Raw genomic sequence first — 461373 nt, 5'->3', positions numbered from 1 at the left:
TGGCGATCTGGGCCAACGCGGTCATCTCGTCCAGCGGGTTCGAGACCACGATGACCACGGCGTTCGGGGCGTACTTGGCGACGTTCTCGGAGACCTGGCGAACGATCTTGGCGTTGACGCCGAGCAGGTCCATCCGGCTCATCCCCGGCTTGCGGGGCAGCCCGGCGGTGATGATGACGACGTCCGAGCCCTCGATGGCCTCGTAGCCCTCACCGTTCGGGCCGGTGGTGGCGCCGACGACCTTGGTCTCGAAGCCCTCGACCGGCCGCGACTGGTTCAGGTCCAGCGCGAGACCCTCCGGCTTGCCCTCCACGATGTCGGTGAGCACCACGGTGTCGAAGATGTCGTACTCGGCCAGACGCTGCGCGGTCGTGGATCCGTAGAAGCCGGCGCCGACGACAGTGACCTTCTTGCCCATGCCTCTCCCTCCCGGAAAGCAGCCCTCCCGGAACGTGGGTGGACTTTTCCGGACCGTATCAGCCGGTTAACGATCCCTTACCTGGCAGGGGGAGTCAGCGGGAGGTGTGCCACTCGGCGCGCTCCACCACGTTGGTGAGCAGCATCGCCCGGGTCATCGGGCCGATCCCGCCGGGCATCGGCACCACCGCCCCGGCCACCTCACGGACCCCGGGCGCCACGTCGCCGGTGTACCGGCCCTTGCCGTCCTCCCCGACGACCCGGGTGAGCCCGACATCGACGACCGTGGCACCGGGCTTGACCATGTCGGCGGTGATCAACCCGGGCACGCCGACCGCGGCGATCACGATGTCCGCGGCCCGGGTGTGGGCGGCGAGGTCGACCGTGCCGGTGTGACACAGGGTCACGGTGGCGTTCTCGCTCTTGCGGGTCAGCAGCAGCCCCAGCGGGCGGCCGACCGTCGTGCCGCGCCCCACCACGGTCACCTCGGCGCCCTTCAGCGCGATGTCGTAGCGGCGCAGCAGGTGCACGATGCCGCGTGGGGTGCACGGCAGCGGACCGTCGTAGCCGAGGACCAGGCGACCCAGGTTCACCGGGTGCAGGCCGTCGGCGTCCTTGTCGGGGTCGATCCGCTCCAGGACGCGCTGGGTGTCCAGGTGCTTGGGCAGCGGCAACTGCACGATGTAGCCGTGGCAGTCCGGGTTCGCGTTCAGCTCCGCGACGACCGCCTCGACCTGCTCCTGGGTGGCGTCGGCGGGCAGGTCGCGCCGGATCGAGGCGATGCCGACCTCGGCGCAGTCGCGGTGCTTGCCGGTCACGTACGCGTGTGAGCCCGGGTCGTCACCGACCAGCACCGTGCCGAGCCCCGGGACGACGCCGCGCTCCCCGAGAGCCTTGACCCGCTGGAGCAGGTCTTCCTTGATCGCCGCCGCGGCGGCCTTGCCGTCCAGAATCGTCGCCGTCACGCGTCGATCCTGCCAGAACGCGCTCAGTCGCCGACCACCGCACCGTACGCGGTCGCGAACAGCGCCGCCTGCGCCAGATCGATCTTCGCGCCGGTTACGTCCACCCCGCGCAGCGCCACCCCGCCCAGGTCCGCCCCGCGCAGGTCCGCGCCCTTGAGCACGACGTCCTTGAGCTGCGCGCCGGACAGGTCGGCGCCGCGCAGATCGACCCGGGTCAGGTCGGCGCCGGTCAGGTCCGCCTCGCGCAGGCGCAGCGCGCCCAGCTTCGCCGCGGTCAGGTTCTGGCCGCGCAGGGACACGAACGAGAAGTCGCCGCCCTCGACCGTCAGCGGCCGCAGTCCGCAGTCGACGAACTGGCTGCCGGTGAGCTTGCACTCGGTCAGCCGGGCGTCGAAGAACGAGCACCGCTGGAACTGCGACTGCACGATCGCGCACGTCATCAGCTCCGCCGCGTTGAAGCGGACGTTGCCGAAGTGGCAGTGCGCGAACGTGCAGCCGGTGAGCCGCGCCTCGGAGAAGTCCACGTCGTGGAACGCGCAGTCCTCGTAGTGCGCGCGGTCCCACTCGACCAGGGCCCAGTCCTTGGCGGAGAAGCGCTCGTTGCGGACGACCTCCATGTCGGTCAGTGGAAGAAGTGCCGGGTGCCGGTGAGGTAGACGGTCAGTCCCGCCTTCTGCGCCGCCTCGATGACCAGGTTGTCCCGGACCGAGCCGCCCGGCTGCACCACCGCCGAGATCCCCGCGGCGATCAGCACCTCCAGGCCGTCCGGGAACGGGAAGAACGCGTCCGACGCGGCCACGCTGCCCCGGGCCCGTTCGGCGCCCGCCCGCGACACCGCGAGGTGCGCGGCGTCCACCCGGTTGACCTGGCCCATGCCCACGCCGACCGTGGCGCCGTCGTGTGCCAGCAGGATCGCGTTGCTCTTCACCGACCGGATCGCCCGCCACGCGAACGCCAGATCCCGCAGCACCTCGGGGGAGGCCGGCGCCCCGGTGGCCAGGGTCCACCCGGCCGGGTCGTCGCCGGGCGCGTCGATCCGGTCCGCGGTCTGCACGAGGATCCCGCCACCGACCTGGCGGATCTCCGCGGGCGCGGGCGACCACGGCGGCGCGACCAGCACCCGCAGGTTCTTCTTCTCGCGCAGCACCTCGACCGCCTCCGGGGCGAACGACGGCGCGACGATCACCTCGGTGAAGATCTCCGCGACCTGCTGCGCGAGCTCCACCGTGACCTCACGGTTGACCGCGATGACCCCGCCGAACGCGGACGTCGGGTCGCAGGCGTGGGCCTTGCGGTGCGCCTCGGCGACGTCCACGCCCACCGCGATGCCGCACGGGTTCGCATGCTTGATGATCGACACACACGGCTCGGCGAAGTCGTTGGCCGAGCGCCACGCGGCGTCGGCGTCCACGTAGTTGTTGTACGACATCTCCTTGCCGTGCAACTGCTCCGCCTGGGCCAGGCCCGCCGGGGCGGCCGGGTCCACGTACAGGGCGGCCTGCTGGTGCGGGTTCTCGCCGTAGCGCAGGGCGGTGTCACGGCGCAGCGCCAGGCCCGCGAACTCGGGCCACTCCGCCGGGGAGAGAGTGGTGGCGCACCAGTTCGCGACGGCCACGTCGTACTCGGCGATGTCCGCGAACGCGCGGGACGCCAGCAGCTTGCGCTGGGCGAGGGTGAAGCCGCCATCGGCGAGGGCCGCCAGGATCAGCGGGTACGCCGCCACCGAGGTCACCACCGCCACGGAGGCGTGGTTCTTGGCGGCCGCGCGCACCATGGCGGGCCCGCCGATGTCGATCTGCTCGACGCACTCGTCCTCGGAGGCGCCCGACGCCACGGTAGCGGTGAACGGGTACAGGTTCGACACCAGCAGGTCGAACGGCTCCACCCCCAGGTCGGCGAGTTGCTCGGCGTGCGCGGGCAGCCGCAGGTCGGCCAGCAGACCGGCGTGCACCCGCGGGTGCAGCGTCTTGACCCGGCCGTCCAGGCACTCCGGGAAGCCGGTGAGGTCCTCCACCCGGGTCACCGGAACCCCCGCGTCCGCCACGGTGGCGGCGGTGCTGCCGGTGGAGACGATCTGCACCCCGGCGGCGTGCAGGGCCTGCGCGAGCTCGACCAGGCCGGTCTTGTCGTACACGCTCAGCAGTGCCCGCCGCAGCGGACGGCGACCCTCGTCGGTCATGGGATGGTGACCTTTCTTCCCGTGATGGTCCAGCCCTCGCGGACCAGCCGGCCGACCTGCTCGACGAGCTGGCGGCGCTCCGCTTCCTTGATCCGCTCGGTCAGCGTCTCCTCCGTGTCGTCGTCGAGCACGGGCACGCTGACCTGGGCGATGATGGGTCCGGTGTCGACACCGGAGTCGACGAAGAACAGGGTCGCCCCCGCGATCTTCACCCCGTACGCGAGGGCGTCGCGCGGGCCGTGGATGCCCGGGAAGCCGGGCAGCAGCGCGTTGTGGGTGTTGATGTACCGGTCGCCGAAGGCAGCCAGGAACTCCGGGCCGACGAGTTTGAGGAAGCCGGCCGAGATGACCAGATCAGGCTTATGCTCGGCAACATGCGCGGTCAGCGCCGCGTCCCAGTCCTCGCGCGACGGGTAGGCCTTGACCGCGTCGACGAACGTGGGCACGCCGGCCGCCGCGGCACGGTCGAGCCCGGCGATGCCGTCGCGGTCGGCGCCGACCGCGACGACGCGGGCCCCGTACGCGGGGTCGGTGGCCGCGTCGAGCAGGGCCTGCAAGTTGCTGCCGGAGCCGGAGACGAGGACGACCAGGCGGGCGGGCGCGGGGTCTCTCACCCGAGCACCCTATCGCCGCCGCCGGAAACGCTCGCCCACGGGTCGGCATAGGGACAGCATGAGCGCCGATGATCGGCTAGGCTGCCGATCCGCTGATCGATGCGAAAACCGTCACGGATACCGTACGGAACAATTCCTGGAGGATCTGAATCGTGACCACGCCGCCGCCTTACTACGGTCCGCCGGCCCAGCCGGCCAACGACAAGACGACCCTCTGGGGTGTCCTCGGCATCGTCTTCGCCTTCTGCTGCTCGCCGCTGGGCATCGTGTTCGGCATCCTCAGCCTGATGGAGGCCAAGAAGGTGGGTAAGGAGCCCACCCTCGGCTACATCGCGATCGGGCTCTCCGCTCTACTCTTTGTCGTCGGCATCGTCCTGAACGTCACCGGTGTGCTTGGCGGCCTGACGGGCGGCAAGTCCTAAGCAGCTCCCGCACAGGGCGTCCCGGGTCTGCCGGGGCGCCCTGTGTCGTCGGTGCGCCACCCCGACGCCCGTCAGGCTCCGACCACGCCATCTGCCCGGCACGCTGCGGGCGGCGCCCGTTCCACCTCGGAAGGCAGACATGCAGCCAGGCCAGGACCCGTACCAGCAGGACCCGTACCACCAGCAGCCGCCGCCCCCGCCGGGGTCGTACCCGCCCCCACCGGACCAGGGCTGGTACCCGCCGCAGTACTACGCTCCGGCGGCGCCGCAGAACACCCAGGGCCTCGTCGGCATGATCCTCGGCATCGTGGCGCTCGTCTTGCTGCCGTGCTGCTCCTTCCTGGGGCTGCCGTTCGCGATCGCGGCCGTCGTTCTGGGCTACCTCGGCCTGAACAGGGTCACAACGGGCCGGGCCACCAACCGCGGTCAGGCGTGGGCCGCCCTCATCTGCGGTGGCGCCGCCCTCGCGCTCAGCCTGCTCTTGGTGATCTACGCGCTGGTCGCGGGCGTGTGGGACTTCACCACGTACCAGAACTTCTGATCCGTAGGCATCAATGGCGGTCGGCCGACTGCCGCCACGCGCGGGCGGCCGCCGCGCCGAGCAGGGCGGAGACCGCGACCACCCCGGCCGCGACGAGTCCGACCTGCCACGACACCGGGCCGATCTGCGCCAGCCGTCCGTCGCCCAGCGAACCACCGGACAGGCGGCTGAGGACACCCAGCAGCAGGCCCGCGACCGGCCCCGCGACCAGCGCCGATCCGATCACCAGGGGCCAGCCCGGCGCCGTGGGCGGGGGCAGTTCGCCCCGCCCGGGCGCGGCCGTCCGGCCACGCGCCAGGCGCCGGGTCAACAGCGCGCCCGCGACCATGCCCGCCAACACGGGTACGGCCAGCAGCGCCGCGCCGCCCGCCCCCATCGGACCGTCCGGCAGCCCGGCCAGCAGCGGCAGCGTGGGCAGCGGCCCGACGGTCACCTCGGTCAGCCGGATCGCGGAGTCCGCGCCCAGCGAGAAACCCGGCCCCAGCAGATAGGCGGCCGCCCACACGGCGGCGTTCACCCCGTACGCGAGGCTGACCAGGGTGATCCCGGCCTGCCCCACCACCCCGGTCCGGTACGCCGCGATGGTGTCCGCCGCCTGCCCGCCGCCGACCGCGACGGACAGCCCCGCGAATCCCGCGCCCGCGGCCAGCACCAGCAGCGCGGCCACCACCCCGGTGCGCGACCCGTGCCGCAGCACCGCCGGGACGCGCCTGGCCAGCGGGACCACCGCGTCCGTGCCGTGCAGCGCCCCGAACAGCGCGCCGACCGTGCCGATCAGCAGGAACGTGAGGGCTGCCCGGCCCACCGACACCGCCGTGCCCCGGCCGTCGACAACGGCCGCGGCCGCCGCACCCAGCAGGGCGTACGCCGCGCCGACCGCGCCCGCGACCAGCAGGGCGGCCCGGGTGGAGCCGGTGCGCCGGACCCCGACGGCCCGGGTGACGTGCAGGCCGGCGCGGCTCAACCGCCAGATCACGAGCGCCGTGAGCAGCAGCGGGGTGAGGGCGAGCGGACCGATCGAGGTGCCCAGCGGCACGCCGTGGCCCAGCAGCCACCCGGCGAGGCCGGCGTGGGCGGCCCCGGCCAGCCCCCCGGCCCCCTCGAACGTGCGGGCCAGCCCGATGACCGCGGTGACCGGCAGGTAGGTCAGCAGCGCCGCCCAGAGCGTCGCGAACCCGGCCGCTACCGGCAGCGGCGCCCGGGGCCGCCGTGGCGGCACGGGCAGCCGTACGGTGTCGCGCCGGGCCAGCATGGCGGCGTCGACCCGGACGGTGTCGCGGCGCGCCGGATCGTCCCCCTCGGAGTCGTCGTCGGAGCGTGCGCGGCCCGAACGTTCGGCGGTGTCGCCGCGCGGGCCGAGGGGCACGGTGTCGCGGGTCGCCGGGTCCAGGCGCACGGTGTCCCGGGTCGCGGCGGCGCTGACGTCGACCAGCAGGTCGAACTCGACACCCGCCGAGTTGTCGCGGCGCGGCGCGGGCGTACGGGTGTCGAGGGGCACGGTGTCGCGGGCGGCCAGGTGGGCCGCCTCGGCGGCCGCCAACCGGTCCTCCGAGCCGGCACGTCGACCGTCGGGAGGATCGGGTGTGGTCGGCATCGTCGCCTACTTTTCCACGCGGAATGGCGTGCGGCGATGGTTTTCCCGCCCCGAACGACCACGGCGAGGGTTTTCCATGTACGAACGCCCGAAACGCGGCGCGCCGCCGCTCGGATGTGGGGCATCCGGGCGGCGGCGCGCCGTGACGGTGACCGGGATCAGCTCATGACCTCGCGCATCAGGCGCGCGGTCTCGCTGGGGGTCTTGCCGACCTTGACACCGGCGGCCTCCAGGGCCTCCTTCTTGGCGTCGGCGGTACCGGCGGAGCCGGAGATGATCGCGCCCGCGTGGCCCATGGTCTTGCCGGGCGGCGCGGTGAAGCCCGCGATGTAGCCGACGACCGGCTTGGTGACGTGCGCCTTGATGAAGTCGGCGGCCCGCTCCTCGGCGTCGCCGCCGATCTCACCGATCATGACGATCGCGTCGGTGTCGGGGTCGTCCTGGAACGCCTTGAGGGCGTCGATGTGGGTGGTGCCGATGATCGGGTCACCGCCGATACCCACGCAGGTCGAGAAGCCGATGTCGCGCAGCTCGTACATGAGCTGGTAGGTCAGGGTGCCGCTCTTGCTGACCAGGCCGATGCGCCCGGCGGGCGTGATGTCCGCGGGGATGATGCCCGCGTTGGACGCGCCCGGCGAGGCGATGCCGGGGCAGTTCGGGCCGATGATGCGGGTCTTCTGCCCCTGCGCCACGTTGTGCGCCCAGAACGCGGCCGAGTCCTGCACCGGCACGCCCTCGGTGATCACCACGGCCAGCGGGATCTCGGCGTCGATGGCCTCGACGACCGCGGCCTTGGTGAACTGCGGCGGCACGAAGATGACCGTGACGTCGGCGCCGGTCTCCTTCATGGCCTCGGCCACGTTCGCGAAGACGGGCAGGCTGGTGCCGTCGAAGTCGACCGTGGTGCCGGCCTTGCGGGGGTTCACGCCGCCGACCACGTTGGTGCCCGCGGCCAGCATCCGGCGGGTGTGCTTGGAACCCTCCGAGCCGGTCATGCCCTGGACGATGACCTTGGAGTCCTTGGTGAGCCAGATAGCCATGTCGTCATACCCCCGCAGCCGCGAGCTCAGCGGCGCGCTCGGCCGCACCGTCCATCGTGTCCACCCGCTGGACCAGCGGGTTGTTCGCGCCGTCGAGGATCGCCCGGCCGGCCTCGGCGTTGTTGCCGTCGAGGCGGACGACCAGCGGCTTGGTGACCCTCTCGCCGCGCTGCTCCAGCAGGGCCAGGGCCTGCACGATGCCGTTGGCGACCTCGTCGCAGGCGGTGATGCCGCCGAAGACGTTGACGAAGACCGACTTCACCGACGGGTCGGACAGCACGATCTCCAGGCCGTTGGCCATGACCGCGGCGCTGGCGCCGCCGCCGATGTCGAGGAAGTTGGCCGGCTTGACCCCGCCGTGCCGCTCCCCCGCGTACGCGACCACGTCGAGCGTCGACATGACCAGGCCCGCGCCGTTGCCGATGATGCCGACCTCGCCGTCGAGCTTGACGTAGTTGAGGTCCTTGGCCTTGGCGGCCTGCTCCAGCGGGTCGACCGCGGACTGGTCCACGAGGGCCTCGTGGTCCGGGTGCCGGAACGACGCGTTCTCGTCCAGGGTGATCTTCGCGTCCAGGCAGAGGACCTTGCCGTTGCCGGTCTTGGCCAGCGGGTTGACCTCCACCAGGGTGGCGTCCTCGGCGACGAAGGTCTGCCAGAGCTTCACCGCGATGTCGGCGACCTGGTCGGCGACCTCGGCGGGGAACTGCGCGGCGGCGACGATCTCGCGGGCCTTGGCCGCGTCCACGCCCTTGTTGGCGTCGATCGCGATCTTCGCGACCTTGTCCGGCTGCTCCTCGGCGACCTGCTCGATCTCCATGCCGCCGGCCACGCTGGCGATGCACAGGAAGGTGCGGTTCGCGCGGTCCAGCAGGTACGAGAAGTAGTACTCGTCCGCGATGTCCGCGGTCTCGGCCAGCATCACCTTGTGCACGGTGTGGCCCTTGATGTCCATGCCGAGGATGTCGCTGGCGCGGGCCTGCGCCTCATCCGCGTCGGCCGCGAGCTTGACGCCGCCGGCCTTGCCGCGGCCGCCCACCTTCACCTGCGCCTTGACGACGACCCGGCCGAGGCGCTCCGCGATGGCGCGGGCCTCCTGCGGGGTCTCGGCGACGCCGCCGCCCAGCACGGGCAGCCCGTGCCGTTCGAACAGGTCGCGCCCCTGATACTCGAACAGGTCCACGTGTCCCCTTTCGCTCGCGACGCGTTGCTGACGGCAAGCCGCACCTTTGCGTCCCGACCTGTGTCCGCGGCGCGCCGATGCGGCGCCGCAAGCGTGAGAGAGTCTCGGCTCCTGCGCTGCAGGGAGGCCTCACCCGCAGACTAGCGACCGGCCCGGCGCCCCTGCCTGGGCGGGGGTTCGGTGTGCCGGACCGCACAGGCCCGGCGCCCGCGCGGCGACACTGCGAAAAAGTGGTAACAGCGCGCGTAACCCTGCGAGAAAGGCGTCGTTGAGTGTGTTGTCGGAGCGCTGACAACGCACCGGCGAGCAGGCGGCCGATGCCCTGTCGGTCGAGGGGTGGCGGCGGGGCGTCGTGCATGGAGGGGCCGGACGTGTGAGGGGTGCGTCCGGCCCTTCCCCTTCGCTCGTACACGGGCGATTTGGCCGCTTGGTGGTGGGGTCAGCTCACCCGACCGGGGTTGCGACATTGGCGCGTACCCATTCGATGATGGACGCGGTGGTCGCACCGGGGGTGAATATCTTCGCCACCCCGAGTTCTTCCAATTCGACGATGTCGTCGGCCGGAATGATGCCGCCGCCGAATACCACGATGTCGCTGGCGTCGCGCTCCGTGAGCAGTTCCAATACGCGGCGGAACAATGTCATGTGGGCGCCGGAGAGCACGGAGAGCCCGATCGCGTCGGCGTCCTCCTGGACGGCGGTCTCGACGATCTGCTCGGGCGTCTGATGCAGCCCGGTGTAGACGACCTCCATGCCGGCGTCGCGCAGCGCGCGGGCGACCACCTTGGCCCCGCGGTCGTGCCCGTCCAGGCCCGGCTTCGCGACGACGACCCTGATCCGTTCTTGCATTGCGACCCCTTCGTCGACCAGCTTCCTGAACGAACGGTAACCCCCCACCGTTGAACCCGGGAAGCGATCGCTCCGTACTACCGGTCGGCGTGCGGTGCACTCTTCCGCGCGGAGCAAGCACCCGAAAGCGTATTCCGGATCACATGACTATCTGCTCGGGAGGCAGTTACACAGCGCTAGCAACGAGGTCGATCAGAAAAGGTCACGAAGTCGGACATTAGCAGTCGAATACGTCCCGGAAAGTGTCAGGGAATTGGCGCTGCGACTTGTGACGCGCGTTGCGTTTCGTTACCGTGGCCCACGGCTGTCAACCGGTTAACCCCGAACCGACGGCTCGGCCAGCCACCGTTCACCTGGTGTTACTCGCCTGATGGCGGCCGCCTTGTTGTCAACGACGGAGGGTCTGATTCGTGCGCCAGCGCTTGTCGTCTGAGCCCGATCGCTACCGCGGCCGACGCCGCGTTCCCACCCCTCCGCGCAGCCGTTACGCCTACGTCGCCGCCTCCGCCTTCGTTGGAGCCGGTGTCGTCGCCATGGGCGCCGGTAACTTCCCGGACGCCAAGGCGGTCAGCCCGACCGTCCTGCACAACCTCGAGAACGCCTCCGCCGCCTCCAGCCAGATCGCCGACCGCGCCGCCGACCCCGGCCGCGCCTCCCGGAGCCAGCAGCGCGGCACCGACAAGGCGGCCAAGGCCAGCGAGGTGAAGGCCGAGGACGTCTGGCTGCTGCCCCTCGACGAGTACACCTTCACCTCGCCGTACGGGGTCCGCTTCGGCAAGCTGCACGCCGGCATCGACCTGGCCGCCCCCGAGGGGGTGCCGTACAAGGCGGTGCACGGGGGCACGGTGACCGCCGCCGGCTACAACGGCGCCTACGGCTACTCGATCACGATCCAGAGCCCGGACGGCACCGAGACGATCTACGGGCACTCCCGCCGGGTGCTGGTCAAGACCGGTGACGTCGTCAAGGCCGGTCAGGTCATCGGTGAGGTCGGCAACACCGGCTATTCGTACGGCACCCACCTGCACCTCGAGATCCACGTGCACGGCAACCCGACCGACCCGATCACCTTCCTGCGGGACCGGGGCGTCGACATCAAGCTCCAGGTCGAGTCGATCTACGCCGGGCTGGCCTCCGAAGCCTCCTGAGCCACCGCTCATCTGCGTCGCATCTCGGGTGCAACCCGGGAGGTAAGCGACGTCACATTTGCCCTCTCCTCATGGTCCGCCGGGCGTCGCCGACAGGAAATTGTCGGACAAGGAACCGGATCCAGGGAGGGCTTCGCACCGTGCAGCATCGAGCGAAGCACCAGGCGGGTGGCCGGCACCGCCGTACCGATGCGCTGCACAGCCATCGCGCTCCCCGTACCCCGCTGGTGCCGCTGGTCGTCGGCGAGCGCAACCGGTACGTGGTGACCGCCGCCGCGCTCGTCGCCGGAGTCGGCGTCGCGGGTGTTTCCGCCGCCGCCGCGAGTTCGTACGGGGCCGCGACTGCCGCCGCCAAGGCGAATCTGCATCCCGCCGCCCGGACCCAGGTCAGCCCCGCCCCGACCCCCGTCAGCCCGACCACCCCGGCCGGGGGCGTGCCCGCCGGGGCTGCCACCGGAATGCCCACCCCGGGGCAGGCCGGCGTCGCGGGACTGCCCGGCGCCCCGATCACGGTGCTGCCCGGCACCACGCCGCAGCCCGCCGCCTCCGGAGGCCAGTCCGGCAACGGCGGCCTGTCGTGGCAGGCGCCGCGCCGCAAGGCCAAGCCGGTGCCCGTGGTCGCCTGGGTCAACCCCATGCCCGGGGCCACCACCACGTCCTGCTTCGGCGAGCGCTGGGGCCGCATGCACGAGGGCGTCGACCTGGCCGCGCCGGACGGCACCCCGATCCGGGCCGCCGGTGCGGGCCTGGTCGTGACCGCCGGGCCCGCCGAGGGGTACGGCAACGCCGTGCTCATCGACCACGGCAACGGCTACCTCACCCACTACGGGCACATGTCCAAGATCACGGTGAAAGCGGGCCAGCGGGTCAAGGCCGGTGACCAGATCGGCAACGAGGGCTCCACCGGCCACTCCACGGGGCCGCACCTGCACTTCGAGGTGCACGAGGGGCGCTACAAGAACCCCGTCGAGCCCACCGCGTGGATGCGCCAGCGCGGCGTCGACATCGGCGGCTGCGGGGAGCCCGCCGGTCCGCCGAAGGACTGACCGGCTCGGGCCCCTCGGCTAGAGCTTCTCCAGTGGCGCGTGCCGCAGCACCAGCCACATCACCTGGTCGCCGAAGTCGATCTGGGCCCGGGCGCCCGGGCCGTGCCCCTCGACCGTGACCACCCGGCCCAGGCCGTACCGCTGGTGGTTGACCCGGTCGCCCGCCGCCACCTTGGGGGGCTGCTTCAGGTCGCTGGCCGTGGCCAGGCGGCTGGCGTCGATGCCGAGGCGGCCCGCCAACTCCCGCGCCTTCGGGGTGCCCCCGGCGAAGCCGCCACCCCGGGCCCGGTCACCGCCGCCGCGCCCGCCGACCCCGCCGCCGGTACCGGACCAGGACGTGTACGACCCGCCGGTGCGCTCCCAGCGGACCAGCTCGGTCGGCAGCTCGTCGGTGAACCGCGACGGCGGGTTGTACTGCGGCTGGCCCCAGGCCGAGCGGGTCACCGCCCGGGACAGGTAGAGGCGCTGCCGGGCGCGGGTGATCCCCACGTACGCCAGCCGCCGTTCCTCCTCCAGCTCGGTGTTGTCGCCCAGCGCCCGCATGTGCGGGAAGACCCCGTCCTCCAACCCGGTCAGGAACACCACCGGGAACTCCAGGCCCTTGGCCGTGTGCAGCGTCATCAGGGTGACGACGCCCTGATGCTCCGGGTCGTCCGTGGGCACCTGATCGGCGTCGGCGACCAGGGCCACCTGCTCCAGGAAGCCCTCCAGGGTGGCGCCGGGCGCATCCGGGTCGGTGGCCTGCGCCTCCACCCGCTCGGTGTACTCCCGGGCCACGCTGACCAGTTCCTGCAGGTTCTCCACCCGGCCCGCGTCCTGCGGGTCCAGGCTCTCCTCCAGCTCGGACAGCAGGCCGGAGCGCTGCAGCACCGCTTCGAGCACCTCCTCGGGCGGGGCCGTGCGGGACAGCTCGCGCACCTCGTCGAGCAGTGCCACGAACTCCGCGATGGAGTTCGCCGCGCGGGTGGAGATGCCCGGCGCCTCCTTGGCCTTGCGCAGGCTCTGGCCGAACGAGATCCGGTCGCGGGTGGACAGTGCCTCCACGCACGCCTCGGCCCGGTCGCCGATGCCGCGGCGCGGGGTGTTCAGGACCCGCCGGATGCTCACGGTGTCGTCGTCGTTGACCACGGCCCGCAGGTACGCCAGCGCGTCACGGACCTCCTTGCGCTCGTAGAAGCGCACCCCGCCGACCACCTTGTACGGCAGCCCGACCCGGATGAACACCTCCTCGAACACCCGGGACTGGGCGTTGGTGCGGTAGAACACCGCCACGTCGCCGGGGCGCACCCGATCGTGGTCGCAGAGCCGGTCGATCTCCCGGGCCACCCAGTCGGCCTCGGCGTGCTCGGTGTCGGCCACGTACCCGACGATCTGCTCGCCCGCGCCCTGGTCGCTCCAGAGCCGCTTGGGCTTGCGGGAGGTGTTGCGGTCGATCACCGCGTTCGCGGCGGACAGGACGGTCTGGGTGGAGCGGTAGTTCTGCTCCAGCAGGATGGTGCGGGCGTTCGGGTAGTCGCGCTCGAACTCCAGGATGTTGCGGATGGTGGCGCCGCGGAACGCGTAGATCGACTGGTCCGCGTCGCCGACCACGCACAGCTCCCCCGGCGGCAGCTCTCCCTCGGCCGGGCCGACCAGCTCCTTGACCAGCATGTACTGCGCGTGGTTGGTGTCCTGGTACTCGTCCACCAGCACGTGCCGGAACCGCCGCCGGTAGGCCTCCGCGACGTGCGGGTGCGACTGCAGCAGGTGCACGGTGGTCATGATGATGTCGTCGAAGTCCAGCGCGTGCGCCTCCTTCAGGCGGCGCTGATACAGCGTGTACGCCTCGGCGAGTGCCCGTTCGACCGGGCCCTTGGCGCGGGCCGCGAAGTCGTCCGGCTCGACCAGCTCGTTCTTCAGGTTCGACACCTGGGCGGCCAGGCCGCGGGCCGGGTAGCGCTTCGGGTCGAGGTCGAGCTCGCGGGTCACCAGCTGCATGAGGCGCCGGGAGTCGTCCGCGTCGTAGATGGAGAAGGTGCTCTTGAGCCCGGCGTGCTCGTGCTCGGCGCGCAGAATGCGCACGCAGGCGGAGTGGAACGTCGACACCCACATGAGCCGGGCGCGCGGGCCGACCAGGGCGGCCACCCGCTCCTTCATCTCACCGGCGGCCTTGTTGGTGAAGGTGATCGCGATGATCTGGCCCGGGTGCACGTCCCGCTCGGCCAGCAGGTAGGCGATCCGGTGGGTGAGCACGCGGGTCTTGCCGGACCCGGCGCCCGCCACGATCAGCAGCGGCGACCCGGCGTGGGTCACGGCGTCGCGCTGCGGGCCGTTCAGGCCGGTCAGCAGCGCTTCGGGGGAGGTCCGTGGCGCGGGCGAGCGCGGCGCGGGTGACCCCTGCGCGGCGGGCGCGGCGAACAAGGGCGGTGTGTTCTCAGGAAGGGCTAGCATCGCGGGAGCAAGTCTATGTCGCGGCACCGACAGGTTCGCCGCCGCGCGGGCCCCCCGCCGCCCGGGCCAGACGCTCGCAATCGAGTTGTCACCCGGCAGAGGTAGCGGTGACCAGCATCGATGCACGAGGCTGTGGACGATCAACTGGACCGCACCCCCTACCGGGAGACCGATAACATGAACCACCCTCGCCTTCGCGGCAGGGCTGCGCTTCGCCACCTCGCGGCGTCCGCCCTCGCTCTGGCAGTCGCGGCCACCCTGCCCCTGACCCAGAGCAGCGCCGCCGCCGCGGCCCCGAACCCGCGCCCTGACGTACTGGCCGCGCCGCTGCCCGGGCTCGCCCCCGCCGGCGTCTCGGCCGGGCTGCCCCTGGGCGCCACCGTCAAGGGCCAGTTCCTCAGCTACAACGACTTCCACGGCGCCATCGACCCGCCCGGCGGCAGCGGCGCGGCCGTCAACGGCGTCCCCGCCGGCGGCGTCGAGTACCTCGCCACCTGGCTGAAGAAGCTGCGCGCCGAGGCCGCCGACGAGGGTCGCAAGACCATGACGGTCGGCGCCGGTGACCTGGTCGGCGGCACCCCGCTGGTCAGCGCCGCGTTCCACGACGAGCCGACGATCGAGCTGATGAACGAGATCGGGCTGCAGATCAGCTCGGTCGGCAACCACGAGTTCGACGAGGGCGTCGCCGAGCTGCTGCGGTTGCAGCGCGGCGGGTGCCACCCGGTCGACGGTTGCCAGGACGGCGACGGCTTCGGCGGTGCGGACTTCACGTACCTGGCCGCCAACACGATCAACAAGAAGACCGGCCTGCCGATCCTGCCGCCGATCGACATCCGGTTCGTCGGCGGCGTGCCGGTCGGCTTCGTCGGCCTGACCCTGGAGGGCACGGCCGGCATCGTCAACCCGGCCGGCATCAAGAACGTACGCTTCGCCGACGAGGTCGAGACCGCCAACAAGTGGGGCAGCCTGCTGAAGCTGTTCGGCGTCAAGGCGCAGGTGCTGCTCGTGCACGAGGGCGGCCAGCAGAACCCGCCCACCGGCGCCACCCCCGGGGTGTCGGACTGCGCCAACTTCTCCGGGCCGCTCCTGCCGATCGTGGCCGGGCTCAACCCCGAGTTCAGCCTGGTCGTCTCCGGCCACACCCACCGGTTCTACTCGTGCACGCTGCCGAACCGCGCCGGGACCTCCGTGGTCACCAGCGCCGGCAGCAACGGCCAGCTGATCACGGACATCGACTACACCCTGGACCGGCGCACCGGCCGGTTCGCCGAGGTCAGCGCCCACAACGTCGTCGTCGAGAACGGCGTGCCCGACGGCAACGGCGGCTGGCTCAAGGACGCCAAGGGCGTCTTCCTGAAGAACCCCGACACGGTGGACCCGGCGGCGAAGAAGGTCGCGGACAAGTACCGGACGGCGGTGGCCCCGATCGCCAACCGCGTCGTCGGCGCGATCACCGCCGACATCGTCCGCACCCCCACCCCGGCCGGGGAGAGCCCGCTCGGCGACGTCATCGCGGACGGCCAGCTCGCGTACACCCGCAGCCAGGGTGCACAACTCGCGCTGATGAACCCGGGTGGCATCCGCGCCGACTTCGACGCCGAGGCCAGCTCGGGCGGCGAGCCGAACGGCCAGGTCACGTACGGCGAGGCGTTCACGGTGCAGCCGTTCAACAACCTGGTCGTCACCCAGACGCTGACCGGCGCGCAGCTCAAGAACGTGCTGGAACAGCAGTTCGTCGGCTTCGGCGGGCAGACCACCCAGAAGATCCTCCAGGTGTCCAAGGGGTTCACGTACACGTGGAGCGCCTCGGCGGCGCCGGGCAGCAAGGTCCGGGACCTCAAGCTCGACGGCGTGGCGATCGACCCGGCGGCCACCTACCGGGTCACGTCCAACGACTTCCTGGCCAACGGCGGTGACGGGTTCACCAACCTCACGGCGGGCACGGACCGCGCCACCGCCCCCGGCTTCGACGTCGACGCGCTGATCGCGTACCTCGGTGCCGGCGCGCCGGTCGCACCCGGCCCGGTCGACCGGATCACGACCACGCCCTGATTCCCACCCTCCGGGCCGTTTCCTTGCGGAGCGGCCCGGAGCCAGGGCATACTCGGCTGCGTGACCCAGCAGGCGCGATTTTTCTTCTATGGCACCGGAAGTCCGGCCGCCGTAGGACGCGTCTGAACGACAGACCTACATCGAGCCCCGGGCTTCCCAGCCCGGGGCTTGATGCTGCCCGGGCCAGGCAGACCGGGTCGCACGCACCCGAGGAGCACGACATGACCGCCGACACGCTGGACACAACGACCGGCGCCGCCGCGTCCGAGGCCGCGACCGAGATCCGTACGATCCGCGAGCGCATCGACGAGATCGACCAGGCCCTGATCGACCTGTGGCTGGAGCGGGCCCGGCTGTCCCAGGAGGTCGGCCGCACCCGGATGGCCTCCGGCGGCACCCGGCTGGTGCTCTCCCGCGAGCGGGAGATCGTCGAACGCTTCCGCGAGGCCCTCGGCGCGGACGGCACCCAGGTCGCCCTGCTGCTGCTGCGCGCCGGCCGCGGCCCGCTCTGACCGCGCCGCCGCCCGCAGGCGGCGCGGGGTCAGCGGGGCAGCAGCGGGCGCGGGTCGGCGAAGTGGCAGGCGCTCGGATGCGCCGAGCGCTCCCGGATCTGCAGCAGCGGCTCGTGCTCGGCGCACCCCGGCTGCGCCTTCCAGCAGCGGGTGCGGAACCGGCACCCCGACGGCGGGTTCGCCGGCGACGGCACGTCGCCCTCCAGCACGATGTGCGCGCGGCGGCCGCGCAGCCTCGGGTCCGGCACGGGCACGGCCGACAGCAGAGCCTGCGTGTACGGGTGGGTCGCCCGCTCGTAGATCTCCGCGTCCCGGCCCTCCTCCACGATCTTGCCCAGGTACATGACCGCGACCCGGTCGCTGATGTGCCGCACCACGGACAGGTCGTGCGCGATGAAGATGTACGAGAGCCCGAACTCGTTCTGCAGGCCCTCCAGCAGGTTGATGACCTGGGCCTGGATCGACACGTCCAGCGCCGACACCGGCTCGTCGCAGACGATGATCTCCGGCCGCAGGGCCAGCGCCCGGGCGATGCCGATGCGCTGGCGCTGGCCGCCGGAGAACTGGTGCGGGTAACGGTTCACGTGGTCCGGGTTCAGCCCGACCGTGTCGAGCAGCTCCTGCACCCGGCGGGTACGGCTGCCCTTCGGCGCCACGTCGGGGTGGATCTCGAACGGCTCCCCCACGATGTCGCCGACGGTCATCCGCGGGTTCAGCGAGGTGTACGGGTCCTGCATCACCATCTGGATGTTGCGCCGGGCCCGCCGCAGCGCGGCCCCGGAGAGCCGCACCATGTCCTGCCCGCGCACCATCACCGAACCGGCGGTCGGCTTCTCCAGCCCGACGAGCAGCTTGGCGAGGGTGGACTTGCCGCAGCCGGACTCGCCGACCACCCCGAGGGTCTCGCCCCGGTGCAGCCGCAGGTCGACCCCGTCGACCGCGCGGACCGCGCCGATCGCGGAGCGGAACACGATGCCCCGGGTGATCGGGAAGTGCTTCACCAGGCCGCGGGTCTCCAGCACGACATCGCTCATCGAGCCACGACCTCTCCCCAGAAGTGGCACCGGACGTGGCGCCGCGGTGCGATCGTGTGCGCGGGCGGCGCCTCGTAGCGGCAGATGTCGCGGGCGTACCCGCAGCGCGGATTGAACGCGCAGCCGGGCGGGATGTCGGTCAGCGTCGGCGGCAGCCCCTGGATGACGTTGAGCTGGCGCCCCTTCATGTCCAGGCGCGGGATCGATTCGAGCAGGGCCTTCGTGTACGGGTGCCCCGGCCGGTCGTAGATGTCGAAGACGGGCGCCTCCTCGACGACCTTCCCCGCGTACATGACCGAGATCCGATCCGCGACGTCCGCGACCACGCCCATGTCGTGGGTGATGAGCAGCAGCCCCATGTTGCGTTCGCGCTGCAGCTCGGCCAGCAGGCCCATGATCTGCGCCTGCACGGTGACGTCGAGGGCGGTGGTGGGCTCGTCCGCGATGAGCACGTCCGGGTCCAGGGCCAGCGCCATCGCGATCATGACGCGTTGCCGCATACCGCCGGAGAACTGGTGCGGGTAGTCGTTGATCCGGGTGGCGGCGGCCGGGATGCGGACCCGGTCCAGCAGCTCGACCGCGCGTCGCTTGGCGTCGGCGCGGGACATGCCCCGGTGCACCCGGAACAGCTCGGCCAGCTGGAACCCGACCGAGTACACCGGGTTCAGCGCGGACAGCGCGTCCTGGAAGATCATCGCGATCCGGTTGGCGCGTACGGTGCCGCGCTGGATCTCCGGCAGGCGCAGCAGGTCGACGCCGCGGTAGCGGATCTCGCCGCGGGTGATGAACCCGGGCGGGGTGTCCAGGATCCCCATGATCGCCTGGGCGGTCACGGACTTGCCGCAGCCCGACTCGCCGAGCAGCGCCAGGGTCTCGCCCGGGGCCAGCCGCAGCCCGGCGCCGTTCACGGCGCGGGCCACGCCGTCGCGGGTGCGGAACTCCACGTGCAGGTCGTTGACCTCCAGCAGCGGGGCACGCGGGTCGGTACCGGGGAGGGCGTCGAGGTCCGCCATGATGTCCGTCATTTCACCGCAGCTTCGGGTCGAAGGCGTCGCGGATGGCGTCGCCCAGCATGATGAAGGCCAGTACGGTCAGGGCCAGGAACAGCGACGGCCAGATCAGCGGCCCGGCCGCGGTGCGCACGTTCGGACCGGCTTCGTTGATCGCGATGCCCCAGCTGATCGCGTCGCCCTTGAGGCCGATGCCGAGGTACGACAGCGTGGCCTCGCTGGCGATGTTGACGCCCAGCAGGATCGTCAGCACGACGATGAACGGCGCGATCGAGTTCGGCAGGATGTGGCGCAGCATCAGCCGGGCGGGGCCCGCGCCGAGCATCCGGGCGGCGGCGACGTAGTCCTGGTTTCGGGCCGAGATCACCGAGGAGCGCATGATCCGGGCGGCCGTCGTCCAGCCCAGGATGCCCAGGGTCAGCGTGACGGCGAGGATGCCGGTGCTGTGCGTACCGGAGGACAGCCGCTTGGCCAGCACGATCGCGGCCAGCAGGAACGGGATGCCGAGCACGATGTCGATGAACCGGGACAGCACCGCGTCGACCCAGCGGCCGAAATAGCCCGCGCTGAGCCCGAAGATCAGCGCGATCAGGCCCGCGATGAGGGTGGCCAGTACGCCGATCATGATCGAGGTGCGGGCGCCGTAGACCGTGCGGGCGTACACGTTGCAGCCCTGGAAGTCGTAGCCGAACGGGGCTCCGGCGCTGGCACCCTGGTACTGCTGGCTGAGGGTGCACGCGCGCGGGTCCGCCGAGGTGAACAGCGACGGGAACGCCGCCATGATCAGGACGAGGACGACGAGCACCGCGGCGACCCAGAAGATCTTGTTGCGGCGCAGATCGTGCCAGGCGTCCGCGGCCAGGCTGCGGGAGCGGTCCGCCGCATGGCGGCGGACGCCCGTGGCGGGCGCCTCGGTGGTGGTGACTGCTTCGAGATCACTCATACCGGATCCTCGGGTCCAGGGCCGCGTACAGCAGGTCGACGATCAGGTTCACGACCAGGAAGACGATCACCAGAACGCTGACGAAGCCGACCACCAGCGGGCCGTCCTCCGTACGGATGCCACGCAGCAGGTTGAAACCGACGCCGGGGATGTTGAACACGCCCTCGGTGACGATGGCGCCCGACATCAGCGCGCCGATGTCCACCCCGATCAGGGTGATCACCGGGATGAGCGAGTTGCGCAGCACGTGCACGCCGATGACCCGCCGCCGCGCCAGGCCCTTGGCCCGTGCGGTACGCACGTAGTCGGCGCGCAGGTTCTCCGCCACCGAGGCCCGGGTCACCCGCAACTGGGTGGCCACCACGAGGCTGCCCAGCACGAACGCGGGCAGCAGCAGTGCATAGACGCTGGGGTTGCGCCCGGCCGTGGGCGGGAACCAGCCGAGCTGGATGCCGAAGACCAACTGGGCGAGCGGGGCCAGCACGACGATCGGCAGGGCCAGCACGATCAGCGTGAGCACCAGCGTGACGTTGTCGAAGATGCTGCCGCGCCGGATGCCGGAGACCACGCCCGCGATGAGTGCGACGGTCGCCGAGATGACGATCGCGATCAGCGCCAGCTTGATCGTCACCGGCCACGCCTGGGCCATCATCTCGCTGATCTTGCGGCCGGTGAGCGAGCGTCCGAGGTCGCCGGTGAGCAACCCCTTGACGTAGTACCAGTACTGCACCAGGAACGGGTCGTCGAGGTGATAGCGCTCGGTCAGGGCGCGCCGGACGTTCTCCGAGACGGGCCGTTCCCCGACCAGCGCCTGGATCGGGTCGTCCGCGTTGGCGAACGTCAGCGCGTACACGATGAACGTGGCGCCGAAGAACGTGAGCACCATCTGCAGCAGGCGCCGCACGAGGTAGCGGAACATGTCGGTTTCAGCCTCTTTTGGCGGGCAGGAGGCCCGCCGCGCCTCGTGAGCGCGGCGAACCTACGGGTGGAGCAAGTCGGCGGCGGCCCCGGGTGACACGGCCCGGGGCGCCACCAGCGGCGTCAGAAGGTCGCCACCTCGATCTTGTAGATGTCGACCCGCTGGAACAGGTCCACGGTCACGTTGTCGACCTTCTCGGAGAAGCCGAACACGTTCTGCCCGAACCGCAGCGGGAGAACCGGCATGTCCTGGACCAGGATGTCCTCGGCCTGCTGCCACTTCTTGATCGCCTCGGCGTTCGTCTTGGCCGCCGAACCCTCCGCGACGAGACTGTCGAACGCCGGGTTGCTGTAGCCGTAGTAGTTCGACGAGCCGTTCGTGCTGTACAGCGGGCCCAGGTAGTTCTCCATCAGCGGGTAGTCCATGATCCAGCCGAGCCGGATCAGGCCCACGGGCTGCTTCTTCTCCACCTTGGTGAGCATGTCCGCGAACTTCGGCTCGGCGCTGCCGGTGCAGTTCACCCCGAGCGAGGACTTGATCTGGTTGCACATCGCGTCGACCCACGCCTTGTGCCCGCCGTCGGCGTTGTACGTGATCTCGATCGACGACGGGCCACCGGCCGCGACGTACTGCTGCTTGGCCTTGACCGGGTTGTACTCGCAGTTCGCACCGCAGGAGTCCGGCCGGAAGCCGGCGACCACGGGCGACACGAACGAGGTGGCCGGGCTCTGCGAACCCTGGAAGATCTGGTCCGTCATCTCCTGGCGGTTGATCGCCATCGACAGCGCACGCCGCACCTCGGGCTTGGCGAACTCCTTCTGGAAGGTCGGGAAGCCCACGAACGCGAACGCCGAGTTCGGGCTCTTCTGGAAGCGGTCACCGAGGTCGCTGGAGGCCTTGCCCAGGCTCTCGATCGGGATCTGGGTCTGCACATCGAGGTTGCCGGTCACCAGGTCCGCGTACTCGGCCTGGGTGTCCTGGTAGATCTTCCAGGTGATCGCGTCGACCTTCGGCACCGCGCCCTTGAAGTCCGCGACCTTCTCGACCTGGATCTGCGAGTCGTGCTCCCACTTGCCCTTGAGCTTGAACGGGCCGTTGCCGATGATCGCTTCCTCGAAGCCTTCCTTGATCACGCCCGGCGCGGAGAACGCGGCCTTGGGCAGCGGGTAGAAGGCGGTGTAGCCGATGACGGACTTCCAGCCCGCGAACGGCGCCGACAGCGTGATGGTGAAGGTGCGGGCGTCGACCTTCTTCAGCCCGCGCAGGGTCTTGGACTTGGGCGCGGGGGCCTTCTCCGGGCCGTCGCCGTCCGGGTCCTTCGACTGCAGGTCGGCGTACCCGTCGATGCGCTCGAAGAAGTACGAGGCGCCCTGGCCGTTCGGGCCGTATGCACCGTAATTCCACGCGTCGATGTAGTTGTCCGCGATGACCGGTTCGCCGTTGCTGAAGGTGAAGCCGTCCTTGAGCTTGACGGTCCAGACCTTGTTGTCCGGGGAGGTGATGCTGTCGGCCGCGACCTCCACCGGCTCGTTCTTCGCGTCGAACTTCACCAGCGGATAGAACAGCGAGGTCAGGACCTGCGAGCCGTTCGTCTCGGTGGTGTTCGAGGGGATCAGGTGCTGTGGCTCCGCGATGCCGATGACGACGCTGTTGGGCAACGTCTCGGTGTCCTCTGTCCCGTCACTGCTGCAGCCGGCGGCCACCAGGACGACGGCGGCGCCACTGGCCGCCATCTTCCACAGGCTTCTAGCAGGCATGGGCGGTGCCTCCTTCTCCGAAAACGCGCGCGTGGGGGCTGAATCAGCAGGTGAGTGTGGCACAGGCCGCCGTCACCAGCGCAGACCGTTACCAAGCCGATACTGCGGTGGCAGGAGACATTACCGACTTTCGGTCGGCAGCGGCAGGGTCAGATCTTCGCCCCGGTACGGCAGCTCAGACGAGCCGCCGGTCGGCCGCCCAGCGCGACAGCTCGTAGCGGTTCGACATCTGCAGCTTGCGCAGCACGTTCGAGACGTGGGTCTCCACCGTCTTGATGGAGATGTACAGCTCCTTGGCGATCTCCTTGTACGCGTACCCCCGGGCCAGCAGGCGCAGCACCTCGCGCTCCCGGTTGGTGAGCTGATCCAGCTCCGGGTCCGCGATCGGGACGTCCGGCCGCGACGCGAACGCGTCCAGCACGAAACCGGCCAGCCGGGGGCTGAACACCGCGTCCCCGTCGGCCACCCGGCGGATCGCCGCGGCCAGCTCGTCCGGCGAGATCGTCTTCGTGACGTACCCGCGAGCACCGGCCCGGATCAGGCCGATCACGTCCTCGGCCGCGTCCGAGACGCTCAGCGCCAGGAAACGCACCTGCGGATGGGACTTGCGCATCGCGTCCAGCACCGCCCGCCCACCGCCCTCGGGCATGTGCACGTCCAGCAGCACCACGTCCGGCAGGGTCGCCGCGATCCGCGACACCGCCTCGCCGACCGTGCTGGCCTCGCCGACCACGTCGACGTGCGCGCCCAGCTCCGCGCGCACCCCGGCGCGGAACATCGCGTGGTCGTCCACCAGGAACACCGTCAGCCGCCGCGGTAGGGCCTCGTGCGCCGATTCCGTCATTTCGCTGCCTCCTTCGACACGGTCACGCCCTCCTTGGCGGGCAGAGTGAGGCGGACCTCCGTACCGTCTCCCGGGGCGCTGCGGATCTCCGCGCGCCCGCCGTGCCGTTTCATCCGCCCGATGATCGAACCGCGTACCCCGTGCCGGCTCTCCTCGACCCCGTCCAGGTCGAAACCCGCACCGCGGTCGCGCACGAACACGCTCAGCTCGTCCGCCTCGACCTCGGCGTACAGCGACACGGTCTGCACCCCCGCGTGGCGGGCCGCGTTGACCATCGCCTCTCGGGACGCGGCCACGAGCGCGGCGACTCGCTCGTCGCAATCCGTGTCGCCCACCACGACCGTCTCGACGGTGATCGCGTACGTGTCCTCCACCTCGGCGGCGGCCTGCTCCAGCGCCGCACCGAACTTCTCCGTCGGCGACGCGGTGGGCTTGTACAGCCAGCTGCGCAGGCTGCGCTCCTGCCCCCGGGCCAGCCGCTGGACCTCCTTGATGTCCGTGGAGTTGCGCTGGATCAGGGCCAGGGTGTGCAACACCTGGTCGTGGATCATCGCGGCCAGTTCGGCGCGCTCCTGCTCGCGGATCCGGCCCTCGCGCTCCGAGCGCAGCTGCCCGAACGTACGCCACACCAGCGGCGCCACCACCACACCCACCCCGACCAGGCCGACCAGGGCGAACAGCACGCCGTTGATGACCGAGCTGAAGGTGCTGCCGGTCGGCGCGTACACGGCGACGACGCCGATGATGCCGACCGCGACGAGCACGCCGCCGCCGATGAAGCGGAACAGGAAGGAACGCCGCTCGCTCTCGGCCACCACCGCGGACATCCACGGCAGGCGGGCGGCGTTGTCCGCCCAGTGCCCGCGCCGGGCCGGATCCGACTGGTGCCAGATCACCCCGGCGCCCACCGCGATCACCGCGACCAGCCAGCCCGCCGTCCCGTCAACGCGGTCCTTGAAGACGAGGCTCTCCAGCAGCACCACCCCGGCCCCGATGGCGGCGAAGGGCAGCAGCGCCGCCCAGTCCCGGCGGGCGCGCGGCTCACCGGTGGGGTGTTCCAGCGGCAGCACCGCCCAGAACGCGGCGTACAGCATCAGGCCCAGGCCGTTGAAGCCGAGCAGGACCACGAAGCCGACGCGCACCGCGAGCACGGGCAGGCCGAGGTGGCGCGCCAGCCCGGACGCGACCCCCGACACGATGCGGTGGTCGCGCGGCCGGTACAGGCGGCGCGGCGGCGGGTGCGGAGCGGCGGTGATCGGGTCCTCCCTCGGTTCGACTCCGATCGTCACACGTACGGAGCGCCCACGGCCACGGGGTACACCCCCACCTCTGCGGCCGTCGTATCTCAGGGTGGCCTCAGGGTTGGCTCCGGAGGCGCCTGGGGCCGGGCCACAATCAGTATCGAGCTATGACCGACGAAGCTGCCGGATCCCGACCGGCCCCGACCGGAACCGGTCCGTCGCAGGACGCACCGGCACCTTCCGCCGCGCCCAGCGCGCCGCCACCGGCCGATCCGTTCTCCCCGCCACCGGCAGACCCACCACCGGCAGACCCGCCCCCCGCAGACCCGCCACCGGCGGGTTCGCCGCCGCCGGCCGCGCCGCCACCATGGTTCGGCGCCGCCGACGGCCCCACGTTCTCCCGCGAGCGGCTGGTCCGGCCGCCCACCGGCCGGTACATCGCCGGAGTCTGCGCCGCCATCGGCCGGGCCACCAACACCGACCCGGTGCTGTGGCGGGTGCTGCTGGTCGTGCTGGGCTTCTTCGGCGGCGTCGGCGTACTGCTGTACCTCATCGGCTGGCTCGTCATCCCGGCCGAGGGCGACACCGGCTCGCCGATCGAGTCGCTGCTGGGGCGCGGACGGTCCCGGATGGCACCGCTGACCGTCGTGCTGCTCGGCGCGGCCACGGCGGTGACCTTCGCGTTCATCGTCCAGGACGGCTTCCGGGCCACCCTGCTCGGCGCCGCCGTGCTGCTCGGTGCGGCCCTGCTGATCAGGCGCAACTCGGGCGGCTCCACGCCCACGGCGGCCGGGGCCGACCCGGGCGCGGCGTTCGCCTCGGCCACCGCACCCGGCACCCCGGCCGCCCCCATGGCCAGCCCGCCCGGCAGCGACGCGCCGCCCACCTCCCCCGGCCACCAGGTCTCCGCCGCCGCGCCAATGCCGCCGCACGCGGGCGGGCCGGTGCCGCCGCATGCCGCCGGGCCAGTGCCGCCTCAGTCGGCCGGGCCGGTGCCGCCGCACGCGGCCGCGACGCTGCCCGATCCGCCCGGCTACCTGCCGCCCACCCGGCCCGCGCCGATGCCGCCCACCCCGCCGGGTTACCTGCCCCCGCTCAACCCGCCGGGCGGCTACCGCGAGCCGCTGGCGCCGCCGCCGGGTGGATACCGGCCGCCGTTCGCGCCGCACGGCCCCTGGGCGGGTGGCGCGGGCCAGCCACCGTACGAGGCGGCGCCGCAGCCCAGGCCGGCGAAGCCGCCCAAGCCACCGCGCGAGCGTTCCAAGCTCGGCCGGATCACCTTCTTCGCGGTGGTCATGGTGATGGGGGTGCTGGCCCTCGCCGACCTCTCCGGCGCGAGCGTGCCCGTACCGGGCTACTTCGCGGCGGCGCTGGCCACGATCGGGCTGGGTCTGCTCATCGGTACGTGGTTCGGCCGCGCCCGCGGCCTGATCGCGCTGGCCCTGATCACCACGGTCGGCCTGCTGATCTCCTCCGGCGCGCAGCAGGTGGGCGGCCACATCGGCAGCACCGTGTACCGCCCGGCCAACCTGGCCGCGCTGGCGGACCGGTACGACTTCACGGTCGGCGACGCCACCCTGGACCTGCGCGGGGTCGACTTCGCGGGCCAGACCCAGGAGACGACCGTCGAGATGAAGCTCGGCCAACTGCGGGTGCTGCTGCCCGAGAAGGTCGACACCACCGCGTCCGTGCACCTCGACACCGGCCGGGCGCTCGTGTTCGGCCGCGAATGGGACGGCGACAACCTCCCCGAGCAGCAGGTCGTCGACCTGGGCAAGGACGGCGCCGGCGGCGGCACGCTCAAGCTGAACATCAGGATGAACGCGGGCAACGTGGAGGTCACCCGATGAGGCCGCATCGCATGGACGGTGTCTCGCTGAGCTTCGGCCTGATCTTCGTCGGGATCGCCGCCTGGTGGGCGGTCTCGCAGGTCGTCACGGTACGGCTGCCGGGGCTGGGCTGGATGGCCGCGATGGTGCTGATCGCCTTCGGGGTGTTCGGGCTGCTGGGCGCTATCCGGTCGGGCCGGCGCACCGACGAGGTGGCGGCGCCCGTGGCCGCCGAGGCCGCGGTGGAGACGCCGGGTGACCTGCCGCCGCAGATGCACGCCGACATCGTCCGGGAACTGCTCGACAACCCGGCGGGCCGGATCGACCTCGAACCCGGGGCGAGCCCGGCGGACCGGATGCAGTCGGGCACGGCCCCGGCGGACCGGATGCAGTCCGGCACGACCCCGGGGGAACCGCCCCGGCGCGACGAGGGGTGACACGCGCCGCTCGCCGCCGCACCCGGGGGTGCGGTCGGCGGGCGGCGCAATATGCTCGTCGGAGTCCGCCTACCTCGCGCGAGGAGCTCGCCCACCATGACACCGTTTCCCGCCGTCGCCACGGCGCCCGTGGCCGGTGTCGGCCCCCGCGCCGCCCGCGCCCTCACCGCCGAGTTCGCCCGGCGCAGCACCGCCAGCTCGGCGCTCGTGCTCGGCGCGGACCACGCCGGTGACGTGGTCGCCGCCGCACTGGAGGCGCTGCTGCCCGGCGACACCCTGACCCTGGTCCCCAGCGACCGGACCACCCCGAGCCTGCTGCGCGACCACATCACCGGGCTCGGCAGCTGGATCGCCGACCGGGTGCGGATCGTCGACGCGCTGCCCGAGGCGGACCCGGCCGACGTGGTGATCGTCGCCGAGCCGCTCACCGGCACCGCCGAGGACGTACGCGGGCTGCTCGACGGGTTGGGCAAGTACCTCACGAACGGGGCCGTGGTCACCGTGGCGACCCCGGCCGTGCCCGGCCGTACCGCGGGCGCCGCCGCCGAGCTGTTCCGGCAGAGCGCGCTGTTCGGCGTCGGGTCGGACCTGGTGCTGCGCAACCAGCCGCCGATCCGGGTGCACCGGCTGCGCTTCACCCCGGCGGAGACCTCGGTGGCCGCGACGCTGGCGCCCGCGTACCGGCCGTCGAGCGTGCCGGTGACCCGGACGATGCACATCGACTCGAACGGCGTCGCCGCCGCGGGGATCGCCCTGGGCCTGGCGGCGCTGGCCCGCTCGGCGCGCCCGAAGTCGAAGCTGTGGCTGCTCCCGGCGCTGGCAGCGGCCCCGATCGCGGCGTTCTTCCGGGACCCGGAACGGGACGTGCCCGGCGACGCCGACGCGGTGGTGGCGGCCAGCGACGGGCGGGTGCTGTCGGTCGAGCGGCTCCGCGACGAGCGGTTCGGCGACGGCGAGTTCCTGCGCGTGGCGGTCTTCCTGTCCGTGCTCGACGTGCACGTCAACCGGGTGCCGGTGGCCGGTCGCGTCACGGACTACTTCGTCGAGGAAGGCGGGTACGCCAACGCGATGACCGCGGCGGCCGAGCACAACGTGGCGGCGTACACGGTCCTGGACACCGACCACGGCACGGTGGTGGTGGCGCAGCGTACTGGCCTGATCGCCCGTCGGATCGTGCAGCGCACGCCGGTCGGCGCGCTGGTCGCCCGCGGTGAGCGTCTCGGTCTGATCCGGTTCGGCTCCCGCACGGACGTCTACCTGCCCGCGGACCGCGCGGAGGCGAAGGTCGCGGCGGGTGACAAGGTGATCGGCGCCAGCTCGGTCATCGCCCGCTGGATCTGACCCGGCGCCGCCCCTCCGGCTAGACCCGCACGCTTACTGGCACGCGCTCGAGGCGGCGCAAGGCGACCAACGCGTCCACTGCGGTCTGCTGGTCACTGATCAGCGGCGTCACCGCCACGGCAACTCCCCGATGATCGGAACGACTGGGCTGTCGCGGACCTGGGTCAGAAAGCCGGTGTGGTGTGCCAGCTCGTCGCGGGTCATGATCGTCGGGTTGACCTCACGGCCCACCTGGTCACCGACCCTTCGGCAGGCGTCGTACACCGCGGCCGGGTTCGCCGGGTCGCCCACGACCAACACGTCGATGTCGTTGGGCGGCGGACCCGGCTCCCCGCGCATTCGCGCCGCGAAGGATCCGAACAGAAACGCCGCCTGCACACCGGTGATCGCGCCGAGCTCGACCGCCAGCAGCGGAACCGGACCAGCGGAGACGAGCAGCAGATCACGGACCGGCTGGGTCAGCGGCGAATCCGGGTTTGGCCGCACGTAGCGGGCCTGGCCTATGCGGCGCTCCCAAAGCAGTCCGACATCCAGGAGCCGGCGCACCTCGCGATGCACCGTGCCGTACGCGAGGTCGGTCCGCCGCGCGAGTTCGTGCAGGTTGAGCTCGTCAGCACCGGATAGGAACAGCTCGGCCAGCAGGCGTGCCTGGCCGTCCGACCGGAACAGGGGCGCCAGCAACGGCGGCGCGGTTCTCACAATAATGGATAGTAGTATCCATTATTGGAAAAGCAAAGGCCGCCCACGCAGGGGGCGGCCTTTGCTGTCGGACTTGTCAGGCGGCGGCGCGGCGGGTGCGCAGCCACAGCACCGGGCCGCTGAGCAGGTACGCCGTGACCAGGAAGACGAAGGTCAGCCGGGCGTCGACCAGCGCGCCGACGATCGGCAGCAGCCACAGCCACGGCGGCAGCTTCACGATCCGGGCCAGCTTCGCGTACGGGAAGCTGGAGACCATCGCGAACGCCAGCAGCGCGACCCCGGCCAGCAGCGCGATGCCGGGGATCGGCAGCCCGATGAGCACCGTCAGCGCCAGCACGGCGGCGGCCATCGTGGTGGGCACGCCGCAGAAGAACTTGCCGTCCTTGGGCGAGACGTTGAAGCGGGCCAGCCGGATCGCGGCGCAGCCGGCGACCAGCATGCAGGCCACGGCGGCGGCCGCGGTGGGCACGGTGTGCGCCAGCGACGCGTACACCACGACCGGGGCGGCCAGGCCGAACGAGCACATGTCGGCCAGTGAGTCCATCTGCGCGCCGAACGGGCTGGACACGCCCAGCTTGCGGGCGAGCGCGCCGTCGAGACCGTCGAAGGCCACGCAGGCGACCAGGCAGGCCGCCGCGAACCGGGCCTCGCCGTGCATGGCCAGGAAGATCGCCAGCAGGCCGAGGCTCAGGCTGGCCAGCGTGCACGAGTTCACCAGCGCGAAGCGGGCACGACGGGCGAAAGTGTGCTCGCCGGGCAGCAGCGACGTGCTCGGCTCCTCGGCGACCGGCGCCTGCACCGGCAGGTGCGCGGCCGGGCCGGGCACTCCGCGCCCCCCGTACGGGTAGGTGACGGTGTCGATGCCGGTGTAGAGCACCTCGGCGCGGGTGGCCGTGGCCGCCCGCCGGGTGTCGCCGGAGCGGCGCCCGACCCTGACCAGCAGGGCCTGCCGGGCGATCGTTCCGCCGTGGCGCAGCCGGCCTGCCCAACGGCGCCCGGCGGGACGGGGACTATCCGTCGTGCGACGCCGGCGCCAAGGGGTTCTCGGCACGTGCTCCTCCATCGTGGGATCGGTCTACCCGCCTGCTCAGCAGCGGCGAGTGGGGCCTGGTCCGTCTCTTCGGCTCGTTGGCGGGTTACACCATTGCACAGCCACCCGGTCTTGGCGAGAGACCGATCGACCGGTTGTGTACAACGGCGTCCGCCACCTGTTTTCCTCGCTCGGCGGACGGGCAGGCCCGGTTTCACCCTGTCCCTGGGCTTGAGTCTATCGGACCGGTTCAGCCCGTGACCTGTCGTACCGCCGACCGTGCGACCTCGGTGAGCGGGAGGTTCCGCGCCTCGGCCGGGCTGAACCACCCGGCCTCGGCGGTGGAGCCACCCGCCGCCTCTGTCACTACGGGTACTGTCGGCACATCGATCAAAACTCTGAACAGGACCCTGATGACGTGCCAGTCGACCGGCACCCCTTCGGGGCCCAGAGCGGCTGGATCGTACTTGTGGGAGATCGACAGCAGGCCGGTGATCCGGCCGCGCTGTGAGGTCTCCTCGACCAGTTCCCGGGCGAGCGCCTGCTCGGGCGTCTCCCCGTGGTCCGTGCCTCCGCCGGGCAGGTGCCAGCGGTCCGCACCGGGGTATCCGGGCGCGATCCGGGTCAGCAGGATGCGCCCGGCCGGGTCGGTCGCGACCGCGTACGCACCGAAGCGCTGCACCCGGGCGGGTGTGGCGAGCGGCCCGTCCGCGGCGACGAGAGGCGCCCCGTCCGCGGGCACCGGCAGGCCGAGCAGCCGCGCGGTCCACGGCTGCAGCGCCAGCCCGGCGAGGTCCGAGCCGGTGACCCAGGCCACCGCGTCGGTCGTCCCGTCGATCTCGTCGCGCAGCGCCCCCGCGTACGGCTCGACGTCGTAGATCACCCGGTCGGTGTGCTCGTACGCCCCGGAGCTGGGCAGCCGGACCACGTCCGCGGTGACCTCGCGCACGCGCAGCACCCGGACCGCGAGGCCGGTTTCCTCGGCGAACTCCCGGACGACCGCGTCGTCGGGGTGCTCGCCCTGATCCACGCCGCCGCCGGGCAGGGACCACAGGCCGGGGAACTCGCTGGCGTCGGAACCGCGGGCCAGCAGCACCCGGCCGTTGCCGTCGCGCACCAGCCCGTACGCCCCCACCCGCCTGATCCGCACGCCCCTACGTTAGCCGCGCGGCCTTCAGGGCCTCCGCCGTGACTTCCGTGAGCTGGTTCACGGGCAGCTCGGTGACCTGGGCCAGCGGCATCCAGCACGCCTCGGAGGTGGAGCCGCCCACGTCGCGCACGATCACCTCGGTGGGTGCCTCGACCACGACCCGGTAGAACGCCCGGACGCCGTGCCAGTCGATCGGGTACCCCTCGGGGCCCAGCGAGGCGGCGTCGCGGTGGCTGGCGACGCCGAGCAGCTCGACGAGGCGCCCGACCTGGCCGGTCTCCTCGGCCAGCTCCCGGATGAGGGCGGGGCCGGGCTGCTCGCCGTAGTCGGTGCCGCCGCCGGGCAGGTGCCAGCAGCCGGCGCCGGGGTAGCCGGGGGCGATGCGGGTCAGCAGGAGCCGGTCGTCCGGGTCGGTGGCGATCGCGTACGCCGCGAAGCGCTGCGCGCGGTGCAGCCCGTCCGGGCCGGGGTAGGCGTAGAAGGACGGGAAGTCCGGGACCTCCTCCGGGCGCAGGTCGGCGGAGGCGGCGGAGAGTCCGAGGGCGGCGGCGGTGAACGGGCGCAGCTTGAGCCGTTCGGCCTCGGCGGGGGTGTGCCAGCGGGCCAGGTCGGTGGAGCGCCCGGCCCGGTCGCAGAGGGTGCCGCCGCGGACGGACACCTCGTACACGAGGCGGTCGGTGTGGATCGTGACGCCGCGGTGCGGCAGCGAGCGCATGTCCGCGAGGACGTCGCGCAGGCCGGTGACCGCGACGGACAGGCCGGTCTCGGCCGCCGTCTCACGGACGACGGTGTGGTTCGGGTCTTCGCCGTGGTCGACGGCGCCACCGGGGAGAGACCAGACCCCGGGGGTGCCGGAGCGCGAGGAGGCCCGGACCAGAAGGACCTTGCCTTCCGGGTCGGTCGCGACGGCGTAGGCCGCGATCCTGCGGAGTGGTTCGAGCGCGGGAGTCACGGCGGGATTCTCCCCGGGTTATGTCACCTGGAATGAAGGTCTGTCGGATTCCTGACAGGGCGATAGCGCTGCGTAGCCGCAGATCAGGGCTGCTTCGCCCACAATCGGCGATCACCAGGTAACGTTCTGCAACCTCATTATGACACCGCTCCGGGGTCTTACAGCAACGCCGCCGCGCGCCGATTCGCACGACCCGGAGACGGAAGTCAGGGCCCGGATCGGGGCGGTCACCGAGGCGCGCGGGGCACCCCGGCGGCCACGCTGGATGGCATGACTGAACCGACTGTCGCCCCGTACAAGCAGCTGCGCCGACCGACCGACGACCGCGTCCTGGCGGGTGTCTGCGGTGGCCTCGGACGATACTTCGGCGTCGACCCCGTGGCGGTCCGCGTCGGCTTCGCCGTGCTGGCCATCGTGACCGGGGGCGCGGCGCTACTGGCCTACCCGGTCATGTGGCTGGTCATGCCCGAAGAGGCGCGACCCGCCGCCCCGGTCTGGCCCAACCCGGCCGACCCCGCCTGGGGTCAGCCGCCCAGCACGCCGGTGGCGTGACGGGTCACTCCCACTCGATCGTGCCCGGCGGCTTGCTGGTCACGTCCAGCACCACCCGGTTGACCTCGGGCACCTCGTTCGTGATGCGGGTCGAGATCCGGGCGATGACGTCGTACGGCAGCCGCGACCAGTCCGCGGTCATGGCGTCCTCGCTGGAGACCGGCCGCAGCACGACGGGGTGCCCGTAGGTCCGGCCGTCGCCCTGCACGCCGACGCTGCGCACGTCCGCCAGCAGCACGACCGGGAACTGCCAGACGTCGCGGTCCAGGCCGGATGCGGTCAGCTCCTCGCGGGCGATCAGGTCGGCGGCGCGTAGCACGTCGAGGCGCTCGCGGTCCACCGCGCCGATGATCCGGATGGCCAGGCCCGGTCCGGGGAACGGGTGCCGCTGCACGATCTCCTCGGGCAGGCCCAGCTCCGCGCCGAGCGCCCGCACCTCGTCCTTGAACAGCGTGCGCAGCGGCTCGACCAGCGCGAACTTCAGGTCCTCCGGGAGACCGCCCACGTTGTGGTGACTCTTGATGTTGGCCGTGCCGGTGCCGCCACCCGACTCCACCACGTCGGGGTAGAGGGTGCCCTGCACCAGGTACTCCACGTGGCGCTCGGCGTCGACCTCGCGGGCCGCCTGCTCGAAGACGCGGATGAACTCCCGGCCGATGATCTTGCGCTTCTGCTCGGGGTCCGTGACCCCGGCCAGGTGGCCCAGGAACCGGTCCGCCGCGTCGACCACCTTGAGCCGGATGCCGGTGGCGGCCACGTAGTCCTTCTCCACCTGCTCGGCCTCGCCGGCCCGCAGCAGGCCGTGGTCGACGAAGACGCAGGTGAGCTGGTCGCCGACCGCCTTGTGCACCAGCGCCGCGGCGACCGCCGAGTCGACCCCGCCGGACAGCCCGCAGATCACCTGCTTGTCGCCCACCTGGGCGCGGATCGCGGCGACCTGCTCCTCGATGATGTTCGTCGGCGTCCAGGTCGGTTCGATGCCCGCGATGTCGTACAGGAAGCGGCGCAGCACCTCCTGGCCCTGCTCCGTGTGCGCCACCTCGGGGTGGAACTGCACCCCGGCCCGGCGCGCGGCCAGATCCTCGAACGCGGCCACGGGGGCGCCCGACGACGCCGCGGTCACCGCGAAACCGGCGGGGGCGACCGTGACGCTGTCGCCGTGGCTCATCCACACCGGCAGACCCGCGGGCAGCTCACGCAGCAGGGTCCCACCCTGGGCGGCCAGCACCGTACGGCCGTACTCGCGGGCTCCGGTCTGGGCCACCGTGCCGCCGAGGGCCTGGGCCATCGCCTGGAAGCCGTAGCAGATGCCGAAGACCGGCACGTCGTTGTCGAACAGCGCCGGGTCCAGCACCGGGGCGCCCGGCTCGTACACGCTGGAGGGCCCGCCCGACAGGATGATCGCGGCCGGGTTCTTGGCCAGCATGTCGGCGACCGGCATCGAGTGCGGCACGATCTCCGAATACACCCGCGCCTCCCGGACCCGGCGGGCGATCAGCTGGGCGTACTGGGCACCGAAGTCGACGACGAGAACCGGGCGGGGTGTGCTCATGACGGCCGAGTTTACCGGCGTCAGCGGTACCACTTCCGGGCCGGGGCGGAGCGCAGGTTGCCCAGCGAGTCGTAGGCGCGGACCCGTACCGTCATGGACCTGCCGTGCTTCCAGGTCTTGACCTTGAACCTGTGCCGGGCGACGGAGCCGGGCGCCGGGGTGGGCACCGCGTACCGCTGGGTGACCTTGCCGTCGACCACCAGTTCCAGGCGCGCGACGCCGTGCGCGTCGCTCGCCTGCGCGGTGACGTACTTCGTGCCGCGGATGTGGCGGGTGCGGTTCGCCGGGGCCTTCGTCACGGTCACCGCCGGGCCGCTGCTGTCGACCAGCACCGTACGGCGCGCCGTCGCGGCGTTGCCCGCCCGGTCGTACACCCGCAGCACCAGGGTGGTCTTGCCGTTGCGGGGGGCCGACTTCCAGCGCAACACGTACGGGGCGGTGACGTCCGAGGCCACCACGGTGTCGTTGAGCAGCAGCTGGACCCGGCTGACGGCGGCGCTGTCGGTGGCCGTGGCGCCGACGCTGACGGTGCCGCCGACCAGGGCGGAGGCCGCCGGCGTGCGGAACGACACCTGCGGCGCCGTGCGGTCCGGCAGGGCGGCCAGCGCGGTCGCCGCGTCGACGCGGCCCCACGTCAGCCAGGTCGTGGTGAGCTGCCGGGCCGACGCGCTCAGCACGGAACGGATCTTGACGGGGGTCGCGGGGGTGCCGCTGCCCGCCAGCAACGCCGCGATACCCGCGACCATCGGGGAGCTCGAGGAGGTGCCGCAGAACACGACGATCGAACCGTCCTTCGCCTGCGCCGGGTTGCAGCCGGGCGCGGCGACGTCCACCCAGCCGCCGTAGTTCGACCATGAGTAGCGGGTGTCCGCCGACGTCGAGGCGCCCACCGACAGCACCGCCGAGATCGCCGCCGGGAAGTGCCGGGACTTCTCGCCGTCGTTGCCCGCCGCCGCCACCACGAGAGCACCCTTGCCCATCGCGTACGTGACCGCGTCGCGCAGCAGCTGGCTGTCGGCCGTGCCGCTGAGCGACAGGTTGATCACGTCGGCGCCGTGGTCGGCGGCCCACCGGATGCCCTTGGCGATGTCGCTGTAGTCACCGGTGCCGTTGCGGTCCAGCACCTTGACCGGCAGGACCTTGCAGGTCCAGCAGACGCCCGCGATGCCCTCGGCGTCGTTGCCGGCCGCGGCGGCCACGCCCGCCACGAGCGTGCCGTGCCCGTTGTCGTCGGCGGCGTTGCTGTCGTTGTTGACGAAGTCGTAGCCGGCCAGCACGCGCCCGGTCAGATCGGGGGTCCGGCTCACCCCGGTGTCGACCACGGCGATCACCACGCTGCTGGAACCGTGGGTGGTCGACCAGGCGGTGCTGACGCGGGTCTTGCGCACCCCCCACTGGTACGAGTACCCGGGATCGTTCGGGACCGCCGCCGCGTGCGCGACGTGGTCCGGCTCGACGTAGCGGACCGCCGGGTCACCGCGCAGCGCGGCGGTGGCCGCGGCGGCCTGGTCGGCGGGGACCTCCACGGTGACCGCGTCGGCCAGCGGTGCGGCGTCGACGACGTCGACCCGCTCGTCGAGCCTGCCCACCACGTCCGCCTGGGTGCTCGCGATCGCCGCGGCGCCCGCGGCCGTCGCCCCCGCGTCCGGGGTACGCAGACCGACGATCAGAGAGACCGCCGGGACCCCCACGTCGGCGCGCGCCGGGGCGCCCGTCACGATCAGACCACCGGCCGCCAGGCCCAACGCCAACGTCGCAACGCCAGCCCGCATTCCACGTACCTCCACGCGAAACGCCGGCCAAGTGACCGGCATCCCCACCGTCGGCGGAGATTCCAGTAGCCGAGGAGCGGATCGGTGGCGTTTGAGTTGCGAGCTATCTTCGCGCTGTGCGTAAACAGCAGATGATCTGGACGGCGGCCGTGGTGGCGTTCCTGGTGCTGGCCGGTGGGGGTGTCGCGTACGCGCTGCACACCCGCACGGCGGGCAGCGGTGCGGCCGCCGCCCCGGCGTCCGCGCCCCCCTCCGCCCCCGCGACCGCCGCCCCCTCAGCCTCGGCACCGGAGCCCGGTGCCGGGATCACCGGACCCCTCGACCTGCTGCTGCTCGGGGTCGACACCCGGGTCAGCGTCAAGGACTGGCAGCCGCACTCCGACACGATCATGCTGCTGCACCTCGAACGTGGCCTCGACCACGGCTACCTGTACTCGCTCCCCCGCGACCTGCGGGTCGACATCCCGGCGTTCCCGAAGTCCGGCTTCAAGGGCGGCCGCTACAAGATCACCGAGGCGATGAGCCGGGGCGCGCGGGTACCCGGCAGCGACAAGGCCAACGTCCAGCAGGGGTACGAGCTACTGGCCAAGACGATCTCCGCGTACACCGGGATCAAGACCTTCCACGCCGGGGCGGTCCTCACCTTCGGCGGGCTGGAGAAGCTCACCGACGCGCTCGGCGGGGTCACCCTGACGATCGACCAGAAGGTCGTCTCGATCCACCGCCGCCCGGACGGCGGCCTGCGTACCCTGCAGCGCGGTGGCGGCGGGTACGTCGGCCCGCAGGCCGTGTACAAGCCCGGCACGCAGAACCTGGTCGGCTGGCAGGCGATCGACTACGCCCGCCAGCGGTACGGCCTCAAGGGCGGCGACTACGACCGGGGGCGCCACCAGCGGCAGCTCGTCCGGGCCCTGCTCACCAAGGCGCTGGACACCGGCGTCGGAACCGACCCCGCCAAGCTGCAGGCGCTGCTCACCGCGCTCGGGGACAGCCTGGTCTACGTGGGCGGCAAGACCCCGCTGGAGTACGCGAGCGCGCTGAGCAACCTCAAGCCGGACCAGCTGACCCTGGTCGGGCTGCCCGGCGACTCGGTCGGCAGCGGCGGCCGCTACCTCGGCGAACAGCTGCTTCCGGAGGGCCGGGGCTTCCTCAAGGCGGTCACCGCCGACCAGGTCGGCCCGTACCTCACCAAGCACCCGGACCTGATCCACCGCTAGGGACGCGGCGGCTTGGTGGTGCCGAACAGCCACGCCTGGAACACCGGATCCAGGTCGGTGCCACCAGCCGCCTGTTGCGCGGCCGCGATGAACTCGGTCGTGGTGACGTTGCCGTCGCGCTGCTGCGCCGCCCACGTCTTGAGCAGCCCGGCGAACGCGGTGTCGCCCATCGCGCGGCGCAGCGCGTACAGGGTCATGGCCCCACGCTCGTAGACCGCGGCGTCGAAGATCCCGTCCGGGCCCGGCTTGCCGGTGGGCTGGGACCAGTCCTTGAACTTTGTGTACGTGCGGTCGAAGCTCTCCGCCACGGTGGCCTGGCCCTCGTGCTCGCGCCACAGCCACTCCGCGTACGTGGCGAACCCCTCGTTGAGCCAGATGTCCTGCCAGCGTTCCAGGGCGAGGCTGTTGCCGTACCACTGGTGGCCCAGCTCGTGCGCGACCACGCTGGTGTTTTCGCCGTCGTCGAACCAGGTGTCGCCGTAGACCGGGCGGGTCTGGGTCTCCAGCGCGAAGTCGAGCCGGTCGTCGGCGACCACCACCCCGCCGTTCGCGTCGAACGGGTACGGCCCGAACTGGGTCGCGAGGAAGTCCGTCACCTCACCGGTGCGGGCCAGCGACTTCGCCGCGGGGTCGCCGGCGGGCATCGAAGCGGGCACCGCCACGATCATCGGCTTCCCGTCGTGGGTGCCGGTGGTGATCCGGTACTGCCCGATCGCCACCGTGGCGAGGTAGCTGGCCATCGGCGCGCCCTCCGACCAGGTCCAGGTCGTCCACCCGGCCGCGTTGGTGCGCCGCCCCGGCACCCCGTTGCTGAGCACCTCCAGCCCGTCCGGCACGGTCATGGCCAGCTTGAACGTCGCCTTGTCCGACGGATGGTCGTTGACCGGGAACCAGGTGCTGGCCGACTCGGGCTGGCCCACCGCGAACGCGCCGTCGGCGGTGCGGAACCAGCCGCCCTCGCCGAGCGCCTCGTTGGCCAGCGGCTGCGGCACCCCGGCGTAGCGCACCACCACGGTGAACGGGCGGTCCTTGAGCAGCCCGACGGCCGGGGTGACGACGAGTTCGTTGCCCTCGGCCTGGCTGGTGGCCCCGCGCCCGTCCACGGTCACCTCGGAGGCGGTGAGGTGGGCCAGGTCGAGGTTGAAGCGGGACAGGTCCTGGGTGGCCGTGGCGGTGATCGTGGCGGTGCCGCTCAACCGGCCGGTGCCGGGGTCGAAGCGCAGCGCGAGGTCGTACCCGCCGACGTCGTACCCGCCGTTTCCGTACGTCGGGAAGTACGGGTCACCGGCGCCGGGGGCGCCCGGACTGAAGCTCGGCGCCCGGCTCGACGCTTGGGCCGATGGGCGATCGGCGCTGGAGTTCCGCCCGCTGGTGCAGCCACCGGCCGCGATGACGATCGCGATACCGGCCGCAAGTCCCCGTTTCATGAGCACAAATCTACTGATCCGGCGCAACCCAGGCATAACGGCTGCGTATCCGCATGCTGGGTATCCGTTCAGGATCGCCCGGCCGCACCGGCCGCGGGTGTCAGCGGTCGAGGACCAGCGCGACCTTCTGGAACTCCTTGAGGTCACGGTAGCCGCACTTGGCCATGGCCCGCCGCAGCCCGCCGAAGAGGTTGAGCTGCCCGTCCGGGCGGTCGGCGGGGCCGTAGAGAATCTCCTCCAGGGTGCCGTCCGGCTCGCCCGCGATGCAGAAGCCGCCCCGGGGCAGGCTGGGGTGACTGGCCGCCGAGTGCCACCACGCCCCGCCCGCCGGGGCGCCCTCGGCCAGCGACAACGGCTCGCCCAGCATGACCGCGTCCGCCCCGCAGCCGATGGCCTTGGCGATGTCGCCCGAGGTGGAGATGCCGCCGTCCGCGATGAGGTGCACGTACCGGCCGCCGGTCTCGTCCAGGTAGTCGCGGCGGGCCGCCGCCGCGTCCGCGATCGCCGTGGCCATCGGCACCCGGATGCCGAGCACGGTGTCCGTGGTCGACCACTCGTCCGCGCCAATGCCCACGATGACCCCGGCCGCGCCGGTGCGCATCAGGTGCAGCGCGGTCTTGTAGTCCGTGCAGCCGCCGACGATCACCGGCAGGTCGAGGTCGGCGATGAACTCCTTGAGGTTGAGCGGCTCGTCCGTGGTCGACACGTGCTCGGCCGACACCAGGGTGCCCTGGATGACCAGCAGGTCGACACCGGCGTCGAGGACCACCGGGGCCAGCGCCAGGGTGTGCTGCGGCGAGACCCGCACGGCGACGGTCACCCCGCCGTCGCGCATGGCGCGGACCCGCTCGGCGAGCAGCTCCGGGCGGATCGGCTCCGCGTACACCTCCTGGAGCCGCTTGGTGGCGTCGGCGTCGGCGTCCAGCGAGGCCAGCTCCTCGAGGATCTTGGTGGGATCCTCGTACCGGGTCCACAGGCCCTCGGCGTTGAGCACGCCCAGGCCGCCGAGGCGGCCCAGGGCGATCGCCGCGTCCGGGCTCATGGTCGCGTCCGACGGGTGCGCGACACAGGGGATCTTGAACGGGTACGCGTCGACCCGCCACTCGGTGGACACGTCGTCGACGTCGCGGGTGCGCCGGCTGGGCACGATCGCGATGTCGTCGAGGTGGTAGCCGCGCTGGGCGGTCTTCCCGAGACCGATCTCCACGACGTCACGCATGTCTGTTCCTCTATTTAACGCGAGTGGTAGTTGGGGGCTTCGACGGTCATCTGGATGTCGTGCGGGTGGCTCTCCTTGAGCCCGGCCGCCGTGATCCGGATGAGCTGCCCACGCTGCTGCAGGTCGGGAATGGTCTCGGCACCGACGTAGCCCATGGACGCGCGCAGGCCACCGATGAGCTGGTGCGCCACCCGCGACAGCGGCCCACGGTACGGAACCTGGCCCTCGACGCCCTCGGGGACCAACTTGTCCTCGTTGACGTCCTGCTGGAAGTAGCGGTCCTTGGAATACGACTTGGCCTGTCCGCGCGACTGCATCGCGCCGAGCGAGCCCATGCCCCGGTACTGCTTGAACTGCTTGCCGTTGATGAAGATCAGATCGCCGGGGCTCTCCTCGCACCCGGCCAGCAGGCTGCCGAGCATGACCGTCTCGGCACCCGCGACGATCGCCTTGGCGATGTCGCCGGAGTACTGCACGCCGCCGTCGGCGATCACCGGCACCCCGGCCGGGGCGCAGGCCCGGGCGGCCTCCATGATCGCGGTGATCTGGGGGACGCCGACCCCTGCGACCACCCTGGTGGTGCAGATCGCGCCGGGGCCCACCCCGACCTTGACCGCGTCGGCACCGGCGTCGACCAGCGCCTTGGCCCCCGCGTACGTGGCGATGTTGCCGCCGACCACATCGACCGTGGTGTCCTTCTTGACCCGGGCGACCATCTCCAGCACCGCCCGCTGGTGACCGTGCGCGGTATCCACGATCACGACGTCGACACCCGCGTCCACCAGCGCCCGGGCCCGCTTGTACGCGTCCTCGCCCACGCCGACGGCCGCGGCCACGCGCAGCCGACCCTGCGGGTCCTTGGCGGCGTTCGGGTACTGCTCGCTCTTGGTGAAGTCCTTGACCGTGATCAGGCCGCGCAGGCGGCCGACGCCGTCGACCAGCGGCAGCTTCTCGACCTTGTGCTGTTGCAGCAGGGACAGCGCCTCGTCCTTGCTGACCCCCACCGGGGCGGTGACCAGCGGCATCTTCGTCATGACGTCGCGGACCTTGACCGAGTGGTCGGTGACGAAGCGCATGTCGCGGTTGGTGACGATGCCGACCAGCGTCCCGTCGCCGTCGACCACGGGCGCCCCGGAGATGCGGTACTTGCCGCAGAGCGCGTCCACCTCGCGCAGCGTGTCCTCGGGGCTGCAGGTGATCGGGTTGGTGATCATGCCGGACTCGGACCGCTTCACCAGGTCGACCTGCGTCGCCTGGTCCTCCAGCGAGAGATTGCGGTGCAGCACGCCGATACCGCCCTGGCGGGCCATGGCGATCGCCATCCGCGCCTCGGTGACGGTGTCCATCGCGCTGGACAGCAGCGGGATGGAGAGCTCGACGTTGCGGGTCAGGCGGGTGATCGTGTTGACCCGGCTCGGCACGACGTCGGACTCGCCTGGTTGCAACAGAACATCGTCGAAGGTGAGACCCAGAGGTACGGTGCGGGCGGAGTCTGTGTCCACGAATCATCCCCGGTGGTGCTCGACGCTGGTGGAAGGTTCCATCCTACCCATGGCCCGGGCCCGTCCATCTCGCCGGACAGCCCGTGCGGCCCACCACACAGCGCCCCGGACTAGGTACGGTGAACACGTGCAGGAAGAACCGATCGACCCGTTCAACGGCGACCCCGCCGACCCGGCGGCGGGCCTCGACGACGTCACCGACGAGGCCGAGAACGACCCGCTGACCGAGTCTGAACGCCAGGACGTGCTCGAGGACCTCTCTGACCTGGAGATCTACCAGGCGCTACTGAGTCCGACGGGCATCCGCGGGCTGGTCATCGAGTGCGAGGACTGCCACGAGCCGCACTACTTCGACTGGGATCTGCTCCGCGGCAACCTGCGCCACCTGCTCAGCAGCGGCCGCCCCCGGGTACACGAGCCGGCCTACGACCCGGATCCCGATCACTACGTCACCTGGGAGTACGCCCGCGGCTACGCCGACGGGGTACACGACACCCTCGCCGAAGGTACGGACGACGACTGAGCTGGCTGGCTCCGCTTCGCTCCGCGGCGATCGCCTTGTGCACCGCTGAGTTGTGGGTGGAAAGGGTGACTGCACACACCGCAGCCACCCTTTCCACCCACAACTCACCGGCGGCGATCGCGGGGGGAGGGGTGGTATCCGTGGCCCTGCCCCGCGATGCCGGTCCGGTGGTGCCTTTGCGGGGTTAGGCGACCAGTCCCGCGCGGAAGCCGGCGGCGACGGCGTGGGCCCGGTCCCGCGCGCCCAGCTTGCGGAACAGGCGGCGGGCGTGGGTCTTGACCGTGTCCTCCGAGACGAACAGCTCGCGGCCGATCTCCGCGTTGCTCTTGCCGTCGGCCATGCCGCGCAGCACCTGCAGCTCACGCTCGGTGAGGGTGAGGCGCCGGCCCGCCGGTGCGGCCTCGGCGACCCCGACCGGCGAACCCTCGTTGGCGGGCCAGCCGGCGGGCCGCCCGGTCGCCGGGTCCAGCGGTCCGTCGCCGCGCTGCACGGGCACCATCGGCGAGTTGGGCAGCATCGCGGGGATGGGCCCGCCGTTGCCCGCGCCCATGCCCATGCCGTCGCGGTGCATGCCACGGGAGGCGGGCGAGTTGTTGTTCCGGGCGGCGCCCGCGACTCCTGCCGGCTGGGCGTTCGCGCTGTTGATCGGCATGCCGCCCTGCGGGCGTACCGGTAGCAGCAGGAGCAGCAGGGCCTTGGCGACCACGCTGACCAGGTCGTGTTCGACGCCGCGGATGACGCCGCGGGCGCCCGCGGCGACGGCCGCCGCGGCGACCCGTGGGTCTTCGGCTCCGAACAGTACGACCTGCGCCTGCGGGGCGCGGGCGAGGACGCGGCGGGTGAACCCGACGCTGTCCGGCCGGGTCACGGCGGTATCGGCCAGGACGATCTCTGCGGGCCGCTCGGCCAGTCGGATCATGGCCTCGGTCTCGCTGACGGCGGTCCGGACGACCCCGGTCATGCCGAGCCGGGCCGCGGTGGACGCGACGGTCTGGGCCGCCAGCGGGGTTCGGACGCACACGAGGACGGTACGCACAGTGATCCTCCTTCTCTCTCAGAGGAGATCACGCAACGGCCGCAGCATTACGCGCTTTAGATGGAAAAAACGGGAAAGATCCCCATGGCTTGCGGCAGCGATGGGATACGGCTGGGGAAGACATCGACACGACGGGTGTGAGGTGGGTACCCCCGGGGTACACCGGCCGTAGGCCAGTGACCGGCCCGGAACGAACCACACTCCGCGGTGCCGCGCGGGAGGAGGGTGTTGATGTCGAACCTTCGCAGGCTGCCCGGTGCCATCGCCGATTTGTGGGACTGGCAGCGACTCGGCCGATGCCGCGGGCGTGACAGCGCCCAGTTCTTCCACCCGGACGGCGAACGCGGATCGTCGCGCAACCGCCGGGAGGCCAACGCCAAGGCCATGTGCCGGGCCTGCCCGGTACGCGCCGAGTGCGCGGCCCATGCCCTCGCGGTCCGGGAACCGTACGGAGTCTGGGGAGGTTTCAGCGAGACCGAACGGCTGCGGCTGCTGGCGGTCGGCTGGGACGACCTGGCCGACCGGCGTCACGGACGGGTGGACCTTGCTCGGCTCGAGGCACGCCTCGGCGGGCCCCACAAGACGGCCGTACCGACGCAACGGCGGGCGCCCGCGGCCTGACGCCGCGCGACGATGCGCGGCATTTCGGCACAGTTCCCGGCGAGGCTCCCGGACGGGGGCCACGCCGATGTGTTGAGCGGCTCTTCAACCGCACCGGTGGACATGCAAGCCACCGTACGAGCGAATTCGGGGCCCAAGTCGGACGCAAAGTGCGGCTTTCGGGTTACTGGACGGTGACGGCCACGTGTGCCATCCGGCCCCGGACTACTCGACGGTGAACGTCACGCTGTGCCAGCCGGTGGCGCCGTCGGGCTCCGGCGGGGCGGGAGTGCTCGGCTGCGTGCCGCCGGTGGTGTCGGTCGCCCGTACCCGCAGGGTGTGCCGGCCCGGGGTGACCGTCCACGGCAGGAACCACTGCCGCCAGGTGTCCGCCGAGACCGTGTCGGCCAACGTGGCGACCTGCCACGCTCCCCCGTCGAGCTGCACCTCGACCTTCGCGATGCCGCGGTGCTGCGCCCACGCGACGCCGGCCACCACCAGCGGCCCGGCCGGGCGCTTCGCCCCGTCCCGCGGAGTGTCGATGCGCGACTGGGTCTTGATCGGCGCCTGCTGCGCCCACCCGCGCGGCACCCAGTACGCGTCGAAGTCCGCGAACCGGGTCAGCTCCAGCTCCACCACCCATTTGCAGGCGGAGACGTAGCCGTACAGGCCCGGGACCACCAGGCGCACCGGGAAGCCGTGCTCGACGGGCAGCGGGCGGCCGTTCATGCCGATCGCCAGCAGGGCGTCGCGCCCGTCGCGCAGCACCGCCGTGGGGCTGCCGCAGGTCCACCCGTCCACGGAACGCTGCACCACCTGGTCGGCGCCCGGCAGCGGGTCGGCCTCGTCGAGCAGGGCCTTGACCGGGGTGCCCAGCCAGCGGGCGTTGCCGATCAGGTCGCCACCCACCTCGTTGGAGACACAGGCCAGCGTCACGTACCGCTCGATCATCGGGCGGCGCAGCAGGTCCGCCCAGGTCAGCGTGATCGGGTTGCGCACCATCCCGTGTACCCGCAGTTGCCACGCCGCCGGGTCCACCTGCGGCGGATACAGCGCGGTGTCGATCCGGTAGAAGTCCTCATTCGTCGAGACGTACGGCGTGACACCGCGGACCTGGGCGGCGGCGGGAACCGGGCGGGCCGGTGACACCGGGGTGGGCAGCACCACGGCGTTTCGCGCAGCGGTCACCGCGCGGCGGCCGGTCAGCAGTCGGCCGGCGACGCCGGTGACCGCGGCCAACGCGGCCGCTATCCCCAGCCCCCGCAGGAACCGCCGCCGCCCCGCCCACGGCTGCGGCTCATCGGTCACGTCCTCATCGCCCGGGCCATGCCCCCCAGGGCCGTCCGCTGAGACGGCACCAGCCACGCCCGCCGTGGCCGAACCCGGCTCGACCGCCTGGGCGAGCAGCAGGCGGAGCACCAACGCCGCCACCGCCGCGCCGATCAGTGCGGGCAGCGCCGCGCCGGGGCCAGCGTCGTGTCGGGTCACCGCTGCGGCCACGCCGATCGCGCCGAACAAAGCTATGCCGGCGAGCGCCCAGCGCCACGATCGCAGCGCCAGCACACCCACCCCGTAGGCGTAGGCGGCGAGCAGCAGCGCGGTACCGGTGATCAGGGCGGTCTTGTCGTGGACGCCGAAGACCGCGACGGCGGCGTTCTTGACCGGGCCCGGCACGGTGTCGACGACGACTCCACCGACAGCCAGCAGCGGCGCGGACAGCGGACCGGTCGCCACCGCAACGACCTCGGCGGCACCGAGGGCGACCGCGGCCGCCGCGACACCGGCCAGCCCGGCCCGGACGGAGAGCTTCACTCCCCTATCCTGCCCCCGTCACGGCCCACCCCCGGCACAGCCGGCCGGCCGCAGATCTTGAGGAGTTCGGGTGCGGCGCTAACCAGAACTCATCGAGGTCCGGCAGCGGACGGAACGAGCCAAGGCGGCACAAAACGGCATCGCGCAACAAGCCGAGGCCGCGCAATGGGGCGGGTGGGTATGGAAAAGGCGCGCCGGGTGCCGGCGCGCCTCTCCGTGGAACTGAATCCGGGTCAGAAGCCCGGGCCGTGCTGGTGGCCGTGGCCGTGGCCATGGCCGCCCGCCGCGGCGGGCTCCGGGTCCTTCGGCTTCTCCACCACGAGGCTCTCCGTGGTGAGCAGCAGCCCGGCGATCGAGACGGCGTTGGAGACCGCGTTGCGGGTCACCTTCACCGGGTCGATGATGCCGGTCGCGGCCAGGTCCACGTACGTGTCGGCGGCCGCGTCGAGGCCGTGACCCCAGTCGAGGTCGCTGACCTTGCCGACCACCACGTAGCCGTCGTGGCCCGCGTTCTGCGCGATCCAGCGCAGCGGCTCGACGAGCGCCTTGCGGACGATCGCCACACCGCTGGCCTCCTCGCCGGACAGGCCGAGGCTGCCGTCGAGCACCGAGGTGATCTGGGCGAGCGAAGCGCCGCCACCGGGGACGGTGCCCTCCTCGACCGCCGCCTTGGTCGCCGCGATGGCGTCCTCGATGCGGTGCTTGCGCTCCTTCATCTCGACCTCGGTCGCGGCGCCGACCTTGATGACCGCCACGCCGCCGGAGAGCTTGGCCAGCCGCTCGGACAGCTTCTCCTTGTCCCAGTCGGAGTCCGACGCCTCGATCTCCTTGCGGATCTGCGCGACGCGGTCCTCCACCTCGGACTTCTGGCCGCCGCCGTCGACGATCGTGGTGTTCTCCTTGTCGACCACGACGCGCCGGGCGGTGCCCAGCATCTCCAGCGTGACCTGGTCCAGCTTGTAGCCCAGCTCGGGGGCGACGAGCTCGCCACCGGTCGCGATCGCCAGGTCCTGCAGCATCGCCTTGCGCCGGTCGCCGAAGCCGGGAGCCTTGACGGCCACGACCTTGACGGTCTTGCGCAGCGCGTTGACGACCAGGGTGGACAGTGCCTGTCCCTCGACGTCCTCGGCGATGATGAGCAGCGGCTTGCCGGACTGGACGACCTTCTCCAGCAGCGGCAGCAGCTCCTCGATGCTGGCGATCTTCTGCGTGCTGATGAGGAGGTACGCGTCCTCCAGCACGGCTTCCTGCGACTCGGGGTCGGTCACGAAGTTCGGCGAGATGAAGCCCTTGTCGAACTGCAGGCCCTCGGTGACCTCCAGCTCGGTGCTCAGCGCCGAGCCTTCCTCGACCGTGATGACGCCGTCGCGGCCGACGCGGTCCATCGCCTGGGCGATGAGCTCGCCGATCGTGGCGTCCTGTGCCGAGATGGTGGCCACGTTCGCGATCGCCTTGTGGTCGGCGACCGCCACGGCCTTGTCGAGCAGGGCCTTGGAGACCGCCTCGGCGGCCGCGTCCATGCCCCGCTTGAGCGCGATCGGGTTGGCGCCCGCGGTCACGTTGCGCAGACCCTCGCGGACGAGTGCCTGAGCGAGCACGGTGGCCGTGGTGGTCCCGTCGCCGGCGACGTCGTTGGTCTTGGTCGCCACCTCCTTGACCAGCTGGGCCCCGAGGTTCTGGTACGGGTCGCTGAGCTCGATCTCCTTGGCGATGGTGACGCCGTCGTTGGTGATCGTGGGCGCGCCGAACTTCTTGTCGAGGACGACGTTGCGGCCCCGCGGGCCCAGGGTGACCTTGACCGTGTCGGCGAGCGTGTTGACGCCGTGCTCCAGCAGGTGCCGGGCGTCGTCAGAGAAACTGAGGATCTTCGCCATGTATAGGTCCCTTCACGCACCACCGCCCCGGTCCGGTACACCGGACCGAGGCGGTCAGCACTGTCAGTAGGTCACTTCTCGATGACCGCGAGGACGTCGCGGGCGGAGAGCACCAGGTACTCCTCGCCGGCGTACTTGACCTCGGTGCCGCCGTACTTCGAGTACAGGACCGTCTCGCCGACCTTGACGTCAACCGGGATCCGGTTGCCCTTGTCGTCGATGCGGCCGGGGCCGACAGCGAGGACGGTGCCCTCCTGCGGCTTCTCCTTGGCGGTGTCGGGGATCACGATGCCCGACGCCGTGGTCGTCTCAGCCTCGTTCGCCTGGACCACGATGCGGTCCTCGAGCGGCTTGATCGCAACCTTCGTCGCGGTAGTCACGGGCATACCCTCCTGGGGTACTTGGTGTCGTCGCCGACCAACTGGCCGGCCGGATGCCTCATGCCACCGGGCGGGGCCGTCGTCGCGGGTGCCGGTCCGCCTGGCGCTAGTCGCGCGGCCCCGGCGGGTCCGCGCGGCTGGCACCCTCGTGGTGAGAGTGCTAATCGGAGATTATGCCGGTACTGGCACTCCGTCAAGGAGAGTGCCAACACGCCCCACCCGCGAGAATGACTCCCGTGGACCTGGAACTGCTGGCAGCACTGCGTACCCCCGAGGGGGCGGCCGCCCTGGCGGCCGCCGCCGAGGTGTCCGGCGCCGACCCCCTCGCCGCCGCCGCGCGGCTGCGCGCCCGCGGGGTGCCCCCGCCGCTGGCCGCCGCCGCGCTCACCCAGGCGGAGCTGCGGCGCCGCGCCGCCGCCAAGTTCGGCGCGGCAGCCGCCACGATGTTCTTCACCCGGGCCGGCCTGGAGCAGGCCACCCGCGCGGTGGTCGCCGACCGGCGGGCGGCCCGGCTGCGCGCCGCCGGGGTCACCACCCTGACCGATCTGGGCTGCGGGCTGGGCGCGGACACGCTGGCCGCGGCCCGTGCGGGCATCCACGTGTACGCGGTCGACGCCGACCCGCTGACCGCCGCGCTCGCCGCGGCCAACGCGGCCGCCGCCGGGCTGGACGGGCTGGTCACGGTCGCCTGCGCTTCCGCGACGACCGTGGACCTCGCGGGCGCGGACGCGGTCTTCGCCGATCCCGCGCGGCGCACCGGCCGTGGCCGGGCCATGAACCCCGACTCGTGGTCGCCCCCGTGGGACTTCGTCGCCGGCCTGCCCGCCCGGGTGCCGCGTACCGTCCTGAAGCTGGCGCCGGGCATCGACCACGCCCTGCTGCCGCCGGGGGCCGAGGGCGAGTGGGTCAGCGTCGACGGCGACCTGGTCGAGGCCGCGTTCTGGTGCGGGCCGCTGGCGGCGGTGCCGCGCCGGGCCACCGTGCTGCGGGGCGCGGAGCCGGTCACGCTGACCGGCTCCGGGAGCGCGGCCGCCGCGGTGGGCCCGGTCGGTCCGTACCTGTACGACCCGGACCCGGCGGTGGTCCGCGCCCACCTGGTCGCGGAGTTCGCGGCCGGGATCGGCGGGCGCCTCGCCGACCCCCGGATCGCGTACATCTACACCGACGACCCGGTCGACACGCCGCTCGGGCGGCGGCTGGCGGTGACCGACGTGCTGCCGTTCTCGTTGAAGCGGCTGCGGACGCTGCTGCGGGAGCGGGGCGTCGGGCGGCTGGAGATCCGCAAGCGCGGCTCGGCGCTTGAACCGGAACGGCTGCGCCAGGACCTGCGACTGTCCGGCCCGAACGCGGCGTCGCTGGTGCTGACCCGGATCGCCGACGCGCCCACGGCCCTGCTGTGCGCGGCCCGGTGATCCCGCGCCGCACCGCCGAGCCACCGCGCCGCACTGAGGACCAGCCAGCCCTGGCAACACGCCGCACTGAGGACCCAAGAGGCCCCGATCGGCGCGCTGCACTGCGGATCGGCGAGGCCTGATCAGCGCGCACTGAGGACAGTCGACGTCGGCTCACTGAGGACGGCGGACATCGGCTCACTGAGGACGGCGGACATCGCCCCAGCACTGAGGGCAGCGGAGGAGACACCGTGGCGCGCCGTCGCCCGGGCGCCCCGGGACGCTAGCCTTCGCGCGTGGCCAAGAAGAGCGCGGGCACCCCGGCGACGGCGCTGCTGAGCGCCGAGCGCGTGGCGTACGAGTTGCACCCGTACGAGGTCTCGCCGGATGCGCCGGACTACGGCGCCCTGGTGGCGCAGGCCCTCGGTGTCGACCCGCATCGGCTGTTCAAGACGCTGATCGCCGAGGTCGACGGGGCGCTGACCGTCGCGGTGGTACCGGTGACCGGCGACCTGGACCTCAAGGCTCTGGCCGCGGCGGTCGGCGGCAAGCGCGCCACGCTCGCGGACCGCGCGGTAGCCGAGCGCAGCACCGGATACGTACGGGGCGGGATCAGCCCGCTCGGGCAGCGGCGGAGGCTCCCCACGGTGGTCGACGACTCTGCGCTGGACCTTGATCAGATGGTTATCTCCGCCGGCCGCCGGGGACTTCAGGTTTCGGTCAAGCCCGCCGATCTGGTCCGGCTGACCGCCGCGACAGTCGCGGCAATACGGACCTGATCTGGACATACCCACCCAGCAAAAGCTTCCGTTACGACACCGTTACCCCACGAGCCCGATCTTTTACCCGAGATCGGGCAAGTTGGGACCCGCGAGTGACCTAGCGTCGCTTTGTGGGGCAACTCAAGCGATCGGCAATCTCCGGTAGCGAATCGCCAGACATGCCGCAGGGCTCGTGGATCAAACACACGTGTGTCACAGGCGCGTTGCCGGATTGTTATCGCGGACAACAAAATCGAGCCGCGCCACATCTTGTGCCATGCGGCACAGCGGGAATACGTTGCCCGACACAACAAACCGGCTCCTGATCCACGGCGTCTGGGGAGCGACACTCCCGGGCAGCGCACACCCACAGAGTCCGAGAAGCCTCGGATCACCCCGAAAGGAACACAGGAATGCGTAAGGGACTGTTCGCCCTCGCCGCCGTCGGCCTGCTGGCCACCGGCAGCATGGCCGCCTGCGGTAACGACGACAAGGACTCCGGCACCGGCAGCAACGGCGGCACCTCGTCGGTCGGCAAGGTCGGCGTCATCCTGCCCGACACCGCGAGCTCGCAGCGGTGGGGCACCGACGACCCCAAGTACCTCAAGGCGGCGTTCGACGCGGCCGGCGTACAGGCCGACATCCAGAACGCCCAGGGCGACAAGGCCGCCTTCCAGACGATCGCGGACGGCATGATCTCCAGCGGCGTCAAGGTTCTGATGATCGTCAACCTGGACTCCGGTACCGGTAAGGCCGTGCTCGACAAGGCCAAGGCCGCGGGTATCGCGACGATCGACTACGACCGTCTGACCCTCAACGGCGGCGCCGACTACTACGTCAGCTTCGACAACGTGAAGGTCGGCGAGCTGCAGGGCAAGGGCCTGATCGACTGCCTGACCGCCAAGAAGTACACCAAGCCGGTGGTCGCCGAGCTGAACGGCTCCCCGACGGACAACAACGCCACGCTGTTCAAGCAGGGCTACGACTCGCAGCTCAAGCCCAAGTACGACTCGGGCGAGTACGTCAAGGGCCCGGACCAGTCCGTTCCGGACTGGGACAACGCGCAGGCCGGCACGATCTTCGAGCAGATGCTCACCCAGAACAAGAACATCAAGGGTGTGCTCGCCGCCAACGACGGCCTCGGTAACGCGGCCATCCAGGTGCTGAAGAAGAACAAGCTGAACGGCCAGGTCCCGGTCACCGGCCAGGACGCCACCGTCCAGGGTCTGCAGAACATCCTCGTCGGCGACCAGTGCATGACGGTCTACAAGGCGATCAAGCAGGAGGCCGACGCGGCCGCCGCGCTCGCCATCTCGCTGGCCAAGGGCGAGGCGCCGACCACCGCCACCGGCTCGGTCACCGACCCGGAGTCGAAGAAGGAGGTCAAGTCCGTGCTGCTGACCCCGAAGTCCATCACCAAGGAGAACGTCAAGGACGTTGTCGCGGACGGCTTCGTGACCAAGGAGCAGCTCTGCACCGGTGAGTACGCCAAGCTGTGCACCGAGGCCGGCATCAGCTGACCTGAACCGCAACGGCTGACGACGGCGCCGCCCACGCCCACCAGCGTGGGCGGCGCCGGGCGTCGCTCCCACCCCCCTGGAGCGCACCGCCAGGCGCACCGCCCCGCACCCGGTCACCCAGCGAAGGAGAACCACCCGTGGCCGCGACACCTCTTCTGGAGCTGCGCGGAGTCGACAAGAGTTTCGGCCCCGTACAGGTCCTGCACGACGTCGCCTTGAACGTCTATCCCGGCGAGGTCACCGCACTCGTCGGCGACAACGGCGCCGGCAAGTCGACGATGGTCAAATGCATCAGCGGCATCTACTCGATCGATGCGGGATCGGTCATCTTCGACGGCAAGGAAGTAGCGATCCACAGCCCCCGCGACGCCTCGGCGCTGGGTATCGAGGTCGTGTACCAGGACCTCGCGCTCTGCGACAATCTGGACATCGTGCAGAACATGTTCCTCGGCCGCGAGAAGAAGCGGGGCGTCGTCCTGGACGAGCCCACGATGGAGCAGATGGCCGGCGAGACGCTCAAGAGCCTCTCCGTCCGTACGGTGAAGTCCCTGCGCCAGCACGTCTCCAGCCTCTCCGGTGGCCAGCGGCAGACCGTGGCCATCGCCAAGGCCGTGCTGTGGAACAGCCGGGTCGTCATCCTGGACGAGCCGACCGCCGCCCTCGGTGTCGCGCAGACCGCTCAGGTGCTGGAGCTGGTCCGCCGGCTCGCCGACAACGGCCTCGGCGTCGTGCTCATCTCGCACAACATGAACGACGTCTTCGCGGTCGCCGACCGGATCGCCGCGCTGTACCTCGGCCGGATGGCGGCCCAGGTCAAGACCACCGACGTGACCCACTCCCAGGTCGTCGAACTGATCACCGCCGGGCGTAGCGGCAACATCGGCCTGCCGCCCGAGAAGCCCTCCGACTTCGTCGACATCACGCCGGGAGACGACCGATGAGCACTACCACCACAACCACCGCCGGTGGCATCCAGGTCGTCCAGCCCACCGTCGGCAGCCATCTGACGGGCTACTGGCAGCGGGTCCGCGGCGGCGACATCGGCAGCCTCGCCGCCATCCTCGGCCTGGTCGTGCTGTTCCTGATCTTCGGCTTCGCCCGGCCCGAGACGTTCCTCAGCGCGCTGAACTTCTCGAACCTCTTCTCGCAGGGCGCCTCGGTCATCTTCATCGCGATGGGCCTGGTCTTCGTCCTGCTGCTCGGCGAGATCGACCTGTCCGCGGGCTACACCAGCGGTGTGTGTGGCGCGGTGATGGCCGTGCTGCTCTCCAACCACGGCTGGAGCTGGTACACCGCGATCCCGGTCGCGCTCGTCGCCGGCCTGGTCATCGGGTTCATGATCGGCTTCCTGGTGTCGAAGGTCGGCATCCCGTCGTTCGTCGTCACGCTGGCCGCCTTCCTGGCCTTCCAGGGTGTGCTGCTGGTGCTGCTCGGTGGCGGCACGAACATCTCGATCCGTGACCCGTTCGTCCTGGCACTGGCCAACAAGAACATGTCGGTCGCGATGAGCTGGATCCTGGCCGTCGTCGCCGTGGCCGGCTACGCCGCCACCCAGCTGATCAAGGTGCGCGGTCGCGTCTCCCGCGGGCTGGTCCACGACCCGATGGGCATCGTGCTCCTGCGTGTCGTCGGCGTCGCCATCCTGGTGTTCGCGGGAGTCGCCATCCTCACCCAGGAACGGGCCATCAACCCGGCGATCAACTCCCTCAAGGGTGTGCCGATCGTGGTGCCGCTCATCGCGGTCGCGGCGATCATCTGGACCTTCGTGCTGAGCCGCACCACCTACGGCCGGCACGTGTACGCGGTCGGCGGCAACACCGAGGCGGCGCGCCGCGCCGGTATCCCGACCGACCGGATCCGGATCTCGGTGTTCGTCATCTGCTCGTTCATGGCCGCGATCGGCGGCATCATCGCCGCCAGCCGGGCCAGCTCGGTCGACCCGCGCTCCGGCGGCAGCAACGTGCTGCTGTACGCGGTCGCGGCCGCCGTCATCGGTGGCACCAGCCTCTTCGGCGGCAAGGGCCGGGTCATCGACGCCGTGCTCGGTGGCGCGGTCATCGCCGTCATCGACAACGGCATGGGCCTGATGAACTTCACCTCCGGCACCAAGTTCATCTTCACCGGCCTGGTGCTGCTGGCCGCGGCCAGCGTCGATGCGCTGTCCCGGCGCAGAGCGGCCGCCACCGGCAACCGATGAACACGATCCTGGGGACGGGGGCGGCGCGCTGATGCGAGCCGGCCCCAGCCAGGAGGAGGTCCGCCGGCACAACCTCGGGACCCTGCTCCGGTACGTACACGTGCACGGAGCCACGTCCCGAGCGGAACTGACCAGCCGGCTGGGTCTCAACCGCAGCACCATCGGCGCCCTCACGGCGGAGCTGGCCACGGCCGGCCTGATCAGTGAGGAAGCCCCGCGCGAAACCGGCCGGGCCGGACGACCCTCGCTTGTCGTCCGGCCCGAGTCGGCGCGGGTCTACGCGTACGCGATCAGCATCGAGGTGGACCGCATCCGCGCGGCCCGCGTCGGGCTCGGCGGCCACATCCTGGACCGCCGCGAGGCCGAACGGCCGCGCGGCATGCAGGTGATCGACGCGGTGCAGCCGCTGGCCGGATTCATCCGCGACATGCACCGCGGCGTCGGCGACGACGCCCGCTGCGTCGGTGGCGGGATGGCGATCGCCGGGATGGTGCGCCGCGCCGACGGCGTGGTCCGCCTCGCTCCGACGATCGGCTGGGTCGACGAGAACGTCTCCGGCGCGCTCAGCACGGAGCTGGGCGGCGAGCTGAGCAGTGAGCTCGGCAGCGGGCTCGGCGACGGCGATCCGGGCGACGCGGGCCACTTCCTGGTCGGCAACGCGGCGGACGTGTCCGCGCTGGTGGAACACAGCCGCGGCGCCGCCGTCGGCTGCGACAACGTCATTTATCTGTACGGCGACGTGGGCGTCGGCGGCGGCATCATCGCGGGCGGCCGGCGGGTCTCCGGGCACGGCGGCTACGGCGGCGAGGTCGGCCACATGGTCGTCAACCCGCAGGGCCACCCGTGCAGCTGCGGGTCACGCGGCTGCTGGGAGACGGAGATCGGCGAGTACGCCCTGCTGCGGCTGGCCCACCGGGAGGACCAGTCGGGCAGTGAGGCCGTACTGGAGGTCGTCGACGCGGCCCGGCGCGGCGACCGGATCGCGCGCCAGGCGGTCCGCCAGGTCGGCGACTGGCTCGGCTTCGGCGTGGGCAACCTGGTGAACATCTTCAATCCCGAGGCGGTCATCTTCGGCGGCACGCTGCGCGACGTGTACCTGGTCGCGGCCGCCCAGATCCGCAGCCGGTTGAACGCCGTCGCGCTGCCCGCCTGCCGGGAGCACCTGCGGCTGCGCACGCCCGAGCTCGGCGAGGACGCCGCCCTGATCGGCGGGGCCGAACTGGCCTTCGAGCGTCTCCTGGAAGACCCCCTCATCTAGCCATCCCCGAGATCGCGGAAGGCGGCTACAGTGCCGGTCGTGGAGATGCGGGCGTCCGACGAGGATCGGCAGCGGATCGTCGCCGCGCTGGAGCGGCACACCGGAGCGGGACGGCTCACCCTGGACGAGTTCGCGCAGCGGGTCGACGTGGTGACGCAGGCGCGTACCCTCGCCGACCTGGACGCGGTCGTCCGTGACCTGCCCGCCGAGCCGGTGGCCGACGGGCCTCAGCGCCCGGAACTGTTGTGGGTGTTCGCCGTCGCGATCCTGACCCTGGTGATGCTGGGCGTCTTCGTCGCCCTGCGGTAGGCCGCGCGACTCAGCGGTCGACCGGGGTGAAGTCCCAGACGTGGGGGGCGCGGGCCACCAGGCGCTCGGGCGGGGCGGGCAGCGGGACCGGGTCGTGCCGCCAGGTGGAGATGACGACGATGCGGTGATCCGTGGACGAGTAGACCTTGCTGGACACGTGCGCCGGCAACACCTCGATCGTGGGCAGCGCCTCGTCGCAGACCCAGCTCAGCAGCTCGTCGAAGCCGCTGCCCAGGGCCCGTACCTCCCACATCCGCGCGATCATGAACAGAGCATAATCACCCGGAGACCGTGACGGTGGTCAATGGCATGGCCGAGTCCGCGGGCAGGTCCAGGCCGCTGGGCGCGACGCCGGCGGCGACCAGGTGCGAACCGAGCGCGGCCACCATGGCGCCGTTGTCCGTACACAGCTGGGGCCGGGGCACCCGGACCTCGATGCCCAGCTTCGCCGCGCGTTCCTCGGCGAGCACGCGCAGGCGGGAGTTGGCCGCCACGCCACCTCCAATGACCAGGGTCCGCACCCCGTGCGTACGGCACGCGTCGAGCGCCTTGGCGGTGAGCACGTCGCACACCGCGTGCTGGAAGCTCGCGGCCACATCCGCCACCGGTACGGGCTCCCCGGCCCGCTCGCGCGCCTCCACCCAGCGCGCCACGGCCGTCTTGAGTCCCGAGAACGAGAAGTCGAAGCGGTGCTCGGCCAGATCCTTCGGCGCGGTCAGGCCGCGCGGGAACGGGATCGCCGCCGGGTCACCGTCGCGGGCCGTACGGTCGATCACCGGACCGCCGGGGAAGCCCATCCCCAGCAGCCGCGCCACCTTGTCGAAGGCCTCCCCCGCCGCGTCGTCGATCGTGGCGCCCAGCGGGGTGACCCCGGCGGTGATGTCGTCGACCAGCAGCAGCGACGAGTGCCCGCCGGAGACGAGCAGACCCACGGCGGGTTCGGGCAGCGGGCCGTGCTCGAGGGTGTCCACGGCGACGTGGGCGGCGAGGTGGTTGACGCCGTACACCGGCTTGTCGGCGGCCAGCGCGTACCCCTTGGCGGCGGCGACACCGACGAGGAGCGCGCCCGCCAGGCCCGGCCCGGCCGTCACCGCGATCGCGTCGATGTCGGCCAGGGTGACCCCCGCGTCGTCGAGCGCGCGCCGCATCGTCGGCACGATCGCCTCGAGGTGGGCGCGGCTGGCCACCTCCGGGACCACCCCGCCGAAGCGGGCGTGCTCGTCCACGCTCGACGCGAGGGCGTCGGCCAGCAGGGTGTGCCCGCGCACGATGCCGACACCGGTCTCGTCGCAGGAGGTCTCGATCCCGAGGACCAAGGGTTCGTCAGGCATCGCGCATCATCACCAGGGCATCGGTGTTGCTGGGTTGGTAGTAGCCGCGGCGGACGCCGACCGGCTCGAAGTCGTAGCCGGCGTACAGCCGCTGGGCGGGGGCGTTGTCCACGGCGACCTCCAGCAGCACCTTGTGGACGCCGCGCCGGCCCGCCTCGGCCAGCAGCGCCTCCAGCAGTGCGCGGCCGATCCCGCGGCGTTGCGCGTCGCGGCGGACCGCGATGTTCTGCACCCAGGACTCGTCGGGGCCGACGACGGCCAGTCCCGCGTACCCGAGCACCGTCTCGTCCTCCGTCGCGACCAGGTAGTAGTGGCGCTGGGCCAGCTCGTTCCAGAACATGGCGGCGGACCACTTCTCCGCGCCGAACAGGTCTGTCTCGATCGGCAGCACCTGCTCGACGTGCCACCAGCGGAAGCGTTCGAGCTGGATCACCGCAGCACGGGTTTGCGCGCCGAGGACGCGACCGCGTCGGGGCGGCGCAGGTACAGCGGGGTCAGCGGTTCCTGCGGCGCACGGGCGCGGACCCGGTCGGCGGCGAGGGCGATCAGCGCCTCGCCGGGCGGGTACAGCAGGCGGTCGTCGATCGGCAGGCCGAACACCTCGCTGTACTGCAAGGCGCCCTCGCCGACCGCGCGGTCGGCGTCCACGACGACGTCGGCCGGGCGGGACACGTCCGGCCCGCGGGTGCGCACACCATCGGTGTACGTGGCGGTGTACACCTCACGGCGCCGCGCGTCCGTGGCGACCAGCACCCGACCCGGCCCGGCGGCGCGGCCGAGCGCGTCCAGCGAGCACACCCCGTACGCCGGGATGGCCAGAGCCTGCGCCATGCCCGCCGCCGTGACGAGGCCGACCCGCAGCCCGGTGAACGGGCCCGGCCCCAACCCGGCGACGATCGCCCCCAGTTGGCGCGGGGTCGCGCCGGCGTCGGCCAGCAGCGTCGCGATCTGCGGGGCCAGCAGTTCGCCGTGTGCCCGCGGATCGACGGTACGGCGCTCCGCCACGCCCCGCATCCCGTCGTCGGTCACCTCCGCCAGGGCGGCGATCACCGCGGGGGTGGAGGTGTCCAAGGCGAGAACCAGCACGTCAACACCCTAACCGGCTGGTTCCGGGGCAATGACGCGCGGATCCCAGTCGACGACCGGACGGCCCGCCTCGGCCAGTGCCTGGTTGGCCGCGCTGAACGGCCGCGCGCCCCGGAAGCCCCGCGGGTTGAGCGGGCTGGGGTGACCGGCCTCCAGCACGACGTGCGCCGGGTTCGTGACCAGTGCGGCCTTCTTGCGGGCGTACCCACCCCAGAGCAGGAAGACCACCCGCTCGGGGCGGGCGTTCAGGGCGCGGATGGTCGCGTCCGTGAACGCCTCCCAGCCCTTGCCCGCGTGCGAGGCCGCCGCGCCGCCCCGGACGGTCAGCACCGCGTTGAGCAGCAGCACTCCCTGGCTCGCCCACCCGGTCAGGTCACCGGTGGTGGCCGGCGCGATGCCCAGATCGTCGGCCAGTTCGGCGAAGACGTTGCGCAGCGAGGGCGGGATGCGGACCCCGGCGCGGACGCTGAAGCTGAGCCCGTGCGCCTGCCCCGGCCCGTGGTACGGGTCCTGGCCGAGGATGAGCACCCGGGTCTGCTCGGGCGGGCACAGCCGGTACGCCGCGAACAGGTCCTCGATCGGCGGGTAGACGGTGTGGTCGCGGTACTGCTCGGCGACGAACGCCCCCAGGGCCGCCGTGGCGTCGGCGTCGAGCAGCGGCTCGAGTTCCGCGCGCCAGCCATCGGGCAGCATCCCGGTGAGATTCACGAATCCAGCCTTTCCGTCGCGGCCGCCCGGTCGGCGACCGCCGGCTCTCCTGTGGTGGCGGCCCGATCCCCGGCCGCCGATTCTTCTCCTGCCGCCGCCGAGGCGGCCGTTTCTTCTCTTGCCGCCGCCGAGGCGGCCGTCGGGTCTGCGACGGCCAGCCTTTGCGCCCATGCGGCGCCATGGGCGACGAGGTCCAGGACCCGGGTGTCGTCGTCCAGGCGGGCGATCCGGACCTGGAGATACTCGTCGTTGAGCTGCTCGGCCAGGCCCTCACCCCACTCGACCACCGTGACCGAGTCCCCGGCCGACGCGTCCAGGTCGAGGTCGTCGATCTCGCCCCGAGGATCGGCGGCGTCCCCCAGCCGGTACGCGTCGGCGTGCACCAGCGCGACCCGGCCACCGCGCGCCGGGTCCGGCCGGTGCACCCGGGCGATGACGAAGGTCGGTGAGGTGATGTCGCCGCGGACCCCCAGGCCGGCGCCGATGCCCTGGGTGAGTGCCGTCTTGCCGGCGCCGAGCGGCCCGGTGAGCAGCACGAGATCGCCGCGGCGCAGCAGGGTGGCCAGCCACCGGCCGAACTGCCGGGTGTCGTCCACGGTGGCTAGCCGGATCCCCGTGGTGATCACGGGATCTCCGCCAGGAACGCGTCCAGGGCCGCGTTGACCTCGTCGGAGCGCTCCAGCATGACGACGTGCCCGCTGTTGTCGATCTTGACGAGCTTGGCCTCTGGCAGGTACTTGAGGATCTCCTCCGAATGAGCCACGGGGGTGAGATAGTCCTTCGTGCCCACGATCACCAGCACCGGCACCCCGCGCAGCGGCGTCAGCGCGGGGAAACGGTTGTGCGTGTAGAGGGTGCGCAGGTATTTGGTCAGTGTCTCGATCGAGGTCTTGGAGTTCATCTCCTCCACGAACGTAACCAGCGACGCGCTCGGGCGCGGATCACCGAAGCCGTACCGGCGGGTCAGCAGCCAGGCGAGATCCGAGGCGGCGAGCCGGGCGCGGTCGATCGCGCCGCCGCCGATCCGGGCGGCGCCACCCCACACGGGGAAGAACGGGGCGCTGGCGCGGGCCAGCAACGTCGGCAGGCCGATCTTCGTCTTGTCGATCAGGCTGGCGGAGGTGGAGATCAGCGCCACGCCCGTGACCCGGTCGCCGAACCACTGTGGATAGTGTTCGGCGAACGCCATGATCGTCATGCCGCCCATGGAGTGCCCGACCAGGACGATCGGCCCCTCCGGCACCGCCGCGTCCAAGACCGCGGCCAGCGAGCGGCCCAGCGCGGCGATGTCGTAGTCCCCCGAGTCGAGCAGGCCGGAGCGGCCATGGCCGGGCTGGTCGTAGAAGACCATCCGGTGGTCACCCTGCTCGGCGATCGCCTTGCGCTGGAAGTAGAACGTGCCCATGTCCAGCGCGTACCCGTGCACGAAGACGATCGTCGGCCGATCGCCCGGCGCGCGCGGCTCGACGATCTCCACGTGCAGCTCGGCGCCGTCTGCGGCGGTCACGGTCAGCTCCGCGTCGAACGGCTGGTCGCCGAACGGCTCGTTCGCGTACGGGTCGCCGGGCGCGGTGACCGACCTGCGGACGATCGCCCGTTCGGTGGCGACCGCGGCGGCCAACCCGGCGGCGGCCACACCGATGACGGCACCGACGATGCCGACCTTCTTCGCCCGGCTCCGCGACGTGGTGGATCGGCGGGGTTGTGCGTTGCTCACTGGGCCTCCCCGTCACCGGGCGCCGGCGTCACGTCCGCCGCCGGGACCCCGGCGCTGCCGTCGTACACCCGGGGCACCCGGGAGCTGCCGAACCGGGTCACGATCTCGTAGTTGATCGTGCCGACGGCGGCCGCCCAGTCGTCGGCGGTCGGCGCGCCGTCGTCACCCGGCCCGAACAACGTGGCGACATCCCCCGGTGCGACCGGGTCGTCGCCGCAGTCGACCACGATCTGATCCATGCTCACCCGGCCGGCAACGGTCCGGTTGCGGCCACCGAGCCGGACCGGGCCCACATTCGAGGCGTGCCGGGGCACCCCGTCGCCGTAGCCGAGCGGCACCAGCGCCAGCGTGGACTCGCGCGGCGTCATGTAGGTCAGCCCATACCCGACACCCTGCCCGGCCGGGACCCGTTTGGTGAGCGAGACGCGGGCCCGGGCGCTCATCGCGGGACGCAGCCGGGAGGCGTGCTCGGTGGCCAGCGGGGACAGCCCGTAGATCGTGATACCGGCCCGGACCAGGTCGTAGTGGGTGTCGGGGCGGGTCAGCAGCGCGGCCGAGTTGGCGATGTGTCGGTAGCGCGGCGTGATGGCGTACCGCTCGGCCAGCGCCAGGCCCTCCGCGAACGAGGCGAGCTGCCGGTCGATGGACTCATGGCCGGGCACGTCGGCGCACGCGAAATGGCTCCACACGCCGACGACCTCCACCTCCCCGTCGGCCTGCGCCTTGCCCGCCGCCTCCAGCAGGTGCGGCCACTCGGCCAGCGGCGCGCCGCCCCGGGACAGGCCGGTGTCCAGCTTGAGATGCACCCGGGCGCTACGCCCGGCGCGGCGCGCGGCCGCGACCACCTCCGCCAGCTGTTCGGTGCCGGCCGCGTTGAGGTCGACGTCGGCGGCGACGCCCCGCTCCAGCGGCAGCCCGGGGGCCACCAGCCAGGCCAGGACCGGCACCCGGATCCCGCCCCGGCGCAGCTCCAGCGCCTCGTCGAGGGTGCACACCCCGAGCCAGGTCGCGCCGCCCGCCACCGCCGCGCGGGCCGCCGGCAGCATGCCGTGCCCGTACCCGTCGGCCTTGACGACGGCCATGACCTCGGCGGGAGTCAGGGCGCGCAGCGTCGCCACGTTGTCCCGGATGGCGTCCAGATCGATCCGGACCTCGGCCTGCCACATGGGCACCAGCGTACTGAGGGGTCTGGTGGACATCAGGCCAGCAGGTCGGCCAGCACGGGCCGCAGCGCGGCCGCGACGTCGGGTGCGGTGACGGGGCCGTCCAGCGCGGCCCGCCGCCCGGCCAGCCCGTGCACGTACGCCGCGGCGACCGCCGCGCGTTCGGGTGCCAGCCCCGCGGCCAGCAGGGAACCCAGCAGGCCCGCCAGCACGTCGCCGCTGCCGGCGGTGGCCAGCGCCGGGCTGCCGGTCGGGTTGACCCATACCTCGCCGGCCGGGGTGGCGACGATGGTGCGGTCACCCTTGAGCAGCACCACCCCGTTGATCCAGGCGGCGAGCTTGCAGGCGGCGCCGATCCGGTCCGCCCCGGGCGCTTCCCCCGCCAGCCGGGCGAACTCGCCGTCGTGCGGGGTGATCACCAGGGGGGCGTCCCGGCGCAGGTCGGTGGCGTGCTGGCCGTCCACCAGCAGGGTCAGCGCGTCCGCGTCCAGCAGCACGGGCACCGCCGAGGCCAGGACGCTGCGCAGTTCGGTGCGCGCGTCGTCGCCCGTGCCCAGCCCGGAGCCGCAGGCCCACGCCTGTACGCGACCGGCGTCAGCCACCCGGGGCACCGCGATCACGGACGGGTGTGCGCGGACGACCTCGGCGTGGGCGCTGCCCGCGAATCGGATCAGGCCGGTCGGTCCCGCCAGCGCACCGGCCACGGACAGGACTGCGGCGCCCGGATACCGCCCGGAGCCGGTGGCGACCCCGACGACCCCGCGCGAATACTTGTCGGAGGTCGGGCCGGGCTGGGGCCACCACGCCGCGATGTCCGCGGCGTCCGGGACGCGGATCGCCGGATCACCCCGCAGCACCGGACCAAGTCCGATATCGACCAGCTCGACGTGGCCCGCGCGGGCGGCGGCCGGGCCGACCAGGTGCGCGGGCTTGAGGCAGCCGAACGTGACCGTGACGTCCGCGGTGACCGCGACTCCCGGCACGTCGCCGGTGTCCACCGCGACCCCGCTGGGCACGTCGACCGCGACCACGGGCGGGCGGGCGCCGTCGCGGGCACGCAGGGCGCCGAGCCGGGCGACGTGCTCGGTGGCGGGCGCCCGGAGCCCGCCGCTGCCGCCGATACCGACGATGCCGTCCAGCACGAGGTCGGCAAACTCGGGCAGCTCCCGTACGGTGCGGCCACCGGCGTCGCGCAGCGCCGCGAGACCCGCGAGATGCACCCGGTCCGGCCGCAGCAGCAGCGCCCGCACGGCCGCGCCCCGGGCGGCCAGCGCCGCACCCGCATACAGCGTGTCGCCGCCGTTGTCGCCGCTGCCGACCAGTAGTAGCACCCGGGCGCCGCGGACCCCACCGCGCTCCTTGAGCAGCAGAGCGCACCGGCGGGCCAGCCCCGCCGCGGCCCGCTGCATGAGGGTGCCTTCCGGCAGCGTCGCCATCAGCGCCCGCTCGGCCGCCCGCACCTCCGCCACCCGCCACGCCTGCCGCATCGCGCTCCTCGCCCTCGGCGTCGCCGGCGTCCCCGGCGTCGCGCCAGTTGTATGCCCGGGGTCCGACATTTTCCGGCCGCCACCCCGCTGAGCTGGTCAGGCCTCCGCGACGACCATCGCCGAGGCGATACCGCCGTCGTGCGACAACGACAGGTGCCAGCGGTTCACGCCGCGCTCCGCGGCGACCGCGGCGACCGTACCGGAAACCGTCAACCACGGCCGCCCGTCCGGGTCCGAGACGATCTCGCAGTCGTGCCAGCGCAGACCGGTCGGGGCACCGAGCGCCTTGGCGACGGCCTCCTTGGCCGCGAACCGCGCGGCCAGCGACTCCGGCGAGCGCGGATTGCCCGACGGCGTCAGCCGCTCGGAATCGGTGAACAGCCGGTCCGCCAGCAACGGCGTGCGCTCCAGGGCCCGGGCGAAACGGTCCACCAGGACGACGTCGATGCCGACAGACACGATCACAGAGCCAACCCTAGTGGGCGCGGGCGGCCCGTTCAGAGGGTCACCGCCCGTCGTGGCAAGGCCTGTGGACAGCCATCGGTACGGCCGGAGCCGGCCGTCCACAGGCCCGCCATTCCGTCCCACCCGACCCCTACGGTCGTACCGTCCCGTCTCCCCACCCGGAGGTTGCCGATGACGGCCGACCTGGAAGTCGATACTCACGAGGTGCGCCACGCCGCGCGCGAGCTGAGCGCCACCGGCGCCCGCGTCGCCGCCGGGGCGCAGCCACCACCCACCGTGATGGTGCCCCGTTGGGAGACCTCCAGCGCCGCCGCCACCCTGGCCGAGGACGCCCGCCGGATCGCCTCGACGCTCGCCACCGGCCTCGAGGCGACCGGACACGACCTGCTCATCACCGCCGACGGATACGACGGCGCGGATGCCCTGGCCGCGGCCCGGCTAAGCCGCGCGACCGCGAGGGGCCGATGAGTTCCTCGGCCTTCGCCAGGTTGCGGGCGACCGACCCGGCCCGCTGGGTGGACGCTTCCCACGGGTGGCGGTCCCGGGCGGGCGCCGCTGGACTCTGGTCGGCCGAGCTGCAGCAGCACGGGGCCCGGCTGGCGTCCCGCTGGACCGGCGCCGCCGCCCTCGCCGCACTGGCGCGGCTGACCCGGCTGAGGCGCGGCCTGGAGGTGTTCCGCCTTGCCTGTTACCGGGCCGATCAGGCGCTGAGCGAGTTCGCCGGTGCGCTGACTCGGGCCCGGGCGTTGCTGGCCACGGCGTTGGCCGCGGCCCGGCGCGCGGGGACGAGCTTCGACGACGAGGGCAATCTCCGGGACGGTCCCACCGCGCAGGCGGCCGCCACCGAGGCGGCCACCGCGCTCGCCGCCGCGTTGTCCCTCGCCACGACGGCGGACGGCGTGGCCGCGCGCCGGCTGGCGGAGCTGAGTGCGGCGATCGGACCACTCATCGACGCCCGTTCCGGAAGGACCGGCGAAGGGTGGCTCGCGGCCCCGCCGCCGTCGGCGGGCGCCTCCCCACCCTCGTGCACCGCCTCCCCGGCCGAGGTTCGCGCCTGGTGGGAAGCCCTGACACCGGCCCAGCGGCTGTGGTCAGCGGCCACGGAGCCGTCCGCCATCGCCACCTTGGACGGCCTGCCTGCCGCCGATCGGGATCTGGCCAACCGGCTGTTGCTGGAACAGCAACGCGCCGAACTGGACCGGGCCCTCGCGAAGGCGCACGGTGGTGAACGCAAGCGGCTACACGAGCTCCGGGACGGCCTCGCCACGCTGACCGACCGGCTCGCGGACGACGCGGGGCCGCGGGCGTACCTGCTGCGGCTGGATCTCGCGGGCGAGGGCCGGGTGGTGGTGGCGCTCGGCGACCCGGACCGGGCCGACCACGTCCTCACCCACGTGCCCGGCATGACCGCGGGCCTCGCCTCGTACGACGGGGAGCTGCGGCACGCGGAACGCGTCGCGGCCCAGGCGGGGCGGGTGGCACCGGCGGCCGCGACGAGCGCGGTGCTGTGGCTGGACTACGACGCGCCGGACTTCGTGGACGAGGCCGCGGGCACGGGCCGGGCGGAGGCGGGCGCGGCGCGGCTACGCCGGTTCCAGGATGGACTGGACGCCGCCCACGAGGGTGGCCGGGCGCACCGGACCGTTCTCGGGCACAGCTACGGCTCGCTGGTCGTGGGGCGGGCGGCGGTCGCGCCGGAACTCGCCGCCGACGACGTGATCTTCGTGGGCTCCCCGGGGGTCGGCGTGAATTCCGCCGGAGCGCTGAGCGTGCCCACGGGGCACGTGTGGTCGTCGACCTCCCGGTCGGACATCATCCAGTACGCCGCCCTCGCGCCACGCGGCCTGGCCGCCGATCTCGCCGTCACGGCGACCGTGCCCGGCCTCGGTGCCGTGCTGGCGTTCGGCCGTCCCGAGGACGATCTGTGGTTCGGCCGCAATCCGAGCGACCCGGCGTTCGGGGCCCGGGTCTTCGCCAGCCAGCCCGACGCCGGGCACCTCGGCTACTGGGACCGAGGCCGCCCGGCGCTGGACGCGATCACGAACATCACGGTGGGACGCGATGTCACTCCACGGTGACGGACTTGGCCAGGTTGCGCGGCTGGTCGACGTCGTGGCCACGGGCGGCGGCGATCTCGCAGGCGAGGATCTGCAGCGGCACGGTGGTCATCAGCGGCGCCAGCAGGGTGGGGGTACGCGGCACCTCGATGAGGTGGTCGGCGAACGGGCGTACCGCCTCATCGCCCTCCTCCGCGATGACGATCGTGCGGGCGCCCCGGGCACGGACCTCCTGGATGTTGGAGACGACCTTGTCCCGCAGCACCCCGCGACCGGCGGGCGAGGGCACCACGCACACCACCGGGGTGCCCTCGTCGATCAGCGCGATCGGGCCGTGCTTGAGCTCACCGGCCGCGAAACCCTCCGCGTGCATGTACGCCAGCTCCTTGAGCTTGAGCGCGCCCTCCAGGGCCACCGGGTAGCCGACGTGCCGCCCGATGAACAGCACCGTGGACGCCGTCTTGAGGTCGCGGGCCAGCTGCCGGACGTCCTCCATGGTGTCGAGCAGCTGCCGCAGGTGGTCGGGGGTCTCCATGAGCCGGGAGACGACCGCGGCCACCTCGTCGGCGTACATGACGCCGCGGACCTGGGCGAGGTGCAGGCCGATCAGGTAGCACGCGACCAGCTGGGTGAGGAACGCCTTGGTAGAGGCGACCGCGATCTCCGGGCCGCCGTGGGTGTAGAGCACGGCGTCGGACTCGCGGGGGATGGTCGAGCCGTTGGTGTTGCAGATGGCCAGCACGCGGGCCTTCTGCTCCTTGGCGTGCCGCAGCGCCATCAGGGTGTCCATGGTCTCGCCGGACTGGCTGATCGCGACCACCAGGGTGGACCGGTCGAGCACCGGGTCGCGGTAGCGGAACTCGCTGGCCAGCTCCACCTCGCACGGGATCCGGGTCCAGTGCTCGATGGCGTACTTGGCGACCAGCCCGGAGTGGTACGCGGTGCCGCACGCGACGATGAACACCTTGTCGACATCGCGCAGATCCTGGTCGGTGAGGCGCACCTCATCGAGGATGATCTCGCCGCGCTCGGAGAGCCGCCCGAGCAGGGTGTCGTGGATCGCCTGGGGCTGCTCGGCGATCTCCTTGAGCATGAAGTACTCGTAGCCGCCCTTCTCGGCGGCCGAGGCGTCCCAGTCGATGTGGAAGTCCTTGCCGGCGGACGGCTGCCCGGCGAAGTCGGTGATCTCGATGCCCGCCGGGGTGATCAGGACCACCTGGTCCTGGCCCAGTTCCACCGCCTCGCGGGTGTGCTCGATGAACGCCGACACGTCGCTGGCGAGGTAGTTCTCGCCCTCGCCCCGGCCCACCACCAGCGGGGAGTTGCGCCGGGCGCCGACCACCGCGTCCGGCACCGCCACGTCGACCGCCAGCAGGGTGAACGCGCCCTCGAGGCGGCGGCAGACCCGCCGCATGCCCTCGGCCAGCGCCTGCGGCCCCTCGGCACCGGCCGCCCGCAGCTCACGCATCTCGGCCGCCAGCAGGTGCGCGGCGCACTCGGTGTCCGTGTCGCTGGCGAACTCGACGCCGGTCGCCTGCAGTTCGGCGCGCAGCCGGGTGAAGTTCTCGATGATGCCGTTGTGGATCACCGCGACGCGGCCGTCGGCGGACAGGTGGGGGTGGGCGTTGCGGTCGGTCGGCCCGCCGTGCGTCGCCCAGCGGGTGTGCCCGATGCCGGTGGACCCGGCCGCGATGCCGTCGGGGCCCCGATCGGCCAGCGCCTTCTCCAGGTTGGCGAGCTTGCCCGCGCGCTTCTCCATGCGCACAGACCCATTGCTGATGACGGCGACACCCGCCGAGTCGTATCCCCGGTACTCCAGCCGCCGCAGCCCTTCGAGGACGATGCCGAGCGCCGGGCGGCTACCTACGTATCCCACGATCCCACACATGTGGGGCAGCGTAGCGGACGATCGCTCACGCGTCTTGCGCGAAGTAGCCACTTTCACGCATCGACCCTGAGCGAAATGGCCGTTCGGCCAGCCCGGAACCCTACCGGGGCCTACCCCGCATACGGCCGTATCGGCCACGTCGCCTGCGGGCCGGTGGCACGGCAGGCGTACCGTCGGCTACCGCCACGACGTGCGCGCACCGGGAGAGAACCTTGAGCGACAATCAACCCGCAGAGCCCCAGCAGCCGTCGAACTCCCCTGGCTCCGACGACCCGACGGCCCCCGCGCCGGTCTCCGGCGACCCGTGGTCGGCGCCCTCGGGCGACGCGCTCGCGCCGTACCCCGCAGGGGGCGACCCGCTCTCGTCCCGGCCGGACCAGCCACCGCAGCCGCCGACGTTCCAGCCCGGGTTCGCGTCACTGCCGCAGGCGCGCCCGGACCAGTACCCCCCGACGTCCAAGTTCCCCACCGTGGCCGGCACCCCCGGCGCCGGCTACGAGCCCCCGCCCGGACAGACCCCACCCGGCTACGGCCCCCCGGACTACGACCCTCAGGGCTCCGGCCAGCCCGGCTACCCACCGCCCGGCTACGACCCCCAGGGCCCCGAGCAGCCCGGCTACCCACCACCGGCCTACGGCCAGCCCGGCTACGGCCAGGCTGGACCCGGCCAGCCCGGCTACGGCCAGCCCAGCTATGCGCAGCCCGGCTACCCACAGCCCGGGTACGCGCAGCCCGGCTACGGTCCGCCGCCGCCCGCGCCCCGACGGAGCAACGCCCCGATCATCGCGGTCATCCTGGCGGTCACCCTGCTGCTTTGCGGCGGTGCCGTGACGGCCAGCGTGCTCGCGGTCAACCGGGTCGCCGACAAGGCCAAGGACGCGGTTTCCAACCTCCCGACGGACGTCCCGGACGTCCCGGACCTCCCGAACGTGCCCACGGACCTCCCGACCGACCTGCCGACCCTGCCCACCGACCTACCGACCGATCTGCCCAACCTGCCGGGCGGCAACGGCAAGGAGATCACGGTCGAGTACGAGGTCACCGGCGACGGCCGCGCGGACATCCTCTACACCAAGAAGCTCGGCGAGACCCCCGAGCGGGAAAGCAACGTCAAGCTGCCCTGGCGCAAGAAGGTCACGATGAAGGGCGCCGCGCTGGTGTCGGTCACCGCCATCCGCGGCAGCACGGACTCGGGCACCATCAGCTGCCGCGCCACCGTCGACGGCGAGCAGGTCGCCCAGCGCACCCGCGAGGGCGCGTTCGCGACCGCGTCCTGCACCAAGGTGATCCTGTAGCACCTACGCCGCCCCCGCCTCGACCGGAGCGGTCAGCGAGAGCCGCCCCCGCCTCGACCGGAGCGGTCGGCGAGAAACCCGGCGGCGGTTCGCGGGAAACGACTGGGGCGGTTCGCGGGAGGCCGGGGCGGTTCGCGGGAACGACCGGGGCGCAAACCCGCGTCGCGCCCGTAGGCTGGCGCCGTGACGACGTCGATCCCGGCCGACCCGCTCGTCGGCCGCATGCGCCCGTTCGGCACCACCATCTTCACCGAGATGTCCGCATTAGCCGTACGCACCGGCGCGGTCAACCTGGGGCAGGGCTTCCCGGACACGGACGGCCCGCCGGAGATGCTCGCGGCGGCACACCAGGCGCTGCGGTCGGGCGCGAACCAGTACCCGCCGCTGCCCGGCATCCCGGCGTTGCGGGCCGCCATCGCGGCCCATGAGCAGCGCTTCTGGGAGCTGACCCGCGACCCGGACACCGAGGTGGCGGTCACTGCGGGGGCCACCGAGGCGATCGCGGCCAGCATCCTCGCCCTGTGCGAGGCGGGCGACGAGGTGGTGTGCTTCGAGCCGTACTACGACTCGTACGCGGCCTCGATCACCCTGGCGGGGGCCGTCCGCCGGCCGGTGACGCTGCGCCCCGGCGCGGACGGCCGGTACCGCTTCGACGAAGGTGAGCTGCGCGCCGCCTTCGGGCCACGGACCCGGCTCGTCCTGCTCAACTCGCCGCACAACCCCACCGGCAAGGTGTTCACCGCGGCCGAACTCACCCTCATCGCGAGCCTGTGCCGCGAGCACGACGTGTACGCGGTGACCGACGAGGTGTACGAGCATCTGGTGTTCACGGACGCCACCGCACCTCATATCCCGCTGGCCACCCTGCCGGGCATGCGGGAGCGCACCATCCGGATCTCGTCGGCGGGCAAGACCTTCTCCTGCACGGGCTGGAAGGTCGGCTGGGCCACCGGACCGGCTCCGCTGGTGTCCGCGCTGCTGCGGGTCAAGCAGTTCCTGACGTTCGTCAACGCGGGCCCGCTGCAGCCGGCCGTGGCGGTGGCGCTGGCCCTGCCGGACTCCTACTTCGCGCAGTTCCGGGACGGGCTGCAACGCCGGCGGGACCGGCTGGTCGCCGGGCTCGCCGACGCCGGGTTCGCGGTGCTGCCCGCCGAGGGAACCTACTTCGTCACCACCGACATCACCGGACTCGGCGGCAGCGACGGGGTGGAGTTCTGCCGGTCCCTGCCGGAGCGGTGCGGGGTGGTCGCGGTACCGACCCAGGTGTTCTACGACCACCAGGAGGAGGGTCGGCGGCTGGTCCGGTTCGCGTTCTGCAAACGCGAGGAGGTCATCGACGAGGCCGCCCGCCGCCTACGCACCCTGGCCTGACCCGCCCCACCCTGGCCTGACCCGCCCCACCCTGGCCTGACCGGCGCTCGCCCCGGCCGCCACCGATCGCGGCGAAAGCGGGGCAGGCGACGGCACAGCGCGAACGGCGGGCAGGCGACGGCACAGCGCCAACGCGGGGCCCGGGACGGCACAGCGCCATCGTGGGGCCCGGGACGGCACAACACAGGCACGGGCCCGGAGGGGCTTGCCAGCGGACGCGGGTTTGCCGCGTCAGGCCGGGCTGGCCGTCCGTACCTCGTCGGCGATGCGCTCCGCGACCGCCCGGGCCTGCTCCTGGGTGGCCGCCTCCACCATCACCCGCACCAGCTGCTCGGTCCCGGAGGGGCGCAGCAGCACCCGGCCGGTCTCGCCCAGTTCCCGCTCGGCCTGCGCCACGGCGGTCTGCACCGCCGGTGCCGCCGCGCCCGCCTGCCGGTCGGCCACCCGTACGTTGATCAGCTCCTGCGGCAGCTTGTGCACGACGGCGGCGAGGTCTGCCAGGCTCTGGCCGGTCTCGGCCATCCGCGCCATGAGGTGCAGGCCGGTAAGCACGCCGTCGCCGGTCGTCGCGTACGCGGGCATGACGATGTGGCCGCTCTGCTCGCCGCCGAGGGCCAGCTTGCCGTTCTGCAGCTCCTCCAGCACGTACCGGTCGCCGACCTTGGTTTCGAGCAGCCGGATGCCGGCCTGCTTCATGGCCAGCCGCAGCCCCAGGTTGCTCATGACCGTGGCGACCAGGGTGTCGCCGGTCAGCGTCCCGGCGTCGCGCATGGCCAGCGCGAGGATCGCCATGATCTGGTCGCCGTCGACGACCTCGCCGGACGCGGTGACCGCGAGGCAGCGGTCGGCGTCGCCGTCGTGGGCGAGGCCGAGGGCGGCCCCTTCGGCGAGGACGGCCGCCCGGACCGCCTCAAGGTGCGTGGAGCCGCAGTTGTCGTTGATGTTCAGCCCGTCCGGCTGGGCGTGGATCGCGATGACCTCCGCCCCCGCCTCCTGGTACGCGACGGGGCCGACCTCGCTGGCCGCACCGTTCGCGCAGTCGACGACGACCTTGATCCCCGCCAGGCTGTGCGGAACCGAGGCGACGAGGTGCTTGACGTAGTGCTCACCGCCGTCCAGCAGGTCGTGCACCCGGCCGATCCCGGCGCCGGTGGGGCGCCCGATCAGGCCGTGCCCGTCCGCGATGGCCGCCTCGATGCGCTGCTCCAGCTCGTCGGGGAGCTTGTGGCCGCCCGCGGCGAACAGCTTGATGCCGTTGTCCGGCATCGGGTTGTGCGAGGCCGACAGCATCACCCCCAGGTCGGCGTTGGCCTGCCCGACCAGGTACGCGACCGCCGGGGTGGGCAGCACTCCGACCCGGACGACGTTGGCGCCCGCGCTGGTCAGGCCCGCCACGACCGCGGCCTCCAGCATCTCGCCGCTGGCCCGCGGGTCGCGTCCGACGATCGCGAGCGGCTGGTGGCTGCGGTCGCTCTCGATGAGCACCCGGGCGGCCGCGACCGCGACCGAGACAGCGAGTTCCGGGGTGAGATCGCCGTTCGCGAGTCCGCGTACGCCGTCGGTGCCGAAGAGACGCGCCATTGCGGCTTCCTTTCGCCGGTGCCGTGACCCGTCCGAGAGCATGTCCTGGATCGGTCGGCCCGAGGTGCTAGTTGGGGAATATCGCGGACTGGACCCGGTGAGCTGAGGGGGATCGCGGGTCCGGAACGCTGTTGGACGACGGCCGTCGACGAGGCGGCCTGGACGATGTGCGGTCGACGAACGCACCGCCGCGCGGGCGTGGGGCCGACGGGCACGGCTGGCGGAGAACACGAACGGCCGGGTGCAAACCTCCACGCGGGAGGGCACCCGGCCGTTCGTCAGAAGCGGCGCAAAATCAGCGCTTCGAGTACTGCGGAGCCTTACGGGCCTTCTTGAGGCCGTACTTCTTGCTTTCCTTGACCCGCGCGTCGCGGGTGAGGAAACCGGCCTTCTTCAGGGCCGGACGGTCGTCGGGTTCGTTCGTGATGAGCGCGCGGGCGATGCCGAGGCGCAGGGCGCCGGCCTGGCCGGTGATGCCGCCGCCGCGCAGGTTCGCGATCACGTCGAAGGCCTCTGCCTTCTCGGCGGTGATCAGCGGCTCACGGATGAGCTGCTGGTGCACCTTGCTCGGGAAGTAGTTCTCCAACTCGCGGCCGTTGCAGACGATCTTGCCGGTGCCGGGCACGAGGCGCACCCGGACGATGGCCTCCTTGCGGCGGCCGACGGTCTGGATCGGACGGTCACCGGGACGCGGGGCGCGGACCGGGGCCGGCGCGGGCGTCTCGACCACGACGACCGTCTCAGCGGGCGTCTCGACGACGACGGCCGTCTCAGCGGGCTCCTCGACGGTCTCGACGACCTCGGGCTCGATGATGTCGGGCATGCTGCTGCCTTCTCCCGCGCTCACTGCGCGATCTGGGTGATTTCGAACGGCTTCGGCTGCTGCGCGGCGTGCGGGTGCTCGGCACCCGGGTAGACCTTCAGCTTCTTGATGATCTGCCGCGCCAGCTTGTTGTGCGGGAGCATGCCCTTGACGGCGAGCTCGATGGCCTTCTCGGGGCGCTTGGTCAGCAGCTCCTCGTAGCCGATCTGCTTCAGACCACCCGGGTAGCCGGAGTGCCGGTACGCGACCTTGGTCTGCCGCTTGTTGCCGGTCAGCGCGACCTTGCCCGCGTTGATGATCACCACGAAGTCGCCGGTGTCGACGTGCGGGGCGAACGTCGGCTTGTGCTTACCGCGCAGCAGGGTCGCGGCGTGGGTGGCAAGGCGGCCCAGAACGACGTCAGAAGCGTCGATGACGTGCCACTGCCGCTCGATCTCACCCGGCTTCGGGCTGTACGTACGCACAGAATTACCTTGTCTCGTCGTCGGTCTGGGGGCGCGCGCTGGCTCGTAGCGGGCACGAACGTCAAGCCTACCCGCCGGGTACGCTCGTCAGCTGTCGCACAACAGCAGGCAACGTTACCCGCCTGCGCAGTGTGCGGTCAAAACGGCCGACAGTTACCGGTTCTCACGGGTCACTGTTTGCCGCGCGGACCCTGCCCGTCACGGGTGGGTGTCTCGCCGGACGACGGGACCCCCTAACGTACCGCCGGTCATCATAACCCGCGCCCCCGCCGCGCCGGGCCGCGGGGCACCGGCCCGGCGACACGCGGCGCGCGAACCCGTGATCGATGCCTCTTAGCAGGCTCGAAACAAACGGGACTTGAGGCCGAAATCACCCACCGGCACGCTTCCGTCATGGCACGTGGTGCGGGCACCTCGACGACGCGGACCGGACTCCCGGCCCGTGTTGTCGAAGAACGCGACAAAAGCGACCGCACCCCCCATAAGCCGCCGTCAGGGTTGAGGACGGACCTGGCGGCGTACCCCGAGCCGGTGCACCGGCTCGGCGACAGGCCGCGGCGTGCGCCGGTCGGAGGCACGGCGGAGAACGCGGGCGTGACATGGGAGCGGGTCGACGCTGAGGACGGCGGGTTCCGGCCGTGCCCTTCGGTGGACCGGCCGGACACGCCGCGGCTTGTCATCCCCCTACCGGCCCGGACCGAACCGGCCCCGGCATGACGGACCGCACCGGAGCGCGGAAACGGCCAGGAGGGCATGCGAGGGGAAGCGCCGCATGACGCAACGGACGGGGGGATCGCGCCGGTCGGCACTCACCGAGGCCGCGCTGTCGCAGCCGACGGCGGCGCTGTCGGGCTACACGGTCGGCGTGACAGCGGACCGTCGCCGAGACGAACTGGCCGAGCAGCTGGGCCAGCGGGGCGCCCGGATCGTGCTGGCCCCAGCGCTGCGCATCATCCCCATCGCCGACGACGCGGAACTGCGCGCCGCCACCCGCGCCTGCCTCGCCGATCCCCCCGATGTCGTACTGGTCAGCACCGGGATCGGGCTGCGCGGCTGGCTGGAGGCCGCCGAGGGCTGGGGTCTCGCCGATCCGCTGCGCGCCGCGCTGGCGGGCGCATACCTGGTGGCGAGGGGTCCGAAGGCCCGCGCCGCGGTGCGCACCGCCGGGTTGCGCGATCACTGGGCGACGGAGGCGGACAGCTACGAGGAGGTGGTCGACCACCTCACCGCGCGCGGCGTCGCCGGGCTGACCGTCGCGATGCAACTGCACGGCGACAGCCAGCCCGAGTACACGGCGGCGCTGGAAGCCGCCGGCGCCACGGTGATCGAGGTGCCGGTCTACCGCTGGGCGCCACCGGTCGACCCGGCTCCCCTGCACCGGCTCATCGACCTGATCGCCGCCCGGCTGGTGGACGCCGTGACCTTCACCTCGGCCCCCGCCGTGGCCGCGCTGCTGCGCGCCGCCGGGACGGGCGCCGACGTGGTCCTCGACGCCCTGCGCACCGACGTCATGGCGGCCTGCGTCGGTCCGGTCACGGCCGCGCCTCTGCATCGGTACGACGTCCCGGTGGTCACGCCCGCCCGGGCGCGGCTCGGCGCGCTGGTCCGCACCATCGTCGACGAACTGCCCAAGCGGGCGGTCCAGTTGCAGGCGGGCGGGCATTCGCTGACCCTGCGCGGGCATGCCGCGATCGTCGACGGCAAACTGCGCCTGCTGGCCCCCGCCCCGATGGCGGTGCTGCGGGCGCTGGCCACCACGCCCGGGCGGGTGCGCTCCCGGGCGTCGCTGCTGCATGCCCTGCCGCGCGGGGCCGACGAGCACGCCGTGGAGATGGCCGTGGCCCGGCTGCGCGCCGGGCTGGGCGCGCCCGGGGTGGTGCAGACCGTGGTCAAGCGGGGCTACCGCCTGTCCGCCTGACCACGGCTTCAGCCTGGGTCACCCCACCGGCGCGGGGTGGCCCCGCCCATGCTCGGCGACCAGGGTCGCCATCGCATGTTCGACCACCCCGACCAGGACCTGCTTCACCGAGTCGCGGTGCCGGGCGTCACACATGATCAACGGTACGTGCGCCGCGATCGCCAGGGCCTCGCGTATCTCGTCCGGCTCGTACCGGGGGGCGCCGTCGAAACAGTTCAGCGCCACCAGGTACGGCAGGTGCCGGTTCTCGAAGTAGTCCAGCGGTGCGAAGGCGTCGGAGATCCGTCGGGTGTCCACGAGCACGGCGGCGCCCACGGCGCCCCGGATCAGCTCGTCCCACATGAACCAGAAACGGGTCTGCCCAGGGGTGCCGAACAGGTACAGGATCAGATCGTCGGCCATGGTGATCCGGCCGAAGTCCATCGCGACCGTGGTGGTCTCCTTGCCCGGCACCTTGGTCGCGTCGTCGATGCCCTGACCCGCCGAGGTCATCACGGCCTCGGTGGTCAGCGGCTCGATCTCGGACACCGCGCCGACGAGCGTCGTCTTGCCGACGCCGAACCCGCCGGCGACGACGATCTTCGCGGAGGTGATCTCCTTGGGTTGCGCCCCCGCCCGCTCAGAGCTTGCGAAGTCCACTCAACACCCTTTCCAGCAGGTCCATCCGCTCCGTGAACCCTTCCTTGGGAGCGGCACTGTGCAGCGACAGCAGCCCGTCGGTCACCATGTCGGCCACCAGGACCCGGGCGACCCCCAGGGGGAGCCTCCGGTACGCCGCGATTTCGGCCAGCGACAGCGCCCGCGGTTCGCACATCAGCGCGATGCGGTACTTGTCGTGCCCGGCGAACCGGGCCTCCTGAACGGCGCTCTGGCTGGCGACCAGGACCGCTTCGATGGGAATCTCGCGGCGCGGCTCCGTCCGGCCACGGGTGACCGCGTACGGGCGGACCAGCGCCCCCCGCGGATCCTGCGGCGGCTGTTCCATCTGCGGTCACCTCCCTCCCGGTTCGCGCGCGACGACCCGGATCAGATCTGGTGTCCGACGACTTCACGGGGCGCGGGGACCAGTGCCGCGCCGACCCGTTCGACCAGCAGCGCCATCTCGTACCCGACCTGGCCGACGTCGCAGCTGCGGGCGGCCAGCACGGCCATCGAGGAGCCGTCGCTGATCGACATGAGGAACAGGTAGCCGCTGTCCATCTCGATGATCGTCTGCTGCACCTGGCCGGCGTTGAACATCCGGGACGCGCCGTCGGTCAGGCTGACCACCCCGGAGGTGATCGCGGCGAGCTGGTCGGCCCGGTCCCCCGGCAGGTCCCGCGAGGAGGCCAGCAGCAGGCCGTCGGCGGAGACCGCGACGACGTGGGCGATCCCCGCGACACTGTCCGCGAAGTTGGTCAACAGCCAGCCCATGTCCTGCATGGTGGGGAGCCTGGTCACAGTTGCTTCTCCTTCGGGGCGGGGGCGGCGGCGGCAGTCTCGGCACTGCCGGCCGTACGCCCGCGTTGCACACCACGGTGGTACGCGGACAGCAGCCCGCGTACCTCGTCGGGGCTGCGGCGTTGCTGGTTGCGGGGGTTGCTCTGCACGCCGCCGGGCACGAGCTGCGCCTGCGGTACGCGCTTGGGCAGTCCGGAGCGGGTGGTCCCGTTGTCGGGCGGCGCGGTCGCGGCCAGGGCCCGCTGCCAGCCGTCGTCGGCCACGGTGCGCCAGGCGTCCTCGCCCGACGGACGGGACCGGTCCTCGCCCGACGGACGGGACCGTGACCCGTCGGAAGGCTCGCCCTGCTCCGTGGCGGGCCGGTCGCGGGCGGGCCGGCCGTCGTACCCGTCACGGTCGTCGTCGCGCCGGTCGCGGGCGGAGTCGGGGTCCGGCCGGGTGATGTCCGGCCGGACCCCGACGTCCGCGGCGGCCCGCTCGAACCGCCCCCGGGCGCTCTCCCCGGAACCAGGCGCCGCGGACGGGGAACCGGCGGCGGCCCGGCTGGAGACCGCGGAACCCGGACCAGTCGCCCCGGCGGCCGGGCTGGCAAAGGCGGCACCTGACCCGGCCTCCCCGGCAGCCGAACCGGTCACGGCAGAAGCCGCACCCGTCGCGGCTGAGAATGGACCAGTCGGGGGCGAAGGCGGGGCGAAGCCGGCGGCGGTTGACGCCGCCGACCGGGCGGCACCGGATTCCTCCGGTTTCGGCGCCGCCGGGCTCGGGGGTGGCGCGTACCCGGCGGTCGGCATGCCCCACTCCTCCGGCGAGGTGCCGTCGTGGGTCCGGAACCAACTCGCCTGCATCTGCAGGAAGATCGGCGCTTCGGCGCGCTCCGGCGCGGGCGTGGGCGCCGGAGGTGGCGGCGACGGCGGCATCGCGGCCAGTGCGGCGCCCCACCCGTTCGGGTGGGGGCTCACCGGCCGCTGGGGCGGCGCCACCCGGTGGCCGTCCGGGTGGAGGAAGCCGACCGCCAGCGGCGGCTCGGGCGGCGGCAGCGTCGGCAACGCCGCGGTGGGCGAGCCGATCGCGGCGTACGCGTCGGTCACCGCGTTCGTCCCGGAGGACGCCTCGATCTGTTGCGGCACCCGGGTCGGCAACGGCGGCCGGGCCGGCTGCTCGCCGGTCTGCCACTGATCCCCGGCGCGCCGGGGCTGCGGCGGCAGGACGGGGTGCTCACCGGTCGGCGGCAGGTCCATCTCGCGCCGGGGCAGCGGCGGCCGCTGGGCCGGCACGAACGGCTGCGGCCCGGGCAGGGCGGCCGGGGGCGGCAGGGTGGGCAACCCCCCGGTGCCGGCGCGCAGCGGTTCCCCGGCGGTGTCGTACGGCTGCCACGGCTCGCGCGCGATGGCCGGCAGGATCGCCGTGGCCGCGCCCGTCCGCCCGGGGGAGATCGCGTCCGGCCACTCCGCGGAGCCCCCGTCGAGCTGGTACGGGTGATTGCGGACGGGCTGGTCGATCGACCGGTGCGGCAGCACGACGATGCCGCTGGGCAAAGTCACCTGGGCTACCGTGCCGCCCTCCAGGTTGGCGCGCAGCTCGACCTTGATGCCGTACCGGGCGGCGAGGCGGCCGACCACCGCGAGTCCCATGAGCCGGAACGCGGCCACGTCCACCGTGGGCGGCTCGGCGAGGCGGCGGTTGAGCAGGTCCATCTGCTCCTCGCTCATGCCGAGCCCCCGGTCCTCCACCTGGACCACCACGTAGTCGCGGATGCGCCGGGCGTCGGCGACCACGATGGTGTTGGGCGGCGAGAAGCGGGTCGCGTTGTCGAGCAGCTCGGCGACGAGGCGTACGACGTCGTTGACCGCCAGCGCGGTCACCGCGATGTCCGTGTCGACCGTGCCGAACTCGATGCGGTTGTACAGCTCCACCTCGGACTGCGCGGCCCGCAGGGCGTCCACGAGCAGCGCGTCCTCGCGGCGCGGGGGGCTGGAGTCGGCGCCCGCGAGGACCAGCAGGTTCTCGTCGTTGCGGCGCATCCGGGTGGCCAGGTGGTCGAGCTCGAACAGCTGGGCGAGGCGCTTCGGGTCCTCCTCGCCGCGCTCGATCTGGTCCAGTTCGCCGATCATCCGGTCGACCAGGGCCTGACTGCGCCGGGCCAGGTTGAGGAACATCGCGGAGACGCTGGTCCGCAGTGCGGCCTGCTCGGCGGCGATGCGTACGGCCTCGCGGTGCACGACGTTGAACGCCTGGGCCACCTGGCCGACCTCGTCGCGGTTCGCGAGCTGGATCGGGTCGCGGACCTGGCGGACGACCTCCTCGACGCCGCCCTCGCTGAGGTTGCGCTCGTCGCGCAGCCGGGCCACCGCGTCGGGCAGGTCCCGGTTGGCCACGGCGAGGGCACCCTCGCGCAACCGGCGCAGCGACAGGTTCAGCGAACGGGCCAGGACGACCGCCAGCGCGATCGCGACGCCGAGGATGAGCAGGACGAGGCCGATCTCGACGGCCGTCTGCCGGGTCACGGAGGCGCTGGCGTCGTGGGCCTGCGCGACGATCTCCGCCTCGAGCCGCTGCTCGGCCCAGCGCATGAGGTCGACGACCGCGCCGAACGCCTGGGTGATGTCGGTCGGCGGCACCGCGTCGGAACGGGCCAGCCGGGTGGAGATCTGGTCGGCGAGGTTGACCGCGTCGCCGGTGACCGTGCTGTTCACCAGGGCGCGCTGGGCGGGCGAGGCGACCAGGGAGAAGGCCAGCAGCGCCTCCTGCTGGCTGGTCTGCGTGGCGATGAACGACGACAGCTGTTCGGCGCTGACGTCACCGGAGACGCGCGACGCGTACGCCACGGCCTCCTGCTCGGCGGTGCCGGCCTTGGCGCGGCTGAACGCGGACAGCGCGCGCAGGCTGTCCGCCACCGCGCCGTCCCCGGCGAACTGGCTGAGCGCCTCGCCGTAGCCGACCAGGTCGGTGATCACCACCCCGTACCGGAGCACCGCCTCGGAGACCGCGATCTCGTCCCGGTCGCTGACCTTCTTGCGGGTGGCGTCCATGGTCCGCAGGTGGTCGTCGATCCGGTGGAGCCGGTCGGAGACCGCGGCCGGAAGCTCACCGAGCGCCAGCCTGTTTGCGCGGTACCGGTCGATCCGGTTGTCGCTGCGGGACACCGCGGCGTTGTACGCGCCCGGCTTGGCCTCCGGATCCGCCAGGTACTCGGCGGCGGTCATCCGTTCGGCGTGCAGGGCCTGGGTCAGCTCCGACACGTCCGTCGCGAGCCGGGTCAGGTCCTCGACCTGGTTCGCGTCGTACGCGCGCCCGCCGACGTCGACGAGGCGGACCGTGGCCAGGCCGAGGACGGCCAGCAGCGGCACGAAGAGGATGAGGGCCAGTTTGGACCGGATGCGGACGTCCCGGAGCCGGAGAAAGCCCCCGTCGCGGCGGGACCCGCGGGCGCCCGGGCCGGCACCGGGGCCGCTGCGCGTCGCAGGCTGGAGCGAAGAACCGGTGCTCACGACATCTCCTCGGTGGTCGTCGTCCCCGCATCTGCGCGCCGGCCGGATGCTTGCGCCGCGAACCCGTCCGCTACTCGCGGCAAGGGCGGTGTCACACGCGGCACGGCCGCGATTTCATCAGAACCCGAGCGTGTTTGGGAAGCCTGTGACAATCCGGAAACAGGCCTGATTGTCACTCTGAAGTTGACCGCTCGGATCGACAATGGACACTCCATCGGCTTTGACGTGCGCGAATATTCGGGCCGCCGGGGAAAAGGGCCCCGCCGATGCCGCTCGCACATCATGATTCCAACCACTATGTGAGAAGTCCGTCTCGCGTGGACCCCGAAGTACGGCTTGACCTGCAACCTTCACGTTGGCAAGGTTTGGCGCGCCTGGACGGACAGCGTGTCCGTGATCGCACACGCCACGGCGGACACCGTTGGCCCGTTCCCCCGCGCCCGCCCTCGAGGAGGCATCCAGTGAGGCTCCCCCGCCGCGTGACGGCGCCCCTGCTCGCATCGACGCTGCTCGCTGCCGCCGTGACCGGCTGCGATTCCACCGGCGATGCGGGCGATGCCACCGACGTCGTGATCGGCGCCGACCTGGCGACCGGTTCGGCCATCGACTCGGCGTACGCCCGGGCCCTGCAGCTCAAGATCGAACAGGTGAACGCCTCCGGCCAGCTCGGCGACCACCGGCTCGTGCTGCGCGTGCAGGACAACCGATCGGACTCGACGTCGTCGCTGCGCAACATCAGCCTGTTCGCGGACGACGCCCGGGTGGCCGCGATCGTGACCGGCTCGTGCGGCGAATGCGTGGTGGACGCCGCCAAGACGATCAATGACAAGCGGGTACCGACGATCGCGCTGGCGGCCGCGGCCGAGGTGAGCGCCCCGGTCACCGAGCGGCGGTACGTCTTCAAGCTCGGCCCCAACCCCGTCGACAGCGCGGCGGCCCTGGTGACGGAGCTCCAGCGCACCCGCACGAAGAGCGTCGCGCTGCTCTACGCCGACGACCTGTACGGCCGGGGCGGCCACCAGGTGATGACGTCGGCGCTGGACAAGGCGGGCATCACGATCGCGGGGTCCCGTACGGTCAAGCCCGCCGCCACCGACGTCAGCCAGGCGGTCGGCATGCTCGCCGAGGCCAAGCCGGACGCCCTGGTCGTGTGGACCGCGCCCGACCAGGCCGCACTCGCGGCGACCAGCGCGAAGGCCGCCAAGTTCGGCGGCCGGCTCTACTTCGACGCCGCCGCCGCGGGCGACCTGTTCATCCCGAGCGAGGCCGCCCGGGCCACCAACAACGCCACGATGGTCTTCCCCCAGATCCTGGCGATCGACGACGTCATCGCGACCACCCCGGCGAAGGCGGCCCGCAAGCAGTGGTTCCGCGACTACACCTCGCGGTACGGCAGCTACTCCGGCGCCGCGGCGTTCGCGGCCGACGCGGTGGACCTCGTCGCGGACGCGGTCGGCCGGGCCGGCGGCAATCGCGAACGCATCCGCGACATCCTGGAGACCTCGCAGATGGACGGCCTGTCCGGACCCATCCGAATCACCCCGGACAACCACTCCGGACTGATGCCCCAGGCGCTCACCCTGCTGGTCGCCCGCAGCGGCCGCTGGCGCCTGCTCGGCTGACGTCGCCCGCCGGGCCACTGGCGGCGGCCCCGCTGACGTCGCTCGCCGGGCCACCCCGGCGGCGACCCCGCTGACGTCGCTCGCCAGGCCGCCCGGCGCGCGCCCTCGCTGGCGCCGTCGGCCCGGCGCGGTGGCTGGTGATGTCAGTGAGCAGGTCAGCGCGCCGAGGTGGTGGCGCGGACCCAGGGGAGAAGCAGCCGCTCCACCAGAACCAGCGAGTAATACAGCACGATGCTCACCACGGCCAGCAGCACGATCGCGGCGAACGCGGTCGCGGTGTCACCCTGGCCGCTGGTCTGCACGATGATCGTGCCGAGGCCGGACTCGCCGTACTGCATCTCGCCCACCACCACGCCGATCAGCGCGAGCGGCATCGCCACCTTGAGCCCGACGAAGATATGCGGCAGGGCGGCGGGCAGGCGCACCGTACGGAACGTCTGCAGCCGCGAGGCGTCCATCGCCCGGACCAGCTCGGCCAGGTCGGCCGGGGTGGTGGTCAGGCCGGTGGCGGTGGACAGCACGATCGGGAAGAAGCACACCATGAACGCCATGGCCAGCACCGGGGTGCGGCCGTAGCCGAACCAGATCAGCATCAGCGGCGCGAGCGCCACCTTCGGCACCGCGTTGAACGCGACCAGCAGCGGCTGGAACATCCGCTCGAACGGCCGCCAGGCGGCGATCGCGGCTCCGATCACCACCCCGACCAGCACGGACAGGCCGAACCCGAGCAGCGTCGCGACGGCGGTGTGCCCGGTCTGCGCCAGCAACTCCCCGCGCAGCGCGCGGAAGGCCGACACCACGTCGGGCGGCGCGGGCAGGATGATCGTCTGCACCGCGAACAGCGCGGTGGCCAACCACCACCCGCCGATCGCCAGGCCGAGGCCCAGCAGCGGCCAGGCGATCGCGGAGACGGTCCGCCACCGCCGTACGGGCTGATCGGGGGTCACCGCCGGGTGCGGCGCGGCCGTGGCCAACTCGGTCATGTCGTCCTCCCAGCCCGGCCGTGGGCGCGCCGGAAGTGCCTCCGGCGCGCCCACGGTGCGCATCGATCAGGCCGTCGGCACCAGACTGAAGTCGATGACCTGCTCGGGGGTCAGCCCCGGCTTGATCTGGCCCGAGCCCTGCAGGATCGCGATGCTGCGGGCCACCCGCTGGCTGTCCAGCGCGCCGACCGGGACCCCGGAGGCCTCCGACTTCACGAACGGGCCCATCAGGGTCAGTTCCGCGGCGGCGGCCTGCGGGTTCGTCGTGGGTACGTACTTCTTGAGGACCTGCGCCGCCTCGTCCGGGTTGGCGATGGCGTCGCCCAGCCCCTTGAGCAGCGCCCCGGTGAACGCCTTCACCCGGTCGGGGTGCGCCTTGGCGTACGCCTGCGAGGTGAGCAGCACGTTGCCGTACAGGTCCTGGAGGTAGTCGCTGTAGGGCAGCACGATCGCCGGCTTCTTGGCGATGGCCTCCACCGTGGGCTTGCCGACGACGAACTGCCCGATGCCGGCCGCCTTGCCCGCGGCCAGCGTGCCCATCAGCGTCTGCGGCGTGCCGTTCTGCCAGGTCACCTTGGACGCGTCGATGTTGGCCAGCTTCGCGTACGTCGGGAAGAGGTTGCGCACCACCGAGGCCGGGGAGTCGGACAGGGTCTTGCCCTCGAGGTCCTTCGGCGAGGTGATGCCGTTGCCCTCGAGGGTGATGATGGCCGCCATGGTGCGCTGCTGGATGCCGGACACCGCGACGTAGTTGCTGGCCTGGCCCGACCCGGCGGCCAGCAGCAGGCCGGTCAGGTCGATCGGCGCGAACTGCGCCTGGCCCGCCGTGACGATCTTGAGATTCTCCCCCGTGCCGCCGCCGGGCTTGATGTCCACATCGAACCCGGCGTCGGCGAAGTAGCCCTTCTCCTTGGCCACGTAGGCGTAGGCGTCCCGGCCGAAGGTGCCGAACGACGTCAGGTAGGTCACCTTTTCGAGTGACTGGCCGCTGGCCTTGGCGGTGTCGTCGGAGTCGTCGCAGCCGGCGGCAGCGACCAGTGTCGCGGCGAGCGCGGCCGCAGCGAGCGTACGGGTGAAGGCTCTTCTGTGCACCGTGTTCCTTCCCAACCGAGGGGCCAACCGAGGGGTTGTTCGAGGGGGACGGCACCAGATGGGGGCTGGCGCCGCGTGATGTCGTGAGTGAAACTCGCGGGGCAAGCGTAGGGGAAATCACACGGCACTTCGATGACGGTTTTGTCTCAGTGATCTCTGTGGACAGTGCTGTCACGGTCGCGCAACATCATCGGGTTACAGTTCCCACGCATTGACCGGAAGCAATCTGGGGCGGGCGCAGATGATCAGTTTCTCCGGGGTATCGCGCTCGTTCACGAGTCGTTCCGGCACCGTGGAAGCGCTCCGCGAGATCTACCTCGAGGTGGGCGACGGCGAAGTCGTCGCCGTCGTCGGCCGCTCGGGCTGCGGCAAGTCGACCCTGCTGCGCCTCGTCGCGGGCCTGCTTCCGGCGAGCGCGGGCGAAATCCGGGTGTCAGGCGAACGGGTGACCAAGCCGCGGCGCGACATCGCCATGATGTTCCAGCGCCCCGCCCTGCTGCCCTGGCGGTCGGTGGTGGACAACGTCCTGCTGCCGGTGCAGATCTTCGGCTGGCGGCGCGCGGACTACCGGGCCCGCGCCGCGGAGCTGCTGGCACTCACCGGCCTGACGGAGTTCGCGAAGCGGTCGCCACACGAGCTGTCCGGGGGGATGCAGCAGCGGGTCGCGCTGTGCCGCGCGCTGATCGCCGACCCCCGGGTGCTGCTCATGGACGAGCCGTTCTCCGCGCTGGACGCGCTCACCCGCGAGGAGCTCTCCGGCGAGCTGCAGCGGCTGCACATGGAGCTGGGCGCGACGATCGTCCTGGTCACCCATTCGATCGACGAGGCCGTCCTGCTGGCCGACCGGGTGGTGGTGCTCACCCCGCGCCCCGGCCGCATCCGCGAGGTGCTGGACATCAAGATCCCCCGGCCGCGCACGCTCGGCCGCACCGCGCACACCGACGAGGTGGCCCGGTGCAGCGCCGAGCTGCACGAACTGCTGATGGCCTGACGAGAGGCCGACGAGGAGAACGATGCGCGTCTGCCTGTTCACCGAACCGCACCGCGGCGCCACCTACGACGACCAGCTCCGCTTCGTACGGCATGCCGAGCAGGCCGGTTTCGAGGGTTTCCTGCGCGCCGACCACTACCAGTCGATGGGCGCCGACGTCGGCCTGCCGGGCCCCACGGACGCGTGGATCACCCTGGCCGGGCTGGCCCGCGAGACGAGCAGCATCCGGCTCGGCACGCTGGTGAACTCGGCGACGTTCCGCCTGCCCGGCCCGCTGGCCATCATGGTCGCCCAGGTGGACGCCATGAGCGGCGGCCGGGTCGAGCTCGGCATGGGCGCGGGCTGGCTGGAGCGCGAGCACACCTCGTACGGGATCCCGTTTCCGCCGCTCGGGGAGCGCTTCGACCGGCTGGCCGAGCAGCTCGCGGTGATCACCGGCCTGTGGTCCACCCCGGACGGGGCCCGGTTCGGCTTCGACGGCAAGCACTACCAGCTGCTCGACGCCCCCGCGCTGCCCAAGCCGGTGCAGCGGCCCGGGCCACCGATCATCGTGGGCGGCCGGGGCCCCCGGCGCACCCCGGAACTGGCCGCCCGCTACGCGGACGAGTTCAACATGCCGTTCAAGACGGTCGCCGAGACCGCGACGGCCTTCGACCGGGTCCGGCAGGCCTGCCAGACGTACGGGCGTCCCGCGGACCGGCCGCTGACCCTGTCGGCGGGGGTCGTGGTCGCCCTGGGCCGCACCGACGCCGAGGCGCGGCACCGCGCGGCGCCGCTGCACGTCCCGAGCGCGCTGCCGCCCGAGGACCCGGTCGTGGGGCCGCCCGAGGCACTCGTGCAACGCATCGGCGAGCTGGCCGAGGTCGGGGCGAGCCGGGTCCACCTGCGGATCATCGACATGTCCGATCTGGCCCACGTGGATCTGATCGCCGAACGGGTACTACCTCTGCTCGGGTGACGCTGGGTGACCGATTCGATGCCGGTCGAAAGCCCGGCGCCGGCCGGAGCGGCATCGGAGGTTTGGCCTACCTTAAGAACCCGCCGTGAGGGTGGCGACGGCCATCGACCATTCCGTAACGTGCCTGGCATGGCATTTCGGACCTGGGCCCGGCTGCTGCCGGTCACCCTCGGCATGGCGGCGCTGGCGGCCGCCGGCCAACTCGGGCTGGCGTACGGCCTCGGCATCGTTCAGCTCGCCCAGGTGCTGGACGTCACCGCCCGTGATCAGTGGACCGCGCAACTCGCCTGGGTGGCCTGGTTCGCCATGAACGCCGCGGTGGCCGGGGCGATCGCGGGTACGCGCTGGCTCGCCCGTGCCCGCCCGGCCGCCTGGCAGGCGCTGGTCCCGCCCGCGGCCTCCGGGCGGGCCCCGGACGCCCCACCGGAATCCGGCAACCGGGCAGACGTTCCCCGTGCGGGTGAGCCGCCCGCCCCCGGACCCGGCGCCGTCATCGCCCTCGCACTGGTCGCGGGCCTCGGCGCCGCCGTCGTGGTCGCCCTGACCATGCAACCCGCGCGGGCGGCGCGAGTCACCGGGGTCGATCCGGACGTCGTGATCGGCATCTGTGCCGGGCTCGGCGCCGTCGTCGGCGTCCTCGCCGCCTGCGCGGCGCTGGCCCGCGTCGTCGCCCGGTGGAGCTTCGCGGCCGCCGGTGCCGTCGTGTGGCTGGTCGCGCTGGTCTCGGTCGCGCCGTCGCTGGCGCCCGGCAGGCCGCTGTCCACGGTCCGGCTGGGGGTGTTCGAGCCGAGTTGGCTCCCCGAGCGGATGGTGCCGCACACCGCGCTGGTGACCATGCCAGTGCTGGCGCTGCTGGTCGGCCTCGGTGTCGGCTGGGCGGCCCGCCGTACCGGCCGGCCCACCCTCGCCATCGCGCTGGCCGGGTTGCCCGGCGCCGCCCTGCTCACGGTCGCGTACCTGATCGCCGGGCCGGGGACGACCAGCGAGCAGACGGCGCCCTACTGGGCGGCCATGACCGCGGCGGGCGCGGGGGTGCTCGGCTCCGTACTGGCGGCCGTGCTGCGCCGTGGCCCGCTGACGGAGTCCGACGATCCCGACGCCGACCGTCCCGGGCGTTCCGCCGACGCGGACACAGCGCCGCCGGACGCCGGACGCGTGGCATCCCCGGACGCCGGACGCGCGGCATCCCCAGACGCCGGACGCGCGGCATCCCCAGACGCCGGACGCGCGGCGCCGCCGGACGCCGGACGCGCGGCGCCGCCGACTGCGGCGCCGCCGACTTCCTCGGACGCCGGCGCCCCCGTCGAGGCGCCGACCGGCCAGGCGACCGGGAGGAAACGTACGCGGCGGCCGGCGGACCCGGGACCGGCCGCTCCGGCCACCCCCGGACAACGAGCCAACTTCGCGGACGCGTTCCGCCCCCGCCCCCGGCAACCCGAACCCCCGTCCGCCCGGACGGACGCCGATCCGGAGCCCACGCCCTTCAACGGCTTCGCGGCCAGCGCTGCCGGGAGCACCACCGGCGGCGGGGGCGCACCCCGCCATCGACTGCCAGAACCCGCCCAGGACGAGGAACGCGAGCCCCGCCCGGACCGCCGCCAGCGACGCTTCGGCAGGTCAAAGGCCAAGGACACCACCCCACCGCGAGCGCAGGACACGATCCCCGCACAGGCCAAGGGTGGCTCCGGTTCCCGCGCCAAGGACAGCAACGACTACGTGGACTGGGTCAGCGGCCTGAGCACGGACTGAGTCCCACGCCCCAGCCCTGCCCCGCACCGCCCCACCCACACGGCTGCCCCGCCCCGGGACCGCGTCACCACACGGCTACCCCCTGCCCGACCCGCACCGCCCCTCCCGGCAAGCCGTGTGGCCCACCGCGATCTTGGTCAGGTGGCGCCCCTATGGGGGCGGAATCGGACCAAGATCGCGGGCATCGGATCGAGATCGCGCGGCGCCCGCGGGGCACCGGCGGGCCGCCGGTGCCCCGCCGGTGTCAGGCCAGCGGCAGGTAGACCCGGCTACCGGAGGCGACGAACTCGTCGCTCTTGTCCTGCATGCCCTTGGCGGCGTACTCCTTCAGCTCCTGGGTGATCTTCATGGAGCAGAACTTCGGCCCGCACATCGAGCAGAAGTGCGCCGTCTTGGCGGGCTCGGCCGGCAGCGTCTCGTCGTGGTACGCCCGCGCGGTCTCCGGGTCGAGCGCCAGGTTGAACTGGTCCTCCCAGCGGAACTCGAACCGCGCCTTGGACAGCGCGTCGTCCCACTCCTGGGCTCCCGCATGCCCCTTGGCGAGGTCGGCGGCGTGCGCCGCGATCTTGTACGCGATCACCCCCGCCTTGACGTCGTCACGGTTCGGCAGCCCGAGGTGCTCCTTCGGCGTGACGTAGCAGAGCATCGCGGTGCCGAACATGCCGATCATCGCCGCCCCGATGGCCGAGGTGATGTGGTCGTACGCGGGCGCGATGTCGGTGGTCAGCGGCCCGAGCGTGTAGAACGGGGCCCCGTCGCACAGCTCCTGCTGGAGGTCCACGTTCTCCTTGATCTTGTGCATGGGCACGTGGCCCGGCCCTTCGATCATCACCTGCACGTCGTGTGCCCACGCGATCTTGGTGAGCTCCCCGAGCGTACGCAGTTCCGCGAACTGGGCCTCGTCGTTGGCGTCCGCGATCGACCCGGGGCGCAGCCCGTCGCCCAGCGAGAACGTGACGTCGTAGCGGGCCAGGATCTCGCACAGCTCGGCGAAGTTCTCGTACAGGAAGTTCTCCCTGTGGTGCGCGAGGCACCACGCGGCCATGATGGACCCGCCGCGCGACACGATGCCGGTGACCCGGTTGACCGCCAGCGGCACGTACGGCAGCAGCACCCCGGCGTGCACGGTCATGTAGTCGACGCCCTGCTCGGCCTGCTCGATCACGGTCTCCCGGAAGATCTCCCAGCTCAGCTGGACCGGGTCGCCGTCGACCTTCTCCAGGGCCTGGTAGATCGGCACGGTGCCGATCGGTACGGCCGAGTTGCGCACGATCGCCTCGCGGGTCTCGTGGATGCGCTTGCCGGTGGACAGGTCCATGACGGTGTCCGCGCCCCACTTGGTGGCCCAGGTCAGCTTCTCCACCTCCTCGGCGATCGAGGAGCTGACGGCCGACGTGCCGATGTTCGCGTTCACCTTCACGAGGAAGCGCCCGCCGATGATCATCGGCTCGGTCTCGGGGTGGTTGACGTTGGCGGGCAACACGGCCCGTCCCGCCGCGATCTCCTCGCGCACCACCTCGGCGTCGACCCCCTCGCGGATCGCCACGAACTCCATCTCCGGGGTCACGATCCCGGCGCGGGCGTACGCCAGCTGGGTCGGCCGCCGTCCCGCGAGGGGGCTGCCGCCGCCCGCCACGGGCGCCACGTCGCCGCGCTCGGCGATCCACGGCCCGCGCAGCGGCGGCAGCCCGGCCTCGGGGTCGCTGCCTGGCCCGGACGTGTCGTACAGCCGGACGGGCGGGTTGTCGCCGGTCAGTGGCACCTCGGCGAACGGCACCCGCAGGTCCGGGCGGGAGCCTTCGACGTACACCTTGCGCCTCATTCTTTTTCCTCCCCAATCGGTATGAACTGGGCGGGGTACGGGCGCACGGAACCGCCCGGCCACCGCCTGTCTCGTCAGGCGAACCAGCCGAAATGATCGAGCGGGCCGGCACCCTCGCCGACCGTCCAGTCCCGGCCGCCCGCCAGCGCCCGGGTCACGTACCCCTTGGCGAAGCCCACGGCCTCGCCCACCTCGTCGCCCAGCGCGAGCCGGGCCGCGACCGCGGCCGAGAAGGTGCAGCCCGTCCCGTGCTGATTCGTGGTCTCGACGCGCGGCCCGGCAAACGTCCGCGCGCCCCCGTTCGTCCACAACAGATCAGCGACCTCCCCTCCCTCCGCGTCGCCGCCGGTCACCACGACCGCGCCCGGACCGGCGGCCGCCAGCTGCGCGGCCGCGCCCGCCACCTCGTCCGGCCCGAGCGCCGCCCGGCCGAGCAGCGCGGCGGCCTCGGCGCGGTTGGGTGTCAGCACATTCACGTACGGAAGCAGCCGATCGACCGCCGCGACCAGCCCGAGCCGCCGCCCCGTGCTGGCGGTCAGCACCGGATCCAGCACGAGATTGGGCAGCCGCCCGGCCCGGGCCCGCCGCGCCACGGCCTCGGCGGCCTCCTCGGTGCCGAGCATGCCCACCTTCGTCGCCGCCACCTCGAAGTCGTCCAGCACCGCGTCGAGCTGCCCGTCGACCATCGCGGCGGGCACGGCATGCACGTCGAGCACCGCCCGGGTGTTCTGCGCCGTGACCGCTGTGACCACCGACGTCCCGTACGTCCCGAGCGCCGCGAAGGTCTTGAGGTCCGCCTGGATCCCGGCGCCCGCCCCCGAGTCGGACCCCGCGATCGTGAGCACGACCACCGGGGTCACGACGCGGCCATCGCCGCGGCACGCATCCGCGCCACCGTGGCGGCCGGGTCGGCGGACCGCATCACCGCGCCCATCACGGCCACACCCATGGCCCCCGCGGTCAGGCACGCCGCCACCCGCTCCGGGGAGTCGATCCCACCCAACGCCAGCCACGGCACCCCGCCGACGGCACCACGATCCGGCCCGGCACTACGGGTTGGCCCGGCACTACGGGCCGCATCGGCACTACCGGCCGCATCGGCACTACCGGCCGCATCGGCACTACGGGCCGGATCGGCACGAGAGGCCCGCTCGGGGGCGGCTCGGGTCCAGTGGCCGCGACGGGCCAGTTCGGCGGCGTAGTCCGGACCGAGCGGCGGGCCGTACCCTGGCTTCGACGCGGTCGGGAAGATCGGCGACAGGGTCACGTAGTCCTCCGTGGACAATCGCGGCACCGCGTGGCAGGACCTCCCCACCAGCCCCAGCCGGGCCACCGGGTCACCCTCCGCGAGATGCACCGCGTCCCCGCCGAGCGGATCCGGCCCCGCCACGATCAGCCGCCCTGGCGGCAACAACGCGCGCAGCCGATCCGCCAACTCCCGCCGCTCGACCCCGGGCAGGTCACGTTCCCGCAGCACCACCCAGTCCGGCGCGGCGGCCGCGACCAGCTCAACGAGCGGCATCCGGGCCGCCCGGCGGTCGGTGAGCAACACGATCCCGGACGGGACGCGCCGACCCGGCGCCGCAGCCCGCCCGCCCCCGACCCGGCCCCCGGACCGTCCAAGGCCTTGGCCGGCGCGGAGCGCACCGGCAACGCCGGCGCCCGGCCTCACCACTGGGGCAACCCGTCGTCCGATGTGGAGGCCAGCGCGTGGAACCGGCGCGGAATCCGGCCCGCTCCCGCCGCCAGCCGGCCCGCCTCGACCGCGTGCCGCATCGCGGCCGCCATCCGCGCCGGATCCTCCGCCCGGGTCACCGCGCTGGCGACCAGCACCGCGTCGCAGCCCAGCTCCATCGCCAGCGTCGCGTCGGACGCCGTGCCGATGCCCGCGTCGAGGATCACCGGAACGTCCACGGAATCCCGGATGAGCCGGATGTGGTGCGGGTTGGTCACCCCGAGCCCCGAGCCGATCGGCGCGCCCGCCGGCATCACCGCCGCGCAGCCGGCATCGGCGAGACGGCGCGCCAGAATCGGGTCGTCACTGGTGTACGGCAGCACCGTGAACCCGTCGGCCACCAGCGTCTCCGCCGCCCGCAGCAGCTCCACCGCGTCCGGCAGCAGGGTGCGCTCGTCGCCGATGACCTCCAGCTTCACCCAGTCCGTCTCGAACGCCTCGCGCGCCAGGTGGGCGGCCTTCACCGCGTCCCCGGCCGTGTAGCAGCCCGCCGTGTTTGGCAGCACCCGCACGCCGAGCCGGTCGAGCATGGGCAGCAGGCCCGGCCCGGCCGCATCGACCCGGCGCAGCGCCACCGTGACGATCTCCGTACCGGAGGCGACGATCGCCGACTCCAGCGCGGCGAGGCTGCTGGCCCCGCCCGTACCCAGGATCAGCCGTGAATCTCCCAGCAACATGGTCAGCCTCCCTGCGCCGCGGTCAGCACCTCGACCCGGTCGCCGTCCCGCAGCACCGCCGCCGACCAGCCCGAGCGCGGCACCACCTCACCGTTCACGGCGACCGCGACGCCGCGACGCGCCTCGGTGAGGGTGGACACCAGGCCCGCGACCGTGACGGCGTCGTCGACGGCGTGCGGGGATCCGTTGACGGTCAGGCGCATGCGAACCTCCCGGGGTGGAACTCGGCCAGCATCGGATCGGCCGTACCGGCGGTCACCAGGTCGGCGATCAGGTCGGCGGTGACGGGGGCCAGCAGCACCCCGTTGCGGTGGTGCCCGGCCGCGACGACCGTACGGTCGTCGAGCGCGCCGAGCAGCGGCGCGTTGTCCGGGGTGGCGGGACGGAAACCCACCATGGTCTCGGTCAGCGCGAACTCGCGCAGCGTGGGCACCAGGTCCAGCGCCGCCCGCAGCAGGTCGTGCACGCCGCCGGCGGTGACCGTCCGATCCGTACGCTCCTCCTGGGTCGCGCCGACCACCACCTCGCCGTCGGCGCGCGGCACCAGGTAGACGTGCCGCCCGTCGGCGTAGCCGCTGACCACGTGCCGGAACGTGTCCGGCTCCCCGCGCAGCCGCAGCAGCTGCCCCTTCACGGGCCGCACCGGCAGCCCGGTGAGCGCGGCCGTACCGCACCCGGCCGCCACCACGACCCGCCCGGCCCGCACCTCGTCGAGGCGGGACACCGCCGTGGGCACCACGGCCGCGCCGAGCGCCCCCCGCAGCGCGCCGACCACCCGGCGCGGGTCGACCTGGCGGTCGTCGGGGACATGGGCACCGGCACGCACCCGGGGTGACAGCGCGGGCTCGCGGTCCCGCAACGAGCTCGGCCCCAGCCGGGTCAGTCCGAGATGGCGCCACACGCGGCTCGCCTCGGCCACGTCGTCCACGGTCAGGGCGACACCCAGCGTGCCGGTCTCGTCGTACCCCAGGTCCTGCCCGGTCTGGGCGCCCAGCTCCGCCGCGAAGCCGGGCCAGCGGCGCGCCGACTCGGCCATCAGCCGCCCCAGCGCCGGACGCTCGAACGGCGATTCGCCGCCAGGCGCCAGCATCCCGGCCGCCACGTGCCAGGCACCCGGCGGACCCGGGTCGTGCACGACGACCCGCGCACCGCGCTGGGTCAGCCGCCAGGCGATGGCCAGCCCCACGATCCCGCCACCGACGACCGCGACATCCGGTGTGCCACTCACAACGCACCCGCCCGTCGCCCGGCGGTGCTCCCCGCCAGCCGACCAGCCGCGCGGCTCATGCGAGCGCCTTGAGCAGCGCGGACGTGGCGGCCTGCGGGTTCGCGCTGTGGGCCAGCGCACCGACCACCGCGACGCCGTACGCACCCGCCGCGCGCAACTCGCCGACCGCGTCGACGTCGACTCCGCCGATCGCGATGACCGGAGTGGACTCGACGGCCCCGGCCACCGCCCCGATGCCGGGCGCGCCGAGCGGCGCCGGCAACCCGGCCTTCGTGCTGGTCTGAAACGCCGGTCCCACCCCGAGGTACGTGGCGCCCGCCGCGACCGCCGCGCGGGCCGACACCGGCTCGCGGCAGGTGGCGCCGAGGACCGCCGCAGGCCCGAGCACCCCGCGCGCGGCCGCGACCGGCAGGTCGTCCGCGCCCACGTGCGCACCGTCCGCGTCGACCGCGACCGCGACATCCAGCCGATCGTTGACCAGGACCATCACCCCGGCGGGACGGCAGATCCGGGCGACGGCCAGCCCGAACTCGTACGCCGCCCGGTCGGTGACGTCGTCCTCGACGCGTACCTGGACGGCCAGGGTGTCCGGGGTCCCGGTGGCGGCGGCGACGGCGGCCGCGACCACGCCCAGGGCGTCACGGCCGGGCCGCGCGTCCGTGATGACGTGCAGGCGGGGAAACGCAGAGCCCACAACTCACTCCTCCCTGCGCCGGCATGATCCGGATCAGGTTCGACGGTCGGGGGCTGCAGCCCCCCTCTCAGCCCGGTACACCGGACTCCCGTGAGGTTGTTCTGCCTGGACGATAGCCGCGCTCCCCGTCCCCCGTAAAGCCGCGTTGTCCGTTTGGCACACTGCGGGCACGCCTGCGCGCACTACTGAGGCGGGTCCTACCAGGGAAGATGCGTTTCGATCCGCTACGGCGCGGAGCGGGCGAAAGGATCGGCGGAGGTCACCGCTCGTGGCCGAGGGTCGGGTGGGCGGGGCCGCCCAGCCGGGTCGAGATCCGGTCGAGCAGCGCCCAGAACGCCGCACCGTCCGGAACCTCCTCGTCCTCGTCCGCCATCTCGTCCTGGATGCCCGCCCAGTTGGCCAGCTCCCATGCGAGCGAGGCCCACTGACCACCGTCCAGCGTGACGGAGACAGGTCGGCTCGCGGGGGCCGTCGCGCCGACGGCCCGGATCCGTCCCCGGATCGCCGTCCCAATATTTCCCGCCGGGTTCGTCGCGACTTCCTCGGACCCGTTGTCCGCGTCAATGACGCTCCCGACGTCGAACTCGAGGGGTTCGAGGACGGTCCGCCATTCCCGGACGGTCAAGGTGACCGCGTAGCGCCGGTCGGGCCGCAGCCCGAGTTCCCGCACGTTGTCGAGGTCGATGTTCGGGTCGAGGGAGCGCAGGTCGGGCGCGTCGGCGGACACGGTGAACTCGCACCAGTCCGACCAGCCCGGCAGGCTGCTGTGATACCTGGTCTCGTCGATGTCACCGTCACCGGCCGCCACGGCTGCCTGCTGCCAGGCCGCATCCTCAACGGCCTGGTCCCCACGCGCCCGCACCCGCCACTGGTACGACTCTCCGGGCCCGAACTGATCCCGCTCGATGTCCACGGTCGCGGGCTGGCCGGGATCCTGTCCGCTGGTCGTGACCGCGAAGATGTCCTGCGTGCCACCGAGGCGCCGCAGCTCGAACGTGGTCTCCTGGACGTTCTGCATCGCGGCGAACGTCGCCGACAACGTCGGTATCGTCGTGGCGAGCACCGGCCGGCCCGGTCCGCGGACGCAGCCCGGAGCGGCACCGCTCGCCATGGCCACGGGCCGTGGCGCGCCTGCCGATACCAGTCCGGCGAGCAGGGACCGCGCCGCCATGAGCTGCCCACCGGCGGACTTGTCGCGCACCACCACCGTGCAGTCGGCGACGGCGCTCTCGAACAAGGACCGGCCCTCGGCGGACGACCTCATCTCCTCAAGCACCTGCCGGCACAGCGTCTCCGGGTCGACGCCCGGTTGGCCGAACGCGTGCGGCAGCCCCGGCCACACCACGGCAGCGGTCACCGGCAGGACCAGCGCCGCCGCGACGAACCGCAGGCGCGGGCGCTTGCGCGACCACCGTGCGAGAACCGTGGTCACTCTCCCGGGCATCCGTTCCTCCTGGCCTGCGACCCGGCATCGTCGGCCCGGGGACAAGGCCGGAGCGACAGGGTGCGCAGCGGACTATCGGCAGCGGGCCCGCGCGGTTGAGGACAATCAGCGTACGTCCCACACGGGCTCCGGGGTCTCCACCACCTCGCCATCCGCCTGAAACAGGACGTACCGGTCGAAGCCCCGCGTGAACCACCGGTCATGCGTCACCGCGATCACCGTCCCCTCGTACGCCAGCAGCCCCTCCTCCAGCGCCTCCGCCGACGCCAGGTCGAGGTTGTCGGTCGGCTCGTCGAGCAGCAGCATCGTCGCGCCGGACAGCTCCAACAGCAGCACCAGGAAGCGCGCCTGCTGCCCCCCGGACAGCGTCCCGAACAGCTGATCGCCCTGGCCGGCCAGCTCGTACCGGTTGAGCGCCTTCATGGCCCCGGCCCGGTCCACACCGGACCGGTGATCGTCGCCCCGCCACAAGATCTCCACGAGGGTACGGTCGAGCAGCTCCGGCCGGTCGTGCGTCTGGGAGAAGTGCCCCGGCCGCACCCGCGCCCCGAGCCGCGCGACGCCGTCGTGCGCCACGTGCGCCAGCGGCGCGCCGTCGACGGGCTTGTGTTCCGCGTCCGGGTCGCTGCCGCCGGCCGCCAGCAGCCGCAGGAAGTGCGACTTGCCGGTGCCGTTCGCGCCGAGCACCGCCACCCGGTCGCCGTACCAGACCTCCAGGTCGAACGGGAACGTCAGGTTCTCCAGCTCCAACTGCTCGCAGACCACCGCCCGTTTGCCGGTACGCCCGCCGCGCAGGTTCATCCGCACCGACTGTTCCTTCGGCGGCAGCGGCGGCGGCCCCGCCTCCTCGAACTTGCGCAGCCGGGTCTGCGCGGCCTGGTACCGCGACGCCATCCCGTCGTTGTACGTGGCCTTCTGCTTCAACGTCAGCACCAGCTCGCGCAGCTTCTGGTGCTCCTCGTCCCAGCGCCGCCGCGACTCCAGCAGCCGGTCGTGCCGGTCGGCCCGCGCCTCGTGCCACGACGCGAACCCGCCCGGGTGGACCCACGCGCTGCCGCCCTCGACGGCCACGACCCGCCCGGCGGTCTGGTTCAGCAGTTCCCGGTCGTGCGAGACGTACAGCACGGACTTGGCCGACTCGCGCAGCCGCGCCTCCAGCCACCGCTTGCCCGGCACGTCGAGGAAGTTGTCCGGCTCGTCGAGCAGCAGCACCTCGTCCGTGCCGCGCAGCAGCAGATCCAGCGCGAAGCGCTTCTGCTGCCCGCCGGAGAGCGTACGCACCGGCCGGTGCCGCACGCCCTCCCACGGCTTGTCCAGGATGGCGACGGCCACGGTGTCGAACAGCACCTCGGCGTCGTACCCGCCGGCCTCACCCCAGTGCGCCAGCGCATTCGCGTACGCCAGCTGCGACTTCTCCGTGTCCGACAGCGCGGCCGCGGCCGCCGCGAGCCGCTCCCCCGCCGCCCGCAGCGGCGGTGCGACCAGCGACAGGGCCAGATCTTCGAGCGTACGGTCGTCGCCGATCATCCCGATGAACTGCCGCATGACGCCCAGCCCGCCGGAGCGGGCGATCGTGCCCGTCTGGACCGGCAGGTCCCCGGCGACCATGCGCAGCAGTGTCGTCTTGCCCGCGCCGTTCGGCCCGACCAGGGCGACCTTGGCGCCCTCACCGACCCGGAACGACACATCGGCGAACAGCTCCCGGCCGTCCGGGAGCACGAACCCCGCACCGGCGACATCGACGTAGCCCACGAGCGCATCCTGCCCGCTGCGGGGCGCGACGTCAGGCGGTTTTCCGGGCCACCCGCAGCACCCGGAAGCCGCGCTGGCTGGCGATCCGGGCGACCTCCCAGCCGAGCCCGACCAGCCACGCGTGCAACGAGTCCCCGCCGAGGTTCTTGTTGATCACCAGCCAGGCCACACCGTCCGGCGTGAGGCGGGGCAGCCAGCGCTCCAGCATCGCGTGCAACTCCGCCTTGCCGACGTGGGTGGGCGGATTGCTCCAGATCTCGTCGAACGTCACCGCCGCGGGGACGCCGTCGGGCGCGGCCACCCGCAGGCGGTCCGCCAGGCCGAGGGTGTCCGCGTTGGCCGCCGCCAGTTCGCGGGCGCGGGCGTTGACGTCGACGGCGTAGACCGTCGCGGCCGGGGCCTCGCTGGCCAGCACGCAGGCGATCGGTCCGTAACCGCAGCCGAGGTCGAGCAGGGTGCCCGAGGTCGCGGCCGTGGGCAGCACACCCTTGCGCAACAGTACGGCGGTGCCCGGGTCGAGCCGCCCCGCGGAGAACACACCCGACGCCACGGCGAGCGCGTAGTCGCGCCCCCCGACGCTGAACTCCACCGTCCCGTGCCGCGCCGGCGCCGCCGGGTCGGCACTGAAGTAATGGTCGGCACTCACGCGGCACCAGCCAGCATGCCCTCGCGGCCCTCGCTGCGCTCGGTGCACTCGTTCATGCTGAGCAGACCGGGCATGCCCTCGCGGCCCTCGCTGCGCTCGGTGCACTCGTTCATGCCGCCAGTGTGCCGGTTGGGGGTCACCCGGGCCCGAGTCGGGGGTGGGTTGGCGCACAGCATGTGCGCTTATCGATGACCATGCCCTCCTAGCGTGGCCGCCATGTCACGCAATGCCAAGCCAAACTGGTCATGCCCTCGCTTCGCTCGGTGCACTCGGTCATGACGGCGCTGCACGCCGCGCACCGCACATCCGCCCCGGCCGGGCAGCACCGGCGAGTGGCGGCGCAGCCGCCCACCTGGACCCGCCCCACCGGCGCCGAGCACGGCTACCGCGCGCGGCCACATCCGGTCCGGCGGGGGCCCCGGCTGGTGCTCGGCGGGCTGGGGGCACTCGTGCTGGCCGGGGTCTGCGGGCTCAGCGCCTTCCTCATCGCCGCGGATGTCCGGCGCGGCCACGGCGCCCCGGCGGCAGCGCGGCAGCAGGTTCCGGTGCGGGACCTCGGCTCGCGCCGGGTCGACGCCGCCCCCTTGAGCCTGGACGAGGTGTTCCCGGCGCCGGAGGCCCGGGCGGGCGCGGTCGCGTACCGCGTCGGGATGACGCACATCGACACGGACTGCGGGATCGCCGCGGTCGGGCTCGTCGGCGACCTGCTGGACCGGTACGGCTGCACCCAGGTGGTCCGGGCCGCGCTGACCGCACCGTACGGCGACTATCAGGTCACCGCCGGGATCTTCAACCTGCCCGACGAGCCGAGTGCCCGGTGGATCGCCGACCGGGCCCGGCAGTTCGTCGCGGCGGGCCAGGGCACCTTCGGGGCGATGGCCGGCGGCCTGCCCGGGACCGATCCGCGGGTGCAGCCGCCGGCACTGGCGGGCTGGGACACCCGAGGGCACTTCCTGCTGTACTGCGTGATCGTGCGCCCGGACGGCCAGCCGCTACGCGACGACGACCCGTTCGCCCGCCGCATCACCACCGACCTGCTGCGCTCCTATCTGGGCGACACGGTGCTGGGCCGGCGCGCGTCACTCCCGTAGCGACCGGCGGCGGTCAGGCTCGCAGCCGGCGGGTGGCCTCGGCGCGGCGGGCGTACTCGGCCGGGTCGTCGGGGTAGCCGACCGCGACCAGCGTGAGCCCGTGTGCCGGGGCCACCGTGACCGAGCTGGAGCGTTCGCGCAGGGTGAGCAGGGTGGCCGGCCATTGCGGATCGCGCCGGCCGTCGCCCACCGTCAGCAAAGCGCCGATCAGGCTGCGCACCATCGCCTGGCAGAACGCGTCGGCCTGCACGGTGGCGACCGCGACCCCGTCCGGCTCGCGACGCCAGTCCAGGGCGGTGATGGCCCGCACGGTGGTGCCGTGCTCCTTGCGCTTGCAGTACGCCGCGTAGTCGTGCTCGCCGATCAGCCCGGCCGCGGCCTGCCGCAACAGGTCCAGGTCGAGCGGGCGCACCCAGCCGAGGGTGTCGCGGCGCCGCAGCGGCTCGGGCCCCCACGGGGTGTCGGCCACCCGGTACTCGTACCGGCGGAAGGTGGCCGAGAAGCGGGCGTCGAAGGTGTCCGGCACGGGCACCGCCGCCAGGACCCGGGCGTCGGGCGGCATCAGCGCGGCGAGGCGCCGCACCAGCGTCCCGTCGAGCGCCTCCCACGCGGCGACGGGCAGGTCGATGTGGCAGACCTGCCCGGTGGCGTGCACCCCCGCGTCGGTACGCCCGGCGACGGTCAGGCCGAGGACGGTGTCGGCGCCGACGAGACGCCCGAGGGCCTCGGTGAGCACCCCGGCGACGGTGCGCCGTTGCGGCTGGGCGGCCCAGCCGGAGAAGTCCGTACCGTCGTAGGTGACGTCCAGTCGGACGCGGATCAGTTCGTTCATGCCGCCATTCCGGCTCGCGACGGGGCACGGCACCCGTACCCGGGAACGGAACGGCCCGGCGCCCCCGCGAGGGCGCCGGGCCGGTCGGACCGTGCGTGACCGATCAGGCCGTGGTGTCTTCGCCCTCGGCCTTGGCGCCCGGGCCCTCGGCACCCTTGTCACCGGAGGCGTTCACCGGCGGCTCGGAGTCCTGGTCGGCGGCGGCCGAGGTGGGAACCTCGTCCTCGCGGGCCAGGGCCTCGACCTTGTCCTGCTGCGCGGTGGCCTTGCGGGCCGCCTTGCGCGGGGCGGTGGTGGCCGCGACCTGCAGCTCCTCGACCAGCTCGATGACCGCCATCGGAGCGGCGTCGCCCTTGCGCGGACCGGTCTTGGTGATCCGGGTGTAGCCACCCGGCCGGTTGCCGTAGCGCGGGGCGATCTGCTCGAACAGGGCGTACACGACGTCCTTGTCCTTGACGACCGTGAGCACCCGGCGACGAGCGTGCAGGTCACCGCGCTTGGCCTTGGTGATCAGGTGCTCGGCCAGCGGGCGCAGGCGCCGGGCCTTGGTCTCGGTGGTCTTGATCTTCCCGTGCCGGAAGAGCTCCGTGGCCAGGTTGGCCAGCAGCAGCTTCTCGTGCGCCGGGCTGCCGCCGAGGCGGGGACCCTTGGTGGGCGTGGGCATTCGATGCTCCTCGTCAGTTTCCTTGCAGTGCGGCGGCGAAGCCGCCGGCACGGCGGCAGCCGAGATTAGAGCTGCTCGGTCTCGCGGTAGTCGTCGGTGTCGTAGTCCACGTCGCCGAACGAGTCCACGACGTGCGCCGGGTCGAACGACGGCGCGCTGTCCTTGAGGCCCAGGCCCATGCCCGCGAGCTTCATCTTGACCTCGTCGATCGACTTCTGACCGAAATTCCTTATATCCAGAAGGTCGGCCTCCGTACGCCCTATCAACTCGCCGACCGTGTTGATGCCCTCGCGCTTGAGGCAGTTGTACGACCGGACCGTCAGGTCCAGCTCCTCGATCGGCAGGGCGAGATCGGCGGCGAGCTGGGCGTCCTGCGGGGACGGCCCGATGTCGATGCCCTCGGCGGTCTCGTCCAGCTCCCGGCACAGGCCGAACAGCTCGACCAGGGTCGAGCCGGCCGAGGCCAGCGCGGTACGCGGCGAGATCGACGCCTTCGACTCGACGTCGATGATCAGGCGGTCGAAGTCGGTGCGCTGCTCGACACGGGTGGCCTCGACGCGGTAGGTCACCTTCATCACCGGCGAGTAGATCGAGTCGACCGGGATCCGGCCGATCTCGGCACCCGCGTTCTTGTTCTGGGCGGCGGTGACGTAGCCACGGCCACGCTCGACCGTCAGCTCCATGTCGAGGCGGCCCTTGCTGTTCAGCGTGGCCAGCTTCAGGTCGGGGTTGTGCACCGAGACGCCGGCCGGCGGCTGGATGTCGCCCGCGGTGACGTCGCCGGGGCCCTGCTTGCGCAGGTACATGCTGACCGGCTCGTCGTGCTCGGAGCTGACGGTGAGCTCCTTGACGTTCATGACGAGCTCGACCACGTCCTCCTTGACCCCGGGGATCGTGGTGAACTCGTGCAGCACGCCGTCGATCTTGATGCTGGTGACCGCCGCGCCCGGGATGGACGACAGTAGCGTACGGCGCAGCGAGTTGCCCAGGGTGTACCCGAAGCCGGGCTCCAGGGGCTCGATGGTGAATCGGGAGCGGGTCTCGCTGAGCGACTCTTCCGAGAGGCTCGGCCGCTGGCTGATGAGCACGGTGTTCTTCTTTCTGTCGGGGCACCCGCTATTTGATGCCCGTCCGGTGGTGGTACGGGGATGCCGGCCGTGCGACCGGCATCCCCTGAGCCGCTACTTGGAGTAGAGCTCGACGATCAACTGCTCCTGGACCTGGGTGTCGATGACCTGGCGGGCCGGAAGCGAGTGGATCAGGATCTTCATCTGGCTGGGGATCGGCTCCAGCCACGCCGGCACCGGGCGGGAACCCGCCTGGGCCTGCGCCACGACGAACGGCGTCAGCTCACGGGACTTCTCCCGCGTCTGCACGATGTCGTGCTCCTTCACCCGGTACGACGGGATGTCGACCTTCACGCCGTTGACGGTGAAGTGGCCGTGCTTGACCAGCTGACGGGCCATGTCCCGGGACGCGGCGTAGCCGGCCCGGTAGACCACGTTGTCGAGCCGCGACTCGAGGATCTGCAGCAGCACCTCACCGGTCTTGCCCGGCTTGGCGACAGCCTCCTCGTAGTACCCGCGGAACTGCTTCTCGAGAATGCCGTAGATACGGCGGGCCTTCTGCTTCTCGCGGAGCTGGAGCAGGTACTCCGTCTCCTTGGTGCGACCCCGGCCGTGCTGCCCGGGCGGGAACGGCCGGGACTCGAACGGGCACTTCGGGCCATCGCACTTGCTGCCCTTGAGGAACAGCTTCATCTTCTCCCGACGGCAACGGCGGCAGTCGGCACCTGCATAGCGAGCCATTTGTCCTCTACCTCTCAGACCCGACGACGCTTCGGCGGGCGGCATCCGTTATGCGGCTGGGGCGTGACGTCGGAGATCTGGCCGACCTCGAGGCCCGCGGCCTGCAGCGAACGGATGGCGGTCTCCCGGCCGGAGCCGGGGCCCTTGACGAACACGTCGACCTTGCGCATGCCGTGCTCCATGGCCCGGCGCGCGGCGGCCTCGGCGGCCAGCTGCGCGGCGAACGGAGTCGACTTGCGGGAGCCCTTGAAGCCCACCTGGCCCGAGGAGGCCCAGGAGATGACAGCACCGGTCGGGTCGGTGATCGACACGATGGTGTTGTTGAAGGTGCTCTTGATGTGCGCCTGCCCGTGGGCGACGTTCTTGCGTTCCTTGCGCCGGACCTTCTTGACGGCGGCCCCAGCGCGTGCCTTCGGTGGCATGAGTCAGTGCGCTCCTATTACTTCCGACCGGGCTTCTTCTTACCGGCGACCGTGCGCTTCGGACCCTTGCGGGTACGAGCGTTGGTACGGGTCCGCTGGCCCCGGACGGGGAGACCCCGGCGGTGCCGGATGCCGGCGTAGCAGCCGATCTCGACCTTGCGGCGGATGTCCGCGGCGACCTCGCGGCGCAGGTCGCCCTCAACCTTGAAATTGGCCTCGATGTAGTCGCGGAGCTGGACCAGCTCCTCTTCCGTGAGGTCCTTGGCGCGCTTGTTCAGATCGATGGCGGTCGCGGTGAGCGCTTCGACTGCGCGCGTGCGACCGATACCGAAGATGTAGGTGAGCGCGATCTCCATCCGCTTCTCGCGGGGAAGATCGACGCCGACGAGACGTGCCATGTGCGGGCGTACTCCTCAGCTATCTCACGGAGGTCTGTGCCCCTTCCACCCCGCCTGCCCGGGCGGGCCCCGGCCTCCGACCGGGGGTGAGTCCGCGGGTCATCGACGTGGTGACGCGCGGCTGGAACGAGCTTGTTCTTTGGTACGGACCTGGCAGTGCCGGGACTCTCAGCCCTGGCGCTGCTTGTGGCGCGGGTCGTCGCAGATGACCATGACCCGGCCGTGCCGGCGGATAACCCGGCACTTGTTGCAGATCCGCTTGACGCTCGGCTTGACCTTCACGGTTTGGCCTTAACTCTCAGTCAGACGGGTAAGGAACCCCCGCTACCCCATTACTTGTACCGGTAGACAATGCGCCCACGGGTCAGGTCGTATGGAGAAAGCTCCACGACGACCCTGTCCTCGGGCAGGATGCGGATGTAGTGCTGCCGCATCTTGCCGCTGATGTGAGCCAGCACCTTGTGACCATTGGCCAGCTCGACGCGGAACATCGCGTTCGGCAGGGGCTCGATCACTCGGCCTTCAATCTCGATGGCTCCGTCTTTCTTGGGCATGTCCTCCGCTACCTGACATTGGGGTCTGGGGCAAGCTCGCAACGCCTTACCCGAACCCGCGAGGGGCCCGGTCCAGCCGCGGCTCCGGCTCCACCAGAAGCGCTTGGTGGACATGCCGGAGTGGACGCTGCGCGCCAGCTAGCCAGTGTACGCGTGCCCAACCATCGACACCAAACCGAGGTCACCGTAACCCGGGGTCGGGTGTGTCGAGCACTCCTAAACCGGACGAAACGCCCCTGACGCCGATGCTCCGGGGCGTCCAGTGGCCCGGGTCATCCCGGCCGGCCGGGGGTTCCCGGCGCCTCGTCCGTACCCAGCGCGCGGCGCTCCCGCTTCAGCTGCCGGGCGTGCTCCTTGGCCTGCGCCTTGGCCCGCTCCTCGGCCTGCTGCTCCGCGTGCCGGCGCGGTTCCCCACTGGCCAGTCCAGCCACCGTCTGCCACAGCAGCACCGCACCCCACGGCGCCGCCACCCACACCGGCCAGTAGTACACCGCGTACCCCTCGGCGAGGCTGGTCGCGCCCCACACCGCGGTGGTGACGGCCACGGCCGGGACCCAACCGCTCCACAACCCCAGCAGCCAGCGCCGGGTCTCGTGCCCCTGGGCGGGGACCACCGCCGCGCCGGCCTGTGCGGGGACGTCTGGCAGGTCGGTGAGCAGCAGGTCCAGCTCGCCGTAGGTCTTGGCGGCGTACGCCTGCTGCAGGCGCTCGTCGTACTCGCCGAGATCGAGGCGGCCCTCGTCCAGTGCCGCCCGCAGCCGGGCCGCGACCTGCTGCCGGTCGGCGTCGGCGGCCCGCATCTCGTCACGCCTCATGCCGTCCAGCATGCCAGCCGTCATCGATGGGCGCGAACCCCGCCGTGCCGGTGGCTCCGTGCTCAGTTGATCGAGTCAGGTTGCGGCTGGCGGGCGGTCACCAGGTCGCCGAGGCGGGCCAGGCCGCCGTCCGGGGCGGTGGTCACCCAGACGCCGTCGTCCAGCAGCGCCATGGTGTGCTCGACGTGCGCGGCCATGGACCCGTCGCGGGTGACCACGGTCCAGCCGTCGGACAGCTCCAGGGTGCGCGGCGAGCCCATGGTGATCATCGGTTCGATGGCCAGGCACAGCCCGGGGACCAGGCGCGGGCCCTTGCCGGGCTTGCCGTGGTTCAGCACGTGCGGGTCCTGGTGCATCTCCGTGCCGATGCCGTGCCCGCCGTAGCCCTCCACGATCCCGTACCGGCCGGCGGCACGGGTCGCCTTCTCGACGTTGAAGGAGATGTCCGTCAGGCGCCCACGGCCGTTGGCGCAGCCACGCGCTGCGGCGGCGATGCCCGCCCACATGGCGTCCTCCGCCACCTGCGCCATCTTCAGCAGGGCGGGGTCGGTCTCGCCCACCCCGACCGTGATGGCCGAGTCGCCGTGCCAGCCGTTCAGCACCGCGCCGCAGTCCAGGGAGATCAGGTCGCCCTCCTTGAGCACCTGGTCGGCGCTGGGGATGCCGTGTACGACCTGCTCGTTGACCGAGGCGCAGATGGAGGCCGGGAAGCCGTGGTAGCCCTTGAAGGACGGGATCGCCCCGGCGTCGCGGATCACCTGCTCGGCGATGGCGTCCAGGTCGGCGGTGGAGACCCCGGGGGCGACGGCCTCGCGCATGGCCTGCAGGGCGGCGGCGACCACCAGCCCGGCGGCGCGCATCAGCTCGATCTGCTCCTGGGTCTTCAGCTGGATGTCCAGCTGGGCACGACGCATGATCAGCTCCCGTACGACCGCAGCGCCTCGATGGCGCGGTCGGTGACGTCCTCGACCGGGCCCGTGGCGTCGATGCCGACCAGCTTGCCCTGCGCGCCGTAGAAGTCGACCAGGGGGGCGGTCTTCTCGGTGTACTCGACGAGGCGGTTCGCGATCGTCTCGGCCTTGTCGTCGTCGCGCTGGAACAGCTCGGAGCCGCACCGGTCGCAGACGTCGTCCTTGGTGGTGGGATCGAACTCGATGTGCCAGATCTTGCCGCAGCCCCGGCAGGTGCGCCGCCCGGACAGCCGCCGGATGACCTCGTCGTCGTCGACCACGAGCTCCATCACCAGGTCGAGCGCCGTGCCGAGGTCGGCCAGCAGCTTGTCCAGCGCCGACGCCTGCGGCACCGTACGGGGAAAGCCGTCGAGCAGAAACCCGTCCGCCGCGTCGGGCTCGGCCAGCCGGTCACGGACCATGTTGATGGTCACCTCGTCCGGTACGAGGTGACCCGCGTCCATGTAGCGCTTTGCCTCGATGCCCAGCGGCGTTCCCTGCGACACATTGGCCCGGAAGATGTCCCCCGTCGAGATCTTCGGTACGGCGAGGTGGGCGGCGATGTACTCTGCCTGTGTCCCCTTGCCGGCCCCCGGAGGGCCTACCAGCACCAGCCGCACCTACATCGCCTCGCTTCGGTGAGAACGAGCAATCGCCGACGCGCAAGCCCCCCGGCTCCGCGTCCCCACTACCGCAGGAACCCTTCGTAGTTGCGCTGCATCAGCTGGCTCTCGATCTGCTTCACCGTCTCCAGGCCCACACCAACCATGATCAGCACCGCCGTACCACCGAACGGGAAGTTCTGGTACTGCTGCGCATTGAGCCAGATGAAGAAGAAGTTCGGCAGCACCGAGATCAGGCCGAGGTACAGCGCACCCGGCAGGGTGATCCGGCTGAGGATGAAGTCGAGGTAGTCGGCGGTCGGCTTGCCGGGCCGGATGCCCGGGACGAACCCACCATACTTCTTCATGTTGTCTGCGACCTCGGTCGGGTTGAACGTGATCGAGACGTAGAAGTACGTGAAGAAGATGATCATCAAGAAGTACGTGGCGATGTAGACCCAGCTCGTCGGGTCGGCCAGGTTGTTCTGGATCCAGATCTGGTAGCCCTTGAGGGCGTTCTGGTCGAAGAACTGCAGGTACAGCTGCGGCAGGTAGAGCAGCGACGAGGCGAAGATGACCGGGACGACACCCGCCTGGTTGACCTTCAGCGGGATGTAGGTCGAGGTGCCGCCGTACATGCGGCGCCCGATCATGCGCTTGGCGTACTGCACCGGGATGCGCCGTTGCGCCTGCTCGATGAAGACGACAGCGCAAATGATGAGCAGGACGAGCACGATCACCAGGGCGAACTTGTTCCAGCCGCTCTGCTCCTTGATCGTCCAGCCCTCGCCGGGGAGGCGGGCCGCGATCGAGGTGAAGATCAGCACGGACATGCCGTTGCCGACACCGCGGTCGGTGATCAGTTCGCCGAGCCACATGACCACACCGGTACCGGCGGTCATCGTGATGACCAGCATGGTCAGCGTCAGCCAGTCCGGGATCCCGGTGTCCTTCGGGATGATCGCGAACTGGGGGTTGTCCTGCGGGCAGTTCCCGGCGAAGAGCTGGCCGGAGCGGGCCAGCGCCACGAACGCCGCGGACTGCAGGATCGCCAGGCCCAGCGTCAGGTACCGGGTGTACTGAGTGATCTTCGCCTGGCCGGACTGGCCCTCCTTGCGCAACTGCTCCAGGCGCGGAATCACCACGGTGAGCAGCTGCAGGATGATCGACGCCGTGATGTACGGCATGATCCCCAGCGCGAAGACCGACAGCGACAGCAGTGCGCCGCCGGAGAACAGGTTCAGGAGGTTCAGGATGCCCGTGCCCTCCTGGTTCTCGTTCACCGCGCGCAGACAGTTCTGCACGTTGGTGTACGAGACACCCGGGCTGGGCATGGTCGCGCCGAGCCGGTACACCGCGATGATCGCCACTGTGAACAGCAGCTTCTTGCGCAGGTCAGGCGTCCGGAACGCACTGGTAAAGGCGGAGAGCAACTTCTTCCTCCTGCGCAGGGTGGCCGCCGGACCGGCGGATCGACGATAGGGATCGGCCCGGACGACCGATTTTCCTAGCTGGGAACGGACTCTAACAGTCTGGTGCGGTTGAGGTCAGGCACGGTGGCCGCATGCGCCTCACGGGGCGTCCACGCCGCCACGGCGACCCCTGCGACAGCGGCGCCGGCTCCGGTGGAACACCGGGCCGACGCCACAACGGGGATGCCGGCCCGAGCACCTCTCAGCGCCCCGGGCGGGCACCCCCGCAAGCCGTCACAGCTCGGTGGTGGAACCACCTGCGGCCGCGATCTTCTCCTTGGCGGACTCGCTGAACGCGTGCGCCGAGATCTGCAGCGCCACGCTACCCAGCTCGCCCGAGCCCAGGACCTTGACCGGCTGTCCCCGGCGGACGGCGCCCGCGTCGGCCAGCTCCAGCGGGCCGACCTGGCCGCCGTTCGGGAACAGCTCGGCCAGCCGGTCCAGGTTCACGACCTGGAACACGACCTTGTTCTTGTTCTTGAAGCCCTTCATCTTCGGCAGGCGCATGTGGATGGGCATCTGACCACCCTCGAACGCCGCCGAGATGTTCTTGCGGGCCTTGGAACCCTTGGTGCCCCGACCGGCCGTCTTGCCCTTGGAGCCCTCACCGCGACCCACCCGGGTCTTCGCGGTCTTGGCGCCGGGCGCCGGGCGGAGGTGGTGGACCTTGATCGCCATTACTCGACCTCCTCAACGTTCACGAGGTGGCGCACGGCGAAGATCATGCCCCGGATCTCGGGGCGGTCCTCCTTGACGACCACATCGTTGATCCGCTTCAGGCCGAGCGACCGCAGGGAGTCCCGCTGGTTCTGCTTACGGCCGATGTCGGACCGGACCTGGGTGACCTTCAGGCGTGCCATCAGTGCACCGCCGCTTCCGCACGCGCCGCCAGCATGGCCGCCGGCGCCACGTCCTCGACCGGCAGGCCACGGCGGGCCGCGACCTTCTCCGGCGACTCGAGGCCCTTCAGCGCGGCCACCGTCGCGTGCACGATGTTGATCGGGTTCGACGAGCCGAGGCTCTTGGAGAGCACGTCGTGGATACCGGCGCACTCCAGGACCGCGCGAACCGGGCCACCGGCGATGACACCGGTACCGGCGGACGCGGGCTTGAGCAGCACGACACCCGCGGCGGCCTCGCCGGTGATCGGGTGCGGGATCGTCGCACCGATCCGCGGCACCTTGAAGAAGTGCTTCTTGGCCTCCTCGACACCCTTGGCGATCGCCGCGGGCACCTCCTTGGCCTTGCCGTATCCGATACCGACGGTGCCGTCGCCGTCGCCGACGATCACCAGAGCGGTGAAGCTGAAGCGACGACCACCCTTGACGACCTTGGCGACGCGGTTGATCGCGACGACCCGCTCGAGATGGGGAGTCTTCTCGACGGGCGCGTTGCCGCGCCCGCCCTCGCGACGGTTGTCCCGGCGGCCGCCACCTTCGGTGTTACCGCCGGACCCGCCGCCACGGCGCTGCTGACCAGGCATTGGTCTTCCTTCCTAGAACTCGAGTCCGGCTTCGCGGGCGGCGTCGGCCAACGCGGCAAGCCGCCCGCCGTACTGGTTGCCACCGCGGTCGAAGACGACCTTGGACACGCCCGCGGCCTTGGCCCGCTCGGCGATGAGGGCGCCGACCTTGCCGGCCAGGGCGCTCTTGTCGCCCTCGGCACCGCGCAGCGAGGCGTCCAGCGTGGAGGCCGAGGCGAGCGTGTGCCCCTTGAGGTCGTCGATGACCTGCGCGGTGATGTGCCGCAGAGACCGGGTGACGACGAGGCGCGGACGCTCGGCCGAGCCGCGCAGGTTCTTGCGGACCCGGAAGTGCCGACGCGCCCGGCCCACGGAGCGCTTGGCGGCGACACCGCCGCCATTGCGGCGCTTGAGCAGCGTGGCGGTCACTTCTTACCTGCCTTTCCAGCCTTGCGGCGGATGACCTCGCCCTGGTACTTGACGCCCTTGCCCTTGTACGGCTCCGGCGGGCGGATCTTCCGGATGTTCGCGGCGACCTCGCCGACGAGCTGCTTGTCGATGCCGGCCACCGTGAACTGGGTGGGCCGCTCCACCGAGAAGGTGATGCCCTCCGGGGGCGTCACATTCACCGGGTGCGAGAAGCCGAGGGCGAACTCGAGGTCCTTGCCCTTGGCGGTCACCCGGTAACCGGTGCCGTTGATCTCCAGCGTCTTCTTGTAGCCCTCGGTGACGCCGACGATCATGTTGGCCACCAGCGTGCGCGACAGGCCGTGCAGCTCCTTGGCGCGGCGCTCGTCATTGGGGCGGTTGACGTGCAGCTCGCCACCCTCCTGCGCGACCGTGATCGGCTCGGAGACGACGTGCGACAGCTCGCCCTTGGGGCCCTTGACCTTGACGGTCTGGCCCGTGATGGTGACGTCGACGCCGGCCGGGACCGGGATCGACTTACGTCCGATTCGCGACATGTCAGAGTCTCCGTTACCAGACGAAGGCGAGGACTTCCCCGCCAACGCTCCGCTTGCGGGCCTGCCGGTCGGTCAGCAGTCCCTGGGACGTCGAAATGATCGCGACGCCCAGGCCGCCGAGCACGCGCGGGAGCTCGTCGGACTTGGCGTACACCCGCAGACCGGGCTTGGACACGCGCTTGATGCCGGCAAGGCTGCGCTCGCGGTTCTGGCCGTACTTGAGCTCAACCACCAGCCGCCTGCCGACGGCGCCCTCCGCGGGCTCCTCGGCCGACCAGGAGGCGATGTATCCCTCTGCCTTGAGGACCTCGGCGATGTTCGCCTTGATCTTCGAGAAGGGCATCTCCACCTTGTCGTGGTACGCCTGGTTGGCGTTGCGCAGACGCGTGAGCATGTCTGCGATCGGGTCAGTCATCGTCATGGGTGTTCGTCAACCTTTCTCGCCGGGGTTCCCGGTAGCGGGCCTACGGCGAAGCGGTGTTGCCAAAAACTCGCCTCTGGTCCGCCTTCGGGCGGAGGGTGGGCGGTTGGACGGGGTTACCAGGAAGCCTTCGACACGCCCGGAAGCTCACCGCGGTGGGCCATCTCCCGGATGCACACCCGGCAGAGGCCGAACTTGCGGTAGACCGAATGCGGGCGCCCGCAACGCTGGCAACGGGTGTACGCGCGCACAGCGAACTTCGGCTTCGCGGCAGCCTTGAGGATCAGCGCCTTCTTCGCCATGCTCAGTTCTCCTTGAACGGGAAGCCCAGGAGCTTGAGCAGCGCCCGGCCCTCGTCGTCGGTCGTGGCGGTCGTGACGATCGTGATGTCCATGCCACGGGTCCGGTCGATCTTGTCCTGGTCGATCTCGTGGAACACCGACTGCTCGGTCAGACCGAAGGTGTAGTTTCCGTGCCCGTCGAGCTTGCGCCCGTCCAGGCCGCGGAAGTCACGGATACGGGGCAGCGCGATCGATAGCAGCCGGTCGAGGAACTCCCACATCCGGTCCCCGCGCAGCGTGACCTTCGCGCCGATCGGCATGCCCTCGCGGAGCTTGAACTGCGCGATCGACTTGGTGGCCCGGCGCACCAGCGGCTTCTGGCCGGTGATGGTGGTCAGGTCACGCACGGCGCCGTCGATCAGCTTGGCGTCGCGGGCGGCCTCACCCACACCCATGTTCACGACGACCTTCACCAGGCCGGGAACCTGCATCGGGTTGCCGTACTTGTACTGCTCCTTGAGCCCCGCGACGACCTCTTCGCGGTACTTCACCTTGAGCCGGGGCAGGGTCTTGGCTTCAGTTGCGGCAGTCATCACAGGTCCTTACCGGTGCTACGCGCGATACGGATCTTCTGCCCGTTCTCGTCGAACCGGTAGCCGACACGGGTCGGCTTGCCCTGGTCGTCCACGATCTGCACGTTGGAGATGTGGATCGGGGCCTCCTGGGTGACGATGCCACCGGTCTTGGAGCCGCGCTGAGTGGTGCGGATGCGTTCGTGCTTCTTCATGCGGTTGACGCCCTCGACGAGGACCTTGTCCTGCCGCGGGTAGGCCGCGATGACCTTGCCCTTGGCACCCTTGTCCTTGCCGGCGATGACGACGACCGTGTCGCCCTTCTTGATCTTCACGGTCAGAGCACCTCCGGCGCCAGGCTGATGATCTTCATGAACCGCTTGTCGCGCAGCTCGCGCCCGACCGGGCCGAAGATGCGGGTACCGCGGGGGTCGCCACCGTCCTTGATGATCACGGCGGCGTTCTCGTCGAACCGGATGTACGAGCCGTCGGGGCGACGCTTCTCCTTGGCGGTGCGGACGATGACCGCCTTGACGACGTCACCCTTCTTCACACCGGCGCCGGGGATGGCGTCCTTGACCGTGGCCACGATGACGTCGCCGATGCTCGCGTAGCGACGACCGGAGCCACCGAGCACGCGGATGCACAGAATCTCCCGGGCACCCGTGTTGTCGGCGACGCGCAGTCGCGACTCCTGCTGGATCACGTCTGTCTCCTATGTCTGCCAGTTCTCCGGCGACGTACCGAAGCTTGGCGGAACGATGGGCGGCCGGGCCGGACGAAGCCGGCCCGGCGCACTCACTTGGCCTTTTCGAGGATCTCCACGACCCGCCACCGCTTGGTGGCGGACAGCGGACGGGTCTCCATCAGCAGCACCCGGTCGCCGATTCCGCACGAGTTCTGCTCGTCGTGCGCCTTCAGCTTGCTGGTGCGGCGGAGAACCTTGCCGTAGAGGGCGTGCTTGACGCGGTCCTCGACCTCGACGACGACCGTCTTGTCCATCTTGTCGCTGACCACGAGGCCCTCGCGCACCTTGCGCTGGGACCGCGCCTCGGCGGTGCTGTTCTCACTCACGCTGTTGTCACCTCATCCGGCGCGACCGAGAGACCCAGCTCGCGCTCACGCATGATCGTGTAGATCCGTGCGATGTCCCGACGGACGACCTGCAGCCGACGGTGGTTGTCGAGCTGGCCCGTGGCGCCCTGCACGCGGAGGTTGAACAGCTCCGCCTTGGCCTCCCGCAGCCGAGCGACCAGCTCCTCCTCGGAGAGTTCGCGCAGCTCGCCGGCCTTAACGCCCGCTGCCATCAGCTTTCACCCACTTCGCGTGTCACGATGCGGCACTTCATCGGGAGCTTGTGGATCGCGCGGCGCATCGCCTCGCGCGCGATCGTCTCGTTCGGGAAGGACATCTCGAAGAGGATCCGTCCCGGCTTGACGTTCGCCACCCACCACTCGGGCGAACCCTTACCGGAACCCATCCGGGTCTCGGCGGGCTTCTTGGTCAGGGCCTGGTCCGGGAAGATCGAGATCCAGACCTTGCCGCCACGCTTGATGTGACGGGTCATCGCGATACGCGCCGACTCGATCTGTCGGTTGGTCACGTACGCCGGCTCCAGTGCCTGGATTCCGAACTCGCCGAAGACCACCCGGTTGCCGCCCTTGGACGCGCCGGAGCGGTCCGGGTGGTGCGGCTTGCGGAAGCCCTTCGGGGGCTTACGCGGCATCAGCATGTGTCAGCCCTCCTGCTGCGTCTCGGCCGGAGCCGCGGCGGCCGCGGCGGTGTCGGTCGACTCGGTGGCGGCGGCCTGAGCGGCACGCCCGGCCTCGGTGCCACCGGCGGTCGTGCCGGACGAGCCGGAACGGCCGCGGCGCGGGCGGTCGGGACGGTCGCCACGCTCACGGCGCGGACGCGCGGGCGCCTCGGCCGGCGCCTCACGGCCCGGCACGGCGTCGCCCTTGTAGATCCACACCTTCACGCCGATGCGGCCGAACGTGGTACGGGCCTCGAAGAAGCCGTACTCGATGTTGGCGCGCAGGGTGTGCAGCGGGACGCGACCCTCGCGGTAGAACTCCGTACGGCTCATCTCCGCGCCGCCGAGACGGCCGGAGACCTGCACCCGGATGCCCTTGCAGATCGGGTTCTTCATCGCCGACTGCATGGCCTTGCGCATCGCCCGGCGGAAGCTGACCCGGCTGGACAGCTGCTCGGCGACGCCCTGCGCCACGAGCTGCGCATCCGACTCGGGGCTCTTCACCTCGAGGATGTTGAGCTGCACCTGCTTGCCGGTGAGCTTCTCGAGCTCGCCACGGATCCGGTCGGCCTCCGCGCCCTTACGGCCGATGACGATGCCCGGCCGGGCGGTGTGGATGTCGACGCGGACCCGGTCGCGGGTCCGCTCGATGTCCACCTTGGAGATGCCGGCGCGCTCCAGGCCCTTGGACATCATCCGGCGAATCTTGACGTCCTCGCCGATGTAGTCCTTGTAGAGCTTGTCCGCGAACCAGCGGGACTTCCAGTCTGTGGAAATGCCGAGGCGGAACCCGGTGGGGTGAACCTTCTGACCCATTACTCGGCACCCTCCGTGCTCTGGGACTCGGCGGCCTGCGGCTCAGCGGCCTTGGCGGCCTTCTTCGCCGGGGCCTTCTTCGCCGGGCGGGTCACCTGGACCGCCTCGACCGCCACGGTGATGTGGCAGGTGCGCTTGCGGATCCGGTACGCCCGGCCCTGCGCGCGCGGCCGGAACCGCTTCAACGTCGGACCCTCGTCGACGAACGCCTCGCTGACGAGGAGCGCGTCGGGGTCGAGCCGCTCGTTGTTCTCCGCGTTCGCGATCGCGCTGGCGAGCACCTTGTAAACCTGCTCGCTGGCGGCCTGCGGCGCGAACTGCAGCACCGTGAGCGCCTCCTTCGCGGGCAGACCGCGGACGAGGTTGATCACCCGGCGCGCCTTGTTCGGCGAGATGCGCACGTGACGCGCAACCGCCCGCGCGCCCGGAAGCGCCGGTGCGTCGCCCTTAACTGGCATCGCTGTAGCTCCTTGATCCTCTAATCCGTGGGTCTGCTCAGCGCCGACGGCTCTTGCGGTCGTCCTTCTCGTGACCCTTGAACGTACGGGTCAACGCGAACTCGCCGAGCTTGTGGCCGACCATGGCCTCGGTGATGAACACCGGGACGTGCTTGCGCCCGTCGTGCACGGCGATCGTGTGCCCGAGCATGTCGGGGATGATCGTCGAGCGCCGCGACCAGGTCTTGATGACGTTCTTCGAGTTCTTCTCGTTCTGGACTTCCACCTTCTTGAGCAGGTGGTCGTCGATGAACGGGCCCTTCTTCAGGCTGCGAGGCATCTTCTTCTACTCCCGTTACCCGCGCTTGCGGGTGGCGTAGCGGCGGCGAACGATCATGCGGTCGCTCTCCTGGCCCTTGCGGCGGGTACGGCCCTCCGGCTTACCAGCCGGGTTGACCGGGTGGCGACCACCGGAGGTCTTGCCCTCACCACCACCGTGCGGGTGGTCGATCGGGTTCATGGCGACACCACGGACGGTCGGGCGCTTGCCCTTCCAGCGCATCCGGCCGGCCTTACCCCAGTTGATGTTCGACTGGTCGGCGTTGCCGATCTCGCCGACGGTGGCGCGGCAGCGCACGTCGACGCGACGGATCTCACCGGAGGGCATACGCAGCGTGGCGTACGCGCCCTCACGGCCGAGCAGCTGGATGCCGCAACCGGCCGAGCGGGCCAGCTTGGCGCCACCGCCGGGACGAAGCTCCACGCCGTGGACCGTCGTACCGACCGGGATGTTGCGCAGGGGCAGGTTGTTGCCCGGCTTGATGTCCGCGCCCGGCCCCGACTCGACCCGGTCACCCTGCTTCAGGTCCTTCGGCGCGACGATGTAGCGCTTCTCGCCGTCGGCGTAGTGCAGCAGCGCGATGCGGGCCGTGCGGTTCGGGTCGTACTCGATGTGCGCGACCTTGGCCGGCACGCCGTCCTTGTCGTTGCGCTTGAAGTCGATCAGCCGGTACTGCCGCTTGTGGCCGCCGCCCTGGTGCCGGGTGGTGATCCGGCCGTGGACGTTGCGCCCGCCCTTCTTGGGCAGCGGAACCAGCAGGGACTTCTCCGGCGTCGACCGGGTGATCTCGGCGAAGTCGGCGACGCTCGAGCCGCGGCGGCCCGGCGTGGTCGGCTTGTACTTACGAATAGGCATGAGTCAAACCCCTTAGCTGACCGGGCCGCCGAAGGCCTCGATACGGTCACCGTCAGCCAGCTTGACCATCGCGCGCTTGGTCGCCTTGCGCTGACCGAAGCCGGTCTTGGTGCGCTTGCGCTTGCCCTCGCGGTTGATGGTGTTCACCGTCAGGACGCGGACACCGAAGATCTGCTGGATCGCGATCTTGATCTGGGTCTTGTTCGCGTCCGGGTGGACGAGGAACGTGTACCAGTTCTGGTCGAGAACGCTGTAGCTCTTCTCGGAGACCACGGGCGCGAAGATGACGTCGCGCGGGTCGGCGATCGTGCTCACTTGTTCCCCTCCTCGGCCGGCACGCCCAGGAACTCGTCCAGCGCGTCCTTGGTGAAGACGACGTCGTCGGCGACCAGCACGTCGTACGTGTTCAGCTGGCCTGCCTCGATCAGGTGGACGGACGCCTCGTTGCGCAGCGACAGCCAGTTCAGCTCGTCGTGAGCGCTCAGCACGACCAGAACCTTGCGGGCCTCGGTGGCCTTGCGCAGCGTGGCGATCGCGGCCTTGGTCGACGGCTTCTCACCGGTGACGAACGCCTCGACCACGTGCACGCGGCCCTCGCGGGCCCGGTCGGAGAGGGCACCCCGCAGCGCGGCGGCCTTCATCTTCTTCGGGGTCCGCTGGCTGTAGTCGCGCGGCACGGGACCGTGCACGACGCCACCGCCGGCGAACTGCGGCGCGCGGATCGAGCCTTGGCGGGCCCGGCCGGTGCCCTTCTGCTTGTACGGCTTCTTGCCGCCACCGGCGACCTCGCCGCGGGTCTTCGCCTTGTGCGTGCCCTGCCGGGCCGCGGCGAGCTGGGCCACGACGACCTGGTGCATCAGCGGGATGTTCGCCTGCACGTCGAAGATGTCGTCGGGCAGCTCGACGGAGCCGGACTTGGCACCCTCGGCGTTCAGCACGTCGACGGAACTCACTGGGCACCACCCTTCTTCGCCGCGGTGCGGACCAGGATCAGCGCGCCCTTGGGACCGGGCACGGCGCCCTTGACCAGGATCAGGTTGTTCTCGGTGTCGACCGCCTGCACGGTCAGGTTCTGCACCGTGAAGCGCTTGGAGCCCATGCGGCCGGCCATCCGGGTGCCCTTGAAGACCCGGGCCGGGGTGGCACACGCGCCGATCGAGCCGGGTGAGCGGTGCTTGCGCTCGACACCGTGGCTGCCCTTGAGGCCGTGGAAGCCGTGCCGCTTCATGACACCGGCGTAGCCCTTGCCCTTGGTCTTGCCCGTGACGTCGATCGGGGTCCCGGGCGAGAACGCCTCGACGGTGACCTCCTGACCGAGCTCGTACGCGGTCGCGTCCGTGGTGCGCAGCTCGACGAGGTGGCGCCGCGGCGACACACCGGCCTTCGCGTAGTGGCCGCCCTCGGGCTTGTTGACCTTGCGCGGGTCGATGGCGCCGAACGCCAGCTGGACGGCCGAGTAACCGTCCGTCTCGGGGGTGCGGACCTGGGTCACGACGCACGGGCCGGCCTGCACCACGGTGACCGGGACGACCTTGCCGTTGTCCCACACCTGAGTCATGCCGAGCTTGGCGCCCAGGATGCCCTTCACTTGCCTGTCCATTGTCCGGATCCCTACAGCTTGATCTCGATGTCGACGCCAGCCGGAAGGTCGAGGCGCATGAGCGAGTCGACCGTCTTCGGAGTCGGGTCGATGATGTCGATCAGACGCTTGTGCGTGCGCATCTCGAAGTGCTCGCGCGAGTCCTTGTACTTGTGCGGCGAACGGATCACGCAGAAACGGTTGATCTCCGTGGGCAGCGGCACCGGGCCTGCAACCTGCGCCCCGGTACGCGTCACCGTCTCGACGATCTTTCGCGCCGAGGAGTCGACGACCTCGTGGTCATAGGCCTTGAGCCGGATGCGGATCTTCTGTCCCGCCATGGTGGCTTCTGTTTCCTTCTCTCGATGCCGCTACGTGCGAAAGCGGGTGGCCCTCGCATGCCCGCAGGACCGTCGATCCTGCGATGTCCGACCCCCGCGGTCGGGCGTGTCGCGCGCCGAAACCGAGCTCCGCCCCAGCACGCTGGAGCGATCGGTGTGATCGCGGGGATCAGGGTGCCGGCGGCCGAAGCACGCGCCGGACACCGGGCGAGGGCGGTTGGCAGCCGAACCCCTCTCGGAGACTTGGCCCCTATCGGAGTTTCGAACTGCCAACCACCCTGCGCGGACGCAACCTGACTAGTATGCCGTATTCACTGCGGCAACGCTAATCGGGGTCACCGTACTCACTTGTTGATCTTCGTGACCGTTCCGGCGCCGACGGTGCGGCCACCCTCGCGGATCGCGAACTTCAGGCCCTGCTCCATGGCGATCGGCTGGATCAGCTTGACGCTCATGGTGGTGGAGTCGCCCGGCATGACCATCTCGGTGCCCTCGGGCAGCGTGACGACGCCGGTGACGTCCGTGGTACGGAAGTAGAACTGCGGACGGTAGTTCTGGAAGAACGGGGTGTGCCGGCCGCCCTCCTCCTTCGAGAGGATGTAGACCTGGCCCTCGAACTCCGTGTGCGGGGTCGTGGTGCCCGGCTTGACGACCACCATGCCGCGCTCGACGTCCTCACGCTTGATACCGCGCAGGAGCAGACCGACGTTCTCACCCGCGCGGGCCTCGTCGAGCAGCTTGCGGAACATCTCGATGCCGGTGCAGACGGTCTTCGTCGACTTCTCGCGGATGCCGACGATCTCGACCTCCTCGTTCGGCTTGAGGATGCCGCGCTCGGCCCGGCCGGTGACGACCGTACCGCGACCGGTGATCGTGAAGACGTCCTCGATCGGCATGAGGAACGGCTTCTCGGTCTCCCGCTCGGGCTGCGGAATCGCGGTGTCGACCGCGTTCATCAGCTCCATGAGCTTCTCCGACCAGGTCGGGTCGCCCTCGAGCGCCTTGAGCGCCGAGACGCGCACGACCGGCACGTCGTCGCCCGGGAACTCGTACGTGCTGAGCAGCTCGCGAACCTCGAGCTCGACGAGCTCCAGGAGCTCCTCGTCCTCGACCATGTCGCTCTTGTTCAGCGCCACGACGATGTACGGAACGCCGACCTGGCGGGCCAGGAGCACGTGCTCCTTGGTCTGCGGCATCGGGCCGTCGGTCGCCGCGACCACCAGGATCGCGCCGTCCATCTGCGCGGCACCGGTGATCATGTTCTTGATGTAGTCGGCGTGGCCGGGGCAGTCCACGTGCGCGTAGTGCCGCGCCGCGGTCTGGTACTCGACGTGCGCGATCGAGATCGTGATACCACGGGCCTTCTCTTCAGGCGCCTTGTCGATCTCGTCGAACGGGGTGTACGGGTTCAGGTCCGGGTACTGGTCGTGCAGGACCTTCGTGATGGCCGCAGTCAGCGTCGTCTTACCGTGGTCGATGTGACCAATGGTGCCGATGTTGACGTGCGGCTTAGTCCGCTCGAACTTCGCCTTCGCCACTGGTGTCCTCCTGTGGACTGGGTTTTCTTCTCGCCCGGCGCGCCGAGATGGCGCTTAGGACTCTGTCGACTGCTCGTGCGCGTGCGGTCCGCGACGGACCGCACGCGCCTCACCGATCAGGCGCCGGTGGCCTTCGCGATGATCTCCTTCGCCACGTTGGCCGGGACCTCGGCGTAGGAGTCGAACTGCATGCTGTAGCTCGCCCGGCCCTGGGTCTTCGACCGGAGGTCGCCGACGTAGCCGAACATTTCCGAGAGCGGCACCAGAGCCTTGACGAGGCGGGCGCCGGAGCGCTCCTCCATCGACTGGATGATCCCGCGACGGGAGTTGAGGTCGCCGATCACGTCGCCCATGTTGTCCTCGGGCGTAGTGACCTCGACGGACATCATCGGCTCGAGCAGCGCGGGGTCGGCCTTGCGGGCCGCCTCCTTCATCACCATCGAGCCGGCGATCTTGAACGCCATCTCGGACGAGTCGACCTCGTGGTACTGGCCGTCCAGCAGGGTCAGCTTGACGCCGACCAGCGGGAAGCCGGCGAGCACGCCGTACTGCATGGCGTCCTGGGCGCCCGCGTCCACCGAGGGGATGAACTCCTTGGGGATGCGACCACCGGAGACCGCGTTGACGAACTCGTACGTCGGGCCGTCCGCCGACATCGGCAGCGGCTCCAGCTTGACGATGACCTTCGCGTACTGACCCGAGCCACCGGTCTGCTTCTTGTGGACGTAGTCGAGCTTCTCCACGGTGCCGCGGATCGTCTCGCGGTACGCCACCTGCGGCTTGCCGATGTTCGCCTCGACGTTGAACTCGCGCCGCATGCGGTCGACGAGGATGTCGAGGTGCAGCTCGCCCATGCCGGCGATGACCGTCTGCCCGGTCTCCTCGTCGTTCCAGACGCGGAAGGTCGGGTCCTCCTCGGCCAGGCGCTGGATCGCGGTGCCCAGCTTCTCCTGGTCCGACTTGGTCTTCGGCTCGATCGCGACCTGGATGACCGGCTCCGGGAAGGTCATCGACTCGAGGATGACCGGGTTCGCCGGGTCGCTGAGGGTGTCACCGGTGGTGGTCTGCTTCAGACCCTGGACGGCGATGATGTCGCCGGCCTGCGCCGTGGGACGCTCCTCACGCTTGTTCGCGTGCATCTGGTAGATCTTGCCGATCCGCTCCTTGCGGTCCTTGGTGGAGTTGACCACCTGGGATCCGGATTCGAGCGTGCCGGAGTAGACCCGGACGTACGTCAGCTTGCCGAGGTGCTTGTCGGTCTGGATCTTGAACGCCAGCGCCGAGAACGGCTCCTCGTTGGACGGCTTGCGCAGCAGCGGCGTCTCGCCGTCCGTCGCGGTGCCCTCGATGGCCGGGACGTCCAGCGGCGACGGCAGGTAGGCGACCACGGCGTCGAGCATGGGCTGCACGCCCTTGTTCTTGAACGCCGAGCCACACAGCACCGGGTTCGCCTTGCTGGCGATCGTGGCACGCCGGATCGCCGCGACGATCTCGTCCTGGGAGACCTCTTCGCCCTCGAGGTACTTCTCCATGACGGCGTCGTCCACGTCGGCGAGCGTCTCGATCAGCTTCTCGCGCCACTCGTTCGCGGAGTCGACCAGGTCGGCCGGGATCTCCTCGACCGCGTAGTCTTCGCCCTTCTGGGTCTCACCGCGCCAGGTGAGGGCGCGCATGCCGACCAGGTCCACGACGCCGATGTGGTCGCCCTCGAGGCCGATCGGGATCTGCAGGACGAGCGGGGTGGCGTTCAGCCGGTCGATCATCATCTGGACGCAGCGGAAGAAGTCCGCGCCGGTCCGGTCGAGCTTGTTGACGAAGCACATGCGCGGGACGTGGTACTTGTCCGCCTGCCGCCACACGTTCTCGGTCTGCGGCTCCACGCCGGCCACACCGTCGTACACCGCCACCGCACCGTCCAGGACACGCAGCGACCGCTCGACCTCGACCGTGAAGTCGACGTGGCCGGGCGTGTCGATGATCTGGATCGTGTGTCCCTTCCACTCGCACTTCGTGGCGGCGGAGGTGATGGTGATGCCGCGTTCCTGTTCCTGCTCCATCCAGTCCATGACGGCCGCGCCCTCGTGGACTTCACCGATCTTGTACGTGATACCGGTGTAGAACAGGATCCGCTCGGTCGTCGTGGTCTTACCAGCGTCGATGTGCGCCATGATGCCGATGTTGCGTACCTTGGCGAGCGCGTCTGCGGCGGCCACTTCAATCCCTACTTTTCTACGTCGTCGTCTCGTGGACCGGTACGACTGCTGCGCCGGCCCGGCGGGAACCGGGCCGGCAACGCTTCGTTACCAGCGGTAGTGCGCGAAGGCCTTGTTGGACTCCGCCATCTTGTGCGTGTCCTCGCGCCGCTTCACGGCGGCACCGAGCCCGTTGCTGGCGTCGAGCAGCTCGTTCTGGAGGCGCTCGATCATGGTCTTCTCGCGGCGGGCCTTGGAGTACTGGACCAGCCAGCGCAGACCCAGGGTCGTCTGCCGGGGGACGCGAACCTCGACCGGGACCTGGTAGGTCGCGCCACCGACGCGGCGGCTGCGGACCTCGAGGGTCGGCTTCACGTTGTCCATCGCGCGCTTGAGGGTAACCACCGGGTCGGTGCCGGTCTTCTCCCGGCAGCCCTCCAGGGCCCCGTACACGATGCGCTCGGCCAGCTGGCGCTTGCCGCCGATGAGGATCTTGTTGACGAGCTGCGTTACCAGCGGCGAGTTGTACACCGGGTCCGGAACGACCGGGTGGCGCGGCGCGGGGCCTTTACGCGGCATGTCAGCTCTTCTCCTTCTTCGCGCCGTAGCGGCTGCGAGCCTGCTTGCGGTTGCGGACACCCTGGGTGTCCAGCGAACCGCGGACGATCTTGTAGCGGACGCCGGGCAGGTCCTTCACACGGCCGCCGCGCACGAGCACGATCGAGTGCTCCTGCAGGTTGTGGCCGACACCCGGGATGTACGCCGTGACCTCGATCTGGCTGCTGAGCTTCACACGAGCAACCTTGCGCAGCGCAGAGTTGGGCTTCTTGGGGGTGGTGGTGTACACGCGCGTGCACACGCCGCGCCGCTGAGGGCTTCCCTTCAGCGCCGGCGTCTTGGTCTTACTCGTCTTCGCCTGGCGGCCCTTGCGGACCAGCTGCTGGATCGTGGGCACCGGGTTTCTCCGCTCCCTTCGGCCGCGTTGTTGCGGCCGCACCGTCTTCTCGTAGTGCCTTGTGTGCACCGGGCGGGGGGTCCCGTCCGGCACCCGCGGTCGGGCGTGTCGTCCGGCTCACGGTCCCGCCGCGCGTTGCACAGCGGGTCTTGTCTGTGTCAGGGCTCGACGCCCATCGTGCTGCTGCCCCGTCGCACTAACCGACTCGGGCGCACGCACGAGTTGCCCGGGCAAGCCCAGGCACGAGGGGAAAGAGTACCCATCGCAGGCACGCAGGTCAAAACGAGGCGGCTCGAGGGCCTGGCTTCACGCCGCTCTCAGCATGAAACTCGGTCCCCATCAAGACCTGCTCCCACGATGGACATCTCCGCGCACCAAGTGTACCGGGTGCCCCGACACCACATGGCCGCAGTGCCCGATCCAGGACGACGGGGGTCAGGAGAACTGCAACAGGAGCGTCAACACCAGCGCCAGCAGCGCCAGGCCGGCCCCCACGCCGCCGCACGAGATGCCCGCGATGGCGCGGCCCCGGCCGGTGAAGCGGACCCGGCCGGACTCGCCGGAGCGGCGGATCTGCCGCATACCCACCAGCCCCACCGCGATGGCACCGCCGCCCGCCAGCACGGCCAGCAGGGCGAACGCGCCACCCACCCAGCCGCCCCAGCCCTCCGAGGCGCCGGAGAGCCCGAAGCAGAACACCAGTGTCGACACCAGGATCGAGGCGATGCCTGCGATCAGCGCGCCGGTCGCGAGGCCGGAGGCGATCGGCGGCACCGAGTACTGCACCAGCCCGAATTCCGTACCCGCCACCGGATCGACCCGCGCCGGGCGCCAGCGTTCCGCCGGTGCGGGCGGCGGCGGGACCGCCGTCAGGGCCGGGTACGGGCCACCGGCGGGCACCGGCGTACCCGGCGCCTGTGGTTGCCCCGACGTGGCGGACGGGAAGGGGACGGTGGAAGTCGGCGGCGGCGCGTCGAACGGCCCGCCCGACCACGAACCCGGTGGCTGCGTCACCCCCCGAGCATGTCACCCGTCCGTGCCGCGCCGCAGCCCGGCCACCGCGCGCGGAATCAGTCCGTGCGGGAGTCCCAGTCCGTGCGGGAGTCCCAGTCCGTGCGGAAGTCTCAGTCCGTGCGGAAGTCTCAGTCCGTGCGGAAGTCTCAGTCCGTGCGGGAGTCGAAGTCCGGCCCCGGCGGTCCCGCGAGATGCAACAGCCCGGCGATGGCCGCCACCACCAGCGTTCCCGCGGCCAGCACGATCCCGGTCCAGGCGAGCACCCGGCCCCGGCGCACCCACCGGCCCCCGGTCAGGTAGCCGCCGGCCGCGTACGCCTGACGCTCGGCCTGCCGGGCCAGCAGCAACGCGATCGTGGCCGGAATCACGCCACCGACGAACGCTCCGGTCAGCAGCGCCGCCAACCCGAGCACGAACACCGCCTTGGCCTTCGTGGACGGCACGGGCTCCGGATCCATCGGGTGGCGGGTCGGGACGCCGGCGGGAAGGGTCACCAGGCCATCTTAGGAACGCCGAGGGGGCGGCCGCGCGATGCGCGGCCGCCCCCGGCGTCCAACCGGAAACTCTTAGCGGTACGACCCGAAGTCGAAGTCGTCCAGCGGCACGGCCTGCCCGCTGGCCGGCCCGAACCCGTAGTCGGTCTCCGGGTACCCGGTCATCGAGTACACCTTGGCCTTGGCCTCCTCGGTGGGCTCGACCCGGATGTTGCGGTACTTGCTGATGCCCGTACCGGCCGGGATGAGCTTGCCGATGATGACGTTCTCCTTGAGGCCGACGAGCGAGTCGCTGCGCGAGTTGATCGCCGCGTCGGTCAGCACCCGGGTGGTCTCCTGGAAGGAGGCCGCCGAGAGCCAGGAGTCGGTGGCCAGCGAGGCCTTGGTGATACCCATCAGTACGGGACGACCGGCGGCGGGCTCGCCGCCCTCGCCGACGAGCCGGCGGTTCTCCGACTCGAACAGCGCCCGGTCGACCAGCACGCCCGGCAGGAACTCGGTCGCGCCGGAGTCGATGACCGTCACCCGCTTGAGCATCTGGCGGATGATGATCTCGATGTGCTTGTCGTGGATGAGCACACCCTGCGAGCGGTAGACCTCCTGGACCTCCTGGGTCAGGTGGACCTGGACCGCCCGCGGACCCATGATCCGCAGCAGCTCGTGCGGGTCGATGGTGCCCTCGGTGAGCTTCTCGCCGACCTCGACGTGGTCGCCGTCGTGCGCCCGCAGCTTCACGCGCTTCGAGATCTTGTCGTACACGATCTCGTCGCTGCCGTCGTCCGGGATCACGACGATCTTCCGCGAGCGCTCGCCGTCCTCGATGCGGATGCGGCCCGGGGTGTCGGCGATGGGCGCCTTGCCCTTGGGCACGCGGGCCTCGAAGATCTCCTGCACACGCGGCAGACCCTGGGTGATGTCCTCACCCGCGACACCACCGGTGTGGAAGGTACGCATCGTCAGCTGCGTACCCGGCTCACCGATGGACTGGGCCGCGATGATGCCGACCGCCTCGCCGATGTCGACCGACTTGCCGGTCGGCAGCGAGCGGCCGTAGCAGGCCGCGCAGACGCCCAGCTTCGACTCACAGGTCAGCACGCTGCGCACCCGGACGTTCTCGACGCCCGCGGCGACCAGCTTGTCGACCAGAATCGAGTTGAGGTCCGCACCCCGCTCGACCACGACGTTGCCGCTGGCGTCCGTCATGGTGTCGGCCAGCGTCCGGGCGTGCACGCCGGTCTCGGCATGCACGTGCACGACGAGCCCGCCGTCCACCCTGTCCGCCACCTGCATCGGGATCGCGCGGTCGGTGCCGCAGTCCTCCTCGCGGATGATGACGTCCTGGGAGACGTCCACCAGACGCCGGGTCAGGTAACCCGAGTCGGCGGTCCGCAGCGCGGTGTCGGCCAGACCCTTACGGGCACCGTGCGTGGAGATGAAGTACTCCAGCACGGTCAGACCCTCGCGGTACGACGAGGTGATCGGCCGCGGGATGATCTCGCCCTTGGGGTTGGCCACCAGACCACGGATCGCGGCGATCTGCCGGAGCTGGAGCAGGTTACCGCGGGCACCGGAGTTGATCATCACCCAGAGCGGGTTCTCCTGCGGCAGCGCGGTCTCCATCTCCTTGGAGATCTCGTTGGTCGCCTTGGTCCAGATCTCGATCAGCTCGCCGCGACGCTCCTCGGCGGTCATCAGACCACGCTGGTACTGCTTGTCGATCCGGTCCGCCTCGACCTGGTAGCGGCTCAGGATCTCCGGCTTGCGCGGCGGGCCGATGACGTCGCCCATGCCGATCGTCACACCGGACCAGGTGGCCCAGTGGAAGCCGGCCTCCTTGAGCGCGTCCAGCGTGGCCGCCAGGGCGACCTTCGGGAAGCGCTCGGCGAGGTCGTTGACGATCGCCGACAGCTGACCCTTGCGGATCTCGTAGTTGACGTACCGGTAGCCCGGCGGCAGCGTCTCGTTGAAGATCACCCGGCCGAGGGTGGTCTCCACGAGCACCGGCTCGCCCGGCGTCCAGCCCTCCGGCTGCACCCACGGCTCGCCCTTGGCGCCGTTGTCCACCTCGACGACCTCGCGGAGCCGGATCTTCACCGGCGCCTGCAGGTGCAGCTCGCCGTTGTCGAACGCCATCCGCGCCTCGGCGTCGGACGAGAACACGCGGCCCTCGCCCTTCTGCCCCGGCGTGAGGTGGGTCAGGTGGTACAGGCCGATGACCATGTCCTGGGTGGGCATGGTGACCGGCTTGCCGTCGGCCGGCTTGAGGATGTTGTTGGACGACAGCATGAGGATCCGGGCCTCGGCCTGCGCCTCGGCCGACAGCGGCACGTGCACCGCCATCTGGTCACCGTCGAAGTCCGCGTTGAACGCGGTGCAGACGAGCGGGTGGATCTGGATCGCCTTGCCCTCGACCAGCTGCGGCTCGAACGCCTGGATGCCGAGGCGGTGCAGGGTCGGCGCGCGGTTCAGCAGCACGGGGTGCTCGCTGATGACCTCTTCCAGGACGTCCCACACGACCGGGCGCTGCCGCTCGACCATGCGCTTGGCCGACTTGATGTTCTGCGCGTGGTTGAGGTCCACCAGGCGCTTCATCACGAACGGCTTGAACAGCTCCAGCGCCATCTGCTTCGGCAGGCCGCACTGGTGCAGCTTGAGCCGGGGGCCGACGACGATGACGGAACGGCCGGAGTAGTCGACGCGCTTGCCCAGCAGGTTCTGCCGGAAGCGGCCCTGCTTGCCCTTGAGCATGTCGGACAGCGACTTCAGCGGGCGGTTGCCCGGGCCGGTGACCGGCCGGCCGCGGCGGCCGTTGTCGAACAGCGCGTCGACGGCCTCCTGCAGCATCCGCTTCTCGTTGTTGACGATGATCTCGGGCGCGCCCAGGTCGATCAGGCGCTTGAGCCGGTTGTTGCGGTTGATCACCCGGCGGTACAGGTCGTTCAGGTCGCTGGTGGCGAAGCGGCCACCGTCGAGCTGCACCATCGGGCGCAGGTCCGGCGGGATGACCGGGACGCAGTCCAGCACCATGCCCAGCGGCGAGTTGCGGGTGTTCAGGAACGCCGCGACCACCTTCAGCCGCTTGAGCGCCCGGATCTTCCGCTGCCCCTTGCCGGTACGGATGATCTCGCGGAGGTTCTCCGCCTCGGCGTCGAGGTCCATGGCCTCCAGCAGCGCCTTGATCGCCTCGGCACCCATGCCGCCGGTGAAGTACTCACCGAAACGGTCGCGCAGCTCGCGGTAGAGCAGCTCGTCGGTGACCAGCTGCTTCGAGTCGAGCTTGCGGAAGGTGTCGAGCACCTCGTCGAGGCGGTCGATCTCGCGCTGCGCCTTGTCGCGGATCTGGCGCATCTCGCGCTCGCCAGCCTCCTTGACCTTGCGGCGCACGTCCGCCTTGGCGCCCTCGGCCTCCAGCTCGGCGAGGTCCTGCTCCAGCTTGGCGGCGCGCTTCTCGATCTCCGAGTCGCGGCCGTTCTCCGCCTGGCGCTTCTCGGCGAAGATCTCGTTCTCGATCGTGGACATGTCGCGGTGACGCGCTTCGGCGTCCACGCTCGTGATCACGTACGAGGCGAAGTAGATGATCTTCTCGAGATCCTTGGGAGCCAGGTCGAGCAGGTAGCCCAGCCGGCTCGGCACACCCTTGAAGTACCAGATGTGCGTGACCGACGCGGCCAGCTCGATGTGCCCCATGCGCTCACGGCGCACCTTGGAGCGGGTCACCTCGACGCCGCAGCGCTCACAGATGATGCCCTTGAACCGGACCCGCTTGTACTTGCCGCAGTAGCACTCCCAGTCCCGCTGCGGACCGAAGATCTTCTCGCAGAAGAGTCCGTCCTTCTCGGGCTTGAGCGTGCGGTAGTTGATCGTCTCGGGCTTCTTGACCTCGCCGTGCGACCACTGCCGGATGTCGTCGGCGGTGGCCAGGCCGATGCGCAACTCGTCGAAGAAGTTGACGTCGAGCACTTGGTCTATCCCTCGTGTTTCCTTGCTCGGATGGGTTTCCAGGCCGGCGGGGGCGTCCCCGGTCAGTTACTCACCGGGGACGCTCTCCGTCAGATCTCTTCGACGCTGCTGACGCCCTCGTTCGGGCGACGGGACAGGTCGATGCCGAGTTCTTCCGCGGCCCGGAAGACCTCGTCGTCGGTCTCGCGCATCTCCAGAGCCACGCCGTCGCTGGAGAGCACCTCAACATTCAGGCACAGCGACTGCAGCTCCTTGAGCAGCACCTTGAACGACTCGGGGATTCCCGGCTCCGGGATGTTCTCGCCCTTGACGATGGCCTCGTACACCTTCACGCGGCCGAGCACGTCGTCGGACTTGATGGTCAGCAGTTCCTGCAGGGCGTACGCCGCCCCGTAGGCCTGCATCGCCCAGCACTCCATCTCACCGAACCGCTGGCCACCGAACTGGGCCTTACCGCCCAGCGGCTGCTGCGTGATCATGGAGTACGGACCGGTCGACCGTGCGTGGATCTTGTCGTCGACCAGGTGGTTCAGCTTCAGGATGTAGACGTACCCGACCGAGATCGGGTCCGGCAGCGGCTCGCCGGAGCGGCCGTCGAACAGCTGCGCCTTGCCGTCACCGTTGACCAGCCGCTGACCATCGCGGTTGACCAGGGTGGACTCGAGCAGGCCCTTGATCTCCTCCTCGCGGGCACCGTCGAAGACCGGGGTCGCCACGTTCGAGTCGGCGGGCGACTCGTGGGCGTCGATCGCCCGCAGCTGGCGCTTCCAGTCCTCGTTCTCGCCGTCAACCGACCAGCCGGTCTTGGCGATCCACCCGAGGTGGGTCTCCAGGACCTGGCCGATGTTCATCCGGCTCGGCACACCGAGCGGGTTGAGCACGATGTCGACCGGGGTGCCGTCCTCCAGGAACGGCATGTCCTCGACCGGCAGGATCTTCGAGATGACGCCCTTGTTGCCGTGGCGGCCGGCGAGCTTGTCACCGTCCTGGATCTTGCGCTTCTGGGCCACGTACACCCGGACCAGCTCGTTGACGCCCGGCGGCAGCTCGTCGCCGTCCTCGCGGGAGAACGTCCGGACGCCGATCACCGTGCCGGTCTCGCCGTGCGGCACCTTCAGCGAGGTGTCCCGGACCTCCCGGGCCTTCTCACCGAAGATCGCGCGCAGCAGCCGCTCCTCGGGGGTCAGCTCGGTCTCGCCCTTGGGCGTGACCTTGCCGACCAGGATGTCACCGGGCACGACCTCGGCACCGATCCGGATGATGCCGCGCTCGTCCAGGTCAGCGAGCATCTCCTCGCTGACGTTGGGGATGTCGCGGGTGATCTCCTCCGGACCCAACTTGGTGTCGCGGGCGTCGACCTCGTGCTCCTCGATGTGGATCGAGGTGAGCACGTCCTGCTGCACGAGGCGCTGCGACAGGATGATCGCGTCCTCGTAGTTGTGGCCCTCCCAGCACATGAACGCGACGAGCAGGTTGCGGCCCAGGGCCATCTCGCCGTCGTCGGTGCACGGGCCGTCCGCGATGACCTGGCCGGCCTCGACCCGGTCGCCCTCGAACACCACCGGCTTCTGGTTGACGCAGGAGCCGGCGTTGCTGCGGCGGAACTTGTGCAGCAGGTACGTACGCCGGTGGCCGTCGTCCTGGTGCACCGTCACGTAGTCGGCGCACAGGTCCTCGACCACGCCACCGACCTCGGCGACGACCACGTCACCGGCGTCGACCGCGGCGCGGTACTCCATGCCGGTGCCGACCAGCGGCGCCTCGGCCTTGACCAGCGGTACGGCCTGACGCTGCATGTTCGCGCCCATGAGGGCACGGTTGGCGTCGTCGTGCTCGAGGAACGGGATCATCGCGGTCGCGACCGAGGTCATCTGCCGCGGCGAGACGTCCATGTAGTCGACCTGCGTGCCGGGCACGTAGTCGACCTCACCGCCCTTCCGGCGGACCAGGACGCGGTCCTCGGCGAAGGTGCCGTCGCTGGAGAGCGTGGCGTTGGCCTGCGCCTTGATGAACCGGTCTTCCTCGTCGGCGGTCAGGTAGTCGACCTCGTCGGTGACCCGGCCGTTGTCGACCCGCCGGTACGGCGTCTCGATGAAGCCGAACGGGTTGACCCGGGCGAAGGTCGACAGCGCGCCGATCAGACCGATGTTCGGCCCCTCGGGCGTCTCGATCGGGCACATCCGGCCGTAGTGCGACGGGTGCACGTCACGGACCTCGAAGCCGGCCCGCTCCCGGGACAGACCACCCGGGCCGAGCGCGCTCAGCCGGCGCCGGTGGGTCAGGCCCGCCAGCGGGTTGGTCTGGTCCATGAACTGGGACAGCTGCGACGTACCGAAGAACTCCTTGATCGCCGCCACCACCGGGCGGATGTTGATCAGGGTCTGCGGGGTGATCGCCTCGACGTCCTGGGTCGTCATGCGCTCGCGCACGACGCGCTCCATCCGGGACAGGCCCACGCGGACCTGGTTCTGGATGAGCTCGCCCACCGTACGCAGGCGCCGGTTGCCGAAGTGGTCGATGTCGTCGGCCTCGTAACCCTCCTCGCCCGCGTGCAGGCGGCAGAGGTACTCGACGGTCCGGACGACGTCTTCCTCGGTCAGCGTGCCCCGGACGATCGGGACGTCGATCTCGAGCTTCTTGTTGAACTTGTACCGGCCCACCTTGGCGACGTCATACCGCTTCGGGTTGAAGAAGAGGTTGTCGAGCAGGGTCTGGGCGTTCTCCCGCGTCGGGGGCTCGCCAGGACGCAGCTTGCGGTAGATGTCCAGCAGGGCCTCGTCCTGCCCCGCGATGTGGTCCTTCTCCAGCGTGGTCATGAGCAGCTCGGACCACCCGAAGCGCTCGCGGATCTGGTCGGCCGACCAGCCGATCGCCTTGAGCAGGACGGTGACGGCCTGACGGCGCTTGCGGTCGATCCGGACACCGACGGTGTCGCGCTTGTCGATGTCGAACTCCAGCCAGGCACCCCGGCTCGGGATGACCTTGACGCTGGTCAGGTCGCGGTCGGAGGTCTTGTCCGGCTCCTTGGTGAAGTACACGCCCGGCGAGCGGACGAGCTGACTCACCACGACGCGCTCCGTGCCGTTGATGACGAACGTCCCCTTGGGGGTCATCATCGGGAAGTCACCCATGAACACGGTCTGGCTCTTGATCTCGCCAGTGGTGTTGTTGGTGAATTCGGCGGTCACGAACAGCGGGGCGCAGTAGGTCAGGTCCTTCTCCTTGCACTCCTCGATCGAGGCCTTGACCTCGTCAAATCGTGGAGACGAGAAGGACAGCGACATTGTGCCGGAGAAGTCCTCAATGGGACTGATCTCTTCGAGGATCTCTGCGAGGCCCGAGTGGGCGTGCGGGTCGTCCGCCGAGCGAGCCTGCCAAGCCTCGTTCCCGACCAGCCAGTCGAAGGACTCGGTCTGGATGGCGAGGAGGTTGGGAACCTCAAGTTGCTCGGTGATCCTGCCGAACGAGATGCGGCGGGGAGCGTATGCGCTCGACGTACGACTGGTCTTCGCAGGGCGGGAAGCTGCCAAGATGCGTCCTTCCGAGGACCGGTGCTGCTGATGCGGCTGAGCTGCGGTATGCAACTGTCTGCGTGCACTTTCTGGCTGCGTGCACTCCAATGGACCCCCCAGGAAGTTATCCGGATGGATATCCTGGCAGGGCGCAAGACAGAAGGCAGCGCAAACTAGCAGTGTAGCCGCTCGGCTAACCGCTGTCCAGCCCTCGCCGAGGGGCGCTGCGGAGCGCGTCCCCGCGGCCTCCTACCGGCGCCTCTCGGGGCCGGTGCCGCAAGCGGGGCCGCTCTGGAACGCGGCGTCTCTCCCTCGTGCCGTCCGCGGGTCCCGTTCGTCTCGGTGTACCCACAGGCGGGCTGTCGCAAGCGCGGAAACTTGCTGATGTCAGCGTGCCTGCCAGCGGACACACAGTCAAGGGTCTCGGCGCCGTGCCGTCGCCCAACGGACGCGGCATAGCGACCATAACGCACGCCCGGTACGGGTTGGCGACATTTGTCAGTCGGCAACCTGACCGCCCCGGAAAGGCGACCTGACCTGCGAAAGCACAGAAATGACAAAAGGTGGAGGCCCTAATGGACCCCCACCCTTTGCCGTTACGCAGCGTCAGCTCACTTGAGCGTAACCTTGGCGCCTTCGCCCTCGAGCTTGGCCTTGGCAGCCTCGGCCTTCTCCTTGTTGACACCCTCCAGGATCGCCTTGGGGGCACCCTCGACGGCGTCCTTGGCCTCCTTGAGGCCCAGGCCGGTCAGCTCACGCACGACCTTGATGACCTGGATCTTCTTGCCGCCGTCGCTCTCCAGAACGACGTCGAAGGAGTCCTTCTCGGCCTCGGCCGCGCCACCGTCGCCGCCACCCGGGGCCGCGGCGGCCGCAACGGCAACCGGGGCGGCCGCGGTGACCTCGAAGGTCTCCTCGAACTGCTTCACGAACTCCGAGAGCTCGATCAGCGTCATCTCCTTGAACGCGTCGAGCAGCTCCGCAGTGCTGAGCTTCGCCATGTCTGGCGTCCTTTCCTTGTTTCTGAAAATGAAAAGTCAACTCCGCGCGGGGCTTCAGCCCTCTGCGGAACCCTCTGCGCTCTTCTTGTCCTGCAGTGCCGCCGCCAGGCGGGCAGTCTTGGACAGCGGCGCCTGGAACAGGCCCGCCGCCTTCGTCAAGTTGCCCTTCATGGCGCCGGCCAGCTTGGCCAGCAGCACCTCGCGGGACTCGAGGTCAGCGATCTTGTTGACCTCGGCGGCCGTGATGGCCTTGCCCTCGAAGACGCCGCCCTTGATGACCATGACCGGGTGGGCCTTGGCGAAGGCCCGCAGACCCTTGGCCGCCTCGACCGGGTCACCGCTGACGAAGGCGAGCGCGGTAGGACCGGTGAACAGCGCGTCGAGACCCTCGATGCCCGCCTCGGTCGCCGCCCGCTTCGCGAGCGTGTTCTTCGACACGGAGTACGTAGTCTCCTTGCCGAGCGCCCGCCGCAGCTCGGTGAGCTGGGCAACCGTGAGACCGCGGTACTCGGTCAACACAGCGGCCTTCGAGTTCCGGAACTGGTCCGTCAGTTCGGCAACGGCAGTGGCCTTGTCGGCCCGGACCGGCTTGTCCGCCATGTCCCTCCTCTCTCCTTGCTCGAGCCGCCGGAAGATCCAGGCCCGAACACGAGAAACGCCCCGGCGCAGGTGAGCGCACGGGGCGGACATTGACGGCCAGACGCGGTCGGCTAGGACCGCGGCTCGCAGACGATGGTCGCGAACCGTTCTCCCCTGCGCGGGCCGCCCGCGGGTTGCGGGGCCTTCGGCTGCGGCCTCCGTCGGAGAACGAAACTGTCCGACGACGGGTGCCACGGCGACCGGCGGTCTGTGGGTGGAACTTCGAAACGAAGAGTACGCGGCCCCGCCCGCGAAACCAAATCCGCCCATCTCGTGCCTCGCGGGTCGTCCCCGCCACGCGGCTTGTTCCCGATCGCCGACGGCATCACGGTCGGAGCGGCCGTCGACTCCGACCGGGGATCTGGGACATGCGAGAGCCCCCCGGAATGGTCCGGGGGGCTCTCGACGCGATGCGGCGTGACGTCAGACGTCGGCGCTCTCGCGCAGGTTCTTCACCACGTTCGGGTCGATCTGGATGCCCGGGCCCATGGTGGTGGTGACGGTGACCTTCTTGAGGTACTTGCCCTTGGCCGCGGACGGCTTCGCGCGCAGGACCTCGTCGAGGACCGCGGCGTAGTTGTCGACCAGCTGGTCGGCCGAGAACGACGCCTTACCGATGATCAGGTGCAGGTTCGAGTGCTTGTCCACCCGGAAGGTGATCTTGCCGCCCTTGATGTCCGAGACCGCCTTGGCGACGTCCATGGTCACCGTGCCGGTCTTCGGGTTCGGCATCAGGCCACGGGGGCCGAGGATACGGGCAATCCGGCCGATCTTGGCCATCTGGTCCGGGGTGGCGATCGCGGCGTCGAAGTCCAGCCAGCCGCCCTGGATCCGGGCGACCAGTTCGTCCGTGCCGACCTCGTCCGCACCGGCGGCCACGGCCTCCTCGGCCTTCGGGCCCTGGGCGAAGACGATCACGCGCGCGGTCTTGCCCGTGCCGTGCGGCAGGTTGACCGTGCCACGGACCATCTGGTCCGCCTTGCGGGGGTCCACGCCGAGCCGCATCGCGACCTCGACCGTGGCGTCGAACTTCGTCGGGCTCGTGTCCTTCGCCAGCTTGATGGCGTCGGCGGGCTCGTAGAGCTTGGCGGCGTCGATCTGCTCGGCCGCCTTGCGGTAGCCCTTGCTGCGCTGCATTTTCTCTTTACTCCTGTGGTAGATGGCGGAGCGCGCGGATCGCGCCCCTCCCACGGCTTGCGTGTTGCTAGATCTTGGTGACCTGGTTGAAGTTGAGCTCGACCGGGGTCTCCCGGCCGAAGATCGACACCAGGACCTTCAGCTTCTGCTGGTCCGCGTTGATCTCACTGATCGAGGCCGGCAGCGACGCGAACGCACCGTCGGTCACGGTGACCGAGTCGCCCACCTCGAAGTCCAGCACCCGGACCTCCGGCTTGGCCTTCTTCTCCTCGGCCTCGACGGCCGGGGCCAGCCACTTCAGCACCTCGTCGAGCGACAGCGGTGCCGGCCGGTCGACGCGGTCCGTCGAGCCCACGAAGCCGGTCACCCCGGGCGTGTTGCGCACGCACGAGTACGACTCCGGGGTCAGGTCCATGCGGACCAGGATGTAGCCCGGGAAGACCTTGTTCTGGACCTGGAGGCGCTTGCCGTTCTTGACCTCGACCTCTTCGCGGGTCGGCACCTCGACCTGGAAGATGAAGTCCTCCATGTCGAGGCTGGTGATCCGGGTCTCGAGGTTGGTCTTCACCTTGTTCTCGTAGCCGGCGTACGAATGCACCACGTACCAGTCACCGGGCGCGTAACGCAGCTTCTGCCGCAGCTCGGCCACAGGGTCGTAGTCGTCGTCCGCCTCCGGGGCGGCAGTCTCCACGGTGCCGGCGGCCTCGACCGACTCGTCGGTGGCCGCCGTGGCCACCGAGGACTGCTCGTCGGCGGTCTCGTCGTACTCAGGCACGCTCGCTCACTTCCGTAATGTCAGCTGCTCTTGCCGCCGAAGGCGAACAGGACCGCCTTGGCGAACCCGTAGTCCAGCACAGCCACGATCGCCGTCACGACCGTGACGAACACGATCACGACGCCGGTGTAGGTCAGCAGTTCCTTACGCGTCGGCCAGATGACCTTACGTAGTTCGCTGACGACCTCGCGGAAGAACCCACCGATCCGGCCGAAGATGCCGACCCGGCCTTCCTTCTTCGCCCTGGGGCTGTCGGCGCTCGCCTTGCGCTCGCGAACGGCAGTGCCGCCGCGGCCTACCGGCTCGTCGTCCGCGACGTCCTCGACCTCGAACGTCGCGTCATCGGGCACCTCGTTGTCGGGGCGGCCGCCCGCGGCGTCGTCACCGGGTTGCTTCCTCTCGGCCACTTCGCCCTCTTCCCGTCGTCGGTGGATGTCGCGTCAGCGCCAGGTGTGCGCTGGGCTCGTGCCGGCCGCCCGCGCCGGGCGGACCGCCGCCGGCGGTCCGGCGCGAGGCGCCGGAAGCCACGCCGATCGGTTGCGCAGGGGTGACAGGACTTGAACCTGCAGCCTGCGGTTTTGGAGACCGCTGCTCTGCCAATTGAGCTACACCCCTGTGCGGGTCCTACCAATTCGCCCACGAGAGATGCCGCACACGAAAGGCAGGGTTCAGTACCCCACGGCGCACCAGTGTACGGGTACGCCGCTCGGAATCCCAACTCGCCCTCCCCGGCCCGGGGCGGGCGAACCGGGTCACCGCTTACGGATCGTGGCCCTGGCCAGGGACAGGACTTTCTCCCCCTGACAGGTGGCGGTCAGGTCGAGCCGGGTCAGCCCGTCGTCGGTGACCTCCTTGACCACGGCCGAGACCTCCACCTCCGTACCCTCGTCCGTGTCGGGAACGGGCACAGGGCGGGCGAACCGGACACTGAACTCGACCACGGCGTCGGGCGCGCCGGCCCACGCGGTCACGGCCCGGCCGGTCAGCGCCATGGTGAACATGCCGTGCGCGATCACCCCGGGCAGGCCGACGCCGGTAGCCACCCGGTCGCTCCAGTGGATCGGGTTGAAGTCGCCCGAGGCGCCCGCGTACCGCACCAGGTCGGCACGGGTGACCCGGAACCGCTGCACCGGCAGCACGTCGCCGCTCATGCGTGATCCTCCCCGCGCTGGACGAGCTTCGACCAGGCCGTGACGACCGGCTCGCCGGCCTCGGTGGTGACGTCGGTGCGGGTGGTGAGGAAGTCGTGCCCGCCCCGGGTGGTGATCTCCTCGATCGTGTTGACGCAGACCAGCGCGTCCCCGGCGACCACCGGACGGGTGTAGGCGAACCGCTGGTCGCCGTGCACCACCCGGCTGTAGTCCAGGTTGAGTTCGGGGTCGGTGACGATCTGCTGGCTCGCCGCCATGGTCACCACCACCGGGAAGGTGGGCGGCGCCAGCACGTCCGGGTAGCCGAGCGCTCGGGCCGCCTCGGGGTCGTGATATTCCGGCTCGGTCGCGCCGATCGCGGTCGCGAACTCACGGATCTTTTCGCGGCCCACCAGGTAGGGCGGGGTCGGCGGGAAGCTCCGGCCGACGAAGGACTGATCCAGGGGCATGGGCCGAACCTACCCTCCACCGGAACAGAAAGCAGGCGTGGCGGCGACCGTCACGGTCGCCGCCACGCCGAAAGAATTCAGGTACGAGAGATCAGCGCGTCTCGCGGTGCAGGGTGTGCTTGCCGTCCCGGGGGCAGAACTTCTTCATCTCGATGCGGTCCGGGTCGTTGCGCCGGTTCTTGCGAGTGATGTAGTTCCGCTCCTTGCACTCCGTACACGCCAGGGTGATCTTCGGGCGGACGTCGGTCGCCTTGGCCATGGCGGGGTGCCTTCCTGCTCACAGGGGTGCTAACGGCATGCCAGCGTAGACGGTGCCTAGCCGGACATGCAAAACGGACGCCGTTGAGCGCCCTTTACTTGCGCGGCATCCGGGACGAATCCCGGATGAGTAGCGGTGGCCGGACTTGAACCGGCGACACAGCGATTATGAGCCGCTTGCTCTGCCAACTGAGCTACACCGCCGAGCCGAGCCGAGTCCAGCTCTGTGGCGGAAACGAACCCGGTTGGAGCCCCCTTACGGAATCGAACCGTAGACCTTCTCCTTACCATGGAGACGCTCTGCCGACTGAGCTAAGGGGGCGCGCGATCTCTCGCGTGATGCGCAGGGGTAAGAGTACACGGCCGCTCAGCGGAGGTGAAATCGGATCCCCCGCCCGCCTGGGAGATCCGTGTCCGGAAGCCCTCGAACGCCGGACGGCACCCGGTCAGATCACCGCGCGCAGGCGTCTGACCTCGCCCGTCGGGGTGGACTCGGGCTCGGTCTGGGCACTGAACCAGGCCTCCAGACGCTCGTACGGCAGGGGACGGCTGAACAGATAGCCCTGACCGATCTCGCAGCCCATCTCCTCCAGCAGCTCCAGGGTCAGCTCGCTCTCCACCCCCTCGGCCACCACGGTGAGCCCGAACTCCCGGGACAGGCTGATCACCGCGCGCACGATCGCGAGGTCACCGGTGTCGGTCGCCATGCCCTGCACGAAGCTGTCGTCGATCTTCACCTCCTGCACCGGCAGCTGGCGCAGGTACGACAGCGATGAGGCGCCCGTACCGAAGTCGTCGACGGACAGGCGCACCCCGAGGTCGCGCAACCGGTACAGGGTGGGCAGGGCCCGCTCGATCTCGCCCAGCATGCCGGGCTCGGAGATCTCGAAGGTGATCTGCGCCGGCGGGACCCCGGACTCCTTGATCAGCCGGTGCACCAGCTCGGGGAACCGGCTGTCGAGCAGGGTGCGCGCGGACAGGTTGACCGCGATGGACAGGGGACGGTCGGCGTCCGCCCAGGCCCGGCACCGGCGCAGGCCCATCGTGAGCACCACCTCGGTGAGCCGGTGCAACTGGCCGGTGTGCTCGGCGACCGCGATGAAGTCCTCCGGTGCCACCTCGCCGTGCGCCGGATGCTGCCAGCGGGCGAGGCACTCCACCCCGACCAGGTGCCGGTCGGACAGCCTGACCTTGGGCTGGAAGTAGACGTCCAGTTCGCCGTTGTCCAGCGCGCGCCGCAGATCGGCGGCCAGCCCGAGGCGGCGCACCGCCCGGGACTCCAGCGCGGGATGGAACAGCTGCACCCCGTACGGAAGCATCTTGGCCGCGTTGGCGGCCAGCTCGGCGCGGCGCAGCAGGGCCTCCGGGTCGTCGCCGTGGTCGGGTTGGACCGCGACGCCCGCGGCCGTGTCCACGTCGAGGGTCAGCGAGCCGACCACCATCGGGCCGCGCAGCTGCTCGCGCATCTCCGTGGCCAGCCGCACGGTCGCCTCGGTGCTCTCGGCGCGCAGCGTGACCACGAACTCGTCGCCGCCGATCCGGCCGACCAGCGAACCGGGGCCGGCGATGTTGCGCAGCCGCTCCGCGACCTCGGCCAGCAGTTTGTCGCCCGCCGAGTGGCCCATGGACTCGTTGACCTCGCGCAGTCCGTCCACGTCGAAGAGCAGCACGGCCACGACCTCGCCGGGCGCGCGGACCTTGACCGACTCCGCCAGGGCGTCCGTCATGCGCCGCCGGTTGGGCAGCGAGGTGAGCCGGTCGTGGTACGCGTCGTAGCGCAGCCGGTCGACCAGGCGCGAATTCTCCACCGCGACCGCGGCGTGCGCGGCGATCGTCTCCAGCACCTGCACGTCGGCCTGCCGGAACGTCTGCGTCTCGCCGAGCCGGTTGACGACCTCGAGGGAGCCGACCGTGGTCTGGCCCGAGCGCAGCGGGATGGCGATGACGTCCTTGACGCCCGCGTCGCGCAGGGTGTTCCGGAGATCCGCGGTGTCGTCGAAGGCCGTGCCCACCGCGATGGCGTGCTGGCCGGCGAGCGCGCGCTCGCGTACGGCGGTCGGGGTGGGCGAGATGTCGAGCAGTCCCGCGTCGTCGACGCGCGCCGTGAGCAGCACCTCCGGGTGCCGGCCCTGGGCGGGCAACCAGAGGGTCGCGCACTCGGCGCGCATGAGCCGACGCACCCGCCCGAGCAGCACGTCGGGCAGGCCGCCGTCGTTGCTGTGCTCGCGGACGGCCAGGGTCAGCTCGTAGACATCCGCGAGCGTGCGGTGCTGGCGGAAGAAGCCCGCGAACGAGCGGAACAGCAACACCACGGCGGCGACCAGGACGCCCAGCAGGATGCCCGCCCACGGCGTCGCGTCCAGGGCGACGAGGAAGACCAGGCCGACGGCGATGTTGATGGAGGCCGTACCGATCGCGGCGGGTGCGGACCGCAACGCCTCCTGGCCGGCCCGCGGACCCTGCAGCAGCATGATGACGCTGCCCACCGCGACGTGCGACACGATGGCGCTGGTGATGCAGGCGGCGAAGAGGATGCCCCAGGTCCCGGGAGCCGCTCCGCGCAGGTCCGGCAGGGCCGCGGCCACGAGCAGCGCCGCCGACGTCGCGGCGCCGGACTTGGCGACGTTGAACCACAGCTTGGTTGGTTCCACCCGGGCCCGCAGCTGGGCGATCACGGCACCGATCGTGACGACGGTGAGCACCATCATCGGGGGCAGGAAGTAGATAGCCAGCACGAGCGGGATCTCGGTCAGCACGACCGAGGTGTTCTGCCGGCGGATGAGGACGTTGAGAACGGCGACGGCGGCCAGGATGACGCCCGCGAGCGCAACCAGGCCGCCGAGCCAAGCGCGGTACCAGGTGGGGTCGGAGACCCAGAAGATCAGAGCGCAGATGAACGCGAACGCGGCGAGGGGTGTCGTGATCAACCACGCGTACTCCGGCGAACGCCGCGGCGACGGCCGACGCCCGGTCATGGCGCTCCTCGATCAATCGATCCGGTGCGGCCGCACCCAGGGGGCGCGACTGGTATCAGGACCAGACGGTGTCGCCCGCCAGCTGCTGGGTGGCCGCGGTGGCCGATCCCCCGGTCCCGTGCTCTGCGGCCAGGGTCGCGGCGCCAGCGCCGCCGAGCAGGGCGGCGAGCACGAAAACCAAGCCGGCGAAGCGGCTCAGCTTCCTTGCAGACATGTTGTGCTCCTATTGGTAAATCTCGCATCCGGTGGGGGGTTCCATGATGGTGCCACACCCCTTGTCCGTCGGGCAGTGTCCACAGGCCCCACGAAGCCGCACATCCCTAAATCCTGGCTGAACGGCTGAGTTACTTGCGCAATCGCGCCCCGCAAAATTGGCAGCTTTAGGTCTGATTTAGCGGGAGAAGTGAGACCTTTCTGGCCACCGTCGTCAAGGTGGCTTGACGTCAGGACCGCTTGACGAAAGACTGCGGTATGGCCTCACCCGACGAACTGGAGCGTCAACACACTCTCGTCACCGCCACAGCCCGATACGACGAGTTGCGCATGCGGGACGCGCTCGCCGCCATGGCCACCGATGACGAAACGCCGCATCTCACCCGCGAGGAGTCGCTCGAGCTTCTCGCGCTCAGCGAGGTGGTCATCCGCAAGGCCGGTTACGGCCGCCAGCCGATGATCCGCTCAGCGCGCGCGGCCGGAGCCTCCTGGACCCAGATCGGGGCCGCCCTCGGCAGCAGCAAACAGGCCGCCTGGGAAGGGCACAACCGCTGGATCGAGGAACAGGCACGCCAGCATGAGGACACCGGATACCAGGGCCTCGACCCGGCCGAGGTGGACACCGCGCGCGGCCTCGCCGGACGGCGCCCCGACTGACTAGTCGCCGGTCGCCACCGGACGGCGCGGGTCGCTGCTGTACTGCGACCACGAGCCCGGATACAGCCGCCCCGGACCGAGACCGGCGTACTCAAGGGCCAGCAGGTTGTGGCAGGCCGTCACACCGGATCCGCAGTACGAGATCGTGTCGGCTCCCGCACCCACCGCCGCGAACCGCTCCCGCAGCTCCACCACCGGCCGGAACCGGCCGTCCGCGGCCAGGTTGTCGCGGCAGGGCAGGTTTCGCGCACCAGGAATGTGCCCCGGTCGCGGATCCACCGGCTCGACCTCGCCCCGGAACCGCGCCGGATCCCGGGCGTCCAGCACCACCACGGAAGAATCGGTCGCCGCGTCGATGTCCGCCAGCCGCCCCGCGGGCCAGGGACGCGCCGTGAACATGGCCCGTGGCCGGCGCGGCTCGTCGCTGGTCAGCTCACCGCCGTACACGGAAAGCCCGCCGTCGAGCAGCGCCGCGTCGTGGCCGGTCGCCCGCAGCATCCACACCAGCCGGGCCGCGACCACCCCGCCCGCGTCGTCGTACCCGATCACCATGTCGTCGTCGCCGATGCCGAGCGCGGCCATGCCCTCGGCGAACACCGCCGGATCCGGCAGCGGATGCCGGCCCTCGGCCGGCGACGCCGGCCCGGCCAGCCACCGGTCCAGATCGACGAAGACCGCACCCGGCAGATGCCCGGCCTCGTACGCGGCGCGGCCCGAACGGCCGTCGAGATACCAGCGGACATCGGCCAGGACGGCCCGCGCCCCGGCCGCGTGCACCCAGGCCAGGTCGACAACCGGCTCGATCAACGCCCCTCCCCGTCCTCGTCGTCCGGCGACGACCGCCGCCCGCGCGGGCGAAAGCGCACCACGGCCACCGCGACCAACGCCACCGCCAGCCCAGCGCTGATCGCGGACGCGGCGGAGCCCGGCAGGTACAGCCCCAGCACGAGGATGAGCAGCGCTAGGCCGAAAAGCAGATGGTAGAGCCCGGCCGCGCGCGCGTCACGGAAGGTGCGGGCCGTGGCGGCGGGCATGCGACGGGTCGCCAGGATCGTCACGCCCATGGCCGTGAGGCCCACCCCGACCGCCAGGCCGATGCCGACCGTCCATCCGCTGACACTCATGACGTCAGTCTGCGGGCGGGACGAGCGGCGTACGGGCGGATCAGCCGTTCCGGTCGGCCGGGTAGGCAGCGCCGTACTTGATGGCGACCCGGCGGTCCGGGCCTGGCCGCGAAAACCGGCAGGACCAGGACCCCGACGAACGGGACGACGCGGCGGCCGACCGTACCGAAGTCGATCGACCACCGCAAAGGCCGAAGTCGGGGAAGGGGCCGGCCCCGTGACGGACCGGCCCGGCCGGCTAGCGGTAGTTGGTGAACTGGAGGGCGACGCCGAAATCCTCCTGCTTGAGCAGAGCGATCACGGCCTGCAGGTCGTCACGCTTCTTGCCCGTCACGCGGAGCTGGTCGCCCTGGATCTGGGCCTGCACGCCCTTGGGGCCCTCGTCACGGATCTTCTTGCTGATCGCCTTGGCCTTGTCGGTGTCGATTCCCTCGACAACCTTGCAATCGATCTTGTACGTCTTGCCGGACTGGCGTGGCTCCCCCGCGTCCAGCGACTTCAGCGAGATGTTGCGCTTGACCAACTTCTCTTTGAAGACGTCGAGCGCTGCCGCGGCCCGCTCCTCCGTCTCCGAGGTGATCGAAACCCCGGACTCCCCCGAACGGGTGATCGTGGTGCCGGTGCCCCGGAAGTCGAACCGGGTGCCGAGCTCCTTCTCCGCTTGGTGGAAGGCGTTGTCGACCTCCTGCCGGTCGACCTTGCTGACGATGTCGAACGACGGATTGGCTGCCATGGTCAAACTCCCGGCGGTGGGATGTGTCGATGTGGGTACGGGAGGCGCGACGGCCCTCCGACATGCCGACCGTACCCGGTTGCAGATCCGTCCACGGGTCCGGCTATCCTGTTGTCCGCTGCCCCGGGAGACCGTGGTGGCGTGCCCAGGCGGGTTGCCCGAGCGGCCAATGGGAGCGGACTGTAAATCCGTCGCGAAAGCTACAGAGGTTCGAATCCTCTACCCGCCACCACAAGCTCGAAGAGGCCCCTCACCTGCTAAAACAGCAGAGAGGGGCCTTCCTCGTTGGTCCCACTAGGTCCCACTCAGGACCGCTTGATCTCACTCGTCACGGCAAATGCGCGGCAAAGTTTGCGGTCAAGATTCACTCGGGATGGTGATCGTCGGCTCGGCGTTCAGCGCTGCCTCGATCCGCCTCTTGGCCGCCTCCTGCTCACCGTCGACGCACTTGGCGTAGACCTTCATCAGGACGTGGACGCTGTGCCCGGCCCACTCGGCGACCTGGGGCGCATGGACCCCTGCGTTGAGCCACAGCGACACCGCCGCGTGCCGCAGGTCGTATGGCCGTCGGGCGAGTGGCGAGCGCTGCTGTGCGGGGGTCAGGGCCTTCTCACGGGCCTTACGCCAGGCGGTGCCGTAGGCGTTGTTCGTGAGCGGCTGCCCCGCCGTCGGCCGGTATGCGCCCCAAGGCCCCCGCCGGGTGACGAACAGGCGTCCGTTCGCCCCGGCCGGATAGGCGGCAATGTGGCGGTCCAGCAGGTCGCAGAGCGCGGGGGTGGCTGGCACGTCGCGGGTCGCGTTGCGTCCTCGGTGCTTGAGCGCCCGATGCTCGATCGTGCCCTCGACGTCGCCCCACCCGTTGCCCACTGCCACCGTCGCCCCGGTGAGGTGAAGCCATCCCCACCCGCCCTCGCGCTTCGGCCGCTCGTACTCGTCCTCCCGAAGGTGCAGCGCTTCCTCCGGCCGCAGCGCGGCGTAGTACATGCACCCGAAGAACGCCGTCATCTCTGGCATCGCAGAGTCCACGGCCGCGAGTAGCGCTCGCGCCTGGGTCGGGTTGGCAACAACCTGACGGTCCACCTCGTCGGTGTTCTTCGGCGCGGTCCAGCTCACCCGCTCCATGGGGTGCGAATCAAGGTGGCCCAGCTCGACCGCGTACCGGAGCGCCCCGCTGAACACCGCTCGCTTTCGGGCTACGGTGCTCGCGGCAGCAGCCTTGCCGTCGAGCAGCACGGCCAGGCTGTCAAGCGCCTTGCGAACCAACGCCGCGTCCGCGAGAGCAGACAACCCGACCGTATTGCTTGCCGCCCACGCCACCGCCGCTGCCAGATCCGGCGGCGGCTCACTGTGGTCACGGCGCGCTTTGTTGAATACGTAGGTGCCGAGCGCTCGCCGAAGAACCGCGTCCGGCGGCGCCCCACGGTCAGTAGCGAAGAGGGCCATCGTCGCCTGAGCCAGGCTCTCGGCAATGCCCTTCCGGTGCTTCGCTGAGGCGCGGGGCCACTTCATGTCCACGTAGGCCACGGCGTGCTCGAACCATGACCGGCTGTTCAGCTCGCGGGCCATCGGCTCGGGCAGGCCGCTCACCACGTCGAATGTGACACCCTCCCGCTGCGCTGTGATCAGCTTGGAACGGAAGCTCTCGGCGAGCGCCCTCGTCTGGTAGCTCTTGCCGTGGTCCACCCCCGCGACCAGCCAACGCACCCGGTACGTACTGCGCGGCTTGCCGGTCTTCCGGTCCTTGCCCTTGTGCTCTCGGATCTTCCACACGCGCACGTCATAACTGGTGTTCATGCTGCTTGCGGCTCCTCACGCGCGGCCATCCAGGCATCGAAGTCGGTACGGCGGATTCGGAGCTGCCCGTTGGGCAGCTTGTAGGTACGGGGCGCCTCGCCGATGGCCTTCCAGCGGAAGAAGGTCGACTTCGGCACGTCCAGCTCGGCGAGGAACTCGGCGAGCGTCAGAAAGTTGCGGTTTTGCATGAGTGCCGTACCTCCTTCGATGGCGTTGACTGCGCTACAACCTGCGGTGATGGCGTTTCTGACAGAAGTGGTCGTCTGTGGAGGGTCAGGGAGTCGTACCAGCAGAGGCCGCGAGAACGGCCCGCTGAGAGCGCCGCTGAGCCAAGATCCGGGCCGTACTGGTGTGTGTTCGTATGGGTGTGTGCTGAAACAGGGAGATGCGTCTGTGTTTCAGCCGGTCCTCGGCGGTCACGGCCATAGCCCTTCTTGCCCCTGGATGTCCCCGTCGTTTTCGCAGGTCACGGCGGGTTCGGGGACAGCGGGGACAACGGGGACACCGGGGACGCGGTACCGGCCTCCGGTGTCGGCGGCGACCTGCCCGGCGTCGAGCATCCGTTGGCAGGTCTTCTTGATCAGGCCGTAGTCGAGCTGCGTCCCGTCGGCGATCGCCTTCGGCGTAGAACCTGGCGCGGTTCGCAACCAGCGCAGGATCGCGGCGCGGGTCTCGCCGATCTGATGGTCCTCGGCGGGGCCGTCGAGCATCCGCCACGCACCCTTACCGGGATCGAAGGCGAGCGGGTATTCCGACTCGTCCACGTCGCGGCCGGTCACGTGCAGCACCCCGTCGCCTTGGTTGCGTGCCCGCTTGAGCACGAGCGTGGCGTCGGCGGCCCCGGCGAGTCCGTTGGTGCCGGACACCTCGGACAGGAAGTCGTCGGATCCGGCCTTGCGGACGTGGTGCACGAGGATGACCGCGACGCTGTACTGATCGGCGACCTTCTTCGCCCGGCCGACGGCGGCGTAGTCGGCGTCGTACGCGGACATGCCCGGCGCGGACGCTCCCCGGAGCTTGGCGAACACGTCGATGATGACCATCCGCGCGTCGCGGTTGCGGTCCAGCCACGCCGCGATCGCCTCATCCCCACCCTGCGGAAGCGGCGGGCAAGCCGTGGCGAGAGTGAGCCCGGCCGGGGCCTTGCGCTCACCCAGGACCTTGCCCAGTCGCGATTGCAGCCGCCGGGCGGTGTCCTCCAGAGCGAGGTACAGCACCGGCCCGGCCTGGACGTCGATGGCGCCGAACGCCTTGCCGCCCAACGCGATGTCGATGCCGAGGGCCAGCGACATCCACGACTTCCCGACCTTCGGCGGCCCGCACAGCAGGTTGACGCCTTCACAGACGATCCCGGGGACAGCCCACTTGGGCTCGGGGAAGTCCATGGCCATGATGTCGGCGGCGGTCCACGAGACGCGGATCCGCGCACGCTCCCGCCGGACCGGGGACAGCACCTCGGCGGCGTCGTCCGGGCCGACCACGTGCAGCTCGGGCCGCTCGCCCCGGCCGGGTGCGGCGCTCATGCCGCCACCGTCCGGGGACGACGGGCGCCATAGGCGAGGCCGGAGCGGATCGTGCGGCCGATCTCGCGCGGTTCCAGACCGATCCGGGTGGCCGCGTCGGTGAGCACGCTGGTCACGGCATCCTCGGCGAGGGCGCCTCCGGCGACGAGCTGGCCGAGGGTTTGCGCGGCCATGAATAGGGTGTGGTTCCGCTCCCCGTGCGGGGCGCCGGTGAGCGTGGTGAGGGTGCGGTCGATCGCAGCGCGCAGGTACGCGCCGCGCCGGTCGGCGGGCAGCTCGACCACGACCGGCGTCCCGGCCGGGCGCAACGGCTGCGGTCGCAGCGCGGCGGCCAGCCACCCCGGCAGCGGCCGGGGCCGCGCGTCGTGCAGCAGCCGGTACGGGCGCCCGGCGGCGGTGGACCCGGCGGCGACGACGTAACCGCCGTGGGCGCGGGTGTCGATCAGCCACCCCAACGTGCCGGCGGTGTTCCGCAGGTCCGGGCCGTCGGCCGGGTGGGTGAAGTAGAGGTGCGTACCGCCCCGCCCGGTGGTCACGGTGTAGGTGTCGCCGGGAAACGGCTGATCAGCACGTTCGCACAGCAGTGCGAACACGTCCGCGCCGCCACAGACGCCCGGGGTGCTCCACTCCGACGGCGGCTCCTGGTCGGGCTTAGCGGTGTCCAGGTCGATCACGACCAGGTCGGACGGGCCGCAGGCGATCCCGACCCCGTAAGGCCCGGCCGTCCAGCAGCGGCGGATCCGGTCCGGGTCGCAGGTAGCGCGGGCTTCCCAGTCACGGACGGCCGGGCGCTTGTCGTCCGGGCGCAGCGGGAACACCCGCCATCCCCGGTCGGCGCATCCCAGCGCCCGGGTGAGCAGTTCGGCGGCGGTAGGCATGGCGGTGGCCTCTCGGGTGTGCGGTGTGGACAGCGCGGGGCGGCCCGGCGCGGCGGGTGGGGTGTCGTGGCAGGTTTGGCAGCAGCCGAGCGAGCGGCGGATGTAGTACGGCCGCACCTCGCCGCACGCGGGACAGGTCCGGCGGGCGCGCAGGGCCTTGCCGAGGGCGGCGAGTTGGGCGGGGGTGGCGGTGCGCTTCGGTCGGGCGAGGTCGGTGCGGTACAGGTAGGCGGTGCGGGTGCCGCCGACCCCGGACCACAGGATCTGCGCGGCGACCGGCTGGCCACCCGGCCGCAGCCCCTGGTTACGGAGTTGGCGGCGGGTGGCGTATCCGGTCGGAGCGCCCTGCCACCAGTAGGTCGGCAGACCACCGTGGCGGGTGCCTTCCGGGTCGTTGAACGCGGCCTTGATTCGGGACATCAGGCGGCCCTCCTGGTCAGTTCGGCGGCCCGGGAGAGCAGGGCGCGCAGGTCGGTCAGGGCGGTGCGGAGTTGGACGCGGGCGGTGTACTCGTCCGGGTCGAGGGCGATGCGGGCGCGGATCTCGCCGTACTCGCGGCCGTGGCCGTCGCGGACGCGGGTGAGGATGGCCCGCCCGTGGCCGGGGATGGTGACCAGCAGGTCGTCGGAGCGGTGTTCGGTGAGGTTGCAGCGGTGATCGGCGGCGCACCATCCGGTGTGCGCGGCCCGGTTGCGGCGGTTCACTTGCTGCCGCCTTTGTCGTGGAGTTCGCGCAGGGTGTTGAGGATGTGGCGTCCGATGCGGAGGGTGCGGCCGGTGCCGTCGCAGCGGTGGCAGAGCCGGAACGCGCGGCCGAACGGGCTGCGGCGTTTGCCGGTGCCCCGGCAGCGACGGCAGGCCCCGAAGGGCCAGAGCCAACACCCGAGCAGGTAACAGCCGGTGACGGCCAGGATGACCAGGAGGAGGGCGGCGTAGACGCGGGTGTCGTCGGTGCCGGTGGGGGTAGCGGTAGCGGCGTGCGGAACCATCAGAAGCCTTCCTGGGGCGGTTTTCGGGCGCACGGGACCACTGGCTGCTACCGCTACCTCGGTGGGTAGGGGCTGGCCAGGGCGGTAGCGGGGTGGGGTAGCGGCGGCGCTACCGGTAGCGGCGCCGCCGCTACCTGTCAGGCGGTCTTGCGGCCCTTCATCGCGGTGTCGATGTCGGCCAGGCGGCAGCCGCGGTTGACGGTGCCGCGCACCTTGACGCTCACGCTCGGTACATGCTCACGGAGCAGGGCCGAGGCGGCGTCGGCCGTGATGTCGGCGTAGTGCTCGGGCAGGTTCGCGGCGAGCCGGTCGGCGACGGTCGACCACCACAGCCCTGGTTCCCCGGCCACGAACACGGCGCGGACGTCGGCGAGGGTGTCGCGGACCTCGCGGGCGACCTTCTCCCCGGCCGCCTCGCCGGTGAGCAGCCCGAGTCGTTCCCGATGCTGGCGTGCCGCTTGCAGGATCTTCTCGGCGTCCCCGGCGTCGGCCAGGTATGACCGCACGATCGGGGTGTCATCGGAGGCGCCATACAGGATGCCCACGCCCCGGTACTGCGGGCCGGAGGGCAGCGACGACGCGTCGAAACCCTCCGAGTAGGCGTCGGAGCCGAGCACGGCCATGGACACGTCGCGGTTGCCGCACTTGAGGCCGAACCGCACGGTGTGGTTGTCGCGGAACCGGTTGAACAGCCGGGACACGTCCCCGGCGCCGATGCCGGACGGCTTCTGCGTGCAGGAGATCAGGATGACCCCGGCCGAGGGGCCGACGGCCATGATGAACGCCAGCAGGGACGCGATCTCCTTGTTGACGGCCTGGTCGTCGGTCTCGAAATAGGTCTGGAACTCCTCCATCACCAGGACCCACACCCGGAGCTGCTTGTACTTGCGCGACAGCTCGCGGGTGAGTTTGCCGTCCGGGCACTCGCTGGTGGGCAGGGTGGACAGGAACTCGTTCGCGTCCTCGATGTGCTTCTTGATCTCCCGCAACGCGTCCAGCAGGTGCGTGATCGGGTCGCGGTCGCGGTGGTTCGGCACGGTGCCGAAGATGATGCGGTGCGCAACCAGGCGGAACTTGTCCCAGTCCGGGGACAGCTTCCCGTCCACCACCGTCAGCCGCACGTACGGGTCGAGGGCGGCGTACAGGGCGACCATGCGGGCGAAGTAGGTCTTGCCCTTGCGGGGCTGCGCCCCGATCAGGATCGAGATCCACAGCATCAGCAGCCCGACCTTGCGGCCGCGTTCGTCCAGGCCGAGGGGTACGTCGGTCCAGATGTCGCGGGGCTTGCCATCCAGCAGCGGGGTGCGTCCGGCCGGGACGGCGAGGGGGTCGCGGTCGGCGACGAACAGCAGATGGCGGCGGTGGGAGGTGGGGTCGCGGGTGAGGAATACCTGGTTGACCGACACGTCCAGGCCGGAGGCGATGGCGCCTTTGGCGTTGAGGACCTGTTCCCAGGTCTTGCCGTATGGGAGGTCGATGATGACCTGGGAGCCGGTGTCGGAACGGTCGCGGGCCATCGTGCCGCCGAAGCTGACCTGTTGGCCGGGCTTGTCGGGGTGGGCGAGTCCGGCGGCGTAGTAGGCGCGGAGCACGATGTCGGGGTTGATCCTGCGGAACCGGCCGGTCACCACGGCCGGGGACACGATCGGCCGATCGGCGGGACGGCCGAGATGCGCCAGCCCCGCCATGGCGAAGACGGCGGCGAGGGCGATGCCCCACCACGGGGTCATGGCGTAGGCGACCGGCCCGCCGAGGCCCACCGCCAGGAGCTCGCCGATGAGGACGGTGCCGCGCCAGGCGCGGGTGTGCTTCACCTCGCGGTGCAGCTTGTGCCACATCGCCGGGTCGTTGTCGTCGGCGGCCTTCTGCCGCAGCCCGGTCTGTTCGGCGACCCACCACCACGAGATCTGCCGGCCGATCAGCTTGACCGCCCCGACCGTGCCCCAGAACGCGGCCTGCAGGGCGTACCAAGGAGCGCGGAGGCCGTGGAACCCGGCGTGGTAGGCGGCGACACCGACGCCGTACTTGATGGTGGACTTGATCGCGCCGAGGGTGGACAAGCCGAGCGGCACGATCGGCTGACGGCCCTGGTCGTCGGCCTCGGGCGGGTCGACGGGCATCCCGCCCGGCGACGGCTCCTCATCGAGCGTCGCGTCAAAATGCGTGCCACTGTCCGCCCCATCGTCGGGGCGGGTGCGGCGGGTCCGGGCGGCGGCCAAATCGACCACATCCGCCGGGGCGTCCGGGTCGGCTTGCGCCGCGCGCCAGTCGACGTCATCAGGGTCAGGGTTAGGGTTTTGCGGGACCATCAGGTTCTCTCCTGCAAGGCTCGTAAGGGGCTTGTGGGTGGGACCGGCGGCACAGCGGTTGCTGGCAGGCAGAGGGCTGTGCCGCCGGGCGGTGTCAACGGAGGGTGGGGGGCTGCTTCGGGCGGGTCGCCAGCACGGCGACGCCGAACGCGATCGCGGCGATGCCGTGCAGCCACTTGCTTGCGGTGGTGTCGGCGGTGAACCAGAGGACGACGTTGAGCAGCATGGCGGCGTTGAACAGGTGCCAGACGTGACGCATGGCGGGGGTCCTTTCAGGCAGCGGTGAGGGTGGGCGTTTCCGCAGGCCCCGGGGCAATTGCTGACGCCACGGCGACCGGCGGGACGGGCATGTGACGGCGGGCGGTCGACTCCGACACACCTGCCTTCGCAGCGATCGCCGCGAGCGACGCGCCGGGCAGCTTGGCGGCAGCCTTGGCGACCTTCTCGGCCGACGCGGGCTTGCGGGTGACCCGTTTCGCCGGGGCGGCCTTGACGACCTTTGTGGCGTCAGCGGCCGCGTCGGGCGTCGGCTCGGATGCCGTCACGGTGACGGCGGCCGGGACGGTCACGGGCACCGGTTCGGCGGCGGTGACGCGGCGGGCGGTGGCGAGCAGCGCCCCGGTCGCCATCACCATCAGCCCATCCACGGCGAGGGGGCCGAGGATGGCAGTCAGCCCGTCCTCGCCGTAGAAGGCGAGCAGGCCGGACAGGTGCTTGTAGGACACGAACGCGGCGACCCCGGCGACCGGGACCAGCCCGCCGAAGCGCAGTAGCGTCCAGCGGCGGCCGTTTGGCCATGGGGTGCGGGCGAGGATTTCCACGGCGACGAACAGGGCGACCGGCCAGAAGATCGCGCCGACCACCGCGCCGCCCTGCGGCGACCAGTCGGGCGGGGCGTCGGGTGGGGGGACGTAGGAGTGGGCGACGTTCGCGGCGATCGAGACGATGCCGCCGAGCAGGGCGCCGATGTAGGCCCAGACCCGGCCGGACACAGCGGGCATGCGCATCAGTGACCTCCACTGGCCAGAGCGGACGCGAACGCGCCGATGCCCGACGCGATCTCCCGGATGAGGTCGGCGGCGTCGCCGGGGTTGGTGATGGCGAAGAACAGGCCGAACGCGACCAGGGCGCCGCCGAGAAGCTTGCGGGCGTTCATCACGCCACCGCCCGGCGAGGAGCGGGACGGACGTCCAGCTCAGCGGCGATCAACGGCCACTCAGCCTGGATGGCTGCCAACTCGGCGGGGGACGGAGCTGCGTCGACACGCGGAACCTGCTTGGCTCGCGTCTTGCGCCGGACCACGGGACGGGCGGCCAGCTCGGCGGCGACGCGGGTTACGCGGGCCTCGGCGCGGCGCAGGCGACGCCAGTCCAGTTCGGTCGGGCCGCCACGGTCGGCGGCGTAGATGTGGGCGATCTCGGCGTTTACCAGGTCAAGTTCTGCCTCGATCAGCGGCCACTCGTCCTCGATCGCGGCCAGGTCGGCGCGGGTGGGTTCATCGGTGATGCGGCGGTGCTTCCTCACGGGATTGCCTCCACGGTGGGAGGTCGGCGCGGCAACAGCCTGATGCGGCTACAGCCGCGCCGACCAGCAGAAACAGGGACATATGCACGGACCTGAGCCGTGCGCGGCGACCTTTTCGGCGGTTGCTACGGGGAGGCGCGACCCACTGAATTCAGTTCTCAAGGTGCAGCCGGATTCAGGGGTGTCGTGGCGCGCGGCAACATGTGCCGCCGTACCCGTCTTCCTGGCCGGTTGCCGTTCCTGGCTAGCCAGGTTCGACACGACCGACGCTAAGCCAGCATGGCTAGTCAGGTCAATCCCTGAGTCGGAACTTTCCCAACTTGGCTAGTCAGAGCTAGGGTGTGGGCATGGCCGCGAACTTGGACTACCTCGCTGACCTCGACCCGGACGACCCTCGACAGGCGTCACAGCAGATCGCCAACGTGCTGCGCGCCGCGATCCTCACCCGCAAACTCGCCCCAGGCGACAAGCTGCCGTCGCAGCCAGAACTCGCCAGCCGGTACGGCGTCGCGCGGGAAACCGTCAAGCGTGCCTTGGAGACCCTTCGCAGCGAGCGCCTGATCGTGAGCAGGCAGGGAAGCGGCGCTTTCGTACGGGCGCAGACCCAACGCCCGGTTGAACTGCGTCCCGTAATCCAGGCGGCGTTTGAGGAAGCACATGTGGTGGTCGACTTCGCTGGCTTCTCCGGTGAGACGCTGCGCGACGCCCTGGCCGAGACGCTTGATCTCGTGCGGGCTGGGCGCACTGCCCCGGAGACGATTTCGGTTCGCCTGCTGCTGTCGGACATGACCTCGCCGATGGCGCTGCCCGCGCTCGCCGCAACGGGCCAGGACGATCCGGCCGTCCGTAAGCGGGCCGACCGGATCACCCGGCGAGCCGCCGACGGCATCATCGACCAGGTGCATGAACTCGCCGACCTCGGGTTGGTGAAGTCTGCCCAGGTTGACGTGCGGGTGCACAGCATCGCGCCGACGTTCAAGCTCTACCTACTCAACAACCGAGAGGCGTTCTTCGGCTTCTACCCGGTTGTCGAGCGCGAGGTGACCATCGGGGGCAAGCCGGTCGGGATCTTCGACCTGATGGGCCGCGACGCGACCCTGTTCCACTACAACGTGGACGAGGACGAGGCGTCCCACGGTACTCAGTTCGTGGAGTCCTCACGGCAGTGGTTTGACTCGGTGTGGAACAGCGTCGCGCGGGAGTACCACCCGTGAGCGCAGACCGGCTTGCCAGCGTGGTCGGGGCCGGGCCATTACTGCTCGACTTCGATGGACCGGTTTGCGGCATCTTCGCGGGTCTACCAGCGCCCCATGTGGCAGCCAAGCTAATCGAGCTGTTGCGCGCTGAACGTGTCGCCCTACCGGACGACGTCGCCACCGACGTGGACCCGCTGGCCGTGATTAGGTGGACGGGCTACCACTGCAGTCGTGAGTTGACGGCTGCTGTCGAGGACGCGTTGTCCGCCCTGGAAATGCAGGCAGTCGAGTCGGCGATACCAACGCCCTATGGTCACGACGTGATCCGTTCAAGTAAGAGTGCGGGCCTGCCGGTCGCGATCGTCAGTAACAACTCGGGCCGAGCGGTTTCGGCGTACCTTGCGGCACACGAGCTGGCCGATCACGTCGTACGGGTCATCGGCCGGCCCTATGCCCGGCCGGAATTGATGAAGCCCGCGCCGGGGATGGTCCTCGACGCCGTTCGGGCGGTTGATAGCGAACCATCGGCGTGCGTGCTGGTTGGGGACTCAATGAGCGACATCATCGCGGCGCGGGCGGCCAGGGTCCGTGTCATCGGCTACGCGAACCGGCCGAGCAAGGTGACGCCATTTGCTGTCGCCGACGCCGTGATCACAACGATGGCGGATCTGGTGGAAGCGCTGTCTGCTGTGCGTCCTCAATGAGAACTACTTGGGCATCTCAACCATGTATCGCTTACCCATGTCAGTCTTTAGCTGATCTGCAAGCTTAGCCATTACGGCGTTACGGCGCGCATCATCCATTTCTTCGGCCTCCGCGACCTCTTTCATGATCTGGTGAAAGGCCCCAGCGTCCATCCGACGCGACAAGTTGATGCCCAGCAGACTGGGGAAGACGTTACCGAACGTATTCCGCGCCGCTGCCACACTCGGAGCAAAGCTTAGGAAGTTCAAGAGGAAATCCGGCCTCATCATGTACCTTACATTGTTGTTTTCACGTTCCAGCTCCTTGGTGTGACGAAGGATCCGAGTTTCCTGCGTCAACCACCAGGTGTTGTATCCGAATTCGCTAACGTGGGCAACTTCCCCTTGCTTCTTTCGCTCGCCATAGACTGCACAGGCCAAGAGCGCATCATTCCGCGCCAACCGCGGATCGGATTTCGTCGACGACGTAAGGAGCAACTCCGCGATATGCTCAACCGTTCCGCTATCAGTTAGCTTCTGAAGGTCCTCTTTACTCTGGTATTGCATGCTGAAGTCATACTGTAGGTAGTGTCTAAACTGTTCTTCCGCTCCGACGCTGTGCAGCTCACGATAGTCACAGAAGCTCTCAATATATTTGGCCCAGCTCGCTGGCTTTGCAAGTTCCTCACGAGGGTCTAGGCGGGCGTAAAGATACGCTCGAATAAGGATCTTAGGAACATTTGCCGCAATAAGCGGAGTAACTCGATGCTCTATGCGTTGAATGTGGTTCTTGAATTCGAGGTCGCTGGCCCGAATGTGGCTTACCACTTCTTCCAACACCGGTTGAGTGAGGATCAGTCGTGTCCCTGCCTTGGCGGCAAAGATCAGCACGTTCTTGGTTAGCTGATCCTTTTCAGGAAGGAATCGCTCGCTCAGAGCTCTAACGAGTAGATCGCTCCCCACGTAGAGTTTGAAACCAGCCGCCATGTCCTGGAAATACTGAACCAGGCGCGGGTCTGTATTTAGGACGAAAAGCAAGGCGTACGTGCGCGCGAGCTTCGATAGATAGGTTCGCTCCTCCTGCGTAGAATCATAGAAGCAACCGCGTACCGTCGTTAGGCAAGCAGCTCCCATTTCAGCCGCGCGCTTTCCTGTCACGCCTCCCTCGGCAAGGGCTTCCCGTACGGCATCTGCCATTGTCGGATACTCGGTGGCTCTTTCCTTCGTGATGAAATGCGAAAACTCCAGACCTTCACGCTCAAATGCCAGTTGAAACGCTCTCAAGGTGAGTTCGGCAAGTTTGCGTAAGTCCCGCTCGCCGAGTTCGGCGAAATTCTTCGAGGCGCGATTGTACAGACCGTCAAGAACTTCGAGTCTCAACGCCTCATCCTGGGTATTCTCGTCCGTAATAGCTTCCCGGGTCTCGAACGGTAAGCAGAACTTCTTTTCGCTGCGGTACCAATTGACTTTCCTTCCGTCGGGACGCGATTTGCTCGAAAGCGACTCCAATCGGCCCTGAACGTGTCCTTTAACCAACGACGCAGCCGCAGGAAGCTCGCCCAGTATCTTTTGCTCCACCTCCTCGACTGTCATGAATTTTCCAAGATCCGGATCTGTGCCCTCCAGCGCCCAAAGCGCGAGACTATCGAGGACGGAATTCACGAGAGATTGATTACCAGCCCTCCGATCAAGCTCTTGCCGAAGGAATACATAGACGGCCGGAGACCTTACATGCACGCTTGGAGCGACAACCTGACTTGCACCCACGCTTTTTAGAAAATCCGTTAGGTGACGGAGGTGCTGATCGAAAGCTGACCTGGTCCGAACATCCGCGTTAATCTGACTGGCAATATATGCCCCATCTCTGATGCGAATAGAAACCTCCAATTCCTCCTCTAGGTCACTCTCCACTGTATCGATGTGGCGAATCACTCGCGACGTTAAATACACAAGCGATCGTGGTTTTCGGCCAAATTCCTTAAGGCGAGCTACTGTATGCCTTATCTTTGCCCGGAAGTCCTCCTGGACACTTGCTTGATAGAAGACACTGGCGGATCCACCCCTTTCGTAAACCCGGTCGCCGCCAAATGCATCCGCGCCCCCATCCTTCACGCCACCCAGCGGAAAGAACTCTGCACCAGCAAGACTCGGGTAGAAGTCATTTACGAACCGCTCAAAGGTGGATCCATCAACCCTAGCAAGGGCAATCCCGACTAGCTCCGTGTTGATTGCCATCGCGGGCCTCCTAAGTGGATAAGGGGATTCGATTATCGCAGATAGTGGCGAAGAAAAGAGGAACTCCGCAAGCCCAGTTTCAGTATTCAGCCATTTGAGGGGTTCAAGTACTAATTGGCTCCACTAGCTGGTTGGCCCGCTGCCGCACAGAACGCACGACGGGCGAACGTCGGATCTCGATCATCGGGAAGACCGGTTGGATGCCCTGCAGGCACAGACTGCGTGCTGTTGTGTCCCCGGTGTCCCCGGTGTCCCCGGTGCCACGGTGAGCTGGGAACAGGCAGGGGTCACCCCAGGGACAGCCGCCCCGGCCAGCTCGGCGCAGAGACGATCTTCCGTGTGCGCTTCAACGGGTTCGACGGCAAATGTGCGGCAACGGTCGGCAGAGGTTCGGCGTTTGCACAGCTCAACGCGGATGCGCCCGGCGCTCTGTAAATCCGTCGCGAAAGCTACAGAGGTTCGAATCCTCTACCCGCCACCACCAGACAGATCGGCCCCTGACCAGCGGAAACGTCGGTTAGGGGCTTTCTTCATCTGCGAGTGTCATTGACCGCCGTTAGCCTTGGTAGACCGGCCCATCGGGCACGTAGCGGGCACGGCGCGGCACCCAGCCGCATGGGCCCTGCCCGGGAAAACTAAGTGCACAGCCCCCTCGCCGGTCCTATGGTCCCGCTGTGGGACAGCGACATGACCGGCTGCGTCGGGAAATTGGCCAGTTCATGAGGGAGTATGGCCGTCAGTCACGGAAGCGCAATGGGATGGATCCCAACGATCGCCACTACAGCGTGGAGCTGGAGTCGCAGATCAAGCGCATGAGCCCGGAGGATCTAGACCGATTGCTCCGCGATGTTGACGACGACGAAGAGTAGGCGCCACACTGCCGCCATCCCCCGACCGGTGCCAGGACTGCGGCGTCCCGCCCGGGGCCAAGGCTGGCCGCAGGCCATCGCGTCAGCGACGCGGCAGCGGCCTTGACGCCGGGTGGGTGGCGTAGAGGATCAGGCACCGGGGGATGGCCACGCCCTGGTCCTCACGCTCGACCGAAGCGCAGAGCGACCCATCGGCATCCGAGGGCAAGCCAGCTTGCTATCGCGGCAGCCGATCGCCCCGACCTCGACGGCGCTCGGCTATCCAGGCGATCGTCACGGCTCCGCTCCCCAACAGGCCACCGCCAAGTGAGGCAAGCACGAATGACGGGGCCCGCAAGCGCGGACCCCGTCTCAAGCTAGTGCGGGCGCAAGTGACGGAAACTCCCGGTGTCCGACACCCGATCGCCCGTCTGTGCAGCACCGGGATTGCAGCCGCAAGCAAGGATGCGTCGCCTGGTGCGGCGCGCCGCGGCGCGCGATGCCGGCCGGAGGCCGCCAGCAGCGGGCCGCGAGCGCGCGCGGTGCGCCGCGCTTGCGCGGCGCCTTGATCCTGAAAAGGCTAAATCGGCAGAACCTCGGTGTGCTACGTGTCCTCGGTCCGGTCTCATGACCTGGGCGACAGATTGGTGTCAGGACCTGAGCGACACCACGGCTGCATGGTGCATCACGGTCTGTGATGTGCCAGCGCCGGACGAGGACCGATCAGCGGCCAGATTTGTGCGGCTGGAACTGGCTGAGCCCGACGACGGATGCGTCCGGGGCGTCCCTTTGAGCTCCCGCCATGCTGACGGTTGTTCCGCGACGACCAGGACGAAGTCGGCCGCGTGAGTCAACGGTCAGCGGGTACTACCAACTGCGTCCGCGAAGCCACCCCCGGTCTGACGGATGGAGCCCGTCTTGGTAGAGCTCGGCTACTCACTCTCCTGCGAGGAGCACGGGGCGTCGGATCTGGTTCGGTTCGCCGCGCGTGCGGAGCAGGCGGGCTTCGGCTACGCCTCCATCTCTGACCACTTCCATCCCTGGATCGGCGTTCAAGGGCAGAGCCCGTTCGTCTGGAGCGTGCTCGGTGGGATTGCGTGCGCGACCAGCACGCTGCGGGTCGGCACCGGGGTCACCTGCCCGACCCGCCGGTATCACCCTGCGATCGTGGCGCAGGCGGCCGCGACAGTGGCCACGATGATGCCCGGGCGCTTCTATCTCGGCGTCGGCACCGGTGAGGCCCTGAACGAGCACGTGGTCGACCCGGCCTGGCCGGCCCACCCCCGACGGGCGGAGATGCTCGAGGAGGCGGTCGAGGTCATCCGGCGGCTGTGGTCCGGGGAGGTGGTGACGCACTACGGCGCGCACTACGTAGTCGACTCCGCGCGGCTGTACACGCTGCCCGCGCAGCCGCCACCGCTCGTCGTCGCGGCTGGCGGGCCTCGTGCGGCGGAGCTGGCTGGGCGGGTCGGGGACGGTCTGATCAACTTCACGCCGGACCCCGACGTGGCGGCCCGGTTCCGGGACGCCGGCGGCGGCGACAAGCCCCGCTACGTGCAGTACAACGTCTGCTGGGCCCAGGACGAGGCGGAGGCCCGGCGCACGGCCCACCGGGTTGTACCGATCGTGGCCCTCCCCGGTGAGCTGAATCAGCAACTGCCGAGGCCGTTCGACTTCGAGCAGGCGTCCACCGTCGTCACGGAGGACGCGATCGCGGAGGTGGTGGTCTGCGGCCCGGACCCCCAGAAGCACATCGAGGGCATCCAGAGCTGCGTCGACAACGGCTACGACCATGTACACGTTTACCAGGTCGGCCAGGACCAAGAGGGCTTCTTCCGGTTCTACCAGAAGGAGATCCTGCCGCACTTCCGGTGACGGATGGTGAGGGATCGGCGGATGGAGCAGTGCGCGGGCGCCCTGCGCGAGTACCGGCTGCAGGGCGCGACCCTGATGGCCGAATACGGCGGACCGGTGCTCGCCGTGACCGTCGTCCAGGAGGGCGTCGTCCGGATCCGGTTGGCGCCACAGGGCTCGTTCGCCCTCCGCCGCTCGTGGTCGCCCCTCCCGCCGGACGACGCCGTCCCGCCACCGGCTGTGCAAGTGACGGAGCGCGGGAACGCGGTGGAGCTGCGCTCCGACATGCTCGCCGTTCGGCTGGAGCCGAACGGCTGCCGGGTGAGCGTCCGCGACCCGCGGACCGGTCAGGTCCTGCTGGACGACGGCCCGGACGGCGGCCCTCGCTGGACGGATCCGCCGGGCCCGTCCCGTTGGCAGCACCGGATGCCGGCGGGGGAGCACCACTTCGGCTTCGGCGAGCGCACCGGTCCGCTGGACAAGCGGGGGCGACGGTATTCCTTCTGGTGCACCGACCGGTTCGAGGAACAGGGGCCGGGCACCGACGAGCTGTACAAGGCGATCCCGTTCTCCCTGGTGATGGACGCCGCCGGGCGGTCCCATGGCCGACTACTGACCGTCGACCCGGGGGTCAAGCACGATCCGGAGGGCGGGTACCCCGTCTACACCCAGGGCGTCGAGGTCGGATGCTTCCTGCGCGACGGCGGTGGCGAGGATGCCGGCCTGCTGCTGCGCTACGTGTGGCCCGGCCTGTGCGCCTTCCCCGACTTCTCGCGGGCCGAGATACGGGACTGGTGGGCCGGCTGGCACTCGGTCGCGACGGACGCCGGCGTCCGGTGCGTGGTCGACGACATGAATGAGCCGTCCATGCGGGACCGTCCGATCGAGGACCCGGTCGCCCGGCGGGTCGAACCACCACTGGACACCCCGCACGGAATGGACGCGGAGCGCACCACCCACGCCGAGGTACACAACGTCTACGGGATGCTGCAGGCCACCGCCAGCGCCCACGCGCTCGCGAGGGCCTTCCCGGACGAGCGGACCCTGGTGCTGACCCGGGCCGGCTTCACCGGGGTGCAGCGGCTCGCCGCGGTGTGGACCGGCGACAACGCCAGCTACTGGGAGCACCTGGCGATGTCCCTGCCGCAGCTGCTGAACCTCGGACTGTCCGGGGTGTCGTTCGCCGGCGCGGACATCGGCGGCTTCTTCGCCGACTGCGGCCCGGAACTGCTCGCTCGCTGGTACCAGCTGGGCGCCTTCTACCCGCTGGCCCGCAGCAACGGGTCGAAGGAGTGCGCCGAACAGGAGCCGTGGACGTGGGGTCCCAACATCGAGGCGGTCTGCCGGCGCGCGATGGCGCTGCGGTACCGGCTGCTGCCCTACCTCTACACGGTCTTCGAGGAATCGGCCCGCACCGGGGCGCCGGTGCTGCGGCCGCTGCTCTACCACCACGGCGCCGACCGGCAGGCCCGGCTCTGCGACGACCAGGCGATGCTGGGGGAGGACCTGCTCGTCGCGCCGGTGCTGCGTCCGGGCCGTGAGGGGCGCAGCGTCTACCTGCCCGCCGGGCTGTGGTACCCGCTGGCCGGCGGGGCCGCTCGTCGCGGACCGGGTCGGGTGCCGGCCGCCGCGCCACTGGACGGCGACCCGCCGGTGTACGTGCGCGGCGGTGCGGTGCTGCCGACCGGCCCGGAGCTGCTGTGGACCGGCCAGCGCCCGCTCGACCCGCTGACAGTCTCGGTCCACCCGGACGAGCACGGCCGTGCCGGAGGCCGCCTCTACGAGGACGACGGGCACACCACCGCACACCGCTCCGGGGCGAGCGCGACCACCGTGTTCGCCTACCGCGACGGCGTGCTGCGCGCCGACCGCGACGGCGAGCACACGCCCCCGCCTCGCGCCGTCCGGGTGCTCGTGCACGGCCCGGACGGCGCGGTCGGGGAGCACCGGAGACACCGCGACGATCCCCACTGGCGCCTGGGAGGCACGAAATGAGCGAACCGATCAACCCCGACCCGGTGCGCGAATGGCGCTTCGACCACGTGCCGGTCTACGTGTCCAACGGGCTGATCGGGCTGCGGTTCGAGGCGGCACCGCTGCGCGGCGTGGCCACGGTCAACGGCTTCGTCGGCCCGGACCCCCGTGAGGAGGTGGAGTCGATGCTGCCCGTCCCTTACCCGCTGGCCGGCGACGTGGTGGTCGACGGGACCCCGATCTCGTCGGCCCCGGCGGGGGCGCTCCTGCGCGAGCAGCGGTACGACTTCACCCGCGGCGAGGTGCGCACCGCGCTGACCTTCGCCACGGGGGGCGTGCGCGCCAACGTCGACATCCTCACGGTCTGCAACAAGGTGTTCCCGACGATCGCCATGCAGGAGGTGACCGTCCGGGTCGACGCCGGTTGCGAGCTCGAGCTGACCGCCGGCGTGGACGCCAGCGGGCCGCTGGGCATCCCGTTCCTGGCCGAGCTGGGCTCGGGCGGCCGGTACGGCTCCGCGGACGGCGTGCTGGGCTGGCGCGGGCCGGGCGAGATGTCCTCCTGCGCCATCGCCTGGGCGACCGAGCTCGCCGGCGCCGAGGGCTGCACCCCGGAGTTCCGGCACACCGTCACGGGCAACACGGCGACCGCCTACCGGGTCACCGCGCAGCCCGGGCGGGCGTACCGGCTGCGCCAGCTCTCCAGCGTGGTGACCGACGCCTTCCACTGGGAGCCGCACCTGCACGCCGTCCGGATGCTCGACGACGCGCGGCAGCGCGGCTTCGACGCGCTGCTCGCCGAGCACTCCGAGAGATGGGCGCAGCTGTGGCGCGGCCGCATCGAGCTGACCGGCGCGCCGAGCCGGTGGCAGGCGCTGACCGACGCAGCGTTCTTCTACCTGCACACCTCCGTGCACCGCGCCTCGCCGAGCCACACCTCACCGTTCGGCATGGCCTACTGGCCGGACTACCACTACTACCGCGGCCACGTGATGTGGGACATCGAGACCTTCGCGGTGCCGGCCTTGCTGCTCAGCCAACCGGACGCGGCGCGGGGGCTGCTGGGCTACCGCCGTTCCCGCCTGGGTGGCGCGCGTTCCAACGCCGAGGCGCAGGGATACGCCGGGGCGCAGTTCCCGTGGGAGAGCGGCCCCCGCACCGGCCAGGAGGCCACCCCGATGGGCGGGGAGGCCCCGGGCACGGAGCACCACGTCAGCGCGGACGTGGCGTTGGCCTTTGCCCAGTACGTGCACGCCACCGGGGACGACGAGTTCGCTCGCGGGGCGGCCTGGCCGGTGCTGGCCGAGGTCGCCCGGTGGGTGGCCAGCCGCGTGCGGCGCACCGGGCGGGGCTACGAGATCCAGCGGGTGCAGGGGGTCGCCGAGACCGGGGCGCCGGTGGACAACAACGCCTTCGTCAACATGTCGGCGGCGATGGCGCTGCGCGAGGCGGCAGCTCTCGCCGCTGCGCTCGGCTTCCGTGCGAACGACGTGTGGACCCGCATCGCCGACGGCCTCGTGCTGCCCCGGAACTCCGACGGCGCGATCGTCAACCACGACGACTACCGGCCGGACGAGCGGATGGGCGACACCCCGGAGGCCGCCGCCGGGCTCTTCCCCGCCGGCTATCCGGTCGACCCGGAGACGGAACGGCGCACCTTGTCCGCGGCCGTCGGCAACGTCGACGGATATCTGGGCTCACCCATGCTCTCGGCCCTGGCCGGTGTGTATGCGGCGCGACTCGGGGAGCGGGACCGGGCGCTCGAGCTGTACGAGCGCGGCTTCGCCGAGTTCGTGCAGCAGCCGCACTCCGTCGTCACCGAGTACAGCCCCTCGGTCTACCCGGACAAGCCACGCGCCGGGCCGTTCATCGCCAACATCGGCGGCTTTCTGACCGGTTGCCTGTACGGGCTCACCGGGATGACCCTGCGCGAGGGGGATCCCGCCGGCTGGTGCGGCCGACCGGTGACGATGCCCCAGGGCTGGGACGGCGTGCACGTCAAGCGGCTGTGGGTCCGCGGACGGCCGGCGACGCTGACGGCTGTCCACGGTGAGGACCGCGCGCGGCTGGATCTCGCGTGACCGAGGACTCCGCGGCGCCATCGACGACAGCAGGTGGTTGGTTCGCCCCCGCGACCGTGCCCGACTGCGACCTGCTGATCCGGCCAACGACCGGATCACTCTCGACTTCGGCGTGAAGGAAACCGCACGGCTCATCTCGGCCTCGGTCGACGCGCGGCGCCTTTGCTATTGTGCGGGGCCGCAAATAGGCGCGGGTGTGCCGGAGAAGGACGGGACCGTGAAACACCAAGGCAAGGTTGCCACGCCAAGGGTCAGCGCGGCGGCGTGGACGGAGCTGACCGGGTACCGCGCCGAGTATCTCAGCCGCGGCACCGTTCTGCGCTGTCCGGCCGATTACCCGTACGAGTCCGTCGTGGACTTCCTGCTGATCGAGGATCTCGAGTCGCCGAGCGGCTTCTCGTTGCTCGTGGCGACTGGGTACAAGGCCGGGATCACACTCGTGCGACTGCCGGCAGAGGCCCTGCTACTCCGCGATGGGATACGGGCCGTTGACCGCGCATGGCTGGTGGCGAACTGGAACGCCTGGATCTACGAGCGCGGGCCGGAGGGCGTTCTCGTGGCCGAGAACTATCTGGCCATTGACGACCCCGGGGACCGCGACCACGGGTAGCGTGACAGTCGCTCACCGGCGAGGACGCCGTAAGGCAGAGGACACCAGTCCCCCAAGACCCAATGAGCAGGGAAACCAGGGGACATCCTCTGTTTCAGCCGATCCGTCCTGTGCGCCGGCGTCAGGTGCTGATGCCCACCCGGGCCCAGGCGTCGTGAATCCGCTGGCGCCCGCCGGAGCCGAACAGGGCCTCCGCCTTCTGGACGGTCAGCCGGGCGAAATCCAGAAAACCGGCGTTGCTGGACAACGACCGGTCGGTGAGCGCGCTATACCAGACCCGGCCGGCCTTCTCCCAGGCGTACCCGCCGAAGTTCAGCGCCGCCAGGTAGAACGCATGGTTGGGGATTCCGGAATTGATGTGGACGCCGCCGTTGTCCTGTCGCGTGGTCACATAGCCGTCCATCGTCGCCGGTTGCGGATCCTTGCCCACCAGCGGGTCCTCGTACGCCGTTCCCGGTGCCTTCATCGAGCGCAGTGCCGCCCCCCGGATGCGCGGCGCCCACAGTCCGGCCCCGATCAGCCAGTCGGCCTGCTCGGCGGTCTGCCGGGGGAACGCGTGATACTGCTTGACCAGCGAGCCGAACACATCCGACATGGACTCGTTGAGGGCACCCGACTGATTCCGGTACGCGAGCGCGGCCGTGTACTGCGTGACGCCGTGGGTCAACTCATGACCGATGACGTCGACGGCGATGGTGAACCGGTTGAATATGTCGCCGTCGCCGTCGCCGAAAATCGCCTGCCCGCCGTCCCACATCGCGTTGTTGAAGTCGGTCGAGTAATGGACGGTGCCGATCAGGTCGAGGCCGGCATCGTCGATGGAGTTGCGCGAGTACACCTGGTTGTAGAGGTCGAGCGTCGTGCTGAAACCGTCGTACACCTCGTTCACGCTGACGTCCGCGCTGGCGGGATCGCCCTCGCCGCGGACCAGCGTGCCGGGCAGCGAGGTGGTGTTCCCGGCGTCGTAGACCCGGCGATGCGCGGTGAGGTCCGCCGCCGGGTGCGGGGGTGCGGTGGGGGCCTCCGCCCGGTCGGCCCGGACCGTCGCGTCGACGCTCAACGTGGCGGCCGCCCAGGCCCGCTGTTCCGGGGTTCCGTTGGCCTCGATGGCCTCCAGAACGTGCGGGGGAACGATGCATTGAACGCGGTTTCGCATCATGGTGACTCCTGGCGGGGATGGGGATCGGGTTACCGTCCTCGGGCAATCGCCTCCAGCCGTTTGACGAGAGCGTCGAGGGCCGGGTCGAGAGTCAGATCGGTGAACGCCAGGACATCGGTCCCGCGCCGGCCGCCGATAATGAGGCGATACGTTCGCCCGTCGGCGGCGCCGGCAGCGGGGGGCGTTTGGGGGACCCGGCGCGCGCGGCGGACGGTGTCCACCAACCGCTCCAGTTCCGATGCCATTTCCCGGGACAGTTCGTCGGTCTCCACCACCACGTCGCCGGACAACGCCGGAACGGCCGCGAATCCACCCGAGCGTTCGAGGACGATCTTCATGGGATCACCACCTCGCACCTCAAGCACAATCCGCCCAGGCTGCGCCGTCAAGACCAATCGCGAAATTATCCGCCAGAAGCGTCACCGAATCGCCAATCTTGACGAATCGGCGCTCGGCGCCGCACCATTTGCCGATATCGAAGGGAGTCGACAGAACGGTCCGGAAACGGTCTGGGCTGGATGAGAAACGGCTCAGAGCCGTAGCCGTTTACGTATGTCCGCCCGCAGACCGTCGCCGATTCCCTCCGTCTCCAGCAGGCGCGGCAGTTCCCCCGGATCGTGCATCCAGATGCGGAACGCGTCGGCGATGCTGACCCCGTTGGCGGGACGGTCCACGACCTCCACCCGGTCGCCGGCCCGGACGTCGCCGGGGTGCACCACGCTGAGGTAGGCGCCGGGCCGGTTCTCCGCGGCGAACCGCTTCACCCAGTGCGGCTCGCTCATCTTGGCCTGGAACGTCATGCAGGGGATCCGGCCGAACGTGGTGCGCAGCAGCAACTGCTCTCCGATCCGCCAGGTCTCGCCGACCAGCGCGCCGTTGACGTCCACCCCGGCCGTGGTCAGGTTCTCGCCGAAGAGCCCGCCGGGCAGGCTGCGGCCCAGCTCCCGCTCCCACCAGTCGTAGTCCTCGCGGGCGTACGCGTACACGGCCTGGTCGTCGCCGCCGTGGTGTTTGATGTCGAAGATCTGGTCGCCGACCAGGCCGCTGTGCAGGCCGGTCGTCTTGGGGCCGGGCGCGCGCACGGCGACGGGGTGCTCGACCGGCACCTTGTTGATGCCGGTGGTTCCGGCGCCCTTCGGGCCCGGCTCGGGCACCGCCAGATTGACCGAGATGACTCTGCCGACGCTCATGCCGCGAATTCCATCACGACGCGATCCTCCACCGGCCGGTAGCCCAGCCGCTGGTACAGGGCGTTGCTCGTGGGGTTGGCCAGATCGGTGAAGAGCACCACGTCCGTCGCGCCGGCGTCGGCCGCCGCGCGGCTCACCACGGAGACCACCGCACCGGCGTAGCCGCGGCCGCGCCGCTCGCGCGGGGTGTACACCGCCAGCACCCGCACCATGCCGGCCTCCGGGCGGGTCGTGCCCGCCATGGACACCGGCTCGCCGTCGATCTCCCACAGGGTCAGGCCACCGTACGCGAGCTTGTCGTCGACGACGGAGCCGCTGTCGCGGACGGACTCGCCCACCTCGTCGTGGAAGGCCTCGATCCAGCGCACCAGCAGGTCGCGGTCGCCCGGGCCGGCCACCCGGGCCCGTCCGGGCGGGTGCGGGTCCGGCGGGGTCAGCGTGCCGAGCCGGAACAGTCTGGTCCGTACCCGCGGCGTGCCCGTGGCTCCGGTGCGGCGCTGCCATTCCCCCACGAAGACCTCCGCGTCGGCCGCGCGGGCGTTCACGCCGGAGAGCGCACGCCCGGCGAGCATCTCGGCCAGGGCGGGGACGGCCGGCGCGGGCATCGCGGTCAACAGCAGCGGGTACGGCGGGGTCTGCAGATAGGCCCCGGACACCGCGCCGTCGGTGCCCCGCCACCAGCCGAAGATCGGGTCGTCGGGCCCGTACGTATGCGGGCCGTTGAGCTCCAGCGAGCGCACCAGGGTGAGGGGGACGCTGTGCTCGACCGGCCGGGACCGCAGGTAGTCGCCCGCCGCCGCCGCGAACTCCGCCACGCTGTCGGTGTTGTGCCACGTCATGCGCCCATCCTGGTCGGCGGGCGCCAGCGGGCGCACGCCATTTCCCGCACCGGACGCAGGGGCGGCTCAGTCCTGGCGGCGCCGGATCACCTGCACCCCGACGGTGACGGCGGCCAGTGCGGCACCGGGCACGAGCAGCCAGACCGGCCACACGTAGACGCCGGAACCGACCGTCACGGCGACGATCAGCCACACCGCCACGTTCACGGCGGCCAGTGCACCCCACACCGTCCACAGCACCATCAGCGCGGTCGGCATCTGCCGGGCCGCGCGGCGGGCCTCGGCGGCGCGGCGGGCGCTCACCTCCGTGGCGCTCAGCCCGGGCTGCGGCAGGTCGGCGGTCAGCTCCAGCAGATCCGCGTACGTGCGGGCCGCGTACGCGTCGCGGACCCGGTCGTCGTACTCGGCCAGGCTGAGCCGCCCCTCGTCCAGCGCCGCCTTCAGCCGGTCGGCGATCTGCTGCCGGTCGGCGTCCGACGCCCGCATGGTGTCGACGCGCTGTTCCGGTCGACGCGCGACTTCCTTGGCCATCCAACGCTCCTTCACAAGCCCCGCAGTTCGCGCCAGGCTATCCAAGAGGGCTCTGTTGACAACAGGAGACACCGATGAGGCTGCGAGACGGTGACCCGACCGGGTACGACGAGGTGACCGCCCGCCTGCGCTCGTCGTACGACGCGGGGGCGGAATTGCGGGACGGCATGGACAAGCAGTACTGGAAGCTGGCGGAGCGCGAGGCGTTCCTCGACCGGCTGCGGGCGATCGGGGCACGGACGCTGCTGGAGATCGGCGCGGGCACGGGCGAGGACGGACTCTTCTTCCGCGACGAGGGGGGCCTGCGGGTGGTCGTGGTGGACCTCGCGCCCGCCATGGTGGAACGCTGCCGGGCCAAGGGGCTGGAGGCGTACGTCCGGGACTTCCTGAACCTGGGATTCCCGGCGTCCGCGTTCGACGCCGTGTATGCGATGAACTCGCTGCTGCACGTACCCAATGCGGATCTTGGCGCCGCGTTGCGCGCCGTCCGCGACGTGCTCGAGCCGGGCGGCCTGGGCTACCTCGGAATGTACGGCGGGCAGGCCGCGCAGGGTGTCGCCGAGGACGACGTCCAGGAGCCCACGCGGTTCTTCGCGTTCCGCACCGACGAGCAGATTCTGCGGGCCGCCGCGGCGGCGTTCGAGATCGTCGACTTCCACACCGTGACCGACGGCGAGATCCGCTTCCAGGCGCTCACGGTGGCCCGGGCGGCCGAGACGGCCTGACCTCAGGCGGTCTCGGCGGCCAGGGCGTGCCGGATCCGGTCGGCCGCGTGCCGGTCGGCCCGTGCCATCGAACCGGCGGGCAGCGCCGCCACCAGCGCGGACACCGCGAGCACCCCGGCCGCGAAGACGAACGCCCACGGCAGGCCGCCGGGCTGGTCCACGATCGCGCCGGAGACCGCGCCACCGGCCGCGCTGCCCGCGACCGAGACGGTGACCACCCAGGTGTACGCCTCGTTCATCATCGACGGCGGGGCGAGCCGCCCGACCAGGTTGGTCTCCACGGTCAGCGCGGGGGCGATGGTCGCTCCGCCGATCACCAGGGCCACGCCGAGCGCCATCGGGTTCGGCATCACCGCCAGCGCGACGAAGCTCGCCGACACGGCGGCCAGCAGCCAGGCCAGCTGGCGGGGCAGCGCCATCGCGGGCTTGCGGGTGCCGAACGCGAGCCCGCCGATCGCCGAGCCGATGCCCCAGACGCCCAGCAGCACGCCGCCCAGGGCATCACCGCCGCCGTGCTGACCGGCGTACGCGGGAACGATCACCCCGGCCGCGCCGAACGCGGTGCCGAGCGCGCCGACGCAGACCAGCAGCGCGGGGAAACCGGGCATGCGCAGCGGGCCGAGGCCGCGGGCGGCGTCGTCCTCGGCGTGCCGCCGGGCCTGCCGCATGATCGGCAGCCGGGCCATCCACAGCGTGCCCACGAACGTGGTCACGGCGGAGGCGACCAGCGCCGCCGACGGCTCGTGGGTGGCCACCACGAACCCGGCGACCAGCATCGGGCCCACGACGAACACCAGCTCGAACAGCGACGTCTCGGCGGCCATCGCGGCGCCGCGCAGGTGGTGCCGCCCGCTGGCGACGTCGGTCGCGTCGGTCCAGGCCCGGCGGACCGCGGCGGTCAGCGGCGGGTACGTCGCCCCGGCCGCGGCCGCCGCCACGATGATCAGGGGCAGCGCGGACTCACCGCCCCGGCTCACGATCAGCAGGGCGGCCAGCGCGAGCGGGTGCAGCACGGCCGTGACCAGCAGCACCGGGGCCGGGCCGATGCGGTCCGCGAGGCGACCGGCGACGGGGCTGAGCGCGGCGCCCGCGAGCGCGTACATGCCGCCCGCCAGGCCTGCGGCCGCGTAGCGGCCGGTGGTCTGCTGGACGAGCAGGAGCAGCGCCAGCGGGGTCATGCCGATGCCGAGGCGGGCGAGGATGCCGATCACCAGCAGAGCCCGTCCGCCTGGCAGTTGCCACACGCCAAGGTACTGACGCAACGCGGTCACGGGGTCCACCTCCGGAGATCGGTAACGAGCGAACGAGCTTTCGACGCTAACCGTCGGCGGGGTGGGACCGCCTCTGAATTCGAGGGGCTGTCACGGACGTCACCCCGCCGCCCGGGCTGGGCGACGGGGTGAGGTGGAGCCGGTTGTCAGCGCACGTACTGGACGGGGCCGGTGGAGCTGGCCGCCAGCTCGTGCAGGCGGCGGACGCGCTCCTCCATCGGCGGGTGCGTCGAGAACAGCGACGCCAGGCCGCCCGCGCGCAGCGGGTTGGCGATCATCAGGTGGGCCGAGGTGGCCAGCTGGCCGTCGGCGGGCAGCGGCAGGCGCTGGGCGCCGTACTGGATCTTCTGCAGGGCGCTGGCCAGGGCGAGCGGGTCACGGGTCAGCGCCGCGCCCGACGCGTCCGCCTGGAACTCCCGGTTCCGGCTGATCGCCAGCTGGATGATCGAGGCGGCCAGCGGGCCGAGGATCAGCATGAGCAGCAGCACGGCCGGGTTCGGGGCGTCGTCGTCGTCCGAGCCGCCGAGCGGCAGGAAGAACGCCAGCTGCGCGACCATCGTGACGATGCCCGCCAGCGCCGCCGCGACGCTGGAGATGAGGATGTCCCGGTTGTAGACGTGCGACAACTCGTGGCCGATCACGCCGCGCAGCTCCCGGCGGTCCAGCAGCTGCGTGATGCCCACGGTGACCGCGACCGCCGCGTGGCGCGGGTTGCGCCCGGTCGCGAACGCGTTGGGCTGCATGGCCGGGCTCACGTACAGGCGGGGCATCGGCTGGCGTGCCTCGGTCGCCAGCTCGCGGACGATCTCGTACAGGGCGGGGAACTCGGCCTCGGTGACCGGCCGGGCCCGCATCGAGCGCAGGGCGATCTTGTCGGAGAAGAAGTAGGTGCCGGCGTTCATCGCCAGCGACACGACGACCGCGAGGACCAGCCCGGCGCTGCCGCCGAGCCAGTAGCCGACGGCGAGAATCATGGCGGTGAGCAGACCCAGCAGAGCGGCCGTCTTGAGACCGTTGTGGTGGCTGTGCACGATCACTCCTTCAGCACGCGAGCCGGGTTTGGCCCGCATCCCAGGCAACATGACGCCGCCGGGAATTCATCCGTAAGTGACTGTGAGTTCGCTGTACGCGACGCTTGGGCGTGGCGCACGCCACGTCACGGGCTCAGCGCGTTGAAGATCAACTGAGGGGCCAGGCCCACGAGTACGGCCACCGCCGCACCCAGGGCCACCGCCGCCGCGACCGACGGGGCCACCCGGGAACGCACACCGGCCGGGGACTCGGGGGCGTACAGGACGGCGGCGGCGCGCACGTAGTACGCCAGCGCGATCACCGCGTTGAGGGCCACCACCCCGGCCAGCCACGCCCAGCCGGTGTCGATCAGTACGTCCACGATGGTCACCTTGGCGAACAGGCCCGCCAGCCCGGGCGGCAGACCCGCCAGCCCGGCGAACGCCAGCACCAGCGCGGCGCCCCGCCACGGCGCCCGGCGACCGGCGCCCCGGTAGTCGGCGATCTCCCCGCCGTCCGCGGCCGGACGCCGCAACGCGACCAGCGCCCCGAACGCGACGAACTCCAGCACCACGAAGAAGACCGCGTACGCGAGGGCGGCCTGCACCCCCGCACCGCCCGCCGCCAGCGGGGCCAGGATGTAGCCCGCCTGCGCGATCGACGACCACGCCAGCAGCCGCACCATCCGGGTCTGCCGCAACGCGACCAGGTTGCCCACCGTCATGGTCAGCACCGCCAGCACCGCCACCAGCCAGCCGGTGTCCAGCTGCGGCACGACCGCGGCCAGCGCGACCACACCGCCCAGCTTGGAGGCGGTCGACAGGTACGCGGCAACGGGCACGGGCGCACCGTCGTACGTGGCGGGCGCCCAGGCGTGCAGCGGCACCGCGGCGACCTTGAAGCCGAAGCCCACCACCAGCAGCGCGGCACCGACCGTCGCCAGGGTGGCCGGCGCGCCGACGCCCTGCCCACCCAGGTCCTGCACGCTCAGGCCCAGCTCGGCGAGGGCCCGCGCCGCCGCGTCGCCGCCCAGGCTGGACAGGTGCAGGGCACCCGTGGCGGCGTACAGCAGGGCGGCGCCGAGCAGGGCGAGCGCCGTCGAGACGACGCTGATCAGGAAGAACGTGACCGCCGCGGAGGCGCCCGCGGTGGTGACCCGCTCGCGCGGGGCGAAGCGGCGCAGGCCGACCAGCACGTACAGCGGGAGGGTGAGGGTTTCCAGCCCGACGATCAGGGTGATCAGGTCGCCCGCGTACGCGACCGTCACCCCGCCGGTCATCGAGCAGGCCAGCAGGAAGCAGAACTCGCCCGCGGGCGCGGCACCCAGCCGCAGCGTGGGAACGGACAACGCGAGCACCCCGGCGGTCAGCCCTGCGAACACCACCGCGGCGAGCCCCGCCAGCGGGGTGGCCACCCAGGAACAGTCCGGGCCGAGGCAGAACGTCGACCGCTCGCCCTGGCCGGCGACCACACCGGCGCAAACCGCGGTGGCCGCGGCGCCGAGCAACGCGGCACCCAGGACGACGGCCCGGCGACCGGCGGTCACCTCGGCCAGCAGGATCAGCAGGGCGGTACCGGCCGCGGCGTACAGCGGCAGCAAGGCGAAGTGGTCGACGGACTGGGTCACCACGCCCCTCCCGTCAGGATCTCCACCGGGGCGCCGGTACCCGCCAGCACCAGCGCGGGCATCAGGCCGACCAACAGCGCCAGCAGCACCAGCGGCGCCCACGCCGCCCACTCGTACCCGGCCGGGACCGGCCGTGGCAGTTCCGCGACCAGCGGCGTGGCCGGTCCGTGGGTGACCCGGCGCAACAGCCTCAGGAAGTACGCGGCGGTCAGCGCGCCACCGATCGCGGCGACCACGGCCAGGGTGACCCACAGCGGCCCGCCGCGCTGCACCGCGGCGACGACCGCGAACGCCTCCCCCCAGAACCCCGCCAGCCCGGGCAGGCCGAGCGACGCGATCGCCGCGAAGCCGAGCAACCCGGCCAGGCGCGGCGCGGTTTCCCGCAACCCGCCCAACTCGGCCAGGTCGCCGGTGTGCGCCCGGTCCTTGATCGCCCCGGCGAGGAAGAACAGCAGGCCGGTGATGATGCCGTGCGCCACGTTGCCGATCAGGGCCGCCTGCACCCCGGTGATCGTCACGGTGGCGATGCCCAGCAGCACGAAACCCATGTGCCCGACGCTGGAGTAGGCGATGAGCCGCTTGAGCTCCGTCTGCCGCAGACAGACCAGCGAACCCACCACGATCGCGGCGACCGCCAGGATCCCCAGGACTCCGCTGGCCCACACCGCACCCAGCGGCGTCACCCCCAGCCCGATGCGGATCAGGCCGTACGTGCCCATCTTCAGCAGCACACCGGCGAGGACCACGCTGCCGACCGTGGGCGCCTCGGTGTGCGCGTCCGGCAGCCAGGTGTGCAGCGGCCACAGCGGGGCCTTCACCGCGAACGCCACCGCGAACAGCGTGAACGCGACGTACTGCGTGGTGCGGGACAGGCCCGCGCCGCCCGCCAGCACGGTCAGGTCGCCGGTACCGGCCGCGGTGACGACGGTGAAGACGCCGAGCAGCAACAGCACCGAGCCGAACAGCGTGTACAGCACGAACTTGCGGGCCGCCGCGCGCCGCCCCGGGCCGCCCCAGCCCGCGATCACCGCGTACATCGGCAGCAGGACGACCTCGAAGAAGACGAAGAACAGCACCACGTTCAGGGCGAGGAAGGTGCCGACGATGCCGACCTCGAGGACCAGCAGCAGCGCGACGAGGGTACGGCCCGAGCCGCCGTCCGGCGCCCACCACACCGTGTACGCGCAGCACAACAACGTCAGCAGCGTGGTGAGCAGCACCAGCGGGTAGGAGACGCCGTCCAGTCCCAGGTGCAGGTCGAGGTGCAAGGCGGGCACCCAGGAGGTGTGCACCTCGACCGCGGGCAGGAACAGCAACCGGCCGTCCGCTGTGGTCTCCAGCCGACCACCGCCGTACACCGACGGCCGGGCCAGCAGCAGCGCCACCACGAACGTCAGCGCGGCGAACCCGGTCGCGACGAGGCGCCCCGCCCGGTCGCGACCGGCGGGCAGCAGCGCGACGACGACCGCGCCCAGCGCCGGGACGATGACCAGGGCGAGCAGCAGCGCCTGAATGACGGGCGACACCTCGGGCGGGATCACGACGCGGCTCCGTAGATCGCGGCGGCCACCCCGAGCAGCAGCGCGCCGGTGAGCACCGCCACCGCGGCGCGGGGCAGGGCGGCCCGGTGCACGGCGGCCAGCGCCGCACCGAGCCGGGTCGCGGCGGTCCCGGTGCCCTCGACGGCCCCGTCGACTACCCGTTCGTCGAAGCGGCGCAGGCCCCCGGCGACCGCCCGGACGGGACGGGCCACCAGGCGGTCCTGGACCGAGTCGAGGAAGAAGCCGTTCGCGAACAGCGGGCGCACCCGGCCCAGCGCGTCGGCCGGGTCGGCGCCCGGTACGGCCCGCCAGCGCCACCAGGCGGCGCCCGCACCGAGGACCAGCAGCGCCAGCGGCAGGGCGACGGTCGCGCCGAAGTGGGGCCGGTCGAGCCCCAGAGCGGCGCGGAACCCGGGCAGGTAGACGGCGAGACCCAGCAGCGCCGCGGGCACGGCCAGCAGCAGGACCGGCCAGCGCATCAGGGCGGGCGGGTCGTGCGGCGCGGCGAAGTCGCGGTCGTAGCGGGCGTCGTCGAAGCCGACCTGCCAGTCGTCGTCGCGGGCCCGGGCGGCGCCGAAGAACGTGCGCAGCAGCAGGCGGGTGGCGTACCAGGCGGTGACGGCGACCCCGGTCAGCGCCGCCAGCCACACCGTCCAGCCGACCCAGGCGGGTGCGGGGCCGCCACCGTCGGCGGCGTGCTCCGCGGCGGTCAGGACGGTCTCCTTGGACCAGAAGCCGGACAGCGGCGGCAGCCCCGCCAGCGCGCCCAGCCCGATCGCCATGGACCAGAAGGTGGCGGGCATCCGGGTGCGCAGCCCGCCCATACGGGACAACGCGTTCGTGCCGACCGCGTGGATGACCGCGCCCGCGCCGAGGAACAGCAGCGCCTTGAACGCGGCGTGGGTGAGCAGGTGGAACAGCGCCGCCGGTGGCGAGCCGACCGCCAGCGCCCCGGTCATGTACCCGATCTGCGACACCGTCGACCAGGCCAGCACCCGCTTGATGTCCTCCTGCGCGGTGGCGCACAACGCGCCCAGCAGCAGCGTGACCGCGGCCATCACCCCGAGCACGGCCAGCGCCGCCGGGGAAGCCTCGAACAGCGGGAACAGCCGGACCACGACGTACACCCCGGCGGCGACCATGGTGGCGGCGTGGATGAGGGCGGAGATCGGGGTCGGGCCGGCCATCGCGTCCGGCAGCCAGGTGTGCAGCGGGAACTGGGCGCTCTTGCCCGCGACCCCGGCCAGGATCAGCAGCAGCGCGGCCGTCAGCGTCCCCGGCGGATAGTCGTGGGCCAGCACGTCCGCGATCCGGAAGGTGCCCGCGCCGACCCCCAGGACCGCGACGCCCAGCAGGAAGCCGACATCGCCGACCCGGGTCACCAGGAACGCCTTCACCGCCGCGCCCGGCGCCTCGGGCAGCCGCCGGTCGTGGCCGATCAGCAGGTACGAGCAGGCGCCCATCACCTCCCAGCCGACGAGCAGCGGGATCAGGTCGCCGGCGACCACCACCAGCAGCATCGCGCCCGTGAACAGGCTGACCTGGGCGGCGTAGGGCGCATAGCGGGGGTCGTCGTGCAGGTAGGAGACCGAGTACACCTGGACGGCGAGCGCCACGACGGCGACCGCCAGCGCGACGTACAGCGCGGCGGGGCTGACCGCGAACGTCAGGGTGACCGGCAGGTCGCCCAGTTCGATCCAGCGCACCCCGGACTCGACCGGGCCGTCGATGCGGGCCAGCAACAGCACGGTGACCGCCAGCGCGGCCGCGGCCCCCAGCACGCCGAGGGTGGCGGACAGCCGGCGGCGGGTGCGGCCGCCGTCGCCGGGCGGCAGGACGAGGCCCACGAGGCCGAGCAGCAGGGGTACGCCGGGCAGCGCCGGCACGAGGGCGTCGATGTTCACCCGGACACGTTCTCCGTCCCCGCCGCCGCGTCCGGCCCGGCGTCAGCCGCCGTCGTCCCGGAAGCCGTCGCCGTTGTCGCGGTAGCCGTCGTTCCGGCGGCCACTCCGGCTGGTGTCTCCTCCCCGGCGGTCGTCTCCGCAGCGGTCGGGTCAGCGGCCGGGTCCAGCTCGACCGCGTCGACGGCGACGCTCGCCCGAAGCCGGTAGAACTGCAACACGATGGCGAGGCCCACGCCGATCTCCGCCGCCGCCAGCACGATCACGAACAGGGTGAACACCGCGCCGGCGTGCTGCGCGCCGGTGTCGAGCGTGGAGCGGATCGTGGCGTCGGCGGTCACGAAGACCAGGTTGACCGCGTTCAGCATGAGCTCGACGGCCATGAGGACGAGGATCGCGTTGCGGCGCCGCAGCACGCCGTAGACGCCGAGCCCGAACAGCAGGCCCGCCGTGACCATCGGGATGACCGCGTGCATCAGTGCGTCTCCGCCGGGTCGTCGTGCCGGGCGCCGAGATCCGGCCGGGACAGCACGATCGCGCCGACCAGCGCGGCCAGCAGCAGGATCGACAGCACCTCGAACGGCAGCACCCAGCCACCGAAGATCTGCTCCCCCATCCGGGCCGCGGTACCCGTCTCGGGCATCGGGAAGTGGATCCACCGGTACGCGTCCGCGAACAGGGCGGCCAGTCCCAGCCCGACACCGCCGCCGACCAGCGCGGCCGCCCAGGCTGGACGGTCGAGATCCGGCGACGGGCCGATCGGGGCGCGGGTCAGCATCACCGCGAACAGCAGCAGGACCACCACGGCGCCCACATAGATCAGCACCTGCACCCAGGCGATCAGCTCGGCGCCGAGCACCAGGTACAGCCCGGCGAGTGCACCCAGGCTGACGACCAGGTGGAGACCGGAGCGGACCAGGTGGTCGCTGGTCACGACGAGGGCGCCCGAGCCGACCGCGATGATTCCGAGCGCGAGCAGAAGCACGTCGGCGACCGTCACGTCCCGGGCTCCTGACTCGAGCCCGGCTCCGGACCCGGGCCGGGGGTGGGCCGTACCGTTGCCGGTCTGGCGGTCTTGGCCGGTGTGGCCGCGCCCGGGCCCGCGGCCTTGCGCGCCGCGGTGGCCTCCTCCTTCGACGGCTCGCCGAGCGGGTCGTGCGCGGGCGGCGGCGGCACGGTCTGCATCCAGTCGCCGAGGCGTTCCTTGTCGTGCAGCAGGTCGCGCAGCTCGAACTCGGAGTACTCGAACTCGGGGGTCCAGTACAGCGCGTCGAACGGGCACGCCTCGATGCAGATCCCGCAGTACATGCAGAGGGAGAAGTCGATGTCGAATCGGTCGAGCACGTTGCGCTGCCGGGGGCGGGCCGCGCCGGGGACGACGACCTCCTCCTTGTGCGAGTCGATGTAGATGCACCAGTCCGGGCACTCGCGGGCGCACAGCATGCAGACCGTGCAGTTCTCCTCGAGCAGGGCGATCACGCCGCGGGAGCGGGGCGGCAGGTCTGGCTCGACGTCGGGGTACTGCTGCGTCGTGCTACGCCGCGTCATCGTCTTGAGGGTGACGGCGAGCCCGTTGAGCAGGCCCTTGCCCGGCGTGCCCCGGTCGGAGTCGTCAGTCACAAACGCATATCCTGCCCGGTCGCTGGGCGCGACGCGAGCACACCCCCACCGCGATCTTCCGATACGGTGAGCCGCAGGCGCGTGACCCCCTCCATGGAGGCCCCATGACTGGTGCACTGGGCAGCCGTCCGCCAGCCGGGGGCTGGACCACCGATCACCTCGAAGCCATGCCCGAAGACGGCCGGCGCCGCGAGTTGCTCGATGGAGTGCTTCTCGTGTCCCCCTCCCCCACGGACGTGCACCAGATCATTGCCATGCGACTCGGCGTTGCACTGGAACAGACCTGCCCGCCTGACCTGCAGGTGACCCAGGGCGTCGAGGTGCGGATCAGCAACCGCCGGTCCTTCATTCCGGACGTGCTTGTGGCGACTGACGAGGCCGCCCGGCGTCGGGCCGGGCACTACGCGCCGCACGAGGTCGTGCTGGCGGTCGAGATCGTGTCGCCGACCTCGCAGAGCATGGACCGGATCACGAAACCGGCCCTGTACGCCGCCGCCGGAATCCCCTTCTTCTGGCGGATAGAGACGGCTGGCGGCATCACGGTGCACGCATCCAAGATCGACCCGGAGCACGAGGTGTACCAGCCGTTCGGCACGTTCAGCGACGTCATCGATGTGCCCGAGCCCTGGGCGGTCAAGATTCCGGTCAACACCCTCACTCCACGCCATCTCTGACCAGCTAGACCGCCGACGTTGCTGAGTTCGGGTTAGCTTCGCGCCTGAAGGCTTCAAGATCTGGCGTGCCGGACTTCCTGCCCAACGCGCTGCGCGAGACCGGCGAGCCGGTGCCTACGTCAGCACCTTGACGGCCGCGGTGAGCACGAGCTGGGCCAGGGCGACCGGCACCAGGACCAGCCAGCACAGCCGCTGCAACTGGTCCTCGCGCAGCCGCGGGTAGGTCACCCGCAGCCAGATGATGACGAACGACACCGCGAACACCTTGACCAGCGTCCACAGCCAGCCGAGCTGCTCGGCCCACGGGCCGTGCCAGCCGCCGAGGAACAGCACCGTGGTCAGGGCCGCGATGACGACGATGCCGACGTACTCGGCCAGCAGGAAGAACGCGAACCGCAGGCCGGTGTACTCGGTCAGGTAACCGAAGACCAGCTCCGAGTCGGCGATCGGCATATCGAAGGGAGGCCGCCGGATCTCGGCCAGGCCCGCGACGAAGAACACCGCCGCGGCCGGGAACTGCCACACCAGCCACCACGGCTGCCACGCCGCGACGATCCCGGGCAGGCTCAGGGTGCCCGCGGCCATCGCGACGCTGGCCGCGGCCAGCACCAGCGGCAGCTCGTAGCCGAGCAGCTGGGCGGCACCGCGCAGGCCGCCGAGCAGGCTGTACTTGTTCGCCGACGCCCACGCCGACATCAGCACGGCCACCACGCCGACGCCGAGCACGGCCAAAACGAAGAACAGGCCGATGTCCATGGCCTGGGCGACCAGGCCGCCGGGCCCGAGCGGGATCGCCAGCAGGACCAACAGGTACGGGAAGAGCGCGACGATCGGCGCCAGCTGGAACACCCGCCGGTCGGCGGCGCGCGGCGCGATGTCCTCCTTCTGCACGAACTTCACGCCGTCGGCGATGAGCTGCGCCCAGCCGTGGAAGGCGCCCGCGTACATCGGGCCGAGGCGGCCCTGCATGTGCGCCATGACCTTGTGCTCGGCCTGGCCCACGACCAGCGGGAGGGTGAGGAAGCCGCCGACCACCGCGACGACGCGGACGGTCAGGTCGAGCCAGAGCGGCATCAGTCGGTCCCCTCGGTCGGCGGCTCTTCCGCCTTTGTCGGTGCCTCCGGCTCGGGCGACGCCTCGGCGGCGGCCGGACGGGCCGGGCGCTCGCCGGCCGCAGGACGGGCCGGGCGCTCGCCAGCCGCAGGACGGGCCGGGCGCTCGCCGGCCGCAGGACGGGCCGGGCGGTCACCGGCGGCGCGTCGCGGCGGGGCTTCCGGTGGCGGCACCTTGCCCTTGAGTGGCCCCCACTCGTTCGGGTCGGGGACGCCGGGCGGGCGCATCGGGGCGCGCTTGGCCGAGCCGGACTCCGACTCCCCGGGCTCCTTGGCGCCCGGCCAGGCCTTCGCCACCCGGGACGCCAGCACGAACTCCTTGCGCAGCGGATGCCCCTCGAAGCCGGGCGGCAGCAGCAGCGGCCGCAGATCCGGATGACGGGCGAACGTGATGCCGAACATCTCGTACGTCTCCCGCTCGTGCCACGTGGCGCCGGGGAACAGGTCCACCACCGACTCGATCACCGGCTCGTCGCGCGGCACCAGCGTACGCAGCAGCAGCCCGTGCCGGCGCTTGCTGGACCACAGGTGGGCCACCACCCGGAAGCCGTCGGCCAGCTCGTCGACCGCCGACAGCCAGTCGAAGAAGTCGCAGCCCAGCGCGGCCGGGTCCCGGGCGATGGAGACCGCGGCCCACCACCGGGCCACGGGTACGTCCACCACGGCCCGCTCGTGCCGGGGCCCGCCGCCGGAGACGCTGGCGATGACCGGACCGGCCACGGCGTGCTGCTCGTCCGTCAGCAGCGCGACCAGGCGCTCGCCGACCTCCTCGGGCGTCATGGCCTTGATCCTATGGCCAGCCGCCCGCCGGATCGCTACCGCAGGCCCGGCAGCCGCCCGTTGCGGAACAGGTCCACGAAGTCCTGGTGGTCCTCGCGGGCCTGGTCGCCGTACTTGTGGGCGAAGTCGACCAGGTGCCGGATGAAGCCGACCTCGTCCTTGTCGACCGCCGCGACGATCGACTCCTCGGTGGAGAAGTCGACCAGGTCGTGGCTGGACTCGTCGTCGGCGACCGAGTGCATGCGGGCGACCGCGCGGCCCAGGTCGGCGATGACGCCGGTCAGCTCCTCGGGCTCGTTGACGTCGGACCAGTCCAGGTCGGCCGCGTACGGGGAGACCTCGGCGACGAGCTGGCCGACCCCGTTCAGCTCGGTGAAGCCCAGCCACGGGTCGGCGTGCGCCTGCAGCGCGCGCTGCGACTCGGCGGTGCGGTGGCCCTGGTGCTTGAAGTAGCCGCGGACCCGCTCGTCGTCGATCCACCGGGCGACCGCGGGCACCTGGGCCTGCTTCATGTAGATGACGACGTCGTTCTCCAGCGCCTGCGTGTGCCCCTCCAGCAGCAGGTTGTACGACGGCAGCCCGGCCGACCCGATGCCCACGCCCTTGCGCAGCACCACGTCCTTGATGTTGGTGGCCACGGACCGGTGCTCCGGCAGCGTGGTCAGGTACGCGTCGAACGCGGCGACCACCGTGGCCCGGGTGGCGTCGTCGATCTCGTACACGCCGTCGCCGAGGGAGAAGCGGCGCTCGTAGTCGTCAATCGTGGTCTGCCCGGCCAGCAGGTCGACCCGCGTGTTGAGGCGGGCCTGCTGCAGCACCCGGCGCAGCACGCCGGTGGCGTTCTCCAGGGTGATCGAGCCGATCGCGTCGTCGCCGCCCGCCGCGATGGCCCGCAGCTCGACCAGGTACGCCCGCGCGAACGTGGTGACCAGCTCGCTGATCACCTCGTCGGAGAGGGCCTTGGAGTACCCGATGAGGGCCACGCTGGCGCTGAACCGCTTGAGGTCCCAGCTGAACGGCCCGACGTACGCCTCGTCGAAGTCGTTGACGTTGAAGACCAGCTGGCCGGACGAGTTCATGTACGTGCCGAAGTTCTCGGCGTGCAGGTCGCCGTGGATCCACACCCGGCTGGTGCGCTCGTCGAGGAAGCTGTCGTCGGCGTACCCGCCGGTCTGGTCGGCGTAGAACAGCGACGCGCTGCCCCGGTAGAACGCGAACGGCGAGGCCGCCATCTTCCGGAACTTGCGCCGGAACGCGGCCGGATCCAGCGCCATCAGCTCGCCGAACTCACGGGTCAGCACGTCGATGATGAAGTCGGCTCGCGACTGCGTGGTCATGAATCGCAGGCTAACCGCCCGGAGCCACCGGCGGGGCGACGATCGGCGCAGTCAGCGAGGCGGCGTCGCGGCGCAGCGGGTCCGGCCGGGGCACCCCGCCCGGCCCGGACTGCTCGGCGGCGATCTTCTCCTGCAGGCGCAGGATGCCGTGCAGCAGCGCCTCGGGGCGCGGCGGGCAGCCGGGCACGTACACGTCGACCGGGATGAGCTGGTCGACGCCCTTGGTCACCGAGTACGAGTCCCAGTACGGGCCGCCGCAGTTGGAGCAGGAGCCGAACGAGATGACGTACTTCGGCTCGGGCATCTGGTCGTACAGTCGCTTGATCGCCGGGGCCATCTTGTCGGTGACCGTGCCGGAGACGACCATCAGGTCGGCCTGGCGGGGGCCGTGCGCGAACGGGATCACGCCGAGCCGGATGAAGTCGTGGCGGCCCATGCTGGTCGCGATGAACTCGATCGCGCAGCAGGCGAGCCCGAAGTTGAAGACCCAGAGCGAGTAGCGGCGCCCCCAGTTCAGGACGAACCTGATGGGCTCACCGAGGACTCCTGGCAGACCGGCCACGCCGCCAACCTACCCCGGCGCCCCGGGCCCGGCGCAGCAAGGCCCGGCGAGGACGCGGAAGCCACATCGTCCGGAGGTATGGGGGTGTATCGGCCGTACGTCGGAAGTGGGACCGTGCCGAGTGTCACGCCGAATGCTGTCCCCCGCCGAATCGGCGGGCCTACGCTTCGGCAAATGAAGGCTCCCATCGCCGCCGGCGTCGCCGCGGCGCATCCGGCGACCGCGGAGGCCGGCCTGCAGATTCTGCGGGCCGGCGGGACCGCGGCCGACGCCGCGGTCGCCGCGGTGCTGGCGACCTGCGTCGCCGAGACCATCTACACCGGACTGGGCGGCGGCGGCTTCGCCACCTACTACGACGCTTCCACCGGTACGGCGACCTGCCTCGACTTCTTCGTCGCCGTGCCCGGCACGGACGGCGACATCGAGCCGGACTCGATGGTGGCCGTCGACGTGTTCTTCGGCGGCGTACCCCAGGTGTACGCGATCGGCGGGGCGAGCGTGGCCGTGCCGGGGGTACCCGCCGGCTGCGGCGAGCTGCACCGCCGCTGGGGCCGGCTGCCCTGGCCCGAGCTGGTGGCGCCCGCGATCGACCTGGCCCGTACCGGGGTGATCCTGCCCGCGGCGCAGGCCCGCACGCTGGCGTCGTGCGCGCCCGCCCTGGCCTACGGCGAGGGCGGCGCGGTGTACGCCCCGAACGGCCAGCTCATGCAGGGCGGCGAGCTGCTGTTCCACCCCGGCCTGACGACCGCCCTGGAGGGCCTGGCCGCCGAGGGCCCGGCGGTGTTCTACACCGGGGCGTTCTCGAAGATCCTGGTGGACGCGGTCCGCGCCGACGGCGGCAACCTCGGCCCCGTCGACCTGGCCACCTACCAGGTGTACGAGACGCCGGTGGATCACGCGCGCCTGGCCGGGCACCGGGTGCACGCCCGGCACGATCTCAACCGTACGGTCGACACCATCGCCGCCCTGCCGCCGGACGTCGCGCGGCTGCCCCGGCCGGAACGGGCCGTCGCGGTGGCGACCGCCCTGCGCGACCGGGGGCGCCAGCGGGTCGGCGACACCACGAACGTGGCCGTGGTCGACGCCGCGGGCAACGCCTGCGTGGTCACCACGACGCTCGGGCTGGGCGCGGCGGTGTGGCTGCCCGGCCTCGGCGTCAACATGAACTCGATGCTCGGCGAGGGCGAGCTGCTCACCCCCGACCTGGCCCCCGGCCTGCGGATGTCGTCGAACCTGTGCCCGATGGTGGTCACCGACGCCGAGGACCTGCTGACGGTCGCGGTGGGTTCGGCGGGCGCCTCCCGGATCCGTACGGCGCTGGTCGACACCCTGCTCGGGGTGCTTGTCGACGGGCTGGACCTGCAGCAGGCGGTCGCCCGGCCCCGGTTCCACGTGGTCGGCGACACGGTGCACGCGGAGGCCGGGTACCCGGAGGCGGAGCTGGCCGCGCTGGCCGACGCGGGGTGGACGATCAACCGGTGGCCGGACATCGACCACTACTTCGGCGGCGTGACCGGGGTGGGGCCGGGTGGCGCGGCGGGCGACCCGCGGCGCGGCGGCGCGGGCCTGCACCTCTAGCCGGGCATCTCCGGGTGCCAGGCGGCGCGGGCCATGTCGACGCGCTCACCCCGCAGCGGCACCCCGTCGGCCAGGAGCAGCTGGCGGGCCTCCTGCTCGTGCCCGGGTGGCAGCCGCCCGCCGCCGGTGACCACGCGGTGCCACGGGACCGCGCCGCCGTACCGGGCCATGATCGAGCCGACCTGGCGGGCGGAGTTGCGGCCGGAGCGTTCCGCCAGCGCGTCGGCGACCGCCCCGTACGACATGACCCGGCCCTCGGGGATGCGCTCGACCAGCGCCAGCACCTCTTCGACGTACTCCTGCGGTGTCACCGGCGCCACGATATGGGATCCGGGACCGGCGCGGTACGTCACTCCGCGCAGAATGGTCGGGTGCGGGAAGTGGTGACCGGTGCGCGCCGGATCGTGGTGAAGGTGGGCTCGTCCTCGCTGACCACGGCGGCGGGCGGGATCGACCAGCAGCGCGTCGACGCCCTGGTCGACGTGCTGGGCAAGCTGGCCACGGACGGCCGGGAGGTGGTGCTGGTGTCCAGCGGCGCCATCGCCGCCGGGCTGGCCCCGCTCAACCTGCCGAAGCGCCCGCGTGACCTGGCCACCCAGCAGGCCGCCGCGAGCGTCGGGCAGGGCCTGCTGATCGGGCGGTACGCGGCCGGTTTCGCCCGGCACGGCCGTACGGTCGGGCAGGTGCTGCTGACGGTCGACGACGTGACCCGGCGGGCGCACTACCGCAACGCGTACCGGACGCTGCGCAAGCTGCTCGACCTCGGGGCCCTGCCGATCGTCAACGAGAACGACACGGTCGCCACCGAGGAGATCCGCTTCGGTGACAACGACCGGCTGGCCGCCCTGGTGGCCGCGCTCGTGCACGCCGACCTGCTGGTGCTGCTCTCCGACGTGGACGCGCTGTACACCGGCGACCCGGCCGACCCCGCGTCGCGGCGGCTCGAGGTCGTCCGCGACGAGTCGGACCTGGAGGCGGTGGCGATCGGCAAGGCCGGGCGCGCCGGGGTGGGCACGGGCGGCATGGTCACCAAGGTCGAGGCGGCCCGCATCGCGACCGGGTTCGGCATTCCGGTGGTGCTCACCGCCGCCCCGCTGGCCGGGCCCGCGCTGGAGGGCGCGGAGATCGGCACGCTGTTCGAGGCGGCCGCCCGGCGCCCCACGGCCCGGCTGTTCTGGCTGGCCCACGCCACCGCCCCGCGCGGGCGGCTGCACCTCGACCCCGGTGCGGTGGCCGCGGTCGTGGTCCGGCGCAAGTCGCTGCTGCCCGCCGGGATCACCTCGGTGGACGGCTCGTTCGCCGCCGGTGACCCGGTGGATCTGGTCGCCGCGGACTCCGGCGTGCCGATCGCCCGGGGCCTGGTCAACTACGACGCCGTCGAGCTGCCCGCGCTGCTCGGCCGCACCACCGCAGACCTGGCGGCCGCCCTCGGCCCCGAGTACGAACGAGAGGTCGTCCACCGCGACGACCTCGTCCTTCTCTAGGAGTGACGATGAGTGTCCTGCAGCAGGCGGCCGACGCGCGCGCCGCCTCGTTCGACCTGGCCGCCGCCACCCGCGCCGAGAAGGACGCGGCGCTGCTGCTGATGGCGGAACGGCTGGTGCAGCGCGCGGACGACATCGTCGCGGCGAACGCGGTGGACGTCGACAAGGCCCGTACGGGCGGGTCCACCGACGCCATGATCGACCGGCTGACCCTGACCCCGCAGCGGGTGGCCGCGATGGCCGACGGGCTGCGCCAGCTGGCCGCCCTGCCCGACCCGGTCGGTGACGTGGTGCGCGGTTCCACCCTCGCGAACGGGCTGGAGTTGCGCCAGGTGCGGGTGCCGTTCGGGGTGGTCGGCATCATCTACGAGGGGCGGCCCAACGTCACCGCGGACGCGGCGGGGATCTGCCTCAAGTCGGGCAACGCGGCGCTGCTGCGCGGCTCGTCGTCGGCGTACTCATCGAATGCGGCCATCGTGGCGGTGCTGCGCAAGGCCGTCGCGGACGCGGGCCTGCCCGCGGACACGGTCCAGTTGCTCGACGCCACCTCGCGCGACTCGGTCAAGGAGTTGATGCGCGCCCGCGGCCTGGTGGACGTGCTGATCCCGCGCGGCGGGGCCGCGCTGATCAAGACGGTGGTCGAGGAGTCGACCGTGCCGGTGATCGAGACCGGGGTGGGCAACTGCCACGTGTACGTGGACTCCGACGCCGACCTGGAGAAGGCCCTCGCCGTGGTGGTCAACTCCAAGACGCAGCGGCTGTCCACCTGCAACACCGCCGAGTCGCTGCTGGTGCACGCGGAGATCGCGGACTCGTTCCTGCCGCTGGTGCTGGAGGAGCTGATGGCCGCCGGGGTGACGGTGCACGGCGATCCCCGCGTGGCCGCCTACAGCGACGACGTGGTGCCCGCGACCGCCGAGGACTGGGGCGCGGAGTACCTGTCCGCGGACATCGCCGCGGCCGTGGTCGACTCGCTGGACGACGCCCTGGATCACATCCGCCGCTACGGCACCGGTCACACCGAGGCCATCGTCAGCGAGTCCGTGACCGCGACGCAGCGGTTCGCGGCGCGGGTGGACGCGGCCGCGGTGATGGTCAACGCGTCCACCCGCTTCACCGACGGCGGCGAGTTCGGCTTCGGCGCCGAGATCGGCATCAGTACGCAGAAACTGCACGCCCGTGGCCCGATGGGCCTGCCCGAGCTGACCAGCACCAAGTACGTCGTCACCGGCAACGGCCACACCCGCCCCTGAGCGTCAGTGCTCCGTCGCCGGGAATCCGGCGGTGAGCGAGCCGGCGGTCGGCACCCGGGCCGCCGAGGGCGCGTCGACGGCCCCGCGCAGGCTGCGGCCGGTGACCGCCGCCACGAGCCGCCGGGGCAGTAGGCGGCTCACCAGCGGGACCCAGGCGTTCTCGGGGCCGGGCGTGACGACGGGACGGTTGCGCTCGACCGCGCGCAAGGCGCGTTCCACCACGTACCCGACCTGGCGGGGGCGCCCGACCCGGACCTCGGACGTGCCGACCACACCGAGGAACCCGGTGTCGACCGGCCCGGGACAGACCGCGGTGACTCGCACGCCGGCGCGCCGGTTCTCCGCCCAGAGCGCCTGACTGAACGAGAGCACGAAGGCCTTCGCGGCGCCGTAGACCGCCATGTACGGCGTGGGCTGGAAGGCCGCGATCGAGGCAATGTTGACGATCGCCCCGCGGCCCCGCTCGACCATGCCCGGCAGGTACGCCGTGGTCAGGTCCACCAGCGCGGCGACGTCGAGGGCCACTTCGGTGTTCACCCGGTCGGCGGGCACCTCGTGGAACCTTCCCGCGCTGGCGAAACCAGCGTTGTTGATCAGTGCGTCCACCGTCAGTCCACGCTGCTCGGTCGCGGACCGCACGGCGGCGACGGCCCCCGGCGCGGTCAGGTCCTGAACGACCACGTCGATCCGTACGCCATGGGCCGCCCGCAGCCGCCGCGCCGTGTGCTGCAGCACGTCGGCGCTGCGGGCAACCAGCACCAGATCCGCACCCCGGGCGGCGAGCGCCTCGGCGAATCCCGCCCCGATGCCGGACGACGCACCCGTGATCATGACCGTCTGGCCCTGCCAGTTCATCAGTCCTCCAAATTGTCAGCGTTACTGACGATCAGTGTTGCAGACTGGTGCCGGAACTGACAAGCCGTCCCGTACAGTCGGCGCATGACCAGCCCCGCCGACCAGCTCGCATCCCGCACCGGGTACGTGCTGATCAAGCTCGGCGAGGAGGCGCTCGCGGCGGCCGAGCGAGCGCTGGCGCCCCTGGGGCTGCGCGCCAAGCACGTGAACGTCCTGACGCTGATCGAGGCGCACCGGCTCTCCCAGCAGCAACTGAGCACCGGCACCGGGCTGGACCGCACGACGATGGTCGGCCTGGTCGACGACCTGGAGGCGGGCGGATACGCCACCCGCGAACGCGACCCCAACGACCGGCGCCGCTACGTCGTCAGCCCGACCACGGCCGGGATAGCCGCGCTCCGGGCGGCCGAGAAGGTGCTCGACGAGGTCGAGGCGTCGGTGTTCGCCGGCCTGAGCACGACGGAACGCCGTACCCTGCACCAGCTCGCGGTACGCGCCCTGGCAGCGACCCGACACCCCCACTGACCAGCCGCCGGGTGGCCTCACAGCCGCCCCAGCCCGGCCGGCTCCTCAACGCCGCGTCCCCCGAAGTCGATGACTTCAGGCCAGCCCCCAACCCTAAGTCCCCAAGATCTCAACTTCCTGACGCCGCCCCACGGAGGGTGGTCGGCAAGACACGGGCGGCAGGCCGTAGTCGACCCGCCGCACAGCGAGCGCGCGCCAACATGAGGACTTCGGGTCAGCACCGAACCCGAAGGCTTCAAGATCTGGATCCGCTGACGCCGCCGTGCGGAGGGTGGTTGGCTGGGGGCGTCCAGGGTGGAGAGCCGGGGTGGCGCGGATCAGAGAGCGGCCGCGCCGACCCGGGGCAGCACGGCGCGCAGGGCCGTGAGAGTCGTGTTGACGTCGAAGATCGGGCCCTCGGCGCTGTCCCAGCCGCCGTCCGTGCGCTGCGTCTCCCCGAGCCGCTTGTACGCCGCCCGCAGCAGCCAGTCGTCGCCGAGGTTCACCCGGCGCACCGCGGCGGCCATCGACGCGAGATCGGCCGGTGCCATGCCGTCCAGCCGCTCGGCCAGCACCAGCTGCATCCGGGCCGACTCGTAGAAGTGCTGCTGCTCGTGCAGCAGCACCGCACCGTGCCAGCCCGCCGCCAGGAACGACGGCCACGTCCCGTCCGGACGCACGTGCGCGACCACGTACGCGGCGGCGGCCCGCAGGGCGGACGCGTATCGCGCGGGCCACTGGTCGCGCGGATACGCCTCCACGGCGGCGACGGTCAGCCAGAATCCCGCCACCGAGGTCTGATACAGGGTGGCTTCGGGGTCGCCCGGCGCGGCCCAGGCCGGGGCCTCCGCGGCCAGCGCCTCGTCCTCCTGCCAGGTGCCGTCGGGGTGCTGCACCCCGACCAGCCACGCCAGCGCACGCTCCGCCGCCGGGGTCCGCAGCCCGCCGAGGTCGTCCAGCTCGCCGAGCCGGAAGCACGTGGCGTCCACCGACGGCAGTGGACCGTCGCCGGTGGCGGGCCAGCCACCCTCCGGCGTCTGCCCCGCGGTGATCCGCTCGACCACTTCCTCCCCGGGCACGGCGCCGGTGCGCAGGAAGGAGAGTCGCGCGCGTTCCACGGGGTCACCGTGCGCGACGACGTAACCGATGGCGGCATCGATGTCGACCACGACCGTGACGCTACCGGGCGCCGCGCGCCGCCGCTGCCCCGCATCGGCCACTGTCGCGGCCCGATCGGACACCCGGCCTCGGGTGTCCGATCAGGATGGCTGGATCAGTACGACGGGAGCGACGGGTCGACCGTGTTGATCCAGGAGACGATGCCGCCCTGGACGTGGACCGCGTCGCCGAAGCCGGCCGCCTTCAGCGCGGCCAGCGCCTCGGCCGAGCGCACCCCGGACTTGCAGTGCAGCACGATCTGCCGGTCCTGCGGGAACTTCGACAGCGCCTCACCGGAGAGGATGTCGCCCTTCGGGATCAGCGTCGCGCCCTTGATGTTGACGATCTCGTACTCCGCGGGCTCACGGACGTCGACCAGGAAGATGTCCTTGCCGGAGTCCTGCCACTCCTTGAGCTCGCGGGCCGTGATGGTCGCGTTCTCGGTGGCCGCCGCCGCCTCGTCGGAGACCGCGCCGCAGAAGTCCTCGTAGTCCTCCAGCAGGTCGGTCACGGTCGGGTTCTCCCCGCAGAGGACGCAGCTCGGGTCCTTCCGGACCTTGATCTTGCGATACTCCATCTCCAGGGCGTCGTACACCATCAGGCGCCCGACCAGCGGCTCGCCGATGCCGGTGAGCAGCTTGATCGCCTCGTTGACCTGGATCGAGCCGATCGACGCGCAGAGCACCCCGAGCACCCCGCCCTCGGCGCAGCTCGGCACCATGCCGGGCGGCGGCGGCTCCGGGTAGAGGCAGCGGTAGCACGGGCCGTGCTCGGCCCAGAAGACCGAGGCCTGGCCGTCGAAGCGGTAGATCGACCCCCACACGTACGGCTTGCCGAGCAGCACCGCCGCGTCGTTGACCATGTACCGGGTGGCGAAGTTGTCCGTACCGTCGACGATCAGGTCGTACTGGCTGAAGATGTCGCGCACGTTGTCGCGGTCCAGCGCCGTGTTGTGGATAACCACGTTGATCAGCGGGTTGATCTCGCGGATGCTGGCCGCCGCGGACTCGGCCTTGGGCCGGCCCACGTCCGAGACGCCGTGGATGATCTGGCGCTGCAGGTTCGACTCGTCGACGGTGTCGAAGTCGATGATGCCCAGCGTGCCGACGCCCGCCGCGGCCAGGTACAGCAGCGCGGGCGAGCCGAGGCCACCGGCGCCCACGCAGAGCACCTTGGCGTTCTTGAGCCGCTTCTGCCCGTCCATCCCGACGTCGGGGATGATCAGGTGGCGCGAGTAACGGCGGATCTCGTCGACGGTCAGCTCGGCGGCGGGCTCGACGAGCGGGGGCAGCGACACGGTTTACTCCCCGGGTTCGGCGGTAAGGTGCGGCCCCCATTGTTGCGCGCCCGGCCGCCGACCGGGCATGACCAGGAACACCCGGTCCGACATGCGGGACGGGGAATATCAGACGGCGGGTGGCCCGGCGTACCGTTTGCCGTTGCGATAGGGCCACCCGTAGGCGGTGCAGCCGTCCAGGCTGTAGGTCTGCCGCAGCATGACCGGCGCGGGTTTGCCCTTGCCGGGGCACTTCTCGTGGCCGTGGCCGAGCTGGTGTCCCACCTCGTGGTTGATCACGTACGCCCGGTACACGTCCAGCGGCGCGTCGTAGTGCGGCACCGCCTTGCGCCACCGCTCGGAGTTGATGACCACCTGGCCCGGCAGCCGGCACGAACTGAAGCCCTTGGTGTCCAGCCCGCCCCGCGCGCACATCTCCTCCGAGGTGTCCGGCGACGCCAGGTAGACCGTGAACTCCGCGGGCTGCCCGTGCGGCGCCCGCTGGAACCGGACCTTCCCGCCGGCCACCCAGCTGCGCGGGTCGCCCAGGATGTCGTCCACGTCGGCCGCGAACGCGCTCGCGTCCGGCCCGGTGTCGACCAGCGCCCCGTCGCCCTGGCCCAGGTACTTCTCCACCGCCACGTGGAAGGTCCGCATCGTGCCCTTCGTGCCGAGCACCGGGCCGTACCCGGTGGCGTACTTGAAGGTGCCCGCGGGGCCGGAACCGCTCGGCGCCTGCTGGGCCTCGTCCGGCGGCGGGGCCGCGCCCGCGCCGCTGGTCGGCGTCGGCGCCGCGGTCGTCGGCACCGCCGTGGTCGGCGCCGCGGTTGTCGGCGCTGCCGTGGTCGGCACTGGCGCGGGGGCGGCTCCGGCCGTGGGCCCGGTTCCCTGCGGCTGCTCCTGCGGTGTGATCGGCGCCGCGGACGGAGTGTGTCCGACCGTGCGGCGCGCGGCCATCGGGTCGCGCCGGACGAGCCAGATGATTCCGGCGATCAGCACCGCGACCGTGAGCAGCGCCAGCAGCGCGGCCCGGAGCCGCCGTCGGTCCCCACCGGGGCCTTCGGCCGGTGCCGCGCCCTCGTCGGGCGGGGCGCCTGCCACCCCGGGCAACAGGATCGGTCCCTCGTCGGGTGCGGCATGCGGCGCGGTGGCCAGGCCCACGGCGCCCGCCGACCGGCCCCCGGGTGCTGTGGACAGGTCTCCGGGGTGTACCGCCTCGACCGGGCCGGGTGGGAGCGGTTCAGAATCGGGCGGAGACGTGGTGGTCCCAGCCGTGGCGGCGGCACCCGCCGCGGCGACGTGCCCGGCTGTCGCGGCCTCCCGCTGGCTGCGAGTCACCTCGACCGTGTCCGCATCGGCCGGAGCCGGTTCCTGCGCTGCGGCCGCGTCCGCCCTCGCCGCGCCGACCGCCGATTCGGCCGCGATGCTCGCGTCGGTGTCCAGTGTCTCCGCCTCAGCCGTCGCGGCATCCGGCGTCCGCGCCTCGGCCGCCGCGCTCGTCCCGGCGGCCAGCGGCTCCGCCTCAGCCGTCGCGGTGTCGGGCGTCAGCGCCTCGGCCGTCTCAGCGTCCGGCGTCAGCGCCTCGGCCGCCGCGCCTGTTTCCGCCTCCGCTTCCGCCTCAGCCGTCGCGGCGTCCGGGGTCAGCGGCTCGGCCGCGATGCTCGCGTCGGCGTCCGGTGTCAGCGGCTCGGCCGCGATGCTCGCGTCGGCGTCCGGTGTCAGCGGCTCGGCCCTCATGGCCGTGTCGGTGTCCCGCGCGTCGGCCCCGGTCGCGCCGGTGACGCCGGGGACTACACGTGCCTGCGCCTCGGCGGCAGGCGGCTCGGCGACGTCGCGTGCCCCCGTCTCGGCGGCCGTCGGCTCGGCGACCATCGGCTCGGCGGGCGCCGGTCCCACCACGATCGGCGGCCAGAAGTGTTCCCGGGCGTCGGCCAGACCGACGATGTCGGGCAGATCCCAGCCGGTCTCGCCCACGACGGTGTCACCGCGCACCGTGTCGTCGTCGGCCTCCGGGCCGTCCGGCCAGAGGCTCGCGGGCTGGGACTCCTCGGTCCGGTTCACCGTACCGATGAGCATGTCCACCCAGGCCGCCACGTCGTTCTCGGCGGCTGTCTGGGCCTCACGTACGTCGTGGACCTCAGGTGCCGGGGGTACCTCGTGGACCTCCGCCGGGTGCGGACGGTGGGCGGTGGTCCGGTCCGTCATCGCGGCCCGGTTCACGGCCTCCTGCGTCCGGTGCAGGACGGCCGCCAGTTCCGGGGTCAGCGGGCCCGTGCCGGGGCGCTGGCTCACCGCCCCGGGGGCGGTGGCGCGGGCCGCCGCGGCAGCCGTCGGGCGGCGCCGGGCGGCGGCGCGGGCCGCGATCGCGCTCCGTTGAGCGTCGAGGTCGTCGACCGTGCTCCGGCGCCGCGCTCCCGTGGGGGCCGGGGTGCTTTCCGGCGCCCCGGCGGCGCTGCCTCGCCGGGGCCGCCCGCGCCCCTTGCGGGCCTCGCCCGGCCCCTCGCCGGACAGGCCGCCCCAGGCCGCTCCCCCGCCCTCGTCGGTCTGCATGCGGCGTCGGCGCGACCGGGATGAGACCGGCCTGCCCGCCTCGCCGGATTCGGCCTCCTGCGGTTCGCCGGACCGGCCGGGTGCCGTCGCACCCCACCCGCCGTCGGCGGACTCCGCCGGATCCGTGGCACCACGCCGTTGTTCGGCGGCGGCGACGTCGGACGGGAATCCGGCCCCCGATCTACGCCGGCGTGGCCGTGCCGCCTCCTGGGCGTACGGGCTCGCCGCGCTCGGCCCGGGCGGGCCGCCCGAAGTGGGTGGCGCGTCGTCTCCGCTCGGCAGGGCAGTGCCGCTGCGGCGGCGCCGACCGGACTCGCCCTCGCCGAGACGGCGACGCCGGGGCCGGGGTTCGGTCACCCAGGCCAGAGCGTCCTCGATGGGGTTCTCGACGCGTCTGTGGGGGGCCGAAGCGTCGGCGGATGCGGCGTCCGCCGCGCCGCGTCGCCGCCGTGGCCGCCGTTCCGGTGCCTCGTCGGGCACCTCGGCGGTCACCGAGGCGCGCGGGCTTGGCCGGTTGGCGGCGATCGCGCGCGCCGAGTGCTCCAAGACGGCCCGCTCAGGCGCGCCGTCCTCATCCGCCCGCAACGCGGCCGGCGGGTCGGCCGCGGGATTCACGGAACCTTTTGTCGCCTTTGCCATAGCAAGTGCCAGAGTGCCATGCAAGCACCCCGGGTCACCGGCATTTCGCGAGGAAGCCTCGGATCTTCGGACCCGCCCAGCGCGACCGGACCCGCCTCCGGTGTGGATTAACCGACCGGCAGGCGGGTGTCGGCGAGCATTCCGACGATGCCGCGGGCCACCAGCCGGGGCACCTCCATCTGCGCCACATGCCCGACGCCGGGCAGCATGAGCAGCCGCCCGTCCGGGATCATCCGCGCGACCTGGGCGGGCACCCTCGGATCGACCAGCCGGTCGTCGAGCCCGCCGATCACCAGGGTCGGCGCGGCGATCCGCGCGGCCAGCCGCCACAGCGAGTTGTCACCCGGCAGGTACGCCCGCACGAAGCTGGACACCAGACCCCGCAGAGCACCCAGGTACGCCTTGGGATAGTGCGCGACCGTGTACCGCAGCCGGATCTCCTCGATGGCCTCGGCCCGGCGCTGCGGGCTCACCCGGGTCGTGTCACCGAAGCAGGCCGCGAGGACCTGCTCGGCCATCTCGTCGACCGTCATCCGCGCCATGCCCCAGGCGAACAGCCGTTCGGCGCGGGGCAGCGCCAGCAGCGGCAGCACCGGCCCCTGCGCGGTACGCCGCGGGTCCAGGAACGGCATGGCCGGGGAGATCAGCGTGAGGGTCCGGATCAGGTCGGGCCGCAGCGCCGCCACGACCACGGAGATGGCCCCGCCGAGGGAGTTGCCGACCAGGTGCACCGGGCCGCGCCCGGCGTACTCCAGGTATCCGATCAGCCGGTCGGCGAAGGCGGGCAGCGAGTACCGGCGGCTCGGGTCGCTGTAACCGAAGCCCGGCAGGTCCACCGCCTGCCCCGCGAGGTGGCCGGACAGCAGCCCCGCGACGTCGGTGAAGTTCTGCGAGGATCCGCCGAGTCCGTGCACGTACACGGCGGGCTCGGCGTCCGGGCCGGTGGCCGGGGTGTCGCGGACGTGCAGCATCGCGCCGTCGATGGTGACCCGGCGGGCGGGCCAGGGCGGCGGCACACCGTCGTCGGGCAGCGCGGCGTCAGGGGCGAGAACGGCGCCCTTCATCAGGAGAGCAGGGCTTCGAGGCGACGGTTGACCGCCGCCAGCGTGGCGCGAACCATGGCGTGCCGGTCGTCGCCCGTGACCACAGCGGATCCGGCGATCTGTTCCACCCAGCCACCGTAGGACAGCAGGAGCACGACGACCGCCACCTGCATCGGCCCGAACGGTACGGTCGCCGCGTGCTCGACGAAGCACCGGGCGGGCCCGTCGGCGTGCTCGGACGCCGACAGCAACTCGTCGACCGCCCGCGCGGTGGCCATCGCGCACAGACGCAGCAGGTACCCGTCGACGGCGGGCCCGGTGGCCTCCCCGGCCGCGATCCGGCTGCCCACGGCCAGCCGCACCTCGACGGTGGCCTCCATCCCGAACGTGCTGACCTGCACGTTCTCGATGACGACACGCGGGCCGGGGCGGTCGCCGACGTCGAGGGGACGCGCCGTCACGCCGTTCACGCCGGTGACGACGGCCTCCACCGCGCCGCCCGGCCCCGAGGCGAACGCCGTGCGTTCCAGCGCCCGCGTGGCTCCCGCCGCGGGCCCGACCTGCGTTGCCGCACGCGGCGGGGCCGCCGAGAACGGCGCAGCCGGGGACGCCGAGGCCGGCCCCGTTGGGGTCGCCGGGTACTCGGTAGCCGGGGGCGCGGACAGCGGCGTGGTGAGTCCGGGCGGAGCCCCCGCGATCGGGCTGTCGGCCGGGCGGGCGGGCTGCGGCAGCCTCCGCCGCGGCTCACCCAGGCCCGTGGACGCCGCCGGGACGCCCAGCGGATCCATCCCACCGGAAGCCGCCGGGCCACCCAGCGGGTCCATCCCGCCGCCGAGCGACGGGCCGCCCAGCGGATCCGCACCGGCGGGCACCGACGCGGGGCCGCCGGCAGCGCGCGCCCCGGCAGGCGCCGCCGGGTCGCCCAGGCTGTCGCGCCCGGCCGGCGTCGGCTGGTTGGGAACGAACGGTACGGCCGGGGGCGCGGAAGCGGACGCGTTCGGCGGCGCCGCCTCGCCGCCCTGCATGGCCGCGTCCAGGCCCATCCGGTCCTGCAGCAGCCGGGCGACCTGGCGGCTCACCTCGGCGGGGTCGGCACCGTCGGCCAGGTCGAGGCGCAGACTGTGCGCGCCCGCGGGCGTGGTGCGCAGGGAGGCGTCGCGGACCCCGGCCACCTCCCGTACGGCGGCGAGGATGGCCTGGACGTCGAAGCCCTCCTGGCGGTCCTGCGCGGACAGCACGTCACCGCGGCGCAGGTGCGTCGCGATGCGGGCCAGCGCGGGCGTCTCGGCCGATGGCTCCACGGACGGCGGCTCCGGAACGGTGGGCACGTCCGGCTCGGCCGGTACGCGCTGGGGCAGCGGCTCATCCGGGCCCGCGCCGAGTGCACCGCCGGACCGGCTGGCGTAGCCCGGGTACGCCGACGCGGCGGCGTAGCCAACGGAGTTGTCGGGGGACGGGGCGGCTCCGGACGGTGTGCCCGGCTCGTAGGGCGCCGGGAATCCGCCCGGGTCGTACGGCGGCCGGGTCGCGCCGGGATCCTCGGTGGGCTGGGCCTGCCCGGCGGGGTGGCCCGGTTCCCGCGCGTGCCGGGCCGACTCGGCGGTGCTCCAGTCGACGCGGCGCCCGCCGGGGGTGGCCGGGCGCACCGCGGGGAGGATCGCCCGGGTGGGGCTTTCGGCCGCGCGCTGGGCGAACAGGTCCGCATACCGTGACCGGCCTTCGGACCAGGTCGGCACGCTCGCCTCCGGGCCGTGACCGTTGCTCTCCGGAGCCCGATCCTCGGCGCCACCCGGGTCACCGAGCGGCGGGATCCCCCCGGCGTCGCGGTACCCGGCGATCTCCCCGGAACCACCCTGGTCACCGAACGGTCCGGAGCCGTTGACGCCGTACGGCTGGGGCGCGCTGGACCCGTTGGCGTACGGCCGGATCTCGCCCGAGCCGCCGGCGTCGCCGAACGGATGAATCTCCCCGGATCCGGCGTACGGCGTGGGGGCGACGTCGGGGAACGGGTAATCCCCGGACGAGTGACCCGGCGGCAGCGGCGCCCGGCTGGCCGGGACCGCCCGCTGGCCGAACGGCCGGGTGAACGGGCGCCGCCAGGCGGGTACGTCGTCCTCGGCCTCTCGGGCGGCCGTGCCGCCCGACCAGCCACCGTCGGAGGTCGCCCAGCCGTTCAGCAGGGTACGGTCGCGCGCCTCGGCGCCGGGGCCGCCCGCCACGGCTCCGGTGTCACCGGATTGTCCTGTCTCGTCCACCGCGCGCTCCTCGCTCGCCCCGCCTGAGGCTACCGTGTGGTGGCATTGGCGATAAGTTGCAGCGTCGCGACAATTGCCCTTCCGGCCGCGCCACACGCCAGGCCGGGCGATCCGCGCCGAACCGCGGGGGACCCACACCTCGGAGGTTGGAGAATCATGACCGCTGCGTCCGGCGGAGCACAGACGGCGGGGCGTCCCGCGCGCCTGCCGCGCTCCGCGCGCCGTAAGCAACTGCTGGCCGCCGCGCAGCAGATTTTCGTCGCGCACGGTTACCACGCCGCGGCGATGGACGACATCGCCGAGCGGGCCGGCGTCTCCAAGCCGGTGCTGTACCAGCACTTTCCCGGCAAACTGGAGCTGTACCTGGCGCTGCTGGACGTGCACTGCGACGCGATAATCGCCAAGGTGCGCGGCGCGATGCTGGCCACTCCGGACAACAAGGAGCGGGTCCGGGGCGCGGTCCGGGCGTACTTCGACTTCATGGACCACGAGAGTGAGGCGTTCCGGCTGGTCTTCGAGTCGGATCTGCGCAACGACCCGCAGGTCCGGGAGCGGGTGGAGCGGGTCGAGCAGGGCTGCATCGCCGCGGTGACCGACACCATCATCTCGGACACGGGTCTGAGTACGGACGAGGCCGAGCTGCTGGCCTCGGGTCTGGTCGGCGCGGCGGGCCAGTCGGCGCAGTTCTGGCTGGCCAACGGCCGGCGTACGGGTAAGGAGCGGGCGGAGGCACTGGTCGCGGCGCTCATCTGGCGCGGTATTGCCAGCTTCCCGTTGCAGGGTGAGCCAACGGGAGGAATGCCGCGCGAAATCGGCTAGCCTTCAGACCGGTAGACATCGGCAGGCCGGTGGATTTTATGCGAGGGAGGACCCCGTGGAGGTCAAGATCGGCGTCCAGTACGCCGCGCGCGAGCTGGTGCTGGAGAGCGCGCAGACGCCGGCCGAGGTCGAGCAGGCGGTGACCGAGGCGATGTCGAAGGACAGCGTGCTGACCCTGACCGACGAGAAGGGTCGCCGGGTGATCGTGCCGGTGGGCAAGCTGGCCTACGTCGAGATCGCCGAGACGTCCAACCGGCCGTTCGGCTTCACCACCCGCTGACCCACGACCGACGGCAGGAGATCCGCGGATTTCCTGCCGTCGCGCTGTTGGGCCCCGCGAACCCATGCTCTGAGGTGCGCTTTCACTCGGTCAGGTAGACTTGGCCGGTCGCCGTCGGCATCGATTAGTTCCAGCCGACTGTTGAACCAGGCCCACTGGCTGATCCCGGCCATCGAGCGGTACAGGCAACGTGGTCAATTTGGGCCATGTGGCTGATAAGGGCCATATGGTCGATCCAGGTGATTGGTCGGTCCAGTCGATTGGCGACCCGGGCGTGCGCCGTACCCATTCGGTTCGGCGCAGCGCCCCCGCCGTGCGCGTGCGGCCCGCGAACGACTTCGCGTGTGGCCCGCGCACCACCCATACCGCGCCCTGGACTTCGACGGGCGCACCACGAGAGGCACCCGCAGAACTCCATGACCGAAATCGAAGACACCGAAAGCATCGAACAGGAACCCGCGCTCGTACCGGTCTTGAACCGAGCCCCCGTCCGCCCCGACAGCCCCACCTTCGCCGAACTCGGCGTCCGCACGGAAACGGTCGAGGCTCTGGCCGCGGCCGGTATCACCCGGGCCTTCGCGATCCAGGAGTACGCCCTGCCGATCGCCCTGCGCGGCACCGACCTGATCGGCCAGGCCCCCACGGGCACCGGCAAGACCCTCGGCTTCGGCCTGCCCCTGCTGGAACGCGTCAGCGCCCCCTCCGAGGGCGCCGACGGGCGGCCGCAGGCCCTGATCGTCGTCCCCACCCGGGAGCTGGGCCTGCAGGTGGCCCGCGACCTCGCCGCCGCCGGCAAGACCCGCGGCGTGCGGGTGCTGCCGATCTACGGCGGGGTCGCGTACGAGCCGCAGGTCGAGCAGCTGAAGAAGGGCGTCGAGATCCTCGTCGGCACCCCTGGCCGGCTGCTGGACCTGGCCAAGCAGAAGCAGCTCAAGCTCGACGGCATCCGCGGCCTGGTCCTCGACGAGGCCGACCGTATGCTCGACCTGGGCTTCCTGGAGGACGTCGAGAAGATCCTCGCCATGCTGCCGGACCAGCGTCAGACGATGCTGTTCTCGGCCACCATGCCGGACCCGATCGTCGCGCTGGCCCGCCGCTTCCTGCACCACCCCGTCACCATTCACGCCGGGCACACCCAGGACAGTGGGCCGTCGCCGCTGACCAAGCAGGTCGTCTACCGCACCCACCCGCTGAACAAGCTGGAGATGGTGGCGCGCATCCTGCAGGCCAAGGAACGTGGCCTCACGATGATCTTCACCCGAACCAAGCGGGCCGCCGACCGGGTCTCCGAGGACCTGGACTTCCGTGGCTTCGCGGTCGCGGCCGTCCACGGTGACCTCGGCCAGGGCGCCCGGGAGCGGGCGTTGCGCGCGTTCCGTACGGGGAAGATCGACGTCCTGGTGGCCACGGACGTCGCCGCGCGCGGCCTGGACGTCTCCGGGGTCACCCACGTCATCAACTACGACTGTCCCGAGGACCCGGACACGTACACCCACCGCATCGGCCGCACCGGCCGGGCGGGCGCCACCGGCGTGGCGGTGACGTTCGTGGACTGGGAGGACATGCCGCGTTGGGTGCTCATCGACAAGTCGATGGGGCTCAACATGCCGGAGCCGCCGGAGACGTACCACACCAGCCCGGCACTCTACGCCGACCTGGACATCCCGACCGACGTCACGGGCACCCTGCCCACCGCGCAGCGCAGCCGCGCGGGCCTGTCCGCCGAGGTCGAAGAGGACCTCAGCGGCGGCCGCCGGCGCGGTCGCGAGGGCGGGCGCGGGCCGGGCCGGGGCCGCGGCGGGCGTTCCCGTGGCGGCCGCGACGAGGCCCCTGCCGCGACCGAGGAGACCGGAGAGCGGCCGCAGCGCCAGCGCCGCCGGCGCCGCGTCGACTCCGACACCGGTACGGAGCCGGGCGCGGCCGAGGCGGCCCCCGCGGGCGAGACGGGCGACGAGCAGGGCGGCCGGCGGCGGCGCGGCGGGAACCGGGCGACGACCGTACCCGAATTCTCCGAGGGCGCCGGCGAAGCCGGTGCGGTGCCCGACGGCGACGCGGCCGACGGCGAGTCCGCGGGCCGGCCACGGCGGCGCCGCCGCCGGGGCGGGCGCGGAAGCGGCGGCGCGAGCACCGGGGCGGCCGAATCGGGCGGCTCGGAGGACTGACCTACCGGCCGGGCCGTCGCAGAGACGGCCCGGCCGCTCAGTCGCGTCGGTAGAGGTCGTCGATCCCGACCAGGACGACGCTGTGGTCGCGCTCCGCCATCTGGATGAGCTCGTCGCTGAACCCCGCCGCTGAGTAGCAGGCGAGTCTGGCCTGCTCGGCGCCGAGCCGGCCCTGAGCGGTGAGCAGGCCACGAATACGGCGGAGCCGTTCGAGATGGCTCACGCCCATGGCGTCACCCCATTTGACCTCACCGATGGCGAGTAGCGGCCTGCGGTTGTCGCCGTCGAGCCCGAAGACGACCACGTCGACCTCGTGCGAGGTCCTGTGTCCCGGGTCGCTGACGGTGCCGCTGGCGACCCGGTTGGGGTGGTCGCCGAAGAGATCGGCCGGCGCGAGATGCCGCGTCCAGTGCCGGCAGATCCGCTCGAAGTGGGGCCCGAGGACGTTGCTGACGAAGCGCTTGCGGCTGCGTTGCCAGAGGCGACCGGCGTCGCGCGTGTGTTCCAGGTCGGACCAGATGGGTCGCATGATGGCGTGGTAGAAGGCGACCAACGGCTCGGCGATCCGGAAGCTCGTGCGGTTGTCCTTGAAGGCGTCCGGCTCGCGGGTGACCAGTCCACAGTCCTCCAGCACGGTGAGCGGGTGCGCGAGGTCGCCGGATCTGCGCCCCAGATACGAGGCGATGCCACCGCGGTGGGCGTTCCCGGCGGCGATGGCCGCGAGGACCGAGTGGTAGAGGCCGATGTCGTGCAGGTCGGGCTCGTCCGCCAGCAGGTATCGCGCCTCGCGGAACAGCGGGCTCGCCGGGGAGAGCACGGTACGCAGCACCCACGGATCGAAGTCGTCGGCATCGGCGGGGGTGTCGTCCCTGGCGAACTCGCGACGATACGCCGGGGTGCCGCCCACGATCGCGTTGACCTTGAGCGCCGTCACGGGGTCGTCGACCCCCCAGAACTCCGCGGCCAGCTGATGATCGAGGGTCGGTACGACGAGTTCGAGGCCGGCCCGTCCGCGCAGCGGCGCGTTGCCGCTGAGCAGGCGACCCATGAAGGACATGGCCGAGCCGCAGAGCAGCAGGCTCGTACGGCTGTCGTCGCGCTCCGCCCGCAACGGCGCGAGAGCGTTCTGGATGACCGACGGCAGTTGCGGGTTCGCCCGGGCCAGGTACGGGAACTCGTCGATGACCACCGGCAGGCGCCGCTCCCGCCCGAGGCGCAGGAGCGCGTCGATCGCCGGGTGCCAGCTGTCGAAGGCGAAGGGTGCGGGCGCGCTCAGGTGCTCGGCGAGCACGGCGCCGAGCCGGTTCAGTGACTCGCGGTCGGTCGCCTCGTCGGCGGCGAAATAGAATCCACCGGTCGCCCGGCACAGCGCCCGCAGCAGGAACGTCTTGCCCTGGCGGCGGCGGCCGGACACCACCCCGAGGGTCGCACCGGGGGACGGGTCGGTGACGAAGGCGCCAAGGTCGCGCCATTCGCGTTCCCGGTCGAACATCTCCGGCGGCCTGGCCAGCTCACCCATCGGACCTCCGTGGCATAACTCGGCCTATCATAACTGAAGTTATGCAGCCTGCACCGGGCAGAATGGGGTCATGCCGCAACCCCTGGACGCCGTACTCGCCGAGCTGCGCGAGCTGCTGCTGGATCCGGCGCTGACCCGGGCGGTGGCCGCCGGGCGTCGGCGCGGACAGACCCCGTCGGTGACCCGCGCCGAGCTGCGACCCGTCGCCCTGAAGGCGGGCACCCGGCTGCAGATCGTGACCGACGACGGCGCCCGCCCGTACACGAGGAACGTGGCGCCGGGTAGCGCCGAGGCGGCGGCGGCCGTCGACGCGCTGCTGGCCGAGCCGTTCGGGAACTGGCACATCGAGACGGACCGCACCACCGTGCAGGTCCGGGTCACCAAGAAGGGCGACGCCCAGGTGCACCGGGCCGCCTCCGCGGCGGCGCCGGTCGCGCAGGGTCACGACCGGGCGAAGCAGTGGCTGCTCGACCCGGGGGACCCGCTGTTCGCGGTGGTGGGTGGGACGGCGGCCAAGCGCCGCCAGGTGGACGCCTTCCTGCGCGCGCTGGCCGCGACCCTGCCGGACGATCCGGCGGCCCTGCCCTCCCCGCTGCGGGTCGCGGATCTGGGCTGCGGCAACGCCTACCTGACCTTCGCGGCGTACCGGTATCTGCTGGATCGGGGCGTGAAGGTCCAGGTCGTGGGCGTGGACGTGCGCGAGGACCAGCGGGTACGCAACACCGCGGTCGCGGCTGAGCTCGGCTGTGGCGACGACGTGACGTTCGTGGCGGGCACCATCGCGGGTGCCGAGGTGGCCCCCGTGCCGGACCTGGTGCTGGCCCTGCACGCCTGCGACACCGCCACGGACGAGGCGCTGGCCCGCGCGGTCGGCTGGCAGGCCCGCTGGGTGCTGGCCGCCCCGTGCTGCCACCACGACATCGCGGCGCAGCTCAAGTCCGCCCCGGCGCCCGCGCCGTACGGGGAGCTGACCCGCCACGCGATCCTGCGGGAACGGTACGCGGACGTGCTCACCGACGCGCTGCGGGCGGCCCAGTTGCGGCTGCGCGGCTACCGGGTCGACGTGGTCGAGTTCGTCGACTCGGCGCACACCCCCCGCAATGTGCTGCTGCGGGCCCGGCACACCGGCGCCGAGCCGACCGGGGCACAGCGCGCCGAGTACGCGGCGCTGACCGGCCAGTGGGGCGTGACGCCCGCCCTGCAGCGGCTGCTCGGCTCAGCCTGAGCCGCCCGGCCCCCGTTCAGCCGACGGTCACGCTCCACGCGGCGGTGTGCACGCGGCCGGCGACCTGGAAGTCGAAGAACATCCGGTACCGGCCGGGGCCTGGCGCGGCCAGCCAGAGCTTCACCTTGCCGTCGACCAGCCTCGGCTCCGGGTGGACGTGCACGTACCCGACGTCGCCCTCGCGGACCACGACCAGGTGGCCGTACGCGCCGAGGTAGGGCTCCAGCGCGGCCGGGCCGCCCTCGAACGTGGTCACGGAGACGAGCAGGGGCTCGGCAACTCCGGGCTGCGGGGTCCCCTCGTACGAGACGGTGAAGCGGTCCGTGGTCGCCGTCTGGGCGGGCGGGGGCAGCGCGGCCGGGCGGTAGTTCCCGGGGACCGTGACGTCCACGCCGAGCGTGGCGGGCACCTGGCTGCCGCCGACGATGGCGGTGAAGTCGGCGATGGCCCGGTAACTGCCGGGCTCGGCCAGGTCGAGGTCCACCGTCCAGGTGCCGTCCGGCGCCATGGTGGGGTGCAGGTGCTGGTAGACGGCGAGGTCGCGGCGCACGACCACGAGGTGCAGCGGCTTGTCGTGCACCACGGCGTAGGTGGTGACCGGCGCGCCGCCGGACGCGGTGATCCGGAAGCGGAACGGCTTGGATCGGCCCGCCGGGAACGTGGTCAGGTCCGGCGTAAGAGTGAGCCCGGACGCGGTGATCGCGAGCCCGCCGACCGCCTCGCCCGGATTGGCGTTCGGGGCGGCGGCGGTGTGGGTGTGCGGGGCGTTTTCGGTGCCGGGCATGCCCGCCGGGTGCTGGGCGGCCGGGGCGGACGTGGCGGGGCCGTTCGCCGTGCCGGAGCCGCTGCCCGACGGTCCGGCCAGGCGGCCGATGCCGTACCCGGCGAACAGGACCACCACGAGCAGCGCCCCGAACGCGGCCAGCCGGAAGTTGTCCCGGTCGCGTGGGGTCTCGGCCTGGGTGGCGGGCGGCGGCGCTTCGGCCAGCACGTCAGGCATCGGCGAGCTCGTACCCGGCCTCGTCCACGGCCGCGCGCACCGTGTCCGGCGTGAGCGGCTGGGCGCTGGTCACCGTGACGTTGCCGGTGCCGAGGTCGACCTGGACGTCCTCGACACCCGGCAGCGAGCGCAGCTCCCCGGTCACGGCCTGGACGCAGTGGCCGCAGGTCATTCCGGTCACGGTGTAGGTGGTGGTGACGGACATGGCGATTCCTTTCACGTAGTGCCGCGCCGGGGCACCATCTGAATCTTCGGTCGCGGCCCGGCAGACCTTCGGTCCGCGGCGGGCCGACCGCGCTGCCGGGTCAGGAGCGGACGAGACGGGCGATGGCCGCGGAGGCCTCCTTGACCTTGGCGCCGGGGTCCCCCGCCCGGGCCGCGTCGACGACGCAGTGGGCCAGGTGGTCCTCCAGCAGGCCCACCGCGACCGCCTGCAGGGCGCGGGTGGCGGCCGAGATCTGGGTGAGCACATCGATGCAGTACGTGTCCTCGTCGACCATCCGTTGCAGGCCGCGAACCTGCCCCTCGATGCGGCGCAGCCGGCCGAGCAGGGCCGCCTTGTCGCCGGAATACCCGTGCGGGCCGGGGTGGGCAGGCTCCTCGGCGGGCGCGATGTCGTCGGACATGCCCGCCAGCATACCCCCTACCCGTATGAGCCGGCCGCTGGACCGGTGACCAACGGCGGGCTGCCCCGTTATCCCGGTGTGCCCAACCCCCCGATCATCCGCGTGGGCCTCGCCGTGCTCGCCGCCGTCCTCGCCGTCACCAGCGCCGCTCCCACCCGCGCCGCCGCCGCCGACCGGCCGAGCCGGGCCGACCTGGACCGCCGCATCGCGGTCGCCGCCCAGCGACTGGAGCTGGTCGTGGAGCAGTACAACGACTCGCGGGAGGCCCTCGCCGACACCAGGACCCGCTCGCGCGCGCTGGCCCTGCGGCTGACCCCGCTGCAGCGCGACCTGCGGCTGCGGCAGCGGCTGATCGGCGGGATGGCGGCACAGACGTACCAGCAGACCCGCAGCGGGCCGACGCTGGCGCTGCTGACCTCGGGCACCCCGCACCAGTTCGTGGACCGGCTGCTCGTCCTGGAGTTGCTGGCCGACCAGCAGCAGCGGGCGCTCGCCGACCTGCGGGCGGCCCGGGCACGGATGTCGGACGCGCGCCGCACCCTGGCCCTGCTGGCCGACCGGCAGCGGCAGGAACAGATCCGGCTGGCCGCCCGGCGGGCCACCATCGAGGGCGAGATCGCCACGCTGCAAAAGCTGCGGCAGGTCGCGTACAACGGCGGCTCCCGGTACGCCGAGACGGAGCGGCCGCCCGCGCCGCCGTACGTGGCGGGGCCCGCCGGGCGGGTGGTGGCGTTCGCGTACGCGCAGCTCGGCAAGCCGTACCGGTGGGGTAGTTCGGGCCCGAACGGGTACGACTGCTCCGGGCTCACCTCGGCGGCGTGGCGCACCGCGGGCGTGCACCTGCCACACAACTCCGGCCGCCAGTACGGCGTGGTCGCCTCGCTGCGGCGAGACCAGCTGCACCCCGGCGACCTGGTGTTCTTCTACGGCCGGATCAGCCACGTCGGCATCTACATCGGCGGCGGCCGGATGATCCACGCGCCGGAGTACGGCGAGCACGTGCGCGTTTCGTCGATCGACTCGATGCCGATCCACGGCTACGGCCGACCACGCTGAGCCCCTGCCACGCGGTCAGCCCGCCACCGCGAGCGCCAGCGGCAGGACACCGGCCGCACCGGCACGGCGCAGCGCCCGGCCCGCCAGCACCATCGTCCAGCCGGAGTCGACGAGGTCGTCGGCCAGCAGCACGGGACCGTCCAGACCGGACAGCGCCACTGCAACCTCGTCCGGCACGGTGAACGCGTCGTGCAGCGCGCGGACCCGCTGGGCGCTGTTGCCGCGCGGCCCCGGCGGACCGGGATGGGTGCGGGTCAGCGTGCCGAGCAGCGGGAGACGGCCGACCGTGGCGACGTGCGCCGCGAGGCTGTGCACGAGCTGCGGGTGCCGCGCCGAACCCACGGCCACCACGGCGGCGGGCCGCCGCTGCCACCGGTCGTCGCCGTGCGCCCAGCTCTTGAGCACCTCGATCACGGCGGCGGCGACCTCGTCGGGCACCGGCCCGTCCGCCGCGTCGGGGCCGAGCAGGGTGCGCAGGCGGTCGCCCCAGCCGAGGTCGGAGAGGCGGCCGACGGCCCGGCCGGGAGCCAACTGCTCGCCGGGGGCGATGCGGCCCTTGAGCGGCACCCCGACCGCCTCGAGACCGGTGGGCCACAGCTTCTTCGGCGCGATCTCGACGCCGGGACGCCCCAGGAAGGTGTGTGCGGCGGCCAGGGACTGCTCGGACACCTGAGCGTCGAACTCCGGACCGGCGCAGTTGTCGCACCGCCCGCACGGCACGGCCTCGGGATCGTCGAGGCAGCGGCGGAGGAACTCCATGCGGCAGGCGGACGTGTCCGCGTACTCGATCATGGTTTGCTGTTCGGCGGTGCGCGCCTGCGCGACCCGCCGCAGCCGCTCGGTGTCGTAGGTCCAGGGCTCGCCGGTGGCGAGCCAGCCACCTCGGGTACGGCGCACCGCACCGTCCACGTCGAGCACCTTGAGCATGAGTTCGAGCCGGGCCCGGCGCAGGTCCACGATGGGCTCCAGCGCGGGCGTGGACAGCGGCCGGTCCGGTGACAGCGCCGACAGGACGGCCCGCACCTGCTGCTCCGGCGGGAAGGCGAGGGACGCGAAGTACCGCCAGATCGCCGCGTCCTCGGGCCCGGGCAGCAGCACCACCTCGGCGTGCGTGACCGCGCGGCCCGCCCGCCCGACCTGCTGGTAGTACGCGATCGGCGAGGGCGGCGCGCCCAGGTGCACGACGAACCCGAGATCCGGCTTGTCGAAACCCATGCCGAGCGCCGACGTGGCCACCAGCGCCTTGATCTTGTTGTCCAGCAGGTCCTGCTCGGCGGCGCGGCGCTCGGCGTCCTCGACCTGCCCGGTGTACGACGCCACCGCGAAGCCCCGCGTACGCAGGAACTCCGCCGTCTCCGTCGCGGCCGCCACCGTCAGGGTGTAGACGATGCCGGAGCCGGGCAGCCGGTCGAGGTGGTCCGCCAGCCAGGCCAGCCGGTGCGCCGGGTCACCCAGGCGCAGCACCGCCAGGCGCAGCGAGTCGCGCTCCAGCGGCCCGCGCAGCACCAGGGCGTCGCCGAGCTGGTCGGCCACGTCCGCGGCGACCCGGGCGTTCGCGGTGGCCGTGGTGGCCAGCACCGGCGTACGCGGCGGCAGGCCCGCCAGGAACGTCCGCAGCCGCCGGTAGTCGGGGCGGAAGTCGTGGCCCCAGTCGGAGACGCAGTGCGCCTCGTCCACCACCAGCAGGCCGGTGGTGGCCGCCAGGCCGGGCAGCACGGTGTCGCGGAAGTCCGGATTGTTGAGCCGCTCCGGGCTGATCAGCAGCACGTCGACCGCACCGGCCCGGATCTCCGCGGTGATCTCGCCCCACTCGTCGAGGTTCGCCGAGTTGATCGTGCGGGCGCGGATGCCGGCCCGGGCCGCCGCCTCCACCTGGTTGCGCATGAGGGCCAGCAGCGGCGACACGATGACGGTCGGGCCGGCGGCCGGCTCACCCGCCTCCGCGGCGACGCCGTCACGGAGCAGTGCCGTCGCGACGAAGTAGACCGCCGACTTGCCCCAGCCCGTCCGCTGCACGCACAGCACCCGGCGCCGGTCGACGACCAGCGCCTCGATCGCGCGCCACTGGTCCTCGCGCAGCACCGCCCGCTCGCCCGCGAGGCGGCGCAGCACCTCCTCGGCGCACTCGCGCACGGCCGTACGCTCAGCGGTGCTCACCGGTGTCAACTCAGCCACCCGGCATGTCTACCAGCCCGGGCCGACATCCCGGCGGCTCAGCGGCCCAGGACGGAACCGCCGTTGACGTTGATGATCTGCCCGGTGACGTACCCGCCGCCGGGACCGGCCAGCCAGCGCACCGCCTCGGCGATGTCGCCCGACTCGCCCGGATGCTTGACCAGCGTCGCCGCGACCCGGCTGGCATGGCCCTCCGCGGTCATCCGGTCGGCGAAGAACTCGGTGTCCGCCACGTAGCCGGGGGCGATCACGTTGGCCGTGACACCGTCCGGGCCGAGCTGGGTGGCCAGCTCGAACATCCAGCCGTGCAGGGCGGCCTTCGCGGCGGCGTACGGTCCCGCGCCGCCGCGCTGCGCGGCCTGGGAGCTGATCAGCACGACCCGCCCGCCGGGGCGGCGAATCCGGGGCAGCAGCGCCTCGGTCAGCAGCACCGCGCTGATGACGTTGGCGTCAAACGCGGCCCGCCACTGCGCCGCCACCCCGGGCAGGGTGGTGTCGTCCGACGGCGTGAACCCGCCCGCGTTGTTGACCAGCACGTCCACCGCACGATCCCCGACCGCCGCGCTGACCGCGCCGAGCTGCGCGGGATCGGTCAGGTCGGCGGTGACCGCACTCGCCTGGGGCCCGATCCACGTCACCGCCTCCGCCAGCACCTCGGGCCGGCGGCCGACGATGATCACGTCGTACCCTTCTCCCGCCAGCATCCCCGCCGTCGCCCGGCCGATGCCCGTGCCGCCCCCGCTGACCACCGCAAGCCTCGTCATGCCCTGACTCTAGATCGCGGCGTCCGCCCGGCAGGGGTCAGCTCGCCCCGCTGAGCAGCCCGGCGCGGGCCGCCACCGCGGCGTCCGGATGGTCGGCGAACACGCCGTCCACGCCCAGCCGCAGGAACAGGTCGCACTCGGCGGCGAGGTCGCCGTGGCCGTCGGGGTCGGTGCCCGCGCGGAAGTCCAGCGGCAGGAAGCGGTTCTCGGCGCGGAACGTCCACGCGTGCACGGCGAGTCCGGCCTCGTGGGCGTCGCGCACCACCACGCTGGCGGCCAGCAGCCGGCCGGTGCCGTCGCGCGGCACGAGCAGGTTCTTGGCGGGGCCGATGCCGTGCGCGTACTCCGCGATTCCCGCGAGCCCGGCGGGGGTGGCCAGGTCGCGGTAGGCGCGGGCGTCACCGGCCTCGGTGTGGTCCCACGGGCGGCCCCGGGAGTCGAGCAGCTGGATCAGGCGTACGTCGGTCATCCGGGCCAGCCGGCGCAGGTTGGCGGTCTCGAACGACTGGATGAACACCGGCGCGTCCGGGCCGTCGAGGCCGTGGCGGCGCAGCGCGGTGACCAGCGGTTCCTCCAGCGACAGGCCGATCGCGGCGAAGTAGCTGGGATGCTTGGTCTCGGGATAGACGCCGATCGGCCGGCCCAGCCGCCGGCCTTCGGCCAGCGCCAGGCCGACGACCTCGTCGAAGGTGGGTATCTCCAGGCTTCCGTCGAAGGAGGCGTTCCGCGGACGTACGGTGGGCAGCCGCTCCACCGCCCGCAGCGTGCGCAGCTCGGCCAGCGTGAAGTCCTCGGTGAACCACCCGGTCACCGCGACGCCGTCGATCGCCTTCGTGGTGTGCCGTTCGGCGAACTCCGGGCGCCGCGCCACGTCGGTGGTGCCGGAGATCTCGTTCTCGTGCCGGGCCACGAGCACGCCGTCGCGGGTGGCGACCAGGTCCGGCTCGATGTAGTCGGCGCCCATCCGGATCGCCAGCCGGTACGCCTCGAGGGTGTGTTCGGGCCGGTATCCGGAGGCGCCGCGGTGGGCGATGACCAGCGGGTGCGGCGACAGGTGGGTCACGTCAGGAGTCAACCGGTCGCGGGCGACGGCGCAGCGGGTACCACGTGACCATCACGTGAATGCCACTCCCAGGGGGTACCTCCGCCGCCGTGGCGTGGCGATGGACTCCCACGTTCGCGGCCAGCAGCCACGCGAGAACTCAGGTTGATATTGATCGGCTACAACGCGCCGACCATTGTCAGCAGGCCAGTATCCGACATTGCATTGACATACATGGATGGTTACTCTCTAGAGTGATTGACGAAATCGGCCGCCATCGAAATCCGACAAGGGATATCTATTGCCGCCAAGCACCGCACACCCTTGCCAGTCTCAGCATCGCGCGGATCCGTATGCCAGAGGATTTCCACACCACCAAGGGGGATAACACATACCATGCGAAAAACAGTATTGATCACCTTTACGATGGGGCTTGCCATCGCCCTGTCGTGGACCTCTCCAGCATCAGCTGCCGACACCGCTCCGCAGGTCAAGCGCCATGCAATCACATCAAAGCTGACCGAAAGTTCGCTTAAGACATTCGGAATGTTGCAGTTGAGAAACCTAAAAACAAGTCAGCACGTCACGCCGTTTGCAGCACCGCCTGGCGGCGGTTGCCGCTATCCGGTCAGCTTCAATGGCTTTGCCCAGTACACAAATGGCACGCTGAGCGCAGTCAACCTTGACTATCAGGCGCAGGTTGTGTGTACGGCCACGGGGCCTAATCAGAGCATGGGCGCGATCGTAGACACGGCACAACTCTGGAAGAATACGACCATGCTCGGCGAGGCCCCGACCGTAAACTGCGTCGATTGCCTTGTTTCTCCGGTGTCAATGGACTTCTACGCTTGCGGCGGCGTTACTTGTGCCGGCAATTACTGGGCGAGCAATCTCTATGGCCTAAAGGCTCCTTCGGGATACGCTTGGCCTACCCCGCCGGCCGGCTGCATCGGACAAGGACAACAGCCCCCGTACGAGTGGATACTGTGCACGGTGGTCACAGACACGGTGACCGTGCCGCCAACGGCGTGATCGGCGAAGGGGTCGCTTAGGGGCTCTCGAGTGGCCCTCTATAACTCGCCAGACCTCCAGCGCGTGGAGCGCCACCATCCGCGGGAGTGACCGGCCGAACCGGAGGCGCTGTCATGGAACATTCATCCGTTGCCGATCTTGTGTGCGCGGCGTTGCGCACGGCCGCCTCGGAGACCGCTCGGCGGCAGCCCCGGGTGTTAGGCGCCGTTCGTGCCTTGCGGGAGACGTTGGCGCGCAGCCTTGCCGGTGATGCGGGCGCTGGCATCGCAGTGGATCAGTTGTCTGCATTGGACACCGACCCAGCCACCGTCCGGACGTGCCGGGACCGGCTGCATGCCGCTCTCCGTCAATTGGCCCCGAGCGACCTTCAGGATCTCGCAGCCCGCGCCCATTCCGTGCTGATGCTGACCGATCCAGACAGTACGCAACACGACCGGCTCCCTACGGGCAGCCGAGACCAGTCACACCGCGCCGAGACAAGACGGGTCGCGGTGGGCGCCAGTCGTGCGGGATCTTCCACCGCCGATCCGGTGCGGTTCCTGGCGCCGGTGAGCGCCGCCGAGCGTGAGGCGGCACCTAAGGCCCTTCCGACCGACGTCCTGCGCGCGAAGGCTGAGGCACTCGCCGTCGCCGAGCAAACGCTGGGTAGCACCCACCGCGATACCCTCGCCGCGCGGATCGAGCTCGCCCTCGCGTACGCCGCGGAGGGACTTGCCGACCAGGCCGCGGTCCTGCTACGCCGGGTCCTCGCGGATCGCGAGCAACTGCTGGGCGTCGACCACCCCGACACTGCGCTCGCGCGGTCATATCTGGCCGTGGCGCACCGTTCGGCCGGCAACGCCGGCGCCCGCATCGACCTGCTCAAGCGCAGCCTCGCCGACGCCGAGTCGGAGCTGGGCGAGGATCACCCCGACACTCGCAATGCACGAGTCGATCTCGCCTACACCTTCCGAGCCGCCGGAGAGAACCAAGCGGCGATCGACCTGATGGCACGGGTTCTCGCCGACGCCGAGCGATTGTTGGGGCCTGACCATCGCGACACCCGTACCGCCGCCGCGGCCCTGCGGTGGTGGCGGGATGGTGACGCGGGCTGAGCACCACCCGCGGTGAACGTCATACGGAGATCCACGGGCCTCGCCCGGCTGGGGGCCCGGCCGGTCCGGTGTGCGGGTGCCGGTGGGCCGGGGCCGGGGCCGGGCGGCGCTTGACCTTCTCGACCGAGCCTCGATCGGCCGCTGCGCCCGTCCCCGAGTCCGGCACCAGCACACCGAGGCGCGGGCTCGATGCGAACCCCGCCGCCGGACCGGCCCGTCCACCGACGCCGGGCAGCGGTCCCCCGCCGACCGGGCCGGGGCTGGGCGCACCGGCAGCCGGAACACTCGGTGTCTCCTCCGTCCCGATCATCGAGGTACGCCCACCGGTGCGCCCGGATCCCGCGCCGCCGTCCGAACGCGTCGCCGGTGCGGTGGCGGCACCCGAGCCGGCGCCCGCGCCGCTGCCGGTGCTGCCGCGGTCCGCGCCGCGCCCCGCCGTCCGGCCCTTGCCCGCCGCCTCGGTGACCGGGCTGTCCTCGGTGTTCACCGCGACGGTCGCCACCCCGAGCACCTCGGCCCGGCACGGACTGCTGTCGACGGTGAAGGCCAACGGCAACGGGTTGGTCTCCCGGTACGCGCCGTGCAGGATCACGGACACCCCCCGGCGCGGCGCCAGCGTCGTGCCACCGGCCGCGCGCAGGACGACTTTCCGGCCATGCTGGGTGACCGTGGACGGGGCCTCGACGATCCGCTGGCTACCCGGGTAGAGGAAGGACATCCGCCAGCGGCGCAGCACGCGGTCGCTCGTGTTGAACACGGTCACGAGCGCCTCGAAGCCGGTGCCGGTGTCCTGCCGTACCTGGTAGCGCACCTTGCAGTCCGGGCGGCGCTGGGTCAGCGCGGGGGTACCGGTACCGGCGGCGGCCGCCTGGTTGTCGTCCACGTCGGTGGGTTCCCGCGCCGCCGACCAGGCCACGCCGACCGCCACCAGCAGGGTCAGCGTGAGCGCCACGGCCTGCAGGCCGTGCCGGGCCGCGAACGCCGCCCAGTGTCCCGTGCCCCTGCCGCCCCGGCCGTCGGCGGCCAGCCCGAGGCCGGTGCCGAAGGCGCGGCGGCGGAGCCGGCCACCGGCGAACAGGCCGCCGCCGAGCGGTCGCGCGACGCCCAGCCGCAGGGCGGCGCCGATCCGCAGCCCGGCGCGGAGCCGGAGAACCCGGAGCGCGGCCCGGACCGGACGCCCGCCCCGGGCGGGCGGCCCGCTCGGCTCCGCCGGGCTCGACGACTTGGCCCGGCGCGCGCCGGGCCGGGCCGGGGACCGGGACGGCATGCGCCGCCAGGTGATCGCGGGCCCGCCGGTGCGTGCGGGTACCCGCGCAGCGGTCCGGGCGCGCCGGTCCTGGGGTCCGTGACCGTTGCCGGTGACCCGGCGGGCGGGCCCGCCGGGCGCCGGAACGTGAACGGCCGACGGCACGGCGGCGGGGCGCGCGTCCGGCACGGTCGCGTCGACGTCCACCGATACGGCCGGCCGCTCCGCGCCGCCGATCGGCGGGATGATCGGCTGCACCCCGATGATCTCGGCGAGGGTGTGCGCCACCTCCCCCGCCCCGGGCCGGTCCTCCGGGTCCTTGGCCAGGCAGCGCAGGCACACCAGCGCCACCTCCACCGGCATCCCGGGCAGTTCCGGCACCGGTTCGGGGTCGGCGTACAGGTGGGCGCGCAGCGCCTCGGTGGTGGTTTCGGCGGGCCAGGGCAGGCGGGCGGTGAGCGCCCGGTACAGCAGCAGGCCGAGGGCGTACACGTCGGTGGCGGGTGAGACCTGGCCGCCGGCGAGGCGCTCCGGCGCCAGGTACGCGGGGGTGCCGAGCAGGCTGCCGTCGGGGGCCGAGTCGCGCTGGCCCACCAGCGCCGAGATGCCGAAGTCGACGACCTTGGCGCCCGATCCGGTGAGCATGACGTTGGCGGGGGTGACGTCGCGGTGCACGACGCCCCGGGCGTGTGCGGTGGCCAGCGCCGACGCCACGTCGACCGCGACGGAGACCGCGTCGCGCCACGGCAGGGGGCCGTCCCGGCGCAGCCGGGCCCCGACGGACTCGCCGTCATTCAGCTCCATCACCACGTACGGGACGGTGAGCCGCTCGGACAGCGGGGACTCACCGAAGTCGAAGATCCCGGTGATGTGCGGGTGACACAGCCGGGCGGCGGCCAGCGCCTCCTGGCGCAGCCGGTCGCGGAACGCGGCGTCGCGGGCGAGTTGGGGGGACAGCACCTTGACCGCGACCTCGCGGCCGAGGATCTCGTCGAAGCCCCGCCAGACAACGGACATCCCGCCGGTGCCGAGCCGCTCCACGAGGCGGTATCGGCCACCGATGTGGCCGGTGTCCTGTCTGCCGCCCCGCGCCACCCACCCCATGAGCCGATTGTTGCCCGGTCGGCGACCCCCGGACGGGCCGTCCGGGAAAACGGTGCGAACTCGGCCGCGTGGTTCGAACAAGCGGCTGAAACTCAGCCCGCCAGCAGTTGATCCACTGGCGCGTAGTCGTCGGTGAGCACCCGCGCGTCGCCGACGAACGCGGCCAGCTCCCGCCCCTCCAGCACGGTGACCGCCTCGCCGACCTCGGCCAGCCGGTCCCGCAGCACGGACAGCGGCAGCGGCCGCGCGGCCGCGAGGATGACGAAGTTCGACCCGGCGGGCCCGGTGAGCGCGGCCGGGGGCGCGACCAGCGCGACGTACGGGAAGGCCGCCGCGACCGTGGCCAGCTCGGCACGCAGGAACCGGCGCGGCGGGTAGTCGATGACGTTCTGGGCGTACCAGCCGCCGGGGCGCAGCACCCGGGCGATGTCGGCGGCCATCTCCCGGGTGGCGAGGTGCCACGGGACGACGAGGTGGCTGAACGCGTCGCCGATCACCAGGTCGTACCGGGCGGCGGGCTGGGCGGCCACCCCCACCCGCGCGTCGCCGACCCGGACGCGCAGGTCGGGGCCGGTACGCAGGCCCAGCTCGCGGCGGTCCAGGTCGACCAGGGCGCCGTCGAGTTCGAGGACGAGCTGATCGCTGCCCGGCCGGCTGGCGCGCACGTACGCGGGCAGGGTGAACCCGCCGCCCCCCACGTGCAGGGCGGCGACGGGAACGCCGCGCGGGGCCTGCACGTCGGCGATGGCGCCGAGCCACCGCACGTACGCGAACCCCAGGCGGGTCGGGTCGGCCAGGTCGACGTACGAGTGCGCCGCCGAGTTGAGCACCAGGGTCCGCCCGCCCGGCACGGCCGGGTCCCGCTCGACGCGGGCACAGTGGTACGCGGTCTCCACGTCACACGGGGTCGGCGCGCTCGCCCCCAGGCCCGCTACCAGCAGCCCGACCGTGGTCACCACCGCGCGGGCTCGCGGCCGCCCGGTCTCGTGGCGGCGCAGGTAGGCGCCCAGCGCGAGCCCGCCGACTCCGAGCAGCCCGGCCAGGCCCAGCACGATCCAGCTGCTGGGCAGCGCGGCGACCAGCACGAACCCGGTGCCGAGGGTGGCGGTGATCGCCCCGAGCGTGCCGATGCTGGACAGCCGTCCCACCACGTGCCCGGTCCGGTGCAGGTCGCGCAGTTGCAGCTTGACCACGAGTGGGGTGATGCCGGAAAGCAGGAAGGCGGGCGGGAAGACCGCCAGCGCGGCCAGTAGCAGCACGGCGGAGGCCGCGCCGCCGCGCAGGATCTCCCCGCCGAAGCGGACCAGCGGCAGGGTGAGCGCGGTGCCGATGGCGGCGAGGATCAGCGCCGGGGCCAGCAGGGTGCGCGGGTCGTACCGGTCGGCCAGCCGCCCGCCCAGCCAGGTGCCGTACGCGATGGCACCCAGCGCGATGCCGATGACCGAGCTGCTCACCTGCAGCGTGATCCCGACGTACGGGCCGACCAGCCGCAGCGCGACGATCTCCAGCACGAGCACGGCCCCGCTGGCGGCGAAGACCAGGGCGGTGGCCAGTCCCGAGGGCAGCGCGCGCGGTGGTGCGTCCATCGCGCGGATGTTACCGGCCGAAACCAGTCACAGGACGGACAAGTGGACGTGGTTGGTGTGCGCGGCGGACGCACTGCCCGAGCCGCTGTACGACCGCCAGCCGGTGTTGGGCAGCCAGATCTGCCGGAACCAGATGACGTACATGACGCCGAGGCGGGAGGCGTTCTTGACGAAGTAAGCGGCGAGCCGGTCCCCGTACGTTTTGTCGCTTCCCGTGGCGGCGGAGGTGCGGAACGTGGACTTGTTGGAGGAGAAGTCGCAGGCCCGGCCCCTGGGGTGCTCCCCGGAGGAGCGTTCGCTGAAGCAGGACGTGAAGTGCGTGAACCCCACCGACCGCGCCTGCCGGTAGGAGTTGAGCAGCCGAGGGGTGATGCAGCCGCCGGTGGTGGGGTCGTCGACCGTGCAGGACTCCTTCGGCCACGACCCGTCCGAGTTGCGCGGTGCGGGCTTGGCCAGCGGGGAGTTGACGTCGATGAACCCGCCCGCCACCCGGCCGCCGCCGACGCTGGCCAGCGCCAGCTCGGCCTCCTTCTTCTTGCGGGCCAGGATCTCGACCTGCTTCTCCTGCTCGGCGATCTCGCGGGTGATCGCCTGCTGGGCCGCCTTCGTGGTGTTCACGGCCCGGCGGTAGTCGGCCAGCGCCCGGCCGTCCAGCTGGGCCATCGCGTCGAGCCGGGCCATCCGGTCCAGGAACGCGTCCGGGGAGCTGCTGTTAAGCAGCAGGGTCATCGTGGTGACCCGCCCGTACCGGTAGGCCCGCCCCGCGGTGACCTGGACCTGGCCCTGCATCCGGGCGGCGTCGGCCTGCGCCTGCTTGAGGGTGTCCCGTAGCTGGACCTGGCGCTTCTTGGAGGCGTTGAGCTTCGCGGTGGCTTCCAGGTGACCCTTGGCGGCCGACTCCAGGGCGTCGCGCAGGGTCTTCGTGCCGCCCTCCGGGTCGGCGTGCGCCGGCGTCGGCGCGACCATCAGTAACGCGGCGAGGGCGGCCAGCAGCACGACGGGCACGGACCAGCACCGCCGAAGGAGAGTCGCCGCCACGGTCTACCTCCACCAATCATGAGCGCCGGTGACTCTACCCCGCCGGAGGCCCTGGTGGCAGACCGCTTACGTGGCCGAATACCCACCATCGACGAAGAGTGTCTGGCCGGTTACCGCGGCGCCCGCGTCGCCGGCCAGGAACAGCACGCAGCCCGCGAAGTCGGTGGGCACCCCGTTGCGGCCGATCATGGCGCGGGCGGCGTGCCCGGCGGCCCGCGCCGGGTCGGCGAAGAGTTCCCCGGTCAACGGGGTCTCCACCACGCCCGGCGCGATCGCGTTGCAGCACACGCCGTACCGCGACCACGCCTCGGCCTGCGACCTGGTCAACGCGACGAGCCCGGCCTTGGACACGCCGTAGGCGCCGCTGTTGCCGTACGCCCGGAATGCCTGCTGGGACGCCACATTGATGATCCGGCCCCAGCCGCGCGCCGCCATCGCCGGGGCGAACCGCTGTCCGAGCAGGAACGGCGCGGTGAGGTTCGCGGCCAGCGTCTGGTCCCAGTCGGCGTCGGTGAGCTGGGGCAGCGGCGGGCGGTGGTTGACGGCCGCGGCGTTGACGAGCACGTCCGGCTCCCCGTACCGATCGACGATCTCGTCGGCGGCGGCCGTGACCGCCGCCCGGTCGGCGAGGTCCGCGCTGATCGCGGCCGCGGAAGCGCCCACGGCCGCGAGGTCCGCGACCGCGTCGCCCAGCGGGCCGGAGCGGCGCGCGAGCAGCACGACGCGGGCGCCGGCCGCGCCGAGCGCGACCGCCATCGCCCGGCCGATGCCCGAGCTGCCACCGGTCACGACCGCGGTGCGGCCGCGCAGACCGAACAGCGATTCCAGGTACGCCGACATCAGCGCCCCGCCGGCAGCAGCGTGTCGTGCACCTGGTCCCAGATGCCGGGGTTGGCGGCCACGATCAGGCCGGGCCCGGTGGAGCCCGGCCGGTACTCGGCACCGTCGAAGTGCCGGACGGCGCCGCCCGCCTCGCGCACGATCAGCGCGCCCGGCAGGTGGTCCCACGGCATGACCTTCCAGAACAGGGCGAACTGCTGCGCGTCCGTGGCGACCGCCGGGTACTCGTAACCGGCGCAGTGCTTGCCCGAGGTGACCGTGCCCAGCTGCGGGCCGTGCGCGTCCACCCGGCGCCGCAGGTCCTCCGGGAAGTAGCGGGACGGCACGGAGCCGGTGAGGGTGCCCGCGGGCGGAACGTCGGTCCGCGCGGTGATCCGCACCCCGTCGCGGAAGGCGCCCGCGCCGCGCTCGGCCACCACCATCGAGTCGCCGGGCACATCGAGGATCCACCCGGCGGCCGTCTCGCCGCCGCGCAGCAGCGCCACCATCACCGCGAACGGGGTCCGCCCGGACGCGAAGTTGGCCGTTCCGTCGACCGGGTCGACCACCCACACCGCGCCGTCGTCGCCGAGCCGGTCCAGCACGCCGGGATCGGCGGCCACCGCCTCCTCCCCCACCACGACCGAGCCGGGCAGCAGCCCGGTCAGCCCGGCGGTGAGCGCCCGTTCGGCCTCCGCGTCGGCCACGGTCACCACGTCGCCGGGTGCCTTCTCCCGGACGTCGGCGGCCGCCAGCCGCCGGAAGCGCGGCAGCACGACGGTACGGGCGACCTCCCGGACAAGCGCAGCGACCTCCTCAACCACGAGGCGGCAACCTGACCACGCTGACGAAGAACTCGTCGATCTGCCGAATCACCGAGATGAACCGGTCGAAGTCGACCGGCTTGGTGACGTACGCGTTGGCGTGCAACTCGTAGCTGCGCAGGATGTCCTCGTCCGCCGCCGACGTGGTGAGCACCACCACGGGGATCCGGCCCAGGTCCGGATCCTTCTTGATCTCGGCGAGGACCTCGCGACCGTCCCGCTTGGGCAGATTCAGGTCGAGCAGGATCAGGTCGGGCCGGATCGAGTCCGCGTACGCGCCCTCGCGACGCAGGTAGGCCAACGCCTCGGCCCCGTCGGGGACGACCGTGAGCCGGTTGCGGACCTTGTGTTCCTGGAACGCCTCCTGCGTCATCAACACGTCGCCCGGGTCGTCCTCTACGAGCAGCACCTCGATCGGCGTGCCGTCCAGCCGCGTCGCGCCGGTCATGCGGTGGCCTCCTTGTCGGGTTCAACGGGTACCCCGGCCAGCAGCGGCAGGGTGAACCAGATCGAGGTGCCCTCGTCCACATCGAGGTCCAGCCAGATCCGGCCGCCATGGTATTCGACGATCTTCTTGACGATCGCCAGCCCGATCCCGGTGCCCTCGTAGGCGTCCCTGGGATGCAGCCGTTGGAAGATCACGAAGACCTTGTCGGCGAACTCGGCCTCGATGCCGATGCCGTTGTCGCGGACGTTGATCCGCCACTCCCGCTCGTCCTGTTCCGCACTGACCCGCACCACCGGGGGGACGCCGGGGCGGTGGAACTTCAGCGCGTTGCCGACCAGGTTGACGAAGAGCGTCGTCAGCAGCGCCTCCTCCCCCTCGACCGTGGGCAGGGCGGACCACTCGATGCGGCCGTCGGTGCCGGTCCGCGACTCCAGCTCGGACGACACCCGGGTCAGCACCTGATCCAGGTCGACGTCGGTGAAGCCGGAGGTCAGCCGCCCGATCCGGGAGAAGGCCAGCAGGTCGTTGATGAGCTGCTGCATGCGCTGCGCGCCGTCCACCGCGAACGCGATGTACTGGTCGGCGCGCTCGTCGAGCTGGCCCGCGTACCGGCGTTGCAGCAGCTGGCAGAAGCTGGCCACCTTGCGCAGCGGCTCCTGCAGGTCGTGCGAGGCGACGTACGCGAACTGCTCCAGGTCGCGATTGGACCGGGTCAGCTCGTCGGCCTGCTGTTTGAGCTGGTCGTTGACCCACTCGACCTGGCCGCGCGCCTCGCGTACCTCGGCGAGCTCCGAGGCGATCTGGCGGCGCATCGCGTCCACGTCCGCGGCGAGCGCGACCAGCTCGGGCGAGCCTCGGCTGGTGATCTGCCGGTCGTAGTTGCCCGCGGCCACCTCCCGTACCTGGGCGGCGAGGCCGAGGATCGGGCGGGTGACCATGCGGTCCAGCAGGAACAGCAGCAGCGCGCCCGCGACCAGGACGATCCCGGCCGCGGCTATCTCCAGGACGAGCAGCGTGCCGGAGGTCTGCCGCACGTTGTCCACGGACTGCTCGCGCATCACGAGGACGCGCATCTGCAGCTCCGCGACCGCCGTGCGCACCGGGTCGAAGGAGGTCGTGTCGGCGGCGAGCCGCACTGCCTGCTGGGCGTCCGGCCCGCCCCGCCGTTTCCCCGCGATGATCGGCTCGGCGACGGCGACGCGCCAGGCGTCCGCGCGGCGCCGCACCTCCTGGAGCGCGTCGCGGATCTCGGGATCGGCGTGCTGGTCGAGGGCCTTGTCGATCCTCTCCTCGCTCTGCTGCTCGGCGATGCGCCCCGCCAGGTAAGGCTGGAGGCTCTCCTCCTTGCCGCTGATCGCGAACCCGCGCACCGCGGTCTCCTGGTCGACCAGTGACGTCGACAGGGTCTCACCGGCTATCCGCATCGGGCCGGTGCGATTGATCAGGGTGTCGATGTGTTCGTTGCTGCGCGCCGCGATGACCGCCGCGCCGATGCCGAGCCCGGCCAGCACCACACCGGCCGCGAAGCACAGCGCCATCACCCGGCGCCGCATCGTCCACGCGCGCACGGCGAACAGCCTCATCGGCCGCCGCCCCGGGAAAGCAGCAGCATCGCCACGTCGTCGGCCAGCGGCCCGCCGTTGGCCCGTTCGGCCCGGCCGACCAGCCACGCCGGCAGGGCGGGCAGGGGCACCTGCCGGGCGTCCGGTTCGTCCAGCAGCGCGCACAGGCCGGGCACCTCGAGGCGGTCGTCGCCGGGGCCGGTACGCCCGTCAATGAGCCCGTCGGTGTACATCAGCAGGGACCAGTCGTCGCCGGAGAGATCCAGCTCGGTCGCGGGGGTCGGGGTGGGTAACACCCCCAGCACGATGCCACGACTCGCCGCGACCGGCTGGGCCCGGCCCCCGCGCAGCAGGATGGGCGCCGGGTGTCCGGCCAGCCGGACCGTGGCCCGGTTGCGGGGCAGGTCGAGCACGACGGAGGCGACCGTGGCGAAGATCTCCCGGGCCCGCCGTTCCGACATGAGTACCTGTTCCAGCGCGCCGAGGATCTCCCCGTCGGGCACCCCGGCCAGCACCAGCGCCCGCCACGCGACGCGCAGTTCCACGCCGAGCGCGGCCTCGTCCACGCTGTGCCCGCACACGTCGCCGACGATGACGTGCAGCCGGTCCTCGCCCACCTGGACGACGTCGAAGAAGTCGCCGCCGAGCAGGCCCAGCGCCCGCCCGGAGCGGTAGAACGTGTGCACCGCGACCTCGGTGGTGTCCATCAGCGGCTGCGGCAGCAGACCCCGTTCCAGCCGGGCCGACTCGGCCTGGCGCAGTTCCGCCTCGCGCAACCGCCGGGTGTTCTCGTCGGCGCGCTTGCGCTCGACCGCGTACCGCAGCGCCCGGCTCAGCAGGACGCCGTCCACCTGGCCCTTCACCAGGTAGTCCTGGGCGCCTTCGGCGACCGCGGCGACCCCCAGGTGCTCGTCGCTGCGACCGGTCAGGACGCAGACGGCCGCGTGGCCCGCGACCGCCAGCAGCTTGCGCAGCCCGTCGATGCCCTCGGCGTCCGGCAGCCCGAGGTCCAGCAGCACGCAGTGGATACCCGCCATCAGATCCCGCGCCTGGCCCAGGGTGGTCGCCACCTGCAGGTCGAACGCGGAGTCGGCCTCGCTGAGCAGCTCACGCACCAGGTACGCGTCGCCTTCGTCGTCCTCGACGAGCAGGACGCGCAGCCGCTCCGGGGAACGAGCGGCCGCACCAGCGGGCACAGGGCGGGCGGCCGTCACGGTCTCGGTTCGCCCACGGTGCTGGCGTCCACGGTGCTGGCGTCCACGGTCTGGGCGTCCATGGCCGCGGCTTTCCCGGGGTCCGTGGCCGTGGGGTCGGCGACGGTGGCTTCCTGGGCGACCCGGAGCGCGTGCCGGGCGATCACCTCGCCCAGAATTCCGTGCAGTTGTCCACATTCACGGCAGTGCAAATTCTCGTCGAGGCGGCGGCTGCCGCACTGGCTGCAGGTGCCGTGGTCGGCGGGGTCCCGGTACGAGGCCAGCGCCCGGCACATCGCCCGCACCACATGATCACCCACGGCGAAGGTGCCCTCACCCAGCGCGGTACGCACGCCCAGCACGGCGACCGGTGCGGCGTCCGGAGCGGGGTCGAAGTGGGCCACCCGGTCGATGAAATCCGCGAGCACGGCGGTGGGGTCGAGTGGCTCGGTCACGCGTCCACGCTATGTCACGCGCCCGGGAGATCCATCGGGTACCCGTCGCCACTCATGTTCGATTAGATGGTTGTCATGCGACTGCCTCCCGAACGCTCGCTGGTACACCCAGGTCACCGGGTACTGGCCGGGTTCGCGGCGGCGGCCGCGCTGGTCGCGGTCGGCGCGGCCGTGGTCCTGGGGCTGCGCCCGCCCGGCCCACGCCCGGCGGACGCCGACCCCGGGGCGTTCAGCGCGGGGCGCGCGTCCGGCCTCGTCCGGGCGATCGCGGTCGAGCCGCACGTGGCCGGCAGCGCCGCGAACGACCGCGTCCTTACCCGATTGGTGGACACGCTGCGCGGGCTCGGCCTCGCCCCGCAGGTGCAGGACGCGGTGAGCGTGCAGGGTGGTGAGCCGGAGGCCGACGCGGGCGGCGTGGGGGTGGCCCGGGTCCGCAACGTGGTGACGCTGCTGCCCGGCACCGCGCCGACCGGCCGGATCTACCTGGTCGCGCACTACGACTCCATCCAGACCGGGCCGGGCGGCAACGACGACGCCGCCGGGGTGGCCACCGTGCTGGAGACCGCCCGGGCGCTGCTCGCGGGTCCCCGCCCGCGCAACGACGTGGTGCTGGTACTGACGGACGCCGAGGAGGCGTGCCTGTGCGGCGCGCGGGCGTTCGTCGACCAGCATCCGCTGGCCCGTGGCGGCGGAGTGGCGCTGAACCTGGAGGCGCGGGGCAGCACCGGTCCGGTGATCATGTTCGAGACCTCGGCGGACAACGCCCGCCTGGTCGCCGCGTACGCGCGGGCCCCGCACCCGGTCGGTACGTCGTTCGCGGTGGAGATCTACCGGCTGCTGCCCAACGACACCGACTTCACGGCATTCCGGGAGGCGGGCTTCGCCGGGCTGAACAGCGCGTACATCGACGGTGCGGCGGTCTATCACGCGCCGACGGACGTCCCGGCGACGGTGGACACCGCGAGCCTGCAACAGCACGGCGACAACGCGCTCGCCCTGGCCCGCGACCTGGGTGACCGGGACCTCGGCGGGCTGCGCGCGGGCGGGGACGCCACGTACTTTCCCGCGTTCGGCGCCCTGGTCACCTATCCCGGCTGGCTGACCAGGCCGCTGGCGGTGCTGGCTGCGCTGGCCCCCGGGGCCCTCGGGTGGCTGGTCGGCCGTCGCGGCCTCGCCTCGGGCCGCGCCCTGGCGGCCGGTGCCGCCCTCGCGCCGCTGCCGCTGCTGCTCGCCCCGGTGCTGGCCCAGCTGTTCTGGTCGGCCCTGACCCTGATCCGCCCCGGGTACGCCGCGCTGCCCATCGACCCGTACCGGCCACTGTGGTTTCGCCTGGCGGTGCTCGCGCTGACCGCCACCGTCACCCTCGCCTGGTACGCGTCCCTGCGCCGCCGGGTCGGCCCGGCCGCCCTGGCCGTGGGCGGTTTCGGCTGGCTGGCGGCGCTGGGACTGGTGCTGGCCGCGGTGGCGCCGGGCGGGGCGTACCTGACCGCGCTGCCCGCCCTGGCCGGTGCCGTCGCCGGGCTCGCCGCGATCCTGCTGCGGCCCGCCTGGGCCGCGGTGGCGGCGCTGGTCGCGGGTGCCGCCGTCGCCGTGGTGGTGCTGCTGCCGGCGGTGATATTGCTGTTCCCCGCGCTGGGCCTGGTCACCTCGGGGGTGGCGGCGTTCATGGCGGCACTGCTCGGCCTCGCCCTCCTGCCCATCCTCGACCTGCTGCACCCACCCGTCCCGCCCCCGGCCGAGGCGACCCCACGCGGCACAGCCCGGGAGCGGGTCGCCGGTATCTTCCGGCGCCGTGCCGCGCTGCCCGCGCTGGTGGCGGCCGTCGCCACCCTGGCGTGTGCGGCGGCCGGGCTGGCGGTCGACCGGTTCGACGCCGCGCACCCGGCACCGACCCACCTCATGTACGCGCTGGACGCCGACACCGGCCAGGCCCGCTGGCTCAGCCGAGAGTCCGCCCCGCGCGGCTGGACGGGGCGGCACGTCTCCGGTGACCCGGCGACCGTGGCCGACAACCTGCCCGGCCTCGGCTCGGTGCGGCTGCTCAGCGGCCCCGCGCCCGCCGCGGACCTGCCCGCCCCCCGGCTGACCGTGATGTCCGACACCCGGGCGGGTGACACCCGTACCTTGCGGGTGCGTCTCGTGCCGCAGCGCCCGGTCCGGCTGGTCACCCTGCACGTGGGCTCCGCGACGGAGGTCACCGCCGCCACCATCGCCGGCCGGGCCCTGCCGGTGGATCATCCCGCCGAGGGCCGGTGGGGATTCGGGCTGGTCTTCCATGCGCCCCCGCGCACGGGCATCGAGGCCACCCTGACCGTACGGGCGACCGGCCCGGTGACGCTGCGGGTGATGGACGGCTCGGACGGGCTGACCGGCCTGCCGGGGTTCCACCCCCGCCCCGGCGACGTGGGTGTCGTCGGCTCACACACCTCGGAGCTGGTGGCGGTGGCCCGTACGGTGACGGTGTGACGGGTCAGCGGCCGCGGCGGCCGCGCCCGCCCGGGGAGTCGAAGCGGAAGTGCACGAACAGGCGGCCCCAGTTGTCGCCGTCCTTCTCGACCCGGTGGTAGAGCTGCTTGATCTCCTTCTGGTCGAGGAACCGCAGCACCTTCTTCTTCAGCTGGCCGGACCCCTTACCGGGGATGATCTCGACCAGCGTCGCCTTCTTCTGGATGGCCTCGTCGATGATGCCGCGCAGGGCGCGGTCGATCTCGGTCCCCTTGTTGAAGATGTCGTGCAGGTCCAGCTTCAGCTTCACGTTCCGATCCTATGCGCACGTGCCTGCGTTGCCCGGCGGCCTACGCGGCACCAGCGGCGCGGCCGCCGTGCTTGCCCACCCACATCTGCACCCGGCGCAGCGCCTCGGCGTAGTCGTCGTGCTGCTTCATCGCGGCAGCCAGCCGCAGGTGCGGCAGCGCCTCGGAGAACCGGCCCGCCCGTTCCAGGGTGCGGCCGAGCACGTGGTGCGCGTAATGGTCGGACGGATCACGCTCGATCAGGACCCGTAACTGCGCCTCCGCCCCGGCCAGCTGCGCCGAGTTGAAGTACGCGCGGGCCAGCAGCTGGCGTACGGCCGCGTTGTGCGGCTCCGCCGCCAGGATCGGTTCGAGCAGGCGGGCGGCCCCGGCCGGGTCGCCGGACTCGAAGGCGAAGGTCGCTCTGCGGTACTCGTCGAGAAGGTCCACGCCGATGCTCCCCACGTTCGCGTCGCCGAAGTTTCAACGCTGGCACAACATCGGGCGTACGGCGAGTGTTCCGGCCCGTGCGGCGCCCGGGACCGGCAACCCACAGGTGCTACACAGGGACCCGAAAGACCGCGCACAGCGGCGCCGCCGACAGTGGGGGCATGACGATGGCGAACGCCGGAACCGAGCTGCGCCGCGCCGACGGTGGCCCGGTCCGGGTCATGGTGGTCGACGACGAGCCCACGCTGGCCGAGTTGCTCTCGATGGCCCTGCGCTATGAGGGCTGGGAGGTGCGCAGCGCGGGGGACGGCACGACCGCGGTGCGCACCGCGCGCGACTTCCGCCCGGATGCCGTCGTCCTGGACATCATGCTCCCCGACATCGACGGCCTGGAGGTGCTGCGCCGGCTGCGCGGGGAGTCCCCCGACGTGCCGGTGCTGTTCCTGACCGCCAAGGACGCCGTCGAGGACCGGATCACCGGGCTCACCGCGGGCGGCGACGACTACGTCACCAAGCCGTTCAGCCTGGAGGAGGTCGTGGCGCGGCTGCGCGCGCTGATGCGGCGCAGCGGCCGCGCCGCACTGCGCGCCGACTCGCAGCTGGTCGTCGGCGACCTCACCCTGGACGAGGACAGCCACGAGGTACGCCGCGGCGGCGACCTGGTCAACCTCACGGCCACGGAGTTCGAGCTGCTCCGCTACCTGATGCGCAACCCGCGCCGGGTGCTCAGCAAGAGCCAGATCCTGGACCGGGTCTGGAACTACGACTTCGGGGGCCAGGCCAACGTCGTCGAGCTGTACATCTCCTACCTGCGCAAGAAGATCGACGCGGGCCGCGACCCGATGATCCACACCATGCGTGGAGCGGGCTATGTCCTCAAGCCCGCCGCCTGAGGTGACGGCGGCGCGCTGGCGCTACCCGCCCGGCTGGTCCCTGCGGGCCCGGCTGGTCGCCGTCATGATCGGCCTGCTGACGGTGCTCGGCCTCGTGGTCGGCGCCACCGCGCAGGTCTTCCTGCACAAGATCCTGTACGACCAGGTCGACGCCCAGCTCCACGAGGCGGCGCAACGCGCGCTCGGCGGGCCGCCCGTCCGCGACGGCGCCGTGGACCCCGTCGAGCGCTGGTCCACTCTGCCGCCTCCGGGCGCGCCACCCGGCTCGATCGTCCTCGTGCTCGCCGCCCCCGCCCCGGGCCCCACGCCCGGGTCCGGCGGCTACACGGTCGCCGGGGGCGGCCGCGTGGAGTACCCGCCGTTCAGCACCGGCGTCAGCGGGTCCCCGCTGTTCGGCGAGTACGCGCCACTGCCGTCGCCGGCGCAGGCCGCCCTCGCCCAGGTCCCCGCGGACGCGACCCCGACCTCGGTCCACCTGGACGGCCTCGGCGCGTACCGGGTCGTGTCCGTGCCGACCCCGGGCGGGGCGATCGTCACCGGGCTGCCCCTGGCCGACACCCAGGAGACGCTGCTCACGGTCGCCGCCGTCACGGCCGTGGCGGTGCTCGCGGCGCTGCTGGCCGCCGGGTGGGCCGGCGCCATCATCGTGCGGCGCAACCTGCGCCCGCTGGAGCGGATGGCGGCCACCGCCACCCGGGTCTCCGAGCAGCGGCTGGACCGGGGCGAGGTGGAACTGGCCCAGCGCGTTCCCGAGGGCGACACCGACCCGCGTACCGAGGTGGGCCGGGTCGGCGCCGCACTGAACCGGATGCTGGATCACGTCGGCAACGCCCTGGCGGCCCGGCACGCCAGCGAGATGCAGGTACGCCAGTTCGTCGCGGACGCCAGCCACGAGCTGCGCACCCCCCTGGCCGCGATCCGGGGGTACGCGGAGCTGAGCCGCCGCAGCGGGGAACCCGTACCGGAGGAGGTGGGTCACGTCCTGCGCCGGGTCGAATCCGAGGCGCAGCGGATGACCACGCTGGTCGAGGATCTGCTGCTGCTGGCCCGCCTCGACGCGGGCCGTCCCCTGGCCCACGACCCGGTGGACGTCACCGCCCTGGTGGTGGACGCGGTCAGCGACGCCCACGCCGCCGGGCCCCGCCACGACTGGCGGCTGGAGGTGCCCGACGAACCGGTCACGGTGCTCGGCGACTCCGCCCGGCTACACCAGGTGCTGGCCAATCTGCTGGCCAACGCCCGTACGCACACCCCCGAGGGCACCACCGTGACCGTCGCGGTGAGCGCGACCCCCGACGCGGCCGTGCTGCGGGTGACCGACAGCGGCCCGGGCATCCCGGCCGAGCTGCAGCCGCACATCTTCGAGCGCTTCGCCCGGGGGGACAGCTCCCGTTCGCGGGCGGCGGGCAGCACCGGCCTGGGCCTGTCGATCGTGTACGCGGTGGTGACCGCGCACGGCGGCACGGTGTCGGTGCGCAGCGAGCCCGGCCGCACCGAGTTCACGGTCCGGCTGCCCACCACCGGCGCGGCGGACTGCCCGGACCCCACGTGACCGGCCACACCCCCCGGTGACGGCGGGCAGCGGCTATGCTGTGCGACGTGTCGCGTTGGTATTCGTGGTTTACGAGGCCGGCTCCCGCCGGTGCCTCGGCCATGACCCCATGACCTGAGACACCCGCCAGAGCCGGCCGAGGCAGCGACCACGTCGCTGCCTTTTCGTTTGTGACGAGCATGCCGGCTCGCGCTCGGGGCGCCGGCCCCACGAGCGCCCGGCGGAAGGAAGACTGTCGTGACCATCCCCGAGGTGCAGCGGGTCCGGGACCAGCGCATCGAGAAGGTCGTGCCGCTGATGAGCCCGGCGCTGCTGCACCACGAGCTGCCGTTGGTCGCCGAGCTGCACGACACCGTGCTGGACAGCCGCCGCCAGGTCGAGGCGATCGTCGAGGGCCGGGACCAGCGCCTGCTGGTCGTGGTCGGCCCCTGCTCGGTGCACGACCCGAACGCCGCCCGCGAGTACGCGGACCGCCTGCGCGAGCAGGCCACCCGCCTCGCCGACGACCTGCTGATCGTCATGCGGGTGTACTTCGAGAAGCCCCGCTCCACGGTCGGCTGGAAGGGCCTGATCAACGACCCGGCGCTGGACGGCACCGGCGACGTCGGCACCGGCCTGCGGGTCGCCCGGTCACTGCTGCTGGAGGTGGTCCGGCACGGGCTGCCCGTGGCGGTGGAGTTCCTCGACCCGATCACCCCGCAGTACATCGCGGACACGGTGGCCTGGGGCGCGATCGGCGCCCGTACGGTGGAGTCGCAGGTGCACCGGCAGCTCGCCTCGGGCCTGTCCATGCCGATCGGCATGAAGAACCGCCCCGACGGCAGCATCTCCACCGCCATCGACGCGATCAACGCGGCGGCCGTGTCGCACGTCTTCCCCGGCATCGACTACTCGGGCACCCCGGCGATCCTGCACACCCGGGGCAACCCGGACTGCCACCTGGTGTTGCGCGGTGGCGGCGGCAAGCCCAACTACGGCGCCGCCGACGTGGCCGCCGCGTTGAAGTTGCTGGCCAAGGCCGGGCTGCCGGAGCGGCTGGTCATCGACTGCTCGCACGGCAACAGCAGCAAGGACCACCTGCGCCAGCCACTGGTCGCCGACGACGTGGCCGCCCAGATGGAGGCGGGGCAGCACGGCATCGCCGGGGTGATGCTGGAGAGCTTCCTCGTCCCCGGCCGTCAGGACCTGGGCGGCGACCTGACGTACGGCCAATCGGTCACGGACGCCTGCATGGGCTGGGACCCCACCGTCGCCGTCCTGGAGCGCCTCGCCCAGGCCGCCGCCAAGCGCCGCACGGTCTGACCTGCCTCCCCCGCCACGGTGATCATGGGTCGCTGCCGCAGCCACCGGCGCGGAACGGCACCCCATGATCGCCACGGCGGGCGGCTCCTGATCAGCCGGGCGTCGATGCCGACTGCTCGATCCGTTCGAAGATGTCGGCGTCGGTCTCCTGCTGCCACGGAGGCAGCTCGCTCCAGTCCGCCACGTAAGCCGGCTTGGGGTCAGGGAAGTGCTTGTATATCTGCGCGATCCAACAAATGGCCACGAAACGGCCTCGCTGTTCCCTGCTCAGTCTGCGGGTGTTCCCGGCACTGGCCAGCGCTTGCAGCCGCCGTCCAACGACGCCCGATCCGGTCCGTCGGGCGATCTCGAGCGCCTCCTACGCGAATCCAACAGCATCGAGGAGTATGGCGGCCGAGGACGCTCCGGGAGGGACTCACGGTGTGAGCCTCACAGATCTTGAGGAGTTCGGGTCAGGTGCTGACCCGAACTCTTCAACATCCGATGATGACCTCGGCCGGCTGGCCGAGCTGGGGCTCCTGCACGCACAGGGTGAGACCCGGGGCCGGTACTACACGGCCGGGGAGCCGCTGCGTGACCTGCGCGCGGAGTGCCGCCGGCGGCGGCGGCCCGTCACCGATCCCTACCCGTGGATGCGGTCGCGGCTCGCCGAGGCCCGGGGGCCGCGCCCGACAAGCGGGCCGGCAGGACTCACAGCGGGCGCATAGAGAGGCCACAAGGGCGGGACAGGGCACGGCCCGAGAGTCATCGGGTACGCATCCGACACCGTCCCGAAGGATTCCCGATGACCTCGACGTTGCCCGTACCGCCGATGGCGGCGCCGGTGGAGTCCGCGCCGCCGCCCCCGACGGACCGTCACCGCTCCCGGTGGTCGGCGTTCCTGCGCGGCCCCGCCACCGACCCGGCCTGGGCCCGGCCCGCCCTGCTCGCCCTGCTCGCCGTCACCGCGGTGCTCTACCTGTGGGGACTTGGCGCGTCGGGCTGGGCGAACGCGTTCTACTCCGCCGCCGTCCAGGCGGGCTCGGTCAGCTGGAAGGCGTTCTTCTACGGCTCGTCCGACGCGGCGAACTCGATCACGGTCGACAAGACGCCCGCGTCGCTCTGGGTGATGGCGCTGTCGGTGCGCCTGTTCGGCCTGAACGCGTGGAGCCTGCTCGTCCCGCAGGCGCTGATGGGTGTCGCCACGGTGGGCCTGCTGTTCGCCACCGTGCGGCGCTGGTTCGGCGCGGCGGCGGGCCTGATCGCCGGGGCGGTGGCCGCGCTGACACCGGTGGCCGTGCTGATGTTCCGGTTCAACAATCCCGACGCGCTGCTCGTGCTGCTGATGGTGGCCGGGGCGTACGCGACCGTGCGGGCGATCGAGCGGGGCGCGACCCGGTGGCTGGTGCTGGCGGGCGTCCTGGTCGGCTTCGGCTTCCTCACCAAGATGCTGCAGGCCCTGCTGGTGGTTCCCGCGTACGCGCTGGCGTATCTGATCGCCGGGCCGCCGAAGCTGGGCAAGCGGATCTGGCAGCTGCTGCTGGCCGGGCTCGCCGTGGTCGTGTCGGCGGGCTGGTACATCGCCATCGTGGAGCTGGTGCCCGCCTCGATGCGTCCCTACATCGGCGGGTCGCAGAACAACAGCCTGCTCGAACTGACCCTGGGCTACAACGGGTTGGGCCGGTTGAGCGGCAACGAGACCGGCAGTGTCGGCGGTGGCGGCCGGCCGGGCGGCGGTGGCTGGGGGCAGACCGGGCTGCTGCGCATGTTCGACGCCGAGCAGGGCGGGCAGATCTCCTGGCTGCTGCCGGCGGCGCTGATCGTGCTCGTCGCCGGGCTGGTGCTGACGGCCCGCGCGGGCCGTACGGACCGGCGCCGCGCCGGGCTGATCCTGTGGGGTGGCTGGCTGCTCGGCACGGGCCTGGTTTTCAGCCTCATGCAGGGCATCTTCCACGCGTACTACACGGTCGCGCTGGCTCCGGCCGTCGGTGCGGTCGTGGGCATGGGTTCGGTGCTGCTGTGGCGGGTCCGGCGGCACTGGCTGGCCGCGTTGACACTGTCGGCGGCGATCGCGGTGACCACCTGGTGGTCGTACGTGCTGCTGGGTCGCAGCGCGGACTTCCTGCCCTGGTTGCGTCCCGTGGTGCTGGTCGGCGGCCTGGCGGCGGCGGTCCTGGTCCTTGGCGCTTCGCTGCGCCTGGGTCCGCGGGCGGCGGCACTCAGCGCGGGATTGGCGCTGGCCGCGGTCCTGGCCGGGCCCGCTGCGTACGCAGTGCAGACCGCCGGGCAGGCGCACACCGGGTCGATCCCGTCGGCCGGACCGGCGGTAGCCGGTGGCGGCTTCGGTGGACCGGGGGGCGACGGGCGCCGGGCTGGCCGGACCTTCCCCGGCGGCACCGCACCAGGCGGCACCGCACCCGGCGGCACCGCACCCGGCAGCACCGCACCCGGCAGCACCGCACCCGGCAGCACCGCACCCGGCAGCACCGCACCAGGTGGGAACGCTTCCGGCGCGACCGGTGGGTTCCCGGGCTTCCCCGGTGGGCCGGGTGGATTCCCCGGTGGGCCGGGTGGGTTCCCGGGCGGAATGCCCAACGGAACAGGGTCCACGCCTGGCGCGACGGGCCAGCAGGGCGGAAACACCGGCGGGTTCCCCGGTGGCGGGATGCGCGGTGGCGGCCTCCTCGACGCGGCGACCGTCAGTGCCGAGATGAAGGCGCTACTGGAAGCCGACGCGGACTCCTACACCTGGGTGGCCGCGGCCGTCGGCTCGCAGAGCGCCTCGGGCTACCAGCTCGCGACCGGAAAGCCGGTCATGCCGGTCGGCGGCTTCAACGGCAGCGACCCCTCACCCACCCTGGCCCAGTTCCAGCAGTACGTCCGCGAGGGAAAGATCCACTACTTCATCGGTGGCGGCGGCTTCGGCGGCCTCGGCTTCGCCGCACCCCCCGGCACCGCACCCCCCGGCACCACAACCGGCGGCACCACGACCGGCAGCACCACGACCGGCAGCCAGGGTGGCGCCCCGGCCGGGATGCCGGGCGCTGGGCCCGGCGGCGGGCAGAACGGCGGCAGCCGCGCAAGCTTCCAGATCGCCGAGTGGGTGGCCGCCAACTTCACCGCCCGAACCGTGGGCAACACCACCGTGTACGACCTCACCGCGCCCACCACGACGCGGTGACCGAACACCACACCCGCCCGCAGGCGGCTCCCCTCGCCGGGAGCCGCCTGCGCGGCGTGTCCACGACCGATGTGGACGGTGCGCAGGCGGTAACCGACCAGCACAACCAAAACACCGACCGGCGGGTGCGAGGCACTCACAGGGCGGGCACAGCATCGGCACACTCGGGGCAAAGCACCGGGGTCGACCGTTCAGGCATGAGCCTTTCGACGCTTCCCTCCGCCGCGGCCACCTCCACGCCGCTGACCACACCCGTACTCGACGTGGTCGTCCCCGTCTACAACGAGGAGATCGACCTGGAGCCGTGCGTACGCCGCCTGCACGCGCACCTCGCCGACCAGTTCCCGTACCGGTTCCGGATCACGATCGCGGACAACGCCAGCACCGACACCACCGCGGAGGTGGCCGCCCGCCTGGCCGCCGAGTTGCCGGACATCGTCGCCGTACGGCTGGCCGAGAAGGGCCGCGGGCGGGCGTTGAAGCACGTGTGGACCCGGTCGGACGCCGCGGTGCTGGCGTACATGGACGTGGACCTGTCCACCGACCTGGCCGCGCTGCTGCCGCTGGTCGCGCCGCTGATCTCGGGCCACTCGGACCTGGCCATCGGCTCCCGGCTGTCCCGGGGTTCCCGCGTGGTGCGCGGCGCCAAGCGCGAGTTCATCTCCCGCGGCTACAACCTGTTGCTGCGCGGCACCCTGGCGGCCCGGTTCTCCGACGCCCAGTGCGGTTTCAAGGCTATCCGCGCGGACGTCGCCGAGCGGCTGCTGCCGCTGGTCGAGGACACCGGCTGGTTCTTCGACACGGAGATGCTGGTGCTGGCCGAGCGTTCGGGGCTGCGCATCCATGAGGTGCCGGTGGACTGGGTGGACGATCCGGACAGCCGGGTGGACATCGTGGCCACCGCGATCGCCGACCTCACGGGCATCGTCCGGCTGGGTCGCGGGCTGGCGTCGGGGCGGCTGCCGGTGGCCACACTGCGCGAACAGCTGGGCCGCAATCCGCTGCCGGTCGCGGGTGTCCCGGCGGGACTGGCGGGCCAACTGCTGCGCTTCGCCGCGGTCGGCGTCGCCAGTACGTGCGCGTACCTGGTGCTGTACGCGCTGCTGCGGGTGGGGGTCGGGCCGCAGGCCGCGAACCTCGTCGCGCTGCTGGTGACGGCGGTGGCCAACACGGCGGCGAACCGGCGGCTGACGTTCGGGGTGCGCGGCACCCGGCGGGCGTGGCGGCACCAGGCGCAGGGGCTGCTGGTCTTCGCGGTTGGGCTGGGGCTGACCAGCGGCGCCCTGGCGGTGCTGGACTCGGTGACCGGCGGGGCGTCGCGGGCGGTCGAGGTGGCCGTCCTCGTGGTGGCCAACCTGGTGGCCACGGCCGTGCGGTTCCTACTGATGCGCAGCTGGGTCTTCCGTGCGCGCGGCTAGCGCTGGGCGGGTGGTTCAGCGGGGCGCGTGGTTCAGCGGGGCGCGTGGTTCAGCGGGGCCGGCGGTTCACGTGTACCGCACGCTCGCGTCTGGCACGCCGCGCGCCCGGGCCACGGCGGCCGCCTCGCCCTCGACCTGCTTGCGCGCCGCCGCGCTGAGCCCACCGAACGGGGTGACCGTCAGCTCCACCCGCTTGGCTCCCAGCTTGGCCCGCCACACCCCGGCGATCTCCCCGTCCAGCAGCAGGGCACCCGGGTTGCCGAGCACCCGCCACACCTCCCGCTGCTGCTTGCGGTCGGGCACGAGCACGTCGCGGTCGCGCGCCTGCAGCAGGGCGTCCATCGGGGGCAGCAGCCGCACCCCGGGCACGGGGGCGGCCTTGCGCAGGGCGGCCACCCGATCCTCCGGCAACCACACGGTACGGCCGTCCACCCGGACCTGGGCCAGCCCGTCGGGCCACACCGTACGGATCTCGGTGGTGGCACTGCCCAGGTATTTCGCCACCGCGGCGGGCGCGGCCGGCCCGAGCATCCGCAGGTACGTGGTGATGAGCTCGCCGATGCCCTGGTTCTGCTCGGGGCGCCCGGGCCAGTCCGCGATCGGCCCGAGCATGGCGTCGCGCCCCCGGGATTCGACCCGCACCCCGCCCGCGAGCCCGGCGTGCTGGAAGACCGTCCCGGCGATGTGCCGGGCGCCGCAGCCCCGGCAGTCGTAGGTGAGCGAGCGCGGCACCCGCGCGCTGACCTGGGTGCTCACCTCGCCACGCGGCATCGTCGCGGTGACCACCTCGCGGAACGCGTCGGCGGTGGCGACGAACGCGGCCAGGCCCAGTTTCATGCCGTCGGGGATCTGGCCGCTGGTGATCCGGGCGGTGGCGTCCGCGTCGCTGACCGGCCACAGCTGGGCGGCGAGGGTACGCAGGTCGGCGCGCCGGTGCAGGTGCGGAGCGCCGCGCGCGGCCCACACCATGAACAGCCGGTCGTCGTCCAGGGCGGCGGTGGTGCGGGCGGCCAGCGCCACCCGCGCGGAGTCCGGCGTGTACTCCTGCACCCCGAGGTCGAGCACGGGCAGGTCGGCGGGGCGCTTGCGGCCCCGCGTGGCCAGCCCGAGGGCGGCGACCCGGTACGCCATCGCCTGACCGCGGTCGACGTCGAGCATGGCGGCCTCCAGCGCTGGTGCCGGTCGCGCCGGGCCCACGGCGGGCGACGGTCGCGGAGGGTCAGGTGCGCCGACCGTAGCGCCGGGCGGCGACGTTGCGCAGCCGTTCCAGCCGACCGGGGCCGCGCGCCACGACAAGTTCCCAGGTGTCGAGGCTGCTCGGACCGTACGGGCCCTCCTGCAGGATCGGGGCCTCGCCGGTGAGCTGGTACCCGCACCGGCGGGCCACGGCGGTGCTGGCGGTGTTGCCGGGGTCGATGCGCAGCAGCAGGCGTCGCAGGTGCAGCGTGTCGTGCGCGTACCCGGACAGCAGTGACAGTGCCCGCGACGCAAGCCCGTGCCCGCGGTGCTCGGCACCCACGAGGTAGCCGAGTTCAGCCTCGCGCAGCCCGGCGTCCACGCCGAAGAGCAGCACCTCGCCCAGCGGGCGGCCACCGTCCACGGTGATCGCCAGCTGGATCCGCTGGCCGTTGATCCGGCCCTGGTGGGCCCGCTTGAGGTAGGCCACGCCCGCCTCGATGTCGAACGGCGACGGCATCGGCGTCCACCGGGCGACGTCCGCCTCGTCGAGCATCGTGACCAGTTCGTCCAGGTCCTCGTTCCGCCACTCGCGCAGTGTGACCCCGTCACCGGTCAGGGCGATCGGATAGGGCAGGCGGCCGAGCGTGGTCATGGCCCGATCCTGCCCGTAAAGAGCCGGTTCCGGCCAGTAGCGACGGCCAGGATCAGCATGAATGAGCGCTCACGTTCATCACCTGACCGGGGTGATCCACCCGGCCGGGGTCAAGGGGTGGGTGTGTCGAACCCGGAGCGGGTCATCCGGCCCCAGCTCGCCTCCTTGCCGCGCCACGCCTGCCAGGCGCCGCGGATCTGGAAGAAGGCCATGGCCTGGCGGTACCCCAGGCTCTCCAGGAACGCGGCGGCCAGGCCGCGGGTGATGTCCGCCCAGCGGGGGTACCGGTGGAACGACACCTCCTCCAGCAGCAGCGCCGCCATGCTGACCAGGATGCCGTAGCCGTACGCGGCCAGCGCGAAGCGCCACGCGAAGTCGAGGTCCACCGCGCCCAGCAGCAGGCCGAGCGGCACCAGCACCAGGGCCAGCGCCTCGACGAACGGGGCGAGCAGCTCGAAGAACACGTAGTACGGCAGGGCGACGAGACCGACCCGCCCGTACCGGGGGTTGCCGATCATGGCGCGGTGGTCCCGGAGGACCTCGGCGAGGCCGCGATGCCAGCGGCGCCGTTGCCGCCCGAGGACACGCAACGTGGAGGGTGCCTCGCTCCAGCAGACCGGTTCGGGCACGAACACCAGCCGGTAGTCCGCCCCGGCGGTGCGCTGCATCCGGTGCATCCGCACCACCACCTCGGCGTCCTCACCGACCGTGTCCAGCGACATCCCGCCTGCCCGGACCACCAGGTCGCGCCGGAACACGCCGAACGCACCGGAGATCACCACCAGGCCGCCGATGCGGGACCAGCCGGTCCGGCCGGTCAGGAACGCGCGCAGGTACTCGACGACCTGGATGCGGACCAGCCAGCGGCGCGGCATCCGTACCTCGACGACGCGGCCGCCGACCACCTTGCAGTCGTTGGCGATGCGTACGACGCCGCCGGCGCCCGCGACCCGCAGCGGGTCGTCGGCGAACGGCTTGACCGCCGCGAGCAACGCGTCGTGGTCGAGCACCGAGTCAGCGTCGACCATGCACACGAGGTCGTTGCGGGCGAGATTGATGCCGACGTTGAGGGAGTCGGCCTTGCCGCCGTTGTCCTTGCGCGCCACCACGAGGGTGTCCGGTTCGGTGCGGGAGACGTACACGGAACGCACGGCGCCCCGGTGCGGCACGTCCCCGGCCACCACGTACGGCAGTTCGACGAGGTCGAACTGTTCCCGCAGCCGTTCGAAGGTGTCGTCGGTCGACCCGTCGTCGATGACGACCACCTCGAACCTCGGGTAGCGCAGCGCCAGCAGGGCCTGGATCGCGGGGACGATCACCGGGCCCTCGTTGTGCGCGGGCACGAGCAGCGACACCGAGGGCGACAGCGGGTTGCGGAACAGGTCGTCCGTGCCGGCGACGGGGGCCCGGCGCAGTGACTTCCCGAAGTCCAGCGCGGCGAGCGCGATCAGGGCCAGGTAACTGCTGTTGATCAGGACGAAGTAGGTGAAGATCAGATGGTCGAAGACGGCGACGACGGACCGCAGCCACTCGCTGTCCACACCGGCCCACACGCGAGTCCGCCGTTCACCGGCGGGTGGTGCCGGTCCGGGCCGGCCCGGTGGGTGGCGCGGGCGCCGACCGGCCGGCCGGGGCGGTCAGCGCGGCCAGCGCCAGCGCCTGGCGGGCGTGCGCGACGGGCACCGGGGGCGGCGCGTCCCCGAGCCCGACGATGGATTCGGCCGTGCGCCCGGCGGCGCCTACCTCCCGCCCGGTCGCGGCGGCGCGGACGTCGTGCCCGGTCGCGTCGGCGGCGGCGGCCCGTTCGGTCGGGAAGACGTCGGCGACTCGTTCGGTCGGGGAGACGTCGGCGTCCCGCTCGGCCGGGGAGGCGTCGGCGATCGCCGTGAGATGGGCGAGGCCGGCGGGGCCGATCCGGCGCAGCGCCTGCGCGGCCTCGTGGGCGACCGGGTACGCCGGGTCCGCCATGAGCCGCGCCAGGTCTTTCCCGGCGGAGGCGGCGCCGATGTCGCCGAGCGCCCGGGCGGCCGCGGCGCGCAGGGTGTCGGAGTTTCCGGGTTCGGTGGCGGCCAGCAGCGGCGCCACCGCGGACCGGCCGCCCAACCGGCCGAGCGCGCGGACCGCGGCCAGCCGCACGTCCTCGTCCGCCTCGCCGTGCAGGAGGTCGTTGATCACCGGGACGGAGCCGGTGGCCCCGATCAGGCCCAGCGCGTCCAGCGCGGTCGCGCGGACCAGCGGCTCCGGCTGGCTCAGCGCGGCCTCCAGCGCGGGCACCGCGCCCGCGCCGATCCGGGCGAGCGCGTGCGCGACGAGGTGGGCGGGTACCGGCCGGGTGAGGGCGGCCAGCAACGGTACGGCCGCCGCGGGTTCGCCGATGGTGCCGAGCGCGCGGGCGGCCACGACCCGTACGTCGGGTTGCCGGTCGTCGAGCAGCGCGCAGATCTGCGGTACGGCGTGCAGGCGGCGCAGGTGGCCCAGGGTTTCGGCGGCGCGGGCGCGGCGTACCGGGTCCGCGCTCGTGAGCTGCGCCAGCGCGCGGTCGCCGACGCCGCGTCGTTGGAAGACCTCGGTGAGGGCCAGGTGCGCGTCGCCGCGTACCTTGCCGAGCAGTTCCACGGCGACCGGTTCGACGGCCTGCCAGGCGCGCGGCGGGATCGCCAGCAGCTCGTCGGCACCGCTCTCCCCGCTGTCGGCGACGAACGCGAGCAGGGCCCTGCGCGGGCCCGCGGCCAGTCGGTCCTGGCGGCGTTGCCGCACCGTACGGATGACCCGGATCAACGCGGCGGCTCCACCGAGAATGACGATGGCACCGGCCAGCACGATGATGGCGACGGTCACGACGGTCTGCATTATCGGCGATGATATCCAGCTTTAGCGTTATTCATCCGACGTTTGGGATTCCTCCGGCTCAGCCGTCTCGCGGGGCAGCCGTACGGTGATCGTGGTTCCCTCCCCCTCCTGGGTGGCCACCGTGATCGTGCCGCCGTGCCGGTCGACGATGGCGGCGACGATCGGGAGCCCGAGGCCGGTTCCGGCGATCTCGCGCCGGGTGGCGTTGCTGGCCCGAAAGAAGCGGGTGAACAGGTGGGGCACCTCCTCGGCGGGGATGCCGATGCCGGTGTCGCGCACGGTGATCAGGATGTCGTCGCCCTCGGCGCGGGCGGCGACCGTGACCGTGCCACCGTCGGGGCTGAACTTCACCGCGTTGGACAGCAGGTTCATCAGGACCCGGTCCAACTGCTCCGGGTCGCCGCGCACCGGCAGCGGACCCTCGGCCACGCACACCAGGGTCACGCCCGCCTTCACGGCCGCCGGTTCAAACGCCAGGCAGGCGGTGGCCACCAGGGCGCTGGAGTCGACGGACACGGTGTGCAGTGCGAAGGAACCCGATTCGATCCGGGACACGATGAGCAGGTCCTCGATCAGCGACCGGAGCCGCTCGGCGTTGCGCTCGATCACCCGCAGCATCCGCTCCTGTCCCGAGGTGAGCGGACCGGCGTCCTGGTCGAGCAGCACCTCCAGGTAGCCGGTGACGCTGGTCAGTGGGGTGCGCAGCTCATGCGAGACAGTGGACAGGAACTCCGTCTTCGCGGCGTCCACCTCCTGCAGCCGGTCGACCAGGCGATGTTCGCGTTCGAACAGTCGCGCCTGGGTCAGTGCCCGGGACAGCGCACCCGCCACCATCGTCACGAACTGCACATCGAACGGCGTGAACGCGGGGCCGCCCGCCCGCCGCACCACCGTCACATGCCCCGCGGAGTCGCCCTCCCCGAACGCGATGGTGATCACCGGTCCGGCACCGGCGGCGCGCAGCGCGGCCCGCTCCGCCTCCGGCGGCGTCTCACCGCCGTCCGGAACGGCGGCCGCGACGAACACGCCCGCGTCCGGCAGCGTCCAGTTCACCGGCGTACGGGCGAGGGTCGTCGGGTCCCCCACGGCGTCCGGCGCGCTCCAGACCTCGGCGACGGCGTCCTCCTCGCCACCGGGCGCCCCCATGATCACCACGTGGTCGGCGCCCAGCAGCTCGCCCATCCCTCGGGCGGCGGTGCTCAGCGCCCCCGCCCGGGACATGTGCCGGCGGATCGCCACCGCCAGCCGCTGGGACTCCGCCAACATCCGGCGTTCCTCGAACTCCTGGCCCGCCGCCTTGTTGACCGCCGCCGCGACGGCCATGATCTCCACCGGTGCGCCCGTGATGGTGACCCGCGCATCGCCGTGCCCGCGGCTCAGTTCCTCCACAGCCGCCGCGACGTGCCTGAGCGGGCTGGTGATCCGGCGGGTCACCAGGGACCCGACCAGGGCGACCACCGCCATGCCCAGCAGCGTCAGGCCGGTCAGCCCGACCAGCCCGATCGCGTTGAGCCGGTGAATCGTCTTGAACGCCCGCGCATTCCTGGCCGACAGGCGACGGTCGATCTCCTGGCTGGCCGCCACCGTCCGCGCGTACCGGACCTGGGTCGCGGCGACCGCACCGCCCGTCGGGCGCGCGCCGGACGGCGCGGCGACCTGGGGGTCCGCGAGGTCCCACCAGTTCTGACCGTTCTGGCGCAGATCTTCGACGTACGCCGCGTCCTCCGGGCTGGCGACCTGGCCCAGCCGCTCCAGCGCACCGTCGTACGCGCTCCGCGCGCTCTGGTACTCGAACCGGTACGGCACCTCGCCGGTGAGCTGGTACCCGTAGAGGGCCAGCGCGGCCCGCGCGAGCGCCGCGCGCACGTCCTGGTTGGCCGTACGTGTCCGCGCTGTCTCCGCGAGCTCTCGGTTCGCCGAGCGGTACGCCGGCCCGGCCGCGATCACTCCGACCGTCCCGCCGATCACGATCACCACGACCAGGGCGGCGAAAGCCCTCTTCAGCAGGCCGGCCACCGTGACCGGACGCCGCTGGCGCCGGCGCAGCGCCGGCACCCTCACGTCTGTGCCCTGCTCAACATCGTCTGGACGCGGGACACCAGCTCGCGGGGGCTGAACGGTTTCGTGACATAGTCGTCGGCGCCGGCCGCGAAGCCGTGCTCGACGTCCTGCTCCTGCGCCCGCGCGGTGAGCATCAGCACCATCGTGTCGGCGATCTCCGGATCGGCCCGGATCATGCGGCACACGTCGATGCCCGACAGCCCCGGCATGGAGATGTCGAGGATCGCCAGCGTGGGATGTCGCTCGCGGACCGCCGCCAGGGCCTGCGAACCGTCCTCGGCGGTGATCGCCTCCACGCCGAGCTGCTCCAGCTTGAAGATGACGAGATCGCGAATGTCAGCGTCGTCGTCGGCTACCAGCACCAGAGTCATCGCACTCACCGAACCTCGTCGCCTCGATGGACCCGGGGAGGGTCATGACCGTGGAGGTCGCAGGTCGGGCCACCCCGTGCACCCGGCCGTCCGAGGTTGGTCCGTATGGAGGTCGGGCCGGCGAGGCGGCGCCTTCGTCAGAATAAGGGCGGCATCACCAGGTTGCGGCGCTTTCGCCATGAGCGTGCCCGTATTGGGGAAAGCATCTTGGCCGGGCGTTCGAGCCGCCCGATGGCACTCTCTAGTCGAATCGCTCCGCGTGGATCCACCCGAGGATCCGGGAGTACAGATCCGGCACCGGGCCGGGCCTGCCGACAAAATCGTCGATCGCCTCCACCAGGACCGATCCGAGGTGGATTGCCAAGCTCAGCTTCGCCTGGGCGTACTGATCGATCAACTCGGCCCTGGCCGGGGCGCAGGGCCACGGCTCACCGCATGCCGCGCAATCCCAACTCGGCCGCGTGTAGCGGTGCGAACTACGAGCGGAGATGCTCGCCTCTGTCCTCGTCCTCACGGTCATGAGTCGAGGCTCAGCCCGGGCGAGTGACAGAGGTACGACGCATTGCGGACGCAGGGACAGTCTGGTGACGTTTGGCGATACCGTTGACGCCTGTTGAGACCCGGAGGATCAGCGCGATGGCCTCAAATGATCGACTCCGCTCGGCGTTACCGAGAGCAAAGAAGACAGTCCCTGACGTAGCACGGGCGGCCGGTGTCGACGAGAAGACGGTCTACCGCTGGCTGGCCAATGCCAACCGGGTCCCGCATCCCCGCACCCGGTACGTCGTGGCCAAGCTACTCGGTGAGGATGAGGAGTGGCTGTGGCCGTTCCGTTCGCAGGCCGGGCAGGAGGAAGCGGGCCACGTTGGGGAGGTGGTCGGCGCCTACGCCACTCGCTCAGATGTGCCCACAGCACTGTGGCGGGAACTGATAGGCCGCGCCGCCACACAGATCGATCTTCTCGGCTATACGCTGTATTTTCTCGCGCTGCAACACACGGACCTGATTCGCCTGCTCACGACGAAGTGCTCGGAGGGCTGCCGGGTCAGGGCGGTAGTCGGACACCCGGAATCACCGCACGTCGCTTATCGCGACCAGGAGGAAGCGACACCCCTCACGCTTCCGATCCGCATCACGACCACCTTGACGACCTGGGCCGAGATGTTTGCCTGCCAGAGCTTTGAACTCCGCTTTCAGGACGTCCCCCTCTATAATTCGATCTTCCGATTCGATGATTCGATGTTCGTGACGCCGCACCTCTACGCCACCGCCGGAAGCCAGGCCCCGCTGCTTCACCTGCGCCGCGGAACGACGGCCGGCCTGTTCGATCGGTTCGCATCACACTTCGAAGCCGTCTGGGCCGCGAGCATCGCCTCCCCGGACGGAACGGTCCCGGACCTCAACGGCAAGGACACCGGATGAGCCGCATCGACTACTACGACGACCCGGCGGCGCCAACGGCGAACTCACTCGTGCCGGCCGTTTCCGCAGTCGTGCGGGACGAACGTGGTCGCGTTCTTCTTCAGCGCCGCCGGGACAACGATCTTTGGGCGCTGCCCGGTGGCGCGATGGAGATCGGGGAGTCGGTTGGCCAGGCTGTCGCCAGAGAGGTCGAGGAAGAAGCCGGATATCTGGTCGAGCCGGTCTACGTGATCGGCGTCTACTCGGATCCCAGGCACGTGTTCGCCTACGACGACGGCGAGGTTCGGCAGGAGTTCAGCGTCTGCGTGGCCGCCGAGGTTCGGAGCGGACGGCTACGGGTCTCCGACGAATCGACCGAGGTCGGGTGGTTCACGCCGGACGAGGCAGCGGACCTTGAAATGCATCCGCGCATCCGGGTTCGCCTGACAGACGGACTCGCTGGCGTCAGGGCTGCCGTGGCGTGATCACCTCATGCCGAGGTCGGATCCCACATTCGAGGCCCTCGCACCGGTTGCCGCGATGGCCCGTCGAATGTCGGCACTCGCCGCCGAAATGGCCCTCGCCACCGAATGGTCCCGGCCATACCGGTTCTCGATCTCCGCCAGACGCGCACCGAACGTGACGGGTTGACCGGTGGGGCTCGTCGTCATGTCGCAGGCCCAGAGCGCATCGCGAACAGGACTCTGTTCATCGCGGAACTCGGCCATGTCGTCGCCCAGTCCACGAAGCCGCGCCTCAAGCCCGGCCCCGGAGTGATGAGCGACCAGTGCTGCGATCCGTCGCTGCCCGGCCCGGGCGATCAGTCGCGCGCCGTCGAGCGGATGGAAACCGGTCCGTGCCAGCTCCGGCGAGTATCCGATGTCATGCAGCCAGGCGGCAGCCACCAGGATGTCACCGTCAATCCCGAACGCCGGTGCGAGGGCTGCGGCCTTCGCGCCCACCGCCTGCACGTGGCGCCAGCGCGCATCCCGAAACTGCGGGACATCGAGGTAGCCGCGAGCGAGGTCGCGCGCCCACGCCACCAGATCCTCGGAAGGCGCGCCCATGAACCAGTACGTTACTGGGGCGCGCACGCAGGTGCCCGCCACACGGAGGCTAGACGTGATCGACTGTCAGTTCGCTCAGGCTGTGACGACCATCGACTCCCGGGCGGCGGCCGAGTCCCTGGCCCGCAGCGCAGTGGATGCCCGGCTGGCCGCTTGCGCGCAGGTTTCCGGGCCCATCTACAGCACGTACTGGTGGGAGGGCGCTGTGGAGAACGCCGAGGAATGGCGCGTGGACTTCAAGACCACGGCGGAGCGCTACCCGGCGCTGGAGCGGGACATTCGTGAGCACCACAGCTACGACGTGCCCGAGGTGGTGCTGCTTCCGATCCTCGCCGGGAACCCCGGCTACCTGTCCTGGATCAGCGAGGAGACCGTCCGCAAGGACTCCGCGACATAGGGGTCACGCGAGGGCGGCTTCCCATAGCGGCGGTGTGAGGTGGGAACCGCGGAACGCATTGCCGCTTCCCGGGATTGGTGGCCCAGGCGCGATTCGAACGCGCGACACCCGCTTTAGGAGAGCGGTGCTCTATCCCCTGAGCTACTGGGCCCTCGGGTGAGGGTACCAGCACACGATCGGGCGCCCGGCCGAGCACAGCCGCCGCCAACGCGAGCGGGATTCGTCCATTCACCCCATGGAGATCATCCGTTCGGCCCTCGACATCACGGTGATCTCTTGCTTGGCTCGGGGGTCCTGTCCGGCTCGAGAAGGGCTCACATGCGCATCCTGGCGCCGACTCGTCGCAAGCTGCTGGTCCGCGCGGTGTTCGGGGTGGCGGTGGTGCTGCTGTCGACCTTCCTCGTACGGGCCGACGCCGCGACCACGACGACGAGCTGGAGCACCGTTCAGCCGGGCACCTTCGCGGGGGAAGCCTTCGACGCGTGCACCGCGCCGTCGACCGCGGCGATGGCGAAGTGGCGGTCGGCGTCGCCGTACCGGGCGGTGGGGATCTACATCGGCGGGGTCAACCGGGGTTGCACCCAGGCGAATCTGACCGCCGGCTGGGTCAAGACCCAGGTCACGGCCGGGTGGCATCTGCTTCCGCTGTACGTCGGCCCGCAGGCGTCGTGCACCAAGGTGACGAGCAAGCGGAACCTGATCGACAACACGAAGGCCGCGGCGCAGGGCGCGGCGGCCGCGCGGGACGCCGTCGGGCAGGCCAGGGCGCTGGGCCTGGCGCCGCAGAGCGTGGTGATCTACGACATGGAGGCGTACGCGACCAACGACGCCGACTGCCGCCGCGGGGTCCTCGCGTTCATGAGTGCCTGGACCGCCACGCTGCACGACCTCGGCTACCTGTCCGGCTTCTACAGCAGCATGGGCTCGGGTGGCGCGGACCAGGTGGCCAACTACGCCGCCCCCGGCTACGTCCGCCCGGACTACCTCGACTTCGCCCGCTGGGACCAGATCTCGACGACCGACGACCCGGCGATCCCGGCGACGTACTGGGCCCCGCACCGGCGGATGAAGCAGTACCGCGGCGGGCACAAGGAGACCTGGGGCGGGGTCACGATCAACATCGACAACAACCTCGTCGACTTCGCGCCGCTGCCGTCCGCCAAGTTCGCGGACTTCAACCGCAACGGCTGGTCGGACGTGCTGGCGCGGACCACCAGCTCGGGCAACCTCTTCGCCTACCCCGGCAACGGCACGTACGTCGACGTCAACGCCCGCCGCAAGGTCAGCGGCGGGTGGGCGAAGTTCAACGCGATCGTGCGGGTCGGCGACCTCAACCGCGACGGTACCGAGGACCTGGTGGCCCGCAAGAGCTCCAACGGCTACCTGTACTTCTTCCCCATCACCAAGGCCGGCCGGCTGGGCAAGGCGAAGCTGCTCTCGAAGAGCTTCGCGAAGATGCGCGAGATCACCGCGATCGGTGACCTGAACCGGGACGGCTACCCCGACCTGGTCGCCGCGCAGACCAGCAACCACAAGCTGTACCTGTACCCCGGCAAGAAGGGCACGAAGTTCGGCACCCGCAAGGTCATCGGCGCGGGTGGCTGGCACACCATGTCGGAGTTGGCCGGGGTCGGCGACTTCAACCGGGACGGCTACCCCGACATGGTCACCAGGGTCATCTCGACCGGCGAGCTGTTCCTGTACCGGGGTGTCAAGGGTGGCGGGCTCGCCCGGCAGGCCAGTCTGGGCAAGGGTGTCCGGGCCTACCGGGACCTGGTCGGCGTGGGTGACTTCGACCGCGACGGGTTCACCGACCTGGCCGCGGTGCAGAAGTCCAACGGTGCCCTCGTCCTGTTCCGGGGCACCGGCAAGGGGCTGCGCCCGGCGATCCGCCTGGCGGGCGGCTTCCGGCACCGGTCGCCCGTACTCTGATCCGTCGTCACCGATCGGCAGCGCCTCCCCGCCGGGAGGCGCTGCCGATCGGCGTCACGCGTCGACGGTGAGGCCGTGCCGGGGCGCCGGAATCACGGCGGTGTCGGGTGCGGGCAGGAACGGACGCGCTAGCAGGCCGGCCACGCTCCGGGGATGCAGCACGGCCACCACGAGAACCGCCACCGCGATCAGGCCGACGATCGGGCCGAGCAGGGTGAGCAGTACGGCGGCGCCGATCGCGGTGCCCAGGCCCAGGCCGAAGACCGCCAGCAGCACGAGGCCGGTGAGCCGGATCCGGCCCGGCGCCGGGACCCCCTCGGTACGCAGGCCGCCGGCCCACCAGCTCGCCTGCATCCACAGCAGCAGGGGCACCAGCACCACGCCCATGGCGTACAGGGTCAGGGCCACGTCGCTGCCGAGGAACCCGATCGGGTCGAACTGGCCGGAGCGCCAGTCCTCCGTGGTGGCGGCGAAGAACCTGCGGTACCCGGTGCCGTCCCAGCCGTACGCGAGGATGAAGAACATCGCCAGATAGCCGAGCGGCATCTGCACCCAGGACAGGTAGTGGTGACCGCGCTGCCACAACGTCCGCGCGACGACGTAGCCGAGCACCCCCTGGGTGATGTTGGTGATCGCGAACACCGCGACCAGCCAGCCGGGCATGTCGGTGTGGGTGTCCGCCGCGTGCATCGTCTCCCAGCCGGGGAAGCTCCACAGCAGCCAGATCCCGCTGGGCGCGAACACGCAGCCGAGGAACAGCACGGTCGCCGTGAAGCGCCGGTCGGCCAGCAGTTCGCGGGCGGGTTCGCGCAGTGACTCGCGCGCGGCGGCGGCGCCGAGGCCGGCACCGATCGCATACGACCAGAAGACGTCGACCTGAACCATGGTGTGGTCCTTTCAGGGGGTGGGGGCGGCGAGGCCGTCGAACATCAGGGTCACGACGGCGCGGATCCAGGCGTCGCGCAACTCGAGCGCGGCGGGGTCGCGGGCCACCTGGGCGGCGCCCTCGAAGACCATGCCGTTGACCACGCGGGCGGTGACCTCGACGTCGAGGTCGGGGCGCAGGAAGCCGCGGTCGACCCCGTTTCTCAGGTACGCGGCGGTGAAGTCGGCGAACCGGTCGAGCGCCTCGCGGTGCCGCCCGCGCAGGTCGTCGTCGACCGTGGCGAGGTCGAAGAAGACCAGCCGGCCCAGGGCGGGGTCGGCGGCGAACAGCTCGTACAGGCGGTGGCCGATGCGCCACACCTGGGCGCGGTACTCCGCGAGGGTGCCGGTGGCGTCGGGCAGCTCGGCGGCGACCACCTCGGCGATGCGGGCCAGCGCCCGGTCGAGCACGGCCGAGGCGACGTCGCGCTTGTTGCCGAAGTAGCGGTACACCGTGCCGTGCCCGATGCCCAGCTCACCGGCGAGGTCGGCGATGCTCGCGGCGGTGTAGCCCTTGCGGGCGAAGACGGTGTGCGCGGCGTCGAGGATCGCGTCGCGGCGGCCGGGTTCAGCGGTGCGTGCCATTAATGAATGACACATCATTCCGGAATCGGCGTCAATACCCGTCGATGACTTCTCCCGAACGAAGGTCAGCGCAGGCTGCGGCAGTACAGGGCGTCCGGCGTGCGGGACGAACCGAACCGGCCCGTGTACGCGATGCCCGCCGCGTACTCCTGCCCGCCGCACTGGCCCTTGTACCGGCCGTACGCGAAGTCGCCGCCCGCGCCACCGGCCGGGCGGTTGTCGCCGCGGTCGAACCACACCGTGCGCCCGGCCGTGCCCAGCGCGGCGCCCGACGCCGCGCACAACGCGCTCGACACCGCGGCCCCCCGGACGGCGTAGCCGATGAGGAAGGACCCGGCCGGGCACTGCAGCTTCGTGTAACCCGACGCCCAGTCGTTGCCCGGCTGGACGTACCGTTCGTCGGTCACGACGGTGTACGCCCCCGACGGCGCCCACAGATCGGCGGCCGTCACATCGGTGCACAACCCGCGGTTGCCGGTGTGCGCCAGGCCGATGAGCCGCTGCCCGTCCGGGCAGGCCGCCTTGCGGGCGCCGGAATCCCAGTCGGGGCGCGCGCGCATCCGCAGCGACTGGATGAAGTCACCGTGGTCGGGGCTCAGCATCGACCAGCGCGGCACCGCGTCGACCGGACCGGTCCGGCCCGCGGAGCCGACCAGCCGGGCCCAGGCGTCGGCCCGCCAGTCGCCGCCGCTGAACACGTCCGCCCGGCGACCCGAGGGGTCCCAGAACAACAGCCCCCAGCCGTTGTTGCCCCGGTTCTCCAGCCACCCCACGAGCGGCCAGTACGCGAAGTCCGCGTCCGTACGGATGAGATGGTCGACGAAGTTGGTGAACCAGTCCCGGGTGATCTGCGGCGCCGACGAGTTTCCGTCCGCGCCGAATTCACTGATCCACACCGGCGCGGTGAAGTGCCGGTCGGTCTCCGCCGCCACGTAGGACGCCTGCTGGTACAGCACGTCGTACAGTTGGTCGCGGCTCAGGTCGCGGTAGCGCGGGTCGCTGGTCTCGCCGATGCCGGTCGCCCCGGTGTGGTTCGGCCCGGTGTAGTCGTAGAAGTGGGCCGAGTAGACCAGTTTCCCGGACACCACCAGGGTGTGCGACAGCGAACGCACCGGCGTCAGGGTGGGGCGCCCGTGCGGGAAACCGTCGACGGGGATGCCGGTCCAGTTGATGCCCTCGACGATGATCAGCAGATCGGGATTGGCCTCGCGCAGGATCCGGTCACCCGTTCGCTGCGACGCGGCGAACCAGTCGTGGGCGTCGCCCAGCCCCCAGTTCGGGTCGTCCCACACGGAACGCCGTACCTCGTTGTAGAGGTCGGCACCGACGACTCTCGGGTTGTCGCGGTAGCGGCGGGCCATGAACAGCCAGTCGTCCTCCCACGCCGACGCCGCCTGGCTCGCGTTCCACCGTTCGTTGCCGTCGACGCCGCAACACCAGCGGGTCGTGTTGGTGTGGTTGTTCAGAATCACCGCGATGCCCGCGCCGGTCAGCGCCGCGACCACCGCGTCGTACACCCGCAGTGGCGTCAGGCCGCGCCATTGCGGATTCGCGGCCACCGCCGCGTCGGTCACCGGCTGCTGGTCGTGCACCATCTCGTTGGAGAACGGGAGCCGTACGCTGTTGACGCCGATCTGCTGGAAACCCTCGACGATCCGGGCGATCGGGGCCCGATCCAATCCCAGCGGGATGCGCCCGGAGTTCTCGCCCGCGTGATGGTTGGCGTTGTCGGTCGCGTCGCCCGAGCCGTTCCACGTGCCGCTCGCGCCGTGCCAGTTGCCCGAACGCAGCTTGAAACGCTGCCCGGTGGCGTCCACGATGTACCGGCCCCGGGTGCTCAGCGGCGGCGTCCACGCCTGCGTGACCCCGGCGGCGTGCGGCGCCACCGGTGGCCCCCCGCCCGGACCGGGCACCGCGGCGGGTGTCCAGGGCGCGAGCGCGGCGACAATCGCGGGAATCACCAATGACCGGACAGTCAACTGACCCATGGCCAACATCCTCGCGGACGCAAATCGACGGGGATGCATGTCTATCACGCCGTGCGCGGATAGCGAAGAGATCCGTTCCCGGACAGGTGAGCTAACCTCACCTCTACACAAGCGGGTACATTGGCGACCCTCACCAAACGTCGGTACGGTCGGCGTCATCGCCTCTCGGGGGAAGGCGCTCAGTGCGCGGGCTCAATACCCATTCCCCGAAGGACTGTCATGGACAAGTACACCATCACCATCACGCCCCATCACGACGACGGTGTCACCACGACCCTCGTCGTCGGCGCCGCGGACGGCCACGTGCGCATCACCGATGTGCACCTGCACGCCGCCGAGGGCCTCACCGGCGAACGGCAGATGCCCAACGTCGACGTCGGCCTGCTGCTGCGGGCGATCAGCGCCGTGGCACCGCACCCGGAGCACACCCTCCCCAGCGGCACCGCCGAGCCGGCCGCCTCCGCCATCGGCGCCGCCGCACCGGATGCCGCCGCACCGGATGCCGCCGAGGAGGCCCCACTCGCGGCGGACACCGCGACAGCGGCCGACACGACGGCGCAGGACGCGCCGGCCCCGGCCGACGCCGCGACGCCGGCGGCGGAAGTGGTCACCGCGCCCGTGTCCGCTGAGGAGCCCGTGACGGTCACGGATTCCATGGCACCGGCCGACGAGGTCCCGGCGGCGCCGGGCGATGAGGCCGGCGCGGCGACCAGCAACGGACGCGGCGCCACCCGGACGGCAAGCGGCACGGCGCCGGGTCGCGGCCCGGCGAAGAAGGCGGCCCGCAGGTCGGCCCCGCGCGGTGCGGCCGCGCAGGTGACCGCCAACCCGACGACCGCCAACGGCACACGGCCGGGCGCCGAGGCGACGAAGGCCGCCGCGAAGTCCACGGCCGCGAAGACGGCACGACCGACCGCCAAGGCCACGAAGACCGTACGGCCCAAGACCACAAAGGCCGCCGCGGCGACCGCACCGCCGACCGCCAAGGCCACGAAGAGCGCCGCGAAGGCCGCCCGAACCACCGCCACGGCCACGAAGAACGCCACGGCCACGAAGAGCGCCGCGAAGGCCGCCCGGCCCACCGCCAAGGCCACGAAGTCGGCCGCGAAGGCCACGACGGCCAAGGCCGCATCGCCGACCGCGAAGGCAACGAAGAACGCCGCCAAGACCGCGCGGGCCAAGACCGCGCGGGCCAAGACCACGCCGGCCAAGACCACGCCGGCCAAGACCACGCCGGCCAAGACAACGGCCACCACCCCGGCCGCCACACCCGCGAAGACCACCCCTCGGGGTACGGCGCGCAAGGCGACCGCGAAGGCCGGCGCCGCGCGCAAGACGGCGGCGAAGGCCACCCGGCGCGGCGCGACGACGCAGGCGGCCGGGCGGGCGTACCGGCGGGCGCCGGAGGATCTGGCGGCCGTGCAGAAGCGGCTCGGCAGTACCTCCGCGGTGGCCGCCCACTACGACGTGCCGAGGCACACGGCGGCCGGATGGGTGCGCCGGCTGCGCTCCGCCGCCGGAAGCGGCGGACGGGACTGATCGGACGCGGTCGACGGTGGCCGTCCGCGCGGGCGGTCACCAGTGCGCGTGGATGACCCCACACGGCGCGGCGGCGCAGGCACATCCGGTCGATAGGGTGGCGCGAGTTGCCGCCGACGAGAAATGCGAGCGCCCATGCCTCCGCACCCCCAGGCCCGCGCGGCCACCGCAGTTCAGCCCGGCGCGGCGTTGACCCGCGAGAGCCTTCCAGCGGCGCGGCGGAGCATGGTGGACGCCGCCGCCGTGGAGGTGGGTGACATCGCACCGGCGGCGATTGAGCGTGACGTCGACGCGGACGGCGTACCGTGTCGCCTCTACCATCCCGGCAGCGCGCTGGCGCCGGTGCTCGTGTATCTGCACGGCGGCGGCTGGGTGATGGGTGGTTTCGAGACCCACCACGGAATCTGCCGTCGGCTGGCCACGCTGTCCGGCTGTGCGGTACTGGCGGTCGACTACCGGCTCGCGCCGGAACACCCGCATCCCGCCGCCCTGCAGGACGCCGAGCGGGCCGTCCGCTGGCTGTACGACGGCGGCGCCGAGACGCTGGGTGTGAGCACCGAACGCGTCGGGGTGGCCGGTGACTCGGCCGGCGGGCACCTGGCCACGGTCGTCGCCCGCCGGGCCCGCGACCACGGCCGCCCGTACGCGTGTCAGGTGCTGGTGTATCCGGTCATCGACCCGGACATGAACTACGCGGACGCGGGCGACGACGACCTCGGCGCCGACGAGATGCGCTTCTACTGGGACGCGTACGTGCCGGGCGACCGAAGTGGCCCCGATGTGTCACCGCTGCGGGCGGAGCTGGCCGGGCTGCCGCCCACCCTGATCCTCACGGCCGGCAACGACGTGCTGCGCGACGAGGCGGAACGGTACGCGGACCGTCTCACCGAGGCGGGTGTCCCGACGGTCGCGGTGCGCTATCTCGGCGTGGGGCACGGCTTCTTCCGCAAGATGGCCATGTTCGACGCCGCGGAGCCCGCGCTGCACCAGGTGGCCACCACACTGCGGACGGCCCTGGCGCCGCGGTAGGAACGGCCCGGTGCGCCACCGCGAGGCGGCGCACCGGACACGTCGTCAGTACCGGTAGTGCTCCGGCTTGTACGGGCCCTCGACGTCCACGCCCAGGTACTCCGCCTGCTTCTTGGTCAGCGTGGTCAGCCGGACGCCGAGCGCGTCCAGGTGCAGCCGCGCGACCTTCTCGTCCAGGTGCTTCGGCAGCACGTAGACCTGCTTGTCGTACTCGCCGGGCTTGGTCCACAGCTCGATCTGCGCGATCACCTGGTTGGTGAACGAGTTCGACATCACGAAGCTCGGGTGGCCCGTGGCGTTGCCCAGGTTCATCAGGCGGCCCTCGGAGAGCACGATGACCGCGTGCCCGTCCGGGAAGCGCCACTCGTGGACCTGCGGCTTGACCTCGACCTTCTCGATGCCCGGCACCTTGGCGAGGCCGGCCATGTCGATCTCGTCGTCGAAGTGGCCGACGTTGCCGACGATGGCGTTGTGCTTCATCGCGGCCATGTGCTCGACCGTGATGATCTCGGTGCCGCCGGTGGTGGTGATGAAGATGTCGGCCTCGGAGACCACGTCCTCCAGGCGGGCGACCTGCATGCCGTCCATCGCCGCCTGCAGCGCGCAGATCGGGTCGATCTCGGTGACCACGACGCGGGCACCCTGGCCGCGCAGCGTCTCGGCCGAGCCCTTGCCGACGTCGCCGTAGCCGCACACCACGGCGAGCTTGCCGCCGAGCATGACATCGGTGGCCCGGTTCAGGCCGTCGACGAGCGAGTGGCGGATGCCGTACTTGTTGTCGAACTTGCTCTTGGTGACCGAGTCGTTGACGTTGATCGCCGGGAAGAGCAGCTCCCCGGTCTTGGCGAACTTGTAGAGCCGGGCCACGCCGGTGGTGGTCTCCTCGGTGACGCCCTTGATCTCGCCGGCGATCTTGGTGAACCGCTGCGGGTCGGAGGCCAGGCTGCGGCGCAGCGTGTCGAGGATGATCGTGTACTCGTGGTTGTCCTCGGCCGTGGTGGCGGGGACCGCCCCGGCCGCCTCGAACTCGACGCCCTTGTGTACGAGCAGGGTGGCGTCGCCGCCGTCGTCGAGGATCATGTTCGGGCCGAGGCCGTTACCGAAGTCGAAGAGCTGCTCGGTGCACCACCAGTACTCCTCCAGCGTCTCGCCCTTCCAGGCGAAGACCGGGGTGCCGGAGGGGGCCTCGACCGTGCCCTCGGGGCCGACGACGACGGCCGCGGCTGCCTCGTCCTGGGTCGAGAAGATGTTGCAGGACACCCAGCGCACCTGCGCGCCGAGCGCGACCAGCGTCTCGATCAGCACGGCGGTCTGGATGGTCATGTGCAGCGAGCCGGCGATCCGCGCGCCACGAAGCGGCTGCGCGGCCTTGAACTCCTCGCGGATGGACATGAGGCCGGGCATCTCGTGCTCGGCGAGGCGCATCTGGTGCCGGCCGAAGGCGGCCAGCGACAGGTCGGCCACCGCGAACTGGACCCCGTTGATCTCTTGCAGCTTGGCGCTCATCGCGTCCCTTCCATGTGTGCCTGAGCCGGGTGGACCGGCCAGGGCTTCCACGTACCGGGAGATGCAGAAAGGGCACCTCCGGTAGGAGGCGCCCTTGGTGATTCGTAAGCCATGAGCCGAGCGTGGCGGACCCGGTCCGCATCAGCGGCTCCGGTCCGTCGCAGCGCCTCTCGACACCGGCCTGCGCCCAGCGTGGCGCAGAGTTCTCACTGCGTTGCGAGACTAGACGCGCTTCGGGCCGACTGTCAATCGCGCCGCCCACCGCATGCTCGCTCACCGTAGCGATGTGACCACGGTCTCGTGTGCCTGCTGGGGCCGGTGTGAGCCCGTGTGGGCGGCGGGACAATCACGGCCGGGTGCCGGGCGTACGCAAGATCGCGGTGGGTCCGGAAGTCTCATGTCGCGCGCCCCCACGTCGATGAGCGCCCAGGATCGGGGTGGGGTCCGCCAGAGGGATGGACCCAGGGGGGAGGCAGCGCGATGGACGTGTCGGCGACACACCGGCCACGCACCGCGCCCAGCCCCGACGACAGCGCCGCGCGCATCGCCGCGAACCTGTCCGCGCAGCTCGACGAGCTGGAGAAGCACGGCGGGTATGACGTCGACGACACCCTGCCCAGGGTCGTGGCGCTGGAGGAGGCGGCCACGGCGGCCGGGGCCGAGCGGGTGCGGTGGCAGGCCCGGCTGCTGCGCGCCGACCTGCTCGACCGCCGCAGTGACCTGGCCGACGCGGTGAAGCTGATGTGGCAGGCCCAGGCGTGGGCCGCCGACAACGACTGCCGGCCGCTGCTGGCGCGGGCGCACATGCTGCTGGCCCGCACCCATCTGACGATGGGTGACCTGAGCGCCAACCTCGATCACATGCTGCAGGCCGTGGACGCCCTCGACGAGGGGACCGGGCCGGCGCAGCACATCTCGTACCTGGTCAAGCTGGCCGACGCGTTCGCGGACACCGGCTCGATGTCCGAGGCCCGGAAACGGTACGAGCAGGCCGAGCGGGCGGCGATCGGCGTGGACGACATCAGCTGCCGCACCATGGCGTTGAACAACTACGCGTACAAGGAATGCACGCTCGGCGATGCCCGGCGCGCCCAGGCGGTGCTGGAACGGCTGCGCGAGGTGAGCGTGGCGTCCGGGTGGGAACTGGACTCCTCGGAGCTCGACACGTTCGCGCACGTGCGGCTGCGCCTCGGCGACTACGACGCGGCCGAGCAGATGGCCCGGCAGGCCCTCGCCCGGTACGCGACGGAGAAGGCGGAGTCCGACGCCGAGGCGGAGCTCCTGCAGACCCTCGCCACGGCCCAGCGGTGCCGTGGCGACCTGGCCGCCGCGCAGGCCACCCTCGACGAGAGCCGGCGGCTGTGCGAGACGCACGGGCTCCGCCTGCTGGCGGTGCGCGCACTGCAGGAACAGAGCGAGCTGTACGCCGCGGCCCGCGACTTCGAGCGCGCCTACGCGACGCTGCACGAGTACCACCTCGCGGAGAAGGACCTGCGCTGCGAGCAGCGGGAGGCGCAGGCGCGCAACCGGCAGGCCGTCCTCGAGGTGCAGGAGGCCCGGCGGCAGGCCGAGACGTTCCGGCAGCAGGCCCGCCACGACCCGTTGACCGGGTTGAAGAACCGGCGTTCGGTCGATGAGCGGTTGCCCGCGCTGCTGGCGCAGGCCCAGACCGACGGCACGGACGTGGCGGTGGCCCTGCTGGACCTCGACCACTTCAAGCGGGTCAACGATCTGCGCTCGCACGGCACCGGCGACCGGGTACTGGTCACGGTCGCCGAGCTGCTGGAGAACATCCCCACCGGGCCGTCGGGGTTCGTCGCCCGGCTCGGCGGCGAGGAGTTCCTGGTCGCCATCACCGGTACCGACCTGGCGGGCGCCGCGTTCCGGCTGGAGGATCTGCGCCGGGCGGTCGCCGACCACCCGTGGGCGCAGATCACCGGCGGGCTGCCGGTGACGGTGAGCGTCGGCGTCACGGCCGCCACCGCGGCGTGTACGCCGGCGACGGTGCTGGCGCGCGCGGACGAGGCGCTCTACACGGCCAAGGGCGAGGGCCGCAACCGGGTCTGCGTCGGCCCGAGCGGACCGACCTTGAGCCAGCTTTGATCATCGCTTGAGTCTGCGCTGAGCACCGCGGCCGACAGGTACGGCGATCCCGGCCAACGTGCACACCGCACGGACGGCGCCCGCGAGAAACGTCGCGGACCGCCGGGCCGGCGATCCCGGATCACGGAAGGGCGCAGACTATGCACACGAGTTGGACTCAGCGGCTGGCGCTGCTGACCGGTGGGGCCGCGATGGTCGTCGCGTCCGGTGCGGCGTCCGTCGTCCCTGCCGCCTCGGCCCTGGCGGCCTCCCCCGCCGTCCAGGCGTGTGCCGAGGAGGCGCCCACCGAGGCCCGCCTGGCCCGTGGCAGCAGCGCCAAGGACCCCGAGCTGTATGGCAGCACCGACGCCAAGATGTACGAGGGCATGAAGAACTCCAAGCGCCTGCCGAACGGCAGCGTCACCGTCCCCACGGTCTTCCACATGCTCTCCGACCACGCGTTCAGCGCGGCGGAGAAGGCGCGGTGGCAGAAGATGATCGCGGCGCAGATGGTGGTGCTGAACGACTCGTACTCGGGTAAGACCGCCAAGGACGCGTCGGACACGCCGTTCCGGTTCAAGCTCACCGGTACGACGTGGACGGTCAACAGCGCCTGGTACAACATCGAGCCGGGCAAGCCGGAGAAGGCGATGAAGAAGGCGCTGAAGGTAGGCGACGCCCGCACCCTGAACGTGTACGCGGCCAACATCGCCGACGGCGTACTCGGCTGGTCGTACTTCCCCAAGAAGGTCACCACGAACGGCCGCGACTTCATGGACGGCGTGGTGATGATCGGCGAGACGATGCCGGGCGGCAACCTCGGTGACTACTCCGAGGGTGACACCCTGACCCACGAGACCGGGCACTGGCTGGCGCTGGAGCACACCTTCGAGAACGGCTGCAAGAAGAAGGGCGACCACGTCGACGACACGCCCGCCGAGGCGGTCGCGCAGTACAACTGCCCCGACGGTGCCGACACCTGCTCCGCGCCCGGGCTGGACCCGATCCACAACTTCATGGACTACACGCAGGACTCCTGCATGAACATGTTCACCCCCGGTCAGGCCAAGCGGATGAGCGACGCCTGGGTCGCGTTCCGCGCCAACGGCTGACCGGGCCGGCCGCACACCGGCGCCGCAACTCCGGTGTACCGGCCTGACGAAACATCCGCTCCGCAGACGCGGGGCGGATGTTTCGCGTGTCAGCCGTGGTCCGGGGCGCTGACCGAGGCGTCGGTGCCGCGGTGCCGGGCGATCTGCTCCCGTGCCTTCTGCGCCACCGCCTCGGGGGTGAAGCCGAACCGGGTCAGCAGAGCCTTCAGCGGCGCGGATTCGCCGAACGTGGACATGGCCACGATGGCGCCCTCGGTGCCGACGTACCGTTCCCAGCCGAACGCGGACGCCTGCTCGATCGCCACCCGCGCGGTCACGGCGGGCGGCAGCACCTGCTCCTGGTACTCCTTCGGCTGGCGGGCGAACAGCTCCCACGACGGCAGGCTCACCACCCGGCAGCGGACCCCCTCGCCGGTCAGTTCCTCGAACGCGGCGACCGCGAGCGACACCTCGCTGCCGGTGGCGACGAGGATGACCTCGGGGTCGCCGCCGGGCGGGTCGGCCAGCACGTACGCGCCGCGGGCCAGGCCGGACGCGGGCGCGTACTTCGACCGGTCGAGGGTGGGCAGCGCCTGACGGGACAGCACCAGCGCCACCGGTTCGTGCCGCAGCGGCATGAGGAACCGCCACGCCTCGGCGACCTCGTTGGCGTCCGCCGGGCGCAGGTCGATCATGCCCGGCATGGCCCGCAGCGAGGCGAGGTGCTCGACCGGCTGGTGGGTGGGCCCGTCCTCGCCGACCCCGATCGAGTCGTGGGTGTAGACGTGGATCACCGGCAGTTCCATCAGCGCGGAGAGCCGGACCGCGCCGCGCTGGAAGTCGTGGAAGATCAGGAACCCGGCCTGGTACGCGCGCAGCTTCGACAGCGCCAGCCCGTTGGCGACCGCGGCCGCGGCGTGTTCGCGGACCCCGAAGTGCAGGTTGCGCCCGTCGTAGGCGCCGGGCTCGAAGGACCCTTGGCCTTTCATCAGCGTCTTGGTGGACGGGGCCAGGTCGGCTGAGCCGCCGACCAGCCATGGGACCCGGCCCGCGACCGCGTTGAGCACCCGCCCGTTGGACTCGCGGGTGGCCAGGCCCTTCGGGTCCGCCTCGAAGGTCGGGATGTCGGCGTCCCAGCCGGCGGGCAGGGTGCGCTTCTGCATGCGGTTGAGCTCGTCGGCCAGGTCGGGGAACTGCTGGGCGTACGCGGCGAACTCGGCCTCCCACTTGTGCCGCAGTTCGCCGGCGCGCGCACCGGAGCCGTTCGCGAAGTGGGTGTAGACCTCCGCGGGCACGTGGAACGTCGGCTCGGTGGGCCAGCCGAAGAACTCCTTGGCCGCCCGTACCTCGTCGACGCCGAGCGGTTCGCCGTGCGCCGCCGCGGTGCCCTGCTTGGTGGGGGCGCCGTACCCGATGTGGCTGTCGACGATGATCAGGGTGGGCCGGTCGTTCTCCCGCCGGAACACCGTGAACGCCCGGTCCAGCATCGCCAGGTCGTTGGCGTCGCCGACGCGGGTGACGTTCCACCCGTACCCGATGAAGCGGGTCGCCACGTCGTCGCTGAACGCCAGGCCGGTATCGCCCTCGATGGTGATCCGGTTGTTGTCGTAGATCCAGCAGAGGTTGGCCAGCCGCAGGTGACCGGCGAGGCTGGCCGCCTCCTGGCCGATGCCCTCCATCATGTCGCCGTCGCCGCACAGGGCGTACACGTCATAGTCGAACAGGCCGAAGCCGGGCCGGTTGTACCGGGCGGCCAGCCAGCGCTCGGCCATCGCCATGCCGACGCTGGTGGCGATGCCGGTGCCCAGCGGGCCGGTGGTGGTCTCGACCCCGGAGGTCCACCGGTACTCGGGGTGACCCGGGCATTTCGACTCGAGCTGCCGGAAGTTGCGCAGGTCGTCGAGGGAGACGGCGGGTTCCCCGATGGTCTCGTAGTCGGCGTTGACCGCCTTGACGCCGGACAGGTGCAGCAGCGAGTACAGCAGCGTGGAGGCGTGTCCGGCGGAGAGCACGAACCGGTCCCGGTTGGCCCAGATCGGCAGCTCCGGGTCGTAGCGCAGGAACCGCTGCCACAACGTGTACGCCACCGGCGCCAGCGCCATCGGAGTGCCGGGGTGCCCGGAGTTCGCGGCCTGCACCGCGTCCATCGCGAGCGCACGGATCGCGTTGATCGACAGTTGGTCGAGGTCCGTCGAGGTCGCCGTCATGACCGTAGTCTCCATCCGGTCCCAGGGTCGTGCATCCGTTTCGGCCAGTTCGTCCGCTATCAGCTTTAGTTAGGTGCGCCTAACTTGATCATGCGGAAACAGCCCGCCGATGAGCTTCTACAGAGGATCGGGGGGCGCCCCTCCCTTGTGGATGCTTACCCCTGCGACGCAGCGCGAACCGCCGTTGTCGGCCCGGGGCGCGGGCAGCACGGGAGGTCCTTGGAGGACGATCCACGCGGAGGTGTCGGATCAAGGACCTCGGGCTGATTTTTGTGGCATTGCACCTTTTGTACCGCCACTCTGAATACCCAGCGTCCGGCAGGGGGGCCGCGGCGCGGGAGTTGAGGGAGACCGTAATGTCCAGGCTTGCCAAGATTCTCACCGCAGTGGCCGCATCCGCGGCCGTCGTACTCACCGGCACGGTCGCGCATGCCGTGATCACCGGACGCACCGGCACGTTTACCGACCAGCAGCGCTACGTCCACCAGAGCGATGCCTGGTCGACCAGCTCCGCCGCGTTCGTCGGCGTGCCCGGCGCCATCACCAGCATCGTCGTGCCGAGCGGCACCCGCAAGATGATCGACGCCCGATTCAGCGCCGAGTCGTTCTGCGCAGGCGGCGGCTGGTGCTCCGTGCGCATCGTCGTGATCCGGCCCAACGGCACGTTCTTCGAGATGAGCCCGCAGGTCGGGACCGACTTCGCGTTCGACTCCGGCAGCGGCACCACCGACAACTGGGAGAGCCACGCGATCGAGCGCACCTCGCCGTTCCTGTCCGCGGGCACCTACCGGGTGCAGGTCCAGGCGGGCGTGGTGGCCGGGGCGACGTCCCTGCGCCTCGACGACTGGACCCTCGCGGTCGAGCGGGTCCGGCCGTAACACCGGAATCCGGGTGCCCGGCACGCGTCGTCGCGCGTGCCGGGCACCGTGCCGGATGTTTCACAGAGTGTTCACCGATCGGTAGCCGGGTAGGGGGAGGCCCGGCCGCACCGGATCGTTTGGGTACGGGACACCGTCCACCCGTACCCATGGAGGAAACATGTCCAGCGCGTTCCCCCGGCGCAGCGTGCTGCGCGCCGGTATGGCCGGTGGCCTCGGCATCGCGATCGGTGGCAGCCTCGAGGCGATCGCCGGTCCCGTCGAGGCCCAGGCCGCCTGCCGCCCCGCGGTCGGTTACGGCCCGCTCGTCCCCGACCCCAAGGGACTGCTCGCGCTCCCCCGGGGCTTCCGCTACCAGGTCGTCGCGCACGCCGGTGAGACGCTGCTCGAGACCGGGCAGCCCACCCCCAGCGACGCCGACGGCACGGCCTGCTTCCGCTCCCGCACCGGCTGGGTACTCGTCAACAACCACGAGATCAACGGCACCGAGCCGTACCGGGTGCCCGCCCTGCCGGGCCTCACCTACGACCCCGGCGCCGGGGGCGGCACCACCAACATCGAGGTGGACCGGCACGGCGCCCGGCTGCGCGAGTACGTGAGCCTGGCCGGCACGCACAACAACTGCGCGGGCGGCATCACCCCGTGGAACACGTGGCTGACCTGCGAGGAGACCGAGCAGCGCGCGGGCGGGGTGTTCCAGAAGGACCACGGGTACGTGTTCGAGGTCGACCCGGTCGACAAGGAGGCGAACCGGGACCCGGTGCCGCTGGCCTTCCTCGGCCGGTACGCCCACGAGGCCGTCGCCGTGGACCCGCGTACCCGCCAGATCTACCTGACCGAGGACGCCAACGCGCCGCTCGGCCTGTACTTCCGGTGGACCCCGCCGCGCCGCTTCCGGGGCGGCAAGGGCGCGCTGCGGGAGCTGGCGCTCAGCCCCGGCGGCGACACCGCGGGCACCCTGGAGGCGATGCGCTGCACCCGGGACGGCGGGCACGTCGCCGACCTGTCCGAGGCCACCGAGCCCGGCACCCGCTTCGACGTCACCTGGGTCGACGTGCCGGACCGCCTCGCGAAGACGGTGTCGGTGCGCAAGCAGTTCACCGACGACCAGGTCACCCGCAGCCGCAAGCTGGAAGGCCAGTGGCAGGGCGACGGCGGCATCTACTTCGTCGCCTCGTACGCCCGCAAGGACGACGGCAGCCGCAACGAGCACGACGGCCAGGTGTGGTTCTACGACCCGAGGCGCGCCACGATCACCCTCAAGACCATCTTCGGGGTCAACCGGGACCCGGCGCAGGAGGGCAACTTCGACGGCCCGGACAACATCACGGTCTCGCCGCTGGGCGGGCTGATGATGGCCGAGGACGGCGAGGGCCTGAGCCACCTCGTCGGCCTCACCGAGCGCGGCGAGGCGTACGCGATGGCCCGCAACGAGCTGAACGACAGCGAGTTCGCCGGGCCGACGTTCAGTCAGAACGCGGACATCCTGTTCGCCAACATCCAGGCGCCCGGACTGGTCTTCGCGATCACCGGGCCGTGGGGCCGCGGCCACTGAGCCGCCGTAGGGGTGCCCCGGCCCACCAGCCGGGGCACCCCTACCCCGATGGACTGGCCGCCCGCCGCGGTGTAGACATGTCCGCAGGTAGCGGCTGTCGGAGGCATATGGGCGTCAGTTACACCTCGGGGCGGGCACGGTTCACCGTCCCCGAGGCATCCACGGTGACGTCGCTGCGGCAGCGCAACCGCTCGCTGGTGCTGCGGCACATCATCCTGTCCCGGGAGACCACCCGGGCCAAGCTCGGCCAGGTCTGCGACCTCTCCCCGGCCTCGGTCACCAAGCTCGTCGCCGAGCTGATCGGCGAGGGCCTCGTGCAGGAGAACGGCTCGGTCTCGTCCCGGGGCGGGCGGCCGATCGCGCTGATCGGCCCGCGCCCGGAGGCCGCGTACTCGGTCGGCGCGGACGTCGGCGAGAACGGCGTGACGGTCGAACTGTTCGACCTGACGATGAACCGGGTGGACCGCGAGTTCCGGGGCGGCCGCCACGAGGAGTCCGCCGAGACCATCGCCCAGGACCTCGCGGACGCGCTCGCCGCGCTGCGCGAACGCAATCCGTACGCCTGGCCGCGCCTGCTCGGCATCGGCCTGGGCCTGCCCGGCCTGGTGGAACTTGACGCCGACGACCGGCAGATCCTCTACGCGCCCACCCTGCCGTGGCCGCCCGTCCCGGTCGAGCGTCTGCTGGCCGCGGACGTCCCGGTCTTCGCGGAGAACGGCGCCAAGACCCAGGCCAAGGCGGAGCTGTGGTTCGGCGCCGCCCGCGACGTGGAGCACTGCCTGGTCGCGCTGCTGGGCCGCGGCGTCGGTCTCGGCATCGTCAACGAGGGCCGCCTGACCCACGGGTACGCGTCCAGCGCGGCCGAGTGGGGACACACGAAGGTGCAGCGCGGCGGCCTGCCGTGCCGCTGCGGCGGCCACGGCTGCCTGGAGGCGTACGTCGGTTCCGACGCCATCCTGGACGCGTGGCGGCGCGCCGGCGGGGTCTTCGACGGTGCGGGCTGGCAGGCGATCGGCGCGTTCCTCGACGCGGCCGAGTCCGACGCTGCTGCGGCGGCGCTGCGCGACGAGGTGGTCGACACGGTCGGCCTGGGCCTGGCGAACATGGTGAATCTGGCCAATCCGCAGCGCATCATCGTGGGCGGCTGGGTGGGGCTGCGGTTGATGGAGCGCCTCGCCGAGCCGCTGGAGCGGGCCATCCGGGCGCACAGTCTCGCCCGGCCGGGTGCGCAGTTCGACCTGCATCCGTCCACGTTCGGCGCCGACGCGGTGGCCCTGGGCTCCGCGATCATGCCGGTGGAGGCGATGATCGCCGCCGATACGACCACCGCCGCGTAGCGGCGCGTGGATGGTTGAAGAGTTCGGGTTCGGAGCTGACCCGAACCTTTCAAGATCGGGCGAGCTTCAGGCGGTGCGGATTCAACCTCGACTACTTCCGGCTGAGCTGACGGGGGTCAGCGGGTGGGCTCCGGGTCGAGACGAAGCCGCTTGGCGCGGTACATCTCCGTGTCCGCGACCCGGAGCAGCCGGGAGAAGCCGTCCGCCACCGTGCCGATCGCGCAGCCCACGCTGGCGGTGACCCGGTGCGTCCCGGTACGCCCCACGACCGGCTGGGCGACCACGGCGCGGAACCGGGCGGCCATCTCGTGCACCGCCCGGGTCACGTCGTCGCCGGCCAGCACGGCCACGAACTCGTCGCCGCCCATCCGGGCCAGCAGGTCCCCCTCGCGCAGGTGCCGCTGCATCCGCCGGGCCACCACCATGAGCACCTCGTCGCCGGCCTCGTGACCGGCGGCGTCGTTGACCCGCTTGAAGCCGTCCAGGTCCACCACCATGACCCCGACCTCGCGGGCGGGCTGGCGTAGCAGCGCGTCCACCCGGGACCGCAACCAGGCGCGGTTGGGCAGGCCGGTCAGCGGGTCGTGGGTCGCGGCGTACTGCAGACGGGCCTTGCTGCGCTCCAGCGACGAGTGCATGCGGGCGTGCAGGATGGCGATCGCCGCGTGCTCCGCGAACAGCGAGAGCACCTCGAGCTGCTCCGGGCCGGGTCGCCGGCCACCGACCGGCAGGTCGACGCTGAGCACCCCGACCCACTCGCCGGACGGCGCCATCAGCGGGGCGAACAGGCAGTCGTGCGGGTGCCAGCCGTCCGGGTCCTCCGGCTCGGGGATGTCCGGGATCCAGGTGCACAGATCCTCCGGGATCCCCTTGCGGTGGTCGACGAAGTACAGCGCGCCCCAGCGTTCGGCGCGGCGGAACAGCTCGTGCCAGTGTTCCGCGCTGCCCCGGGTGCCCACCATCGAGCGGCGCAGCTCGTCGCTGCCGGCGGCGGAGACGACCGTGAAGTCGCCGTTGGGCTCGGCCAGGTTCACCGCCGCGAGGCCGAAGCCGGCCGCCTCCACCACCCCCTCGGCCACGGCGTCCAGGGTCTCGGTGAGATCCAGGCTGCTGTGTACGCGCTTACTGACCGCGTTGAGCGCCCGCAACGCCTGCAGATGTGCATCGGTGCCGCCCCGTACGCTCACACCGTCCAGCATGGAACAAACTGTAGTGGCAGAAATCCATAGCAGACGATGAATTGCCAGATGCCGGACTTGGTAGGGCTCCCACGGGGGCTCAGTTCACCAGTTCGGTCCGCAGTTCGTGCGCCCCGTCCGCGCGGGTGGCCTCGTAGTAGAGCCGGTGCCGCCCGTCGGGCAGCGCCACGATGCTGAGGTACCGCAGCCCGTGCGGCGGGTACGGGGACCCCAGCGGCGGCTCGGGCTCGGCCGTGAGCGGCCCGAACGTCCCGTCGCCCACCCGGCGCCCCCGCGCCGTCCCCGTCCGCTCCTCCCAGTTCTCCTCGGCGCTGGCCCGCCCGTCGTACGCGGCCAGCAGCTCACCCCCGACCGGCAGCACCGTGGACACCCGGACCCCCCGGGCGTCCCACTGGCCGGGACGCCCGCGCAGCGCGGTGCCCCGCCACGTCCAGTGCACGCCGTCCGGGCTGGTGGCGTACTCGGTGGTCATGCGGTCGGCGTGGTTCCAGGACTCCAGCGGGTGGCAGGACGCCCACAGGTGCCAGCCGCCGTCGGCGGCCAGCAGCACGGGGTCCTTGACCCCGACGTGCTGGTCGCCGGGCAGCACGGTGCGCGGGGTTGCCCCGTCGAGGTCGGCCGGGGTGTCGGCCTCCAGCAGGTCCACCCGCCAGTGCTTGGTGCCCGGGGTGGCCGCGCTGACGTACAGGCGCCAGCGGCCGTCCGCCGTCCGGGTCAGCGCGGGCCGCTCCAGCGACTCGGCGCCGAACTTCTCCTTCGTCACGGTGGCGATGGTGCGGAACGTCACGCCGTCGGCCGCGTGGGCGACCACGTTGGCGTATCCCCGGCCCTGGTCGACCGGCAGCCGCAGCCGGTACGCGAGGTAGATCCCGTCGTCGGCCAGCAGCGCACTCGGCGCACCGGACCAGGCACCGGCCTCGGTGCTGGGCGGCTCGATCACCACGGCGGCGTCGGTCCAGCGGGGAAGGGGCAGGGCGGGGCTGATGATCGTCACGTGGGCTCCGTTCAGGGTCGGGAAGTTCCGGCCTGGGATTGGGCGGGGTCGAGCGAGAGCCAGTCGGCGTACGACCGGCCGGTGACGTCCTGCAGCAGCGCCAGGTCGTCGGCGAAGTAGGGCAGCAGCGCGGCCCGCTCCTGGCGGGTGGGCCGGGGCCGGCGACCCTTGCGGCGGTGCAGCACCGTGAGCAGGGGGCCGCGGAAGGACTTGCGGACCGGCAACGGGAAGACGTGCCCGACGTTCCCGCCGAAGCGCAACAGGCCGCGCAGGGCGGCGTTGAACCTGGTGTCCTCGACCACGTGCCGATTCACGTTCTCCCGTGGCACCTCCGTGAGCAGGCCGGTCCTTACCCCAAGGAACGCGCATACCTGGTCGAGGGTGGCGGCGGGCTGCTCGCGCAGGTCCCGGTAGCGCAGCAGGAGCACCTGCTCCCGGTCGAAGACCTCGAACAGGTGGCGCACCTGCTCGCCGTACCTGCCGAGGCCGATGTAGTGCCAGAAGTCGGCCCAGCCGGCGGCGCGGCGCTGCTCCTCCAGGCGGCAGGCGGTGACGAAGTCCGCTTCCGGCTCCAGGCCCGCGATCCACAGGTGGGTCCAGTTGGAGTGCGCCCGGTCCACGGGATCACGCAGCATGAGGATGATCCGTACGTCCGGGACCAGTGCGTGGATCCGCAGGTGGGTGGCCGGGTCGTACAGATAGAACGGGGTGGCCTCGCCGCGCAGGGTGCCGCGCGGCGCGGGCACGAACAACCGCTCGTAGTCCTCCTGTCGCCAGATGTGTTCCTGGTACGTCTGCTTGTCGCCCGGGCCCCCGATGCGCGGCGGCGGTCCGTCGGTGAGGAAGAACTTCGGCTCCTTCGGGCGCGACAGGTAGAGCTGCGGGTGCCGCTCCAGCGCGGCGTGCAGTGCCGTGGTGCCCGCCTTCGGCACTCCGGCGATGAGGAAGTCGGGTAGTGGCATCGTGCCTCCTCCACGGGGGAATCTCTACTGAACACGTAGGATTGGTGGAATGCAACCCGATCGGGTGAAGATCCCCGCTTGACAGCCATACCCTGCATCATCGAGTATTCCCACCAACCAGATCGAGATTCCGAAGATAAGATCCACACCGTCGGGGAGAGGACGTCACCACCGTGTACGTCTCAGCGCGCACCGACTACGCCGTCCGGGCAATGCTCGCCATCACCGCCGCTCACCCGCGGCTCGTGAAGGCGGCGGAACTCGCGGCGACCCAGGACATCCCGCTCAGCTTCCTGCACGGCATCCTGCTCGACCTGCGTCGCGCCGGGCTGCTGCACAGCCACCGCGGGATGGACGGGGGGTACGCCCTGACCCGCCCCCCGACGGAGATCGCGATCGGGGACGTGGTTCGGGCGACTGGCGGTGCACTGAGTTCCGTGCGCGGACAACCCACGGAGGTCGCCCGTTACCACGGGGCGGCCGCCGGTCTGCGCGACGTGTGGCTCGCCGTCCGGGACGCCATCGAGGGCGTTCTGGACACCACCACTCTGGCCGACCTCTCGGCCACCAGCACAGTACAAACCACCTAGGAGTGCACATGAGCTCCCGCATAACCCGCGCCTTCGCCATTGCGGCGGCCGCCCTGGCCGCCGCAACCGCGTTGAGCGCCTGCGGTGACGACGACAAATCCACCGCGGACGCCAGCGGCGAGGCGACGGCGCTGCGCCTCGGCTACTTCCCGAACATCACCCACGCCCCCGCCCTGGTCGGCGTGAAGAACGGTCTGTTCACCCAGGCGCTGGGCAGCACCAAGCTGGAGGCGAAGACCTTCAGCGCCGGCCCGGCCGCGATCGAAGCGCTGTTCTCGGGCGCCATCGACGCCACCTACATCGGCCCGAACCCCGCGATCAACGGCTGGGCCAAGTCCAAGGGCACCGCGCTGAAGATCATCGCGGGCAGCACCTCGGGCGGCGCCGCGCTGGTCGTAAAGCAGGGCATCAACTCCGCGGCCGACCTCAAGGGCAAGAAGATCGCCACGCCGCAGCTCGGCAACACGCAGGACGTGGCGCTGCGCCACTGGCTCAAGGGCCAGGGCCTCAACGCCGACCAGCAGGGCGGCGGCGACGTCTCCATCCTGCCGCAGGACAACGCGACCGCGGTGCAGGCTTTCGCCCAGGGCTCCATCGACGGCGCCTGGGTGCCGGAGCCGAACGTCGCCAAGATGGTGACCGAATCCAAGGGCAAGGTGCTGGTCGACGAGAAGACCCTCTGGCCCGGCGGCCAGTTCGTCACCACGCACCTCATCGTGTCGCAGAAGTTCCTCGAGCAGCACCCGGCGACCGTCAAGAAGCTGCTGCAGGGCCACATCGCGGCGGTGAACTACCTGAACACCGACAAGGCCGCCGCCGAGAAGGCGACCAACGACCAGCTCGCCGCGCTCACCGGCAAGCCCCTCAAGGACCCCGTCCTGAAGTCGGCGTTCGCCAACCTCACCTTCACGGTCGACCCGATCGCGCCCTCGTTGTACGGCAGCGCCAAGCACGCCGAGGAGGTCGGATTGCTGGAGCCCGTGGACCTCAAGGGCATCTACAACCTCAGCCCGCTCAACGAGCTGCTGACCGCCTCGGGCAAGCCCGCGGTCAACGACAGCGCGGCCTAAGCAGGAAAGGCAGAAGTCCATGAGCCTCACCGCTCAGGACACCTGGCAGGCGGGCGGCCAGCGCACCAGCGCGGTCGTCCGCCTGGACGGCGTGTCGAAACAGTACGGTCGCGGCGACGGCGCGCTGCTCGCCCTCGACCGCGTCTCCCTCGACGTGTACCCGGGCGAGTTCGTCTGCCTGCTCGGCGCCTCCGGCTGCGGCAAGAGCACCCTGCTGTCGCTGGTCGCCGGGCTCGACCAGATCAGCGGCGGCGTCCTGGACACCGGTGGCCGCCGGGTCGCCCTGATGTTCCAGGAGGCCGCGCTGTTCCCGTGGCTGTCGGTCGCGGGCAACGTGGAGATCGCCCTGCGCCTGCGGGGTTTCGGCCGCGCGGAACGCCGCGAACGGGCCGCCCAACTGCTGGAGACCGTACGTCTCAAGGGTTTCGGCGACAAGCGGCCGCACGAGCTGTCCGGCGGCATGCGGCAGCGGGTCGCGCTGGCCCGCGCGCTGGCGCAGGAGGCCGACGTGCTGCTCATGGACGAGCCGTTCGGCGCCCTGGACGCGATGACCCGTGACATCCTGCACGACGAGATGGAACGGATCTGGCGCGAACAGGAGCTGACGGTCCTGTTCGTCACGCACAACGTGCGCGAGGCGGTCCGGCTCGGCGACCGGGTGGTGCTGCTGAGCAGCCGTCCCGGCCGGGTCATCGAGGACTTCCCGGTGCCCCACGCACGCCCCCGGCGCATCGACTCGCCCGAGGTCTCGGCGCTGGCCGCGACCATCACCGACCGACTGCGCGCGGAGGTCTCCCGCCATGCCCACTGACGCACCCACCCAGGGGACGGACCGCGACACGTCGGGCGCCGACCAGGTCACCGGGCTCGACGCGCTCGAACTGGGCGGCCGCGTGGTCGAGGAGCGGACGCTGGGCCGCGTCGGCGCCGCCGTCTGGCGTTCCGCCTGGCCGAAACTGCTGGCGGTCGGGATCGTCGTCGCGTTGTGGCAGGCCGTCTACTGGGCCGAGCTGAGGCCGCCGTACGCGCTGCCCTCGCCCGGTGAGGTCTTCAGCGAGCTGGGTTCCCTGATCAGCACGGGCGAGTTCTGGGAGTCGATCCAGCTCACCATGACCCGGGCGATCACCGGATTCGCGCTGGCCGTGCTCCTCGGCACGGTGATCGGCGCCGCGGTGGCCCGATTCAGCCCGCTGCGCGCGGCCATCGGCTCGCTGATCACGGGGCTGCAGACCATGCCGTCGATCATGTGGTTCCCGCTGGCCATCCTGCTGTTCCAGATCAGCGAGAGCGCCATCATGTTCGTCGTCGTGATCGGTGCCACGCCGTCGGTGGCGAACGGGCTGATCAGCGGCATCGACTACGTGCCACGGACCTGGCTGCGGGTCGGGCAGGTGCTCGGCATGCGCGGCTTCGCCAAGTACCGGCACCTGATCCTGCCCGCCTCGCTGCCCTCGTTCATCTCCGGGCTCAAGCAGGGCTGGGCGTTCTCCTGGCGCAGCCTCATGGCCGGCGAGCTGCTGGTCATCGTGCCGGGCGCGCTGTCCATCGGCGCCCGGATGCAGGGCGCCCGCGACCTCGTGAACGCCCCGCTGGTGGTCGCCTACATCATCGTCGTGCTGATTCTGGGCATCTTCATCGACATCCTCTTCAACGCCGCCGACAACGCGCTACGCCGCCGCTGGGGCCTGACCGGCTCCTGACCCGTCCTGCCGCCCACCGCCCGCGCCGACGTCGCCGGGGGTGGTGGGCAGGTCGGCGGCCCGCCACGCGGCGAAGCCACCCGCCAGGTCCGTGGCCCGCCGCAGGCCGATGGTCTGCAGCGCATCCGCGGCCAGTGACGACGTGTAGCCCTCCTGGCAGACCACGATGACCTGCAGGTCGAAGCGGTCGGCGATGGGCAGCCGGGCATCGCTGCGCGGGTCGAACCGCCACTCCAGGACGTTGCGCTCGACCACCAGCGCACCCGGGATCTCGCCGTGCTCGGCCCGCTGCGCCGCCGGGCGGATGTCCACCAGTACGGCGCCGTCCCGCTGCGCCGCGTACGCCGCCTGCGGGGACAGCCGGTCGAGCCGGGCGCGGGCCTGGGCCAGCAGTTCGTCGATCCCGTACGAGCCGGGCGGGGCGGCGCTCACCACTGGACCCCGGCGCGCTCGACCTCGGCGACCTCCAGGCCGACGGCGCTCAGGCGGTACCGGGTCATGCTGGTCAGCGCGGGACCGTACACGTGCACGCTGACGGCCGGGCGGCGGGAGCGGTTGACGATCCGGTGCACGTACCGGGGGCCGAAGGCGTGTCCGATACCCGCGTCGAGGTGCCGTACGTTCATCCGGAATCCTCCGTCCGCGACCGGCGCGACCACGTCCTCGACGAGCGAGCCGCTGACCACGTGCAGGGCGCCGGCCGAGCCACCGTGGTCGTGCAGATCCGTCCCCTGGCCGGGTAGCCAGGTGAGCAGCCACACCTCGTATTCGCGATGCTCCGCGATCCTCGCATACCACCGGCCGGTCGCGCTGAATCGTGGTGCGACCGGCCAGGCGACCGGGTCGTCCGCGTAGCGGCGGGCGACGGCCAGGTGATCGATGACTGTTCCTACGTGCGCCATGACGGCCTCCAATACTCCTAATGCCTATGTGTTTAGTAGGTTTAACGCACCAGCGCACGGCGGCACGCGGTACGGATCGAACGGGAGAACTGCCGGGGGCGGCGCCCTCGGGGTGCCAGCGGGCGTCCGGGCCGGCTTCCGAGTCATCGCCGAGCGAGACGACGGCCGCGCCGTTCGGCGCCGAGGCCATCGTCCGGGCGCTCAACAGGCGCTGCTGGCCACCAGGCGGAAGTCGACGACCCGGCGCCGGGTCAGGTGAACTTGCCGCTCCATGCGCTGCACCCTACCCGGCGACACCACCCCGTAGCCTCATATCCCATAGGTTAAGAGGGATATATCTCCTCCGGTTCGTGCTCCCAGGTTCGTGCCAAGGCGATCACCGGACGGCATACGCACCCCCGGCGGTGGGCACAGTGTGCGCAACCGCGCCACCGGGCGCTGGCATCCCATGGAGAGGCGGGACCGTCATGCCGTTCGACTGCACCCTGCAACTGGCCGACGACACGGTGATCGTCTCCCCGGAGGGAGACATCGACATCCACACCGCCGCAGCCGTACGAGGCGTGCTGCGCGAGGTGGTGACCTCCCGGGTCGGCGGCCGGATCGTGGTCGACCTCAGCGATGTGACGTTCCTGGACTCCGCCGGCATCGGCGTGTTCGTCGCCGCGAAGCGGGCCGCGGACGCCCAAGGAATTCCGTTGCGCCTGCGCAATCCCGGCCCGGTGGTCCGCATGGTCCTGGAGGTCACGAAGCTCCTCGGCGAACTCGTCGAGGAGCCAGTGCCGGTACCGCACTGAATAGTCAGGCGGCCCGGTGCTGGAAGGTCGCCCGGTACGCCTGCGGGGTCGTGCTGAGCCGCCGGGTGAAGTGGTGTCGCAGCGTGGCCGCCGACCCGAACCCCGCCCGGACCGCGATCGCGTCGACACCCAGGTCGGAGTCCTCCAGCAGGCGCCGGGCCAGCAGCACCCGCTGACCGGTCAGCCAGTCGTGCGGCGTCACCCCCGTCTCCGCCCGGAAGCGCCGGGCGAACGTCCGGGGCGCCATGTGCGCCTGCGCCGCCATCGTCTCGACCGTGTGTTCCCGGTCGAGCTCCTCCAGCACGCGGGTCAACACCGGCTGCAACGTGTCGCAGTGGCCCAGCTCCGGCACCGGGGTCTCGATGAACTGCGCCTGCCCGCCGTCGCGGTGCGGCGGAACCACCATCCGGCGCGCCAGCATCGTGGCCACCGCCGAGCCGTGCTCCTGGCGGACCAGGTGCAGGCCGAGATCGATGCTGGCCGCCGTGCCGGCGCTGGTGAGCACGCGATCGTCGGCGACGTACAGCACGTCGGGGTCGACCCGGGCGGCCGGGAACCGCGCGGCCAGCGCCTCGGTGTGCCGCCAGTGGGTGGTGCAGCGGCGCCCGTCGAGCAGCCCCGCCGCGCCCAGCGCGAACGCACCGGTACACATGCTCATCAGCCAGGCGCCGCGGGCGTGCGCCCGGCGCAGCGCGGCCAGCACCTCGGCGGGCGGATCCTGCTCATATCCGTACGGGGCCACGGCCACCAGATCCGCCGACTCGACGGGCGTCAGGTCGTGTCCGGTGGTGATCGAGAAGCCCGCGTGCGTGCGGACCGGCCGCCCGCCGGGACTGCACACCGCGAAGTCGTACCCGGGCAGGCCCTCGGCGGTGCGGTCGTACCCGAAGAGTTCGCAGAGCACGCCCAGTTCGAAGACGGCGGCCTCGGGCAGTGCGATGACGGCGATCCGCTCCAGCATGCGACCAGCCTACGCCGCGTGGCAGGATTTTGTGGATGTATGGCATCTCTGCCACTGTCGGCGGCCCGGACACCGGGGCAGGCTGTATCTAACACACCCGGTGCGCACCGGCCGTCACGCCGGACAGGGGTACGTCATCATGGCACTCAGCATTCTCGTCTTCTTCCTGCTCCTCACGATCGCCGCGGCGCTGGGCCTGACCGCCGACAGCCGCGACGGCGCCGACTGGCGGCCCACCGTCGACGGGTTCCGGCGCCGCCTGTAGGGGCCTGGCGGCCGGACCCGGCCGGTGGCTCGGGCCCGGCCGTCGCTCAGGCCCGGCCGTCGCTCAGGCCCGGCCGTCGCTCAGGCCCGGCCGTCGCTCAGGCGCCGCCGCAGGTACCGACGCTGCACCAGCGCCGTTGACCCTGCTCATCCAGGAACAGCCAGCCGCAGTGCTCGCCGGGGCAGGCGCGCACCGTGAACCGCCGGGGGTCCGCCAGCAGGTGCGCGGCGCTCAACGCGGCAGCCCGCACCGGCAGGCGCAACCCGGCGCTCGGCGAGACCCGCCAGCGGCCCAGGCCGTCCTCGCCACGGGCGAACGTCGCCGACCGGCCCGCCGACTCGGCCGCGTCCGCCACGGCCTTGAACGCGGCCGCGTCCCGCTCGTCGGTGAGGCAGGCGTACAGGTGGGCGCGCAGGTCCCGCGCCTCGGCCAGGACATCCGCCGCGTGCACGGGGTCGCGGCGGGCGGCCGTCAGCAGCCGCGTCACGACCCAGTCGTCGGCCAGCCCGACATGACCCACCCACGCGGCGAGGGCGCGGTACGAGCGCAGCCACTCCGCCCGGAACCCACCGGCCGGGACGCGGGGCGGCCGGTGGGCGCCCCACCCGGCGTACGTGTTGCAGAACTCCAGCGCCGGGTGGCCGCCCGTGAGCCAGGGCAGCCACTCGTCGCGGACGCGCACGGCGTACCCGGGCGCGGGCGGCCGGTCCAGCCCCGGATCGGCCCGGGCCACCCGGTCGCGCAGGCGCCCGAGCTCCGGGCCGGGCTCGCCGCCCTGCTCGGCGAGCGCCCGCGCGACCCGGCTGAACAGCGCCAGCGCGTCCGCGCGGCGGCCCGCACGGTGCAGCGCGGTCATCACCAGACCGGCCAGCCGCTCCCGGGCCGGGTACGCCCGGGCCAGCGGGAGCAGGTCGGCGGCCGGATCGCCCGCGTCCAGCCGCAGTCGCGCGTACCGCTCGGCGACGGTCAGCCGCAGCGTGGTCAGCTCCTGTTCGGCGGGCAGGTCGCCGCGCCACAGCGCCAGCGCCGACGCGGCCAGCCGGGCCCGCTGCGCCGGGTCGGCGGTGGCCTCGGCGGCGGCCGCGAGCTCCCGGAACCGGTACGCGTCCACCGTGGCCGGGCCGGGATCGATCCGGTACCCGTCGCCGACGTGCACGATCCGCACCCCGTACGGTTCCAGCGCCTGGCGCAACCGCGCCACGTACGTGTGCAGGGTGGCGCGGGCGGTGCGGGGCGGGTCCTCGGGCCAGACCGTGTCGACCAGCCGGTCCGTGGAGACCGCCCGGCCCGCCGGGACGATCAGCAGGGCGGCCAGCGCCTGCCGTTCCTGGCGCCGCCCCACCGGGACCGGACGCGACTCGTGAACGGCTTCGAACTCACCAAGCAGACGAAAGTCCATGACGGTCCGAGGCTAGGTCCGGTGTGTACGGTCGCAGAATGGCCGGATCCGGCAGGAACCCGTGGCCGAACGCTGACTTGGCTTTCCGGCGCCGCGCCGGGTAGCCACCCCGGCACCTGGCCGGACCTAGACTGCTGCGATGGCGTTCGAGCAGCACGGACACACGCATCGGCTGGACTGGGTCGACCCGACGATCCGCGAGTGGGACTGCACCGTGGTCTCCGCCGACCCCGAGGGCGGCATCGTGCTGGACCGTTCGGCGTTCTATCCGGGCGGCGGCGGTCAGCCACCGGACCACGGTGTACTCCTCTGGCAGGGGGTACAGACCCGGATCGTGGACACCCGCAAGGGTGACGACCTGTACCTGATCCCCGCCCCGGGTGACCCGGTGCCACCGGCCGGAACCACCGTACGCGGAGCCCTCGACGACGACCGGCGCAGCACCCTGATGCGTACCCATTCCGGGCTGCACATCCTGTGCGGCACGGTGTTCCGCGACTTCGGCGCACTGGTGACCGGCGGCAACATGCAGCCCGGCGAGGCGCGGATGGACTTCAACCTGCCCGAGGTGCCGGCCGGGTTCAAGCAGTCGCTGGAGGACGCGGTCAACGCGGAGATCACCGCCGACCGCAAGATCGTGGCGCGGGTGCTGCCCCGCGCTGAGGCCCTGGCCATCCCGGACCTGGTACGCACCCAGGACGCGCTGCCGCCGCTGGACATGCCGGAGATCCGGGTCGTGGACATCGTCGGACTGGATGTGCAGGCTGACGGTGGCACCCACGTGGCATCGACCGCGCAGGTCGGCCGGGTGCAGATCGTCAAGGTGGAAAGCAAGGGCCGGCAGAACCGCCGCGTCCGGCTGCGCCTGCTCTGAGCACCGGCGCGCGGACCCGGCGCGCTGCCGGTAGAGTCGGCGATGGTGTGCCGGGAAGTCTGGTCGGCGGTGTCGTAATCCCCTCAACCGGAGGTACGTCATGGCCGCACCACGACTGTTCGGGCGCGGGAGCTGGGCCGAGGCGAGCCGCATCGCGGACATCCTGCGCCGGGAGACGGTCGGCGGCGTCCTGCTGATGTGCGCGGCCCTGACCGCGCTGATCTGGGCGAACTCGAAGTGGTCCGACGTCTACCACCAGCTGGCCGACATCCGGGTCGGCCCGGCCGCGCTGCATCTGGATCTCACCCTGAGCACGTGGGCCGCGGACGGCCTGCTGGCGATCTTCTTCTTCGTGGCCGGGCTGGAGGTCAAGCGGGAGTTCCTCGCCGGTGACCTGCGCGACCCCCGGCGCGCGGCGCTGCCGGTCGCCGCCGCGGTCGGCGGGATGATCGTTCCGGCGCTGTGCTTCGTGGCGATCACCCTGAACGCTCCGGACGGGGCGCTGCGGGGGTGGGCGATCCCCACCGCCACCGACATCGCCTTCGCGCTGGCCGTACTCGGTCTGATCAACACCCACCTGCCGACCGCGATGCGCACCTTCCTGCTGACCCTCGCGGTGGTGGACGACCTGCTGGCGATCATCATCATCGCGGTGTTCTACACGGCGACGCTGCACCCGGGGCCGCTGCTGCTGGCCGCGCTGCCGCTGGCCGTGTTCGGGGTGCTGGCGCAGCGCCAGGTACGCGCGTGGTGGATGCTGCTGCCGCTGGCGTTCACGACCTGGACGCTGGTGCACGCCTCGGGGGTGCACGCCACGGTGGCCGCGGTGCTGCTGGCGTTCACCGTCCCGGTCGCCCGGCCCGGGAACGGTGATGAGCCGTGCCTGGCCGAGCACTTCGAGCACCGGTGGCGGCCCGTGTCGGCCGGTGTCGCCGTGCCGGTGTTCGCGTTCTTCGCCGCGGGCGTCACGCTGACCGGCGGGATCGGGGTGGCCCTGGGCGACGCGGTCACGCTCGGCATCGTGGTGGGGCTGGTGCTGGGCAAGACGGTCGGCATCACCGGGGCGACCTGGCTGGTGCAGCGTTTCACCCGGGCCCGGCTCGCGGAGGGGCTGAGCTGGTGGGACGTCCTAGGCCTGTCGATGCTGGGCGGCGTCGGGTTCACGGTCTCGCTGCTCATCGGTGAGCTGGCGTTCGGGGTCGGTACCGACCGCGAGCAGCACATGAAGCTCGGCGTTCTGATCGGCTCCGTGCTGGCCGCGGGGCTGGCGACGGCCGTGCTGCGGGCGCGCAACCGGCACTACCGCAGCATCTGCGCCGAGGAGGGGGTCGACTCGGACGCCGACGGTGTGCCGGACGTCTACCAGCGCCAGGACTGAACCTCAGTCGGTGGGGACACCCGCGCCGACGCCCGGGTGCTGGGCGCTCTCGGCCAGCAGGCGCTTGCGCTGCTTCGCCGGAAGCCGGTCGACGTAGAGCAGGCCGTCGAGGTGGTCGGTCTCGTGCTGCAGGCAGCGGGCCAGGCGGCCGGTGCCGTCGATGCGCACCGGCTCGCCGCGCAGGTCGACCCCGGTCACGTACGCGGTCGCGGGGCGCCCGACGTCGGTCTGCGGGCCCGGCACGGACAGGCAGCCTTCCCCGTCGACGTCCAGCTCCCGGCTCTCCGGCAGGTGCAGTACCGGGTTGACCACGTGCGCCACGACGTTCTTGCCGGTCGCGTCGGGGCAGTCGACGACGAAGACGCGGGCGTCCACGCCGATCTGGTTGGCGGCGAGACCGACCCCGTGGGCCGCCGCCATGCTGGCGAACATGTCCGCCACGAGCTGCCGCAGGTCGTCGTCGAAGACGGTCACCTCGGCGCACCGGCGGTGCAGGACCGGGTTGCCGTACCGGGTGATGGGCCGTGGGGTGCCGGATCGGGTCTGCACCGCCTCATCCTAGTTGGCGGCGGAGTCCGAGCCGCCGCCCGCGTCGCCGGTCCCGCCGCCGTTGGGCTGGCTGGAGGCGCGGCGGGCGGCCCGTGCGGCCGCGTCGCCGACGTTCCCGGCCCAGCCCCAGGCCCGGCCCGCCTGGGTGCCCGCCCAGTCGCCGAGGTCGGCCGCGCCCCCGCCCATCCGCCGGACCAGGGTGACCAGGGGGTCCGGGGAGACCCGGAACGCCTCGGAGTAGTGGGCGGCGGCGGCCTTGACGTCGGCGGTGACCGAGGTGTCGCGGTCGTCGTCGCGGCGCGGGTACTCCCCGCCCAGGATCCGCGTGTACTCGCCCGAGTCGATCCACCGGTTCAGTTCGGCGGCCCGCGCCACGGGCACCGGATGTGTGCTCCACGCGGTCATGCCGATCTTGTGGATGCTGTCGCGCAGGTCCCCGCCGCCCGCGTACTCCGCGGCCTGCTCCAGGAACGCCGCCGTGTCGATCTGCGACAAGTCACCGCCCCCGGCCAGCTTCATCAGCAGCCGCAGCGACGCCGCCGGGTCCTGCCCCGCCAGCAGCCCGGCCCGGTCCGCGGACAGCTCCGCCTTGCGCCACCACTCGTACATTCCGGCGATGATGGCCCGCAGCGTGATGGCGCCGATGGGCAGCCAGCTCACGTTGGTGACCCACCGGGTGAGGATCGTCATGATCGTCTTGTAGACGGCGTGGCCGCTGCGTACGTGTCCCAGCTCGTGCCCGAGCAGCGCACGCAGCTCGTCGTCGTCGAGCCGCTCCACCGCCGCCGTCGTGATCACCACGAACGCGCGGTCCATGCCGATCGCCTCACCGCTGATGACGGGCCCCTGCCGCACGTAGAGCTCGGGCAGTTGCGCCACGTCCAGTGCGGCGGCGGCCTCGGCGAAGAGCCGGTGCACCCGCGGATACTGCCGGTGGTCGACGCGGATGGCCCCGGCCAGGTAGGACAGCCGGAAGCCGCGCTCGTTCCACATCCCGAAGAAGCCGCGGACCACATCGTCGAAGCCACGCAGCTCGCGCAGCGCGGTGAGCGCGCCACGGTCGGCGGGGTGCTCCCACGCCCGCGAGCTGATCCCGGTCAGGGTCACCCGCTGACGCGCGGGCGGATTGTCGTCGACCGTCATGGCCCTGTGCCCCTCTGCTCGTCCGATGCCGCTTGCAGCCTCCCGGGCGCCACCGGCGCGGCGCATCGGCTGGCAGTGGGACTTCCCCGGCGACCCGGCTGCGACTTTCGGCCGACCTTCCGGCCGCGCGGGAGCGCGTCCACCAGGCGACGGGCGGCCTCGGCCAGGGCGGGAAGAATGAGAGCAAGAATTCCTCAGCAAAAGGTCAACTCCCCAGCGGCGCGGCCGATGGGTGGGCCCGTGAATCCCTCGGTGGCCCGCGCGTTGTCCGGCACCCAGCCCGTCCACGTCGGCCGTCAGCCGATATTCGACCGGCTCGGTGGCGTGGTCGCCTACGAGCTGCTGTTCCGGGGCAGCGTCGACGCCGTCGCCGCGGGCCACCGCGACACGTACGCGACGAGCAAGGTCATCGTGAACGCGTTCACCGAGTTCGGCATCCGCGAGGTCGTGGGTGACCGGCTGTGCTTCATCAACGTGACCCAGGAGTTCCTCACCGGCGAACTGACCCTGCCGTTCGGCCCCGAGCAGGTGGTGCTGGAGGTGCTGGAGACGGTCGAGGTCGACGACGCCGTCATCGCGGGCATCACCGAGCTCGTGGCCGCCGGGTACCGCATCGCCCTGGACGACTTCGTCTGGGGCTCCGGGCACGAACGCCTGCTCGACCTCGCCTCGTACGTGAAACTCGACCTGCTCGACGGTGACCTGTCCCGGCTGGAGGAGATCGTGGCGGCCTGCCGCCGCCGGCCCCGCCTGCAGATCGTGGCCGAGCGGCTGGAGACCGCCGAGCAGGTCGAGCTCGCCGACCGGTTCGGTCTCGAACTGCGCCAGGGGTACGCGCTGAGCCGCCCCCAGGTGCTCACCGCCCGCAGCCTGTCGCCGTCGCGGATCCGCCGGCTCGAACTGCTCAGCGCGCTGTCCGCCGCCGACGCCGACCTGGAACGGGTGCACAGCATCATCGCCACGGACCCGGCCCTGTCGCTGCGGGTGCTGCGGGCCAGCAACTCCGCCGCCGCGGCCAGCGCCACCCGCATCTCGTCCGTACGCCAGGCCGTCGTCATGATCGGCCTCTCGCACATCCGGCAGTGGGCGATGCTCATGGTCATCGACGATGTGGCCGAGGCGACCGAGGATCAGTTGATCAGCGCGCTGACCCGGGCCCGCTTGTGCGAGAACGTGGCCGGGGACGCCTCGGTGGCGCCGGAGGCCGCGTTCATGGCCGGGCTGATCGTGGGCGTGGCCGAGCTGCTGAACGTGACCCCGGCCGTCATGGCCCGTCAGCTGCCACTGGCGGCCGAGGTGACCGAGGCGCTGGTGAACGGTGCCGGGCGGCTGGGCGGTGTGCTGCGCACGGTGCAGGCGTACGAGCACGGCGATGTGGTCGAGCCGACCGAGGTGCCGGTCTCCCCCGACCTGACGACCAAGTGCATGGACGCGATGGCCTGGTCGACCCGCGCCGTGGCGGCCGCCGCACCCGCCGCCTGCTGAACGGGCGGCGGGGCAAAGGTCCACCGTGGGCGGTCAGCCCACCGGGATGTCGCGGCGGCGCAGGCCGTACAGTCCGGCGGCGCCGAGTGCCACGGCCACCGCCGTGAGCACCACCAGCGGCGTGACGGACGCGTCCCCGCCCGGCAGGTGCGGGATGTGCGTGAACGGCGACAGGTCAAGCACCCACTGGTCGAACTGCAACGTGGTGCCCACGAGCAGCATCAGCGCGCACGCCGCCAGCACCCCCCACGCCGCTGGGGCCAGCCGGGGCAGCACCCCGAACAGCAGCAGCGCCACGGCCGCCAGCACCCAGACCGCCGGGAGCTGGGCGAGCGCCCCACCCAGCGCGACCGTCGGCGCGACGTCCCCGCCCACCGCCCGGTACACCAGGCCCTCGACCAGACCGGCCACGACCAGCAGCACGGTCGGGCCGAGCAGCGAGAACGCGAGATGGCTGGCGGCCCAGCGCAGCCGCCCCGTGGCCGTGCCGAGCACCACCTCGGCGTGCCCGGTGCCCTCCTCGTCGCGCATCCGCAGCGTGGCCTGCACCGCGTAGCCGGCGGCCAGCAGCCCGAGCATGCCCGCGATGCTGGCGAAGTAGGTGTTCACCAGCGCGGACTCGCCGCCCATCCGGGCGAAGATCTCCGCCATGGCGTCGTTGTCGCGCACGAGGTCGGCGACGCCGTCCGCGACGCCACCGAAGACGGTCCCCAACGCCGCGAAGCCGACCGTCCAGCCGATCAGCAGCCCACGGTGCAGGCGCCAGGCCAGCGCGGGCGCCGAGCGCAGGCCGGGCGCCGCGGTCGCGGGCCCCAGCCGGTCGGGCAGCAGACCCGCACCGAAGTCGCGGCGCCCGAGCAGGACCACGGCGGCGGCGCCGGCCGCGGCGGTGAACAGTACGGTCAGGACGGCGGGCCAGACCCGGTCCCCACCGTACGGGTAGATGTGCTGCACCCAGCCGATCGGCGAGAGCCAGGACAGCCAGGCGAGGGTGCCGGAGCCGACCGCGCTGATGTCACCGGCCAGCCGCAGCAGCCACGCCACGCCCAGCGCGAGAGCGGCGATCGCGCGGGCGCTGCGGGCGCTGCTGGTGAGCTGCGCCGCGATCGCCCCCACGGCCGCGAACGCCCACCCGGCCAGCAGGAACTCCGCCCCGAACGCCACCGAGCCCGCGACCGGCAGGCCCTGCGCGAGCATCCCGGCGGTCAGGATGGCGCCCAGCACGACGTTGGCGGCAGCGGTGACGAGCAGCGCGGCGCCGAGCTGGGCCCGCCGGCCGACGGGCGCCGCGCCGATCAGTTCGGTACGCCCGGCCTCCTCGTCGGCCCGGGTGTGCCGGATGACAGTGAGCAGGCTGAACAGCGCGATCATGACGGGGATGAACCCGGCCCGCCACGCCACCAGCTCGCCGATGCTGTCCCCGGTGAGGCGGCCGTACAGCGCGACGAACCCGGCGTTGTGCATGCTGACGTCGGCGTACTCCTGGCGGGCGGCCGCCGTGGGGAACAGGCCGTTGAACGAGGCGACGTAGCTGGCCGGGATGACGCCGAGCAGCACCACCCACAGCGGCAGCAGGACCCGGTCGCGGCGCAGGATGAGCCGGACCAGCCGGCCGGCCCCGGTCACCGCCCGTCCCCCTGGTACTGGCGCAGGAACAGCTCCTCCAGCGTGGGTGGCTGGCTGACCAGGCCGCGCACCCCGGCCTGCACGAGGGCGCGCAGGGCGGGCTCCAGCGCGTCGGTGTCCACATCGAACATGACCCGGCCGTTGTCCGTACGCAGATCGTGCACGCCCGGCAGACCGGCGAGGCCGTCGGCCGCGCCGCTCAGCTCGGCCTGGATCGAGGTACGGGTGAGATGCCGCATCTCGGCGAGCGTGCCGGTCTCCACGACCCGCCCCTCCCGGATGATCGTCATCCGGTCGCAGAGCGCCTCCACCTCGGCCAGGATGTGACTGGACAGCAGCACCGTACGGTCGCGCTGTTTCTCCTCGCGGATCACCTCCCGGAAGACCTCCTCCATGAGCGGGTCCAGCCCGGAGGTCGGCTCGTCGAGGATCAGCAGCTCGACGTCGGAGGCGAGCGCGGCCACCAGCGCCACCTTCTGCCGGTTGCCCTTCGAGTACGCCCGGCCCTTCTTGCGCGGGTCGAGCTGGAACCGGGCGACGAGGTCGTCGCGGCGGCGCGGGTCGAGCCCGCCGCGCAACCGGCCGAGCAGGTCGATGACCTCCCCGCCCGAGAGGTTGGGCCACAGCGTCACGTCGCCCGGCACGTACGCCAGGCGCCGGTGCAGCGCGGTGGCGTCGGCCCACGGGTCGCCGCCGAGCAGCCGGGCGGTGCCCGAGTCCGCGCGGACCAAACCGAGCAGGATGCGGATGGTGGTGGTCTTGCCCGCCCCGTTCGGCCCCAGGAAGCCGTGCACCTCCCCGGTCCGTACGCTCAGGTCGAGTGAGTCCAGGGCCCGGGTGGCCCCGAACGTCTTGACCAGTGCCTGCACCTCGATCGCCGCGGTCATGGTGTCTGTGCCTCCTCCAGGGCGGCCCGGGCCTGGTCGGCCTGGTCTGCGGTGAGCAGTGGCTGGGCGAAGATGTCGATGGCCGCGCGCAGCATCCGGCCGTGCCCGGCGGGCTCGGCCACGTCGCCGCCGAGGACGTGCGAGAGCTGGTCGCGCAGCAGGAACATGCCGAGTTTCATCGCGGCGATCACCGCGGCGAACGCGCGCGGATCGTCGGTGCGGACCGGCACGCCCGCCAGCCACGCCTCACCGGCCTCGACCATCCGCTCGAACATCGCGGTGGTGGCGCCCTCCATCATCGAGCGCACCAGGTACGCCTGCAGGCGCATCGTCTCGGGGTGCACCGAGGGCAGGAAGTTCTGGTCGGCGATGTGGCCGTCGCCGAAGAGCTGGTCGCGCAGCTCGCTCATGCGGGCCATCGCGTACTCGTCGCAGGCGTCGCGCAGGCCCTCTTTGGAGCCGAAGTGGTGGCGCAGCAGCCCGGAGGAGACCCCGGCCCGCTGCGCGATGTCGCGGACCGTGGCCGCGGCGAAGCCGTGCTCGGCGAAGAGGTCGATCGCCGCGTCGCGGATCCGGGCCCGCGCGGTGAGGTCCTCGGCAGCACGTGCACTACTCACACGTGCAGGCTACTACACAGTCGTACAGTGAGCTATACGTCCGTATGGGCGGTGGTGACGCGATAGTCTCGCCCGGATGCGACTGCTGCTGATCGCGGACACCCACGTGCCGCAACGCGCGAAAGACCTGCCCGCGCAGCTGTGGGCGGCGGTCGACGCCGCCGACGTGGTCCTGCACGCGGGCGACTGGGTGGACGTGTCGCTGCTGGACGCGCTCGAAGCCCGCGCGGCCCGGGTGATCGGCTGCTACGGCAACAACGACGGCCCGCCACTGCGCGAGCGGCTGCCCGAGGTCGCCCGCGCCGAGCTGGGCGGGGTCCGCTTCGCGGTGATCCACGAGACCGGCCAGGCCGCCGGGCGCGAGGCGCGGTGCGCGGCCCGCTTCCCCGACGTGGATGTGCTCGTCTTCGGCCACTCCCACATCCCGTGGGACACGGTCGCGCCGGGCGGCCTGCGCCTGCTGAACCCGGGCTCACCCACCGACCGGCGCCGCCAGCCGCACCACACGTACCTGACCGCGGTGGTCGGCGGCGGGGAGCTGACCGAGCTCACGCTGCACCGGATCGGCGCCTGACCGGCGTACACCGCCGACTTGCATGATCCGGGTACCCTCCTCGCCGGGCTTCATCCACGTTCGTGATGATCGCCCGGAGTGTCCGGACAGCCCGGCGAAGGAGAATCGGTGGACAGACGCAGACTCGCCTGCGCCGGGGTGCTGGCGCTCGCCCTTCTCTCCGGCTGCACGGGGTCCAAGGACAAACCCGACACACCCGGCCTCGAAGCGCGCGGGACGGTCCTCACCACCGTGAAACCGACCCGGCAGGACCTTTCCAACCAGATCAGCCTGGCCGGGAAGGTGACCATCAATCCGGTGTTCGGCATCGTCGCACCCACCGACGGCGAGCTGCGCTACGTCGACCGGCAGCCGTCGAAGACCCCCGCCACCCGGCCACTGTGGGTGGCCACGGTGTGGCGCGACGGCGTGCCCCGCCAGGTCGAGATCCCGAAGGACTCGCTGCTGGCCGGGCGGCTGATGGACGACCACGCCGACGTCACGGCCGGTATGCCGGTCATCTCCGCCCAGCACGCCGGGTACGGCATCGTGGCGGACATCGACAGCGAACAGGCGTACCGGATCTCGGGTGCGGTCAAGACCGTCCGGGGACAGATCAAGAACGGGCCGGGACCGTTCAAGTGCACGACGCTGGGCACCATCGCGGCGTTGCCGGCCGGGACCATCCCCGCGCCTCCTGCGCCCAAGACTCCGGCGCCGCAGCAGTCCGGTCAGCCCGCCGCCCCCGAGCCGGCGCCCGAGGCCCCGGAGGGCGGCGGCTCGGAGCCCACCGGCATGCGGCTGGTCTGCGCCGCCCCGGACACCGTCAAGCTGATCAACGGTGCGGCGGTCACCCTCGAAGTGGTCACCGCGAAGGCCGGCAACGCGATGGTGCTGCCGGTCGAAGCGGTCGCCGGCGTCCAGGGCCGGGGGAAGGTCGACGTGGTCGGCGCGGACCGGACCCGCAAGACCGTGGACGTGGTCCTCGGGCTCACCGACGGCAAGGTCGTACAGATCAAATCGGGCCTGCGGGGCGACGAGACCATCGCCGTGCCGGGGCCGGACCTGCCCGCGGCACCGCCCGGCGGCGAGGATCCCGAGGGCGGGCCCGCCGGAGCGCCGCGATGACGCAGCCGCTGATCGAGCTGACCGGCATCACCAAGGTCCTCAAAGGACAGGCACAGCCCCGCACCATCCTGGCCGGGGCCGACCTCACGGTACGGGCCGGGGAGAGCGTGGCGATCGTCGGCCGGTCCGGATCCGGCAAGAGCACGCTGCTCAGCCTGATCGGCCTGTTCGACCGGCCCGACGAGGGTCAGTATCTGCTCGACGGCCGGGACATCAGCCGGATCTCCGAACGCCAGGCCGCGAAGCTGCGCAGCTCGCACTTCGGCTTCGTGTTCCAGCGGTTCTTCCTGCTCAAACACCTGACCGCGGCGCAGAACGTGGCCATGGCCCTGGTCAACGGCCAGGGTTGGCTGCCCCGCCGGGAACGCCGCGCCCGGGTGCTCGAAGCCCTCGACCAGGTCGGCATCGCCCATCTCGCGAAGAACCGCCCGGCCCGGATGTCCGGTGGCGAACAGCAGCGGGTGGCGATCGCCCGGGCACTGGTCCGCAGCCCGCGGGTGCTGCTGGCCGACGAGCCGACCGGCGCCCTGGACACCGAGACGGGCACCGTGGTGATCGACGCGCTGAGCGCCGCGACCGCGCGCGGCTGCGGGCTCATCCTGGTCACCCACGACCGGGACCACGCGGCCCGGATGGGCCGCATCCACGACCTCGTCGACGGGGTCCTCAACGAACGGGTGTCGGCATGAGCGAGTGCACCGAGCGCAGCGAGGGCCGCGAGCGCATGCCCGGCCGGCACAGCATGAGCGAGTGCACCGAGCGCAGCGAGGGCCGCGAGCGCATGCCGAAGGCGGGCACGGCGTGAGGAGGTTCTCGGGGCGGTACCGGTCGTCGCTGATCATCGGCCTGCAGGGCATCCGGGCGCGCAAGCTGCGGACGCTGTTGTCCATGGTGAGCCTGTTCCTCGGCGTCCTCGCCGTGGTGGTCGTGCAGGCGGGCGCCAGCATCGCGGACCGCGCGATGCTGACCGACCTGGAACTCACCGCCGGTGTCGACGGCACCCGCATGATCGACATGCCGTCGAGCCCCAAGGCCGCCGACATCGTCGTCACGAGCCTGCGCGGACGGCCCGACGCGGTGGCGTCGCTGACGGTCTCCGGCATCATCGGCGAACCCGGCGTCCGCCCGGTCAACGAGGGCGGGTCGCCGCTGGACGAGAACTGGGGCGGGGGCGAGACCTGCTTCCCGGACGGCCACTGCGAGCCCATGTCGTCGGGCCCGACCGGCCAGGCCGTCGAGGTACGGCTCACCGCGCTGACCGGCGACATCCGTACGTTCCGGCCGTTCCGGCCGCAGTCGGGGCGCTGGCTGGACTTCACCACCGTGCCGGCGCTGGCGCCGCGGCTGGTGCTCAACAAGGAGGCGGCGAAGGGCTTCGAACGGCACCACGTGCCCGCCGAGATGCGCGTCGCCGGCGCCCCCACCAACCTCACGCCACAGTTCGTCGGCGTGGTCGACGACGGGGACGCACAACCGCACGCCTACGCGCGGCTCGACGAGCTGACCAACTGGCTGCCCGCCGCCGGCCTGGCCAACGGCGAGCTGCGGGTGATGCTGGCTCCACCGACCCCGGTCGAGCAGGTGCTGACCTCCCGGCTCAAGGGCGCCGGCGTGGACATGTACACGGAGACCATCGACTCGCGCAAGCAACGCGAGGGCGAGCTGAAGCTGATCCGGCTGGTCTTCTTCTCGATGGCCGGGCTCGTTCTGCTGATCGGCGTCGCGGGCATCCTCAACGTCGGCCTGGCCACGGTGGGTGAGCGGGTCGAGGAGTTCGCGCTGCGCCGGGCCGTCGGCACCCCGCGCATGCTGCTGGCGGGCATCGTGCTGGCCGAGACGCTGCTGACCGGTCTGCTCACCGCGGCCGCCGCGATCGGTACGAGCATCGCCGCCCTGAAGGTGCTCACCACCCTGGTCGGCGATTCCGAACCGCTGCTGCACAACGTGCAGTTCCCGTGGGAGGCCGGGGTGGCGGGCATCATCGCGGGCATCATCGCCGGTGTCCTCGGTGGATTCGTCCCGGCCATCCGGGCCGCCCGGATCCCCATCGCCACCGTCATGCGCGCCTGACGGTGACGCGGCGTCACGTGTAGAACTGCACGACCTGGGCGATCCCGGCGATACCCAACACCACGGCGGTCACCTTGGTGAACACCACCGCGAAGCGGGCGTTCTTCCGGGCCTCCTTGTCGGCGTCGGCCCGTAGCTGCGCCAGGTCGTGCACGATGGCGCCGTCGCCGCGCCAGGCGGCCAGCCGCCAGCCCTGCTCGTGGCGTACCGGGGTGGCGAGCACGGTCACCTTCCGCTCCGGCTCCAGGCGCTTCTCGAAGACGGTGAATTCCAGCGGACGGTTCTCCACGAAATCGCAGATGTCGGCGTCCCGGAGCCGGCCGAGCAGCAGCCGGTGCCGCCGCTTGCCCTCCTCCACCATGTCCTGCGTCGTGACCCCCCACGAGGAGTCGCTGTCCTCGGCCGCCACGATGACCTTGCCGAACACGTCGCCGTCGAGCAGCACGGAGCCGGTGTCATCGGCGAGCTCCACCGCGTTTCCCGACCGGCGCAGGTCGTGGACGGTGCGCTGCCGGGTGACGGTGTTGTCCCGGTACTCCCGCGTCGAGTACACGTCCACCTGCCACCACAGGCATGGCCGCATGGTGACCGGGCCCGTCAGCAGACCACCGGGACCGGCGTTCACCCGTCCCGCGACGATCACCTTCTTCGGCGGCTTGCGCATGTCCGCCAGATCCCGGCACGTCACGGGCACGGCCCGCCGCAACCGTCGGCTGCGCCGGACGCTCCCCGCCGCGATGGCGGCGGAGAGGGCCGCCACCACGCCGGGAAAGAGCCCGAGCCAGAGAAACACACCGGCGACGTTCATGACCACCTCCCGGAGCAGTCCGGGCGACCGCACGTCCGCATGATCGTAATCAGGGGTGGCGGCCGTGGTCCGGCCCGAAAGGGCGGCGCCGCGGGCGGCGTTCGCCCGCGGTCAGCGCACCTTCCCGGTCCGGCTTCGCGCGGGCGGCACGGCTTCGTCGTGCGACACAGGCATGCGTACGGTCACCCGCAGGCCACCGTGTTCCGGCGACCCCGCGGGCTCGGCCACGATCGTGCCGCCGTGGGCCCGGGTAATGGAGCGGGCGATGGCCAGCCCCAGCCCGCTGCCGCCACTGTGGTCGATCCGGTCGGCCAGCCGCTGGAACGGCTCGAACAACCGGGGCACGGCGTCCGCGGGCACCGGCGGCCCGGTGTTGACGACGGTCAGCGCGGGGTCGCCGCCGACCGTCACGTGCACGGTCCCACCGGGACGGTTGTACTTGACCGCGTTCTGCACGAGGTTGGTGACCAGCCGTTCCAGCAGTACCCGTTCGCCGTCCACGGTGCGCGGGGACAGGTCGCAGGTCAGCGACACCGCGACGGAAGCCTCCCGTTGCGCGTCGACGACCTGGCGGGCGATGATGTCGAGACGTTGCGGCAGTTTGGCGGCCAGGCCCTGGTCGGCCTCGCTCAGCACCAGCAGGCCCTCGATGAGCCGCTCGTTGCGTTCGTTGGCCTGCAGCATCTGCCTGCTGAGCAGGGACAGCTGGTCGGCGGTCGGCTCCTGCGCGAGGCCCACCTCGATGAGCGCGCGTTGCACCGCCAGCGGCGTACGCAGCTCGTGCGAGGCGTTGGCCGAGAAACGGCGCTGGGCCTCGTATCCCCCGGCGATCCGTTCCATCATGTCGTCCAGGGCACGCACCACCGGGGCGAACTCGTCGTGCGACGGGCGGCCCGCGCCGATGCGGTAGCCCAGGTTCTGCGGCCCGATCTGCGTGATCCCCGGAACGAGATCACGGGCGGGACCCAGCACCCACCGGGTCACCCACCGGGATCCTGCCCACAGCACGACGGCCAGCAGCGCGAACGCCAGCGGCGACTGGATCGGCAGGTACTCGTTGACCATGTCGCACGTCTCGTACGGCCGGGGATGCTCCTCCCAGAGGGAACACACCTGCGCGAAGGTCACCCAGTACGTAAACGTGGCGGAGTAGCGGTCGACCACCATCACCACGAGCGCCACCACCAGGCAGACCACCAGCAGGCGCCGCCGGACCGTACGGGCCCGCATGCTCACGGGGCGAGCCGGTATCCGACGCGGGGCAGCGTCTCGATGAGCGGCGGGTCGCCCAGTTTGCGGCGCAGCGTCATCATCACCACGCGCACCACGTTGGTGAACGGGTCCACATGCTCGTCCCACGCCCGTTCCAGCAGTTCCTCGGCGCTCACCACCTGCCCACGGGCCCGCAGGAGCACGTGCAGCACCGCGAACTCCTTCGGGGTCAACGCCACCACCGAACCGTCGCGGGTGACGACGTGCCGGGCCTCGTCCAGCACGACGCCCCGGTGTTCCAGGACCGGCGGGACGGCGGGCGCCGCCCGGCGGCCCAGCGCCTGGATCCGCGCCGCCAGCTCCGCGAACGCGAAGGGTTTCGCCAGGTAGTCGTCCGCTCCCAGGCCCAGACCCTCCACCCGGTCCCGCAGCCCGGCGGCGGCGGTCAGCAGCAGCACCCGGGTCGCACCGTTCTCCGTGACCGTCCACCGGCACAGCTCGTCACCGGTACGGCCGGGCATGTCGCGGTCGAGCACGGCCACGTCGTACCGGACGACGCTCATCCGCTCGTGCGCGGCGTCGCCGTCGTAGCAGACGTCCACCGCCATCGACAAGCGGCGCAGCCCTTCGGCGACGGTGTCCGCCAGCAGCCGCTCGTCGTCCGCCACGAGTACCCGCATCCATCCACTCCCGTCACCGGCCCGTGTCACCGACGGTGGATAAGGATTCCGTCAATGATCTGCTGACGCCGACCGTACGGCCCGTTGTCCAGGATTGCCTCCGCACTGGTCAGCTACGCCGCGGCGACGCGGCTCGGGGAGGGTTCCGTGTCAGCAGGGCAGGCGCCGACAAGAGTCGAGCAGTCACGTTCCGTCAGGCGTCCGCGGCTGGCCGCGCTCGACGGGCTGCGCCTGGTCGCCGCGCTGGCCGTGGCGCTCTACCACTACACGACGTTCTGGACGGTCGACGCGGTGCACACCCCGGCGTACTTCCTGCCGGACGCCACCCGCGTGACGATCTACGGTTTCCTGGGCGTCGAGACGTTCTTCATGATCAGCGGTTTCGCGATCTGCCTGAGCGCGTGGGGCCGCAGCCTGGGCGACTTCTTCGTGTCCCGGGCCGCCCGCCTCTACCCGGCCTACTGGGCGGCCATCGTCATCACGTTGACGGTGACCACCCTGCTGCCGATCGGCGGGTACGTCCCGGTCTACGACCACTTCTCGCTGGCCGACATCGGCGTCAACCTCACCATGCTGCAGGAACCGCTGGGGGTGCACCCGGTCGACAACGTCTACTGGACACTGTGGACGGAGATGCGCTTCTACCTGCTGTTCGCACTGGTGGTGGGGCGGGGTCTGACGTACCGGCGGGCGGTGCTGTTCTGTGCGGTGTGGATGACCGCCGCGGTCGTCGCCCCGGCCATCGACAACCCGGTGTTCACGATGATCACCGCCCGGCACTACGCCCCGTACTTCATCGCGGGCATCGCGATGTACCTGATGCACCGCTTCGGCCCCACCCCGCTGCTGTGGGGCATCGTCGGCTTCTCCTGGCTGATCAGCCTCTACAGCCTCGGCGAACGCGTGACCCTCGACCCCGGCTGGAAGGTACCGCTCTGGCCCGCCGCCCTCATCATGACGGCGGTGTACGCGCTGCTCCTGCTGATCGCTCTGGGCTACACCGACCGCATCACCTGGCGCTGGTTGACGGTCGCGGGCGCCCTGACCTATCCCTACTACCTACTGCACCAGCGCATCGGATACGTCATCATCCGCCACGCCTACGAGGCCACCCATCTCCCGGTGGGACTGCTGGTCGCCGCCACGATGGCGGTCATGCTGCTACCCGCGTGGCTGGTGTACCGCTTCGTCGAGCGCCCATTCGGCCCACGACTGCGAACGGCCCTGACCCGCGGCCTCACAGCCGCCCGCACCCCCGACCCCACCCCCCAAAGCACCCCAACACCCCACCAAGCTCGCCCACCCCACCCCCACCAACCCCCAGCCACACCCCACCCACAGACCACCGGACCCACCGACCCACACCGCACCGCCGGACCCACCAACCCGCACGCCGCCGCCCGAACTACCGAACCGTCGCAAGCCACCTGGACCAGTGACCCGCACGGCGCCGCCCGAACTACCGAACCGTCGCAAGCCACCTGGACCAGTGACCCGCACGGCGCCGCCCGAACTCCCGAACCGTCGCAAGCCACCTGGACCAGTGACCCGGACCGCGCCGCCCGAACAGCCGAACCAGCGCAAGCCACCCCGACCACCCACCCCGACCACGCCACCCGAACAGCCGAACCAGATCTGGCCGACTGCCCTCCGTCACATCGTGACACCAGCACGCCCAGCGCAGTTTCCTCGCTTGTGGACGCACGGACCTGGCAGGGTGCGGGGATCCGCCCATGAGCCGCCAGGCGAATGGATCCCCGCACCCGTTGTCGGCGGGAGCAGCGGTCTGACGCCCGACGAACCTGCGCAAAACGATGTTGGTCCAGAAGTTGAAGAGTACGGGTCAGCAGCTCACCCGAACTCCTCAAGATTGCACCGCCAGACGAGTAATCCCGCACACGAACCCTGCGCGACCGGCGGCCTCACGCACGACGAGCCCGCGACAACGATGTCGGGTTCAGAAGTTGAAGAGTTCAGGTCAACAGCTCACCCGAACTCCTCAAGATAGCGCCGCCAGGCGAATGAACCCCGCACACGAACCCGGCCAGAGCGGCGGCCTCATGCACAACGAAGCTGCCGCAAACGATGGGGGAAAGTTGAAGAGTTCAGGTCTGCAGCTCACCCGAACTCCTCAAGATTGCGCCGCCAGGCGAATGAACCCCGCACACGAACCCGGCCAAAGCGGCGGCCTGACGCACGACGAAGCTGCGACAAGCGATGCTCGCGCCAGAAGATTGAAGAGTTCAGGTCAGCAGCTCACCCGAACTCCTCAAGATTGCGCCGCCAGGCGAATGAACCCCGCACACGAACCCGGCCAAAGCGGCGGCCTGACGCACGACGAAGCTGCCACAAACGATGGGGGCAGAAATTGAAGAGTTCGGGTCAGCAGCTGACCCGAACTCTTCAGAGACTGCGCGGTCGGACGACCAGCAATCGTCAGCCGAGATCGACCTCCGGGTAGAGGGGGAAGGCGGAGAGCAGCTCGGTGGCCTGCTTGGAGATCCGGTCGGCGAGCGCCGGGTCCAGGTCGAACTTGGCCTTCGACGCGCCCGCCTTGGTCTGGCTGAGCACGGTGTGCATCAGCTCGGCGATCTGGTCCATCTCGGCGGTGCCGAGCCCCCGGGTGGTCAGGGCGGGCGTGCCGACCCGGATGCCGGAGGTGTACCAGGCGCCGTTGGGGTCCTGCGGGATGGCGTTGCGGTTGGTCACGATGCCGGAGTCGAGCAGGGCCTGCTCGGCCTGGCGGCCGGTGAGGCCGTACTTGTCGACGTCGATCAGGACGAGGTGGTTGTCCGTGCCGCCGCTGACCACGGTGGCGCCGCGCTTGACCAGACCCTCGGCGAGCGCCTGCGAGTTGTCCACGATGCGCTGGGCGTAGTCGGCGAACTCGGGCTGCCGGGCCTCGGCGAACGCGAGCGCCTTGGCGGCCATGACGTGGCCGAGCGGGCCGCCGAGCACCATCGGGCAGCCGCGGTCGACCTGGTCGGCGAGCTCGGGCTGGCACAGCACCGCACCGCCGCGCGGGCCGCGCAGCGACTTGTGCGTCGTGGTGGTGACGATGTGCGCGTGCGGCACGGGGTCGAAGTCGCCGGTGAAGACCTTGCCCGCGACCAGGCCCGCGAAGTGCGCCATGTCGACCATGAACGTCGCGCCGACCTCGTCGGCGATCTCGCGCATGATGCGGAAGTTCACCTTCCGGGGGTACGCCGAGTAGCCACCCACGATGATCAGCGGCTTGAACTCGCGGGCGGTCTCCCGCAGCGCCGCGTAGTCGATCTGGCCGGTGGCCGGGTCGACGCCGTAGCTGCGCTGGTCGAACATCTTGCCGCTGATGTTGGGGCGGAAGCCGTGGGTGAGGTGGCCGCCCGCGTCCAGGGACATGCCGAGCATCCGCTGGTTGCCGAACGCGGCGCGCAGTTCGGCCCACTCGGCGTCGGTCATGTCGTTGACGTTGCGCTTGCCGACCTTGGCCAGCGCCGGCGCCTCGATCCGGTCCGCCAGCACCGCCCAGTAGGCGACGAGGTTGGCGTCGATGCCGGAGTGCGGCTGCACGTACGCGTACGGGGCGCCGAACAGCGCCTTGGCATGCTCGACCGCGACGGACTCGACGGTGTCGATGTTCTGGCAGCCGGCGTAGAAGCGGCGGCCGATGGTGCCCTCGGCGTACTTGTCGGAGAGCCAGTTGCCCATGGCCAGCAGCACGGCCGGGGAGGCGTAGTTCTCGCTGGCGATGAGCTTGAGGGATTCGCGCTGGTCGTGCAGCTCCTGGGCGATCGCGTCGGCGATGCGGGGCTCGACGGCGCGGACCGCCTCCAGCGCGGAGCGGAATGCGGTCGATTCGGCGTTCAGTGCAGGCATCGGACCTCCCTATCACAGGTGAAGAGGCCCAGGCGCACGGCATACGTCAGGTGACGGGACCGCTCCCCGATGGTTGCCCATCCGAACGCGCCAGTCACGGCCCGCCGCACAGCATACAAGCCCGCCCCACGAGGAGCGGGGTTCCGGAACTCGGATTGCTTGCTTGTTAAGACAAGCGTCGATGAAACTCCAGAGAAGCGCTCTCCGTCGCCCATCCCCACGCCGGGAGCCCGTCAGCCCTTTCCCCGGGGTCAGCACACCGGCGGGCGGCGGAGAGATCGCTGGGGAGACGAGAGGGTTATCCAGCGTAACGGAACAACTACAGAACGTGACTCATACTTTCGGCTAGTCATCGCTCGACCTATCAGCTAAGTTGTTCTTATCCGAACGGCCTAGCACGTGCGGGCCGCCGGTGATTGCTTCGGCAGTCATCGATCCGCGCAGATAGATACACCGGGCCCCGCCGGCAGTTCCCCCTCATCCGGCTGTGCGGGCAGGTGCCAGGGAGGACGACCGAAATGACCGCTACCGCGACACTGACCGCTGAGGCGCCCACCGCGATCCGGCCCGACGCTCCGACGGACAACGCCGCCGCACTGCTTGAGGCCCTGGCCACGGCCCCCGCCGCGGACCGGGCCCGGCTGCGGGACCGGACGATCGAGGCGTGGCTGCCGCTCGCCCGGCACCTCGCACACCGCTACAGCGGACGCGGCGAGCCCACCGACGACCTGATCCAGACCGCCACCATCGGACTCATCAAGGCCATCGACCGGTTCGACCCCGAGCGCGGCGTCGACTTCACCGGATACGCGATTCCCACCATCATCGGTGAGCTCAAGCGTCACTTCCGTGACCGTACGTGGTCGGTGCGGGTGCCGCGCCGCCTGCAGGAGCTGCGCCTGTCCATCACCGAGGCCAACGCGCACCTCACGCACACCCTGGGCCGCTCCCCGACGGTGGCCGACATCGCCGCCCACCTCGATCTGACCGAGGAAGAGGTCCTGGAGGGGCTGGAGGGCGCCCGCGCGTACACCGCGACCAGCCTGTCCACCCCGATCAACGCCGACGGCACGACCGCCCTCGGCGACACCCTCGGCAGCGAGGACCACGAGTACGAGATCGCGGAGACACGGGTGGCGCTCGGCCCCGCCCTGGCCACCCTCGACGCCCGCGAGCAGAAGATCCTCACCCTGCGGTTCTACGGCAACCTCACCCAGTCCCAGATCGCCGCGCAGGTCGGCATCTCCCAGATGCACGTGTCCCGCCTGCTCACCAAGGCGCTGGGCAAACTGCGCCACCACCTGTCCGCCGACAACCTCTGAGAACTGACGTCCCCCTGTCGCGGTCCGCCGCGACAGGGGGACAACTCGTCCCGGCTGCGATGCTGGAGCCATGTCGCAGTTGAACGGGCGGCCGGTCACGCCGGAGGAGCTGCAGAAGCTGGCCCTCGCGAACTACGGCCACTTCACCAGCTTCCGGGTCGAGGACGGGCGCGTGCGCGGACTCGGCCTGCACCTGGACCGGCTGGTCCGGGACTGCGACGCGCTGTTCGGCGCCGATCCGGGCGTCGACCGGCTACGGGAGTTCATCGCCCGTGGGGTCCCGGGGAGCGGCATCGCGACCGTCCGGGTCACGGTGTTCGACCCGGCCCTCGACCTGGGCCGCCCGGAGCTCGCCCGCGACCCGCACATCCTGGTTACCCGGCGTGCGGCCGACGCCGCCGCGCCGACCGCGTTCACCGCCCAGACCACCACTTACGTGCGCGACGCGCCGGAGATCAAGAGCGTCGGCCTGTTCGGATCGCTGCACCGGCGCCGCGCCGCCCGGCTGAACGGGTTCGACGACGCCCTGTTCGTCGACGGGACCCGGCACGTCGCGGAGGGCGCCACGTGGAACATCGGGCTGTTCGACGGCGCCGACGTCATCTGGCCCGACGCCACGTGCCTGTCCGGGGTGACCATGCGGCTGCTGCGACCGGCCCACCGGCATCGCACCACCCCGGTCAGCGTGTCCGACCTGCCGTCCATGGCGGCGGCGTTCGCGACGAACGCCGCCATCGGCGTACGGGAGATCGCCCGGATCGACGGCGTCTCGTTCGGTGCCGGGCATCCGATCATCGCGTCGCTCCGCGCGGCGTACGCGAGCATCCCTGCGGAGCCCGTCTGATCCCGGAACCGCCGGTTGACACATTGGTGAATGTCGATGGAAGCTGGCCACTGTAGTCGATATGACATCGATGTCAGTGGGGGATCACGTGTTCGGATTCCGTACCGTCGCCGTGCTCGCCGGGGTGGTCCTGACCGTGCCGCTCGGCGCCGCCGCCGCGGGCGCCACCCCGGCCCGCCTGATCACCGACCCGGCCGCCTACGTCGACCCGTTCATCGGCACCACCAACTCGGGCAACACCTATCCGGGCGCGGTCACCCCGTTCGGGATGCTGGCCTTCAGCCCGCAGACCTCACGCGGCAACCAGGTCGCCACCCCCGCACCGGGTGGCTACCAGTACACCGCCACCCGCATCCGCGGCTTCAGCCTCACCCACCTCAGCGGGGTCGGCTGCTCGGGCGGCAACGGCGACATCCCGATCATGCCGCAGGTCGGCGCGATCACGAGCTCGCCCACCGCGGACACCACCGACGCCGTGTACGCCAGCACGTTCGCGCACGCCAACGAGGCCGCCAGCCCGGGCTACTACCGGGTCGGCCTGGACAGCGGGGCGGGCGCGGAGCTGACCGTCACCCCGCGCACCGGCTACGGGCGGTTCACCTTCCCCGCCGACAAGCCCGCGAGCCTGCTGTTCCGTACGTCGATGTCGGAGACCGGCAGCACCGACGCCAGCGTCCACATCGACCCGTCCAGCCGGACGGTCAGCGGCTCGGTCACCGCGGGGAACTTCTGCGGGCCACAGAGCGCCAACAACCGCAAGGCGTACTACACGCTGCACTTCGTCGCGACGCTCGACCAGCCCTTCGCGGAGACCGGCACGTGGACCGACGCGACCCTGGCCCGGGGCGGCACCGACGCCCGGGGCGGCAGCGGGTACAGCGGGTCGGGCCGCCCGGTCGCGGGCAAGGGCTCCGGCGGGTACGTCACGTTCGCACCGGGCACCACCACCGTCGGGGTCCGGGTCGCGATCTCGTACGTGAGCGCGGGCGGGGCACAGGCCAACCTGTCCACGGAGAGCCCGGCCACGCTGCCCTTCGAGACGATGGCGGCCGACGCCCGGGCGGCGTGGACCCGGCGGCTGCGGCAGATCGAGATCGGCGGCGGCACCGAGGCGCAGCAGACCACGTTCTACACCGCCCTGTACCACGCCCAGCTCGAACCCACCCTGACCAGCGACGCCGACGGCCGGTACCTGGGGGCGGACGGTGCGGTGCACGCGGTCCGGGCGCCCCAGCAGGCGCAGTACGGCACGTTCTCCGGCTGGGACGTCTACCGCGCACAGGTCCAGTTGCTGGCGCTGCTGGACACCCGGATGGCCAGTGACTTCGCCCAGTCGCTGTACAACTACGCGGGCCAGCGCGACGGCGAGTGGGACCGCTGGCTGCTGCAGCACGGCAAGACCAGCGTCATGTCCGGCGACCCGTCCGCCGCCGCCATCGCCGGGATGTACGCGTTCGGCGCCCGCGACTTCGACGTGCGCGGCGCGTACGAGTCGCTGGTGCGCGCGGCAACCGTGCCCACGGCGAACGACGACAGCGACGCCGGGTGCCCGGTCGAGTGCGTCGGCCAGCGCCCGGCCCTCGACAGGTACCTCACCCTCGGGTACGTGCCCGCCGACGACTGCCACTGCTGGGGCGGCGCCGCCGAGACGCTGGAGGACGCGGCCGCCGACTACGGCCTGTCCCAGCTCGCCGGGGCTCTCGGCGACACCGGCGGCCAGCAGCGCTTCCTGGCCCGCTCACACAACTGGCGGCACGTGTTCGACCCCACGGCCCAGGCCGACCCGGGACTCGCGCACAACGTACGGGAACAGATCGACGCGATCACCGCCAGCGGCGAGAACGCCCCGTACGAGGGCAAGGCGCAGGGGTTCGACGGCGACAAGGGCACCAAGTGGCTCACCTTCGCGACGACCGGCTGGCTGCAGGCCCGGCTCAAGACCCCGCTGACCGTGACCAACTACGCGCTCACCTCCGCCAACGACGAGCCCGGCCGGGACCCCAGGGACTGGCTGCTGCTGGGCTCCGCCGACGGACAGACGTGGTCGCCGGTCGACGCGCGCACCGGCCAGCGGTTCACCGAACGGGGACAGACCCGCGAGTTCACGGTCGCCGAGCCGAAGCCGTACCGGTACTACCGGCTGGACGTGACCGCGAACTCCGGCGCCGACATCGTGCAGCTCGCCGAAGTTGAACTGGCCGACCCGGCCGTGCCCACCCCGGCACCTGCGGACGGGTCGTTCGTCGGCTGGATGCGCGACCGGTACGCCGACGGGCACTGGGCCGGCGGCTTCAGCCCCTCCACGGGCACCGGGTTCGTCGAGGGCAGCAGCGCGCAGTACACCTGGATGGTCTACTCGGACGTGGTGGGCCTGGCCGCCGCGATGGGCGGGCCGGAGGTGGCCGTCCGGCGCCTCGACGCGTTCTTCCGCAACCCCGACGGCAGCTTCGACCTGAGCGCGACGAAGGCGACCCGCTTCGACGCCACGAACGAGCCGGACATCCAGACCCCCTATCAGTACGCGTACCTGGGGGCGGCGGCCAGGACGCAGGAGACCGTGCACGCGATCATCACCCGGCTGTGGACCGACGGCACCGGCGGCATTCCCGGCAACGACGACGCGGGCACGATGAGCGCCTGGTACGTCTTCTCCGCGCTCGGGCTGTACCCGGTCGTACCGACCCGGGCCGAGCTGGCCCTGACCACCCCGGTCTTCCCCCGGGCGGTGCTGCGGCTGGACGGCGGCAGGACCCTGACCATCGACGCGCCGCGCGACTCCGCCGAGGCGATCTACATCCAGCGGCTCAGCGTCGACGGCGACCACACCACCCGATCGTGGCTGCCCGCATCGGCGGTCACCACCGGCGGCCACTTGATCTACACCCTGTCGACGGCACCCAGCCTGACCTGGGGCAGCGGACCTGGAGACGCTCCGCCACAGAACTGAGCGGTGGCGGCCGCACCCCGTTCGCGACCGTTCTGGTCCGGCAACGCGAGCAGGTGGCCGCTAACGTTGCGGGTCATGCCAGTGCCGATGGACGACCTGCCGAGCTTCCTGCACGGGGTGGCTCCCATCCTCGACCGATGGGGCTACCTCGCCGTGGGGGCCGTCATCGGCGTGGAGAGCTTCGGCGTCCCCGCGCCCGGCCAGACGATCATGATGATCGCCGCCGTGTACGCGGGCGCGGGCCGGCTCAACGTCTTCGCCGTGGGGCTGATCGCGTTCGTTGCCGCGGTGCTCGGCGACAACATCGGCTACTGGATCGGAAAGCGCGGCGGCCGAAGGGTGGTCAACCGCTTCGGCAAGTACATTCTGATCACCCCGAAACGGCTGGAGAAGGCCGAGCGGTTCTTCGCCAAGCGCGGCAGCAAGGTGGTGGTCGTCGCCCGCTTCGTGGAGGGGCTGCGCCAGCTCAACGGTGTCATCGCCGGCCTCACCAACATGCCGTGGCGCCAGTTCCTGCTCTACAACGCGATCGGCGCGGCGCTGTGGTGCGGCTGGTGGACGACTGTGTCCTACCTGCTCGGTACGCACATCTTCGAGGTCGTCGACCACGTGCACCAGTACAAGTGGTGGGCGATCGCGGCCGCCCTGATCGCCGTTGCCGCGTACGCTGGGCTGCACATGCGTCACATCCGCAGCCGCCGGGCCCAAGCCGAGGTCGAGCGCGAGGAGTCGCGCGCCGGCTAGCCGGGCGGTTTCCGCGCCGAGGTCGGGGTACGGTCGCTGGAGACATCGGAAGGAGTGATTTCCGTGACCGCATCAGCTCCCCCGACCACGGAGGAGTCCACTGTCCGCCCCTCGTCGCTCGACAGCCGCCGCGCCAAGGCCGAGGCCGCCACGGCCGCCGCGAAGAAGGCGGAGGCAGGCGTCAGCGACCTGGACAACCGGCTCGGCACGATCAAGCAGCTGACCCGCCAGCACACCCAGGCGCTGCGCAACGCCGAGGCCGAGCTGAGCCGCCTCAAGCGCGCCCTCAAGAGCACCACCAAGGAAGGCGAGCGGCTCACCGCCGCGCGCAAGAAGGCCGTCGCCAAGGCGGCGAAGGCCAAGGCCAAGGTCAAGAGCGCCGAGGCGAAGTACGAGAAGGTCGTGCTGGCCGATCTCGTCCGCCGGGAGAAGGAACGCGACCGGGCACGCGGCAACGGCCGGGTCGTCGCCACCGCGGCCCCCGCACGGTCCGCACCGGACGCGCCGCGATCCACCACCCCGGCCTCCGCGCGGTCCGCGCCGGTGTCGGCGTCAGCCGCGTCGACCCCCGCCAAGCCCGCGGCGCAGCCCGGTCCCGCCGCTTCGGTTACGCAGCCCGCGTCCACCACGCCGCCCGCCTCCACTTCGCAGTCCGCCTCCGCTACGCAGGCGACGCCCGCGAAGAACGCCGCCTCGGGTGCGGCGACCACGCGCCGGGCCCCGGCGCGCCGGCCCGCCAGCCGGGCGAACGGCCGCTCGCCGCGCCAGGCCGGCGACCCGACGGGCTGAGTTTTCGCCATTGCCGCACGTCTGCCCGTGCCGCCCGCGCGACCGGACCGACCCGCCTCGATAATCGACCGATGAGCGCGTACGTCGACGTCCCCGTTCCGGGTGGCACGGGCCGGACCCCGGCCGCCGCCGCATCCCCGATCCGGCCCCGGGCGGGGGCCTGAGGTGCAGCGGTTCGCGTTCGCGGGGCGGACCTGCCTGATCACCGGCGCGGCCAGCGGGATCGGCGCGGCCCTGGCCCTGAACCTGGCGAAACGCCGGGCCGTGCTGGCTCTGCTCGACCGCGACGCCGACGGGCTCGCCCGGGTGGCCGAACTGGCCCGGGAGGTGGGCGCGGCTGACGTCAGCACGTACGTGGTGGATCTCGCCGACGGCGGTGACCGGCTCGACCTGGCCGCCGAGGTGGCGGCCCGCCACGGCGGGGTGGACCTGCTGGTCAACAATGCCGGGGTGGCCCTGAGCGGCACGTTCGAGCAGGTCAGCATGGCGGACTTCGACTGGCTACTGGAGATCAACCTGCACGCGGTGATCCGCACGACCAAGGCGTTCCTGCCTCAGCTGCTGAGCCGCCCGGGCTCCCACGTGGTCGCCATCTCCAGCCTGTTCGGCCTGATCGCCCCGCCGTCCCAGGTCGCGTACGCGACGAGCAAGTTCGGCGTGCGCGGCTTCACCGAGGCGCTGCGGCACGAGCTGGCCGGTCGCGAGGTCGGGGTGACCGTCGTGCATCCCGGCGGGATCCGGACCAACATCGCCGCCAACGCCCGCCTCAGCGGCGTGGACCCGGGTGGGGAGCAGGCCGCCCGGGCGCGGGCCTTCGCGGAGGCGGCGCTGCGGATGCCACCCGAGGAGGCCGCCCGGTTGATCGTCGCGGCGATCCAGGCCCGCAAGCCCCGGCTGGTCATCACCCGCGCGGCGAAGGCCGCCGACCTGCTGGCCCGGCTCATGCCCGCCCGGTACTGGGAGATCGCCAGCCGCGCCGCGGGCGCCCGCGGCGTCCACTGAGCCCGCCCGGACCAGCAGCGCCCGCCCGGACCAGCAGCGCCCGCCCGGACCAGCAGCGCCCGCCCGGACCGGGAGGCTCGGTCAGCGGAAGGTGGCGACGCGGCGGCGGGCCTGGCCGTTGATCACGGTGAAGTCGCCGCCCGCGGCGAGTGTGCCGATGCCGGACTCCGCCCTGAGGACGCGGACACCGACGATGCCGTTCGCCTGCGGCGCCCAGTCGGACAGCTGGCCCGTGGCGGTCACCGCGGCCAGCTTCACCCGCGGTACCGACCCGTCGAGGCAGGTGCCGTGCGCGCCGTTGCGCATGGTGAGGCAGGCGGTGTCGAAGTGGCCGCCGACGTACGTGACGCCGTTCAGCGCGGCGACCGTCACCGCGTCGCCGTCGAAGACCCGCTGCCAGCGGATCTCCCCCTCGGTGGTGTACCCGACCGCCCGGCCGCCCTGGCCGCCGGTGGCCGCGTAGACCCCGGCGCCGTCCACCGCGATCCCGTTGACCTCGGCGGGCGCCCTGGTGGGCCGGAACCCGGTGAAGACGGCGCCGGTGGCGGTCACCACGGCGATCCGCAGCGTGCCCGGCACGCCGTTGATGCGGTGGAAGGCGCCGCCCACGTACACCCGGGCGCCGGCCACCGTGACGGCGTGCACCACGTCGTCGGCGTACGGGCGCCAGCCCACGTCCAGCGCCCCGGTGGTGAGGCTGAACGCGGCCAGGCCCGACCGGGGCTGACCGTCCACCGCGCGGAGGCTGCCGCCCGCGTACAGGCGGCCGTGGCCGATCGCCAGGGCGTACGGCGCGCCGGTGACCTGGTGCGCGAACGGGCCGAGCGCTCCGGTGACGGCGTCGAGGCGGGCCAGGGCGTCGCGGCGGCGCCCCGAGACGGTTCCGAAGTCGCCGCCCGCGTACACGGAGCTGCCGTCGACGGCCAGCGCCCGTACCGTGGCGTTGGCGGTAGGTGCCCAGCTCAGCAGCGCGCCCGTGGCGGCGTCGAAGGCGGCCAGCCGTTGCCGGACGAACGTCCGGCCGCCGGAGGTCGCCCGGGTGAACGATCCGCCGACGTAGACCGTGCTGCCACGGAGGGCGAGCGCGTACACGGAGCCGTTGAACTGTGGAGTGACCAGCGGCCGGACGCCGACCGCCAGCCTTGCCAGGCGGCCGGCGGGGGCACCGGGCGGTCCCGCCCGGTGGGCCGCGCCCAGCGGTGCCCGGGATGTTTCCGCGGTGATCGCCCGGGTCTTGGCCGGGCCTGCGGCGAGGGCCGGTGAACCTCCTGCGGCCACAGCGATCGCGACCCCGGCGACGATGGCGCGACGCAGCCGGGGAACACGCGCGACGCGACGGGCAAAGCAGAAGAATCGCACATTTCATTAAGCCTGACGGCTGCGCGAAAGTCTCGTCGGCGCGCCGTCGTGACCCGCCGCTTGCGGCAGCGGATTCCCGCCCGGCGAACCCACCGGCGACCCGGGATTCACCGTGGCGGGCGAATTGCTCGACCGCGGCACCCGCGCCGGGCCTTCGTCGGGTGCCGGGGTCTCGTCGGGGGCTGGGCCCTCCTCGGGCGCCGGGCCCTCCTCGGGGGTTGGGGCTTCGGGTGTCCGCACCGGAATGCTGGCGTTGGCCGCTCGCAGCCCGAGCATGTCGAGCCACGCGACGAGCTGGCGGTGCACGCCGTCCGGTCCGGCCAGCGCGTCGGGGCGCACGGGCCAGTCCGCCGGGTGTACGAGCACCGCGTCGGTCTGCCAACCTCCGAGGCCGCCGTGCGAGCCGACCAGTTCCTCGAACGCCGCGACCTCTTTGGTCACCGGGTCCACCGCGCTGATCAGCACGAGATCGCCCAGGTGCGCCGACTCCTGATGGCGCAGCAGGTCCGCCCGGGCGCGCGGCCCGTACGCCAGCAGTGGGTCCACCCCCTCGACCCGCCCGTCGCGCAGCCGGTGGCTGCCCTCGCCGCCGACCGCCACCGGCCCGTCGGTGTCCGCGACCACGACCAGCCCGATGCCGGGATGCGCGGCGAGCCCGGCGATCAGGTTCGGGTACGCCTGCTCGATCGCCTCCCGCTCCAGCCGCTGCGGATGCTGGGTCAGGTAGAGCAGGGCCAGGTTGCCGGACGACACGACCAGCAGCGGCGCGACCGGGCCCTTGGGGAACTCGGGCTCCTGGGTCACCTCCAGCTCGGCGGGGGATTCCGGCTCGTCCACCGGCGTGGCGGCGATCCGGTCCACGACCCGGGACAGGGTCTCGCCGTAGCGCTGGCGGAAGGTGGCGCCCTGGCTCTGCCCGTGGTCGGAGAGCACGACGAGGTGGTACCGGCGGGCCGCCTCGGGGGCCAGGCGCTCCAGGGCGCCGAGCATCCGGTCGAGGTTCTCCAGCTGGCGCATCGACTCCGGCCGGGCCGGGCCCGCGTGGTGTGCCACCTCGTCGTAGTCGACCAGGTCGCAGTAGATCACCGGGGCACCCCGGGCCATCTGCTCCGCGACCAGCGACACGTTCACGTCGCGCAGCAGCATCGACGCGGGCCGCAGCGCGAGGAAGGCGCCGGAGCGGCTCACCCGGGGCAGCAGGTTGCGGCGGCGCTGCAGCCGGGCCTGGTGCAGCTCGGTGAGGACCTCGGCCACGCCGAGCACGAGGGCGCGGGTGAATCCGTACGGGCTGGCCATGAACGCCGCCCAGCCGCGCGCCGAGCGGCCCGGCAGGGCGGCGTGGCTGACCGTCAGCAGGTTGATCGTCGCGTCGCCGGAGAAGGCGTTGCCGATGCTGACCCCGCCGTCGGCCAGCAGGCCACGGCCGTCACTGAGCCGGGTCTCCACGACGGCCGCGTCCCGGGGGCGGTTGGCGACCATGAGCCGCCCGACGTCCTTCTCGTACCAGCGGAACGCGGGGATCTGCTGGGAGGCGCCGTGCAGGATGCCCGCCTGGGCGGCCGGGGTGGTGGAGGGCAGGCCGGTGTGCCAGCCGCGCATCGTGTGGCTGCCCGAGCGCAGCCACGTCCCGATGGTGGGCAGGTTGCCCGCGCGTACGGCCCAGCGCAGCACCGGCTCGGCCACGCCGTCGAGCTGCACCACGAGCATGCCGGGCTCGGTGCCGGGGTAGGTCCGGCGCAGCGTGAACAGGCGGCGGCCGGACTCGCGGCGGCGGACCCCGCGCATCAGCCGCTGGGCCTCCTGGACGAACGTGGCGTCGCTGCCGCTGTCGGCCATCCAGTCCAGGATCGCCGCGAAGATCACAGCGAGAATGGCGGCCAGCACCACGCCGGGGAATCCGCTGACCCGCTGGGCGGGATCGAGTTCCAGGGCGACCGCGATGATCGTCACCTGGGCGACGACGCCCAGCAGCATGGCACCCCAGCCGCCGATCGCGACCACCCCGGCCAACAGCAGGGGCCGCAGCACCGCGCCGACCACGGCCACGAGGACGACCAGGCCGAGGGTGTCGAAGACGTCCGTGCTGCGTACCCCGGGCATGAGCCACAGGGTCAGGGAGAGCACGACGAACGTGACGAGCGCGCTGCGCAGCGCCCGGCGCAGCCGGTGGCTCACCCGCCGCCAGGCCAGCAGCGCGCGCAACTCCGCGACCCAGCCCCGGGTGGCCGGGACGGGCACGGGGTCGCGCGGGGTGGGCGCACCAACGGCCACTCGGCAACGATCGCACAAGCGGGCTCGCCACGGTCCCCGTCGTCGCCAACGCCACCCGGCCGGCGGGGCACCGATGACACCCGTCCCGGGTCACCCGGACGGTGGTACCGGGGCGGGCGCGGGCCCGTCGTACGCGTTAATGTCACCGCCGTCCGCAGCGGGAGAGGGTTCCGTGCGACCCGCCAAGATCCTGTGTCTCGCCGTGGTCGCGGCGACGATCGGCACAGTGGAGTGAGATCAGCCGATCCGGACCCAGACATCGTCGACGCTGCCGTGGAACTGGTCGTTGTCGTGGTAGGCGCCCTTGCCGCCGATGCTCAGTGGGCTCCAGTTGGCGATCGCCAGCGTGACCGGTACGGGTCGCCGGCCCTGCACCACACCGTCCACGATGATCCGCAGCCAGCGGCCACGGCGCTGGCATTCCAGGGTGTGCCACCGGCCGTCGGCGACGCTGACCCGGCTGCGGACCATCCGGATGCGGGGCCGCTGTACGCCGACGAGCACGCAACTCGGCCGTCCGGCGGCGCCGTCGATCTGCAGCTTGTACTGACTGCTCGTGCGGGAGTAGCCCTTCTGGACGATGTTCTGGCCCTTGCTGGTCTGGGTGGGGGTGAGCAGCACCGTGGCGCCGAACGCGAGCGGCAGCGGGCCGGGGTTGAGCGACGCCGCGCTGCGGGTCTGGAGCACGACCTGAGGGCACCGGCCGCCCCGGCACTTGGCGGGGAACGCGACGGCATGGCCGTTGGCGTGCGGGGTCGCCCGGACCGTGCCGCGGTTGCGGGCGACGATCCGCAGATTGTGCCCGTTGCCGGAGTCGTCGATGGCCGGATTGTTCTCGAAGTCGTACCGGGCGATCAGCGCCCCGGCGCCCGGACCGCCCGGCGGGGCCGGTGCGGCCGCCGGGCTCGGGGCGGAGCCGGGCGCTCTGGCCGGCATCGGAAGTTGCGCTTGCGCCGGGGCGGCGGCCAGGACGGGGGCGATCAGGCCGGCCGTCATGGCAGTCGCCAGTGTGTACGAATGGTAACGCATGACGAAATTATGGCTTTTAATAATGTTTCGGCGTTATCAAACGGACTACCGGAACGGTCGATCGTAGTGGCCCGATTGGCCTAATCCCCCACGCCGGGACATTCAGCGCGCCCCCGGTGGCACCTCCGGGTACTCGCTGTCCAACGGGACGGCCCCGGCCGTCACCAGGCCGAGCTGGACCCCCTGGCGCGGCAGCAGCGTGTCCAGCAGCCAGTCCGCCGCCACCCGCACCCGGTTGCCGGGCATCGACAGCAGGTGGTACCCGCGCGTCACCACCTTCGCGGGCAGGCCGGACAGCGGCACCCCCAGCGGGTTCGCCGCCGCGTCCAGCCCGCCGAGGTCCACCACGAAACCGAGGTCATGATGCCGGTACGCGCGCCGCCGCCCCTGGCCGTACGACGCGGCGATGTTGCGCGCCGCCGTGGCGCCCTGGCGGGTCGCGTGCTGCGCCGTCATTCCGGTGATCTCCCCCGGGCGGGTCAGGTCGGGCACCGCGGCCGCGTCGCCGCAGGCGTACACGTCGGGGTGGCCCGGCACGGTGAGGAACTCGTCCACCACCAGCCGGCCCTGCGTCATCGGCAGCCCCAGCGTGGCCACCAGCGGGTCCGGGCGCACGCCCACGCACCAGATCAGCGAGCGGGTGGGCACGAACTCGCCGTCGCTGAGCCGCACCCCCTGGCCGGTGGCCGCCGCGACGCCCGTACCGAGGCGCAGTTCGACGCCGCGGGCGCGCAGCACCCGGTCCGCGGCGACGGACAGCCGCTCGTCGAGCTGCGGCAGCACCCGGTCCTCGATGTCGACGAGCAACCACCGGGGCAGGCCGCGCAGCGCCTCCCGGTGCCGGACCAGCTCCTCGGTGAGCAGCACCCCCTGGGCGGCCACCTCGGTGCCGGTGTACCCGGCGCCCACCACCACGAACGTCGACCGGGCGGCGCGTTCGGCCGCGTCGGCGGCGCCCCCGGCCATCTCGATCTGCCGGGTGACGTGATCGCGCAGGTACAGCGCCTCGGGGATGCCGCGGAAGCCGTGCGCGAACTCCGTCACCCCCGGCACCGGCAGCAGCTTGTTGACGCTGCCGGCCGCGATGACCAGCCGGTGGTAGTCCAGGGTCCCCTTGCCGCCGTCCGGGTCGACGTAGCTGACCGTACGGGCGTCCAGGTCGAATCCGTCCGCCTCGCCGAGGACCAGCCGGACCCCGGGCAGCGTGGCGGCCAGCGAGACCGAGACCCGGCGGGGTTCGAGGATCCCGGCGGCCACCTCGGGCAGCAGCGGCAGGTAGAGGAAGTAGTCGGTCGGGTTGATGACGACGATCTCGGCGCCGCCGCGGGACAGCTTCGACAGCGTACGGGCGGCCTGGAAGCCGGCGAAGCCGGCGCCGACGATCACGATCCGGGGGCGAGCCATGGGGCGTCCTTCCGTGGACGGGCGCCGGGGCGCCGGGGACCTCCGATGCCTGCCCCGCCCACGCTAGCGACAAACCGCCCCGTTACGGGAGTACGTCGCCCCCATGGTCGCCGCCGCGCTTGCCGAAGAGCCGGAAGCCCCGGCGCTTCTTCTCCGGCGCCCGGGTGGCCTCTCCGTTGAGCACCGCGAGGCGGTGCTGGGCGACCGGGTTCTCCGGCTCCAGCCGCAGCGAGGTCAGGAACGCCTGCCGGGCCTGGTCGGTGTGGCCGAGCGCGTCCAGCGTCACGCCGTGCGTGAAGTAGTAGTGCGCCTCGTGCGGATCGAGCCCGATCGAGGTACGGGCGGCCTGCTCCGCGTCCCCGATCTGGCGGTCGGCGGCCAGCAGCGCCCAGGCGACCCGGTCGTGCCACAGCGGGTTCTTCGGCTCCGCGATCACCGCGCGGTAGGCCATCGTCACGGCCTCCTCGTGCCGCCCGAGCAGGGTCAGCGCGCGGCTGGCCGAGGCCATCGGGCGCGGGTCCTCCGGAACCAGCTCGATCGCCTTGGTCGCCGCGACCAGCGCGTGCTCCGCCTGGCCCAGCGTGAGCCGGATCCGGGCCATGAGGATCCAGCCGTCGGCGGCGCGGGCGTCCTGCGCGAGCACCAGTTCGAGGTGGCTGGCGGCCGAGGCGGGATCGACGCGTTCGAACAGCGCCGCGGCGCGCGCGATACCCAGCTCGGTGGGGTTGGTCGGTGCGGAGTGAGTCTGGCTCGGGGCCTGCGCGAGATCGGTCATCGGGTCGCTCCGGCCTGCGGAAGGGTACGGCTCACACGGTCATCTTCGGCAGTGGTGCCGATTTTCTGAGCCGAATCGGCGGAAAGACCCCCGGCCGGGTCACCCGGTGGGCAGCCATCCGGCCGACCGGGTGTGATCGTGCGGCTCGACGGCCGGGACCGCGGCGTACGCCCGTACCGGGAAGGTGCCGAAACCCGCCACCCGGGGCGGCGCGGCGGTGAACCGTGCCCCGGTCGGCGGCAGCTCGGCGAGGCCGGTCAGGTGTTCCACGATCGGGATCCCGGCGGCCAGCAACAGCGTGTGCGCGGGCCGCTCGCCGGGCCCCTCCCCGGCGATGTCGTCGATGTTGACCGCGTCGATGCCGACCAGCGCGGCGCCGTGCTCGACCAGCCACGCCGCCCCGTCCCGGGTGAGGTACGGCGCGTCGACCGCGTACCCGGGGGTGCCCCAGTGGGCGTCGCCGCCGGTGTGCAGCAGCACCGCCCGCCCGGCGACGTCGTACCCGGCCAGCGCGGCCGCGTCGATCCCGCGCTGGCCACTGTCCAGCGTGCGCACCACCACGGCGGGCAGGTCGGCCAGCCGCTCCAGCGGCAACCCGGCGAGGTCGGTGCCGTCGGCGTACCGGTGGATCGGGCTGTCCAGATAGGTGCCGGTGTTGCCGACCATGGTGATGCTGCCGATGAGGAACTCCGTGCCGGGCGCGTACCGGTCCCGGGACTGCTCGTGGGTCAGGTAGGGGCGGATCTCGGGTCCGGGCAGCCCCGGATACGTGATCATGCCGTCGGTGATGACGTGGCTCAGCTCGACCAGCCGTTCGCGGGCGCCGGGGCGCGGCAGGGCGGTGGTGTCGGACGGGCCGCCCCGGGTCCCCTTGTGCTGCTCGGCGAAGACCCGGACCCGCTGCAGTTCGACACGGTCGACCATGAGCAGGCCCAGCGACGCGACGAACAGCGCGCTGATGTCGGCGTGGGTGACGTCCGCGTGCGGCACGTCCACCCGGAAGCCCTGGGTCTGCAGGGCGCCGCCGTTGCGGAAGGTGACCGTGGCGTCGAACTCGGCCCGGTGCTGCAGCACGGCCTCTCCTCAGGTCAGTTCGGCCACCGCCTCCGCGATGAGCCAGATGCCGAAGATAGCGAACAGGGCGGCGGCGCCGTACTTGATCGCCTTTTCCGGCAGGTGACGGCCGAGCAGGCGGCCCACCATGATCGCCAACGCGTCTGCGGCGACCATGCCCACGGTGGAGCCGAGCCAGGTGCCGAACCAGCCGTGCTGGGTGGCCAGGGTGATCGTCGCCAGCATGGTCTTGTCGCCGAGTTCGGCCAGGAAGAACGCCCCGCCCACGGCGAGCATCGCCGACCCGGAGGCCTGTTCGGCCTTGCCCCGCTCGGCCTCCGTGAGGGTGTCGCCGCGCAGGGTCCACGCGCCGAAGGCGAGGAAGGCGAGCCCGGCCAGCAGCGAGATCCAGCCGGTGGGCAGCGCGGCGCCCAGGCCGTACCCGATGCCGACGGACACGGCGTGCACCACCGCGGTGGCGGCGGTGATGGCGACCAGCACGATCCACGGCCGGAAGCGGGTGGCGAACGTGAGCGCCATGAGCTGGGATTTGTCGCCCAACTCGGCGACGAAGATGACGGCGAAGCTGATCGCCAGCGCGGAGAGAAAACCGTCCATGGTGCCTTCCCGGTCTCGGGCCGGGCCTGGGCGCTGGGCGACCTCGACCCGGCCGCGTGTGCAGCCAGAGTCGAAGGTCTTGCTCGCCTCTCGCGAGAGGCCGCCGGGCCGGGCACGCGAACGCACCAGTATGTCGACCACGACGTTGGGAGCTACTCCCCTTCGCTGCCTCGACGATAGCGGCCGGACAAGGGCGGGCGGCCAGCGCCGGGGGTGTGAGCCTGCCGACAGCGGCGGCGCCGGGCGGCAGGCGTGGGGCCACCCGGCGCTGCTCACTCTCCCGGGTCAGCCGGCCCGGACGGACCGCTGCAAGTCCGCACGGACCGCCTTGGCCGCAGACGCCTGCTTGCTGGCGGCCGCCGACGGTACGGGCTGGGGCAGCGGCGGGCACCGCTTGTCGGAGCGGTGCCCGGCGACCCGCTTGGGCAGGGCACCGGTGGCCAGGTACGCGGCGACGGTGTCGTCGACGCAGGCGGCGCCGAACAGCGAGCCCGAGTGGGTGGTGCCGCCGACGCCCTCGACCAGGACCGAGCGCGGGAACCGCTTGCGGACCTCCAGGCTGCCCGCGAACGGGGTGGCCGCGTCGAAGGTCTCGCTGATCAGCAGGATCGGCGGGGCCTGGTCCCCGTCCACCTGGACCGGGGTGCCGGCCTTGGCGGGCCAGGTCAGGCACGGCGCGTTGAACCAGGCGTTGGCCCAGGTCAGGAACGGGTGGGTCCGGTGCAGCCGGTCGTTGTCCCGGCGCCAGGTCGAGAACTTCTTCGGCCACTGGGCGTCGGTGCACTGCACGGCCAGGTAGATGGCGTACCCGTTGTCGGCGCCAGGGCCCTGCGGCTGACCCTGGTCGTACAGGGTCTTGAGGCCGCTGAAGTCCTGGTCGTGCACCCATGCGGCGAACGCCTGGGCGACCGCCTCCCAGCCGAAGACGTAGTACCCGGCCTGCAGGAAGACGTCGGTCAGCTCGTCGCCGCCGATGATGCCCCCGGCGGGGTGGCGCAGCAGCTTCGCGCGCTGGGCGTAGAACAGCTTCGCCACGGCCCGGCCGGTCTTCCCGAGGTGGTAGACGTCGTCGTACTTGGCGACCCACTTGAAGTAGATGCCGATGTTGCGGTCGAACGCGATGTCCTGGTCGAGGTTGGCGGCGTACCAGACGCGGCGCGGGTCGACGTTGCCGTCGAGGACCATCCGGCGGACCCGGGTGGGGTGCAGGGTCGCGTAGACCTGGCCCAGGTACGTGCCGTACGAGAAGCCGTAGAAGTTGATCTTTTCAGCGCCCAGCGCCTTGCGGATGCTGTCCATGTCCTGCACGGTGTCCGTGGTGCGCAGGTGGTTGAGCAGCTTGCCGCCCGCCGCGCCGCACGCCTTGGCGTACCGGGCGGCCCGGGCCAGCCAGGTCTTCTCCAGCTTGCGGGTGGTCGGCACGTAGTCCGGCCGGTTGTACGAGAAGTAGTTCCCGTCGCAGCTCAGCGACGGCTGGCTGTCGCCCACGCCGCGCGGGTCGAAGCCGATCCAGTCGTACGCGTCCCCCGCGTGGTCCGGGACGAACTCGCCCAGCACCGAGAGCACCAGCCCGGAGCCGCCGGGACCGCCCGGGTTGACCAGCACGACGCCCTGGTACTTGTCGGCCGGGACCTTGTGCCGGATCCGGGACACCGCCAGTTTGATCGTGTCGCCGGACGGGTTCGCGTAGTCCAGCGGCACGGTGAGCAGGCCACACTGTGCGCCGCGCGACCTGAGGGCCGGGTTGTCGCAGGTGCCCCAGGTGATCGGGCCGGGCGCGTAGCCGTCCTCGCCGCGGACGGGGTCGGCCTGGGCCCCGGTTGCCACGAGGGCGCCGGCCGCGAGCCCGAGGACGGCGGCGGCCGCCAGAAGTCTCTTCATTCCCACCCTTTCGTATGTGTTTCAGCACATATCGTCGGGTGTGGGACCGTACATCCGGATTGTCCACGCCGAGGCGGACGTCGAAAGTTTCCCGGCGGACGCCCTGGTCAGGCGGACATCTGCCAGGCCGCCGGTGCGGTCCGGACCGACCGGGGGGCCATCAGCAGCTTGGTGAACTGCTCCGGCGACATCGGGCGGGAGAAGTGGTACCCCTGGGCCGCGATGTAGCCCAGCGACAGCAGCAGCTCCGCCTGCTCCGAGGTCTCCACCCCCTCGGCCACCGCGTGCAGACCCAGCACCTGAGCCAGGTGGATCACGGCGGCGGCCATCGGCACCCGGCCGTCGATGTTGGCCTGGGTGAACGAGCGGTCCAGCTTGATCTCGTCGATCGGGCAGTCGTGCAGCATCGTCAGCGTCGAGTGTCCGGTGCCGAAGTCGTCCAGCGACACCCGCAGACCCAGCTCACGCAGGTCGTGCAGGTTGGTGATCGACTGCCCCGGCTCCAGCGCCATCGTCTCCGTGATCTCCAGGGTGATCCGGTGCGCCGGCAGCTTGTACTCCTTCAGCAGGCCGCCGACGAACTCCGCGAATCCCTCCTCGCGCAGGTCACGGGCCGACACGTTCACGTTCATGACCTGCGGGGCCGCGTCGCCGTGCTCGGCGATCCAGTCGTGGAACTGGCGGAACGCCGTCTTCATCACCCAGCGGCCCAGCAGCACCACCAGACCGGTGCGCTCGGCGACCGGGATGAACGCGTCCGGGCCCAGCGTGCCCCGGGTCGGGTGCGCCCAGCGCACCAGCGCCTCGGCGCCCATCAGCTTGCCGTCGTCCAGCGACACGATCGGCTGGTAGAGCAGGAACAGCTCCTCGCGGTCGATCGCCTCGCGCAGCTCCGCGCCGATGTTCGCGTGGTCCGTGCCGGTCGCCATGCTCGGGTGGTAGTGCAGGTAGGCGGTGCCGACCACGTTCTTCGCCGCGTACATGGCGATGTCGGCGTGGCGCAGCAGCAGGCTGGCCTCGTCGCCGGAGTTGCCGTCCGCGATGCCGATGCTGGCCCGGATCGGCAGCTCGTGCCCGTCCGCCACCACCGGCGCGCGCAGCGCCGCCACCATGCGGTCCGCCGCGAGGTCGGCCGCGGCCGGGTCGGCGCCGTCCAGCACCACCACGAACTCGTCGCCGCCCAGGCGGGCCACGGTGTCCTCGGCGCGGATGCAGCCGGCCAGCCGCTGGGCCACCGCGATCAGCAGCAGGTCGCCCACCTCGTGGCCGAGCGAGTCGTTGACCACCTTGAAGTCGTCCAGGTCGATCAGCGCCACGCTGACGTGCCGCTCACCCGGGGCGGTCAGCGCCTTGTTCAGTCGCTTGTGGAACAGGATCCGGTTGGGCAGCCCGGTCAGCGCGTCGTGGTTGGCGCCGTGGTCGAGCTGGCGCAGCAGCCGGGCGTTGTCCCGGAACGCGGTCATCTGCCGCAGCACCACCAGCGTGGTGAGGGCCACGGCCGCGCCCACCACGACCGCCACATCGGCCCGGTCGTCCGACCGGAAGACGAACAGCAGCAGACCGTCGACCGCGGCGACCGCCGCGTACGGCAGCACGCTGTACACCCGGCGGCGCTGCGCCACGGCGCCGCGCCGCGGGCCGAACTGCGCGTGCCGCTGCCGCTCGGCCGCCCACGCGCCCAGGAAGAACACCATCGGGACACTGACCTGCATCGGCGAGAGCCGGGGGTCGAACGCGTTCAGGAACGGCTGGAGCACCGGGGCGACCGCGCCGACGAACAGGGCGAGCGCGACCAGCCGCAGCCCCTGACCGTCGACGAACGCGCAGCCGGAGAGCAGCACCTTCACGACCGTGAAGACGGCGACCAGCCCCAGCACGGTCAGCACGAGCGAGGCCATCAGCAGGCCGTCGTGGGTCGAGCCGAGCTGCTGACGGGTGACGAAGTGCCACAGGAAGACCGTGGCCGCCAGAATGACCGAGGCCGCGTCCAGGACGATCCGCAGCAGCGCGCCGACCGAATGGCGGCCCAGCGGGAGCTTGTAGAGCGCGTGCCCGACGACCAGCATCGCCGCGGTGCCCGCGGCCAGCATCACGGGGCCGGTCTGGGAGCCGTGCGGATCAGTCAGCGCGTCGTACGCCTGCGCCACCTGCGCCACCCCGGCGAGCCCGAGGGCGATGGCCACCGACCGCCAGAACCGGCGGGTCGGCTCGGGCAGGTGGTCCGTGCGCGCCGTCCGTACGCAGATGACGACGGAGACCACCGCCGCGACCGGCGTGGTGAGCCAGAGCAGCGCGGCGGGACCCACGGGCTGCACCAGATTGACCGTGAACCAGACAGCGGCCACGACCAGCAACAGACCGGACAGCATCAGCTGCCCGCTCATCGCGCGCATTCGCGCGGGTTCCCCGGCCCCGGGCGCATGCAGCACCTCCGACGCGCCCATACGCTGCCCCTTCCGACGGTTCTCGCCGGGTCAGATCGACCGGGCAGTCCCGGGGTGAAGGATTTCCGGCGACCTTCACCCCGGACCTCGCCCCTGCGGCGGACGTCGATCGATGGCGGGCACTCAAGGGCCATGCGGCGGCCAACCGGGGTTTCACGGCACTTCACCCGCGACCGCGAACGTGAGGCCGGTGGAGAACGTACTGCTCTCGATCGTCGTTCCCGTCTACGCGGTCGAGGGCTACCTGTACCAGTGCCTGGAGTCGATCCGGGCCGGGCTGAGCCCCGCCGAGTCGGCCAGCGTCGAGGTGATCGCGGTGGACGACGCCTCCCCCGACGCCTGCGGCGCCATGCTCGACGGGTACGCGCAGCGCCACGGCGATCTGCGGGTCGTGCACCTGGAGCGCAACGTCGGCCTCGGCGGCGCCCGCAACGCCGGGCTGGAACGGGCTCGCGGCGCGTATGTCTGGTTCGTCGACAGCGACGACTGGCTACCGGCGGGGGCCGTGCGCGCCGTGTTGCGCAAGTTGCGTGACACCCGGCCCGACGTGCTGCTCGTCGACCATCTGCGGGTGCACGAGAACGGGCGGCTGGAGATCGACGCCAGCAGCCACCTGCTGCACGGCGTGCCGGAGGTGGTCACCCTGTCCGAGCGGCGCGAGCTGCTCGGGGTGCAGCACACCGCCTGGAACAGGATCGTGCGGGTGGGGCTGCTGCGCCGCCTGAGCCTGCGGTTCCTCCCCGGCTGGTACGAGGACGTGCCGTTCACCAACCCGGTGCTGATCGCCGCCGAGCGTCTCGCCGTGCTCGACCAGGTCTGCTACCACTACCGGGTCGGCCGGATCGGGGCGATCACCGCGACCCGCAGCGACCGCCACTTCGAGGCGTTCGGCCAGTACGACCGGCTGCACGAGTGGCTGGACCGGCAGGCCGTCGAGCCGTGGCTGCGTCTCGTCGTGTTCACCTTGATGATCAATCACCTGCTCGTGGTGGCGGGCAACGACAGCCGGCTGCCGCCGAACCGGCGCCGTGCGTTCTTCCGCCGCCTCGCCCGGCACTACCGGCGCTACCGTCCCGCCGGTTACCTGCCGCCCGCCGGGACGGCCGGGCTCAAGCACCGGCTGGTCGGCCTGAACAGCTACGTGTTGTACGCCGCCCTGCGGCAGGCGTACCGGGCGGCGGGGCGGGGGCACGCCGACGCCGATTCGACACCGGCGGTTTCCCCGCACCTCGCCCCGGCGCCACAAGAGGTCAAGCCGGCGCCCATACGGTGACGCGCTCCGATCCCTCGTCGAGAAAGGTGCTGCCCCGCGTGCTGCGCGCTGCCGTCGACGCCGACCGCGACACCGTGCTGTCCTGGCGTAACCATCCCGAGGTCCGGCGGGTCAGCCTGACCACCCACGTCATCACCGCGTCCGAGCACGCGGCCTGGTGGCGGGCCGCCACGGCCGACCCGGACCGGCGGGTGCTGGTGTTCTCCGGCGACGACGGCGTCCCGGCCGGGGTGGTGATCTTCGACCTCCGGGAGACCCCGGCCACCTGGTCCTTCTACCTGGACGTGGCGGGGCTGGGCGGCGGCGCGCTGCTGCCCGCCTGGCTGCGGCTGGAGGACGAGGCGGTGCGGTACGCGTTCGGCGAGCTGGGCCTGGACCGGCTCGGCGGCGAGACCCTGGCCTGGAACACCCCCGTGCTGGCGCTGCACCGGCGCTTCGGCTTCCGCGAGATCCGCAGATACGAACGACAGGTCGACGGCACGGCGCAGACCGTGGTGTGGACCGAGAGAGGCAAATGATGATCGTCAACGGCGTGGAGATCGGCACGGGACACCGGCCGTACGTCGTGGCCGAGATGTCGGGCAACCACAACGGCTCACTGGACACCGCGCTGCGGCTGGTCGACGCGGTCGCGGCGGCGGGGGCGCACGCGATCAAGCTGCAGACGTACACCGCGGACACCATGACCGTGGACGTGCCGGACGAGCGGTTCCGGGTGTCGACCGGGCACGACCTGTGGTCCGGTGAGTACCTGTACCAGCTGTTCCAGCGGGCGCACACGCCGTGGGAGTGGCACGAGGCGATCTTCGAGCGGGCCCGTGCGCACGGGATCACCGCATTCTCCAGCCCGTTCGACGCGACCGCGGTGGAACTGCTGGAGAAGCTGGACGCGCCGCTGTACAAGATAGCTTCCTCGGAGATCACCGACCTGCCGCTGATCCGGCTGGCGGCGAGCACGGGCAAGCCGGTGATCATCTCGACGGGGATGGCCAGCGTGGCGGAGATCGGCGCGGCGGTGGACGCGGCGCGCGGGGCGGGCTGCACCGAGCTGGTCGTACTCTCCTGCACCGCCTCCTACCCGGCGCCGCCGCAGGAGACCAACCTGCGCCGCATCCCGGTGCTGGCCGAGACGTTCGGCGTGCCCGTCGGGCTCAGCGACCACACGCTCGGCATCGGCGTACCCATCGCCTCGGTGGCCTTCGGCGCCTGCCTGATCGAGAAGCACGTCACGCTGGACCGGGGCGACGGCGGCGTCGACTCCGCGTTCTCCCTGGAACCGCACGAGGTCACGGCGCTGGTGACCGAGTCGGAGCGGGCCTGGCAGGCGCTCGGCACCACCCGGATCGGCCCCACCGAGGCCGAACGCGAGAGCCTGCGCTTCCGCCGTTCCCTGTACGTCGTCGCCGACGTCCGCGCGGGCGACACGCTGACCGGGGCGAACGTCCGCTCGATCCGGCCCACCGGCGGCCTGGCCCCCGACGCGATCGGCGCCGTGCTCGGCCGCACCTTCCGGCACGACGCGGCGAAGGGCACGCCGCTGACCTGGGAGCTCATCTGATGTGGCTCAAGGCGAACAGCCGGGAACTGCAGTGGTTCCTGGAAGCCGCGGCGGTCTACTGGGAGAAGAACCTTCCCCGCGCGGACGGCGACGCGATCATCGCGGTGGAGATGTTCCACCAGGACATCCGCGTCAACCTGCGCAACCTGGCCGTCGCCAACGCGATCCGGCGGCTGCGCCCGGCCCGGCTCGTGGTCTTCACCGGCGTCGAGGAACAGTGGCACCGGACCCTGTGGTCCGACTTCGACCTCGACAAGGTACGCCAGCTCGCGCTCGCCTACGGGGCGGACGACGTCGTCGACGTATGGGCGGCGGCCCGCCAGCAGACCGGGACGCCGGAGCTGGACGACGCCACCGTGACCGCGTACACGGACGCCACCTACTGCCGCCTCGCCAAGGTGCCCCGGCTGCCCGCCGACCACGCCACCCGGCCCGACTACCAGCTCCGCCGCCGGTACGCCCGCGGGCTCGCCGTCGGCTACGAGCGCGCCCTGACCGGTGACGTGGTCGCCCTGGTCACCAGCCACGTCGACTACGACCAGTGGGGCCTGGCCGTGGAGGTGGCCCGGCGCCGCCGCGTGCCGATCATCCACACCCAGCAGACCGGCTGCCTCAAGGCGTACGGGCTGTTCCCCGGGCGCGACACCCACACCGGCACGTTCCGCGAGGAGCTGACCCGGCAGATCGGCGACGCGTTCGAGACCCGGGTGTGGCCCCGGCGCGACGAACTGCGCCCCGCCGCCGAGCTGGTCGCCTGGCGCGCCAAGGTCAACCTGGGCCGCCCGAGCTGGTGGCGCGGCGGGGTCACCGCCTCGGTGGACCTCAACAACCCGGCCGACCGCCGCCGCCTGCGCGAGAGCGTCGTGTCACGGCTGGGCTTGGACGCAAACCGTCCCGTGGTGACAGTGTTCAACCACGCCGTATCCGACGCCCTCGGCACCAACCGCGAACTGTTCCCGAGTCTGGCCGACTGGTTCGCCGACACGGCCGCCCACGCGGCGGAGAACACCGACGCCCAGTGGCTCTTCCTCGACCACCCAAGCCAGGCCCTGTACGACTCCACCGGCTTCTTCGACACGGTCGCCGGACGCCACCGCGCGGCGAAGCACATGGTGTTCCGGCCCAGCGCCACACTCAGCAAGAACGCCCTGTGGAGCCTCACCGACCTCGGCGTCACGGTGCGCGGCAGCGTCAGCAACGAGCTGCCCGCGTACGGCATCCCCGTGATCCAGGCCGGGTGGTCGGAGTGGAGCTCGTGCGGGCTGTCCACGGTCGTGGACGACACCGACGCGTACTGGAAGACCCTGGAGGGCACCATCGCCGCGATCCGCGACGGCGCCGACCTGGTGACCGAGGAGCAGGTCCGCCGCGCAAGGCTGTGGCTGTGGCTGTACCGCAGCGGCACCGACGTGGTGACCCCGCTCGTCCCGCAGTGGGAGGTGTGGCCCGCCGACACGCTGCTCAAGACGATGCGGGCCGCGTACCGGCACATCGAGGCGGACGCGGACCCGCTGTTCGACGCGGTGCGCCGGATGTGGACCCGCCAGGAGCCGATGCTGACCCGGACGGACTTCCCGGCGTGATCGGCACCTGGTTCCGTACCGACTACGACGGCCCCGCGCCGGTCCTCGACCTGCCCGCCGAGGTCAGCAGCGGCCGCGCCCCCGGCCTGTGCATCGTCGATCAGGTGGTGCGCGGCACCGGCATCGTGGGCCGGGTGACCGGCGACTTCGGCGCGGTCGCGCTCAAGATCCACGGCCCGGCCGGGTCCGTCCGCGTGACGGTCGAGCTGCACCTCGACGAGCTCGGCACCCGCTGGTGGTCCGACCGGGTCCGGCCCCCGCGCACCGACGCCGAACGCCCCCGGCTGGTCCTGGTCCGCGCGCAGGGCAGGCTCCGCGCCGCCACGCTGCTGGCCCGCCGCCAGGGCTGGCGCGCGGCCGCCGGGGCGGTTGCCCAGGTCTCGTTCGACCTGGCGGCGGACGAGCTGGACGCCGACGGTCTGCTCGTGGTGGAGCTGGCCGACCCCCCGCGTCCGTCGTGGGCCGGCGACCGGTTCTGCGCGCGGTCCGCGGTGGGCCTGCGGATCGACCGCATCACGGTACGGCCGGCCCCCGCCCCGACCGCAGGCGCCACCGCCCCCGCGACCGGGCAGGCATCCGGGTGCGACCTGGCCCTGCTGCCGCCCGGGGCGTCCGGGGTGTTCCGGCTCGACGTGGCGCCGGTGCCACCGGCCCCGCCGGTGCCGCGTTCGCCGTCGAACCGGTGGACCCGCCGCAAACCGGCCCGGGCCGCCTTCAAGGGGCTGCGGCTGGCCCGGCGTGTCGCGCTGCGGGCCCGCGCGCGGGTGCTCCCCGCGCGCGCCCCCGGCCGCCCCGACGTGTACGCCACCGACCTGGGTACCGGCGCCGTGGTCGAGGTGGAGGTGGTGGCGCGCCATCCCGGCGGGCTGGACCTGCGCCTCACCACACCGGTCGCGAGCCCGGTCCTGCTCGGCCTCGCCGACCCCGCACCCGCCCTGTCGCTACGCCTGCGACCAGCCTCCGACACCGAACCCGGCCCCCCGGCACCTGCTGGGGTCCAGCCCGACGCCGGGGCGCAGCCCGACGCCGGGGCGCTGTCGCGATGATCCACCGTCCCGTACTGTCCGCTGACGCGGCGCGCAACCGCCGCGTCCTGCAGGAGGCGCTGGACAGCGCGCCGGGCGGCAAGCTGGAACTGCCGCCCGGTACCCACCCGATCGATGACGGCCTGCGGGTGCCCACCGGCTGGACGCTGCGGGGCGGCGAGGTCACCGGCGCGAACGGCGGCGCCCCGGGCACCTGGCTGGTCGGCACGGGCGCCACGGGGCATCCGGTGCTGCACGTCCTCGGCTCGGACGTGTCGATCAGCGACCTCGGGCTGCGCCCGCCCCCCGCCGACCCCGGCGAGCACGGCGGCGACCGGGGCACCGCGATCACCATCGGCGAGTACCTGTACGCCGCGCCGCCGACCTGGCTGGCCCGCGTCGACGTACGCCGGGTGCACGTGTCCCGGCCCGCGGAACGCCACGCCAACTGCATCGCCGTCATGGGGGCGGTCCGCGACGTCACGCTGCACGACATCACGGTGCGCGGCGGCTACACGGGCGTCGCGGTGCACTGGGGTGCCGTCGGCACCGGTGTCGCCACGATCTCCGGGCCCACGTACCACCCGCACCGGCTCACCGTCACCGACCTGCGGGTCCGCGATGCGGTCGAGGGCTTCTACCTCAGTTCGGTGCACGACGTCCGGGTGGCCGGGGCCTGCCTGCGCGACGTCGAGATGGGCTTCCGGCTGCTGCCCGGCGACAACACGGACCGCTTCGTGGCGGTCCCCGACGTCGGCGCCCGGATCGAGATCGCCGACGTGTGCGTGCGCTGGCACGGCCCCCGGTACGCCGTACGGATCGCCGGCTGGGGGCGCAGCGAGGTGGACGGCGTGGTCAGCCTGCTCCGGTACACCGAGACCGTGATCCGCGATTGCCGCCTGGCCGGGATCGGGGGGGCCGACTCGTGGTCGCCGATCGTGGTGGAACGGGCGGCCGGCGTCGAGCTGCGCGGCGTCCGGTTCGACACGGCCACGGACGACTGCTGCCCGCTCGGCGCGCGCGCGTAAACCCGGTGTGGGACAACGTTCAGCGCCGTCGCCTACAGTGGACGGCCAGCAGAACCAACCGCCGCACGGCCCACCGCCGCGTCACCCCCGCCACCCTCCACGCGGCCACCGGCCCCCTGCGGCCCCGAAACGGCCGGGGTGGGCGCCGCCACGCCCGCCCCGGCCCCCCGCCCCGTAACCCCAGTCGACCAGGGCCAGCGCGATCTTGGAGCGAGGCGGCCCCTGGAGGGGCCGGTGGCGTCCAAGATCGCCCACGGGCGACGGCGAGGAGCCGCTTGGGGGGATGGCGATGGGAAGCCTGGGTCTCGACGACGGCGTCGGCGGGTGTGCGGGAGGTGCGGGCTGGGTCGGGGTGGGAGGTGGGGTCGGTTAGCCTGGGCAGACGGTGGGAGGAGGCGGTGTGCACGGTCCCCTGTTCCCGATCGACCCGGACGTCGACCTGCACCTGCCCGCCGAGCGGGCGGAACTGCGCCCGCACCCCGCGCGGCTGCTCGGCGTGATCGCGGCGGGCGGCGTCGTCGGTGCCCTGACCCGGTACGGCGTGACCGTGGCCTGGCCGCACCAGCCGGGGTCGTTCGCCTGGTCCATCTGGGTGATCAATGTCAGCGGGTCACTGCTCATCGGCGTACTCATGGTCCTGATCGCCGAGGTGTTCCCCGGCCGCCGGCTGGTGCGGCCCTTCTTCGGCGTCGGTGTGCTGGGTGGGTACACGACGTTCTCCACGTCGATCGTCGACGTCCAGCAGGCCGCCGCGCGCGGCAACCCCGGCACCGCCCTGCTCTACCTGGGCACCACTCTCATCGGCGCCCTGCTGGCGGTGTGGGCGGGCACCGCCGCGACGGAGGCGCTCGTCGGGCGCCGGAGCGGGGCGCGCGGCACGCCGCCCACCACCGGCGACCACCGGCCCGGGCACGCCCGATGACGGTGCTGCTGGTGGCGCTCGGTGCGGCGGTCGGGGCCCCGGCGCGGTACCTCGCGGACCGGGCGGTGCAGGCCCGTCACGATTCGCTGTTCCCGTGGGGCACGTTCGCGGTGAACGTGTTCGGTTCGCTGCTGCTCGGCCTGCTCGCCGGGCTACCCCTGGGGCCCGGCTGGTCCGCACTGCTGGGTACGGGCTTCTGCGGGGCGCTCACCACGTACTCGACGTTCAGCTTCGAGACGCTGAAGCTGGCCCGCGACGGCGCCCGCCTGCTGGCCGTGGCGAACGCGGTGGGCGGCCTGCTGGCGGGCCTAGGGGCGGCGTACGCGGGCCTGCTCATCGCGGGCGTGGTCGGCTGACCCGCCGCTGTGCCCCGCCCGTAGGTGAGATGGTGGTCCCGGAAGGTGGGTGATGACGCAGAATTGGAGTGCCCTGCAGGGCCGGGTGCAGAAGACGGTCGACGGGCTCGTCGCGTCCGGACGTGAGCGCGGCGTGCAGGTGGCCGCCTACCTCGACGGCCGGTTGATCGTCAACGCGGTGTCGGGGATGGCCAACCCGCTCACCGGCCAGCCGGTCACCCCGGACACCCCGTTCTTCGGCTACTCCACGGGCAAGGGGCTGGCCGCCACGGCCGTACACGTGCTGGTTGAGCGCGGCGACCTCGACTACGACCTGCGGCTGGCCGACGTGTGGCCCGAGTACGGCCGTCACGGCAAGGAGGCCACCACGCTGCGGCACGTGCTCAGCCACTCGGCGGGGGTGCCCGCGCTGCCCTCGTACACGATGCCGGAGGACCTGCTCGACTGGGACCGGATGTGCCGGACGATCGCCTCCTCCGCGCCGCTGTGGGAGCCGGGCACCCGGCACGGATATCACATGTGGACGTGGGGCTGGCTGGTCGGCGAGACCGTACACCGGGCCACCGGCCGTCCCCTGTCCCGGGTCCTGGCCGAGGACGTGGCCCGGCCGCTGGACGCCGAACGGGAGCTGTACTTCGGGGTCCCCGCCAACCAGTTGGCCCGGATGGCCCGGCTGGAGGACCGCAACTGGGCCGCCGCGGTCGCCCTGGCCAGCACCCACCTCGCGAACTTCGACAAGATCGCCCCGCCCGGGGTTCGCCCCGACGCGGCCCTCGCGAACCGCCGTGAACTGCTGAACGCCGACATCCCCGCCGTGGGCACGGTCAGCGCCCGGGGCCTCGCCCGCATGTACGCGGCCCTGATGGGCGAGGTGAACGGCGTCCGGCTGATCTCGCCGGAACGGCTCAAGGAGGTCACCAAGGTGGTCACCCAGGGCCCGGACTGGGCGTACGGCGGCGACGGCCCCAAGACCCTCGGGTACGCGGCCGAGATCGGCGGTACCCGCTTCGGCTGGAGCGGGATGGGCGGCAGCCTGGGCGGCTTCTACCCGGCGCACGGGCTGGCGGTGGCCTGTTTGAAGAACTACCTCGGGGTGGACGACGGTGATCCGATGGAGGGCATCGCCGCAATGATCCACGCGGCGGTGGCCAACTCCGGGCACTGAGGAGATGGTCACAGCGGGGGTTGCGGGCGGCGGGCCCGCGGTTAGCGTTCGTTGATGGAGACGGCAACGGGCGTCGCGGTCACCGGCGTGGCGCAGCAGGACGCGTGGCGGCGCCGGGTGCTGCCCCCGGTCGAACAGGTACGCCCCGGCCTGTGGTCCATCCCGGTGCCGATCCCGCACAATCCGCTGCGCTACACGCTGTCGTACGCGTTCGTCACCGATGCCGGGGTGGTCGTCGTCGACCCCGGGTGGGACACCCCGCAGGGGCGGGCTGCACTGGCCGACGGGCTGGCCGCCGCGGGCGCCGCCGTCGCCGACGTCACCGGGATCGTGGCCACCCACATCCACCTGGACCACCACGGCCTCAGCGGCTGGCTGCGGGAGACCGCGGGAGCCTGGGTGGCGATGCACCCCGCCGAGGCGCGGACCCTGCCCGCGCGGGCCTGGCGGGACGAGCACAGCGCCAACGACCCGGCCTGGCTGCGGGGGCACGGCGTGCCGGAGGACGCGGTCGAGGGCCTGTTCTTCGCCGAGACCGGGATCGCGCACCTGATGGCGCTGGCGGAGCCGGACCGGCTCATCGAGGACGGCGACCTGCTGCCGGTCCCCGGCCGGGAAGTCCGGGCCGTGTGGACCCCCGGGCACACGCCGGGGCATCTGTGCCTGCGCGACACCGCGGCGGGGGTGCTGCTCACCGGAGACCACCTGCTGCCCCGAATCAGCCCGACGATCGGGGTGCACCAGGGACGCGACGCGGATCCGCTGACGGCGTACCTGGAGTCGTTGGCGAAGGTGGCCGCGTTCGCCGGGGACGAGGCGCTGCCCGCGCACGAGTACCGGTTCCGGCGGGTGCCCGCCCGGGCCGCGGACCTGATCGCCCATCATCGGGAACGGTCCGCCGAGATCGTGGCGGTGGTGGACAGGCTGGTCGCGCCGACCGCGTGGACCATCGCGGCCGAGCTGACCTGGTCCCGGGGGTGGGCCACGCTGCAGGGGCTGACCCGGCGGCTGGCGCTGGCCGAGACGGTCGCCCACCTGCACCACCTCGCGGCGTCCGGAACACTGACCCCCGACGGCGAAACCCCGGTGCACTGGCGCCGTTGAGCCCGCCCGCATGTGTCAGCGCAGCTCGTAGATCGTGACCGGCCCGTCGGTCAGGCGGACCACGGCCAGTTCCGGGAGCTGCGGTGAGACCGGGCCCGCCCGCCGGTCCGCGAACAGCCAGCGGACCCGGTGCACCCGGCGCAGTTCGGCCAGGTCCGCGGTGGTCGGCGCGGTGAAGGCACGCTCGTTGAGGGCGTACACCGCGGGGTCCGGGGGCGGCTGGAACATGTACTTGACGTCGCCGACACCGTTCGCGGCGACCGCGGCGTCGGAGTAGCCCCAGCTCTCCACGAGCGTCCGGCGCCCGCCGAGCCCGGCGACCCAGAAGGCCCGCGCGTCGCACCCGGGCCGGGTGCGTACCGGCTGGCAGTGCACGTTCGTGGCGACCACGTCGTCCAGGCCGGCGTGCGCGTCGAGCCACTGGGCCGCCCGCATCTCCGCCGCCGTGACCAACCTGTTCGACAGCGGGACCGGACTGCGCTGCGCCGTCCGCAGATTGTCCACGATGGCAGCGGCGCCGGTGCCGATTCCGCAGCCCAGCACCGCGGCCACGGCCGTGGCGGCGACCAGGCGTGCGACCGCCCGGCGCTCCGGTGCCGCGCCGGGCGCCCGCGACGCGCCGAGGAACCGGCCGACCCTACGGAGGCCCGCCCGTCCGGTCGGAAGCTCGGCGCGGCCCAGCACGGCGACCACGACCAGCAGGACCGCCAGCCCGGCCGCCGCTCGCCACGCCGGTACGGCAAGAGCGTGGGCCCAGCCGTCCACGGTGGAGCGGCCAGGCGCGGCCACACGCGGCGCGAAGGCGCCCCACAGAGCCCCCACGGCCGCCCCGACCAGGGCCGCGACCCGCTGCCACCCCCCGCCCGGCGCAGTGAGCGTCGCCAGCAGCCACACCGTGAGCACCGCGCCGAACGGCACCACGCCCGTGAAGAAGTACACCTGGCTGGACGATGGATGCCACAACAGCCAGGTGCCGCCCACACCGGCGAGGGTGACCCCGGCCAGCAGCCACGCCGCCGGGTCACCACGGGTGGGCCGGACCCCCAGCGCGGCGAGACCGAGCAGCCGGGGCGTCTGGGTGAGCAGCCACCACCCGACCACCCAGACGATGAACCACCGTTCGGCGCCCGTGGCCCCGGCAGCGCTCGGCAGCACCAGCCCGTCGTGGCCCGGCCCGTCGCGCAGGCCCAGGGTGCGCTGGTACGGCGCCATCCAGTCGAGCGCGGCCAGCGCCTGCACCGCCAGGGTGCCCGCGCCCCCGCCCGCGAAGACGCGAAACCCGAGGGCCATCGCCCCCACCAACGCGGCGAACAGCCCCAGCACCGGCCAGGAGACCGCCCGGGCCCGCCACCAGACGACCACCCCAGCCAGGACCACACCCACGACCAGGGGCGGCAGGATGCTCGACTTCGCCCCGGCGCAGGCGAACGCCAGCGCGGGCACCAGCGTCCACCCCCAGCCCAGGGGCCGCCCGCGCAGCACGTCCACGGCCAGCACGACGAGCAGCGCGGCCAGCGGCAGCGCGTACATCTGCGAGGGGCTGGCGAAGACGGCCGGGCTGCCGGCGAGGAAGCCGCCCGGGGCGCCCAGGGTCACCGGCAGCCCGACGAACGCCGCGCCGGCCGCCGCCGGTCCGGCCCACCAGCGCCCCGCCAGGTCCCGACCCAGTACGGCGACCACGAACGCGGCCGTGGCCAGGATCGGCACCATCCACAGCCGCAGCAGCACGGTGCTGGCCGGAACTCCGGTGATCATGCTGGCGGTGGCCATGTGCGCGTCCGACAGGTAGTGGTAGCGCAGGGCCTGCCCGGCGAGCTGCGGCACCTCGAACGGCATCGTGCGGGTCAGCTCCCGCACGAGCGCCAGGTGGTACATCAGATCCTGGTAGTAGACGGCCGTGGCGGGCGGCAACGGGTTGCCGAGCATCGGATACCCGGCCCAGCCGACGATCAGCAGCACGACCACGGCCATGAGCCACGACCAGGCGACCGGCAGCGGGCGCCGGTCACCGATCCGCCAGTGCCGCCGCAGCCGCGGCACCGCCAGGAACGCGACGACCACGGGTACGGGCCACCAGCGCAGCGCGGGCTGCCATCCGGCTGCGGCGGACACCGCCCACGCGGCGAGCTCCAGCACCAGGCCGGTGGCCGCGCCGAGGCCGAGGTCCTCGGGCAGATTGCCCCGGCTGCCGCGCAGCGCCCGGAAGACCAGGGTGCCGGGCAGCACCACGCAGAGCGCCCAGTACGACGCGTACGCGGCGGCGTCCACGGCCGGGGTGCCGGTGGCGTGCAGCGTGTAGCCGCCGACGACGGCGACCACCGGCCACGGCGCCACGGCCAGGAGGTGGCGCCGGGACCGGACCCGTCGCGGCCAGCGCTCCCGCCCGGTCGGCCTGGCCTGCCGCGCGGGCGACTCCCGATCCGCTACGTCCGCCAGCGGCGCGGCGGTCATCGGGCGGCGGCCGGGGCGCGGTCGGCGCGCCGCTGGCCGGGGATCTCCACGGGGTGCCCGGCCTCGTCCGCCGAGTCGTATCCGATGTGGAACGTGGGCCGGTTCTGCACCGTACGGTAGATCCGGCTGACGTATTCGCCGAGCAGGCCGAGGCAGATCAGCTGCACCGCCGACAGCAGCAGCACGGCGAGGAAGAGCGACGTCCAGCCGGGGATCACCGCCCCGTTGGCCCACACCGCCACGCCGAACACGATCAGCGCCAGGCACAGCACGAAGGCCGCCGCCCCCAGCCAGGTGGCCAGCCGCAGCGGCGCGGCGGAGAAGTCGGCGGCGCTGTCCCACGCCAGCGCGACCATCCTGCGCAGCGGGTACTTCGTCGTCCCGGCCGCCCGGGGCGCCCGGGCGTAGGACACCTCACCTGCGGCGAAGCCGAGCGAGGGCACCAGCAGCCGGTACACCGGGGCGCGCTCGGGCAGGCCGCGCAGCACCTCCACCACCTCGCGGCTGAGCAGCCGGAAATCCCCGGCCTGCGCGGGCACCTCGACGCCGACGAGGCGGCGCATCAACCGGTAGTAGACCCCGGCGGTGTGCCGTTTGAACGCGGTGTCGGTGCTGCGGTCGGTGCGGACCCCGTACACGACGTCGAGGCCCTGCTCGCGGGCCAGCCGCAGCATGCGCGGGATCGTCTCGGGCGGGTCCTGCAGGTCCGCGTCGATGCTGACCACCCAGTCGCCGTACGCCCGGTGCAGGCCCGCCGTGAGCGCGGCCTGGTGGCCGCTGTTGCGACGCAGCCGTACCAGCCGCAGTTCGGGCCAGTCGCTTGCCTGCTGGGCGAGCAGCCCTGCGGTGCCGTCGGCGCTGCCGTCGTCGACCGCGACGACCTCGTACGGCAGGTCCAGGTCGTCGAGGACCGGCCGGAGCCGGGCGACGAACGCCGGGATCACCGCCTCCTCGTTGAACATCGGGACGACGACGGAGAGCACGGGGGGTGTCATCGGATTCCTATGTCTTCACGGTCGTGAGGCGGGTGAATTCGCGGGGCAGGTCGTAGCCGTCCCAGATCGCGCTGAAAGTGAGCGCCGACCCGAACGGCACGATCCGGTCCACGCCGCGCCCGCCGAGCGCCACGGCGAAGGCCCGCAGCTCGTCGGGGGTGAAGCCGAAGTGGCTGACGGTCTGGTCCTGCCGGGTCATGGCCGGTACCAGGTCGGTCAGCGACTCCACGGCGGCGAACGGGAACGCCCCCGCCCCGATCCAGCGCCGGGGTGCGGCGGACACCCCGCTGAGGGTGAGTCCGGTGACCGCGTTGCCCGCGTGCCGCAGCCCGGTGGCCGCGCCGGTGGCGGCCAGCCCGTACGCGTGGACCCGCTTCTCCACCGCCATCGCCGCGTCCACGCTCCAGCCCTTCTCCGCGACGGCCTCGCCGAGCAGGGTCAGGAACTCGTCGGCGACCCCGTCGGGGCGCGGACCGACCAGGAACACCGTGCGCGGTGACGAGCAGGCGGCCTGGTCGAACCAGTACGCGTCGTTGGCGAAGCCGAGCACGGCCGCGCGCCGGGCGGCCCGGTCGGCGACCCGCCACCCGGGCACCGACAGCACCGCCCAGGACGTACGGTCGGGGAACGTGAGATCGCGCGCGGACGGGCGCAGCGGGTGCGCCCGGATGGTGTCCACGGCGGTGTCCCCGCCCCAGATGACCCGCAGGTCGCACCACGCACTGAGCGCAGCGGTGACGGCGTCGTCCCGGCCGTACGTGACCATCCGCTGGGTGCGGCCGATGACCGGGTCGGCTTCCGTGGCGTGCAACGCTTCCAGCACCACGTCGGCGGCGGCCGCGGAGCGTTCCGAGATGCGGACGACGTTGTGGTTTCCGGCGAGGGCGGACAGCGCCCACGAGTACACGAAGATGGTGTCCACGTTGGCGGGTGGGACGTGGAAGACGTTGCCCCGGGGGAAGACCAGCGCGTCGTCGTGGCGCATCCGGGCCACCGCACGCGCCAGTTCGGCGGGGCGCAGGAAGTAGCCGAGCGACCCCAGCTCCGGGTGCTGCCGGGCGACCGCCGGAGACAGCAGGCGGCGGGCGAAGCGGGCCAGGAAGTCCACCACCCGCTCGTCGCCGACCGCCAGCCGCTCGTGCGACGGCTCGGTCACATCCCCCGGCTCACCGAACCGAAACCTCACGCGGCCCTCCCCGAACGGTAGGTGTCGGAGCAGCCGCGCGCCTCGGCCCGGGGCAGCCGCCCCAGCACGGAGAACCGCTTGCCCGGCCAGTCACCGTCGTCGACGCCGTGCACCACCCCGAGGTCCTCGGTGAGCAGCACATTCCCCGGATACGAGGTGGGCAGGGTGCTCACCACCTCGATCAGGCCGGGCTCGCCGGTCGGCTGCTCCGCCCAGGTGTGCGGGTCGCGGATCACCACGTCCGCGAAGTCCGGGCAGTACAGCGAACCGCCCGAGGGTCCCTCCAGGAAGATCGTGCCGATCTGCTCGACCATGCCGTAGAAGTTGTGCACCCGGCTCAGGCCGACGTCGGCGGCGAGGCGGCGCCGGAACTCGGCGGGCGGCACCGCCCGGTCGACGAGCTTCTTCCAGCCGCCGGAGTGGATCAGGATGCCGTTGCTCAGATCGAGCCCGGCGTCGCGGGCCACCTCGTACAGGTGCAGCCAGACCAGGTAGGTGAAGCCGAAGATGAGGAACGGGGCGTCGCCGTGCCTGGCGAGGAAGCCGCGCACCGCCTCGAGGTCGGGACGCCCCTCGGGGTCGAGGGCCCACACGTGGTCGCGGCCGAAGGTGGCCATGCCGAGCACCCCGGCGCCACGGGCGCTGAAGGAGCGGCGGTCGGTGAGGATGCCCCGGGAGTCGACCAGCAGCATGGGCAGCCGCTTGTCGCCGAGCACGGTCCGCAGCGTCGCGCCGAGCTGCCGGGTCTGCGTGGCGGCGGCCTGCTTGTCGAGGTGGATGCGGCTCACCTCGCCGGTGGTGCCGCTGGAGGTGAGCACCTTGAACACCGCGTCGTCCGGGATGCTCTTCAGCACCAGGTGCTTGAACAGCCGGACCGGCAGCCACGGCAGCTCCGCGACGGCACTCGCGGTGGTGAAACCCTCGGCCGCGAGGATCCGATCGTACGGGGGGCAGTGGGCGCGGTGGTGCGCCACGAGCGCGGACAGCTCGGCCAGCAGCACCGGCTCGCGCTCCTTCTGGGTACGGGTGAACACGCTCACAGCGACGCTTCCAGCCTGCGGTAGTCGATTTTTCCGGTGGGCAGCAGCGGCAGGGCGTCGACCCCGCGCACGTCCAGCCCGGAGAAGTGGGTGTCGAGCCACCCGGCCAGCTCCCCGCGCACGGCCCGGGCGTGCTCCGCGTCCGCCCCCTCGACGAAGACGTGGATCCGGTCGTCGCCCGCGACGGCCGCGACGGCGCCGTGCGTCGCGAGGCCGCGTTCCACGTCGTCGAGGTTGACCCGGACCCCGAAGACCTTGCCGATCCGCTTGAGCCGCCCGGTGAGGAACAGGAACCCGTCGTCGTCGAGGTGGCCCAGGTCGCCGGTGCGCAGCACGCCGCCCAGGTCGTCGCCGCGCGCCAGGTCCCGCGCCGTCTCGGCGTACCCCATCATGACGTTCGGTCCGGTGTAGACGACCTCGCCGTCGCGGGTGGCCAGCGCGCCGCCGGGGATGGGCAGCCCGGCCGAGCCGAGCTTGTCGGCCAGCCGGTCGGGGGGCAGCACGGTCATCCGGGCGGTCGCCTCGGTCTGGCCGTACATGACGAACAGCCAGCCCCCGGCGGCGGCCATCCGGTCGCCGAAGTCGGCGACCAGTTCCGTGCGCAGCCGCCCGCCCGCCTGGGTGAGGGTGCGCAGGTGCGGGTAGCGGGCCGGGTCGAAGCGCAGCCGCCGCAGCATCTCGTACTGGTACGGCACGGCGGCCAGGGACGTGACCCGGTGGGTGTCCACCGCCGCCCAGAAGTCGCGGTGCAGCATGCCGGAGCGTTCCAGCACCACGGTCGCGCCGCGCAGCAGGTGACTGTGCAGCACGGACAGCCCGTACGTGTAGAACAGCGGCAGGGTGGTCGGCGCGGTCTCGGCGCCGGTGATGCCCAGGCTGGCGGCGATGGCCTCGGCGTTGGCCCGCACCGCGGCGGCCGACAGCCGCACCAGCTTCGGGTTGCCGGTGGAGCCGCTGGTGGTGAGCAGCAGGGCCAGGTCGGGGTGCACCGGGGCGGCCGGGGCCTGCCGGACCCACGTGTCCGCCCCGGCCCGGTGGGCGGCGGGCTCGGCCCGGTAGCCGTCGGGCGGGGCGCCGGTGACGCCGGTGACCAGGGCGGGCGCGAACCGCGCGATCAGGTCGTGCAGCACGGGCGCGGTCAGCTCCGGGTCGAGCAGGGCGACCGGGCGACCGGCGCGCAGCGCACCCAGGTAGCGGGCGACGGCGGGCAGCTCGGTCGGGGTGAGCGCGAACGCGACCCCGGGGGCGTGCCGGGCGAAGTCGGCGGCGGCGGCGTCGACCTGGGCGTGATCCAGGGTGGCGCCGGTCGCCGCGTCGAGGACGCGGGCGTCCGGGTGGAGCAGGTTCACAGCGTCAGTCCCCCGTCGACGCCCAGCACCTGGCCGGTGACGAAGCGGGCCCGCCGCGACAGCAGGAACGCGATCACGTCGGCGACCTCGGCGGGCTCACCGAGCCGCCCCAGCGGGGTGTCCGCGATCCGCCGGGCCCGGCCCGCGTCGTCGAGGCTGTCCAGCATGTCGGTGGCGATGAAGCCGGGGGCCACCGCGTTGACCCGGATGCCGCGCGGCCCGAGCTCCTTGGCGGCGGAGCGGGCCAGGCCGCTCACGGCCGCCTTGGACGCGGCGTACACGGACTGACCGGCCGCGCCGACCTCGCCGGTGACCGACGCCACGAGCACCACCGCGGGCTCCTTGCCACGGCCGAGCAGCCGGACCGCACCCTGCAATGTGTACGCCGCACCGGCCGCGTTCACCGCGAACAGCCGCTGCACCGTGGCGTCGTCGATCATGCCGAGCACCCCGGCGGCGTGGGTGCCCGCGTTGACCACGAGGGCGTCCAGGCGGCGGAACGTCTCGAACGCCAGCCGCATCACGGCCCGGCTGGTCGCCGGGTCGGCGATGTCCCCGGCGGCACTGACCGCGGACACGCCGTACTTGTCCGCGATCGCGGCGGCCACCGCGGCGACCGGCTCGGGGCGGTGGCCGTGCAGGACCAGGTCGTGGCCGGTCTCGGCGAGGCGGTGCGCCGTGGCCAGGCCGATGCCGCGGGAAGCCCCGGTGACCAGGGCGACCCGATCAGCCACGGCTCGACCACCCGTCGCTGGCAACCCCGTATTTACCCAGAATTTTCATTGCCTCGCTAAAGCTGGACATATTGATGACGTCCTCGGTGTCGATCATTACCGAGAATTCATCTTCCAGGGCCGCGATCAGCGACATGTGGGCGAGCGAGTCCCACTTCTCGTGGTCCTGGTAGTGCAGATCGTCCACGGGCGCGTCCGCGGGCAGGTCCAGCGCCGCACGGAACACGTCGCGCAGTCTCTGCAGGTCAGTCACGGTGTTACTCCAGGGGGTCAAGGGTGAAGGCAACCAACGTCCCCCACCACCCTAGTCCTCGCGACCAATCGAAGCTGAACAGGATGTGAATGGATGTTGGCGTTTTCCACAGCCCCTGGAATTGGTCCGACACGCAGTTATGCTTCCGGCCGAGTCGCCCTTCGGCAGCCACCCCCATGGAGTTATACGTGACCATTTCGAGCGGATCGTCGATCCTCGTGACCGGAGCCACCGGCTCGTTCGGCAAGGCCTTCCTGCGGCACGCACTGGCCAACCTGGACCCCCAGCGCATCGTCGTGTTCTCCCGCGACGAGCTGAAGCAGTACGAGCTGCGGCAGATGTTCGGCGACGACCCGCGGCTGCGGTTCTTCATCGGCGACATCCGCGACCGCGACCGCCTCGTCCGCGCCATGCACGGCATCGACCACGTGGTGCACGCCGCCGCGCTCAAGCAGGTCGACACCGCCGAGTACAACCCGTCGGAGTTCGTCGCCACCAACATCGACGGCTCGCAGAACGTCATCGACGCCGCCATCACCGCGGGCGTGCAGAAGGTCGTGGCGCTCTCCACCGACAAGGCCTCCAGCCCGATCAACCTGTACGGCGCCACCAAGCTGGTCGCGGACAAGCTGTTCATCGCGGGCAACCACTACGCCGCCCAGCACCCCACCCGGTTCGCGGTCGTGCGCTACGGCAACGTGATGGGCAGCCGCGGCTCGGTGGTCCCGCTGTTCCGCACCCTGAACGCCGAAGGACGCAGCCTGCCCGTCACGGACAAGCGGATGACCCGGTTCTGGATCACGCTGGAGCAGGCCGTGAAGTTCGTCGTGGACTCGTTCGACCGGATGCAGGGCGGCGAGCTGTTCGTGCCGCGCATCCCCAGCATGCGCATCCTCGACCTGGTCGAGGCCGTGGCCCCGGACGCACCCACGCACGAGGTCGGCATGCGCCCCGGCGAGAAGCTGCACGAGGAGATGATCTCCGCCGACGACAGCCGCCGCACCCTGCGCTTCCCCGACCGGTACGTGGTCCAGCCCGTCGTCGCCAGCTGGGGCTACCAGACCCCGACCGGCGGCGAGCCGGTGCCGGACGGCTTCAACTACCGCTCCGACAACAACGACCTGTGGCTGGAGGTCGACGAGATGCGCGACCTGCTGAAGGTTCCGTGATGCTGCCGTACGGGCGGCAGTCCGTCGACGGGTCCGACGTGGCCGCGGTCGTCGAGGCGCTGCGCAGCGACTGGCTCACCACCGGACCCCGGGTCACCCGCTTCGAGCGGGACCTGCAAGCCGTCGCCGGGGCCCCGTGCGTGACGGTCAGCAACGGCACCGCCGCCCTGCACACCGCGTACGCGGCCGCCGGGATCGGCCCCGGCGACGAGGTGGTCACCACGCCCATGACGTTCGTGACCACCGCGGCCACCGCCGCCATGCTCGGGGCGACCGTGGTCTTCGCCGACGTGGAGGACGACACCGCGAACCTGGACCCGGCCGCCGCCGAGGCCGCCGTGACCTCGCGCACCAGGGCGGTCACCGCGGTCGACTACGCCGGGCATCCCGCCGAGTACGACCAGCTCCGCAAGGTGGCCGACAGCGCCGGAGCGGTGCTGATCGCGGACGCGGCGCACGCCGTCGGGTCGGCGTACCGGGGGCGGCCGGTCGGGGCGCTGGCCGACCTGACCACCTTCTCCTTCTTCCCCACCAAGAACCTCACCACCGGCGAGGGCGGCGCGGTCGCGTCGACCGATCCGGCGCTGCTGGAGCGGGCCCGCACGTTCCGCACGGTCGGGCTGGTGCGCGACCCGGCCCGGCTGCGCCACCCCGACGAGGGCGGCTGGCACCAGGAGGTGCACGAGTTCGGCCTCAACTACCGGCTGCCCGACGTACTGTGCGCCCTCGGCAGCGCCCAGTTGCGGCGCCTCGCGGACTTCAAGGCCAGCCGGGCCCGGCTGGCCGCCCGCTACGACGAGCTGCTGGCGGACGTTCCCGGCCTGCGGCTGCCCGCCCGCCGGGCGTGGGCGGACCCGATGCGGCACCTCTATCCCGTACGGGTTCTCGGCGGCCGGCGCCGCGAGGTGTACGAGCGGATGCGCGCCGCGGGCATCGGCGTGCAGGTGAACTACCTGCCCGCGTACCGGCATCCGGTGTTCGAGGATCTCGGGTACCGGCGCGGCCTGTGTCCCGTGGCCGAGGCGTTCTACGCCGAGCAGCTGTCGCTGCCGCTGTTCGCGGACCTGACCGACACCGACCAGGACCGCGTCGTCGACACCCTGCGCACCGTGCTGGGGAGCTGAGGCCGGTGCACCACGCCAACCACTTCTACGGCCACGCCCACGTGCTGGCCGCGTACTGCGGGCTGGATCCGGACGACCCGCCGCGCATCGAGGGCTACCTGCAGCACGGCTGGAACGTGCTGGACGGTCTCGGCGCCGGGACGCCGTACGTGTCCGGGCGGCCCATCCTCGTGTGGTCCGAGCAGACCCGGCGGCGGGCGTGGTCGATGGGGCGGCGGCAGGCGACCGTCGTCGGGGCGCCGTTCCTCTATCTGATGGCGCTGCGGCCCGAGGCGCGGCCAGGGCCGCGCGAGGGGACGCTCTGGTATCCGTTCCACGGCTGGGAGAGCCAGCGCGTGCACGGCGACCACCGGCGGCTCATCGACGAGATCAGGGCCACCGAGCCGGGCCCGGTCACCTTCTGCCTGTACTGGCACGAATACCGCGACGAGCGGATCCGGGCGGTGTACGAGGCGGCCGGGCGGGTCATCTGCCACGGCTACCGCGGCCACCGGTGGCGCGACACCGACCCGGAGTTCCTGCGCCGGCAGCTCACCGAACTGCGCCGCCACCGCCGGGTCGCGTCGAACCGCCTGGGCAGCGCCATCCTGTACGGGGCCGCGACCGGCTGCGAGCCCGCCGTGTACGGCGACCCGATGCGCCTGGCCGGTGAGGACCGGGCGACCGCCGAACGCATCCGCCGCCAGTGGCCCGAACTGCACGGCGTACACCCCGATCCGGTCGCGGCCGCCGCGAGCGCGGCCGCCGAACTCGGCGCGGACAGCCTCGCCTCGCCCGCCGAACTGCGCGCCATCCTCGGCTGGCACACCCACCGCGGGCCGAAGCGGCGGGTCGCCGAGGCCGTCTCGTGACTCCACAGACGGTGCGGCTGATCGGCGGGGAGATGCCCGCCTGGTCCGACCGGCGGCCCGGCGAGCGGCCACCCGCCGGTGGGCCGGTCCTCGCCCATCTGCTCGGGCGGCTGGCCGCCCTGCTGCCCGCCGGGGGCCGGGCCCTGATCGCCGGACCGCACGACGACGCGATCCTGGCCGGGTTGGCCGCGCACACCGACGTCACGTGCCTGCTCCGGTCGCAGCCCGACGCGGACGGGCTGACCGGGCGCGGCGTCACCGTCCTGTGTGGCACTCTGGCCAAACTCACCGACACCGACCGGTACGACATCGTGGTCGCGCTCGACGGACTCGACCGGCTCTGTTCCGTGGAGGGCCCCCAGTACGACTGGGCCGAGGCCCTGCAGGTGCTACGCCGCACGTTGCGCCCCGGCGGCACCCTCCTGCTCACCGTGGAGAACGAGCTGGGCGTGCACCGGCTGGTCGACCGCACCGCTGCCACGTCCGCGCACACCGACGGCGTCTGGCGGCCGCTGGGCGAGTTCGACGAGTCCAGGCCGGGAAACCCGGCCCGGCTGTCCACCCGGCTGGCCGCCGAGGGGCTGGCGGTCTCCTGGCTCGCCGCGGTCTGGCCGCTGCCCTCGGCACCGACCCTGGCGGCCACCCCTTACGCCCTGCAGGACGGCCCGGTGGGCGCGCTCGCCGGGGCCGCCGCGGGCGCGGTCGGTGCCGCGTACGCGCGGCGGCCCGTGCTCAGCGACCCGCGCCGCCTGGCCGCGGCGGCCGTCCGGGGCGGCCTCGGCGCGGAGTTCGCCGCCGCGTGGATCGTCCTCGCCCACCGGTCACCGCGCCCGGCCCCCTCCCTGCCCCTGCCCCCCGCCCTGCTGAGCGGCGGCACCGACGGAAGCGCGACGGTGCTTGAGCTGAGCCGCGACCGGGACGGTGGCTGGACGCGGCGGGTGGTCGGCGGGACCACCGAGCCGACACCGCACCGCGATCCCGCCGCCCTGGACGGGCCGATGCCCGGCGGGCGGCTACTCGAAGAACTCCTGATCAGCGCGTGCCTGCGGCACGACCTTCCCCGGATCCGGCGGCTGCTCAGCGGCTGGTCGGCATGGCTGGCGACGCTGGACGGGCAGCGGGCGTACGCGACCGCCGACAACGTGCTGCTCGACGGCGAGGCGTACGCCCTGCTCGACCCCAGCCCGCGCGACCCGGACCCGCCCGGCGCCCCCGAGGCCGCCGTGGCGGCGCTGCGCCGACTCGCCCACACCCTGATCACCGGCGGATACGCCCACCCCTGGCCGGCCGCCACCGACCCGGACACCCTGACCGCCGTGCTGGCCGGAGCGGCGGGCCTCGGCCCGGACCTGCCCGGCACGCCGCCGCGCACCGGACCGGCCGAACCGGACTCGCTGCGCGAGCACGAGGAACAACTGCGCGCCCTGCGCGCACAGCTCGCGGACGCGACCGCCCGCACCGACTGGTACGAGCGGGAGCTGGCCCTGCGCGACGCCGAGTTGCGCCGCGCCCACCTGCAGATCGCCGTGTTCAGCGGCGGCCTCGGGCACCGGCTGGCCCGGCTCGGCCTGACCGCCGCGCGGCGGGCCCTGCGCCGGTCCCGGACCTGACCCGCCATCGGTCACCAGCGGAGGAAATCCATGCGCACCCTCGGAATCGTCCAGGCCCGGATGGGCTCGTCCCGGCTGCCCGGCAAGGTGCTACGTCGGCTTGGCGGCCGTACGGTGCTGGAACGGGTCGTCCGCGCCGCGCAGGCCGCCGGCGTGCTGGACGGCGTCGTCGTGGCCACCACCGACGAGTCCCGCGACGACGCCGTCGAGGCCGAATGCGCCCGGCTGAAGGTGGCGTGCCGGCGCGGGCCCACCGACGACGTGCTGACCCGGTTCCTGGGCGTCCTCGACGCGCACCCGGCGGACGCGGTGCTGCGCTTCACGGCCGACTGTCCCCTGCTCGACCCGCGCCTGGTGCGGCTGGCCGCCACGGTGTTCGCCGCGACGCCCGGCCTGGACTACCTGAGTACCTCGATCGCCCGCACCCTGCCGCGCGGCCTGGACGTCGAGGTGGTCCGCGCCGACGTGCTGCGCACCATCGACCCGCTGGCCACCGCACACCACCGCACCCACGTCACCTCCTACGTGTACGCCCACCCGCGCGACTTCGCGGTGCTCGGCCTGACCCTGCAGCCGGACCTGTCGGAGCTGCGGCTCACCCTGGACACCGAGGACGACTGGCGGCTCATCGAGGCGATCGTGGAGCATTTCGGCGACGAGCCGGTCGACGTTCGCGTCCTCGCGGACTGGCTCGCCGACCGGCCGGAACTGACCACGCTCAATGCCCACGTACGCCAGAAGGAGCTGCAGCAAGCTTGATTACCGTCGGGATCCGTTGTGACGCCGGGCCGCGTACCGGGGTGGGGCATCTGGTGCGTTGCGTGGCACTGGCCGAGGAACTCGTGGGCCGGGGCGTGACGGTGCATTTCCTCAGCGACCTGGGCGGTGTCGCCTGGGCGCGGGCCCAGTTGGAGCAGCGCGGCCTGCCCTGGCATCCGGCCCCGTACGACGAGGTCGGGCTGGTCGCGGCCGCCGCGCGGCTGGGCCTGGACGCGCTGGTGACCGACTCGTACGAACTGCCACCGGCACACGCGGCAGCCGTCCGGGCCACCGGACGCGTCGTCCTGACCATCGTGGACGGCGACCTGCTCGGCCAGCCCGCCGACGTGTACGTCGACCAGAACCTCGACGCCGAGCTGGTCGCGCCGGACCTGCCGCCGGGCGCGGTCCGGCTGGCCGGGCTGGACTACGCGCTGCTGCGAACGGCGGTGCGCGCACGCCGTCCGGCCGCGCCCCGGGACACGGGCTCCGGCCGTACGCCGAAGGTGGTGGCGTTTTTCGGCGGGACCGACGCCTTCCGCGCCGCCCCCGTGATCGGGCGCCTGCTGGTCGCGACCGGGGCGCCCTTCGACGCGACCCTCGTGGCCGCCGACGACGGCCTGCGCGACGACCTGCTGGCGGTGGCGCCCGCCGCCGGTCAGCGGCTGCGGGTGATCGCCCCCACCGACGACCTGCCCGCCCTGCTGGCGAACGCCGACCTGGCGGTCAGCGCCAGCGGCACCTCCACCTGGGAACTGCTCTGCCTCGGCCTGCCGGCCGCGCTGGTCCGGGTCGTCGATAACCAGATCCTCGGGTACGAGCGCACGATCGTGCGCGGGCTCGCGGCCGGGCTCGGGCATCTGCCCGCCCTGCGCGTGCCCGGAATCGCGGCGGACACGGCCGTGCGGGTGCTGCGCGACCTGCTCACCGATCCGGCCGCCCGGGCCGCCCTGGGTGCGCGCGCGTGGGCCGCGGTGGACGGGCGCGGCCCGGAACGAACCGCCGCCGCGCTCCTGGCCACGATCCGCTCCACGTCCGTGTCACACCGGAAAGGCTGCTAGAACATCAGGTACGGCGGTCACGACCGACCTCCCGGTGCGTCAGGCCACGGGTCCTTGGCACTCTCGTCGCGGTGCAGGACATGCACGGTCTCGACACGATCGCTGGCGATGACGTACTCGGTGACCTCGACCGGTTGGTGGTCGGTTCCGGACGTGCCCACCCGCACGATCTCCAGAACCGGCAGGCTGGTGGGGATGTCGAGGAGAGCGGCCTCGTCCTTGGTAGGCATGCGCGCTCGGTGGATCTCCGTCCAGCTGATCGGCCAGTGCCCGGACTGTTCGATGCGATAGAGCCACTCACCCGCCGCGGGGTTCGCATCGACGTCGGCGACGATGTCGGCGACGCGGGGATGAATCCAGGAAATGTTGATCTGAAACGGCGCCTCGGACGCGGGTCCGGTCACCCGGAACCTGCGCAGCACCGACGTGCCGGGCTTGACGCCGAGGAGCGTGGCGAGTCGCGGGTCGTCGAGTGGCGCCGGGGCGTTGACGGCGTCACCGTGACGAACCCAGACCTCCTGACCACTCGCCGACGGAAACGAGTAGCCGATGACCTGTTCGTTGCGCCTGACCAGGTCGCCACGAGGAGGACGCGGGCGCACCATTCCGAGCCGCACCGTGATGCCTCGGCCCTGGACCGCCCAGACGTAGCCCTCCGCCTCGAGCACGGCGACGGCTCGGCCGATCGTGTCCCGGTTGGCGCCGTACTCCGACGCGAAGTCATCCAAGCGGGGTAGCCGGGTGCCCGGCGCCCACTCCCCGGCCTCGATACGTGCACGAATCTTGGAAGCAATATCGCGATAGCGCGAGTGCACGGGCAAGACAACCCCTCTTCTTCGCGATTATCCCAAGACAAGCTTGACACCCCTCAAGATTGTCCCCAGACTATACGCACACATTATCCTCCGACAATCTTCGAGAACCGAGCCTCCACTGCGGATCATCCGGCTTGTGGGTCCACACCGCGCGCACAACGACCGAGGCGCGCGACGGATTCCGACTCTCCAGCGGCCGTTTCGGCTGAGATTGGACAGGACATGAATGCGAACGGCTGTGATCCACTGATCGAGATCGCTGAGAAGGTCGCGTTCTGCTTCTCGGAACGCGGCTACGCCTTCGTCGAGGATGACAAGGTGGAGGCGCTGGCCGACACCCTCGGCTCCTTCCTGAAAACCGCAGGAATCCCGGTGCACGCCGTCGCGGATGACACCTTCCCCGATTCCTGGTGACCAGCCCGCCGGCACCGCGATGGCGGAGTCCGGGCCTCTCGGGCCGGAACTCCGCCATCAGAGGGCCCGGGTCAGTTTCCCGGGCGGCGGCTCACGGATTGACGGTCCACCCGACCAGTTGGGTCGAGTGCGTGTCGCCGTTGAAGAGCCGCAGCTCCCACACCCCGTTCGCCGGTTCCGTTGAGGCATCCACCGTGAAGGTCTCGTCGAGGCTTGCCCGGTGCCGGTCGTAGTTGGCCTTCTTGACCACTCGGCTGTAACCGTTCGGGGTCAACAGGACGACCTGCAGGGGTTCGACGTTCTTGCCCCGCAGGTGGAGCTCCACCGTGGTCCGGCTGGATGCGCGTCGGTCACAGCCGGACACATTCACCCAGCTCTTCGCGGTCGTGATCCATGGCGCCCAGACCGGAACATCGGTGCGGCCGGAGCAGCCCGGCTGATGTCCGGGAATGGTGAGCGTGAAGATCGACTCCTGTTCGTTGACGGAACTCCGGCCGACCACCCGGATCGGATAGGTGCCGGGAGGCGTGTACTTCGTGGTCTGGACCGTCAACGTGGAGGTTCCGCCTTCACCGACACTCCAGGGGCTGAGCGTCGCCGTCATGTCGGCGGGGAGCTTGGGCGCGAAGAACGAGATGTTGTGGCCCTCGCCGGCCGCGGTGATGGTGGTGGTGGCCGATCCCCCGGGTTCGACGGTGGCCGCCTGGGGGCCGACGGCCATGGTGAAGCCCGTGACGGTGAGGTCGAAGGTGGCGTACTGCGTGAAGAACTCGGGGCCGTTCATGTGCGCCATGACCTCGATCCGATGCGTCCCGGACCGCGCGTCCGGGTTGACACGCATCGTCATCGTCGTCGACTCACCCGCGGTCAGCTTCGGGCGCTCGAACGTCACCTCCGCCGAGATGCCGGTGAAGGCGCTCAGCTCCAGGGCGACGGGCTGCCGGTCCGTGCTCATCTCGGTCTGCACCGCTACGGTCACGGTGCCACCCGGCTGGATGGTCGTTGTGGACGGTGTCGCGCTGACCGAGTAGGGCGGCTCAGCCGCGGCGGCCGGCGCGGCACTCACGATGGCCGACATCGCCAGCAGGCTGGCGACGACACCGACCCGCATCACGGCATGGCGCCCGCGGCGTACTGATGTGGTGATGATGAGCTCCTTGTACGAGGCCAGGACGAAGCGCCCTGGCGGGCAGCGGGACAACGCCAACTGTCGATGGGTTAGACGGATGTGAATCGAGCGACGTCACGACGGTCTCGGCCCTGACGTGGGAAGACGTGCCGCCCTTGCTAATGACCGACCGGTCAGTCACTATCGCATACATGTACTTCAGTGATCAAGGCTCCGGCACCCCGGTCCTGCTGCTGCCGGCCAACGGGCACGACAGCCGCGACTACGCGGGCGTCGTACCGACGCTGAGCGGCCGCAACCGGGTGATCGCGGTGGACTGGCCCGGCTTCGGGCGCACACCCGCGCCGGAGCCGCCGGGCAGCGCCAGCGCGGGCGCGTTCGCGGCGGAGCTGGCCGCGCTCGTGGAGCGGCTGAACCTGCCCGCGGCACACATCATCGGCAACTCGATCGGCGGATACGCGGCGGCCCGGCTGGCCATCGAGGCGCCGCACCGGGTCCGGTCACTGGTGCTGGTCAGCCCCGGCGGATTCCCCGTCCTGGGGTTCGGCGACCGGTTGTTCATCTCGCTGCGGGGACGCCCCGGCGTGACCCGGTTGATCAACCGCCGGTTCGCCTCCTCGTACCTGCACCTGCGTACACCACTGACCCGGCAGATCATCGAGCGCGCGACCTACCGTCGCGGTGACGTGCGGGCGGTCATCGACGCCGCGATCTGGCGCAGCTTCCGGGACCCCGACTTCGACCTCCGGTCATTGGCCGACCAGATCACCGCGCCCACCCTGGTCGCGTGGGGACGCCACGACCCGGTCTTCGGCGCCCGGGCCCGCGCCCAGGTCGCCCGCAGTCTGCCACGGGCCAGTACGATCACCTTCGACACCGGGCATGTGCCGTTCGCCGAGGATCCGGCGGCGTTCCTCGCCGAGGTGCAGCCGTTCCTCGACCGCGTCGAAGGCGATGCCGCGCACGCCCGCGGTGACCAGATGGATGGGCGCGGCGGCAGACAGGGGATCTGATGGCCCGGGTCCGCGACCCCGAAGGCAAGCGGGCGGCGCTGCTGGCGGCCGGGCTGCGCCTGGCCGGCCGGGGTTTGCAGGGGTGGAGCATCAACGCCATCACCGCCGAAGCCGGTGTGGCCAAAGGTACGTTCTACGTGCACTTCGCCGGGCGGGCCGAGTATCTGCTCGCCCTGCACCATCTGTTCCACGAACGCGTTCTCGGCGGCATGGGCGACGCCGTCGGAGACCAGCCGCCGGGTCGCGCCGCCCTGTTGGCGGGTGCGCTGGCGTATCTCGACGGCTGCCTGAACGAACGCGCGGTCAAGGCGCTGCTGCTGGAGGCGCGGATCGAACCGGTGATCCAGGCGGAGATCGGGGCGCGCAACGAGATGGTCGCGGTGCTGACCGAACCGCATTTCGCGGCGATGGGGTGGCGCGAGCCGCGCACCTGCGCCCGCCTGTTCATCGCCCTGGTGGCCGAGGCGGCGCTGCTGGAGCTGCCCGGCGGCGTCCCGGACCCAGCGGTACGCCGGGCGGTGGCCGAGTTCCTCGACCGCACCCGAGAAGGTTGACGGCTCTCCGGTTCGGCTTTCCCCGCACAGTCGCGCACCGTTAACTGGTCCCACGACAGGTCCCGGGCAGCGAGGAGCCGACAATGTTCAAGCTCAGCTTGGTGGAACGCAGGTTCGCGGCCTTCATGCGCACGCCATTGTCGGTACGCGCAGCGATGGCCGTCATCGTCTCCGCGACCGTGGTCAGCGTCCTCGCCGGTGGCATCCTCATCCGGATCGTCGACCCCGAGGAGTTTCCCGATGTCGGCACCGGACTGTGGTGGGCCCTGCAAACGGTCACCACGGTCGGCTACGGCGACGTGGTCCCCGAGAAGGCGGTCGGCCGCGTGGTGGGTGCGCTGTTCATGCTGGAGGCCATCGCGTTCGTCGCGATCGTGACCGCCGCGATCACCTCAAGCTTCGTGGAACGCGCCCGGCAGGAGCGCGCGGCCGGCGCCGACGCCCAGCAGCACGCGGAGGCGGATCCGATCGCCGCGCAGCTCGCCGACCTCAAGGCGCAGCTGACCCGCATCGAGCGGCTGCTGGAGCACGCGCGGAGCACGCCACCGAACAGTTGATCACTAGGGCACGGTCATCGGCCGTGCGGTGCCGGGGCCGCGGCGGCGAGCGCCGTGTGGATCATGTCGCGGACCGAGCCGTCCGGGTGGTCGGTCCAGTGCTGGATCGCCACCCGCACCGTGGTGAGGTACGTGGCCGCGAGGACCCGCGAACGCAGCTCCGCGTCCGGGCCGGTGAGCCGGGTGGCGAGCTCGGCGGCCAGCTCCCGCTCGACCGTCGCGTACGCCGCGATCTGCTGCGCGGCCAGCGCCGGATGGGCGCGTAGCCGACGTCGCTGGGCCAGCCAGGCGGGGTCGAGGTCGGCGTACCACTCCGTGATGAGCTGGTCGGCGACCCGGGTGAGCGCCACCCACGGCACCTCGTCGGCGGGCTGGGCGCGGACGAGCCGCACCAGGCAGGCCACCCGGACCGCGTCGGCGTACGCGATGGCCTCCTCCTTGCCGGAGAAGTAGTTGAAGAAGGTACGCCGGGAGACGTTGGCCGCGTCGGCGATCGCCTCGACCGTCAGGTGGTCGAAGCCGTGCTCGGCGGCCAGGCGCATCGCCGCTTCGTGCAGGGCCAGCCGCGTGGCGGCCTTCTTGCGTTCGCGCAGTCCGATCGCCTGGGTCACGACCTGAGGCTACTCGACGTGAATTAATTCTCACAAGGCAAAGTTGCATACTGAGCAAGATTCGGTAGATGCTCGTACGGACCAACCATCTGGGCTGGAGGCCGCGCGATGAGCGCTCGCACCACCGCCGCGCTCGACGCGCAGCCGATGACCCACCGGCAGACCCTGGAAGCGCTCAGCGGGCTGCTGATGGTCCTGTTCGTCGCGATGCTGTCCAGCACCGTCGTGTCGGTGGCCCTGCCGACGATCATGGGGGCGCTGAACGGGTCGCAGATCCAGTACACCTGGGTGGTCACCGCGACGCTGCTGACCGCCACCGCGGCCACGCCGATCTGGGGCAAGCTCGCCGACCTGTTCAACAAGAAGCTGCTGATCCAGATCGCCATCGTGATCTTCGTGGTCGGATCGGTGATCGCGGGCCTGTCGCAGAACGCGGAACAGCTCATCGCCGCCCGCGCGTTCCAGGGCCTCGGGGTCGGCGGCCTGCAGGCCCTCGTGCAGGTCGCGATCGCCGCGATGATCCCGCCCCGCGAGCGCGGCCGGTACAACGGCTATCTCGGTGGCGTCATGGCGCTGGCCACGGTCGGTGGCCCACTGCTGGGCGGCGTCATCGCGGACACGTCGTGGCTGGGCTGGCGGTGGTGCTTCTACGTCGGCGTGCCGTTCTCCGTGGTCGCGTTCATCCTGCTGCAGATCACGCTGCACCTGCCCACGCTCAAGCGGGACCAGGTGAAGATCGACTACCTGGGCGCGAGCCTCATCGCCGCGAGCGTCAGCGTACTGATGATCTGGATTTCCTTCGTCGACGACTCCTTCGGCTGGCTCTCCTGGCAGACCGCGGTCATGGTGGGTGCGTCGGTTGCGTTGCTGGCGCTGGCCATCCGGGTCGAGTCCCGCGCGGCCGACCCGGTCGTCCCGCTGGGCATCGTCCGGGAACGCACCACCGCCCTGGCGATCCTCGGCAGCCTCGCGGTCGGCATGGCCATGTTCGGCGGCGCCGTCTTCCTCGGACAGTATTTCCAGATCGGCCGCGGCTACAGCCCCACCGAGGCGGGCATGTTGACCATCCCGATGATGGCGGGCGTCGTCCTGTCGTCCGTCATCGCCGGGCGGCTCATCACCCGCAGCGGCCGGGTCAAGCCCTACATCGTGGCCGGCTCGCTCATTCTGGTCGCCGGCTTCGCCGCCCTCGGCACCATCGACCACGAGACCTCGCTGACGCTGGTCGGCGCCGCCATGTTCGTCGTCGGCGTCGGTGTCGGCATGACCATGCAGAACCTGGTGCTGGCCGTGCAGAACACCGTCGCCCTCAAGGACATCGGCGCGGCGAGCGGCACGGTGGCGTTCTTCCGGTCGCTGGGCGGCACCATGGGCGTCTCGGTGCTGGGCGCGATTCTCGCCCACCGGGTCACCGACCGGGTCACGCGCGACCTCGCCGCCATCGGCGTGCACCCCACCGGCGGTTCCGGCGGCGGCAGCCTCAACCTCGGCGCGCTGCCCGAGCCGATCCGGCACATCATCCGCGCCGCGTACGGCGACGCGACCGGTCACATCTTCCTGATCTCCGCCGCCATCGCCGCGATCGGTGTCGTCGCCGCACTGCTGCTGCCACAGATCACGCTGCGCACCAGCCTCGACCTGAACGACACCACCCGATCGGCCGCCGTCGCCGCCGACGCGTTCGACGGCGCTCCCGCCTTCGACGAGGTCCCCGTGGACACCGACCGCTACAGCACCCCGGCCTCCCGCTGACCTGCCGGCTGACGGGAGGGGCCAGGTGACTGTGGCGACGGGGATACGCGATCAGGACGGGGAATCCGTTGAGCTGGCGGAGCCCACCCCCGCCCCGCAACCCACGGCACGACGGCGCCGCCGGCCGCCGTGGTGGCTGCGCCTGACGGTGCTGGCGGTCGCCACCGTCGCCGCCGGGTTCACGCTGCGCGGACGCATCCCGGCGCCGCGCGACGTCGCCGGGATGCTGGCCGACGCGGACCTGCGCTGGATCGCCGCCGCCATCCTGCTGCAGTTCCTGTCCCAGGTGGCGTTCGCGCTGCAACAGCGCCGCCTGCTGGCGGGCGCCGGCGTCCGGCTGCCGGTACGGCAGGCGGTGGCCATCACGTACAGCCGTTCCGCGATCAGCATGGTGCTGCCCGCCGGGAGTGCGATGTCCGCCGCGTTCGCGATTCGTCAGTACCGGCGCCACGGCGCGGCGACCGGCACCGCGACCGCCGTGACCGTGCTCTCCGGGCTGGCCTCCGCTGCCGGGCTCGCCCTGCTGGCCGGAGCCGCCTTCGCGTCCCGGACCACGGCGTGGCTGATCCGGGCCGCCACCGAGCGGCCCGGTCCGCTTCTCGCCTCGCTGGCGGCGCTCGCCGTCGTCGGCGTCATCGCGCTCACGGCGCACCGGTGGCGGCACACGGTCGGCCGCACCGTGACGCGGTGGTCCATGGTGGCCCGCGCCGTCGAGCAGGCGCGCCGGGCCGCCCGGGACGTGCGCTCCGTCAGCCTGCGGGACTGGGCCGCCACCATCGCGTACGCGGCCGTGAACTGGCTGCTCGACCTGGCCTGCCTGGTCGCGGCCGCGCACGCGGTAGGCGTCGAGGTGCCCTGGCGGCATCTCGCCACCGCCTACCTGGCCGTGCAGATCGCCCGGCAGATCCCGCTCACCCCGGGCGGCATCGGGCTGATCGAGGCCAGCCTGCTCACGGCGCTGGTCACCGGCGGGATCGCGGAGGCGGGCGCCGCCGCCGTCGTGCTGGCCTACCGGCTCATCTCCTTCTGGCTGATCCTCCCGCCGGGACTGACCGCATACGTACGGCTCCGCCGCCGCCCCGCCACCGCCCGATTCACCTCGTCGCGAGCGCCGCGCGGCAACGCTTGACGTGTTGCGACACCCCGGTCGGCCAGCCGCCCGGGCCCTGGTCGAGGGTGGCCGCGCGGCGGCCCGCGAGCAACACGGCCAGTTGGTCAGTCATGCGGTCCCGCGAAGCGACGCAGGTACTCGTCGAGATCGATCTCGGGCTTGGGAGCGGGGCGCACCTCCATCATGAGCCCGAGCGCCCGGATCACCTTGACGACCAGGCCGACCTCCGCCGTGACCTTGCCGCCCTCGAAGTCGGACAGCCATCGCCGGCTCACCCCCGCACGGGCGGCGACGTCGGACTGGCTCAGCCCGGCGTGGCGACGCTCCTCGCGCAGAAAGAGGCTGAGATCGTGCGCCGTGTCGATGCGCATCGCCACCCCCTGAGAACGTACGCGCTCAACCTACCATCTGAGCACGTACGTGCACACCAACCTAATTGAGAACGTACGCGCTCACGGGACGGGTGACGCGACTTGACGAAGCCGTGGCCTCGAGTTCGCGCGACCGGGTTCGCGTGCACAACGCGAACACCCCGGCGGGCTAGGGTCCGGGAATGGCTCTCGTGCGGTACGGCACCGCGACCGGCCGCTGGGTGCTGCTGGCCACCGTACTCGGCTCCAGCCTCGCCTTCATCGACGCGACCGTGGTCAACATCGCGCTGCCCGCGATCGGCCGCGACCTCGGCGCGGACGCGGCCGGCCTGCAGTGGACCGTGAACGGCTACGGGCTCAGCCTCGCCGCCCTGGTCCTGCTCGGCGGCGCGCTCGGCGACCGGTACGGCCGACGCCGGATCTTCCAGCTCGGGGTGGCCTGGTTCGCCGCCTCGTCACTGCTCTGCGGGCTCGCCCCGACGACCGAGTTGCTGATCGTGGCCCGGGTGCTGCAGGGCATGGGCGGTGCGCTGCTCACCCCGGGCGCGCTGGCCATCCTGGAGGCGTCGTTCGTACGCCAGGACCGGTCCCGGGCGATCGGCGCGTGGTCCGGGCTGGCCGGCATCGGCGGGGCGCTCGGGCCGTTCCTCGGTGGCTGGCTGGTCCAGCTCGGGAGCTGGCGGCTGATCTTCCTCATCAACGTGCCGCTGGCCCTGGCGGTCCTGGCGGTCACCGCCCGGCACGTGCCGGAGTCGCGGGACACCACGGTCACGGGCCGTGGTGTCGACCTCGCCGGGGTGCTGACCGGGGCGGCCGGGCTCGGCGGGCTCACGTACGGGTTCACCGCCTGGCCGGAACGCGGGGCGGACAGCCCGGTGGTCCTCGCCTCGCTGGCCGTCGGCATCGCCGGGCTGATCGCGTTCGTGCTGGTCGAGCGCCGGGTGGCGCACCCGATGCTGCCGCTGGACGTTTTCGCGTCGCGGGCCTTCAGCGCGGCGAACGTCGTGACCTTCCTGGTGTACGCGGCCAACGGCGGCGTCTTCTTCCTCGTGGTGCTGAACCTTCAGGTGGTCGCCGGGTTCCCGCCACTGGCGGCCGGGATCGCACTGCTGCCGGTGACCGTACTGATGCTGTTGCTGTCCGCCCGGGCCGGGATGCTGGCCCAGCGGATCGGGCCGCGCATCCCGATGACGGTCGGGCCGCTGGTGTGTGCGGCGGCGCTGGCCTGGCTGTCGGCGATCGGGCCGGGCGCGTCGTACACGGTGGACGTGCTGCCGCCGGTGGTGCTGTTCGGTCTCGGCCTGGCGATGCTGGTGGCGCCGCTGACCGCGACCGCGCTGGGTGCGCTGGGCGACACCCGGGCGGGCATCGCCAGCGGCGTCAACAACGCGGTCGCGCGGGCGGCGGGGCTGCTGTCGGTGGCGGTGCTGCCGCTCGCGGCCGGGATCGGTGGCGGCAGCCTGACCGATCCGGTGGCGCTGCACCCGACCTACCGGACCGCCCTGCTGATCTCCGCGGGCCTGATGGTCGTGGGCGCCGCGGTGGCCGCGGTCTTCGTGCCCCGCCGCCTGCACGAGGCCACGCCGGAGGCGGCGGGGACGCCGGAGACCCCGGTCCGGAGCTTCTGCGACCCCGCCGGGCCGCCCCGGCACCCCACCCCGGAACACGTCTGAAGGGTCAGAGGTGGGCGGTGATCCGGCGGGCCGGGCCGTCCACGGTGACGGAGCCGCCGTACGGCAGGATCCACTGCGGGTCGGTGTGTCCGAAGTCGACACCGAAGACCACCATCGCCTCGGGGTGGTAGTCGCGTAGCGCGCGCAGCACCGCCTCGCGCTGCTCGTCGCGGTACCTGGCGCGTTCCTCGGGCGGGCGCGGGGCGGAGAACGACGACGCTTTGGCGGTGCCCACCAGGATGGCCGGGAACTGCGCCAGCAGTCCGCGTTCTCCGGCGTTGCGCAGGATCCGGAACACCTCGGTGTCCGGCGGCATCTCCTCCGAGGTCTCCAGCAGGAGCACGCAGCCCGCGTAGTCGTCCACCGGGCGGATCCACCGGTCGGCAGCGAGCTGCCAGTGCAGGATCTCCAGGTTGCCGCCCCAGGTCGGCGCGGTGACCACCCGGTCGGGCTGGTGCCACACCCAGCCGGGGCTCGGTACGTGCGGCAGCGAGCTGGTCAGCGAGGCGGGGTCGTGCCAGCTCAGTTCCTCGTCGCTGAACTCCTCGACCGGGGTGATCTCCAGGTCGCCCGGGGTGAACAGGGCGGCGCGCAGTGATCCGGCGGAGACCGGGTGCGGGCCCGCACCGCGGGCGACATGCACCATGGTCGAGCCGCCGTGGTAGGCGGCGACACCGTGGTGCCACAGCCAGATCAGCAGGTTGGTGTTGTCGGAGTACCCGAAGAACGGTTTCGGGTCGGCTTGGAACGGCGCCGGGTCCAGGTGCGGCAGCACGGTGATCTGGTCGTCGCCGCCGATCGTGGCCAGCACGGCCCGGATGCCGGGGTCCGCGTACGCGGCCATCAGGTCGCGGGCCCGCTCGGCGGGGGCGGCCCCGAGCTGCCGGGTGGTGGGGTACTCGACCGGTTCGAGGCCGAAGTCGTCGCGCAGCCGCCGCATCGCCTGCTCATGCAGGTCCGGGAATTCGGCCGGGGCGGCGAACGACGGGGAGACGACCGCGACGCGGTCACCCGGGGACAGCTTCGGCGGCGTACGGAACGTGGGGCGCATGTCTCCATCAAAGCCGACCCGGCAAGCCGATTTCGGGCGGATCGGACCCCCGTGATGGGCGAAGGCGACTGACCTTGACAGGAAAAGTTCGATAGTGAGTGAATGTGTTTCCGGCCAGTTACCACCATCGATCTATTCCTTCCGCTCGTTAGGAGATCGTCATGAGCGTTGCGTCCGGCCGTTGGCGGCCGGCGGCCGCCATCCTCGGTGCGGCCCTGCTGTTCCTCAGCGCCTGCGCGAAGTCCGAGGACGGCGACACGGCCACCAGCGGCGCTTCCGCGGCCGGGGCCCAGGTCGTCGCGTCCGCCGCGCCGGGCGGCGCGACCTGCACCCTCGATCAGTACGGCGGCACGAAGGTCGAACTCAGGACGGCGAAGGTGGGCTTCTCCCAGTCGGAGAAGGAGGCCAACCCGTTCCGCATCGCCGAGACGCAGTCCATCAAGGACGAGGCCGCCAAGCTGGGCATCACGAACCTCACGACGACGAACGCGAACTCACAGTTCAACAAGCAGATCAGCGACGTGGAGCAGATGCTGGACTCCGGGGTGCAGCTGCTGATCGTGGCGCCGCTGAACTCCGACGGCTGGGACTCGGTCTTCGCGAAGGCGTCGGCCAGGAAGGTCCCGATCGTCACCATCGACCGCAAGATCAACGCTGCGGCCTGCAAGGACTATCTGACCTTCATCGGCTCCGACTTCGCCGAGCAGGGCAAGCGGGCCGCCGACGAGATGGCCAAGGCGATGGGCGACAAGGGCACCGTCGCGATCCTGCTGGGCGCACCGGGCAACAACGTCACCACGCTGCGGACCAGCGGTTTCAAGGACCAGATCGCGAAGGTCGCGCCGGACATCAAGATCGTGTTCGAGCAGACCGGCCAGTTCTCCCGCGAGGAGGGCCAGAAGGTCACGGAGCAGCTCCTGCAGTCCAAGTCGGACATCAACGGCATCTACGCCGAGAACGACGAGATGGCGCTCGGCGCGGTCGTGGCCCTCAAGGGCGCGGGCAAGAAGGCGGGTGACGTCAAGGTCGTCTCGATCGACGGCACGAAGGGTGCGGTCCAGGGCATCGTGGACGGCTGGATCAACGCGGTGATCGAGTCGAACCCCCGGTTCGGCCCGCTGGCCTTCCAGACCGCCACCACGTTCTTCGCGGGCCAGCCGGTCCCCGCGGACATCGTCATCCAGGACCGTCAGTACGACGCGAGCAACGCGAAGACCGATCTGGCCAGCGCGTACTGACCGACGCGCAACGAACCGGCGTGGCGGCGCCGGGCGGACCCGGGGCGACCCGGGGGCGCCGCCACGCCTCGGTCCTCGCTTCGATCTCCAACGTCACTCCCCGTTCCGCTCTGCCGACCCCGCAGAGGAGAGAGCACGTGCACGCACCTTCCCCCACCGTCCCCGCCTGGCGGCGCCTGCTGGCCACCACTGCCGCCGCGCTCGCCGCCGCCACCTGCGCACTGACGGTCACCGGACCTGCCGAGGCGGCGGGATTCGTCCCGAAGACGCCGCCGCTGAGCACCCCGTGGACGAGCCAGGTGTCCACCACGAATCCCCTGCCCGAATACCCCCGCCCGCAGCTCACCCGGCCCGACTGGCAGAGCCTCAACGGCGTCTGGCAGTTCGCGGGCGCGGCCGATCTGGGCACCCCGCCGGTCGGGCGGACGCTGGCCGAGGAGGTGCTCGTGCCGTACCCGATCGAGAGTGCGCTCTCCGGGATCATGCGGCACGAGACGTACATGTACTACCGGCGGACGTTCACCGTGCCCGACGGCTGGAGCGGGCGCCGTGTGCAGCTCAACTTCGGCGCGGTGACCTGGCAGTCCACGGTGTGGGTCAACGGCGTCGCGGTCGGCACGCACGAGGGCGGCTACGACCGGTTCTCCTACGACATCACGGCCGCGCTGTGGGCCGGGACGAACGAGCTGATCGTCGGGGTCTGGGCGCCCGTGGAGACCCAGGACATCCCGATCGGCAAGCAGCGGCTCAGCCGCGGCGGCATCTGGTACACCCCGTCCTCGGGAATCTGGCAGACGGTCTGGCTGGAACCCACCAACCCGGCCCGGATCACCCGCCTCGACCCGACCCCGAACCTGGCCGCGGGCGCGCTCGACCTGGTCGTCCAGGGCACCGGGATCAGCGGCCAGGCGGTCAGCGCGCAGGTCCTCTCCGGCGGCACCGTGGTCGGCTCGGCCACCGGCGCGGTCGGCGCACCCATCCGCATCCCCGTGCCCAACGCACACCTGTGGACCCCGGACGACCCGTTCCTGTACGACCTGCGGGTCGCCCTGACCGGCACCGGCGGCGGTGACACCGTGGGCGGGTACGTCGGCATGCGCGTCCTCGGCAAGGCCATGCTCGGCGGGGTGCTGCGCCCGACGCTCAACGGCGCGTTCGTCTACCAGCTCGGCACACTCGACCAGGGGTTCTGGCCCGACGGCCTGTACACCGCGCCCACCGACGCGGCCCTGCGCTTCGACCTGGAACAGCAGAAGGCCATGGGCTTCAACACGGTCCGCAAACACATCAAGGTGGAGCCGGACCGCTGGTTCTACTGGGCGGACCGGCTCGGGCTGATGGTCTGGCAGGACATGCCCGCCCTGCCCAGCGGCAGGGAACCGTCCACGGCCGGGCGCACCCGCTTCGAGCGGGAACTGCGGGCGATGGTGGATCTGCACAAGGGCATCACCTCGATCGTGCAGTGGGTGCCGTTCAACGAGGGCTGGGGCGAGTACGACGCGGGCCGCATCGCCGACCTCGTGAAGAGCTGGGACCCCACCCGGATGGTGAACCACAACTCGGGCGCCAACTGCTGCGACTCCGACCCTGACCCGGGCAACGGCGACGTCATCGACGACCACATGTACGTCGGCCCCGGCATCACCCGCGCCCCCACCGCGACCCGATTCGCGGTCAACGGCGAGTACGGCGGCCTCGGCCTGCGCATGCCGGGCCACGAGTGGCCGAGCAGCGGCAAGTTCGCGTACGAGTGGCTGCCGGACCCGACCGCCCTCACCGACCGGTACGTGCAGATCACCGGGCGGCTGGTCGACCTGATCAGTGCGAACGGGCTGTCCGGCTCGATCTACACCGAGCCCACCGACGTGGAGGAGGAGCTGAACGGCTTCTACACCTACGACCGGCGGGTGGCGAAGATGGACCTGGCCCGGGTGCGGGCCGTCAACCTGGCCGTGCTGGGCGCGGCGCGCGGCACCACGCTGCCTTCGGGCAGGCTGGTGTCGCTGCGGGTGACCACGCCCGGCTACACCGACCGCTACCTGCGGCACGCGAACGGCGCCGCGGTGACGTCGGTGATCACCAGCGGCAGCTCCACGGTGGACCGGCAGGACGCCACGTTCTGGGTCCGGCCCGGGCTGTCCGACCCCGCCTGCTACTCCTTCGAGTCGCGCGACTTCCCCGGGCAGTATCTGCGGCACCGCGGCCTGCGGGTGTACAAGGAGGCCAACGACGGCGGGACGTACGCCGGGGACGCCACGTTCTGCACCCGGCCGGGCCGGTCCGGGGGCGGGACCTCGCTGGAGGCGGCCAGCCTGCCGGGGTACTTCCTGCGGCACCGCAACGCCGAGGTGTGGATGGACCCGGACACCGGGGGCTCGTTCGCCGACGACGCCACCTGGAACGTCACCACCGCGTGGTGGCGCAGCGGGGCCGACCTGCCGGTGGGCCAGAATCGGTCGTTCCGGGTGACCACGCCCGGATACACCGACCGGTACCTGCGCCACCGCGACGGCCTGGCCCGCACCGACGTGCTCAGCGCGGGCAGCCCGATGCTCGATCGGCAGGACGCCACGTTCACGGTGCGTGCCGGGCTGGCCGACAACGGCTGCTACTCGTTCGAGTCGGTGAACTTCCCGGGTCAGTACCTGCGGCACTCGGGGTACCGGTTGCAGAAGGCGGCCGACGACGGCTCGGCGCTGTTCCGGCAGGACGCCACGTTCTGCGCCCAGCCGCCGTTGAACGGCGGCGCCGGGAACGTGTCCCTCGAGTCGATCAACTACCCCGGCTATCACTGGCGCCACTACGCGGAGGCGGTCTACATCGCCACCAGTGGCGGCGGCAACACGTGGGACGCCACCGCGAGCTACGCCGCCGACGCCACCTGGACGAACGCGCCACCCCTGGCCTGAATGTTCGGACGACTGAATGTGTTGGGACGTGAGGGACTTGGTTCATGACGCTGCTTGAGGTCGTCGACGTCCGCAAGTCGTTCCCGGGCGTACGGGCGCTCGACGACGTCACATTCACGCTGCGGCCCGGCGAGGTGCACGCCCTGGTCGGCGAGAACGGCGCCGGCAAGTCGACCCTGATCAAGGTGTTGACGGGCGTGTACCAGCCGGACCACGGCGAGATCCGCTACCGGGGCGAGCCGGTCCGCTTCGACACCCCGCTGGACGCCCAGCGCGCCGGGATCTCCACGATCTACCAGGAGGTCAACCTCATCCCGCTGATGAGCGTGGCGCAGAACCTGTTCCTCGGCCGGGAGCCGTACCACCGCACCGGCCTGCTCGACCTCGACCGGATGCACAAGGAGGCGGCCGAGATCCTGGCCGGCTACGGCGTCACCGCCAACGTCCGGCGCCAGCTCGGCACGCTGCCGCTGGGCGCACAGCAGATGGTCGCCCTGGCCCGCGCCGTCATGATCGACGCGAAGGTGGTGGTGATGGACGAGCCCACCTCCTCATTGGAGCCGCGCGAGGTGGAGACGCTGTTCGGGGTCATCCGCGAGCTGCACGCCCGGGGCATCGGCATCGTCTACGTCAGTCACCGCCTGGACGAGCTGTACCGGATCTGCGACGCGGTCACCATCCTGCGCGACGGCCGCGTCGTGCACACCGGGCGGCTGGCCGAGCTCGACCGCCTCCAGCTCGTCGCGCTGATGCTCGGCCGCGACACCACCGAGGTGCGGCGCGACGGCTTCACCGGCTTCTCCGGCGCGGACACCGCCGACCCGAACGCACCCCCGGTGCTGCGGGTCCGCGGCCTGACCAGCCGCCACCGCCTGCACGACATCAGCTTCGACGTACGGCCCGGCGAGGTGGTCGGCCTCGGCGGGCTGCTCGGCGCCGGACGCAGCGAGACGATCAAGGCGATCGGCGGCGCGTACCCGATCGACCGCGGCGACATCACCGTCGACGGCACGGACCTGCACCGGCCGACCACGGTCGCGGCGCTGCGGGCGGGCATCGCGGTGCAGCCGGAGGACCGCAAGGCCGAGGGCATCGTCGCCGACCTTTCCGTACGGGAGAACATCGCGCTCGCGGTCCTGCCCCGGCTGAGCCGCCTCGGCCTGGTCTCCGAGCGCCGCATCGACGCGATCGTCGAGACGTTCATGAAACGCCTGCGGATCAAGGCGTCCGGGCCGTACCAGCGCGTCGGCGACCTCTCCGGCGGCAACCAGCAGAAGGTGCTGCTGGCCCGCCTGCTGGCCACCGAGCCTAAGGTGCTGCTGCTGGACGAGCCGACCCGGGGCATCGACGTCGGCGCCAAGGCCGAGGTGCAGGCCCTGATCGACGAGCTGGCCGCCGGGGGGCTCGGGGTGGTGCTGGTCTCCTCCGACGCGGAGGAGCTCGTCGAGGGCGCCGACCGGATCGTGGTGCTGCGCGACGGCGGCATCGTCGGCGTCCTCGACGGCGACCGGGTGACCACGGAGGATCTGCTGGCCACGATCGCCGCGGCGGGAGACGACGATGACGACTGAGGCGGTCGCCCCGCGACCCTTCCTGGACCCCGCCCGGCTCCGTGCCTGGCTCCCCCGCTACGGCGTGTACGCCGCCATCGCCGTACTCGTGCTCGCCAACGTGCTGTTCACGCCCTCGTTCCTGACCTGGAGCAACCTGCGCATCCAGCTGGTGCAGGTGGCGCCGGTGGTGATCGTCGCGCTGGGCATGGCGCTGGTCATCGGCACCGAGGGCATCGACCTGTCCGTCGGCTCCGTGATGGCGCTGGCGGCCGCCCTCATCCCGCTCTACCTGGGCTACGGCGTCCTCGCCGCGATCCTGGTGTCGCTGCTGGCCGGGGTCGCGGTGGGCCTGATCAACGGAACCCTGGTGGCCCGGGTCGGGTTGCAGCCGATCGTCGCGACCCTTGCCCTGTTCGTCGGTGGCCGGGGCCTCGCCGTGGTGATCTCCGGCGGCCAGCTCAAGGACATCCGCAACCCCGACCTGCGCTATCTCGGCTCGGGCGAGCTGTTCGGCGTCCCGTTGCCGGTCTGGATCGCGGGCCTGCTCGTCCTCGTGATCGGGTTCACGGTCCGGCGCACCGTGTTCGGCCGCCGGTTGCTGGCGATCGGCGGCAACCGGCCCGCCGCCGAACTCGCCGGTGTGCCGGTCAAGCGGGTCCTGACCACGGTGTACATGGTCTGCTCCGGGCTGGCCGCGATCGCCGGGATCCTGGCGGTCGCCCGCATCCAGTCCAGCGACGCGTCCGCGGTGGGCCTGCTGATCGAGCTCAGCGCCATCACCGCGGTGGTGGTCGGCGGGACACCGCTGACCGGCGGCCGGGTCCGGGTGCTCGGCACGGTGGCCGGCGCGCTGCTCATGCAGCTCGTCGTCGCCACCATGATCAAACACAACCTGCCACCCTCCACGGCCGAGATGGTGCAGGCGGCGATCATCCTCGTCGCGGTGACGGTGGCCCGGGAGAGCAGGACCCGGTGACCACGGTGGACAGGGGGAGGAAGACCAGGTGACCCAGGGAATCGTGTCGCACTCGCCGGTCCCCGCGCGGCCCGGCACAGATCCGCGCCGGGCCGAACGCACCGACCGGATCGTCGGCCTGATCCAGCGCCAGGGCGCCGCGGCCGTCCTGGCGGTCGTCGTGCTCGCCGGGGCGCTGGCCTTCCCCGAGTTCCGCAGCTACGCCAACGCGGCCACGATCCTGGTCGCCGCCGCCGCGCCGATGCTCATCGCGCTCGGCATGACCTTCGTGATCATCACGGGCGGCATCGACCTCTCCGTCGGCTCGCTGTACGTCCTCGGCGGGGTCGTGGCCGCGTACGCGTCGCAGTGGGGACTGCCCGCCGCGTTCGCTGCGCCGCTGCTGCTGTGCGGCGTGATCGGAGTGCTCAACGGGACGCTGGTCGCGTACGCCCGGATGGCGCCGTTCATCGTCACCCTGGCCGCCCTGCTCGGCGCCCGCGGGCTCATGCGGGCGATCACCGACGAGGGCTCGACCACGTACCTGGTGCGCGATGACGCGTTCCGCGCCTTCGGCAACGGATCGTTGCTCGGCCTCGGCTACCCCGTGTGGCTGGCCGCCGTGCTCGTGCTGGTGGGCGCGCTGGTGCTGACGCGTACCCGGTTCGGCAACGCGGTGTTCGCGGTCGGCGGCAGCGCCGACGCGGCCAGCCTGATGGGCGTCGCCGTACGCCGTACCCGGGTGAGCGTGTACGTCCTGTCCGCCGTGCTGGCCGGGCTCGCCGGCACGATCAACACGGCGAAGCTGGGCTCCGGGGTGACCGTGCTGGGCGCCGGCATGGAGCTGGACGCGATCGCCGCCGTGGTGATCGGCGGCACGCTGCTCACCGGCGGTGCCGGGTCGGTCGGGGGCACGGTCGCCGGGGTGCTGCTGCTGGCGGTCGTACAGAACCTCATCAACCAGGTGGGCACCCTCAACAGCAACTGGCAGCAGGTGGTCAGCGGCGTCTTCCTGGCCGCGGTGGTGGTGGCACAGACGTACCTGAACCGGCTCCGCCGGGTGAGTTGAGCCACGTCGCGACCAGGGGCGCCGGGTGCCAGGATGGTCACATGAACGCGGACCGGCCCACCTTCGTCTTCGACGGCGACTGCTCGTTCTGCAGCACCTGTGCGGACTTCATCCAGCGGCGCATCCCGACCCGCGCCGCGGTCGTGCCGTGGCAGTTCACCGACCTCGCGGCGCTGGGCCTGACCCGGGAGCGGGCCGAGGAGTCGGTGCAGTGGGTGGGCACGGACGGGACGATCGCCGCCGGGCCGGACGCCATCGCGCTGCTGCTGCGCGACGCGGGGCGCCTCTGGACGCTGCCCGGCCGCGCCCTGCAGACTCCGCCGGTGCGGTTCGCCGCGTGGCCCGCGTACCGGTGGGTGGCGGAGCACCGGCACATGCTGCCCGGCGGGACCGCCGCCTGTTCCCTGCCGCAGGCCCAGCGCGACGCGCTGCGACCGCCGTCCTGAATGACCCGTACTCAGGACAGGGTGGCGGTCCCGAGCACGTGGCCGTCCCGGTCGGCGATGGAGATCGCCTCAACGTCGCCCAGATGGACGGAGCTGGCCCCGGTCACCTTGGCCTCGCCGGTGGAGGTGGCACCCCAGGCGGCGGCCTGCTCCACGTGCCCGGCCGAGTCCCGCACCTGGCAGACGAACGGTCCCTTGCCCTCCACCCGGGACATGTCCAGCGAGATCGCGACCCCCCACGCCTTCGGGGTGACGACGGCCTGACCGGTCAGGCCGCTGCCGGTCGCCGGCTCGAACCGGGCGGTCACCAACTCGGGACTGGGCAGCGCGTCGGTGGGCGGAGTGCGCCGGTCCGCGGTGACCACGCCGAAGCCGATCAGCGCCGCGATCAGCACCACCGCGGCCGCGGCCAGCCACCGGACCTGGGCCATCCGGCGTCCCCGGGTGCGCTCCGCGCGCATCCGGGAGAGCAGCTCCTCGACCCGTTCCGGGCTGGGCCGGGCGGACAGCGAGACCAGGGTGCCGCCCCGCTCGGCGTCGCGGGCGGCCTCCGGCAGGCGTTGCAGCAGTTCGGGGATCGGCGCCAGCCGGTCCAGCTCGTCGCGGCACTGGTCGCAGCCGTGCAGGTGCGCGTCGAGCCGGTCGGTGTCGCCCTCGTCGAGCCCGCCCAGCAGGTAACCGCCGAGCAGCAGGCGCAGCTCATCGTGTTCGTCGGACACGCTCGGGGTCATCGGATCACCCCCATCTCCTCGAACACGGTGCGCAGCGCGCGGACCGCGTAGTAGGCGCGCGACTTGACCGTGCCCTCCGGCACGGACAGCCGGCGCGCCGCGTCCGCGACGCTCTGACCCTCGTAGTACATGGCCTTCACCACGGCCTGGTGCTCGGCGGAGAGCCGTTCCAGCGCCTCGGCCACCAGCCAGCCCTCGACGAGCTGGTCGACGCTGTCGGCCGACGGCACCGACTCCACCGCGGCGTCGTCGGCGACCAGCCGGGGACGGCGTTGCTCGGCGCGCCAGGCGTTGGTCACGACGTTGCGGGCGATGGTCAGCAGGTATGAGCGGGTGCGGCCGGTGCTGTCCACTTCCAGGTGGTCGATGTGCCGCCAGGCCCGCAGCAGGGTCTCCTGCACCAGGTCCTCGGCCTTGTGGCGGTCGTGCACGTACCGCGAGATGAAGCTGAGCAGGACCGCGTAGTGCTCCGTATAGAGCGCGGTCATCAGCTCCTCGTCGGGACTGACCCGTCGTCTCATTCCGCTGATTCCCCTCGTCGGCGCTGCTCGGCCACCACGTTGTACACCCTCGCGGGCGGTTTGGTTCGACTGGTAGCCGACAGGGTGATGCCCGGCCCCCTCGCAGGGCCGGGCATCGTTGCCGTCGAGACCGGTCAGCAGGCCCCCGGGCCGCCGTAGCGGAAGGTCCGGGCGCTGAGCTTGTTCACGCTGTAGACCCCGCCGATGGCGCGGACGTTGAGGTCGACCTCGGGCCCGTTGATGTACGCCACACTGCCGACCCGGGCCGCGCTGGCGTTGTCCGAAGCCAGACCGTTGCCCATGTGGCTGCACGGCTGGGTGCTGGGCGAGGCCACCTCACCGAAGAACTGCACCTGTCCGGAACGGGTGAACTGCCCGTTCCACAGGCTGTCCGGGAAGTACCCCAGCCATTCCGTGTCGTACGCGACCCACCAGGCGTCGTTGTAGTGCTGGATGCCGAACCGCTTGTTCCCGCCTTCGGGCAGGGTGTCGCCCGGCTTCACGGTCTGGCTGTACTGGACGAAGCCGCAGGCGTTGTAGCACGTTTCCTTACGGTTCACCCAGTGGTACACGAAGATGTGCGGGTCGCTGTCGCCGTTGACCGTGCGGTCCACGGTCCAGCCCACCTCGACGATCTGCGCCCCGTCGGCGGACTGCACGCTGAGCTCGGCCAGGGTGTGGAAGTCGCCGGAGGCGAGCTTCGGCTTGGCGATGGAGAAGTTCGCGTACGCGCCGTCGGTCTCGGCGTTCTGCGAGCCGACCCCGTACAGGAAGTTGACTTGGGAACCCGCGCGGGGCACCGGCTCGGTCAGCGGCGGCGGGACCGGCGCGACGACCGAGGTGCGGGTGGAGCGGACCGAACTCCACCGGGAGTTGCGGCCCTTGGGGGAGAACTCCGGCGGGGCCTGGGTCGCCCCGGACTTGTCCGCAGGGGCGATGTCCGCGCCCTCGGCCGCGACCTTGGCACTGTTGGCGCCAGGCTCGGCGCGGGTGACGGCGACCGGGCGGCCACCCCACGGGAGCCGGGCCGGTGGGGTGCTCGCGTCCTCGGCCGGATCCGGGCCGGCCGGATCCGCGTCGACGGTGGTGAAGGGAGCTGCGCCGGTGGTGGAGGGATCTGCGCCGGCCGTGGACGGGTCCGTGGCGGCGCCGGACGGCTCCGCGCTCGCCGACGCCACCGCGGTGACGTCGGCGGGATTCTCGGCCGCGCCGGCGTTGAGCGTCCAGACGACGCTCATCGATCCGACGGTGACCACGGCTAAGCCGGCGGCGACCAGGCCGCGGCGGGAGATCGACACTTGTCCGTCCTCGTTCATCGGGGGGATCCGGAGGCGATGGGCGAGGGGATACCTCCGGCACCGGTTCTCGGCGGCGCAGCCGACGATATAACGCCCTCGATCGCGGCGGCCCCGCTGAGCTGCTTTTCCGCCTTAACGGCTGAGGCTGCGGACCGATCCGGTGATGCCTGAGGCGGATGTGGCGACATCGAGTGTCCACATCGTCACACTGCGCTCAAGGAACCTGTGCCACGAAAGAGGCAAAGTGCCCCGAGCTTCTTTCGGGTCCCGCGTGAATCGGTACCCGGAGCCAGAAATACCCGCCCATCCGGCGGACTGAAGAATGTCCCAACTGTCCGAAGTAGTCGCACGAACGAGGCCCCCAGGCCCGAACCCGCCGCGCCTGGGGGCCGAGAGGCCGCGGTGTCAGTGCCCGGCGGCTGCGGGCCGCGCCCGGCGGGGCAACAGGAAGCCCAGCCCGAACGCCGCGACGAGCAGCACGAGCGCCACTCCGAGCGTGCGTACGGTCACGTCCCGGAAGCCGTCGCGCACCGCACGCTCGGCGTACCCGGCGATTGCGGGGTCGGCGGGGGCCGCCGCACCGGGCGCGGCCCCGGACCGGCACGACGCCGGCTGCACCTCGGGGTCGTCCTCGGCGACGCGGTCGGCGAGGCAGGCGCGGATCCCCGCGATGATCGCGGGCTGCGCCGCGGGCGGCACGGCGGCGGCCGTGAGCTGGGCCCGCAGTTCGCCCGCCGACGTGTCGACGTGGTGGGCCACCGCGCCGGGCAGCAACCCGAAGAAGATCGTGCCGAGGATGGCGATGCCGAAGGCCCCGCCGAGCTGCTGCACCGAGGTCAGCGCCCCGGACGCCGAGCCGGTCTCGGCGTCGTCGACGCCCGCCAGCACGATGTTGAAGAACGGCGCCATCGCGAGCCCCATGCCCGCGCCCAGCACCAGCAGGGCCGGGCTCAACTGGTACGGGCTGATGTCGGCGCCCGCCCCGCGCACCGTGAGGGCGACACCGATCATGCCGAGCCCCATCACGACCGTGCCGATCAGCAGCAACCGGCGGCCCAGCCGCTCGCTGAGCCCGGCGCCCGCGGCCACGAACCCGACGACCGTGCCCAGCGCCTGCGGCAGCGTGGTCAGGCCCGCCTTCAGCGGCGAGTACCCGAGCCCGACCTGCAGGTAGAGGGTGAAGACCAGGCCGGTGCCGATCAGTACGGCGAAGAAGAACAGGCCCAGCGCGAGCCCGCCGGTGAACGCGCGCTTGCGGAACAGACTCGGCGTGACGAGGGGGTCGCGCCCGGCCCGCTCGCGGGCGGCCTCGTAGCGGCCGAACGCCACGAACAGGACGACGCCCGCCGCCAGCATGACGAACACCCACACCGGCCAGTCCAGCTCGCGCCCCTGCACGAGCGGGTAGAGCAGCAGGAACGCGCCGACCGCGGCCAGCAGCACCCCGGCCACGTCGAGCCGGGGCGTGCGCTCGGCGCGGTACTCGGGCAGGAAGCGCAACGCTCCCATGATCGCGAAGATCCCGAGCGGCAGGTTGATGAAGAAGATCATGCGCCAGCCCACGCCGAAGTAGTCGGCGTCGACGAGCCAGCCCGCCAGGATCGGCCCGCCGACGGCGGACAGGCCCATGACGGGACCGAACGCGCCGAACGCCTTGGCCTGCTCCTTGTCGGAGAACATCTGCTTGATCATGCCGAGGCCCTGCGGCAGCATCACCGCGCCGAACAGCCCCTGCACCGCGCGGGCACCGACGAGCACGCCGGGGCTCCAGGCCACGGCGCACAGCAGCGAGGCCACGGTGAAGCCGGCGGCTCCGATCAGGAACATGCGACGCCGCCCGTAGATGTCGCCGAGCCGCCCGCCGGTCAGCAGGCCGACGGCCATGGCCAGGGTGTATGCCGCGCCGAGCCACTGGATGAGGCTCAGCGAGCCACCCAGCTCCGCGCGGATGACCGGGCCGGCGATCGTCGTGACCAGCGAGTCCAGCAGGTCCATGACCTCGACCGCGAGGATCACGAAGAGCGCGACCCACCGCCATCTGTACGGCGTCCGAGTCTCTTCCAGTACCGCTTGCATCTGTTACCCCCGATGTATAGAACAGTGTTCGTCTTGACGAACACCGTTCTACAGACGAACACCGTTCGCGTCAACTACGATTAACCGCGATGACCGAGCCGGACCTGCCCTCGCCTCCCTGGCGTCACGGGAGCCGCCGCCGCCCCCGCGCCGCGCGACCCCCGCTCTCCCGCGACCAGATCGTCGAGGCCGGGCTGCGGATCGTCGCGGCCGAGGGGGTCGAGGCGGCCAGCATGCGGCGGGTGGCGGCCGAGTTCGGCACGGGCCCGTCCAGCCTGTACGCCCACGTGGCGAACAGGGACGAACTGCTCGACCTGATGTTCGACCGGGCCTGCGCCGGCATCGAGGTCCCCGAGCCGGATCCCGACCACTGGCCCGAGCAGGTCAAGCAGATGGCGCGGGAAAGCTACACCCGGCTGATGAGGTACCGCGACCTCGCCCGCGCCGCGCTGGCCACCGTCCCCACCGGACCGAACGCGCTGCGGATCACCGAGGCGACGATGGCCGTCCTGCTGGCCGGCGGCGTCCCACCCAAGATCGCCGGCTGGGCGGTCGACCGCATCTTCCTGTACCTGGTCGCGGAGGTCTACGAGAGCTCGCTGCGGCAGGCGAGCATCGAGGCCACCGGCAAGGACCCCGAGCAGTACTTCGCCCACTGGGTCGAGCAGCTCGCCGCCTACTACGAAAGCCTGCCCCCGCAACACTTCCCGCACCTGCACCGGCACGCCCGCGACATCACCGGCGGCGGTGGCGACGAGCGGTTCCTCTTCGGACTCGACCTGCTGGTCGACGGCCTCGCCCGGTACGTGCAAACTCCGGCGAAACGGTCTGCGGGCACGGCCTGAGCAGCAACCGGTCAATACTGGGTGCATGAGGGTCAGCACCGCCGTCGACCGGCTGCCGGTGCCCGTCACCACGTTCGGGCCACTGCACCTGCTGGCCGTCCGCGTGCACGTGCTGGCGAACACGGGCCGGTGCCGGGAGGCCATCGACGCGGCGGACGCGTACGCCGTGCTGGCCGCCGCCACCGGCGACACCCGTACGCTGCCGTTCCTGCTGCAGGGCAAGATGTACGCCAACCTGGAGATGGGTCGCCTGGCCGAGGCGGCCGCCCTCGGCGAGCGGCTGCTGCGCCACCAACGCCGGGCCGGCTCGGTGCTCGGCGAGGCCAAGGCGCTGTGCGACCTCGCCCGGGTACACGTGCTCAGCGGCCATGACATCGACGGCATGCACCACCTGGCCCGCGCCGGGGTGCTGCTCGACCGCAGCACGTTCGACGGCGACCGGCGCCGCTCGGCCCTCTGCTCGTTCGCCGAGGCCGCCACCACGGCGGAGATGTACGAGACCGCGGCCGCCACCTACGAACAGCTCAGCTACGCGTCGCCGGCGTTCCGGCTGGTGCACGCGGGCACCTTGCTCTACTGGGGACTGCGGCTGGGCCACGTCGGGCGTACCGACGAGGGCGCGGCCCGGCTGCGCCGCAGCGCCGAGCTCACCCGGCACCACCTGGAGGAGACCGGGCCACCGGACGCCGGTGACGCCGGCACCACGGCGATGCTGGCGCTGGCGCTGGCCAAGCTCGGCGACGTCGTCCCCGCGGAGAAGCTGGCCCGCGAATCGATCATGCCGTTGCGGGCGGGCGAGAATCATCAGTACGCCCGCATGGCGCACCTGGCCCTCGGCGTCAGCCTGCGCGCGCAGGGCCAACTGGCCGAGGCGCGCCGCGAGCTGGTCGCCGCCCGGGAGCTCTGCGTGTACGGCGCACGCCCCGACGAGCCACTGATCATCCGGTTCGAGATGGCGCAGACCGCGCGGGAGATCGACGACGGCCAGTCCAGCCGCGACATGTTCGAGGCCGTCGAGAGTCAGGTGCTCCAGCTCTGGCGGCTGCGGCTGCACCGGCTGGCGATGCTGCGCCAGGCCCGCCAGCGCGAGGAGCTGGAGACAGCCCGGCTGCGCGCCGAGCGGGAGATCATGCGTGACCCGCTCACCGGCCTGGGCAACCGGCGGCGCTTCGACGCCGTACTGCACCGCATCGACGCCGGACGGATCGCGCCGCCGCTGGCGCTGCTGCTGATCGACCTGGATCACTTCAAGGCGGTCAACGACGCGTACTCGCACATCGCGGGCGACCGCGTGCTGCGCGAGGTGGCGGCGATCCTGCGGGCCCACTGCCGGGCCGAGGACGTGCCGGTGCGCTACGCGGGCGACGAGTTCGTCGTGTTCCTGCGCGGCGACGCGGCGGCGGGCCGCGAGGTCGCCGAGCGCATCCGGGCCGCGGTCGCCCGGACGGACATCCTGGCGGGGGTACGCCTGACCGTGAGCGTGGGCCTGGCGGCGATGACCCCGGGGATGAGCGCGGACGCGCTGTTCCGCGCGGCGGACGAGCGCCTGTACGCGGCCAAGTGGAGCGGCCGCAACGCCATCGCCTGCTGAACCTACTTGGGGTAGACCACCGAGGAGGCGCCGCTGTACGGGTTGCGGGTGCCGTCGGTCAGGGCCCCGGTGCCCTGCGCGTCCAGCCACACCACGTACGGCTCGCCGGACTTGAGCCCGGTGATGGTGGTGGTGACGGTGCAACCCGTGCCGGTGGTCGGCACGCTCGTCCAGCTGTACGCGGGCTGGGGGCCCGTGATGAGCCGCTGCGGCACCGCGGTGACCCGGTACGCGGAGGCGCTGCGGCGCGGCCAGCTCACGGTGAGGGACCGGACCTTCGCGGTGACCGTGACCGGGATGACGACCTGGCCGTTCGGCGGGGCCGGGCAGGCGCTGCCGGACGCCGACGGGTACGCGACGGGCGGCAGCGTGGTCGCCCGGGAGGGGTACGTCACGGCCGGGCTCGGGGTCGCCGAGCCGCTGGCCACGACGATCCAGCTGTCGCCGGATCCCGGCGCGGGGGTCGTGGCGGTCGGTGACGGCGTCGCCGCCGTGAGCCCGAGCACCCCGCACCCGCCCAGGGTGAGCGGCACGAGCAGTGCCGCCAGCAGCTTTCCCCGCATCCGTGCTCCTCCGGTCAGCGCGGCCCGATTACCGCACTGATCGGCTGGCACGCGGACCGGCTGAGGGCCGGATGTCCGTCCCGGGGGTTACCCGCGCCACCGGAGAGGGAAAGGCTCAGCAGGTCGCCGGGCGGACCGATCTGCCCGGCGACGGCAACCCCGAGAGGACACCGCCAGCCATGTACCGGCTCAGCCCGCCGAGCGACCACCCCGCAGCGCATGGGTGACCGCGACGGCCAGCTTCTCCAGGTAGTCGTCGTCGATCGGGGTCCGGGCCACCGCGACGCGCCAGTAGAGCGGGCCGAGGATGAGGTCGACGGCCACGTCGGGGTCGGCGTCGGCGGGCAGTTCCCCGCGGGCGATCGCCTGGCCGACCAGTTTGTCGCCGACCGCGTGCTGGTGGGTGTGCAGCGCCCGCTGCAGCGTCTCGGCGATCTGCGGGTTGCGCGCGGCCTCGGCCATCAGGTCGGGGATGATCTGCGAGGCCATCCGGTGCTGCAGCGCCTTGCTGGCGATCATGAGAAGCAGCCGGAGGTCACCGGCGAAGGTGCCGGTGTCCGGAAGTGGCACGGCCCGCTCGGCCACATCCGAGACGATCTCAAGTACCATCTCGAGCTTGTTGCCCCACCTGCGGTAGATCGCGGTCTTGCCGACCCCGGCCCGGCGCGCGACAGCCTCGATGGAGAGGCGGCCGTAACCCACCTCGGCCAGCTCTTTCATCACGGCGTTGCGGATCGCCACGGTGATGTCCCCGCGCAGGACCGCCGCTCCGGCGGGTGCTCGTTTCCCGGTCGCCACGGAGGCAATATAGCGCAACGACGCTACGGTTGCGTTCCGCCGTTTGCTGGGCTACCGTCGGCTTCACGTCGATACGATACCGTTTCATCGGCAGCACCTCGCTAGTGTGTTCACGCGCAAACCCCCGAGGCCCGGCAACTCCGCCCGGCCGACGAGATCGGAGCGCCACCCCATGGTCCAGACGGCGGTCGCCGGCAACGACACCGGTCTGCCTATGAAGGAGCTGGCCAAGCGGCACGGCCTGAGCGCCGCCGGTGCCCTGCCCAGCCTGCCCGCGTACCTGCGGCAGCTGTGGGCCTACCGGCACTTCATCGGGGCGTACGCCAACGCCAAGGTCTCCTCGTCGCTGGGCAACACCCGGCTGGGGATGTTCTGGCAGGTCCTGACGCCGCTGTTCAACGCGGCGGTGTACTACCTGATCTTCGGCGTCATCCTGTCCGGCACCAAGGACATGGACAATTTCATCGCCTACCTCTGCACCGGCGTGTTCGTCTTCGGCTTCACCCAGTCGGTGGTGCAGAGCGGTGTCGTGGCGGTCACGAACAATCTCGGCCTGATCAGGGCGCTGCACTTCCCCCGCGCCAGCCTCCCGCTGGCCGTCGTGATGGTCGAAGCGCGCAACCTGGCCGCCTCCATGGCCGTGCTCATGAGCATCGTGCTGATCACGGGCGAGCCACTCACCGTCGAGTGGCTGCTGATCGTGCCCGCCCTGCTGCTGCAGACGATCTTCAACACCGGCCTCGCCATGCTGAGCGCCCGGCTCGGCTCCAAGATCACAGACATCAAACAGCTGGTCCCGTTCATCATGCGGATCTGGATGTACAGCTCCGCCGTGATCTACTCCGTGGAGCTGTTCGAGCGGCGGCTGGACGGCTGGGCGCTGCGCCTGGTCGAGGCCAACCCGATGCTGGTCTACATCGAGCTGATGCGGCACGCGCTCATGGAGGACGTCCCGCTCGCGGGCTCGCCCACCCGGCTGTGGATCCAATCCATCGTCTGGGCGCTGATCGTCGGCGTCGGCGGATTCATCTACTTCTGGCGCGGCGAGAAGGGGTACGGCCGTGGCTGAGACAACCGACCGGGTACCGACCGTCATCGCCGACGACGCCCACGTCGTCTACCGGGTGTACGGCTCCGCGGCCGCGGGCGCGAACAGCCCGGTGGCCAGCTTCAAGCGCATCGTCACGGGACAGAAGTCCGGTGCGGTCCGCGAGGTGCACGCGGTCAAGGGCGTGAGCTTCGTCGCGTACAAGGGTGAGGCGATCGGGCTCATCGGCAGCAACGGCTCCGGCAAGTCCACCCTGCTGCGGGCGATCGCCGGGCTGCTGCCCGTCGACCGGGGCACGATCTACGCCTCCGGGCAGCCCTCGCTGCTCGGCGTGAACGCCGCCCTGATGAACGACCTGCCCGGCGAGCGCAACGTCGTGCTGGGCTGCCTCGCGATGGGCATGAGCCCCGCCGAGGTGAAGGAGAAGACCGCCGACATCATCGAGTTCTCCGGCATCAACGAGCGCGGCGACTTCAGCTCCCTGCCGATGAAGACGTACTCGTCCGGCATGTCGGCCCGGCTGCGCTTCGCCATCGCGGCGGCCAAGAAGCACGACGTGCTGCTGATCGACGAGGCGCTGGCCACCGGCGACGCCAAGTTCCGCCGCCGCAGCGAGCAGCGGGTCCGGGACCTGCGCGAGGAGGCCGGGACGGTGTTCCTGGTGAGCCACAGCGAGCAGTCGATCCGGGACACCTGCGAGCGCTCGATCTGGCTGGAGTCCGGCGTCATCCGCGCGGACGGCCCGACCGAGGACGTGATGAAGGAGTACGAGGCCTACATGCGGAAGTAGGCCCCGCCCTCCCCCGGTCAGCGCACCGACAGGTGCACGTGGTTGGTGTGGTCGCTCGACGGGTCCCCGTTGCCCCGGGAGTACGACTTCCAGCCGCTGCTGGGCAGCCAGATCCGGCGGAACCAGATGACGTACAGCACGCCGATCCGGTCGGCGTTGCCGATGAAGTAGTTCGCCAGCCGGTCCCCGTACGTACGGCTGGCGCCGGAGGCCACCCCGCCGAAGGTGCCCTTGTCGGCCGCGAAGTCACACGCCCGCCCCTTGGGATGCTCCCCGGAGTTCTGGTGCCGGAAGCACTTGACGAAGCGCGTGAATCCGGCCCCCTTCGCCTGCTGCATGGCGAACTGCAGGCGGGGCGTGATGCAGCCGGTGGTCGTGGGGTCGTCCACGGTGCAGCCGGTGCCCAGGTTGCGGGGAGCCGTGGCGGACTTGGTGGTGTTGCCGCCGCCGCTCGGTCCCGCGACGTCCTGGCCGCCACCGGCGGCCTTGAGTGCCGCCTCCGCCTGCGCCTTGCGGCGGGCCATGACGTTGAGCTGCTTCTGCTGGTCGCGGATCGTGGCGTCGATCGCGAGCTTGGCCTTAGCCTGGCCGTCCCGGGTCTGCTTGAGGTCGCGCATCGCCGCGTCCTGCCGGATCGCGACCGAGCTCAGGGTGTCGGCCCTGTCCAGCAGGGTGTCCGAGTCCGACGCGGTGAGCAGGGCCGCCATCGGCCCGAGCCGCCCGGTCCGGTAGCTCTGCTGCACGATCTCGTCCAGCGCGGCCTGCTTCGGGCCGAGCTCGGCGTCGAGCCGCTGCAGCGTGGCGGCCAGTTCCCGCTGGCGCGCCCGGGACCGGGTCAGGGCGTCCTTGGCGTCGGTGAAGCCGCGCGACGCCGATTCGAGTGCGTCGATGAGTGACTTACTGCCGCCCTCGCCGTCGTCGCCGGTGTCGCCCGGAGCGGCCAGCGGCCGGGGGGCCGCGGAGGCGGGAGCCGAACCGGCGAGGACCGATCCGGCGGCGACGACCATGAGGGCGAGGAGCGTGGCCCACAGCCGTCGGGCAGGGGTGTGCCGCACGTGCCTTCCTTCCGTCGGCCGCCGACCGGGTTAGCTGACGGGTTCGGGACGGAAGTGGCCCCTACCGCGCGGGTGGCGCGGATTCACCCCACGTACGTGGTTCCCCGGCTCGCCCTCGGGCGATTAGGCGGCGGTTTCCGCCGACGCCTTTCCTGGCGTCGTTATGAAACGGAGACCGTGTCGAAGAATACAGAGCATCGCGAGAATCGACAGGGGTCGCACGGTCGGTTACCAGGTGCTGACAATGCGTCAATGCGGTGAGAGAAATGCAACGATTCACATTGACCCGCGTTACGGCCACGGAAGCGGCGTCTTCCTTGCGTGTATCACGGAAAGTTGTTGGCTGGTAACGCATTTGGCACCGGTCGACCCCTTGATTCGTCAGGTAAGCTGGCCGCCGGTCACTGCCAGGAAGGCACCACCCCCAAGGTGCCGGCAGGCCACCACCTAATCGCCCTCGGGCGAGCCGGGGAACCACGTTTGTGGGGTGAATCCGCGCCACCGCGCGGTAGGGATCGCTTCCGTCCCGAACCCGTCAGCTAACCCGGTCGGTGGTCACGTGGAAGGAACAGAATGACGGCTAGACACCGCCGGTGGCTGACCGTGGCCCTGGCACCGCTCGTCGCGTTGGCGATGCTCGTCGCGCCGGCCGCCCCGGCCAGCGCGGAGCCCGGCAGCGGCAGCGCCGTGCCCGACGAGGGCAAGGACAGCCCGATGCTCAGCGACGTGATGGAGTCGACCAACCGGCGCTTCGTCGCCGCCAAGGCAGCCGTCGCGAAGTCGACGAAGACCCAGCTGGCGCTCGCCATCGACGTGCGCAACGCGGAGGCCAAGCGCGACCGGCTGATCCCCGAGGTCGGCGCGGTCGCCGGGCAGCAGTACCGCACCGGGAACCTGTCGGCCATGAGCTATCTGCTCAACGCGGACAGCTCGGACACCTTCCTCAGGAAGGCCATCTCGCTCGAAGAGATCAACTCGATCAACGACGAGAAGCTGCACGAGCTGAACACCGCGATCGACGAGGTCACCCGGACCAAGGCCCGGCTGGACGCCGAGATCAAGGAACAGCAGCAGAACCTCGCCGCGATGAAGAAGCAGAAGGAGACCGCCGACAAGGCGCTCGCCCTGGTCGGCGGCAAGAGCCTCACGGGCGGCTTCGTGGTGGCCAAGTCACCGATCGCCGCGCCCGCCCCGCGCAACTCCGACGGCGGCTTCTCCCCCGAGGGCTGCACGGTCAACGACCCCTCGCCCGCAGGCGGCTGCGTCACACCGCGTACCAATCACCTCTACAAAGAGGTGCGCAAGGCCGGCTTCAACCGCTTCGTCGGTTGTCACCGCAACGGCGGGCCGTTCGAGCACCCGAAGGGCCGCGCCTGCGACTGGTCGCTGCAGAAGAGCGGGTTCTCGGTCGCGCACAACAAGGACATGAGGGAGTACGGCAACAACCTCATGGCCTTCCTGGTCCGCAACGCCGACCGGCTCGGGATCTACTACGTGATCTGGTTCAAACAGATCTGGTTCCCGGCGACCGGCTGGAAGTCGTACCACGGGCCGAGCGCGCACACCGACCACGTACACGTGTCGTTGCTCTGAGGCACCAGCACACGAAACGGCCCCCGTCCGGCGGACGGGGGCCGTTCGCATGCTCGGCTCAGCCGCCGGCGCCGACCCGGCGCACCGGCGCGCGGCCCGCGGGCTGGCGCGGCGCGGCGCCGATCGGCGGCGCCTCCGGGATCGGTACGGTAACCGGCTTGACCTGCGTCACCTCGATCTCCTTGCCGTGGTGCACCAGCTCCAGCCGGGCCGCCCCGCCGCCGTTGCGCAGCGAGTACGTCACCTCCTCCGGCGTCACGTCGACCCGCAGCCGCTTGCCGTGCCAGAGCAGCGAGAAGTCGAGCCGGTTGATCCGGCTCGGCAGCCGGGGCGCGAACGACAGCTGACCGTTGAAGTCCCGCATCCCGCCCAGCCCGGCGACCAGCGCGATCCACGACCCCGCCAGGGACGCCACGTGCACCCCGTCGCGGGCGTTGCGGTGCAGGTCGTGCAGGTCCATCAGGGCGGCCTCGCCGAGATAGTCGTGGGCCAGCTCCAGGTGCCCCACCTCGGCGGCCAGGACCGCCTGGATGCAGGCCGACAGCGACGAGTCGCGGACGGTCCGGGCCTCGTAGTACGCGAAGTTGCGGGCCTTCTCCTCCGGGGTGAACGCGTCGCCGCGCACGTACATCGCCATGACCAGATCCGCCTGCTTGATCACCTGCTTGCGGTACAGGTCGAAGTACGGGTAGTTCAGCAGCAGCGGGTACGCCTCCGGCGGGGTGTTCTCGAAGTCCCACTCCTGTAGCCGGGTGAAGCCCTCCGATTGCTGGTGCACCCCCAGCTCCCGGTCGTACGGGATGTGCACGGAGGCGGCCGCGTCCCGCCACGACGCCGACTCCTCCTCGTCCACCCCCAGCCTGCGGGCCACCTCCGGGTGCCGCTGGCAGGCGTCGGCGGCGGCGAACATGTTCTGCTGCGCCATCAGGTTGGTGTAGACGTTGTCGTCGACCACGGCCGTGTACTCGTCCGGCCCGGTGACCCCGTCGATGTGGAACCGGCCGTGCCGGTCGTGGTGGCCCAGCGAGCGCCACAACCGGGCCGTCTCGACCAGCAGCTCCAGCCCGATCTCGCGCTCGAAGTCGAGGTCGCCGGTGGCCTGCACGTACCGGCGCACCGCGTCGGCGATGTCCGCCCCGATGTGGAACCCGGCCGTGCCCGCGGGCCAGTACGCCGAGCACTCCTGGCCGCGGATCGTGCGCCACGGGAACGCGGCGCCCTGCAGCCCCAGGGTCTGCGCCCGCTCCCGGGCCAGGTCCAGGGTCGAGTGCCGCCAGCGCAGCACGTCGGCCGCCGCGGAGGGCTGGGTGTAGGTCAGCGCGGGCAGCACGAACGTCTCGGCGTCCCAGAACGTGTGCCCGTCGTACCCCGGGCCGGTCAGACCTTTCGAGCCGATCGGCCGCTGCTCGGCGCGGGCACCGGCCTGCAGCGTGTGGAACAGCCCGAAGCGCACCGCCTGCTGCACCTCCGGGTCGCCCTCGACCTTGACGTCGGAGTGGTCCCAGAACTGGTCCAGGTATTCGCGCTGGGCCTCGACCAGGCCGTCCCAGCCGTCCAGCCGGGCACTGGCCAGCGCGGCGCCGACCTGGTCGCGGACGGCGGGCAGCGAGCGGTTGCTGGACCACCCGTACGCGGCGAGCTTGACCACGCGCAGCCGCTGGCCCGGTTCGAGCTTGCAGGCCACCGTGGTGCGCAGCCAGTCCGGGTGGCCCTCGGTGGTGACCGCGTGCCGGCCGGGCGCCTCCACGAGGTGCTCCATCGCCGCGGCCATCCGCAGATCGCTGGCCTTCGTGCGGTGCACCAGCAGGCCGCCGGTGCGCTGCTCCAGCATCTCCTCGGCCTGCAGCGGGTGATCCAGCACCGCGGCGACCCGCGGGTCCTTGCTCATGGGCGGCAGCTGCTCGTTGGCGACCAGCTCCGACTGCAGGATCAGCCGGGCCGAGGCGTGCAGCGGCTCGACCTCGTACAGGAACGCGACGACGGCGCGCTGGGTGAAGGAGACCAGCCGGACGGTGCGGATCCGGATCGCCTGCCCGGAGGGCGACACCCATTCGGCGGTGCGTTCCAGGGTCCCGGCGCGCAGGTCGAGGACGCGCTCGTGGGAGCGCAGGTCGCCGTACCGGACGTCGAGGGGTTCGTCGTCGACGAGCAGCCGCATCAGCTTGGCGTTCGTCACGTTGATCATCGTCTGGCCGGACTCGGGGAAGCCGTACCCCGCCTCGGCGTACGGCAGCGGCCGCAGCTCGTAGAACGAGTTCAGGTACGTGCCGGGCAGGCCGTGCGGCTCGCCCTCCTCGAGATTCCCGCGTATCCCGATGTGGCCGTTGGACAGCGCGAAGACCGACTCGGACTGGGCCAGCAGGTCCAGGTCCAGTCGCGTCTCCCGGATGTGCCAAGGGTCGACGGGATAGGCCCGTTCACGGATCACGGTAGTGCCTCTCGTAATGCGAAGGAGAGAGTCTGTGAATCTGTCGAGACTGCTATCGCGTGAGCAGCTCGGAAAGATCTTGTACGACGATGTCGGCGCCGTGGTCGAGCAGCGCCTGGGCCTGGCCCACCCGGTCGACTCCGACGACGATGCCGAAGCCGCCCGCGCGCCCGGCCGCAACCCCGGCCTGGGCATCCTCGAACACTGCGCAATGTTCGGGTGGCGTGTCAAGCAGCTTTGCGGCGTACTGGAAGGTGTCCGGGGCGGGCTTGCCGGGCAGCTGGTGCTCGCGGGCGGTGACGCCGTCCACGCGCGCCTCCAGGAGGTCGGCGATGCCGGCGGCCTCCAGCACGTCCTTGCAGTTGGCGCTGGCCGAGACGACGGCGCGGCGCAGGCCGGCCGACCTCGCGGCGTTCAGGTAGTCCACCGAGCCGGGGTAGACCTGCACCGCCCCCTCTTTGATCTTCTGCAGGACCAGCAGGTTCTTGCGGTTGCCGAGACCGTTGACGGTCGCTGCGTCGGGACCGTCGTCGGGAGTGCCCTCGGGAAGAGTGATACCCCGGGAGGCGAGAAATGTACGCACGCCGTCGGCACGCTGCCGCCCGTCGACGTAACGGTGGTAGTCGGTGCCCTCGTCGAACGGTACGAATTCCTGCCCGTGGTCGGCGGACCAGTCGCGCAGGAACGCGTCGAAGGTCTGCTTCCAGGCGGCGTTGTGTACCAGCGCGGTCTGGGTCAGAACGCCGTCAAGGTCGAACAGGCAGGCGGTGACATGAGGTGGAAGTCCGAGCACTGGCCCAATGTAGTCGCGCCGCCCGCACTTCGCGGCGGAAAGGCCCGCTCACATTTCCCCGGCGATTCCGCTCTGTTAAGTCCGCGGTGGGGTTTCGTTGCTCCACTCAGGGCCGGTGAGCTGGACCCAGGCAGATCCGCAGCCCGATGGTGGTGCCGATCGGGCCGGTGGCGACCGTGACCTCGTCGCACAACTGGTGTGCCAGCCAGATGCCCCGCCCGCCGACCTCGAACGCCTCCGGCACACCGGGACGGCCGAGGAAGCGCTCCGGAATGCCCGGCCCGGAGTCGGTCACGGTGCACCACGCCGAGCCGGCGGTCACCCAGACGACGATGCGTCCGTGACCGCCGGCGTGCAGCACGACGTTGGTGATCACCTCGTTGACCGCCAGCACGAAGCCGTGCAGGCGGTCACCCGCGAAACCGGCCGCCGTGAGGCGGTCGGTCACCTCGTGCCGGACCGTGGTGATGTCGTCGCGGCCGAACGTGCGGTCGAGCAGCACCGGCCCCGCGGAGGTGGGCGACGCAGCCGTACCCGCGTCCGGATCCTGCCTGCCGGCAGCCGGACGCAGCGTCTCCTGGCTCGCGCACGAGCCACTTCTCTCCTCCACCAGCGAGCAGCCTACGCGCTGCGACGCCGGCACGGCAGGCGACAATCCGACCGGGGGCCTCAGAAGAGGTGCGAGATGGTCCGGAAGATCTCCGCGTAGAAGTTGCCGTCGATGTCCCGGTAGAGGCTGAACTTCATGCCGGGGCTGCCGAAGAACGGCCGCAGCGTCCAGGCCAGCTGGGTGCCGACGAAACCGAACAGCAGGATCCAGACGTACAGCAGCGCCATGCTCGGCGGCGTGGCCGCGGCCTGGGGACGGGGCAGCGGGCGTCCGAGCGGCTGCGGGACGAGTTGGTAACCCGGCGGCACCTGCACCGGGGCCTGCGCGGGGACGGTCTGGGTCAGCGTGGCGGTGCCGCCGTTGCCGTTGCCGTTGGCGGGCACGGTCACCGGCGCGGCGGCCTGGGCGGGCGCGGCCGGGTCGGCACCGGCCGGGTCGGCGGGCGGGACGGCGGGCGGGGCGGGCGGGACGGGCGGGACGGCGGGCGCGGCCTGCGCCGAGCGGGGGGCCAGCAGGCCGTGCTCGTTGAGCACCTTCATGCCGCCGGTCAGGAAGCGCAGCCCGACCAGCGCCGACAGCGCCAGGATCGCCACGTTGAGCAGCTTGAAGAAGCCGTAGTCCGGCGCGGTGATGAGGAAGAACAGGCTGATCGGCGCGAACGCGAGGGCCAGCATGGCGGTGACGGTCAGCGCCACCATCACCAGCGACAGCGACTGCCGTACCGACAGCCGGGCGCCGAAGACGAGGTTGAAGAGGTACAGCGTGGGCAGGCAGATGGCCAGCGTGACCAGGAACAGCAGCGGCAGCTTCAGCGCCGAGGTCAACGCCATCAGCACACTGTGGAACGAGCCCAGCACGGCGCCGTAGCAGGCGAGCGCGATCACCGTACTGATCAGCATCTGACCGGTCAGGCGGGTGAGCCCCCGGTCCTCCACCACCTGCTGCCAGATGCCCTGGCGGTCCCGCAGGATGCGTTCGATCACCAACAACCCGGACGAATTAGCCATGCTGACCCCTCACGGAAGTGACGTCGATACGCCATCGCATCGACGTGCGGGTGAGGCTAGACCATGGTGTCAAGAATTGGACAGCCCTCAGCGCCAACCGATGTCGATGCGGTCCCCGCGGTCGTCGAAGAAGTGCAGCGCGTCCATGCGTACGGCGACCGACAGCGGGTGCCCCGGCGACACGGCGGGGTACGGCGCCAGCCGCACCGCCAGCTCCGCCGGACGCCGGTGATGGCGTCCGGGGTCGTTCAGCACGCTGGTGCGCTGAGCGGGTTCGAGCGTGGCCACCGCCGAGCGCTCACCGCGCCCGGTCAGGCGCTGCAGCGCGCTCCCGACGCGGCGCAGCGCCCCGCCCGGCACGGCCTGCTGCGGCGCCTTCCCGCCCAGCTCGTCGACGACGATCGCGGTGGCGCCGATGTCCAGGAACGCCAGCGACTCGTGCCCGTGGTGCTCCAGGAAGCGGATCCGGCCGTGCAGCACGTCGCCCTGGGTGTCCGGCGAGACCGGGGTGAGCGCCTCGGCCCGCACGCCCACCACGATGCGCTCGCCGTGGTAGCGCGCGACCGCCCGGGCCCGGATGTCGGTCCACGGCAGGTACAGGGCCTGCTCCCCGAAGTTCAGCGTGACGTACCGGTCGAGGTGCACGTACACCTGGGCTTCCAGCAGGTTCATCCGGGGGGCACCGAGGAAGGCGGCGACGTACAGGGTGGCGGGGCGGCCGTACACCTCGGTGGGGGTCCCGATGTCCTGCAGCACGCCGCGGCGCATGATCGCGACGCGGTCGGCCATGGTCAGCGCCTCGGCCTGGTCGTGCGTCACGTACATGGTGGTGACGCCCAGCTCGCGGGTCAGGCCGGTGATCTCGGCCCGCAGCTCGGCGCGCAGGCCGCTGTCCAGGTTGGACAGCGGCTCGTCCATGAGGAACAGGCCGGGGCGGCGCACGATCGCGCGGCCCATCGCGACCCGCTGGCGCTGGCCGCCGGAGAGCTGGCCCGGCTTACGCCCGAGCACCTCGGCGATGCCGAGCGCGCTGGCCACGTCGCCGACGCGTTCCATCCGGGGCGCCGGGTCTACCCCGGAGAGCTTGAGCGGGAAGCCGATGTTGTCGCCGACCGTCATGTGCGGGTACAGCGCGAAGTCCTGGAACACCATCGCGATGCTGCGGTCGCGCGGCGGCACGTCCATGACCGGCGCGCCGTTGAGCAGGATCTCGCCCGCGGTGGGGTCCTCCAGCCCGGCGATCATGCGCAGGACCGTGGACTTGCCGCACCCGGAGGGACCCAGCAGCACGAGGAACTCGCCGTCGTTCACGTCCATGCTGACCCTGTCGACGGCCAGGGTGCCGCCGGGCCAGACCTTGGTGACGTCCTTGAGCGCGACGGTCGACACCGTCCACCTCCTGCATGTGCGACCCGTGATCCGGGCCGTCACGTGGCCCGAGCGATCCGGCCTACTGTGACCAACAGTATTGATCCCTAGCCATCGGGTGAACGTTCCATTTGCACACCGTGACCAGGCGATTACAAAGATCATCGATCACGCTGCGCGTGGACCATCCATCGCGCTCCGTCACCACGGCAGGAAACTGTCCAATGCGCTGCGTTACGAACGCGCGGCCCGGCGATCCACCGCCGCCTGCACCACCACCGCACCCGCCACCCACAGCGCCAGCACCGCCTCGGCGTCCGTCGCCAGGCCCGCCACACCGGCCGCCGCCAGCAGCAGCACCCGGCCGTCCCAGCCGAGCACCGCGCCGGTCGCCGCGGCCACGGGTGCCGCCTTCTCCATCCGCGCCGTGACGTCGTAGTGCCGCACCGCCAGCGCGAACAACAGCGCGTAGGTGACCGGCGTGGGCACGTCGCCGACCAGCGAGACCGCGACCACGGTCAGATACTCGGCCGCACGCAGCGCGGCGGGCACCAGCCAGTCGAGCGGCCCGTCGTGCGGCGCCCGGGCCGCCAGCCCGGCGCCCAGCACGAGCAACGCCGCGACCGCCAGCGCGATCCGGGCCGCGCCGCCCGGCGGCGCGGCGACGAGCAGCACCGCGATCAGCACCGCCGGCACCAGCGCGGCCGCCGCGGCGAGCGCCAGCGGAGCGGGCCAGCCCGCCCGCGCGAGGACGTGCCGCACCAGCGGGCCGTCGTCGCGGTGCCGCGCCCGGTCCGGCCGGTCCAGCACGGCGACGCGCATCGACAGCGCCCGCAACGAGCGCAGCCCCAAGGTGTACGCGAACGCCAGCGCTCCCCACGCCAGCACCCCGGCCAGCGCCACCCGACCGTTCGTCGCTGCCGCCAGCACCGCGATCAGCGCCCACCGCTCGCCGATCGGGAACACCACGATCCGCTTCAGCCAGTACGCCGGCGAGCCCGTGTCCGCCTGCACCCGGTTGGAGGCCCGGCTCAGCCGCGCGCCGACCCCGCCCGCGCCGCCCGCCGCGGCACCGCCGCCCCGGGCGGCCGCCTCGTCGTGCAGCGCCCCGTACCAGGCGTCGGTCATGTGCCGGACCGTCTGCAGCACGATCGCCGCGATCGCCAGCGGCCACGCGTACGGCAGCCCGATGCGTTCCGCCCCGGCGGCCAGACCGGCGTAGACCACGTACTCCTTGGCCCGGTCGGCCATCGTGTCCAGCCAGCCGCCGAACGCGCCGAAGCTGCGGGTGTAGCGGGCCAGCTGCCCGTCCACGCAGTCCAGCACGAAGCCGAGGTACAGCAGCACCGCCCCGGCGATCATGGCGGGCCGCGACGCCTGCCAGAACGCCAGCGCGGCGCCCACCGCGAACAGCACAGACAGCCACGTCACCGCGGTCGGGGTCAGACCGAGCCGGGCACACGCCCGGGTGACCAGCGGCGACCAGCTGCTCACCGCGTACGTGGTGAAGAAGTCGTCGCGTTCCTTGACCGCCTCCCGCAGCCGGGCCGCGTCCTCGTCCACCGCGGCCACCTCGGCGCGCGCGGCGCTCAGCTCGGCGTCCGTGCCGACCCGGGCGGCGCGCAGCAGCCGCACCCGGGTGGCGACCGGCACCAGCCCGGCGTCCAGCAGGGCGGGCAGCAGCGCGTCCACGGCGTTGCGGACGCCGGTGGCCACCCCGCTCCCGGCGTCGGAACCCTCGTCGGCGGCCTCGGCGGCCCGGTTCGCGGCCGACGCCAGCAGCGGCAGGTCGGCCGGGGCCACGCAGAGCGCGCCGAGGAACCGGACCGTGCCCTCGCCGTCCGGGGCGGCCACCAGGCGGCCGCGATCCTCGCGCAGGTCGCCGTGCTCGGCCGGAGCCACCAGGGCGGTGCTGCGCCCGGCAGGCTCGGTCGCCAGCGTCCACAGCAGACTGTGGTGGGCGACGAGGTCGTCCGCGACCACGATCAGGCGCTGACCGTCGCCGCCGCCGTCCGGGCTGTGCTCGGTCGCGAGCTCGGCGAGGTGGCGCAACTGGGCCGGCACGTCCTCGGCGCTCGCGGGGGACACCAGCACGGTGGCCCCGGCCTCGAGCAGCGCGGCGGTCAGGCTGTCGGCGAGCCGGGCGGCCGAGTCCGGGTCGAGATCGTTGCCGGTGCTGCCGCAGAGCACGGCCTGCGTCACCGCTGCCTCACCGCGCCTCCTCGTCGCCCATCGGGACCGTGGGCCTGCCTAGCCGAAACCCGGACGAGGTTACCGGACCGGGAAGGGAACGGACGTCGTAGCCGACCCTCACGTTAACAACGAGCCTCAGCCGGTACGGGTCCCCCTTACGGGAGGCGTCCGCCGGATCTCCACCCACGGGCTGAGGGACGGCGAGCGCGCCGAACCTACCGTCGATGGTGGTCGCGGCGTTCCCGCCGGGGCCACCATCGAAGGAGGAATCGCGATGAACCGCCTGACCCGGCCCCGCAACGACCGGTGGATCGCCGGGGTCTGCTCCGGCCTGGCCCGTCGCTTCGGCGTCTCGCCCAGCCTGGTCCGCCTGGCCTTCGTCCTGTCCTGCCTGCTGCCCGGCCCACAGTTCCTGATCTACCTGGTGCTCTGGGTGCTGATGCCCAACGAGTGATCAGGGATTCGCGAACGTCACGGTGACCGAGGTGTACCCGAGGCGGCCGAACAGGCTGGTCAGCATCTTCTCGGCGTTCTCCCGGGCGCGCCGGTCCAGCCCGCTGCCCTGGGCGGCCTCGGTGATCCGTCGCTGCGCCTCGGCGTACACGCGGTGCTGGGCGTCCGGGTCCTCGCGGAACGCGTCGCCGATCCGGTTGAGCAGGCCCCGCTCCTGCGCCACCACGTAGCTGCGCTCCAGGTCGAGGGCGGCCGGTGCCAGTTGCGGGGCGGGCAGCGTGACACGGACGGACTTGGCGGCGTTGTCGACCGTGACCGCGTCGCCGCCGAGGGTGCCGAAGTCGACGTACGCCTCGACCGTGCCGGAGCCGACGAACAGGGTGCGCTGGTTCAGCAGGAAGTCTGGGACGTTCTCCCGGTGCTCCTGCAGGTCCACGATGACCTGGAAGGTGCCGTCGGCGGCCACGTACCGGCTCAGATCGCGCATCGACTGCAGCAGCACCGGCTGGCTGCGGTCGGTCGTCCGGTCCGAGAACGGGTTGTCGAAGCTCGGCAGCACGTTCACCGCCCGCAGGCCCAGGCAGGCCGCGACCAGCACGGCGAACACCGCGCCCGTGAAGATCAGCAGCCGGGCGAGGCCGGACCGCCCCACCGGGGGGTCGGGCCAGGCGGCGCCGGACCCGGTGGGCCCAGCAACGCCCGGCCCTGGCTCGGCCGGGTCCGGCCCGGCGCCGGTGGGGCGGGCCTGATCCGGGCCACGCGGCTCGGCGCGGCCCGGCTCGTATGCGGGATATTCCTTGGTCGGGTCGTCGATGTCGCGGCGCTCGGCCATCGTCCTCACCCCCTGGTGTTGCTACCCAAGGTACGGATGAGACGAAACCCCGGCGTGGGCTCAGCCCGCGAACGCGCTCAGCCCGGTCAGCTGCTGGCCCAGCACGAGCTGGTGGATCTCCGAGGTGCCCTCGTAGGTCAGCACGCTCTCCAGGTTGTTCGCGTGCCGCATGATCGGGTACTCGCCGCTGACGCCGTTCGCGCCCAGGATCGTGCGGCACTGCCGGGCGATCGCGATGGCCTCGCGGACGTTGTTCAGCTTGCCCGCGCTGACCTGCTCCGGGCGCAGTCCCACCGCGTCGTGCCGGCGGCCCAGGTGCATCGCCAGCAGGTAGCCTTTCTGCAGTTCCAGAGCCATGTCCGCGAACTTCGCCTGGGTCAGCTGGAAGCCCGCGATCGGGCGGCCGAACTGCTCCCGGCTGCCCGCGTACGCGATCGCGGTGTCCAGGCAGTCGCGGGCCGCGCCGAGCGAGCCCCACACGATGCCGAACCGGGCCTCGGTCAGGCAGGACAGCGGGGCCTTGAGCCCGCGCGCGTCGGGCAGCCGGGCCGCCTCGGGCAGCCGGACCTCGTCCAGGGTGATCTCGCCGGTGGCCGAGGCGCGCAGCGACATCTTGTGCCGCACCTCGCGGGCCGCGAAGCCGGGGGTGTCGGTCGGCACCGCGAACCCGACCACCCCTTCCTCGGCGCGGGCCCAGATCACCGCCACGTCCGCGACGGGAGCGTTGGTGATCCACATCTTGCCGCCGGTGAGGATCCAGTCCGCGCCGTCCCGGCGGGCCCGGGTGGCCATGGCGGCCGGGTCGGAGCCGTGGTCCGGCTCGGTCAGGCCGAAGCAGCCGATCAGCTCGCCCGCGGCCATCCCCGGCAGCCAGCACTGCTTCTGCTCCTCGGAGCCGTAGCGCCAGATGGCGTACATGGCCAGGGAGCCCTGCACCGAGATCAGCGAGCGGACCCCGGAGTCCGCCGCCTCCATCTCCAGGCAGGCCAGCCCGTACGCGACCGCGGAGGAGCCGGCGCAGCCGTACCCCTTCAGGTGCATGCCGAGCAGGCCCAGCTTGCCGAACTCCAGGGCCAGGTCACGGACGGGGACCTCGCCGCGCTCGTACCAGTCGGCCACGTACGGGCGGACCCGGTCGTCGGCGACCCGGCGCACGAGCGCGCGCACGTCGCGCTCCTCGTCGGTCAGCAGGGAGTCGAGGTCGAGGAGGTCGAACGCGGAAACGGCCATGAGGCAGACGTTAGAGGACCAGGACCCGGGCGTGAATCTGGTTGCGCTGCTGCAGGGCCGCACGCAACGCCCGGTGCAGGCCGTCCTCCAGGTAGAGGGCGCCCTGATACTCCACCACGTGCGGGAAGAGGTCGCCGTAGAAGGTCGAGTCCTCGGCCAGCAGCTTGTCGAGCGCCAGCTCACGTTTGGTGGTGATGAGGTCGGCCAGCCGGATCGGACGCGGCGGGATCTCCGCCCACATCTTCAGCGTGGTGTGGTGGTCGGGATACGGGGCACCGTCCCGCACCGCTTTGAAGATCACGACGGCACGCCCCTTCCGCTCCAGCCCGTCCTTTACCCAGCCCACCGGCCATGATGCACCACATCGTCCACCGGGCGATGCCCCCTGCGCAGTGACGGGGACCTCTTGTCGGGTAGCTGGTAACCCACCGTGAGCGCCCCGATGGGGCTGAATTCGGGCGGCACCCCGAACGCCTCCTTGAACGCCTCGACCCGGGCGGCGGGCAGACCGATGAAGCAGGAGCCCAGCCCCTCGTTCACCGCGGTCAGGTGCATCAGCAGCGCCGCGAAGCCGGTGTCGATGTGCCAGTACGGCGCGGGCCAGTGCGACTCGTCCCGGTCCGTCCAGCCCTTGTCCGGCTGGGCGTAGCGCTCCAGGTAGGCGGACTTGTTGGACAACGGGATGACGATCAGGGTGGCCGCCCGCATCCGGTCCAGCCACGAGCCGTGCCAGCCCTCGTCGGCCGGGGCGTCGCCGAGATGGCCCTCCGTGGTCACCTGCCAGTACCTGGCCCGGTCCTCGGCCTTGGTCAGCACCAGGAAGCCCCAGCCCTGGGAGAACCCGGCCGACGGCGCCCGCAGCGCGTGCTTGACAATCTTGTCGACCAGCTCCGGCGGGACCGCCCGGTCCGGGTCGTAGGTACGCACCATCCGCCGCCTGCGGACCACCTCGTCGAAATCCACTACGGTCGCACCCCCCATGACGCGGCCCAGCCCTCCCCCGGGGCGAGCACGATCAGATCCCGGCCGGAGCGGAACGCGTCCGGTGGGCAGGTCATCGGCTCGATCGCCACGGACCGGCGGAACCGCTCTCCGCGCAGCGTGTCCGACGTGAAAACCTGCCACCACGCGAAGTGGCGGTCCCCCCAGATGGTGACCTGGGCGCCGCCCGCCGGTGCGGCGATCGTCACCGACGAGCCGCCGTCCGCGTCGTACGCGAGGTCACCGAACGTGGTGTCCAGGACGAGGTCGCCGATCCGGCGCGGCGCGCTGAAGTCGTACTCCGAGCCGGCGATCTTCACGGCCCCGATCGGCAGCAGGCGGCCGTCGGCCAGGATCCTGGTCCGTGCCGGCACCCGCAGCAGGATGTCGTCCACGGCCACCCCGGGCAGCCGCAGGTACGGGTGGACCGAGTAGCCCCACGGCGCCTCGGAGTCACTCGTATTGGTGACCTCCTGGTCGCAGCGCAGCCCGCCGGGGCCCACGCTCCACCGGGTGCGCAGCGCCAGCGACCACGGGTAGCCCGCCTGCGCCGCCAGGTCGCACTCCAGGGTCACCGCGTCCGGGGCCTGGTCGGCCAGCCGCCAGCGCACCCAGTTCACCAGGCCGTGGATGGCGGTGCCCCGGGCCGGCTCGGTCAGCGGCAACTGGTGCGTCACCCCGTGGAACGTGTAGCGGCCGTCGCGGATCCGGTTGGGCCAGGGCGCCAGCACCTGACCCGCGGACGCGGGCGACAGCTCGTGCTCGGTGAACCCGTCGACGACCTCGCGATCGCCCACCTCATATGCGCGCAGCACACCGCCGACCTCCGCGAGGGTCGCCCGGTGCTCACCTGATTCGATCGTCCACTGCAACCCGGATTTCGCCGGAACGACGCTCGTCATGCCTGGACACTATCGGGTCCCACCGTCATCGCCAGGTGGCGGGCGGTAGCGGTACAACGCCGGGAAAGCGAGCGCCAGCACCACCGTCAGGCCCGCTGCCAGCAGACCACCGCCCACCCAGGACACGGTCGGACCGGCGACGTCGGCGGTCGCGCCCGCGCGGAGGTCACCCAGCCGGGGACCACCGGCCACCACGACCGTGAAGACCCCCTGCAGCCGACCGCGCAGCCGGTCCGGGGCGTACGTCTGCAGGATCGACTGCCGGTACACCGCGCTGACCAGGTCGGCGGCTCCGGCCACGGCCAGCAGCAGCACCATCAGCCACAGGTCGTGGGCCAGCCCGGACAGCGCGACGGCCAGCCCCCAGCCGATCACGGCCACGATCAGGGCGAGGCCCTGGCGGCGGATCCGGCCGATCCAGCCGGAGGTCAGGCCACCGACCACCGAGCCGAGCGCGATCGCGCTGAACAACCAGCCGACCGCCGCGCCGCCGCCGAACCGCTCCGCGGCCACCTCCGGGAACAACGCCCGCGGCATCGCGAACACCATCGCCACGATGTCGACCGCGAACGAGAGCAGCAGCACCTGCTTGGTCGCCAGGAAGCGCAGGCCGTCGGCGATCCCGCGCAGCCCGGCCGTGGGGCGCGGCTCGTCGTCCGGTCCGGCCAGCGGCGGGATCGAGGGCAGCCGCCAGGTCGCCCAGAAGGAGATGGTGAACAGCAGCACGTCGACCGCGTACGCGACCGTCACGCCCGTACCCGTGGCGAAGGTCCCGAAGATCAGGCCCGCGGCCAGCGGGCCCAGCACCCCGCCCACCGTCGTGGTGGTGTAGGACAGGGTGTTGGCGGCCGGGACCATCTCGCCCGGCACGACCCGCGGGATGATCGCCTGCCGGGCGGGCGAGCTGACCGCGAAGCCCACCGACTGCACCGCGGTGATCGCCAGCAGCAGCCAGGCGCTGTCGAGGTGCAGCAGCGCCTGCGCCAGCAGGCCGAGGGTGGCCAGCCAGGCCAGCGTCGAGCTGGCCAGCAGCAGGAGCCGCCGGTCCACCACGTCGGCCGCGGCCCCGCCCCACAACCCGAAGATCAGCAGGGGTACGAGTGCGGCCACGCCCAGCAGCCCCACCCAGCCCGACGAGTTCGTCAGCGCGAACATCTGCACCGGCACGGCCACCGCGGTGAACTGGTACCCGAAGAACGAGACCCCGTTGCCCACCCACATCCGGCGGTACGCGGGCACCGCCAGGGGGCGGGTGTCGATCACCCAGCGGCGGCGCTTCGCGGTAAGCTCCGACGTCACGGCGCGAGCCGCTCGACCACCCAGGCCGTGTCCGCGCGCCGGTAGCGCAGCCGGTCGTGCAGGCGGTCGGCGCGGCCCTGCCAGAACTCCACGGTCTCCGGCACCACCCGCAGTCCACCCCAGTGCGGCGGTGCGGGCACCGGATCGGCGTCCCCGAACCGCTCGCGGGCCTCGGCCAGCCCCGCCTCCAGGGCGGCGCGGTCCGGCACCACCCGCGACTGCGGGCTGGCCCAGGCGCCGAGCTGCGATCCGCGCGGCCGCTCGGCGAAGTACGCGTCGGTCTCCGCCCGCCCGACCCGCTCGACCGCGCCCGTGACGATCACCTGCCGCTGCATCGGGAACCACGGGAAGACCAGGCTCGCGTACGGGTTCTCGGCGACCTCGGTCCCCTTGCGGGAGTCGTAGTTGGTGAACAGGACGAAGCCATGGTCGTCGTACCCCTTGAGCAGCACCGTCCGGGCCGACGGCCGCCCCCCGCGGGAGGCCGTGGCCAGCACCATGGCGTTGGGTTCCGGCAGGCCCCCCGCGACCGCCTCGGCGAACCAGCGGCCGAACTGGACCCGCCAGTCCGCCGCCAGGTCGGCCTCCAGCAGCGGCCCCCGTTCGGTGTAGTCGCGCCGCATCACGGCCGGCGCTGGTGGTTCGCGTGTCACCCGATCCCCTTCGACAATTTTCGTATCGAACCTAAGTCGCCACCGCCGCCGCGTCTCCTCGGCGAGGATAGGTGTCGCAGACGGCACATTCCCCGTTGCTCGACCGGCCGGGCGAGCGCGGGCAAGATGAAACACTCACGGCTTCACGGGGCCATTTCCAGGAGGCGACGTGTCCGACTTCAAACCGGGACTGGAAGGCGTCATCGCCTTCGAGACCGAGATCGCCGAACCCGACAAGGCCGGCGGCGCGCTGCGCTACCGGGGCGTCGACATCGAGGATCTCATCGGTCAGGTGTCCTTCGGCAACGTGTGGGCGTTGCTGGTGGACGGGCGGTTCGGTCCCGGGCTGCCGCCCGCCGAGCCGTTCCCGGTTCCGGTGCACTCCGGCGACATCCGCGTCGACGTGCAGTCCGCGGTCGCCATGCTCGCCCCGTACTGGGGGCTCAACCAGCTGCTCGACATCGACGACGAGCAGACCCGTTCCGACCTGGCCCGGGTGTCGGTCACCGCGCTGTCGTTCGTGGCCCAGGCGGCCCGGGGGCTGGGCCTGCCCGCCGTGCCGCAGAAGGACATCGACAAGGCGACGACGATCGTCGAGCGGTTCATGAAGCGCTGGCGCGGCGAGCCGGACCCGCGGCACGTCAAGGCGGTCGACGCGTACTTCATCTCGGCCGCGGAGCACGGGCTCAACGCGTCCACCTTCACGGCCCGCATCGTGGCCTCCACCGGCGCGGACGCCGCCGCCTGCATCTCCTCGGGCATCGGGGCCCTGTCGGGCCCGCTGCACGGCGGCGCGCCCTCCCGGGTGCTGCACATGATCGAGGCCGTCGAGCGCAGCGGCGACGCCGAAGGGTACGTGAAAGGCGTGCTCGACCGCGGCGAGCGGCTGATGGGCTTCGGCCACCGCGTCTACCGCGCCGAGGACCCGCGCGCCCGCGTGCTGCGCCGCACCGCCCGCGAGCTGGGCGCCCCCCGCTACGAGGTGGCCGAGGCCCTGGAACGCGCCGCGCTGGCGGAGCTACAGGCCCGCAAGCCCGACCGGGTGCTGGCCACCAACGTGGAGTTCTGGTCCGCCGTGGTGCTGGACTTCGCCGAGGTGCCGTCGCACATGTTCACCTCCATGTTCACCTGCGCCCGGGTCGCCGGGTGGAGCGCGCACATCCTGGAGCAGAAGAAGCTCGGCCGCATCGTGCGCCCCAGCGCCCGGTACGTGGGCCCCGCGACCCGCAAGCCGCAGGACGTCGAGGGCTGGGACGCGGTACCGCACAACGCCTGATCAACTGGCGGTGGGAGGATGGGCGTCGGCAACGGCGCCCCCGATCTTCGTCTCCCTGGGAGGACTCGCGTGGCTGACGGCATCCGGATTCCCGACGAGCTCAAGCCGGTGGACGGGCGGTTCGGCTCCGGGCCGAGCAAGGTCCGTCCCGAGGGTGCCGAGGCGCTGGCCGCGGTCTCCCGCACGTACCTGGGCACCTCGCACCGGCAGCGGACCGTCAAGGACCAGGTGGCGCGGCTGCGCCGGGGCGTCGCGGAGTTCTTCTCCGCCCCCGACGGCTACGAGGTGATCCTCTCCAACGGTGGCACCAGCGCGTTCTGGGACACCGCCGCGTTCGGGCTGGTCCGGGACAAGGCCCAGTTCGCGGAGTTCGGCGAGTTCGGCGCCAAGTTCGCCAAGGCGGTCGCGGACGCCCCGTTCCTGGCCGAGCCGACCGTGCACCGCGCTCCGGGCGGCCAGGCGGCGTTCCTGCGCGCCGAGGCGGGCGTCGACGTGTACGCCAGCGTGCACAACGAGACCTCGACCGGCGTGGCCGTCCCGGTGCGCCGGGTGGCCGGGGCCGACCCGGGCGCCCTGCTGCTCACCGACGCCACGTCGGGCGGCGGCAGCCTGGACGTCGACGTGTCCGAGACGGACGTGTACTACCTCGCACCGCAGAAGGCGCTGGGCTCCGACGGCGGCATCTGGCTGGCGCTGATGTCCCCGGCCGCCATCGAGCGGGCGTTCGAGGTCAAGGGCACCGGGCGCTACATCCCGCAGTTCCTGGACCTGGTCACCGCGATCGAGCAGTCCCGGCTGGAGCAGACGTACAACACCCCGGCGCTGGCCACGGTGTTCCTCGCCGCCGAGCAGCTGGACTGGATGAACGCACAGGGCGGCCTGGCCTGGGCGGCCAAGCGCAGCGCCGAGAGCGCCGCCGCCCTGTACGGCTGGGCCGACCGCAGCGACTACGCCACCCCGTTCGTCACGGACCCGGCGCTGCGCTCCAACGCGGTCGCCACGATCGACTTCGCGGACGGGGTGGACGCGGCCGCGCTGGCCAAGGTCCTGCGCGCGAACGACATCGTGGACACCGAGCCGTACCGCAAGCTGGGACGCAACCAACTGCGGATCGCGCTGTACCCCACGGTGGATCCCTCGGACGTGGAGGCACTGACTACCTGCATCGACTACGTCGTGCCACGACTGTGACGCGATCGAGGCAAAGATCATCAACGCAGGTCAACGAGTCCCCGGCGTGGCTTACTCCCATTGGGTGACCGGTCGGCGTACGGTGTTGGCGAAACGCGACCGGGTAACTGAGTCTCGGGAGCACGGGCGTCGAGCCGGTCGGCGCCGGTAGGCAAGGCCAGCGACGGGACGGAGGCAACGCATGCGGCCGGTACGCTTCGTCGCCCTTTCCGAGGACGGTCAGGCCCTGGTGCTCGCCGACGAGGTCGGCCGGCTCCTGGCGCTTCCGCTCGACGACCGGATCGCGGGTGCGCTGCACGCCGACAGCCACCCGCACTCGCCCGCCCCGATCGGGTCGGCGGTCGCGGTGGTCGCCGCCGAGGTGACACCGTCGCTGTCGCCGCGCGACATCCAGTCCCGCATCCGCTCGGGCGAGTCCGCGGAGGACGTCGCCCGGATCGCGGGCGTCCCGGTCGACCGGGTGCTGCGCTACGCGGGCCCGGTGCTGCAGGAGCGGGCCATGCTGGCCCAGCACGCGCGGCGGACCAGGCTCAAGACCTCCGACTCGGGCGCGGCGCTGGCCGAGGTCGTGGACAGCCGGCTGGCCCAGCACGGCATCGACACCGAGAAGATCTCCTGGGACGCGTACCGGCGCGACGACGGCACCTGGCGCATCGTGGCCACCTGGCCGTCCGGCAAGGCGACCGCGCAGGCGATGTGGGATCTCGACAAGAGCCGCCAGATGGTGTCCCCCCACGACGACATGGCGCAGTACCTCTGCGCCGAGCGGCCGACCCAGATCCTCGGCCAGGACCCGGTTCCGGAGCGCGGCCACGGCCTGCCCAGCCCGGCGCGGGCGGCGGAGCCCATCCGGGGCGGCCACGGCCTGCCCGGCGGCCCGACCACCGAGACGCCACGGCCGGCCCGTGACCCCGTGCGCGGCGGGCGCGACCCGATCCGCGCGGGGCGCGACGCCCTGCTGGCCTCGCTGGACCGCCCGCTCAGCAGCGGCTCCGGCCGCGGCCTGGAGCCGGCGGCCCACCCGGAGCCCCGCCGGCCCGTGTCGGGCGGCGCCGCCGCGCTGCTCGGCGGCGGGGCGGGTTCCGCGTTCGACGACGACGCCGACCTGCCGAAAGAGGTCCCGGCGGTGCCGTCCCTGGCGGTGCTGCGTCCGCGACGCGCGGGCGGGCAGGGCACCCAACCGGCCGGCGACGCCGACGACAGCAAGCCGCGCAAGCGCCTGCCGAGCTGGGACGACGTCCTGTTCGGCGGCGGCCCCGCCGCCCGCGAGAGCTCCTGACCGACCGCCGCCGTTCTCCGTTCATGAGCAACAAGCCCGAGCTGGCTCTGCCGGAGTCCTGGGACCACGTCGCCGCGCGGTGGGAGCGCGGATCTCGACGAGGTGGTCGCCACGCTGGAGCGCTGGCTGCGCACCCTGTCGGCCACCGGCGCGCTGCCGCCGGACTCCGCGGTCTGACGGGTCCGGCGGGACGAGCCCGTCGTCAGGCCGCGGCCGCCGTGCGGGAGCTCTCGGCGGACGGGGCCGGCTCGGCCGACGACGCCGGGTGTACCAGGGTCAGCCTTGGGCGGGGCCGGACCCGCAGCCGGAGCCGCTCACCGCTGGAGCCCAACTGCCACACCAGGGCGCCGAGAGCGGCGACGAAGCAGACCAGACCGGCGGCCCAGATGCTGGCGGGCACCCCGAAATGCTCACCCCACCACCCGGACAGCGACGCCCCGATCGGCGTGGTGCCGAGGAACACGAGCACGTACAGCGCCATGACCCGGCCCCGGTAGGCCGCGTCGACTCCCATCTGGACCCGGTGGTTGGCGGCCTGGGCGAGGTACATGGAGCAGAACCCGGTCGGGACGAGCAGCAGCACCGCGACCGCGAAGGTGGGCGCGAAGCCGAGGGCGAACTCCAGCAGGCCGAAGGCGAGCGCGGCGCCGAGCACGACGTACATGCTGGGTCGGGCCCGCCGGGCGCTGCCCGCGAGGGCCCCGCCGAGCGCGCCCACGGCGAGCCCGGTGCTGAGCAGCCCGAACGACGATGGACCGGCGTGGAAGTTGATCTTTGCCAGCGCCGCGAGCGTGACCGGGAAGTTGAAGCCGATCATGCCGACCACGGCCATCAGGGCGATCGGCAGCATCAGATCCGGCCGGTCGCGCACATACCGCAGGCCGTCCACGAGCCCGGCCTGCCCGGCCTTGCGGGCACGCTCCTCGCGGTACAGCTCGGCGGTGCGCATCCGGCGGTAGCTGAACACCGGCGCGATCGACAGCGCGGTGGCGATCAGGAACACCGGCCCGGTGTGCAGCGTGGCCAGCGCGATCCCGGCCAGCGCCGGGCCCGCGATGCGGGCGGAGTTGAAGGTGGCCGCGGACAGGGCGAGCGCGTTGGGCAGCAGCGGCAGCTCGACCAGCTCGGAGACGAACGCCTGCCGGACCGGGGTCTCGATGGCGTTCGCGACCCCGAGCAGCGCGGCGAACAGGAACACGTGCCACAGCGCGACCACCCCGGCGGCGACCAGCACCGCGAAGACCATCGCGGTGACCGCGAACGCGGCGTTGGCGAGAATCAGCAGCGTGCGCTTGTCGTACCGGTCGGCCAGGGTGCCACCCCACAGGGTGAGCAACAGTACGGGCAGGAACTGCAGCGCCGCGACGACGCCGAGCGCGCCGGGCGAATCCCCGGACAGGTCCAGTACGAGCCAGTCCTGGGCGGTGAACATCATCCACACCCCGACCAGCTTGATCAGCTGCCCGGTGGCGAAGTACCGGTAGTTGCGAACCTGCAGGGACCGGAAGGTCGTGCTCAGCACTGCCCGCACTCGGGTGCGCCTCCTGTCGGGTCGTACGCGTCATCGTCGTGTGACGGGACGACCGGAGGCGGCGGCCTCAGCCGCGGGCGACCTGCTGCAGGATCCGCGCGGCGCGGTCCAGGGTGTCGCGTTCGTCCGGGGTGAGCTCGGCCAGCTGGGTGGCCAGCCACTCGTTGCGGGCCCGCTCGAACTGCGCGTACACCGCCCTACCCTGTTCGGTCGGGGCCAGGATGACCTGACGGCGATCCGTCGGGTGTGGCGTACGAGCCACGAGTCCCTGCTCCTCCAGCTTCCCGACGATCTTGGTCATCGTCGGGGGCTGGACCCGTTCGGTGTCGGCGAGTTCCCGGGGGGTCAGCGCACCGGCCAGCTGGAGGCTGGTCAGCGCGGAGAGCTGACTGAACGTGAGGTCACCGACCGGACGGGCCTGGCGGACGCGCCGGTTGAGCCGGGTGATCGCCTCGCGCAGCAATTTGGCCAGCTGCTCTGGTGTCTCCCGCTCCGCCGCCACAGACCGCCCCATCACGTTGGTTAGCCTAGCTAATGAGCTTGGCTAACGACATCCGATTTGCCGTATGACCGTCGTCACCGGGCACGGTAACGCACCTACCGGAGCACGGCCTCCAACGGACCCCGCAGGAAGTACAGGACGAACAGCGCAGCGATCCCGTACAGGATCGGGTGGACCTGGCGGGCCTTGCCGACGGCCACCTTCAGCACGACGTAGGTGATCGCCCCGGCGCCGATCCCGTTGGAGATCGAGTACGTGAACGGCATCAGCGTGATCGTCAGGAACGCCGGGACCGCGATCTCGTAGTCGGTCCAGTCGATCTGCCGGACCGCCGCCAGCATCAGGAAGCCCACCACCACCAGCGCTGTCGACGCCGCCTCGAACGGCACCACGACCACCAGCGGGGCCAGGAACATCGCCAGCAGGAACAACCCGCCGGTGACCAGGCTGGCCACCCCGGTCCGGGCACCCTCTGCCACGCCGGACGCGCTCTCCACGTACGCGGTGTTGCTGGACACGCTCGCCGCGCCGCCCGCCGCCGCGGCGATCGAGTCGACCAGCAGGATCTCCCGGGTACGCGGCGGCATGCCCTCGGCGTCCAGCAGATCGCCCTCCTGCGCGACCGCCACCATCGACCCCATCGTGTCGAAGAAGTCAGTGATCAGCAGCGTGAAGACGAACATCAGCGCGACCAGCCAGCCCGCCCGGCTCCACGAGCCCAGCACGTCGAACTCGCCGAGCAGCGACAGGTCCGGCGTACTGATGATCGTCTCCGGCAGCTTCGGCACGTTGAGCCGCCACCCGCCCGGATTCGGCTGCCCGTCCACGAACGCCGGACCGACCTGCGCGATCGCCTCCACGACGATCGCCAGCACCGTCGTGGCCAGGATGCCGATCAGGATCGCCCCGCGCACCCGGCGCACGAACAGGATCAGGGTCAGCAGCACCCCGAGCACGAAGACCAGCTCCGGCCAGCTGGTCAGCCGGCCGCTGGCGCCCAGCTCGACCGGGACGACGGAGTTCGCCGCGTCCGGGACCCGCCGCACGAGACCCGCGTCCACCAGCCCGATCAGCATCAGGAACAGGCCGATGCCGACGCCGATCGCGGTCTTCAGCTGCGTGGGCACCGCCCGGAACACAGCGGTACGCAGGCCGGTCAGCACCAGGACCGCGATCACCAGCCCCTCGATGACCACCAGGCCCATCGCGTCGGCCCAGGTCATCTCCGGCGCGATCTCGTACGCCACCAGCGCGTTCACGCCGAGCCCCGCCGCCAGCGCCAGCGGGAACCGGGCGAAAACCCCCATCACGAGCGTCATCACGCCCGCCACCAGCGCCGTACCGGCGGCCAGCGCCGCGATCGGCAGTTTCGCGCCGTCCCCGTCCACCCCGGCACCGAGAATCAGGGGGTTGAGCACCACGATGTAGGCCATCGTGAAGAAGGTGACCAGGCCACCGCGCACTTCGCGCTCCGCCGTGGAACCCCGCGCGGAGATCTCGAAGAACCGGTCGAAAGCATTCGCGGACACAGGCGTCCTCCCAGCACGGGGATCGATGCGGATGATCGTGTCAGTGCGCTACGGGTCGATGGAAGATCAGCTGTGTTACAAAGGGTGAGTGACCAGCGAGAAGCCGCGGATCGAGCCGCTCGACCCGCCGATGGTGCCGTTCGCCCTCGCCGGGATGGCGGCGTTCGCGGTGGCCGGGCTGGTGCTGCTGCTCAACCGCGACTGGTTGCAGGCCCACGGGCACACCGACTGGCTGTGGATCAGCCTCGCCGGTTTCCTGCTCGGGATCCCCGGCCTGCTCACGATGCTGCGACACGACGCGAACCGGCGCCGCCGCCGAGCCCTGAGCCACCCCGAATTCCGCGTGACCGACCCGGGCTAGGAATGCCCGTACGGCTCGGCGGGCTCGCTCGCCTCGACCGAACCAGGGCCCCGGCTGACCGCGACCGGCTCGACCTCACTGTCGTCGTACACCGTCGGCAGCTCGTCGACCGGCTGCTCCGAGGAGCCCAGCAGCGCCTCCGAGTGGGCGCCGCAGCCGTGGTCGGCGCTGACCGCCTTGCCGTCGTCCGGCGCGTACAGGTTGCCGCAGACGCCGAACATCTGCCGCATCGTCCCCGCCAGCGGCAGGTAGAAGCCGCACGTGCCGCAGCGGGCCGTGCGCGGGGCGGCCGTCGAGATCGGCGCCTCCGGCCCGGCGTCGCCGTCGTACCAGCGCTGGGCGGCCTCGACCCGGCCCTCCCGGGACATCACCCGGGCCCGGCCCAGGCCGGCCTCCCAGGAGACCTCCTCGACCGCGGGGTCGTCGCTGAGCACGTAACCCGGAGCGAGGCGCTCGTCGTCCGGTGCGGTCGGCATGAGGTCGCCGACCCCGAGGTCGCCCGGCTGCACCCGCTCGTGCCACGGCACCCAACCCGGGGCCAGCAGCGCGTCCGGGCCGGGCAGCAGCACGGTCTCGCAGACCGTGACATGGCGGCTGCGCGGCACCCGGGTGACCGTCACCGCCCAGCGCCAGCCGCGATACCCGGCCAGGTGACTTTCGAAGAAGTGGGTGACGACCCGGTCCCCTTCGGCCACCGCCTCCAGATGCTCGCCGACGTCGGCGGCATCCACGTCGGTGATGGCCCCACGGGCCACTCCGACGGCATCGGCGCAGACCTGGTCAAGGCGGGCGGCGCGCGCGGCGGTACTCCTGGTCACCCGATCATTGTCCCCTATCGGTGCCCGGTCGCCGCAGCGACTCCCCCAGATCACGGACCATTGGCACGGGACACCTGTCGTCGGCATCAGTCAGGATGAGGCAATGCCACTGCTACGCACGATCGGACGGGCCTTCGGCACCGGTATCAAGGCCGGGCGGCTGCTGGTCCGCGGCTCCGTACGCAGTGGCCGGTGGGCGACCCGCCGAGTCGGCGACGCCCGGGCGCGCGGGGCGGCCCACGAGATCGGCATGGTCCGCCTGTTCGACCTGCACGCGCTGTCCTGCGCCGGGGACACCCTGATCGCGATCGGGCTGGCCGGCACGATCTTCTTCAACGTGCCGCTGGGCGAGGCCCGCAGCAAGGTGGCCCTCTACCTGCTCGTCACGATGGTGCCGTTCGCCCTGCTGGCGCCGGTGATCGGACCGCTGCTCGACCACTTCCGCCACGGCCGCCGGTACGCCCTGGCCGTCACGATGCTCGGCCGCGCGTTCCTCGCCTGGCTGATCTCCGACCACCTGTTCGGCCTCGGGCTGTATCCCGCGGCGTTCGCGGTGCTGGCGCTGTCCCGCGCGTACGGGGTGGCCCGCTCCGCCGCCGTGCCCCGGCTGCTGCCCGACGGGATCGGACTGTCCCAGGTCGGCGCCCGCGCCAGCGTGTACGGCACGTTCGCCGGGGCGATGGTGGCCCCGATCGGGCTCGCCGCGTTCTGGTTCGGTCCGCAGTGGCCGCTGCGGGTGTCGTCGATCATCTTCCTGGTCGGCATGGTCGTCGCGTTGCGGCTGCCACCGCGCGCCGACTCCGACCCGCCCGAGGAGGTCCCCCGCCCGATCCGTACCGCGCTGCGGCTGCGCCGGGGCCCCGACCGCCCGCTGTCGGGCCGGCTGGTCATCGCCACCCTGGTCGGCAGCGCCACCCTGCGCTGCCTGTACGGCTTCCTGCTGCTCTACTTCGCGTTCGCGGTGAAGGGTGGGCAGCTCGACACCACCCTGTTCGGCCGGGACGTGGGCAGCCAGGGCGCGGTGGCGGTGATCGGTGGCGCGCTGGCCGTCGGGACGTTCCTGGCCACCGCGGTCGGCACCAAGCTGCACATCCGGCGCCCCACCGCGTTGCAGTCCAGCGGGCTCACCATCACCGCCGGGGTCGCGGTGCTCGCCACGATCTTCTACGGGCTGGTGATGGTGGCGCTGCTGGCGCTGGTCACCGCCATCTTCAGCGGCATCTCGAAGCTGGCCGTCGACGCCAGCATCCAGGAACGCGTACCGGAACGGCTGCGCGCCAGCGCGTTCGCGCACTCCGAGACCGTACTGATGCTGGCGTGGGTGGCCGGTGGCGCGGTCGGCATCATCCCGATGGACGGCCGGGTCGGCATGATCGTGGCCGCCGCGTTCGCGGTGGTCGCGGCGATCCGCGCGGCCGTGGTGGCGGGCCGGTTGCACGGCGACCACCTGCAGGGCCGCCCCGACGCCACCGTCGACGACGCCACCGTCGACGGCCGCGACGCGGCGGCGCCCAGCGGTGGAGCGAACCCGGCGCCGCCCAGCGGTGGAGCGGACCCGGTAGCGCCCAGCGGCGCGGGCGGCCGGGAAACGCCCAGCGGCGCGGGCGGGCCGGAAACGCCCAACGGCGCCCCGGAGCCGGAAGCGGCCGCCGATGGCTCCCCTGTGCCCGGTGCCGTGCCCGGTGCCGGCCCGCCCGCACGGAACCGGTCCCCGAACGGGTCCGGCCTCCGGACGGCGGCGCCCGGCATCCTTCCCCCCGGCGACACCGACTCGGTCCGCAACGGGGAAGGCCGCCGGTGGGGCCGCTGGCGGCGGCGCGCGGCCCGAGCCGAGCCGGACGCCTCCGGGGCCGTGCCGCCCGGTCGGCGCCCGGCCGACCGGCCCACCGCGACGACGACCGAGAACGCCGCGCCGCCGGCGCCCGCGTCCCGCGATGGCCAGTCCGCCGAGGCGGCCGGTGCCGGGCTGGCGCCGCCCGGCTACCACATCTACCGGCCGTCGTCGGCGGCCCGCCGCGACAACACCGGCAGCGACGCCGATTCCGGCCAGGCCGACCGGTGAGCGCACCGGACCTGCTCGTCGTCACGGCCGTGGCGGCGGAGGCGGACGCCGTACGCGCCGGTGCCGACCCGGCCAGGATCCGGGTCGAGCCCGTGGGGGTGGGTCCCGCCGCCGCGGGGGCCGGGGCGGCCCGGTTGCTGGCCCTCGCCGAGGCGGCGGGCTCGCCGTACCGGGCGGTGCTCAGCGCCGGGATCGGCGGCGGCCTTCCCGGCCGCGCCGCGGTGGGCGCGACCGTGCTCGGGCTCCGGGCGATCGCCGCAGACCTCGGCGCCGAGTCCGCCGACGGCTTCCTGCCCGTCGAGCTGCTCGGCTTCGGCACGAGCGTCATCGACGCGGACGAGACCCTGATCAAGGCCCTGGCGGCCGCGCTGCCCGAGGCGGTGCCGGGCGACATCCTCACGCTCGGCACGGTCACCGGCACGGCCGCGACGGCGACGGCGCTGGCCGCCCGGTTTCCGGCCGCCGCCGCCGAGGCGATGGAGGGCTACGGCGTCGCCTGCGCGGCGGCCGGCGCCGGTACGCCGTTCGCGGAGCTGCGGGCGATCTCGAACGCGGTCGGTCCCCGTGACCGCCTGGCGTGGCGGATCCCCGAGGCGCTGGGCGCGCTGACCCGGGCCGCGCGGGCGCTGTCCGGCCTGCCGCTCTGAACGTGTGGTGGGGCAGACATGCGCCTGCTGAGGCGACCGGGACCACGCTCGGGATACGGTCGGAGCGTGGCGCTCACCCTGGCGGCTTCGCCGTGTCCCAACGACACATTCGTCTTTCACGCGTTGGTGCACGGCCTCGTGCCGGGGGCGCCCGCGATCGACATGACGTTCGCGGACGTGGACGTGACCAACCGGGCCGCCGAGGAGGGGGAGTTCGACCTCGTCAAGGTCAGCTACGCGGCACTGCCCTGGTTGCTCGACAAGTACCACCTGCTGCCGTGCGGCGGCGCGCTCGGGCGCGGCTGCGGACCGCTCGTGCTGACCAGCGGGGACAGCCGCTGGGCCGACGGTGACCTGCGCGGCGCGACCGTGGCGGTGCCGGGCGACCGCACCACCGCGTACCTGCTGTTTCGGCTCTGGACCGGCTGGCGCGCCCCGTCCCGCATCGCCGTCGTGCCGTTCCACGAGATCATGCCGGGCGTGGCGACCGGCCGGTTCGACGTCGGGTTGGTGATCCACGAGGCCCGCTTCACGTACCACCAGTACGGCCTGACGTCGCTGGTCGACCTCGGCGAATGGTGGGAGAAGGACACCGGCCTGCCCATCCCGCTGGGTGCCATCCTGGCCCGCAAGGGCGTCGTCGACCCGCGCGAGGCGGCCGAATGGATCCGCACCTCGGTCAGCATGGCCTGGGCGAACCCGGACGCCAGCCGCGACTTCGTCCTCGAACACGCGCAGGAGATGGAGCTGGACGTGGTACGCCAGCACATCGAGCTGTACGTCAACGAGTACACGCTGGACCTGGGCCCGGAGGGGCTCGCCGCCGCCGACACGCTGCTGGAGCGGGCGGCGGCGGTGGGGGTCATCCCCCTGATCGAGCCCTTGACCGCCTAGACCTCCAGCTCGCGGGCGACCGCGTGCACCAGCTGGGCGACCTTCTGCGCCGTCTTCTTGTCCGGGAAACGGCCGCGGCGCAGGTCCGGCTGCACCTTCGCCTCCAGCACCTTGATCATGTCCTCGACGAGGCCGTGCAGCTCCTCGGCCGGACGGCGGCGCAGCTCCGCCACGGACGGCGGCGCGTCCAGCACCTTCACCCCCAGCGCCTGCGCACCCTTGCGGCTGTCGACGACGCCGAACTCGATCCGCTGACCCGCACGCAGCTCGGCCACGCCGGCGGGCAGCGAACCCTTGGGCAGGAAGACGTCGCCACCCTCATCGCTGGTGACGAAGCCGAAACCCTTCGCCGCGTCGTACCACTTCACTCGACCCGTGGGCACCCGCTGACCTCAACTTCACTCAATGGACACATGCGCTCACGGCAAGGCTATCCAGCCGCGCGCCCGGACCCAACCGCAATCTCCCGCAGCAGCGGGGGGAACTCCATGAGATCGGGCAGCGTGTGGCTGGCGCCGGCGGCGCGCAGTTCGTCGACACTGCACGGACCCGTGGCCACCGCGACCCCCGGTATCCCGGCGGTCGTGGCGGCCACCATGTCGGCGACGTGGTCACCGACGTACCAGCGGACCGAGTGCTCGGCCAGCGCGGCCGCCTTGCCCGCCGCGAACAGGTCACCCGCGACCACATCGGCGTGCAGGCCGAGGTGGGCCAGGTGCAACTCGGCCAGCCGGCCCAGCTTCGAGGTCACGACCACCACCCGCAGGCCCAGCTCGCGCACCGCGGCCAGCGCCTCGACCGCGCCGGGCATCGGCACGGTCGGGGCGACGGCGTGGTCGGGGTACAACGCCCGGAACGTGGCGACGGCCCGCTCGATCTCCTCCGGCGGGAACCACTCGCCCAGCTCCTGCCGCAGCGGGGGTCCGAGCCGGGTCACCGCCAGATCGGCGTCGACATGCACCCCGGTCGCCGCCGTCAGCGCGCGGTACGTCGCCCAGATTCCCGGCCGCGAGTCGATCAGGGTCATGTCCAGGTCGAAGCCGACCGCCGTCATGATCGACTGCACCGAGCGGCACCTCGCCGCGCCTCCCGACGGCCTCGCGGGCGAGGGCCAGGAGAGCATGACAAAGGTGACTGAGCCCTCACGAGGCGGTCGAGGGGCGGTACGTCAGCCGCTCCACCGGCAGCGGGAAGCTCTGGTCGTCGCCGAACGGGGAGGGCGCGGCGGGCCGGTCCGACACCAGCTCGGAGACCACCAGGTGATCGCCCTCCGGCGTACGGGGCTGGCTGCCCGAAACCCCACCGTCGGCCGCCGGGGTGCCCGCTACCTTCGCCTGTGCCACGTTCGTCCCTCCGCATCGCGTCCGAGCCCACGCCCTGGGCCCGTCACCATCGTCCCATGGCGGCTAGCGTGGAACGCGATGGCCACCACCTTCGCCGACCAGCTGCGCTCCCTGCCGGACGCGGCACTCGGGGCGCTGATCCAGCTGCGTCCCGACCTCGTCGTGCCCCTGCCCGCCGACATCTCGGCGCTGGCGGTGCGGGCCCAGTCCCGTGGTTCCGTGGCCCGCTGCCTGGACGGACTCGACGAGTTCACCCTCCAGATCCTGGACGCGGCCCGGCTCAGCCGCGACCCCGACACCATCCTGACCTCGGTGGCGGCGATCACCGAGCTGGCCGCGGCGGCCCCCGCCGAGGACGTACGGGCGGCCGTGGACCGGCTGCGCGCCCGGTTCCTGCTGCACGGGCCGGAGCACGAGCTGCAGGTCGTCGGCGCCGTGGACGAGGTGGCCTCGCCGTACCCGGCGGGGCTGGGACGGCCCGCGGACTACCTGGACCCGCTGGCGGCCGCGCTCTGCGCCGACCGGGCGAAGCTGCGCCGTACCGTGCTGGCCGCGCCCCCGGCGGCCCGGGCCGTGCTGGAGCGCCTGGCCGCCGGCCCGCCGGTCGGCGCGCTGAACGCGGCCGCGATGGCCGAGCCGGTGCGCTGGCTGGTCGAGCATCACATGCTGGTACCGGTCGGTGAGGCGGGTCGCGCGCCCCGCCCGGACGGGGAGCTGGTGGAGCTGCCCCGCGAGATCGGCCTGCTGCTGCGCCGCGACACCGGCCCGCTGGGGCCGCTGCGCCCGTTCGCGCCGACTCCGCCGTCGCCGGTGCGCGAGGCCAAGTCGGTGGATTCGGCCGGGGCCGGTCAGGTCATGGAGGCCGTGCGGATCACCGAGGCGATCCTGGAGACGCTGGGCGCCGAGCCGGCGGCGGTGCTCAAGACCGGTGGGCTCGGCGTCCGCGACCTCAAGCGCCTCGCCCGCGCCAGCGGCCAGGACGAGGTCACCACGGCACTGCTGCTGGAGGTCGCGTACGCGGCCGGGCTGCTCGGCGAGGCGGACGCCTCCGGCGCCCCGCGCGGGGTGTACGTGAGCCGCACCGGCGGCGGGGCCGAGGAGATCTTCCTGCCGACCGGCACGTACGACCTGTGGCGGGCCACCGGCATCGCGCAGCGCTGGGAGACTCTGGCCCGGTCCTGGCTCGCGATGACCCGCCAGCCGGGTCTCGTCGGGCAGCGCGACGAGCGGGACCGCCCGATCACGGCGCTGTCCCCGGAGGCGGAACGGGCGGGCGCGCCGCAGGCCCGCCGGGAGGCCCTGCGGGTTCTGGCGGCCCTGCCCGCGGGCACCGCGCCGAGCGTGGACGCGGTGCTGGGTCAGCTGGGCTGGCAGGCGCCCCGGCGGGCGCGGGGCCGGGAGGCCGCGCACCGGGACGCGCTGGCCGGCTCCGTCGCGCTCGGCGTCGCCGCACTCGGCGCGATCACCTCGTACGGTCGGCTGTTGCTGGACGAGGGCGCCGAGCCCGACCCGGACCCACTGGGTGTCGGCGCAGAGCCCTCGGCGGCCGGGTCGGACGTGGTCCGGGTGCTGGACGCGCTGCTGCCCGCGCCGGTGGATCACGTCCTGGTGCAGGCGGACCTGTCCGTGGTCGTGCCGGGCCCGCCCGAGCCGGAACTCGCCGCCGAACTGGACGTCGTGGCGGAGCACGAGTCCGCGGGCGGGGCCAGCGTGCACCGGGTCACCCCGGCCAGCGTGCGGCACGCCCTCGACGTCGGGTACGGCGCGGCCGACCTGCACGCGCTGTTCCGGCGGCGCTCGCGCACCCCGGTGCCGCAGGCGCTGACGTACCTGATCGACGACGCGGCGCGCACCCACGGCGGGCTCCGCACCGGTTCGGCGGGTGCGTATCTGCGCAGCGACGACGAGGCGCTGCTGGCCGAGGCGCTGGCGGACAAGCGGCTGACGCCGATGGCGTTGCGCCGGATCGCGCCGACCGTGCTGGTCACCGCGTACCCGGTGGCGCGGCTGCTGGGGGCCCTGCGGGAGGCGGGGTACGCGCCGGTGGCGGAGGACGCGGGCGGCGCTGCGGTGCTGACCCGGCCGAAGGTGCGCCGGGCGGCGTCACGTACCCCGCTGGCGGCGAAGGTGGCCGAGCAGGCCGGGCCCCCGCTGCTGGCCGGGCCACGGCTGGCCGGGGTGGTGGAGCAGATCCGCCGCGGGGACATCGCGACCCGGGCGGCGCGGCGGGCGCCGGTCACGGTCCGGGCCGCGCACGGCCAGGGGGTGCCCGGCCTGACCGCGGTGCAGGCGCACGGTCAGGCCATGGCGGTGCTGCAGCAGGCCGTGCGGGACAAGGCCCGGGTCTGGGTCGGGTACGTGGATTCGCACGGCGCGACCCTGTCGCGGCTGGTGCGGCCGGTGTCGCTGAGCGCGGGCTACCTGCGTGCCGAGGACGACCGCACGGAGACGCTGCACACCTTCGCGCTGCACCGGATCACGGCAGCGGTGCCCGAGGAGGAAGAGCAGAAGTAAGGCACGGCGGACCGCATGCCCCCGTTGGCCTCGCGCACGCGGTCGTCCGCCGTTGCCACCCCGGGCGTGATCCGCCCGGGCCTGAAGCTTTGCACGCGGGGTCAAGCGGTGGCGGGCCGTGTCAGACTGGAGGGTCATCGCTGGATCGTGGAAGGGCACGTGGTGAGCGGCGGACCCCTGATCGTGCAGTCCGACAAGACCCTGCTGCTGGAGGTGGACCACCCCGACGCGCAGGCGTGCCGGATGGCGATCGCGCCGTTCGCGGAGCTGGAACGCTCGCCGGAGCACGTGCACACGTACCGGCTGACGCCGCTGGGGTTGTGGAACGCCCGCGCGGCCGGGCACGACGCGGAGAGCGTGGTCGACGGCCTGATCAAGTTCTCCCGATACCCGGTGCCGCACGCCCTGCTGGTCGACGTGGCCGAGACGATGGACCGGTACGGCCGCCTGCAACTGCTCAACGACCCGGTGCACGGGCTCGTGCTGCGCGGGCTGGACCGGATCGTGCTGGTCGAGGTGGCCAAGAGCAAGAAGCTGGCCGGGATGCTGGGCGCCCGCCTCGACGACGAGACGATCGCGGTGCACGGCTCGGAACGCGGCCGCCTCAAGCAGGCGCTGCTCAAGCTGGGCTGGCCCGCCGAGGACCTGGCCGGGTACGTGGACGGCGAGGCGCACCAGATCGACCTGGCGGAAGACGGCTGGCATCTGCGCTCGTACCAGCAGGAGGCCGTGGACGGGTTCTGGGCCGGCGGGTCCGGTGTGGTGGTGCTGCCGTGCGGGGCGGGCAAGACCCTGGTCGGGGCGGCCGCCATGGCCGTCGCGAAGGCCACCACGCTGATCCTGGTGACCAACACGGTCGCCGGGCGGCAGTGGAAGCGGGAGCTGATCGCCCGTACGTCGCTGACCGAGGAGGAGGTCGGCGAGTACTCCGGCGAGCGCAAGGAGATCCGCCCGGTCACCATCGCCACGTACCAGGTGCTGACGTCGCGGCGCGGCGGCGCGTTCACCCACCTGGACCTGTTCGGGGCCCGCGACTGGGGTCTGGTGATCTACGACGAGGTGCACCTGCTGCCCGCGCCGATCTTCCGGTTCACCGCGGACCTGCAGGCCCGGCGGCGCCTCGGGCTGACCGCCACGCTGGTCCGTGAGGACGGCCGCGAGGGCGACGTGTTCTCCCTGATCGGTCCGAAGCGCTACGACGCGCCGTGGAAGGACATCGAGGCGCAGGGCTGGATCGCCCCCGCCGAGTGCGTCGAGGTCCGGGTGACGCTGACGGACGCGGAGCGGATGGCGTACGCGGTGAGTGAGGCCGAGGAGCGCTACCGGGTCGCGTCGACGGCCCGGACGAAGCTGCCCGTGGTCCGCGCCCTGCTGGAGCGGCACAAGGGCGAGCAGACCCTGGTGATCGGCGGCTACCTGGACCAGCTGCACGAGCTGAGCGAGTACCTGGACGCACCGATCGTGCAGGGCGCCACCACCAACAAGGAGCGGGAACGGCTGTTCGACGAGTTCCGCTCGGGCGCGCTGCGCACCCTGGTGGTCTCGAAGGTCGGCAACTTCTCCATCGACCTGCCCGAGGCCGCGGTGGCGATCCAGGTGTCCGGCACGTTCGGGTCCCGGCAGGAGGAGGCGCAGCGGCTGGGCCGCGTGCTGCGCCCGAAGGCGGACGGCCGCCAGGCGCACTTCTACACCGTGGTGTCCCGGGACACGATCGACACCGAGTACGCCGCGCACCGCCAGCGTTTCCTGGCCGAGCAGGGGTACGCGTACACGATCGTCGACGCGGACGACGTGCTGGGCCCGCCGCTGCCCACGGTGGACTGACTCAGGGCACCGCCGGGCCGGGGGTGAGCAGGTCGGCCAGCAGATCGCCGTGCTCCCGCACGCGGTCGAGCACCTCGCCCGCCCGGTACTGCCGGGCGGGCTCGTCACCCACCGCGACCGCCTCCACCTCGTCCCATGTCAGCGGCGTCGACACGGTCGGGTGGGGCTGGGCCCGCAGCGAGTACGGCGCCACGGTGGTCTTCGCGGCGGCGTTCTGGCTCCAGTCGATGAACACCTTGCCGGGCCGGATCGCCTTGGTCATCCGCGCGGTGATCGAGCCGGGCACCTGCCTGGACAACTCCTCGGCGATCCGCTTGGCGTACCCGCTGACGTGCTCGGCGGACTGCGTGCCCGCGATCGGGCAGCACAGCTGCATGCCCTTCTTCCCCGAGGTCTTCGGGTACGCGGCGACGCCGTCGGCGGCCAGCCGGTCCCGGACCAGCACCGCGACCGCGCAGCACTCCCGTAGCCCGGCGGGCTCCCCCGGGTCCAGGTCGACCACCATCAGGTCGGGGTCGGCGCCGATGCGCCACTGCGGGGTGTGCAGTTCCAGGGAGGCGATGTTGGCCACCCACACGAGGGTGGCCAGGTCGTCGACCACCACGAAGTCGATGGTCTCCCGGCTCTTGGTGGAGCCGGGTACGGGCAGGGTCGCCAGGCGGACCCAGTCCGGGGTGCCGCCGGGGGCGTTCTTCTCGAAGAAGTGGGCGGCCTCGACCCCGTTCGGGTAGCGGATGCGGGTCAGCGCCCGGTCCTGAAGGTGGGGCAGCAGCACCGGGGCGACCCGGGTGTAGTAGTCGATGACCTCACCCTTGGTGAACCCGGCCGCCGGGTACAGGACCTTGTCGAGGTTGGACAGTTCCAGGTCGCGCCCGTCGAGGTGGACGACGAAGCGCTCACGAGGCACGGTCGTCCTCCTCCTCTTCGGCACACATCTCGGGCGTCTTGTCCGGGCGCAGCCGCAGGAACCGGGGGAACCGCAGCCGCCCGTCGGGGGTGCGGTTGCCGTACCGGATCTCGGCCACCAGCTCGGGGCGTACCCAGTGTGCGCCGCGGGAATCCTCGCGAGGCACCGCGCCGGGCGCGAACGGCGACTCCGGTGCGGCCAGCGGCCGCAGCGCCGCCAGCAGGTCCTGCTCGGCGGCGGCGCCGATGCCACCGCCGACCCGGCCACGGAACCGCAGCAGGCCGTCCGGGCCGGGCACGCCGACGAGCAGGCCACCGAGGCGCCGGGCGCCGGACCGCCAGCCGCCGATGACGTAGTCACCGGTCCGGTCGAACTTGACCTTGATCCAGTCGGCGGAGCGGGCCCCCGGCACGTACGGCGCCTCCAGCCGCTTGGCGACCACCCCTTCCAGGGCGTGCTCCCGGGCGGCGGCCGCGGTGGCGGCGCCGTCGGGAAAGGCGGGCGGCACCGTCCAGTGCGGCCCTTCCAGCTCCAGGGCCTCCAGCCGCGCGCGCCGCTGCGCGTACGGCAGGGCCAGCAGCGCCTCGTCGCCGTACCGGAGCAGATCGAAGATCATGTACGTGGCGGGCAGTCCGGCGGCGAGCCGGGCCGCGCGCCCCGCGTCGCGCACGTGCATCCGCTCCGCGAGCGCCGTGAACGACGGCCGCCCGCTGGCGTCGAGCACCACCATCTCCCCGTCCAGCAGCGATCCGGCGGGCAACTCCAGGGCAGCCACCTCGGGATACGCCACGGTGACCAGCGTGCCGGAGCGGGCCCAGAGCCGGGGGCGCGCACCGGCGAAGGACGCCAGCACCCGCACGCCGTCCCACTTGAACTCGTAACTCCACCCCGGTCCCGCCGGCAGGGTGCCCGCGGTGGCGAGCATCGGGGACAGCGGTGCACCGGCCATTCGATCACCATAGGCAGGTGCGAACACCTTACGCAGGCGTGTCGGTGATGCGATCCTGATCGGGTACGAACGCGATTCCGGCAGCTCAGCGCGGGTATGACCAAGGGAGCGAACGGCTGCCACGGCGGGAAGGGCGGGGCATGCGGGCGATCTGGAAGGGCGCGGTGTCGTTCGGCCTCGTGTCGATCGCGGTCAAACTCTTCTCGGCCACGGAGGAAAAGGACATCCGGTTCCACCAGGTGCACCGCACCGACGGCGGCCGGATCAAGTACAAGCGGGTCTGCTCCGTGGACGGCGAAGAGGTCAGCTACGACGACATCGCCAAGGGTTACGACATCGGCGGCGGCGAGATGGTCATCCTCACCGACGACGACTTCGCGGACCTGCCGTTGACCACCTCGCACGCCATCGACGTACTGGCCTTCGTGCCCGCCGACCAGATCGACCCCATCATGTACGCGAAGGCGTACTACCTGGAGCCCGAGGGCCAGGCCGCCAAGCCGTACGTGCTGCTGCGCGACGCCCTCACCGACGCCGACCGGGTCGCCATCGTGAAGGTGGCGCTGCGCCAGCGCGAGCAGCTGGCCACCCTGCGGGTCCGCGACGACGTGCTGGTGCTCAACACGATGCTCTGGCCGGACGAGGTGCGCACCCCGGACTTCGGTTTCCTGGACGACGACGTGGAGACCCGCCCGGCCGAGCTGGCGATGGCCAGCTCGCTGATCGACTCGATGGCGGGCAGTTTCAAGCCGGACGAGTTCACCGACAACTACCGGGCCGCGTTGCAGGAGGTCATCGACGCCAAGGTGGAGGGCCGGGAGGTCGTCACACCGGAGGAGGCCGAGGAGGCCCCGGCCGCCGCGGTGGATCTGATGGCGGCGCTGAAGGCGTCCGTCGAGCGGGCCAAGGCGGCCCGCGGCGAGACTCCGGAGGCGCGGGCGCGGGCGGTCGAGGCCACCCCGCTCAAGGCCCCGGCGAAGAAGAGCGCACCGGCCAAGAAGGCCGCCCCCGCGAAGAAGGCGGCCGCCGCCAAGAAGACCACCACCGCGAAGAAGGCGGCCCCCACCAAGAAGGCGGCGAAGAAGTCCGCCTGACTAGGCTGCTCGCGTGGGACTGACGTGGGCGGAATCGTATCTGGGCCGGGTGCGGGCGAGCGTCGGCGATGCCGACACCCTGCTGTTCGTGGGGGCTCGCGGGGTGATCTTCGACGAGTCGGACCGGCTGCTGCTGATCCAGCGCTCGGACAATGGGCGCTGGGCCATCCCGGCGGGCGCGATGGAGCTGGGCGAGAGCATGGAGGACTGCGCGATCCGGGAGGTGTGGGAGGAGACCGGGCTGCGCGCCACGTCGCTGACCCCGTTCGCGTTCTACAGCAGGTACACGTTCACCAACGACTACGGGCACACGTACCAGCAGATCCTGATGTCGTTCCGGATCCACGCGTGGGAGGGCGAGCTGCGGAGGGTGACGGAGGAGTCGGTGGATGCCGGGTTCTTCCCGCTGGACGCGCTGCCGGGCCCCCGTTCCCTGGTCATCCAGGAGACCCTCGCGGATCTGGCCGCCTTCGAACGCACCGGCACCATAGTGATCAAGTAGGGCGAAAATCGTTCGGCCGGTGCGCCGGGCCCGTGGCACCATCCCGGGCGTGACCGACCGACCCCAGCGGCGGCTGGGGCTCGACCTCACCCCGCTGCGCACCTCCCGCGACTTCCGCCTGGTCTTCGTGGGCGGCGCGGTGTCCGGCTTCGGGTCGTTCATCACGTACGTCACGATCCCGTTCCAGGTCGCGGCCATCACCCGCGATCCGCTGGCCGTGGGCCTGCTCGGCGTCTGCGAGCTGGTGCCGCTGCTGGTGATGGCGTTCGTGGGTGGCGCGCTGGCCGACTTCGTGGACCGGCGGCTGCTGGTCCGCGGCGGGGAGCTCGCGCTCACGGCCCTGTGCGGGGTGCTGCTGGTCAACGCCCTCTCCGACCGCCCGCACCTGTGGCTGCTGTACCTGGTCGCCGCGGTGACCGCCGCCATCGACGGCGTGCAGCGCCCCGCCCTGGAGGCGATGGTCCCCCGCCTGGTGACGCCCGAACAGATCCCCGCGACCAGCGCGCTGCAGTCGCTGGGGATGCAGATCGCACAGCTGGGCGGCCCCGCGCTGGCCGGGGTGCTGCTGGCCACCGTCGACCTGGCCTGGGTGTACGCGTTCGACCTGATCACGTTCGCCATCTCGGTGACCTGCCTGTCGCTGGTCCGCGCCGTCCCGCCCCCGCCGGACGCGGACCGCCCGTCGATCCGCTCGGTGATCACCGGCCTGAAGTACGCGAAGAGCCGCCCCGAGCTGCTCGGCACCTACCTGGTCGACATCAACGCGATGTTCTTCGGCATGCCGCAGGCGCTCTACCCGTTCCTTGCCGTGCAGCTCGGCGGCCCGAAGGTGCTCGGCCTGCTGTACGCCGCCCCCGCCGTCGGCTCGCTGCTGGCCACGGTCGGTTCCGGCTGGACCGGCCGGGTGCACCGGCACGGCCTCATGGTGATCATCGCGGCGGCGTTGTGGGGGGTCGGCATCGTCGGCGTCGGCCTGTCGCACACGCTCTGGTTCACCCTGTTCTGCCTGGCGTTCGCGGGCGCCGCCGACATGGTCTCCGGCATCTTCCGCAGCATCATCTGGAGCCAGACCATCCCGGACCACCTGCGGGGACGGCTCGCCGGGATCGAGATGCTCTCGTACACCACCGGCCCCCTGCTGGGACAGCTGCGCTCCGGGATGATGGCGCGGACCCGGCTGGGTGTGGGCGGCTCGATCTGGGTGGGCGGGGTGCTCTGCGTGGTCGGCACCGCGGCGCTTGCGGCGGCGCTGCCGGCGTTCGCCCGCTACGACGGCGCGAACGGGATCGCCCGCAAGAAGGCCGAGGACGAGGCCTGGGTGGCGGCCGCCGCGGCCCGCGCCGCGGCGGCCTAGCACCGGTCAGTACCAGCGGTGGCGGGCCTGGGCCCGGGCCAGGGCCGCCGGGCGGTGCCGGTCGGCGAGGTCGCTGCCGTGCCAGGCGACGAAGCCGGCCGCGGCGAGCGCCAGCAGTTCGACCGCCAGCAGGCCGCCGCCCGCCACCCGATCGGGCGTGCGCATGCGCAGGATCAGGATGACCGCGAAGAGGATCAGTACGCCCATGCTGCCCAGCGTGCGCAGCACACCGGCCCGCTTCGCGGCGGTGCCGTGGGCTACGTACGCCGTGTCGATCGCACCGGCCACTGTGGCCAGCACACCGCCGACGAGGCCGGCGACGATGTTCCAGTACGCCAGCGCGCCGAGGAACTGTGGGGCGCCGAGCAGGTCAGCGACATCGAAGATGGCGGCCATCGCGAACAGTCCGAGCGGGAACATCACGAGTACCGGTTGCACCGCCTCGCCCGCGATCCGCAGTCGACTCTCCATGCCCTGTTCAGCCTCCCCAGCTGCGGTGTCCTGGATGTGTCCGGCGGTGGGGCCGCGCCCTGCAGACGCGGGCCGCGTGAGGTATCGATGTCCGGTCTACCCGACGCCTCCGTCGATGAAACGAGTCTTTGGTCTCTGGCGTGGCGCTGAACTGAGCTGTGCTGGCGCTGGCGGCCGGTGGTCGCGCCGACGACCAGCCTCGGACGCGGCGTCCCTGGAACCTGTTCGGCGTATGGTCTCACGGTTCCGCAATGGACGCGCCGCAATCCGGCGGCCGGATCCGGCCGCCGAGCCGGACCACTTCGCCCTGGTCACCGGCGGGACGCGGCGGCACACACCGGCAACTTGCACCCAGTCGGCTTGTACGCAGTCTGCAACATGGCAACTTGAGGTGTAGCGATCAGACGGGTGGCGTGCTGTACTGGAGGATGCAGGCAACAGGGCGGAGTTGGAGGGAGACAACGCAACGGCACCCGGCGGCAACCGGGTGCCGTTGTCGCCTCTGGAGCTACGTCTGGTGGTAACGAGCGAGGCGGGGGACTCTCTCAGCGCCAATGGTGGCCCGGCTCCCCTCCCCTCGCAAGAAGCGGTGGAGAGGAGTTTCGCGATGAGCACACGCACCTACTACCGCGGGCCCGATGCGGTGATCACCGACGAGCACTTCGTGTGGCGCACCACCTCGGCCCGGGTCTTCGAGATCCGCGACCTGCGGCAGGTACACCGGGTCAGCGGCAAGCCCGCCCACCCGTACGCGATCGTGGCGGGCGGCGCCGTGCTGCTGACCTCCGTCGGCTGGGCCGCACTCACCACCCCGCCGGCCTACATGCTCGGCCTGCTCACCGTCGCCGCAGCGGGCGCACTGGCGGTGACGATCAACCGGACGCGATCACGGACCTGGCGGCTGGAGGCAACGTACCGCGGGCGCGACGTGGTCCTGTACACCCAGTCCGACCCCCGAGTGTTCAACCAGGTCAGCCGCGGTCTGCGGCGGGCGATGGAGGCGGCTCGACCACCTACGGCCGGCTATGGCCTGGTTGTCACCTGATCACCGCAGCGCCACCCCAACGGGTGAGTCCGTTACTTTTCGATGAACTTATGCGTACTCAGATTCGTTCTGATATGACAGTAAGTAAGATGACGCGCGACCTCGCTGGATGCGATCTGGCATCCAGCGAGGTGGCATGATTGCCGCAGGCAACTTCGACTCGCATCGACGATGAAGGACTCATGGCTGAGGGTGACTCGCCCACTGTGGCCAGGCGGCGCGTTCGCCTGGCACTCCGCGAGGCCCGCGAGGCGGCGGAGTTGACCCAGCAGCAGGTCGCCGACGAGATGGAGTGGTCCCTCAGCAAGGTCATCCGCATCGAGGGCGGCGAGGTCAGCATCGCGCCGAACGACCTGCGCCCGCTGCTGACGTACCTCGGCATCAAGGACCGCGCGCGCATCAACGACCTGCTGCAGGCCGCCAAGATCGCCCGGACCCGGCAGCGCCGCTTCTGGTGGCAGGCCCCGGAGTTCCGCGAGCACCTCACCGATCCGCTGCGGCGGCTCATCGAGTTCGAGGCCGAGATGGCGGCGATCCGGTACTACTGCTTCTATCACCTCCCAGGACCGATGCAGACGCCCGCGTACGCCGAGGCGCTCATGCACAAGTGGGACGACGAGCTGACCGAGGAACAGATCCGCTACCGTATCGAGGCGCGCAAGCGCCGCCGCGAAACCCTGAACGCGCGGCTCGACCACATGCGGATCTACATCCTCATCGACGAATCAGTGCTCTGGCGGCCGATCGGCGGCAACGCGGTCATGGCGGAGCAACTCGAACAACTCGTCGACCTCGCCGCCAGCGGCCACGTCGAGCTGCGGATGATCCCGTTCGCCGTGGACACACCGATGACCAACAACGCCAGTTTCGAGCTGCTGTTCCTGGGCGAGGATCTGCCCGAGAACGCGGTGCTGTACCGGGAGAACGGTCTGACCGACGAGCTCGTGGAGGACCTCGCCACCACCTCGCGGCACCGCAACCGGTACGACAAGGTATGGAGCGCGGCCACGGACGAGGCGACCACCGTCGCCTTCATCCGTGACCGGATCAAAGCCCTGCGCGCGGCTGAACACAGCCGGCGGGGCGACCCGAATACGCAGTAACCTCACCGACCCACGGGCCGGTGCGTGCGCTGGTCCGTGGGCACGCCTTGAAAGGACCCGCACCATGACCGACCGCACCGAACCCAAGTGGCGGAAGAGCTCCCGCTGCGGTAACGGCACCTGCGTCGAGGTGGCGAAGGTCAACGACACCTTCCTCATCCGCGACTCCAAGAATCCCGGCGCCCCCGCGCTCACGTTCACCCCACAGGAGTGGGCCGCCTTCGTCGAAGGCGTCACCGCCGGCGAGTTCGTCTTCGACTGATCCGGTGATCACGGTGCGCGCGATCCACAGCCCGGGTCGCACGCACCTCCGGCCGCGGCCGGCTTCCCGTTCGGCTGAGCAGCGCTCAGCCGCCGCGGCATAATGCCCAGATGGGGGACGTCGACCCGCCGCCCGAAACGTATCTCCGGGTCACCGATCCGGGGCGCTTCGACCTGCTCCACGACGCGGCCGAGGTGTTGCTGGACGAGCTGACCGAGCGGTACACCGTCGAGCGGCGGGAGACTACGGAGCCCTTCGAGGGGCGCGCGGGCGACCCGCAGGTCCGCATCGTGCGGCTGATCCCCCGCTCCCCCGTGGCCGGGCCGCTCGCGGTCGCGTTCACGGACTTCCCGGGCCTCGCGGTACGCCTCGGCCGCTGGCACGAACTGGCGCTGCCGGTGTGCGGCTGCGACGCCTGCGACGAGGATCCGAAGCAACTCGTCGACGACCTGCACCGGGAGATCTACGCGCACGTCGAGGGTGGGCTCTGGGAGGGCGTACGGCGGCGCCTCAGCGGCTCGCGGTGGGAAACCCGGCTGATCGGTCCGGACTTCAGCCAGGGGCGCAGCGGGCAGCTGTCGGGCCGGCAGGCACGGGCGGCCCGGCGCGAGGGATTCGCGGCGGCCGTCCGGTGGGCGCCCTGGAACCGGCGGGCCGCCGACCCCACCGAGCCGCCGCCCCTGTACTGAGCTGCTAACCCGGGGGACCCAGCGCTGCTAACCCGGGGGACCCAGCGCTGCTAACCCGGGGGACCCAGCGCGCGTACCGCCACCCGGATCGACGGCCTGCGCAGGATATGGGCCATGGAAAGCTCACCGCGGCAGAACGCCGTGAACGCCCGCCAGCCCAGCGGGGTCGCCATCGCCGCGTGCACAAGGCCGGGATGGCGCTCGAAGACGCCCAGCAACCGCCGCCCGGCCACCATCTCCGGCACCAGTTCGCGGGTCACCTGCCGCTCGTACCCGGCCAGCGCCCGCTCCACGCCCTCAGCCAGCGGCCCTTCCTCGCCCTCGGCCAGCGGCCGCTCCACGCCCTCGGCCAGCGGCCCTTCCTCGCCCTCGGCCAGCGGCCGCTTCTCGCCCTCGGCCAGCGGCCCTTCCTCGCCCGGCTCGGCGGCGCGGCTGCAGGCCGTCGCGGCGGCCTGGCCCGCCCACATGCCCGAGCGCAGCGCGTAGCTGATGCCCTCGCGGGTCCACGGCTCCAGCAGGCCCGCGGCGTCGCCGACGACCAGGACGCGGCCCCGGCGCAGTGGCGCGCCAGCGCTGCGGCACCGGGTCAGGTGGCCGGAATCGCGCCGGACGGGACGATCCGCCAGGCCCAGCCGGGCCAGGAAACGCGCGAGGTACTCCTTCGTCTCGCCGCCCCGGCCCTTCGCCATGATCACGCCGACGGTGAGCTCGTCGTCCTTCGGAAAGACCCAGCCGTACGAGCCCGGCACGGGCCCCCAGTCCAGCAACACCCGGCCCCGCCAGGCCGCACGCTGCGACGGATCGGGCACGACCTCGACCTCGAGCCCAAGATCCTGCTGGTCGAAGGTGACGCCGACGTGGCGGGAGGTGATGCCCGCCGAACCGTCGGCGCCGATCACCACCCGCGCGGTGACCGTCGAGCCGTCCGCCAGCCCGACCGAGGCGGCGCGCCGGTCCTGGGTGATGCTCCGGGCCTGGCAGTTCGCCCGCACCTTGGCACCGGCGGCGACCGCGGCGTCGTGCCAGGCGAGGTCGAAGTCGTCGCGCCGCACCATCGTGAGCAGTGGTGTGTCACCGCCCCGTCGGGTGAACGCCCGGCGCCCGTCGACCGCGAAGGTGATCGCCGCGACCGTGTCCCGAGCGGGTACCGCGATCCGTTCCGTAGCGATGCCCAGCGACGTGCCGATCAGGCCGCCCCCGCAGGTCTTGTAGCGAGGGTGCGCGGCTCGCTCCAGAACCACCGTCCGGGCCCCGGCCGACGCCGCGGCGCAGGCTGCCGCGAGCCCGCCGGGCCCGGCTCCGACAACGGCGACATCCCACTCCGGCGCCTCGACCACGTGCGGAGTTTAGCCGCGCCGAGTGCAGGGGCGGGACCGCCATGCGGCCCCACCCCCGCGCGCAGAACTGCGGCCCCCCTTGCGCGCAGCCTGCGGCTCTCAACCCCGCCCTGGCAGGCGGCGTCCGCACCGATCATTCCCCTGCGCCACGCCGCGATCACCCTGGGCGACACTGATCTTCGCAGCGAAATGCGTCGAAGATTTGAACGTCTCTCGCTTTGTTCGGCTCAGCCGGGGACGCCACGCGAGGCGAGCAGTTCGGAGCGCTTGAAGGCGTAACCCACCATCCAGTGTGGGCGCAGGCGATACATCCGGATCTCGTCGCCCCAGGACAGTGGCGAGCTGCCGTAGTGCGCCGTCCAGTGGTCGATGGTCTCGCCCCAGCGCGGATCGTCCGGCGTCATGACCTCGACCCGGCCGTGGCTGAAGACGGCCATCTCCTCCCCGTCGATGTGCGCGACGCTGACCGCGGGTCGCGCCTGGAGATGTCGGGCCTTCGCGGCGGTCGCGCTCGTGCTGAAGGTCCAGGTGGCGTGCAGGAAGTGGCCGTCGAGCGCGCTGATGCGCGGCTCACCGGCGGCGGTCACGGTGGCCACGCTGAGCACCCGCATGCCGGTGAGCAACGCGGCGAGATCAGCTGCCGTCAGCGTGCGATCCGCGTCGATGATGCCCCGCAGATGCTCGGTCGACGTGGCGTGCGAAGCGTCGAGCAGCCGTTGCAGGTTGGCCAGCTCGTCGGCGGTCTCCATCATGGGGCCACGCTAGGCCCGGGGTACGACGAAATCAGTACGGACGCCGGATCCCACGCTCCGCCAGCGTCCGCTCGTACGCTGCCAGCACGGCGCCAACCTCGCCGACCACATGATCAAGCTCGCCCAGGGCGTCCTGATCACCCGGCTCCGCACGTAGCGCCCGCGCGGCCGCGGCGAGTTGCAGGTGCAGCGCCGCGAAGCCGTCCCCCGGCACGTGGATGCCGGGAAACGCGCGGCCCGGCAGGTGCACGACGGCGTGGCTGCCCGTACGCGCGAGCACCTCGACCTTCTCAGAGCTCATTCCGCGAGTCTGCCAGCGGATCCACGACCACGCCCCCGGTCCGCCGATCGCGCCTCGGGCGGCCGCCACAGCTCGCCGAGACAGTGCCGGCGCACCGCCCCGCCCCGTCGGCGGGCAGGACCCGGCACGGGGTCGTGTCGTGCGGGTGCGGCCCGTACTCGGCGAGTGCGCGCACCACCTCGATCAGCTCGGCGTTGGGCATCGGCTTGAGCAGGACGGCGCAGACCCCGGCGGCGCGCAGGTCGGTGTCGGCCGACCGCAACCGGCCGCTGAGCACGGCGACCGGGATGTCCCCGATCTCGGTCCGGCCGCGGATCGCCTGGCACAACGCCAGGCCGTCGAGCTCCGGCATGTCCAGGTCGGTGAGCACGACATCCGGCGGCTCGGCGACCGCGAGGCGCAACGCGGTGCCGCCGTTGTCCGCGGCGTGGACCACGTAGCCGGCCCGCTCCATCAGCCGCTGCAGCCCGTCGCGAAGGTCGGGGTCGTCCTCGGCCAGCAGCAATACGGTCATCGGAGCACTCCCGACGCGTCTTCTCAGCGTTGTGCCGACACTACGCCGCTCACCCCGTCCGCGGCGGGAATCGGCGCGGCACGCCACCAACGGGGTGTCGGTCCACCCGGCTAGAAATCGATCCGCATCACGGCACGCCGGGGTGTCGGCGTGGAGACCTCGCGGAATCCGGCGGCGGCGAAGATGCCGCTGCTGCCGACGTACAGCTCGCCCCAGCCGAAGGTCTGCCCCGGCCGGGTGATGATCGGATATCCCTCGAGAGCACGGGCACCGCGCTCGCGCGCGTAGCCCACGGAGGCGGCCGCCAGCGCCCGGCTGACCCCGCGACGGCGGAACCCGGTACGGGTGACGAAGCAGGTCACCGCCCACACCCCGGCATCCGTACGGTCCTCCGAGCGCCCACTCCACGGCACGCGGCCGCGCAGCAGGCGCACGTACTCGGTGCGGGGTTCGACCGCGCACCACCCGGCCGGTTCGCCGTCGAGGTACGCGACCAGTCCGGTCGTCGAGCCGGCCGTACGATCACCGCAGTGGGTCTGCTCCCGCAGGCGCCGGGCCTTCTCCTCGACCGGTACCGAGCCCCACTGGGCATCCCGGATCTTGAACCACTGGCAGTGGCAGCGGGCGGGCTCCCCGCGTACTCCGAAGATGGCGGTCAGGTCGTCCGGGGTCGCCTCGTTGGCCGGCACGATGGAGATCGCAGCCGTGTCCGTGTCCGTCATTCGCACCGCCCTCCGATCGGGCCGGTCACGGCCCCACCGACGACCTTGCCCCTGCCGGGGTCTTTGCGCACCTCGCCGTGCGGGCCGCCGGTCGTGAAATGCCCGCGGGCGCGAGCCCGCCGCCGGCTCCCGCCCCGCCGGACGGCCCCACCTGGCGTCGCACTGCGAAGATCAGGCAATGGGATGGCCGACCGACTGGGACGCGCGCGTCGCGGAACCGTGTGCCGCCTCTGCGCCGAGGGCCGGCCTGACGAGTCGCGCACGGGCGCACGGATCTACGCCGGTGCGCACACCGACGCGTACCTCGCCAGGAAGGCCCTGGTACGCGGCTACGTCGTGGTGATCTGGCGCGGCCGGCACGCCGTGGAGCCACATCATCTGAGTGCGGACGAGGCCGCGAGCTATCACGCGGACGTCCTTCGCGTCGGCAGGCTGGTGGACGACTACTTCCAACCTATGAAGATCAACTACATGACCATGGGCAACCGCGGACCCCACCTGCACACCCACGTCACAGCCCGCTACCTCGACGACCCGGCTCCGGGCGCGCCGCTGCCGGACGGCCCCAACATGCCCTTGCCGGAGAACCAGTGGCGCGCCGACGTCGCAGCACTACGCCGGCTCGTGGCAGAGGGATAGCACCCCGGCACCCGGCGCGCTATTTCTCGGCCTTGCCGATGCGAGGTGGTCGCAATTTCCGGATCGGTCGGGCGACGGCGCAGATGGCCCGGAAGCGGGCCGGGACGTCGCGCGCCGTGGTGATCAGCTCAGCGGGGTGGGCGCACACGTGTGCGCGCGGCGGCGCGGCGGCGCCCGCCAGAAACGGCGGTCCGGTGATCGTGAGGACGCGTCGCGGGATGCCGCTGACGTTGACCACCTGGACACGGCCCCCGTTCTCGGCCGCGGTGGCGTGATAGCAGATGAGGAGGCCGGCGATGGCCGCGTCGAGGAAGGTGACCTCCCCGAGATCGATGTCGACGTGCGGCCCGGTCGCCGGTGGTACGGCGCCCAGCACCGCGGCAACCTGGTCACGGACGTGGCGGTCGAGTTCGCCGACGGCGACGAAGCGCCGCACACCATCGTCGGCGGGGGCTACCCATTGGTACGTGGGTTGGTTCCGGAAAGTGGCCATTGCGTCAACGCTCACCCGCGCGCGGTGACCGTGGTAGTGCGCAGAGCGCACGAGATGGCACGCGCTGTCGCCCAAGCGAAGGGGTCAGTCGTTGCGCAAGGTGGTCTGCGGGGTGACGCCGTAGGTCTTGCGGTAGAGGGCCGTGAACCGGCTGTGGTTGGCGAATCCCCAGCGGGCGGCGACCGCCCCGATGGTGGTCGTCGCGGGGTCGGCGGCGAGCAGGTCCTGATGGGCCTGATGGAGGCGGGCCCGGCGCAGGTAGGCCATCGGCGGCATGCCGAGGTGGCGGCGGAAGGCCAACTGGAGAGCACGGATGCTGACGTGGGCGGCGGCGGCGATCTCAGCGGCGCTGATGTCGTCGGCGAGGTGCTCATCGATGTACGCGACGGCCCGCCGCAGGGTGACGGTGGAGGCGTCGTGGCGGTCTTCGATGGTGGGGTGGGTCAGCGCGGTGTTGGGAAACGCGGCGAGCGTCGCGGCGGCCAGTTGCCGGGCCGCGCTGCCCACGATCAGCGGGGACGCCGCCGCCTCCGGGTTGTTCAGCAACTCGGCGACGTAGCGGTGGGTTGACCACCAGTGCGCCGCGACGGCCGGGGACAGGGGGTCGGGGCTGATGAATCGGATCGGCTCGGGGCGGCGCCCGGGCGCGGCGGCCGCCACCCTGGTGATCAGGCCGAGGTCGAGGACACACGCGTCGATGCGGCCCGGCATGACCCGGGCCGCGTACGGCTGGTCGGGTAGCGCGGCGAGGAAGAGCTCGCCGGTGTCATAGCGCGAGGTCTCCCCGCCGCGGCGAGCGTCCACCCTGGCCGTCGTCGTCCGGTCGACGACGATCGCCTGAAGTGGCTCGACCCGTACGTCGAGGACGGCCGACTGCTCCAGGGAGTCCAGAGCGAACGGTCCCGCGTCCACGCGTTGATAGCGCAGCAGGGGAGGATCGCTGCTGCGTACCCGCATGCTGCTGTAGGCGTCGCTGAGCAGGGTTTCGATGGCGTCGGCGTCGGTGAGCTCGACCGAGATGGTGTGTGGTTCATCGGCGTTCATGGCGTCCGTTTCAGATCGGCAGCGCGTGGCTGGGAGGAATGGCCGTAGGCGACGCCGAACCGGCCCGGGTGGCGGAAGCCCGCCGCCGGACCGCTCAATGGGCACTGCCCGGGTGTCGGCGCCATGGCGTACCTCTTACCCAGTGGGCCGGCGCCGTGCGCCCTCCTGTGGTGCGCGCGACGTTCGGTCGCCTGGGATGCGGGCCTCAAGCTCGTCGCGTGGGCCGACGCAGTGACGGCAGTTGCGCTGGACACGGTTTAGCGGCGGGCGCCACGGGGATCAGTGGGGCAATGAGCGCGGCACCGCACCCTCAGCTCAGCACAGGAAGGGATGGCATTGTGAGTACCGTTACCAAGTCCGTTGACGTCAACGTGCCGGTACGCACCGCGTACAACCAGTGGACGCAGTTCGAGGAATTCCCGCAGTTCATGAGCGGTGTAGAGGAGATCCGCCAGCTCGATGACACCACCACGCACTGGACGACCAACATCGACGGTGTGAAGCGTGAGTTCGACGCCCGGATCACCGAGCAGCTCCCCGACGAGCGGGTGGCCTGGACGTCCGTGGAGGGCCCCCGGCAGGCCGGCGTGGTGACGTTCCACCGCCTCGACGCCGCGCACACCCGGGTGACGGTCCAGATGGACATCGAGCCCGAAGGCATCGTCGAGCAGGTGGGCGACAAACTCGGCTTCGTCGACCGGCAGGTCAAGGGCGATCTGGAGCGTTTCAAGGAGTTCATCGAGGGCCGCGACGGCGTCGAGACCGGCGGGTGGCGCGGCGAGGTCGACCGTCCGCAACCCTGACCGCACACCGAGACGGCCCTGCAATCTGTAGCGTGATCCGTTCGCCGGAACGCCGGGACACCCTGACGGGTGCCCGGCGTTCCACGGCAGGGCGCCGGTCGCGGCACGGGTCCGGCCGCCCGGAGCTGCCGACCGAGGCGTACGTACGAAGGCCGACAGAAGCGCTGAGGCGGCCGGTGGCCTTGGGGCCGCGACGCTGGCTTCGCCGCTCGACGGAGCAGGCACTCAGGACTCGCGAAGCAACTTGGCCATGTGCTGGGAGGTGACGCGGAAGCCGAGGCTCTCGTAGAGCCGAATGGCGCGGGTGACCCATACCCAGCCGACGACGGTGTCGTTCACCCACGCCGTACGCAGGATCGCGTCCTCGGTGTGCACGCCTCGCGGTAGTACGGCGTCCATCTGCCGCCTGGCTTCCGCCGTCGCCGCATCGGCGGTCAAACCGAGCTCGGAATGCAGGTTGGCCGCATACCGCTTCCGGCTCTCGGCCGACCGCCGCTCGAACTCCTCGGGTGTCATGGGTACCAGGACGAGTTCCATACCTCACCTCGCGGGATCTCTCCGCCGCCGGCTACGCCGAGCAGCACCTCTACCACCCTAAGTGGACGGCCTACGCACTCGTTCTTCCGGCAGCCGAAGGGTGGCCGGCGAGGGCTGCGGGCCCGAGTTGCCTCGCCATTTGTACTTTCCCTGACGTTCCATTTGCACTTCCTTGACATTGACATTGTTACGGCCGCTCCGGGCCGCCTGCGCGTCGCCGAGATTGCACGAAACGCGCGCATCCGCCACATGAGAGACGCGCGGCTGCACCCAACACGGAGCGTCCTTCCAGGACTGCGGATTGCGACCTTTCCGCCCAGGTTGTGACCGATCCCTCGCCAGTCTCAGACGGCTCCGTAGGCGATGCTAAGGTCGAGGCATCGACAACGAAGAGTTGATTGGGCCGCGGTGTCGGATCGGTTTCGCATCGACTCACCATTGTGTACAGTGCTTTCGGGCCGGTAACGGCTGATCGTTGTGGTGTTGGCTTACACGGGGGTAAGAGAATGCCAGGCAAATTCCACGTGCGCCTATGTCCTTTCCGCCGCACGCATCGCTGCGCATGCCAGGGTGCCGCTGCGCGTCATCTTCCGCCCCGCTCTATCTGATCGAGGTCTTCTCCGACCCGACCAGCGAGCCGGCTCTCGGTTGGTTGCCCACGGCGCGACAGGCCAGTCCTTCGTGATGCGTCGCCCGCATCCCTCCGTCAGCGGCACGTCATGCCGCGCTGACCGGTATCGCGCCATCCACTATTGGGAGGATCGTGGTGACACACGGAGGCTCCACGTCGTCCAGCCGTCGAGGCGACGACTATCTCCGCGGATTGAAGGGGCGTCGGATCGTCGTCGCCGGGCGCCTTGTCGATGACCTGACGCAGGACCCGGGGCTGCGCCCCATGGCGGACTTCCTGGCCGGCCTGCTGGATCGGTTCAGCGCTGCGGGCGACCTCGCCGACGCGGAGGGGTTCCCCGTGCCGTACGCCCTCGCCTCGTCGGCGCAGGACGTGGCCGCGCGTGGTCGTGTCTTCGCCGACGTGGCCCGCAGCAGTGGCGGCCTGCTCGGACGCAGTCCCGACTTCCTCGCCACCATCCTCGCCTCCTGGCGTGGTGCCGCGGCCTACTTCGGTGACCGCGCCGACGCGGTGGTGGCCTACTGGGAGCAGGCCCGCAGCAGCAACCTGGTCCTGACGCATGCCATCAGTGACCCGCCCGCGGACCGCCATCTGCCCGCGGAGCTGGGCCTGCCGACACAGGCGCTGCGGGCCGTCGGCGAGTCCGCCGACGGTCTCGTGGTGCGCGGCGTCAAGATGCTCGCGACGCTGGCTCCGTACGCTGACGATCTGGTCGTGTATCCGTTCCGACCGCTGGGACAGCAGGAGGCCGACCAGGCCCTCTGCCTCAGCGTCCCGGTCGACACGCCGGGACTGACGCTCTACTGCCGACCCGGCCTCGCGTCCGCTCCCGTCGAGGACCATCCCCTTGCCGCCCGCTTCGACGAGATGGACGCCATCTGCGTCTTCGAGGACGTCGTCGTTCCCTGGGAACGCGTGTTCCTGCACGGGGATGTCGCCAAGGCGAACGGGTTGCGGGCCGGCACCGGCATGACGACCTACGCCTGGCACCAGTCCGCCGTACGTTCCTGGGTGAAGGCCGAGTTCGTGTTCGGACTCGCGCGCGCCGCGGCCCGCGCCGCCGGCCGCGACCGGAATCAGGCGACCAGGCAGCACCTGGGGGAACTCGCGGGCATCGCGGAGACGTTGCGCAGTCTCGTGGTGGCCGCGGAGGCGCAGACGCGCACCGACGCGCACGGCAACGTCGTACCGGATCCGGTGCCTCTGGCGACGGCCGGCATGCTGAACGCGCAGCTCTATCCCCGCGCCATCGAGCTGCTTCAACTCATCGTGAGTAGCGGCCTGGTGATGCACCCGGTCAGCGCGGATGAAGCCCCGGACTCACCCGCCCACGCGGTGTTCTCGACCTACTTCGCCGGTGCCGACATCGACAGCCTGTCCCATGGCCGGCTCCTGCGGATCTGCGCCGAGCTGACGCTGGACCGCTTCGGCGGTCGTCAGGAGCTCTACGAGCGGGTGTTTCTCGGGCCTCCGGACATCTTCCGGGCCACCTTCTATGACCGTTACACCGCCGAGCGCGCCGAGCCGGAACTGCCGGCCGGGCTGCTCGCCTGAAAGGGGAGGACGAACATGGCGATTCAGGAACAGCGTCTGGTGAAGGCGCTGGAGCCGTTCAAGGGCTTCGTGCTTTCCACGATGATCTTTACGCTGCAGCAGAGCGGCCTGCAGGAGGCGATCGCCCGCGGCACGACGGTCGATGCCCTGGTCACCGAACGCGGGCTCGACCGGCCGCGACTGGTCGCGATGGTCGACTACTTCGTGGCCGCGGGCCTGGTGGCCCGCTCCGCGGACGGCGTGCTGACCCTGACCGAAGCGGCGCGTGAGTACGACGAGGCGCGCGCCTGGTACGAGATGATGATCGGTGGCTACGGGACGACGTTCCTGTCCCTGGGCGATCACCTGGCGAAGGACACCGCGCCCGCGCCCCGCAACGGTGGCCTCGTGGGCAGCGGCAGCTGCGGGATGAGCCTGCACGACTCGATCCCACTTCTGCGGGGTCTGCTGGCCACCACCGGGCGCGACTACCGTCGCCTCGTAGACCTCGGCTGCGGCAGCGGCGTCTACCTGACCGAACTGTGCCGTGACTACCCGCAGCTCACGGCGGTCGGCATCGAGCCAGACGAACTGGGGGCGCAGACCGCCCGCACCTGGGTGGACGAGCACGGCCTGGCGGACCGGATCAGCATCGCGCAGACCGGCGCCCTCGACTGGATCCGCGCGGTCCCCGACGGTGAGCGGCCGGACCTCGCCGTCCTGGCGTTCGTCATCCACGAGGTGCTGGGGCAGGACGGCGAGGAGGGCGTACGGGAACTGCTGAACACCCTCTTCGACACCTCGCCGGACCTCGACCTGGCGATTGTCGACATCGATCTGCGCTCGGCCGACGCCGAGTCCATGAGTCACCCGCTGGCGCAGCACTACTACAACGCCTACTTCCTCATGCACCCGTTCACTTCGCAGCGCCTGGAGTCGCGCGGCTGGTGGGAGAAGTTCTTCGCGGACTGCGGGCTGGAGATCGTCGCGTCGGCGTTGACCGACCCCGCCATGGACTCCACCGGGTTCGAGCTCGGCTGGATTGTTCGGCGCGTGGCGGCATGACCGAGGCGACCTGGTACGCGCCGCGCAACAGCATGACGAAACCGCGCATCGCCAGCGGCCCACGATCGTTCATGCGGCTGCCGGTCGTCGAGGAGCCGCTGACCGCGTCTGGTCCGGTAGACATTGCCGTCGTCGGCGTACCGACGGATTCCGCGGTGTCCTACCGGTCCGGTGCCCGGTTCGGGCCGGAGGCCATCCGGTCCGCCAGCATTCTGCTGCGGGACCACAATCCGGCCACCGGAGTGAACATCACCACGGACCTGTCGATGGTGGACGCCGGTGACGCACCCGTCGTCCCGGGTTACCACGACCTGACGCTGCAGCGGCTGCAGCAGCACCTGGAGCCGCTCTACCGGGCCGGAATCGTTCCGCTGATCCTCGGCGGAGACCACAGCCTGGTCATGGCCGAGATGCGGGCGCTTGCCGCGGTCCACGGCAAGATCTCCGTCGTGCACTTCGATGCGCATGGCGATGTCCTCGACGACTACTACGGTGTCAAGCACTTCCACGGAACGATGTTCCGACGGGCCGTCGAGGAAGGTGTCGTCGACCCCGCCCGCAGCATCCAGCTGGGCATGCGTGGCTCGGTCCACCCGGACGACGTGGACGCCGGGGTTGCGCTGGGATACGAGGTGATCCCGTGGCCGGAGCTCGACACGCTTGCCCCGCAGGAGGTGGGGCGGCGGATCCGTGCCCGGGTCGGTGACAGCCCGGTACTCGTCTCGTTCGACATCGACTTCATCGATCCCGCCTACGCCCCCGGGACCGGAACCCCCGAGGTCGGTGGGCCGTCGACGTACCGCACGGTGCAGTACCTCCGTGCGCTCGGCCCGCTGAACTACGTGGGCCTCGACATCGTGGAGGTGGCGCCGCCGTACGACCACGGCGACATCACGAGCCACGCTGCCGCGGTGGTCGCCTTCGAACTCCTCGGTCAGGTCGCGGTGAGCCGGCGCGAGCGCCGGCAGGGCGCCCGACCGGCGGCCACGGCCGCTGTGGACAGCGTCACCGGCGTGTCCGGCGGGACGCTGGCCACCGGATCGCCGGCCCTGCCCAGCGTGTCGCATCAGAACCTCACGTCGATGGAGAGCCTCGCCCTCGTCGGCGGATGCAACCTCTCCGACGGTCATCCCCGGATGCCGCTCACCGAGACACAGCGGGACATCGTACGGTCGCTCGACGGCCTGTTCGCCGAGGCGGCGAAGCGGCCGTTCCTGGAGATCGAGACCGAGGCGCACAGCCTCTTCCTGCGTGGCATCGGCCAGCACCGCGCGCCCCTCGGCACCGGACGTCTCGTGAGCTGCTACTCGTCGTCGGTCGCCATGGACATCGCGGCGCGGGCGCTCGCCACGCGAACCAACGACGTCGCGCTCGTCCACCCGACGTTCGACAACATTCCCGACCTGCTGAAGGCACGGGGTCTGCGGTTGCACCCGGTCGAGGAACAGGAACTGACCCACGGCGAGCTGGCACTGCCGGACGAGGTCGGCGCCGTGTTCGTCACCACACCGAACAACCCGACCGGCTGGGTGATGCCGGCCGACAGCCTCCGCCGGCTGGCGGAGATGTGCGCCCGCACGGGCCGGGTGATCGCGCTGGACACCTGCTTCCGGGCCCAGGACGAGCGGGCACAGTACGACACGTACCAGATCCTCGAGGAGGCCGGTCCGGAATGGCTGGTGATCGAGGACACCGGCAAGTTGTGGCCGATGCTGGAGCTGAAGGCCGGTTTCCTCGCCTGGGGCGCGAACACGCGCCTGCCGCTCGCCGACGCGTTCAGCGACGTCCTGCTGTCGGTGTCGCCGATGGTGCTGCTGCTGATCGCACGCCTCGCCCAGGACGCCAACGACGGCGGCTACCGTGACCTGCGCCGGCTGATCGCGGACAACCGGCAGCTCGTGTCCGACGCGGTGCTCGACGGCCCGCTGGCGTTGACCGACCCCGACGCGCGCATCAGCGTTGCCCGCCTGACGTTGCCCGAGAACGGCGTCGACGCCCAGAAGCTCTACGAGGAGCTGCTGAGCCGGGGGGTGCACACGCTCCCCTGCGACGCCTTCCACTGGGCCCGCAACGACGACGGCCGCCGCTTCCTGCGTGTCTCGCTGGCCCGGAGCCGCGATGAGCTCGCCGCGGGCATCCGGGTGGTCGCCGAGGTCGCCGCCCGTCAGGCGGGTCACCGCTGAGGAGTCACGGATGACACGACAAGACGGTTTCGCCGGGGCGGAGGCCGTGCTGAGCGGCCCGACGGTTGAGCGGCACGTGCCGGACGGTGTGCCAGGTCTGATAGCCGCGTGGGCGAAGCGGACCGCCGATTCGGTGGCGCTCGTCGATTCGGCCGGAACGGTCACCTACCGGCAGCTCGACGAGGCGTCCGACGCGGTCGCGCACGCACTTCGGTCCCGCGGAGGCCGCCCCGGCGATGTCGTCGCCGTCAGTGTCCCGCGCGGGCGCCATCTGGTGTTCGCGCTCCTGGGAGCGTTGAAGGCCGGCCTGCCCTACCTGCCCCTTTCCCAGGAAGACCCGCCGGCCCGCAGCGCGGCCGTTGTCGCACAGTCCGGCGCACGGCTGGCGCTGATCATGTCCGGCGACGGTGGCCCGTCCGACGCGGACCGGGTGCCCGGCTGCGACGTTCTTGATGTACGGGCAGTCGTCGCGGCGGCCGGCACGCAGAAGTGGGAGCTGGCCGCCTACGGCGACGACCATCCGGCGTACGTGCTGTTCACCTCGGGATCGAGTGGGGCGCCGAAGGGCGCCGTGGTGGGCAGCCTGGCCCTGGCCAACCGGTTGCTGTGGATGTCCGAGCAGTACCGGTTCGGTCCGGCGGACCGCATCCTGCAGAAGACACCGGTCACGTTCGACGTCTCCGGCTGGGAGCTGTGGGCTCCCCTGACGGCGGGCGCCCAGTTGATCCTGCCGCCACCCGGGGCACACCACGACCCGGGTGAGCTGATCGAATGGATCGTCACCCGCCAGGTGACCGTCTGCCACTTCGTGCCCTCGATGCTCGATGAGTTCCTGCGGTGGCCGCAGGTCGGCCGGTGCACCTCGCTGCGCGCCGTCATGTGCAGCGGGGAGGCGCTGACACCAGATCACCTTCGACGGTTCCGCCGCGAGTTGCCGCACGCCGAACTGCACAACCTCTACGGGCCGACCGAAGCGGCGATCGACGTCACCTACTGGCCCTGTCCTGATCACGACGTCGACACCGTCCTGATCGGACGGCCCATCGACAACTGCACCCTCGTGGTGCTCGACGACGACCTCCAACCGGTCCCCGCCGGCGAACCGGGCCAACTCGCCATCGGCGGCATGCCGCTGGCAGCCGGATACCTCAACCGGCCGGACCTGACAGCCGCTTCGTTCATCCGTTCCCCCGGATGGTGTCCCACGCCGCGGCTGTACCTGACCGGTGACCTGGTTCGCCGGGTCGGCGACGACCTCGAGTACCTCGGACGGATCGACGACCAGGTGAAGATCCGGGGCAACCGGGTCGAGCCCGCGGAGGTCGACGATGCGCTGGGGACGCACCCCGAGGTCGGCGCGGTGACCACGGTTGCGGTGACCACATCTGCCGGGACCGAGCTGGCCGCCTTCGTCGTGCCACCCGGTACGGTCCCCGACCCGGCCCCGCAGGAGGCGACACCCGAGCTGACCGAACGGCTGCGGTCCTGGGTACGCGCGCGGCTACCCGAGCCTTACGTGCCCCGCTTCGTGTTCACGACCGGGCGGTTGCCGGTGACCTCGAGCGGCAAGCGTGCGCGCCGCGAGCTGACGGAGCAAGCCGAGCGGCTGTTGCGAGCGGACAGCGACGACGCCGCGACCGGTCCGCATGATGACGAACCTCGGGCGCTGTGGTCGGCGGCCCTCGGCCATCCGGTCACGGACGAGAGCCGGTCCTTCGTAGCCGATGGCGGGCACAGCCTCGCGGCCGTCCGGCTGGCCGGCGGGGTGTTCGCCCGCTGGGGTGTACGAGTGCCGGTTCGCGCGCTGTTGTGGGAAGGGCTGTCGCTGGCCGGGCTGCGCAGGCTGCTGCCCGCGGTCCCGGTCGCCGAGACGCGGCCGGTGCCCAGGCGCGCCGACCGTAGCCGCGCACCCGCCTCGACCCAGCAACGAAGCCTGTGGCTGTGGACCCGGCTGTTCCCCACCTCACCGGCGTACAACGTGGTGGGCGTACTGGACATCGCCGGTGTCCTCGACGTCGATGCGGTGCGACGGGCGGATGCGGTACTGACGCGCCGGTTCGAGGTGCTGCGCACCACGTTCGACGAGGAGCCTTCGGGCAGCATGACGCAGCGGATCCATCCGGCTGCCGCGTCCGCGGTGCGGGTCGAGCAGCACGACCGGTCGCAGCCGTGGTCCACGGCGCTCGAGCGCTTCGCGACCGACCTGGCCGGACAGGTGCTCCCGGCCGACCGGCTGCCACGGCACCGCGCCGGCGTTCTGGTCGGCGACGACCGGTCCGGCCTGGTCCTGGTCGTGGACCATCTGGTGGCCGACCAACGGTCGCTCGACATCCTCCTGCGCGAACTTGCCGACGCGTACGCCACGGAAGCGGATCAGCGGCCCACCGACACCCCTGCCGACCGCCGGGCCGAGCCGGCGAACTTCGGTGACCTGGTGGTACGTCGGCTGCACGCGCCCGCCGACCCACGCCGGGCTCGCGATCTGGAGTACTGGCAGAACACGCTTGCCGATGCGCCCGACCGGCTCGAACTGCCCTTCCGCCGCCCCCGTCCGGCGGAGCCGTCGTTCCGCGGCGCATCGGTGGACGTGGACCTCGATCCGCCGACCCGAGACGCGCTCGACCAGGCATGCCGGGCTCTCGGTGTCACGCCGGCCACCGCGGTCCTGGCCGCGTTCGCCCGTGTCCTCGCCGGGTGGTCGGGCACCGACGACCTGGTCGTCGGCGTACCGATGGCGGGTCGGGAGACGCCCGAGGAGATCGACGCGGTCGGCTTCTTCGTCACGACCCTGCCGGTCCGGTTGCGGGTCCGCGACCACGGCGTTCCCGAGCTGATCCGCACGGTGGCCGACGCCCTCACCACGGCCATGGACCATGGTTCGGTTCCGTTCGACGACATCGTCGCGGCCCTGGGCCGCAACCGTGACCTGACCACCAACCCGGTCTTCCAGGTCTGGTGCAACGATCTCACCCAGGCGGAGCCGCCGGCCCGGTTCGGCACCCACCCGGCGACCACGGTTGCGGTCGATGCCTCGTGGTCGCTCTTCGATCTCGGGCTGTACCTGCACGCCGCACCCGGCGGGGGATACCAGGTCCGGCTGGTCTACGCCACCGACCTGTGGGATGCCGAGGTGGCCACCGAATTCCTCGGGCAGTGCGTCGACCGCCTCCTCGAGGTGACCGCGCCGGCCGGCTCGGCCGAGCCGGACAGTCGTGGAGCGGGCGGCGCCGCGCCGACGGCCACGTGCACGGACCTCGTCCGCCGCGTGCTCGGCCATGCCCGGCGTACGCCGGAACGCACCGCGCTGGCGCACGGCCCGGAGCGCATCACCTACGGCGAGTTGGCCGGCCGCGTCCTGGCCGCCAGCGCCCGGCTGCGCGCCGGCGCACCCACCGGCACGCTGGTCCCCGTACGGGCCCGGCGCGGCCCCGAGTTCGTCGCGGCGCTGCTGGGCTGCTGGCACGCCGGTCGGCCACCGCTGCTCGTGCCCGACGACGCCCCCGCGGCGTGGACCGACGAGGTTCTCGCCGCCGCCGGAGTGGTGCCGGTACCGGACCTCGAAAGTGACCTCCCGGACGGATCCGCGGGGGACGCGGAGCCGGTGCCGATGGCGGCGGACTCACCCGGCCACGCCCTGGCGACGTCCGGCACCTCGGGCACTCCCGCGGTCGTCCTGCTTCCCGCCAACGCGCTGCCCGCGACGCTGGACGAGTACGTTGCCCTGCTGGGTCTCGGCGCCGAGGATGTCTTCTGCTGGACGACACCGCCCGCACACGACCCGGTGTTCCGGGACCTCGTCCTGCCCCTGACTCTCGGCGCGACCGTGCATGTCCCGGCCGCGCCGGGCAGCGGACCCGACGCCCTCGCGGCGGCGCTGGCCGACAGCGGCGCGACGATCCTGCACGCGACCCCGTCGCAGCTGGCGATGCTCTCGGCCGCCCGCGTACGCCTGCCCCGGCTACGCCACATCGTCTCGCACGGCGAGGTGCTGCGGGAAACGATCGCCCGGTCCGCGGTAGCGCTCGCCCCAGGGGCGACCGTGTGGAACCTGTACGGTGCCACGGAAACACCCCAGGCGAGCGGCCTGCACCGATACCGGGAGCCGGATGCGGACCTCTGGGCGGCCCACCGTACCGGCGTCCCGGTCACCGGAGTCGACCTGGCGTACCGCACGACCTGGGTGGCCCGCCCGGACGGATCCCCCGCGCGGGTGGGTGAGGTGGGCGAACTGGTGGTCGACGGCCACGGACTCGCCCTGCGCTACCTCGGCGAGGCCGGACGTGAGGCGCCTCAGGACGCGACGGACGGCTCCTCCGTACGGTGCTACCGCACCGGTGATGTGGCTCGGCGCGCCCCGGATGGGACGGTGGAGGTGCTCGGCCGGCGGGACCGGCAACTGTCGGTGCACGGTCACCGCGTCGAGCCGGCCGCGATCGAGTGGGCCCTTGCCGGCATGCCGGAGGTGGCGGCCTCGGTGGCTGTCCCGGACCCCGGAGCGGGTGACGCGGTCGTCGCGGTCGTCGTGCCGGCGGGGCCGACCGTGACGGACACCGAGCTGTCGGCCCGGTTGCGGGAAAGGCTGCCCGGGTGGCAGCTACCGGCCCGGATCGTGCTCGTACCGCGCCTGCCGCTCACCCCCCGCGGCAAGGTGGACCACCGGGCGCTGCGGGACGTTCTCGCCCTGTCCGGCCGTGCCACGACGCCGTCGGCGTCCACCGCCGAGGTGTGCGAGCTCATCGCCGACCGTGCCCGGGCTTTCGCCGCGCAGCCGCTCGCAGAGGACACCAGCTTCTTCGCCGCGGGGCTCACCTCGCTGTCACTTCTCCAGTTGCACCGCCGGCTCACCGAAACCGACGGCCTGCCGCTGAGTCTGCCGGAACTGTTCCGATTTCCCACCGCACGCGCACTGGCCGAGCACCTCACCACCGGCGAACGGCCGCGATACCGGCGCGGTCCGGTCATCCGGTCCACCGCCGATCAGACCCAGGCCCGGCGACTTGCTCGCGCCCGCTTCAACGACCACGCCCGTGCGGCAGCCAGGAAGGACCCGAGACCATGAGCTTGGAACCAGTGGCGATCATCGGCATCGCCGCCCGCGTTCCCGACGCCGCGGACGTCGAGCAGTTCTGGGAGAACCTGCTCGCCGGCCGCGAGAGCATCCACCGGCTCACCGACGAGGAACTGCTCGCGAATGGCGAGGATCCCCGGCTCCTCGCCGATCCGCGGTACGTGCGGGCGCGACCGTTGCTCGACGAGGTCGACGGCTTCGACCACCGCTACTTCGGCGTCTCCGCCCGGGAAGCGGAACTGCGCAATCCGCAACACCGGCTGTTCCTGGAGTTGTGTGCCACCGCCCTGCAGAACGGGGGCTATGACGCGGGCGCCTACGACGGGGCGGTGGGGGTTTACGGTGCCGCGGCGTACGACCGTTACGCCGAGGATCACATCCGGGCCGATCCGAAGCTGCTCGACCAGGTCGGCGAGATGGTCGCCAACGTCTCCAACAACATCGACTACCTGTCGACGTACGTCTCCTTCCGGCTCAACCTGCGTGGCCCGAGCCTGTCGGTCCGCACCGCGTGCTCCAGCTCCCTGGTGGCGTTGCACCTCGCCTGCCAGGCCATCCGGCAGGGCGAGTGCGACATGGCGCTGGCCGGCGGGGTGGAGATCGAGATGCCCTACGGCCGCGGCTACGTGCACGTCGAGGGCGGCATCGACGCCCGGGACGGACACTGCCGCCCCCTGGACGCGGACGCCACGGGCACCGTCTTCGGCAGCGGTGGCGGTGTCGTCCTGCTCAAGGCGTTGGCCGAGGCCGTGGCCGACGGAGACCAGATCCACGCGGTGATCCTGGGATCGGCGTTGAGCAACGACGGCGCCGAGCGCCAAGGGTTCACCGCCCCCAGCTCGGACGGGCAGGGGCGGGCGGTCGGCGAGGCCCTGATGGTGTCCGGGGTGGACCCGGCAGACGTGTCCTACGTGGAGTTGCACGGCACCGGCACGGTGCTGGGCGACCCCATCGAGGTGCACGGTCTGGACCAGGCGTTCCGCTCGATGGCGTCCGGAGACCTGCCGGCCGGCAACTGTCTGATCGGCTCGGTGAAGGCCAACATCGGCCATCTCGGCCCCGCATCGGGCGTCGTCGGACTCATCAAGACGGCTCTCGCTCTGCGCAATGAGCTGATCCCTCGGACGATCAACGTGACGTCGCCCAATCCGGCTCTGGAGCTTGGACGTACGCCGTTCCGTATCGCCGACAGCGTCGTACCGTGGCCCCGCGTCGCCGGCTCACCCCGGCGCGCCGGGGTCAGCAGTTTCGGCTTCGGTGGGACGAACGCACACGTCATCGTGCAGGAGGCCCCGGAGCCGGCGCCCCGGCCCGCGCCGGACGAGCCCCGCTCCGAGCTGCTGGTGTGGTCCGCCGTCGACGCCGCGACCGAGCCGATCGTGCGGGCTCGCCTCGCCGCCGCGCTGGCCCAGGCTCCCGCGGACGCCGCCCCGGACATCGCCTTCACCAGCCAGCTCGGACGCAAGCCCCTGCCGGTACGGGGCGCGCTGCGGTTCACCGATCCGGCCACGGCCGCGACAGCGCTCGGCGACGCGGCGGCGGTCACCGCCCTGGGCGACGGCACACGGCGGGCACCCGTCCTGCTCTTCCCCGGCCAAGGGGCGCAGCACCCGCAGGCGGCGGTCCGGCTGGCCGACACCTGGCCGGCGTTCGGCCGCCGCGTCCACGAGCACCTGTCGGCGTTCGGGGACCTGCTCGGCATCGATCTGCCGCGGGTGTGGCGTGATGAACTGGACGCCCGGACCGTGTCGCAGACCGTGCACGCCCAACCGCTGCTGTTCGCCATCGGGTACGCACTCGCGGAATCGTTGGCCGAACTCGGCGTCCAGCCCACGGCGGTCACCGGTCACAGCGTCGGTGAACTGGTCGCCGCGACCGTCGCCGGGGTGTTCACCCCTGCCGATGCGCGGCTGATCGTCGCCCGCCGCGCCCAACTCATGGCCGATCTTCCACCCGGGCGGATGCTCGCCGTGGCGGCGCCCGAGGACCGGGTCCGGCCGTTGCTGATCCCCGGAGTGGCGGTGTCGGCCGTCAACTCCGTCCGGCAGCTCGTCGTCGGCGGCGCCCCGGCCGCCATCGAGGCGTTCCGCGATGTGCTCGACGGCCAGGGCCTGGGATACCGCGAGCTTGCCACGTCGCACGCGTTCCACACGCCGGCCATGGAGCCAGCCATCGCGGAACTCACCTCGGTCATCAAGGAATGCGAGCTGCGCGTACCCGAAGTGCCGCTGGTGTCGGCCGCCGCCGGCGCGCTGCTGGACGGCGCACGGGCGCTGGATCCGGAATTCTGGGCCCGTCAGCTGACCGCACCCGTCCGGTTCCTGGATGCGTTGCGGGTGCTGGCCACCGAACCGGCCGGGCTGCTCGTCGAGGCCGGGCCCGGCGCGACCCTCACCAGCCTGGCCCGGCAGGAGACGACGATCCGGCAGGCCGGCCACCGGTCGGTCGGCGTGCTGGGACGCGGCGCGGGGCGGGACGACTGGGACTGCTTCCAGGACACGCTCGCCGAGTTGTGGGCCGGCGGCGCGCCGCTGGACTGGACCCAGGTGCCGCGTGCCGGTGAGCCGCGCAGGGTGTCGCTACCGACCTACCCGTACCAGCGGCGCCGCTTCTGGCTCCCCACCCCGGACGCCCCAGCCCCCACCCGCACGCCGGATGTCGCCACCGCGACGGTGACATCCGCGGACCTCGCCGCGGCGCCGGTGGCGGCAGCAGCGCCCGCATCCTCGGAGCCGGTGGTCGTTCTGCCCGGCTGGCGACCGGATGCCGTGGTGCTGGGCGCACCCGTCGGTGCACCCCGCCGGGGAACCGCCGTGGTGGTCCTGCCCGAGAACGCGAACCAGGCGCAGACGGTCCTCGGCGCGGTTCAACGGGCCGGTTACCGTCCCCTCGCCGTCACCTTCGGCGACACCAGCGACCTGCGTCCGCACCGGTGTGTCGTCCGGCCGGACGCCGGCGGCCTCGACGCTCTGTTCGCGTTTCTCCGGGACCGGGACGTGGTGCCCGAGCTGCTGGTGCACGCCCGATGCCTCGACCCGGTCTCCGGGGACCTGCCCCCGGACGACCCGTCGCTGATGGACGCCACGTTCTGGTCGCCCCTCGAGCTGTTCCAGGCGGCGGCCCGCGCCCGGGACACCGGGCTACGCCAGGCTCCGCTGGTCGTGGTCGCCAAAAGCGCCGTCGACGCGACCGCTGCCGAAGGCGTGGTTCCGGCCCGCGCAGCGGTGACCGGACTGGTCCGGTCCATCGCCCTGGAGGCGGGCACGGCACGGATCCGCATGATCGACATCCGGGGCGTCACCGAGGCCGTGCTCGCGACCGAGCTGACCTCAGCCGCCACGGAGCCGGTTGTCGCGCTGCGGGGCAACCGCCGCTGGCTGCCGGACCGGACCCGGCTTCGGCCCGACGGACCCAGCCCCGCGGCGCTGGTGCGCCGCGGCGTCTACCTCATCACCGGGGGGCTGGGCGCGCTCGGCCTCGCGGCGGCGCAGGGCCTCGCGGACACCGGCCTGCGCCCACGGCTGGTCCTGCTGGGACGACGCGCCGACGACCCGGCCACCGTCGAGGCCGTCCAGGGTGAACTGGACGCTCTGGCCGCCGCGGGCGCGGAGATTCAGCTTGTCGCCGCCGACGTCGCCGACGCCGAGGCGATGCGGGCGGTGGCCGCCGACCTGGTCACCCGGCACGGAACGATCGACGGAATCCTGCACGCGGCGGGCGTCCCCGGCGCGGGCCTGGCCGAGCGGCGGTCCCGGGACGGCATCGCCCAGGTGCTGCGCCCCAAGGTCACCGGGTCCGTGGTGCTTCGTGATCTGGCCCGGTCGCTGCCCGGCGTCCGGTTCCTCGTCTTCTTCTCCAGCCGTGCGGCGCTCAACGGCCTCGTCGGTAGCGCCGACTACGCCGCGGCCAACGCCTATCAGGATGCGCTGGCGATGTCGGACGCAGATCCGGAGTTGCTCACCCTCAGCGTCAACTGGCCGGCGTGGCGGAACACCGGCATGGCCGCCCTCGGCGGCGTGCCGGCGGCGTCGCCGGGCGTACGGTGGTCCCAGCTGCTGCACCCCACCGACTGGCTGGTGGCGGAGCATGTCGTGGATGGCCGTCCGACGGTGCCGGGCACGGCGTACATCGATCTGCTCGCGCGGGCCGTACGCGCTCAGCCGGGAATCAACGCCCTCGATCCGCTCGTCATCGAGGACCTCACCCTGTCCGCGCCGCTCGCACCGTCAGGGCCGGTGGAGGTCACGGTCGGCCTGACACCCGCGGCCGGTGGCTGGCGGGCGTTCGTCGAGTCGCGGCCGAAGGACTCCGGGACGGGCCGGACCGTCCGGCACGCCACCGCGACCGTCACGGTGGATGCGGACCTGGAACGGCCCACAGCCGATCCGGACGGCCCGGCCGAGGACGTCCCGCCCGGCGAAGGGGCACGGGCCGGCACGACGACCACCCAGTTCGACTTCGGTCCGCACTTCGACTGCGTCGACTCGGTCCGGCGGCTGGCCGACGACCCGGACGTCCTGCTCGCCGACCTCGTGCTGCCCGAGGAGTTCGAGGACGAGGTCGAAACCTTCACGGCACATCCGGCGCTCGTCGACCGGGCTCTCGCGCTTCGGCTCACCCCGGGTGGTCAGGTGCCCTTCACCTGCCGGCGCATCGTCCTGTACGGCGACCTCCCGGGGCGGGTCACGGCCCGGCTGAACGTCCGGCACTCGGACGACCGGCGGAGCACCTTCGATGCTCAGTTGTTCGATCCCATGGGTCGCACCGCGCTGACGGTCGAGGGCTTCACGAAGGTGCCGTTCGGGGCGTCGACGCAGGAGCGGCGACCGGCCGGTGCCCCGGATGCCCCGTCCGGTGTGGCCGACGCCGTGGGCATCACGTCGGGCATCACCGTGGATGAGGGCGTGACGACGCTGTTGCGGCTGCTCACCGAGAGCACGCCCGCGAACGTGGCGGTGGTACCCGCGGCCGAGTGGCCGCCCGCCGGTTCGGTGCACCCGGACGGGGCCGAATCCGCGGCGCCGCCGCGCATCGAGCAGGCCGTGGTCACGGGGCTGACCGGGCCCGCGCCATCCGTACCCGTGGCCGCGTCACCGGCCGAACCGGCGCGGTCGGTGGAGGCCGGCGTCGAAGCCTCGACCCTGGCCGCCATCTGGGCGGAGACGTTGGGCGTTCCGGAAATCGGCCACGGTGCCGACTTCTTCGAACTGGGTGGCGACTCGCTCACCGCGGTCCAGCTTGCGGGCCGCATCCAGGAACGCAGCGGTGTGGCGGTGAGCGTGACGGATCTGTTCGAGAACCCGACCGTCGAGGGCCTCGCCGCGACGATCCGGGGTCGCGCACCGCTGCGGGGGACGGGCCGATGACCGCCTCGGGGCTCGTCGACCAGTGGCCGGCGGCGATCGCTCAGGAGCGGCACTGGGCATACCAGCGCCGGTTCCCGGAGGCGGCCGGCTTCAACATCCCGGTCGCCACCATGATCCGGGGACCGCTCGATGTCGGTGCGCTCGACGAGGCGATCCGTCGTGTCGCCGAGCGTCATGAAGCGCTGCGCGCCACCTTCCGCGCCGGGCCGCGCCGGCTGTACCAGGTGCTGCGGCCGGCCGGCGAGCTGCCGATCGAGGTGCACGACCTGCGGCACCTGCCGCGCGGTGAGCGGCTGGCTCGGCTCCGGGACGTCGGTGCGACCGAGGCCGCGCGTCCCTTCGCCCTGTCGGCGGAGCCGGTGCTACGGGCGCACCTCGTCCGGCTCGAGCACGATGAGGCGGTGCTGGTGCTCAACGTGCACCACATCTCCTACGACGGCTGGTCGTCGCCGGTGTTCTTCGCGGAACTGGATGACCAGTACGCCGCCATTGTCCGGAAGGGGACGCCGCAACGGCCGGTGCCGGCGCACCGGTACGTGGACTACGCGAGCTGGCAGCGTCGGCAGCTGGCCGCCGACGCCTACGCCGATCAGCTGCGGTACTGGCAGGACCTGCTGCGGCACCCCGCACCCCCGGTCGACTGGCCGACCGATGAGGTGGACGGCCAGGCGCCGTGGTGGGCGGGGGACATGGTGTGGCTGAGCTTCCCGCAGAGCCTCGTGCAGGATGCTCAGCGGGTGGCCCGCGCCTGCGGCGCGACGCTGTTCGTGGTGTTGCTGGCGACCTACCAGCTGGCCCTGCAGCGACTGCTCGACACGCCCCGATTCGCGGTCGGCACCCCGGTGGCGGGACGGACGGCCCAGCGCTGGGAAGACGTCATCGGCTTCTTCGTCAACACCATCGTGATGCCGTACGAGCATGACGCGGCGCTGACCTTCCAGGACCTTGTGGGACGTGTCCAGAAGCTGGCCCTGGCAGCGCAGCAGAACCAGGACCTTCCGTACGGTGTGCTTCTCGACCGTCTGGAACCGCCGACGCCGCAGGGGCGTACACCGTTCTTCCAGACGCTCTTCCTGCTGCAGAACTACCCGTCCCCGCAGCGTCGGCTGGATTCCCGGGAGGTGCAGAGCAGGAAGCTGGTCACGGGTTCCGCCCGGTACGACATCACCTTCTCGCTCGACCGGCTCGGTGACGAACTGACGCTGGAACTGGAGAACCGTACCGGTGTCGTCTCCCAGGCGACGGCGGTGGCACTGGCACGCGAGTTCTTCGCCGTCCTGGCGGCCGCCGTCGCCTCCCCGGGGACCCCGGTCGGTGACCTCGTACCGGTTCCGGTTCCCGTGACGGTCCACCGGCGACCGGGTGCGGAGGCCGAGCTGGACGACCTGTTCGCCGGTCTCGTAGCGGATTGGCGGCAGCCGCGATGATCGAAGCGAAGGGGCTGGTGAAGAAGCACGGGAACGTCACCGCGGTCGGCGGTATCGACTTCCAGGTGTCGCGCGGTGAGACGGTCGGACTTCTCGGCCCGAACGGTGCGGGCAAGTCCTCGACGATGCGCATGCTGGCCTGCGTGTCTCCACCCACCTCCGGCACGCTCCGCATTCTCGGCCTCGAGCCCCGGCGGGACGGTCGCGTGATTCGGTCCCGCCTCGGGGTGGTGCCGCAGGATGACTCGCTCGATCTGGAGCTGACCGTCGAGGAGAACCTCTACATCTGCGGTCGGTACCACGGACTGTCCCGGGCGACCATCCGCGGGCGTACGGGTCCGCTGCTGGACCTGGTGCAGCTCGGTGACCGTGCGACGCACCGGGTGGAGTCCCTCTCCGGCGGCATGCGCCGTCGGCTCACGATCGCCCGGTCCCTGGTGAACGAACCGGACCTGCTGTTGCTGGACGAACCCACCACGGGGCTGGATCCGCAGGCCCGGCACGTGTTGTGGGACCTTCTGGGCCGCCTCCGCCGGCAGGGCGTGACGATGGTGTTGACCACGCACTACATGGACGAGGCGGAGCAGTTGTGCGACCGGCTCCTCGTCCTGGACGGCGGCCAGATCGTGTCCGACGGCGAGCCCGCCGAGCTCATCGCGAGGTACACGACCCGCGAGGTGCTGGAGCTGCGTTTCGACCGGGAGGACCTCCAGGCGCTGGCGCCACTGCTCGCCGGGCTCGGATACCGCGTCGAACCGCTGCTCGACCGGCTGCTGGTGTACGTCGACAACGGTGACGCGGCGCTGGCCGAGGTACACGCACGGGGCCTTCGACCGGACCGTGTCGTGGTGCGACGGGGCTCGCTGGAGGACGTGTACCTGCGGCTGACCGGCCGGACGTTGGTGGACTGACCGATGAAGGCACCAAGTCCGGCGCGGGGTGTCGCGAGCACCTTCGAGTACTGGTTCCTGCGTTACCGCCGTAGCTGGCGAGGGACCGTGGTGTCGGCGTTCCTCCTGCCGGTGCTGTATCTGTCCGCGCTCGGGCTGGGCGTCGGCACGCTTGTCGACCGTGCCGGCACCGGTCCGGCGGGCGAGGCCGGCTATCTCGGCTTTGTGGGACCGGGTCTGCTGGCCGCCGGTGCACTGCAGATCGCGGCGGCGGAGGGCACCCATCCGGTGCTGGCCGCCCTTCGGTGGAACAAGGCGTACCACACGATGATTGGCGCGCCGATCGGTGTGACGTCCCTGGTCACCGGGCACCTGGCGTTCATCGCGGTGCGCGTACTCATGGCCGCCGTGGTGTTCACCGTCGTGATGGTGGCCTTCGGCGCGGCCTCCTCCCCGCTGGTCGTCCTCGCCGTACCGGTGGCAGTGCTCGTCGGGCTGGCGTGCGCTCCAGGAATCGTGGCTTACACCCTGTGGGTGGACAACGATGCCAGCCTCACGGTGCTCCTGCGCTTCGTGGTGCTCCCCATGGTCCTCTTCTGCGGCACCTTCACGCCGGTCGCGGTGCTGCCGGATGCGGTACAGCCGGTGATCTACTGCACGCCGCTGTATCACGGTGCGCAGTTGTGTCGCGAGCTGGCCACCGGTGCCGTGCGGCTGGGATCCGCCGCCGGTCACGTGGCCGTGCTGCTGGCCTGGGCAGGCGTCGGGTTCCTGCTGGCGGTCACGGTGTGCCGAAGGCGGTTGGTCCGGTGATCGCGATGCTGTGGCGGGTGGGTTCCGTCGTGGAGCGTAACGTCCTGGTCGCCCGCCGGGTGTGGTTGGTGATGCTGTCCGGGCTGGTGGAGCCGCTGCTCTATCTCGCCGGCATCGGGTTCGGGCTCGGTTCGCTCATCGACTCGGTCACCGTGGGGGACCGTACGGTGCCGTACGCGACCTTCGTCGCCCCGGCGATGCTCGCGGTCAGCGCCATGAACGGCGCGGTCTACGACTCGACGGTCAACGTCTTCTTCAAGCTGCGCCACCGCAAGGCGTACGACACCATGCTGGTGACGCCCCTGGGCATCGGGGACGTCGCGGCCGGCGAGGTGACCTGGGCACAGCTGCGCGGCGTCGTGTACTCCGCCGGCTTCCTGCTCGTTCTCGTGGTGACGCACACGGTGTCCTGGTGGTCGGCGTTGCTTGCATTGCCCGCCGCGGCGGTGGTCGGATTCACCTTCGCCGCGCTCGGGATGATGGTGACCACCTTCCTGCGCAGCTGGCAGGATCTTGACCTGGTGACGTTGGGCCAGGTCGCGTTGTTCCTGTTCAGCACCACGTTCTTTCCCTTGTCGTCCTATCCCGCCGTGCTCGGCGCCGTGGTGCAGGTGACTCCGCTCTACCATGCTGTCGAGCTGATCCGGGCGCTGTGCCTGGAGCAGATCGGATGGGGACTCCTGGGGCATCTGGCCTACCTGCTCGGCGTCATGCTGGTGGCGTTCGCCGTGGCCACGCGCAGACTCGGCCGGATCCTCGTTACCTGACCCGCATCGTCCTCGTGGATGAAGCCCACAGCACGAACACAACCTGGAGGTTCCGCATGGAAGCGCCCGGACGGGTCGTCCTGGTCGATGTGTACGCGCCGTCGCGTCGCCTGGCTCCGAAGTTCCGCGAGCAGGGCTACGAGTGCGTACGGGTGCAGAGCACCGCGCAGGTGCCGCGGGTCTACCGCGGCGGGTCGTGGCCGGCCGAGGACTTCGTCGACAATGTGGTGCACGGCGGCGACATCGAGGCCACCGCCGATCGCCTGATGCGGCACCGGCCCGTCGCGGTACTGGCCGCGGGCGAGTCCGGAGTGGAGCTCGCCGATGCGCTGAGCGAGCGCATCGGCACGCCGACGAACGGAACGCGGATGAGCGCCGCGCGGCGGGACAAGTTCCTCATGATCGAAGCTCTCCATCAGGCCGGGGTGCCCGCCGCCCGGCAGATGCTGGTCGAGGACGTCGACGCCGTCCGGGCCTGGCACGAGAAGCTCGGCGGCACGGTGGTGCTCAAGCCGACCCGGAGTGCGGCGAGTGTGGGGGTCACATTCTGCGACACTCCGGAGGAGTCGGCCTCGGCCTACCTCAAGCTGCGTGACGCCGAAAGCGTGTTCTCGGAACCCAACTCGGGAGTCGTCGCGCAGGAGGCCCTGGTGGGCACCGAGTACATGGTGGACACCGTGAGCCGGGACGGTGTTCATGTGGTCGCGGACATCTGGCGAACCACCCGGATCAACGTCAACGGCGCCAGTGACCTGGTGGACGGCATCTACCTGATGCCCAGTACGGGTCCGGTGCAGGAGACGCTGGTGGCTTACGCCCGCCGGGTGCTAGACGCGCTCGACATCCGGTACGGCATGGCACACCTGGAAATCCGCCTCACCCCCTCCGGTCCACGCCTCGTCGAGGTCGGTGCCCGCATGGCCGGTGCCGATCTGCCGCACTACGCCTCGTCGGCGATCGGCCGGTCACAGCTCGACTGGGCGGTCGACGCCTACCTGCGCCCCGACGAGTTCCGCGCCCTGGCCGACCAGCCGTACCAGCTGCGGCGGTTCTTCGCGACGGTGCCGATGCTCTCGCCCGTCGAGGGCAGGCTCCGCCGGTACCGGCCGGAATCCATCGCCGCCATCCGATCCATGGAAAGCTTCGTGCAGATCCTCGAGGCGGTTCAACCCGGCGGACCACTGCGCCGTACCGTGGACGACATGACGATCCCGATGGCGGTCAATCTGCAGCACGAGGTCGAGGAGGTCGTGCTGCGGGATTCACGGACGCTGCGGTATCTGGACGGTGCCGGCTTCTACGAGTGCGAGCCGGCGGCATAGCCGTGTCGGTTGTTCTGGCCAGTGGACTGACGACGGCACAGTCCACCGTCACGGCGGACATGCTGACCGCTTCCCTCGGAACGTCGGTCGAGCTGGTGCCGTGGCACGCCGGTTCGCTGGACGGCGCCGCGCTGATCCTGGCGCCACACGAGTGGAGTTCCGGCGAGCGCCGGGCGGCCCTGTCGGCGGCGGACTGGTCATGGGTGCACCTCACCTCGGCCGGCGTGGACTTCATCGACGACGCCGCGTGGCCGACCGACCGTCTCCTCACCCGGAGCTGGCAGTGCTACGCGGCGCCGGTCGCGGAGTACGCGGTCCACGCCGTGCTGAGTCACGAGTGGGGGGATACCCCGCCGTGGACGGCCCCGGAGACGCGGCCGCCAGCGGATCCGAATCGCCCCCCGGTGCCAGCGTCCGTGTCGGCCGGCCGTCCGCGCGGGATGTGGGGATGCACGGTGGGGGTGGCCGGCTGGGGTGAGGTGGGCCGCCGGATCGGCAGGACCCTCGCGGGCTTCGGCGCGGAGATTCGTGTGCTGCGACGTAGCCGGACCGCGGTCGGCAGGGCCGAGCCGGGCATCGAGTTCACGACGGATCTGGACCGCCTGCTCGACTGCGAACACCTGGTGATCGCACTGCCGCTCACGCCGCGTACCCATCGGATGTTTGACGCCGCGGCGCTGAGCCGTGCGCGGCCGGGCCTGCACCTGGTCAACGTCTCCCGGGCGGAGCTGATCGATCAGGACGGGTTGGCCGAGCTCTGTGCCCGGGGCGACCTGGCGGCGACGCTCGATGTGACCGATCCGGAGCCGCTGCCACCCACCCATCCGCTCCGGACGATCCCGTCCGTCCGGCTTTCCCCGCACGTCGCATGGCGGAGCAGGCTGAGCGACGTCGCATTCGTAGCGGACTTCGTCGCTGTCTGGAGGGCCCTGGCCGGCGGCGGGCCGGTGCCGGGCGTCGTCGGTGCCGGTGCCGCCGACCGCGCCCGTCACATGGTGGTCACGAACACAAAGGTAGGGAGCTTGGGATGACCGTTCGACAGCGTGTGGTGGTACTGCACAGCCGCCAGCCCATCACCACCGACCTCGCGGCATCCTTCCCTGCCGAAGAGTTCGACGTGGTCGTGCTCACCGACGCGGTCGATGGCCCGGTGATCCGGGAAGGCACGCCCGGGACATCCCCGGAAACGCTGCGCCTGCCCCGGGACCGGTGGAGCGAACAGGTGCGAACGTGGGCCGGCGGCGTCCCGCAGGTCATCACCAACGACGAGTACTGCCTGACGGCCTGCGCCGGTCTGCGAGACGAGCTCGGCCTCCCGGCGCGTCATCCCGTGCAGTTGGACGGGTACCTCGACAAGGTGCGCATGAAGCGGGTATTGCACGCCGCGGGTGTGGCGGTACCGCGGTTCACCGCCTTTGAGCCGGTGGTCACGGACGACCGGGACACCGTCCGCCGGCTGCTGGACGAGGTCGGTGTTCCGGCGGTGGCCAAGCCGCGGCAGGAGGCCAACTCGCGGGGGGTCAGCGTGTTGCGTACCGCCGACGAACTCTCCGACTGGCTGACCCGGCATGCCGGGCAGGCCGGCTGGCAGCTCGACGCGTTCGTCGACGGCACCCTGCACCACGTCAATGCCCTCGTACGCGACGGCGTGGTGTACCCCGTGATGGCCGGGACGTACCTCGGACCGCTGCTCGGCGTCAGCGTGGGCCGTACGCTGGGCGGCCGGACCATCCCGGCCACGGATCCCCTGGCGGACGCGGCGCACGAGCTGAACCGGCGTGTCGTGGCGGCCCTCGGCGGAGCCGGGGCGTTCGTCGTCCACACCGAGTTCGCGCGGACGGCGAGCGGTGAGCTGCTGGTCCTGGAGGTGGCTGCGCGAGCACCCGGCGCGCTGCTACCGAGCATGGCTCTCAAACATGCCGGTGTGGAGCTGGAGGAGGCGAATCTGCGCCTGCAGGCCGGGCTCGCGACGCCCACGCCGGAGCCGACGGGAGTCCAGGCCGCGTGGCTCTGGCCGGCCGTGATGCCCGGACGCCGGTACGCCGGTGCGCCGCCGTTCGCCGGTGCACACGACGTGCACGTGCGAGCGGTCGGCAGGAACGGCAACACCGGGGACGAGGGGGCCATCGGTGCTTCGGTTCTCCTGTGGAATGCCGACGACACCCTCCTCTCCGCCGACGTGACGCTCGGTACTGAGGCCGTCTGGTTCGCCTGACGTTGGGCAAGGCGCGGTCGGCGCGACACCAGGTGCTACAAAGGCACGATGATCAATGACTCCGGCCAGGGAACCCCACCGGCCGACGCCTTCTCCGATCTCGATGCATACGTCGGCCTGCCGCGGGTCGGCGGGCTGTGGCTGGCGCCGGACGGCCGCCGGCTCGTGGTGGGCGTGGCGACGCCCGACCGGACGAAGACCCGTTACACGACGGCGTTGTGGGAGGTGGATCCGGGCGGGGAGCGGCCGGCGCGCAGGCTGACCCGCAGCGGTCACGGGGAGTCTGCGGCGGCCTTCACGCCCTCGGGTGACCTGCTGTTCACCTCGGCCCGGCCGGAGCCGGACGGCGGGACCGACCAGGAGCCGGGGACCGCGCTGTGGTTGCAGCCGGCGGGCGGCGGCGACGCCCGGGTGGTGGCCTCCCCACCGGGCGGCGTGCGCGGCGTCGTCGTCAGCGAGACCGGGACGGTCGTGCTCGGTTCGGCGATGCTGCCGTCGTCCACCGACGCGGCCGCCGACAAGAAGGCCCGCGCCAAGCGCAAGGAGGCCGGGGTCGCGGCGATCCTGCACGAGCAGTACGCGGTCCGGCACTGGGACCACGACCTCGGGCCCGACCAGACGCGCCTGTTCGCCGCCGAGCTCACCGAGGACGTCACGCTCGCCGACGCCCGGCTGGAGCCGCGTGATCTCACCGGCCACGTCGGCCCGGCGTTGAACGACGACTGCAGCTGGGACATCACCCCGGACGGTCGCACCGTGGTCACGGCGTGGGCGGTGCCCGAGGCCGGCGCTTCGCGGCGGTACGCGCTGGTGGCGGTCGACGTGGCGACCGGCGAGCGCCGCACGCTGGCCGACGACGCCGACCACAACTACGAGGTCACCCGGCTATCCCCCGACGGGACACAGGTCGCGGTCATCGTCCGCCGGCGATCCGCACCGCACGACCCCGGCGACGCCTGGCTCGGCATCGTCCCAGTCGCCGGTGGCCCGGTGCGGGCCCTGACCGACGCCTGGGACCGCTGGCCGAACACCGCCCGCTGGACACCGGACGGCACCGCGCTGGTCGTCACCGCCGACGACAACGGACGCGCGCCGCTGTGGCGGGTGGACGCCGCCACCGGCGACGTCACCCGGCTGACCCAGGACGACGGCGCGTACACCGACCCCCAGGTCTCACCCGACGGGCGCTGGACCTACGCGCTGCGCTCGGCCATCGACAGCCCGCCGCGCCCCGTGCGGATAGCCCTCGACGGCACGTCCACGACGCAGCGGCTACGCGGCCCCGCCGAGGCGCTCGGCCAGGACGTCCAAGTGCCGGGACGGCTGGAGGAGGTCACCACGACCGCCGCGGACGGCACGCCGCTGCGCGCCTGGCTCGCGCTGCCGCACCACGCCAGCGCCGACGCACCCGCCCCGCTGCTGCTGTGGATCCACGGCGGACCGCTGGCCTCGTACAACAGCTGGCTCTGGGGGTGGAACGCCTGGCTCGCCGTGGCCCGGGGGTACGCGGTCCTCCTGCCCGACCCCGCGCTGTCCACCGGGTACGGTATCGACTTCATCCGCCGGGGGTGGGGAGCCTGGGGCGACGCCCCGTACACGGACCTGATGACGATCACGGACGCCGCACAGGAACGCCCCGACATCAACGCCGACCGCACCGCCGCCTTGGGCGCCTCCTTCGGCGGGTACATGGCCAACTGGATCGCCGGGCACACCGACCGGTTCACGGCGATCGTCAACCACGCGGGACTGTGGGCGCTCGACCACTTCCTGCCGACCACCGACGCCTCGCACTACTTCGTACGTGAAATGACCCAGGAGATGAGAGACCGCCACTCCCCGCACCAGTTCGCCGATGCCATCACCACCCCGATGCTCGTCATCCACGGCGACAAGGACTACCGGGTGCCGATCGGCGAGGCGCTGCGCCTGTGGTGGGACCTGCTGTCACGGTCCAAGGCCGAGGACGGGTCGAGCCCGCACAAGTTCCTCTACTTCCCGGACGAGAACCACTGGATCCTCAAGCCGCAGCACCTCCAGGTCTGGCACTCGACGATCTTCGCGTTCCTCGCCCACCACCTGCACGGGGAGGACTGGCAACGTCCCGACCTGCTGGGGTGACGAAGTGGACGAGGGCGGCGGCGGAGCACAGCCGCCGAGCAGCACTGCGAAGGCGAGCGGCCGGCGCTCCGACCCGGGGGCTTCGATGAAGATCCGCGCGGTGCGCCCGCGCCCGGAGCGGTCAGGCGGCTCCGGCTTGTGCCTCCGCGGCGACGCGGAGCCGCTCCAGCGTCTCGGTCATCGTGCGGCGGTTGTGCGCGTCCCGGTCGGTGATACCCAGCGCCGCGATGCCGAAGAGCTTGAGCATCAGGCCGCGGCGGTCGGTGTACGTTTCGGTCACCTCGCAGCCGTCGTCGACCGGGCGGAACGTGTACGCCCAGCAGGCCACGGTGAGGAAGCCGCCGCCGATCACGTCGAAGCTGAACTCGCGGCCCCGGTCGGCGGCCACGACCGTGCACTCGGTGCGCCATCGCCGTCCGCGGTAGGCGTTGGTGCCGGCGAAGCGGGCTCCCTCGCGCGGGCCGGGCGGTTCGGTGAGCCAGCGGCAGCGGGTGGTCTCGGGGCTCCACTGGCCCATGCGGGTGACGTCGGCGATGAGGTCCCACACGGCCTCGGGCGCGGCGCCGATGCGGGTGGTGACAGTGACGGGCATGCCCGCCATCGTGCCCCAGAAGAGGCCGTCACGGTGTACCCGGGTGGCCGGCGCCCCGGGTCCGCAAGCCACGACCGCGCCCGGCCGTCGGTGCGGCCGGGCGCGGGTTCGGTGGATCGTCAGCGGTTCAGCACCGCCACAACACCGCGCGGGACGTGCCTCCGGTGGGCGTCACCGTGCCGGCGGCCGTGCCGTCCAGGGCGATGGCGAACGCGTCGCTCACGCCCGCAGCGGCGAGTGGCAGCTCGGTGATCGCACCGTTCGGGGCCCATCGCACGGCGTGGCGAAGGCCGTCGGGGGTCAGCGAGTAGCCGACCGCGTACCCGGCGTCGTTGATGGCGTAGGCCGCGCTGCCGAGGTGGCCGGGCAACGCCGCCAGCTCGACCACCGACCCGTCCGCGGCCCACCGCACGGCGCGGGTGGGCGCCTCGGCGTTCTCGCTCGAGGTGCCGACCACGACGCCGCGGTTGTTGATCGACGTGGCCGAGCTGTTGCGGTGCCCCGGCAGGGCGGCCAGCGGCGTCACGGTGCCGTCGACCTCCCAGCGCACCGCCTGGCTGCGGCCGTCGGGGGAGTCCGAGCCGCCGACGATCGTGCCGAGGTTGTTGATCCAGGTGGCGCCGGTGGACGTGTCACCCGGCAGCCCGGGCAGCTCGGCGACCCGGCCCTCCGCGTCCCACCGCAGCGCGTGCCAGTTGCCGTCCGGCGTGGCGGAGAAGCCGACCGCGATCCGGCTGTCGTTGACCGAGTACGCGCGGGTCGTCGGCGCCCCCGGCAGACCGGGCAGCTCCACCGGCGGGCGGTGGCCGTCCCAGCGCACCGCGCGCTGCACCTTCGCGGGGGTGATGGAACGCCCGACCAGGACCGTGCCCCGGCTGTTGATCGAGAATGCCGTGCTGTCCGTGTCGCCCGGCAGCGTGCCGAGGTCGACGATCCGGCCCCGGCTGTCCCACGTCACCGCGTGGTTCGACCCGCCGGAGGTGGTTGAGTCGCCCACGGCGATGCCGCGGGCATTGATGAAGTAGGCCCGGTTCGCCGTGCCCCCGGGCAGGGTCGCCAGCTCCGCGTACGGCGTCCCCGCGGCCGACGCCGGCGGTGCGTACCCGACCGACGCGGCCAGAACCCCGACCGCGGCGGCCATCGCCAGCCCAGTCCGTTGGAATTGCATGTTCTCCCTCACCTCGTCAACACCGCGACGGCGCGCACCGTGGCGCCGCCCGCGGTCGTGGCTGCGATTGCGCTTGCCCTGTCCTGCCCGCGCGCTGCGGCGGAGCGGCTCCCGGGCCGGAGTTCAGCCGGCCGGAACGCGCTCGGCTTTCCGCGCGGCCTGCTCCGGGGCGGTCATTCCGGCCGCGACCCTCTCCAGGGTGGCCACGGCCTCCAGCGGGCCCGGTGCTGCGACCAGTTCCGCCCGCAGCCGCTCGGCGGCCTGGCGATACGAGGGTTCCGCCAGGGCCGTGCGGCACGCCGCCAGCAGGGTCGCGGGCTCGTCGTCGGCCGGATCGAGCACGTGGGCGGCGCCGTACCGGCGCAGCGGCTCCACATAGATCGCCGCCTCCGGCATGTACGGGATGATCACCTGGGGCACCGCCGCGGCCACGCAGCTGAGCATCGTGCTGCCGCCGCCCGGGTGCACCGCGAGATCACAGGTGGGCGCCAGTACGTCGATGGGGAGCCACCCCACCCGTGCGCCGGCCGCCACGGGGCCCAGCTGCGCCGCGACGTCGTCCGGGGTGGCGATCAGCAGCTCCACGTCGAGGTCCGCCGCCGCGGTGATGAGTCCGGTCAGGTAGTCGAGCGCGTAGTCGCTGCTGACCCGGCTGCCCGCCGAGATCCACACCCGGGGCCGGTTGTGGGCGTACATCCATGGCTCGACGGGCCGCGGCGAGGCGTACGGGACGTACCGCAGCGGCGTGGCGGGCAGGTATCGCATGGGTTCCGCGGGGTCGTCGGACGGGCGGATGCTCTCCGGGCACAACACCAGGCAGGCGGCCGGCGGGGCCGGCTCGGGGAAGCCGAGCCGGGCCAGCTCCGCCAGCGTGGCGCGGTGCCAGTTCCACGGCTCGGCCATGCCGAACTCGATGGCTACGTACGGCACGCCGATCTCTGCGGAGAGCAGCGGCGCGGCGTACGCCAGCGGCCCCCCGACGACGAGGTCCGGCCGCCACTGGCGGACCAGCTCCTGCAGCTCCCGGAAGCCGTCGACGGCGATGCGCGCACCGATCGTGCCGAGCACCTCTGCCCGTTCCTCCAGGTCGCCGGTGAGCGGGACGAGCTTGCCGTCGCGCACCAGGCGGTAGTCCCGCGGCGACTTCTGCGGCGCGGCGACCGCGGGCAGGCCGGCGGTGAGCAGGATGGGGGTGAACTCCGCGTGGGCCGCGGCGATCACCTCGTGGCCGGCGGCCCGCACCGACTGGGCCAGGGGTACGAGCGGCAGGATGGCACCGGCGCCGCCTTCGGCGACGAACAGGCATCTCATGCCGTGGCGTCCACGATGATGACGATCTTCCCCCGGCCGTGGCCGCGCTCGATGTCGCGGTGGGCCTCGGCCGCGTCGGCGAGGGCGTAGGTGGCGCGCAGGTGGACCGTGAGCTGACCGCGGGCGTACAGGTCGACGAGGGACGCGAGGCGACTGGCGGACCGGCCCGGTCCCAGCAGGGGGATGCCGAGCTCCTTGGCCTCCTCCAGCGAGAGCATGGTGCGGATGCGGCTGCGGTCCTTGACCAGCTCCACCGAGGCCCGCAGCGCCTCGGGACCGGCGGCGTCCAGGGCGGCGTCGACGCCCTCCGGGGCCACCGCGCGTACGCGCTCCACCAGGCCCTCGCCGTAGGTGACCGGAACGGCCCCGAGCTTGCGCAGGTACTCGTGGTTCGCCTCGCTCGCCGTGCCGATCACCCGGTCCGCGCCCCAGGCCCGGGCGAGCTGCACCGCGAGCGTGCCCAGCGCACCGGCCGCGGCGTGGATCAGCACGGTGTCGCCCTTGCCGACGCCCATGGCCTGCAGGGCGAGATGCGCGCCCTGGGCGTTGCCGGAGAAGCCACCGGCGATCTCCCACGGCATGTCCTTCGGCTTCGCCACGATCTGGTCCTCCGGCACCACCACGTACTCGGCGTAGCCGCCCAGGGTGCTGAAGCCGAGCACCTCGGCGCCCACCTCGACCCCGGTGACCCGGTCGCCGACCTGGTCGACGACCCCGGCGAACTCGTTGCCCGGCACGACCGGCGGGCGCGTGGCGAGGAACGGTGGCGTCCAGCCCCGGCGGATGGCGGTGTCGAACGGCTGCACGCCCGCGGCCTTCACCCGGACGCGTACCTCTCCCGGCCCGGCCGTGGGGTCGTCGATGTCCTGCAACCGCAGGACGTCCGGCCCGCCGAAGCTGGACAACGCTGCTGCCTTCATGAGGTCCTCCTTGAGATCTGGGTACGGGCCGTCGGGTGCCCGGCGCGGTCAGGGAGCCCGGCGTCTGCCGGGCAGGAACAGGGCGAGCAGGAAGGGCGCCACGAGCAGGCCCGTCATCGCGCCGAACGCCACGGTGAAGGCCTCCGGTGGCAGCGATGCCCCGGACGACGCACCGACGCCCGCGACGGAGGTCGCCGCCACCTGCAGCACCACCGCCGCCGCGGCGCCGCCGAAGGCTCCGCCCAGACGCATGGAGACGGCGCTCGCGGTGGCGATGTGCGGTATCGACTCCTGCGGGAGGCCCGCCTGGTAGAGGGTGGCGGACAGCGGGATGGAGACCGCGGCCAGTCCGACTCCGCGTACCACGAGGGCCACCGCGAGCAGCAGATCGTGGGGTTGCGCATCGGCGAAGACGAACGGGAGGGTGCCCGCCGCGGTGAGCAGCAGGCCGCCCAGCACGACCGGCCGGGCGCCGAGGCGGTCGCTCCACGAGCCGACCACCGTGGCCGCGATGCCCATCCCCAGCCCTTGCGGCGCGAGCAGGGCCCCCGCCGCCGTGGCGCTCAGGCCCACGACCTGCTGGTAGTAGAGGGGGATGAGGAACAGCAGGCCGTAGAGCAGGAATCCCGCGATGAACAGCAGACCACCGGCGACGTTGAAGTTGCGGTTGCCGAACAGCCGCACGTCGATGATCGACGTCGCCCGGCGCCGGAGCGCATGGACGACGAACCCGGCGATGAGCAGCAGACCCGCCACGATGGGACCGATCACCTCCGGGGCGGTGAGCGCGTCGGCGCCGCTGGTGCCGGCGTCCGCCACGGTCGACAACCCGAACACCAGCGCCGACAGCCCGGGGGCCAGCAGCAGCAGGCCGGTCCAGTCCAGCCGTGCCGACGGATCCTTGGCGTCGTGCGGCAGCAGGCGCGCGGCGGCCACGAGCGCGACGACCAGCAGCGGCACCTGCCCGTAGAACAGCCACCGCCAGCTCGCCGCGTCGAGCACCGCGCCGGCGGCGACGGGACCCAGCACGGGCGCCAGCGAGGACGGCACCGCCACCATGCTGAACGCGCGGCCGGCGCGCTCCGGGCCGGCCGCGCGGGTCAACACGATCGTGGCCACCATGCCGATGAAGCCGCCGGAGAGCCCCTGCACGATGCGGAAGCCGATGAGGCTGGACACGGACCAGGCGATCCCGCAGAGCACCGAGGCCACCAGGAAGGCGGCCAGGGCGGCCAGCCACACCGTCCGTGCGCTGAACCGGTTCACCGCGTACCCCGACGCCGGGATCGCGACGCAGGTGGCCAGCAGGTAGGCGCCGGTCACCCACTGCACCGTCCCGGTGCTCGCGGCGAACTCGCGCCGCACGGTGTCCAGGGCGACCACCATCACCGTGCCGTCGATGACGGAGACGATGATGCCCAGCATCACCACGACGCCCAGCTTGACCAGCTTGGCGTCCACCCGCGGCTCTCGTCCGCCGGCTTGTTCGACCGCGACCGTCATCCGGCCACCCCCTGTCGAGCTACTCCGGACCTCGTGTGCATGACAGGCGGCTCAGGCCAGGGTCAGGACGATCTTGCCGCGCCCGTGACCCGTCTCGATCAGGCGGTGGGCGTCCCCGGCCCGCTCCAGCGGATAGGTGGCCCGCAGGTGCAGCCCGTCGAGCTTGCCCTGCTCGTAGAGGCCGGTCAGCTCGACGAGGCGGTCGCGCGAGCGGGCCGGACCCAGCGCCGGGATGCCCAGCTCCTCGGCGGCCTCGTCGGAGACCATCGTGCGGATCCGGTTGCGGTCCTCGACCAGCTCCGCCGAGGCGTACAGCGCCTCGGGGCCGGCGGCGTCCAGGGCGGCGTCGACGCCGTCCGGGGCCACCGCGCGCACGCGCTCCACCAGGCCCTCGCCGTAGGTCACCGGAACCGCACCGAGGCCCCGCAGGTAGTCGTGGTTGGCCTCGCTGGCCGTGCCGATCACCCGCTTCGCGCCCCAGGCCAGCGCCAGCTGCACCGAGAACGTGCCGAACGCTCCGGCCGCGCCGGAGATCAGGACGGTGTCGCCCGGTCGCACCTGCATGGCCTGCAGCGCCATGTGCGCGCCCTGCCCGGCGCCGGTGAAGCCGCCGGCGATCTCCCACGGCATGCTCTTCGGCTTCGGTACGAACTGGTCCGGCGGGACCACCAGGTGTTCCGCGTAGCTGCCCAGCGTGCTGTAGCCGAGCACCTCCGCGCCGACCTCGACACCGGCCACGCCGTCACCGACCTCGTCGACGATCCCGGCGAACTCGTTGCCGGGGATCACCGGGAAGCTGAGGTCGACGGAGGGCGGCGCCCATCCCTGCCGGATCCCGGTGTCGAAGTGCTGCACGCCTGCGGCGCGCACGCGGATCCGGACCTGGCCTTCGCCCGCGCGGGGCTCCGCCACGTCCATCAGCTCGAGAACCTCGGGACCGCCGAACGAGGTGAGGGCCGCAGCCTTCATGAGGACTCCTTATCGGATCGTTGGGTACGGGCGGGCAGTCCGCGCGGTCGCCGGACGCGAGTCCGGCGACCGCGGCGACACACCACGTCGCACTCACCCGAGCAGGCTCCCGTGCCGCCCTCGAGAGGTGCGCCGGTGCGGCTCGAGGGCGTCTGAAGCGTCGTCCCCCGAGCGGCTTCCCGCGCCGGACGACCGGCCGCGTGAACCGGCGGCCGTCCGGCGCCACGACCCTAAAAGCTCAACCTGACTTGAAGTCAAGGACGACGTCCTCAATGGAGGATCGGCCGCTTGACTTCGACCTTGGTGCAGGTTCTACCGTCCTCCGGGAGGTTCGTCATGGGTATGGAGTTCACCGCGTGGATGTCGCTGCACCACGCCATGCACGCCGAGGAGGGGCGCCCGCTGTCGCGGGCCACGCTCCGCCGCATCGCCGCGTTCGCGCGTCCGCACCGTCGGCCGATCGTCATGTTCCTGCTGTTGAGCGTGGTGACCGCGGTCCTCACGGTGGCCGCACCCGTGCTGGCCGGCCGGGTCGTCGACGCGATCGTGACCGGCAGCGACGCCGCCGTGGTGCTCCGGCTCGCCGTGCTCATCGCTGGCATGGCCCTGGCCGAGGCGGGCCTGGGAATAGTCACGCGGTATCTGTCCGCCGGCATCGGCGAGGGGCTGATCGTCCGCCTGCGCACCGCCGTCTTCGACCACGTGCAGCGGATGCCGGTGGCGTTCTTCACCCGGACCCGCACGGGCGCCCTGGTCAGCCGGCTGAACAACGACGTGATCGGCGCACAGCGCGCCTTCAGCGACACGCTGTCCGGCGTCGTCGGCAACACGGTCACCCTGGCGCTCACGCTCGCCGTGATGCTCAGCCTGTCGTGGCAGATCACCGTGCTCGCGCTCCTGCTGCTTCCGATCTTCATGGTGCCGGCGCGCCGGCTGGGTTCCCGCCTGGCCCGGCTCGAACGCGAGGCCGCCGAGCACAACGCCGCGATGAGCACCCGGATGACCGAGCGCTTCTCCGCCGCCGGCGCCACCCTGGTCAAGCTGTACGGGCGCCCGGAGGAGGAGTCCGCGGAGTTCGCCGCACGCGCCCGGCGGGTGCGCGACGTGGGCATCCGTACGGCGATGCTGCAGTGGGTGTTCATCACCGCGTTGACCGCCGTGGGCTCGCTGGCGCTGGCGCTGGTCTACGGCCTGGGCGGCTTCTACGCGCTGCAGGGCCGGCTCGACGCGGGTGCCGTGGTGGCGCTGGCGCTGCTGCTGTCGCGCCTGTACGCGCCCCTGACGGCGCTGGCCAGCGCGCGGGTGGAGGTGATGAGCGCCCTGGTCAGCTTCGAGCGCGTGTTCGAGGTGCTCGACCTGCGCCCGCTGATCGAGGACCGGCCCGACGCCCGCCCGCTGCCCGACGGCCCGGTGGCGGTCGAGTTCGACGCCGTGCGCTTCGGGTATCCGGCGGCCGACAAGGTCTCGCTGGCCTCCCTGGAGGACGTCGCGAAGCTCGACACCCGCGGCGGCGAGGAGGTTCTCCGCGAGGTGTCGTTCCGTGCCGAGCCGGGCCAGATGGTGGCGCTGGTCGGCTCGTCCGGCGCGGGCAAGTCGACGGTCGCGCAGCTCATTCCGCGGCTCTACGACGTCGACCACGGCGCGGTGCGGCTGGGCGGCGTGGACGTGCGTGACTTGTCGGCCGGCTCTCTGCGCGGCGCGCTCGGGGTGGTGACCCAGGACGGCCACCTGTTCCACGACACCATCCGCGCGAACCTGCTGTTCGCCCGGCCGCAGGCCACCGAGGAGGAGCTGTGGCAGGTGCTGCGCCGCGCCCGGCTCGACGACCTGATCCGGTCCCTGCCGCAGGGCCTGGACACGGTGGTGGGCGACCGGGGTTACCGGTTGTCCGGCGGTGAGCGTCAGCGCCTGACCATCGCGCGACTGCTGCTCGCCCGGCCCCGCGTGGTCATCCTCGACGAGGCGACGGCGCACCTCGACTCGACCTCGGAGGCGGCCGTGCAATCGGCCCTGGGCGAGGTGTTGCAGGGCCGGACGAGCGTCGTGATCGCCCATCGGCTCTCCACGATCCGGGCCGCGGACCAGATCCTGGTCGTCGAGGGCGGCCGGGTGGTCGAGCGGGGCCGGCACGCCGACCTGCTGGCCGCCGGTGGGCGCTACGCGGAGCTGCACCGCACACAGTTCCACCAGGCGCCGGTGCCGGACGCCCGAGCCGCCTGACGGGCGCAGGCCCGGGCCGCCGTTCCGGCGGCCCGGGCCTGCGGCGCCCGCGCTGGGACGGCCCGGACCTGCGGTCCGGGCCGTCGTCGTCATCGGCTGGCGATTGCGCAGCCACGCATCATCGGGCGATCCGGCGTCGCCGGTACGCCTCCAGGGCCGCCACGAAGGCGACGCCCACCACGACGTGCATCGACGCCAGGGCGATCCGCGTGGCGCCGTCGGCGTCGCTGCTGAGCGGGGCGAGGGCGCTGAGGAGGGCGAGCACACCACCGACCGCCTGGGCCACCCGCAGCATCACGGGCCACCAGCGGGCCAGGAGCACCGCGATGCCCGCCCCCACGGCCAGGGGGACGCTCGAGCTGAAGATCACCCCTCCCGCGCCGACGGTCTGCGGCTTCGCGTTGGGCTGCGGGACGACGAAGGAGGCGTCCGCCGCGTTGCCGATCGAGAAGATGAGGAGGTTGACGACGACGGCGGCCGCGGCGGCGCCGGCGATGGCGAGCCACCACGGCAGGCCGCGACGGCCGCCGGAGGCCGGGTCACTGGCCCCGGCCGGGGACTGGGAGTGCAGCGAAGAAGTCATTGCTCCATCCTGGAATCTCAAGTTCGGTTGAGGTCAAGTGCCTGCCCGGCATGCGGTCGGCTCGTTCACACCCGGTACGGCCGCCTGGTCCGAGCCTCGGACAGGGCGCGCGCCCACCAGACGAGCCGGGCCAGCATGGCCTGGGCGGCCGCGCCGCAGCCCTGCGGATCCTTCGGCGCACCGTCGGGCGTGAACTGGTTCGACGCGCCGTGGAAGCTGACGCCCTCCCGGATGGTCACCGCGTGCAGCTCCGCGAAGACGTGCCGCAGGTGCTCGACGGCGCGCAGGCCGCCGGACTGGCCGCCGTAGGAGACGAAGGCCACCGGCTTCGCCAGCCACTCGTCGTAATGCCAGTCGATGGCGCCCTTGAGCGCCGCCGGATAGCTGTGGTTGTACTCCGGCGTCACGACGACGAAAGCGTCGGCGGCCGCGAGCCGCGGCGTCACCTCCGCCATCTCGGCGGCGGCGCCCTCGCCGTAGGAACCGAAGGCCGTCAGCACCGGGATGTCGGCCAGGTCCACGACGTCCACCGCGATGTCGTCCCGCGCGTTCGCCTGCTCCACCAGCCACCGTGCCACGGTCGGCGCGAAGCGTCCCGACCGGGTACTGCCGATGATCACCGTCACCTTGACGGGCTGCTCTGACATGGATACACCTCGTTCTCGTCGAATGCCGGACGTGCTCACAGGCCCGGGCTGTCGTCGCGGGGCTGGACCAGCCGCCAGGTGCCCGCGGTCGCGAGCCGGGGGTGCGGCGCGGGGCCGGACGGGTCCGCCGCGGGACCGGGCGGGGTGGACACCGCCGGTCCACGCCGGGCCCTGCGCGGCCCTGCGCGGCCCTGCGCGGCCCGCCTCGCCTCGCCGCGCGCCGATCAGCAGGACGAACCCGATCGCGACGACGAGCGAGTACCGCAGCACACCGACCACGACGGCACGCACGTCGGCCGGCCCCTGCCGGGCCTCGATCGCCAGGGACAGCAGCGAGGACGCGAGCACGGTCGCCGCACCGGCGCTCGCGGCGGCGACCGCGACGCAGAATCCGATCGCCGACGCGAGCCCGTCCCGGGAGCGCCCGGTACGTGCCAGCAGCGCACCGTGCGCCGCCACCACGAGCGCCAGCAGGGGCATCACCAGCAGCACCGCCGCCAGCAGGACGAACACCGCGTACGGCGCGCCCGCCGGGTCGGCGAATACTGCCGGGACGGCGTCGCGGGCACCGCCGGTGTGGTCGTGGTGCCCACTTCCGCCGACCCGGGCGGGCATGCGCGCGACCGCGACGGCGCGCTCCCGCACCGCCACCGCCACGACCAGGGCGAGGGCCAGGCCGAGCCCGGCGAGCGGGCGCAGTCCGAACGACCCGCGGGCGGGTGCCGGAGGGGCCGACGGTTCGCGTGACATGGTCGCTCCTCAGTCGAAGTCGGCCGCGCGGGCCAACTTCTCCCACTGCGCCCACTCGTCGAGGCGCTGCCGGTACACCTGGGGGATGAGGTCGGCCGCGCCGTTGCCGAGCAACAGCCGTCGCGGCGGCGAGTCCGCCCGGACCACCTCGAGCAGGGCCTCCCCGGCGCGCCGGGGATCGCCGGGCTGGAGGTGCGCGTACGCCCCCGACAGACCGTGGCGACGCTTCGCCAGGACGTCGTCGTACGCCGCCAGCGGAGCGGCCCGCACGAGGCTGCCGGCGCTCCACTCGGTGCGGAACTCGCCCAGCTCGACGAGCGTCACGTGGATGCCGAACGCCGCGACCTCCTGCGCCAGGGTCTCGCTCAGCCCCTCCAGCGCCCACTTGCTCGCGCAGTACATGCCGAGGTTCGGATAGGTCGTGAGGCCGGCGACGCTCGAGATCTGCAGGATGTGCCCGGAGCCGTGCTCGCGCATGAACGGCAGGACCGCCTGGGTGCACCACAATGCGCCGAACACGTTGACGTCGAACTGGTCCCGGACCTGCTCCTCGGAGACCTCCTCGACGGCGCCGGCCAGGCCGTACCCGGCGTTGTTCACCAGGACGTCGACCGCCCCCGCGGCGGCGACGCCGTCCCGCACCGCGGAGTGCACCGCGGCGCGGTCGCGGACGTCGAGGCGGAGCGGCACGACCCGGTCCGTGCCGTAGCGGTCGACGAGGCCGGCGAGGCCGGCGGTGTCGCGGGCGGTGGCGACGACCCGCTCGCCCGCGTCGAGGGCCACCTCGGCGAACGCCCGGCCCAGGCCGCGGGAGGCCCCGGTGATGAACCATGTGCGCTGACGATCTGCTGTCATGGTTGCCACCCTGCGCCCGGCGCCTTGACGGCGCGTCCACGACGGTTCGAGGGCCTCACGACGCCCGCCCCAGGTGCTCGCCCGCGGCATCGAAGATCAGCCGGGTCTTGGTGGTGAGCTCCCGGCGGACGAACTCCGCTGCCTTGCCCGGGTCGGTGTCCGCCCCGAGCATGCGCCGGGCGCCCTCCGCGTCGACCAGGACGGTGTGGCGGGACGTCACGACCGTGCGCCCGGACTCCTCCGCCAGCGACCAGCGCACCACGTGGGCCCGGCCCACCGGCGGCAGCAGCAGCTGCTTGAACACGATGGCGCGGTGCGGGAACCCGATCCGCACCGTCTTGGTGGTCAGGGTCCCGCCCCGGGCCTCCGCGGTACGCATCTCGACGAGCTGCGCGTCGCCGGTGCCCTGGACCTGCACTTCGCTCACGTGCGGGATCCGGTCGGGCCACGCGCCGGCGTCCCACAGGAAGTCGTAGACGTCCGCCGGCCGGCCGGGGAGGTGCACCGTCTCGCCGAACACCAGCAGCAGGTCCGGACGTTCGGCCAGCGGCTCGGCGGCCGCCTTCACCCCGGCCAGCTCGGCGTCGCTGATCCGGTCGATCGTGTCCCGGATGTCGTCCGGCGCCGAGGAACCGGCCGCCCGGAACCGGTGCACCAGGCGTACCCGGGCGGCGCGCTCGCCGGCCGGCTCGACCACGAAGGAGCGTTCCATCGCGGCCAGCGCGGGCGGAAGCTGCTCCGGCCGGTAGTCGATGCGCAGCCGATCCGGGTGCAGGACCCGGTGCTTGACCCACCGGTGCACCTCGCCGTCGCCGTGCGACCACACCGTGACGCGCTCCTCGGCGCCCGCCGTCCCGCCCTCGGCCACGTCGAGGTGCACGAACGGCCCGAAGATCCACGCCCAGTTGCCGGCGTCGGCGAGCAGCCGGTAGACGTCCTCGGCCGGCGCGGCCACGTCGATCACGTGCTCGACCGACTCGCCGGCGTGCTCCGGCGCCGCCGTGGGCCGGCCGGTCACGGCCACACGCCGACGAAGAAGCCCGGCCCGCCGCTCTCCGCGGTCACGTACTCGACCTGGCCGCCGGCCTGCGTGAACGCGCTCTCGTACTGATCGCGGCCGAAGAGGGTCAGCCGGTCGACCTCGTCGTGGTGCCGGATGCCGTCCTTGTCGGCGTCCAGGTAGTGGATCTCCATGCGGGTGGTGTCGCCCTCGCGGGTGGAGTGCGCCACCCGGGCCACGGTGCGCCCGTCACGGGTGACCACGTGCCCGGAGACGTACCGGTCGATGAAGGTGTCCGGGAAGTACCACGGCTCTACCACCACGACGCCGCCCGGCGTCAGGTGCCGGGCCATGCTCTGCAGCGTCCGCTCGAGGTCGGGGCCGGTGGACAGGTAGCCGATCGAGCTGAACATGCAGGTGATCACGTCGTACCGGCGGCCGAGGTCGAACGTGCGCATGTCGGCGAGGTGCAGCGTCACCTCGGGCAGCCGGCGCCTCGCCGCCGAGAACATCGCGTCGGAGAGGTCCAGCCCCTCCACGTGGTCGAACTGGGAGGCGAACGCCTCCAGGTGGATGCCCGTGCCGCACGCCACGTCGAGCAGCGTCGCGGCGTCCGGCCGGCGCGAGCGGACCAGTCCGGCGACGAGCTCGGCCTCGGCCCGGTAGTCCTTGCGGTCCTGGTACACCAGGTCGTACACATCTGCGGCGTTGTCGCTCTCATACATGCCGCAATTCTTGAAGCCGCCGCTGGAGCCCGGCTTGACGAACGGTCGGGTCCCGGCCGGGTTCCGCGACGCGGAACCCGGCCGGGACGACGGAAGACCGTCACACGACCTCGATGGTGGCCATCTGCCCCCACTCGGAGTGCGGCAGCTGGTGGCAGTGGAACACGAACCGGCCGGTGTACCCGGACCACGTCATGGCGATCCGCACGGTGTCGCCCGGAGGGATCCGCACCACGTCCTTGCAGCCGAGCTCGGTAGGCGCGGGCGGCTTGCCGTTGCGGTCCAGCACCCGGAAGTCCGCCAGGTGGGTGTGGAAGCTGTGGTTGAGGTGGAAGTTCGGCGGCGGGCCGGCCGGGTCGGCGTTGGTGATCGTCCAGATCTCCGTGGTGCCCAGGCGGGTCTGCACGTCCACCCGGTTGGGGTCGTAGACGTTGCCGTTGATCAGCGCGCCCCGGGTCCAGTCCTGCGCCAGCACGAAGTTGCGCTCCACCGTCGCCTTGGGCAGCGGCGGGACGGCCGCCAGCTTGCCGGGCACCTTGCTGCTGTCGCTCGCCGTACACACCACGTCGAAGCGCATCACGTCCGCGTTCTCGGTGGCGAGCGCGGCCGCGTTGACCAGCACCACGGAGCCGCCCACGGCGTAGCGCGCGAAGTCGACCACGACGTCGGCCCGCTCGCCGGCGCCCAGCAACAGGCTCTGCACCCGTACCGGCTCGCTCAACAGCCCGCCGTCGGTGCCGATCAGGACGAACTCCGAGCCGTCGGCGAACCGCAGGTCGAACGGCCGGTCGACCGACGTGTTGAAGATGCGCAGCCGGTAACGGCGGGCGGCGACCTCGAAGCGCGGCCGCTCCTTGCCGTTGACGAGCACGTGCGGCCGGTCCTGGGCCCGCGTGTAGTACAGCGTGCCGTCGGACAGCACCCGCGCGTCGCGGATCTGCAGGGGCACGTCGTACCGCCCGTGCGGCAACGGCAGCGACTGCTCCTGCTGGTCGGTCACCAGGTACGCGCCGGACAGCCCGCTGTAGACGTTGTCGCCCTCGATCATGTGCGCGTGGTCGTGGTACCAGAGCGGCGCCGCGGACTGGTTGTTCGGGTAGTCGTACACCCGGGACGCACCGGGCGCGATGGTGTCGGTGGGGTGGCCGTCGTGCGCGGCCGGCACCTTGCCGCCGTGCAGGTGCACCCCGGTCAGCACGCTCAGCTCGTTGGTCTGCCGGATCCGCACGGCCCGGCCCCGCTGCGCGACGATGGTCGGCCCCGGGAACAGGCCGTTGTAGGTGTTCACCGTGCTGAGCAGGCCCGGGATGATCTCGACGCGGGCGGTACGCATGGTGATGTCGTAGCGGTCGCACCGGCTGTCGCGGGCCGGCGCGAGCACCGGCGGAATCGGCATGACCGCGGTGAACGGCGTGGACTCGGCCGGGGGCACCGGGTCGGCGGCGGCGGCGATCTGCTCCAGCGGCACGATTCCCGCCACGCCACCGACGGCGGCGAGCTTCAACATATCCCGACGGGTAAGCATTATCGGTTCCCTCGCATTCACGAACACCCAGGGATGGAGATGTCCGCGATGCTGTCAGCCGTCGATGGGCGGCAGCTCGAGGTGAGCTTGAGTACGGCGGAACCGGGACCCCGTGCCGCCGGTCGCCGGAGGGGCGCAACGCGGGACACCGGGGTACGCCACGGCGTCCCCCGGTGTACGCGCCCTCCGGCGACCGGTCGAGTCGGTGGGTGGGTCAGGCCGTGCCCTCCACGTGGCGGCGCGCGTGCTGCAACGTGGCCAGGCTGTTGGTACTCAGGGCGGTGTGCAGGTAGTCCCGGGTGCCGGCCACGGTGGCGTCCGCACCGAGCACCCGTGCGATGTTCGCCTCGTTGATGGCCACCGTGTGCCGGGAGGTGACGGCGACCCCCGCGTCCTGCTCCTCGAAGAGCCACTGCCCGGTGTGCAGGGACATCAGCGCCGGCAGCACGATCTGCTTGTAGACGATCTTCTCGTACGGCAGGCAGACCCGCACCGAGCTGGTGGTGTGCACCGAGCCGTCCTTGGCGCGGGTGTCCATCTCCAGCAGCTGCAGACCGGGGCCGTCCTCCCGCAGCGAGACGCGGGCGACGTGCGGCAGGCGCTGCTCCCACAGCTGGGCCTGGTTGATGAACTCGTACACGTCCTTCGCGGACCCGTCGATGTGCACCGTGTCGTCGAAGGTGAAGAGCAGGCCGGAGTCGCCGGTGGCCAGTTCCGCGTTCGCCTTCAACGCCGCCAGCTCCACAGTGCTGTTGGTGTCGACCGCCCGGTCGATCCACTCCAGCTTGTCCGGGTCGTCGTCGACCGCGCGGAACTCGTGCAGCAGCCGCACCCGCGACGCGCCCTCGCCGGCGTCCTCGATGATCCACGTACCCGCCATGGCGGCGACCGGCGGCTGCGACACCTCCTGGCGGAACTCCACCCGCCGCGCCGCCGGGTCGAGCACCCGCCGGGACTGCCAGGTCTTCGCCTCGCCGTTCGCGGTCGCCCAGATCTGGATCCGTTCCTGCCGGTCGCCGCGTTCAAGGTGCTCGACGTGCACGCTCGGCGGGAAGATCTGTGGCCAGTTCGCCACGTCGGCGATCAGTCGATACACCGCGTCCGCTCCGGCCTGCACCCGGATCTCGTGTTCCACGGTGCGTGTGCCCGTCGACGTCATGCTGTCCCTCCTGGTTGGATGAAGCGGTTGGCGGCGGATCAGAAGTTGCCGAGGCCACCGCAGACGTTGAGCGCCTGGGCGGTGACCGACGCCGCAGCGCCGGAGGTCAGGTAGCCGACCATGCCGGCGACCTCCTCGGGGGTGGCATACCGGCCGAGCGGGATCTTGGCCTGGAACCGCTCGAGGACCTCTTCCTCGGAGATCTCCCAGGCGGCGGCGTAGCCCTGCCGCACCCGCTGCGCCATCGGCGTCTCGACGTATCCGGGGCACACCGCGTTGACGGTGATGCCGGTCTTGCCCAGCTCGTTGCCCAGGGCCTTGGTGAAACCGACGACGCCGTGCTTCGACGCCGAGTACGGCGCCCCGAGCACCACGCCCTGCTTGCCGGCCGTGGAGGCGATGTTGACGATGCGCCCCCAGGGCTTCTCCCGCATGCCGCCCACGCTGAGCACGTCCCGGGTCATGAAGAAGACGCTGTTGAGGTTGGTGTTGACGACGTCGAGCCACAGGTCGTCGGTGATGTCGGCGGTGACGCCGCCACCGCTGCGCCCCGCGTTGTTGACGAGGATGTCGACGGTGCCGAACCGGCGGACGGCGGCCTCGACGAACCCGCGCACCTGCGCGGGGTCGCCGACGTCGCACGGGCTGCCGTCGACCTCCAGGCCCTGGTCGGTCAGCTCCTTGACGGTGTGCGTGATCCGGTCGGCGTCGCGGGCGCCGAGGTAGACGCGGTGGCCGGCGTCGGCGAGCAGCTTGGCGATCGCGAGCCCGATGCCGCTGGTCGCTCCGGTCACCACGGCGGTGCGTCGGGGTTCCTGGGACATGTGTTCTCCTGGCGATGAGGGGTGGAAGGAATTGGTCGACGTGTCACGCGGCGGTGTCGGTCCGGTCCTCGCGCAGGATCCGTTCGACGATGGCGGTGGTGTGCCGGCCCGCCCGGAACTCCTCGTCGTGCAGGACCTCGCGCAGGAACCCGGCGGTGGTGTGTACGCCCGGGCCGGCGACCCGGAACTCCTGCAGCGCCCGGTCCATGCGGGCGAGAGCCTGCTCCCGGTCCGGGGCCCACACCACCACCTTGGCCAGCAGCGAGTCGTAGGCCGCGGGCACCCGGTAACCGGCGAAGCCGTGGGTGTCCACGCGGACGAACGGCCCGCCCGGCGGCACGAACTCGCTCAGTACGCCGGGAGCGGGCGCGAACTGCCGCCCCGGGTCCTCCGCGTTGACCCGGGCCTCGACGGCGGTGCCGTGCAGCCGTACGTCCTCCTGCCGGAGCGCGAGCCGCTCACCCGCCGCGATCCGCAGCTGCTCACGCACCAGGTCGATGCCGGTCACCATCTCGGTGACCGGATGCTCGACCTGGATCCGGCAGTTCACCTCGATGAAGAAGAACTCGCCCGCCGGGCTGACCAGGAACTCGAAGGTCCCCGCGCCGGTGTAGCCGACGCTGCGGGCCGCGTCCGCGGCGAGCCGTCCCATGCGGTCGACCACGTCGGCGCCGAGCCGCGGCGGCGGGCTCTCCTCCAGCAGCTTCTGGTGCCGGCGCTGCACCGAGCAGTCCCGGGCGCCGAGGTGGACGGCGTTGCCGTGGCCGTCGGCCAGCACCTGGATCTCCACGTGCCGCGCGTCGGGGAGATAGCGCTCGACGTAGACCCGGGCGTCCCCGAACAGGGCCTGCGCGGCGCCGGTGGTCTCCCGGTAGGCCGCGGTGAACGAGTCGGCCTCGGTGACGACCCGCATTCCCCGGCCGCCGCCGCCGGCCGCGGCCTTGAGGATCACGGGATAGCCGACCTCCTGCGCCACCGCGCGCGCCTCCTCGGCGGAGCGCAACGGTTCGACGCTGCCCGCGAGGATCGGCAGCCCGGCCCGGGTCATCAGCCGGCGGGCCTGCACCTTGTCCCCGAGGTCCGCGATCACCCCGGGCGGGGGACCGATGAAGACGATCCCCTCGGCACGGCAGATCTCCGCGAAGTCGGGGTCCTCGCTGAGGAACCCGTACCCCGGGTGGATGGCGTCCGCGCCGGTGCGCCGGGCCGCCTCGATGATCGCCGGCGCGCTGAGGTAGCTGCGCTTGGCCGCCGCCGGACCGATCCGCACCTTCTCGTCGGCGGCGCGGACGACCGCGGAATCGGCGTCCTCGGTGGAGTAGACGGCGACGGTGCCGACGCCCATCTCGCGACAGGTCCGCGCCACCCGCAGTGCGATCTCGCCCCGGTTCGCGATGAGCACCTTGCGAAACACGTCGGCCCCCTCAGCCCGCGTCGACGTCGGCGAGCGCGAACAGGTGCTCGCCGAACTCGACCGGCTCGCCGTCCGCCTTCAGCGCGGCGGTCACCCGGCCCGCCTGATCGGCCTCGACGGGGACCATGAGCTTCATCGCCTCGATGATGCCGATCTGCTGTCCCGCGGCCACGACGTCGCCCTCGCGGACGAACGGCGGCGCGCCCGGCGCGGACGCCCGGTAGAAGACCCCCACCATCGGGGCCGCGAGGAAGCGCCGGCCCGGCGGCGCGGCGGGCGGCGCGGGGCGCTCCGGCGGCGTCAGCTCGAGCGCCGGCACGTCGACGGGGGCGCCGGCGCCGGGCTCGGGCCACTCGATCTCGAACGAGACCCCGTCGGCGCTCAGGCGCATGGCCCGCGGCGGCTGCGGTGCCTCCTCGAGGAACCGCAGCGCGCTGTCGCGCAGTCGCTCGACGAGGTCCGCCAGGTCGGCGTGGGGTCGTTCGCGTTCGGGGGCCCGGTGGGTGCGGTCCGCGCCGGTGGCGTTCTGGTCGCGGTGGTTGTTCGTCAGGCTGTGGGTCACTGTGGTCTCCCCGGATGTGGCGTCAGGACTCGACGACGACGTGCGCGCCGAACGCTCGGAAACGGTCCCGGCGACCGGCCACCAGCGCGTTCGCGTCCAGCGCCGAGAGCCGGCGTACGGCGTCGGCCAGTGCGGCGCCGACCCGCTGCACGGCGAGGTGCGGATCGGCCTGGCTGCCGCCCGGCGGCTCCGGCACGACCCCGTCGACGACGCCGAGGCGCAGCAGGTGGCCGGCGTCGATGCGGAGTGCGGCCGCCGCGGTGCGCGCCATGCCCGGGTCGTTCCACAGGATCGCGGCGCAGCCCTCCGGGCTGATCACCGAGTACGTGGCGGACGAGCAGATGAGCACCTCGTTCGCGACGGCCAGGGCCAGCGCGCCGCCGCTGCCGCCCTCCCCGGAGACCAGGGTCACCACGGGTACGGGCAGCGTCGACATGAGCCGGATGTTTTCGGCGATGGCACCGGCCTGGCCCTGCTCCTCCGCCGACACCCCCGGGTAGGCGCCGGGCGTGTCCACGATGGTGACCAGCGGGAGCCGGAGCTTCGCGGCCATGCGCATGAGGCGGGCGGCCTTGCGGTATCCCGCGGGCGTCGGCATGCCGTAGTTGCGCGTGGTCAGCTCGGCGGCCGTACGGCCCTTCTGATGCCCGACCACCATGACGGGCATCCCGTCGAGGCGTGCCGGGCCGCCGACGATCGCCCGGCAGCCCCCGCCGACGCGGTCGCCGTGCAGCTCCTGGAAGTCCTCGAACGCGCCCGCCAGGTAGTCCAGCGTGGTCGGGCGATCCAGGCTCCGGGCGGTCTGCACCGCCTGCCAGGCGTCGCCCGCGCTCAGCCGGGAATGGTCGCGGATCACCTCGCTGTCCGGTGCGCCCTCGCCCGCGGGTGCGGCCGGGCCGCTCGGCGCCGGTGCGGCGTTCCGGCCGCCGCCCACCCGCAACAGCCGGGCGAGCGCCGGGCGCAGCTCCGCCCGCGGGCAGATCACGTCGATGTGCCCGCGCTCCCGCAGGAACTCGGCCGTCTGGAATCCGTCCGGCAGGGTCTCGCGGATCGTCTGGGCGATCACCCGGGGCCCCGCGAACCCCATGCGGGCCCCCGGCTCGGCGATGATGACGTCGGCCAGGGAGGCGAAGGACGCCGCGACCCCGCCGTACGTCGGGTCGGTGACCAGTGACAGCGTCAGGATGCCGGCCTCGTCGAGCCGGGCCAGCGCCTGGCTGGTCTTGGCCATCTGCATCAACGAGACCGCGCCCTCCTGCATCCGCGCCCCGCCGGAGGCGGACACCAGCAGCAGAGGGACCCGGCGCTCGACGGCGATCTCCGCGGCGCGGGTGATCAGCTCACCGACCACCGCACCGAGGCTGCCGCCGAGGAAGCGGAAGTCCATCACCGCGGTGACGACCGGCTCGCCGAGCACGGTTCCGGCGGCGAGCAGCACCGCCTCGGTCATGCCGGTGCTCGCCCGGGCTCCGGCCAGCCGCTGCGGGTAGGGCGCGGTGTCGGTGAACCCCAGCACGTCGGCGTCGCCCGCGGCGTACTCGAACAGGTGCCGGCCCTCGGCGTCGAGCAGCTGGTCGATCCGTTGCGCCGCGGTCAGCCGATGGTGGTGCGAGCACTCCGGGCAGACGTGCTGGGCACGCGCCAGCCGCTTGCCGTACAGCAGCGTGCGGCAGCCCGGGCACAGCACCCAGTCCGCGGCACCGGCGAGCTTCGGTTGCGTTCTGCCGGTCATCGGCATCGTCCGCCTCCTGCCCCCGCCCCGCTCAGCCGCCGTTGATCACGTCGAGCAGCTGCCGCGGCGTCTGGGCGCCGAGCGCGACGTCGTCGTCGAGCGCGATGCCGAACTCGCGGGTGATCCGTACGGCGGTTTCCAGCAGCGCCAGCGAGTCGTAGCCGAGGTCCACGAACTCGGTGTCCAGGATGTCGCCGTCGAGATCGACGCTGTCATCGGCACCGGCGGCCTCACGAAGGATGCGCTTGAGGTCATCGAGGGTGATCACAGTTGTGGGCACGGGAGGCTCCTTTCGGTCGCGGCAACGGTGTCGCCGCCTCGGTCATGGGCGTACGCGGCGGGCCGGGAGCTCACGGAGCGGCCCGGACCACGACAGCAGAGTTGAACCCGTGGTGTCCACGGGCCAGCACGAGGGCCGTCCGCACCCGGGCGGCCCGCGCGGTGGTGACCAGATCGAGGCCGTAGAGCGGGTCGGCGTCGACGTTGATGGTCGGCGGGATCACCCCGTCGCGCAGGCACAGCAGCGCCGCCACCAGGTCCAGCGGCGCCCCGCCGGAGTACAGCCGGCCGGTCATGGTCTTGGGGGCGGTGACCGGGACACCGTGCGGGAAGACGGCGGCGATCGCGGCGGCCTCGGCGGCGTCCCGGTCGGGGTCGGCCGCGGCGTCGGCGAACACCACGTCCACGTCGTCGGGCGTCAGACCGGCGTCGGCCAGGGCGAGCTCGATCGCGCGGCGGAGCTGCGGCGGACGGCCGCTGCCCGGCCGGGGGTCGAACGTCGCGCCGTATCCGGCGATCTCGCCGTAGCAGTGCGCCGCGCCCCGGGCGTGCGCCGCCTCGGCGTCCTCCAGGATGAGGATCGCCCCGCCCTCGCCGGCGACGTAGCCGCCTGCCCTGCGGTCGAACGGCAGGTACGCCCGGTCGGGGTCGTCTCCCTCGCTGAGCCGGCCACCGGCCTGCTGCGCCACCCAGCCCCACGGGCACAGCGAGGAGTCGACGCCACCGGAGACCATGGCGGTGGTGCCCTTGCGGATCTGGCGCCGCGCCTGGGCCACGGCGTCGAGGCCCCCGGCCTGGTCGGTGACGAGCACGCCGCTGGGGCCGCGCAGGCCGTTGCGGATGGAGATCTGGCCGGTGTTCACGGCGTAGAACCAGGCGAAGGACTGGTACGCGCTGACGTGCTCGCCACCCTTGCTCCACAGGTTCTGCAGTTCCCGCTGGCCGAACTCGAACCCGCCGGCCGAGCTGGCGGTCACCACGCCGGTGGCGAACTCCGGCAGGGTGCCCGGCGTGATGCCGGCGTCGGCGAGGGCCCAGTCGGCGGCGACGAGTGCCATGCGGGTCATGTGGTCGGTCTGGGGCAGCAGCCGGCCGGGCAGGTGCTCGCGGGCCTCGAACCCGCGGACCTCGCCGGCCAGCGTC

General features: G+C 71.9%; 424 protein-coding genes, 5 tRNA genes, 5 pseudogenes and 4 riboswitches (2 of these 438 only partly in view). Of the genes and pseudogenes, 155 read left to right on the top strand and 279 right to left on the bottom strand.

The window, feature by feature from the left end:
- The 5 genes from mdh to purN form a co-directional block, all read right to left on the bottom strand.
- A protein-coding gene (gene mdh / locus EV385_RS19320; protein ID WP_130510728.1) for a malate dehydrogenase crosses the window boundary here: on the bottom strand, window positions 1–418 show its 5' portion. The gene continues 533 nt to the left of window position 1, outside the view; 418 of the gene's 951 nt are visible here — the first part of the coding sequence; its start codon is at window positions 416–418; its stop codon lies off the left edge, out of view.
- A 94-nt stretch (window positions 419–512) separates the two neighbouring features.
- Window positions 513–1382, bottom strand: coding sequence for a bifunctional methylenetetrahydrofolate dehydrogenase/methenyltetrahydrofolate cyclohydrolase (locus tag EV385_RS19315; RefSeq protein ID WP_130510727.1), 870 nt, complete (start codon window positions 1380–1382; stop codon window positions 513–515).
- Between the two features lie 23 nt (window positions 1383–1405).
- On the bottom strand, window positions 1406–1999 hold the full coding sequence (locus tag EV385_RS19310; RefSeq protein ID WP_130510726.1) for a pentapeptide repeat-containing protein: 594 nt from the start codon (window positions 1997–1999) through the stop codon (window positions 1406–1408).
- A 5-nt stretch (window positions 2000–2004) separates the two neighbouring features.
- Window positions 2005–3561: a bifunctional phosphoribosylaminoimidazolecarboxamide formyltransferase/IMP cyclohydrolase gene (gene purH / locus EV385_RS19305; protein ID WP_130510725.1), complete on the bottom strand. Its 1557-nt coding sequence runs from the start codon at window positions 3559–3561 to the stop codon at window positions 2005–2007.
- Window positions 3558–4175, bottom strand: coding sequence for a phosphoribosylglycinamide formyltransferase (purN, locus tag EV385_RS19300; protein ID WP_130510724.1), 618 nt, complete (start codon window positions 4173–4175; stop codon window positions 3558–3560). Before purN ends, purH begins: the two co-directional genes overlap by 4 nt.
- A 152-nt stretch (window positions 4176–4327) precedes the next feature.
- Between purN and EV385_RS19295 the strand changes: the two genes are divergently transcribed.
- The gene (locus EV385_RS19295) at window positions 4328–4597 is read left to right on the top strand and encodes a DUF4190 domain-containing protein (protein ID WP_130510723.1); all 270 of its coding nucleotides are present in this window, start codon (window positions 4328–4330) and stop codon (window positions 4595–4597) included.
- Window positions 4598–4736: 139 nt separating this feature from the next.
- On the top strand, window positions 4737–5138 hold the full coding sequence (locus EV385_RS19290) for a DUF4190 domain-containing protein (protein ID WP_130510722.1): 402 nt from the start codon (window positions 4737–4739) through the stop codon (window positions 5136–5138).
- 10 nt (window positions 5139–5148) lie between these two features.
- On the opposite strand, the gene EV385_RS19285 is transcribed toward EV385_RS19290, so the two are convergent.
- From EV385_RS19285 to icmB, 4 genes are all read right to left on the bottom strand, one after another.
- The gene (locus EV385_RS19285; protein WP_207229871.1) at window positions 5149–6732 is read right to left on the bottom strand and encodes a cell division protein PerM; all 1584 of its coding nucleotides are present in this window, start codon (window positions 6730–6732) and stop codon (window positions 5149–5151) included.
- A gap of 158 nt (window positions 6733–6890) precedes the next feature.
- Complete coding sequence (gene sucD / locus EV385_RS19280; protein ID WP_130510721.1) at window positions 6891–7772, bottom strand: succinate--CoA ligase subunit alpha; 882 nt, start codon at window positions 7770–7772, stop codon at window positions 6891–6893.
- Between the two features lie 4 nt (window positions 7773–7776).
- Entirely contained in the window at window positions 7777–8952 is a 1176-nt protein-coding gene (gene sucC, locus EV385_RS19275) for an ADP-forming succinate--CoA ligase subunit beta (RefSeq protein ID WP_130510720.1), read from the bottom strand.
- A gap of 444 nt (window positions 8953–9396) precedes the next feature.
- Entirely contained in the window at window positions 9397–9801 is a 405-nt protein-coding gene (gene icmB / locus EV385_RS19270; RefSeq protein WP_130510719.1) for a coenzyme B12-dependent isobutyryl CoA mutase small subunit, read from the bottom strand.
- Between the two features lie 410 nt (window positions 9802–10211).
- Between icmB and EV385_RS19265 the strand changes: the two genes are divergently transcribed.
- A complete protein-coding gene (locus EV385_RS19265) occupies window positions 10212–10949 on the top strand; it encodes a M23 family metallopeptidase (RefSeq protein WP_130510718.1) in 738 nt (245 codons plus the stop codon).
- Window positions 10950–11089: 140 nt separating this feature from the next.
- Window positions 11090–11995 (top strand): M23 family metallopeptidase, encoded by a 906-nt coding sequence (locus EV385_RS35725; protein WP_278044995.1) that lies wholly within the window; start codon window positions 11090–11092, stop codon window positions 11993–11995.
- 18 nt (window positions 11996–12013) lie between these two features.
- Here EV385_RS35725 and pcrA read toward each other — a convergent pair whose 3' ends face one another.
- On the bottom strand, window positions 12014–14425 hold the full coding sequence (gene pcrA / locus EV385_RS19255) for a DNA helicase PcrA (RefSeq protein WP_130510717.1): 2412 nt from the start codon (window positions 14423–14425) through the stop codon (window positions 12014–12016).
- Between the two features lie 177 nt (window positions 14426–14602).
- Between pcrA and EV385_RS19250 the strand changes: the two genes are divergently transcribed.
- The gene (locus tag EV385_RS19250; protein ID WP_130510716.1) at window positions 14603–16477 is read left to right on the top strand and encodes a bifunctional metallophosphatase/5'-nucleotidase; all 1875 of its coding nucleotides are present in this window, start codon (window positions 14603–14605) and stop codon (window positions 16475–16477) included.
- A gap of 221 nt (window positions 16478–16698) precedes the next feature.
- The gene (locus tag EV385_RS19245) at window positions 16699–16989 is read left to right on the top strand and encodes a chorismate mutase (RefSeq protein ID WP_130510715.1); all 291 of its coding nucleotides are present in this window, start codon (window positions 16699–16701) and stop codon (window positions 16987–16989) included.
- A gap of 29 nt (window positions 16990–17018) precedes the next feature.
- On the opposite strand, the gene EV385_RS19240 is transcribed toward EV385_RS19245, so the two are convergent.
- The 7 genes from EV385_RS19240 to EV385_RS19210 form a co-directional block, all read right to left on the bottom strand.
- The gene (locus EV385_RS19240; protein WP_130510714.1) at window positions 17019–18023 is read right to left on the bottom strand and encodes an ABC transporter ATP-binding protein; all 1005 of its coding nucleotides are present in this window, start codon (window positions 18021–18023) and stop codon (window positions 17019–17021) included.
- Complete coding sequence (locus tag EV385_RS19235) at window positions 18020–19048, bottom strand: ABC transporter ATP-binding protein (protein WP_130510713.1); 1029 nt, start codon at window positions 19046–19048, stop codon at window positions 18020–18022. The genes EV385_RS19240 and EV385_RS19235 overlap by 4 nt, the downstream gene beginning before the upstream one ends.
- 1 nt (window position 19049) lies before the next feature.
- Window positions 19050–19976 (bottom strand): ABC transporter permease, encoded by a 927-nt coding sequence (locus EV385_RS19230; RefSeq protein ID WP_130510712.1) that lies wholly within the window; start codon window positions 19974–19976, stop codon window positions 19050–19052.
- On the bottom strand, window positions 19969–20895 hold the full coding sequence (locus EV385_RS19225) for an ABC transporter permease (RefSeq protein WP_130510711.1): 927 nt from the start codon (window positions 20893–20895) through the stop codon (window positions 19969–19971). The genes EV385_RS19230 and EV385_RS19225 overlap by 8 nt, the downstream gene beginning before the upstream one ends.
- 122 nt (window positions 20896–21017) lie before the next feature.
- Window positions 21018–22652, bottom strand: a complete 1635-nt coding sequence (locus tag EV385_RS19220; protein ID WP_130510710.1) for a peptide ABC transporter substrate-binding protein — start codon at window positions 22650–22652, stop codon at window positions 21018–21020.
- A gap of 175 nt (window positions 22653–22827) precedes the next feature.
- On the bottom strand, window positions 22828–23496 hold the full coding sequence (locus EV385_RS19215; protein WP_130510709.1) for a response regulator: 669 nt from the start codon (window positions 23494–23496) through the stop codon (window positions 22828–22830).
- Window positions 23493–24779, bottom strand: coding sequence for an ATP-binding protein (locus EV385_RS19210; protein ID WP_130513420.1), 1287 nt, complete (start codon window positions 24777–24779; stop codon window positions 23493–23495). The genes EV385_RS19215 and EV385_RS19210 overlap by 4 nt, the downstream gene beginning before the upstream one ends.
- A 125-nt stretch (window positions 24780–24904) precedes the next feature.
- On the opposite strand from EV385_RS19210, the gene EV385_RS19205 reads away from it, so the two are divergent.
- The 3 genes from EV385_RS19205 (at window position 24905) to EV385_RS19195 (ending at window position 28344) form a co-directional block, all read left to right on the top strand.
- Window positions 24905–26587, top strand: coding sequence for a PspC domain-containing protein (locus EV385_RS19205; protein WP_130510708.1), 1683 nt, complete (start codon window positions 24905–24907; stop codon window positions 26585–26587).
- On the top strand, window positions 26584–27003 hold the full coding sequence (locus tag EV385_RS19200; RefSeq protein WP_242624958.1) for a hypothetical protein: 420 nt from the start codon (window positions 26584–26586) through the stop codon (window positions 27001–27003). Before EV385_RS19205 ends, EV385_RS19200 begins: the two co-directional genes overlap by 4 nt.
- Before the next feature lie 96 nt (window positions 27004–27099).
- Window positions 27100–28344 (top strand): phosphatidylserine decarboxylase, encoded by a 1245-nt coding sequence (locus tag EV385_RS19195; RefSeq protein ID WP_130510707.1) that lies wholly within the window; start codon window positions 27100–27102, stop codon window positions 28342–28344.
- A gap of 108 nt (window positions 28345–28452) precedes the next feature.
- Here the strand turns inward: EV385_RS19195 and EV385_RS19190 are convergent, their stop codons facing one another.
- The 4 genes from EV385_RS19190 to EV385_RS19175 form a co-directional block, all read right to left on the bottom strand.
- Entirely contained in the window at window positions 28453–29043 is a 591-nt protein-coding gene (locus EV385_RS19190; RefSeq protein ID WP_207229870.1) for a helix-turn-helix domain-containing protein, read from the bottom strand.
- A gap of 76 nt (window positions 29044–29119) precedes the next feature.
- Window positions 29120–30019 carry a CDP-alcohol phosphatidyltransferase family protein gene (locus EV385_RS19185; RefSeq protein ID WP_130513418.1) on the bottom strand — a complete coding sequence of 300 codons (900 nt, stop codon included), beginning with the start codon at window positions 30017–30019 and terminating at the stop codon, window positions 29120–29122.
- Window positions 30020–30323: 304 nt separating this feature from the next.
- Window positions 30324–31223, bottom strand: a complete 900-nt coding sequence (locus EV385_RS19180; protein WP_130510706.1) for an NUDIX hydrolase — start codon at window positions 31221–31223, stop codon at window positions 30324–30326.
- A 4-nt stretch (window positions 31224–31227) separates the two neighbouring features.
- Window positions 31228–32175 carry an NUDIX hydrolase gene (locus tag EV385_RS19175; RefSeq protein WP_130510705.1) on the bottom strand — a complete coding sequence of 316 codons (948 nt, stop codon included), beginning with the start codon at window positions 32173–32175 and terminating at the stop codon, window positions 31228–31230.
- Between the two features lie 270 nt (window positions 32176–32445).
- On the opposite strand from EV385_RS19175, the gene EV385_RS19170 reads away from it, so the two are divergent.
- Window positions 32446–32727 carry a PspC domain-containing protein gene (locus tag EV385_RS19170; protein WP_165449530.1) on the top strand — a complete coding sequence of 94 codons (282 nt, stop codon included), beginning with the start codon at window positions 32446–32448 and terminating at the stop codon, window positions 32725–32727.
- Window positions 32728–32731: 4 nt separating this feature from the next.
- Here the strand turns inward: EV385_RS19170 and guaA are convergent, their stop codons facing one another.
- Window positions 32732–34279, bottom strand: coding sequence for a glutamine-hydrolyzing GMP synthase (gene guaA, locus EV385_RS19165; protein ID WP_130510704.1), 1548 nt, complete (start codon window positions 34277–34279; stop codon window positions 32732–32734).
- Between the two features lie 20 nt (window positions 34280–34299).
- Window positions 34300–36051: a S8 family serine peptidase gene (locus EV385_RS19160; protein ID WP_130510703.1), complete on the bottom strand. Its 1752-nt coding sequence runs from the start codon at window positions 36049–36051 to the stop codon at window positions 34300–34302.
- Between the two features lie 116 nt (window positions 36052–36167).
- Between EV385_RS19160 and EV385_RS19155 the strand changes: the two genes are divergently transcribed.
- Entirely contained in the window at window positions 36168–37268 is a 1101-nt protein-coding gene (locus EV385_RS19155) for an LCP family protein (RefSeq protein ID WP_130510702.1), read from the top strand.
- Here EV385_RS19155 and EV385_RS19150 read toward each other — a convergent pair.
- From EV385_RS19150 to guaB, 3 genes are all read right to left on the bottom strand, one after another.
- On the bottom strand, window positions 37265–38695 hold the full coding sequence (locus EV385_RS19150; protein WP_130510701.1) for a M1 family metallopeptidase: 1431 nt from the start codon (window positions 38693–38695) through the stop codon (window positions 37265–37267). The genes EV385_RS19155 and EV385_RS19150 overlap by 4 nt on opposite strands.
- 100 nt (window positions 38696–38795) lie before the next feature.
- Complete coding sequence (locus EV385_RS19145) at window positions 38796–39914, bottom strand: GuaB3 family IMP dehydrogenase-related protein (RefSeq protein WP_130510700.1); 1119 nt, start codon at window positions 39912–39914, stop codon at window positions 38796–38798.
- A gap of 14 nt (window positions 39915–39928) precedes the next feature.
- Window positions 39929–41416 carry an IMP dehydrogenase gene (guaB, locus tag EV385_RS19140; RefSeq protein WP_130510699.1) on the bottom strand — a complete coding sequence of 496 codons (1488 nt, stop codon included), beginning with the start codon at window positions 41414–41416 and terminating at the stop codon, window positions 39929–39931.
- A 127-nt stretch (window positions 41417–41543) separates the two neighbouring features.
- Here guaB and EV385_RS19135 point away from each other — a divergent pair, with 127 nt between their 5' ends.
- Window positions 41544–41939, top strand: coding sequence for a DUF5319 domain-containing protein (locus EV385_RS19135; RefSeq protein WP_130510698.1), 396 nt, complete (start codon window positions 41544–41546; stop codon window positions 41937–41939).
- Window positions 41940–42123: 184 nt separating this feature from the next.
- Here EV385_RS19135 and EV385_RS19130 read toward each other — a convergent pair whose 3' ends face one another.
- Complete coding sequence (locus EV385_RS19130) at window positions 42124–42975, bottom strand: response regulator transcription factor (RefSeq protein WP_130510697.1); 852 nt, start codon at window positions 42973–42975, stop codon at window positions 42124–42126.
- A 231-nt stretch (window positions 42976–43206) separates the two neighbouring features.
- On the opposite strand from EV385_RS19130, the gene EV385_RS19125 reads away from it, so the two are divergent.
- Complete coding sequence (locus EV385_RS19125; protein ID WP_130510696.1) at window positions 43207–43596, top strand: WhiB family transcriptional regulator; 390 nt, start codon at window positions 43207–43209, stop codon at window positions 43594–43596.
- A 204-nt stretch (window positions 43597–43800) separates the two neighbouring features.
- Here EV385_RS19125 and EV385_RS19120 read toward each other — a convergent pair whose 3' ends face one another.
- The 3 genes from EV385_RS19120 to groES all read right to left on the bottom strand — a co-directional run bounded on the left by EV385_RS19120 (window position 43801) and on the right by groES (window position 47647).
- Entirely contained in the window at window positions 43801–45387 is a 1587-nt protein-coding gene (locus EV385_RS19120) for a molybdopterin-dependent oxidoreductase (RefSeq protein WP_130510695.1), read from the bottom strand.
- Window positions 45388–45620: 233 nt separating this feature from the next.
- Entirely contained in the window at window positions 45621–47261 is a 1641-nt protein-coding gene (gene groL / locus EV385_RS19115) for a chaperonin GroEL (RefSeq protein WP_130510694.1), read from the bottom strand.
- Between the two features lie 71 nt (window positions 47262–47332).
- Window positions 47333–47647, bottom strand: a complete 315-nt coding sequence (gene groES / locus EV385_RS19110) for a co-chaperone GroES (protein WP_082771855.1) — start codon at window positions 47645–47647, stop codon at window positions 47333–47335.
- A gap of 230 nt (window positions 47648–47877) precedes the next feature.
- Between groES and EV385_RS19105 the strand changes: the two genes are divergently transcribed.
- The 7 genes from EV385_RS19105 (at window position 47878) to EV385_RS19075 (ending at window position 55077) form a co-directional block, all read left to right on the top strand.
- Window positions 47878–49053 (top strand): class I SAM-dependent methyltransferase, encoded by a 1176-nt coding sequence (locus tag EV385_RS19105; protein WP_130510693.1) that lies wholly within the window; start codon window positions 47878–47880, stop codon window positions 49051–49053.
- A 275-nt stretch (window positions 49054–49328) separates the two neighbouring features.
- Window positions 49329–49811 (top strand): Cys-tRNA(Pro) deacylase, encoded by a 483-nt coding sequence (gene ybaK, locus EV385_RS19100; protein ID WP_130510692.1) that lies wholly within the window; start codon window positions 49329–49331, stop codon window positions 49809–49811.
- A gap of 395 nt (window positions 49812–50206) precedes the next feature.
- Window positions 50207–51313, top strand: a complete 1107-nt coding sequence (locus tag EV385_RS19095; protein WP_130510691.1) for a sugar ABC transporter substrate-binding protein — start codon at window positions 50207–50209, stop codon at window positions 51311–51313.
- A gap of 137 nt (window positions 51314–51450) precedes the next feature.
- Window positions 51451–52254 (top strand): ATP-binding cassette domain-containing protein, encoded by an 804-nt coding sequence (locus EV385_RS19090; RefSeq protein ID WP_130510690.1) that lies wholly within the window; start codon window positions 51451–51453, stop codon window positions 52252–52254.
- Entirely contained in the window at window positions 52251–53510 is a 1260-nt protein-coding gene (locus EV385_RS19085; protein ID WP_130510689.1) for a sugar ABC transporter permease, read from the top strand. Before EV385_RS19090 ends, EV385_RS19085 begins: the two co-directional genes overlap by 4 nt.
- Window positions 53511–53541: 31 nt before the next feature.
- Window positions 53542–54768 (top strand): ROK family transcriptional regulator, encoded by a 1227-nt coding sequence (locus tag EV385_RS19080; protein WP_130510688.1) that lies wholly within the window; start codon window positions 53542–53544, stop codon window positions 54766–54768.
- Window positions 54769–54813: 45 nt separating this feature from the next.
- Window positions 54814–55077 (top strand): DUF1707 SHOCT-like domain-containing protein, encoded by a 264-nt coding sequence (locus tag EV385_RS19075; protein ID WP_130513417.1) that lies wholly within the window; start codon window positions 54814–54816, stop codon window positions 55075–55077.
- Window positions 55078–55087: 10 nt separating this feature from the next.
- On the opposite strand, the gene EV385_RS19070 is transcribed toward EV385_RS19075, so the two are convergent.
- The 10 genes and pseudogenes from EV385_RS19070 to EV385_RS19025 form a co-directional block, all read right to left on the bottom strand.
- Window positions 55088–55342 (bottom strand): hypothetical protein, encoded by a 255-nt coding sequence (locus tag EV385_RS19070; RefSeq protein ID WP_130510687.1) that lies wholly within the window; start codon window positions 55340–55342, stop codon window positions 55088–55090.
- A 13-nt stretch (window positions 55343–55355) separates the two neighbouring features.
- On the bottom strand, window positions 55356–56408 hold the full coding sequence (tsaD, locus tag EV385_RS19065) for a tRNA (adenosine(37)-N6)-threonylcarbamoyltransferase complex transferase subunit TsaD (RefSeq protein ID WP_130510686.1): 1053 nt from the start codon (window positions 56406–56408) through the stop codon (window positions 55356–55358).
- Complete coding sequence (gene rimI, locus EV385_RS19060) at window positions 56401–56838, bottom strand: ribosomal protein S18-alanine N-acetyltransferase (RefSeq protein ID WP_130513416.1); 438 nt, start codon at window positions 56836–56838, stop codon at window positions 56401–56403. The genes tsaD and rimI overlap by 8 nt, the downstream gene beginning before the upstream one ends.
- On the bottom strand, window positions 56838–57494 hold the full coding sequence (gene tsaB, locus EV385_RS19055) for a tRNA (adenosine(37)-N6)-threonylcarbamoyltransferase complex dimerization subunit type 1 TsaB (protein WP_130510685.1): 657 nt from the start codon (window positions 57492–57494) through the stop codon (window positions 56838–56840). Before tsaB ends, rimI begins: the two co-directional genes overlap by 1 nt.
- A gap of 9 nt (window positions 57495–57503) precedes the next feature.
- Entirely contained in the window at window positions 57504–58187 is a 684-nt protein-coding gene (ung, locus tag EV385_RS19050) for a uracil-DNA glycosylase (protein WP_130513415.1), read from the bottom strand.
- A 170-nt stretch (window positions 58188–58357) separates the two neighbouring features.
- A pseudogene (gene tsaE / locus EV385_RS19045) lies at window positions 58358–58825 on the bottom strand (tRNA (adenosine(37)-N6)-threonylcarbamoyltransferase complex ATPase subunit type 1 TsaE); the annotation flags it as partial.
- Window positions 58825–59859, bottom strand: coding sequence for an alpha/beta fold hydrolase (locus tag EV385_RS19040; protein ID WP_423203124.1), 1035 nt, complete (start codon window positions 59857–59859; stop codon window positions 58825–58827). The gene EV385_RS19040 and the pseudogene tsaE, both read right to left, overlap by 1 nt.
- A gap of 56 nt (window positions 59860–59915) precedes the next feature.
- A complete protein-coding gene (gene alr / locus EV385_RS19035; protein ID WP_130513413.1) occupies window positions 59916–61085 on the bottom strand; it encodes an alanine racemase in 1170 nt (389 codons plus the stop codon).
- Window positions 61086–61117: 32 nt separating this feature from the next.
- Window positions 61118–62569 (bottom strand): NAD(P)H-hydrate dehydratase, encoded by a 1452-nt coding sequence (locus tag EV385_RS19030; RefSeq protein ID WP_130510683.1) that lies wholly within the window; start codon window positions 62567–62569, stop codon window positions 61118–61120.
- A gap of 96 nt (window positions 62570–62665) precedes the next feature.
- Entirely contained in the window at window positions 62666–63034 is a 369-nt protein-coding gene (locus EV385_RS19025; protein ID WP_130510682.1) for a holo-ACP synthase, read from the bottom strand.
- A gap of 171 nt (window positions 63035–63205) precedes the next feature.
- Here EV385_RS19025 and EV385_RS19020 point away from each other — a divergent pair, with 171 nt between their 5' ends.
- Together EV385_RS19020 and EV385_RS19015 are read left to right on the top strand one after the other, a co-directional pair.
- A complete protein-coding gene (locus tag EV385_RS19020; RefSeq protein WP_130510681.1) occupies window positions 63206–63502 on the top strand; it encodes a hypothetical protein in 297 nt (98 codons plus the stop codon).
- Complete coding sequence (locus EV385_RS19015; protein WP_130510680.1) at window positions 63499–65112, top strand: alpha/beta hydrolase; 1614 nt, start codon at window positions 63499–63501, stop codon at window positions 65110–65112. Before EV385_RS19020 ends, EV385_RS19015 begins: the two co-directional genes overlap by 4 nt.
- On the opposite strand, the gene glmS is transcribed toward EV385_RS19015, so the two are convergent.
- A complete protein-coding gene (gene glmS, locus EV385_RS19010; RefSeq protein WP_130510679.1) occupies window positions 65099–66979 on the bottom strand; it encodes a glutamine--fructose-6-phosphate transaminase (isomerizing) in 1881 nt (626 codons plus the stop codon). The genes EV385_RS19015 and glmS overlap by 14 nt on opposite strands.
- 212 nt (window positions 66980–67191) lie before the next feature.
- On the opposite strand from glmS, the gene EV385_RS19005 reads away from it, so the two are divergent.
- Window positions 67192–68274: an MmpS family transport accessory protein gene (locus EV385_RS19005; protein ID WP_130510678.1), complete on the top strand. Its 1083-nt coding sequence runs from the start codon at window positions 67192–67194 to the stop codon at window positions 68272–68274.
- A gap of 183 nt (window positions 68275–68457) precedes the next feature.
- Window positions 68458–69645: a pyridoxal phosphate-dependent aminotransferase gene (locus EV385_RS19000; protein ID WP_130510677.1), complete on the top strand. Its 1188-nt coding sequence runs from the start codon at window positions 68458–68460 to the stop codon at window positions 69643–69645.
- A gap of 231 nt (window positions 69646–69876) precedes the next feature.
- Here the strand turns inward: EV385_RS19000 and glmM are convergent, their stop codons facing one another.
- From glmM to rplM, 3 genes are all read right to left on the bottom strand, one after another.
- The gene (gene glmM, locus EV385_RS18995; protein ID WP_130510676.1) at window positions 69877–71226 is read right to left on the bottom strand and encodes a phosphoglucosamine mutase; all 1350 of its coding nucleotides are present in this window, start codon (window positions 71224–71226) and stop codon (window positions 69877–69879) included.
- A gap of 295 nt (window positions 71227–71521) precedes the next feature.
- Complete coding sequence (gene rpsI / locus EV385_RS18990; protein WP_278044994.1) at window positions 71522–72049, bottom strand: 30S ribosomal protein S9; 528 nt, start codon at window positions 72047–72049, stop codon at window positions 71522–71524.
- Window positions 72050–72069: 20 nt separating this feature from the next.
- A complete protein-coding gene (gene rplM, locus EV385_RS18985; protein ID WP_130510675.1) occupies window positions 72070–72513 on the bottom strand; it encodes a 50S ribosomal protein L13 in 444 nt (147 codons plus the stop codon).
- Window positions 72514–73285: 772 nt separating this feature from the next.
- On the opposite strand from rplM, the gene EV385_RS18975 reads away from it, so the two are divergent.
- On the top strand, window positions 73286–74431 hold the full coding sequence (locus EV385_RS18975) for a uroporphyrinogen-III synthase (protein ID WP_130510673.1): 1146 nt from the start codon (window positions 73286–73288) through the stop codon (window positions 74429–74431).
- Between the two features lie 18 nt (window positions 74432–74449).
- On the opposite strand, the gene EV385_RS18970 is transcribed toward EV385_RS18975, so the two are convergent.
- The 4 genes from EV385_RS18970 to EV385_RS18955 are packed head-to-tail and all read right to left on the bottom strand — an operon-like array spanning window position 74450 to window position 79359.
- Window positions 74450–75070: a GTP-binding protein gene (locus tag EV385_RS18970; protein ID WP_130510672.1), complete on the bottom strand. Its 621-nt coding sequence runs from the start codon at window positions 75068–75070 to the stop codon at window positions 74450–74452.
- The gene (locus tag EV385_RS18965) at window positions 75051–75416 is read right to left on the bottom strand and encodes a DUF742 domain-containing protein (RefSeq protein ID WP_130510671.1); all 366 of its coding nucleotides are present in this window, start codon (window positions 75414–75416) and stop codon (window positions 75051–75053) included. The genes EV385_RS18970 and EV385_RS18965 overlap by 20 nt, the downstream gene beginning before the upstream one ends.
- Window positions 75417–75457: 41 nt before the next feature.
- Window positions 75458–75853 (bottom strand): roadblock/LC7 domain-containing protein, encoded by a 396-nt coding sequence (locus tag EV385_RS18960; RefSeq protein WP_130513411.1) that lies wholly within the window; start codon window positions 75851–75853, stop codon window positions 75458–75460.
- 14 nt (window positions 75854–75867) lie between these two features.
- Window positions 75868–79359 carry a sensor histidine kinase gene (locus EV385_RS18955; protein WP_207229869.1) on the bottom strand — a complete coding sequence of 1164 codons (3492 nt, stop codon included), beginning with the start codon at window positions 79357–79359 and terminating at the stop codon, window positions 75868–75870.
- Between the two features lie 461 nt (window positions 79360–79820).
- On the opposite strand from EV385_RS18955, the gene EV385_RS18950 reads away from it, so the two are divergent.
- Complete coding sequence (locus EV385_RS18950; RefSeq protein WP_242624957.1) at window positions 79821–80981, top strand: ABC transporter substrate-binding protein; 1161 nt, start codon at window positions 79821–79823, stop codon at window positions 80979–80981.
- 155 nt (window positions 80982–81136) lie between these two features.
- Here EV385_RS18950 and EV385_RS18945 read toward each other — a convergent pair whose 3' ends face one another.
- Window positions 81137–81964, bottom strand: coding sequence for an ABC transporter permease (locus tag EV385_RS18945; RefSeq protein WP_130510669.1), 828 nt, complete (start codon window positions 81962–81964; stop codon window positions 81137–81139).
- A 66-nt stretch (window positions 81965–82030) separates the two neighbouring features.
- Window positions 82031–83056, bottom strand: coding sequence for an ABC transporter substrate-binding protein (locus EV385_RS18940; protein ID WP_130510668.1), 1026 nt, complete (start codon window positions 83054–83056; stop codon window positions 82031–82033).
- 241 nt (window positions 83057–83297) lie between these two features.
- Here EV385_RS18940 and EV385_RS18935 point away from each other — a divergent pair, with 241 nt between their 5' ends.
- The 3 genes from EV385_RS18935 (at window position 83298) to EV385_RS18925 (ending at window position 86754) form a co-directional block, all read left to right on the top strand.
- Window positions 83298–84047 carry an ABC transporter ATP-binding protein gene (locus EV385_RS18935; RefSeq protein ID WP_130513409.1) on the top strand — a complete coding sequence of 250 codons (750 nt, stop codon included), beginning with the start codon at window positions 83298–83300 and terminating at the stop codon, window positions 84045–84047.
- A gap of 22 nt (window positions 84048–84069) precedes the next feature.
- Entirely contained in the window at window positions 84070–85005 is a 936-nt protein-coding gene (locus EV385_RS18930; protein WP_130510667.1) for an LLM class F420-dependent oxidoreductase, read from the top strand.
- A 129-nt stretch (window positions 85006–85134) separates the two neighbouring features.
- Window positions 85135–86754 carry a hypothetical protein gene (locus tag EV385_RS18925; protein WP_130510666.1) on the top strand — a complete coding sequence of 540 codons (1620 nt, stop codon included), beginning with the start codon at window positions 85135–85137 and terminating at the stop codon, window positions 86752–86754.
- 244 nt (window positions 86755–86998) lie between these two features.
- Here the strand turns inward: EV385_RS18925 and thiC are convergent, their stop codons facing one another.
- The 10 genes from thiC to EV385_RS18875 form a co-directional block, all read right to left on the bottom strand.
- A complete protein-coding gene (gene thiC / locus EV385_RS18920) occupies window positions 86999–88576 on the bottom strand; it encodes a phosphomethylpyrimidine synthase ThiC (RefSeq protein ID WP_130510665.1) in 1578 nt (525 codons plus the stop codon).
- 74 nt (window positions 88577–88650) lie between these two features.
- On the bottom strand, window positions 88651–89436 hold the full coding sequence (thiD, locus tag EV385_RS18915) for a bifunctional hydroxymethylpyrimidine kinase/phosphomethylpyrimidine kinase (protein ID WP_130510664.1): 786 nt from the start codon (window positions 89434–89436) through the stop codon (window positions 88651–88653).
- Complete coding sequence (locus EV385_RS18910; RefSeq protein ID WP_242625313.1) at window positions 89433–90098, bottom strand: thiamine phosphate synthase; 666 nt, start codon at window positions 90096–90098, stop codon at window positions 89433–89435. Before EV385_RS18910 ends, thiD begins: the two co-directional genes overlap by 4 nt.
- Window positions 90099–90244: 146 nt before the next feature.
- On the bottom strand, window positions 90245–90988 hold the full coding sequence (locus EV385_RS18905; protein WP_130510662.1) for a thiazole synthase: 744 nt from the start codon (window positions 90986–90988) through the stop codon (window positions 90245–90247).
- A 2-nt stretch (window positions 90989–90990) separates the two neighbouring features.
- On the bottom strand, window positions 90991–91191 hold the full coding sequence (thiS, locus tag EV385_RS18900; protein ID WP_130510661.1) for a sulfur carrier protein ThiS: 201 nt from the start codon (window positions 91189–91191) through the stop codon (window positions 90991–90993).
- Complete coding sequence (thiO, locus tag EV385_RS18895) at window positions 91182–92216, bottom strand: glycine oxidase ThiO (protein ID WP_130510660.1); 1035 nt, start codon at window positions 92214–92216, stop codon at window positions 91182–91184. The genes thiS and thiO overlap by 10 nt, the downstream gene beginning before the upstream one ends.
- 55 nt (window positions 92217–92271) lie before the next feature.
- The gene (locus EV385_RS18890) at window positions 92272–92889 is read right to left on the bottom strand and encodes a thiamine phosphate synthase (RefSeq protein ID WP_423203123.1); all 618 of its coding nucleotides are present in this window, start codon (window positions 92887–92889) and stop codon (window positions 92272–92274) included.
- 14 nt (window positions 92890–92903) lie between these two features.
- A riboswitch (TPP riboswitch) is annotated at window positions 92904–93012 on the bottom strand.
- A gap of 157 nt (window positions 93013–93169) precedes the next feature.
- The gene (locus EV385_RS18885) at window positions 93170–94354 is read right to left on the bottom strand and encodes a hypothetical protein (protein ID WP_130510658.1); all 1185 of its coding nucleotides are present in this window, start codon (window positions 94352–94354) and stop codon (window positions 93170–93172) included.
- 105 nt (window positions 94355–94459) lie between these two features.
- Window positions 94460–96106 (bottom strand): ABC-F family ATP-binding cassette domain-containing protein, encoded by a 1647-nt coding sequence (locus EV385_RS18880; protein WP_130510657.1) that lies wholly within the window; start codon window positions 96104–96106, stop codon window positions 94460–94462.
- Window positions 96107–96137: 31 nt separating this feature from the next.
- Complete coding sequence (locus tag EV385_RS18875) at window positions 96138–96752, bottom strand: class I SAM-dependent methyltransferase (protein WP_130510656.1); 615 nt, start codon at window positions 96750–96752, stop codon at window positions 96138–96140.
- Between the two features lie 245 nt (window positions 96753–96997).
- On the opposite strand from EV385_RS18875, the gene EV385_RS18870 reads away from it, so the two are divergent.
- A complete protein-coding gene (locus EV385_RS18870) occupies window positions 96998–97843 on the top strand; it encodes a hypothetical protein (RefSeq protein ID WP_130510655.1) in 846 nt (281 codons plus the stop codon).
- Between the two features lie 13 nt (window positions 97844–97856).
- Here EV385_RS18870 and truA read toward each other — a convergent pair whose 3' ends face one another.
- From truA to EV385_RS33970, 54 genes are all read right to left on the bottom strand, one after another.
- The gene (truA, locus tag EV385_RS18865) at window positions 97857–98675 is read right to left on the bottom strand and encodes a tRNA pseudouridine(38-40) synthase TruA (protein ID WP_130510654.1); all 819 of its coding nucleotides are present in this window, start codon (window positions 98673–98675) and stop codon (window positions 97857–97859) included.
- Window positions 98676–98778: 103 nt separating this feature from the next.
- Window positions 98779–99339 carry a 50S ribosomal protein L17 gene (gene rplQ / locus EV385_RS18860; protein ID WP_130510653.1) on the bottom strand — a complete coding sequence of 187 codons (561 nt, stop codon included), beginning with the start codon at window positions 99337–99339 and terminating at the stop codon, window positions 98779–98781.
- 65 nt (window positions 99340–99404) lie between these two features.
- A complete protein-coding gene (locus EV385_RS18855; RefSeq protein ID WP_130510652.1) occupies window positions 99405–100427 on the bottom strand; it encodes a DNA-directed RNA polymerase subunit alpha in 1023 nt (340 codons plus the stop codon).
- Window positions 100428–100520: 93 nt separating this feature from the next.
- On the bottom strand, window positions 100521–101147 hold the full coding sequence (rpsD, locus tag EV385_RS18850; protein WP_130510651.1) for a 30S ribosomal protein S4: 627 nt from the start codon (window positions 101145–101147) through the stop codon (window positions 100521–100523).
- A gap of 14 nt (window positions 101148–101161) precedes the next feature.
- Window positions 101162–101569, bottom strand: coding sequence for a 30S ribosomal protein S11 (gene rpsK / locus EV385_RS18845; protein WP_014440747.1), 408 nt, complete (start codon window positions 101567–101569; stop codon window positions 101162–101164).
- A 17-nt stretch (window positions 101570–101586) separates the two neighbouring features.
- Window positions 101587–101967, bottom strand: coding sequence for a 30S ribosomal protein S13 (gene rpsM / locus EV385_RS18840; protein ID WP_130510650.1), 381 nt, complete (start codon window positions 101965–101967; stop codon window positions 101587–101589).
- Window positions 101968–102135: 168 nt separating this feature from the next.
- The gene (gene rpmJ, locus EV385_RS18835; protein WP_023358216.1) at window positions 102136–102249 is read right to left on the bottom strand and encodes a 50S ribosomal protein L36; all 114 of its coding nucleotides are present in this window, start codon (window positions 102247–102249) and stop codon (window positions 102136–102138) included.
- Window positions 102250–102299: 50 nt separating this feature from the next.
- Entirely contained in the window at window positions 102300–102521 is a 222-nt protein-coding gene (infA, locus tag EV385_RS18830) for a translation initiation factor IF-1 (RefSeq protein ID WP_007073013.1), read from the bottom strand.
- Between the two features lie 272 nt (window positions 102522–102793).
- The gene (locus EV385_RS18825) at window positions 102794–103321 is read right to left on the bottom strand and encodes a DUF1707 SHOCT-like domain-containing protein (protein WP_130513408.1); all 528 of its coding nucleotides are present in this window, start codon (window positions 103319–103321) and stop codon (window positions 102794–102796) included.
- 77 nt (window positions 103322–103398) lie between these two features.
- Window positions 103399–104250, bottom strand: a complete 852-nt coding sequence (map, locus tag EV385_RS18820; RefSeq protein ID WP_130510649.1) for a type I methionyl aminopeptidase — start codon at window positions 104248–104250, stop codon at window positions 103399–103401.
- Window positions 104251–104252: 2 nt separating this feature from the next.
- Complete coding sequence (locus tag EV385_RS18815; protein ID WP_130510648.1) at window positions 104253–104906, bottom strand: adenylate kinase; 654 nt, start codon at window positions 104904–104906, stop codon at window positions 104253–104255.
- 68 nt (window positions 104907–104974) lie between these two features.
- Window positions 104975–106321: a preprotein translocase subunit SecY gene (gene secY, locus EV385_RS18810; protein WP_130510647.1), complete on the bottom strand. Its 1347-nt coding sequence runs from the start codon at window positions 106319–106321 to the stop codon at window positions 104975–104977.
- Between the two features lie 273 nt (window positions 106322–106594).
- Window positions 106595–107038: a 50S ribosomal protein L15 gene (gene rplO / locus EV385_RS18805; protein WP_130510646.1), complete on the bottom strand. Its 444-nt coding sequence runs from the start codon at window positions 107036–107038 to the stop codon at window positions 106595–106597.
- Complete coding sequence (rpmD, locus tag EV385_RS18800; RefSeq protein WP_130510645.1) at window positions 107038–107220, bottom strand: 50S ribosomal protein L30; 183 nt, start codon at window positions 107218–107220, stop codon at window positions 107038–107040. The genes rplO and rpmD overlap by 1 nt, the downstream gene beginning before the upstream one ends.
- Window positions 107220–107843, bottom strand: coding sequence for a 30S ribosomal protein S5 (gene rpsE / locus EV385_RS18795; RefSeq protein ID WP_130510644.1), 624 nt, complete (start codon window positions 107841–107843; stop codon window positions 107220–107222). The genes rpmD and rpsE overlap by 1 nt, the downstream gene beginning before the upstream one ends.
- A gap of 12 nt (window positions 107844–107855) precedes the next feature.
- Window positions 107856–108251, bottom strand: a complete 396-nt coding sequence (rplR, locus tag EV385_RS18790) for a 50S ribosomal protein L18 (protein WP_130510643.1) — start codon at window positions 108249–108251, stop codon at window positions 107856–107858.
- Window positions 108248–108787: a 50S ribosomal protein L6 gene (rplF, locus tag EV385_RS18785; protein ID WP_130510642.1), complete on the bottom strand. Its 540-nt coding sequence runs from the start codon at window positions 108785–108787 to the stop codon at window positions 108248–108250. Before rplF ends, rplR begins: the two co-directional genes overlap by 4 nt.
- A 13-nt stretch (window positions 108788–108800) precedes the next feature.
- Window positions 108801–109208, bottom strand: coding sequence for a 30S ribosomal protein S8 (gene rpsH / locus EV385_RS18780; protein ID WP_130510641.1), 408 nt, complete (start codon window positions 109206–109208; stop codon window positions 108801–108803).
- A 116-nt stretch (window positions 109209–109324) separates the two neighbouring features.
- Window positions 109325–109510 (bottom strand): type Z 30S ribosomal protein S14, encoded by a 186-nt coding sequence (locus tag EV385_RS18775; protein ID WP_106130632.1) that lies wholly within the window; start codon window positions 109508–109510, stop codon window positions 109325–109327.
- A 2-nt stretch (window positions 109511–109512) separates the two neighbouring features.
- Complete coding sequence (gene rplE / locus EV385_RS18770) at window positions 109513–110082, bottom strand: 50S ribosomal protein L5 (protein WP_130510640.1); 570 nt, start codon at window positions 110080–110082, stop codon at window positions 109513–109515.
- On the bottom strand, window positions 110082–110402 hold the full coding sequence (gene rplX, locus EV385_RS18765) for a 50S ribosomal protein L24 (protein ID WP_130510639.1): 321 nt from the start codon (window positions 110400–110402) through the stop codon (window positions 110082–110084). The genes rplE and rplX overlap by 1 nt, the downstream gene beginning before the upstream one ends.
- Complete coding sequence (gene rplN / locus EV385_RS18760; RefSeq protein ID WP_015619002.1) at window positions 110399–110767, bottom strand: 50S ribosomal protein L14; 369 nt, start codon at window positions 110765–110767, stop codon at window positions 110399–110401. The genes rplX and rplN overlap by 4 nt, the downstream gene beginning before the upstream one ends.
- 92 nt (window positions 110768–110859) lie before the next feature.
- Entirely contained in the window at window positions 110860–111135 is a 276-nt protein-coding gene (rpsQ, locus tag EV385_RS18755) for a 30S ribosomal protein S17 (protein WP_130510638.1), read from the bottom strand.
- A complete protein-coding gene (gene rpmC, locus EV385_RS18750; protein WP_130510637.1) occupies window positions 111132–111368 on the bottom strand; it encodes a 50S ribosomal protein L29 in 237 nt (78 codons plus the stop codon). The genes rpsQ and rpmC overlap by 4 nt, the downstream gene beginning before the upstream one ends.
- Window positions 111368–111793 carry a 50S ribosomal protein L16 gene (gene rplP, locus EV385_RS18745; RefSeq protein WP_127545789.1) on the bottom strand — a complete coding sequence of 142 codons (426 nt, stop codon included), beginning with the start codon at window positions 111791–111793 and terminating at the stop codon, window positions 111368–111370. Before rplP ends, rpmC begins: the two co-directional genes overlap by 1 nt.
- A gap of 3 nt (window positions 111794–111796) precedes the next feature.
- Window positions 111797–112630 (bottom strand): 30S ribosomal protein S3, encoded by an 834-nt coding sequence (gene rpsC, locus EV385_RS18740; protein WP_130510636.1) that lies wholly within the window; start codon window positions 112628–112630, stop codon window positions 111797–111799.
- The gene (gene rplV / locus EV385_RS18735; RefSeq protein WP_130510635.1) at window positions 112630–113088 is read right to left on the bottom strand and encodes a 50S ribosomal protein L22; all 459 of its coding nucleotides are present in this window, start codon (window positions 113086–113088) and stop codon (window positions 112630–112632) included. Before rplV ends, rpsC begins: the two co-directional genes overlap by 1 nt.
- A 37-nt stretch (window positions 113089–113125) precedes the next feature.
- Window positions 113126–113407: a 30S ribosomal protein S19 gene (gene rpsS, locus EV385_RS18730; RefSeq protein WP_071803322.1), complete on the bottom strand. Its 282-nt coding sequence runs from the start codon at window positions 113405–113407 to the stop codon at window positions 113126–113128.
- A gap of 15 nt (window positions 113408–113422) precedes the next feature.
- A complete protein-coding gene (gene rplB / locus EV385_RS18725) occupies window positions 113423–114262 on the bottom strand; it encodes a 50S ribosomal protein L2 (protein WP_130510634.1) in 840 nt (279 codons plus the stop codon).
- A 12-nt stretch (window positions 114263–114274) separates the two neighbouring features.
- Window positions 114275–114577, bottom strand: coding sequence for a 50S ribosomal protein L23 (gene rplW, locus EV385_RS18720; protein ID WP_130510633.1), 303 nt, complete (start codon window positions 114575–114577; stop codon window positions 114275–114277).
- Window positions 114574–115215: a 50S ribosomal protein L4 gene (rplD, locus tag EV385_RS18715; RefSeq protein ID WP_130510632.1), complete on the bottom strand. Its 642-nt coding sequence runs from the start codon at window positions 115213–115215 to the stop codon at window positions 114574–114576. Before rplD ends, rplW begins: the two co-directional genes overlap by 4 nt.
- Window positions 115212–115862, bottom strand: a complete 651-nt coding sequence (rplC, locus tag EV385_RS18710; protein WP_130510631.1) for a 50S ribosomal protein L3 — start codon at window positions 115860–115862, stop codon at window positions 115212–115214. Before rplC ends, rplD begins: the two co-directional genes overlap by 4 nt.
- 11 nt (window positions 115863–115873) lie before the next feature.
- Window positions 115874–116182 (bottom strand): 30S ribosomal protein S10, encoded by a 309-nt coding sequence (gene rpsJ, locus EV385_RS18705; protein ID WP_007073037.1) that lies wholly within the window; start codon window positions 116180–116182, stop codon window positions 115874–115876.
- Window positions 116183–116526: 344 nt separating this feature from the next.
- Window positions 116527–117720 carry an elongation factor Tu gene (gene tuf / locus EV385_RS18700; RefSeq protein WP_130510630.1) on the bottom strand — a complete coding sequence of 398 codons (1194 nt, stop codon included), beginning with the start codon at window positions 117718–117720 and terminating at the stop codon, window positions 116527–116529.
- Window positions 117721–117836: 116 nt separating this feature from the next.
- Window positions 117837–119933 carry an elongation factor G gene (gene fusA / locus EV385_RS18695; protein WP_130510629.1) on the bottom strand — a complete coding sequence of 699 codons (2097 nt, stop codon included), beginning with the start codon at window positions 119931–119933 and terminating at the stop codon, window positions 117837–117839.
- Window positions 119934–120020: 87 nt separating this feature from the next.
- Window positions 120021–120491 (bottom strand): 30S ribosomal protein S7, encoded by a 471-nt coding sequence (rpsG, locus tag EV385_RS18690; RefSeq protein ID WP_130510628.1) that lies wholly within the window; start codon window positions 120489–120491, stop codon window positions 120021–120023.
- 1 nt (window position 120492) lies between these two features.
- Complete coding sequence (gene rpsL / locus EV385_RS18685; RefSeq protein ID WP_014440718.1) at window positions 120493–120867, bottom strand: 30S ribosomal protein S12; 375 nt, start codon at window positions 120865–120867, stop codon at window positions 120493–120495.
- Between the two features lie 435 nt (window positions 120868–121302).
- Window positions 121303–121881 (bottom strand): hypothetical protein, encoded by a 579-nt coding sequence (locus EV385_RS18680; protein ID WP_242624955.1) that lies wholly within the window; start codon window positions 121879–121881, stop codon window positions 121303–121305.
- Window positions 121882–122027: 146 nt separating this feature from the next.
- Window positions 122028–122339 carry a hypothetical protein gene (locus tag EV385_RS18675; protein ID WP_130513406.1) on the bottom strand — a complete coding sequence of 104 codons (312 nt, stop codon included), beginning with the start codon at window positions 122337–122339 and terminating at the stop codon, window positions 122028–122030.
- A 108-nt stretch (window positions 122340–122447) separates the two neighbouring features.
- Window positions 122448–126335, bottom strand: a complete 3888-nt coding sequence (locus tag EV385_RS18670) for a DNA-directed RNA polymerase subunit beta' (RefSeq protein WP_130510627.1) — start codon at window positions 126333–126335, stop codon at window positions 122448–122450.
- Window positions 126336–126424: 89 nt separating this feature from the next.
- Window positions 126425–129865, bottom strand: coding sequence for a DNA-directed RNA polymerase subunit beta (rpoB, locus tag EV385_RS18665; protein WP_130510626.1), 3441 nt, complete (start codon window positions 129863–129865; stop codon window positions 126425–126427).
- 593 nt (window positions 129866–130458) lie between these two features.
- Complete coding sequence (rplL, locus tag EV385_RS18660) at window positions 130459–130848, bottom strand: 50S ribosomal protein L7/L12 (protein WP_130510625.1); 390 nt, start codon at window positions 130846–130848, stop codon at window positions 130459–130461.
- A gap of 54 nt (window positions 130849–130902) precedes the next feature.
- Window positions 130903–131448, bottom strand: a complete 546-nt coding sequence (rplJ, locus tag EV385_RS18655) for a 50S ribosomal protein L10 (protein WP_130510624.1) — start codon at window positions 131446–131448, stop codon at window positions 130903–130905.
- 462 nt (window positions 131449–131910) lie between these two features.
- Complete coding sequence (gene rplA / locus EV385_RS18650; protein ID WP_130510623.1) at window positions 131911–132624, bottom strand: 50S ribosomal protein L1; 714 nt, start codon at window positions 132622–132624, stop codon at window positions 131911–131913.
- A 67-nt stretch (window positions 132625–132691) separates the two neighbouring features.
- On the bottom strand, window positions 132692–133399 hold the full coding sequence (gene nusG / locus EV385_RS18645) for a transcription termination/antitermination protein NusG (RefSeq protein WP_130510622.1): 708 nt from the start codon (window positions 133397–133399) through the stop codon (window positions 132692–132694).
- A 20-nt stretch (window positions 133400–133419) separates the two neighbouring features.
- Entirely contained in the window at window positions 133420–133806 is a 387-nt protein-coding gene (secE, locus tag EV385_RS18640; protein WP_130510621.1) for a preprotein translocase subunit SecE, read from the bottom strand.
- Between the two features lie 135 nt (window positions 133807–133941).
- Window positions 133942–134014: transfer RNA gene (locus EV385_RS18635), tRNA-Trp, on the bottom strand.
- A gap of 137 nt (window positions 134015–134151) precedes the next feature.
- A complete protein-coding gene (locus EV385_RS18630) occupies window positions 134152–134550 on the bottom strand; it encodes a MaoC family dehydratase (protein WP_130510620.1) in 399 nt (132 codons plus the stop codon).
- Window positions 134547–134999, bottom strand: a complete 453-nt coding sequence (locus tag EV385_RS18625) for a MaoC family dehydratase N-terminal domain-containing protein (protein ID WP_130510619.1) — start codon at window positions 134997–134999, stop codon at window positions 134547–134549. Before EV385_RS18625 ends, EV385_RS18630 begins: the two co-directional genes overlap by 4 nt.
- 91 nt (window positions 135000–135090) lie before the next feature.
- A complete protein-coding gene (rpmG, locus tag EV385_RS18620) occupies window positions 135091–135258 on the bottom strand; it encodes a 50S ribosomal protein L33 (protein WP_130510618.1) in 168 nt (55 codons plus the stop codon).
- Window positions 135259–135388: 130 nt separating this feature from the next.
- A tRNA-Met gene (locus EV385_RS18615) sits at window positions 135389–135461 on the bottom strand.
- A 42-nt stretch (window positions 135462–135503) separates the two neighbouring features.
- Window positions 135504–135579: transfer RNA gene (locus EV385_RS18610), tRNA-Thr, on the bottom strand.
- A 124-nt stretch (window positions 135580–135703) separates the two neighbouring features.
- Window positions 135704–138232, bottom strand: a complete 2529-nt coding sequence (locus EV385_RS18605) for a putative bifunctional diguanylate cyclase/phosphodiesterase (RefSeq protein WP_130510617.1) — start codon at window positions 138230–138232, stop codon at window positions 135704–135706.
- A 55-nt stretch (window positions 138233–138287) separates the two neighbouring features.
- Window positions 138288–138446 carry a hypothetical protein gene (locus EV385_RS33970; protein WP_165449528.1) on the bottom strand — a complete coding sequence of 53 codons (159 nt, stop codon included), beginning with the start codon at window positions 138444–138446 and terminating at the stop codon, window positions 138288–138290.
- A 257-nt stretch (window positions 138447–138703) separates the two neighbouring features.
- Between EV385_RS33970 and EV385_RS18600 the strand changes: the two genes are divergently transcribed.
- Complete coding sequence (locus EV385_RS18600; RefSeq protein ID WP_130510616.1) at window positions 138704–139102, top strand: hypothetical protein; 399 nt, start codon at window positions 138704–138706, stop codon at window positions 139100–139102.
- Here the strand turns inward: EV385_RS18600 and EV385_RS18595 are convergent, their stop codons facing one another.
- The 3 genes from EV385_RS18595 to EV385_RS18585 form a co-directional block, all read right to left on the bottom strand.
- Complete coding sequence (locus EV385_RS18595; RefSeq protein WP_130510615.1) at window positions 139103–139909, bottom strand: sulfurtransferase; 807 nt, start codon at window positions 139907–139909, stop codon at window positions 139103–139105.
- Window positions 139906–140226 carry a hypothetical protein gene (locus EV385_RS18590; RefSeq protein ID WP_130510614.1) on the bottom strand — a complete coding sequence of 107 codons (321 nt, stop codon included), beginning with the start codon at window positions 140224–140226 and terminating at the stop codon, window positions 139906–139908. Before EV385_RS18590 ends, EV385_RS18595 begins: the two co-directional genes overlap by 4 nt.
- Window positions 140227–140464: 238 nt before the next feature.
- Window positions 140465–140959 carry a YajQ family cyclic di-GMP-binding protein gene (locus tag EV385_RS18585; RefSeq protein ID WP_130510613.1) on the bottom strand — a complete coding sequence of 165 codons (495 nt, stop codon included), beginning with the start codon at window positions 140957–140959 and terminating at the stop codon, window positions 140465–140467.
- A 148-nt stretch (window positions 140960–141107) separates the two neighbouring features.
- Between EV385_RS18585 and EV385_RS18580 the strand changes: the two genes are divergently transcribed.
- A tRNA-Tyr gene (locus EV385_RS18580) sits at window positions 141108–141191 on the top strand.
- 125 nt (window positions 141192–141316) lie between these two features.
- Here the strand turns inward: EV385_RS18580 and EV385_RS18575 are convergent.
- The 12 genes and pseudogenes from EV385_RS18575 to EV385_RS18535 all read right to left on the bottom strand — a co-directional run.
- Window positions 141317–142753, bottom strand: coding sequence for a tyrosine-type recombinase/integrase (locus EV385_RS18575; RefSeq protein ID WP_130510612.1), 1437 nt, complete (start codon window positions 142751–142753; stop codon window positions 141317–141319).
- A complete protein-coding gene (locus EV385_RS18570) occupies window positions 142750–142941 on the bottom strand; it encodes a helix-turn-helix transcriptional regulator (protein WP_130510611.1) in 192 nt (63 codons plus the stop codon). Before EV385_RS18570 ends, EV385_RS18575 begins: the two co-directional genes overlap by 4 nt.
- Window positions 142942–143169: 228 nt before the next feature.
- Window positions 143170–144276 (bottom strand): AAA family ATPase, encoded by a 1107-nt coding sequence (locus tag EV385_RS18565; protein ID WP_130510610.1) that lies wholly within the window; start codon window positions 144274–144276, stop codon window positions 143170–143172.
- A pseudogene (locus EV385_RS18560) lies at window positions 144273–145064 on the bottom strand (bifunctional DNA primase/polymerase); the annotation flags it as partial. The pseudogene EV385_RS18560 and the gene EV385_RS18565, both read right to left, overlap by 4 nt.
- A gap of 159 nt (window positions 145065–145223) precedes the next feature.
- Window positions 145224–145574 (bottom strand): annotated as a pseudogene (locus tag EV385_RS35720) (RRQRL motif-containing zinc-binding protein); the annotation flags it as partial.
- Window positions 145574–145858 (bottom strand): hypothetical protein, encoded by a 285-nt coding sequence (locus EV385_RS18555; protein ID WP_130510609.1) that lies wholly within the window; start codon window positions 145856–145858, stop codon window positions 145574–145576. The gene EV385_RS18555 and the pseudogene EV385_RS35720, both read right to left, overlap by 1 nt.
- Window positions 145855–146142, bottom strand: a complete 288-nt coding sequence (locus EV385_RS18550) for a hypothetical protein (RefSeq protein ID WP_130510608.1) — start codon at window positions 146140–146142, stop codon at window positions 145855–145857. The genes EV385_RS18555 and EV385_RS18550 overlap by 4 nt, the downstream gene beginning before the upstream one ends.
- A 137-nt stretch (window positions 146143–146279) precedes the next feature.
- Entirely contained in the window at window positions 146280–148451 is a 2172-nt protein-coding gene (locus EV385_RS18545) for a cell division protein FtsK (protein WP_130510607.1), read from the bottom strand.
- 94 nt (window positions 148452–148545) lie between these two features.
- Entirely contained in the window at window positions 148546–148710 is a 165-nt protein-coding gene (locus tag EV385_RS33965; protein WP_165449527.1) for a hypothetical protein, read from the bottom strand.
- A gap of 13 nt (window positions 148711–148723) precedes the next feature.
- Window positions 148724–149458, bottom strand: a complete 735-nt coding sequence (locus tag EV385_RS18540) for a DUF2637 domain-containing protein (protein WP_130510606.1) — start codon at window positions 149456–149458, stop codon at window positions 148724–148726.
- Entirely contained in the window at window positions 149458–149607 is a 150-nt protein-coding gene (locus EV385_RS33960; protein WP_165449526.1) for a hypothetical protein, read from the bottom strand. The genes EV385_RS18540 and EV385_RS33960 overlap by 1 nt, the downstream gene beginning before the upstream one ends.
- Before the next feature lie 134 nt (window positions 149608–149741).
- Window positions 149742–149975, bottom strand: a pseudogene (locus tag EV385_RS18535) (DUF6284 family protein); the annotation flags it as partial.
- A 347-nt stretch (window positions 149976–150322) separates the two neighbouring features.
- Between EV385_RS18535 and EV385_RS18530 the strand changes: the two are divergent.
- Together EV385_RS18530 and EV385_RS18525 are read left to right on the top strand one after the other, a co-directional pair.
- Window positions 150323–151189 carry a GntR family transcriptional regulator gene (locus EV385_RS18530; protein ID WP_130510605.1) on the top strand — a complete coding sequence of 289 codons (867 nt, stop codon included), beginning with the start codon at window positions 150323–150325 and terminating at the stop codon, window positions 151187–151189.
- Window positions 151186–151875, top strand: a complete 690-nt coding sequence (locus EV385_RS18525) for an HAD family hydrolase (RefSeq protein ID WP_130510604.1) — start codon at window positions 151186–151188, stop codon at window positions 151873–151875. Before EV385_RS18530 ends, EV385_RS18525 begins: the two co-directional genes overlap by 4 nt.
- A 3-nt stretch (window positions 151876–151878) precedes the next feature.
- On the opposite strand, the gene EV385_RS18520 is transcribed toward EV385_RS18525, so the two are convergent.
- A complete protein-coding gene (locus tag EV385_RS18520; protein WP_130510603.1) occupies window positions 151879–154089 on the bottom strand; it encodes a hypothetical protein in 2211 nt (736 codons plus the stop codon).
- A 1754-nt stretch (window positions 154090–155843) separates the two neighbouring features.
- Here EV385_RS18520 and EV385_RS18510 point away from each other — a divergent pair.
- The 4 genes from EV385_RS18510 to imm45 all read left to right on the top strand — a co-directional run bounded on the left by EV385_RS18510 (window position 155844) and on the right by imm45 (window position 161456).
- Window positions 155844–156812: a TIGR03557 family F420-dependent LLM class oxidoreductase gene (locus EV385_RS18510; RefSeq protein WP_207229868.1), complete on the top strand. Its 969-nt coding sequence runs from the start codon at window positions 155844–155846 to the stop codon at window positions 156810–156812.
- A 21-nt stretch (window positions 156813–156833) separates the two neighbouring features.
- A complete protein-coding gene (locus EV385_RS18505) occupies window positions 156834–158786 on the top strand; it encodes a TIM-barrel domain-containing protein (protein WP_165449525.1) in 1953 nt (650 codons plus the stop codon).
- Window positions 158783–160846 carry a glycoside hydrolase family 65 protein gene (locus tag EV385_RS18500; protein ID WP_130510599.1) on the top strand — a complete coding sequence of 688 codons (2064 nt, stop codon included), beginning with the start codon at window positions 158783–158785 and terminating at the stop codon, window positions 160844–160846. Before EV385_RS18505 ends, EV385_RS18500 begins: the two co-directional genes overlap by 4 nt.
- A 112-nt stretch (window positions 160847–160958) precedes the next feature.
- Window positions 160959–161456 carry an Imm45 family immunity protein gene (gene imm45, locus EV385_RS18495; RefSeq protein ID WP_207229867.1) on the top strand — a complete coding sequence of 166 codons (498 nt, stop codon included), beginning with the start codon at window positions 160959–160961 and terminating at the stop codon, window positions 161454–161456.
- 121 nt (window positions 161457–161577) lie between these two features.
- On the opposite strand, the gene EV385_RS18490 is transcribed toward imm45, so the two are convergent.
- The 5 genes from EV385_RS18490 to EV385_RS18470 all read right to left on the bottom strand — a co-directional run bounded on the left by EV385_RS18490 (window position 161578) and on the right by EV385_RS18470 (window position 165175).
- A complete protein-coding gene (locus EV385_RS18490; RefSeq protein ID WP_130510598.1) occupies window positions 161578–162615 on the bottom strand; it encodes a M4 family metallopeptidase in 1038 nt (345 codons plus the stop codon).
- A 29-nt stretch (window positions 162616–162644) separates the two neighbouring features.
- Window positions 162645–162953 (bottom strand): protealysin inhibitor emfourin, encoded by a 309-nt coding sequence (locus EV385_RS18485; protein ID WP_130510597.1) that lies wholly within the window; start codon window positions 162951–162953, stop codon window positions 162645–162647.
- 192 nt (window positions 162954–163145) lie between these two features.
- A complete protein-coding gene (locus tag EV385_RS18480) occupies window positions 163146–163805 on the bottom strand; it encodes an MOSC domain-containing protein (protein ID WP_130510596.1) in 660 nt (219 codons plus the stop codon).
- Window positions 163802–164644 (bottom strand): GNAT family N-acetyltransferase, encoded by an 843-nt coding sequence (locus EV385_RS18475; protein ID WP_130510595.1) that lies wholly within the window; start codon window positions 164642–164644, stop codon window positions 163802–163804. The genes EV385_RS18480 and EV385_RS18475 overlap by 4 nt, the downstream gene beginning before the upstream one ends.
- A gap of 66 nt (window positions 164645–164710) precedes the next feature.
- Entirely contained in the window at window positions 164711–165175 is a 465-nt protein-coding gene (locus EV385_RS18470) for a DUF1707 SHOCT-like domain-containing protein (protein WP_130510594.1), read from the bottom strand.
- 74 nt (window positions 165176–165249) lie between these two features.
- On the opposite strand from EV385_RS18470, the gene EV385_RS18465 reads away from it, so the two are divergent.
- On the top strand, window positions 165250–165900 hold the full coding sequence (locus tag EV385_RS18465; RefSeq protein ID WP_130510593.1) for a class I SAM-dependent methyltransferase: 651 nt from the start codon (window positions 165250–165252) through the stop codon (window positions 165898–165900).
- A 2-nt stretch (window positions 165901–165902) separates the two neighbouring features.
- Here EV385_RS18465 and EV385_RS18460 read toward each other — a convergent pair whose 3' ends face one another.
- The 8 genes from EV385_RS18460 to EV385_RS18425 form a co-directional block, all read right to left on the bottom strand.
- Complete coding sequence (locus tag EV385_RS18460) at window positions 165903–167171, bottom strand: MFS transporter (protein WP_130510592.1); 1269 nt, start codon at window positions 167169–167171, stop codon at window positions 165903–165905.
- A gap of 146 nt (window positions 167172–167317) precedes the next feature.
- Window positions 167318–168241, bottom strand: coding sequence for a zinc metalloprotease HtpX (htpX, locus tag EV385_RS18455; RefSeq protein ID WP_130510591.1), 924 nt, complete (start codon window positions 168239–168241; stop codon window positions 167318–167320).
- An 86-nt stretch (window positions 168242–168327) separates the two neighbouring features.
- Complete coding sequence (locus tag EV385_RS18450; protein WP_130510590.1) at window positions 168328–169809, bottom strand: NADH-quinone oxidoreductase subunit N; 1482 nt, start codon at window positions 169807–169809, stop codon at window positions 168328–168330.
- Entirely contained in the window at window positions 169806–171335 is a 1530-nt protein-coding gene (locus EV385_RS18445) for a complex I subunit 4 family protein (RefSeq protein ID WP_130513403.1), read from the bottom strand. The genes EV385_RS18450 and EV385_RS18445 overlap by 4 nt, the downstream gene beginning before the upstream one ends.
- 11 nt (window positions 171336–171346) lie before the next feature.
- Window positions 171347–173254 carry an NADH-quinone oxidoreductase subunit 5 family protein gene (locus EV385_RS18440; RefSeq protein WP_130510589.1) on the bottom strand — a complete coding sequence of 636 codons (1908 nt, stop codon included), beginning with the start codon at window positions 173252–173254 and terminating at the stop codon, window positions 171347–171349.
- Entirely contained in the window at window positions 173251–173727 is a 477-nt protein-coding gene (gene nuoK / locus EV385_RS18435) for an NADH-quinone oxidoreductase subunit NuoK (RefSeq protein WP_130510588.1), read from the bottom strand. The genes EV385_RS18440 and nuoK overlap by 4 nt, the downstream gene beginning before the upstream one ends.
- Entirely contained in the window at window positions 173727–174251 is a 525-nt protein-coding gene (locus EV385_RS18430; RefSeq protein ID WP_130510587.1) for an NADH-quinone oxidoreductase subunit J family protein, read from the bottom strand. The genes nuoK and EV385_RS18430 overlap by 1 nt, the downstream gene beginning before the upstream one ends.
- A complete protein-coding gene (locus EV385_RS18425) occupies window positions 174248–174871 on the bottom strand; it encodes a NuoI/complex I 23 kDa subunit family protein (protein ID WP_130510586.1) in 624 nt (207 codons plus the stop codon). The genes EV385_RS18430 and EV385_RS18425 overlap by 4 nt, the downstream gene beginning before the upstream one ends.
- Before the next feature lie 104 nt (window positions 174872–174975).
- Between EV385_RS18425 and EV385_RS18420 the strand changes: the two genes are divergently transcribed.
- On the top strand, window positions 174976–175545 hold the full coding sequence (locus EV385_RS18420; protein ID WP_130510585.1) for a Uma2 family endonuclease: 570 nt from the start codon (window positions 174976–174978) through the stop codon (window positions 175543–175545).
- A gap of 114 nt (window positions 175546–175659) precedes the next feature.
- On the opposite strand, the gene EV385_RS18415 is transcribed toward EV385_RS18420, so the two are convergent.
- Genes EV385_RS18415 through EV385_RS18400 form a run of 4 tightly spaced genes read right to left on the bottom strand, consistent with a single transcriptional unit; the run spans window position 175660 to window position 179336 of the window.
- Window positions 175660–176619 carry a complex I subunit 1/NuoH family protein gene (locus tag EV385_RS18415; protein ID WP_130510584.1) on the bottom strand — a complete coding sequence of 320 codons (960 nt, stop codon included), beginning with the start codon at window positions 176617–176619 and terminating at the stop codon, window positions 175660–175662.
- Window positions 176619–177437: an NADH-quinone oxidoreductase subunit C gene (locus EV385_RS18410; protein ID WP_130510583.1), complete on the bottom strand. Its 819-nt coding sequence runs from the start codon at window positions 177435–177437 to the stop codon at window positions 176619–176621. Before EV385_RS18410 ends, EV385_RS18415 begins: the two co-directional genes overlap by 1 nt.
- A gap of 35 nt (window positions 177438–177472) precedes the next feature.
- On the bottom strand, window positions 177473–178774 hold the full coding sequence (locus tag EV385_RS18405) for a DUF2252 domain-containing protein (RefSeq protein ID WP_130510582.1): 1302 nt from the start codon (window positions 178772–178774) through the stop codon (window positions 177473–177475).
- 10 nt (window positions 178775–178784) lie between these two features.
- The gene (locus EV385_RS18400; RefSeq protein ID WP_130510581.1) at window positions 178785–179336 is read right to left on the bottom strand and encodes an NADH-quinone oxidoreductase subunit B; all 552 of its coding nucleotides are present in this window, start codon (window positions 179334–179336) and stop codon (window positions 178785–178787) included.
- 174 nt (window positions 179337–179510) lie between these two features.
- Here EV385_RS18400 and EV385_RS18395 point away from each other — a divergent pair, with 174 nt between their 5' ends.
- Window positions 179511–180914 carry a gamma-glutamyltransferase gene (locus EV385_RS18395; protein ID WP_130510580.1) on the top strand — a complete coding sequence of 468 codons (1404 nt, stop codon included), beginning with the start codon at window positions 179511–179513 and terminating at the stop codon, window positions 180912–180914.
- Here EV385_RS18395 and EV385_RS18390 read toward each other — a convergent pair.
- Window positions 180911–181225, bottom strand: a complete 315-nt coding sequence (locus tag EV385_RS18390) for an MGMT family protein (RefSeq protein WP_130510579.1) — start codon at window positions 181223–181225, stop codon at window positions 180911–180913. The genes EV385_RS18395 and EV385_RS18390 overlap by 4 nt on opposite strands.
- A gap of 60 nt (window positions 181226–181285) precedes the next feature.
- On the opposite strand from EV385_RS18390, the gene proB reads away from it, so the two are divergent.
- Entirely contained in the window at window positions 181286–182398 is a 1113-nt protein-coding gene (gene proB, locus EV385_RS18385; protein WP_423203060.1) for a glutamate 5-kinase, read from the top strand.
- A gap of 8 nt (window positions 182399–182406) precedes the next feature.
- A complete protein-coding gene (locus EV385_RS18380; RefSeq protein ID WP_130510577.1) occupies window positions 182407–183651 on the top strand; it encodes a glutamate-5-semialdehyde dehydrogenase in 1245 nt (414 codons plus the stop codon).
- A 3-nt stretch (window positions 183652–183654) separates the two neighbouring features.
- Here EV385_RS18380 and EV385_RS18375 read toward each other — a convergent pair whose 3' ends face one another.
- Window positions 183655–184506, bottom strand: a complete 852-nt coding sequence (locus EV385_RS18375; protein WP_130510576.1) for an SDR family NAD(P)-dependent oxidoreductase — start codon at window positions 184504–184506, stop codon at window positions 183655–183657.
- A gap of 84 nt (window positions 184507–184590) precedes the next feature.
- Here EV385_RS18375 and EV385_RS18370 point away from each other — a divergent pair, with 84 nt between their 5' ends.
- Complete coding sequence (locus tag EV385_RS18370; RefSeq protein ID WP_130510575.1) at window positions 184591–185031, top strand: MarR family winged helix-turn-helix transcriptional regulator; 441 nt, start codon at window positions 184591–184593, stop codon at window positions 185029–185031.
- Window positions 185032–185348: 317 nt separating this feature from the next.
- Here the strand turns inward: EV385_RS18370 and EV385_RS18365 are convergent, their stop codons facing one another.
- The 5 genes from EV385_RS18365 to EV385_RS35150 all read right to left on the bottom strand — a co-directional run bounded on the left by EV385_RS18365 (window position 185349) and on the right by EV385_RS35150 (window position 193931).
- Window positions 185349–186179, bottom strand: coding sequence for a prenyltransferase/squalene oxidase repeat-containing protein (locus EV385_RS18365; RefSeq protein ID WP_130510574.1), 831 nt, complete (start codon window positions 186177–186179; stop codon window positions 185349–185351).
- A gap of 104 nt (window positions 186180–186283) precedes the next feature.
- Window positions 186284–187465, bottom strand: coding sequence for an adenylyltransferase/sulfurtransferase MoeZ (gene moeZ, locus EV385_RS18360; RefSeq protein WP_130510573.1), 1182 nt, complete (start codon window positions 187463–187465; stop codon window positions 186284–186286).
- A 108-nt stretch (window positions 187466–187573) separates the two neighbouring features.
- The gene (locus EV385_RS35155; RefSeq protein ID WP_242624954.1) at window positions 187574–190609 is read right to left on the bottom strand and encodes a DUF3152 domain-containing protein; all 3036 of its coding nucleotides are present in this window, start codon (window positions 190607–190609) and stop codon (window positions 187574–187576) included.
- A gap of 131 nt (window positions 190610–190740) precedes the next feature.
- A complete protein-coding gene (locus tag EV385_RS18350) occupies window positions 190741–191697 on the bottom strand; it encodes an alpha/beta fold hydrolase (RefSeq protein WP_130510572.1) in 957 nt (318 codons plus the stop codon).
- Window positions 191697–193931: a Daple gene (locus tag EV385_RS35150; protein WP_242624953.1), complete on the bottom strand. Its 2235-nt coding sequence runs from the start codon at window positions 193929–193931 to the stop codon at window positions 191697–191699. The genes EV385_RS18350 and EV385_RS35150 overlap by 1 nt, the downstream gene beginning before the upstream one ends.
- Window positions 193932–194087: 156 nt before the next feature.
- Here EV385_RS35150 and EV385_RS18340 point away from each other — a divergent pair, with 156 nt between their 5' ends.
- From EV385_RS18340 to EV385_RS18330, 3 genes are all read left to right on the top strand, one after another.
- Window positions 194088–194750 carry a TetR/AcrR family transcriptional regulator gene (locus tag EV385_RS18340; RefSeq protein ID WP_130510571.1) on the top strand — a complete coding sequence of 221 codons (663 nt, stop codon included), beginning with the start codon at window positions 194088–194090 and terminating at the stop codon, window positions 194748–194750.
- 55 nt (window positions 194751–194805) lie between these two features.
- Entirely contained in the window at window positions 194806–195030 is a 225-nt protein-coding gene (locus EV385_RS18335) for a DUF3107 domain-containing protein (protein WP_130510570.1), read from the top strand.
- 416 nt (window positions 195031–195446) lie between these two features.
- Window positions 195447–197192 carry a DEAD/DEAH box helicase gene (locus tag EV385_RS18330; protein WP_130510569.1) on the top strand — a complete coding sequence of 582 codons (1746 nt, stop codon included), beginning with the start codon at window positions 195447–195449 and terminating at the stop codon, window positions 197190–197192.
- Between the two features lie 37 nt (window positions 197193–197229).
- Here the strand turns inward: EV385_RS18330 and EV385_RS18325 are convergent, their stop codons facing one another.
- Window positions 197230–198711 carry an ATP-binding protein gene (locus EV385_RS18325; protein ID WP_242624952.1) on the bottom strand — a complete coding sequence of 494 codons (1482 nt, stop codon included), beginning with the start codon at window positions 198709–198711 and terminating at the stop codon, window positions 197230–197232.
- A 70-nt stretch (window positions 198712–198781) separates the two neighbouring features.
- Between EV385_RS18325 and EV385_RS18320 the strand changes: the two genes are divergently transcribed.
- Complete coding sequence (locus tag EV385_RS18320) at window positions 198782–199936, top strand: class I SAM-dependent methyltransferase (protein ID WP_130510568.1); 1155 nt, start codon at window positions 198782–198784, stop codon at window positions 199934–199936.
- A gap of 16 nt (window positions 199937–199952) precedes the next feature.
- Here the strand turns inward: EV385_RS18320 and EV385_RS18315 are convergent, their stop codons facing one another.
- The 3 genes from EV385_RS18315 to EV385_RS18305 all read right to left on the bottom strand — a co-directional run bounded on the left by EV385_RS18315 (window position 199953) and on the right by EV385_RS18305 (window position 201562).
- Window positions 199953–200936 (bottom strand): hypothetical protein, encoded by a 984-nt coding sequence (locus EV385_RS18315; protein ID WP_242624951.1) that lies wholly within the window; start codon window positions 200934–200936, stop codon window positions 199953–199955.
- Entirely contained in the window at window positions 200929–201141 is a 213-nt protein-coding gene (locus EV385_RS18310; RefSeq protein WP_130510567.1) for a heavy-metal-associated domain-containing protein, read from the bottom strand. Before EV385_RS18310 ends, EV385_RS18315 begins: the two co-directional genes overlap by 8 nt.
- 100 nt (window positions 201142–201241) lie before the next feature.
- Window positions 201242–201562 carry a metal-sensitive transcriptional regulator gene (locus EV385_RS18305; RefSeq protein WP_242624950.1) on the bottom strand — a complete coding sequence of 107 codons (321 nt, stop codon included), beginning with the start codon at window positions 201560–201562 and terminating at the stop codon, window positions 201242–201244.
- Window positions 201563–201640: 78 nt separating this feature from the next.
- Here EV385_RS18305 and EV385_RS18300 point away from each other — a divergent pair, with 78 nt between their 5' ends.
- A complete protein-coding gene (locus EV385_RS18300; protein ID WP_130510565.1) occupies window positions 201641–202618 on the top strand; it encodes a C40 family peptidase in 978 nt (325 codons plus the stop codon).
- 15 nt (window positions 202619–202633) lie between these two features.
- Here EV385_RS18300 and EV385_RS18295 read toward each other — a convergent pair whose 3' ends face one another.
- From EV385_RS18295 to EV385_RS18285, 3 genes are read right to left on the bottom strand one after another with little or no spacing between them, the layout of a single operon-like run.
- Window positions 202634–204775 (bottom strand): RecQ family ATP-dependent DNA helicase, encoded by a 2142-nt coding sequence (locus EV385_RS18295; RefSeq protein ID WP_130510564.1) that lies wholly within the window; start codon window positions 204773–204775, stop codon window positions 202634–202636.
- A gap of 56 nt (window positions 204776–204831) precedes the next feature.
- Entirely contained in the window at window positions 204832–205557 is a 726-nt protein-coding gene (locus tag EV385_RS18290; protein WP_130510563.1) for an SDR family NAD(P)-dependent oxidoreductase, read from the bottom strand.
- Between the two features lie 37 nt (window positions 205558–205594).
- Complete coding sequence (locus tag EV385_RS18285; RefSeq protein ID WP_242624949.1) at window positions 205595–206620, bottom strand: glycerophosphodiester phosphodiesterase; 1026 nt, start codon at window positions 206618–206620, stop codon at window positions 205595–205597.
- A gap of 375 nt (window positions 206621–206995) precedes the next feature.
- On the opposite strand from EV385_RS18285, the gene EV385_RS18280 reads away from it, so the two are divergent.
- A complete protein-coding gene (locus tag EV385_RS18280) occupies window positions 206996–207631 on the top strand; it encodes a hypothetical protein (protein WP_130510561.1) in 636 nt (211 codons plus the stop codon).
- A gap of 113 nt (window positions 207632–207744) precedes the next feature.
- Complete coding sequence (locus EV385_RS18275) at window positions 207745–208725, top strand: tetratricopeptide repeat protein (protein WP_130510560.1); 981 nt, start codon at window positions 207745–207747, stop codon at window positions 208723–208725.
- Window positions 208726–208744: 19 nt separating this feature from the next.
- Here EV385_RS18275 and EV385_RS18270 read toward each other — a convergent pair whose 3' ends face one another.
- The 9 genes from EV385_RS18270 to EV385_RS18230 all read right to left on the bottom strand — a co-directional run bounded on the left by EV385_RS18270 (window position 208745) and on the right by EV385_RS18230 (window position 219000).
- The gene (locus EV385_RS18270) at window positions 208745–211075 is read right to left on the bottom strand and encodes a protein kinase domain-containing protein (protein WP_130510559.1); all 2331 of its coding nucleotides are present in this window, start codon (window positions 211073–211075) and stop codon (window positions 208745–208747) included.
- A gap of 92 nt (window positions 211076–211167) precedes the next feature.
- A complete protein-coding gene (locus EV385_RS18265) occupies window positions 211168–212661 on the bottom strand; it encodes a fused MFS/spermidine synthase (RefSeq protein ID WP_130510558.1) in 1494 nt (497 codons plus the stop codon).
- 27 nt (window positions 212662–212688) lie between these two features.
- Window positions 212689–213699, bottom strand: a complete 1011-nt coding sequence (locus EV385_RS18260; protein ID WP_130510557.1) for a coiled-coil domain-containing protein — start codon at window positions 213697–213699, stop codon at window positions 212689–212691.
- A gap of 66 nt (window positions 213700–213765) precedes the next feature.
- The gene (locus EV385_RS18255) at window positions 213766–214539 is read right to left on the bottom strand and encodes an SDR family NAD(P)-dependent oxidoreductase (RefSeq protein ID WP_207229866.1); all 774 of its coding nucleotides are present in this window, start codon (window positions 214537–214539) and stop codon (window positions 213766–213768) included.
- Window positions 214539–215342, bottom strand: a complete 804-nt coding sequence (locus EV385_RS18250; RefSeq protein ID WP_130510556.1) for an inositol monophosphatase family protein — start codon at window positions 215340–215342, stop codon at window positions 214539–214541. The genes EV385_RS18255 and EV385_RS18250 overlap by 1 nt, the downstream gene beginning before the upstream one ends.
- On the bottom strand, window positions 215335–215790 hold the full coding sequence (locus tag EV385_RS18245; RefSeq protein WP_130510555.1) for a response regulator: 456 nt from the start codon (window positions 215788–215790) through the stop codon (window positions 215335–215337). Before EV385_RS18245 ends, EV385_RS18250 begins: the two co-directional genes overlap by 8 nt.
- A complete protein-coding gene (locus tag EV385_RS18240; protein WP_130510554.1) occupies window positions 215787–217373 on the bottom strand; it encodes a sensor histidine kinase in 1587 nt (528 codons plus the stop codon). The genes EV385_RS18245 and EV385_RS18240 overlap by 4 nt, the downstream gene beginning before the upstream one ends.
- Entirely contained in the window at window positions 217370–218566 is a 1197-nt protein-coding gene (locus tag EV385_RS18235) for a PP2C family protein-serine/threonine phosphatase (RefSeq protein WP_130510553.1), read from the bottom strand. Before EV385_RS18235 ends, EV385_RS18240 begins: the two co-directional genes overlap by 4 nt.
- Window positions 218563–219000 carry a hypothetical protein gene (locus EV385_RS18230; RefSeq protein ID WP_242624947.1) on the bottom strand — a complete coding sequence of 146 codons (438 nt, stop codon included), beginning with the start codon at window positions 218998–219000 and terminating at the stop codon, window positions 218563–218565. The genes EV385_RS18235 and EV385_RS18230 overlap by 4 nt, the downstream gene beginning before the upstream one ends.
- A 75-nt stretch (window positions 219001–219075) precedes the next feature.
- Between EV385_RS18230 and EV385_RS18225 the strand changes: the two genes are divergently transcribed.
- Entirely contained in the window at window positions 219076–221466 is a 2391-nt protein-coding gene (locus EV385_RS18225) for a M28 family peptidase (RefSeq protein WP_130510552.1), read from the top strand.
- A 4-nt stretch (window positions 221467–221470) separates the two neighbouring features.
- Here EV385_RS18225 and EV385_RS18220 read toward each other — a convergent pair whose 3' ends face one another.
- Entirely contained in the window at window positions 221471–221755 is a 285-nt protein-coding gene (locus tag EV385_RS18220; RefSeq protein ID WP_130510551.1) for a Smr/MutS family protein, read from the bottom strand.
- Between the two features lie 40 nt (window positions 221756–221795).
- Window positions 221796–222182 carry a tetratricopeptide repeat protein gene (locus EV385_RS18215; RefSeq protein WP_130510550.1) on the bottom strand — a complete coding sequence of 129 codons (387 nt, stop codon included), beginning with the start codon at window positions 222180–222182 and terminating at the stop codon, window positions 221796–221798.
- Window positions 222183–222343: 161 nt separating this feature from the next.
- Here EV385_RS18215 and EV385_RS18210 point away from each other — a divergent pair, with 161 nt between their 5' ends.
- The 5 genes from EV385_RS18210 (at window position 222344) to EV385_RS18185 (ending at window position 230507) form a co-directional block, all read left to right on the top strand.
- Window positions 222344–223075 (top strand): response regulator transcription factor, encoded by a 732-nt coding sequence (locus EV385_RS18210; protein ID WP_130510549.1) that lies wholly within the window; start codon window positions 222344–222346, stop codon window positions 223073–223075.
- The gene (locus tag EV385_RS18205; RefSeq protein WP_130510548.1) at window positions 223053–224627 is read left to right on the top strand and encodes a sensor histidine kinase; all 1575 of its coding nucleotides are present in this window, start codon (window positions 223053–223055) and stop codon (window positions 224625–224627) included. The genes EV385_RS18210 and EV385_RS18205 overlap by 23 nt, the downstream gene beginning before the upstream one ends.
- A gap of 237 nt (window positions 224628–224864) precedes the next feature.
- The gene (locus tag EV385_RS18200) at window positions 224865–225929 is read left to right on the top strand and encodes a 3-deoxy-7-phosphoheptulonate synthase (protein WP_130510547.1); all 1065 of its coding nucleotides are present in this window, start codon (window positions 224865–224867) and stop codon (window positions 225927–225929) included.
- Window positions 225930–226713: 784 nt separating this feature from the next.
- Complete coding sequence (locus EV385_RS18190) at window positions 226714–229089, top strand: ArnT family glycosyltransferase (RefSeq protein ID WP_130510546.1); 2376 nt, start codon at window positions 226714–226716, stop codon at window positions 229087–229089.
- A 197-nt stretch (window positions 229090–229286) separates the two neighbouring features.
- On the top strand, window positions 229287–230507 hold the full coding sequence (locus tag EV385_RS18185) for a bifunctional glycosyltransferase family 2/GtrA family protein (RefSeq protein WP_130510545.1): 1221 nt from the start codon (window positions 229287–229289) through the stop codon (window positions 230505–230507).
- A gap of 66 nt (window positions 230508–230573) precedes the next feature.
- Here the strand turns inward: EV385_RS18185 and EV385_RS18180 are convergent, their stop codons facing one another.
- The 6 genes from EV385_RS18180 to EV385_RS18155 all read right to left on the bottom strand — a co-directional run bounded on the left by EV385_RS18180 (window position 230574) and on the right by EV385_RS18155 (window position 237620).
- The gene (locus tag EV385_RS18180; RefSeq protein ID WP_130510544.1) at window positions 230574–231665 is read right to left on the bottom strand and encodes a DNA glycosylase AlkZ-like family protein; all 1092 of its coding nucleotides are present in this window, start codon (window positions 231663–231665) and stop codon (window positions 230574–230576) included.
- Between the two features lie 61 nt (window positions 231666–231726).
- Complete coding sequence (locus EV385_RS18175) at window positions 231727–232338, bottom strand: GNAT family N-acetyltransferase (protein WP_130510543.1); 612 nt, start codon at window positions 232336–232338, stop codon at window positions 231727–231729.
- Window positions 232339–232448: 110 nt separating this feature from the next.
- Complete coding sequence (locus tag EV385_RS18170) at window positions 232449–233891, bottom strand: glycosyltransferase family 2 protein (protein ID WP_242624946.1); 1443 nt, start codon at window positions 233889–233891, stop codon at window positions 232449–232451.
- A gap of 13 nt (window positions 233892–233904) precedes the next feature.
- Complete coding sequence (locus EV385_RS18165; protein ID WP_130510542.1) at window positions 233905–235188, bottom strand: HEAT repeat domain-containing protein; 1284 nt, start codon at window positions 235186–235188, stop codon at window positions 233905–233907.
- A 27-nt stretch (window positions 235189–235215) separates the two neighbouring features.
- Window positions 235216–237249 (bottom strand): ATP-binding protein, encoded by a 2034-nt coding sequence (locus tag EV385_RS18160; RefSeq protein WP_130510541.1) that lies wholly within the window; start codon window positions 237247–237249, stop codon window positions 235216–235218.
- On the bottom strand, window positions 237246–237620 hold the full coding sequence (locus tag EV385_RS18155) for a response regulator transcription factor (protein ID WP_130513397.1): 375 nt from the start codon (window positions 237618–237620) through the stop codon (window positions 237246–237248). The genes EV385_RS18160 and EV385_RS18155 overlap by 4 nt, the downstream gene beginning before the upstream one ends.
- 636 nt (window positions 237621–238256) lie before the next feature.
- Here EV385_RS18155 and EV385_RS18145 point away from each other — a divergent pair.
- Both EV385_RS18145 and EV385_RS18140 read left to right on the top strand, forming a co-directional pair.
- Entirely contained in the window at window positions 238257–239042 is a 786-nt protein-coding gene (locus tag EV385_RS18145) for a helix-turn-helix domain-containing protein (protein WP_130510539.1), read from the top strand.
- On the top strand, window positions 239039–239506 hold the full coding sequence (locus tag EV385_RS18140; RefSeq protein ID WP_130510538.1) for an NUDIX domain-containing protein: 468 nt from the start codon (window positions 239039–239041) through the stop codon (window positions 239504–239506). The genes EV385_RS18145 and EV385_RS18140 overlap by 4 nt, the downstream gene beginning before the upstream one ends.
- Here EV385_RS18140 and EV385_RS18135 read toward each other — a convergent pair whose 3' ends face one another.
- Complete coding sequence (locus EV385_RS18135) at window positions 239507–240088, bottom strand: HD domain-containing protein (protein WP_207229865.1); 582 nt, start codon at window positions 240086–240088, stop codon at window positions 239507–239509.
- 82 nt (window positions 240089–240170) lie between these two features.
- Between EV385_RS18135 and cutA the strand changes: the two genes are divergently transcribed.
- Window positions 240171–240485: a divalent-cation tolerance protein CutA gene (gene cutA / locus EV385_RS18130; protein ID WP_242624945.1), complete on the top strand. Its 315-nt coding sequence runs from the start codon at window positions 240171–240173 to the stop codon at window positions 240483–240485.
- A gap of 75 nt (window positions 240486–240560) precedes the next feature.
- Here the strand turns inward: cutA and EV385_RS18125 are convergent.
- Window positions 240561–240636: transfer RNA gene (locus EV385_RS18125), tRNA-Arg, on the bottom strand.
- 167 nt (window positions 240637–240803) lie between these two features.
- Here EV385_RS18125 and EV385_RS18120 point away from each other — a divergent pair.
- Window positions 240804–242417 (top strand): glycoside hydrolase domain-containing protein, encoded by a 1614-nt coding sequence (locus tag EV385_RS18120; protein ID WP_130510536.1) that lies wholly within the window; start codon window positions 240804–240806, stop codon window positions 242415–242417.
- Between the two features lie 54 nt (window positions 242418–242471).
- Here EV385_RS18120 and EV385_RS18115 read toward each other — a convergent pair whose 3' ends face one another.
- The 3 genes from EV385_RS18115 to EV385_RS18105 all read right to left on the bottom strand — a co-directional run bounded on the left by EV385_RS18115 (window position 242472) and on the right by EV385_RS18105 (window position 245914).
- Window positions 242472–243302 (bottom strand): hypothetical protein, encoded by an 831-nt coding sequence (locus EV385_RS18115; protein ID WP_130510535.1) that lies wholly within the window; start codon window positions 243300–243302, stop codon window positions 242472–242474.
- 12 nt (window positions 243303–243314) lie between these two features.
- Window positions 243315–243926, bottom strand: a complete 612-nt coding sequence (locus EV385_RS18110; RefSeq protein WP_165449524.1) for a TetR/AcrR family transcriptional regulator — start codon at window positions 243924–243926, stop codon at window positions 243315–243317.
- A gap of 65 nt (window positions 243927–243991) precedes the next feature.
- Window positions 243992–245914, bottom strand: coding sequence for a glycoside hydrolase family 5 protein (locus tag EV385_RS18105; protein ID WP_130510533.1), 1923 nt, complete (start codon window positions 245912–245914; stop codon window positions 243992–243994).
- 219 nt (window positions 245915–246133) lie between these two features.
- Between EV385_RS18105 and EV385_RS18100 the strand changes: the two genes are divergently transcribed.
- Both EV385_RS18100 and EV385_RS18095 read left to right on the top strand, forming a co-directional pair.
- Window positions 246134–247453, top strand: coding sequence for a hypothetical protein (locus tag EV385_RS18100; protein ID WP_130510532.1), 1320 nt, complete (start codon window positions 246134–246136; stop codon window positions 247451–247453).
- A gap of 135 nt (window positions 247454–247588) precedes the next feature.
- Window positions 247589–248482 carry an alpha/beta hydrolase gene (locus EV385_RS18095; RefSeq protein WP_130510531.1) on the top strand — a complete coding sequence of 298 codons (894 nt, stop codon included), beginning with the start codon at window positions 247589–247591 and terminating at the stop codon, window positions 248480–248482.
- Window positions 248483–248527: 45 nt separating this feature from the next.
- On the opposite strand, the gene ahcY is transcribed toward EV385_RS18095, so the two are convergent.
- Window positions 248528–249988 (bottom strand): adenosylhomocysteinase, encoded by a 1461-nt coding sequence (gene ahcY / locus EV385_RS18090; RefSeq protein WP_130510530.1) that lies wholly within the window; start codon window positions 249986–249988, stop codon window positions 248528–248530.
- Window positions 249989–250468: 480 nt separating this feature from the next.
- Here ahcY and EV385_RS18085 point away from each other — a divergent pair, with 480 nt between their 5' ends.
- Together EV385_RS18085 and EV385_RS18080 are read left to right on the top strand one after the other, a co-directional pair.
- Complete coding sequence (locus EV385_RS18085) at window positions 250469–252091, top strand: tetratricopeptide repeat-containing diguanylate cyclase (RefSeq protein ID WP_130510529.1); 1623 nt, start codon at window positions 250469–250471, stop codon at window positions 252089–252091.
- 140 nt (window positions 252092–252231) lie between these two features.
- Window positions 252232–253182 carry a zinc metalloprotease gene (locus EV385_RS18080; RefSeq protein ID WP_130510528.1) on the top strand — a complete coding sequence of 317 codons (951 nt, stop codon included), beginning with the start codon at window positions 252232–252234 and terminating at the stop codon, window positions 253180–253182.
- Window positions 253183–253271: 89 nt separating this feature from the next.
- Here the strand turns inward: EV385_RS18080 and tkt are convergent, their stop codons facing one another.
- The gene (tkt, locus tag EV385_RS18075; RefSeq protein WP_130510527.1) at window positions 253272–255368 is read right to left on the bottom strand and encodes a transketolase; all 2097 of its coding nucleotides are present in this window, start codon (window positions 255366–255368) and stop codon (window positions 253272–253274) included.
- Window positions 255369–255724: 356 nt separating this feature from the next.
- Here tkt and EV385_RS18070 point away from each other — a divergent pair, with 356 nt between their 5' ends.
- The 3 genes from EV385_RS18070 (at window position 255725) to EV385_RS18060 (ending at window position 259138) form a co-directional block, all read left to right on the top strand.
- Window positions 255725–256246, top strand: a complete 522-nt coding sequence (locus tag EV385_RS18070; RefSeq protein WP_130510526.1) for a hypothetical protein — start codon at window positions 255725–255727, stop codon at window positions 256244–256246.
- Between the two features lie 160 nt (window positions 256247–256406).
- Entirely contained in the window at window positions 256407–257801 is a 1395-nt protein-coding gene (locus EV385_RS18065) for an alkaline phosphatase PhoX (RefSeq protein WP_130510525.1), read from the top strand.
- Between the two features lie 107 nt (window positions 257802–257908).
- Complete coding sequence (locus EV385_RS18060) at window positions 257909–259138, top strand: ROK family transcriptional regulator (RefSeq protein ID WP_130510524.1); 1230 nt, start codon at window positions 257909–257911, stop codon at window positions 259136–259138.
- 116 nt (window positions 259139–259254) lie between these two features.
- Here the strand turns inward: EV385_RS18060 and EV385_RS18055 are convergent, their stop codons facing one another.
- The 3 genes from EV385_RS18055 to EV385_RS18045 form a co-directional block, all read right to left on the bottom strand.
- Entirely contained in the window at window positions 259255–260337 is a 1083-nt protein-coding gene (locus EV385_RS18055; RefSeq protein ID WP_130510523.1) for a sensor domain-containing diguanylate cyclase, read from the bottom strand.
- 79 nt (window positions 260338–260416) lie between these two features.
- Window positions 260417–261331, bottom strand: coding sequence for a glycoside hydrolase family protein (locus tag EV385_RS18050; RefSeq protein WP_130510522.1), 915 nt, complete (start codon window positions 261329–261331; stop codon window positions 260417–260419).
- Between the two features lie 11 nt (window positions 261332–261342).
- Entirely contained in the window at window positions 261343–262293 is a 951-nt protein-coding gene (locus EV385_RS18045; protein WP_130510521.1) for a sulfotransferase domain-containing protein, read from the bottom strand.
- A 173-nt stretch (window positions 262294–262466) separates the two neighbouring features.
- Here EV385_RS18045 and EV385_RS18040 point away from each other — a divergent pair, with 173 nt between their 5' ends.
- From EV385_RS18040 to EV385_RS18025, 4 genes are read left to right on the top strand one after another with little or no spacing between them, the layout of a single operon-like run.
- Complete coding sequence (locus EV385_RS18040; protein WP_130510520.1) at window positions 262467–262883, top strand: RrF2 family transcriptional regulator; 417 nt, start codon at window positions 262467–262469, stop codon at window positions 262881–262883.
- A gap of 8 nt (window positions 262884–262891) precedes the next feature.
- On the top strand, window positions 262892–263953 hold the full coding sequence (locus EV385_RS18035) for an ABC transporter substrate-binding protein (RefSeq protein WP_130510519.1): 1062 nt from the start codon (window positions 262892–262894) through the stop codon (window positions 263951–263953).
- Window positions 263954–263972: 19 nt separating this feature from the next.
- Window positions 263973–264764: an ABC transporter ATP-binding protein gene (locus tag EV385_RS18030; protein ID WP_130510518.1), complete on the top strand. Its 792-nt coding sequence runs from the start codon at window positions 263973–263975 to the stop codon at window positions 264762–264764.
- Window positions 264754–265653, top strand: coding sequence for an ABC transporter permease (locus tag EV385_RS18025; protein WP_130510517.1), 900 nt, complete (start codon window positions 264754–264756; stop codon window positions 265651–265653). The genes EV385_RS18030 and EV385_RS18025 overlap by 11 nt, the downstream gene beginning before the upstream one ends.
- On the opposite strand, the gene EV385_RS18020 is transcribed toward EV385_RS18025, so the two are convergent.
- Both EV385_RS18020 and EV385_RS18015 read right to left on the bottom strand, forming a co-directional pair.
- Entirely contained in the window at window positions 265621–266085 is a 465-nt protein-coding gene (locus tag EV385_RS18020; protein WP_130510516.1) for a rhodanese-like domain-containing protein, read from the bottom strand. The two genes, EV385_RS18025 and EV385_RS18020, sit on opposite strands and share 33 nt — an antisense overlap.
- Window positions 266082–266555: a cysteine dioxygenase gene (locus EV385_RS18015; protein WP_130510515.1), complete on the bottom strand. Its 474-nt coding sequence runs from the start codon at window positions 266553–266555 to the stop codon at window positions 266082–266084. Before EV385_RS18015 ends, EV385_RS18020 begins: the two co-directional genes overlap by 4 nt.
- 467 nt (window positions 266556–267022) lie before the next feature.
- Between EV385_RS18015 and EV385_RS18010 the strand changes: the two genes are divergently transcribed.
- On the top strand, window positions 267023–267352 hold the full coding sequence (locus EV385_RS18010) for an STAS domain-containing protein (protein WP_130510514.1): 330 nt from the start codon (window positions 267023–267025) through the stop codon (window positions 267350–267352).
- Window positions 267353–267356: 4 nt separating this feature from the next.
- Here EV385_RS18010 and EV385_RS18005 read toward each other — a convergent pair whose 3' ends face one another.
- Window positions 267357–268313, bottom strand: coding sequence for a GlxA family transcriptional regulator (locus tag EV385_RS18005; protein WP_130510513.1), 957 nt, complete (start codon window positions 268311–268313; stop codon window positions 267357–267359).
- A gap of 139 nt (window positions 268314–268452) precedes the next feature.
- Between EV385_RS18005 and EV385_RS35715 the strand changes: the two genes are divergently transcribed.
- Complete coding sequence (locus EV385_RS35715) at window positions 268453–268578, top strand: hypothetical protein (RefSeq protein WP_278044993.1); 126 nt, start codon at window positions 268453–268455, stop codon at window positions 268576–268578.
- 97 nt (window positions 268579–268675) lie between these two features.
- Here the strand turns inward: EV385_RS35715 and EV385_RS18000 are convergent, their stop codons facing one another.
- The gene (locus EV385_RS18000) at window positions 268676–269977 is read right to left on the bottom strand and encodes a BTAD domain-containing putative transcriptional regulator (RefSeq protein ID WP_130510512.1); all 1302 of its coding nucleotides are present in this window, start codon (window positions 269975–269977) and stop codon (window positions 268676–268678) included.
- A gap of 139 nt (window positions 269978–270116) precedes the next feature.
- Here EV385_RS18000 and EV385_RS17995 point away from each other — a divergent pair, with 139 nt between their 5' ends.
- Together EV385_RS17995 and nhaA are read left to right on the top strand one after the other, a co-directional pair.
- On the top strand, window positions 270117–270851 hold the full coding sequence (locus EV385_RS17995; protein ID WP_130510511.1) for an alanyl-tRNA editing protein: 735 nt from the start codon (window positions 270117–270119) through the stop codon (window positions 270849–270851).
- Window positions 270852–270951: 100 nt separating this feature from the next.
- Window positions 270952–272229, top strand: coding sequence for a Na+/H+ antiporter NhaA (gene nhaA / locus EV385_RS17990; protein WP_130510510.1), 1278 nt, complete (start codon window positions 270952–270954; stop codon window positions 272227–272229).
- A 3-nt stretch (window positions 272230–272232) separates the two neighbouring features.
- Here the strand turns inward: nhaA and def are convergent, their stop codons facing one another.
- Both def and EV385_RS17980 read right to left on the bottom strand, forming a co-directional pair.
- Window positions 272233–272778 carry a peptide deformylase gene (gene def / locus EV385_RS17985; RefSeq protein ID WP_130510509.1) on the bottom strand — a complete coding sequence of 182 codons (546 nt, stop codon included), beginning with the start codon at window positions 272776–272778 and terminating at the stop codon, window positions 272233–272235.
- A gap of 9 nt (window positions 272779–272787) precedes the next feature.
- Entirely contained in the window at window positions 272788–273921 is a 1134-nt protein-coding gene (locus EV385_RS17980; protein ID WP_130510508.1) for a M48 family metallopeptidase, read from the bottom strand.
- A 240-nt stretch (window positions 273922–274161) separates the two neighbouring features.
- Between EV385_RS17980 and EV385_RS17975 the strand changes: the two genes are divergently transcribed.
- The gene (locus EV385_RS17975; protein WP_242624944.1) at window positions 274162–275406 is read left to right on the top strand and encodes an EAL and HDOD domain-containing protein; all 1245 of its coding nucleotides are present in this window, start codon (window positions 274162–274164) and stop codon (window positions 275404–275406) included.
- Window positions 275407–275439: 33 nt separating this feature from the next.
- Here the strand turns inward: EV385_RS17975 and EV385_RS17970 are convergent, their stop codons facing one another.
- Genes EV385_RS17970 through EV385_RS35710 form a run of 3 tightly spaced genes read right to left on the bottom strand, consistent with a single transcriptional unit; the run spans window position 275440 to window position 278536 of the window.
- A complete protein-coding gene (locus EV385_RS17970) occupies window positions 275440–277032 on the bottom strand; it encodes an ABC transporter permease (RefSeq protein WP_130510506.1) in 1593 nt (530 codons plus the stop codon).
- Entirely contained in the window at window positions 277029–277919 is an 891-nt protein-coding gene (locus EV385_RS17965; protein ID WP_130510505.1) for an ABC transporter ATP-binding protein, read from the bottom strand. The genes EV385_RS17970 and EV385_RS17965 overlap by 4 nt, the downstream gene beginning before the upstream one ends.
- Entirely contained in the window at window positions 277916–278536 is a 621-nt protein-coding gene (locus EV385_RS35710) for a TetR/AcrR family transcriptional regulator (protein ID WP_278044992.1), read from the bottom strand. Before EV385_RS35710 ends, EV385_RS17965 begins: the two co-directional genes overlap by 4 nt.
- 76 nt (window positions 278537–278612) lie before the next feature.
- On the opposite strand from EV385_RS35710, the gene EV385_RS17955 reads away from it, so the two are divergent.
- The 4 genes from EV385_RS17955 (at window position 278613) to EV385_RS17940 (ending at window position 282287) form a co-directional block, all read left to right on the top strand.
- The gene (locus EV385_RS17955; RefSeq protein WP_130510504.1) at window positions 278613–279110 is read left to right on the top strand and encodes a metallophosphoesterase family protein; all 498 of its coding nucleotides are present in this window, start codon (window positions 278613–278615) and stop codon (window positions 279108–279110) included.
- A 108-nt stretch (window positions 279111–279218) separates the two neighbouring features.
- Window positions 279219–280217, top strand: coding sequence for an efflux RND transporter periplasmic adaptor subunit (locus EV385_RS17950; protein WP_130510503.1), 999 nt, complete (start codon window positions 279219–279221; stop codon window positions 280215–280217).
- Window positions 280214–280906: an ABC transporter ATP-binding protein gene (locus EV385_RS17945; RefSeq protein WP_130510502.1), complete on the top strand. Its 693-nt coding sequence runs from the start codon at window positions 280214–280216 to the stop codon at window positions 280904–280906. Before EV385_RS17950 ends, EV385_RS17945 begins: the two co-directional genes overlap by 4 nt.
- A gap of 112 nt (window positions 280907–281018) precedes the next feature.
- A complete protein-coding gene (locus EV385_RS17940) occupies window positions 281019–282287 on the top strand; it encodes an ABC transporter permease (protein WP_130510501.1) in 1269 nt (422 codons plus the stop codon).
- A gap of 13 nt (window positions 282288–282300) precedes the next feature.
- Here the strand turns inward: EV385_RS17940 and EV385_RS17935 are convergent, their stop codons facing one another.
- The 3 genes from EV385_RS17935 to EV385_RS17925 form a co-directional block, all read right to left on the bottom strand.
- Window positions 282301–283128 carry a hypothetical protein gene (locus EV385_RS17935; protein ID WP_130510500.1) on the bottom strand — a complete coding sequence of 276 codons (828 nt, stop codon included), beginning with the start codon at window positions 283126–283128 and terminating at the stop codon, window positions 282301–282303.
- 78 nt (window positions 283129–283206) lie between these two features.
- On the bottom strand, window positions 283207–284325 hold the full coding sequence (locus EV385_RS17930; RefSeq protein WP_242625307.1) for a sensor histidine kinase: 1119 nt from the start codon (window positions 284323–284325) through the stop codon (window positions 283207–283209).
- A 2-nt stretch (window positions 284326–284327) separates the two neighbouring features.
- Entirely contained in the window at window positions 284328–284987 is a 660-nt protein-coding gene (locus EV385_RS17925; RefSeq protein ID WP_130510499.1) for a response regulator transcription factor, read from the bottom strand.
- Window positions 284988–285134: 147 nt separating this feature from the next.
- On the opposite strand from EV385_RS17925, the gene EV385_RS17920 reads away from it, so the two are divergent.
- Complete coding sequence (locus tag EV385_RS17920) at window positions 285135–286724, top strand: acyltransferase family protein (protein ID WP_242624943.1); 1590 nt, start codon at window positions 285135–285137, stop codon at window positions 286722–286724.
- Window positions 286725–287423: 699 nt separating this feature from the next.
- Here EV385_RS17920 and EV385_RS17915 read toward each other — a convergent pair.
- Complete coding sequence (locus EV385_RS17915; RefSeq protein WP_130510498.1) at window positions 287424–288845, bottom strand: glycine hydroxymethyltransferase; 1422 nt, start codon at window positions 288843–288845, stop codon at window positions 287424–287426.
- 19 nt (window positions 288846–288864) lie between these two features.
- A riboswitch (ZMP/ZTP riboswitch) is annotated at window positions 288865–288953 on the bottom strand.
- A gap of 410 nt (window positions 288954–289363) precedes the next feature.
- Between EV385_RS17915 and EV385_RS17910 the strand changes: the two genes are divergently transcribed.
- The 6 genes from EV385_RS17910 to EV385_RS17885 all read left to right on the top strand — a co-directional run bounded on the left by EV385_RS17910 (window position 289364) and on the right by EV385_RS17885 (window position 296493).
- Window positions 289364–290167, top strand: coding sequence for a SigB/SigF/SigG family RNA polymerase sigma factor (locus EV385_RS17910; RefSeq protein ID WP_130510497.1), 804 nt, complete (start codon window positions 289364–289366; stop codon window positions 290165–290167).
- 70 nt (window positions 290168–290237) lie between these two features.
- Window positions 290238–291011, top strand: coding sequence for an aminotransferase class IV (locus EV385_RS17905; protein WP_130510496.1), 774 nt, complete (start codon window positions 290238–290240; stop codon window positions 291009–291011).
- Window positions 291012–291072: 61 nt separating this feature from the next.
- Window positions 291073–293958 carry a GH92 family glycosyl hydrolase gene (locus tag EV385_RS17900; RefSeq protein WP_242624942.1) on the top strand — a complete coding sequence of 962 codons (2886 nt, stop codon included), beginning with the start codon at window positions 291073–291075 and terminating at the stop codon, window positions 293956–293958.
- A 75-nt stretch (window positions 293959–294033) separates the two neighbouring features.
- On the top strand, window positions 294034–294702 hold the full coding sequence (locus EV385_RS17895; RefSeq protein ID WP_130510495.1) for a DedA family protein: 669 nt from the start codon (window positions 294034–294036) through the stop codon (window positions 294700–294702).
- Window positions 294703–294765: 63 nt separating this feature from the next.
- Window positions 294766–295491 carry a hypothetical protein gene (locus EV385_RS17890; protein WP_130510494.1) on the top strand — a complete coding sequence of 242 codons (726 nt, stop codon included), beginning with the start codon at window positions 294766–294768 and terminating at the stop codon, window positions 295489–295491.
- 165 nt (window positions 295492–295656) lie between these two features.
- On the top strand, window positions 295657–296493 hold the full coding sequence (locus EV385_RS17885; RefSeq protein WP_130510493.1) for an SDR family NAD(P)-dependent oxidoreductase: 837 nt from the start codon (window positions 295657–295659) through the stop codon (window positions 296491–296493).
- An 81-nt stretch (window positions 296494–296574) separates the two neighbouring features.
- Here EV385_RS17885 and EV385_RS17880 read toward each other — a convergent pair whose 3' ends face one another.
- From EV385_RS17880 to EV385_RS17840, 9 genes are all read right to left on the bottom strand, one after another.
- Entirely contained in the window at window positions 296575–297771 is a 1197-nt protein-coding gene (locus EV385_RS17880) for a PQQ-binding-like beta-propeller repeat protein (protein ID WP_130510492.1), read from the bottom strand.
- An 87-nt stretch (window positions 297772–297858) separates the two neighbouring features.
- Entirely contained in the window at window positions 297859–300123 is a 2265-nt protein-coding gene (locus tag EV385_RS17875) for an alkaline phosphatase family protein (protein ID WP_242624941.1), read from the bottom strand.
- Between the two features lie 237 nt (window positions 300124–300360).
- Window positions 300361–301152, bottom strand: a complete 792-nt coding sequence (locus tag EV385_RS17870; RefSeq protein WP_242624940.1) for a LamG-like jellyroll fold domain-containing protein — start codon at window positions 301150–301152, stop codon at window positions 300361–300363.
- 102 nt (window positions 301153–301254) lie between these two features.
- Window positions 301255–302556 carry an NAD(P)/FAD-dependent oxidoreductase gene (locus EV385_RS17865; protein WP_130510491.1) on the bottom strand — a complete coding sequence of 434 codons (1302 nt, stop codon included), beginning with the start codon at window positions 302554–302556 and terminating at the stop codon, window positions 301255–301257.
- Window positions 302557–302638: 82 nt separating this feature from the next.
- Window positions 302639–303331, bottom strand: coding sequence for a tetratricopeptide repeat protein (locus tag EV385_RS17860; protein WP_130510490.1), 693 nt, complete (start codon window positions 303329–303331; stop codon window positions 302639–302641).
- Between the two features lie 99 nt (window positions 303332–303430).
- A complete protein-coding gene (locus tag EV385_RS17855; RefSeq protein ID WP_130510489.1) occupies window positions 303431–304405 on the bottom strand; it encodes a cyclase family protein in 975 nt (324 codons plus the stop codon).
- 9 nt (window positions 304406–304414) lie between these two features.
- Window positions 304415–305002 carry a TMEM165/GDT1 family protein gene (locus EV385_RS17850; RefSeq protein WP_130510488.1) on the bottom strand — a complete coding sequence of 196 codons (588 nt, stop codon included), beginning with the start codon at window positions 305000–305002 and terminating at the stop codon, window positions 304415–304417.
- A gap of 285 nt (window positions 305003–305287) precedes the next feature.
- On the bottom strand, window positions 305288–306883 hold the full coding sequence (locus tag EV385_RS17845; protein WP_130510487.1) for an alpha/beta hydrolase: 1596 nt from the start codon (window positions 306881–306883) through the stop codon (window positions 305288–305290).
- A 107-nt stretch (window positions 306884–306990) separates the two neighbouring features.
- Complete coding sequence (locus EV385_RS17840) at window positions 306991–309327, bottom strand: putative bifunctional diguanylate cyclase/phosphodiesterase (RefSeq protein ID WP_242624939.1); 2337 nt, start codon at window positions 309325–309327, stop codon at window positions 306991–306993.
- Window positions 309328–309517: 190 nt separating this feature from the next.
- On the opposite strand from EV385_RS17840, the gene EV385_RS17835 reads away from it, so the two are divergent.
- The 10 genes from EV385_RS17835 (at window position 309518) to EV385_RS17790 (ending at window position 319341) form a co-directional block, all read left to right on the top strand.
- Window positions 309518–310600, top strand: a complete 1083-nt coding sequence (locus EV385_RS17835; RefSeq protein WP_242624938.1) for a glycosyltransferase family 2 protein — start codon at window positions 309518–309520, stop codon at window positions 310598–310600.
- 29 nt (window positions 310601–310629) lie between these two features.
- A complete protein-coding gene (locus EV385_RS17830) occupies window positions 310630–311118 on the top strand; it encodes a GNAT family N-acetyltransferase (RefSeq protein WP_423203122.1) in 489 nt (162 codons plus the stop codon).
- Window positions 311118–312158 carry a pseudaminic acid synthase gene (pseI, locus tag EV385_RS17825; RefSeq protein ID WP_130513389.1) on the top strand — a complete coding sequence of 347 codons (1041 nt, stop codon included), beginning with the start codon at window positions 311118–311120 and terminating at the stop codon, window positions 312156–312158. The genes EV385_RS17830 and pseI overlap by 1 nt, the downstream gene beginning before the upstream one ends.
- Complete coding sequence (locus EV385_RS17820) at window positions 312158–313741, top strand: hypothetical protein (protein ID WP_130510484.1); 1584 nt, start codon at window positions 312158–312160, stop codon at window positions 313739–313741. Before pseI ends, EV385_RS17820 begins: the two co-directional genes overlap by 1 nt.
- On the top strand, window positions 313738–314787 hold the full coding sequence (locus EV385_RS17815; protein ID WP_130510483.1) for a hypothetical protein: 1050 nt from the start codon (window positions 313738–313740) through the stop codon (window positions 314785–314787). The genes EV385_RS17820 and EV385_RS17815 overlap by 4 nt, the downstream gene beginning before the upstream one ends.
- Window positions 314784–315794 carry a right-handed parallel beta-helix repeat-containing protein gene (locus EV385_RS17810; RefSeq protein WP_130510482.1) on the top strand — a complete coding sequence of 337 codons (1011 nt, stop codon included), beginning with the start codon at window positions 314784–314786 and terminating at the stop codon, window positions 315792–315794. Before EV385_RS17815 ends, EV385_RS17810 begins: the two co-directional genes overlap by 4 nt.
- 400 nt (window positions 315795–316194) lie before the next feature.
- Window positions 316195–316716, top strand: a complete 522-nt coding sequence (locus EV385_RS17805; RefSeq protein ID WP_207229863.1) for a fluoride efflux transporter FluC — start codon at window positions 316195–316197, stop codon at window positions 316714–316716.
- The gene (gene crcB / locus EV385_RS17800; protein WP_130510481.1) at window positions 316713–317072 is read left to right on the top strand and encodes a fluoride efflux transporter CrcB; all 360 of its coding nucleotides are present in this window, start codon (window positions 316713–316715) and stop codon (window positions 317070–317072) included. The genes EV385_RS17805 and crcB overlap by 4 nt, the downstream gene beginning before the upstream one ends.
- Before the next feature lie 52 nt (window positions 317073–317124).
- Entirely contained in the window at window positions 317125–318237 is a 1113-nt protein-coding gene (locus EV385_RS17795) for a serine hydrolase domain-containing protein (RefSeq protein ID WP_130510480.1), read from the top strand.
- A 54-nt stretch (window positions 318238–318291) separates the two neighbouring features.
- Window positions 318292–319341 (top strand): MBL fold metallo-hydrolase, encoded by a 1050-nt coding sequence (locus EV385_RS17790; RefSeq protein ID WP_130510479.1) that lies wholly within the window; start codon window positions 318292–318294, stop codon window positions 319339–319341.
- A gap of 15 nt (window positions 319342–319356) precedes the next feature.
- Here EV385_RS17790 and EV385_RS17785 read toward each other — a convergent pair whose 3' ends face one another.
- From EV385_RS17785 to EV385_RS17755, 7 genes are read right to left on the bottom strand one after another with little or no spacing between them, the layout of a single operon-like run.
- Window positions 319357–321792, bottom strand: a complete 2436-nt coding sequence (locus tag EV385_RS17785; protein ID WP_130510478.1) for a hypothetical protein — start codon at window positions 321790–321792, stop codon at window positions 319357–319359.
- Window positions 321789–322787: a glycosyltransferase family 2 protein gene (locus EV385_RS17780; protein ID WP_130510477.1), complete on the bottom strand. Its 999-nt coding sequence runs from the start codon at window positions 322785–322787 to the stop codon at window positions 321789–321791. Before EV385_RS17780 ends, EV385_RS17785 begins: the two co-directional genes overlap by 4 nt.
- Before the next feature lie 7 nt (window positions 322788–322794).
- On the bottom strand, window positions 322795–323973 hold the full coding sequence (locus tag EV385_RS17775) for an acyl-CoA reductase (RefSeq protein WP_130510476.1): 1179 nt from the start codon (window positions 323971–323973) through the stop codon (window positions 322795–322797).
- The gene (locus EV385_RS17770) at window positions 323970–325013 is read right to left on the bottom strand and encodes a LuxE/PaaK family acyltransferase (protein WP_130510475.1); all 1044 of its coding nucleotides are present in this window, start codon (window positions 325011–325013) and stop codon (window positions 323970–323972) included. Before EV385_RS17770 ends, EV385_RS17775 begins: the two co-directional genes overlap by 4 nt.
- Window positions 325010–326362 carry an AMP-binding protein gene (locus EV385_RS17765; RefSeq protein ID WP_130510474.1) on the bottom strand — a complete coding sequence of 451 codons (1353 nt, stop codon included), beginning with the start codon at window positions 326360–326362 and terminating at the stop codon, window positions 325010–325012. The genes EV385_RS17770 and EV385_RS17765 overlap by 4 nt, the downstream gene beginning before the upstream one ends.
- Window positions 326359–327096: an SDR family NAD(P)-dependent oxidoreductase gene (locus tag EV385_RS17760; RefSeq protein WP_130510473.1), complete on the bottom strand. Its 738-nt coding sequence runs from the start codon at window positions 327094–327096 to the stop codon at window positions 326359–326361. The genes EV385_RS17765 and EV385_RS17760 overlap by 4 nt, the downstream gene beginning before the upstream one ends.
- The gene (locus EV385_RS17755; RefSeq protein WP_130510472.1) at window positions 327089–327349 is read right to left on the bottom strand and encodes an acyl carrier protein; all 261 of its coding nucleotides are present in this window, start codon (window positions 327347–327349) and stop codon (window positions 327089–327091) included. Before EV385_RS17755 ends, EV385_RS17760 begins: the two co-directional genes overlap by 8 nt.
- Before the next feature lie 194 nt (window positions 327350–327543).
- Here EV385_RS17755 and pseB point away from each other — a divergent pair, with 194 nt between their 5' ends.
- From pseB to EV385_RS17725, 6 genes are read left to right on the top strand one after another with little or no spacing between them, the layout of a single operon-like run.
- Window positions 327544–328518 carry a UDP-N-acetylglucosamine 4,6-dehydratase (inverting) gene (gene pseB / locus EV385_RS17750; protein ID WP_130513387.1) on the top strand — a complete coding sequence of 325 codons (975 nt, stop codon included), beginning with the start codon at window positions 327544–327546 and terminating at the stop codon, window positions 328516–328518.
- Entirely contained in the window at window positions 328518–329642 is a 1125-nt protein-coding gene (locus EV385_RS17745) for a DegT/DnrJ/EryC1/StrS family aminotransferase (protein ID WP_130510471.1), read from the top strand. Before pseB ends, EV385_RS17745 begins: the two co-directional genes overlap by 1 nt.
- Before the next feature lie 5 nt (window positions 329643–329647).
- Window positions 329648–330493: a hypothetical protein gene (locus EV385_RS17740; RefSeq protein ID WP_130510470.1), complete on the top strand. Its 846-nt coding sequence runs from the start codon at window positions 329648–329650 to the stop codon at window positions 330491–330493.
- Entirely contained in the window at window positions 330490–332103 is a 1614-nt protein-coding gene (locus EV385_RS17735) for a class I SAM-dependent methyltransferase (RefSeq protein WP_242624937.1), read from the top strand. The genes EV385_RS17740 and EV385_RS17735 overlap by 4 nt, the downstream gene beginning before the upstream one ends.
- A 30-nt stretch (window positions 332104–332133) precedes the next feature.
- Window positions 332134–332862, top strand: coding sequence for a cytidylyltransferase domain-containing protein (locus EV385_RS17730; RefSeq protein WP_130510469.1), 729 nt, complete (start codon window positions 332134–332136; stop codon window positions 332860–332862).
- Window positions 332859–333923: a PseG/SpsG family protein gene (locus tag EV385_RS17725; RefSeq protein WP_130510468.1), complete on the top strand. Its 1065-nt coding sequence runs from the start codon at window positions 332859–332861 to the stop codon at window positions 333921–333923. The genes EV385_RS17730 and EV385_RS17725 overlap by 4 nt, the downstream gene beginning before the upstream one ends.
- A gap of 17 nt (window positions 333924–333940) precedes the next feature.
- Here the strand turns inward: EV385_RS17725 and EV385_RS17720 are convergent, their stop codons facing one another.
- A complete protein-coding gene (locus EV385_RS17720; RefSeq protein WP_278045028.1) occupies window positions 333941–334738 on the bottom strand; it encodes a GntR family transcriptional regulator in 798 nt (265 codons plus the stop codon).
- Between the two features lie 222 nt (window positions 334739–334960).
- On the opposite strand from EV385_RS17720, the gene EV385_RS17715 reads away from it, so the two are divergent.
- Window positions 334961–335152 carry a hypothetical protein gene (locus EV385_RS17715; protein ID WP_130510466.1) on the top strand — a complete coding sequence of 64 codons (192 nt, stop codon included), beginning with the start codon at window positions 334961–334963 and terminating at the stop codon, window positions 335150–335152.
- Window positions 335153–335243: 91 nt separating this feature from the next.
- Here the strand turns inward: EV385_RS17715 and EV385_RS17710 are convergent, their stop codons facing one another.
- Window positions 335244–336263 (bottom strand): proprotein convertase P-domain-containing protein, encoded by a 1020-nt coding sequence (locus EV385_RS17710; protein ID WP_130510465.1) that lies wholly within the window; start codon window positions 336261–336263, stop codon window positions 335244–335246.
- 209 nt (window positions 336264–336472) lie between these two features.
- Between EV385_RS17710 and EV385_RS17705 the strand changes: the two genes are divergently transcribed.
- The 3 genes from EV385_RS17705 (at window position 336473) to EV385_RS17695 (ending at window position 338405) form a co-directional block, all read left to right on the top strand.
- Window positions 336473–337294 carry an alpha/beta fold hydrolase gene (locus tag EV385_RS17705; protein ID WP_165449523.1) on the top strand — a complete coding sequence of 274 codons (822 nt, stop codon included), beginning with the start codon at window positions 336473–336475 and terminating at the stop codon, window positions 337292–337294.
- Window positions 337294–337848: a TetR/AcrR family transcriptional regulator gene (locus EV385_RS17700; protein ID WP_130510463.1), complete on the top strand. Its 555-nt coding sequence runs from the start codon at window positions 337294–337296 to the stop codon at window positions 337846–337848. Before EV385_RS17705 ends, EV385_RS17700 begins: the two co-directional genes overlap by 1 nt.
- Before the next feature lie 83 nt (window positions 337849–337931).
- Window positions 337932–338405, top strand: coding sequence for a potassium channel family protein (locus tag EV385_RS17695; RefSeq protein ID WP_207229862.1), 474 nt, complete (start codon window positions 337932–337934; stop codon window positions 338403–338405).
- Window positions 338406–338419: 14 nt separating this feature from the next.
- Here the strand turns inward: EV385_RS17695 and EV385_RS17690 are convergent, their stop codons facing one another.
- Window positions 338420–339016 (bottom strand): TetR family transcriptional regulator, encoded by a 597-nt coding sequence (locus tag EV385_RS17690; protein ID WP_130510462.1) that lies wholly within the window; start codon window positions 339014–339016, stop codon window positions 338420–338422.
- Window positions 339017–339124: 108 nt separating this feature from the next.
- Here EV385_RS17690 and EV385_RS17685 point away from each other — a divergent pair, with 108 nt between their 5' ends.
- Together EV385_RS17685 and EV385_RS17680 are read left to right on the top strand one after the other, a co-directional pair.
- Window positions 339125–340768, top strand: a complete 1644-nt coding sequence (locus EV385_RS17685) for an MDR family MFS transporter (protein WP_130510461.1) — start codon at window positions 339125–339127, stop codon at window positions 340766–340768.
- A 25-nt stretch (window positions 340769–340793) separates the two neighbouring features.
- The gene (locus EV385_RS17680; protein ID WP_165449522.1) at window positions 340794–341897 is read left to right on the top strand and encodes a lysylphosphatidylglycerol synthase transmembrane domain-containing protein; all 1104 of its coding nucleotides are present in this window, start codon (window positions 340794–340796) and stop codon (window positions 341895–341897) included.
- 86 nt (window positions 341898–341983) lie between these two features.
- Here EV385_RS17680 and EV385_RS17675 read toward each other — a convergent pair whose 3' ends face one another.
- Complete coding sequence (locus EV385_RS17675) at window positions 341984–342250, bottom strand: helix-turn-helix domain-containing protein (protein ID WP_130513384.1); 267 nt, start codon at window positions 342248–342250, stop codon at window positions 341984–341986.
- Between the two features lie 182 nt (window positions 342251–342432).
- On the opposite strand from EV385_RS17675, the gene EV385_RS17670 reads away from it, so the two are divergent.
- Window positions 342433–343923 (top strand): DHA2 family efflux MFS transporter permease subunit, encoded by a 1491-nt coding sequence (locus tag EV385_RS17670; protein WP_130510459.1) that lies wholly within the window; start codon window positions 342433–342435, stop codon window positions 343921–343923.
- Between the two features lie 4 nt (window positions 343924–343927).
- Here EV385_RS17670 and EV385_RS17665 read toward each other — a convergent pair whose 3' ends face one another.
- Window positions 343928–344974 carry a S66 peptidase family protein gene (locus EV385_RS17665; RefSeq protein ID WP_130510458.1) on the bottom strand — a complete coding sequence of 349 codons (1047 nt, stop codon included), beginning with the start codon at window positions 344972–344974 and terminating at the stop codon, window positions 343928–343930.
- Window positions 344975–345135: 161 nt separating this feature from the next.
- On the opposite strand from EV385_RS17665, the gene EV385_RS17660 reads away from it, so the two are divergent.
- The 6 genes from EV385_RS17660 to EV385_RS17635 all read left to right on the top strand — a co-directional run bounded on the left by EV385_RS17660 (window position 345136) and on the right by EV385_RS17635 (window position 353144).
- Window positions 345136–346212 carry an ABC transporter substrate-binding protein gene (locus tag EV385_RS17660; protein ID WP_130510457.1) on the top strand — a complete coding sequence of 359 codons (1077 nt, stop codon included), beginning with the start codon at window positions 345136–345138 and terminating at the stop codon, window positions 346210–346212.
- A 137-nt stretch (window positions 346213–346349) separates the two neighbouring features.
- Window positions 346350–349121: an AbfB domain-containing protein gene (locus tag EV385_RS17655; protein WP_207229860.1), complete on the top strand. Its 2772-nt coding sequence runs from the start codon at window positions 346350–346352 to the stop codon at window positions 349119–349121.
- Between the two features lie 44 nt (window positions 349122–349165).
- Entirely contained in the window at window positions 349166–350692 is a 1527-nt protein-coding gene (locus EV385_RS17650) for a sugar ABC transporter ATP-binding protein (protein ID WP_130510456.1), read from the top strand.
- Complete coding sequence (locus tag EV385_RS17645) at window positions 350682–351650, top strand: ABC transporter permease (RefSeq protein WP_130510455.1); 969 nt, start codon at window positions 350682–350684, stop codon at window positions 351648–351650. Before EV385_RS17650 ends, EV385_RS17645 begins: the two co-directional genes overlap by 11 nt.
- A gap of 28 nt (window positions 351651–351678) precedes the next feature.
- Complete coding sequence (locus EV385_RS17640) at window positions 351679–352698, top strand: ABC transporter permease (protein ID WP_130510454.1); 1020 nt, start codon at window positions 351679–351681, stop codon at window positions 352696–352698.
- 41 nt (window positions 352699–352739) lie between these two features.
- On the top strand, window positions 352740–353144 hold the full coding sequence (locus EV385_RS17635) for a thiol-disulfide oxidoreductase DCC family protein (protein WP_130510453.1): 405 nt from the start codon (window positions 352740–352742) through the stop codon (window positions 353142–353144).
- 11 nt (window positions 353145–353155) lie between these two features.
- On the opposite strand, the gene EV385_RS17630 is transcribed toward EV385_RS17635, so the two are convergent.
- The 4 genes from EV385_RS17630 to EV385_RS17615 form a co-directional block, all read right to left on the bottom strand.
- Window positions 353156–353875, bottom strand: a complete 720-nt coding sequence (locus EV385_RS17630) for a zf-HC2 domain-containing protein (protein WP_242624936.1) — start codon at window positions 353873–353875, stop codon at window positions 353156–353158.
- A complete protein-coding gene (locus tag EV385_RS17625; RefSeq protein ID WP_130510452.1) occupies window positions 353872–354396 on the bottom strand; it encodes a sigma-70 family RNA polymerase sigma factor in 525 nt (174 codons plus the stop codon). Before EV385_RS17625 ends, EV385_RS17630 begins: the two co-directional genes overlap by 4 nt.
- Window positions 354397–354530: 134 nt before the next feature.
- Window positions 354531–355694 (bottom strand): neprosin family prolyl endopeptidase, encoded by a 1164-nt coding sequence (locus EV385_RS17620; RefSeq protein ID WP_242624935.1) that lies wholly within the window; start codon window positions 355692–355694, stop codon window positions 354531–354533.
- A 405-nt stretch (window positions 355695–356099) separates the two neighbouring features.
- Window positions 356100–357710, bottom strand: coding sequence for an MFS transporter (locus EV385_RS17615; protein ID WP_242624934.1), 1611 nt, complete (start codon window positions 357708–357710; stop codon window positions 356100–356102).
- Window positions 357711–357859: 149 nt separating this feature from the next.
- On the opposite strand from EV385_RS17615, the gene EV385_RS17610 reads away from it, so the two are divergent.
- Complete coding sequence (locus EV385_RS17610) at window positions 357860–358615, top strand: TetR/AcrR family transcriptional regulator (RefSeq protein ID WP_130510449.1); 756 nt, start codon at window positions 357860–357862, stop codon at window positions 358613–358615.
- Between the two features lie 25 nt (window positions 358616–358640).
- Entirely contained in the window at window positions 358641–360206 is a 1566-nt protein-coding gene (locus tag EV385_RS17605; protein ID WP_130510448.1) for a GGDEF domain-containing protein, read from the top strand.
- A gap of 2 nt (window positions 360207–360208) precedes the next feature.
- On the opposite strand, the gene EV385_RS17600 is transcribed toward EV385_RS17605, so the two are convergent.
- Both EV385_RS17600 and EV385_RS17595 read right to left on the bottom strand, forming a co-directional pair.
- Complete coding sequence (locus tag EV385_RS17600; protein WP_130510447.1) at window positions 360209–360769, bottom strand: hypothetical protein; 561 nt, start codon at window positions 360767–360769, stop codon at window positions 360209–360211.
- Between the two features lie 189 nt (window positions 360770–360958).
- Window positions 360959–361567, bottom strand: a complete 609-nt coding sequence (locus EV385_RS17595) for a TetR/AcrR family transcriptional regulator (RefSeq protein WP_130510446.1) — start codon at window positions 361565–361567, stop codon at window positions 360959–360961.
- A gap of 172 nt (window positions 361568–361739) precedes the next feature.
- Here EV385_RS17595 and EV385_RS17590 point away from each other — a divergent pair, with 172 nt between their 5' ends.
- Together EV385_RS17590 and EV385_RS17585 are read left to right on the top strand one after the other, a co-directional pair.
- Window positions 361740–362636, top strand: a complete 897-nt coding sequence (locus EV385_RS17590) for an ABC transporter permease (protein ID WP_130510445.1) — start codon at window positions 361740–361742, stop codon at window positions 362634–362636.
- Window positions 362629–363405 (top strand): ABC transporter ATP-binding protein, encoded by a 777-nt coding sequence (locus EV385_RS17585; protein ID WP_130510444.1) that lies wholly within the window; start codon window positions 362629–362631, stop codon window positions 363403–363405. The genes EV385_RS17590 and EV385_RS17585 overlap by 8 nt, the downstream gene beginning before the upstream one ends.
- 17 nt (window positions 363406–363422) lie before the next feature.
- Here EV385_RS17585 and EV385_RS17580 read toward each other — a convergent pair whose 3' ends face one another.
- Window positions 363423–364412, bottom strand: a complete 990-nt coding sequence (locus EV385_RS17580; RefSeq protein WP_130513381.1) for a coiled-coil domain-containing protein — start codon at window positions 364410–364412, stop codon at window positions 363423–363425.
- Window positions 364413–364463: 51 nt separating this feature from the next.
- Window positions 364464–364600, bottom strand: a riboswitch (cyclic di-AMP (ydaO/yuaA leader).
- A gap of 294 nt (window positions 364601–364894) precedes the next feature.
- Window positions 364895–365029: riboswitch (cyclic di-AMP (ydaO/yuaA leader) on the top strand.
- A 4-nt stretch (window positions 365030–365033) separates the two neighbouring features.
- On the opposite strand from EV385_RS17580, the gene EV385_RS17575 reads away from it, so the two are divergent.
- Complete coding sequence (locus tag EV385_RS17575; RefSeq protein WP_130510443.1) at window positions 365034–366053, top strand: VldE C-terminal domain-containing protein; 1020 nt, start codon at window positions 365034–365036, stop codon at window positions 366051–366053.
- 58 nt (window positions 366054–366111) lie between these two features.
- Here EV385_RS17575 and EV385_RS17570 read toward each other — a convergent pair whose 3' ends face one another.
- From EV385_RS17570 to EV385_RS17545, 6 genes are all read right to left on the bottom strand, one after another.
- Window positions 366112–368481 (bottom strand): glycoside hydrolase family 65 protein, encoded by a 2370-nt coding sequence (locus tag EV385_RS17570; RefSeq protein ID WP_130510442.1) that lies wholly within the window; start codon window positions 368479–368481, stop codon window positions 366112–366114.
- Between the two features lie 52 nt (window positions 368482–368533).
- Window positions 368534–369274 (bottom strand): beta-phosphoglucomutase family hydrolase, encoded by a 741-nt coding sequence (locus EV385_RS17565; RefSeq protein WP_130510441.1) that lies wholly within the window; start codon window positions 369272–369274, stop codon window positions 368534–368536.
- Window positions 369275–369380: 106 nt separating this feature from the next.
- Window positions 369381–369884 (bottom strand): ATP-binding protein, encoded by a 504-nt coding sequence (locus EV385_RS17560; RefSeq protein ID WP_242624933.1) that lies wholly within the window; start codon window positions 369882–369884, stop codon window positions 369381–369383.
- 59 nt (window positions 369885–369943) lie between these two features.
- Window positions 369944–370891 carry a hypothetical protein gene (locus tag EV385_RS17555; RefSeq protein WP_130510440.1) on the bottom strand — a complete coding sequence of 316 codons (948 nt, stop codon included), beginning with the start codon at window positions 370889–370891 and terminating at the stop codon, window positions 369944–369946.
- A gap of 87 nt (window positions 370892–370978) precedes the next feature.
- A complete protein-coding gene (locus EV385_RS17550) occupies window positions 370979–372280 on the bottom strand; it encodes an ABC transporter ATP-binding protein (RefSeq protein WP_130510439.1) in 1302 nt (433 codons plus the stop codon).
- Window positions 372281–372493: 213 nt separating this feature from the next.
- Window positions 372494–374461, bottom strand: a complete 1968-nt coding sequence (locus EV385_RS17545) for a DUF5941 domain-containing protein (protein ID WP_130510438.1) — start codon at window positions 374459–374461, stop codon at window positions 372494–372496.
- A 265-nt stretch (window positions 374462–374726) separates the two neighbouring features.
- Between EV385_RS17545 and EV385_RS17540 the strand changes: the two genes are divergently transcribed.
- Window positions 374727–374906 (top strand): PspC domain-containing protein, encoded by a 180-nt coding sequence (locus tag EV385_RS17540; RefSeq protein WP_130510437.1) that lies wholly within the window; start codon window positions 374727–374729, stop codon window positions 374904–374906.
- On the opposite strand, the gene EV385_RS17535 is transcribed toward EV385_RS17540, so the two are convergent.
- The 7 genes from EV385_RS17535 to pdxH are packed head-to-tail and all read right to left on the bottom strand — an operon-like array spanning window position 374907 to window position 380772.
- Window positions 374907–375737, bottom strand: a complete 831-nt coding sequence (locus EV385_RS17535) for a DUF4230 domain-containing protein (protein WP_130510436.1) — start codon at window positions 375735–375737, stop codon at window positions 374907–374909.
- 60 nt (window positions 375738–375797) lie between these two features.
- The gene (locus EV385_RS17530) at window positions 375798–376967 is read right to left on the bottom strand and encodes an acyl-CoA dehydrogenase family protein (RefSeq protein WP_130510435.1); all 1170 of its coding nucleotides are present in this window, start codon (window positions 376965–376967) and stop codon (window positions 375798–375800) included.
- A 10-nt stretch (window positions 376968–376977) separates the two neighbouring features.
- Entirely contained in the window at window positions 376978–377268 is a 291-nt protein-coding gene (locus tag EV385_RS17525; RefSeq protein ID WP_130510434.1) for a type II toxin-antitoxin system VapB family antitoxin, read from the bottom strand.
- Between the two features lie 32 nt (window positions 377269–377300).
- The gene (locus EV385_RS17520) at window positions 377301–377930 is read right to left on the bottom strand and encodes a nitroreductase family protein (RefSeq protein ID WP_130510433.1); all 630 of its coding nucleotides are present in this window, start codon (window positions 377928–377930) and stop codon (window positions 377301–377303) included.
- Window positions 377930–378850: an aldose 1-epimerase family protein gene (locus EV385_RS17515; protein ID WP_130510432.1), complete on the bottom strand. Its 921-nt coding sequence runs from the start codon at window positions 378848–378850 to the stop codon at window positions 377930–377932. Before EV385_RS17515 ends, EV385_RS17520 begins: the two co-directional genes overlap by 1 nt.
- 9 nt (window positions 378851–378859) lie before the next feature.
- Entirely contained in the window at window positions 378860–380149 is a 1290-nt protein-coding gene (locus EV385_RS17510; protein ID WP_130510431.1) for an MFS transporter, read from the bottom strand.
- Window positions 380146–380772 (bottom strand): pyridoxamine 5'-phosphate oxidase, encoded by a 627-nt coding sequence (gene pdxH / locus EV385_RS17505; RefSeq protein WP_130513379.1) that lies wholly within the window; start codon window positions 380770–380772, stop codon window positions 380146–380148. The genes EV385_RS17510 and pdxH overlap by 4 nt, the downstream gene beginning before the upstream one ends.
- Before the next feature lie 199 nt (window positions 380773–380971).
- Here pdxH and EV385_RS17500 point away from each other — a divergent pair, with 199 nt between their 5' ends.
- The 3 genes from EV385_RS17500 (at window position 380972) to sepH (ending at window position 384548) form a co-directional block, all read left to right on the top strand.
- On the top strand, window positions 380972–382078 hold the full coding sequence (locus EV385_RS17500; RefSeq protein ID WP_130510430.1) for a citrate synthase 2: 1107 nt from the start codon (window positions 380972–380974) through the stop codon (window positions 382076–382078).
- 69 nt (window positions 382079–382147) lie between these two features.
- Window positions 382148–383269, top strand: coding sequence for a phosphoserine transaminase (gene serC, locus EV385_RS17495; protein ID WP_130510429.1), 1122 nt, complete (start codon window positions 382148–382150; stop codon window positions 383267–383269).
- Between the two features lie 181 nt (window positions 383270–383450).
- Window positions 383451–384548 carry a septation protein SepH gene (sepH, locus tag EV385_RS17490; RefSeq protein WP_130510428.1) on the top strand — a complete coding sequence of 366 codons (1098 nt, stop codon included), beginning with the start codon at window positions 383451–383453 and terminating at the stop codon, window positions 384546–384548.
- Between the two features lie 202 nt (window positions 384549–384750).
- Here sepH and EV385_RS17485 read toward each other — a convergent pair whose 3' ends face one another.
- From EV385_RS17485 to EV385_RS17475, 3 genes are all read right to left on the bottom strand, one after another.
- Window positions 384751–386079 (bottom strand): MFS transporter, encoded by a 1329-nt coding sequence (locus tag EV385_RS17485; RefSeq protein ID WP_130510427.1) that lies wholly within the window; start codon window positions 386077–386079, stop codon window positions 384751–384753.
- A gap of 67 nt (window positions 386080–386146) precedes the next feature.
- The gene (locus EV385_RS17480; RefSeq protein WP_165449703.1) at window positions 386147–386593 is read right to left on the bottom strand and encodes a MarR family winged helix-turn-helix transcriptional regulator; all 447 of its coding nucleotides are present in this window, start codon (window positions 386591–386593) and stop codon (window positions 386147–386149) included.
- Window positions 386594–386676: 83 nt separating this feature from the next.
- Window positions 386677–388110, bottom strand: coding sequence for an NCS2 family permease (locus EV385_RS17475; protein ID WP_242624931.1), 1434 nt, complete (start codon window positions 388108–388110; stop codon window positions 386677–386679).
- Between the two features lie 130 nt (window positions 388111–388240).
- Here EV385_RS17475 and EV385_RS17470 point away from each other — a divergent pair, with 130 nt between their 5' ends.
- Complete coding sequence (locus EV385_RS17470; protein WP_130513377.1) at window positions 388241–388471, top strand: DUF2530 domain-containing protein; 231 nt, start codon at window positions 388241–388243, stop codon at window positions 388469–388471.
- Here EV385_RS17470 and EV385_RS17465 read toward each other — a convergent pair.
- Window positions 388468–389307: a DUF3027 domain-containing protein gene (locus tag EV385_RS17465; RefSeq protein WP_130513376.1), complete on the bottom strand. Its 840-nt coding sequence runs from the start codon at window positions 389305–389307 to the stop codon at window positions 388468–388470. The genes EV385_RS17470 and EV385_RS17465 overlap by 4 nt on opposite strands.
- A gap of 85 nt (window positions 389308–389392) precedes the next feature.
- Here EV385_RS17465 and EV385_RS17460 point away from each other — a divergent pair.
- From EV385_RS17460 to EV385_RS17450, 3 genes and pseudogenes are all read left to right on the top strand, one after another.
- Window positions 389393–390901, top strand: a pseudogene (locus tag EV385_RS17460) (MFS transporter); the annotation flags it as partial.
- Between the two features lie 446 nt (window positions 390902–391347).
- Entirely contained in the window at window positions 391348–391998 is a 651-nt protein-coding gene (locus EV385_RS17455) for a futalosine hydrolase (protein ID WP_130510424.1), read from the top strand.
- Between the two features lie 66 nt (window positions 391999–392064).
- The gene (locus tag EV385_RS17450) at window positions 392065–392892 is read left to right on the top strand and encodes a 1,4-dihydroxy-6-naphtoate synthase (RefSeq protein ID WP_130510423.1); all 828 of its coding nucleotides are present in this window, start codon (window positions 392065–392067) and stop codon (window positions 392890–392892) included.
- Here EV385_RS17450 and EV385_RS17445 read toward each other — a convergent pair.
- The 3 genes from EV385_RS17445 to EV385_RS17435 form a co-directional block, all read right to left on the bottom strand.
- The gene (locus EV385_RS17445; protein WP_130510422.1) at window positions 392889–393275 is read right to left on the bottom strand and encodes a cold-shock protein; all 387 of its coding nucleotides are present in this window, start codon (window positions 393273–393275) and stop codon (window positions 392889–392891) included. The genes EV385_RS17450 and EV385_RS17445 overlap by 4 nt on opposite strands.
- A gap of 47 nt (window positions 393276–393322) precedes the next feature.
- A complete protein-coding gene (locus EV385_RS17440) occupies window positions 393323–393946 on the bottom strand; it encodes an HAD family hydrolase (protein WP_207230110.1) in 624 nt (207 codons plus the stop codon).
- Between the two features lie 88 nt (window positions 393947–394034).
- Window positions 394035–394235, bottom strand: coding sequence for a hypothetical protein (locus EV385_RS17435; protein WP_130510420.1), 201 nt, complete (start codon window positions 394233–394235; stop codon window positions 394035–394037).
- A gap of 78 nt (window positions 394236–394313) precedes the next feature.
- Between EV385_RS17435 and EV385_RS17430 the strand changes: the two genes are divergently transcribed.
- Together EV385_RS17430 and EV385_RS17425 are read left to right on the top strand one after the other, a co-directional pair.
- Window positions 394314–396749 carry a helicase-associated domain-containing protein gene (locus EV385_RS17430; protein ID WP_130510419.1) on the top strand — a complete coding sequence of 812 codons (2436 nt, stop codon included), beginning with the start codon at window positions 394314–394316 and terminating at the stop codon, window positions 396747–396749.
- A 162-nt stretch (window positions 396750–396911) separates the two neighbouring features.
- Window positions 396912–398573, top strand: coding sequence for a DNA repair helicase XPB (locus EV385_RS17425; protein ID WP_130510418.1), 1662 nt, complete (start codon window positions 396912–396914; stop codon window positions 398571–398573).
- Window position 398574: 1 nt separating this feature from the next.
- Here EV385_RS17425 and ligD (EV385_RS17420) read toward each other — a convergent pair whose 3' ends face one another.
- The gene (gene ligD / locus EV385_RS17420; protein WP_130510417.1) at window positions 398575–399480 is read right to left on the bottom strand and encodes a non-homologous end-joining DNA ligase; all 906 of its coding nucleotides are present in this window, start codon (window positions 399478–399480) and stop codon (window positions 398575–398577) included.
- Complete coding sequence (ligD, locus tag EV385_RS17415) at window positions 399470–400429, bottom strand: non-homologous end-joining DNA ligase (RefSeq protein ID WP_130510416.1); 960 nt, start codon at window positions 400427–400429, stop codon at window positions 399470–399472. Before ligD (EV385_RS17415) ends, ligD (EV385_RS17420) begins: the two co-directional genes overlap by 11 nt.
- Window positions 400430–400569: 140 nt before the next feature.
- Here ligD (EV385_RS17415) and ku point away from each other — a divergent pair, with 140 nt between their 5' ends.
- The 3 genes from ku to EV385_RS17400 are packed head-to-tail and all read left to right on the top strand — an operon-like array spanning window position 400570 to window position 403379.
- The gene (gene ku / locus EV385_RS17410) at window positions 400570–401523 is read left to right on the top strand and encodes a non-homologous end joining protein Ku (protein ID WP_130510415.1); all 954 of its coding nucleotides are present in this window, start codon (window positions 400570–400572) and stop codon (window positions 401521–401523) included.
- A gap of 13 nt (window positions 401524–401536) precedes the next feature.
- Window positions 401537–402025: an NUDIX domain-containing protein gene (locus EV385_RS17405; RefSeq protein WP_130510414.1), complete on the top strand. Its 489-nt coding sequence runs from the start codon at window positions 401537–401539 to the stop codon at window positions 402023–402025.
- 49 nt (window positions 402026–402074) lie between these two features.
- Window positions 402075–403379: an MFS transporter gene (locus tag EV385_RS17400; protein ID WP_242624929.1), complete on the top strand. Its 1305-nt coding sequence runs from the start codon at window positions 402075–402077 to the stop codon at window positions 403377–403379.
- 6 nt (window positions 403380–403385) lie between these two features.
- Here the strand turns inward: EV385_RS17400 and EV385_RS17395 are convergent, their stop codons facing one another.
- Window positions 403386–403850, bottom strand: coding sequence for a DUF2231 domain-containing protein (locus EV385_RS17395; protein ID WP_130510413.1), 465 nt, complete (start codon window positions 403848–403850; stop codon window positions 403386–403388).
- Window positions 403851–404457: 607 nt separating this feature from the next.
- On the opposite strand from EV385_RS17395, the gene EV385_RS17390 reads away from it, so the two are divergent.
- From EV385_RS17390 to EV385_RS17375, 4 genes are all read left to right on the top strand, one after another.
- Window positions 404458–404895 carry a DUF6232 family protein gene (locus EV385_RS17390; RefSeq protein WP_130510412.1) on the top strand — a complete coding sequence of 146 codons (438 nt, stop codon included), beginning with the start codon at window positions 404458–404460 and terminating at the stop codon, window positions 404893–404895.
- A gap of 182 nt (window positions 404896–405077) precedes the next feature.
- Window positions 405078–405998, top strand: coding sequence for a helix-turn-helix domain-containing protein (locus EV385_RS17385; RefSeq protein WP_130510411.1), 921 nt, complete (start codon window positions 405078–405080; stop codon window positions 405996–405998).
- Window positions 405999–406062: 64 nt separating this feature from the next.
- Window positions 406063–406260 carry a DUF397 domain-containing protein gene (locus EV385_RS17380; RefSeq protein ID WP_130510410.1) on the top strand — a complete coding sequence of 66 codons (198 nt, stop codon included), beginning with the start codon at window positions 406063–406065 and terminating at the stop codon, window positions 406258–406260.
- Between the two features lie 74 nt (window positions 406261–406334).
- Window positions 406335–406949, top strand: coding sequence for a DUF6226 family protein (locus EV385_RS17375; protein ID WP_278045027.1), 615 nt, complete (start codon window positions 406335–406337; stop codon window positions 406947–406949).
- Window positions 406950–406999: 50 nt separating this feature from the next.
- On the opposite strand, the gene EV385_RS17370 is transcribed toward EV385_RS17375, so the two are convergent.
- The 5 genes from EV385_RS17370 to EV385_RS17350 all read right to left on the bottom strand — a co-directional run bounded on the left by EV385_RS17370 (window position 407000) and on the right by EV385_RS17350 (window position 410575).
- Window positions 407000–408286, bottom strand: coding sequence for a geranylgeranyl reductase family protein (locus EV385_RS17370; protein ID WP_242624928.1), 1287 nt, complete (start codon window positions 408284–408286; stop codon window positions 407000–407002).
- A 227-nt stretch (window positions 408287–408513) separates the two neighbouring features.
- A complete protein-coding gene (locus tag EV385_RS17365) occupies window positions 408514–409038 on the bottom strand; it encodes a pyridoxamine 5'-phosphate oxidase family protein (RefSeq protein WP_130510408.1) in 525 nt (174 codons plus the stop codon).
- A gap of 31 nt (window positions 409039–409069) precedes the next feature.
- On the bottom strand, window positions 409070–409339 hold the full coding sequence (locus EV385_RS17360) for a DUF6959 family protein (RefSeq protein ID WP_130510407.1): 270 nt from the start codon (window positions 409337–409339) through the stop codon (window positions 409070–409072).
- Window positions 409329–409853, bottom strand: a complete 525-nt coding sequence (locus tag EV385_RS17355) for a response regulator (RefSeq protein WP_130510406.1) — start codon at window positions 409851–409853, stop codon at window positions 409329–409331. Before EV385_RS17355 ends, EV385_RS17360 begins: the two co-directional genes overlap by 11 nt.
- Window positions 409854–409963: 110 nt before the next feature.
- A complete protein-coding gene (locus tag EV385_RS17350; protein WP_130510405.1) occupies window positions 409964–410575 on the bottom strand; it encodes a GNAT family N-acetyltransferase in 612 nt (203 codons plus the stop codon).
- A gap of 183 nt (window positions 410576–410758) precedes the next feature.
- Here EV385_RS17350 and EV385_RS17345 point away from each other — a divergent pair, with 183 nt between their 5' ends.
- On the top strand, window positions 410759–411214 hold the full coding sequence (locus EV385_RS17345; protein WP_130510404.1) for an HIT family protein: 456 nt from the start codon (window positions 410759–410761) through the stop codon (window positions 411212–411214).
- Window positions 411215–411233: 19 nt separating this feature from the next.
- On the opposite strand, the gene EV385_RS17340 is transcribed toward EV385_RS17345, so the two are convergent.
- Window positions 411234–411707 carry an STAS domain-containing protein gene (locus EV385_RS17340; protein ID WP_130510403.1) on the bottom strand — a complete coding sequence of 158 codons (474 nt, stop codon included), beginning with the start codon at window positions 411705–411707 and terminating at the stop codon, window positions 411234–411236.
- An 84-nt stretch (window positions 411708–411791) separates the two neighbouring features.
- Entirely contained in the window at window positions 411792–412751 is a 960-nt protein-coding gene (locus EV385_RS17335) for a helix-turn-helix transcriptional regulator (RefSeq protein ID WP_130510402.1), read from the bottom strand.
- 290 nt (window positions 412752–413041) lie between these two features.
- Here EV385_RS17335 and EV385_RS17330 point away from each other — a divergent pair, with 290 nt between their 5' ends.
- Entirely contained in the window at window positions 413042–413554 is a 513-nt protein-coding gene (locus EV385_RS17330; protein ID WP_423203056.1) for an SRPBCC family protein, read from the top strand.
- Window positions 413555–413779: 225 nt separating this feature from the next.
- Here the strand turns inward: EV385_RS17330 and EV385_RS17325 are convergent, their stop codons facing one another.
- Window positions 413780–414091 (bottom strand): hypothetical protein, encoded by a 312-nt coding sequence (locus EV385_RS17325; protein WP_130510400.1) that lies wholly within the window; start codon window positions 414089–414091, stop codon window positions 413780–413782.
- 763 nt (window positions 414092–414854) lie between these two features.
- Between EV385_RS17325 and EV385_RS17320 the strand changes: the two genes are divergently transcribed.
- The 13 genes from EV385_RS17320 to EV385_RS17255 are packed head-to-tail and all read left to right on the top strand — an operon-like array spanning window position 414855 to window position 439492.
- Window positions 414855–416276 carry a 4-hydroxyphenylacetate 3-hydroxylase N-terminal domain-containing protein gene (locus EV385_RS17320; RefSeq protein ID WP_341273957.1) on the top strand — a complete coding sequence of 474 codons (1422 nt, stop codon included), beginning with the start codon at window positions 414855–414857 and terminating at the stop codon, window positions 416274–416276.
- Between the two features lie 15 nt (window positions 416277–416291).
- A complete protein-coding gene (locus EV385_RS17315; protein WP_130510398.1) occupies window positions 416292–417320 on the top strand; it encodes a methyltransferase domain-containing protein in 1029 nt (342 codons plus the stop codon).
- A complete protein-coding gene (gene speB, locus EV385_RS34360; protein WP_207229857.1) occupies window positions 417317–419503 on the top strand; it encodes an agmatinase in 2187 nt (728 codons plus the stop codon). Before EV385_RS17315 ends, speB begins: the two co-directional genes overlap by 4 nt.
- Before the next feature lie 10 nt (window positions 419504–419513).
- On the top strand, window positions 419514–424562 hold the full coding sequence (locus tag EV385_RS17300; protein ID WP_165449521.1) for a non-ribosomal peptide synthetase: 5049 nt from the start codon (window positions 419514–419516) through the stop codon (window positions 424560–424562).
- Window positions 424559–429937: a type I polyketide synthase gene (locus tag EV385_RS17295; protein WP_130510396.1), complete on the top strand. Its 5379-nt coding sequence runs from the start codon at window positions 424559–424561 to the stop codon at window positions 429935–429937. The genes EV385_RS17300 and EV385_RS17295 overlap by 4 nt, the downstream gene beginning before the upstream one ends.
- The gene (locus EV385_RS17290; protein ID WP_130510395.1) at window positions 429934–431364 is read left to right on the top strand and encodes a condensation domain-containing protein; all 1431 of its coding nucleotides are present in this window, start codon (window positions 429934–429936) and stop codon (window positions 431362–431364) included. Before EV385_RS17295 ends, EV385_RS17290 begins: the two co-directional genes overlap by 4 nt.
- Entirely contained in the window at window positions 431361–432275 is a 915-nt protein-coding gene (locus EV385_RS17285) for an ABC transporter ATP-binding protein (RefSeq protein WP_130510394.1), read from the top strand. Before EV385_RS17290 ends, EV385_RS17285 begins: the two co-directional genes overlap by 4 nt.
- 3 nt (window positions 432276–432278) lie before the next feature.
- Window positions 432279–433067: an ABC transporter permease gene (locus EV385_RS17280; protein ID WP_130510393.1), complete on the top strand. Its 789-nt coding sequence runs from the start codon at window positions 432279–432281 to the stop codon at window positions 433065–433067.
- Between the two features lie 5 nt (window positions 433068–433072).
- Window positions 433073–433834: an ABC transporter permease gene (locus EV385_RS17275; protein WP_130513373.1), complete on the top strand. Its 762-nt coding sequence runs from the start codon at window positions 433073–433075 to the stop codon at window positions 433832–433834.
- A gap of 56 nt (window positions 433835–433890) precedes the next feature.
- Window positions 433891–435156: an ATP-grasp domain-containing protein gene (locus EV385_RS17270; RefSeq protein ID WP_130510392.1), complete on the top strand. Its 1266-nt coding sequence runs from the start codon at window positions 433891–433893 to the stop codon at window positions 435154–435156.
- A gap of 59 nt (window positions 435157–435215) precedes the next feature.
- Window positions 435216–436187: an NAD(P)-dependent oxidoreductase gene (locus EV385_RS17265; RefSeq protein WP_130510391.1), complete on the top strand. Its 972-nt coding sequence runs from the start codon at window positions 435216–435218 to the stop codon at window positions 436185–436187.
- On the top strand, window positions 436184–437371 hold the full coding sequence (locus tag EV385_RS17260; protein WP_165449520.1) for an ATP-grasp domain-containing protein: 1188 nt from the start codon (window positions 436184–436186) through the stop codon (window positions 437369–437371). The genes EV385_RS17265 and EV385_RS17260 overlap by 4 nt, the downstream gene beginning before the upstream one ends.
- 48 nt (window positions 437372–437419) lie before the next feature.
- A complete protein-coding gene (locus EV385_RS17255; RefSeq protein ID WP_130510389.1) occupies window positions 437420–439492 on the top strand; it encodes a S9 family peptidase in 2073 nt (690 codons plus the stop codon).
- A gap of 121 nt (window positions 439493–439613) precedes the next feature.
- Here EV385_RS17255 and EV385_RS17250 read toward each other — a convergent pair whose 3' ends face one another.
- The 6 genes from EV385_RS17250 to EV385_RS17225 form a co-directional block, all read right to left on the bottom strand.
- Window positions 439614–440084, bottom strand: coding sequence for an SRPBCC family protein (locus EV385_RS17250; RefSeq protein WP_165449519.1), 471 nt, complete (start codon window positions 440082–440084; stop codon window positions 439614–439616).
- 127 nt (window positions 440085–440211) lie between these two features.
- Window positions 440212–441252, bottom strand: coding sequence for a hypothetical protein (locus EV385_RS17245; protein WP_130510387.1), 1041 nt, complete (start codon window positions 441250–441252; stop codon window positions 440212–440214).
- 123 nt (window positions 441253–441375) lie between these two features.
- On the bottom strand, window positions 441376–442563 hold the full coding sequence (locus EV385_RS17240; protein ID WP_130510386.1) for a glycosyltransferase: 1188 nt from the start codon (window positions 442561–442563) through the stop codon (window positions 441376–441378).
- A complete protein-coding gene (locus EV385_RS17235; protein ID WP_130510385.1) occupies window positions 442560–443483 on the bottom strand; it encodes an NADP-dependent oxidoreductase in 924 nt (307 codons plus the stop codon). Before EV385_RS17235 ends, EV385_RS17240 begins: the two co-directional genes overlap by 4 nt.
- A 48-nt stretch (window positions 443484–443531) precedes the next feature.
- Window positions 443532–444986: a DHA2 family efflux MFS transporter permease subunit gene (locus EV385_RS17230; protein WP_130510384.1), complete on the bottom strand. Its 1455-nt coding sequence runs from the start codon at window positions 444984–444986 to the stop codon at window positions 443532–443534.
- Window positions 444987–445037: 51 nt separating this feature from the next.
- Window positions 445038–445955, bottom strand: a complete 918-nt coding sequence (locus tag EV385_RS17225) for an NADP-dependent oxidoreductase (RefSeq protein WP_130510383.1) — start codon at window positions 445953–445955, stop codon at window positions 445038–445040.
- Between the two features lie 336 nt (window positions 445956–446291).
- Here EV385_RS17225 and EV385_RS17220 point away from each other — a divergent pair, with 336 nt between their 5' ends.
- Window positions 446292–448175 (top strand): ABC transporter ATP-binding protein, encoded by a 1884-nt coding sequence (locus tag EV385_RS17220; protein ID WP_130510382.1) that lies wholly within the window; start codon window positions 446292–446294, stop codon window positions 448173–448175.
- A gap of 118 nt (window positions 448176–448293) precedes the next feature.
- Here the strand turns inward: EV385_RS17220 and EV385_RS17215 are convergent, their stop codons facing one another.
- The 13 genes from EV385_RS17215 to EV385_RS17155 form a co-directional block, all read right to left on the bottom strand.
- Window positions 448294–448758 (bottom strand): DUF6069 family protein, encoded by a 465-nt coding sequence (locus EV385_RS17215; protein ID WP_130510381.1) that lies wholly within the window; start codon window positions 448756–448758, stop codon window positions 448294–448296.
- Between the two features lie 65 nt (window positions 448759–448823).
- Entirely contained in the window at window positions 448824–450155 is a 1332-nt protein-coding gene (locus EV385_RS35955) for an NADPH-dependent FMN reductase (RefSeq protein ID WP_341273956.1), read from the bottom strand.
- Between the two features lie 9 nt (window positions 450156–450164).
- Entirely contained in the window at window positions 450165–451010 is an 846-nt protein-coding gene (locus EV385_RS17205) for an oxidoreductase (protein ID WP_130510380.1), read from the bottom strand.
- Window positions 451011–451065: 55 nt separating this feature from the next.
- Window positions 451066–452028 carry an aromatase/cyclase gene (locus tag EV385_RS17200; RefSeq protein WP_165449518.1) on the bottom strand — a complete coding sequence of 321 codons (963 nt, stop codon included), beginning with the start codon at window positions 452026–452028 and terminating at the stop codon, window positions 451066–451068.
- Window positions 452025–452735: a class I SAM-dependent DNA methyltransferase gene (locus tag EV385_RS17195; RefSeq protein ID WP_130510378.1), complete on the bottom strand. Its 711-nt coding sequence runs from the start codon at window positions 452733–452735 to the stop codon at window positions 452025–452027. Before EV385_RS17195 ends, EV385_RS17200 begins: the two co-directional genes overlap by 4 nt.
- A gap of 100 nt (window positions 452736–452835) precedes the next feature.
- A complete protein-coding gene (locus EV385_RS17190) occupies window positions 452836–454242 on the bottom strand; it encodes a multicopper oxidase family protein (RefSeq protein ID WP_165449517.1) in 1407 nt (468 codons plus the stop codon).
- A 232-nt stretch (window positions 454243–454474) separates the two neighbouring features.
- The gene (locus EV385_RS17185; protein WP_130510376.1) at window positions 454475–455419 is read right to left on the bottom strand and encodes an aromatase/cyclase; all 945 of its coding nucleotides are present in this window, start codon (window positions 455417–455419) and stop codon (window positions 454475–454477) included.
- A 38-nt stretch (window positions 455420–455457) separates the two neighbouring features.
- Window positions 455458–456243: an SDR family NAD(P)-dependent oxidoreductase gene (locus tag EV385_RS17180; RefSeq protein ID WP_130510375.1), complete on the bottom strand. Its 786-nt coding sequence runs from the start codon at window positions 456241–456243 to the stop codon at window positions 455458–455460.
- Between the two features lie 43 nt (window positions 456244–456286).
- Complete coding sequence (locus tag EV385_RS17175; protein WP_130510374.1) at window positions 456287–457657, bottom strand: acetyl-CoA carboxylase biotin carboxylase subunit; 1371 nt, start codon at window positions 457655–457657, stop codon at window positions 456287–456289.
- A gap of 10 nt (window positions 457658–457667) precedes the next feature.
- The gene (locus EV385_RS17170) at window positions 457668–458219 is read right to left on the bottom strand and encodes an acetyl-CoA carboxylase biotin carboxyl carrier protein (RefSeq protein ID WP_242624927.1); all 552 of its coding nucleotides are present in this window, start codon (window positions 458217–458219) and stop codon (window positions 457668–457670) included.
- Between the two features lie 22 nt (window positions 458220–458241).
- Complete coding sequence (gene accD, locus EV385_RS17165) at window positions 458242–459951, bottom strand: acetyl-CoA carboxylase, carboxyltransferase subunit beta (RefSeq protein ID WP_130510373.1); 1710 nt, start codon at window positions 459949–459951, stop codon at window positions 458242–458244.
- A 31-nt stretch (window positions 459952–459982) separates the two neighbouring features.
- A complete protein-coding gene (locus EV385_RS17160) occupies window positions 459983–460231 on the bottom strand; it encodes an acyl carrier protein (protein WP_130510372.1) in 249 nt (82 codons plus the stop codon).
- Window positions 460232–460301: 70 nt separating this feature from the next.
- On the bottom strand, window positions 460302–461373 hold the 3' portion of the coding sequence (locus EV385_RS17155; protein ID WP_130510371.1) for a ketosynthase chain-length factor. 140 nt of this gene lie beyond the right edge of the window; only the last 1072 of its 1212 coding nucleotides appear in the window; the start codon falls outside the window, past its right edge; its stop codon occupies window positions 460302–460304.

Origin of the sequence: Krasilnikovia cinnamomea (assembly GCF_004217545.1) — a bacterium.
GTDB lineage: Bacteria > Actinomycetota > Actinomycetes > Mycobacteriales > Micromonosporaceae > Actinoplanes > Actinoplanes cinnamomeus.
The sequence above is the reverse complement of the archived record's forward strand: the minus strand, read 5'-3'. Positions and strand labels throughout refer to the sequence as shown.

Bases quoted from the DNA above. Each gene is read 5' to 3' on its own strand.
- EV385_RS19310 (WP_130510726.1), bottom strand. From the start codon at position 1,999: ATGGAGGTCGTCCGCAACGAGCGCTTCTCCGCCAAGGACTGGGCCCTG.
- purH (WP_130510725.1), bottom strand. From the start codon at position 3,561: ATGACCGACGAGGGTCGCCGTCCGCTGCGGCGGGCACTGCTGAGCGTG.
- EV385_RS19290 (WP_130510722.1), top strand. From the start codon at position 4,737: ATGCAGCCAGGCCAGGACCCGTACCAGCAGGACCCGTACCACCAGCAG.
- EV385_RS19285 (WP_207229871.1), bottom strand. From the start codon at position 6,732: ATGCCGACCACACCCGATCCTCCCGACGGTCGACGTGCCGGCTCGGAG.
- sucD (WP_130510721.1), bottom strand. From the start codon at position 7,772: ATGGCTATCTGGCTCACCAAGGACTCCAAGGTCATCGTCCAGGGCATG.
- icmB (WP_130510719.1), bottom strand. From the start codon at position 9,801: ATGCAAGAACGGATCAGGGTCGTCGTCGCGAAGCCGGGCCTGGACGGG.
- pcrA (WP_130510717.1), bottom strand. From the start codon at position 14,425: ATGCTAGCCCTTCCTGAGAACACACCGCCCTTGTTCGCCGCGCCCGCC.
- EV385_RS19250 (WP_130510716.1), top strand. From the start codon at position 14,603: ATGAACCACCCTCGCCTTCGCGGCAGGGCTGCGCTTCGCCACCTCGCG.
- EV385_RS19245 (WP_130510715.1), top strand. From the start codon at position 16,699: ATGACCGCCGACACGCTGGACACAACGACCGGCGCCGCCGCGTCCGAG.
- EV385_RS19240 (WP_130510714.1), bottom strand. From the start codon at position 18,023: ATGAGCGATGTCGTGCTGGAGACCCGCGGCCTGGTGAAGCACTTCCCG.
- EV385_RS19235 (WP_130510713.1), bottom strand. From the start codon at position 19,048: ATGACGGACATCATGGCGGACCTCGACGCCCTCCCCGGTACCGACCCG.
- EV385_RS19230 (WP_130510712.1), bottom strand. From the start codon at position 19,976: ATGAGTGATCTCGAAGCAGTCACCACCACCGAGGCGCCCGCCACGGGC.
- EV385_RS19225 (WP_130510711.1), bottom strand. From the start codon at position 20,895: ATGTTCCGCTACCTCGTGCGGCGCCTGCTGCAGATGGTGCTCACGTTC.
- EV385_RS19220 (WP_130510710.1), bottom strand. From the start codon at position 22,652: ATGCCTGCTAGAAGCCTGTGGAAGATGGCGGCCAGTGGCGCCGCCGTC.
- EV385_RS19215 (WP_130510709.1), bottom strand. From the start codon at position 23,496: ATGACGGAATCGGCGCACGAGGCCCTACCGCGGCGGCTGACGGTGTTC.
- EV385_RS19205 (WP_130510708.1), top strand. From the start codon at position 24,905: ATGACCGACGAAGCTGCCGGATCCCGACCGGCCCCGACCGGAACCGGT.
- EV385_RS19200 (WP_242624958.1), top strand. From the start codon at position 26,584: ATGAGGCCGCATCGCATGGACGGTGTCTCGCTGAGCTTCGGCCTGATC.
- EV385_RS19195 (WP_130510707.1), top strand. From the start codon at position 27,100: ATGACACCGTTTCCCGCCGTCGCCACGGCGCCCGTGGCCGGTGTCGGC.
- EV385_RS19170 (WP_165449530.1), top strand. From the start codon at position 32,446: ATGACTGAACCGACTGTCGCCCCGTACAAGCAGCTGCGCCGACCGACC.
- guaA (WP_130510704.1), bottom strand. From the start codon at position 34,279: ATGAGCACACCCCGCCCGGTTCTCGTCGTCGACTTCGGTGCCCAGTAC.
- EV385_RS19160 (WP_130510703.1), bottom strand. From the start codon at position 36,051: ATGCGGGCTGGCGTTGCGACGTTGGCGTTGGGCCTGGCGGCCGGTGGT.
- EV385_RS19150 (WP_130510701.1), bottom strand. From the start codon at position 38,695: ATGAAACGGGGACTTGCGGCCGGTATCGCGATCGTCATCGCGGCCGGT.
- EV385_RS19145 (WP_130510700.1), bottom strand. From the start codon at position 39,914: ATGCGTGACGTCGTGGAGATCGGTCTCGGGAAGACCGCCCAGCGCGGC.
- EV385_RS19125 (WP_130510696.1), top strand. From the start codon at position 43,207: ATGTCGAACCTTCGCAGGCTGCCCGGTGCCATCGCCGATTTGTGGGAC.
- groL (WP_130510694.1), bottom strand. From the start codon at position 47,261: ATGGCGAAGATCCTCAGTTTCTCTGACGACGCCCGGCACCTGCTGGAG.
- groES (WP_082771855.1), bottom strand. From the start codon at position 47,647: ATGCCCGTGACTACCGCGACGAAGGTTGCGATCAAGCCGCTCGAGGAC.
- EV385_RS19095 (WP_130510691.1), top strand. From the start codon at position 50,207: ATGCGTAAGGGACTGTTCGCCCTCGCCGCCGTCGGCCTGCTGGCCACC.
- EV385_RS19085 (WP_130510689.1), top strand. From the start codon at position 52,251: ATGAGCACTACCACCACAACCACCGCCGGTGGCATCCAGGTCGTCCAG.
- EV385_RS19080 (WP_130510688.1), top strand. From the start codon at position 53,542: ATGCGAGCCGGCCCCAGCCAGGAGGAGGTCCGCCGGCACAACCTCGGG.
- EV385_RS19075 (WP_130513417.1), top strand. From the start codon at position 54,814: ATGCGGGCGTCCGACGAGGATCGGCAGCGGATCGTCGCCGCGCTGGAG.
- EV385_RS19070 (WP_130510687.1), bottom strand. From the start codon at position 55,342: ATGATCGCGCGGATGTGGGAGGTACGGGCCCTGGGCAGCGGCTTCGAC.
- tsaD (WP_130510686.1), bottom strand. From the start codon at position 56,408: ATGCCTGACGAACCCTTGGTCCTCGGGATCGAGACCTCCTGCGACGAG.
- ung (WP_130513415.1), bottom strand. From the start codon at position 58,187: ATGCTGCCCGATGGCTGGCGCGCGGAACTCGAGCCGCTGCTCGACGCC.
- alr (WP_130513413.1), bottom strand. From the start codon at position 61,085: ATGTGGCAGGCCGAGGTCCGGATCGATCTGGACGCCATCCGGGACAAC.
- EV385_RS19030 (WP_130510683.1), bottom strand. From the start codon at position 62,569: ATGCGGCAGGCGTGGCGGGTGGCGGAGGTGCGGGCGGCCGAGCGGGCG.
- EV385_RS19020 (WP_130510681.1), top strand. From the start codon at position 63,206: ATGACGGCCGACCTGGAAGTCGATACTCACGAGGTGCGCCACGCCGCG.
- EV385_RS19015 (WP_130510680.1), top strand. From the start codon at position 63,499: ATGAGTTCCTCGGCCTTCGCCAGGTTGCGGGCGACCGACCCGGCCCGC.
- glmS (WP_130510679.1), bottom strand. From the start codon at position 66,979: ATGTGTGGGATCGTGGGATACGTAGGTAGCCGCCCGGCGCTCGGCATC.
- glmM (WP_130510676.1), bottom strand. From the start codon at position 71,226: ATGGCGCGTCTCTTCGGCACCGACGGCGTACGCGGACTCGCGAACGGC.
- rpsI (WP_278044994.1), bottom strand. From the start codon at position 72,049: ATGCCCGACATCATCGAGCCCGAGGTCGTCGAGACCGTCGAGGAGCCC.
- EV385_RS18975 (WP_130510673.1), top strand. From the start codon at position 73,286: ATGACGCAACGGACGGGGGGATCGCGCCGGTCGGCACTCACCGAGGCC.
- EV385_RS18965 (WP_130510671.1), bottom strand. From the start codon at position 75,416: ATGGAACAGCCGCCGCAGGATCCGCGGGGGGCGCTGGTCCGCCCGTAC.
- EV385_RS18960 (WP_130513411.1), bottom strand. From the start codon at position 75,853: ATGCAGGACATGGGCTGGCTGTTGACCAACTTCGCGGACAGTGTCGCG.
- EV385_RS18945 (WP_130510669.1), bottom strand. From the start codon at position 81,964: ATGACCGAGTTGGCCACGGCCGCGCCGCACCCGGCGGTGACCCCCGAT.
- EV385_RS18935 (WP_130513409.1), top strand. From the start codon at position 83,298: ATGATCAGTTTCTCCGGGGTATCGCGCTCGTTCACGAGTCGTTCCGGC.
- EV385_RS18930 (WP_130510667.1), top strand. From the start codon at position 84,070: ATGCGCGTCTGCCTGTTCACCGAACCGCACCGCGGCGCCACCTACGAC.
- EV385_RS18925 (WP_130510666.1), top strand. From the start codon at position 85,135: ATGGCATTTCGGACCTGGGCCCGGCTGCTGCCGGTCACCCTCGGCATG.
- thiC (WP_130510665.1), bottom strand. From the start codon at position 88,576: ATGAGGCGCAAGGTGTACGTCGAAGGCTCCCGCCCGGACCTGCGGGTG.
- EV385_RS18910 (WP_242625313.1), bottom strand. From the start codon at position 90,098: ATGCCGCTCGTTGAGCTGGTCGCGGCCGCCGCGCCGGACTGGGTGGTG.
- EV385_RS18905 (WP_130510662.1), bottom strand. From the start codon at position 90,988: ATGTTGCTGGGAGATTCACGGCTGATCCTGGGTACGGGCGGGGCCAGC.
- thiS (WP_130510661.1), bottom strand. From the start codon at position 91,191: ATGCGCCTGACCGTCAACGGATCCCCGCACGCCGTCGACGACGCCGTC.
- EV385_RS18885 (WP_130510658.1), bottom strand. From the start codon at position 94,354: ATGCCCGGGAGAGTGACCACGGTTCTCGCACGGTGGTCGCGCAAGCGC.
- EV385_RS18870 (WP_130510655.1), top strand. From the start codon at position 96,998: ATGCCCTCGCTTCGCTCGGTGCACTCGGTCATGACGGCGCTGCACGCC.
- truA (WP_130510654.1), bottom strand. From the start codon at position 98,675: ATGAACGAACTGATCCGCGTCCGACTGGACGTCACCTACGACGGTACG.
- rplQ (WP_130510653.1), bottom strand. From the start codon at position 99,339: ATGCCCACGCCCACCAAGGGTCCCCGCCTCGGCGGCAGCCCGGCGCAC.
- rpsD (WP_130510651.1), bottom strand. From the start codon at position 101,147: ATGGCTCGCTATGCAGGTGCCGACTGCCGCCGTTGCCGTCGGGAGAAG.
- rpsK (WP_014440747.1), bottom strand. From the start codon at position 101,569: ATGCCACCGAAGGCACGCGCTGGGGCCGCCGTCAAGAAGGTCCGGCGC.
- rpsM (WP_130510650.1), bottom strand. From the start codon at position 101,967: ATGGCACGTCTCGTCGGCGTCGATCTTCCCCGCGAGAAGCGGATGGAG.
- infA (WP_007073013.1), bottom strand. From the start codon at position 102,521: ATGCCCAAGAAAGACGGAGCCATCGAGATTGAAGGCCGAGTGATCGAG.
- EV385_RS18825 (WP_130513408.1), bottom strand. From the start codon at position 103,321: ATGCGGGCCGCCGACGCCGACCGGCAGCAGGTCGCGGCCCGGCTGCGG.
- map (WP_130510649.1), bottom strand. From the start codon at position 104,250: ATGCGTCGTGCCCAGCTGGACATCCAGCTGAAGACCCAGGAGCAGATC.
- rplO (WP_130510646.1), bottom strand. From the start codon at position 107,038: ATGGCGATCAAGGTCCACCACCTCCGCCCGGCGCCCGGCGCCAAGACC.
- rpmD (WP_130510645.1), bottom strand. From the start codon at position 107,220: ATGGCACGCCTGAAGGTCACCCAGGTCCGGTCCGACATCGGCCGTAAG.
- rpsE (WP_130510644.1), bottom strand. From the start codon at position 107,843: ATGCCTGGTCAGCAGCGCCGTGGCGGCGGGTCCGGCGGTAACACCGAA.
- rplF (WP_130510642.1), bottom strand. From the start codon at position 108,787: ATGTCGCGAATCGGACGTAAGTCGATCCCGGTCCCGGCCGGCGTCGAC.
- rpsH (WP_130510641.1), bottom strand. From the start codon at position 109,208: ATGACGATGACTGACCCGATCGCAGACATGCTCACGCGTCTGCGCAAC.
- EV385_RS18775 (WP_106130632.1), bottom strand. From the start codon at position 109,510: ATGGCGAAGAAGGCGCTGATCCTCAAGGCTGCCGCGAAGCCGAAGTTC.
- rplE (WP_130510640.1), bottom strand. From the start codon at position 110,082: ATGACTGCCGCAACTGAAGCCAAGACCCTGCCCCGGCTCAAGGTGAAG.
- rpmC (WP_130510637.1), bottom strand. From the start codon at position 111,368: ATGGCAGCGGGCGTTAAGGCCGGCGAGCTGCGCGAACTCTCCGAGGAG.
- rplP (WP_127545789.1), bottom strand. From the start codon at position 111,793: ATGCTGATGCCGCGTAAGCCCCCGAAGGGCTTCCGCAAGCCGCACCAC.
- rpsC (WP_130510636.1), bottom strand. From the start codon at position 112,630: ATGGGTCAGAAGGTTCACCCCACCGGGTTCCGCCTCGGCATTTCCACA.
- rplV (WP_130510635.1), bottom strand. From the start codon at position 113,088: ATGCCAGTTAAGGGCGACGCACCGGCGCTTCCGGGCGCGCGGGCGGTT.
- rpsS (WP_071803322.1), bottom strand. From the start codon at position 113,407: ATGCCTCGCAGCCTGAAGAAGGGCCCGTTCATCGACGACCACCTGCTC.
- rplB (WP_130510634.1), bottom strand. From the start codon at position 114,262: ATGCCTATTCGTAAGTACAAGCCGACCACGCCGGGCCGCCGCGGCTCG.
- rplC (WP_130510631.1), bottom strand. From the start codon at position 115,862: ATGGACAGGCAAGTGAAGGGCATCCTGGGCGCCAAGCTCGGCATGACT.
- rpsJ (WP_007073037.1), bottom strand. From the start codon at position 116,182: ATGGCGGGACAGAAGATCCGCATCCGGCTCAAGGCCTATGACCACGAG.
- rpsG (WP_130510628.1), bottom strand. From the start codon at position 120,491: ATGCCGCGTAAAGGCCCCGCGCCGCGCCACCCGGTCGTTCCGGACCCG.
- EV385_RS18675 (WP_130513406.1), bottom strand. From the start codon at position 122,339: ATGGATCCGGAGCCCGTGCCGTCCACGAAGGCCAAGGCGGTGTTCGTG.
- rplL (WP_130510625.1), bottom strand. From the start codon at position 130,848: ATGGCGAAGCTCAGCACTGCGGAGCTGCTCGACGCGTTCAAGGAGATG.
- rplJ (WP_130510624.1), bottom strand. From the start codon at position 131,448: ATGGCGGACAAGCCGGTCCGGGCCGACAAGGCCACTGCCGTTGCCGAA.
- rplA (WP_130510623.1), bottom strand. From the start codon at position 132,624: ATGCAGCGCAGCAAGGGCTACCGCAAGGCGGCCGAGCAGATCGACGCC.
- EV385_RS18630 (WP_130510620.1), bottom strand. From the start codon at position 134,550: ATGAGCGGCGACGTGCTGCCGGTGCAGCGGTTCCGGGTCACCCGTGCC.
- EV385_RS18625 (WP_130510619.1), bottom strand. From the start codon at position 134,999: ATGCCCCTGGATCAGTCCTTCGTCGGCCGGAGCTTCCCGCCGACCCCG.
- rpmG (WP_130510618.1), bottom strand. From the start codon at position 135,258: ATGGCCAAGGCGACCGACGTCCGCCCGAAGATCACCCTGGCGTGTACG.
- EV385_RS18605 (WP_130510617.1), bottom strand. From the start codon at position 138,232: ATGACCGGGCGTCGGCCGTCGCCGCGGCGTTCGCCGGAGTACGCGTGG.
- EV385_RS33970 (WP_165449528.1), bottom strand. From the start codon at position 138,446: ATGTCTGCAAGGAAGCTGAGCCGCTTCGCCGGCTTGGTTTTCGTGCTC.
- EV385_RS18600 (WP_130510616.1), top strand. From the start codon at position 138,704: ATGGCCTCACCCGACGAACTGGAGCGTCAACACACTCTCGTCACCGCC.
- EV385_RS18590 (WP_130510614.1), bottom strand. From the start codon at position 140,226: ATGAGTGTCAGCGGATGGACGGTCGGCATCGGCCTGGCGGTCGGGGTG.
- EV385_RS18585 (WP_130510613.1), bottom strand. From the start codon at position 140,959: ATGGCAGCCAATCCGTCGTTCGACATCGTCAGCAAGGTCGACCGGCAG.
- EV385_RS18575 (WP_130510612.1), bottom strand. From the start codon at position 142,753: ATGAACACCAGTTATGACGTGCGCGTGTGGAAGATCCGAGAGCACAAG.
- EV385_RS18570 (WP_130510611.1), bottom strand. From the start codon at position 142,941: ATGCAAAACCGCAACTTTCTGACGCTCGCCGAGTTCCTCGCCGAGCTG.
- EV385_RS18565 (WP_130510610.1), bottom strand. From the start codon at position 144,276: ATGAGCGCCGCACCCGGCCGGGGCGAGCGGCCCGAGCTGCACGTGGTC.
- EV385_RS18550 (WP_130510608.1), bottom strand. From the start codon at position 146,142: ATGGTTCCGCACGCCGCTACCGCTACCCCCACCGGCACCGACGACACC.
- EV385_RS18545 (WP_130510607.1), bottom strand. From the start codon at position 148,451: ATGGTCCCGCAAAACCCTAACCCTGACCCTGATGACGTCGACTGGCGC.
- EV385_RS33965 (WP_165449527.1), bottom strand. From the start codon at position 148,710: ATGCGTCACGTCTGGCACCTGTTCAACGCCGCCATGCTGCTCAACGTC.
- EV385_RS18540 (WP_130510606.1), bottom strand. From the start codon at position 149,458: ATGCGCATGCCCGCTGTGTCCGGCCGGGTCTGGGCCTACATCGGCGCC.
- EV385_RS33960 (WP_165449526.1), bottom strand. From the start codon at position 149,607: ATGAACGCCCGCAAGCTTCTCGGCGGCGCCCTGGTCGCGTTCGGCCTG.
- EV385_RS18530 (WP_130510605.1), top strand. From the start codon at position 150,323: ATGGCCGCGAACTTGGACTACCTCGCTGACCTCGACCCGGACGACCCT.
- EV385_RS18520 (WP_130510603.1), bottom strand. From the start codon at position 154,089: ATGGCAATCAACACGGAGCTAGTCGGGATTGCCCTTGCTAGGGTTGAT.
- EV385_RS18510 (WP_207229868.1), top strand. From the start codon at position 155,844: ATGGAGCCCGTCTTGGTAGAGCTCGGCTACTCACTCTCCTGCGAGGAG.
- EV385_RS18505 (WP_165449525.1), top strand. From the start codon at position 156,834: ATGGAGCAGTGCGCGGGCGCCCTGCGCGAGTACCGGCTGCAGGGCGCG.
- EV385_RS18500 (WP_130510599.1), top strand. From the start codon at position 158,783: ATGAGCGAACCGATCAACCCCGACCCGGTGCGCGAATGGCGCTTCGAC.
- EV385_RS18490 (WP_130510598.1), bottom strand. From the start codon at position 162,615: ATGATGCGAAACCGCGTTCAATGCATCGTTCCCCCGCACGTTCTGGAG.
- EV385_RS18485 (WP_130510597.1), bottom strand. From the start codon at position 162,953: ATGAAGATCGTCCTCGAACGCTCGGGTGGATTCGCGGCCGTTCCGGCG.
- EV385_RS18480 (WP_130510596.1), bottom strand. From the start codon at position 163,805: ATGAGCGTCGGCAGAGTCATCTCGGTCAATCTGGCGGTGCCCGAGCCG.
- EV385_RS18475 (WP_130510595.1), bottom strand. From the start codon at position 164,644: ATGACGTGGCACAACACCGACAGCGTGGCGGAGTTCGCGGCGGCGGCG.
- EV385_RS18470 (WP_130510594.1), bottom strand. From the start codon at position 165,175: ATGGCCAAGGAAGTCGCGCGTCGACCGGAACAGCGCGTCGACACCATG.
- EV385_RS18465 (WP_130510593.1), top strand. From the start codon at position 165,250: ATGAGGCTGCGAGACGGTGACCCGACCGGGTACGACGAGGTGACCGCC.
- htpX (WP_130510591.1), bottom strand. From the start codon at position 168,241: ATGCGGGCCAAACCCGGCTCGCGTGCTGAAGGAGTGATCGTGCACAGC.
- nuoK (WP_130510588.1), bottom strand. From the start codon at position 173,727: ATGCACGCGGTCATCCCGATGGTCACGGCGGGCCTGCTGTTCGGGCTC.
- EV385_RS18420 (WP_130510585.1), top strand. From the start codon at position 174,976: ATGACTGGTGCACTGGGCAGCCGTCCGCCAGCCGGGGGCTGGACCACC.
- EV385_RS18415 (WP_130510584.1), bottom strand. From the start codon at position 176,619: ATGCCGCTCTGGCTCGACCTGACCGTCCGCGTCGTCGCGGTGGTCGGC.
- EV385_RS18410 (WP_130510583.1), bottom strand. From the start codon at position 177,437: ATGACGCCCGAGGAGGTCGGCGAGCGCCTGGTCGCGCTGCTGACGGAC.
- EV385_RS18405 (WP_130510582.1), bottom strand. From the start codon at position 178,774: ATGACCACGCAGTCGCGAGCCGACTTCATCATCGACGTGCTGACCCGT.
- EV385_RS18395 (WP_130510580.1), top strand. From the start codon at position 179,511: ATGAAGGCTCCCATCGCCGCCGGCGTCGCCGCGGCGCATCCGGCGACC.
- EV385_RS18380 (WP_130510577.1), top strand. From the start codon at position 182,407: ATGAGTGTCCTGCAGCAGGCGGCCGACGCGCGCGCCGCCTCGTTCGAC.
- EV385_RS18375 (WP_130510576.1), bottom strand. From the start codon at position 184,506: ATGAACTGGCAGGGCCAGACGGTCATGATCACGGGTGCGTCGTCCGGC.
- EV385_RS18370 (WP_130510575.1), top strand. From the start codon at position 184,591: ATGACCAGCCCCGCCGACCAGCTCGCATCCCGCACCGGGTACGTGCTG.
- EV385_RS18350 (WP_130510572.1), bottom strand. From the start codon at position 191,697: ATGAAGGGCGCCGTTCTCGCCCCTGACGCCGCGCTGCCCGACGACGGT.
- EV385_RS18340 (WP_130510571.1), top strand. From the start codon at position 194,088: ATGACCGCTGCGTCCGGCGGAGCACAGACGGCGGGGCGTCCCGCGCGC.
- EV385_RS18330 (WP_130510569.1), top strand. From the start codon at position 195,447: ATGACCGAAATCGAAGACACCGAAAGCATCGAACAGGAACCCGCGCTC.
- EV385_RS18325 (WP_242624952.1), bottom strand. From the start codon at position 198,711: ATGGGTGAGCTGGCCAGGCCGCCGGAGATGTTCGACCGGGAACGCGAA.
- EV385_RS18320 (WP_130510568.1), top strand. From the start codon at position 198,782: ATGCCGCAACCCCTGGACGCCGTACTCGCCGAGCTGCGCGAGCTGCTG.
- EV385_RS18315 (WP_242624951.1), bottom strand. From the start codon at position 200,936: ATGCCTGACGTGCTGGCCGAAGCGCCGCCGCCCGCCACCCAGGCCGAG.
- EV385_RS18310 (WP_130510567.1), bottom strand. From the start codon at position 201,141: ATGTCCGTCACCACCACCTACACCGTGACCGGAATGACCTGCGGCCAC.
- EV385_RS18305 (WP_242624950.1), bottom strand. From the start codon at position 201,562: ATGTCCGACGACATCGCGCCCGCCGAGGAGCCTGCCCACCCCGGCCCG.
- EV385_RS18290 (WP_130510563.1), bottom strand. From the start codon at position 205,557: ATGACGAGGCTTGCGGTGGTCAGCGGGGGCGGCACGGGCATCGGCCGG.
- EV385_RS18280 (WP_130510561.1), top strand. From the start codon at position 206,996: ATGCGAAAAACAGTATTGATCACCTTTACGATGGGGCTTGCCATCGCC.
- EV385_RS18275 (WP_130510560.1), top strand. From the start codon at position 207,745: ATGGAACATTCATCCGTTGCCGATCTTGTGTGCGCGGCGTTGCGCACG.
- EV385_RS18270 (WP_130510559.1), bottom strand. From the start codon at position 211,075: ATGGGGTGGGTGGCGCGGGGCGGCAGACAGGACACCGGCCACATCGGT.
- EV385_RS18265 (WP_130510558.1), bottom strand. From the start codon at position 212,661: ATGGACGCACCACCGCGCGCGCTGCCCTCGGGACTGGCCACCGCCCTG.
- EV385_RS18255 (WP_207229866.1), bottom strand. From the start codon at position 214,539: ATGTCGGCGTACCTGGAATCGCTGTTCGGTCTGCGCGGCCGCACCGCG.
- EV385_RS18245 (WP_130510555.1), bottom strand. From the start codon at position 215,790: ATGACCGGCGCGACGCGGCTGGACGGCACGCCGATCGAGGTGCTGCTC.
- EV385_RS18240 (WP_130510554.1), bottom strand. From the start codon at position 217,373: ATGAGGCTGTTCGCCGTGCGCGCGTGGACGATGCGGCGCCGGGTGATG.
- EV385_RS18225 (WP_130510552.1), top strand. From the start codon at position 219,076: ATGCGACTGCCTCCCGAACGCTCGCTGGTACACCCAGGTCACCGGGTA.
- EV385_RS18210 (WP_130510549.1), top strand. From the start codon at position 222,344: ATGACGATGGCGAACGCCGGAACCGAGCTGCGCCGCGCCGACGGTGGC.
- EV385_RS18205 (WP_130510548.1), top strand. From the start codon at position 223,053: ATGTCCTCAAGCCCGCCGCCTGAGGTGACGGCGGCGCGCTGGCGCTAC.
- EV385_RS18190 (WP_130510546.1), top strand. From the start codon at position 226,714: ATGACCTCGACGTTGCCCGTACCGCCGATGGCGGCGCCGGTGGAGTCC.
- EV385_RS18185 (WP_130510545.1), top strand. From the start codon at position 229,287: ATGAGCCTTTCGACGCTTCCCTCCGCCGCGGCCACCTCCACGCCGCTG.
- EV385_RS18180 (WP_130510544.1), bottom strand. From the start codon at position 231,665: ATGCTCGACGTCGACCGCGGTCAGGCGATGGCGTACCGGGTCGCCGCC.
- EV385_RS18175 (WP_130510543.1), bottom strand. From the start codon at position 232,338: ATGACCACGCTCGGCCGCCTGCCCTATCCGATCGCCCTGACCGGTGAC.
- EV385_RS18165 (WP_130510542.1), bottom strand. From the start codon at position 235,188: ATGCAGACCGTCGTGACCGTCGCCATCATCGTGCTGGCCGGTGCCATC.
- EV385_RS18155 (WP_130513397.1), bottom strand. From the start codon at position 237,620: ATGACTCTGGTGCTGGTAGCCGACGACGACGCTGACATTCGCGATCTC.
- EV385_RS18145 (WP_130510539.1), top strand. From the start codon at position 238,257: ATGGCCTCAAATGATCGACTCCGCTCGGCGTTACCGAGAGCAAAGAAG.
- EV385_RS18140 (WP_130510538.1), top strand. From the start codon at position 239,039: ATGAGCCGCATCGACTACTACGACGACCCGGCGGCGCCAACGGCGAAC.
- EV385_RS18135 (WP_207229865.1), bottom strand. From the start codon at position 240,088: ATGGGCGCGCCTTCCGAGGATCTGGTGGCGTGGGCGCGCGACCTCGCT.
- EV385_RS18120 (WP_130510536.1), top strand. From the start codon at position 240,804: ATGCGCATCCTGGCGCCGACTCGTCGCAAGCTGCTGGTCCGCGCGGTG.
- EV385_RS18115 (WP_130510535.1), bottom strand. From the start codon at position 243,302: ATGGTTCAGGTCGACGTCTTCTGGTCGTATGCGATCGGTGCCGGCCTC.
- EV385_RS18110 (WP_165449524.1), bottom strand. From the start codon at position 243,926: ATGGCACGCACCGCTGAACCCGGCCGCCGCGACGCGATCCTCGACGCC.
- EV385_RS18105 (WP_130510533.1), bottom strand. From the start codon at position 245,914: ATGGGTCAGTTGACTGTCCGGTCATTGGTGATTCCCGCGATTGTCGCC.
- EV385_RS18100 (WP_130510532.1), top strand. From the start codon at position 246,134: ATGGACAAGTACACCATCACCATCACGCCCCATCACGACGACGGTGTC.
- EV385_RS18095 (WP_130510531.1), top strand. From the start codon at position 247,589: ATGCCTCCGCACCCCCAGGCCCGCGCGGCCACCGCAGTTCAGCCCGGC.
- ahcY (WP_130510530.1), bottom strand. From the start codon at position 249,988: ATGAGCGCCAAGCTGCAAGAGATCAACGGGGTCCAGTTCGCGGTGGCC.
- EV385_RS18085 (WP_130510529.1), top strand. From the start codon at position 250,469: ATGGACGTGTCGGCGACACACCGGCCACGCACCGCGCCCAGCCCCGAC.
- EV385_RS18080 (WP_130510528.1), top strand. From the start codon at position 252,232: ATGCACACGAGTTGGACTCAGCGGCTGGCGCTGCTGACCGGTGGGGCC.
- tkt (WP_130510527.1), bottom strand. From the start codon at position 255,368: ATGACGGCGACCTCGACGGACCTCGACCAACTGTCGATCAACGCGATC.
- EV385_RS18070 (WP_130510526.1), top strand. From the start codon at position 255,725: ATGTCCAGGCTTGCCAAGATTCTCACCGCAGTGGCCGCATCCGCGGCC.
- EV385_RS18065 (WP_130510525.1), top strand. From the start codon at position 256,407: ATGTCCAGCGCGTTCCCCCGGCGCAGCGTGCTGCGCGCCGGTATGGCC.
- EV385_RS18060 (WP_130510524.1), top strand. From the start codon at position 257,909: ATGGGCGTCAGTTACACCTCGGGGCGGGCACGGTTCACCGTCCCCGAG.
- EV385_RS18055 (WP_130510523.1), bottom strand. From the start codon at position 260,337: ATGCTGGACGGTGTGAGCGTACGGGGCGGCACCGATGCACATCTGCAG.
- EV385_RS18045 (WP_130510521.1), bottom strand. From the start codon at position 262,293: ATGCCACTACCCGACTTCCTCATCGCCGGAGTGCCGAAGGCGGGCACC.
- EV385_RS18035 (WP_130510519.1), top strand. From the start codon at position 262,892: ATGAGCTCCCGCATAACCCGCGCCTTCGCCATTGCGGCGGCCGCCCTG.
- EV385_RS18030 (WP_130510518.1), top strand. From the start codon at position 263,973: ATGAGCCTCACCGCTCAGGACACCTGGCAGGCGGGCGGCCAGCGCACC.
- EV385_RS18025 (WP_130510517.1), top strand. From the start codon at position 264,754: ATGCCCACTGACGCACCCACCCAGGGGACGGACCGCGACACGTCGGGC.
- EV385_RS18015 (WP_130510515.1), bottom strand. From the start codon at position 266,555: ATGGCGCACGTAGGAACAGTCATCGATCACCTGGCCGTCGCCCGCCGC.
- EV385_RS18010 (WP_130510514.1), top strand. From the start codon at position 267,023: ATGCCGTTCGACTGCACCCTGCAACTGGCCGACGACACGGTGATCGTC.
- EV385_RS18005 (WP_130510513.1), bottom strand. From the start codon at position 268,313: ATGCTGGAGCGGATCGCCGTCATCGCACTGCCCGAGGCCGCCGTCTTC.
- EV385_RS35715 (WP_278044993.1), top strand. From the start codon at position 268,453: ATGGCACTCAGCATTCTCGTCTTCTTCCTGCTCCTCACGATCGCCGCG.
- EV385_RS18000 (WP_130510512.1), bottom strand. From the start codon at position 269,977: ATGGACTTTCGTCTGCTTGGTGAGTTCGAAGCCGTTCACGAGTCGCGT.
- EV385_RS17995 (WP_130510511.1), top strand. From the start codon at position 270,117: ATGGCGTTCGAGCAGCACGGACACACGCATCGGCTGGACTGGGTCGAC.
- nhaA (WP_130510510.1), top strand. From the start codon at position 270,952: ATGGCCGCACCACGACTGTTCGGGCGCGGGAGCTGGGCCGAGGCGAGC.
- EV385_RS17980 (WP_130510508.1), bottom strand. From the start codon at position 273,921: ATGACGGTCGACGACAATCCGCCCGCGCGTCAGCGGGTGACCCTGACC.
- EV385_RS17965 (WP_130510505.1), bottom strand. From the start codon at position 277,919: ATGACCGCGGCGATCGAGGTGCAGGCACTGGTCAAGACGTTCGGGGCC.
- EV385_RS17955 (WP_130510504.1), top strand. From the start codon at position 278,613: ATGCGACTGCTGCTGATCGCGGACACCCACGTGCCGCAACGCGCGAAA.
- EV385_RS17945 (WP_130510502.1), top strand. From the start codon at position 280,214: ATGACGCAGCCGCTGATCGAGCTGACCGGCATCACCAAGGTCCTCAAA.
- EV385_RS17930 (WP_242625307.1), bottom strand. From the start codon at position 284,325: ATGCGGGCCCGTACGGTCCGGCGGCGCCTGCTGGTGGTCTGCCTGGTG.
- EV385_RS17925 (WP_130510499.1), bottom strand. From the start codon at position 284,987: ATGCGGGTACTCGTGGCGGACGACGAGCGGCTGCTGGCGGACACCGTC.
- EV385_RS17915 (WP_130510498.1), bottom strand. From the start codon at position 288,845: ATGCCTGCACTGAACGCCGAATCGACCGCATTCCGCTCCGCGCTGGAG.
- EV385_RS17910 (WP_130510497.1), top strand. From the start codon at position 289,364: ATGACCGCTACCGCGACACTGACCGCTGAGGCGCCCACCGCGATCCGG.
- EV385_RS17905 (WP_130510496.1), top strand. From the start codon at position 290,238: ATGTCGCAGTTGAACGGGCGGCCGGTCACGCCGGAGGAGCTGCAGAAG.
- EV385_RS17900 (WP_242624942.1), top strand. From the start codon at position 291,073: ATGACATCGATGTCAGTGGGGGATCACGTGTTCGGATTCCGTACCGTC.
- EV385_RS17895 (WP_130510495.1), top strand. From the start codon at position 294,034: ATGCCAGTGCCGATGGACGACCTGCCGAGCTTCCTGCACGGGGTGGCT.
- EV385_RS17870 (WP_242624940.1), bottom strand. From the start codon at position 301,152: ATGCGTTACCATTCGTACACACTGGCGACTGCCATGACGGCCGGCCTG.
- EV385_RS17865 (WP_130510491.1), bottom strand. From the start codon at position 302,556: ATGGCTCGCCCCCGGATCGTGATCGTCGGCGCCGGCTTCGCCGGCTTC.
- EV385_RS17860 (WP_130510490.1), bottom strand. From the start codon at position 303,331: ATGACCGATCTCGCGCAGGCCCCGAGCCAGACTCACTCCGCACCGACC.
- EV385_RS17850 (WP_130510488.1), bottom strand. From the start codon at position 305,002: ATGGACGGTTTTCTCTCCGCGCTGGCGATCAGCTTCGCCGTCATCTTC.
- EV385_RS17845 (WP_130510487.1), bottom strand. From the start codon at position 306,883: ATGAAGAGACTTCTGGCGGCCGCCGCCGTCCTCGGGCTCGCGGCCGGC.
- EV385_RS17840 (WP_242624939.1), bottom strand. From the start codon at position 309,327: ATGGGCGCGTCGGAGGTGCTGCATGCGCCCGGGGCCGGGGAACCCGCG.
- pseI (WP_130513389.1), top strand. From the start codon at position 311,118: ATGATCGTCAACGGCGTGGAGATCGGCACGGGACACCGGCCGTACGTC.
- EV385_RS17820 (WP_130510484.1), top strand. From the start codon at position 312,158: ATGTGGCTCAAGGCGAACAGCCGGGAACTGCAGTGGTTCCTGGAAGCC.
- EV385_RS17810 (WP_130510482.1), top strand. From the start codon at position 314,784: ATGATCCACCGTCCCGTACTGTCCGCTGACGCGGCGCGCAACCGCCGC.
- crcB (WP_130510481.1), top strand. From the start codon at position 316,713: ATGACGGTGCTGCTGGTGGCGCTCGGTGCGGCGGTCGGGGCCCCGGCG.
- EV385_RS17795 (WP_130510480.1), top strand. From the start codon at position 317,125: ATGACGCAGAATTGGAGTGCCCTGCAGGGCCGGGTGCAGAAGACGGTC.
- EV385_RS17790 (WP_130510479.1), top strand. From the start codon at position 318,292: ATGGAGACGGCAACGGGCGTCGCGGTCACCGGCGTGGCGCAGCAGGAC.
- EV385_RS17785 (WP_130510478.1), bottom strand. From the start codon at position 321,792: ATGACCGCCGCGCCGCTGGCGGACGTAGCGGATCGGGAGTCGCCCGCG.
- EV385_RS17780 (WP_130510477.1), bottom strand. From the start codon at position 322,787: ATGACACCCCCCGTGCTCTCCGTCGTCGTCCCGATGTTCAACGAGGAG.
- EV385_RS17745 (WP_130510471.1), top strand. From the start codon at position 328,518: ATGCTGCCGTACGGGCGGCAGTCCGTCGACGGGTCCGACGTGGCCGCG.
- EV385_RS17730 (WP_130510469.1), top strand. From the start codon at position 332,134: ATGCGCACCCTCGGAATCGTCCAGGCCCGGATGGGCTCGTCCCGGCTG.
- EV385_RS17715 (WP_130510466.1), top strand. From the start codon at position 334,961: ATGAATGCGAACGGCTGTGATCCACTGATCGAGATCGCTGAGAAGGTC.
- EV385_RS17710 (WP_130510465.1), bottom strand. From the start codon at position 336,263: ATGCGGGTCGGTGTCGTCGCCAGCCTGCTGGCGATGTCGGCCATCGTG.
- EV385_RS17705 (WP_165449523.1), top strand. From the start codon at position 336,473: ATGTACTTCAGTGATCAAGGCTCCGGCACCCCGGTCCTGCTGCTGCCG.
- EV385_RS17700 (WP_130510463.1), top strand. From the start codon at position 337,294: ATGGCCCGGGTCCGCGACCCCGAAGGCAAGCGGGCGGCGCTGCTGGCG.
- EV385_RS17695 (WP_207229862.1), top strand. From the start codon at position 337,932: ATGTTCAAGCTCAGCTTGGTGGAACGCAGGTTCGCGGCCTTCATGCGC.
- EV385_RS17685 (WP_130510461.1), top strand. From the start codon at position 339,125: ATGAGCGCTCGCACCACCGCCGCGCTCGACGCGCAGCCGATGACCCAC.
- EV385_RS17675 (WP_130513384.1), bottom strand. From the start codon at position 342,250: ATGCGCATCGACACGGCGCACGATCTCAGCCTCTTTCTGCGCGAGGAG.
- EV385_RS17670 (WP_130510459.1), top strand. From the start codon at position 342,433: ATGGCTCTCGTGCGGTACGGCACCGCGACCGGCCGCTGGGTGCTGCTG.
- EV385_RS17665 (WP_130510458.1), bottom strand. From the start codon at position 344,974: ATGCGCCCCACGTTCCGTACGCCGCCGAAGCTGTCCCCGGGTGACCGC.
- EV385_RS17660 (WP_130510457.1), top strand. From the start codon at position 345,136: ATGAGCGTTGCGTCCGGCCGTTGGCGGCCGGCGGCCGCCATCCTCGGT.
- EV385_RS17650 (WP_130510456.1), top strand. From the start codon at position 349,166: ATGACGCTGCTTGAGGTCGTCGACGTCCGCAAGTCGTTCCCGGGCGTA.
- EV385_RS17645 (WP_130510455.1), top strand. From the start codon at position 350,682: ATGACGACTGAGGCGGTCGCCCCGCGACCCTTCCTGGACCCCGCCCGG.
- EV385_RS17635 (WP_130510453.1), top strand. From the start codon at position 352,740: ATGAACGCGGACCGGCCCACCTTCGTCTTCGACGGCGACTGCTCGTTC.
- EV385_RS17630 (WP_242624936.1), bottom strand. From the start codon at position 353,875: ATGACCCCGAGCGTGTCCGACGAACACGATGAGCTGCGCCTGCTGCTC.
- EV385_RS17625 (WP_130510452.1), bottom strand. From the start codon at position 354,396: ATGAGACGACGGGTCAGTCCCGACGAGGAGCTGATGACCGCGCTCTAT.
- EV385_RS17610 (WP_130510449.1), top strand. From the start codon at position 357,860: ATGACCGAGCCGGACCTGCCCTCGCCTCCCTGGCGTCACGGGAGCCGC.
- EV385_RS17605 (WP_130510448.1), top strand. From the start codon at position 358,641: ATGAGGGTCAGCACCGCCGTCGACCGGCTGCCGGTGCCCGTCACCACG.
- EV385_RS17600 (WP_130510447.1), bottom strand. From the start codon at position 360,769: ATGCGGGGAAAGCTGCTGGCGGCACTGCTCGTGCCGCTCACCCTGGGC.
- EV385_RS17590 (WP_130510445.1), top strand. From the start codon at position 361,740: ATGGTCCAGACGGCGGTCGCCGGCAACGACACCGGTCTGCCTATGAAG.
- EV385_RS17580 (WP_130513381.1), bottom strand. From the start codon at position 364,412: ATGGTCGTCGCCGCCGGATCGGTCCTCGCCGGTTCGGCTCCCGCCTCC.
- EV385_RS17575 (WP_130510443.1), top strand. From the start codon at position 365,034: ATGACGGCTAGACACCGCCGGTGGCTGACCGTGGCCCTGGCACCGCTC.
- EV385_RS17555 (WP_130510440.1), bottom strand. From the start codon at position 370,891: ATGGCTAATTCGTCCGGGTTGTTGGTGATCGAACGCATCCTGCGGGAC.
- EV385_RS17540 (WP_130510437.1), top strand. From the start codon at position 374,727: ATGAACCGCCTGACCCGGCCCCGCAACGACCGGTGGATCGCCGGGGTC.
- EV385_RS17535 (WP_130510436.1), bottom strand. From the start codon at position 375,737: ATGGCCGAGCGCCGCGACATCGACGACCCGACCAAGGAATATCCCGCA.
- EV385_RS17530 (WP_130510435.1), bottom strand. From the start codon at position 376,967: ATGGCCGTTTCCGCGTTCGACCTCCTCGACCTCGACTCCCTGCTGACC.
- EV385_RS17515 (WP_130510432.1), bottom strand. From the start codon at position 378,850: ATGACGAGCGTCGTTCCGGCGAAATCCGGGTTGCAGTGGACGATCGAA.
- pdxH (WP_130513379.1), bottom strand. From the start codon at position 380,772: ATGCGGCGCGACTACACCGAACGGGGGCCGCTGCTGGAGGCCGACCTG.
- sepH (WP_130510428.1), top strand. From the start codon at position 383,451: ATGCGGCCGGTACGCTTCGTCGCCCTTTCCGAGGACGGTCAGGCCCTG.
- EV385_RS17480 (WP_165449703.1), bottom strand. From the start codon at position 386,593: ATGGGGCGGTCTGTGGCGGCGGAGCGGGAGACACCAGAGCAGCTGGCC.
- EV385_RS17470 (WP_130513377.1), top strand. From the start codon at position 388,241: ATGGTGCCGTTCGCCCTCGCCGGGATGGCGGCGTTCGCGGTGGCCGGG.
- EV385_RS17440 (WP_207230110.1), bottom strand. From the start codon at position 393,946: ATGACGGCGGTCGGCTTCGACCTGGACATGACCCTGATCGACTCGCGG.
- EV385_RS17430 (WP_130510419.1), top strand. From the start codon at position 394,314: ATGGCCACCACCTTCGCCGACCAGCTGCGCTCCCTGCCGGACGCGGCA.
- ligD (WP_130510416.1), bottom strand. From the start codon at position 400,429: ATGGCCGGTGCACCGCTGTCCCCGATGCTCGCCACCGCGGGCACCCTG.
- ku (WP_130510415.1), top strand. From the start codon at position 400,570: ATGCGGGCGATCTGGAAGGGCGCGGTGTCGTTCGGCCTCGTGTCGATC.
- EV385_RS17395 (WP_130510413.1), bottom strand. From the start codon at position 403,850: ATGGAGAGTCGACTGCGGATCGCGGGCGAGGCGGTGCAACCGGTACTC.
- EV385_RS17390 (WP_130510412.1), top strand. From the start codon at position 404,458: ATGAGCACACGCACCTACTACCGCGGGCCCGATGCGGTGATCACCGAC.
- EV385_RS17385 (WP_130510411.1), top strand. From the start codon at position 405,078: ATGGCTGAGGGTGACTCGCCCACTGTGGCCAGGCGGCGCGTTCGCCTG.
- EV385_RS17380 (WP_130510410.1), top strand. From the start codon at position 406,063: ATGACCGACCGCACCGAACCCAAGTGGCGGAAGAGCTCCCGCTGCGGT.
- EV385_RS17365 (WP_130510408.1), bottom strand. From the start codon at position 409,038: ATGATGGAGACCGCCGACGAGCTGGCCAACCTGCAACGGCTGCTCGAC.
- EV385_RS17360 (WP_130510407.1), bottom strand. From the start codon at position 409,339: ATGAGCTCTGAGAAGGTCGAGGTGCTCGCGCGTACGGGCAGCCACGCC.
- EV385_RS17355 (WP_130510406.1), bottom strand. From the start codon at position 409,853: ATGACCGTATTGCTGCTGGCCGAGGACGACCCCGACCTTCGCGACGGG.
- EV385_RS17350 (WP_130510405.1), bottom strand. From the start codon at position 410,575: ATGACGGACACGGACACGGCTGCGATCTCCATCGTGCCGGCCAACGAG.
- EV385_RS17345 (WP_130510404.1), top strand. From the start codon at position 410,759: ATGGCCGACCGACTGGGACGCGCGCGTCGCGGAACCGTGTGCCGCCTC.
- EV385_RS17340 (WP_130510403.1), bottom strand. From the start codon at position 411,707: ATGGCCACTTTCCGGAACCAACCCACGTACCAATGGGTAGCCCCCGCC.
- EV385_RS17335 (WP_130510402.1), bottom strand. From the start codon at position 412,751: ATGAACGCCGATGAACCACACACCATCTCGGTCGAGCTCACCGACGCC.
- EV385_RS17330 (WP_423203056.1), top strand. From the start codon at position 413,042: ATGAGCGCGGCACCGCACCCTCAGCTCAGCACAGGAAGGGATGGCATT.
- EV385_RS17325 (WP_130510400.1), bottom strand. From the start codon at position 414,091: ATGGAACTCGTCCTGGTACCCATGACACCCGAGGAGTTCGAGCGGCGG.
- EV385_RS17315 (WP_130510398.1), top strand. From the start codon at position 416,292: ATGGCGATTCAGGAACAGCGTCTGGTGAAGGCGCTGGAGCCGTTCAAG.
- speB (WP_207229857.1), top strand. From the start codon at position 417,317: ATGACCGAGGCGACCTGGTACGCGCCGCGCAACAGCATGACGAAACCG.
- EV385_RS17300 (WP_165449521.1), top strand. From the start codon at position 419,514: ATGACACGACAAGACGGTTTCGCCGGGGCGGAGGCCGTGCTGAGCGGC.
- EV385_RS17295 (WP_130510396.1), top strand. From the start codon at position 424,559: ATGAGCTTGGAACCAGTGGCGATCATCGGCATCGCCGCCCGCGTTCCC.
- EV385_RS17290 (WP_130510395.1), top strand. From the start codon at position 429,934: ATGACCGCCTCGGGGCTCGTCGACCAGTGGCCGGCGGCGATCGCTCAG.
- EV385_RS17285 (WP_130510394.1), top strand. From the start codon at position 431,361: ATGATCGAAGCGAAGGGGCTGGTGAAGAAGCACGGGAACGTCACCGCG.
- EV385_RS17280 (WP_130510393.1), top strand. From the start codon at position 432,279: ATGAAGGCACCAAGTCCGGCGCGGGGTGTCGCGAGCACCTTCGAGTAC.
- EV385_RS17275 (WP_130513373.1), top strand. From the start codon at position 433,073: ATGCTGTGGCGGGTGGGTTCCGTCGTGGAGCGTAACGTCCTGGTCGCC.
- EV385_RS17270 (WP_130510392.1), top strand. From the start codon at position 433,891: ATGGAAGCGCCCGGACGGGTCGTCCTGGTCGATGTGTACGCGCCGTCG.
- EV385_RS17265 (WP_130510391.1), top strand. From the start codon at position 435,216: ATGCTGACCGCTTCCCTCGGAACGTCGGTCGAGCTGGTGCCGTGGCAC.
- EV385_RS17260 (WP_165449520.1), top strand. From the start codon at position 436,184: ATGACCGTTCGACAGCGTGTGGTGGTACTGCACAGCCGCCAGCCCATC.
- EV385_RS17255 (WP_130510389.1), top strand. From the start codon at position 437,420: ATGATCAATGACTCCGGCCAGGGAACCCCACCGGCCGACGCCTTCTCC.
- EV385_RS17250 (WP_165449519.1), bottom strand. From the start codon at position 440,084: ATGCCCGTCACTGTCACCACCCGCATCGGCGCCGCGCCCGAGGCCGTG.
- EV385_RS17245 (WP_130510387.1), bottom strand. From the start codon at position 441,252: ATGCAATTCCAACGGACTGGGCTGGCGATGGCCGCCGCGGTCGGGGTT.
- EV385_RS17240 (WP_130510386.1), bottom strand. From the start codon at position 442,563: ATGAGATGCCTGTTCGTCGCCGAAGGCGGCGCCGGTGCCATCCTGCCG.
- EV385_RS17235 (WP_130510385.1), bottom strand. From the start codon at position 443,483: ATGAAGGCAGCAGCGTTGTCCAGCTTCGGCGGGCCGGACGTCCTGCGG.
- EV385_RS17230 (WP_130510384.1), bottom strand. From the start codon at position 444,986: ATGACGGTCGCGGTCGAACAAGCCGGCGGACGAGAGCCGCGGGTGGAC.
- EV385_RS17225 (WP_130510383.1), bottom strand. From the start codon at position 445,955: ATGAAGGCTGCGGCCCTCACCTCGTTCGGCGGTCCCGAGGTTCTCGAG.
- EV385_RS17220 (WP_130510382.1), top strand. From the start codon at position 446,292: ATGGGTATGGAGTTCACCGCGTGGATGTCGCTGCACCACGCCATGCAC.
- EV385_RS17215 (WP_130510381.1), bottom strand. From the start codon at position 448,758: ATGACTTCTTCGCTGCACTCCCAGTCCCCGGCCGGGGCCAGTGACCCG.
- EV385_RS35955 (WP_341273956.1), bottom strand. From the start codon at position 450,155: ATGTCACGCGAACCGTCGGCCCCTCCGGCACCCGCCCGCGGGTCGTTC.
- EV385_RS17205 (WP_130510380.1), bottom strand. From the start codon at position 451,010: ATGACAGCAGATCGTCAGCGCACATGGTTCATCACCGGGGCCTCCCGC.
- EV385_RS17195 (WP_130510378.1), bottom strand. From the start codon at position 452,735: ATGTATGAGAGCGACAACGCCGCAGATGTGTACGACCTGGTGTACCAG.
- EV385_RS17190 (WP_165449517.1), bottom strand. From the start codon at position 454,242: ATGTTGAAGCTCGCCGCCGTCGGTGGCGTGGCGGGAATCGTGCCGCTG.
- EV385_RS17185 (WP_130510376.1), bottom strand. From the start codon at position 455,419: ATGACGTCGACGGGCACACGCACCGTGGAACACGAGATCCGGGTGCAG.
- EV385_RS17180 (WP_130510375.1), bottom strand. From the start codon at position 456,243: ATGTCCCAGGAACCCCGACGCACCGCCGTGGTGACCGGAGCGACCAGC.
- accD (WP_130510373.1), bottom strand. From the start codon at position 459,951: ATGACCGGCAGAACGCAACCGAAGCTCGCCGGTGCCGCGGACTGGGTG.